Source organism: Microvirga sp. TS319 (assembly GCF_041276405.1).
Lineage (GTDB): Bacteria > Pseudomonadota > Alphaproteobacteria > Rhizobiales > Beijerinckiaceae > Microvirga.
Genome location: NZ_JBGGGT010000002.1, coordinates 881993 through 1328702 on the forward strand (window position 1 = coordinate 881993; position 446710 = coordinate 1328702).

At 62.6% G+C, this 446710-nt stretch carries 462 protein-coding genes, 2 tRNA genes, 2 other RNA genes and 4 pseudogenes (1 of these 470 only partly in view); 292 read left to right on the forward strand and 178 right to left on the reverse strand.

The genetic code is table 11. The features are described from left to right. The 4 genes in view from AB8841_RS13460 to AB8841_RS13475 are tightly spaced (at most 54 nt apart) and all read left to right on the forward strand, a layout consistent with a single transcriptional unit that may run on beyond the window. Positions 1 to 716, forward strand: partial view of a chemotaxis protein CheW gene (locus AB8841_RS13460; protein ID WP_370436342.1) — the end only. The gene continues 2074 nt to the left of window position 1, outside the view; the window shows 716 of its 2790 coding nt (coding positions 2075-2790); its start codon lies off the left edge, out of view; its stop codon occupies positions 714 to 716. A gap of 2 nt (positions 717 to 718) precedes the next feature. Continuing rightward, positions 719 to 1198, forward strand: coding sequence for a chemotaxis protein CheW (locus AB8841_RS13465; RefSeq protein WP_370436343.1), 480 nt, complete (start codon positions 719 to 721; stop codon positions 1196 to 1198). Positions 1199 to 1250: 52 nt separating this feature from the next. Then, entirely contained in the window at positions 1251 to 1634 is a 384-nt protein-coding gene (locus tag AB8841_RS13470; protein ID WP_370436344.1) for a response regulator, read from the forward strand. Between the two features lie 54 nt (positions 1635 to 1688). Then, positions 1689 to 2351: a protein phosphatase CheZ gene (locus AB8841_RS13475; protein WP_370436345.1), complete on the forward strand. Its 663-nt coding sequence runs from the start codon at positions 1689 to 1691 to the stop codon at positions 2349 to 2351. 378 nt (positions 2352 to 2729) lie between these two features. Here the strand turns inward: AB8841_RS13475 and AB8841_RS13480 are convergent, their stop codons facing one another. Both AB8841_RS13480 and fixJ read right to left on the reverse strand, forming a co-directional pair. After that, positions 2730 to 5513, reverse strand: a complete 2784-nt coding sequence (locus tag AB8841_RS13480; protein WP_370436346.1) for a heparinase II/III family protein — start codon at positions 5511 to 5513, stop codon at positions 2730 to 2732. 107 nt (positions 5514 to 5620) lie between these two features. Further along, positions 5621 to 6241 carry a response regulator FixJ gene (fixJ, locus tag AB8841_RS13485; RefSeq protein ID WP_370436347.1) on the reverse strand — a complete coding sequence of 207 codons (621 nt, stop codon included), beginning with the start codon at positions 6239 to 6241 and terminating at the stop codon, positions 5621 to 5623. Between the two features lie 471 nt (positions 6242 to 6712). On the opposite strand from fixJ, the gene flgB reads away from it, so the two are divergent. From flgB to AB8841_RS13565, 16 genes are all read left to right on the forward strand, one after another. Then, positions 6713 to 7096, forward strand: a complete 384-nt coding sequence (gene flgB / locus AB8841_RS13490) for a flagellar basal body rod protein FlgB (protein ID WP_370436348.1) — start codon at positions 6713 to 6715, stop codon at positions 7094 to 7096. Next, positions 7096 to 7515 (forward strand): flagellar basal body rod protein FlgC, encoded by a 420-nt coding sequence (gene flgC / locus AB8841_RS13495; RefSeq protein WP_370436349.1) that lies wholly within the window; start codon positions 7096 to 7098, stop codon positions 7513 to 7515. The genes flgB and flgC overlap by 1 nt, the downstream gene beginning before the upstream one ends. Before the next feature lies 1 nt (position 7516). After that, entirely contained in the window at positions 7517 to 7849 is a 333-nt protein-coding gene (locus tag AB8841_RS13500) for a flagellar hook-basal body complex protein FliE (RefSeq protein ID WP_370436350.1), read from the forward strand. Positions 7850 to 7859: 10 nt separating this feature from the next. After that, positions 7860 to 8648 carry a flagellar basal-body rod protein FlgG gene (flgG, locus tag AB8841_RS13505; protein ID WP_370436351.1) on the forward strand — a complete coding sequence of 263 codons (789 nt, stop codon included), beginning with the start codon at positions 7860 to 7862 and terminating at the stop codon, positions 8646 to 8648. A 23-nt stretch (positions 8649 to 8671) separates the two neighbouring features. Then, the gene (gene flgA / locus AB8841_RS13510) at positions 8672 to 9133 is read left to right on the forward strand and encodes a flagellar basal body P-ring formation chaperone FlgA (RefSeq protein WP_370436352.1); all 462 of its coding nucleotides are present in this window, start codon (positions 8672 to 8674) and stop codon (positions 9131 to 9133) included. Beyond that, positions 9130 to 10230, forward strand: a complete 1101-nt coding sequence (gene flgI, locus AB8841_RS13515; protein WP_370436353.1) for a flagellar basal body P-ring protein FlgI — start codon at positions 9130 to 9132, stop codon at positions 10228 to 10230. The genes flgA and flgI overlap by 4 nt, the downstream gene beginning before the upstream one ends. After that, positions 10227 to 10736: a MotE family protein gene (locus AB8841_RS13520; protein ID WP_370436354.1), complete on the forward strand. Its 510-nt coding sequence runs from the start codon at positions 10227 to 10229 to the stop codon at positions 10734 to 10736. Before flgI ends, AB8841_RS13520 begins: the two co-directional genes overlap by 4 nt. After that, positions 10733 to 11431 (forward strand): flagellar basal body L-ring protein FlgH, encoded by a 699-nt coding sequence (gene flgH, locus AB8841_RS13525; protein WP_370436355.1) that lies wholly within the window; start codon positions 10733 to 10735, stop codon positions 11429 to 11431. Before AB8841_RS13520 ends, flgH begins: the two co-directional genes overlap by 4 nt. Positions 11432 to 11452: 21 nt before the next feature. Further along, entirely contained in the window at positions 11453 to 11962 is a 510-nt protein-coding gene (locus AB8841_RS13530; RefSeq protein ID WP_370436356.1) for a flagellar basal body-associated FliL family protein, read from the forward strand. Positions 11963 to 12038: 76 nt separating this feature from the next. Continuing rightward, entirely contained in the window at positions 12039 to 12782 is a 744-nt protein-coding gene (fliP, locus tag AB8841_RS13535; protein ID WP_370436357.1) for a flagellar type III secretion system pore protein FliP, read from the forward strand. 87 nt (positions 12783 to 12869) lie between these two features. Then, a complete protein-coding gene (gene fliF, locus AB8841_RS13540) occupies positions 12870 to 14516 on the forward strand; it encodes a flagellar basal-body MS-ring/collar protein FliF (RefSeq protein WP_370439266.1) in 1647 nt (548 codons plus the stop codon). After that, positions 14516 to 15172, forward strand: coding sequence for a hypothetical protein (locus AB8841_RS13545; RefSeq protein WP_370436358.1), 657 nt, complete (start codon positions 14516 to 14518; stop codon positions 15170 to 15172). Before fliF ends, AB8841_RS13545 begins: the two co-directional genes overlap by 1 nt. Next, positions 15166 to 16380, forward strand: coding sequence for a MotB family protein (locus tag AB8841_RS13550; protein ID WP_370436359.1), 1215 nt, complete (start codon positions 15166 to 15168; stop codon positions 16378 to 16380). Before AB8841_RS13545 ends, AB8841_RS13550 begins: the two co-directional genes overlap by 7 nt. After that, positions 16380 to 17669 (forward strand): chemotaxis protein MotC, encoded by a 1290-nt coding sequence (locus AB8841_RS13555; protein ID WP_370436360.1) that lies wholly within the window; start codon positions 16380 to 16382, stop codon positions 17667 to 17669. The genes AB8841_RS13550 and AB8841_RS13555 overlap by 1 nt, the downstream gene beginning before the upstream one ends. Beyond that, positions 17666 to 19000 (forward strand): flagellar hook-length control protein FliK, encoded by a 1335-nt coding sequence (locus AB8841_RS13560; protein WP_370436361.1) that lies wholly within the window; start codon positions 17666 to 17668, stop codon positions 18998 to 19000. The genes AB8841_RS13555 and AB8841_RS13560 overlap by 4 nt, the downstream gene beginning before the upstream one ends. Next, positions 18945 to 19568 carry a transglycosylase SLT domain-containing protein gene (locus AB8841_RS13565; protein ID WP_370436362.1) on the forward strand — a complete coding sequence of 208 codons (624 nt, stop codon included), beginning with the start codon at positions 18945 to 18947 and terminating at the stop codon, positions 19566 to 19568. The genes AB8841_RS13560 and AB8841_RS13565 overlap by 56 nt, the downstream gene beginning before the upstream one ends. A gap of 115 nt (positions 19569 to 19683) precedes the next feature. On the opposite strand, the gene AB8841_RS13570 is transcribed toward AB8841_RS13565, so the two are convergent. The 8 genes from AB8841_RS13570 to motA all read right to left on the reverse strand — a co-directional run bounded on the left by AB8841_RS13570 (position 19684) and on the right by motA (position 25531). Beyond that, positions 19684 to 20214, reverse strand: a complete 531-nt coding sequence (locus AB8841_RS13570) for an AprI/Inh family metalloprotease inhibitor (RefSeq protein WP_370439267.1) — start codon at positions 20212 to 20214, stop codon at positions 19684 to 19686. A 199-nt stretch (positions 20215 to 20413) separates the two neighbouring features. Continuing rightward, positions 20414 to 20914, reverse strand: a complete 501-nt coding sequence (locus AB8841_RS13575) for a hypothetical protein (protein WP_370436363.1) — start codon at positions 20912 to 20914, stop codon at positions 20414 to 20416. Further along, positions 20911 to 21975, reverse strand: coding sequence for a flagellar biosynthesis protein FlhB (gene flhB / locus AB8841_RS13580; protein ID WP_370436364.1), 1065 nt, complete (start codon positions 21973 to 21975; stop codon positions 20911 to 20913). The genes AB8841_RS13575 and flhB overlap by 4 nt, the downstream gene beginning before the upstream one ends. A 16-nt stretch (positions 21976 to 21991) precedes the next feature. After that, entirely contained in the window at positions 21992 to 23020 is a 1029-nt protein-coding gene (locus AB8841_RS13585; RefSeq protein ID WP_370436365.1) for a flagellar motor switch protein FliG, read from the reverse strand. Positions 23021 to 23033: 13 nt separating this feature from the next. Further along, positions 23034 to 23309 (reverse strand): flagellar motor switch protein FliN, encoded by a 276-nt coding sequence (gene fliN, locus AB8841_RS13590; protein ID WP_370439268.1) that lies wholly within the window; start codon positions 23307 to 23309, stop codon positions 23034 to 23036. Between the two features lie 113 nt (positions 23310 to 23422). Beyond that, the gene (locus tag AB8841_RS13595) at positions 23423 to 23737 is read right to left on the reverse strand and encodes a hypothetical protein (RefSeq protein WP_370436366.1); all 315 of its coding nucleotides are present in this window, start codon (positions 23735 to 23737) and stop codon (positions 23423 to 23425) included. Continuing rightward, positions 23718 to 24647 carry a flagellar motor switch protein FliM gene (locus AB8841_RS13600; protein ID WP_370436367.1) on the reverse strand — a complete coding sequence of 310 codons (930 nt, stop codon included), beginning with the start codon at positions 24645 to 24647 and terminating at the stop codon, positions 23718 to 23720. Before AB8841_RS13600 ends, AB8841_RS13595 begins: the two co-directional genes overlap by 20 nt. A 2-nt stretch (positions 24648 to 24649) precedes the next feature. Then, positions 24650 to 25531, reverse strand: a complete 882-nt coding sequence (gene motA / locus AB8841_RS13605) for a flagellar motor stator protein MotA (protein WP_370436368.1) — start codon at positions 25529 to 25531, stop codon at positions 24650 to 24652. 200 nt (positions 25532 to 25731) lie between these two features. On the opposite strand from motA, the gene flgF reads away from it, so the two are divergent. From flgF to AB8841_RS13710, 21 genes are all read left to right on the forward strand, one after another. Then, positions 25732 to 26457, forward strand: a complete 726-nt coding sequence (gene flgF, locus AB8841_RS13610) for a flagellar basal-body rod protein FlgF (RefSeq protein WP_370436369.1) — start codon at positions 25732 to 25734, stop codon at positions 26455 to 26457. After that, entirely contained in the window at positions 26457 to 27788 is a 1332-nt protein-coding gene (gene fliI / locus AB8841_RS13615) for a flagellar protein export ATPase FliI (RefSeq protein ID WP_370436370.1), read from the forward strand. The genes flgF and fliI overlap by 1 nt, the downstream gene beginning before the upstream one ends. 91 nt (positions 27789 to 27879) lie before the next feature. Next, positions 27880 to 29067, forward strand: a complete 1188-nt coding sequence (locus tag AB8841_RS13620; protein WP_370436371.1) for a flagellar hook protein FlgE — start codon at positions 27880 to 27882, stop codon at positions 29065 to 29067. A gap of 30 nt (positions 29068 to 29097) precedes the next feature. Next, positions 29098 to 30549 (forward strand): flagellar hook-associated protein FlgK, encoded by a 1452-nt coding sequence (flgK, locus tag AB8841_RS13625; RefSeq protein WP_370436372.1) that lies wholly within the window; start codon positions 29098 to 29100, stop codon positions 30547 to 30549. A 3-nt stretch (positions 30550 to 30552) separates the two neighbouring features. Continuing rightward, the gene (locus tag AB8841_RS13630) at positions 30553 to 31587 is read left to right on the forward strand and encodes a flagellar hook-associated family protein (protein ID WP_370436373.1); all 1035 of its coding nucleotides are present in this window, start codon (positions 30553 to 30555) and stop codon (positions 31585 to 31587) included. A 16-nt stretch (positions 31588 to 31603) separates the two neighbouring features. Further along, the gene (gene flaF / locus AB8841_RS13635; protein ID WP_370436374.1) at positions 31604 to 31951 is read left to right on the forward strand and encodes a flagellar biosynthesis regulator FlaF; all 348 of its coding nucleotides are present in this window, start codon (positions 31604 to 31606) and stop codon (positions 31949 to 31951) included. Continuing rightward, the gene (flbT, locus tag AB8841_RS13640) at positions 31948 to 32370 is read left to right on the forward strand and encodes a flagellar biosynthesis repressor FlbT (protein ID WP_370436375.1); all 423 of its coding nucleotides are present in this window, start codon (positions 31948 to 31950) and stop codon (positions 32368 to 32370) included. The genes flaF and flbT overlap by 4 nt, the downstream gene beginning before the upstream one ends. A 14-nt stretch (positions 32371 to 32384) precedes the next feature. Beyond that, positions 32385 to 32780, forward strand: a complete 396-nt coding sequence (gene flgD, locus AB8841_RS13645) for a flagellar hook assembly protein FlgD (protein WP_370436376.1) — start codon at positions 32385 to 32387, stop codon at positions 32778 to 32780. 2 nt (positions 32781 to 32782) lie between these two features. After that, positions 32783 to 33049, forward strand: a complete 267-nt coding sequence (locus tag AB8841_RS13650; protein WP_370436377.1) for a flagellar biosynthetic protein FliQ — start codon at positions 32783 to 32785, stop codon at positions 33047 to 33049. A 285-nt stretch (positions 33050 to 33334) separates the two neighbouring features. Beyond that, the gene (flhA, locus tag AB8841_RS13655; protein ID WP_370436378.1) at positions 33335 to 35410 is read left to right on the forward strand and encodes a flagellar biosynthesis protein FlhA; all 2076 of its coding nucleotides are present in this window, start codon (positions 33335 to 33337) and stop codon (positions 35408 to 35410) included. Next, the gene (gene fliR, locus AB8841_RS13660; RefSeq protein WP_370436379.1) at positions 35407 to 36159 is read left to right on the forward strand and encodes a flagellar biosynthesis protein FliR; all 753 of its coding nucleotides are present in this window, start codon (positions 35407 to 35409) and stop codon (positions 36157 to 36159) included. Before flhA ends, fliR begins: the two co-directional genes overlap by 4 nt. A 6-nt stretch (positions 36160 to 36165) precedes the next feature. Further along, on the forward strand, positions 36166 to 36564 hold the full coding sequence (locus tag AB8841_RS13665) for a hypothetical protein (protein ID WP_370436380.1): 399 nt from the start codon (positions 36166 to 36168) through the stop codon (positions 36562 to 36564). 46 nt (positions 36565 to 36610) lie between these two features. Further along, complete coding sequence (locus AB8841_RS13670) at positions 36611 to 37045, forward strand: rod-binding protein (RefSeq protein ID WP_370436381.1); 435 nt, start codon at positions 36611 to 36613, stop codon at positions 37043 to 37045. A gap of 10 nt (positions 37046 to 37055) precedes the next feature. Beyond that, a complete protein-coding gene (locus tag AB8841_RS13675; protein ID WP_370436382.1) occupies positions 37056 to 37400 on the forward strand; it encodes a flagellar protein FlgN in 345 nt (114 codons plus the stop codon). After that, the gene (locus AB8841_RS13680) at positions 37397 to 37846 is read left to right on the forward strand and encodes a hypothetical protein (protein WP_370436383.1); all 450 of its coding nucleotides are present in this window, start codon (positions 37397 to 37399) and stop codon (positions 37844 to 37846) included. The genes AB8841_RS13675 and AB8841_RS13680 overlap by 4 nt, the downstream gene beginning before the upstream one ends. Positions 37847 to 37901: 55 nt before the next feature. Then, positions 37902 to 38285, forward strand: coding sequence for a PleD family two-component system response regulator (locus AB8841_RS13685; RefSeq protein ID WP_370436384.1), 384 nt, complete (start codon positions 37902 to 37904; stop codon positions 38283 to 38285). Between the two features lie 4 nt (positions 38286 to 38289). Continuing rightward, positions 38290 to 39408, forward strand: a complete 1119-nt coding sequence (locus tag AB8841_RS13690) for a chemotaxis response regulator protein-glutamate methylesterase (protein WP_370436385.1) — start codon at positions 38290 to 38292, stop codon at positions 39406 to 39408. Beyond that, entirely contained in the window at positions 39405 to 40259 is an 855-nt protein-coding gene (locus tag AB8841_RS13695) for a protein-glutamate O-methyltransferase CheR (protein WP_370436386.1), read from the forward strand. Before AB8841_RS13690 ends, AB8841_RS13695 begins: the two co-directional genes overlap by 4 nt. Before the next feature lie 423 nt (positions 40260 to 40682). Next, positions 40683 to 41816, forward strand: a complete 1134-nt coding sequence (locus AB8841_RS13700; RefSeq protein WP_370436387.1) for a flagellin — start codon at positions 40683 to 40685, stop codon at positions 41814 to 41816. 76 nt (positions 41817 to 41892) lie between these two features. Further along, the gene (locus AB8841_RS13705) at positions 41893 to 42492 is read left to right on the forward strand and encodes a hypothetical protein (protein ID WP_370436388.1); all 600 of its coding nucleotides are present in this window, start codon (positions 41893 to 41895) and stop codon (positions 42490 to 42492) included. A 36-nt stretch (positions 42493 to 42528) separates the two neighbouring features. After that, entirely contained in the window at positions 42529 to 43311 is a 783-nt protein-coding gene (locus tag AB8841_RS13710) for a DUF1217 domain-containing protein (protein WP_370436389.1), read from the forward strand. Positions 43312 to 43452: 141 nt separating this feature from the next. Here AB8841_RS13710 and AB8841_RS13715 read toward each other — a convergent pair whose 3' ends face one another. Next, the gene (locus AB8841_RS13715) at positions 43453 to 44028 is read right to left on the reverse strand and encodes a hypothetical protein (RefSeq protein WP_370436390.1); all 576 of its coding nucleotides are present in this window, start codon (positions 44026 to 44028) and stop codon (positions 43453 to 43455) included. A gap of 273 nt (positions 44029 to 44301) precedes the next feature. Continuing rightward, positions 44302 to 44469, reverse strand: coding sequence for a hypothetical protein (locus AB8841_RS13720; protein ID WP_370436391.1), 168 nt, complete (start codon positions 44467 to 44469; stop codon positions 44302 to 44304). Between the two features lie 145 nt (positions 44470 to 44614). On the opposite strand from AB8841_RS13720, the gene AB8841_RS13725 reads away from it, so the two are divergent. Further along, a complete protein-coding gene (locus tag AB8841_RS13725) occupies positions 44615 to 44881 on the forward strand; it encodes a GlsB/YeaQ/YmgE family stress response membrane protein (RefSeq protein ID WP_370436392.1) in 267 nt (88 codons plus the stop codon). A gap of 67 nt (positions 44882 to 44948) precedes the next feature. Here AB8841_RS13725 and AB8841_RS13730 read toward each other — a convergent pair whose 3' ends face one another. Further along, entirely contained in the window at positions 44949 to 45191 is a 243-nt protein-coding gene (locus tag AB8841_RS13730; protein WP_370436393.1) for a YgaP-like transmembrane domain, read from the reverse strand. A 127-nt stretch (positions 45192 to 45318) separates the two neighbouring features. On the opposite strand from AB8841_RS13730, the gene AB8841_RS13735 reads away from it, so the two are divergent. Next, positions 45319 to 45813: a ferritin-like domain-containing protein gene (locus AB8841_RS13735; RefSeq protein ID WP_370436394.1), complete on the forward strand. Its 495-nt coding sequence runs from the start codon at positions 45319 to 45321 to the stop codon at positions 45811 to 45813. Between the two features lie 66 nt (positions 45814 to 45879). Here AB8841_RS13735 and AB8841_RS13740 read toward each other — a convergent pair whose 3' ends face one another. The 3 genes from AB8841_RS13740 to AB8841_RS13750 all read right to left on the reverse strand — a co-directional run bounded on the left by AB8841_RS13740 (position 45880) and on the right by AB8841_RS13750 (position 47599). Beyond that, positions 45880 to 46077 (reverse strand): hypothetical protein, encoded by a 198-nt coding sequence (locus AB8841_RS13740; RefSeq protein WP_370436395.1) that lies wholly within the window; start codon positions 46075 to 46077, stop codon positions 45880 to 45882. 37 nt (positions 46078 to 46114) lie between these two features. Beyond that, positions 46115 to 46756: an acyl-homoserine-lactone synthase gene (locus AB8841_RS13745; RefSeq protein ID WP_370436396.1), complete on the reverse strand. Its 642-nt coding sequence runs from the start codon at positions 46754 to 46756 to the stop codon at positions 46115 to 46117. Between the two features lie 81 nt (positions 46757 to 46837). After that, positions 46838 to 47599, reverse strand: a complete 762-nt coding sequence (locus tag AB8841_RS13750) for a LuxR family transcriptional regulator (protein ID WP_370436397.1) — start codon at positions 47597 to 47599, stop codon at positions 46838 to 46840. Between the two features lie 153 nt (positions 47600 to 47752). Here AB8841_RS13750 and AB8841_RS13755 point away from each other — a divergent pair, with 153 nt between their 5' ends. The 9 genes from AB8841_RS13755 (at position 47753) to AB8841_RS13795 (ending at position 53465) form a co-directional block, all read left to right on the forward strand. Further along, positions 47753 to 48073 carry a helix-turn-helix domain-containing protein gene (locus tag AB8841_RS13755; protein ID WP_370436398.1) on the forward strand — a complete coding sequence of 107 codons (321 nt, stop codon included), beginning with the start codon at positions 47753 to 47755 and terminating at the stop codon, positions 48071 to 48073. A gap of 214 nt (positions 48074 to 48287) precedes the next feature. After that, entirely contained in the window at positions 48288 to 48815 is a 528-nt protein-coding gene (locus AB8841_RS13760; protein WP_370436399.1) for a hypothetical protein, read from the forward strand. A gap of 12 nt (positions 48816 to 48827) precedes the next feature. Continuing rightward, positions 48828 to 49223, forward strand: coding sequence for a phage holin family protein (locus AB8841_RS13765; RefSeq protein ID WP_370436400.1), 396 nt, complete (start codon positions 48828 to 48830; stop codon positions 49221 to 49223). Beyond that, the gene (locus AB8841_RS13770; RefSeq protein WP_370436401.1) at positions 49220 to 49636 is read left to right on the forward strand and encodes a DUF3618 domain-containing protein; all 417 of its coding nucleotides are present in this window, start codon (positions 49220 to 49222) and stop codon (positions 49634 to 49636) included. Before AB8841_RS13765 ends, AB8841_RS13770 begins: the two co-directional genes overlap by 4 nt. Positions 49637 to 49656: 20 nt before the next feature. After that, positions 49657 to 50388, forward strand: a complete 732-nt coding sequence (locus tag AB8841_RS13775) for a hypothetical protein (protein WP_370436402.1) — start codon at positions 49657 to 49659, stop codon at positions 50386 to 50388. A 604-nt stretch (positions 50389 to 50992) separates the two neighbouring features. Beyond that, positions 50993 to 51346, forward strand: coding sequence for a response regulator (locus tag AB8841_RS13780; protein WP_370436403.1), 354 nt, complete (start codon positions 50993 to 50995; stop codon positions 51344 to 51346). Between the two features lie 43 nt (positions 51347 to 51389). Then, entirely contained in the window at positions 51390 to 52421 is a 1032-nt protein-coding gene (locus AB8841_RS13785; RefSeq protein ID WP_370436404.1) for a UV damage endonuclease UvsE, read from the forward strand. A gap of 96 nt (positions 52422 to 52517) precedes the next feature. Continuing rightward, positions 52518 to 52967, forward strand: coding sequence for a response regulator (locus AB8841_RS13790; protein WP_370436405.1), 450 nt, complete (start codon positions 52518 to 52520; stop codon positions 52965 to 52967). Between the two features lie 186 nt (positions 52968 to 53153). Next, positions 53154 to 53465, forward strand: coding sequence for an SWIB/MDM2 domain-containing protein (locus AB8841_RS13795; RefSeq protein ID WP_160884290.1), 312 nt, complete (start codon positions 53154 to 53156; stop codon positions 53463 to 53465). 127 nt (positions 53466 to 53592) lie between these two features. On the opposite strand, the gene AB8841_RS13800 is transcribed toward AB8841_RS13795, so the two are convergent. After that, the gene (locus AB8841_RS13800; protein ID WP_370436406.1) at positions 53593 to 54201 is read right to left on the reverse strand and encodes a hypothetical protein; all 609 of its coding nucleotides are present in this window, start codon (positions 54199 to 54201) and stop codon (positions 53593 to 53595) included. A 104-nt stretch (positions 54202 to 54305) separates the two neighbouring features. Between AB8841_RS13800 and AB8841_RS13805 the strand changes: the two genes are divergently transcribed. Together AB8841_RS13805 and AB8841_RS13810 are read left to right on the forward strand one after the other, a co-directional pair. Then, positions 54306 to 55169, forward strand: coding sequence for a D-amino-acid transaminase (locus AB8841_RS13805; protein ID WP_370436407.1), 864 nt, complete (start codon positions 54306 to 54308; stop codon positions 55167 to 55169). Positions 55170 to 55326: 157 nt separating this feature from the next. Then, the gene (locus AB8841_RS13810) at positions 55327 to 55668 is read left to right on the forward strand and encodes a hypothetical protein (protein ID WP_370436408.1); all 342 of its coding nucleotides are present in this window, start codon (positions 55327 to 55329) and stop codon (positions 55666 to 55668) included. 3 nt (positions 55669 to 55671) lie between these two features. Here the strand turns inward: AB8841_RS13810 and AB8841_RS13815 are convergent, their stop codons facing one another. The 3 genes from AB8841_RS13815 to AB8841_RS13825 all read right to left on the reverse strand — a co-directional run bounded on the left by AB8841_RS13815 (position 55672) and on the right by AB8841_RS13825 (position 58516). After that, the gene (locus AB8841_RS13815; protein ID WP_370436409.1) at positions 55672 to 56694 is read right to left on the reverse strand and encodes a hypothetical protein; all 1023 of its coding nucleotides are present in this window, start codon (positions 56692 to 56694) and stop codon (positions 55672 to 55674) included. Positions 56695 to 56945: 251 nt separating this feature from the next. Then, complete coding sequence (locus AB8841_RS13820) at positions 56946 to 57548, reverse strand: DUF1134 domain-containing protein (protein WP_370436410.1); 603 nt, start codon at positions 57546 to 57548, stop codon at positions 56946 to 56948. A gap of 143 nt (positions 57549 to 57691) precedes the next feature. Continuing rightward, complete coding sequence (locus AB8841_RS13825) at positions 57692 to 58516, reverse strand: 3'(2'),5'-bisphosphate nucleotidase CysQ (RefSeq protein ID WP_370436411.1); 825 nt, start codon at positions 58514 to 58516, stop codon at positions 57692 to 57694. Between the two features lie 174 nt (positions 58517 to 58690). Here AB8841_RS13825 and chpT point away from each other — a divergent pair, with 174 nt between their 5' ends. After that, positions 58691 to 59332, forward strand: a complete 642-nt coding sequence (chpT, locus tag AB8841_RS13830; RefSeq protein ID WP_370436412.1) for a histidine phosphotransferase ChpT — start codon at positions 58691 to 58693, stop codon at positions 59330 to 59332. Here chpT and AB8841_RS13835 read toward each other — a convergent pair. Next, a complete protein-coding gene (locus AB8841_RS13835; protein WP_370436413.1) occupies positions 59313 to 60212 on the reverse strand; it encodes a LysR family transcriptional regulator in 900 nt (299 codons plus the stop codon). The genes chpT and AB8841_RS13835 overlap by 20 nt on opposite strands. A 125-nt stretch (positions 60213 to 60337) precedes the next feature. Here AB8841_RS13835 and AB8841_RS13840 point away from each other — a divergent pair, with 125 nt between their 5' ends. Beyond that, a complete protein-coding gene (locus tag AB8841_RS13840; protein WP_370436414.1) occupies positions 60338 to 61177 on the forward strand; it encodes an EamA family transporter in 840 nt (279 codons plus the stop codon). A 187-nt stretch (positions 61178 to 61364) separates the two neighbouring features. Here AB8841_RS13840 and ctrA read toward each other — a convergent pair whose 3' ends face one another. Continuing rightward, entirely contained in the window at positions 61365 to 62066 is a 702-nt protein-coding gene (ctrA, locus tag AB8841_RS13845; RefSeq protein ID WP_370436415.1) for a response regulator transcription factor CtrA, read from the reverse strand. Between the two features lie 528 nt (positions 62067 to 62594). Here ctrA and AB8841_RS13850 point away from each other — a divergent pair. Continuing rightward, the gene (locus AB8841_RS13850; RefSeq protein ID WP_370436416.1) at positions 62595 to 62999 is read left to right on the forward strand and encodes a flagellar export protein FliJ; all 405 of its coding nucleotides are present in this window, start codon (positions 62595 to 62597) and stop codon (positions 62997 to 62999) included. Between the two features lie 68 nt (positions 63000 to 63067). On the opposite strand, the gene AB8841_RS13855 is transcribed toward AB8841_RS13850, so the two are convergent. Next, a complete protein-coding gene (locus tag AB8841_RS13855; RefSeq protein WP_370436417.1) occupies positions 63068 to 63679 on the reverse strand; it encodes a GNAT family N-acetyltransferase in 612 nt (203 codons plus the stop codon). Between the two features lie 200 nt (positions 63680 to 63879). Between AB8841_RS13855 and AB8841_RS13860 the strand changes: the two genes are divergently transcribed. Then, positions 63880 to 64893: a lysylphosphatidylglycerol synthase domain-containing protein gene (locus AB8841_RS13860; protein ID WP_370436418.1), complete on the forward strand. Its 1014-nt coding sequence runs from the start codon at positions 63880 to 63882 to the stop codon at positions 64891 to 64893. A gap of 298 nt (positions 64894 to 65191) precedes the next feature. On the opposite strand, the pseudogene AB8841_RS13865 reads toward AB8841_RS13860, so the two are convergent. Then, positions 65192 to 65404: pseudogene (locus AB8841_RS13865) on the reverse strand (helix-turn-helix domain-containing protein); the annotation flags it as partial. Positions 65405 to 65816: 412 nt separating this feature from the next. Further along, the gene (locus tag AB8841_RS13870; RefSeq protein ID WP_009763782.1) at positions 65817 to 66092 is read right to left on the reverse strand and encodes a DUF1153 domain-containing protein; all 276 of its coding nucleotides are present in this window, start codon (positions 66090 to 66092) and stop codon (positions 65817 to 65819) included. A gap of 230 nt (positions 66093 to 66322) precedes the next feature. Between AB8841_RS13870 and mnmA the strand changes: the two genes are divergently transcribed. The 7 genes from mnmA to AB8841_RS13905 all read left to right on the forward strand — a co-directional run bounded on the left by mnmA (position 66323) and on the right by AB8841_RS13905 (position 72559). Continuing rightward, a complete protein-coding gene (gene mnmA / locus AB8841_RS13875; RefSeq protein ID WP_370436419.1) occupies positions 66323 to 67477 on the forward strand; it encodes a tRNA 2-thiouridine(34) synthase MnmA in 1155 nt (384 codons plus the stop codon). A gap of 23 nt (positions 67478 to 67500) precedes the next feature. Next, positions 67501 to 68142, forward strand: coding sequence for a class I SAM-dependent methyltransferase (locus tag AB8841_RS13880; protein WP_370436420.1), 642 nt, complete (start codon positions 67501 to 67503; stop codon positions 68140 to 68142). A 242-nt stretch (positions 68143 to 68384) separates the two neighbouring features. Then, on the forward strand, positions 68385 to 68591 hold the full coding sequence (locus AB8841_RS13885) for a hypothetical protein (protein WP_370436421.1): 207 nt from the start codon (positions 68385 to 68387) through the stop codon (positions 68589 to 68591). 182 nt (positions 68592 to 68773) lie between these two features. Next, positions 68774 to 68850, forward strand: a tRNA-Met gene (locus AB8841_RS13890). Between the two features lie 970 nt (positions 68851 to 69820). After that, positions 69821 to 70063: a hypothetical protein gene (locus AB8841_RS13895; RefSeq protein ID WP_370436422.1), complete on the forward strand. Its 243-nt coding sequence runs from the start codon at positions 69821 to 69823 to the stop codon at positions 70061 to 70063. Positions 70064 to 70667: 604 nt separating this feature from the next. Further along, positions 70668 to 71060 (forward strand): RidA family protein, encoded by a 393-nt coding sequence (locus AB8841_RS13900; RefSeq protein ID WP_370436423.1) that lies wholly within the window; start codon positions 70668 to 70670, stop codon positions 71058 to 71060. 449 nt (positions 71061 to 71509) lie between these two features. Next, entirely contained in the window at positions 71510 to 72559 is a 1050-nt protein-coding gene (locus AB8841_RS13905) for a LysR family transcriptional regulator (protein ID WP_370436424.1), read from the forward strand. Here the strand turns inward: AB8841_RS13905 and AB8841_RS13910 are convergent. The 12 genes and pseudogenes from AB8841_RS13910 to AB8841_RS13965 form a co-directional block, all read right to left on the reverse strand. After that, positions 72560 to 72987: pseudogene (locus AB8841_RS13910) on the reverse strand (ornithine cyclodeaminase family protein); the annotation flags it as partial. A gap of 24 nt (positions 72988 to 73011) precedes the next feature. After that, positions 73012 to 74256, reverse strand: coding sequence for a Zn-dependent hydrolase (locus tag AB8841_RS13915; RefSeq protein ID WP_370436425.1), 1245 nt, complete (start codon positions 74254 to 74256; stop codon positions 73012 to 73014). Positions 74257 to 74321: 65 nt separating this feature from the next. Further along, on the reverse strand, positions 74322 to 75602 hold the full coding sequence (locus tag AB8841_RS13920; protein WP_370436426.1) for a TRAP transporter large permease: 1281 nt from the start codon (positions 75600 to 75602) through the stop codon (positions 74322 to 74324). A gap of 4 nt (positions 75603 to 75606) precedes the next feature. Further along, positions 75607 to 76089 (reverse strand): TRAP transporter small permease, encoded by a 483-nt coding sequence (locus tag AB8841_RS13925; protein ID WP_370436427.1) that lies wholly within the window; start codon positions 76087 to 76089, stop codon positions 75607 to 75609. After that, entirely contained in the window at positions 76064 to 76456 is a 393-nt protein-coding gene (locus tag AB8841_RS13930) for a hypothetical protein (protein ID WP_370436428.1), read from the reverse strand. Before AB8841_RS13930 ends, AB8841_RS13925 begins: the two co-directional genes overlap by 26 nt. Then, positions 76456 to 77445 (reverse strand): DctP family TRAP transporter solute-binding subunit, encoded by a 990-nt coding sequence (locus tag AB8841_RS13935; protein ID WP_370436429.1) that lies wholly within the window; start codon positions 77443 to 77445, stop codon positions 76456 to 76458. Before AB8841_RS13935 ends, AB8841_RS13930 begins: the two co-directional genes overlap by 1 nt. Before the next feature lie 961 nt (positions 77446 to 78406). Next, entirely contained in the window at positions 78407 to 78787 is a 381-nt protein-coding gene (locus tag AB8841_RS13940; RefSeq protein ID WP_370436430.1) for a rhodanese-like domain-containing protein, read from the reverse strand. A gap of 221 nt (positions 78788 to 79008) precedes the next feature. After that, positions 79009 to 79572, reverse strand: a complete 564-nt coding sequence (locus tag AB8841_RS13945; RefSeq protein WP_370436431.1) for a hypothetical protein — start codon at positions 79570 to 79572, stop codon at positions 79009 to 79011. A 245-nt stretch (positions 79573 to 79817) separates the two neighbouring features. Further along, positions 79818 to 80231, reverse strand: a complete 414-nt coding sequence (locus tag AB8841_RS13950) for a hypothetical protein (protein ID WP_370436432.1) — start codon at positions 80229 to 80231, stop codon at positions 79818 to 79820. A gap of 21 nt (positions 80232 to 80252) precedes the next feature. Next, positions 80253 to 80450, reverse strand: coding sequence for a hypothetical protein (locus AB8841_RS13955; RefSeq protein WP_370436433.1), 198 nt, complete (start codon positions 80448 to 80450; stop codon positions 80253 to 80255). Then, a complete protein-coding gene (locus tag AB8841_RS13960) occupies positions 80450 to 80854 on the reverse strand; it encodes a hypothetical protein (RefSeq protein WP_370436434.1) in 405 nt (134 codons plus the stop codon). The genes AB8841_RS13955 and AB8841_RS13960 overlap by 1 nt, the downstream gene beginning before the upstream one ends. A 128-nt stretch (positions 80855 to 80982) precedes the next feature. Next, on the reverse strand, positions 80983 to 81366 hold the full coding sequence (locus tag AB8841_RS13965; RefSeq protein WP_370436435.1) for a hypothetical protein: 384 nt from the start codon (positions 81364 to 81366) through the stop codon (positions 80983 to 80985). 810 nt (positions 81367 to 82176) lie between these two features. Between AB8841_RS13965 and AB8841_RS13970 the strand changes: the two genes are divergently transcribed. The 9 genes from AB8841_RS13970 (at position 82177) to AB8841_RS14010 (ending at position 98939) form a co-directional block, all read left to right on the forward strand. Next, positions 82177 to 83487, forward strand: coding sequence for a nucleotide sugar dehydrogenase (locus tag AB8841_RS13970; protein ID WP_370436436.1), 1311 nt, complete (start codon positions 82177 to 82179; stop codon positions 83485 to 83487). Between the two features lie 10 nt (positions 83488 to 83497). Continuing rightward, on the forward strand, positions 83498 to 85006 hold the full coding sequence (locus AB8841_RS13975; RefSeq protein WP_370436437.1) for a glycosyltransferase: 1509 nt from the start codon (positions 83498 to 83500) through the stop codon (positions 85004 to 85006). 29 nt (positions 85007 to 85035) lie between these two features. Continuing rightward, complete coding sequence (locus AB8841_RS13980) at positions 85036 to 86238, forward strand: PilZ domain-containing protein (RefSeq protein WP_370436438.1); 1203 nt, start codon at positions 85036 to 85038, stop codon at positions 86236 to 86238. 58 nt (positions 86239 to 86296) lie between these two features. Next, positions 86297 to 87715: a mannose-1-phosphate guanylyltransferase/mannose-6-phosphate isomerase gene (locus AB8841_RS13985; protein ID WP_370436439.1), complete on the forward strand. Its 1419-nt coding sequence runs from the start codon at positions 86297 to 86299 to the stop codon at positions 87713 to 87715. A 13-nt stretch (positions 87716 to 87728) separates the two neighbouring features. Beyond that, positions 87729 to 91424, forward strand: coding sequence for a right-handed parallel beta-helix repeat-containing protein (locus AB8841_RS13990; protein ID WP_370436440.1), 3696 nt, complete (start codon positions 87729 to 87731; stop codon positions 91422 to 91424). A 7-nt stretch (positions 91425 to 91431) separates the two neighbouring features. After that, the gene (locus AB8841_RS13995; protein ID WP_370436441.1) at positions 91432 to 91647 is read left to right on the forward strand and encodes a hypothetical protein; all 216 of its coding nucleotides are present in this window, start codon (positions 91432 to 91434) and stop codon (positions 91645 to 91647) included. A 63-nt stretch (positions 91648 to 91710) separates the two neighbouring features. After that, positions 91711 to 94644, forward strand: a complete 2934-nt coding sequence (locus tag AB8841_RS14000; protein ID WP_370436442.1) for a tetratricopeptide repeat protein — start codon at positions 91711 to 91713, stop codon at positions 94642 to 94644. Positions 94645 to 94690: 46 nt separating this feature from the next. Next, positions 94691 to 97543 carry a tetratricopeptide repeat protein gene (locus tag AB8841_RS14005; protein WP_370436443.1) on the forward strand — a complete coding sequence of 951 codons (2853 nt, stop codon included), beginning with the start codon at positions 94691 to 94693 and terminating at the stop codon, positions 97541 to 97543. A gap of 64 nt (positions 97544 to 97607) precedes the next feature. Continuing rightward, entirely contained in the window at positions 97608 to 98939 is a 1332-nt protein-coding gene (locus AB8841_RS14010) for a tetratricopeptide repeat protein (protein ID WP_370436444.1), read from the forward strand. Between the two features lie 83 nt (positions 98940 to 99022). Here AB8841_RS14010 and AB8841_RS14015 read toward each other — a convergent pair whose 3' ends face one another. Then, positions 99023 to 100099: a hypothetical protein gene (locus AB8841_RS14015; protein ID WP_370436445.1), complete on the reverse strand. Its 1077-nt coding sequence runs from the start codon at positions 100097 to 100099 to the stop codon at positions 99023 to 99025. A 574-nt stretch (positions 100100 to 100673) separates the two neighbouring features. On the opposite strand from AB8841_RS14015, the gene AB8841_RS14020 reads away from it, so the two are divergent. Next, positions 100674 to 101264, forward strand: coding sequence for a LuxR C-terminal-related transcriptional regulator (locus tag AB8841_RS14020; protein WP_370436446.1), 591 nt, complete (start codon positions 100674 to 100676; stop codon positions 101262 to 101264). Between the two features lie 254 nt (positions 101265 to 101518). On the opposite strand, the gene AB8841_RS14025 is transcribed toward AB8841_RS14020, so the two are convergent. Continuing rightward, positions 101519 to 101707, reverse strand: a complete 189-nt coding sequence (locus AB8841_RS14025) for a hypothetical protein (RefSeq protein ID WP_370436447.1) — start codon at positions 101705 to 101707, stop codon at positions 101519 to 101521. A gap of 545 nt (positions 101708 to 102252) precedes the next feature. On the opposite strand from AB8841_RS14025, the gene AB8841_RS14030 reads away from it, so the two are divergent. Next, positions 102253 to 102954, forward strand: a complete 702-nt coding sequence (locus AB8841_RS14030; RefSeq protein ID WP_370436448.1) for a LuxR C-terminal-related transcriptional regulator — start codon at positions 102253 to 102255, stop codon at positions 102952 to 102954. Positions 102955 to 102985: 31 nt separating this feature from the next. On the opposite strand, the gene AB8841_RS14035 is transcribed toward AB8841_RS14030, so the two are convergent. The 6 genes from AB8841_RS14035 to AB8841_RS14060 form a co-directional block, all read right to left on the reverse strand. Beyond that, the gene (locus AB8841_RS14035) at positions 102986 to 104626 is read right to left on the reverse strand and encodes a GMC family oxidoreductase (protein WP_370436449.1); all 1641 of its coding nucleotides are present in this window, start codon (positions 104624 to 104626) and stop codon (positions 102986 to 102988) included. A gap of 34 nt (positions 104627 to 104660) precedes the next feature. Continuing rightward, positions 104661 to 105635 carry a branched-chain amino acid ABC transporter permease gene (locus tag AB8841_RS14040; protein WP_370436450.1) on the reverse strand — a complete coding sequence of 325 codons (975 nt, stop codon included), beginning with the start codon at positions 105633 to 105635 and terminating at the stop codon, positions 104661 to 104663. 4 nt (positions 105636 to 105639) lie between these two features. Beyond that, positions 105640 to 106527, reverse strand: coding sequence for a branched-chain amino acid ABC transporter permease (locus AB8841_RS14045; RefSeq protein WP_370436451.1), 888 nt, complete (start codon positions 106525 to 106527; stop codon positions 105640 to 105642). A 3-nt stretch (positions 106528 to 106530) separates the two neighbouring features. Next, the gene (locus AB8841_RS14050; RefSeq protein ID WP_370436452.1) at positions 106531 to 107238 is read right to left on the reverse strand and encodes an ABC transporter ATP-binding protein; all 708 of its coding nucleotides are present in this window, start codon (positions 107236 to 107238) and stop codon (positions 106531 to 106533) included. Then, positions 107231 to 107989, reverse strand: a complete 759-nt coding sequence (locus AB8841_RS14055; RefSeq protein ID WP_370436453.1) for an ABC transporter ATP-binding protein — start codon at positions 107987 to 107989, stop codon at positions 107231 to 107233. Before AB8841_RS14055 ends, AB8841_RS14050 begins: the two co-directional genes overlap by 8 nt. An 83-nt stretch (positions 107990 to 108072) precedes the next feature. Beyond that, complete coding sequence (locus AB8841_RS14060; RefSeq protein WP_370436454.1) at positions 108073 to 109281, reverse strand: ABC transporter substrate-binding protein; 1209 nt, start codon at positions 109279 to 109281, stop codon at positions 108073 to 108075. A 285-nt stretch (positions 109282 to 109566) separates the two neighbouring features. On the opposite strand from AB8841_RS14060, the gene AB8841_RS14065 reads away from it, so the two are divergent. After that, entirely contained in the window at positions 109567 to 111054 is a 1488-nt protein-coding gene (locus AB8841_RS14065) for an NAD-dependent succinate-semialdehyde dehydrogenase (protein WP_370436455.1), read from the forward strand. 56 nt (positions 111055 to 111110) lie between these two features. Here the strand turns inward: AB8841_RS14065 and AB8841_RS14070 are convergent, their stop codons facing one another. The 6 genes from AB8841_RS14070 to AB8841_RS14095 form a co-directional block, all read right to left on the reverse strand. Next, positions 111111 to 111953 (reverse strand): endonuclease/exonuclease/phosphatase family protein, encoded by an 843-nt coding sequence (locus tag AB8841_RS14070; protein WP_370436456.1) that lies wholly within the window; start codon positions 111951 to 111953, stop codon positions 111111 to 111113. Then, positions 111953 to 112762: a carbohydrate ABC transporter permease gene (locus AB8841_RS14075; protein ID WP_370436457.1), complete on the reverse strand. Its 810-nt coding sequence runs from the start codon at positions 112760 to 112762 to the stop codon at positions 111953 to 111955. The genes AB8841_RS14070 and AB8841_RS14075 overlap by 1 nt, the downstream gene beginning before the upstream one ends. Next, complete coding sequence (locus tag AB8841_RS14080; RefSeq protein ID WP_370436458.1) at positions 112759 to 113676, reverse strand: carbohydrate ABC transporter permease; 918 nt, start codon at positions 113674 to 113676, stop codon at positions 112759 to 112761. The genes AB8841_RS14075 and AB8841_RS14080 overlap by 4 nt, the downstream gene beginning before the upstream one ends. Before the next feature lie 66 nt (positions 113677 to 113742). Next, positions 113743 to 115023 (reverse strand): ABC transporter substrate-binding protein, encoded by a 1281-nt coding sequence (locus tag AB8841_RS14085; protein ID WP_370436459.1) that lies wholly within the window; start codon positions 115021 to 115023, stop codon positions 113743 to 113745. Positions 115024 to 115098: 75 nt separating this feature from the next. Continuing rightward, complete coding sequence (locus AB8841_RS14090) at positions 115099 to 116100, reverse strand: ABC transporter ATP-binding protein (protein WP_370436460.1); 1002 nt, start codon at positions 116098 to 116100, stop codon at positions 115099 to 115101. A gap of 35 nt (positions 116101 to 116135) precedes the next feature. Further along, positions 116136 to 116933, reverse strand: coding sequence for an HAD family hydrolase (locus tag AB8841_RS14095; protein ID WP_370436461.1), 798 nt, complete (start codon positions 116931 to 116933; stop codon positions 116136 to 116138). A 200-nt stretch (positions 116934 to 117133) separates the two neighbouring features. Between AB8841_RS14095 and AB8841_RS14100 the strand changes: the two genes are divergently transcribed. Beyond that, a complete protein-coding gene (locus AB8841_RS14100) occupies positions 117134 to 117937 on the forward strand; it encodes a DeoR/GlpR family DNA-binding transcription regulator (protein WP_370436462.1) in 804 nt (267 codons plus the stop codon). Positions 117938 to 117995: 58 nt separating this feature from the next. Then, a complete protein-coding gene (locus AB8841_RS14105; RefSeq protein ID WP_370436463.1) occupies positions 117996 to 119246 on the forward strand; it encodes a glycerate kinase in 1251 nt (416 codons plus the stop codon). 157 nt (positions 119247 to 119403) lie between these two features. Here the strand turns inward: AB8841_RS14105 and AB8841_RS14110 are convergent, their stop codons facing one another. Then, a complete protein-coding gene (locus AB8841_RS14110) occupies positions 119404 to 120141 on the reverse strand; it encodes a sensor histidine kinase (RefSeq protein ID WP_370436464.1) in 738 nt (245 codons plus the stop codon). A 402-nt stretch (positions 120142 to 120543) separates the two neighbouring features. Here AB8841_RS14110 and AB8841_RS14115 point away from each other — a divergent pair, with 402 nt between their 5' ends. Continuing rightward, positions 120544 to 120720, forward strand: coding sequence for a CsbD family protein (locus AB8841_RS14115; RefSeq protein WP_370436465.1), 177 nt, complete (start codon positions 120544 to 120546; stop codon positions 120718 to 120720). 47 nt (positions 120721 to 120767) lie between these two features. On the opposite strand, the gene mobA is transcribed toward AB8841_RS14115, so the two are convergent. Both mobA and AB8841_RS14125 read right to left on the reverse strand, forming a co-directional pair. Beyond that, positions 120768 to 121661, reverse strand: coding sequence for a molybdenum cofactor guanylyltransferase MobA (mobA, locus tag AB8841_RS14120; RefSeq protein ID WP_370436466.1), 894 nt, complete (start codon positions 121659 to 121661; stop codon positions 120768 to 120770). 6 nt (positions 121662 to 121667) lie between these two features. Further along, entirely contained in the window at positions 121668 to 122795 is a 1128-nt protein-coding gene (locus tag AB8841_RS14125) for a P-loop NTPase (protein ID WP_370439269.1), read from the reverse strand. 230 nt (positions 122796 to 123025) lie between these two features. Between AB8841_RS14125 and AB8841_RS14130 the strand changes: the two genes are divergently transcribed. The 6 genes from AB8841_RS14130 to AB8841_RS14155 all read left to right on the forward strand — a co-directional run bounded on the left by AB8841_RS14130 (position 123026) and on the right by AB8841_RS14155 (position 128365). Then, on the forward strand, positions 123026 to 123529 hold the full coding sequence (locus tag AB8841_RS14130) for a pyridoxamine 5'-phosphate oxidase family protein (protein WP_370439270.1): 504 nt from the start codon (positions 123026 to 123028) through the stop codon (positions 123527 to 123529). Between the two features lie 178 nt (positions 123530 to 123707). After that, positions 123708 to 124973, forward strand: a complete 1266-nt coding sequence (locus AB8841_RS14135) for a sorbosone dehydrogenase family protein (protein ID WP_370436467.1) — start codon at positions 123708 to 123710, stop codon at positions 124971 to 124973. A 55-nt stretch (positions 124974 to 125028) separates the two neighbouring features. Further along, positions 125029 to 125358, forward strand: a complete 330-nt coding sequence (locus tag AB8841_RS14140; protein WP_370436468.1) for a cytochrome c — start codon at positions 125029 to 125031, stop codon at positions 125356 to 125358. A 198-nt stretch (positions 125359 to 125556) separates the two neighbouring features. Further along, positions 125557 to 126849, forward strand: coding sequence for a nicotinate phosphoribosyltransferase (pncB, locus tag AB8841_RS14145; protein ID WP_370436469.1), 1293 nt, complete (start codon positions 125557 to 125559; stop codon positions 126847 to 126849). Between the two features lie 5 nt (positions 126850 to 126854). Beyond that, the gene (locus AB8841_RS14150; protein WP_370436470.1) at positions 126855 to 127619 is read left to right on the forward strand and encodes a LamB/YcsF family protein; all 765 of its coding nucleotides are present in this window, start codon (positions 126855 to 126857) and stop codon (positions 127617 to 127619) included. 2 nt (positions 127620 to 127621) lie between these two features. Continuing rightward, positions 127622 to 128365: a class I SAM-dependent methyltransferase gene (locus tag AB8841_RS14155; RefSeq protein ID WP_370436471.1), complete on the forward strand. Its 744-nt coding sequence runs from the start codon at positions 127622 to 127624 to the stop codon at positions 128363 to 128365. Here AB8841_RS14155 and AB8841_RS14160 read toward each other — a convergent pair. Continuing rightward, positions 128342 to 129259, reverse strand: a complete 918-nt coding sequence (locus AB8841_RS14160) for an alpha/beta fold hydrolase (RefSeq protein ID WP_370436472.1) — start codon at positions 129257 to 129259, stop codon at positions 128342 to 128344. The genes AB8841_RS14155 and AB8841_RS14160 overlap by 24 nt on opposite strands. Before the next feature lie 61 nt (positions 129260 to 129320). Then, positions 129321 to 129983 (reverse strand): YcbK family protein, encoded by a 663-nt coding sequence (locus tag AB8841_RS14165; protein ID WP_370436473.1) that lies wholly within the window; start codon positions 129981 to 129983, stop codon positions 129321 to 129323. Positions 129984 to 130309: 326 nt separating this feature from the next. Between AB8841_RS14165 and AB8841_RS14170 the strand changes: the two genes are divergently transcribed. Next, positions 130310 to 130747, forward strand: a complete 438-nt coding sequence (locus AB8841_RS14170) for a DUF4112 domain-containing protein (RefSeq protein ID WP_370436474.1) — start codon at positions 130310 to 130312, stop codon at positions 130745 to 130747. Positions 130748 to 130855: 108 nt separating this feature from the next. Here the strand turns inward: AB8841_RS14170 and AB8841_RS14175 are convergent, their stop codons facing one another. The 6 genes from AB8841_RS14175 to AB8841_RS14200 form a co-directional block, all read right to left on the reverse strand. Next, positions 130856 to 131665 (reverse strand): ABC transporter ATP-binding protein, encoded by an 810-nt coding sequence (locus tag AB8841_RS14175; protein ID WP_370436475.1) that lies wholly within the window; start codon positions 131663 to 131665, stop codon positions 130856 to 130858. After that, positions 131658 to 132383: an ABC transporter permease gene (locus AB8841_RS14180; protein WP_370436476.1), complete on the reverse strand. Its 726-nt coding sequence runs from the start codon at positions 132381 to 132383 to the stop codon at positions 131658 to 131660. The genes AB8841_RS14175 and AB8841_RS14180 overlap by 8 nt, the downstream gene beginning before the upstream one ends. Next, positions 132383 to 133039: an ABC transporter permease gene (locus AB8841_RS14185; RefSeq protein ID WP_370439271.1), complete on the reverse strand. Its 657-nt coding sequence runs from the start codon at positions 133037 to 133039 to the stop codon at positions 132383 to 132385. The genes AB8841_RS14180 and AB8841_RS14185 overlap by 1 nt, the downstream gene beginning before the upstream one ends. 193 nt (positions 133040 to 133232) lie before the next feature. Continuing rightward, complete coding sequence (locus AB8841_RS14190) at positions 133233 to 134078, reverse strand: lysine/arginine/ornithine ABC transporter substrate-binding protein (RefSeq protein WP_370436477.1); 846 nt, start codon at positions 134076 to 134078, stop codon at positions 133233 to 133235. Between the two features lie 406 nt (positions 134079 to 134484). Next, the gene (locus tag AB8841_RS14195) at positions 134485 to 135333 is read right to left on the reverse strand and encodes a lysine/arginine/ornithine ABC transporter substrate-binding protein (protein ID WP_370436478.1); all 849 of its coding nucleotides are present in this window, start codon (positions 135331 to 135333) and stop codon (positions 134485 to 134487) included. Between the two features lie 122 nt (positions 135334 to 135455). Beyond that, positions 135456 to 136154 carry a fumarylacetoacetate hydrolase family protein gene (locus AB8841_RS14200; RefSeq protein ID WP_370436479.1) on the reverse strand — a complete coding sequence of 233 codons (699 nt, stop codon included), beginning with the start codon at positions 136152 to 136154 and terminating at the stop codon, positions 135456 to 135458. A 113-nt stretch (positions 136155 to 136267) separates the two neighbouring features. Between AB8841_RS14200 and AB8841_RS14205 the strand changes: the two genes are divergently transcribed. Continuing rightward, entirely contained in the window at positions 136268 to 137737 is a 1470-nt protein-coding gene (locus tag AB8841_RS14205) for an FAD-binding oxidoreductase (protein WP_370436480.1), read from the forward strand. Then, entirely contained in the window at positions 137734 to 138660 is a 927-nt protein-coding gene (locus tag AB8841_RS14210; RefSeq protein ID WP_370436481.1) for a sugar kinase, read from the forward strand. Before AB8841_RS14205 ends, AB8841_RS14210 begins: the two co-directional genes overlap by 4 nt. A gap of 53 nt (positions 138661 to 138713) precedes the next feature. On the opposite strand, the gene AB8841_RS14215 is transcribed toward AB8841_RS14210, so the two are convergent. Further along, a complete protein-coding gene (locus AB8841_RS14215) occupies positions 138714 to 139394 on the reverse strand; it encodes a DUF4142 domain-containing protein (RefSeq protein ID WP_370436482.1) in 681 nt (226 codons plus the stop codon). Positions 139395 to 139688: 294 nt separating this feature from the next. Then, positions 139689 to 140603 (reverse strand): metallophosphoesterase, encoded by a 915-nt coding sequence (locus AB8841_RS14220; RefSeq protein ID WP_370436483.1) that lies wholly within the window; start codon positions 140601 to 140603, stop codon positions 139689 to 139691. 481 nt (positions 140604 to 141084) lie between these two features. Here AB8841_RS14220 and AB8841_RS14225 point away from each other — a divergent pair, with 481 nt between their 5' ends. Then, positions 141085 to 141567 carry an NUDIX domain-containing protein gene (locus AB8841_RS14225; protein WP_370436484.1) on the forward strand — a complete coding sequence of 161 codons (483 nt, stop codon included), beginning with the start codon at positions 141085 to 141087 and terminating at the stop codon, positions 141565 to 141567. A gap of 158 nt (positions 141568 to 141725) precedes the next feature. Further along, positions 141726 to 142232, forward strand: a complete 507-nt coding sequence (locus tag AB8841_RS14230; RefSeq protein WP_370436485.1) for a GNAT family N-acetyltransferase — start codon at positions 141726 to 141728, stop codon at positions 142230 to 142232. Here AB8841_RS14230 and AB8841_RS14235 read toward each other — a convergent pair whose 3' ends face one another. From AB8841_RS14235 to AB8841_RS14250, 4 genes are read right to left on the reverse strand one after another with little or no spacing between them, the layout of a single operon-like run. Then, positions 142233 to 144311: a hypothetical protein gene (locus AB8841_RS14235; RefSeq protein ID WP_370436486.1), complete on the reverse strand. Its 2079-nt coding sequence runs from the start codon at positions 144309 to 144311 to the stop codon at positions 142233 to 142235. It lies immediately after the preceding gene. A gap of 8 nt (positions 144312 to 144319) precedes the next feature. After that, positions 144320 to 147124: a DUF4159 domain-containing protein gene (locus AB8841_RS14240; protein WP_370436487.1), complete on the reverse strand. Its 2805-nt coding sequence runs from the start codon at positions 147122 to 147124 to the stop codon at positions 144320 to 144322. Between the two features lie 3 nt (positions 147125 to 147127). Next, complete coding sequence (locus AB8841_RS14245; RefSeq protein WP_370436488.1) at positions 147128 to 148054, reverse strand: DUF58 domain-containing protein; 927 nt, start codon at positions 148052 to 148054, stop codon at positions 147128 to 147130. A 10-nt stretch (positions 148055 to 148064) separates the two neighbouring features. Beyond that, on the reverse strand, positions 148065 to 149081 hold the full coding sequence (locus AB8841_RS14250) for an AAA family ATPase (RefSeq protein ID WP_370436489.1): 1017 nt from the start codon (positions 149079 to 149081) through the stop codon (positions 148065 to 148067). Positions 149082 to 149282: 201 nt separating this feature from the next. On the opposite strand from AB8841_RS14250, the gene AB8841_RS14255 reads away from it, so the two are divergent. The 4 genes from AB8841_RS14255 to AB8841_RS14270 are packed head-to-tail and all read left to right on the forward strand — an operon-like array spanning position 149283 to position 152018. Further along, positions 149283 to 149885, forward strand: a complete 603-nt coding sequence (locus tag AB8841_RS14255; protein WP_370436490.1) for a DUF1285 domain-containing protein — start codon at positions 149283 to 149285, stop codon at positions 149883 to 149885. After that, a complete protein-coding gene (locus AB8841_RS14260; protein ID WP_370436491.1) occupies positions 149882 to 150520 on the forward strand; it encodes a CoA pyrophosphatase in 639 nt (212 codons plus the stop codon). The genes AB8841_RS14255 and AB8841_RS14260 overlap by 4 nt, the downstream gene beginning before the upstream one ends. Continuing rightward, a complete protein-coding gene (locus tag AB8841_RS14265) occupies positions 150517 to 150774 on the forward strand; it encodes a DUF6111 family protein (RefSeq protein ID WP_370436492.1) in 258 nt (85 codons plus the stop codon). Before AB8841_RS14260 ends, AB8841_RS14265 begins: the two co-directional genes overlap by 4 nt. Then, positions 150771 to 152018 carry a CCA tRNA nucleotidyltransferase gene (locus tag AB8841_RS14270; protein WP_370436493.1) on the forward strand — a complete coding sequence of 416 codons (1248 nt, stop codon included), beginning with the start codon at positions 150771 to 150773 and terminating at the stop codon, positions 152016 to 152018. Before AB8841_RS14265 ends, AB8841_RS14270 begins: the two co-directional genes overlap by 4 nt. Before the next feature lie 76 nt (positions 152019 to 152094). Here the strand turns inward: AB8841_RS14270 and hemF are convergent, their stop codons facing one another. Together hemF and AB8841_RS14280 are read right to left on the reverse strand one after the other, a co-directional pair. After that, positions 152095 to 152991: an oxygen-dependent coproporphyrinogen oxidase gene (gene hemF, locus AB8841_RS14275; protein ID WP_370436494.1), complete on the reverse strand. Its 897-nt coding sequence runs from the start codon at positions 152989 to 152991 to the stop codon at positions 152095 to 152097. Positions 152992 to 153001: 10 nt separating this feature from the next. Further along, positions 153002 to 153481 carry a tRNA (cytidine(34)-2'-O)-methyltransferase gene (locus AB8841_RS14280; RefSeq protein ID WP_370436495.1) on the reverse strand — a complete coding sequence of 160 codons (480 nt, stop codon included), beginning with the start codon at positions 153479 to 153481 and terminating at the stop codon, positions 153002 to 153004. A gap of 99 nt (positions 153482 to 153580) precedes the next feature. On the opposite strand from AB8841_RS14280, the gene AB8841_RS14285 reads away from it, so the two are divergent. The 6 genes from AB8841_RS14285 to AB8841_RS14310 all read left to right on the forward strand — a co-directional run bounded on the left by AB8841_RS14285 (position 153581) and on the right by AB8841_RS14310 (position 160171). Further along, positions 153581 to 155446, forward strand: coding sequence for an ABC transporter ATP-binding protein (locus AB8841_RS14285; protein ID WP_370436496.1), 1866 nt, complete (start codon positions 153581 to 153583; stop codon positions 155444 to 155446). Between the two features lie 193 nt (positions 155447 to 155639). Next, complete coding sequence (gene petA / locus AB8841_RS14290) at positions 155640 to 156203, forward strand: ubiquinol-cytochrome c reductase iron-sulfur subunit (RefSeq protein WP_370436497.1); 564 nt, start codon at positions 155640 to 155642, stop codon at positions 156201 to 156203. 25 nt (positions 156204 to 156228) lie between these two features. After that, positions 156229 to 157509, forward strand: a complete 1281-nt coding sequence (locus AB8841_RS14295) for a cytochrome bc complex cytochrome b subunit (RefSeq protein WP_370436498.1) — start codon at positions 156229 to 156231, stop codon at positions 157507 to 157509. Between the two features lie 23 nt (positions 157510 to 157532). After that, positions 157533 to 158417: a cytochrome c1 gene (locus AB8841_RS14300; RefSeq protein WP_370436499.1), complete on the forward strand. Its 885-nt coding sequence runs from the start codon at positions 157533 to 157535 to the stop codon at positions 158415 to 158417. Positions 158418 to 158606: 189 nt separating this feature from the next. Next, a complete protein-coding gene (locus AB8841_RS14305) occupies positions 158607 to 159218 on the forward strand; it encodes a 2'-5' RNA ligase family protein (protein ID WP_370436500.1) in 612 nt (203 codons plus the stop codon). A gap of 68 nt (positions 159219 to 159286) precedes the next feature. Beyond that, positions 159287 to 160171, forward strand: coding sequence for an S-methyl-5'-thioadenosine phosphorylase (locus tag AB8841_RS14310; protein WP_370436501.1), 885 nt, complete (start codon positions 159287 to 159289; stop codon positions 160169 to 160171). 110 nt (positions 160172 to 160281) lie between these two features. On the opposite strand, the gene AB8841_RS14315 is transcribed toward AB8841_RS14310, so the two are convergent. Continuing rightward, the gene (locus tag AB8841_RS14315; RefSeq protein WP_370436502.1) at positions 160282 to 160473 is read right to left on the reverse strand and encodes a hypothetical protein; all 192 of its coding nucleotides are present in this window, start codon (positions 160471 to 160473) and stop codon (positions 160282 to 160284) included. 52 nt (positions 160474 to 160525) lie between these two features. Between AB8841_RS14315 and AB8841_RS14320 the strand changes: the two genes are divergently transcribed. Continuing rightward, entirely contained in the window at positions 160526 to 161071 is a 546-nt protein-coding gene (locus tag AB8841_RS14320; RefSeq protein ID WP_370436503.1) for an adenine phosphoribosyltransferase, read from the forward strand. A gap of 13 nt (positions 161072 to 161084) precedes the next feature. After that, complete coding sequence (locus AB8841_RS14325; protein ID WP_370436504.1) at positions 161085 to 161666, forward strand: HD domain-containing protein; 582 nt, start codon at positions 161085 to 161087, stop codon at positions 161664 to 161666. Positions 161667 to 161691: 25 nt separating this feature from the next. On the opposite strand, the gene AB8841_RS14330 is transcribed toward AB8841_RS14325, so the two are convergent. Next, a complete protein-coding gene (locus AB8841_RS14330) occupies positions 161692 to 162708 on the reverse strand; it encodes a MaoC family dehydratase (protein ID WP_370436505.1) in 1017 nt (338 codons plus the stop codon). A 154-nt stretch (positions 162709 to 162862) separates the two neighbouring features. After that, positions 162863 to 163540 carry a deoxyribonuclease V gene (gene nfi / locus AB8841_RS14335; RefSeq protein WP_370436506.1) on the reverse strand — a complete coding sequence of 226 codons (678 nt, stop codon included), beginning with the start codon at positions 163538 to 163540 and terminating at the stop codon, positions 162863 to 162865. A 168-nt stretch (positions 163541 to 163708) separates the two neighbouring features. Between nfi and AB8841_RS14340 the strand changes: the two genes are divergently transcribed. Further along, positions 163709 to 164134 carry a group III truncated hemoglobin gene (locus tag AB8841_RS14340; RefSeq protein WP_370436507.1) on the forward strand — a complete coding sequence of 142 codons (426 nt, stop codon included), beginning with the start codon at positions 163709 to 163711 and terminating at the stop codon, positions 164132 to 164134. 132 nt (positions 164135 to 164266) lie between these two features. Here AB8841_RS14340 and AB8841_RS14345 read toward each other — a convergent pair whose 3' ends face one another. From AB8841_RS14345 to AB8841_RS14375, 7 genes are all read right to left on the reverse strand, one after another. Beyond that, the gene (locus AB8841_RS14345) at positions 164267 to 164431 is read right to left on the reverse strand and encodes a hypothetical protein (RefSeq protein ID WP_370436508.1); all 165 of its coding nucleotides are present in this window, start codon (positions 164429 to 164431) and stop codon (positions 164267 to 164269) included. 116 nt (positions 164432 to 164547) lie between these two features. Then, a complete protein-coding gene (gene ychF, locus AB8841_RS14350) occupies positions 164548 to 165645 on the reverse strand; it encodes a redox-regulated ATPase YchF (protein ID WP_370436509.1) in 1098 nt (365 codons plus the stop codon). A gap of 45 nt (positions 165646 to 165690) precedes the next feature. Next, positions 165691 to 166308, reverse strand: a complete 618-nt coding sequence (gene pth, locus AB8841_RS14355) for an aminoacyl-tRNA hydrolase (protein WP_370436510.1) — start codon at positions 166306 to 166308, stop codon at positions 165691 to 165693. Positions 166309 to 166395: 87 nt separating this feature from the next. Then, positions 166396 to 167010 (reverse strand): 50S ribosomal protein L25/general stress protein Ctc, encoded by a 615-nt coding sequence (locus tag AB8841_RS14360; RefSeq protein WP_370436511.1) that lies wholly within the window; start codon positions 167008 to 167010, stop codon positions 166396 to 166398. A gap of 464 nt (positions 167011 to 167474) precedes the next feature. Then, positions 167475 to 168407, reverse strand: coding sequence for a ribose-phosphate pyrophosphokinase (locus tag AB8841_RS14365; RefSeq protein ID WP_370436512.1), 933 nt, complete (start codon positions 168405 to 168407; stop codon positions 167475 to 167477). 155 nt (positions 168408 to 168562) lie between these two features. Next, entirely contained in the window at positions 168563 to 169066 is a 504-nt protein-coding gene (locus AB8841_RS14370) for a hypothetical protein (RefSeq protein WP_370436513.1), read from the reverse strand. Between the two features lie 60 nt (positions 169067 to 169126). Continuing rightward, positions 169127 to 170287, reverse strand: coding sequence for a benzoate/H(+) symporter BenE family transporter (locus AB8841_RS14375; RefSeq protein ID WP_370436514.1), 1161 nt, complete (start codon positions 170285 to 170287; stop codon positions 169127 to 169129). A gap of 99 nt (positions 170288 to 170386) precedes the next feature. Between AB8841_RS14375 and uvrC the strand changes: the two genes are divergently transcribed. From uvrC to AB8841_RS14425, 10 genes are all read left to right on the forward strand, one after another. Beyond that, the gene (gene uvrC, locus AB8841_RS14380) at positions 170387 to 172420 is read left to right on the forward strand and encodes an excinuclease ABC subunit UvrC (protein WP_370436515.1); all 2034 of its coding nucleotides are present in this window, start codon (positions 170387 to 170389) and stop codon (positions 172418 to 172420) included. 92 nt (positions 172421 to 172512) lie between these two features. Beyond that, entirely contained in the window at positions 172513 to 173091 is a 579-nt protein-coding gene (gene pgsA / locus AB8841_RS14385; RefSeq protein WP_370436516.1) for a CDP-diacylglycerol--glycerol-3-phosphate 3-phosphatidyltransferase, read from the forward strand. Between the two features lie 4 nt (positions 173092 to 173095). Then, positions 173096 to 173347: a molybdopterin converting factor subunit 1 gene (moaD, locus tag AB8841_RS14390; RefSeq protein WP_370436517.1), complete on the forward strand. Its 252-nt coding sequence runs from the start codon at positions 173096 to 173098 to the stop codon at positions 173345 to 173347. 6 nt (positions 173348 to 173353) lie between these two features. After that, positions 173354 to 173806, forward strand: a complete 453-nt coding sequence (locus AB8841_RS14395; protein ID WP_370436518.1) for a molybdenum cofactor biosynthesis protein MoaE — start codon at positions 173354 to 173356, stop codon at positions 173804 to 173806. Between the two features lie 424 nt (positions 173807 to 174230). After that, complete coding sequence (locus AB8841_RS14400; protein WP_370436519.1) at positions 174231 to 174479, forward strand: hypothetical protein; 249 nt, start codon at positions 174231 to 174233, stop codon at positions 174477 to 174479. Between the two features lie 551 nt (positions 174480 to 175030). After that, positions 175031 to 175927: an extensin family protein gene (locus tag AB8841_RS14405; RefSeq protein WP_370436520.1), complete on the forward strand. Its 897-nt coding sequence runs from the start codon at positions 175031 to 175033 to the stop codon at positions 175925 to 175927. A gap of 180 nt (positions 175928 to 176107) precedes the next feature. Beyond that, a complete protein-coding gene (locus AB8841_RS14410; RefSeq protein WP_370436521.1) occupies positions 176108 to 176464 on the forward strand; it encodes a hypothetical protein in 357 nt (118 codons plus the stop codon). After that, entirely contained in the window at positions 176461 to 177123 is a 663-nt protein-coding gene (locus AB8841_RS14415; protein WP_370436522.1) for a ribonuclease T, read from the forward strand. The genes AB8841_RS14410 and AB8841_RS14415 overlap by 4 nt, the downstream gene beginning before the upstream one ends. Before the next feature lie 188 nt (positions 177124 to 177311). Further along, positions 177312 to 178160, forward strand: coding sequence for a 23S rRNA (adenine(2030)-N(6))-methyltransferase RlmJ (locus AB8841_RS14420; RefSeq protein WP_370436523.1), 849 nt, complete (start codon positions 177312 to 177314; stop codon positions 178158 to 178160). A gap of 76 nt (positions 178161 to 178236) precedes the next feature. Then, positions 178237 to 178842: a glutathione S-transferase family protein gene (locus AB8841_RS14425; RefSeq protein ID WP_370436524.1), complete on the forward strand. Its 606-nt coding sequence runs from the start codon at positions 178237 to 178239 to the stop codon at positions 178840 to 178842. 63 nt (positions 178843 to 178905) lie between these two features. Here AB8841_RS14425 and AB8841_RS14430 read toward each other — a convergent pair whose 3' ends face one another. Beyond that, positions 178906 to 179568: an outer membrane protein gene (locus tag AB8841_RS14430; protein WP_370436525.1), complete on the reverse strand. Its 663-nt coding sequence runs from the start codon at positions 179566 to 179568 to the stop codon at positions 178906 to 178908. A 293-nt stretch (positions 179569 to 179861) separates the two neighbouring features. Between AB8841_RS14430 and AB8841_RS14435 the strand changes: the two genes are divergently transcribed. Further along, positions 179862 to 180620, forward strand: a complete 759-nt coding sequence (locus AB8841_RS14435; protein ID WP_370436526.1) for an SDR family oxidoreductase — start codon at positions 179862 to 179864, stop codon at positions 180618 to 180620. Here AB8841_RS14435 and pgeF read toward each other — a convergent pair. From pgeF to lgt, 3 genes are all read right to left on the reverse strand, one after another. Beyond that, positions 180610 to 181377, reverse strand: a complete 768-nt coding sequence (gene pgeF, locus AB8841_RS14440) for a peptidoglycan editing factor PgeF (protein ID WP_370436527.1) — start codon at positions 181375 to 181377, stop codon at positions 180610 to 180612. The genes AB8841_RS14435 and pgeF overlap by 11 nt on opposite strands. A 128-nt stretch (positions 181378 to 181505) precedes the next feature. Beyond that, positions 181506 to 182582 (reverse strand): class I SAM-dependent methyltransferase, encoded by a 1077-nt coding sequence (locus AB8841_RS14445; RefSeq protein ID WP_370436528.1) that lies wholly within the window; start codon positions 182580 to 182582, stop codon positions 181506 to 181508. Further along, a complete protein-coding gene (gene lgt / locus AB8841_RS14450; protein ID WP_370436529.1) occupies positions 182579 to 183436 on the reverse strand; it encodes a prolipoprotein diacylglyceryl transferase in 858 nt (285 codons plus the stop codon). Before lgt ends, AB8841_RS14445 begins: the two co-directional genes overlap by 4 nt. Positions 183437 to 183574: 138 nt before the next feature. Here lgt and AB8841_RS14455 point away from each other — a divergent pair, with 138 nt between their 5' ends. From AB8841_RS14455 to AB8841_RS14475, 5 genes are all read left to right on the forward strand, one after another. After that, positions 183575 to 183853: an accessory factor UbiK family protein gene (locus tag AB8841_RS14455; RefSeq protein WP_370436530.1), complete on the forward strand. Its 279-nt coding sequence runs from the start codon at positions 183575 to 183577 to the stop codon at positions 183851 to 183853. 386 nt (positions 183854 to 184239) lie between these two features. Further along, positions 184240 to 184740, forward strand: coding sequence for a YbjN domain-containing protein (locus tag AB8841_RS14460; RefSeq protein WP_370436531.1), 501 nt, complete (start codon positions 184240 to 184242; stop codon positions 184738 to 184740). 88 nt (positions 184741 to 184828) lie between these two features. Further along, positions 184829 to 185659 (forward strand): pyrroline-5-carboxylate reductase, encoded by an 831-nt coding sequence (gene proC, locus AB8841_RS14465; RefSeq protein ID WP_370436532.1) that lies wholly within the window; start codon positions 184829 to 184831, stop codon positions 185657 to 185659. A 192-nt stretch (positions 185660 to 185851) separates the two neighbouring features. Then, positions 185852 to 186550 carry a TetR/AcrR family transcriptional regulator gene (locus tag AB8841_RS14470; RefSeq protein WP_370436533.1) on the forward strand — a complete coding sequence of 233 codons (699 nt, stop codon included), beginning with the start codon at positions 185852 to 185854 and terminating at the stop codon, positions 186548 to 186550. A gap of 19 nt (positions 186551 to 186569) precedes the next feature. Continuing rightward, entirely contained in the window at positions 186570 to 186929 is a 360-nt protein-coding gene (locus AB8841_RS14475; RefSeq protein WP_370436534.1) for a tRNA-binding protein, read from the forward strand. Positions 186930 to 187082: 153 nt separating this feature from the next. Here the strand turns inward: AB8841_RS14475 and AB8841_RS14480 are convergent, their stop codons facing one another. Genes AB8841_RS14480 through AB8841_RS14490 form a run of 3 tightly spaced genes read right to left on the reverse strand, consistent with a single transcriptional unit; the run spans position 187083 to position 189661 of the window. Then, positions 187083 to 188450, reverse strand: a complete 1368-nt coding sequence (locus AB8841_RS14480; protein ID WP_370436535.1) for an ATP-binding protein — start codon at positions 188448 to 188450, stop codon at positions 187083 to 187085. Further along, positions 188447 to 189166: a response regulator gene (locus AB8841_RS14485; RefSeq protein ID WP_370436536.1), complete on the reverse strand. Its 720-nt coding sequence runs from the start codon at positions 189164 to 189166 to the stop codon at positions 188447 to 188449. The genes AB8841_RS14480 and AB8841_RS14485 overlap by 4 nt, the downstream gene beginning before the upstream one ends. Positions 189167 to 189202: 36 nt before the next feature. After that, on the reverse strand, positions 189203 to 189661 hold the full coding sequence (locus AB8841_RS14490; RefSeq protein ID WP_370439272.1) for a MarR family winged helix-turn-helix transcriptional regulator: 459 nt from the start codon (positions 189659 to 189661) through the stop codon (positions 189203 to 189205). Positions 189662 to 189894: 233 nt separating this feature from the next. On the opposite strand from AB8841_RS14490, the gene AB8841_RS14495 reads away from it, so the two are divergent. From AB8841_RS14495 to AB8841_RS14510, 4 genes are all read left to right on the forward strand, one after another. Continuing rightward, a complete protein-coding gene (locus tag AB8841_RS14495; protein ID WP_370436537.1) occupies positions 189895 to 190782 on the forward strand; it encodes a branched-chain amino acid aminotransferase in 888 nt (295 codons plus the stop codon). Between the two features lie 580 nt (positions 190783 to 191362). Next, entirely contained in the window at positions 191363 to 191638 is a 276-nt protein-coding gene (locus AB8841_RS14500; RefSeq protein WP_370436538.1) for a DUF3072 domain-containing protein, read from the forward strand. Between the two features lie 200 nt (positions 191639 to 191838). Then, positions 191839 to 192429 carry a hypothetical protein gene (locus tag AB8841_RS14505; RefSeq protein WP_370436539.1) on the forward strand — a complete coding sequence of 197 codons (591 nt, stop codon included), beginning with the start codon at positions 191839 to 191841 and terminating at the stop codon, positions 192427 to 192429. Between the two features lie 81 nt (positions 192430 to 192510). After that, the gene (locus AB8841_RS14510) at positions 192511 to 193584 is read left to right on the forward strand and encodes a Tim44 domain-containing protein (protein WP_370436540.1); all 1074 of its coding nucleotides are present in this window, start codon (positions 192511 to 192513) and stop codon (positions 193582 to 193584) included. A gap of 78 nt (positions 193585 to 193662) precedes the next feature. Here the strand turns inward: AB8841_RS14510 and AB8841_RS14515 are convergent, their stop codons facing one another. Beyond that, a complete protein-coding gene (locus AB8841_RS14515) occupies positions 193663 to 194244 on the reverse strand; it encodes a DJ-1/PfpI/YhbO family deglycase/protease (RefSeq protein WP_370436541.1) in 582 nt (193 codons plus the stop codon). A 147-nt stretch (positions 194245 to 194391) separates the two neighbouring features. Between AB8841_RS14515 and AB8841_RS14520 the strand changes: the two genes are divergently transcribed. Beyond that, positions 194392 to 194616 carry a hypothetical protein gene (locus AB8841_RS14520; protein ID WP_370436542.1) on the forward strand — a complete coding sequence of 75 codons (225 nt, stop codon included), beginning with the start codon at positions 194392 to 194394 and terminating at the stop codon, positions 194614 to 194616. A gap of 70 nt (positions 194617 to 194686) precedes the next feature. Here AB8841_RS14520 and AB8841_RS14525 read toward each other — a convergent pair whose 3' ends face one another. From AB8841_RS14525 to AB8841_RS14540, 4 genes are all read right to left on the reverse strand, one after another. Next, positions 194687 to 195409 carry a metallophosphoesterase gene (locus AB8841_RS14525; RefSeq protein WP_370436543.1) on the reverse strand — a complete coding sequence of 241 codons (723 nt, stop codon included), beginning with the start codon at positions 195407 to 195409 and terminating at the stop codon, positions 194687 to 194689. Then, on the reverse strand, positions 195402 to 196217 hold the full coding sequence (locus tag AB8841_RS14530; RefSeq protein ID WP_370436544.1) for a nucleotidyltransferase family protein: 816 nt from the start codon (positions 196215 to 196217) through the stop codon (positions 195402 to 195404). Before AB8841_RS14530 ends, AB8841_RS14525 begins: the two co-directional genes overlap by 8 nt. Before the next feature lie 81 nt (positions 196218 to 196298). Then, entirely contained in the window at positions 196299 to 196673 is a 375-nt protein-coding gene (locus tag AB8841_RS14535; protein WP_370436545.1) for a hypothetical protein, read from the reverse strand. 291 nt (positions 196674 to 196964) lie between these two features. Continuing rightward, a complete protein-coding gene (locus tag AB8841_RS14540; RefSeq protein ID WP_370436546.1) occupies positions 196965 to 197768 on the reverse strand; it encodes a BON domain-containing protein in 804 nt (267 codons plus the stop codon). A gap of 210 nt (positions 197769 to 197978) precedes the next feature. Between AB8841_RS14540 and AB8841_RS14545 the strand changes: the two genes are divergently transcribed. The 3 genes from AB8841_RS14545 (at position 197979) to infA (ending at position 199017) form a co-directional block, all read left to right on the forward strand. Then, complete coding sequence (locus tag AB8841_RS14545) at positions 197979 to 198239, forward strand: hypothetical protein (RefSeq protein WP_370436547.1); 261 nt, start codon at positions 197979 to 197981, stop codon at positions 198237 to 198239. Positions 198240 to 198433: 194 nt separating this feature from the next. After that, complete coding sequence (locus tag AB8841_RS14550) at positions 198434 to 198643, forward strand: cold-shock protein (RefSeq protein ID WP_047188264.1); 210 nt, start codon at positions 198434 to 198436, stop codon at positions 198641 to 198643. A 92-nt stretch (positions 198644 to 198735) separates the two neighbouring features. Beyond that, positions 198736 to 199017 carry a translation initiation factor IF-1 gene (infA, locus tag AB8841_RS14555; RefSeq protein WP_027314981.1) on the forward strand — a complete coding sequence of 94 codons (282 nt, stop codon included), beginning with the start codon at positions 198736 to 198738 and terminating at the stop codon, positions 199015 to 199017. A 334-nt stretch (positions 199018 to 199351) separates the two neighbouring features. Here infA and AB8841_RS14560 read toward each other — a convergent pair whose 3' ends face one another. Next, complete coding sequence (locus AB8841_RS14560) at positions 199352 to 199900, reverse strand: sigma-70 family RNA polymerase sigma factor (RefSeq protein ID WP_370436548.1); 549 nt, start codon at positions 199898 to 199900, stop codon at positions 199352 to 199354. Continuing rightward, a complete protein-coding gene (locus tag AB8841_RS14565) occupies positions 199897 to 200100 on the reverse strand; it encodes a NepR family anti-sigma factor (RefSeq protein WP_370436549.1) in 204 nt (67 codons plus the stop codon). Before AB8841_RS14565 ends, AB8841_RS14560 begins: the two co-directional genes overlap by 4 nt. Positions 200101 to 200421: 321 nt before the next feature. Here AB8841_RS14565 and AB8841_RS14570 point away from each other — a divergent pair, with 321 nt between their 5' ends. Then, positions 200422 to 200580 carry a DUF3309 family protein gene (locus AB8841_RS14570; RefSeq protein ID WP_370436550.1) on the forward strand — a complete coding sequence of 53 codons (159 nt, stop codon included), beginning with the start codon at positions 200422 to 200424 and terminating at the stop codon, positions 200578 to 200580. 139 nt (positions 200581 to 200719) lie between these two features. Next, on the forward strand, positions 200720 to 201532 hold the full coding sequence (locus AB8841_RS14575; protein ID WP_370436551.1) for a nickel-binding protein: 813 nt from the start codon (positions 200720 to 200722) through the stop codon (positions 201530 to 201532). A gap of 101 nt (positions 201533 to 201633) precedes the next feature. On the opposite strand, the gene uvrB is transcribed toward AB8841_RS14575, so the two are convergent. From uvrB to AB8841_RS14600, 5 genes are all read right to left on the reverse strand, one after another. Further along, positions 201634 to 204339 (reverse strand): excinuclease ABC subunit UvrB, encoded by a 2706-nt coding sequence (uvrB, locus tag AB8841_RS14580; protein ID WP_370436552.1) that lies wholly within the window; start codon positions 204337 to 204339, stop codon positions 201634 to 201636. Positions 204340 to 204394: 55 nt separating this feature from the next. Continuing rightward, on the reverse strand, positions 204395 to 205450 hold the full coding sequence (locus tag AB8841_RS14585; RefSeq protein WP_370436553.1) for a DUF808 domain-containing protein: 1056 nt from the start codon (positions 205448 to 205450) through the stop codon (positions 204395 to 204397). Positions 205451 to 205632: 182 nt separating this feature from the next. Beyond that, positions 205633 to 206445 (reverse strand): class I SAM-dependent methyltransferase, encoded by an 813-nt coding sequence (locus tag AB8841_RS14590; protein ID WP_370436554.1) that lies wholly within the window; start codon positions 206443 to 206445, stop codon positions 205633 to 205635. Positions 206446 to 206595: 150 nt separating this feature from the next. Then, a complete protein-coding gene (locus tag AB8841_RS14595; protein WP_370436555.1) occupies positions 206596 to 206817 on the reverse strand; it encodes a hypothetical protein in 222 nt (73 codons plus the stop codon). Positions 206818 to 207016: 199 nt separating this feature from the next. Next, positions 207017 to 207406, reverse strand: a complete 390-nt coding sequence (locus tag AB8841_RS14600; RefSeq protein WP_370436556.1) for a DUF3775 domain-containing protein — start codon at positions 207404 to 207406, stop codon at positions 207017 to 207019. 204 nt (positions 207407 to 207610) lie between these two features. On the opposite strand from AB8841_RS14600, the gene AB8841_RS14605 reads away from it, so the two are divergent. Continuing rightward, positions 207611 to 207964, forward strand: coding sequence for a DMT family protein (locus AB8841_RS14605; RefSeq protein ID WP_370436557.1), 354 nt, complete (start codon positions 207611 to 207613; stop codon positions 207962 to 207964). Positions 207965 to 207998: 34 nt separating this feature from the next. After that, on the forward strand, positions 207999 to 208319 hold the full coding sequence (locus AB8841_RS14610; protein ID WP_370436558.1) for a YnfA family protein: 321 nt from the start codon (positions 207999 to 208001) through the stop codon (positions 208317 to 208319). 54 nt (positions 208320 to 208373) lie between these two features. Here AB8841_RS14610 and AB8841_RS14615 read toward each other — a convergent pair whose 3' ends face one another. The 3 genes from AB8841_RS14615 to AB8841_RS14625 form a co-directional block, all read right to left on the reverse strand. Beyond that, the gene (locus AB8841_RS14615; protein ID WP_370436559.1) at positions 208374 to 209513 is read right to left on the reverse strand and encodes a PQQ-dependent sugar dehydrogenase; all 1140 of its coding nucleotides are present in this window, start codon (positions 209511 to 209513) and stop codon (positions 208374 to 208376) included. 98 nt (positions 209514 to 209611) lie between these two features. Next, positions 209612 to 209797 carry a hypothetical protein gene (locus AB8841_RS14620; protein WP_370436560.1) on the reverse strand — a complete coding sequence of 62 codons (186 nt, stop codon included), beginning with the start codon at positions 209795 to 209797 and terminating at the stop codon, positions 209612 to 209614. Positions 209798 to 210024: 227 nt separating this feature from the next. Beyond that, positions 210025 to 211005, reverse strand: a complete 981-nt coding sequence (locus AB8841_RS14625; RefSeq protein ID WP_370436561.1) for a Bug family tripartite tricarboxylate transporter substrate binding protein — start codon at positions 211003 to 211005, stop codon at positions 210025 to 210027. 120 nt (positions 211006 to 211125) lie between these two features. On the opposite strand from AB8841_RS14625, the gene AB8841_RS14630 reads away from it, so the two are divergent. The 6 genes from AB8841_RS14630 to AB8841_RS14655 all read left to right on the forward strand — a co-directional run bounded on the left by AB8841_RS14630 (position 211126) and on the right by AB8841_RS14655 (position 218256). Further along, positions 211126 to 212328, forward strand: a complete 1203-nt coding sequence (locus AB8841_RS14630) for a pyridoxal phosphate-dependent aminotransferase (protein ID WP_370436562.1) — start codon at positions 211126 to 211128, stop codon at positions 212326 to 212328. Then, positions 212328 to 212621, forward strand: a complete 294-nt coding sequence (locus tag AB8841_RS14635) for a hypothetical protein (protein WP_370436563.1) — start codon at positions 212328 to 212330, stop codon at positions 212619 to 212621. The genes AB8841_RS14630 and AB8841_RS14635 overlap by 1 nt, the downstream gene beginning before the upstream one ends. A gap of 314 nt (positions 212622 to 212935) precedes the next feature. After that, complete coding sequence (locus tag AB8841_RS14640; protein WP_370436564.1) at positions 212936 to 213451, forward strand: hypothetical protein; 516 nt, start codon at positions 212936 to 212938, stop codon at positions 213449 to 213451. A gap of 159 nt (positions 213452 to 213610) precedes the next feature. Further along, complete coding sequence (locus tag AB8841_RS14645; RefSeq protein ID WP_370436565.1) at positions 213611 to 214084, forward strand: DUF992 domain-containing protein; 474 nt, start codon at positions 213611 to 213613, stop codon at positions 214082 to 214084. Between the two features lie 279 nt (positions 214085 to 214363). After that, positions 214364 to 216403: an elongation factor G gene (locus tag AB8841_RS14650; protein ID WP_370436566.1), complete on the forward strand. Its 2040-nt coding sequence runs from the start codon at positions 214364 to 214366 to the stop codon at positions 216401 to 216403. A 128-nt stretch (positions 216404 to 216531) separates the two neighbouring features. Continuing rightward, on the forward strand, positions 216532 to 218256 hold the full coding sequence (locus AB8841_RS14655; RefSeq protein ID WP_370436567.1) for an AMP-binding protein: 1725 nt from the start codon (positions 216532 to 216534) through the stop codon (positions 218254 to 218256). A 555-nt stretch (positions 218257 to 218811) separates the two neighbouring features. Here the strand turns inward: AB8841_RS14655 and AB8841_RS14660 are convergent. From AB8841_RS14660 to AB8841_RS14670, 3 genes are all read right to left on the reverse strand, one after another. Beyond that, positions 218812 to 219702, reverse strand: coding sequence for a LysR family transcriptional regulator (locus AB8841_RS14660; RefSeq protein WP_370436568.1), 891 nt, complete (start codon positions 219700 to 219702; stop codon positions 218812 to 218814). Between the two features lie 114 nt (positions 219703 to 219816). Beyond that, on the reverse strand, positions 219817 to 220779 hold the full coding sequence (trxB, locus tag AB8841_RS14665) for a thioredoxin-disulfide reductase (RefSeq protein ID WP_370436569.1): 963 nt from the start codon (positions 220777 to 220779) through the stop codon (positions 219817 to 219819). Beyond that, positions 220779 to 221792 (reverse strand): mitochondrial fission ELM1 family protein, encoded by a 1014-nt coding sequence (locus AB8841_RS14670; RefSeq protein WP_370436570.1) that lies wholly within the window; start codon positions 221790 to 221792, stop codon positions 220779 to 220781. Before AB8841_RS14670 ends, trxB begins: the two co-directional genes overlap by 1 nt. A 173-nt stretch (positions 221793 to 221965) precedes the next feature. Here AB8841_RS14670 and AB8841_RS14675 point away from each other — a divergent pair, with 173 nt between their 5' ends. Further along, positions 221966 to 222451, forward strand: a complete 486-nt coding sequence (locus AB8841_RS14675; protein ID WP_370436571.1) for an Lrp/AsnC family transcriptional regulator — start codon at positions 221966 to 221968, stop codon at positions 222449 to 222451. 16 nt (positions 222452 to 222467) lie between these two features. On the opposite strand, the gene AB8841_RS14680 is transcribed toward AB8841_RS14675, so the two are convergent. The 3 genes from AB8841_RS14680 to carB form a co-directional block, all read right to left on the reverse strand. Continuing rightward, positions 222468 to 222977, reverse strand: a complete 510-nt coding sequence (locus AB8841_RS14680; RefSeq protein WP_370436572.1) for a twin-arginine translocation signal domain-containing protein — start codon at positions 222975 to 222977, stop codon at positions 222468 to 222470. Between the two features lie 35 nt (positions 222978 to 223012). Continuing rightward, a complete protein-coding gene (gene greA, locus AB8841_RS14685; protein WP_370436573.1) occupies positions 223013 to 223489 on the reverse strand; it encodes a transcription elongation factor GreA in 477 nt (158 codons plus the stop codon). Between the two features lie 107 nt (positions 223490 to 223596). Further along, the gene (carB, locus tag AB8841_RS14690; RefSeq protein ID WP_370436574.1) at positions 223597 to 227067 is read right to left on the reverse strand and encodes a carbamoyl-phosphate synthase large subunit; all 3471 of its coding nucleotides are present in this window, start codon (positions 227065 to 227067) and stop codon (positions 223597 to 223599) included. Between the two features lie 308 nt (positions 227068 to 227375). On the opposite strand from carB, the gene AB8841_RS14695 reads away from it, so the two are divergent. Together AB8841_RS14695 and AB8841_RS14700 are read left to right on the forward strand one after the other, a co-directional pair. Beyond that, positions 227376 to 228197, forward strand: a complete 822-nt coding sequence (locus AB8841_RS14695; protein ID WP_370436575.1) for an SDR family NAD(P)-dependent oxidoreductase — start codon at positions 227376 to 227378, stop codon at positions 228195 to 228197. Then, the gene (locus AB8841_RS14700; RefSeq protein ID WP_370436576.1) at positions 228194 to 228589 is read left to right on the forward strand and encodes a GtrA family protein; all 396 of its coding nucleotides are present in this window, start codon (positions 228194 to 228196) and stop codon (positions 228587 to 228589) included. Before AB8841_RS14695 ends, AB8841_RS14700 begins: the two co-directional genes overlap by 4 nt. A gap of 87 nt (positions 228590 to 228676) precedes the next feature. Here AB8841_RS14700 and AB8841_RS14705 read toward each other — a convergent pair whose 3' ends face one another. The 4 genes from AB8841_RS14705 to carA all read right to left on the reverse strand — a co-directional run bounded on the left by AB8841_RS14705 (position 228677) and on the right by carA (position 231911). Continuing rightward, complete coding sequence (locus AB8841_RS14705) at positions 228677 to 229369, reverse strand: class I SAM-dependent methyltransferase (protein ID WP_370436577.1); 693 nt, start codon at positions 229367 to 229369, stop codon at positions 228677 to 228679. A 110-nt stretch (positions 229370 to 229479) separates the two neighbouring features. Further along, positions 229480 to 230028 carry a cupin domain-containing protein gene (locus AB8841_RS14710; RefSeq protein WP_370436578.1) on the reverse strand — a complete coding sequence of 183 codons (549 nt, stop codon included), beginning with the start codon at positions 230026 to 230028 and terminating at the stop codon, positions 229480 to 229482. A 104-nt stretch (positions 230029 to 230132) separates the two neighbouring features. Beyond that, positions 230133 to 230507, reverse strand: a complete 375-nt coding sequence (locus tag AB8841_RS14715) for a hypothetical protein (RefSeq protein ID WP_370436579.1) — start codon at positions 230505 to 230507, stop codon at positions 230133 to 230135. A gap of 204 nt (positions 230508 to 230711) precedes the next feature. Beyond that, positions 230712 to 231911, reverse strand: a complete 1200-nt coding sequence (gene carA, locus AB8841_RS14720; protein WP_370436580.1) for a glutamine-hydrolyzing carbamoyl-phosphate synthase small subunit — start codon at positions 231909 to 231911, stop codon at positions 230712 to 230714. A gap of 144 nt (positions 231912 to 232055) precedes the next feature. Here carA and AB8841_RS14725 point away from each other — a divergent pair, with 144 nt between their 5' ends. Next, positions 232056 to 232514 carry a GatB/YqeY domain-containing protein gene (locus AB8841_RS14725; RefSeq protein WP_370436581.1) on the forward strand — a complete coding sequence of 153 codons (459 nt, stop codon included), beginning with the start codon at positions 232056 to 232058 and terminating at the stop codon, positions 232512 to 232514. A gap of 836 nt (positions 232515 to 233350) precedes the next feature. On the opposite strand, the gene AB8841_RS14730 is transcribed toward AB8841_RS14725, so the two are convergent. Next, entirely contained in the window at positions 233351 to 234106 is a 756-nt protein-coding gene (locus tag AB8841_RS14730) for an MBL fold metallo-hydrolase (protein ID WP_370436582.1), read from the reverse strand. A 147-nt stretch (positions 234107 to 234253) separates the two neighbouring features. Between AB8841_RS14730 and AB8841_RS14735 the strand changes: the two genes are divergently transcribed. After that, positions 234254 to 234910: a TetR/AcrR family transcriptional regulator gene (locus tag AB8841_RS14735; protein WP_370436583.1), complete on the forward strand. Its 657-nt coding sequence runs from the start codon at positions 234254 to 234256 to the stop codon at positions 234908 to 234910. Between the two features lie 53 nt (positions 234911 to 234963). Here the strand turns inward: AB8841_RS14735 and AB8841_RS14740 are convergent, their stop codons facing one another. Beyond that, positions 234964 to 235551, reverse strand: a complete 588-nt coding sequence (locus AB8841_RS14740; RefSeq protein WP_370436584.1) for a cysteine hydrolase family protein — start codon at positions 235549 to 235551, stop codon at positions 234964 to 234966. A gap of 113 nt (positions 235552 to 235664) precedes the next feature. Between AB8841_RS14740 and AB8841_RS14745 the strand changes: the two genes are divergently transcribed. After that, positions 235665 to 236096: an Lrp/AsnC family transcriptional regulator gene (locus tag AB8841_RS14745; RefSeq protein WP_370436585.1), complete on the forward strand. Its 432-nt coding sequence runs from the start codon at positions 235665 to 235667 to the stop codon at positions 236094 to 236096. Positions 236097 to 236373: 277 nt separating this feature from the next. Here the strand turns inward: AB8841_RS14745 and AB8841_RS14750 are convergent, their stop codons facing one another. After that, a complete protein-coding gene (locus tag AB8841_RS14750) occupies positions 236374 to 236622 on the reverse strand; it encodes a hypothetical protein (RefSeq protein WP_370436586.1) in 249 nt (82 codons plus the stop codon). Between the two features lie 176 nt (positions 236623 to 236798). On the opposite strand from AB8841_RS14750, the gene AB8841_RS14755 reads away from it, so the two are divergent. Together AB8841_RS14755 and AB8841_RS14760 are read left to right on the forward strand one after the other, a co-directional pair. Continuing rightward, on the forward strand, positions 236799 to 237455 hold the full coding sequence (locus AB8841_RS14755) for a response regulator transcription factor (RefSeq protein ID WP_370436587.1): 657 nt from the start codon (positions 236799 to 236801) through the stop codon (positions 237453 to 237455). Continuing rightward, positions 237452 to 238768 carry a sensor histidine kinase gene (locus AB8841_RS14760; RefSeq protein ID WP_370436588.1) on the forward strand — a complete coding sequence of 439 codons (1317 nt, stop codon included), beginning with the start codon at positions 237452 to 237454 and terminating at the stop codon, positions 238766 to 238768. Before AB8841_RS14755 ends, AB8841_RS14760 begins: the two co-directional genes overlap by 4 nt. Positions 238769 to 238812: 44 nt before the next feature. On the opposite strand, the gene AB8841_RS14765 is transcribed toward AB8841_RS14760, so the two are convergent. Next, on the reverse strand, positions 238813 to 238965 hold the full coding sequence (locus AB8841_RS14765; RefSeq protein WP_370436589.1) for a hypothetical protein: 153 nt from the start codon (positions 238963 to 238965) through the stop codon (positions 238813 to 238815). Positions 238966 to 239027: 62 nt separating this feature from the next. On the opposite strand from AB8841_RS14765, the gene dnaG reads away from it, so the two are divergent. Continuing rightward, on the forward strand, positions 239028 to 240926 hold the full coding sequence (dnaG, locus tag AB8841_RS14770) for a DNA primase (RefSeq protein WP_370436590.1): 1899 nt from the start codon (positions 239028 to 239030) through the stop codon (positions 240924 to 240926). A gap of 167 nt (positions 240927 to 241093) precedes the next feature. Beyond that, positions 241094 to 243088: an RNA polymerase sigma factor RpoD gene (gene rpoD / locus AB8841_RS14775; protein ID WP_370436591.1), complete on the forward strand. Its 1995-nt coding sequence runs from the start codon at positions 241094 to 241096 to the stop codon at positions 243086 to 243088. 390 nt (positions 243089 to 243478) lie between these two features. Here rpoD and AB8841_RS14780 read toward each other — a convergent pair whose 3' ends face one another. Continuing rightward, complete coding sequence (locus AB8841_RS14780) at positions 243479 to 244741, reverse strand: MgtC/SapB family protein (protein ID WP_370436592.1); 1263 nt, start codon at positions 244739 to 244741, stop codon at positions 243479 to 243481. A gap of 190 nt (positions 244742 to 244931) precedes the next feature. On the opposite strand from AB8841_RS14780, the gene AB8841_RS14785 reads away from it, so the two are divergent. From AB8841_RS14785 to AB8841_RS14795, 3 genes and pseudogenes are all read left to right on the forward strand, one after another. Further along, on the forward strand, positions 244932 to 245339 hold the full coding sequence (locus AB8841_RS14785; protein WP_370436593.1) for a CidA/LrgA family protein: 408 nt from the start codon (positions 244932 to 244934) through the stop codon (positions 245337 to 245339). Further along, positions 245336 to 246057: pseudogene (locus AB8841_RS14790) on the forward strand (LrgB family protein). Before AB8841_RS14785 ends, AB8841_RS14790 begins: the two are co-directional and overlap by 4 nt. A 96-nt stretch (positions 246058 to 246153) precedes the next feature. Continuing rightward, on the forward strand, positions 246154 to 247119 hold the full coding sequence (locus tag AB8841_RS14795) for a cation diffusion facilitator family transporter (protein WP_370436594.1): 966 nt from the start codon (positions 246154 to 246156) through the stop codon (positions 247117 to 247119). Positions 247120 to 247162: 43 nt separating this feature from the next. Here the strand turns inward: AB8841_RS14795 and AB8841_RS14800 are convergent, their stop codons facing one another. Further along, a complete protein-coding gene (locus tag AB8841_RS14800) occupies positions 247163 to 248302 on the reverse strand; it encodes a CAP domain-containing protein (RefSeq protein ID WP_370436595.1) in 1140 nt (379 codons plus the stop codon). A 259-nt stretch (positions 248303 to 248561) separates the two neighbouring features. Between AB8841_RS14800 and AB8841_RS14805 the strand changes: the two genes are divergently transcribed. Next, positions 248562 to 249782, forward strand: coding sequence for an MFS transporter (locus AB8841_RS14805; protein ID WP_370436596.1), 1221 nt, complete (start codon positions 248562 to 248564; stop codon positions 249780 to 249782). Between the two features lie 139 nt (positions 249783 to 249921). Here the strand turns inward: AB8841_RS14805 and AB8841_RS14810 are convergent, their stop codons facing one another. The 3 genes from AB8841_RS14810 to AB8841_RS14820 all read right to left on the reverse strand — a co-directional run bounded on the left by AB8841_RS14810 (position 249922) and on the right by AB8841_RS14820 (position 253385). Further along, a complete protein-coding gene (locus tag AB8841_RS14810; RefSeq protein ID WP_370436597.1) occupies positions 249922 to 251007 on the reverse strand; it encodes a bifunctional transcriptional activator/DNA repair enzyme AdaA in 1086 nt (361 codons plus the stop codon). Between the two features lie 179 nt (positions 251008 to 251186). Beyond that, complete coding sequence (locus AB8841_RS14815; protein WP_370436598.1) at positions 251187 to 252476, reverse strand: cytochrome c peroxidase; 1290 nt, start codon at positions 252474 to 252476, stop codon at positions 251187 to 251189. Positions 252477 to 252527: 51 nt separating this feature from the next. Continuing rightward, positions 252528 to 253385 carry a hypothetical protein gene (locus AB8841_RS14820; protein ID WP_370436599.1) on the reverse strand — a complete coding sequence of 286 codons (858 nt, stop codon included), beginning with the start codon at positions 253383 to 253385 and terminating at the stop codon, positions 252528 to 252530. Positions 253386 to 253513: 128 nt separating this feature from the next. Here AB8841_RS14820 and AB8841_RS14825 point away from each other — a divergent pair, with 128 nt between their 5' ends. Further along, positions 253514 to 254173 (forward strand): Fe2+-dependent dioxygenase, encoded by a 660-nt coding sequence (locus AB8841_RS14825; protein WP_370436600.1) that lies wholly within the window; start codon positions 253514 to 253516, stop codon positions 254171 to 254173. A gap of 155 nt (positions 254174 to 254328) precedes the next feature. Here AB8841_RS14825 and AB8841_RS14830 read toward each other — a convergent pair whose 3' ends face one another. Then, complete coding sequence (locus tag AB8841_RS14830) at positions 254329 to 254949, reverse strand: TIGR02466 family protein (protein ID WP_370436601.1); 621 nt, start codon at positions 254947 to 254949, stop codon at positions 254329 to 254331. Between the two features lie 128 nt (positions 254950 to 255077). Here AB8841_RS14830 and AB8841_RS14835 point away from each other — a divergent pair, with 128 nt between their 5' ends. Continuing rightward, complete coding sequence (locus tag AB8841_RS14835; protein ID WP_370436602.1) at positions 255078 to 256301, forward strand: adenylate/guanylate cyclase domain-containing protein; 1224 nt, start codon at positions 255078 to 255080, stop codon at positions 256299 to 256301. An 84-nt stretch (positions 256302 to 256385) separates the two neighbouring features. On the opposite strand, the gene AB8841_RS14840 is transcribed toward AB8841_RS14835, so the two are convergent. Next, positions 256386 to 257363: a glutathione S-transferase family protein gene (locus tag AB8841_RS14840; protein WP_370436603.1), complete on the reverse strand. Its 978-nt coding sequence runs from the start codon at positions 257361 to 257363 to the stop codon at positions 256386 to 256388. A gap of 183 nt (positions 257364 to 257546) precedes the next feature. Between AB8841_RS14840 and AB8841_RS14845 the strand changes: the two genes are divergently transcribed. Continuing rightward, positions 257547 to 257622: transfer RNA gene (locus AB8841_RS14845), tRNA-Ile, on the forward strand. An 8-nt stretch (positions 257623 to 257630) separates the two neighbouring features. Here AB8841_RS14845 and AB8841_RS14850 read toward each other — a convergent pair. The 4 genes from AB8841_RS14850 to AB8841_RS14865 form a co-directional block, all read right to left on the reverse strand. Then, complete coding sequence (locus AB8841_RS14850) at positions 257631 to 258719, reverse strand: tyrosine-type recombinase/integrase (protein WP_370436604.1); 1089 nt, start codon at positions 258717 to 258719, stop codon at positions 257631 to 257633. Between the two features lie 2 nt (positions 258720 to 258721). Beyond that, positions 258722 to 258964, reverse strand: a complete 243-nt coding sequence (locus AB8841_RS14855) for a hypothetical protein (RefSeq protein WP_370436605.1) — start codon at positions 258962 to 258964, stop codon at positions 258722 to 258724. 133 nt (positions 258965 to 259097) lie between these two features. After that, positions 259098 to 259547: an HNH endonuclease gene (locus AB8841_RS14860; RefSeq protein ID WP_370436606.1), complete on the reverse strand. Its 450-nt coding sequence runs from the start codon at positions 259545 to 259547 to the stop codon at positions 259098 to 259100. A gap of 691 nt (positions 259548 to 260238) precedes the next feature. Continuing rightward, positions 260239 to 260616: a hypothetical protein gene (locus AB8841_RS14865; protein ID WP_370436607.1), complete on the reverse strand. Its 378-nt coding sequence runs from the start codon at positions 260614 to 260616 to the stop codon at positions 260239 to 260241. Between the two features lie 1476 nt (positions 260617 to 262092). Between AB8841_RS14865 and AB8841_RS14870 the strand changes: the two genes are divergently transcribed. Beyond that, on the forward strand, positions 262093 to 262362 hold the full coding sequence (locus AB8841_RS14870; RefSeq protein ID WP_370436608.1) for a hypothetical protein: 270 nt from the start codon (positions 262093 to 262095) through the stop codon (positions 262360 to 262362). On the opposite strand, the gene AB8841_RS14875 is transcribed toward AB8841_RS14870, so the two are convergent. After that, positions 262359 to 263390 (reverse strand): helix-turn-helix transcriptional regulator, encoded by a 1032-nt coding sequence (locus tag AB8841_RS14875; RefSeq protein ID WP_370436609.1) that lies wholly within the window; start codon positions 263388 to 263390, stop codon positions 262359 to 262361. The two genes, AB8841_RS14870 and AB8841_RS14875, sit on opposite strands and share 4 nt — an antisense overlap. A gap of 355 nt (positions 263391 to 263745) precedes the next feature. On the opposite strand from AB8841_RS14875, the gene AB8841_RS14880 reads away from it, so the two are divergent. The 9 genes and pseudogenes from AB8841_RS14880 to AB8841_RS14920 all read left to right on the forward strand — a co-directional run bounded on the left by AB8841_RS14880 (position 263746) and on the right by AB8841_RS14920 (position 270134). Further along, positions 263746 to 264246, forward strand: coding sequence for a hypothetical protein (locus AB8841_RS14880; protein ID WP_370436610.1), 501 nt, complete (start codon positions 263746 to 263748; stop codon positions 264244 to 264246). After that, positions 264243 to 264473: pseudogene (locus AB8841_RS14885) on the forward strand (DUF2312 domain-containing protein); the annotation flags it as partial. The gene AB8841_RS14880 and the pseudogene AB8841_RS14885, both read left to right, overlap by 4 nt. Positions 264474 to 264598: 125 nt before the next feature. Further along, a complete protein-coding gene (locus AB8841_RS14890; RefSeq protein ID WP_370436611.1) occupies positions 264599 to 265423 on the forward strand; it encodes a helix-turn-helix domain-containing protein in 825 nt (274 codons plus the stop codon). Further along, positions 265420 to 265671: a LexA family protein gene (locus tag AB8841_RS14895; RefSeq protein WP_370436612.1), complete on the forward strand. Its 252-nt coding sequence runs from the start codon at positions 265420 to 265422 to the stop codon at positions 265669 to 265671. Before AB8841_RS14890 ends, AB8841_RS14895 begins: the two co-directional genes overlap by 4 nt. Next, on the forward strand, positions 265668 to 266015 hold the full coding sequence (locus tag AB8841_RS14900; RefSeq protein ID WP_370436613.1) for a hypothetical protein: 348 nt from the start codon (positions 265668 to 265670) through the stop codon (positions 266013 to 266015). Before AB8841_RS14895 ends, AB8841_RS14900 begins: the two co-directional genes overlap by 4 nt. 11 nt (positions 266016 to 266026) lie before the next feature. Beyond that, positions 266027 to 266959 (forward strand): helix-turn-helix domain-containing protein, encoded by a 933-nt coding sequence (locus tag AB8841_RS14905; RefSeq protein ID WP_370439273.1) that lies wholly within the window; start codon positions 266027 to 266029, stop codon positions 266957 to 266959. A gap of 199 nt (positions 266960 to 267158) precedes the next feature. Further along, positions 267159 to 267668: a DUF1643 domain-containing protein gene (locus AB8841_RS14910; protein WP_370436614.1), complete on the forward strand. Its 510-nt coding sequence runs from the start codon at positions 267159 to 267161 to the stop codon at positions 267666 to 267668. Continuing rightward, a complete protein-coding gene (locus AB8841_RS14915) occupies positions 267665 to 268327 on the forward strand; it encodes a transcription termination/antitermination protein NusG (protein ID WP_370436615.1) in 663 nt (220 codons plus the stop codon). The genes AB8841_RS14910 and AB8841_RS14915 overlap by 4 nt, the downstream gene beginning before the upstream one ends. A 322-nt stretch (positions 268328 to 268649) precedes the next feature. After that, positions 268650 to 270134: a flagellin gene (locus AB8841_RS14920; RefSeq protein WP_370436616.1), complete on the forward strand. Its 1485-nt coding sequence runs from the start codon at positions 268650 to 268652 to the stop codon at positions 270132 to 270134. A 231-nt stretch (positions 270135 to 270365) separates the two neighbouring features. Here the strand turns inward: AB8841_RS14920 and AB8841_RS14925 are convergent, their stop codons facing one another. The 3 genes from AB8841_RS14925 to AB8841_RS14935 all read right to left on the reverse strand — a co-directional run bounded on the left by AB8841_RS14925 (position 270366) and on the right by AB8841_RS14935 (position 271579). After that, entirely contained in the window at positions 270366 to 270635 is a 270-nt protein-coding gene (locus AB8841_RS14925) for a hypothetical protein (protein ID WP_370436617.1), read from the reverse strand. Between the two features lie 158 nt (positions 270636 to 270793). Then, positions 270794 to 271075: a hypothetical protein gene (locus AB8841_RS14930; protein WP_370436618.1), complete on the reverse strand. Its 282-nt coding sequence runs from the start codon at positions 271073 to 271075 to the stop codon at positions 270794 to 270796. A 222-nt stretch (positions 271076 to 271297) separates the two neighbouring features. Continuing rightward, on the reverse strand, positions 271298 to 271579 hold the full coding sequence (locus tag AB8841_RS14935) for a hypothetical protein (protein WP_370436619.1): 282 nt from the start codon (positions 271577 to 271579) through the stop codon (positions 271298 to 271300). Positions 271580 to 271741: 162 nt separating this feature from the next. On the opposite strand from AB8841_RS14935, the gene AB8841_RS14940 reads away from it, so the two are divergent. Further along, positions 271742 to 271966, forward strand: a complete 225-nt coding sequence (locus AB8841_RS14940) for an HNH endonuclease (protein ID WP_370439274.1) — start codon at positions 271742 to 271744, stop codon at positions 271964 to 271966. Here AB8841_RS14940 and AB8841_RS14945 read toward each other — a convergent pair. Continuing rightward, entirely contained in the window at positions 271941 to 272384 is a 444-nt protein-coding gene (locus AB8841_RS14945) for a hypothetical protein (protein WP_370436620.1), read from the reverse strand. The genes AB8841_RS14940 and AB8841_RS14945 overlap by 26 nt on opposite strands. A gap of 192 nt (positions 272385 to 272576) precedes the next feature. Here AB8841_RS14945 and AB8841_RS14950 point away from each other — a divergent pair, with 192 nt between their 5' ends. The 13 genes from AB8841_RS14950 to AB8841_RS15010 all read left to right on the forward strand — a co-directional run bounded on the left by AB8841_RS14950 (position 272577) and on the right by AB8841_RS15010 (position 281083). Next, positions 272577 to 273056, forward strand: a complete 480-nt coding sequence (locus AB8841_RS14950) for a P27 family phage terminase small subunit (protein ID WP_370436621.1) — start codon at positions 272577 to 272579, stop codon at positions 273054 to 273056. Beyond that, positions 273053 to 274579, forward strand: coding sequence for a terminase large subunit (locus AB8841_RS14955; protein ID WP_370436622.1), 1527 nt, complete (start codon positions 273053 to 273055; stop codon positions 274577 to 274579). The genes AB8841_RS14950 and AB8841_RS14955 overlap by 4 nt, the downstream gene beginning before the upstream one ends. After that, positions 274576 to 275859, forward strand: a complete 1284-nt coding sequence (locus AB8841_RS14960; RefSeq protein ID WP_370436623.1) for a phage portal protein — start codon at positions 274576 to 274578, stop codon at positions 275857 to 275859. The genes AB8841_RS14955 and AB8841_RS14960 overlap by 4 nt, the downstream gene beginning before the upstream one ends. After that, positions 275834 to 276508, forward strand: coding sequence for an HK97 family phage prohead protease (locus AB8841_RS14965; RefSeq protein WP_370436624.1), 675 nt, complete (start codon positions 275834 to 275836; stop codon positions 276506 to 276508). Before AB8841_RS14960 ends, AB8841_RS14965 begins: the two co-directional genes overlap by 26 nt. A gap of 34 nt (positions 276509 to 276542) precedes the next feature. Beyond that, the gene (locus tag AB8841_RS14970) at positions 276543 to 277841 is read left to right on the forward strand and encodes a phage major capsid protein (RefSeq protein ID WP_370436625.1); all 1299 of its coding nucleotides are present in this window, start codon (positions 276543 to 276545) and stop codon (positions 277839 to 277841) included. 64 nt (positions 277842 to 277905) lie between these two features. After that, positions 277906 to 278112 carry a hypothetical protein gene (locus AB8841_RS14975; protein WP_181053217.1) on the forward strand — a complete coding sequence of 69 codons (207 nt, stop codon included), beginning with the start codon at positions 277906 to 277908 and terminating at the stop codon, positions 278110 to 278112. A 3-nt stretch (positions 278113 to 278115) separates the two neighbouring features. After that, on the forward strand, positions 278116 to 278694 hold the full coding sequence (locus tag AB8841_RS14980) for a head-tail connector protein (protein ID WP_370436626.1): 579 nt from the start codon (positions 278116 to 278118) through the stop codon (positions 278692 to 278694). Next, positions 278694 to 279041, forward strand: coding sequence for a phage head closure protein (locus AB8841_RS14985; RefSeq protein ID WP_370436627.1), 348 nt, complete (start codon positions 278694 to 278696; stop codon positions 279039 to 279041). The genes AB8841_RS14980 and AB8841_RS14985 overlap by 1 nt, the downstream gene beginning before the upstream one ends. Beyond that, positions 279038 to 279268 carry a hypothetical protein gene (locus AB8841_RS14990; RefSeq protein WP_370436628.1) on the forward strand — a complete coding sequence of 77 codons (231 nt, stop codon included), beginning with the start codon at positions 279038 to 279040 and terminating at the stop codon, positions 279266 to 279268. Before AB8841_RS14985 ends, AB8841_RS14990 begins: the two co-directional genes overlap by 4 nt. Then, a complete protein-coding gene (locus AB8841_RS14995; protein WP_370439275.1) occupies positions 279189 to 279638 on the forward strand; it encodes an HK97-gp10 family putative phage morphogenesis protein in 450 nt (149 codons plus the stop codon). Before AB8841_RS14990 ends, AB8841_RS14995 begins: the two co-directional genes overlap by 80 nt. Continuing rightward, on the forward strand, positions 279635 to 280039 hold the full coding sequence (locus AB8841_RS15000; protein WP_370436629.1) for a DUF3168 domain-containing protein: 405 nt from the start codon (positions 279635 to 279637) through the stop codon (positions 280037 to 280039). Before AB8841_RS14995 ends, AB8841_RS15000 begins: the two co-directional genes overlap by 4 nt. Before the next feature lie 28 nt (positions 280040 to 280067). Beyond that, entirely contained in the window at positions 280068 to 280517 is a 450-nt protein-coding gene (locus tag AB8841_RS15005; protein ID WP_370436630.1) for a phage tail tube protein, read from the forward strand. Between the two features lie 8 nt (positions 280518 to 280525). Further along, complete coding sequence (locus AB8841_RS15010; protein ID WP_370436631.1) at positions 280526 to 281083, forward strand: gene transfer agent family protein; 558 nt, start codon at positions 280526 to 280528, stop codon at positions 281081 to 281083. On the opposite strand, the gene AB8841_RS15015 is transcribed toward AB8841_RS15010, so the two are convergent. Then, entirely contained in the window at positions 281073 to 281339 is a 267-nt protein-coding gene (locus AB8841_RS15015) for a hypothetical protein (protein WP_370436632.1), read from the reverse strand. The genes AB8841_RS15010 and AB8841_RS15015 overlap by 11 nt on opposite strands. A 107-nt stretch (positions 281340 to 281446) precedes the next feature. On the opposite strand from AB8841_RS15015, the gene AB8841_RS15020 reads away from it, so the two are divergent. Genes AB8841_RS15020 through AB8841_RS15040 form a run of 5 tightly spaced genes read left to right on the forward strand, consistent with a single transcriptional unit; the run spans position 281447 to position 284995 of the window. Then, positions 281447 to 283405, forward strand: a complete 1959-nt coding sequence (locus AB8841_RS15020) for a tape measure protein (protein WP_370436633.1) — start codon at positions 281447 to 281449, stop codon at positions 283403 to 283405. Next, a complete protein-coding gene (locus AB8841_RS15025) occupies positions 283405 to 283770 on the forward strand; it encodes a hypothetical protein (protein ID WP_370436634.1) in 366 nt (121 codons plus the stop codon). The genes AB8841_RS15020 and AB8841_RS15025 overlap by 1 nt, the downstream gene beginning before the upstream one ends. Then, positions 283771 to 284307 (forward strand): DUF1833 family protein, encoded by a 537-nt coding sequence (locus AB8841_RS15030; protein WP_370436635.1) that lies wholly within the window; start codon positions 283771 to 283773, stop codon positions 284305 to 284307. Positions 284308 to 284316: 9 nt separating this feature from the next. Continuing rightward, positions 284317 to 284580 carry a hypothetical protein gene (locus AB8841_RS15035; RefSeq protein WP_370436636.1) on the forward strand — a complete coding sequence of 88 codons (264 nt, stop codon included), beginning with the start codon at positions 284317 to 284319 and terminating at the stop codon, positions 284578 to 284580. Continuing rightward, positions 284573 to 284995 (forward strand): NlpC/P60 family protein, encoded by a 423-nt coding sequence (locus AB8841_RS15040; protein WP_370436637.1) that lies wholly within the window; start codon positions 284573 to 284575, stop codon positions 284993 to 284995. The genes AB8841_RS15035 and AB8841_RS15040 overlap by 8 nt, the downstream gene beginning before the upstream one ends. A 17-nt stretch (positions 284996 to 285012) precedes the next feature. On the opposite strand, the gene AB8841_RS15045 is transcribed toward AB8841_RS15040, so the two are convergent. Then, positions 285013 to 285309 (reverse strand): hypothetical protein, encoded by a 297-nt coding sequence (locus AB8841_RS15045; RefSeq protein ID WP_370436638.1) that lies wholly within the window; start codon positions 285307 to 285309, stop codon positions 285013 to 285015. A 39-nt stretch (positions 285310 to 285348) separates the two neighbouring features. On the opposite strand from AB8841_RS15045, the gene AB8841_RS15050 reads away from it, so the two are divergent. The 10 genes from AB8841_RS15050 to AB8841_RS15095 all read left to right on the forward strand — a co-directional run bounded on the left by AB8841_RS15050 (position 285349) and on the right by AB8841_RS15095 (position 293474). Beyond that, positions 285349 to 288702 (forward strand): host specificity factor TipJ family phage tail protein, encoded by a 3354-nt coding sequence (locus AB8841_RS15050; protein WP_370436639.1) that lies wholly within the window; start codon positions 285349 to 285351, stop codon positions 288700 to 288702. Then, positions 288702 to 289145, forward strand: coding sequence for a hypothetical protein (locus tag AB8841_RS15055; RefSeq protein ID WP_370436640.1), 444 nt, complete (start codon positions 288702 to 288704; stop codon positions 289143 to 289145). Before AB8841_RS15050 ends, AB8841_RS15055 begins: the two co-directional genes overlap by 1 nt. After that, positions 289145 to 289606, forward strand: coding sequence for a hypothetical protein (locus AB8841_RS15060; protein WP_370436641.1), 462 nt, complete (start codon positions 289145 to 289147; stop codon positions 289604 to 289606). The genes AB8841_RS15055 and AB8841_RS15060 overlap by 1 nt, the downstream gene beginning before the upstream one ends. Before the next feature lie 7 nt (positions 289607 to 289613). After that, positions 289614 to 290024: a hypothetical protein gene (locus AB8841_RS15065; RefSeq protein ID WP_370436642.1), complete on the forward strand. Its 411-nt coding sequence runs from the start codon at positions 289614 to 289616 to the stop codon at positions 290022 to 290024. Between the two features lie 4 nt (positions 290025 to 290028). Continuing rightward, positions 290029 to 290430 (forward strand): hypothetical protein, encoded by a 402-nt coding sequence (locus AB8841_RS15070; protein ID WP_370436643.1) that lies wholly within the window; start codon positions 290029 to 290031, stop codon positions 290428 to 290430. Next, the gene (locus AB8841_RS15075; protein ID WP_370436644.1) at positions 290427 to 290789 is read left to right on the forward strand and encodes a hypothetical protein; all 363 of its coding nucleotides are present in this window, start codon (positions 290427 to 290429) and stop codon (positions 290787 to 290789) included. The genes AB8841_RS15070 and AB8841_RS15075 overlap by 4 nt, the downstream gene beginning before the upstream one ends. Positions 290790 to 290852: 63 nt before the next feature. After that, positions 290853 to 292091 carry a phage tail protein gene (locus AB8841_RS15080; protein WP_370436645.1) on the forward strand — a complete coding sequence of 413 codons (1239 nt, stop codon included), beginning with the start codon at positions 290853 to 290855 and terminating at the stop codon, positions 292089 to 292091. Positions 292092 to 292099: 8 nt separating this feature from the next. After that, positions 292100 to 292585, forward strand: a complete 486-nt coding sequence (locus AB8841_RS15085; protein WP_370436646.1) for a hypothetical protein — start codon at positions 292100 to 292102, stop codon at positions 292583 to 292585. A gap of 82 nt (positions 292586 to 292667) precedes the next feature. Beyond that, positions 292668 to 293225 (forward strand): hypothetical protein, encoded by a 558-nt coding sequence (locus AB8841_RS15090; RefSeq protein ID WP_370436647.1) that lies wholly within the window; start codon positions 292668 to 292670, stop codon positions 293223 to 293225. Positions 293226 to 293258: 33 nt separating this feature from the next. Then, positions 293259 to 293474 carry a hypothetical protein gene (locus AB8841_RS15095; RefSeq protein ID WP_370436648.1) on the forward strand — a complete coding sequence of 72 codons (216 nt, stop codon included), beginning with the start codon at positions 293259 to 293261 and terminating at the stop codon, positions 293472 to 293474. A gap of 56 nt (positions 293475 to 293530) precedes the next feature. Here AB8841_RS15095 and AB8841_RS15100 read toward each other — a convergent pair whose 3' ends face one another. The 3 genes from AB8841_RS15100 to AB8841_RS15110 form a co-directional block, all read right to left on the reverse strand. Then, positions 293531 to 294118 carry a hypothetical protein gene (locus tag AB8841_RS15100; protein WP_370436649.1) on the reverse strand — a complete coding sequence of 196 codons (588 nt, stop codon included), beginning with the start codon at positions 294116 to 294118 and terminating at the stop codon, positions 293531 to 293533. A gap of 67 nt (positions 294119 to 294185) precedes the next feature. Next, on the reverse strand, positions 294186 to 294782 hold the full coding sequence (locus AB8841_RS15105) for a type VI secretion system-associated protein TagO (RefSeq protein WP_370436650.1): 597 nt from the start codon (positions 294780 to 294782) through the stop codon (positions 294186 to 294188). Positions 294783 to 294967: 185 nt separating this feature from the next. Next, positions 294968 to 295951, reverse strand: coding sequence for a hypothetical protein (locus AB8841_RS15110; protein WP_370436651.1), 984 nt, complete (start codon positions 295949 to 295951; stop codon positions 294968 to 294970). 241 nt (positions 295952 to 296192) lie between these two features. Between AB8841_RS15110 and AB8841_RS15115 the strand changes: the two genes are divergently transcribed. Genes AB8841_RS15115 through AB8841_RS15125 form a run of 3 tightly spaced genes read left to right on the forward strand, consistent with a single transcriptional unit; the run spans position 296193 to position 297555 of the window. Beyond that, entirely contained in the window at positions 296193 to 296846 is a 654-nt protein-coding gene (locus AB8841_RS15115) for a hypothetical protein (protein ID WP_370436652.1), read from the forward strand. Then, a complete protein-coding gene (locus tag AB8841_RS15120) occupies positions 296843 to 297202 on the forward strand; it encodes a hypothetical protein (RefSeq protein WP_370436653.1) in 360 nt (119 codons plus the stop codon). The genes AB8841_RS15115 and AB8841_RS15120 overlap by 4 nt, the downstream gene beginning before the upstream one ends. A gap of 2 nt (positions 297203 to 297204) precedes the next feature. Next, complete coding sequence (locus tag AB8841_RS15125) at positions 297205 to 297555, forward strand: hypothetical protein (RefSeq protein WP_370436654.1); 351 nt, start codon at positions 297205 to 297207, stop codon at positions 297553 to 297555. Positions 297556 to 297893: 338 nt separating this feature from the next. Here AB8841_RS15125 and AB8841_RS15130 read toward each other — a convergent pair whose 3' ends face one another. The 3 genes from AB8841_RS15130 to AB8841_RS15140 all read right to left on the reverse strand — a co-directional run bounded on the left by AB8841_RS15130 (position 297894) and on the right by AB8841_RS15140 (position 299453). After that, complete coding sequence (locus AB8841_RS15130) at positions 297894 to 298088, reverse strand: hypothetical protein (protein WP_370436655.1); 195 nt, start codon at positions 298086 to 298088, stop codon at positions 297894 to 297896. A 136-nt stretch (positions 298089 to 298224) separates the two neighbouring features. After that, positions 298225 to 298479, reverse strand: coding sequence for a hypothetical protein (locus AB8841_RS15135; RefSeq protein WP_370436656.1), 255 nt, complete (start codon positions 298477 to 298479; stop codon positions 298225 to 298227). A gap of 158 nt (positions 298480 to 298637) precedes the next feature. Continuing rightward, the gene (locus tag AB8841_RS15140; RefSeq protein ID WP_370436657.1) at positions 298638 to 299453 is read right to left on the reverse strand and encodes a putative phage abortive infection protein; all 816 of its coding nucleotides are present in this window, start codon (positions 299451 to 299453) and stop codon (positions 298638 to 298640) included. Between the two features lie 1085 nt (positions 299454 to 300538). On the opposite strand from AB8841_RS15140, the gene AB8841_RS15145 reads away from it, so the two are divergent. Then, positions 300539 to 300853 (forward strand): hypothetical protein, encoded by a 315-nt coding sequence (locus tag AB8841_RS15145; RefSeq protein WP_370436658.1) that lies wholly within the window; start codon positions 300539 to 300541, stop codon positions 300851 to 300853. 133 nt (positions 300854 to 300986) lie between these two features. On the opposite strand, the gene AB8841_RS15150 is transcribed toward AB8841_RS15145, so the two are convergent. Next, a complete protein-coding gene (locus AB8841_RS15150) occupies positions 300987 to 301805 on the reverse strand; it encodes a hypothetical protein (RefSeq protein WP_370436659.1) in 819 nt (272 codons plus the stop codon). An 875-nt stretch (positions 301806 to 302680) separates the two neighbouring features. On the opposite strand from AB8841_RS15150, the gene AB8841_RS15155 reads away from it, so the two are divergent. Further along, on the forward strand, positions 302681 to 303244 hold the full coding sequence (locus AB8841_RS15155) for a MarR family transcriptional regulator (protein WP_370436660.1): 564 nt from the start codon (positions 302681 to 302683) through the stop codon (positions 303242 to 303244). Positions 303245 to 304346: 1102 nt separating this feature from the next. On the opposite strand, the gene AB8841_RS15160 is transcribed toward AB8841_RS15155, so the two are convergent. Beyond that, positions 304347 to 304919, reverse strand: coding sequence for a peroxidase-related enzyme (locus tag AB8841_RS15160; protein ID WP_370436661.1), 573 nt, complete (start codon positions 304917 to 304919; stop codon positions 304347 to 304349). Positions 304920 to 305040: 121 nt separating this feature from the next. Here AB8841_RS15160 and AB8841_RS15165 point away from each other — a divergent pair, with 121 nt between their 5' ends. Beyond that, a complete protein-coding gene (locus AB8841_RS15165) occupies positions 305041 to 305838 on the forward strand; it encodes an enoyl-CoA hydratase (RefSeq protein WP_370436662.1) in 798 nt (265 codons plus the stop codon). A 10-nt stretch (positions 305839 to 305848) separates the two neighbouring features. Here AB8841_RS15165 and AB8841_RS15170 read toward each other — a convergent pair whose 3' ends face one another. Continuing rightward, complete coding sequence (locus AB8841_RS15170; RefSeq protein WP_370436663.1) at positions 305849 to 307489, reverse strand: acyl-CoA synthetase; 1641 nt, start codon at positions 307487 to 307489, stop codon at positions 305849 to 305851. Positions 307490 to 307612: 123 nt separating this feature from the next. On the opposite strand from AB8841_RS15170, the gene AB8841_RS15175 reads away from it, so the two are divergent. Continuing rightward, positions 307613 to 307828, forward strand: coding sequence for a hypothetical protein (locus tag AB8841_RS15175; protein WP_370436664.1), 216 nt, complete (start codon positions 307613 to 307615; stop codon positions 307826 to 307828). 16 nt (positions 307829 to 307844) lie between these two features. Here AB8841_RS15175 and uxuA read toward each other — a convergent pair whose 3' ends face one another. The 3 genes from uxuA to AB8841_RS15190 all read right to left on the reverse strand — a co-directional run bounded on the left by uxuA (position 307845) and on the right by AB8841_RS15190 (position 311411). Beyond that, complete coding sequence (gene uxuA, locus AB8841_RS15180) at positions 307845 to 309041, reverse strand: mannonate dehydratase (RefSeq protein ID WP_370436665.1); 1197 nt, start codon at positions 309039 to 309041, stop codon at positions 307845 to 307847. A gap of 66 nt (positions 309042 to 309107) precedes the next feature. Then, positions 309108 to 310643 carry a UxaA family hydrolase gene (locus AB8841_RS15185; protein WP_370436666.1) on the reverse strand — a complete coding sequence of 512 codons (1536 nt, stop codon included), beginning with the start codon at positions 310641 to 310643 and terminating at the stop codon, positions 309108 to 309110. Positions 310644 to 310682: 39 nt separating this feature from the next. Further along, positions 310683 to 311411, reverse strand: coding sequence for a GntR family transcriptional regulator (locus AB8841_RS15190; protein WP_370436667.1), 729 nt, complete (start codon positions 311409 to 311411; stop codon positions 310683 to 310685). 118 nt (positions 311412 to 311529) lie between these two features. On the opposite strand from AB8841_RS15190, the gene uxaC reads away from it, so the two are divergent. Genes uxaC through AB8841_RS15220 form a run of 6 tightly spaced genes read left to right on the forward strand, consistent with a single transcriptional unit; the run spans position 311530 to position 318522 of the window. Next, positions 311530 to 312933 (forward strand): glucuronate isomerase, encoded by a 1404-nt coding sequence (gene uxaC, locus AB8841_RS15195; RefSeq protein ID WP_370436668.1) that lies wholly within the window; start codon positions 311530 to 311532, stop codon positions 312931 to 312933. Positions 312934 to 312983: 50 nt separating this feature from the next. After that, entirely contained in the window at positions 312984 to 314171 is a 1188-nt protein-coding gene (locus AB8841_RS15200) for an ABC transporter substrate-binding protein (RefSeq protein ID WP_370436669.1), read from the forward strand. A gap of 15 nt (positions 314172 to 314186) precedes the next feature. Then, positions 314187 to 315272: an ABC transporter ATP-binding protein gene (locus AB8841_RS15205; protein WP_370436670.1), complete on the forward strand. Its 1086-nt coding sequence runs from the start codon at positions 314187 to 314189 to the stop codon at positions 315270 to 315272. Then, entirely contained in the window at positions 315272 to 316180 is a 909-nt protein-coding gene (locus AB8841_RS15210; RefSeq protein ID WP_370439276.1) for an ABC transporter permease, read from the forward strand. Before AB8841_RS15205 ends, AB8841_RS15210 begins: the two co-directional genes overlap by 1 nt. 4 nt (positions 316181 to 316184) lie before the next feature. Further along, positions 316185 to 317027 (forward strand): ABC transporter permease, encoded by an 843-nt coding sequence (locus AB8841_RS15215; RefSeq protein ID WP_370436671.1) that lies wholly within the window; start codon positions 316185 to 316187, stop codon positions 317025 to 317027. A gap of 7 nt (positions 317028 to 317034) precedes the next feature. After that, the gene (locus AB8841_RS15220; RefSeq protein WP_370436672.1) at positions 317035 to 318522 is read left to right on the forward strand and encodes a mannitol dehydrogenase family protein; all 1488 of its coding nucleotides are present in this window, start codon (positions 317035 to 317037) and stop codon (positions 318520 to 318522) included. On the opposite strand, the gene AB8841_RS15225 is transcribed toward AB8841_RS15220, so the two are convergent. The 5 genes from AB8841_RS15225 to AB8841_RS15245 form a co-directional block, all read right to left on the reverse strand. Next, positions 318512 to 319630, reverse strand: coding sequence for an adenylate/guanylate cyclase domain-containing protein (locus AB8841_RS15225; RefSeq protein ID WP_370436673.1), 1119 nt, complete (start codon positions 319628 to 319630; stop codon positions 318512 to 318514). The genes AB8841_RS15220 and AB8841_RS15225 overlap by 11 nt on opposite strands. A gap of 6 nt (positions 319631 to 319636) precedes the next feature. Then, a complete protein-coding gene (locus AB8841_RS15230; protein WP_370436674.1) occupies positions 319637 to 320002 on the reverse strand; it encodes a response regulator in 366 nt (121 codons plus the stop codon). Further along, positions 320002 to 323307, reverse strand: a complete 3306-nt coding sequence (locus AB8841_RS15235; protein ID WP_370436675.1) for a PAS-domain containing protein — start codon at positions 323305 to 323307, stop codon at positions 320002 to 320004. The genes AB8841_RS15230 and AB8841_RS15235 overlap by 1 nt, the downstream gene beginning before the upstream one ends. After that, on the reverse strand, positions 323304 to 324296 hold the full coding sequence (locus tag AB8841_RS15240; RefSeq protein WP_370436676.1) for an ABC transporter substrate-binding protein: 993 nt from the start codon (positions 324294 to 324296) through the stop codon (positions 323304 to 323306). The genes AB8841_RS15235 and AB8841_RS15240 overlap by 4 nt, the downstream gene beginning before the upstream one ends. Positions 324297 to 324947: 651 nt before the next feature. Continuing rightward, positions 324948 to 325232, reverse strand: coding sequence for a hypothetical protein (locus tag AB8841_RS15245; protein WP_370436677.1), 285 nt, complete (start codon positions 325230 to 325232; stop codon positions 324948 to 324950). Positions 325233 to 325289: 57 nt separating this feature from the next. Here AB8841_RS15245 and AB8841_RS15250 point away from each other — a divergent pair, with 57 nt between their 5' ends. Next, positions 325290 to 325907, forward strand: coding sequence for a class I SAM-dependent methyltransferase (locus AB8841_RS15250; RefSeq protein ID WP_370436678.1), 618 nt, complete (start codon positions 325290 to 325292; stop codon positions 325905 to 325907). 149 nt (positions 325908 to 326056) lie between these two features. Here the strand turns inward: AB8841_RS15250 and AB8841_RS15255 are convergent, their stop codons facing one another. Then, positions 326057 to 326296 (reverse strand): hypothetical protein, encoded by a 240-nt coding sequence (locus tag AB8841_RS15255; RefSeq protein ID WP_370436679.1) that lies wholly within the window; start codon positions 326294 to 326296, stop codon positions 326057 to 326059. 474 nt (positions 326297 to 326770) lie between these two features. On the opposite strand from AB8841_RS15255, the gene AB8841_RS15260 reads away from it, so the two are divergent. Next, a complete protein-coding gene (locus AB8841_RS15260) occupies positions 326771 to 327577 on the forward strand; it encodes a DUF1194 domain-containing protein (protein ID WP_370436680.1) in 807 nt (268 codons plus the stop codon). A 238-nt stretch (positions 327578 to 327815) separates the two neighbouring features. Here AB8841_RS15260 and AB8841_RS15265 read toward each other — a convergent pair whose 3' ends face one another. The 5 genes from AB8841_RS15265 to AB8841_RS15285 form a co-directional block, all read right to left on the reverse strand. Continuing rightward, on the reverse strand, positions 327816 to 328985 hold the full coding sequence (locus AB8841_RS15265) for a PHB depolymerase family esterase (protein ID WP_370436681.1): 1170 nt from the start codon (positions 328983 to 328985) through the stop codon (positions 327816 to 327818). Between the two features lie 134 nt (positions 328986 to 329119). Then, positions 329120 to 329359 carry a hypothetical protein gene (locus AB8841_RS15270; RefSeq protein ID WP_370436679.1) on the reverse strand — a complete coding sequence of 80 codons (240 nt, stop codon included), beginning with the start codon at positions 329357 to 329359 and terminating at the stop codon, positions 329120 to 329122. A gap of 330 nt (positions 329360 to 329689) precedes the next feature. Further along, complete coding sequence (locus AB8841_RS15275) at positions 329690 to 331552, reverse strand: DEAD/DEAH box helicase (RefSeq protein ID WP_370436682.1); 1863 nt, start codon at positions 331550 to 331552, stop codon at positions 329690 to 329692. A gap of 53 nt (positions 331553 to 331605) precedes the next feature. After that, on the reverse strand, positions 331606 to 331923 hold the full coding sequence (locus AB8841_RS15280) for a hypothetical protein (protein ID WP_370436683.1): 318 nt from the start codon (positions 331921 to 331923) through the stop codon (positions 331606 to 331608). Between the two features lie 84 nt (positions 331924 to 332007). Further along, positions 332008 to 332790, reverse strand: a complete 783-nt coding sequence (locus tag AB8841_RS15285) for an IclR family transcriptional regulator C-terminal domain-containing protein (protein WP_370436684.1) — start codon at positions 332788 to 332790, stop codon at positions 332008 to 332010. 177 nt (positions 332791 to 332967) lie between these two features. Between AB8841_RS15285 and AB8841_RS15290 the strand changes: the two genes are divergently transcribed. From AB8841_RS15290 to metH, 33 genes are all read left to right on the forward strand, one after another. Beyond that, positions 332968 to 334149 (forward strand): ABC transporter substrate-binding protein, encoded by a 1182-nt coding sequence (locus AB8841_RS15290; protein WP_370436685.1) that lies wholly within the window; start codon positions 332968 to 332970, stop codon positions 334147 to 334149. A gap of 91 nt (positions 334150 to 334240) precedes the next feature. After that, entirely contained in the window at positions 334241 to 335104 is an 864-nt protein-coding gene (locus AB8841_RS15295) for a branched-chain amino acid ABC transporter permease (protein ID WP_370436686.1), read from the forward strand. 10 nt (positions 335105 to 335114) lie between these two features. Further along, positions 335115 to 336107, forward strand: a complete 993-nt coding sequence (locus AB8841_RS15300; protein ID WP_370436687.1) for a branched-chain amino acid ABC transporter permease — start codon at positions 335115 to 335117, stop codon at positions 336105 to 336107. Next, complete coding sequence (locus AB8841_RS15305) at positions 336104 to 336868, forward strand: ABC transporter ATP-binding protein (RefSeq protein WP_370436688.1); 765 nt, start codon at positions 336104 to 336106, stop codon at positions 336866 to 336868. The genes AB8841_RS15300 and AB8841_RS15305 overlap by 4 nt, the downstream gene beginning before the upstream one ends. Then, positions 336849 to 337565 (forward strand): ABC transporter ATP-binding protein, encoded by a 717-nt coding sequence (locus tag AB8841_RS15310; protein ID WP_370436689.1) that lies wholly within the window; start codon positions 336849 to 336851, stop codon positions 337563 to 337565. Before AB8841_RS15305 ends, AB8841_RS15310 begins: the two co-directional genes overlap by 20 nt. A gap of 8 nt (positions 337566 to 337573) precedes the next feature. Next, entirely contained in the window at positions 337574 to 338368 is a 795-nt protein-coding gene (gene pcaD, locus AB8841_RS15315; RefSeq protein ID WP_370436690.1) for a 3-oxoadipate enol-lactonase, read from the forward strand. Between the two features lie 31 nt (positions 338369 to 338399). After that, positions 338400 to 338753 carry a 4-carboxymuconolactone decarboxylase gene (gene pcaC / locus AB8841_RS15320; RefSeq protein ID WP_370439277.1) on the forward strand — a complete coding sequence of 118 codons (354 nt, stop codon included), beginning with the start codon at positions 338400 to 338402 and terminating at the stop codon, positions 338751 to 338753. A gap of 39 nt (positions 338754 to 338792) precedes the next feature. Continuing rightward, entirely contained in the window at positions 338793 to 339518 is a 726-nt protein-coding gene (pcaH, locus tag AB8841_RS15325) for a protocatechuate 3,4-dioxygenase subunit beta (RefSeq protein WP_370436691.1), read from the forward strand. Beyond that, the gene (gene pcaG, locus AB8841_RS15330) at positions 339518 to 340144 is read left to right on the forward strand and encodes a protocatechuate 3,4-dioxygenase subunit alpha (RefSeq protein ID WP_370436692.1); all 627 of its coding nucleotides are present in this window, start codon (positions 339518 to 339520) and stop codon (positions 340142 to 340144) included. Before pcaH ends, pcaG begins: the two co-directional genes overlap by 1 nt. 11 nt (positions 340145 to 340155) lie before the next feature. Then, complete coding sequence (locus AB8841_RS15335; protein WP_370436693.1) at positions 340156 to 341001, forward strand: CoA transferase subunit A; 846 nt, start codon at positions 340156 to 340158, stop codon at positions 340999 to 341001. 2 nt (positions 341002 to 341003) lie between these two features. Further along, complete coding sequence (locus AB8841_RS15340) at positions 341004 to 341792, forward strand: CoA-transferase subunit beta (RefSeq protein WP_370436694.1); 789 nt, start codon at positions 341004 to 341006, stop codon at positions 341790 to 341792. 2 nt (positions 341793 to 341794) lie between these two features. Then, entirely contained in the window at positions 341795 to 342997 is a 1203-nt protein-coding gene (pcaF, locus tag AB8841_RS15345; protein ID WP_370436695.1) for a 3-oxoadipyl-CoA thiolase, read from the forward strand. A gap of 18 nt (positions 342998 to 343015) precedes the next feature. Further along, on the forward strand, positions 343016 to 344080 hold the full coding sequence (locus tag AB8841_RS15350) for a 3-carboxy-cis,cis-muconate cycloisomerase (RefSeq protein WP_370436696.1): 1065 nt from the start codon (positions 343016 to 343018) through the stop codon (positions 344078 to 344080). A gap of 172 nt (positions 344081 to 344252) precedes the next feature. Next, positions 344253 to 345422, forward strand: a complete 1170-nt coding sequence (gene pobA / locus AB8841_RS15355; RefSeq protein ID WP_370436697.1) for a 4-hydroxybenzoate 3-monooxygenase — start codon at positions 344253 to 344255, stop codon at positions 345420 to 345422. A gap of 70 nt (positions 345423 to 345492) precedes the next feature. After that, positions 345493 to 346371, forward strand: a complete 879-nt coding sequence (locus AB8841_RS15360; RefSeq protein WP_370436698.1) for a protein phosphatase 2C domain-containing protein — start codon at positions 345493 to 345495, stop codon at positions 346369 to 346371. A gap of 181 nt (positions 346372 to 346552) precedes the next feature. Next, the gene (locus AB8841_RS15365; protein ID WP_370436699.1) at positions 346553 to 347803 is read left to right on the forward strand and encodes an extracellular solute-binding protein; all 1251 of its coding nucleotides are present in this window, start codon (positions 346553 to 346555) and stop codon (positions 347801 to 347803) included. Between the two features lie 160 nt (positions 347804 to 347963). Next, a complete protein-coding gene (locus AB8841_RS15370; protein WP_370436700.1) occupies positions 347964 to 348896 on the forward strand; it encodes a carbohydrate ABC transporter permease in 933 nt (310 codons plus the stop codon). Next, complete coding sequence (locus AB8841_RS15375; RefSeq protein ID WP_370436701.1) at positions 348893 to 349744, forward strand: carbohydrate ABC transporter permease; 852 nt, start codon at positions 348893 to 348895, stop codon at positions 349742 to 349744. Before AB8841_RS15370 ends, AB8841_RS15375 begins: the two co-directional genes overlap by 4 nt. Before the next feature lie 9 nt (positions 349745 to 349753). Then, entirely contained in the window at positions 349754 to 350425 is a 672-nt protein-coding gene (locus tag AB8841_RS15380; RefSeq protein WP_370436702.1) for an N-acetylmannosamine-6-phosphate 2-epimerase, read from the forward strand. A 20-nt stretch (positions 350426 to 350445) separates the two neighbouring features. Next, the gene (locus tag AB8841_RS15385; protein WP_370436703.1) at positions 350446 to 351516 is read left to right on the forward strand and encodes an ABC transporter ATP-binding protein; all 1071 of its coding nucleotides are present in this window, start codon (positions 350446 to 350448) and stop codon (positions 351514 to 351516) included. Positions 351517 to 351596: 80 nt separating this feature from the next. Continuing rightward, positions 351597 to 352541: a protein-methionine-sulfoxide reductase catalytic subunit MsrP gene (gene msrP, locus AB8841_RS15390; RefSeq protein WP_370436704.1), complete on the forward strand. Its 945-nt coding sequence runs from the start codon at positions 351597 to 351599 to the stop codon at positions 352539 to 352541. A gap of 53 nt (positions 352542 to 352594) precedes the next feature. Continuing rightward, entirely contained in the window at positions 352595 to 353185 is a 591-nt protein-coding gene (msrQ, locus tag AB8841_RS15395) for a protein-methionine-sulfoxide reductase heme-binding subunit MsrQ (RefSeq protein WP_370439278.1), read from the forward strand. Between the two features lie 199 nt (positions 353186 to 353384). Next, on the forward strand, positions 353385 to 354080 hold the full coding sequence (gene modB / locus AB8841_RS15400) for a molybdate ABC transporter permease subunit (protein ID WP_370436705.1): 696 nt from the start codon (positions 353385 to 353387) through the stop codon (positions 354078 to 354080). Continuing rightward, positions 354080 to 355186 (forward strand): molybdenum ABC transporter ATP-binding protein, encoded by a 1107-nt coding sequence (gene modC, locus AB8841_RS15405; protein ID WP_370439279.1) that lies wholly within the window; start codon positions 354080 to 354082, stop codon positions 355184 to 355186. Before modB ends, modC begins: the two co-directional genes overlap by 1 nt. 78 nt (positions 355187 to 355264) lie before the next feature. After that, the gene (locus AB8841_RS15410; protein WP_370436706.1) at positions 355265 to 356530 is read left to right on the forward strand and encodes an aminopeptidase; all 1266 of its coding nucleotides are present in this window, start codon (positions 355265 to 355267) and stop codon (positions 356528 to 356530) included. Positions 356531 to 356580: 50 nt separating this feature from the next. Then, the gene (locus tag AB8841_RS15415) at positions 356581 to 358464 is read left to right on the forward strand and encodes a dipeptide ABC transporter ATP-binding protein (RefSeq protein ID WP_370439280.1); all 1884 of its coding nucleotides are present in this window, start codon (positions 356581 to 356583) and stop codon (positions 358462 to 358464) included. A gap of 12 nt (positions 358465 to 358476) precedes the next feature. Then, complete coding sequence (locus AB8841_RS15420) at positions 358477 to 360243, forward strand: M14 family zinc carboxypeptidase (protein ID WP_370436707.1); 1767 nt, start codon at positions 358477 to 358479, stop codon at positions 360241 to 360243. Positions 360244 to 360287: 44 nt separating this feature from the next. Beyond that, positions 360288 to 361631, forward strand: coding sequence for an erythromycin esterase family protein (locus AB8841_RS15425; protein WP_370436708.1), 1344 nt, complete (start codon positions 360288 to 360290; stop codon positions 361629 to 361631). A gap of 204 nt (positions 361632 to 361835) precedes the next feature. After that, positions 361836 to 363488: an energy-dependent translational throttle protein EttA gene (gene ettA, locus AB8841_RS15430; RefSeq protein ID WP_370436709.1), complete on the forward strand. Its 1653-nt coding sequence runs from the start codon at positions 361836 to 361838 to the stop codon at positions 363486 to 363488. Positions 363489 to 363645: 157 nt separating this feature from the next. Next, positions 363646 to 365121 (forward strand): AMP nucleosidase, encoded by a 1476-nt coding sequence (locus AB8841_RS15435; protein ID WP_370436710.1) that lies wholly within the window; start codon positions 363646 to 363648, stop codon positions 365119 to 365121. A gap of 360 nt (positions 365122 to 365481) precedes the next feature. Next, entirely contained in the window at positions 365482 to 366495 is a 1014-nt protein-coding gene (locus AB8841_RS15440) for an ArsR/SmtB family transcription factor (RefSeq protein ID WP_370436711.1), read from the forward strand. Beyond that, positions 366495 to 367400 carry a methylenetetrahydrofolate reductase [NAD(P)H] gene (metF, locus tag AB8841_RS15445; protein WP_370436712.1) on the forward strand — a complete coding sequence of 302 codons (906 nt, stop codon included), beginning with the start codon at positions 366495 to 366497 and terminating at the stop codon, positions 367398 to 367400. The genes AB8841_RS15440 and metF overlap by 1 nt, the downstream gene beginning before the upstream one ends. 309 nt (positions 367401 to 367709) lie before the next feature. Continuing rightward, entirely contained in the window at positions 367710 to 371465 is a 3756-nt protein-coding gene (metH, locus tag AB8841_RS15450) for a methionine synthase (RefSeq protein WP_370436713.1), read from the forward strand. A gap of 158 nt (positions 371466 to 371623) precedes the next feature. Here metH and AB8841_RS15455 read toward each other — a convergent pair whose 3' ends face one another. The 3 genes from AB8841_RS15455 to AB8841_RS15465 all read right to left on the reverse strand — a co-directional run bounded on the left by AB8841_RS15455 (position 371624) and on the right by AB8841_RS15465 (position 373490). Next, entirely contained in the window at positions 371624 to 372394 is a 771-nt protein-coding gene (locus tag AB8841_RS15455) for an N-acetylmuramoyl-L-alanine amidase (RefSeq protein WP_370436714.1), read from the reverse strand. 4 nt (positions 372395 to 372398) lie between these two features. After that, a complete protein-coding gene (locus tag AB8841_RS15460; protein WP_370436715.1) occupies positions 372399 to 373124 on the reverse strand; it encodes a TerB family tellurite resistance protein in 726 nt (241 codons plus the stop codon). A gap of 87 nt (positions 373125 to 373211) precedes the next feature. Further along, on the reverse strand, positions 373212 to 373490 hold the full coding sequence (locus AB8841_RS15465; protein WP_370436716.1) for a hypothetical protein: 279 nt from the start codon (positions 373488 to 373490) through the stop codon (positions 373212 to 373214). A gap of 438 nt (positions 373491 to 373928) precedes the next feature. Here AB8841_RS15465 and AB8841_RS15470 point away from each other — a divergent pair, with 438 nt between their 5' ends. The 26 genes from AB8841_RS15470 to AB8841_RS15595 all read left to right on the forward strand — a co-directional run bounded on the left by AB8841_RS15470 (position 373929) and on the right by AB8841_RS15595 (position 403809). After that, a complete protein-coding gene (locus AB8841_RS15470) occupies positions 373929 to 374516 on the forward strand; it encodes a transglycosylase SLT domain-containing protein (RefSeq protein WP_370436717.1) in 588 nt (195 codons plus the stop codon). A gap of 47 nt (positions 374517 to 374563) precedes the next feature. Beyond that, positions 374564 to 374944: RNase P RNA component class A (gene rnpB / locus AB8841_RS15475), an RNA gene on the forward strand. A gap of 310 nt (positions 374945 to 375254) precedes the next feature. Beyond that, positions 375255 to 375752 (forward strand): division/cell wall cluster transcriptional repressor MraZ, encoded by a 498-nt coding sequence (mraZ, locus tag AB8841_RS15480; RefSeq protein ID WP_370436718.1) that lies wholly within the window; start codon positions 375255 to 375257, stop codon positions 375750 to 375752. Further along, complete coding sequence (gene rsmH / locus AB8841_RS15485) at positions 375749 to 376798, forward strand: 16S rRNA (cytosine(1402)-N(4))-methyltransferase RsmH (RefSeq protein WP_370436719.1); 1050 nt, start codon at positions 375749 to 375751, stop codon at positions 376796 to 376798. Before mraZ ends, rsmH begins: the two co-directional genes overlap by 4 nt. Then, the gene (locus AB8841_RS15490) at positions 376795 to 377190 is read left to right on the forward strand and encodes a hypothetical protein (RefSeq protein WP_370436720.1); all 396 of its coding nucleotides are present in this window, start codon (positions 376795 to 376797) and stop codon (positions 377188 to 377190) included. Before rsmH ends, AB8841_RS15490 begins: the two co-directional genes overlap by 4 nt. Positions 377191 to 377195: 5 nt before the next feature. Further along, a complete protein-coding gene (locus AB8841_RS15495; protein WP_370436721.1) occupies positions 377196 to 378959 on the forward strand; it encodes a peptidoglycan D,D-transpeptidase FtsI family protein in 1764 nt (587 codons plus the stop codon). 2 nt (positions 378960 to 378961) lie between these two features. Beyond that, the gene (locus tag AB8841_RS15500) at positions 378962 to 380425 is read left to right on the forward strand and encodes a UDP-N-acetylmuramoyl-L-alanyl-D-glutamate--2,6-diaminopimelate ligase (RefSeq protein ID WP_370436722.1); all 1464 of its coding nucleotides are present in this window, start codon (positions 378962 to 378964) and stop codon (positions 380423 to 380425) included. Next, entirely contained in the window at positions 380425 to 381855 is a 1431-nt protein-coding gene (locus AB8841_RS15505; RefSeq protein WP_370436723.1) for a UDP-N-acetylmuramoylalanyl-D-glutamyl-2,6-diaminopimelate--D-alanyl-D-alanine ligase, read from the forward strand. Before AB8841_RS15500 ends, AB8841_RS15505 begins: the two co-directional genes overlap by 1 nt. Before the next feature lie 7 nt (positions 381856 to 381862). Continuing rightward, a complete protein-coding gene (gene mraY, locus AB8841_RS15510; RefSeq protein WP_370436724.1) occupies positions 381863 to 382948 on the forward strand; it encodes a phospho-N-acetylmuramoyl-pentapeptide-transferase in 1086 nt (361 codons plus the stop codon). A gap of 4 nt (positions 382949 to 382952) precedes the next feature. Then, positions 382953 to 384344: a UDP-N-acetylmuramoyl-L-alanine--D-glutamate ligase gene (gene murD / locus AB8841_RS15515; RefSeq protein WP_370436725.1), complete on the forward strand. Its 1392-nt coding sequence runs from the start codon at positions 382953 to 382955 to the stop codon at positions 384342 to 384344. 2 nt (positions 384345 to 384346) lie between these two features. Then, a complete protein-coding gene (locus tag AB8841_RS15520) occupies positions 384347 to 385489 on the forward strand; it encodes an FtsW/RodA/SpoVE family cell cycle protein (protein WP_370436726.1) in 1143 nt (380 codons plus the stop codon). After that, entirely contained in the window at positions 385486 to 386607 is a 1122-nt protein-coding gene (murG, locus tag AB8841_RS15525; protein ID WP_370436727.1) for an undecaprenyldiphospho-muramoylpentapeptide beta-N-acetylglucosaminyltransferase, read from the forward strand. The genes AB8841_RS15520 and murG overlap by 4 nt, the downstream gene beginning before the upstream one ends. After that, positions 386604 to 388019, forward strand: a complete 1416-nt coding sequence (murC, locus tag AB8841_RS15530; RefSeq protein ID WP_370436728.1) for a UDP-N-acetylmuramate--L-alanine ligase — start codon at positions 386604 to 386606, stop codon at positions 388017 to 388019. The genes murG and murC overlap by 4 nt, the downstream gene beginning before the upstream one ends. Continuing rightward, positions 388016 to 388939 (forward strand): UDP-N-acetylmuramate dehydrogenase, encoded by a 924-nt coding sequence (gene murB / locus AB8841_RS15535; protein WP_370436729.1) that lies wholly within the window; start codon positions 388016 to 388018, stop codon positions 388937 to 388939. The genes murC and murB overlap by 4 nt, the downstream gene beginning before the upstream one ends. Positions 388940 to 389003: 64 nt before the next feature. Further along, positions 389004 to 389927: a D-alanine--D-alanine ligase gene (locus AB8841_RS15540; protein ID WP_370436730.1), complete on the forward strand. Its 924-nt coding sequence runs from the start codon at positions 389004 to 389006 to the stop codon at positions 389925 to 389927. After that, positions 389894 to 390856: a cell division protein FtsQ/DivIB gene (locus tag AB8841_RS15545; protein WP_370436731.1), complete on the forward strand. Its 963-nt coding sequence runs from the start codon at positions 389894 to 389896 to the stop codon at positions 390854 to 390856. Before AB8841_RS15540 ends, AB8841_RS15545 begins: the two co-directional genes overlap by 34 nt. Beyond that, complete coding sequence (ftsA, locus tag AB8841_RS15550; protein ID WP_370436732.1) at positions 390853 to 392175, forward strand: cell division protein FtsA; 1323 nt, start codon at positions 390853 to 390855, stop codon at positions 392173 to 392175. The genes AB8841_RS15545 and ftsA overlap by 4 nt, the downstream gene beginning before the upstream one ends. A 102-nt stretch (positions 392176 to 392277) precedes the next feature. Next, positions 392278 to 393954, forward strand: coding sequence for a cell division protein FtsZ (ftsZ, locus tag AB8841_RS15555; protein ID WP_370436733.1), 1677 nt, complete (start codon positions 392278 to 392280; stop codon positions 393952 to 393954). 373 nt (positions 393955 to 394327) lie between these two features. Beyond that, entirely contained in the window at positions 394328 to 395272 is a 945-nt protein-coding gene (lpxC, locus tag AB8841_RS15560) for a UDP-3-O-acyl-N-acetylglucosamine deacetylase (protein WP_370436734.1), read from the forward strand. Positions 395273 to 395448: 176 nt separating this feature from the next. Beyond that, positions 395449 to 396345, forward strand: coding sequence for an outer membrane protein assembly factor BamD (locus tag AB8841_RS15565; RefSeq protein ID WP_370436735.1), 897 nt, complete (start codon positions 395449 to 395451; stop codon positions 396343 to 396345). 12 nt (positions 396346 to 396357) lie between these two features. Beyond that, positions 396358 to 398034 carry a DNA repair protein RecN gene (gene recN, locus AB8841_RS15570; RefSeq protein ID WP_370436736.1) on the forward strand — a complete coding sequence of 559 codons (1677 nt, stop codon included), beginning with the start codon at positions 396358 to 396360 and terminating at the stop codon, positions 398032 to 398034. 168 nt (positions 398035 to 398202) lie between these two features. After that, the gene (locus AB8841_RS15575) at positions 398203 to 399408 is read left to right on the forward strand and encodes a multidrug effflux MFS transporter (RefSeq protein ID WP_370436737.1); all 1206 of its coding nucleotides are present in this window, start codon (positions 398203 to 398205) and stop codon (positions 399406 to 399408) included. A 183-nt stretch (positions 399409 to 399591) separates the two neighbouring features. After that, positions 399592 to 401751: an NAD-dependent DNA ligase LigA gene (gene ligA / locus AB8841_RS15580; RefSeq protein ID WP_370436738.1), complete on the forward strand. Its 2160-nt coding sequence runs from the start codon at positions 399592 to 399594 to the stop codon at positions 401749 to 401751. Positions 401752 to 401797: 46 nt separating this feature from the next. Then, entirely contained in the window at positions 401798 to 402739 is a 942-nt protein-coding gene (locus tag AB8841_RS15585) for an AraC family transcriptional regulator (RefSeq protein WP_370436739.1), read from the forward strand. Between the two features lie 63 nt (positions 402740 to 402802). Further along, positions 402803 to 403513 (forward strand): AzlC family ABC transporter permease, encoded by a 711-nt coding sequence (locus AB8841_RS15590; protein WP_370436740.1) that lies wholly within the window; start codon positions 402803 to 402805, stop codon positions 403511 to 403513. Beyond that, positions 403510 to 403809 (forward strand): AzlD family protein, encoded by a 300-nt coding sequence (locus tag AB8841_RS15595; RefSeq protein WP_370436741.1) that lies wholly within the window; start codon positions 403510 to 403512, stop codon positions 403807 to 403809. Before AB8841_RS15590 ends, AB8841_RS15595 begins: the two co-directional genes overlap by 4 nt. 112 nt (positions 403810 to 403921) lie before the next feature. Here the strand turns inward: AB8841_RS15595 and AB8841_RS15600 are convergent, their stop codons facing one another. Beyond that, positions 403922 to 405742, reverse strand: a complete 1821-nt coding sequence (locus tag AB8841_RS15600; RefSeq protein ID WP_370436742.1) for an aminopeptidase P family protein — start codon at positions 405740 to 405742, stop codon at positions 403922 to 403924. A 293-nt stretch (positions 405743 to 406035) separates the two neighbouring features. Between AB8841_RS15600 and AB8841_RS15605 the strand changes: the two genes are divergently transcribed. Then, a complete protein-coding gene (locus tag AB8841_RS15605) occupies positions 406036 to 406260 on the forward strand; it encodes a hypothetical protein (RefSeq protein WP_370436743.1) in 225 nt (74 codons plus the stop codon). A 150-nt stretch (positions 406261 to 406410) separates the two neighbouring features. Here the strand turns inward: AB8841_RS15605 and AB8841_RS15610 are convergent, their stop codons facing one another. Further along, positions 406411 to 407331, reverse strand: a complete 921-nt coding sequence (locus AB8841_RS15610; protein ID WP_370436744.1) for a 50S ribosomal protein L11 methyltransferase — start codon at positions 407329 to 407331, stop codon at positions 406411 to 406413. A gap of 156 nt (positions 407332 to 407487) precedes the next feature. Between AB8841_RS15610 and AB8841_RS15615 the strand changes: the two genes are divergently transcribed. Beyond that, positions 407488 to 408363, forward strand: coding sequence for an SDR family NAD(P)-dependent oxidoreductase (locus AB8841_RS15615; RefSeq protein WP_370436745.1), 876 nt, complete (start codon positions 407488 to 407490; stop codon positions 408361 to 408363). A gap of 42 nt (positions 408364 to 408405) precedes the next feature. Here AB8841_RS15615 and AB8841_RS15620 read toward each other — a convergent pair whose 3' ends face one another. Next, positions 408406 to 409677 (reverse strand): class I SAM-dependent methyltransferase, encoded by a 1272-nt coding sequence (locus AB8841_RS15620; RefSeq protein WP_370436746.1) that lies wholly within the window; start codon positions 409675 to 409677, stop codon positions 408406 to 408408. Positions 409678 to 409877: 200 nt separating this feature from the next. Between AB8841_RS15620 and AB8841_RS15625 the strand changes: the two genes are divergently transcribed. Then, positions 409878 to 410759 carry a manganese catalase family protein gene (locus AB8841_RS15625; RefSeq protein WP_370436747.1) on the forward strand — a complete coding sequence of 294 codons (882 nt, stop codon included), beginning with the start codon at positions 409878 to 409880 and terminating at the stop codon, positions 410757 to 410759. Between the two features lie 266 nt (positions 410760 to 411025). On the opposite strand, the gene AB8841_RS15630 is transcribed toward AB8841_RS15625, so the two are convergent. Together AB8841_RS15630 and AB8841_RS15635 are read right to left on the reverse strand one after the other, a co-directional pair. Continuing rightward, complete coding sequence (locus AB8841_RS15630) at positions 411026 to 413416, reverse strand: ATP-dependent helicase (RefSeq protein ID WP_370436748.1); 2391 nt, start codon at positions 413414 to 413416, stop codon at positions 411026 to 411028. After that, positions 413403 to 413900 (reverse strand): hypothetical protein, encoded by a 498-nt coding sequence (locus AB8841_RS15635; protein WP_370436749.1) that lies wholly within the window; start codon positions 413898 to 413900, stop codon positions 413403 to 413405. Before AB8841_RS15635 ends, AB8841_RS15630 begins: the two co-directional genes overlap by 14 nt. Positions 413901 to 414096: 196 nt before the next feature. Between AB8841_RS15635 and AB8841_RS15640 the strand changes: the two genes are divergently transcribed. Continuing rightward, positions 414097 to 415149, forward strand: a complete 1053-nt coding sequence (locus AB8841_RS15640; RefSeq protein ID WP_370436750.1) for an acyltransferase family protein — start codon at positions 414097 to 414099, stop codon at positions 415147 to 415149. Between the two features lie 105 nt (positions 415150 to 415254). On the opposite strand, the gene AB8841_RS15645 is transcribed toward AB8841_RS15640, so the two are convergent. Further along, positions 415255 to 415797 (reverse strand): thioesterase family protein, encoded by a 543-nt coding sequence (locus AB8841_RS15645; protein ID WP_370436751.1) that lies wholly within the window; start codon positions 415795 to 415797, stop codon positions 415255 to 415257. Positions 415798 to 415978: 181 nt separating this feature from the next. On the opposite strand from AB8841_RS15645, the gene AB8841_RS15650 reads away from it, so the two are divergent. Both AB8841_RS15650 and AB8841_RS15655 read left to right on the forward strand, forming a co-directional pair. Further along, positions 415979 to 417394, forward strand: a complete 1416-nt coding sequence (locus tag AB8841_RS15650; RefSeq protein WP_370436752.1) for an FAD-binding oxidoreductase — start codon at positions 415979 to 415981, stop codon at positions 417392 to 417394. A gap of 81 nt (positions 417395 to 417475) precedes the next feature. Continuing rightward, the gene (locus tag AB8841_RS15655; RefSeq protein WP_370436753.1) at positions 417476 to 421042 is read left to right on the forward strand and encodes an AsmA family protein; all 3567 of its coding nucleotides are present in this window, start codon (positions 417476 to 417478) and stop codon (positions 421040 to 421042) included. Between the two features lie 27 nt (positions 421043 to 421069). On the opposite strand, the gene AB8841_RS15660 is transcribed toward AB8841_RS15655, so the two are convergent. From AB8841_RS15660 to fumC, 3 genes are read right to left on the reverse strand one after another with little or no spacing between them, the layout of a single operon-like run. After that, on the reverse strand, positions 421070 to 421285 hold the full coding sequence (locus AB8841_RS15660; protein WP_370436754.1) for a ribbon-helix-helix domain-containing protein: 216 nt from the start codon (positions 421283 to 421285) through the stop codon (positions 421070 to 421072). Further along, complete coding sequence (locus AB8841_RS15665; RefSeq protein WP_370436755.1) at positions 421286 to 421474, reverse strand: DUF4169 family protein; 189 nt, start codon at positions 421472 to 421474, stop codon at positions 421286 to 421288. A 14-nt stretch (positions 421475 to 421488) separates the two neighbouring features. Next, the gene (fumC, locus tag AB8841_RS15670; protein WP_370436756.1) at positions 421489 to 422883 is read right to left on the reverse strand and encodes a class II fumarate hydratase; all 1395 of its coding nucleotides are present in this window, start codon (positions 422881 to 422883) and stop codon (positions 421489 to 421491) included. 88 nt (positions 422884 to 422971) lie between these two features. Between fumC and AB8841_RS15675 the strand changes: the two genes are divergently transcribed. Further along, positions 422972 to 424366, forward strand: coding sequence for a cytochrome P450 (locus tag AB8841_RS15675; RefSeq protein WP_370436757.1), 1395 nt, complete (start codon positions 422972 to 422974; stop codon positions 424364 to 424366). A 197-nt stretch (positions 424367 to 424563) separates the two neighbouring features. Here AB8841_RS15675 and AB8841_RS15680 read toward each other — a convergent pair whose 3' ends face one another. Both AB8841_RS15680 and ssrA read right to left on the reverse strand, forming a co-directional pair. Next, positions 424564 to 425175, reverse strand: coding sequence for an SspB family protein (locus tag AB8841_RS15680; protein WP_370436758.1), 612 nt, complete (start codon positions 425173 to 425175; stop codon positions 424564 to 424566). 24 nt (positions 425176 to 425199) lie between these two features. Continuing rightward, positions 425200 to 425576: a transfer-messenger RNA gene (gene ssrA / locus AB8841_RS15685) on the reverse strand. A 156-nt stretch (positions 425577 to 425732) separates the two neighbouring features. On the opposite strand from ssrA, the gene AB8841_RS15690 reads away from it, so the two are divergent. From AB8841_RS15690 to acs, 9 genes are all read left to right on the forward strand, one after another. Further along, the gene (locus AB8841_RS15690) at positions 425733 to 426527 is read left to right on the forward strand and encodes a thymidylate synthase (protein WP_370436759.1); all 795 of its coding nucleotides are present in this window, start codon (positions 425733 to 425735) and stop codon (positions 426525 to 426527) included. Positions 426528 to 426532: 5 nt separating this feature from the next. Further along, positions 426533 to 426832, forward strand: coding sequence for a DUF2293 domain-containing protein (locus AB8841_RS15695; RefSeq protein WP_370436760.1), 300 nt, complete (start codon positions 426533 to 426535; stop codon positions 426830 to 426832). Between the two features lie 33 nt (positions 426833 to 426865). Next, complete coding sequence (locus tag AB8841_RS15700; RefSeq protein WP_370436761.1) at positions 426866 to 427348, forward strand: N-acetyltransferase family protein; 483 nt, start codon at positions 426866 to 426868, stop codon at positions 427346 to 427348. Then, positions 427345 to 427857, forward strand: a complete 513-nt coding sequence (locus tag AB8841_RS15705; protein ID WP_370436762.1) for a dihydrofolate reductase — start codon at positions 427345 to 427347, stop codon at positions 427855 to 427857. The genes AB8841_RS15700 and AB8841_RS15705 overlap by 4 nt, the downstream gene beginning before the upstream one ends. Positions 427858 to 427996: 139 nt before the next feature. After that, on the forward strand, positions 427997 to 429157 hold the full coding sequence (hflK, locus tag AB8841_RS15710; RefSeq protein ID WP_370436763.1) for an FtsH protease activity modulator HflK: 1161 nt from the start codon (positions 427997 to 427999) through the stop codon (positions 429155 to 429157). Then, positions 429154 to 430074: a protease modulator HflC gene (gene hflC / locus AB8841_RS15715; protein ID WP_370436764.1), complete on the forward strand. Its 921-nt coding sequence runs from the start codon at positions 429154 to 429156 to the stop codon at positions 430072 to 430074. The genes hflK and hflC overlap by 4 nt, the downstream gene beginning before the upstream one ends. Positions 430075 to 430080: 6 nt before the next feature. Beyond that, positions 430081 to 430278 carry a DUF2065 domain-containing protein gene (locus AB8841_RS15720; protein WP_370436765.1) on the forward strand — a complete coding sequence of 66 codons (198 nt, stop codon included), beginning with the start codon at positions 430081 to 430083 and terminating at the stop codon, positions 430276 to 430278. Between the two features lie 245 nt (positions 430279 to 430523). Then, the gene (locus tag AB8841_RS15725) at positions 430524 to 432167 is read left to right on the forward strand and encodes a DegQ family serine endoprotease (RefSeq protein WP_370436766.1); all 1644 of its coding nucleotides are present in this window, start codon (positions 430524 to 430526) and stop codon (positions 432165 to 432167) included. A 166-nt stretch (positions 432168 to 432333) separates the two neighbouring features. Then, positions 432334 to 434295, forward strand: a complete 1962-nt coding sequence (gene acs / locus AB8841_RS15730) for an acetate--CoA ligase (protein WP_370436767.1) — start codon at positions 432334 to 432336, stop codon at positions 434293 to 434295. 42 nt (positions 434296 to 434337) lie between these two features. Here the strand turns inward: acs and serB are convergent, their stop codons facing one another. Then, positions 434338 to 435252: a phosphoserine phosphatase SerB gene (gene serB, locus AB8841_RS15735; RefSeq protein ID WP_370436768.1), complete on the reverse strand. Its 915-nt coding sequence runs from the start codon at positions 435250 to 435252 to the stop codon at positions 434338 to 434340. 15 nt (positions 435253 to 435267) lie between these two features. On the opposite strand from serB, the gene miaA reads away from it, so the two are divergent. Further along, positions 435268 to 436218 (forward strand): tRNA (adenosine(37)-N6)-dimethylallyltransferase MiaA, encoded by a 951-nt coding sequence (gene miaA / locus AB8841_RS15740; protein WP_370436769.1) that lies wholly within the window; start codon positions 435268 to 435270, stop codon positions 436216 to 436218. Here miaA and AB8841_RS15745 read toward each other — a convergent pair. Further along, entirely contained in the window at positions 436178 to 437005 is an 828-nt protein-coding gene (locus AB8841_RS15745) for an RMD1 family protein (protein ID WP_370436770.1), read from the reverse strand. The two genes, miaA and AB8841_RS15745, sit on opposite strands and share 41 nt — an antisense overlap. A gap of 289 nt (positions 437006 to 437294) precedes the next feature. On the opposite strand from AB8841_RS15745, the gene AB8841_RS15750 reads away from it, so the two are divergent. Genes AB8841_RS15750 through ilvN form a run of 3 tightly spaced genes read left to right on the forward strand, consistent with a single transcriptional unit; the run spans position 437295 to position 440353 of the window. Then, positions 437295 to 439067, forward strand: coding sequence for an acetolactate synthase 3 large subunit (locus tag AB8841_RS15750; RefSeq protein WP_370436771.1), 1773 nt, complete (start codon positions 437295 to 437297; stop codon positions 439065 to 439067). A 30-nt stretch (positions 439068 to 439097) separates the two neighbouring features. Continuing rightward, positions 439098 to 439778 (forward strand): glutathione S-transferase family protein, encoded by a 681-nt coding sequence (locus AB8841_RS15755; RefSeq protein WP_370436772.1) that lies wholly within the window; start codon positions 439098 to 439100, stop codon positions 439776 to 439778. Positions 439779 to 439807: 29 nt separating this feature from the next. Next, on the forward strand, positions 439808 to 440353 hold the full coding sequence (gene ilvN / locus AB8841_RS15760; RefSeq protein WP_370436773.1) for an acetolactate synthase small subunit: 546 nt from the start codon (positions 439808 to 439810) through the stop codon (positions 440351 to 440353). Positions 440354 to 440357: 4 nt separating this feature from the next. Here ilvN and AB8841_RS15765 read toward each other — a convergent pair whose 3' ends face one another. Then, the gene (locus AB8841_RS15765; RefSeq protein WP_370436774.1) at positions 440358 to 440903 is read right to left on the reverse strand and encodes a DUF924 family protein; all 546 of its coding nucleotides are present in this window, start codon (positions 440901 to 440903) and stop codon (positions 440358 to 440360) included. Positions 440904 to 441172: 269 nt separating this feature from the next. On the opposite strand from AB8841_RS15765, the gene ilvC reads away from it, so the two are divergent. Further along, positions 441173 to 442192 carry a ketol-acid reductoisomerase gene (gene ilvC, locus AB8841_RS15770; protein WP_370439281.1) on the forward strand — a complete coding sequence of 340 codons (1020 nt, stop codon included), beginning with the start codon at positions 441173 to 441175 and terminating at the stop codon, positions 442190 to 442192. 228 nt (positions 442193 to 442420) lie between these two features. Here ilvC and AB8841_RS15775 read toward each other — a convergent pair whose 3' ends face one another. From AB8841_RS15775 to AB8841_RS15785, 3 genes are all read right to left on the reverse strand, one after another. Beyond that, on the reverse strand, positions 442421 to 442783 hold the full coding sequence (locus tag AB8841_RS15775) for a hypothetical protein (RefSeq protein ID WP_370436775.1): 363 nt from the start codon (positions 442781 to 442783) through the stop codon (positions 442421 to 442423). A gap of 108 nt (positions 442784 to 442891) precedes the next feature. Next, positions 442892 to 443047: a hypothetical protein gene (locus AB8841_RS15780; protein WP_370436776.1), complete on the reverse strand. Its 156-nt coding sequence runs from the start codon at positions 443045 to 443047 to the stop codon at positions 442892 to 442894. Between the two features lie 62 nt (positions 443048 to 443109). Beyond that, positions 443110 to 443631, reverse strand: coding sequence for a DedA family protein (locus tag AB8841_RS15785; RefSeq protein ID WP_370436777.1), 522 nt, complete (start codon positions 443629 to 443631; stop codon positions 443110 to 443112). Positions 443632 to 443775: 144 nt separating this feature from the next. Here AB8841_RS15785 and pdxY point away from each other — a divergent pair, with 144 nt between their 5' ends. Genes pdxY through AB8841_RS15800 form a run of 3 tightly spaced genes read left to right on the forward strand, consistent with a single transcriptional unit; the run spans position 443776 to position 446242 of the window. Next, positions 443776 to 444624, forward strand: coding sequence for a pyridoxal kinase PdxY (pdxY, locus tag AB8841_RS15790; protein WP_370436778.1), 849 nt, complete (start codon positions 443776 to 443778; stop codon positions 444622 to 444624). Positions 444625 to 444629: 5 nt separating this feature from the next. Next, a complete protein-coding gene (locus AB8841_RS15795; protein ID WP_370436779.1) occupies positions 444630 to 445535 on the forward strand; it encodes a PhzF family phenazine biosynthesis protein in 906 nt (301 codons plus the stop codon). Further along, positions 445532 to 446242, forward strand: coding sequence for an NUDIX hydrolase (locus AB8841_RS15800; RefSeq protein WP_370436780.1), 711 nt, complete (start codon positions 445532 to 445534; stop codon positions 446240 to 446242). The genes AB8841_RS15795 and AB8841_RS15800 overlap by 4 nt, the downstream gene beginning before the upstream one ends. Here the strand turns inward: AB8841_RS15800 and AB8841_RS15805 are convergent. After that, the gene (locus AB8841_RS15805; RefSeq protein ID WP_370436781.1) at positions 446236 to 446568 is read right to left on the reverse strand and encodes a hypothetical protein; all 333 of its coding nucleotides are present in this window, start codon (positions 446566 to 446568) and stop codon (positions 446236 to 446238) included. The two genes, AB8841_RS15800 and AB8841_RS15805, sit on opposite strands and share 7 nt — an antisense overlap. Positions 446569 to 446710 lie beyond the last annotated feature (142 nt).

Below are 446710 nucleotides of genomic sequence, written 5' to 3' on the forward strand. Positions count from 1 at the left end.
ATGCCTCAACGATCGAATGGGCGAGCGGCCGGCCGGTTGTGCAATACCGTGGGCGCCTCATGCCGATCGTATCGTGTGATGATCAGCTTGAGATCAAAAAGCAGGGAACGCAGTCCCTCCTCGTGTTTTCCGACGGGGAGATTTCCATGGGGCTGGCTGTCGCGGAAATTGTCGATATCGTCGAGGACAAGCTGGAAGTCGAACTCCTCGCCGAGCGATCCGACCTTGTTGGATCTGCAGTCGTGAGGGGACGGACAACGGAGATCGTCAACATTGCGCATTATCTCCCTCTTGTTCTTGAGACTTGGTCGCGCTCCGGGCAAAAGAGCAAAAGCGCGAACTCGTTGCTGCTGGTCGACGGCTCGAACTTCTTCAGGGATATGCTCGTTCCGGTTCTCAGGGCATCGGGGTATCGCGTTCAGACAGCAGCGACGGCTCAGGAGGCTGCGCGCATGCTTGCAAGCGGTATGCAGCCCGACTTCATCGTTGCGGATCTCGAGCTGCCCGGGCATTCCAGCTTTGCATTCATCGCCACCCTGAGAGCCGACGACCAGTATCGCTCGACGCCCATCATTGGCATGACGTTACGGCCAGATCCCCAACTCATCGCCTTGGCTCGCCGGTTCAAGATCACGGATGTCGTGTCGAAGGTGGACCGCCGCGGATTGCTCTCTGCGCTCGCGGAGTTGGGTCAATCTCTTGAGGAGGCTGCATAGCCATGAATACGGTCGCCCCGAATGCACCGAGGAATTTCTCCCGAGAGGCGGAGTTCATCACAGTCACCGTCATGGGGCAGTTGCTTGGCCTCCCCATTAGCCGCGTTCACGATGTTTTTGTTGTCAGCGAAATGACCAAAGTCCCGCTGGCACAGGCGGAGATCGCAGGGCTTCTCAATCTGCGCGGACGTGTCGTTACCGCCGTGTCCTTGCGCAGCCGCCTCGGCCTCCAGGAGGAGGGCGGGGCAGGGCGTCGCATGGCGGTAGGGCTCGAATATCAAGGTGAAGCCTATGGCTTGCTCGTCGACGAAGTCGGGGAAGTCCTTAAGTTGAACCAGGATGAGATTCAGCCGAATCCGGTTCATATGGACCGGCGCTGGGTGAAACTGTCTCAAGGCGTTCATCAGCTTAAAGACATGTTGATGATCGTTCTTGACGTCGATGCAATTCTGTCCTTTGAGGCTGAGCGCGAGGCCGCATAGAGAGCTACGCTCGGACCATTCTCATTCATATAACCAGATAGGATACGCTACTGTGAGCTTAGACCTTTCAACCCCTGTCCTCGTCGTTGACGATTATCAGACCATGGTGCGCATTCTCCGCAATCTGCTGAAGCAGATTGGCTTTACAGATGTCGACGATGCTTCGGATGGACAGGCTGCATTTGAGAAGCTTAAGGCCAAGAAGTACGGTCTTGTGATCTCCGATTGGAACATGGCACCGATGACCGGATATGAGCTTCTTCAGCAGGTGAGAGCCGATGCGGAGTTGAATGCGCTGCCTTTCATTATGGTGACGGCCGAGGCAAAGACCGAGAACGTGGTTGCAGCCAAAAAGGCGGGAGTTAACAACTATATCGTTAAGCCTTTTAACGCCGAGACGCTTCGTTCGAAAATTAGCGCCGTCATTGGCGCATAATGAGATGTGATACGCATCATGAACCCACGTAAGAGCTATCGCATTGAGGCAAACATGACCTCTGCTCCCCCGGATGAGGAAGCTCTCGATCGTCATGCCGAGATTATGGACCTGCTTGGATCCATAAAGGAGGCGATTGTTCCGGCCCGGGAGCTGTCCGCATCTCTTGTTGAGGAGCATCGGAGGGACATGCAGGAGGCGATGCGCCTCAAGGTCGAACTGGATTCGATCTACGAGGCGATCGAGCGCACGAAGCGGGAGATCGCAACGCTCCGCTATGCCGGTTCTCAGGGCCAGGAGATCAACCGGGTCACGGACGAGCTCGGAGCCATCGTACTTGGCACAGAGACCGCGACCAACGCGATCCTTGCTGCCGCGGAGCGGATCGACGAGTTATCGGGTAATCTCGCGGCTCGTTTGTCAGGTGGTGATCAGGAGATCGCCCGCGAGATTTCCGATCAGGTCATCAGCATCTTCGAGGCCTGCAACTTCCAGGACATTACCGGCCAGCGAATCGGCAAGGTCGTCGGTGCCATGAAATTCGTGGAAGAGCGCGTTCACGAGATGATTGAAATCTGGGGAGGCCTCGAAAGCTTCAAGGATGTTGAAACTTTGGAACAGGCACGCGACGGTGATGACGCCCTGTTGAATGGACCGGCCTTGGCTACTGACAAGGGGATCACTTCGCAGGACGCAATCGACGCTTTGTTCGGGTGAGTGACACCTCCAGCATCGGGCGTGACACCGAACCCACATCCGATGCTGTTAGTCTATGGTGTCAAGCCTCTCTTCACGCGAAACCGGTTTCCGCTTCCCGCGTCGATGCTCCACGCCTTGAATGGCGCATCGTTCGGAGTGGACCCAAAGGGCCGCGTCAGCGAATACCGGATCCACTTTTCGCTAGAGCATCGGACGCAAAAGTGGGAACCGGTTTTGCGTGAAAAGATGCTCAAGACCATAGACTTATAGCGTCGGACGTGAGTTCGATTTCACGCCCGACGCTGTAGCGCGGCCCGCTGGGTCCGCACGATGCTCTAGATGATGGATGCCCGATCCGATTGGGCGTCCACAATTTGCAAGTTTGCATTTTGTTCGTCAGGCGCTTTCGCCTGGAAGGTGAGCGAGAAGGGTCTTGATTCTGTCCGTTTCCAGCAATCTTGAGAGACTATCCGCGGCCTGATCGCTGGTCGTGAGGAGAACGCCGCCGCAAACGGTGCCCTGGCCGGAAAATCTGTAGCGAAAAACATTGGCGGGCTGTAAGCCGCCCGAGGGGCGAGCCACAAATCCTTGAGCCAATGCCGGCACGTCGTTGCGCCCGATTTCAATCCCTATGCCGCTGAACTGGCCCGTTCTCCGATAGGGAATGATTCTGAGCTTCTCGTTCTTCCGGTAGGCAGCCCCCATTCCTGCATTCGCAATGGCCACGACGATAGCAGGATCGAAATGGAGAAGTCCCTCGAACGAGATCGGACCCGACTGCACCGCAAAGTGATCGAGGACCGCGATTGCATCGAGCCTGTCCAGAGTGATGAAGACGCGATGATGCTCATAGAGCGGTCCGTACACCGTGCTGCGGAGATGGAAGATGCTTGCGCCGTCAAGTTCCTCAACGGCTTCGATCCAGGCAAGCCCGGCAAGTTGCTCTCGTCCATCGGGAAGGGCAACGTTATGAGCTCTTGATGCAGTGAGGTACTGACGCGGGGTGCCAGTTTCGTGAAGTGTGGAACCACGGGGGTCGACGATCCAAGGTGACCCGCCTGTCGAGTAGACGAACGACGTGCAGTCATGATGGCCGCGTTCAGTGAAGCGGCCGGCTAAAGAGGTGCAGAAGTAGCTCCACCGAGCGTCATGGTCATAATGCCGTGCAGCGATCAGGCCGTCTTGCGTGGAGGCGAAAACCTTTTTCCCGATCGGATAGGAAAGCTCGGTCGCGAGTGCGGGATCCGAGAGCAGGCTGGTGCCGTAACCTGAAAGAAGGCGTCGTAACCAGGACGCATGATGGAAGCCGTGAGGTGCATCTCCGAAGGGAGGCAGAGAACCCGACGGGTCCGTCACGGCCACCAATGTTTGAAGGCCTTTCCGAAGTCGATCGGTCAGATCATGGCGAAAATCACGTGCCTCAGGCACCTCTCCAAGATGGCGGGCCAGAATGAGACCCAAAGAGACCAGCTCGAGTTGGAAGTGAGGGGACTGCTCAGTGAAAGTGCCATTCTCATCGATTAACTGTTTGAAGCCATCACTGAGATGGACCAGGGCGAGCGAGTTCCAGTACCCTGCGAGCGGTAGGCGCGAGAAAGCACGCGACAAGGCCAGAAGAGCACATGCGGCACGAAGATGAACGGTGGAATGCGAAAAGACATTCTGACCAAGGACCTCTGCCAAAGCGACTGCATGGCGCACGGTTTCGGCAAGAACGGTCAGATGGTTTCCGGCGGTTGTCGATTGCGGCGCGTTGGCAATCGACGAGAGGAGGAAAAGCAATGTTTCGGCGCGAGCCGATAAGGCTTGAGGATGCGCACTGATCGGATCGCTCGGATGACCCCAAGGGTTGGTGCGCGACCAGGATGCCGCCAGATCGATGGCACGTGCGAGTCCTGTAGAGGCTCTATTCTCGGACAGCTTGCGAAGCCATGTGAGAGAATGGAACTCGATCCGCCAAGCGGGGGATTGAAAAGGATCTTCCGACCATTGCGGCTCGTCGGGAAGAGGCCAAGACGGAAAGCTGCCGAGTGCGAGGCCGTTTTCCGTGATGGCAGCTTTCTTGCCGTGTTGCACCGCAGCGAGTTTGTCATGGAAAGTGAATGCGGTTGCCAGGGACTCTGCAGTCGTGAGCCCGCCCAGCTGAGCGCCGTCACGCATTTGCCTGCCTAACGACGTGGTGCTGCCGAGCTTCTCCATGATCCGCTTGAAGAAAGCTGGAGCACTCGATTGGTCGTCGCCCGAGTTCGCCTCCAAAGTCAGATCGTCTTCGAGTGAAACTTCGAGAGGAGTGACCAGTTCGACCCGCGTTTCGGCGTGCCATGTTCGAAAGCCGATCTCGACCCGCGTGGCCTCTGCCGGTGGGGTAAGGTCCAGCGTGAAGCGCCGCGCCTGCCGGTGCACTGGAATATCGACGAAGGCACCGACTTCCGGAGCAACTGGTAGTTCCGGATAGGGGGGAGGCAGCTCTTCTCCCTTTGCATTGCGATAGACGATGCGAGCCAGCACCCCCTCGGGGGCAAGGCTTTCATTGATGATCTGCCCGCGGATCAACAGGCAGCGCCCTGGGAGTACTGCAAATCTGAGCCAGGTCGGTGCAGAGTCGAGAACGCGCCATGTCCGGCGAGGGTTCAGGGGCCGGATCGCGCCGATACCGCTCGCTTGTTCAATCCCTTCGAGAGATGCTTCTCCCGCGGTTCTCGGAGCCTTGCCCTGAAGCAGCCTCGGTTCACTGATCGTAAAGGGGTGGGAGTTTCGCCAACTGCGAATGCTGACCGTCAGCCTCCTTGTCGGCGAGGGAACAAAAAATCCGAAGGATATCCTGCAAGACGTCACGTTTCGGTCGTAGTACCCGGCAATACCGACATACCAGCTGTGAGGATCGACTTGGGTTCTGGCCAGCCCCGGAACATACGCAAAGTCGATGCTCGACCCGTCTTCCGTTAGAAAGTCGAGGCCGACGACAGCGAAATCGTGGGCGGCAGAGTTCTCTTCCTGGGGGTGCCAGGCCAGCCGAAAGTCGACTTCGCACCATGTGTCCGCCTCTACGCCATCGAAATTCAAGACGGCGCGAGACCATCGATTATTGTTCGAGATGATATACTGGTTCGTTTCCGCGTCGTGTGCCTCTCCGTCGCGCTGGCTGCTTTGGATCGGAAGAAAGATAATGGGAGAGGGCATTGGGTACGCTTTGCGATCAAGGCTGCTCTGGAGGCTACGGGTTCGGTCAACAAGGTGCCATGCAACAGGCAGCGCGTCAGAGGCTTACGTTCTTCTAAAGAATGACATTAGTTGATGGTGACGGCCTCGACGAAGAGGGCCATTCGGATCAACTCGGAAAGGCTTCGTGCCTCCATCTTGGCCATGACATTCGAGCGGTGAATCTCGACGGTCCGGATGCTGATGTTGAGCTCATGGGCGATGGCCTTGTTCGCCTTTCCTTCCACCAAGCAGTCCAGAACCTGACGCTCGCGCTGAGAAAGGGACTGAAGTCGGGCTTGGGTCTTGAGCAATTCCTGGCTTCTCCGGACGCTCTTTTCGTCACACACAAGTGCAAACCGAACGACCTCCAGGAAGCGGTCTTCACGGAAAGGTTTCTCGAGAAAGTCGATGGCTCCAGCCTTCATGGCCTCAACCGCAAGTGGGATGTCGGCATGCCCTGTCATGACGATGATGGGCACGTTGAAACCTCTCTCATTAAGGCGCCGGATGAACTCCAGACCGTCGATCCCAGGCATGCGGACATCTGTAACGATGCAACAGCGGCCCGGATCAGGGACTTCCCTGAGGAAAGAGTTGGCCGACTCGTACAAGCGAACGTTAAGACCGGCGGATACCAGCAGGAAGGAGAGCGCTTTGCGCACTCCAACGTCATCGTCCACCACATATACGACCGCCCCGCTCGACATTGGGCTTACTCTCCTATTTCTGCCAAGGGAAGGGCAAGGCGCGCCTCGAGCGAACCCCAAAGCGGAAGCGATCGTCTGCCATATGCCCCCGAGCCGCCAGACAGTTTGATGCCGATACTCACGATACACTTGTGCTCGTAACCGTCTCCAGGCGCTTCTTCAAGACCCTGATAAGCGTAGCTGAACATCGAAATCTGCTTGGCCCCGATCCGCGGTCCCGGCGGTCCTAAGACTTGGCGATGAGGATCGCTCAGAGCTGTTCCGTACTGAAATTCCATTCATCACCAGATGCGGTCTTTATAACGCTATATCGTCAAAGCGTTGTTCCCTTTTGCGGACATGAGAGACGGCTGCGAGATGCCCACTGAGGACATAAGGGGCCATCGGAGCGTCTGGGCACGGGCAACAAGTCAGCCCCATGCAAGGTTGCTTGGGTAAATGCACATTTACCCTGATGGCTTGGAGATCTCCGTGACGTCACCTGTCTATCTGTTCGATCTGGCATCGCGGCAGGCGCAATGGCTCGCAGCGCGGCAGACCACGATCTCAGGAAACATCGCGAACGCGAACACACCGGGCTATCGCGCGAGGGACGTCGAGCCCTTTGTCGATATTCTGGACAAAACCAAATTGGCTATGGCTGCGACGAACAACGGGCATATTGGCTTCGATGCGTCCCGACCGGACGCCATGAAGGTAAAGAAGGCCGATACCTGGGATACCGTCTACTCACGCAACTCCGTCAGCATGGAGCAAGAGTTGATCAAGGCCGGGGAAGTCGATCGGCAGCACTCTTTGAACACCAGTATTATCAAAGCATTCCATCGGATGCTGCTGTCGACGGTGAGAACTTGATGACGATTGATCCTCTTGTCGCATCTACGAAACTTTCCAGCGCGGGGCTTGAGGCGCAATCGGCGCGTCTGCGCGTGATTTCCGAAAACGTTGCGAACGCCCAGTCCACGGGACGTACGCCCGGATCCGACCCCTACGCTCGAAAGACGATTACATTCAAATCGGCACTCGACCGGGCGTTAGGGGCTTCATCCGTTTCCGTGAAGGACGTCGGAAGAGACGATACGCCATTCCCGGTCGAGTACGATCCCGGCAATCCTGCTGCGGATGCAAACGGAATGGTGAAAAAGCCAAACGTCAACATGCTGATCGAGATGGCCGACATGCGCGAAGCCAACCGGTCGTACCAGGCTAACCTGCAAATGATGAAGCAGGCCCGTGCGATGATTTCCGCAACCATCGACCTAATGAGAGGCTGATATGATCAGTGCAGCATCCTCGATCACGTCCCTGATCGATCATTCATCCGCGGTAAGCTCCGTATCGACGGCTACCGTCAGGCCGGTTGCCACCGCACCTTCGAGCGGGGTCGGGCAGGTCAGCTTTCTTGACACCATGGCTCAGGTCGCCTCAACGGCAATCGATACTTTGAAATCGGGCGAGGCGTCTTCCATTTCGGGTATCCAGGGCAAGGCTTCGGTGCAGCAGGTGGCGGAAGCCGTGATGGCTGCCGAGCAGACACTCCAGACGGCAATCGCGATCCGCGACAAGGTTGTCGCGGCCTATCAAGAAATCGCCCGGATGGCGATCTAAGGAGATGACAATGAGAGCGCTTGCCATTGCTGCGACGGGCATGAATGCTCAGCAGCTCAACGTCGAGGTCATCGCGAACAACATCTCGAACGTGAACACGACGGCGTTCAAGACCGCCCGCGCCGAATTCACGGACCTGCTGTATCAAGCCGAGCGCGCGCAGGCAGTCCCGACGCAGACAGGGGCGAGCCCGGTCCCAGAGGGTGCAATGCTAGGCCTCGGTGTGCGTGCCGCGGCAATTCGCAATCTGCACAGGCAAGGGTCTCTCACGAATACGTCGAACCAGTTCGACCTTGCCTTGAATGGAAGGGGTTGGTTCCAGGTGGATTCGCCCAATGGCGAAACCGTCTATACGCGGGCTGGCGCCTTCAACAAGGATGCCAACGGCCAGCTTGTCACGCTTGACGGTTACACGCTCAATCCGCCGATCATCGTTCCTCAGAACGCCATCGACGTGACGATCAACGAGTCGGGTGAGGTCTTCGCCAAGATCGACGGGCAAACAAACCCACAGAACATCGGACAGTTGACGCTTGCGAACTTCACCAATGATGCAGGCCTCGAGCCTCTCGGAGGTAATTATTACCGGGAAACGATTGCATCCGGAGCGCCTACAGTTGGAGTCCCGTCTGATCCCGGCTACGGCAAAATTCATCAAGGCTATCTTGAGGCTTCGAACGTCGACGCCATCAAGGAAATTACCAACCTCATCACGGCTCAGCGTGCATTCGAGATGAACTCCAAGGTCATTCAGGCAGCGGATGACATGGCTGGGACAGTCTCGAAGGGTATTCGCTGAGCGAACTGATGCCGGGTGATCTTATGAGACGTTTACTTCGCTTCGCAGCATTTGCGGCTACGGTTGCCATCATAATTCAACCAGCACTCGGCGAGGAGCGCGTGCTCCCAGTTCCGGCCGTCACGATCTATCCTGGCGACACGATCAGCGAATCGATGCTCAAGGACAGGGCGTTCCCTGAGAACTACCGTTTCCGGACGGCCGTCGTGGAGTCGCCGCGCGTCCTGGCCGGTAAAATGGCCCGCCGGACATTGCTGCCGGGAGAGCCGATTCCCATGAATGCCGTTGACGATCCGAAACTCGTCACGCGCGGAGTTCAGACGGCCATCTTGTTCGAAGAGGGTGGCTTGTCGATCATCGGCATTGGGATTCCATTGCAGTCGGGCACCTTGGGTGAGACGATTCAGGTGAAGAACGTCGATAGTGGCCGGATCATTACGGGACGCGTTCAATCCGACGGCAGGATCAGGATCGGCATCCAATGATTATCCGAGCTATTCTGCTTGTTCTGGGCATTCTCGTTGCATCCCAGGCCGCGGCGGCCACGCGCATCAAGGACGTAGCCAATGTCCAGGGCGTCCGTGACAATCAGCTGATCGGCTATGGCCTGGTCATGGGACTCCAGGGCACGGGCGATACGCTTCGTAACTCCCAGTTTACCGAGCAAGCTCTGCAGTCGATGTTGGACCGCATGGGGGTGAATGTCAGAGACGTCAATCTGAGAACCAGAAACGTTGCGGCGGTTATCGTAACGGCTGATCTTCCCCCCTTCGTAGGGCCTGGATCGCGGATAGACGTAACAGTCACCTCCATGGGCGATGCATCGTCCCTGAAGGGTGGCACTCTGATGTTGACGGCCCTTCAGGGGGGCGACGGTCAGATCTATGCCGTGGCTCAGGGCGCCATCGTGGTATCTGGCTTTTCGGCGCAAGGACAGGCGGAAACGCTGACGTCCGGCGTTGCGACGTCCGGCCGTATCGCGAACGGCGCCCTGGTTGAACGAGAGGTCTGGGGAGGGTTCGATGCCGTCGGGACGCTCGCCTTCGAGCTCAAGAACCCGGATTACAAGACGGCCACTCTGGTCACTGACGCGATCAATCAATATGCGCAGCACCGGTTCGGGATTCGCGTCGCTGCTCCGAAGGATTTTCGCACCGTCGTTCTTCAGAGGCCGAAGAATATCGCGGCAACCCGATTCATCGCCGAACTGGGTGATATCGAGATCCAGCCGGACACGCCGGCCCGTATCGTGGTGGATCAGAGGACCGGAACGGTCGTTATCGGCAAGAATGTGCAGATTTCAACCGTTGCCATTACTCACGGTGCCCTGACGATCCGCGTCACGGAGATGCCGGAGGTTTCCCAGCCTGATCCCTTATCATTCGGTCAGACGGTGGTTGTGCCGCGAACACAGATCTCTGCTGCAGAGGAGCGGGTGCCGCTTGCGATCGTCAGAGGTTCCGATCTGCAAACTTTGGTCAAAGGCCTGAATCAGATGGGACTTAAACCTTCCGATGTCATCGCGATATTGCAGGCGGTAAAGACCGCAGGAGCCCTCCAAGCAGAACTGGTGGTCCAATGATGAAGCACAAAGCTTTGACAATGGCACAGGTGCTCGCAGTTGGAGCGATGGTCGCGTCTGGCACGCCCGGATTTGCCTTTGCCGAGGAAAAGACGGCCGATGTCAAGAGCAACAACTATTGCGCAAATATTGCCGATGCAGCTGCAGATGCTCGCTTTGCTCTCCAGAAAGCGGAACTCGCCAGTATGGAGAAGGAAATTGAGGGAAGGCTCAAAATCCTTGAGGCCAAACGTGCCGAATACGAGGAGTGGCTTCGCCGCCGCAATGAGGTTCTGAAGAGGGCCGACGAAACGGTCGTGGCAATCTATTCACGCATGCGACCGGATGCGGCCGCGCTGCAATTGATCAACATGGAAGAAGAGATTGCGGCGGCGGTCGTCGCCCGGCTCAACCCTCGAACGGCAAGCGCCATTCTGAATGAAATGGAGCCGGCGCGTGCAGCTCAGCTGGCCAATATCATCACAGACGCTCCTAAACGAGTTGCGAGCAACGGGAGGAAAGATTGAGATTTGTCATTGCTATTGGCAGCCTCTGCCTTCTCGCAGCTTGTGCAACCCGTCCCGAGGACCTCGGTCGAGAGCCGACGATGTCGCCTGTCGGAGCAGGCATAGCGGTGGAGCGGGAGCCGCTTCCCGGAGTGTTCAGGAGCACGGCCAGTGCGGCGCCCAACTCCACCTGGAGCAACATTAGCGCCGATCTGTTCACCAGTCCCCGCGCACGGCAGGTCGGCGATATTGTCACGGTCAATATCCAGATCGACGATAAGGCCCAGTTCGACAATGCAAGCGACCGATCCCGTTCATCGTCGATCGACGCCGGACTTAGCTATGGATTTGCCTTCAAGGGCTGGCAAGCCGACGGAAAGGGCGATGTGGGGCTGGATTCTTCCTCGTCGTCAAAGGGGCAGGGTACGATCGACCGCTCCGAGAAGCTGCGCCTCTCCGTTGCCGCCATTGTGACGGAGGTCCTCCCCAACGGAAACGTCATCATCAGCGGCTCCCAGGAGGTCCGGGTCAACTATGAGGTGCGAATATTGAACATCGCTGGTATCGTTCGCCCGCGCGATATCTCGCCGAGAAATACAATCAGTTACGACAAGATTGCCGAGGCGCGTGTTTCGTACGGCGGCCGTGGACGGATCATGGAAGTGCAACAGCCTGCCTACGGACAGCAGATCTATGATGCCGTGGTTCCGTTCTGAGCAGGTCGATAGGAATATCCCATGGCAGAGAACCTCGCGTTGCCTCCACCATCTCGTCAGACGTCAGAAAAGGAAGGCATCAAAAGCCTCCTTCTGACGCTTGCTCTGCTGACGCTTCTGTCTGCTCTCGTGGGCGGCGGCTTTGGGTTGTCTATCGTTACGAATATCGAAAAGAGGATCGAGGAGAAATACTCATCGCAGGTTGGGCAAGTGGGGGAGAAAAGTCCGTACTCTGGCGATATCACCGTTAAGAAGCTGGCCCCCGTTGTCGCCAATCTTGCTGCTTCCGAAACGGATTGGATCCGCCTCGAGGCGTCCGTCGTCTACAAAGCTGGCTTTGAGTTCAATCCCGATCTTGTCGCAGCTGAGGCCCGACAGGATATCCTCGCATATCTGAGGACCGTTACGCTGGCTCAGATCCAGGGAGCAAGCGGGCTCCTTCATGTGAGAGAGGATCTCAACGAACGTGTTAAACTCAGATCGAAAGGGATGATTCAGGAACTCGTTCTCGAGACCCTCGTCGTACAGTAATCGGACGACCCTCATTCATATAAATATTGTGGAGGCGCCTCATCCGGAGGTGTCTTCGTGGCGAAAGCACTCATTCATGAGAATTCGGCTTGTTTTCACGAGTTTGTTCCTTCTTCTCCTGACGGGAGCTGGCGCGTATGCTCAGGTTCCGAGTCTCGAGAACCTCCTCCCACCCGGCGATGGAGCGGCAAGCGGACGAATCATTCAAATCGTCGTCCTGCTGACGGTACTTTCTCTCGCACCGGGCCTTCTCATCATGGTGACGAGCTTCACCCGCTTTGTCGTCGCGTTTTCCTTTCTGCGCTCCGGCTTGGGACTGCAAAGCACCCCGGCTAACATCTTCTTGATCAGTCTCTCTCTTTTCATGACATTCTTCGTTATGGGCCCGACTTTCGACAAGGCATGGAACGAGGGTGTCCGACCTCTGACGGAGAACAGAATTACAGAGGCTGAGGCCTTTACCAGGACGGCCGATCCATTCCGAGAGTTCATGCTCGTCCATGTTCGTCCAAAAGACCTCCAGACGTTCATCGATCTGGCATCCGCCAACTATCCCGCGGCCGGGGAGGGGGAAAAGATCGATATGCGCATCCTTATCCCCGCATTCATGATTTCAGAGCTAAGGAGAGGCTTCGAGATCGGCTTCCTGATTGCTCTTCCCTTTCTGGTCATCGACATGATCGTGGCGACGCTTGTGATGTCCATGGGCATGATGATGATGCCGCCGACGGTCCTGGCTCTTCCCTTCAAGATCCTCTTTTTCGTGCTTATCGACGGTTGGAACATTCTCGTCAGCGGATTGGTCCGGTCCTATTTTTGAAACTCCCGAGCAAGGGCAGCAATCCTCGCACAAGGTTAGTGGCGCAAGAAGAAATCTCGATTGGCCTTATCATTGCCGAGATTTTCGATGCCCGGTCGCCAGCATGCCGAAAGATTGTGGACTAGTCTGATGCAGCTTGGGGCCCGCCGATTGGCGGCCCTGGCGGCAATCGGCCTTGTGGTGTTCTTTGCCGTTGGCATCGGTGCCTACTATCTCAGCCGCCCGGCCCAGGAGACGCTCTACACCGGCCTTGACCGCGAGGATGTCGGCCGAATGGGGGCAGTCCTCAAGGACGCGGGAATTGCGTTCGACGTCAGCTCCGATGGAACGGCGCTTCTCGTAAGCTACGGCAATACGGCTCAGGCCCGAATGTTGCTCGCCGAAAAGGGGCTGCCTCACAGCACGAAGTCCGGCTATGAGCTGTTTAACGATCTCGGGTCCCTGGGCCTGACCTCCTTCATGCAGGAGGTCACCAAGGTGCGTGCCCTCGAAGGGGAACTGGCTCGTACCATTCAGGGGATGAAGGGCATCAAGGCTGCCCGCGTTCACATCGTGCTGCCGGAACGGGGTTCATTCCGGCGAGAACAGCAACCTCCGTCAGCTTCCGTAGTGATCCGAACGTCGCCTTCCGACGATACGTCCTCAGCGCAGGCGATCCGTCATCTCGTGGCTGCGGCCATTCCCGGTATGGCCGTCGACAAAGTGACGGTCATGAATACCGAGGGAACCCTGCTGGCGTCGGGAGACGAAGCCGCCAATGCATCGTCAGGCAAGCTGGCCAATCTTGAGAAAACCGTTGGGCTTGAGATTCAGGACAGTATCCGGAGGACCCTATCACCCTATCTCGGCGTCGGAAACTTCGAGATCAGCGTCGCCGCGCGTCTTAACACGGATAAGGTGAGCACCAACGAAACGATCTTCAATCCGGATTCCAAGGTTGAGCGCTCGACACGAACCGTGCGCGAAACTGAAGTTTCCCAGAATAAATCCGGCCAGCGGCCCACGACCGTTCAGCAGAACCTTCCGGAGGAGAACGTTCGCGGAGACTCGAACGACAGCTCAAGCGAGGACAACCAGCGTCGGGAAGAGCTGACCAACTACGAGATCTCTTCCAAGACGATTCAAACCGTTAGCGATGGCTATTCCATCAGGAACCTCTCGGTTGCGGTATTGGTCAACAAGTCGCGCATTGCATCCCTGCTTGGCGAAGGGGCAAGCTCGGGTGAGATCGAGGCAAAGGTCTCAGAAATCGAGCAACTGGTATCTTCTGCGGCTGGGTTCAACAAAGATCGTGGAGACCAGATCAAGGTCGCTGCCGTAAGTTTCGTCGACGATAGCGGAGTGATGCAACCTGTCCCTGGGCCGTCGGTAGCCGAAATCCTGATGCGCCAATTCGGAACGGTTGTGAACGCTCTGACGGTGCTCGCTCTCTGTGCGATGCTGATCTGGTTCGGATTGCGTCCCGCCGTTCGTATGCTCATCGCCCGGCACCAGGCCGACATAGAGATTCAGCGCGAGCAGATGGCTGCATTGGCGGCAGTCGAGGCCGCGAAGGAGCTCCAGATCGCTGAACAGGAAGGGGAGATGCAGCAGCATGCTCTTGAGGATAATTCCAACCAGCCATTGATCGAAATGCCCCGGACGCCGCAGCGGAAGCTGGAACAGATTGTCGAGCTTAGCGAAGAGCAAGCCGCTGCCGTTCTGAAACAATGGCTCCGGCAAGAGGCCGCATAATGTCAGGGTCCATTGCAAGCCTTATCAGCGATTTTTCCAGCCCTGCCGCGACCGATGGAATGGGGATTGGTATCCTGCGCCGGGTGCGGCAGGCTCCCGAGTCGGAGACGGCTCCGGTTCAGCCGGTTGTTGATCGTCAGGCAGAACTGCTCAAATCCCTCGAGCTCCGGGTGCGGGCGGAAGAGCAGGAAGCTGCCCGCACGCAGCTTGAGCAGGTCCTGAAGTCGGAGCAGGAGCGCCACCGTGAGGAGCTGGCCACTCAACGGGAGATCTGGATCGAGCAGGAGGCGCGACAACTATCGATGCAGATCGTGACCGCGATCGGCAATCTTGAGGGCGCCCTGGCCGAGAAGGCGGCCAGAATCTTGTCGTCCGTCATTCCGGAAGCACTCCGGCACAGCGCTATCAGCGAGTTCACGGAAGCGCTTCGCACGATACTCTCAGGAGAGTCCGGCCCGCTCGTGAGAGTAACGGGACCGGCAGATATTCTGACGGCAATCGAGGCCTGCATCGTGCCCCGCGATGGTGTTGTCGAGTTCATTCCGACCGATGCCGTCGAGGTGATCCTCGTTGCGGGTGACACAATCGTACAGACACAGTTCAGCGGTTGGTCCGATCGGCTGCAGAGTGCTCTAAAGGCAATGTCGCCATGCTGAATACAGGCAAGCAGGAAATCATCATCGTTCGCCGCAGTGACGATGACGACGGCGCTGTCAAGGGCGGCGCATGGAAAATCGCTCATGCCGACTTCATGACAGCCATGATGGCATTCTTCCTGATCATGTGGCTCATCGGGGTCTCGGATCAGGACACGAAGACCGGTGTGGCAAATTACTTCAATCCCGTTCAGTTGGCCGACTCGACTTCGAACAAGAAAGGGCTGGACGATCCCCAGAATGTTCCTCCCGAACGCGAGACCGAGAACAACAAGAAAGGAAGGGAAAAAGGAAGCGGCTCAGGCACGGGGGGGAAATCCGAACAATTGCAGAAGCCTCGTTTTAAGGAGGGGGCACTGTTTCAGGACCCCTACGCCGTGCTCGCAAAGATTGCCGAGGATATCGAGCCGAACCCCCACGATACTCTCGGCGCGGACGTGACGCCCGGTGAGAGCGACGTTCCGGGATTGAGCAGCGGGGAGGTTTTCAGAGACCCTTTCGACCCGCTCTACTGGCAGGTCGCTCCTGTCGAGGACTTGAAGACGGAAACTCCGCCTAAGCCGCGAACGGCAAGTCCGCCTCCAAAGGCCGAGATTGACGTCCTGGCTCCATCCAATCCGAAGCAGACCGTCGTGGAGCATTCCGCCTCGGGGTTGGCGAAGGCTGCATCGACCCAGGCTAAGCCGCCGGTTGAAGCGCAATCCTCCGTCGATGAAGGAGGAGGCAACGCGAGCCTGGAGGATGCCGCTGATCGGAAAGCCGCAGAACTCAAGAAGGAAATCATGAACGCGGTTCAGCCTGGATCAGATGCGGCACCCAAGCCTCACATCGAAGTGCGGCGGACAGGTGCGGGCACTATGATCAGTTTGACGGACGATTTCGACTTCTCGATGTTTGCGGTTGGCTCCGCCGAGCCCCATGCCAAGGTCGTCCAGGCCATGGCGAAGATTGCAGCAATCCTGCAGTCCCGTCCTGGAAAGATCGTCATTCGAGGGCACACGGACAGCCGGCCTTTCAGGTCTGCGAACTACGACAACTGGCGCTTGTCTCAAGCGCGAGCGCAAATGGCATTGTATATGCTTGTACGTGGCGGATTGGACGAGAACCGAATCGTGCGGGTCGAAGGCCATGCTGATCGTGATCCGAAGATTCCGTCGGATCCGAAGGCTGACCAGAACCGGCGGGTCGAAATATTGCTTCAGGAGTGATGACGGTGAACGGTCGACGCCAGGCTGCTCTTATGTTTGCTCTATTGAGCGCATCCGGTTCTGCCCTCGCCGAAGTCAAGCCGGACAGCGAGGCCAGTCCACCGATCGTAGAGGAGCAAGGGCAGAAGGAGGGCGTTTCGCCGCCCGTGCAGATGGTCCGAACCTTGCAGCTGATGCAGGATCAAATTGCCCTGGGTTCGACAGAGGCCCATACGGGGCAACGAGGCCTGCTGACGATTCTGGACAGCCGATTCATGGCGATGGAGCCTGACGTCTGGATGGATCGCAAGAATATCCATGCTGCTATCGCCTTGACACTGAGCGGCGGCAAGCCGCAGATCCTCAGGAAGCTCTTGGAGATGGGTGACCCCGCTCTACCTCTGGAGCATCGTACTTTGGTCGAGGGCGCTTTGGCCTATGTCGAGGGCCGGGAGGAGGAGGCGAAGGGTAAGCTGATGGCCGTGGACTTGCGGTCGCTGCCGCCGATGCTTGGCGCCCAGATCGCTCTGGTTCAATCGGCCCTTCTCGTTCGATCCGACGTGAAAAAATCCAGCGATCTCCTGGATTTCGTCAGGCTGCAAGCTCCGGGTACGCTTCTCGAAGAGGGGGCATTGCGGCGCCAGGTCTTCGTCGCCAGCCAGATGGGAGAGATGACGAAGTTTCTCGCGCTCACAGCAGACTATTTGCGTCGCTACCGTCATTCGGTTTACGCGGGGAACTTCAGGCAGCGTTTGGCCGCAGCTTTGACGAGAATCGACTTTGGAAAGGATCCGGCACTTTTCGCCAATGTCGTGAAAGTGCTGGAGGATCTGGAGCTGGAGCCGAGGCTAGATCTTTACCTCCTGGCTGCTCGCTCGTCTGTCGATCAGGGATTTACGGAATCCGCTCGCATGCTGGCCGACAAGGCGCGGGATCTGTCGGAGGGTGATGTCGTCCGCTCTACGAGGGCAAAACTTTATCGTGCGGCAGCCTTGATCGTACGCCCGGAGAGCATCGGTTCAGCCGTGGCGGATCTGAAGAGTATCGATAAATCCCTTCTTCCGGAACGAGACGCCACTATCCTTGCGACAGCCTTGTCGATAGCCGGGCAAATACGGCAACCCCCCGCTGGCGACACGGTCGGGCCCCGGAACGCAGCGGGTCCGATAACGGCTCAGGCCGACGCCGCTGCTCCAAAGACTGCGACGGCGGAGCAAGCGCCAGAACAGCCAGCGGCGTTATCAAAGGCGCGCAACATTTTGAGCCGCATCGATAAACTGATCAAGAACCAGGCGTCGACCGTTCAATGAACCCGTTTGACACTCTGTCCCGAAATCTCCCCCGGCCGGTCGATGCGCAATCCGCGCGGGAACCCGCTGTAGCTGCCGAGGGATCGAATGGGAAATCTGCATCCTCTGATGCGGACAGCTTCAGTACCTTCCTCCAGGGACTGTCCGATCGTCCGCAACGAGGTGCAGCGACCTCCCAGCCGGGCGACGGAACGGGTGCGCCTGAGCCGGCCGCTCAAGATAACACCGGTGAAGTCGGTGGATTCGACATTGCGAATTCGGTCCTGACTCTTCTGCAGGGAATTCTTCCGCCGGTATCCGGACAGCAGGTGAGTGCCGCAAGATCCGATGCAAATGGGCAGCAGAATGACCCCTCGGCATCACTTTCATTGGGGGGGATCCTGCAGTCGCCCGATGAAAACGGTGTTCCATCCCTGACAGAAGCTCCAAAGCTGATGATCGCAGTTCGGCATCAGGAGACGCATTTCAAGCCCGTACTCGAGAATTTCGAAACAGGGCTGGAAGCGGGCGACACGGTCGAAGGTGAAGCCTCACCTGAGGTTCTGCTCGGCAACGACCCTCTTCGCAAGTCGCCGACGCCTGGAGCCCCGGACTGGCGGGGCCCTGCCAAGGCTATGCATTCGTCGAACCAGTCTATCCCGGAGACGCAAGGTTTACCCCATGAAAAAGGGGAGGGCGAGGATATCCAGTCGGCTCAACCGATCGCCCGGCGCACCAGCGGCACCCCGGAACTGCGGAATGAGGGCAACGCCAACATTGCAAAGGCAGAGGATCCGGTCAGTCTTCCCACGGAGACGCTCCATAGGATCGCCAGCGCGGTCAGGTCGGATCTTCGAGCTGTATCAGGAAGTGTCCTGCCTCAATCGCCCCAGGGCAGCGAAGCCAATCACACGTTCTCCATCAAGGCTTCCGAGAGCGCGCTCAGAGTCCTTCACCTGCAGCTTCATCCGGCCGACCTGGGCTCAGTGACGATCAAGATGAGGCTTGCGGGCGAAAGCCTTGAAATGGAGTTGCATGTTGAGCGGGAAGAAACGGCTCAGCTATTGCGCCACGACTCGGAGAAGCTCTCGGCGCTCCTGCGTGGTTCCGGATATCGCCCAGACGTCATCAGTGTACAGGTGACCGACGGCGCTGTTCAGGATCGCGCCGCTCCACGGCCGCAGGGCGAGATGCAGATGAACGGCCAGTCGTTTCAGCACGGAGGAGCCGGGCAACGGGGGCATTCCCGAGACCAGGAAAAACCATATGCCAGTACGAGAGCAGAGCACCATAGGAATGTGGAGGAGGATCGGGGTCCGGACGGCGATCGCTCTAGCGGCGTTTACCTATAGCCTGGCAGCCTCGCTTTCAGCCGAGACGGAATCCGGAAGTCAGCTCTGTGAACGGGAGATGTTGCGGGCATCGGCGAAATACGGTGTTCCTGTCGGGATGTTGTATTCGGTCGGCCTGACGGAAACGGGTCGCCGGGGGTCACTTCAGCCATACGCCATGAACGTCGAAGGACGAGCCGTCTTTTCGAAGACTATCGCCGAGGCCGTTCAGCGGTTTGACGAGGCGCAGAGGGCAGGTGCCAAACTGATCGATCTCGGCTGCATGCAGATCAATCATTACTACCATCGTGACAAATTTTCGTCTCTGGAAAGCATGCTGAATCCCCGGAACAACGTCGAATACGCCGCTCGCTTTCTCAGTGAGCTCAAAGGGCGTCACGAAACATGGACGATGGCGGTAGCCCGCTATCACGCAGGTCCGGATAATGATCCAGCCCAAAAGCGCTATGTGTGCCGCGTGATCGCGAACATGGTCGCAACGGGTTTTGGCGAATGGACGCCGAATGCCCGCTCGTTCTGTGCCGATGCGCCGGGCTTGAGGCCGGGGCAGACAGCTTCCGACGGTTGAACGTCCTGAATTGAAGGATCGGATGTGGGTTCGATGTCACGTCCGATGCGCTCCTCCAGGAGAGAGCAACGGGTTCACTCCCAAAAGTGCAAGTCCACTTCCCGCGTCCGATGCACTAGCGGGTCATCTGGAGGCGAGCACCGGATTGATTGAACGTCCCGTTCAGAGAAGCCTCGGTGCCCTCAAGACGAGCAATCTCCACGCCCCGGGTAAGGAGAGTCACGTTGCTTCCTTCAAACTTCCACAGGTTGACACGGCGAAGCGCCTCGTTATCGCACTTGGAAACGGATGCTTTGTAGAGGTCTAGGGACGCGGTGTTGGAAAGATGGACAATGCATGACTTCCCGTCCGCATCACGAACTCTCCAGGTTCCGGTGTATGAAGACGCGCGTCGTGGTGCACTGAAAATGCCTGGAGGCGACACGGCGGCAATCGATGGGTGCGCTGAAGCCGCAGGCATTGAAGGCTCGCTCGAAGGCGAAATCGGTTCCACGACAGGCATCATTGTCCGGCTTGTCGTTGGAACTTCGCCAGGAGGCCGAGGATCGTTCGGCAGCCCGCTGTCGCGATAATACCGCTGCCGGCCGGATATGGGCGGTTCTACACTCGCGGGCGCGTTTTCGACGGAATAGCCCAGTCCCGACATAACAAGCGGGCGCTGATGAGCAGACGATCCGCCCCATGGTGCCGAGTACTGCGAATAGCTACGTTGTGTATCGACGGGTCCCCAAGGCCCTTGTGAATGCAGGCTGTTCCCGGAATTGCAGCCGGCGAGCAAGCCGACGACCGGGAAGAGTAGAAGGGAGAAGGCGCCTCGTACCACGATCTGCACTCAATGTCCGATGTTAATGCCGCAAAGAGTCCGTCGGACAGTAAGGAGAACGGAAACGAGGCGGCAAAGGTCTGAGACGAGCCGAAGTAACGATCTTCGCGAAGAAATGAGGATCGAAATCAGCCTCGGGAAGCTCCTCCAGAAGAACTCTGTTAATATGAACCCCGACCGAGAATTCGCCGAGAATCAACTTGAAGTCAACGCTAACGACATCGTGCGCGAACTCCATATCGAGGACGACGCAGGGTGGCTGGCCAAGCGCTGTGCTAATTGCCGCTGAACGGGCATAAGACAATGTATGGCCCTTGAAGAAGAGCTCGGCACAGGATGAAACGATCTCGTCCATGTTTCCGTGCAGCTCGTTGCTCACATAGGACTGAATGATCTCGGCATCTACGAGACAGAAGTCAGCGATGACATCCTTGATGTTGCAGGCGAGTACCTCTTCGAACGCATTTACGTCAACATACCCGCGGAAGGACGTTGCTGGAGCCCTATCGGAAAGTCTTTTCATTTCGATCTCGTAAGGATGTAGAAGAGGATCTGAGCGACGGCCTTATAAAAATCCGGAGGAATCATGCGATCCACTTCGACATGATCGTACATGGATCTTGCCAGAGGCTTGTCCTCGATCACCGGAATGCCGTGCTTCTCGGCAGTTTCGCGAATCTTTAACGCAATGAGATCCTTGCCTTTTGCGACGACGATGGGGGCACTCGCCTCGCTTCGCTCATAACGAAGCGCGATTGCATAGTGCGTCGGATTGGCGATTACGAAAGTAGCCTTTGGGACAGCGGCGAGCATGCGCTTGCGGGCCCGATCTTGAGCCAAGGAACGCATCCGCGCCTTGACCATCGGGTCACCTTCCATCTGCTTGTACTCTTCCTTGACTTCCTGCGGAGTCATCTTCAGATCGCTGCGCCATTTGAGACGCGCCCAAACCAGGTCGGCTGCAACGAGGACGATTGTTGCGATGGCAATTGCCGACACCAGTCGCATCGCCATGCTCAGCATAAGCTCCGGAATGAGAGTCGGGTCACTGAACATAGCGTTGAAGACCTTGTGTTGCTCCGATCTCAGGAGCAGAATGGACACGATGGTAATGGTTCCGAATTTGAACAGCGACTTGGCGAACTCGACGAGGCCAGTACGGCTGAAGATCCGACTCCACCCGCTAACCGGCGAGATCCGGTTCCATTGAGGCCGTATCCGTTCGGATACGAAGGACGGCAGATTCTGGAAAATTGAAGCGGCGAGGCTGCAGCCGGCCAGGATCGCAATGATCGGAAACAGGAAGCGGCCGACTTCAAGGGAAACCGCCTGAAACAGAGCCACTGCATCCACGCCCGAGTTCAGGCGAAAGTCCTGGGGGCGATCGATGAAGAGCGACAGCTTTTCCGTCAGGAACTTCGTGCTGCTTGACGCAACGAAGGTCAGAACCAGAAGAATTCCGAGTATGGACGCAAATATCGGCGCTTCTCTCGAGAAAGGTATGTTTCCCTTCTCGAGAGCATCTCGAACCTTCTTGTCGGAAGGTGCTTCGGTCTTGCTGTCCTTGTCCTCGGTGTCTGACATCGGTCGCTAGCGGCGCTTACACGAAGGACTCGTCTTCAGTTTCGGAGTTGATGACGATCTCGCCACGTCCGGCCATATCCAAAGCAAGATCCGTGATCGAACGACGAGCCTCGGTAATATCGCGCTGAGGTGACGGCTCCTTGCTGCTCAACTCGTGCTCGATCATGCGGCGGACGCGTGACGAGAGAGCTGCCAGGACTACTTTGCGGAACTCTTCGTTTGTGCCCTTCAGTGCCAGAACCACACGATCCGGCGGAACCTGATCGAACAGTGTCGTACGATCCCTTGGGGTCAGCTTCACGATGTCGTCGAAGGTGAAGAGAAGGCCTCTCAGGATCTCTGCAGATTTTGGGCGCACGGTTGAAAGGCTGGTGAGCACGTCCTCCATATGCTCACGCTCCATCTTATTGATGATGTCCGCAATTTTGGCGTGAGTATCGGATCCGGCATTCTTCGAGAAGTTCACCATGAAGTCTTCATGGAGTGTTCTTTCGATGTTCTTCATCGTCTCGTCGACAATCGGCTTCATGCTCAGCATACGCCGCATCAAGTTGTTGCGCAGAGGCTGAGGAAGCTGAGCCATGACCTTCGCGGCACATGACGGTTTGACTTTCGTCAGAATAAGTGCCGCGGTTTGGGGATGTTCTTTGAGCAGGTACGAGGCGATAGCGCTTTCGGAAACAGTCGAGATGCGTTCCCAAATACTCCTGTTCGCAGTGCCGGCAACGTCACTGAGTATATCGGCAATCTGCTCAGGCGAAAGAACGCCGGCCAACAGCTTCTCGATATGGGCTACGCTGCCGATAACGTCAGCGCCGTTGGAGAAGTTGGAGGCGAATTCATCTACGAGGGCCTCGATTTGCGCCGGCGACACAGCACCGAGCTGAGCCGCAGACTTCGTGACGACCCGGATCTCGTCCTCGCTGAAGTGTTTTAGGATTCTGTTTGCAGCAGGCTTCCCCATGGCCAGGAGAAGTGTTGCAACGCGTTCCGGCCCTTTCATGGCCTTGGCGCCGCTTGCTCTTACGGGAAAACTCGCAACCATGGGTGCAACCGCTTCAGCCGGTGATGTCGTTGGTGGGTGGGCCAACGATTTCAGTCAGGGAGATGCCGAATCGGGAGTTGTCGTCTTCGACGACGACAACTTCTCCGCGCGCAATGACACGTCCGTTGACAACGACGTCAACAGGCTCGCCGACTCTGTGATCCAGAGGAACGATGGCACCGCGTCCGAGCTTCATGAGGTTCGAGACCGGCATGGTCGCTGAGCCGAGGACGACCTGGATCGTCACGGGAATCCGCAGAATGGAATCGAGGTTGCGGCCATTGTCCATTTTGCCGTCGCGCGAAACCTGGCCACCGAGGCTCTTGCCGAGTTCCCCGTCCTGCTGCCACGTGGCTTTGTCCTGGAAATTATTCTCAAAGGGGTTGGACATGTTACAGATCCTTATACGCTGGAACTGCGGGAGCTTGCCTGGGCCAGCTCTCGGGCAGATTGTGTCAGTGTTTCAAGCTGCCTGGCAGCTTCTCGCGCCTCTTCGATGCGTGCGCCGAGCAATGCGAGCGTCTCGCGGCCCTCGGAGCCGAAGCTCGCAACCGCGTTCTGAGCGCCGATGAGGGCTGCGCCGGTCTTGTCGAAGATGCGTTGATAATCGGCGTGGTACTGATCCAGTCGCTTGAGCTTCCGGTACATCAGGGCAACCATCGCGCTCGTAATGACCAGTGCGACGAAGAGAATGATGTTAGCGAGCGAAGACATCATCAAGAAACTCTTTCTCCTGGTCGATCAATTCATCGATTTTGAGGACGTAGGACCCGTCTGCCTGTCCCATGTGACACCAGAACAGGCTCTGCTGATTGCCTTCGAGCTTGACACGCGACTTGGGCGTAGCCTGTAGCTCGATAACCTGTCCAACCTTCAGTTCTGCGATCTCACCAAGCGAAAGGAAACGCTCCTCGAGAACGGCCGTCAGAGTGATTTCCGTTTTGCTGACTTCATTGGCCATCTGCTTCAGCCAACGCGGATCGCGACTGGTCGATTCCCCCGATACCACCTTCGAAAGTGATTTCCTCATCGGGTTTAGAGCCGATTGAGGAATAATGACGAACATCTCCCCGCCGCGGTTGAGAGCCTGAAGAAGGAACTTGGCTGCGACGGCCTGATTGTTTCTTCGGCCGATGACGGCAAAGTCCATACGGGTCTCGAGACGCTCGAGCTTGAATTTTGTGTTCGAAACGAGAGCGAAGGAGGCCTGGAGTGCCTTTGCGACCTGTTCGAACAGAACCTGAGCCATCCGTAACTCAATGTTCGAGAAGCCGCGGGCCTCTTCGACAGGGGGTTCCGAACCGTCGGATCCGAACAGGACTTCCACCATCGTGTAGACGAAGTCACGATCGAACCCGATGAGGATGTGGCTATCCCAGTCCGGGGCATGAAAGATGCCCGCAACGGCGTTCGCCTCGTACATTTCCAGAATTTCGCTGACGCGACCGCTCTCAATTCCGCTGAGGGAATAGTACATGGGCGAGGCCGCCATGTGGCGGAGGTGTTCTGCGCAGCTCGTAGACATGCGATCGAAGATCACATGGAGCATCGGCAGGCGATCAACGGAAAGACCTGCGGAGTCAAGGAGCATATCGCGAATGTCGCTGGAGCTTTGCATGCCGCTCATGATCAGGCCGCCTCTCTCAGGTCCTCAACGCGGCTGCCCATCGTGGTCGCTGTCTCGACCTCATCGATGGTCGGCCGGTATTCAACGGAAATGCCCTTTCGTCCGTGCTCAACGGCGATCTGCGGCAGAGCGCCGTTCATATAGGCGATAAGTGCCTGTTTCACGATGACATAGACGCGGGTTTGTTTCTCGCGTGTCGCTTTCACTTTGTTGGCGAGCGGGGACAGGAAGGCATATGAGATAAAGATGCCCCCGAAAGTGCCGACGAGTGCCGACGCGATGAGGCCGCCAAGGATTGCAGGCGACTGGTCGATTGCTCCCAAGGCCTTCACGATTCCCAGAACCGCGGCCACGATACCGAGAGCAGGCAACGCTTCCGCGACAGAGGTGAGCGAATAGTACGGCTTCGTGCGATCGCGCTTCAGAGTGGCGATCTCCTCCTCCATAAGCGCCTCGATTTCATGCGGGCGTGCGTTTCCGATGATGATCAGACGCACGTAATCACAGATGAAAAGGGTCAGATCTTTGTCGCTCAGAACGCTCGGGAACGTTTTGAAGATGGTCGATTCTTCAGGCGTGTCGATATGGGATTCAACTTCGTTGCGAGGCTTGTTCTTCAGCTCTCGCAGCAGGGCGTAGAGAAGCCCCAGAATGGCGAGATACTGGTCTCTCTTGGGAACTTTGCCCTTGATGGCCTCAAGCGAGGCTCGGCCAGTATCCTTCAAGAGAGGCATGGGATTTGCGATAATGAACGTGCCGATCGCGATCCCGCAGATAATAACGTATTCCCACGGCTGCCAGATGACGGAAAGATGCCCGCCCATGGCCACATAGCCGCTGACGAGCGAGCCGATGGCAACAACCAATCCGATGATGACGCCCAACCTGATAGTCCTCGTGCAAGCTCATTTCTTCCCCAATTCCTAACCGCGGAGGCTTGCGCGAAGCTGGAACGGACGGGGCAAGCCTCATGCAAGACTGGATTGATAGCTCTGAGCCGCTAGCGCAGGCTGCTTAAGCTGCGCGTTCGGAATATTAACCTATATCGACCATGGCCGCCGAGCCGTGCCTATGGGAGGTCCAGATGCAATCCGCCCTTTACGTGTCGTTGTCGGCTCAGGTCGCGATGGAGAAGCGTCTCACGACCGTTTCCAACAATATCGCCAACATGACGACCGGCGGCTTCCGGGCCGACGAGATCAAGTTCGAAGAACTTCTCTCCCTCGCCGGAAAGAACGATGTCTCCTTTGCCTCATCGGGCCAGAACTTCATCTCGCGTCAGGCTGGGCCTCTGAACAAGACGGACAACCCTTTGGACGTTGCGATCCAGGGAGACGCCTGGTTCGCGTACAGTGGCCCGAATGGCCCGGTCTACACCCGCGACGGCCGCTTCAGCATGAATGAGAATGGTGACCTGCTGACAGTCGACGGTCGCGCGGTTCTCGATTCCGGTGGCGCGCCCATCACACTTGATCCGAATGCCGGCTCTCCGAACATCGCTCGCGATGGAACGATCACCCAGGGAGGCAATCAAGTCGGGATCCTCGGGATGTTCCAGTTGAGCAGCGACAGCCGGCTGACCCGCTACGGGGGCTCGGGCATCATATCCAGCATCCCCGGTGAGGTCGTTCAGGACTTCACATCCAGCGGCGTTCAGCAGGGATACAGCGAGGGATCCAACGTCAATCCGATCCTCGAGATGACGAAGATGATCGCACTCCAAAGGAACTTCGAGAGCGCTGCCACCACGATTCAGGAAAGCGAATCGACACTGATGGACGCGATCCGGACATTGGGGCCTAGCAGCTGATGTACGGGGTGAACATTCTTGGCGAACTTGAGCGTCTCGTCCTTTCCCAAAGCACGGGAAACCGCCTGGTCAAAATTGCCGGTACCATTCGCGAGGTCACTCCCAGCCACTATCGTGTGACGGGGCTGTCTCGGTTCGTCAAGTTGGGAGACCAGGTCGGCTTCGAGGCGAATGACAAGGTTCACACGGGTGAGGTTGTCCGCATTGATCCTGACGGCTTGACGATCAAGCCGTTCAACGGCCGGATCGAGGCTAAGATCGGAACTCCTGCTTTTGTGGTATCGAACAATGGCTTGAGTCCGGATCAAGGCTGGAAAGGGCGAGTCATCAATGCCCTTGGCGAGCCGCTCGACGGGCAGGGGCCCCTGCCGGCCGGGGCCGTGCCGATGCATCAGGATGCCGAACCACCCTCCGCGATGACACGAGCCAGGGTCCATAAACCGCTGCAGACGGGCGTGAAGGCGATCGATCTCTTCACGCCGATCTGCCAGGGCCAGCGCATCGGAATATTTGCGGGTTCGGGCGTGGGAAAATCCACTCTTCTGACGATGCTGGCACGATGTGAGGGGTTCGACACGATCGTCGTCGCACTCGTAGGCGAGCGCGGCCGTGAGGTAAGAGAGTTTCTGGAGGGAGCGATACAGGCCAGCTTGCACAAAGCGGTCCTCGTCGTCTCCACAGGGGACGAGAGCCCGATGATGCGCCGCCAGGCGCCCAGAACCGCGATTTCGGTTGCCGAGTACTTTAGGGACCGCGGCGATTCGGTTCTGCTGATTGTCGACTCGGTGACCCGCTATGCTCATGCCGCGCGCGACGTGGCGCTCGCCGCAGGTGAGCCGGCAGTGGCGCGGGGCTATACTCCCAGTGTTTTCAGCGATTTGCCCCGCCTGCTCGAGAGGGCTGGTCCTGGGGAGGAGGGAAAAGGGTCGATCACCGGCATCTTCTCCGTTCTCATTGATGGCGATGATCATAACGACCCCGTAGCCGACAATATTCGCGGAACGCTCGACGGCCACATCGTTCTCGACCGTTCGATCGCCGATCAGGGCCGATACCCGGCCATCAATGTCCTCGGATCCATCTCCCGCCTCGCAGATCATGTCTGGACACGGGAGCAGAAGGAGCTGGTGCGCCGCCTGCGCGGCATGATCGCCCGCTACGAAGATACCCGCGACCTGCGAATGATGGGCGGATATCAGGCGGGCGCTGACCAGGAGCTCGATCAGGCGGTCGTCCTCGTTCCGAAAATCTATGAAGCCCTTCGGCAGGATCCATCATCTCCCTTGAGCAGGGACGCCTTCATGGATCTCGCTCAGATGCTCAAGCCATGACGATCGACCGGATCGCCCGCCTCCATATCCCAGTCCAGCTTCGCACAAGCATTCTGGTGCTACGCTTCAACTATATTTGCAGGAGTCTCACATGAGCCTTTACGGTGTCCTTCGCAGCGGCGTATCCGGCATGACCGCCCAGTCGAACAAGTTGGGTACGGTTGCCGAGAATATCCAGAACTCGAGCACCAATGGATATAAGCGAGCCTCCACGGAGTTCTCGTCCCTTATCCTGCCATCAAGCGAAGGCGCATATAATTCAGGCTCGGTTACAAGTGCCGTTCGGTATACGATTTCGGACCAGGGCCCGATCAGCTATACGACCTCGGCCACCGATCTGGCGATCTCCGGCAACGGGTTTTTCGTCGTGTCCGATCCGAAGGGATCGCCCTATCTGACGCGGGCCGGCAACTTCGTCGTGGACGGGAAGACCGGCAATCTCCTGAATGCGGCCGGATTTACCCTGATGGGCTTCAGTCTTGCGGACGGGGCAGACACTCCATCGCTGAACAGCCTCGACGGCATGGTCCCTGTCAACCTGGCCTCGTTCGGCATGCAGGCCTCTGCCTCAACGTACGGCACATTCACGGGCAATCTGCCGTACGGTGCGGAGGACGGATCGACCAAGATGTCCTCGCTCCAAGTGTACGACAATGTCGGCAATCCCGTGAAGGTCAACATCAAGCTGGAAAAGGTCGATGAAGCGACCTGGAGAATGACGGTCACCGACGTGGCAGGGGGCGCTCTGGAAGGCGCCGAAACGCCGATGGATCTGACGTTCGACGCCAACGGCAACATCGCTCCTCCCACCGACTTGAAGTTCAAGATTCCCAACGGCAAAGATTTTACTCTCGACATGAAGGGCATGACGCAATTGGCTGGCGAATATTCGCTGACGGGCGCGTCCAACGGCAATGCTCCTTCGGCCGTCAAGAGCGCCGAGTTCGCCACCGACGGGACTGTCTATGCAGTGTACGAGGACGGATCGCGCATCGCCGCCTACAGGATCCCGCTGGCGACGGTTCCAAGCCCCGACAATCTCAGCCCGCGCGCCGGGAACGTCTACGAAGCAACCAACATGTCAGGCGGCTATCAGGTTGGATTCCCCGGGACCGTTGGCTTCGGATCGGTGGCGTCGGGGGCGCTCGAAGGCTCGAATGTCGATATCGGCACTGAACTGACGGCGATGATCGAAGCTCAGACCAGCTACACTGCGAATTCGAAAGTGTTTCAGACCGGATCCGAGCTCCTCGACGTGCTCATGAATCTGAAACGATAGCGTTTCCGGTCGATTCTGAGGGCTTTTGAGATGTCACTTTCGGTTGCCTATAATACGGCTCGGTCGTCGCTGCAGGCTTCGCAATCCCAAATGGCGATTGTTTCCCGCAACACCGCGGGAGCCTCCGATCCGGGATATTCGCGCAAGATCGGCGCCCTTGTTACGACAGGCGGGGTTGCGCGTGTCACGGTGATCCGTGCCAGCGATCGAGCCCTCTTGAACAAGATGCTTGAGACCACTTCGGATGCGGCGATGCAGAAGTCGCTTCTGGAGGGTCTTCAGAAACTGAGTCGGACCATCGGTGACCCGGAGCTGGACGAGTCGCCCGCCGCTCGCATCGGAGCTTTGAAGAACTCGCTTCAGCAATATGCGAATGCGCCCGATGACAACGTATTGGCTCGCGGCTTCGTGAAAGCTGCGTCGGATCTCGCGACGAGCCTGAACCAGGCGACAGCAGAGATCAATGCGGTCCGTAAGGAGGCGCAGGTTCAGATTACGGAATCCGTATCCCGGATCAACGAGATCCTGGCCAAGTTCAAGATGGCGAACGACGAGGTCATGAGCGGAAGTGCCCTCGGCAGGGATGTTTCGGATGCTCTCGATACGAGAGACTACCTCATTGCTCAGCTTTCCGAGGAAATCGGGATCACGGTCGTTCCGAGGGCCGACAACGATATAGCTCTCTATACGGATAGCGGCGTGCCGCTCTTCGACCGGCTGCCCCGTACCGTGAAGTACGACGCGAGCGTTGGACTGGAACCTGGAAAGCCCGGCGGCGCGATCCTGATCGATGATGTTCCAGTCACGGGCGAGCAGTCGCCCATGCCTCTGAGTTCCGGCAGCCTGGTCGGTCTCGTCAAGGTTCGGGACGAGGCCGCGGTCGGATACCAGCGTCAACTCGATGAGCTGGCTCGCGGCTTGATCTCGGCATTCGCCGAAGTCGACAAGACGGGCGGTGGAAAGCCTGATCTCGTGGGCATCTTCACCTATGCGGACGCGCCCGGCATTCCGGCGACGGCGGAGGGACTCGCGGGGCAGATCAGGGTCAACGATGCTGTCGATCCTTCACAGGGTGGAAAGTTCGAGCGGATCCGCGACGGCGGCATCAACGGCGATCCGGCTTACTCCTATGGTGACGGCACCGCGTCCTTCTCGACGCGCCTTTACCAGCTGGTCGATGCCATGGAGGCCGACCGCGGCTTCGATCCGGATCTGGGCCTGGGAAGCAAGATGACTCTGCAGGATTTTGCTTCGTCCTCCGCCGGCTGGGTTGAAGCAAAACGCCAGGACGCGTCGCAACAGGTGGCCTATCGCGAAACACTGCTGGCACAGGCATCCGAAGCCCTTTCGAATGCGACGGACGTCAATATGGATGATGAGACGGCGCTCATGCTCCAGCTCGAGAAATCCTATTCAGCCTCTGCAAAGCTGATCTCCGTCATCAATCAGATGCTTCAGACGCTTCTCAATGCGGTGGGCTAAGACATGAAGACAACGTTCATCTCGACCACGACACTGTGGAATTCGCCCAGGTCGACCCTCGACAAACTGCAGTCGGAGCTCGTGAAGGCCAACAAGGAGGTTGTGACAGGGCGCCACATGGATGTTGGCCTCGCTCTTGGCCGAAAGACCGGGAAGTCTTTGTCCCTGCGGCAGGAGCGATCCACTCTCGATACGTTGACCGACAGCAATGCAACGGCGACCCTTCGCCTGAAGTCCACGTCGGCTGGCCTCGATCAGGTTCGGACGGTTGCTGACAGCCTCAAGGACGCTCTCGTCGGATTGCATGTGGGTTCGCAGGACGTGCCGTTGATCGTGAGCCAGGCCAAGGCCGGATTGAACAAGCTGATCTCGACGCTGAACGAGAACAACGGCGGTCAGTATCTGTTCGGCGGGGTCAACTCGAAGGTTCAGCCGCTCAACGATTACGAGGCGGGCCCGAAGGCCGCGATCGATGCCGCGTTCCTGGAGTTCTTCAAGTTTCCCCAAAGCGATCCCAAAGTTGCGGAAATTACGCCGGACGAGATGCAGGCGTTCCTGGACGGTCCTCTTGCCAAGATGTTCGCGGATGACTGGCAGGGCACATGGTCCCATGCCTCCGAGCAGAACATTCAAAGCCTGATCTCTCCGACCGAGAGGGTCAAAACATCGGCGACGGCTGACGAAACCGGATTTCGGAAGCTGGCCATGGGTTACACGATGATCATCGAGCTCGGAATCGCCGGGCTGGGGGACCAGACCCGGGACTACCTTCTGACAAGGGTGATCGGCACTCTTGGAGAAGGTGTCTCCGATGTGACGGAAGTTCAGGCGGACCTTGGAACGGCTCAACAGAAGATCGACCAGGCCAATGAACGGATGAGCCTTCAGAAAACCTTCCTGGATGAGAGGATCACCAATTACGAAGCCGTCGATCCTGCAGAGGCGAAGGTGCGGGTCGATCAGCTCTCGACTCAAATTCAAATGTCGTACTCGCTGACGTCTCAGATCAACCAGCTCAGCCTGATCAAGTTTATTTAACGGCAGGAATTCGTATATGTATCAGTTCTCCTATTCCGAGATCCTCGAGGATTCGCCGAAAGACTGCCGACAGCGCGAGTACGACCTCTTCGATCGCGCGATCACGCTGCTGCGAGCCGCAGAAGGGCATTCGTCCCAGTCTCCGGAAATGCTGGGCGCCCTCGTGTTCCTTCAGCGCATCTGGACCTTCCTGATCAAGGACCTTGGCCATCCGGACAACGGTCTTCCCGATAAGCTGAAAGGTCAGCTGATCTCGATCGGCCTGTGGGTGATGAAAGAATCCGATCTTATCATTCGCGGCGAGCACAACAGTCTCGCTGCGCTCATCGACATCAATATCCTCATCAAGGACGGTCTGAAATGACTGCGAAGATGCGCTTTTCTCTCAAGGCCGGTGAACGGATTTTCATCAATGGCGCGGTCCTGACGGTCAGTCAGAAGGTTACGCTCAGCCTTCTCAACGATGCCCGCTTTCTTCTGGAGAGCCACGTTCTCCAGCTGGCGGACGCGACGACGCCCATGCGGCAACTCTATTTCGTGGTGCAGTCGCTTCTGATCAATCCTCAGGAGGAAGAGAAGGGAATGCTCGCCTTCCGGACGATGCATGAAGCCGTCTCGATGGTTGCCACGGACGAGTCCGTGAAGGGTGAGTTGAAGCGGGTCGAGGGATTCGTCCTTGCGGGACGCATGTTCGAAGCCCTGAAGGTTATTCGGAACCTCTTCGAGCCCAATGAGAACTCTGTACCCGTAGAACCAGCCATCGTCCCCGGAAAAGCAGCCTAGCTCGGAGAACTCGAATGAATGTTCCGTCCGTTACCGCTACCGCGATGAGCCAGAAGACGTCGGCGGCCGAGAAGTCGTCGACTGTCAGCTATGACAATTTCCTCCGCCTTCTGCTGACCCAGATGAAGAACCAGGATCCCACGGATCCAATGAAGTCGACGGAGTATATGGCGCAGCTGGCGACATTCTCCCAGGTCGAGCAGGCGGTGAAAAGCAACGAGAAGCTCGATGCCTTGCTGTCGTCCTTTACGCTTTCCCAGGCTGACAGCGTCATCGGCCGAACGGTGACGTCCGCAGACGGCAAGGTGTCCGGCGAGGTTACCGCCGTCAGAATTACCAGTCAGGGGCTGCTCGCCACCCTCTCGACCGGTTACGAAATGCTGCTCGGGCAGGGTATCGTGGTCAGCTGACGATGAACGAGATCGATGCCCTGGAACTGGTCCGGGCCGCCATTTGGACTGTCATCGTCGGCTCCGGGCCGGCCGTTTTGGCTGCCATGATCATCGGTGTCGTGATTGCGCTCATCCAGGCGCTCACCCAAATTCAGGAGGTGACCCTCACGTTCATCCCGAAGATCATCGCGATCCTCGTCATCGCGCTTCTAACCGGCTCTTTCGTCGGCTCGCAGATCTATGCTTTTACCGAGCTCGTCTACGGAAGGATTGTTACGGGGTTCTAGCGCATCGCGCGAGAAAGTGGCCCCGGTTTTTCGCAAGAACGATGCGCTGCTCTAAAGGAGCGTCGGACGCAGAATTGGGAACCGGTTTTGCGTGGAAAGATACATAAAAACATAAACTGACAGGATCGGATGTGGGTTCGATGTCACGCCTGATGCGGTAAAGCCTGACCTCTGGCGGTACCCTTCGAGGAAGAGGTGCTATCCTGGTCAATGGCACGCGACCTTCGCGCAAGCCTCATGGGGCATGTGTCAGACATACGGTTGGCTTACCGAATGGAAAGACACATGGCGTCAAGCGAAACGATGGCGAAGGACCGCGGCCGGGATGTGATGTTCGCCGCCGGCGTTGTCGTCATCCTGGCAATCTTGTTTCTTCCGATCCCGCCGCTGGTCATCGATATGGGGCTGGCGTTCTCCATAGCCCTTTCGGTCCTCATCCTGATGGTTGCGCTATGGATCCAGAAGCCTCTTGAGTTCTCCGCGTTCCCGACGGTCCTTCTGATCGCCACTCTTCTTCGGCTTGCTCTCAGTATTGCCTCGACACGCCTCATCCTGTCCCACGGCCATCAGGGCGTCGATGCCGCAGGCCACGTGATCAGCGGGTTCTCCCGTTTTGTCATGAGCGGCGACTTTGTCATCGGCATTGTCGTCTTCATCATCCTGATCACCGTCAACTTCCTGGTGATCACCAAGGGCGCGACCCGAATCGCAGAGGTCGGAGCCCGCTTTACCCTCGACGCCATCCCCGGAAAGCAGATGGCCATCGATGCCGACCTTTCCGCGGGCCTGATCGACGAAAAAGAGGCCCAGAGAAGGCGCCGTGAGCTCGAGGAGGAGAGCGCATTCTTCGGTTCCATGGACGGCGCCTCGAAGTTCGTTCGCGGCGAGGCAGTCGCAAGCCTGATTACAATCGCCGTCAATATCTTCGGCGGCATCATTATCGGGGTGACGCGACATGGCCTTCCGCTGTCGAAGGCGGCGGATGTCTTCACTCAGCTGTCGGTTGGCGACGGCCTCGTCAGCCAGATTCCGGCCCTTGTCGTCTCTCTTGCGGCGGGTCTCCTCGTTTCCAAGGGAGGCACCCGCGGTCAAGCCCAGAAGGCGGTCCTGGACCAGCTGGGAGCCTATCCGCGCGCATTGATGGTCGCGTCGGGGATGATGTTCATCTTCGCCGTCGTCCCCGGCTTGCCGATGTTGCCGTTCCTCGCGCTGGGAGGCTTCATGGGTTTCGTGGCCTATAGCATCCCGCGGCATCGCGCGGAGAATGAGGCCCGCGAGAAAATGATTCAGGAGCAGGAGCAGCAGAGCAAGCTCATCGAAGCGAGCGATACCGTCAAGGAGACGCTGAAAATTGCCGAGGTGGAGCTTTGCCTTGGCAAGCACCTCTCTTCCTTCCTTGCGAGCTCTCATGGCGATCTGGCTCATCGCGTGAAGAAGATGCGCAAAAAGTTCGCTCAGGATTTCGGATTCGTTCTCCCGGAGGTCAAGCTTTCGGACAGCTTTATGATTCCGGCGAAAAGCTACCAGATCAAGATCCATGGTACGGTTATCGCTACCCATGAGATTCGCCCGGGCGATCTCCTTGTGGTGCTGGGCGACGGTCCTGTTCCAGATATTCCGGGAGACGAGGTTCGCGAACCGGCTTTCGGCATGCGGGCGCTCTGGGTGTCGGACGCCTATGCGGGCGAAATCAAGCGCCAGGGGTTCACGGCGGTGGATGGGGCCTCTGTGCTTCTGACCCATCTCAGCGAGGTCATTCGCAACAACTTGCCGCAGCTGCTCTCATACAAGGACGTCCGAAACCTCCTGGACGGGCTCGAGCCTGAATACAAGCGCCTGCTTGACGATATCTGCCCCTCACAGATTTCGTACTCGGGTCTTCAGGCCGTTCTGAAGCTGTTGCTGTCCGAACGCGTCTCCGTCCGGAACCTGGGGCTCATTCTGGAAGCGATCGCTGAGGTTGCCCCTCATGCGCGCCGGGCGGAGCAGCTTGTCGAGCATGTGCGCATGCGGATGGCGCAGCAAATATGCGGTGACCTGGCGGAAGGCGGAGCGCTCAATGTTCTCCGGCTTGGAAACAAATGGGACATTGCCTTTCATCAGAGCCTGAAACGTGACGCCAAGGGCGACGTGGTCGAGTTCGATATCGATCCACGCCTCGTGGAGCAGTTTGGCGCGGAGGCGTCGGAGGCCATCAAGGTCCGCATGGGGCAGGTCAAGAACTTCGCCATCGTGACGGCTCCGGATGCGCGCCCCTATGTCCGAATGATCATTGAGCGAATGTTCTCGTCTTTGCCGGTTCTCTCTCACCTTGAGATCGCGCGCGGAATCGAGGTCAACTCGCTTGGTACGGTCGCGTGACGGCGATCACGACGGCAACCTTGCTGGGGATCTTCCTGATCTTCTGCCGCATCGGCGGGTGCATGCTGATTGCGCCAGCGCTCTCGAGCGCAAGGATACCGCCGCAGATCCGCCTCTTCCTGGCATTGACCGTCAGCCTTGCTCTTTCGCCTGTTCTGCTGGATCAGATCGGCACAGGCATTGCAGGACAACCTCCCGCCGTCGTACTCGGTTGGATCGCATCCGAACTCCTGGTTGGCCTGCTGATCGGGCTTTTGGCGAGAGTGTACTTTTTCGCGCTTCAGACGATGCTGGGTGCAGTCGCCATGGCACTGAGCTATGGCGGCATGCCAGGAACACCGATCGATGAAGCCGAGCCGCTTCCTGCGATCAGCTCTCTCATCATGATGGTGGCGACGGCAGCAATCTTCCTGTCGGATCTTCACTGGGAACTGTTCAGGGGATTGATCGCCTCGTACTCGAGGATGCCCGCCGGGCAGGGGATTGGCTTTCAATCGTCCCTGACGGAGATCGTGGATCAGGTCACGGCCGCCTTCGTCGTCTCGCTCAGGATCAGCAGTCCGTTCCTGGTTTACTCCGTGATCGTCAATCTCGTGGCGGGGCTCACCAACAAGCTGACGCCTCAGATTCCCGTCTTCTTCATCGCCACACCCTTCGTCATGTTTGGAGGGCTGTTCGTCATGTACTTTGCCGCTCATGATTATGTGCTGCTCTTCATTGGAGCTTTTTCCTCATGGCTGAGAGGATGATCGTCCATGAAACAGAGACTGAAAAAAATCGACAGGCTGATCAAGGTTCAGCAGCACCTTCATAAGAAGGCCGAGCTTGATCTGGTTTCGCTGCAACGCAAGGAGGGTGAGCTGAAGGCGGCTCAGGAAGACCTTCTTCAGACGATGGGCGAATCCGATGCGCTTCATGGTCTTTTTGTCGATGTTCTTGCGAAGCGACTGAAGGATTTGTCATTGGAGGAGATCCGCACGCAGGCAGAGATCGTCGGGCAGAAGTCCCTGACCGTCGAAAGGGCGCTGCAGGTCAAGCGCAGCGAGAAAATGCATTCTCGCCTGAAGGGGGACATCCGCCACATGCAGGAAAAGGCGGAGCTTGCCGAGATTCTCGAAGGTATGGCTCGGAAAGAACACACAAGCCTCCCGTAAGCCTCAGGCATTAGAATTCCCTCGCAGTGAATACGAGGAACTCGGAATGGCGATCAGCCCACCGACCGACATCATCAGCGAGGTTGCCAGGGCGGCAGACCCGGCGCGATATCAGGCGGCCACGCAGAGCCTGCTTCAGGGACAGGCTCCGGTGAACGGCGCCAGCTTCGAGGATACGGTTCGTGCCGTGGCAGCTCGGCCGCTGGGTGTGGGGGCCGATATCTATCAGATGCGGAATTCCTTGCGAAACGACGCAGAATCGGCCGCGGCCGAGAAGTCGCGGAAGACCAGTCAGGAGTTCGAGGCATTCATCCTTCAGACTTTCGTCGAGTCGATGCTCCCGAAGGATGCCGAGAATACCTATGGCAAAGGAAGTGCCGGATCTGTCTGGAGATCAATGCTGGCGGAGCAGATCGGTGTACAGGTCGCAAAAGCCGGCGGAATTGGGATTGCAAAGCACATTCTAGACGGGAAGAGATAAGGAGTTTCCGATGCTGACGAAATCGCTGGATCGCCTCGAAGAGACGCTCGATCTCGAAACGACAGCTCTGCTGTCGCGGGACCTGAACAACCTTGACGAGTTCAATCGCCGGAAGAGCCAAAGTCTTCTTGAAATCAGCCGAATGGCGCGCTCGGTCGAGGCCACTTCGATGGACGATCTCTCGGTCAAGAGGCTCGAGAGGCTCAAGATGAAACTTGAGAAAAATCAGGAGATTCTCGAGCGCCATATGCGGGCCATGCAGGAAATCTCCGCGGTCATTTCCGGTGCTATCCAGGCCGCTGAGTCGGATAGCACATACTCGGCCGACGTGATGCGCGGAGGGTATGGGGCATGATCAAAAACGTCATAGCCGGATTCTGGGTTTGCGCGGTCACGCTTGGCTCGTGCTATGCGGCTGTGACGTGGATGGTCGGCCGTTCCCCGACCGAGGAGCAGTCGCATTACGAGGGACTGCAGTACAAAAAGATCCCGTCGATCAACATTCCCATTATCGCCGATGGGGCGGTGCAGGGCTATGTTGTCGCGAATTTCGTTTTCACTGCGGATTCGAGGACGTTGCGAGAGATATCCGTTCCTCCCGAGTCATTCATACAGGACGAAGTATTCCGCTACATCTACTCGGACGAGACGCTCGATTTCAGAAAATTGTCCCGGTACAACGTGAACGGGATGATCGGCAATATCAGGGAAAGAATTAACAAGCGCCTCGGGGCCGAGATCGTCAAAGAGATCCTGATCGAGAATTTCAACTTTATCAGTAAATCGGACATTCGATCCTGATCTTTGGCTCTTTGGTGGCCCGGCCATCTCGTGTGTTTACTAGGAACTTTCTTCTATGACATATTGCCTGATCGTGGATGACTCCCGCACCATACGAAAGGTGTCACGGGAGATCCTTGCAAGCCTATCGTTCGAGGTTGCCGAAGCGGAGAACGGCGAGGCCGGGCTTGCGGCATGCGAGGAACGAATGCCGGATGTCATCCTTCTCGACTGGAACATGCCGGTCATGGATGGCTACAGCTTCCTCAAAGCGCTCAGAATGCACCCGGGCGGCACAACTCCCAGGGTCGTTTTCTGCACGACAGAGAACGATATGGACCATATCACCCGAGCCTTGGAGGCCGGAGCGGACGAATACATCATGAAGCCGTTCGACAAGGCCATTCTGGAAGCAAAATTCCAGGAACTGGGGCTCATCACCCATACTTCCCCGGTCTAAGGCGATGGCATTGAAACCGCTCCCCGCAACGAGCGCCAGCGTGTCGGAACCGATTCGGGTCTTGGTTGTCGATGACAGCGCCGTCATCCGCGGCATGATTGCCCGATGGGTTGGCGAAGCGGGCGGCTTTGAGGTCGTCTGTACGGCTTCCAATGGGCGAATGGCTGTCGATATGGTTGAGCGTCACAAGCCGGAGATCGTTCTTCTCGATATCGAGATGCCCGAGGTCGACGGGTTGGCCGCGCTTCCGCTGATCATGAGAGCGCATCCCGCCAGCAAGGTGATCGTGATCTCGACTCTGACAAAGCGGAACGCGCAGATATCGCTGAAGTGCCTGTCCCTAGGGGCTGCCGATTACCTGGCAAAGCCGGAGAGCGCGCGCAGTGCCGATGCGGCTATGGTGTTCCGGCGGGAGCTGCTGGAGAAACTGCGCGCATTGGGCGTGACAAAGCGTCGGCAGGTGCGGTCGGCGCCTGCGGCATCCTCGGTCGCCGCTCCGATCCTGCAAGCCGCGTCAGTGCCGAGATCGGGTAGCGCACGACCTCAATGCGTTCTCATCGGCTCGTCCACCGGCGGACCCAGGGCCGTCGAGCGGGTCCTGCAGGATTTCAAGCCCTCGCTTATGGACATTCCCGTGCTGATCGTCCAGCACATGCCGGCCATGTTCACCGCGGTCTTCGCCGAACATCTCCAGGCGTTACTTGGAGTTCCCTGTCGGGAGCCGGCGGATGGCGAGGCCATTCGGGCCGGTACGATCTTCATCGCACCCGGAGGGCGTCATATGGGCGTGACCATGACAGGAGGAAAGCCCTCCATTCGCCTCAGCGACGGTCCGCCTGAAAATTTCTGCCGTCCAGCCGTGGATGTCCTGTTCCGGGAGGCAGCATCGGTCTTTGGCGCTGCAGCTGTTGCCGTGGTGCTGACGGGCATGGGTTCCGATGGAACGAACGGTGCCCGCCATCTGCTCAAAGTCGGTGCGACGGTCATCGCACAGGATGAGGCCAGCAGTATCGTTTGGGGAATGCCGGGAAGCGTGGTGAAGGCCGGGCTGGCTCACGACATCCTGCCCCTGGACGCCATCGGTCGCTCAATGAAGGGTCTTATCGCAGGAAATACACGATGACTGAATTAGAGTTTGAGGTCCTGCGCGCCTTCCTGAAGACCCGGTCCGGCCTGGCCCTGTCCGTAGACAAGAGATATCTGGTGGAAAGCAGGCTTGCTTCCGTCTGCACGCGTTTCAAGGTCGAGAGCCTGTCGCGGTTGATCTGGGAGATCAAGTCCGGTCGATCTCCGGCCATTGAGATCGCCGCAATCGAGGCCATGACGACGAACGAGACCTTCTTTTTCCGCGACAAGGCCCCGTTCGATCTGTTCCAGGACGTTCTGATCCCGCGCTATCTCAAGGACCGTGCCGCAGGCCGCCGCCTCAGGATCTGGTGCGCCGCGGCATCGACCGGGCAGGAACCTTATTCTCTTGCCATGCTTCTGAAAGAAGCGTCGGCACGAATGCCGGGCTGGCACGTCGACATCATCGCAACCGACATCTCGAACGACGTCCTCGAGAGAGCGAGGGCCGGCATCTACAATCAGTTCGAGGTTCAGAGGGGATTGCCGATCCGCCTCCTTGTGAAGTATTTCACCCAGAAGGGCGAGCAATGGCAGATTGCACCTGAGATCCGCTCGATGGTGGACTTTCGCTACCTGAATCTCATCGAGGATTTCAGCCGCCTCGGGCAGTTCGATATCGTGTATTGCCGGAACGTGTTGATCTACTTCGACGCTCCGACAAAAGCCCATGTTCTTCGCAGGATCGCGCAGTCCATGACGCCCGACGGCAGCTTGGTGCTGGGAGCCTCCGAGACGATCCTCGGGATTACGGATGCCTTGTCGCTCGATCCGGCCTACCGGGGCTTGTACTCGAAATCCGCTTCGGCGGGCCCGACCGTCAGGCCGGCCTTGGCAGGCATACGCTAACCGAGAGACGTCGCCGCGTGGGCAGGCGCAGCAGATATCAAAGGTGTTTTTGCGCCTGATGCAGGGTGCTCGCGCATCCTCATCTTTCGGAGGCCCTTTTGCGCTGCGCCGTTGCTTATGGTTAACAAGGACTTAACAGTAAATTTCGAGGATTCTTCAAAAATCAATATTGACTTCTGCGGTGCGCGTCGGTCATAACTGGTTTCACGAACGCAGGGAGCTCATTTAGACGACCCTGCATCGCGAACGCACTATGGAGTGCTCCTCTTCTCGGGCATGGCATGATGCCACTCCATTTTACCGGTCGAGCCCGGATACCATGTGAGCAGCGGATCGAGTTTCTCTCGAGGCATGATGCCACTCCGCTGGGTCGGTTAGATCCCGACATTCCCTGAACAATCACATCATTCAAGGAAGAAGCACATGTCTTCGATCAATACCAATCTGTCCGCCATGACCGCTCTGCAGGCCCTCAAGGCCACGCAGACCGCCATGAACAAGAACCAGAACCAGATCTCGACGGGTCTGCGCGTCAGCGAAGCCTCGCACAATGCCTCGTACTGGTCGATCGCGACCGCCATGAAGTCCGACAACGGCGCTCTCAGCGCTGTGAAGGATTCCATCGGCCAGTCCAAGGCGATGATCAACACCTTCACCTCGGCGATGGACAAGTCGCTGACCTACCTCAACAAGATGAAGGCCGGTCTCGTGGCTGCCACTCAGCCGGGTGCAGACCTCGCGAAGATCCAGACCGAGTTCAAGGCTAACATTGAAGGCATGAAGAGCGCGGCAGGATCTGCTTCGTTCAACGGCCAGAACTGGCTCGCCGGCTCCTCTGGGGACGTCAACCTCGTTACTTCTTACGACGGAACGACGAACACCGTTGGCACGCTGGCAATCGATACGTCGAAGACGAATCTGTTCGACGATGCTTCGAAAGGTACGGGTGGTCTTCTGGGATCGGCAGCGGCTGTTTCGCTTACTCCTGCCACCCAGGCTACTGAGACCGGTGGTACCGGCGGCGCTGCTGGCGTTGCAACTCTCGCCGCGGCTGACCTGAAGCTCACCGAGGGCACTAAGCTCTCCATCACCTACGATGGCGGAGCGGCCAAGGAGTATATCGTTAAGAAGGATGATGACCTCGACAAGGTCATCGCCGGAATTACCGCACTTGGTATCACGGGCGTCACAGCTTCGAAAAACTCCGGTGACCTTGTTCTGACGGGACAAGTCGATAAGGTCGTCAGCATGACGCAGACGACCAAAGCTGACAGCGACGCAATCGCTGCTGCTCTGAAGACGATCGACGAGGCTATCGCTAGCGTCACAGAAGGCTCGGCCATGCTGGGTGCGAACAAGGCCCTGCTCGAGACTCAGGAAGAGTTCATCAGCGTGCTCTCCGACTCGCTCACCGCCGGCGTCAGCTCCTTCGTCGATGCCGATATGAACGAGGCTTCGACCCGCAACCAGGCTCTGCAGACTCAGCAGCAGCTCGGCGTGCAGGCTCTCTCGATGGCGAACCAGAACAGCTCGATGATCCTGAAGCTCTTCCAGTAAGAGCCTCCGGAACGGACTGAGAGGAGCCTCGCCTTGCAAAGGGCGAGGCTTCTTTTTTTAAGGCGTTGGTGCGGCCATGAGTCAGAAGCCGTCATATATTATTTCAGTGAAATGCATTCCCGGCCTTGCCCTGGTGCTCGGCACAGCATGGTTTTTTGCTCCCGAACGGGCACAGGCTCTCGCGACCTGGATCGGCTCATGGGACTATGTCGTCCGGCACGATCAGGAGGGGAGGCCGCAGGCCGCCTTCGCACGATTGCGCGGAGACAACGAGGCCTTGCTGTGGCTGACCTGTGCGAGATCTTCCGTCGACAATGACACCCCGGAAACCGTCTCACTGTCGGCTACCGTTTCCCAGAAAGGCTTTCTCGGACGCAGCGCCCCGCGAGGGCGCAGCACGGTCTATTGGTTCGACGACGATAGCCCGGAGCTGTCCTATTGGGTTTATCGGGACAAGGCGGGCCAGATGTCCAGCACGGAGCAGTTCTCTCGTTTCTTTGACAAGCTCAAGGGCGCTCAAACGCTCGTCATCGAGCTGTCCGACTACCGTTACGAGGCGCGACGGTCGGCGTTTCAGTTCGACCCGAGTGATACGAAGGCCGTTGCTGAAAGGTTCAGGCAGGATTGCCGGGATATAGCTGGCCTCGCGAAAGCCGAATCACCCCTGATCCGTTGACGAAGTCCCGGAACTTGAAACGCCTGAAGGTTTGCCATGATCAGCACGTCCACCCGATACCAGATCATCTCGAACAATCTGACGCGGACAAAGTCGCTGATCGAGAACGACGCCGTCGTCAAGCGTGAGATCGAGTACTACAACAAGACCATCAAGACGATCAAAACGATCGACGATTTCGTCAAGAACGACCGGGTCTTCAAGTTCGCCATGAAGGCCTATGGGCTCGAGGACATGGCCTACGGCAAGGCGCTTTTCAAGAAGCTCCTCCAGGAAGGGGTCAGCAGCCCGACCAGCATGGCGAACAAGATGAGCAACCCGCTCTATAAGGAGTTCGCAAAGGCATTCGATTTCGTCGGAAAAGGAGCTGAAGCGACCTCTGCCGCGAGCGCGACCACCGAAGCCGTGGAGAAGTATATCCAACAGACGCTGGAGCAGCGCGAGGGCAACGACAATCAGGGCGTTCGCCTGGCGCTCTACTTCAAGCGCAAGGCTTCGTCCGTCAAAACGACCATGGGGATCCTGGCCGATAAGGCGATGCTGGAGTTCGTTCAGACGACCTTCAATATTCCCAAAGCGGCTGCGAGGGCCGATATCGATATTCAGGTGCGCCAACTCGAGAAGCTGTTCGACGTAAAGGACCTTCAGGATCCGAAGAAGGTCGACAAGCTGATTCAACGTTTCAACGTCATGTGGGACATGAACAATACGTCCGCAGCGACTTCGCCGATCCTCACCCTCTTCAATCAATCTTCGGATCAGGGAATCAGCCTCGATCTGATGATGAGCATCGCCAAGCTACGCCCTGGCGGGTTTTAGCGCATCGAACGCGGGAAGCGGGAACCGGTTTTGCGTGCAAAGATGCTCAAAGCCAGAGGATGAAAGCATCGAATGTGGGTTTGATCTCACATCCGATGCAGTAGAGGCCAGACCCCACTGGGATCCCGGCCCGTAGCGTGGTCAGTTCATGACTTCCGTGATCGTCGTCTCGGACGTCACGACAGCCCATCCGGCTTCGGAATGCTCGATGGAGAGAATCTGACCGGCGCCCGGAATCTTCATGCCGGGGGTGACCCACCATAGACCGTTCGGCCCTTCGATCAGCGCTGACCCTTCCGCTGCACGATGAATGACATAGCGCGGGAGCGGAGCGGCACCCGATTGGCCCGACCGGGCAGGCGTCACGACCGAGTGAGTGGAAGAGGCTTTGGCCTCGAGCGTCTCCATCTGTGACGGGGAGGCCGTCCTTACTCGCTCGCCGGTCGATCCGCCTTGTATCGTGACCGGAGACCCGATGCTGGGCAGATAGACATATCCATCACGAAGGAAAGCAGCATAGACGGGGAGGGCCGTCGCACAGACCACGAGAGCTGCACCGATGCCGACAACGATGCGGTCTCCGGAAGCCTCCTTGGCGCGGATGAGCTCCTCGAGCCGACGGACCTTTTGCGCACGGCTTTCCGAGGCAGGGCGGTTCTCGCGGAGCTCGCCTGCCCGGGCCACTTGCGCCAACGCCTTCTCAAACCGTGTGATCATAGCCGCTGCCGTAAAGAGAATCGGAGACATGTTCTAGATGTCCCACATTCTATTACTAAGTTGTTAGCACTGTCCCCGAAGGACCTTATTCCGGCTCAAGCGCATGAAAGTCTTGTGCAAGTTTCGCCAGCAAGGCGCACAACCGCTTGTCCCCAGTATCCGAAAGCGGGATTTCGGGAGCACTTCCCGGCGGAGCAGCTGCTTTCGATCTCGGTTGCCGCGCCCTGCAATTCAGGCCGCCCCGACATCCGTCAGGACGTCGAGCCGTCGAGATCAAAGCTCCTCGGCTGCCGGAATGATCCCGAGATCGTTGAGTTTCGCGCGTACGTCCGCAATCGGCCGCTTGAGCTTGAGGCTGATCACCGAGGCGGGCATTCCTTCCTGAGCCAATGTCTTGAGGAGCTGAACGGCTTCGAAGGTCCATGGTGATACAGTGTTCATGCTTCTATCTCCGGATATGCCCAGGCAGGCTCCTCTCCAAGTACGGCGAGAACATGGAAAAATGCCGCTCCAGGACGACAGTGCGCCGCAACCTTAGCTTGAGATGTGCGTTCCTTGAGAAGGCAACCCACTCAGGGATCAAACCATGACCATTATCTGGACCATCATCATCGGCTTCGTGGCCGGCCTCATCGCCAAATGGATCATGCCGGGCCGGAACGAGCCCTCCGGTTTCATCATGACCACGATCCTCGGCATCATCGGTGCTGTCGTGGCTACCTATCTCGGACGAGCCATCGGCTGGTACGGGCCCAATGACGGGGCAAACTTTATCGGTGCCATCGTCGGAGCCGTTATCGTGCTCTTCATCTATGGCCTCATCGTCGGTCGACGTTCGACGACGACCTATTGATCCGCATGCCGCGCGAACAATGGGCCGCACCATAACAGTGCGGCCCATTTTTTATCGCTGATCGAGATCAGGCTGCGTCGTGGGAGCCCGTCAGGGCCGCCTTGATGGGGCAATTGCCGACATACCCCCGCCACGCCAGGTAGGAGCCTCCTGCAAGCGCCAGGACGTTCAACAGCGGATTGGGCCGTGGCTTGGCGGCCGCGGCGGCAAGGCCTAGCCCGGCAAGCATATAGATGCCACGCTCCATCGTGCTGAGGTTCGGCTCTCCGTTCATGAGGGCTCCAGTTCCTGCCGAGGTGATATTCGCCACGTTAATTCTCCTTGAATAGCAGGGGGGCGAACGCAACGTGGATCTGTGTTGTTCCGCGAACCGGATCGCGCGGAACCGGAAAACTTGGCCGTCGTTGAGTCCACGCTTGCCAACATGGAGTGAACCGATGGCTGCCAAGGAAAAGACTTTGAACGACCTGTTCCTTCACACTCTGAAGGACGTCTACTATGCCGAGAAGCAGATCCTGAAAGCATTGCCGAAAATGGCCAAGAATGCTGAATCCGAGGAGCTCAAGCAGGCATTCGAAACCCACCGCGACGAGACCGAAGGGCAGATCGAGCGCCTCGAGCGGGTCTTCGAGATTCTGGGGAAAGCCGCCCGCGGCGTGCAGTGCGAGGCCATTAACGGCATTATCGAGGAAGGCAAAGAGGTCATGGAGGACTTTGCCGACAGTGAGGCTCTCGACGCTGGCATCCTGGCGGCGGCTCAAGCCGTCGAGCATTATGAGATCACGCGATATGGCTCTCTGAAAGCCTGGGCTCAGGAACTGGGTATGAACGACGCCGTCAAACTGCTCGACCAGAATCTAGAGGAAGAGAAGAAGACGGATGCGCTGCTGACAAAGCTGGCTGAGGCGCGCGTCAATACCAAAGCTGCCTGAAGCTGAGGTCGTGATAAAGCCCCGCCTTTCGGCGGGGCTTGTTTCATGGGATAAATGGATGACGCGTCAGTGCCTATGCTTGCGGCAAGGGGCGATGGCCGTGTCGAGGGTCAATCGCAGAGTTCCGGATGGTTGGATCTCGAGGGTTGCCGCCATGGTGCCGGGCTGTTCCACCAGGTGCAGAAATGCCAGAAACCTCAGGCGCGCGACCGGTGGCAGCAGATCGAGCAGCCGGCAAAAGTTCTCCCGGATTCCATCGATCATCTCCTCCTGCACGAAAGAGGAAAGGGGGAGCTCATCGTCAGGCAGCGACATGGGGCACCTGACGGGCTGAAGGAGTGGGCATGCCATGCCGGACAAGGGACGGCCCGCGTAACCCGGCGAGCTTTCGAACATGCTCGAGGCTTGCCGCGGAAATCTCGATAGCGGCTGCAATGCAGGGCTCCCCTTCGATGATCTGGGGCAATCCCAGCGGGCGGACTTTGAAGCTGGCCTGGTGCCAGCGCGGCAGCCACCACATCTCGACGACAGCGGTCACCTCGCTGATATCCTCTTCAAGGCAGAATTCCTGCATCGCGGCCAGAAGGCGGCAATCCGTCCGACCGGTGCGCCGCTCCTTCACGACGAAGTAGCGAGTCCATTCCAGGGCATCTGCGGCCCGTGGAATGCTGCGCTGGGCCATATGAGGAAAGACCTCGCTGATCATGTGAGGCAACAGGGTCGGATAAAGCCGCTGCCCGCCCACGACGCGGTTTGCATCGATGGCAAGGAGATAGATGGCATTTTCGTTGTCATAGGCATCGACCTCCAGCCCGTCCGGTCTCCTCAATCTGTTCCAGCCGCGCTCTTCCACGAAGATCTGGTGCCGAAGGCGGTAAAACTGCTGGATACTGTCGGCGTATAGTTTTCTATTGTTGTGTGTAATCACGTGAACATGGGTCACTGACGTCATCCCTCTGTGAACGGAATGACATTTCGCTCAAAATATTGGTGAGTGGTATTGTAGAAAATTACAGGTATTGGATCAGACCTGAATCAATTTGTACTGTAAGGCTCTGGCGACGGCTTGGGTTTTGTTGGTGGCTTCCAGCTTCTGGCAGGCGCTGACGATATGGGCCGTCACCGTACGTTCGGTGATTCCGAGGATGTCGCCGGTGTCGGCCGCCGATTTGCCTGCCGCAGCCCACACGAGAGCCTCGCGCTCCCGCGGGGTCAGGAGGTCCACTTTGCGGCAGGGGAGGGGATCGAGAATTTGCCGGACCCGTTCGAAGGCATACATGGACATGAGGTGGAGGGCGGGCTTCGCTCGCGGAGGCAGGTCGAGATCGACGCCGCTCATGGAGAAGCAGGCCTCGTAACCGCTGATGCCGTGAATCGGCAGGCAGAAGCCATCCGGCATTCTGAAATCCCTGGCCCGGTGCATCACCTCGGCTGCGCGGGGCTCTCTGTCCCGATTGTACGGGGCCTCAGACCATTCAAAGGGTTGTACGGTGTTTCTGCACAGACGGATGACCGGATCGGCGCGAACATAATCCTCTTTCGCGTAAATGTCGAACCACCCTATGGGCCATTTCTTCAGTATAACAACTTTCTCGAAGCGTTCTCTTGGGTTGGGCAAGCCCGTAATAATGAAATTCTCGAAGCCGAATATTGCGAACGACTTCGCGATTGCAGTCATGATGTCTTCGGAAGACGTAAGGTTTTCAATGCTTCCAATGAAGTCAAAGGCCTCTGTCGCATGAGCATAGCATTGATGTGGCACCGGTTCCCCCAATGGCGTTTCCATCAGTAGGTGTATATAATAAAGGCACTACCACTGGTTATGAAAGGGGATTATAGGTCTGAGCCATGACAGCGTCGGCAGGAGAGGCGGTTGCGGCAGAAATGACCCAGTCCGGTGGACAGGCATATCGGCAATCGGCTGCGCGCCAGACGGGCCATGCTCGGCATGAGTCGGGAAAAGCTGGCGGAAGCCTTGGGACTCACGTTTCAGCAGATCCAGAAATACGGAAAGAGAGCCAATCGGATCGGGGCAAGTCGCCAGCTTCAGATCGCAGGTATCCTGGATGTCAGCATCGAGCTTTTCTTCGCCGGTTGCCACGGCTTCCCAGCAAGTGATGCTGCAGCCGGCCGTGTTATGGCCGAGGTTCTGATCAGCCCGCACGGCGACCGCCTCGTCCGTGGCTTCCTGCGCCTGAAAGACGACGAGATCCGCAAGGAGGGTGGCGGATCTCGTCGATTGCTTGCCTCGCCGCGCTGAGGGCCTGAGCCGCTCCAGGCCCCTCGCTGGATGATTACCTGCGGTCCCGCTTCGACGAACTTTGGCGGAGGGCGGGGCGGGTGCCCGCTCTTCGAATGAAGCATTGGGCCCGAACTCCCTGACAGGGATGACATTTTGGGCGAAAGAGCCTTGTGCCCTGCGGAACCTGCCGCGCTTCTGATGGTTACTCCCCCACGATTGAGAGAGGTTGACCATGGGCGTGGGACAGCAGAACGGAAACAGGCAGCAGGATAGCGGCGGCGACGATTGGGATGCCCTCAAGGGCGATGTGGGCGACATGGCAGGCGCCGCCGTCGAGCGCGGCCGCGATTTCATCGACTCGGCGCGTGAGCAAGCGACTGACTATGCGGGCCGCCGCAAAGATGACGTGGCGCAGTCGGTTGCGGATTTCGCGACGTCCTTGCGTGAATCCACTCACTCCTTCGAAGAGCGGCCGAATATTCGCGCCGTCGTCGATAGCGCGGCTGACGGCCTGGAGCAGCTGGCGGATTCGATCCGTGACCGCAGCTTTGCGGACATCTTCAACGATTTCGAGGACGTGGTTCGACGTCGTCCGGCGACCGTGGCCGCCGTATCGGTCGCGGTCGGCTTCCTGGCGGCTCGTTTCCTCAAGAGCACGGCCGAGGACCTGCGTGAGGAGCGCATGAACCCGAGCGTGTCGTCGCCACGTCGCAACAGGTCCCAACCGGCACAGCGTCAAGACGCTAGGGCCGGGGCATGAACGGAGGCGCTCATGCAGGGCAATACCAATCAAACCATACAAGGCCTCGTCGGTGAGGCCCTGCGCGAGTCAACCGATCTCGCGCAGAAGGAATTCACGCTGTTCCGCACTGAAATATCCCAGAACATTCGAACTCTCTTCATCGGAATGGCACTGGTGGTTGTCGCGGCGATCTTCGCGATCGCCGCGGTCATGCTCCTGACGGATTCGCTGGTCAAATGGCTGGCAACGGTCGTGCATTCGGAGGCGCTGGCGGCTCTCATCGTCGGCGGAATACTGGCCGTCATTGCGATCGGTCTCGGCCTCTATGGCCGCCATGCCATGTCGGCCTCGGCGCTCACCCCTCAAAGGACTGTGCGTTCGCTCAAGCGTGATGCGGAAGTTCTCTCCGAAAGAGGTGCAGGATGACACAGAGCCTTCAGGAGCTGGAGAAGGACATCGAGCAAAGCCGTGCGCAACTCGACCGCACAATCGATCAACTCCAGAGCAAGATGACCGTTTCGGGAGTGGTTGACGACATGCTCGGCACGGCTCGCACGAGCCAATACGGTCCGCTCTACGATAGGGTTCTTGAAACCGTGCGGCGCAACCCGGTGCCGGTGATGCTGATCGCTGCCGGGCTGGGTCTGCTGGCCTTCCGCTTGGGGCGGCCCGCGCAGCGGCGCCCGACTAGGCTGATCGCGGCGGACGAGGATTTCATCACCGAGCAGGATCTCACGGGAGAACCGGACGACCTGCGTCTCTATGGCTCGGGAGCTGCTCCGCTGGAGCAGACGGACGGCATGTTCGACCGTCGCAGAACGACGAACTCCCGCATTTGACAACGGAATAGGAGCTTCTCATGGTCAATACGAAGAACGAAGGCGGCAAGTCGCCCATGGAATCGCAGGCTGACACGGGATCCGGAAAGATTTCCGCCGGTACGTCGGTCGGCAATATCGGCGAAGCCCCGATGCCTCATGCTCAGGACGACAAGAAGGGTGCACAGAGCGCGACGCTCGCGTCCCACACCTCTCATCCCCTCGGCGGAAACCGGAGCGAAGAGGGAAAAGGCGCATCCCAAACGCAGCAGCAAAATGCACAGGACCAAGGCGCGTCGATGACCGACAAGGCTCAGCAAATGGCGAGCGACATGCGAGATCGCGCCGGCGATGCCTATGAAGGCGCTTCCGAATGGGCACAGGATACCTATGAGCGGGCGGCTGGATGGGCCTCGGATGCCTATGAGGGGCAGCGTCGCCGCGTCCGCCATATGGGCGGCCGGTCGGCAAAGGCTTTCGGTAATGCCCGGGGCAGCATGCAGGACTACGTTTCCGAGAACCCGATGGTCGTGGGCTTGGTGGGCCTCGCAGCCGGACTTCTGCTCGGCGCCCTGCTGCCGCGCACGCGGCGCGAGAACGAAGTCTTCGGCGAGTGGGCCGATGAGGTTCGCAATCAGGGTCTTCGCTATGCTCGCGAGGCAGCCGAACGCGGCCGGGAATATGTGGAAGAAAACTTCACCGGCGATGAAGCGCAGTTCAGCCGCCATGAGAGCGAATTCGGTTCAGGCGACCGAGGCGCGAACCGGCATTAACGGCAATCGACCTCAGGGCATCGAACATGGAAAGTGGACCTGCTCTCTGCTGACCGGTTCGATGCTCAATTCATGAGAAAAGGGCCTCGTGCGAATAGTCCGAGTCGCCTTTTCGTAAGACGCTCCAAGCGCAAAAGCGCCGGCTTCACGCCGGCGCTTTTTCTTCGACGTGATCTCAAGGGACAAGAAGCGCTGAAAAAGCAACGGCCACGGCGAAACAATGCGCGTACATCCGGCGTCATCATTTCGGCATCGTGACCGTATCTGGCAGACAATGCGCCGCCAGGTTGACGCTGATTTGGTGCGGCAACGGCCTCGTTTCAAGTCCTAAGGCATCGGACGTGAAAAGCAGAATCCACTTTTGGGATTCGATCCGATGCTCCCTTCTTAGAGAAGCGTATCGCGTCAGCGGCCCTTCGGGTCCGCTCAAACGATGCACCAGACCGTAGAATTTACCATAATTGCCGAAAGCGGCGGAGATTCCGGCAGAGCTGGAACCCGGATCTTCGTAAAGCCGTTGCTGACAAAGGCTGGAAGAAGCTTGTCATGAATGGGGAAGGCGGGGTCTCAACAGCGATCGATCGATTTTTGGCGGAGTGTTCGTGTGCGTATCCTGGTTTTGGAAGATGATCCCTTTATCGCCTCCGACCTTCAGGCCATCCTGGAAGATGACGGGCATGAAGTTGTCGGTGTTTTCACTTCGCTTGCTGAGACCTATGAACACCTCGATGATGGGTTCGACTATGCGCTTCTCGATATAGACGTGGTGGGAGGCAAGAGTTTCGGGGTGGCGTCAGCGCTTGCCGAGCGCGATATCCCATTCGCTTTCGTTTCCGCATCTCAACCCGGCGATTTGCCCTCGTCTCTTTGTCGGGTCGACTTCATCCCGAAGCCCTTCGAAGAGCGCACCATTCTGCAATCGATCAGCAGTACTTCTTCGCGTGCTTATTCATGCTAATCGCGTGAGACATGAGCCCACCATTTGAGATTCTGCCCCAATCATGTCCGCTCCGAGACTAGGCTTCTGCTGCAAGTTCGTACCCGAAAGCCGTAATGCGGCCGATGCGCGCCGGATGAATACGACGACGGTCACGATGACTTATCTCGCGCGGCTCGAACCGAAGGCGGCATACGACAAGATCGCTTCCGTCGTCTCCCATAATCTGGATGCAATCACACGGCAGATCGAACATGTAGCCGCCCGTCCCGCGCTGGAACGCCTCCATCGCCTTTCGAGCGATCTTTTGCCCGGCTATACGCATCCGAGCTGCCGCCGGTTCTACGAGGACCCTGATTTGAGGGACCTGATCGAACGCAAGCTCGCATCAGCCGGACAGAATGCTCGGGTGCATGGCGTGCGCCTCAGCATGCATCCCAGCCAGTTCTGTGTGATCGCTTCCGCCAATTCATCCGCCGTCACCAACGGTGTGGCCGAGTTCGAGTATCATGCCGACGTGATGCGCCATTTAGGATACGGCGAGGGATGGCACCCTGACGGTGCGCATATCAACATTCATGGTGGAGCGAAGGCGGTCGGAGCCGAGGGAGTCCGGGAAGGGTTGCGGCGTTTGTCGGAAACCGCACGCAACCTCATTACCATAGAGAACGATGAGGTCAGTTTCGGCCTCGACGATCTGCTGCCGCTGGCAGACGTGGTGCCGCTCGTGCTCGATCTGCACCATCACTGGATCAAGACAGAGGGCGAATATATCGAGCCTGACGATCCCAGGATCAGGGTCATCCTTGCCTCCTGGCGCGGCGTCCGGCCGCTCAGCCATGTCAGCGTATCCCGGGAGCCTCTGCTGGCGGAGCACGACATTCATGCGCTTCCAGACTATGGGATGCTCATTCGGGCCGGGATCAAGCCGAGAGACTTGCGCGGCCACTCGGACCTCATGTGGAACCTGGCCGTCAACGATCTCGTCGCGCGCCATCTCAGGTGGACGGACTTCGAGGTGGAGGCGAAACTGAAGAATGTTGCGTCCGAGGGGTTGGCCCGTCATGTGACAGGATTTCTCCCGATGGCCGGGTAAGAACCCGGTTGGGAGCCGCGAGGCGGCCGTCCTTCTCCGTGGAACAACTCGGCGGCTCGGGCGTTCTGAGACATTGTGCCGTCCGCCGAGTGCCTGATGCCCGAGTCCCCATCCACAGTTCTTTTGGTCGAAGACGAACCTCTTATCCGCCTGTTTGTCGCCGAACTCCTGGAGGATTCCGGGTTCAAGGTGGCCGAGGCTGCGAATTCAACGGAAGCGCTCGTTCTCCTGGAAGCAGGCCTCGAGATCGACGTTCTGCTCACGGATGTCGACATGCCAAATGGCTGCAACGGGTTCGAACTTGCCCAAAAGGTGCATGAATCCTGGCCGAAAGCCGAGATCCTCATCATGTCGGGCCGCCGCTGGCCGGCCGAGGGTGATCTGCCTCTGGGAGCGGCCTTTCTGGCTAAGCCGTGCCCGAACGAGGCTATCGTCTCTCACGTCCATTCGGCGGCCGAGCGGTCCCGGCGATACTCCGGTCATGGGAATGAGCCTCCTCGCTCCCAGGAATCGGCGAGAATCCTTCCTTTTCCGAAAACAGCCTAAATTCCTGAACTCTATCTTGCTGAAGGCGCGGAGCAGACATAAGCTCTGCGCGAATTGGCCTTCCATCGGGGACTGAGGTCTTGAAAACAGTCTCCGGACTATCCGACCCAGGGAAGGTCAATAGGCTTTCGGCACCGTGATACAAGGCTGCCGACGAGCTTTCCCACTCTACTCCCGGAGGAATACATGCCGACCAAGACGACAGACGGAAAAGCCGGAGCTAAGAAGGCTGCTGCCAAGCCGGCTGCTGGTTCCAAGCCTAATGCCCTTCAGAAGCCTCTGCAGCCGTCCAAGGAGCTGGCCGCCATCGTGGGCTCGAACCCGCTGCCGCGCGGCGAGGTGGTGAGCAAGATGTGGGACTACATCAAGAAGAACAATCTGCAGAATCCCGAGAACAAGCGCGAGATCCTCGCCGATGACAAGCTGCAGCCGATCTTCGGCAAGCCCAAGGTGACCATGTTCGAGATGAACAAGCACCTCGCGCAGCACCTGAAGTAAGTCTTCGGGCTAGAGCATCGGACCCAAAAGTGGAAACCATTTTTGGGATCAATTCGATGCTTCCACTATAGAACAGCGCATCGTGCGAAAAACCGGATCCACTTTTTCGCACGATGCGCTAGGATAGTCAGGAATTCTGCCGCCATTGAGCGAGAGGCAGGATTTCCGGCCTCTGGCCGGGCGCTCGCCTCCATGGATCGACCGCCCATTCCTGCCCGCTTCCCTTTTCTACGATGACCGCGGAGAAGTGCGGGTAGCGCCCATCCAGAAAGAACCCCCGCGATTCCGGCCGCTCGACCTGATGATGGGCCAGTAAGCCCTTGGTTTCCAGGACGATCAGCAAGCTCGTCGTATTGGCGGTCTCATCCAGGCAGTCCATTTGACCGTGTACGCCTGACATCTGGGCGGGCGAGCCGGGAAGGTCCGGCTTGCCGCCGATCGAAGACGCAAGATAGGCCGTGTAGGAGCTCACCACCTGGGCGAGGGCGTTCCGCTCTGCGGAAGGGGTGGCCCTGGCGGCCCTGAGGAGTGCGGTTGCCCGACCGAGCCAGGCCCCGTCCACGGAGACCGCCTGACGTCGCGAGCAGCCGTAGCCGTGACAGGCGATGATCCTGGTGCCCTCGGGCCCCACATATCCCTGGCTCTTGAACCATCCCAGCGCCGCCTGCGAAGCAAGGGCCGGTGAAGCGAGCAAGAGCAGGAGGGCCGCTGAAATGAGGGATGGCGCCGATTTCATCGAGAGAGTACCTAAGGCTGTGCTGTTTGCCAGCTCATATAGGTCGGCAGACCGCTCTGCCTATCAGCCAAGCTTGCTCAAGACGTCCATCCTTCGAGGTAACCATGTCCCGCATCGTCTTCCTGAACGGCTCGTTCCTCCCGCTGGAGGAGGCAAAAGTGCCCTTCATGGATCGAGGTTTCCTCTTCGGGGACGGCGTCTATGAAGGGGTCGGCGTGCTGGAGGGGCGCCTTGTCGACAACGAGGCGCATCTCGAACGCCTGGAGCGCTCGCTTCGCGAGGTGCGCATCCCGAACCCCTACAGCCGGGCGGAGTGGACGCATCTCGAGGAGGAACTCGCCCGCCGCAATGGCATGACGGAGGGATTCATCTATTTCCAGGTGACCCGGGGTGTGGCCGAGCGGGATTTCACTTTCCCTGAGAACGCTTCTCCTGGCGTTGCCATGTTCACGCAGGCGAAGCCTATCGTGAATGCGCCCGCGGCCGCGACGGGGATCGCCGTGATCACCGTGCCGGACCTGCGCTGGAAGCGCCGCGACATCAAATCGGTGAACCTGCTCGCCCAGGTTCTCGCCAAACAGGCCGCCAAGGAAGCAGGAGCTCAGGAGGCCTGGATGGTGGAGGACGGGTTCGTGACGGAGGGCGGCTCCTCGAGCGGCTTCATCATCACCAGAGAGGGCCGAATCGTCGTGCGTCCGCTGTCGAACGCCATTCTGCCGGGCATCACCCGCAAGGCGCTTCTGGCTCTGTCGAAAGATGCGGGAATCGAACTCGAGGAGCGATTGTTCACGGTCGAGGAGGCCTATGAGGCCGCGGAGGCTTTCATGACGAGCGCATCCAGTTTCGTGCTCCCCATCGTTTCCATCGATGGACACACGATAGGCGACGGGAGGCCCGGTCCGATCACGAAGAAGCTGCGCGAGATCTATATCAGGATGGCCACAGCCCCGCGCATGACTGCCGAATAACAACAGCGTGGGCCGTGAGTTCGAACTCACGCCCGACGCGTTAACGTTTTGATCTTGAGCATCTTTTCGCGCAAACCCGGTTCCTACCTCCCGCGTCCGATGCTCTAAAGCGGAACCGTGATGAGGATCGCCCGTTGCCTCTCGAAAGGAGCGATCCATGAAGCGAATTCTGGTTCTATCCGTGGCCCTGGCGGGCGGAGTGACGGCCGCCATGGCCCAAAATCCCGATGTCCTGAACCAGCGGGCGCCGAACATGCCGCCGCTGCAGCAAATGCCTCCTGAGAAGGTGGAGCCACCGAAGTCGGTGACGCCACAGGATCCGCCATCGACCGGCTCGACCTTGAGCGACAAGCTCGAGCAGTCCAACGGGGTCATTCGCCCGCCGGAAACTGGGACGCCCGATATGACCGTGCCTGCGCCAGTGCCGAATCCTGGCACGACGCCAGTCATTCCGCCGCCGGGCAGCCCGGGCGGCAATCAGCAGATCCAACCCAAATAAGGCTCAGGATGCGGCAGGACCGGGCTGGCTCTGCTTTCCCGCCGACTTGCTGCGCCGTCTGTTGTTGCGGCCATTGCCGCTACGGCGCGACGCGCCGCCATTGGCGTTCATCACCTTTGCGGCGACTTCGCTGATCTGACGGCGCAGCTCTTCATCTCCCTTGCCGGGGATTTCCTGGTTGGCAAGGCGGGCCTGCGCCTCGTCGCGCTCCGCTCCGATCTCACGAATGCGTTGCTCCAGAATCAAGCCCCGCTCCTGTTCGGCGGCCAGGTCACGGGCGAGGTCGGCGAGGCGCTTGCGTTCGTCCGAGAGTTCCGTGTGACGCTCGTTGAGCGCACGCTCGAAGTCGTTGCCGCGCGCCGTCTGCGTCATCAGGCGCGTTTCGAGGTCCGAGATTGCGATGCGCTTGGCATCGATCTCGGTGAGGGCCGCCGTCAGGCGCTGATCGGCATCGCCGTATCCGGATTCCAGCTGAACGAGCTTTTCCTGCGCATGAAGCAGCTCGGTTGTGAGCTTGGAGCGCTCGCCCTGGACGAGATCGAGCTCCATGCGGGTATTGGAGAGCTCGTCCAGGGTCGCCCGGTGAGCATTTTCGAGAGCCGTGAGGGTCTCGCGGGTGCTGGAAAGGAAGGTGCGCGTCTGGCCCAGCTCGTCCTCGATGGCCGCGAGCTGTGTCTGCGCTTGTGCGAGAGCCGTCTCGAGTTGCACGATCGTCGCGTCGCGCTGGGTGAGAGTGCTCTCAAGGGCCTCGATGCGCACGGCGCGACGGCCCAGCTCTTCCATGCTTTCGTGCTTGGCCGCGAGAGCCTCTTCGGCCCTGCGCTCGATCTTGCGCTGGAGCACCGCAAATTCGGCGCGAAGATGATCCTTCTCCGCCGTCAATTCGGAGATCGACATGGGAAACAGCGCCTCGGCCCTGCGGCGCGCAAGGCGCTCCGCACGGGAATTGATGGCGGGAATGATGAGGAGTGCGATGAGGGTTGCAGCCACAAACCCCAGCGCGAAAATCATGATGGTTTCAACCACGCGGACGCCAACTCCAAGAGACCTAACCGGTAACGAGACCTGACCGGTAACGCTCAAGCACCTTGCCTTGTGCCTGCGCGGCTTTCCAGAGAGGTCAGCCCCAGCTTGCCGGTTGTAGTGCATCTTTGAACCATTTCCACCGGTCTGGAAGCTGGTCCGGTATGCGCATCGCTCTTAGAGCTGTTTCCACTGAGGTGGAATCATCTCTTTATTCTCGGTAGGGGGCCGTGTTCACTGCAGGTGAGGGGGCTCTAGAAGGGATTCCAGGTCGGCTCCGGCGTGAATTTCAGGTAGCCCATATTGACGCCGAGCCGCGCGCCGACGCCGGTGCGGATCGGAACCACGATCATTTCGTCTGCCGCCAGAGCCGTCACGCCGAAGCCGCCGAGGAAATACGCGGAGCCGTCGATGCCCACGAAGCGCTTATAGAGGGCGTCCGTGAACGGCATGTTGTAGACGAGCATCATGGTCCGGGCGCCTTCGCCGCCGAAGTCGAAGCCGACCGACGGCCCCTGCCAGAAGATCTTGCGCTGGCCTGCATTGCGCGTGAACAGCTTGCCCTCGCCATAGCGAAGACCGCCAATGAGGGCTCCGGAGGCCTCCTGACCGAGAATATACCCGTTGGGTTCACCCCACCGGCGCACGGCTTCCTCAAGGGCCGTCGCAAGGCCCCGGGAGGCCGAGCCGAAGAACGAATGGCCGGACTCGACCAGTTCGTTGGAATTGAATGAGTTCGGCCCACCCGGATTGGTCGCATAGGCGCGCTGCACGTTCTGGGCCGCAGCCTGAAGGGGAAAAGCGCCGACAAGGCCGGCCAAAGCCGCCGCAGCAGCCAATGAAAATCGGGAGCGCATGGGCTATCTCCTCGTACAAGACAGGGGACGATCCGACCCTTTCGATCGGACGGCTTCTATCGAACCCTGACTTTACGGGCATCAACCCTAACAATCTCTGTATAAGCGGTGCTTTGGTGCCGCAGGTCCCGGGGCGGAGGTTCTCAGGCCACCGCTGCCGGAAGATCCAGCTTGGGCGCGAGGGAGACATCGCCCAGGGCGGCGAAGGGGCCATTGAGATAGCCGCGCTCCTCATGCCCATAGGTCAGAGGTGCGCCGCCGGGGCCGACGACACTGCCCCCGGCGCAGCAGAGAACATGGTCGCCCGCTGCCGTATCCCATTCCATCGTCGCCCCACAGCGCACATAGATGTCGGCCTCACCCGAGGCGATGAGGCAGAACTTGAGCGCAGAGGACGTCATGCGCCTTGTGCCGATGGAGAGCGTGGACAGGCACGCCTCCGTGGCGATGTCGCCGTGCCGGCGGCTCACGAGGGCGACAAGGCCCTCGTCGGGGGCGCTCCTGACCCTGATGTCGCGCCAGTCGAAGGTCGCCTGGTCCTGTTCCGGCATGGCGCTCGTCCGCGCCTTTGTGCCTGCGATCCAGATGGCGCCCAGGGCCGGGGCCGCCACGGCGGCAGCCAGCGGGCGGTTCTTTCGGATCATCGCGATGTTGACGCTGTACTCGCCCGTGCCGCGAATGAAGTCGCCCGTGCCGTCGAGCGGATCCACCAGGAAGAAGACATCCTCCGCATGGGCCGTGCTGGCCGTCTCCTCCGCAACCACCGGCACATGGGGCCAGGCTTCGTGCAGACGGCGGATGATCATCTCTTCGGCGGCCAGGTCGGCCGCTGTCGTCGGGCTTCCGTCGGGCTTGACGCGCTTTTCGATCAGCGCATTCTCCATGCCGCGGAGGAGGTGGGCAGCCTCTGCGGCTATGGGGGCAAGCCTCAGGGCGATTTCGTCGGGTTGAGAGACATCGAGCCGCATGATGGATTTGTGCCTGTTCTCGGAAGACCTGTCGATCTCTTTTACCTGCTTTCCAAAGAACTCATAGCCGGGTATCCCGGTTCACATTCTCTTCTCTCTTCGTCTGTAGTCGTGAAACCTGAAACTCAGAATTTCATGAGTCCAGCGTTGAACTTACGGTCTTCCGGAGCCCTAATGGCCACCATCTCTCTTGATTCGCTCGATCTCGCCGCCCTCCTTTGCTCGCGCGTCTGCCACGACGTGATTTCGCCGGTGGGCGCGATCGTCAACGGGCTCGAGGTCCTGGAGGATGACAACGACACCTCGATGCGCGAGTTCGCTCTCGATCTGATCCAGAAAAGCGCCCGTCAGGCCTCCGCCCGCCTTCAGTTCGCGCGTCTCGCCTTCGGCGCGGCCGGCTCCGCCGGGGCCTCCATCGACCTCGGCGATGCCGAGCAAGTCGCGCGGGGCCTGTTCCTCGACGACAAGATCAGCTTCTCGTGGGCCTCGCCGCGCCTTCTGTTCCCGAAGAACAGGGTCAAGCTTCTCCTCAACCTGATCATGATCGCCATCACGGCGATTCCGCGCGGCGGCTCCATCGCCGTGGCGGTGACGGGCGATGCGGAGAGTTGCGAGTTCTCGATCAGGGCCAAGGGCCTCAATGCGCGCATTCCCGCCCATTCGCAGGATCTGCTCGCGGGCGACTCGGAGAGCGGCACGGTGGATGCTCACGGCATCCAGATCTATTATGCCGGCATGGTGGCGCGAGCGTCCAACATGAGCATCGCGTTCAGCATCGAGGGCGATGAGGTGACGATCACATCGAGGACGGCATAGGCGTCCTCGACGCCTCCTCGGCAAGCCATGAGCAGAAGGCCTGCGCCTTCCGGTTCCTCCGGGGGCGTTGGACGGCGATATAGTTCATGCCGCTGGGAATAAAACCGAACGGCGCCAGTAGCCGTTGCGCCCGGATGTCGTCGATCACGAGCTGCCACGGCGCGATGCATACACCGAGTCCCGCCGTTGCGGCCTCGAGCATGTAATAAAAGTGTTCGTAGTCGGTTCCCGCGAGGTTGGATGACCTGAGCCATCCTGCCCGATCGAACCAGTCGTGCCATGCACTGCGCCGCGTGACCGTATGAAGGATCGGGGCGCTCTCGAGGTCCTGCGGTTCCTTAAGGTGGAGGCGCTTTGCGAGCACAGGCGAGAGGACAGGCCCGACATATTCCGGGAAGAGCGTCGTGAGCGGCACCTCCGGCGGCAACGGAGAATCGGCCAGGCGAACGGCGATCTCATAGCGCTCCCGCGCAAAGTCAACCGGTGCATAGGAAGCGGACAGCCGCACCTCCACGCCAGGATACTTGTCCTGAAAGCGATGGAGCCGAGGGATGAGCCAGCGCATGCTGAACGTGCCCGTGCAGGAGACATCCAGGACGCCGTTCTCTTCATCGGCGACAGCCCGCACGCCTGCCTCGATATGATCGAGGCCGACGGTCAAATGGGACAGCAGCGTCCTTCCGGCATCCGTCACGCGCAGGGAGTTCTTCGGGCCCTCGAAGAGCCGTACGCCGAGGATCTCTTCGAGATTCCTGACCTGCTTGCTGACGGCGCCATGGGTCACCGACAACTCTTCCGCCGCAAGCGTCATGCGGCCCAGGCGGGCGGCGGCTTCGAAGGCCGCGAGGGCGTTGAGAGAGGGAAGGCGGCGCCGGCTCATGTGAGGAAAAGGAACAATCTCTGATCGATCATATCGATTATCAATCACTTGGTTCCGTGGAACAAGGGCGCATCGCGGCCAGCAGACGATCTCTCCGTGCCGGCTCGTACAGCCTGGGGAATAATATGGAGCCCGTCGTTTTTGCCGCCGTCCTCTCTGCAGCCTGCCTGCATGCAGGTTGGAACGCCATCATCAAGGTTGGTCTCGACCGATTCTCGTCCCTCCTGCTGATCGTCCTGGCGCAGATCGGCCTCAGCGTCATTCTTCTCCCGTTCTTTGCATCGCCTGCCGCGGCTGCGTGGCCTTGGATTCTTGCATCCGCCGTCATTCATACCGGATACAAGCTGTCGCTCATCAGCGCTTACGAGCATGGAGATCTTTCCCAGGTCTATCCTCTCGCGCGCGGCACCGCGCCGCTCATCGTCGCGCTTATCAGCACGATGTTCATCGGTGAAGCGATGTCTTTTCCTAAGCTGCTGGCCATCGCTTCCATAGGACTCGGAGTCGGTCTCATGTCGCTCGGGAGCGGAGTGAGCGGCCGGATGCCGCCGAAGGCGTTCGCATTCGCGCTCCTGACCGCCTGTTGCACCGCTTCCTATACGCTGGTCGACGGCATCGGTGCGCGCCTCTCGGAAACCGCATCGGGGTTCATTCTTGTGTCGACGCTCATCGACGGAATCCTGACTTGTACCTATGCGTGGGCAACCCGCGGTCCTGGAGCCTTCATCAAGACCCGACCCTTCTGGCGCAGCGGCCTTGCTGCGGGAGCAATGTCGCTTGCATCCTACTGGGTTGTGATCTGGGCCTTTACGAAAGCGCCCATTCCTCTGGTCGCCGCGCTGCGCGAGACGAGTGTTCTGATGGCGCTGTTGATCGGGATCGTCTTCCTGAAGGAACGCGTCGGTCCCAGCCGGATCATGGCCGGATCGTTGATCGCCTGTGGGGTAGTTCTTATGCGCTTTTAGAGCATCGGACGTGAAAAGTGGATTTGCCCTTTCGGGGCCAACTCGATGCTCCTACTAGAGAACAGCGCATCGCTTGCTCCGAGAAACCGGCTCCCACTTTTCACGTCCGATGCTCTCGTGGACCTCACAGGTCAGCCAATAAAAAGCCCGGCAAACGCCGGGCTTCCTCGGTTGTCTGACACTTCACTCAGATCGCGATGCGCTCCTCGGCCTCGTTCGGTTCGCGCAGCACATAGCCACGACCCCAGACGGTCTCGATATAGTTCTTGCCCTGCGATGCATTCGCGAGCTTCTTGCGCAGCTTGCAGATGAAGACGTCGATGATTTTCAGCTCCGGTTCGTCCATGCCGCCATAGAGATGGTTCAGGAACATCTCCTTGGTGAGCGTCGTGCCCTTGCGCAGCGAGAGCAGCTCGAGCATCTGGTATTCCTTGCCTGTCAGATGCACCCGGGCACCGCTGACCTCGACCGTCTTGGTGTCGAGATTCACGACGAGATCTCCCGTGGTGATCACCGACTGTGCATGGCCCTTCGAGCGGCGCACGATGGCGTGAATGCGGGCGACCATCTCGTCCTTGTGGAAAGGCTTCGTCAGATAATCGTCGGCACCGAAGCCGAGACCCTTCACCTTGTCTTCGATGCCAGCCATGCCGGAAAGGATCAGAATCGGCGTCTTCACCTTCGCGACGCGCAGCGTGCGCAGGACCTCATAGCCCGACATGTCGGGAAGGTTCAGGTCGAGAAGGATGATGTCATAGTCGTAGAGCTTGCCGAGGTCGATGCCCTCTTCGCCGAGATCCGTCGTATAGATATTGAAGTTCTCGGACTTCAGCATCAGCTCGATGCTTTGCGCTGTCGCGCTATCGTCTTCGATGAGAAGTACGCGCATGTCTATTCCCCAGCCCATGCCCTGGAGCTTGCGGGTCGCTTGCCGCTCCCCATCCACCACCGGGCCTGCGGCGGATGCCCTTTTTCACTGATTCGTGACGCTAGTTCAGAATGGTTAACAAACCCTGATTCATGCATGCAAGCGCTTAACGACATGCCGCTGCCAATCTGTCGCCCAAAGTGCTCGGCCTGTGGATTCAAGGTGCCCATACGGAACTCCGCCGCTCCATCCGAAATTGTTGCAAACGAAGGGTTTCGCTTGCTCGTGCCCGCCGCTCTATCCGAGCTTCAGGCGTGACAGGGCCAGTGTTAACGAAATCAGTAAACGAAAGGTTGACGCAAGCCCCGCGCAAGCCTCGCTGCCGGTCCCGGATCGGCCAATGACCCGCTAGGTCGCTCTCCACTAAAGGCTTTTCGTTCGCGACGGTAAGGAAGAGTCAACTTCCGTGTCCGATGATGCCTCATGCCCGGCGGATAACTGAGCGATCCGGCAGGCACGTGAAACAGCGACGTGTGGAGTTGAATCAAAATGAAGTCGCGGGATACGCTCATCCGCCTCAAGCGCTTTCAAGTCGACGAGAAACGTCGGAGGGTGGCGCAGATCGAGATGATGATCGCCGAGTTCGACCGCATGGCGGCTGATCTTGATCGGGAGATCACAGCGGAGGAGCAGAAGGCCGGGATCACCGATCCGAACCATTTCGCCTATCCGACCTATGCTCGCGCCGCGGCCCAGCGGCGGGACAACCTTCGCATGTCGGCTCAGAACCTTCACACCCAGCTCGACGATGCCAAGGCCGAACTCGGAGAGGCGTTCGAGGACCTGAAGAGAGCCGAAAGCCTGGAAGATCGGGAGCGCGTTGGCGAGCGCTCGTCCCTCGATCCGACCATCAGCCAGATGGGCCAGGCGCGTGCCCTGCGGGCCATCGCCTGATCATTCCATTCCGAACGCCATTGAACAAGGACGCGTCGCAGCCCGACGCGTCCTTGTGCTGTTCGGCCTCAGCCGATCACCGGAACCTGGGGCGCGCAGTCGCGCGGAAGATGTCCCTGAAGCCGGGGGTCGTCCGATACCTCGACGGCCCGACGATAGGGCGTGAAGCCCGAGCGCATATAGAAGGTGAGGGCGGCCGGGTGATCGAGGCTGCAAGTGTGAACGAAGAAGCGGTCGATCGGTCGTGCGAAGGCTCTGCGGACCGCCTCGCTGAGGAGATAACGTCCGGCTCCTTTGCCGATCGCTCCAGGCGCAACGCCGAGAAAGGCCAATTCGGCTTCCTGCTCCGGACGGAAGTCGATTTCCAGAAGTCCGATATCGTCCCTGCCGTCGTGCAATGCATAGGCTTCGACCTTCGGGTCATCGAGAATGCCTGCGAGCTCCTCGTCGGGCATCAGCACGCGGCTGAACCATAACCAAGGCTCACCGATCTTGCGAAACAAAGTTCTGTATCGGGCGTGGTCTGTGTTGAGAGGCTGGAGCGACCAGCCTTCCACAGCTTCCGCACGAAGAGTCGGAGGTGGAGAGTGCATCTCAAGATAGGTGACGATGGCCGCGACCTTCCCCGGCGGGAGATCCGTGTAACCGCTCAGATTCAGCGCCGTCTGCAGGTTCGTCATGAGGCCGCCTCCGTATCCGTCCACAAGAGCCACCGCTCTGTCACGGGTCATGCCGAAGGGCAATGGCAAAGCAGACCCAACACGATGACGCACGTGTGACCGGACCGGACTTTATGTCCGTACTTTCAGGGGCGTTTCCTCTTGCAGTTCGAAGGGATTATGGGGCACAGAGAAGGGAACGAAGGAGCACGACCGTCTCGATGAAGAAAGTGCGTGAGTTCATCTGGCCCGTCATTGGGCTCGTAGCGGTTGTCGTGTCCATCTGGCTTCTGTATCGTGAATTGCGCGGGATGTCCCTCGACGATGTTTGGGGCAGCCTGACGGCCGTGCCGTCTCACCGTTACGCTTTGGCCGGTCTGTCCACCCTTGTCGCTTATGCTGCCCTGGCTTGGTACGATCGGATCGCGCTCCTTCACCTCGGGGTGCGCCACATTTCGTGGCTTTTCGTGTCCATTACGTCCTTCACGACCTATGCCCTGTCCCACAATATCGGCGCTTCGGTGTTTTCCGGCGCGGTCGTGCGCTATCGCGCCTACACCTCCAAGGGGCTGGGGGCGCCGCAGATCGCCGTTCTCGTCGCTCTTTGCTCCTTCACGTTCGGTCTCGGTACGATCCTTCTCGGCGGCCTTGTGCTGACCGTCGATCCGACGCTCCTGCATCGTCTGGAAGATCTGCTGCCTTCCGCACTCACCAATCCGGCGACCGCCCGGACCGTCGGCCTGCTGCTTCTGGCTTTCGTCGTCCTTTATGTCGCGGGCTCGATCCTGCATCTGCCCCCGCTCGTGATCCGCAAGGCCAAGCTGGAATATCCGCGTCCGGCCATCATGGTACGCCAGCTGATCGCCGCGCCCCTTGAGCTGCTCGGGGCCGCCGGCATCATCTATTTCGTGCTTCCGGCCCATCTCGAGCCGAGTTTCCTGGTCGTGCTCGCCGTGTTCCTCGCCTCGTTTTCAGCGGCGCTGGTGAGCCATGCGCCCGGCGGGCTCGGGGTTTTCGAACTGGTGTTCCTCACGGCGATGCCCGACATTCCCAAGGCGGATGTGCTCGCGGCGCTCATCATCTTCCGCCTTTTCTATCTGCTGATCCCCTTTGCCATGTCGCTGGTCGTCGTGCTCCTCTTCGAGAGGGCCCGTCTGGCGCAGGCATGGCGGACGAGAGGAGCCGTCGACAAGGGCTCCATCCCGCCGCCGCCACTCTCCTCGTCCGATCAATAGGATGTTTGGAGCGGGACGGGCCGCGCGGCATTTCCCTGTCCGGAGACGGATGGGGCGGGACAGGCGCATCATGCGGAAAAGCGGACCCGGGTTTTCGCAAGAACGATGCGCTCCTCGAAGAGACAGCATCGGATTCGACCCCAAACGTGCAGATCCACTTCCCGCGTCCGATACTCTAGAGCAAGCATTCTGACGGGATCAGAATGCTTGCTCTCTCTTTGGCGAAGCATCGTTTTTCGAGAAGAACCGGTTCCCACTTCTTCGCACGATGCTCTAGCGGTCGGAGAAGTGTCTGACCTCACGCGGTGAGCGGAGGCTTCTGGCCCGGCTCCGGCACCCGAATCCCGGCTCCCATATATTCGTTCAGCTTGTTGCGCAGCGTGCGGATCGAGATTCCGAGAATACGGGCCGCATGGGTCCGGTTCCCGAGGCAATGGGCGAGGGTGTCCAGGATCAGATGGCGTTCCACGTCCGCAATGGTGTGACCGACCAGGATGCGCCTGAGCGCCTCGACTGTCTGCTCGGCGTGATCGGCGGCGGAGGAGAGCGAATGAGCCCCATGGAGAGGGGCAAGGGGCTGCTGTTCCTGCATGTCCTGGGCGCTGAGCACGATTCGTACCTATCCAAGTGAAGGGTAAGGATTTATGCCCATCGTATGGTTAGGAAGACCTTAACGGCCCAGCTTCGCCCTTGGCTGGCGCATCGTGCGGACTCGGCGGGTCGCGCTAGCGAAAGTGGACCCGGTTTTCACGAACGTGGCCCTTCGGGTCCGCGTAAACGATGCGCTGCTCTGGGAGGGAGCATCGGATTCAATCCCAAAAGTGGGGTCCACTTTTCACGTCCGATGCTCAAGGAGCGCGATGAAAAAAGGCGCCGCTCGATGGAGCTGCGCCTTGATCTGCAGTATTTTCGCGCTTTCAGTCTTACTGCCGGTACTGCTGAATGCGGGTGGTCCGGAGGCCGGCGAGGCCGTGTTGATCGATGGACATCTGCCAGCTCAGAAACTCTTCCGTCGTCAGCGTGTAGCGCTGGCAGGCTTCCTCGAGGCTCAAAAGGCCGCCCCTAACGGCGGCGACGACTTCGGCCTTGCGGCGGATGACCCAGCGGCGGGTGCTGGAGGGCGGTAGGTCGGCAATCGTCAGGGGACTGCCGTCGGGCCCAATGACATACTTGACCCTTGGGCGGTGGGGTTCGGTCATGATACGCTCACACAAAAATTCAACGACCTTGCTAGGCTCGAACCTAAAGGGTGGGGCTTAATGTTTTCCTAAGCCCATCCAGGCAGTTACGAGTGAGCCTAAGCTTAGCCATAAACGTTAACACCGGCTTATTGCAGCACGTTTCTCTTTAAGAATTCACCGGCCATCGCTATAGAAGGGCTTTGGCCCCCTCCCGTGCGCCGCCTTGAACGGCGCCTCTGGATGGAACGATGCTCAACTCACTCGATCTTCCGAAAACCCCCGCCGAGACCCGCGTCGTAGTCGCGATGTCGGGCGGCGTGGACTCCTCCGTCGTGGCAGCCCTGCTCAAGCAGCAGGGTTACGACGTCATCGGCATTACGCTGCAGCTCTATGATCATGGCGAAGCCGCTCACCGCAAAGGCGCCTGCTGCGCGGGCCAGGACATCTACGATGCCCGCCGCGTAGCGGAGGCCATCGGCATCCCCCATTATGTGCTCGATTACGAGGAGCGCTTCCGCACGGCCGTGATCGACCGCTTCACCCAGAGCTATCTGGCGGGCGAGACACCGATCCCCTGTGTCGAGTGCAACCGCTCCATCAAGTTCCGGGATCTCCTGGAAACCGCCAAGGAGCTCGGTGCCGACGTGCTGGCCACAGGCCACTACGTGGCAAGCCGCCGCCTGCCCGATGGACGCCGCGCCCTGCACCGGGCCGCCGATCCGGATCGGGATCAGAGCTATTTCCTCTATGCCACGACGCCGGAGCAGCTCGATCTTCTGCGCTTCCCGTTAGGTGAACTGCCGAAGGAAAAGACCCGCGAGTTGGCCCGCGAGTTCGGGCTGACCGTGGCCGAGAAGGCCGATAGCCAGGACATCTGCTTCGTGACGCAGGGGCGCTACAGCGACGTGATCGAGCGCCTGAAGCCGGGCGCCGTCCAGGGCGGCGATATCGTCCATGTGGACGGCCGTGTGCTCGGCCGCCATGACGGCATCATTCACTACACCGTCGGACAGCGGAAGGGCCTGGGTCTCTCCGTCGGCGAGCCGCTCTACGTCGTCCGCCTCGATGCCGCCGAGGCTCGGGTGGTGGTCGGCTCCCGCGAGGCTCTCGCCACCCGCCTCATCCGTATCACGGACGTGAACTGGCTTGGGGACGGGCCGCTGGAATCCCTGGGCGAGCAGGGGAGAGAGGTCGCCGTGCGGGTCCGCTCCACCCGGGAGCCGCGTCCGGCCATCTTACGATCCACAGGAACCGGCGTTACTGTCGAGCTGTTATCGGCGGAGGACGGGGTGTCTCCTGGTCAAGCTTGTGTCATCTATGAGAGCGATGCTCCGCGGGCACGTGTGCTTGGCGGAGGCACCATTGCCCGCACAGTTGCCGAAGCCGCGTTCGCTGCGGCCTGAGGCGTCCCTCTGAAGGAACTTGCATGACGGATGGAGCGACCACGGCCCTGATGCGCAAAGCCTATGCGCGTTGGGCGCCGATCTATGACCTCGTTTACGACAAGCTGACGGAACCGGCCGCCCGGGCGGCCGTCAATGCCGCGACCGCCTGCGGGCCGAAAGTTCTGGAGGCCGGTGTCGGCACCGGGCTATCCCTGGGCTATTACCCGAGGCATGCCGAGGTCTACGGAGTCGATCTCTCCGAGGACATGCTGCGCCGGGCACAGGACAAGGTCGATAAGCGCGGCTTGTCCCATGTCAGAAGCCTGCAGGTGATGGATGTGACCCGTCTCGGCTTTCCCGATTCGATGTTCGATGCGGTGACGGCCCAGTTCATCATCACGCTCGTGCCGGAACCCGAGGTGGCTTTGTCCGAATTCGCCCGGGTTCTGAAACCCGGCGGCGAGATCGTGCTGGCCAATCATTGGGGCCAGCCCTCCGGGCCCGTTGCGGCTCTGGAGGAAATGGCCGCGCCCCTTGCCAAGGCAATCGGGTGGAGTTCCTCCTTCAAGGCCTCCCGCGTCGAGAGTTGGGCCCGCAGGACCGGGTTCATGGAAGTGGTCGAGTTGAGGTCGCTCTTCCCGGCCGGCTTTTTCAAGCTGATGAGAATCAGGAAGCGGGCCTGAGGCACCGGACGTGAAAATTGGATTCCACTTTCGGGATCCATTCGATGATCCCCCTCTACAACAGCGCATCGTGCGCAGTGCGGAAAACCGTTTCCGTTTTTCCGCGCGATGCGTCAGAGGTCTGCTTTTCGTTCAAAGGGGCCTTTTTGGGTCGAACGCGGTGACTTTTGCGGCTCGAGCCCTATTTTCCTGGTCTCAAATCCCTGCACAGACTCACGAAAGTCATTCCGATGCGTCTTTTCATGTTCACCTCTCAGGCCAAGGAAGACCTGCACGCATTTGCGGGAGATGAATCCGGCAGCAAACTTCCCGCGAAGTACGGCCCCTGGGGACTGACCGGCAGCCTTGGTTCCCGCGAGACCCCGCCTCACAAGTTCTCCCGGCGGGCGATCGAGCAGGCCATCTCGACGGAGGGCTTCCAGCTCTGGCGGATGAAGCCCAAGGGCTGAACCCGCCTGAACCGAGGAACAGACGCCCCGACAGCCGTGCGGGCGCCAGAACGGCTCGACTGATCGGGGCATGAGAAAAAACCGACATAAATTCGCCGGATGCCCCAGGCTCTTTCTTGACACCGAGGCCTAATCTTCCCTATATCGCGCATGCCTGACGCGGGGTCGCCCCCGCGGCGTGGGGCGGAGTAGCTCAGTTGGTCAGAGCAGAGGAATCATAATCCTTGTGTCGGGGGTTCAAATCCCTCCTCCGCTACCATTTAAACCCTTAAGAGATAAGGGTTTTTATTCGTCGGTTTGAGGAACAGCGGACTGGCTTTATCGTTAGCTCAGTCCTAGCTCACCCCTCCAAAAAGCCCAAACATTGCAAGGCCCTTGGTTCGTACTGCGCTAGGCCTCTAGCACATCGTGCGGACCCAGCCGGTCGCGCTAGCAAAAAGTGGCCCCGGTTTTCACGAACGTGGCCCTTCGGGTCCGCTCAAACGATGCGCTTATCTAAGAAGGGAGCATCGGATTCGATCCCGAAAGTGCAGTTCCACTTTTCACGTCCGATGCTCCAGCGCCGTGTTTCGAAGCAAAGTAACCAATAGGGTACGAGCATGGATTCCTCTCCCTCCAAGAAACGCTATTAGCTGTTTCAGCGCACAGACAACAATAAGTGGCAGATGTGCTTCAGCATCGAAGGCCAAGGGCAGATCAAACGCTCGCCGGAGACCAGTGATCGAATCGAAGCTGAGCGCAAGGCGGAGCGGGTGGAGCTCAATAATCAGTCCTTAGATCTTAATGCTAAGCTCCAAGCGCGGCGGGAGCATCATAATTCTACTGGCTATGGGTGCGGCAAATCCGTATGCACTGACCAAACTCCTGGGCGAGAAGCGGAATACGCTCGTCGCTCCCGAAGGCAAGAAGGCGCGCTAGAGCATCGGACCCAAAAGTGGAATCCACTTTTGGGTCCGATGCTCCCCTCTTGGAAAGAGCGCATCGTTCAGGCGAAAAACCGGGTCCACTTTTTCGCACGGTGCGCTAGAAGAGAATGTTCAGGTTGCTACAGCCAAAGAGAGGGCGTTGCACCAGCATAGCGCCGCTTCCGAGGTGGATGCTGCGCACGTGAAACACTGAGTGCCCTTGAACTGCGCTGGCGCGATGCCGGCCTTCCTAGGACGCCTGATCGAAATGTCCTCGAAGCTAGTATCACGGGTCTCACGCGCCGGAATTCGGAGCTCGTCTGATTGGAAGGCGAGCACAAAGTTCTTGTCGAAGCGAATGATTGCATTGTGCAGCGCGATGAGTTGAAGGATCTCCTGAACCAAATGCGTAACGCGAGCGGTGTTGAAGCGGCAGAAAACCCCAAGCGATACGAGGCCGGGTCTAATACGACACTGAAAATTGCAGAGCAGGCGTTGCTTCAAACCGAAGCTGCCCATGAGGCCATTCAGGCGCTTCGCATTATCTCAACATTGACTTCAATATAGCGCGGCGTCGTTGAAAGATGCTTGTGGCCAGCAAGAAGCTTAATTGCTCTTAGTGATATGCCTGCGTGCGCCAGCTTAGTGTTAAACTAGCGTCGTCCGCTGTAGCTCGACCCACCATTTTGGCCCGCCTGCGCATACCGCTGCCCCATACGCTGACAGAGCGTGTTCGCGCTGAAGGGCGTTCGCTCCTGGGTGATCGCACTGGCCGGGTGGGTGAGGGCGGTCGTTGCAGCGTGCTCCATGCCGTGCATGACTCACTACAGCAGTCAGACGTTTGAGTTCCGCTGCAATGAGTACGCGTGCCTGTTTTATCAAAACCTCATGCTCTATTGCTGTCAGCCACAACGCATGATGTTTCCAGAAACTAAGAAGGACAATGCTTTTCTAGGCGTCATGCGCAGTAAGGCTTTGCGATCAGGTCCTAGTAAAGTTTAGTTTTACGATGTTAGTACCTATATTTTTTCATGCTCGTGGTTGAGTAGAGCCTGTAGAGGCTCCGCCGACCCAAGCCCCGGATCATTCCCTGCTCCTTGCCGGCGAGAAGCTCAGTGTCGTATACATCCTGGCCAGCTCACGGTTAGCTTCAATTCTAGGACAACCATCTATGAGACACGTAATCGAGGTTCCAGTTATATCGGCTGCAATCCGCAGACTTGGGGCGCCGACCTCGGCGATTGTGCAAACCGGTGATCTCCTCTTTACCTGCGGGATGCCGCCGATCGATGGCGTGACTGGCGAGATCGTGACGGGACCTATCGAGGCGCAGACGCGCGCCTCGCTCAATGCCCTCAAGATTACGCTGGAGCACGCCGGCTCGTCGCTCGCGCACGTCGTCAAGGCAACGATCTACGTGACCGATCCGAAACTAATGGGCGATGTCAACGCGGTCTATCGGGAATTCTTTGGCGACGAATGGCCGGCAAGGACGTCGGCCGCGATCAGACCTTGGACGTTGCCATTCGATATTGAGATTGAGTGCGTCGCAACCGTTAGATAACCCGCTCCGAGTGTGCGATCCTCGCTAGCCAGCGTGCCAATCCGTTCTGTCCTTCGGCCTGTGACGGTGCTGCCTGTGGCGCTCGCCGCGAACCAGCAGCATTTTGGTTGCTAGACGGGTGGCGTCGGATGGCAGCGAAAGCGTCTCTCCGATGCGCATGCGTGAGGCATAAATCGGCTCGAACGGAGCCCGGCAGGCTGCAGAGTCAGAGCGAGCAATCGGCTTCGATGGGCGGTGAAGGAGGCCTCAGGTTTCGACTATGGCGAGGGCGAAGGACAACTCTCACGATTGCCGCATGACTGGCATGGTAGAATTCTCTGTGACTGTAACATAGGCAGCTGCCCATATTTGCTTCGTGCTAGGCTTTCTTGTCAGATCATTGGATTTTTGACCCGCAGGCGGAGCTCTCGAATCTGTGTTAAGGAGAGCGGAAACTCCCAGGGTGCATTATGCGACTGCTCGATCGAACAGCGGGTCAACTGAATTGGAATCTGCTGCGCACATTTCTAATCATCGTTGAGGAACGCAGTATTACGCGCGCGGCCGACCGTCTCTCACTCAGGCAGCCCTCGGTCAGTGCTGCGCTCCGGCGGCTCGAGGAAACGCTCAATTGCCAGCTCATCGAGCGGGACAGTCGTCGCTTCACACTGACGGAGCAAGGGGAAATTCTCTATCGAGAGTGCGATGAGATCTACCGGCGTGTTTGCAAGCTCGGAGAAAAACTCAATGGCGTTCACAATGAAATCTCCGGTTTGGTTCGTCTCCTCCTCGTGACCCAGGTAATCTGGCCGGAACTCGACCGTACCATCGCGGCGCTTCACAGGGAACATAACAGAATAACATTCAAAATTGAGATTGCTAACAGCCAGGAGATCGTCCGGGCCGTAGCGCAACGAATTGCACCATTTGGAATCTGCCTCCTGACGAAACCCGTTCCTGGACTAAACTGCCAAATGTTGTTCCGCGAGGAGTTCGGCCTGTATTGCGGGGCGAACTATCATCTGAGCGAACGGGCCACTGTGACGATCGACGAACTTCAGGCGGAACCATGGGTATCTTTTACCTGTGCGGAGACTGGCACTTCGTTCGAGCCAATGAACGCCCTCCGTGACAGCGTGGGTCTTGGTCATCACGTCGTCGCCTCAAGCCCCCATCTCGAGGAATTACAGCGCCTGATCGGTGCCGGAATTGGGATCGGTCTTCTTCCGAGTGCGGCAGTCGAGGCAAGCGTCTATGCAACGCGATTGAAGCGCTTGCCGTTCGAACACCGCGCGCTTGGGGCAGACCTTTATCTCGTGACGAACCCAAGCCAGCAGCTTGAGAAGGCAGAAGCTGCCTTCCTTGAAATGCTCATGGGGATCGCCAGTGATAGGACCCAGGAGATAGAAGGTGTAAAAGAGGGCGCTGTCCTGCCTTTCGCTAAGCCGGTGAGAGCGCTTTCCGCGCCTCAGGTACGCCCATCGGGGAAAGTGCGGTCTAGGACCCAGCGGCCCCACTGATCAACCAGGCAGCTGGCTCACGACGAGACGCGCGGCCGCAAGATCCTCCAGCGCGTCCCCGACCGATTTGAACAGAGTCATTTCGTCCGAGCTTGTCCGGCCCATATGGTCCCCCAGACGAGTTCGCTCAGGTCCGCCTTGATGTCGGATTCCGATAGGAGTGCGGCTGTGATGGGTTGCGCCAGATCACCGGCCAGGATGGCACTTCGACGTACGTCAACAAAGATCGAGGCGCGTCTCACCGCTTCGTCATCAGCCTCGCGCATGTCTGCTCGGAAGCCGCCAACCAAACCCACATGAGCTCCCGGGTTCAACCAGGCGCCCTTCAGGACGGGCGATGTGGCACTCGTTACGCAGGAGGCGATGTCGGCCGATTGAGCGCTGCCTTCCAGGTCCTCGGACACAAGTACCTCGATCCCTTCGCACTGAAGGCGTTTAACCGCAGGAGCGCCTCAACGATCGGCGCGTGCAACGACGCTATGCAAGAGTACGTTGACCCCTGGTACCGTTTCGTCCTGAGCGGCGAGCTCACGGTTGTTATGCGTAATGCCGTCTCGGCAGGGAGTGAAGATCATCGTCGTGGGACAAATCCGGGCCATAAAATAAGCATCGTGGCCTGCTTGGCTTGGCAGGTCGCGATGGCTGTACCCGAGGTGCCCCGCCGTCTGCCGGACCAGCTTGATAAGAGATTCGTCAAAGATGCGTCCACCCCAGCTCCAGGTGTCCAGGATTTCAGCTTGGCACCCGGTTTTAGCTGCGGCTTCATGCACGGCTCGACGCAGCCTCTCCGCCATGACCTCCGCCGCCTCCTCATCGTTGTGGCGCACGTCACAGACCGCCTGCGCCCAGTCCGACAGAATGCCAGGTTTGTTCGGCCATGCGATCAGACGCGCAGCAGTCGCTTTGCCTCCGCTGCCTGCGAAATCCCAACCGATATCATCGACCGCGACAAGAAGGCGAGCCGCGGCGAGAAGAGCGTTACGCCGTTTCTCCATCGGCCACGGACCGGTATGGGCTGTCTCGCCGCGATACTCGACGAGCGCACCAAAAGAGGGATATCCGTGGGTGACGACGCCAACCTGAACTTTCTCAGCGTCCAGGATGGGACCTTGCTCCACATGAAGCTCGAAGTAGCTGTCGAGGGGGCGACCGCCTACGGGAGCATCTCCGAGATAATCGATACGCTTCAATTCATCTCCGAAGGTCGGGCCGTCATCCGCGGGGCGGGCATGTACCCAATCCAGATCATAGGCTCCGGCAAAGCATCCCGAGGCCACCATGGGCGGCGAGAATCGGCTGCCTTCCTCATTCGTCCAGTTCACGATCTCAATAGGCCGACGCGTGACATGGCCAAGGTCGTTGAGCGTGCGCACGACCTCCAGTGCGCCGAGGACACCAACTATGCCATCGAAACGTCCGCCATTAACCTGGGTATCGAGGTGGCTGCCAAGAACGATCGGAGGAAGGTCATTATCCTGTCCTGCGCGGCGCCCGAAGATGCTGCCCGCCCGATCGATCGAGACACTCAGGCCTGCATCGCGGCACCAGCTCACGAACAGGTCGCGCATTTCCTTGTCGGCATCTGTCAGAGCAAGGCGGGAGAGCCCACCCTCTCGGCCTTTCCCGATTTCAGCCGATTGCTCGATTGTCGACCAGAAACGTTCCGCGTTGACACGCGTTGAGATAGCAAGGGTCATGGCAGAACCTTCCGCAAAAAAATTCATCAGAATCAACAGTGAGATGAGCGCGTGCTATATGCCGTTCATGACAAAAGCCATGGCAGGAAGAGTGCGATCTGTGGCACGAAAAGCACCAGCAGCATGACCGCGATCATAACGCTGATGAAGGCTGTGAGATACCCGAAGGATGCAGACATCGGGATGCCTCCGACCCGGCAGGCAGCCATTAAATCGATGCCGAGAGGAGGCGTGTTCGCACCAATAGCCAAATTGAGCGTCAGCAAGATCCCGAAATAGACCGGGTCGATATGATAGTGCTGCATGATTGGCAGAAAAACTGGAGCGAGGATCAGGATGATCGCAATCGTTTCCATGAAGGTGCCGAGGATCAACAGGATCAGCATCATCAGCAGGAGCGCGACAGTGGCGCTATCCGTAAAGTTGCTTATGAACTCGACCATGTGCTGAGGAACCTGTTCGGCGGCCAGAATCCAGCCGAAGAGGCTCGCGGTCGCAATCACGAACAGAATGCCGCCAGTCGCTTCCGTCGTCTGTTTCACTTGGTCGATGATGATGCGCCAGGTGAGGACGCGGTAGACTAATCCACCGACGACCAGGGCATAGGCGACTGCGACGCCGGCTGCCTCAGTGGGTGTGAAGAAACCACCCCTAATACCACCGACGATGATGACAGGCGCCAGAAGCGCGAGCCAGGCACTTCCAAGCGCCCGCCACAGTTCTGTCCATGAGAATGCTTTGCCTCCCCGCCAGTTATTCTTCCTGGCGATAATATAGGCCACCACCATAAGCCCAACGCCGGTGAGAATGCCGGGCACGATTCCCGCGACGAAGAGCTGGCCGATGGATGTATTTGTCGCCGTTCCATAGACGATCATAACGATGCTGGGCGGAATGACGGTGCCCAACGATCCGGCGCAGCCGAGCAGGGCACAGGAAAATCCTTGGTCATAGCCACGTTCACGCATGGCCGGGAGAATCATCGTGCCAATCGCCACGACATCCGCCACGCCCGATCCTGACAGGGCCCCAAACAACATCGCCCCCATGACGGTGACGAGCGCCAGACCTCCCGTCGTGCGGCCGACCAAAGCACTGCAGAGGCGAACGATTCGAGGAGTCAGGTCTCCGTGGAGGAGCAGCAATCCCGCAAGAAGGAATAGGGGAATTGCCAGCAGCGTAAACGAGTCGACACCGGCAACCATCCTCTGGGCAACGACAATGAGAGGAGCGAGATCCGCGAACAGGAGATAGCCAGCGGATGCGAGACCAAGCGCAATGGCAATCGGGACATCGATGGCGACGAGAACAGCAAACAAGCCGAGGAGGAGAATAAGGCCGTTCATGATATCAGCGTCTCAGAAGAGCAATCAGTGCGACGACGCAAGACAGAGCTGCGCACAAAGGCAAAGCGAGGTAGGTCCATGCGACGGGAATCTGCAAGGCAGTCGATAGCGAAGTCCAGGTGCGGGATGTCAGATCCCAACCGGTCCAAGCGACAATCGCCATGAAGCCAATAGTGCAAAGATCCGCGACTATCGAAAGAACAGTTCTCGCGCGTTCGTTGTGTACAATCAGGGGCATAATCCCTGCTGTTAGATGCGAGCGACGAGCCGTAGAGACAACAATACCAAGGAAAGTCACCCAGATCAGAAGGAGACGCGGCACCTCCTCAGCCCAATGCGGCGTGCGATTGAGGAGGAAGCGCAGAGCAACCGTATAAATGACCGATGCTGAGAATACGGCAACGCCAATCGAGCCGATCACGAGCGTGATCCGCTCGATGAACTCCTCCAACCGGGAGAGCTTACGGCTCGAATCTGGTTGAACCATTTCTGCCTCCATCAACGCAGGGTAGGCGTTCGTCACAATGGGCCGAAATGACGCCCCAAGCATCATCACGGGCCTCGATAGCATGCTCGGCTTCCAGAGGAACGCGAAGCCCTGTCTCGGGAATTAAACGATATCGTTCGCTCACTGCAAGAAATTCAGCGTTGCCTTCGCGAGCCTTCGTGACTTCATCGCGGGACTGTAGTTGCTGCAGGCTCTTTGTGCCCTTCGCGTCCATAATCATCGCAAACTTGATGAAGCTCTCGCCCCGCGCGACAGGTGAGAAAGTCACCTGTCGCTGGAAACCGAAGAAATTCTCCGAGGGAGTCCCGTTTAGATGAAAGGCCTCAGCTCGGCGCTGATCGGGCATTACTGACGGTACTTGTTCAGCAGGGACATAAACTCAGGGCCATAGATAGCTTCCTGCGACTTCCAGACCGGTTGGACTGCAGTGACGAATGGCGCCGTGTCGACCTTGTTGATGGTCATGCCTTTCTCTTCAAGCTTCTTGGTGAAGTCGGCATCCGATTCGGTGATCATCTTACGTTGCTCGTCACGCCATTTCGCAGCGGCGGTTTTGACGAGCTTCTGGTCGTCTGCCCCGATTCGGTCCCAGACTGATTTGGAGACGACGAGACATGCTGCGCCCCACACATGACCGGTGAGGGAAAGATATTTCTGGACCTCGAAAAACGACGACCCGTAAATGATTGAGAGCGGGTTCTCTTGCGCGTCGAACACGCCTTGCTGCAGGGCAGAGTAGAGTTCGCCGAAAGCGAGCGGGGCTGGTTCAGCCCCGAGAGCAACAAACGTATCAAGCCGGACCTTGTCCGGAGTCACGCGGATCTTCAGGCCCTTCAGATCTTCGGGCTTGTTGATCGCGCGCTTGCTGTTGGTGACATGGCGATAGCCGTTCTCCCACCAGCTGAGAACCACGATATTCTTGGCGAGAAGGAGCTTGTCGAGAGCGGCGCCCAGATCACCATCGAAGGCCGCAAAGGCCTTCTCACGCGTCGGCCATGCATAGGGGAGTTCGACGATGCCCATTTTCGGCTCAATCGGCTGGAACGATCCGCTGCCAATCACACCTGCTTGGACAGTGCCAATTTGGAGACCTTCAACGACTTCGCGCTCACTCCCGAGCTGACCACCGGAAAAAACCTGGATGTTCACCCGTCCTTGCGTTTCGCGTGCGACCTGCTCAGCAAAGCCTTTGCTCGCGATGTGCCAGCTATGGCTGTCTGTCAACACATGGCCAAGACGTATCGTTACAGGTTTGGATTGTGCAGCAGCTTCAAAGCTGCTGAAGGACATCGAAAGCGCACTCAGTGCACCAGCCAATACGTAACGCCGTAACATATAATAGCCCTCTGTTTGCGACTGCTGTTCCACCTGCTGCGCGGGTATAACAGACAGCCATTGCTCTTTTAACCAACTTCGATTGCAGCGCTAGGCCGGTCAAATAGAAAGGGTCTATAGCTCACATCACTTCGCTTGATCGAATCGCCGAGCCATAGAGTGACCGGACCAGGCTCAGGGCCTATTACCTTGAGCTGAGTTGTGATTCAGAGCCTGCTTTCGTGGGGGCTCTGAATCGGTGATCTGTTTCTGCTCAGTGAGCGTCAGTGCGATCGAGCGGGCAATGAAGCTTGCCAAAGCAGCGATGTATGCCCGCCCACAAATTAGGTCGAGAACCTAGAATGGCCTATAGGCCTGAAATGGACTCCAGAGCAGTCCTTCCGCATGACAGCTTCTGGTGCCGGTTTTGACCCCCTATGGACCTTCCATGGTCGGAGGACATTCTCGGAGGAAGCGCAAAATGGCGTCGGCGCTGAATTCTGCAACACGCACGATCAGGAATTTGTTGCGAGGCCCTCCAGCCGCTTCTCGAACCAGCGATCGGCATAGGGCGTAAGCACTCGGCGTGTGCCCTCTCGTGAGGGCGATGTTTGTGCGTGGCGTTCTGACCTTAATGCTAGCTTTAAGGTCAGCAGGTCGATGAAGATCGATGCGCGAGGCGTTTGTCCGGTGAAGCCCTTGAGTTTCGCGGCCCTGGCTCAGCGCTGATTTTCTCCGGCTGCTGAGGTCAGTGGTCCCAATACAGCTGTTTTAGCCAGCACGACTGATCAACCATTGAAGCCAGTCCGAAATGCAGTAACGCAGATCTAGCGCGGACAAATATTACAACTTTATATCAATGCTTTAATAGCGTTTGACTTCAAATCGTAATCCTTGTGCCGGGGGTTCAAATCCCTCCTCCGTTACCAAATCTCCTTCAAATCGATTCTCGAAATGTTCAATGCGATGGGCCGTGATCGGCCTATGCAGGCTCCGTGTCGATTCCCGCTTCCGCGAGGTCCTTGAAGCCGCCGATATTGAACACGGCGGTGTAGCCCATGTCCTGAAGGGTCTTTCCGGCCAGTGCGGACCGGCCGCCCGATGCGCAATGCAGAAGGATGGTTCTGTCCTTCTGAAAGGCGGGATCGTGATAGGGGCTTTCCGGATCGGCGCGAAATTCCAGCATGCCGCGCGAGACGTTCACGGCGCCCTTGAGCCTACCAGTTTTCTGGACCTCGGTGGGATCGCGAACGTCGATGACCAGCACATCGCTCGATTGGATTTTCTCCTTGGCTTCGGCCGGCGACAGTCTGGGAATGACCGAATTCGCTTCAGACAGGAAATCTTTGACCGTTTTCGGCATGACTTCGTCCCGATTCCAACAAAGCTGCGTGAAGCGGAAGGCTCTTCCCCGCGGGCTGATCCGTCAAGAGGAGCAAGCGGGTAGGAGGCTCGTGGCAATTGGGTGCGGCCTTGGATCCCTGCGGGCGATCTCTCCCGTCATCGGCATTGCTGATTGCTGCAAAGCCTCGTGGTGCGGGTCCGCCCAGCCCGCTAGGGTTCAGGGAGCCGTCCCGGAAGCCCTCACTCGGGCGCCTCCATCAGGCCAGACATAGCTTCGGGATGCGGCCGCGTCAGAATCTGAACGCGTCTGCCGTCAGGAAACTCGATCGTGCGCAGTGTCATGACTTCGAGACCCGAATTGATACCCTCTCGGACTCTGTCCGCGCGCGATGGTCCCGAGATCCGATCGGCGGTTCTGCGCGATCGGATCGAGGGCTCGCCCCGTGCGGCCGTACGGGTCTGCTGCCGGCGATCCCTGTTCTCGCGGACCGTCTTGCGCGGCTGTGTTTTCGCGGCGGGCTTCTCCTCACCCACTGAAGGGGAAGCCTCATCGGTTCCCTGCAGCGCCTGCTTCCTGTTCGCCGCATCCGTCTTGGAGGCCGCGTTACCGTCTGTGGCTGGCGGATGAGGTGCGGCAGGCTTGGACGTGCTTATCGCAGGAGCGGCGGCGCTCGAAGAAGCGGCCCCGGCCTCGGGAGGCGGATCGACCCAGGCGCGTGACGATTGGGCATAACCAGTCGACGCGCCGGCAATCAGCCCAAGGGCCAAGCTCACGTTTCCGATGCAATGCAACCGTATTGCCATGGTCGTCTCCTCTCAGAAAAGGAGAACGCTTGGCTGGCCTAGCTGGGTTCCACGAGACACGGAGGAACCGAAGAAACCTACCGTGAAACGAGGGCATACAGCCAAGTCTTGTCCGCTCGGTCTCTCCTCAGGCTCAGCTGCGGCAACCGACGCCGCCGCTCCTCCCACAGGCGATCCGTCTGCGTCGGGATTGCACCCGAGCGCCGCTTCCATCATCTCTGGATCCCCTCTGCTGGTGGGCAGCATCAGATGACGATAAAGTCGCCGTAGGTGATGACCTTGTCAGCGCCGACATTGGCAAATGTCACATGGCCTCCGGCCTTGTCCCCATTCGAATCATACCAGACGTCGCCGGTCGTCTTATTGTAGCCGATATAGTCGTCCGCATCCTTGGCGGACGATCCTACGGTGAAGTGCGCCGGGTTGAGAGTGCCCGTGCTCTTGAGCGATTTGAAGGTCGAGTTCTCGAGCTTGATCGTATCGTACGGTGGAATGAAATCGACGATCCTGTCCGTGTTCGCAATGCTGCTGAGGGCTGTGTTGAAGATGAACACGTCGTATCCCGTCCCTCCAAAGAGAGCGTCGTTTCCTCCTCCGCCGTTCAGCGTGTCATCGCCTGCTCCGGCCTTGATGACGTTGTTGGCGGAATTGCCCGTCATTCGATTGTTCAGGGCGTTGCCTTAGCCAATGGTGGTCCTCGTTCCCGTGAGCGCGAGATGCTCGACGTCAACGGTCAGGGTATATGTAATGGACGACAGGACGAGATCGTCCGTGCCCTCATCGGCCCGTTCGACGACAACGTCTCCGGAGTGATTGACGATATAGGCGTCGTTTCCGGCAAGGCCGTGCATGATGTCGGCACCCGTCGTGCCGACCATCAGATCGTCGCCGGAGGTTCCCTCTCGAATGACGCCCGGAACGGAGATGTCTCCCGTGTCCATCCCGGTGATTTTGTTGCCGCTGACCGTAGTCCGGTTGATCCTCCATTCCGATTATTGATTTCTTCGCGGATACCAAAACGTGCATTGAACGCACCGTCGGAGTAGATCGTGTTGTTCAGGATATGCGTGTTGATCGAGTAGTACGTGGAATGCGTGATCACATCGTCCAGGCGCGAGCGGATCTGGATCTCGTCGTAGGTGCGATCGGCCTCCTGGGAGTTGTCAAAGACGAAGCTGTCCCGGATAAGGGTATCAGAGGATCCTTCTACCCGGATGCCTTGGCGAAGGTTTCCGTAGATCCTCGCGCCGACGATCAAAACATCGTCCGAGAGCTTGATCAAGATACCTTCCTTGGCATTGCGAGTAGTACTCGCCACCGATGACCTGGATGTTCGTTACCCAAGGAAGGATCGCGTACCCGCTCGGAAGAATGTCACCGCGTTGGATGGTAAGGCCGGCCGAGCCATTGTCATAGGCCTCGTTTCCCGAGAGAGAGACTGCTCGTTGCGTTCTGGATGTTGAACCCGTGCCGATCGTTGTCGTAGGATACGTTGTTCCTGTAAGTCCCTCCCTCCACGAAGTCGGCAACGAAACTATCGAGCCCATTGCCATGCGAGACACAGTTCTCGATCGTGACATTCGCCGTAACTTCATGGGGATTGAAGCCGTAGGCCGTGCAATTGCGAATCTCGACCTTCGACAGAGTAATGTCGGACTGGACCTTGTTCTCTTCAGCCTTCGCGCCGCAGATAAAACCCGCCTGATGATCGGTGTTGTTGGCGCGATCTCCATCGATCGTCAGGTTTGACACCGATACATTCGACACATCGGACAATGCCGTTGATGCGCGCATTGAACCCATCGTCGAGCTTGATGATCGTCTTACTCATGCCGTCGCCGAGCAGCGAAACACCCGATAGCAGTTCAACGCCGCCCTTAGAGGAGTTCGTAGCGTCACCCGTGACCGCATATATACCGGCTGCAAGCTCGACGGTGACCTGCCCGCCGCCTGGATTCTTCATCTACTCGGCATTGGCAGCCTTGGTGGCTACATCGATCACAGCCATGTCCGTCTTGGAATTCCCGGAGGGAGAGGCGACGTTAATGATTATTGCCATTGATGGAGTCCTCGATGGATGACCCGCATATAGCGAGGCAAATCTCTATTGACCGCGCCTAAGGGGTAGCGCGTTCGGATGAATGGAGATCCGGAAACCCAAATCGGCATTGATCGATCAGGCAGCATAGCCAGGCGCCATAAGGGCAGGGCGGCATGAATCCGTGGCCCTTATGTCATGCCATACCCATTAAGTCCGCGATCATTCCACATTTTGGCGTTGCGATTCAGTCACTCGTCGGGAGTGCCCCATCCTGCTTACATCGGAGTAAGCCGCTCATCTTTTGGACCGTTGCATCACGGCGCTTCGATGCGTGTCGGAAAAGCTTTCAGCGGCCAGCGACAAGTCGGTTGTCATGGGCGTTATGAAGGTCATTGGAGTTAAATTTGTCTCTTCGTGGGAGTACTTGGAAATGTAATCCCTCGGGAGTATCTCTCCAGCCGAAATAGTGACGAGAAAAAGCAGGCTCGGGGAGTATCTATTGGGCTGTGCCGGCGCCGCCGATTGAATGCGCCATGATCTCCTATTCCATCGGGAACAGCCTAATGCAAATCAGTGTCTTTGGAATTGGCTATGTTGGAGCCGTCTCGGCTGCATGTCTTGCCAACGACGGTCACAATGTCATCGCGGTTGATCCAAATCCTCAGAAAGTCGAGCCGTTGAATGCAGGCGTCAGTCCGATTGTCGAGCCCGGTCTTGAGGAGCTGATCCAAGGCGGTATCCGCTCCAAGCGGCTCAAGGCCACCAACGATGTTCGTGATGCCGTTCAAGGGTCGGACCTGTCGTTCATTTGTGTCGGAACCCCGTCGCGGACGAATGGTTCACTGGATACAGGTTATGTTACAGCGGCCGCCGAACAGATCGGTGCTGCAATCCGCGAGAAGAATTCTTTTCACTCTATCGTCATGCGCTCCACAATCTTGCCGGGTACGATGGAGAGCATCGTTCTTCCCACTATCGAGCGCACCTCCGGCCGGCAGGCGGGAGTGGGATTCGGCATTGCATACTATCCGGAGTTCCTGCGGGAGAGCACGGCCATTGCGGATTACTACGATCCTGGCGCGATCATATTCGGCAAGTACGATCAGGCCACCGTCGATCGGCTGATAGACCTTCATAAGATCTTCAAGATCGATCCGAAGGTCGTGTCAATCCGCACGGCGGAGGCCGTGAAATACACCAACAATGCGTGGCACGCCTTGAAGATCAGCTTCGCAAACGAGGTCGGCAATATCTGCAAGGCGGCAGGAATTGACGGGCATGCGGTGATGGATGTCCTTTGTTCCGATACCCGTCTCAATATCTCAAAGGCTTATCTCAAACCGGGCTTTGCATTTGGCGGATCGTGCCTGCCGAAGGATCTTCGAGCCTTGCGCTTCGCCGCTCGCAGGCTTGAGGTCCCGACGCCCCTCCTCGACGCGACTATGGAGGCGAACGAGGAGCAGCTGAAGCGTGCCTATTCCATGGTGGCGGCGACGGGAAAGCGCCGCATCGGCCTTATCGGCTTGAGCTTCAAGCCCGAGACGGATGACCTGCGCGAAAGTCCACTGGTCGAGCTTGCGGAACGCCTGTTCGGGCGCGGCTATGATATTCGGATTTACGATCCGAACATTCAGGTTTCGAAGCTGACGGGAGCCAATCTGCATTTTGTGCGCTCTCACCTGCCGCACCTGACGTCTTTGCTTACGGCCAACATCGACGAAGTGATCGAACATGCGGAAGTCTTCGTGCTCGGGAATCGTGCCGAGGCACAACGTCTGATGAGACTCGTGGATGATGGCCGTCCGCTCATCGATCTCGTCCGAATCGATCAGACAAGGTGTTCCGGTGACTTTTATCAGGGAATCTGCTGGTAATTCAGCCAGCATGAGACTGTCCGAGACCATCTGGGCACATCTGCTCTATGTCGTTGCCGTGGTTGCATTCGCGGTCGCGTTGCCGGCGGAATCCTATCGGATGATTGGAGGCGGCATCATCGGGGCGTTCGGTCTTCTGGCAATATGGCGTTATGGGTGGGGGCTCGTCCATTTCATCAGGGCGCTGGTGTACAGGCTGAAGGTCTTCCCGCGTATGAGGGCTTCAGCCGACGCCTTCATCGCACGCGATGCTCCCGACGCCTATCTGCTCGTGACGACATTCCGCATCGATAGTGCCGTCACGACGAGGGTATATAGGGCTGTTTTCGAGGCGGCCATGGCTGCGCCGGGGCGGGTGACGGTCGTCGCATCGATCGTGGAAGCTGCCGATCAGAGACTGGTCAAGACTCTTTTCCGAACTCTGTGCTCGAAGCAAGACAAGATTGACCTGGTCGTCGTGCGAATTGCCGGAACCGGGAAGCGTGACGCCCTTGCCTACGGTTTCAGGGCAATCGCACGTCGTTGTCCGGCCAGGGACGATATCGTCGCGGTCATTGACGGCGATAGCGTCGTCCCGCGAGACCTCATCAGGAAATGTGCCGGTTTCTTTCTGCAGGACCCGCAAATCGGTGGGCTGACGACGGATGAAGTGAGCGAAGTCCGCGGCCACCGCATCTTCCAGGAGTGGTATGCCCTGCGCTTTGCGCAGCGCCATACGCTGATGTCCTCAATGGGGCTGGCGGAGCGAGTTCTGACGCTGACCGGACGTATGGCGATGTTCCGGGCGAGCATCGTCTGCAACTCGGATTTCATTCGGCAGGTGGAACTCGACTATATCGATCACTGGAGGTTCGGGCGGTTCAAGTTCCTGACGGGAGACGATAAGTCGAGCTGGTTCTGGCTTCTGCGCAACGGTTACAAGATGGCCTATGTGCCGGATGTCGTCGTGCTGACCGTGGAAGATCCGCCGTCCAACAACTTCGTGTCCGCGGCCGCAATGCTCATGACGCGCTGGTTCGGAAACATGCTGCGCACCAATTCGCGGGCCGTCGCGCTCGGGCCGAAGCGAATTGGCTTCTTCACCTGGTGGGCCATTCTGGACCAGCGCATTTCCATGTGGACGTCCCTCGTGGGTGTCTCCGCGGCCCTGATCGCAACGTTCTTCATCGATGGCTACGCATTCCTGCTCTACGCCTTGTGGATATTGACGTCCCGGTATCTTCAAACCCTGTCTCTTCTCACGGCCCGTTCAAGAGTGTCCGTCTTCTATCCCTTACTGCTCTATTTCAATCAGATCTTCGGGGCGCTCATGAAGGTTCATATCATGTTCCGTCTCGATCGCCAGAAATGGACGCGGCAGAAGACCACGGCAGACATACGTGATGCGAGACGGCCTCTGATCGCCAGCAGCTTCATGTCCGCCTACATGCATAGTCTGTCTCTCGCGGCCTTCCTGGCACTCCTAGCGTGGAGCGTTGACGCCCTGCCGACACCCCGGGCGATGTTGTTCCTTCCGTGATCGGTGTATTCCAGATGGAGAAACGACCCATGTCGACGATTACGCATGAAGCTGAGGTTCAACGCCAGCATCCGCGTTATCGCCTGCCGATGCGGTGCCTTCACAACGGTGTACCGGTTCCCGTCATCGACCTTTCGGTTGGCGGTATCGGAGTGAAGCTCGGCGCGCTGGATGTCAAATCCGGTCACATCGTGGATCTTGTGCTCGCGTTCCCATTCGACGGATACGAGCTCACGCTGCCGATGCGTGCCGAGGTCCGATATGCCAGCAAGGAGCATGGACGCGTGGGGATGCGGTTCGTGGACGTCTCTCCGCGCCAGAGCAACCTTCTGCGCTTCGTCCTGAATGCCTATCTCTCCGGAGAGGTGGTCGATGCGGGAGACGTGCTCGACGTCGTGGCACGCCGAAACGAGGGAAAGACACGCGATGTCCCCCAGCGTCAGCAGCCGGCAGGGTTGATTGCGAGCGCCGCGCAATTTGGGCGCAGCATGGCGGGCTACGGCCTCATTATAGCGGCAACCGTCCTGCTCATCGGATTCATCGGCACCGGCATATTCCAGCGATTGTATATTATTCCGGCGCAATCTGCGATGATCACGGCTGATCTTGTCACAGTTCCCTCGCCGTCGAGCGGTCAGGTCACGTTCATTGCGGCGGGGAGAGAGGTTCAGGCCGGAGAGCCGCTTCTAACGATCCAGGGACCGCAAGGGACAAGCAGTACCGTAATCGACAGTCCCTGCGATTGCTTCGTCCAGGCGCGCTACAGCCGCACGTCGAATTTCGTTCGTGAAGGAGCGCCAGTGCTTGTGCTGCGGGACAAGACAAGCTCGCCCTACATCACTGCCAGCATCCCTCAGAGTGACGTTCTGCGCTTCTATCGTGGTGCGCAGGCTATCGTCGAGTATACGGACGGAACCCGCGTCCGGGATGTTCCGATTGAGCCGATACCGACCGTCCCACACGAAGACGCAACGGCCGAGCACTTTCTTGTCAAACTCGCGCCGGGCCGCGATCTGAACGATAGCGCAATTGGGCAGCCGGTTTCCGTCGTGTTCGATACCTTCTCAGGATCTCGGATCAGAGCCACGACCCGGAAGATCAGTTCCGGCCTGAGCTGGGTCAAAATGAGAACCGCCTCGCTTCTGGCCGAGGGCATGGGGAGAAGGAACACGACGCAGGTTGGACAAAAGCCTGAATCGTATAACGGCGAACGGGTCGCGAACCTCAAATAGGGACAATTTTGTCGCTGGGGAATGCCGATTTTGACGTGTCGAAAAATGGAGGCGAACAATGAACAGTATCATTCCTGTGCTGATGTGTGGAGGTTCCGGAACACGTCTGTGGCCCGTCTCCCGCGCGAGCGAGCCCAAGCAGTTTCACGCTTTCTCCGGTCAGAGAAGCCTTTTCCAGCAGACGGTCCAGCGCTTCTGCACTGAACTCTATGCGGAGCCGCTCGTCATCGTGAACAACAATCATCGCGATCTTGCACTACGGGAGATCGGCGAACTGCAAACAGGTCCGGTCCGTCTGCTCGTGGAGCCCTGCGTCCGAAGCACCGCGCCTGCGATCGCTGCCGCTGCGGCCCTGATTGCGGAACAGGATCCTGACCGGCTGATGCTGGTGGCTCCCAGCGATCACCTGATCGAGCACGCAGATATCTTTTCCGACGCAGTGAGCCAGGCGGCACAGGCCGCACGTCAAGGGCAGATCGTCCTGTTCGGCATCCGGCCGACGCACCCGGAGACTGGCTTCGGCTACATCGAGATCGGGGAGAGCTTCGACGACGTCAGCTTCAGAGTGGCGGGCTTCGTCGAGAAGCCCAAGCGCAACGTGGCCGAGATGCTCGTCTCCGCTGGCTCCCATCTGTGGAACAGTGGCATATTCATGTTTACCGCGCGCACGATCATGGACGAGCTCGAACGATATGCTCCGGATGTCATGGCCTGCGCACGGCGTGCGGTCAGTGCGGCCCATCGCAGCAACGATACCATTCGCTTGTCCGCTGATTTCGACATCGCACCGGTCATATCCATCGATTACGCCGTCATGGAGAAGAGCGACCGGCTCGTCTGCGTTCCGGTTTCGCCGAACTGGCGTGACCTCGGTTCATGGTCGGCACTTTGGGACGTGGGTGCGAAGGACGACAATGGCAACGTCGCGCAGGGTGATATCGTTCTACGGGATGTGCGCAACAGCTATGTTCATGGGAACTCGCGGCTCGTCACCGTCATCGGAGTCGAAAAAATCGTCGTTGTCGATACGGCGGACGCGGTTCTCATCGGATCCTTGGATCAGGCGCAGAACGTGGGGCGCATCGCGAGCGAGCTGGCATCGGCGAAGCGCCCCGAGGCCAGTCTCCACCGCAAGGTCCGTAGGCCATGGGGATCCTACGAGTGCCTGAAGCTCGGCGATTGCTTTCAGGTCAAGCATATCATCGTCGCTGTCGCCGGGCGTCTTTCGCTCCAGTATCATCATCATCGCTCGGAGCACTGGACGGTCGTATCCGGAACTGCTCGCGTCACAGTCGGCGACGAAGTTTCCGTAATGACGGCCAACGAGTCCGTCTACATCCCGAAGGGCGATGTTCATCGCCTGGAGAACATCGGCGATAGCGAACTGCATCTGATCGAGGTTCAGTGCGGCACATATCTCGGCGAGGACGACATCGTGCGTCTGGAAGATCAGTATGATCGGATCATTACGATGTGATCTGCGAAGTCGCTTGCGGGGGATCGCTGTCGTCGCGATCTCTCTGCTCCTGTGCTCAGGGAGCTGGGCCCAGGAGACAGGCGAAGTCGGGCGCCTAGCGGAGGAGGCGCGCCAGGCGCTTCTTGCCGGCAACCAGGGTGCTTCTAGCGAGCAGAGAGCTGCTTTCTACCAGACCGCTCTGGCACGTGTTCAGCTTCTCGAAAAATTCGGCGCGCAGGATAATTCCGGCTCACCCGAATTGCGGGAAGGAGCGCGCATCGAACTCAAGCGCCTCGCTGACGACGGGTTGAGCCACGACATGCTGGGTGAACTGCTCCTGCAGGCCCTTCTGGTTGATCTCAATGAGGGGCAATCCGGCGCTGACAGAGCGGATCTCGGCGTTACGCTACACCAGGTTGCGAGTGAGCAAAGGGCATCGGAACATCGTGCGCTCGCTTTCATCGAAATGGGGCAAGCCTATAGCAGGATCGGAGCCCAGGATCGTGCGTTGCGTTACGCAACGCTTGCGCTTGAGGCGGCAAAATCCATTCCGGAAGCGACCGAACAATCGAAAGTCTTCAACGCGGTGTCCCGCCTCGCGGCTCTGCTCGGACCGACAGGCTTGGCTCTTGCGGAGCGCGCTGTCGCCCTCATCCCGCGCTCACAGGATCGCGCCTATGCACACCAGGATCTCGCGCGCGCGGATCTGAAGGGGACAGCTTGGCAGAACGCCACCAGGGAGCAGCTGGCTGTAGAGGCTCGCAGGCGGCTCGCGACTGGCGATATCAGGGGCGGGCTACATTTGGCGCTGGCCATCCCCGAGGGCGGCGAGCAGAGGGCACTGCTGGCGGACCTTCTGTCGGCTGCCCTCATGCATAAGGATATCGAGGCTGCCGTCGTGGTTGCCCAGAGTTTCGTCAGCGTCGGAGAGCAGCAGAAAGCCCTTGCCTCGGTCGCTAAGGCATCGGCCGGGAGAGGCGTCCCGCTGCAATCCGCAAGCGTTCTCGAGGCCATGCAGGATGGGCCCGGAAAGGCGTCGGCTCATCTGACCGTCGCGACCGCGCTCGCCCGAGCCGGCTATGACAAGATGGCTGATGAACTCTTTGGGGAAGCGCTTCAGGATGCACAGGCGATGGATGGGGCGGATCAGGCTGTAATCTGGCCTGAGGTTGTCCAGGCCTTCGCGCAGGCCGGGCGGCTGGACGAGGCGCTGGGATATGCCGCGCGCATCGAGCCGGGCACGGCAACGTCTTCGGCGCTGAGCGAGCTGGCAGAACGCTTGGCCGACAGCGGCCGCCTTGCTGATGCGAGCACGCTTATGCCTCGCATCGAGGAGCCGGATGATCGCTCCCGTGCGCTCAGCGGAATCGGGCGTGCGAGGGCCCGGACCGGCGATATCGCCGGCGCTGTTCAGATCAGCGCGAACCTGACCGATCCCGAGGATATCGGGCGCATCCTTTCGTCCGTCGTGAAGGCTCTTTCACTCTCGGGAGAGTTCGAGGAGGCCGCCGCGCTGGCCGGCCGGATCGAGGACAAGCAGGTTCAAGTGGAGGCCTGGGTCGAGATCGCCCGTCAGGCCGGCACGTGGAAGGAGGCCGCGACAGGCGAGAAGGCCTTGGGAGAAGCCATTCACATTGCAGGGATCCAGGGGACAAGAGATCGGGGCAAAGCCTATTATGCGATTGTGAAGTCGCTGGCGGATCTCGGCGACAGGGCTCGCGCGAACGAGTTGAGACTGCGCATCATGGATGAAGGCTTCCGCAGCCAGGCCAATGAGGCTCTCGGCAAACTCGCGGCCAAACAGGCCGTAGAGCAGAAGAAGCGGACCAGCTTGCCCGATGCGACCCTCAAGCGTGCCTTGAGCCAGCCGATGAGCGATGAGGACAAGCAAGAGATCGCTATTGATCTGGCCGGGGCGCCGAACGGCATTGTCCCTGCTTCCGGACTCATCCGCACGATTGAGGACGATAGAACCCGCAATGCCGCATTCCGTCGTCTCGCCGAGCTGCAGATGGCGGCTCTGTCCGAACCCATTGAAGAAAAGGCGGGAGAGATTGCGGAAACCGCCGAAGCTCTTCCCCAGGATCTTGCCGAGGATAGCGAACTTGGACCGGAACGTCGGACCACAAAGGGTCTTGTCCTGGCCTCTGTCGAGAACGAAATCACCACGATCGTCCGTCCACCAGTCCCACAGGGCTTGGCCCGGGCGTCCGGCATCCGCGCGACGGTTCCATGGCCGTCCGGAGCTGTGGCCGGGATCACGTTCGCCAATTACAACCTCTACATTTCCAAGTTCCTGGATGAGGGGCCGAGCGGTGGCACTCGTCTCGAGCAGGCAGCGCGCCATCAAGGGCTTCCGAATCCGCGCATCATCGTCGTCCAGTCAGGCAGCACGACGCTGGGAATGCTCGCCCGGCAGTTCCGTGGAACTGACGAGGACCTTATCGCCATCGAAGGCGACGTCCTTACCCTGCGCGTACCCGTGTTCGTGGCACCCGGTGCTCGCCTCATCCTTTCCGGCCTGGATAGCCCGGTCTACCGGTTCAGTGCCGATGCAGGCGCCTTCGTCGCAGGCGCCGGGGATATCGAGATCGTGGATGCGCAGATCATCGGCTACGACGAGGAGGTGAAGAGGCCTGCCTGGTCGGACAAAAGCCGGGTTCACGATTTTCGTCCGTTCCTTCTGTGCTGGGGCGACGGACGCATGAACGTTGCAGGTTCTGTGCTGACTGCGCTTGGTTATGAAAATTCCAAGTCTTTCGGCCTGTCCTACTCGTCCGGCCCGATCGGCGTCTCGGAGCTGCGCGATCAGGCGCACGCAACAGGGTTCGTTGTCGACAATGTCTTCCGCAATTCGCATTTCGGCTTCTACTCGTATGAAGCCGAGAGCATTCATATCATCGGGAACGAGTATATCGACAACGTCATCTACGGCCTTGATCCCCACGATCGAACCCGCAAGCTTACGATCGCGCTCAACACGACCTACGGCACGAAGGTCAAGCATGGGATCATCGTCTCACGCGAGGTCGACGAGAGCGTCATTGTCGGCAATCTCACCTTCGACAATGTCGGTTCCGGCATCATGCTGGATCGGGGCAGCTCCAACAACGTCGTGCATGCCAACAGCGCCTTCAACAACGAGCAGGACGGCATCACTCTGTTCGAGAGTTCATGCAATTTGATGACGGCCAATCATCTTCTCGCCAACAAGCGCGACGGCATGAAGGTGAGAAACAGTTTCGATATCGGGATCTACGGCAACCGGATCGAGACGAATGGCGGCGCCGGAATCAACGCCTATGTGGCCAATCTGATCGAGACGAAAAGCGGTGAAACGCGCGACTTCAGGACGGATCCCTACGATCCCGTGACGAGCATGTCGCTCCGCAGGAATCTCATTTCCGCAAACGGGGTCGGCATCAATGCCGAAGGTGTATCGGGCTTGGCCATGCTGTCGAACAGGTTCGTCCGGCAGTCCCGTCGCCTTTTCGGGGGAGACCTGCGCGGCCTTGAGGGGCCGATCCTTCAGGGGGCGCATTCAAGCATGCTGATCGCGAGCGTCTGCCGCCCGGTGAGACCGCTCGTTGCCTGCCGTCTGCGGGAGCAGGGCTATTTCGAAGGCGGCGCGGATAGTCATGCCTTCGATCCTCACGCCAGGAACGACTGCACGTCCGTCGATGGGACCGTGCAGCAGCGCGCCTTCAGCAACGCCTCCCAGAGGACGTGAGGGAGGCATGAAACGCAGTCTTGCCATCGTTCTCCTGGGCGTGGTTGCGGGACCCAAGATTGCCATGGCCTATGTCTCAAGGGATGACATCCCGGGCGGAGAAGCGGCCTCCCGCAAGTCCGATCGGGGCTTCCCCACCAAGCGAGGCCACGGCCGCCATGACATGGCAGGGGCGGAGTCAATCGTTGCCCGTGATTGGACCGGCCTGCCGAGCGGAGGCTGAAGAGCAACAGGCCTTCGAGAGGGGAGTTCGCCGACGCCCATGCGACGTGCATAGGGGACGTTGATGGTGAAAAATTTCAGTCTTGCCGCCATTATGGCGGCTCACGTTCTTCTGGTGCTCACGCCGGCATTCTCGCAACGATCGCCGGATCAGGAGATCCGCGGCCGCTTCCAGGCCCTCACGCAGCGGATCGAACAGCTGCGTCAGCGGCAGGATCAGGATGCCTTGATCGAACAGGCGCAGCTCCTTCAGGACGGCGTGCCGATCAGTGAGACCAACCCGCTGGGCAGACCGCAGCCCGATGAGGCCGCGCGGCTCCTCGATCGTGCACTGGCCTCCCTGGGGCCGCGTTGGCCCGAAGCCGCGGTTCGGCGCGCTAAACTCCTGTTGACCAAAGACGCCGGACAGGGGGCGCGCGGGCGCGCGGCCGAACTCCTGCGCCGTGCCGCCGCCATGCAGAGTCGGGATGCGGCCTATCTGCTCGCCGGCCTGATGGAGGCGGGCAACGGCGTACCGCGCGATACGGCCGGGGCCAAAGGGCTCTATCAGGTGGCTCTGCGCCTGGGGCATGGCCTGTCAGGCCTTGCCCTCGCGCGGCTCGAGAGCAATGCGACGAAGGCTGATGTCTATGCCACGCAAGGGTTGCGGCTTCTGTTCCAGGAGGCGCACCAGGGGGCCGCCGACGCCGCGAGGATCCTCGCGGATCATTACCGCTCGACGAGCGACAAGGTGCCTGATCGGTTGAACGCGGCCCTCGAATGGTACAGGCGCGCATCCGATCTCGGAGATGCGGAGGCGTTACTGCAACTTGGCCGGATCAGGCAGGATATGAGATCTTCGCTGTACCGGCCCGAGGAGGCGCGCTCCGATTTCGAGAAGGCGGCCGTGGGCGGGTCGGTGGAAGCCGCGCTCGTCCTTGCGCAAGATCCTTACGACGGCGGCTCTCTCGGCGTTCCTGCCGCGGAGGCCGAGATCTGGCTCAGGAGGGCTCTCGAGAGTCGCGTGCCGCGCGCCCTGATCGCGGGCATCGAGATCCGAAGCCAGCAGGGCAGGGATAGGCGCGAGGAGGCGAAGCTCTATCTCGCCGAGGCTCTGAAGGATGCCGGGCATGAGCCGGGGGTTCTCGTCGCGCTGGGGCGCTATCTGCGCGCGGGAGATCTCGTCGAGAGAAACGTTCCGCTCGCGCTCACGTTCTTCGATAAAGCCGCCGGGCAGGATAACGTCACGGCTGCGTACGAGTATGGACGCACGGTCTTCGGTTTTCCGGATGCGGCGACGGAGCCGATGAGGAGGATCGCGGCCGCACGTCTTCAGAATGCGGCGGAGCGCGGCGATGTGAAGGCCGCACTCACCCTTGGCGATGTTCTCTTGAACGGCAAAGGTGTCGATCCGGCGCCATTGGATGCGCGGCGCTGGTATGAAAAGGCCGCGGAGGGTGGTTCGACGGTGGCCTTCGTGCGCCTCGGGGATCTGTACCTTCGCAGGCCTGATGACAGGGATGTCTCGCGTGCGATCGAATGGTATCGCAGGGCAGCCGATGCGAACATTTCAACCGCCATGATCCGCCTCGGGCGCATGTTCGACGAGGGGCAGGGGGTCCCGCAGGATTATGCGCTGGCAGCCACATGGTTCAGCCGTGCGGCGGCTGCCGGAAGCGGCCCAGCCATGGTGGCATTGAGCGCTCTTTATTCCCGTGCCGGCGGGCCGGGACATTTCAACCTGGCACGGGACGTCCTGGAGAAAGCGGTTCGGGCCGGCGATGCGCGAGCATCGATCGCTCTCGCGAAGCTCTATCTTGCGCGAGGAGAGAAGCCGCTTGCGGACTCAGTCCTGAAGCGGGCGGCCGACAATGGAGATCCCGAAGCAGCCATTCAGTTGGCAGAGCTCTTCCTGTCTGGGCCTGCCGATCAGGCAGCTCTTGCCCGGCACTGGCTTGTGGCGGCGGAGAAAGCCGCGCTCGGCACAGATGGGCTGATGGTGCGGGTCGCCGTTCTGCAGCTGAAGGAACCAGCCCAGCGCCGGAAGGGAACCGCGACCCTGGAGGCGATCGCTCGAAAGAACAACACCGATGCGATGACGGCTCTCGCGCAGGCGCTGCTGGACGGGACCAGCATCGGCCCCGATCCCGATCGCGCGGAGGTGCTGCTTCGGCGGGCCATTCAGCTTGGCGACGAAGGAGCACGTTTCGTGCTCGCCAAAGCGTATCGCGACGGGAACGGCATCGAGAAGAACCCCGCTCGCGCCGTTGCGCTCTACCGCGAGATTCACAACGACGAGCCGGGCGACCCGAAGGTGCTGCTCGCCTTGGGCGATGCCTACGTGAGCGGCGAGGGGGTGCCCCGCGACCGGGCGCTCGCGATTCAATTCTATGCACAGGCCGCGCAGAATGGAGATCCCGAAGGGAAGGCGCATCTGGGGATGGCCTATCTTTACGGAGGCGGGGTCCCTCACAACGGAGCGAAGGCGGAGCGCCTCCTGTCCGAAGCAGGCGAGAGCAGCCTGATGGTGGCGCGGCTGAAACTCGGAGAGGCCAAGGCGTCGGGCATGGGAGCCGCGATCGACCCGGAGGGGGCGTTCGCATCCTATCTGCGGGCCGCGGAGGCGGGATCGCCCGAGGCCATGATCGAGGTGTCGCGTGCGATCAGAAACGGCTTCGGCACCCAGGCCGATCCCGTTCTGGCGCAATCCTGGCTCGAACGGGCGGTGCGCATGGGATCGCCTGATGCGCTCTATGAGCTTTATCGCGTGATGGCAGTCGCCAAGGATGCGAAGCCGCAGGAGGCCGAGCGCTGGCTCGTTCAGGCGGCACGGAGCGGTCACGCCGCCGCCATGTACCATCTCGCACTGCGCTATCGCCCAACTTCTCCCGATCAGAACAGGATCGACGGGAACGAATGGCTCGCCAAAGCGGCGCAGGCCGGTCACTGGCAGGCCATCAAGGCCATTCGCAAGAAGAAACTGCCCGAGCCTGGGGACGGCGATGGGGACGACGAATAGGCGTCGACAGCCAAGCGTCGGTTCCGGATTCATGGGAGATGCCATCATGAAACAGCCGACCCGCGCTCATGATCCGGTAAAGACCCGGTCGAAAGCCCCGATCGGAGCCGTGATCGCGATCTCTCTTGCAGGGCCGATCGGCGCGCCGGGCTCCCTCCTGGCGCAAACGGGCGCCTCGCGTTCACTGGCGCCGACCGCCGATTTCAGCAAACTCTGCGTCGCTCCCCCGAAGGTTACGCTGACACGCGCCTGGAAGAAGTGGGACAAGAAGCAGCCTGTCCGCAATCTCGACGAGATGTACAACGCGGCCTTGCTTTACGCTGATGGTGCACCGCAGGTCGCTCGCGATCCGGTGACGGCCCGCAAGCTGCTGGAAGAACTGTCTGCCCGCACGTGGCCGGGGAAGGGGCGTGCGCTTTATCGCCTGGGCCAACTGATGCTCGATCCCGCAGCGGGTCCCATCGATGCCGAGCGGTCCGCGTCGCTGTTTTCGGCTGCGGCCTCCATGTTGCATATGGACGCCGCGGTTCAGCTCGCCCGGCTCCACGAGCAGGGACGGATCAAAGGGGCGGACGTGAAGGAGGCCGAGCGTCTTTTGCGAACGGCCTCCGCGGCCGGCAATGTCGATGGCGTAATCGGGCTCGCGCGTCTCCAGGAAAGCGGCCGTCTCGGAGCCGTGCCGCAGGCCGCGACCGAGGATCTCGTCAAGCTTGGACTGCTCATCCTGTACGGCGATCTGGGGCGAGGGAAGTGCAGCTCCCTCTTTGAGATCGGCTCGATCTTGTCCGATGACGCGCTCGTGCCAGGAGGGCTGCCGGAAGCGGTGAAGTGGTTCGAGGCGGCCGCACGACAGGGGGATTATCGGGGCGACCTGTCCTTGGCCGGGATCTACATGCAAGGGCGGGTCACGGTCGCCCCGGGCGTGGTTCTCAGGCATCTCACCAAGGCCGCCGAGGCGGGATCGGCTCAGGCCATGACGTCGCTCGGCGAATATTATCTGCGCGGAGACGGAACGCCCAGGGATGTCGCCAAAGGTGTGGCTTGGCTGGAGAAGGCCGGGACTTACGCCGATGTGGACGCCTACAAGCTCCTTTCCCGTCACTATCGCGGAGAATTCGGATTGCCTCCGGATCTGCCGAAGGCTGCGGACGCCCTGTCTCGGGCCGTTGCTCTGCCGGGGCATACGTCCAGCGTCATCGTTTCGCTCGCCCGTCTCTACGCGGCCGGCATCCACGGTCAGCCGGACATCAAGAGCGCACTCGCCCTTTACCGGCAGGCAGCCGAGAGCGGAGACCCCTCGGGCCTGACGGAACTTGCCAAAATCCTGCTCGTTCGGCCGCAGGATGCCTTTGGGACGGATGTTCTCGGGCTCCTCAACGAGGCGGCCAGACGTGGGAACCCCGAGGCCATGGGCTTGCTTGCGGATCTCTACGAATGCAGTGCCGTCGTGGCTCCGGACATGGAGCAGTCACGTTCCTGGCTGATGCGCGCCGCGGCGGCGGGGCACGCCCGCAGCATCGCGACGCTCGCCACGCAACCGGATGCCGATCCGGAGGCCACGCGCCGGAATGCGGAGGCGCTCAAGCGTTCCGCGGAGAAGGGAGATCGCGAGAGCATGGTGTACCTCGCTCTCGCCTACCGGACCGGACAAGGTGCCGAGCAGGATGACCGTCTGGCCGCCGAATGGCAGAAAGCCGCGCTTGCTCCGGGCGAGGATCTGTCCCGGTCCCAGTTTCTTCTGGCTCGTAAACTCCTGACTGTCGGGAGGCCCGAGGCTGACCGGGCACTCGGGCGCAATCTCCTGGAGGAGGTCGCAAGAGGAGGCGATGCGAGCGCCGTGTTCGAGCTCGGACGGTTTCTGACGGCCGCCAGCCAGCCTGGCAGTCCCGAGCATATGCGGGGCGTGACGCTGCTCCAGAATGCGGCCGCATCCGGTGTCGTTGCTGCGATGGTGGAACTGGCGGACCAGCCCGACGACCAGCTCCGCGTTACCGGAAAAACGGCGGCCGATTGGAGAAGAACTGCGGCCGAGGCCGGGAATGCTCGCTCGGCGATCGCTCTTGCGGCTCTTGCGAAGGATCCGGCCGATCTATCGGCATGGGTCGAACGGGCCGAGGCGCTCCCGGTCTGTTCCGCCAGGGATATGGTGGATCTGGCCCGGATCCACTATCGCACGAACAGCCCGCAGGCAGCCGAACGGGCGCGCCTGTGGCTTCAGCGCGCAGTTGCCGACACGAGGCTCCATCAGCCGGATCCGGCGACGCTCTTCCAGATCGGCCGCGCCATGTTCGATGGCGTCGGAGGCTCCACGGACCCGCAGGAAGCGGTGACGTATATCGAGCGTTCCGCCGAAGCGGGGAAGGTCGAGGCCATGCGATTCCTCGGCCGCAATTATGCCTCCGGAGCTTTGGGAGAGGGCAAAAACGAGCTCGCTGTCGCATGGCTCATCAAAGCCTTGCGGGCACAGGACGAAGGCGCGGCCGCCGACCTGGCGCGCCTAGCCACAACGTCGGAAAAAGATGCCGGACTTGCCGTTGAGGCTCTCAAGGAGGCCGCCGACAAGAGCTTCGGTCCCGCCATGCGCGAATACGGACGCAGTCTTCAGTTCGGCTTCGGCACAGTGGCGGATCCCATCCAGGGGGCCGTGTGGCTGCGCAAGGCAGCCGAGGCGGGCGATATTGTCGCCATGAAGGAGCTCTCGCGCGCCTATGCATCAGGATATGGCGTGGAGTTATCGGCGAATGCCAGTACCGACTGGCTCCTGCGCGCGGCCAAGGCGGGCGACATGGAGGCCATGTATGGCGTCAGCCTCGCGATGACGCTCGGGTTTGGAACCGACTTAGATGCGGACGCCGCGCAGAAATGGCTCGCGACCGCCGAAGCGACGGCGCGCAAATGATCGTCGGGGAGCGACGGGAATGAAGCACGGAATGGATCGCCGAGGACGAGTGAGGAAGAGGCCCATGATCAGAGCGAGCCACATTGTGCTCCTGAGCTGCCTGCTGGCGAACACTGCTCTTGCTGCGCCAGAGAGACAGGAGAACACACCTGCTGCATCCGCCTCGGCTCAGACCAGCCTCACCCCGGCGAAGTTGAAGGCGATGCCGACGGCACGTCTTCTCAAGCTCGGGCAGTCCGCATTGACGGCGGATGCCGAAACATCGGCTTTCACGACCGGGCTTGAAGCTCTGAAAGTTGCGTCTTTCCGAGGCGATCGCGTTGCAACGCGAATGCTCGGCAAGGTCATGGCGCGTCATGATCTTCCCATCATGGAGAATGGTTCCGCCCGCATCGAGAGCAGACTGAGACATGAAGCGATGCAGGGAGCATCCAGCTCCGTTCTGGCGATTGCGGGAATGTACGATCGAGGCGATGGCGTTCAGACGGACACGAAGAGGGCGGCTGAATGGTATCTCTGGGCCGCACGGCTCGGAAACCGCCGTGCGATGGCGAACGTCGCCTATGCCTACGGGACCGGCCGAGGAGTCGCGCGCGATGACGCGGCAGCCTTGAAATGGCTCAAGGAGGTCAATCCCGGCCGCGCCCGGATGACGCTCGTCGATATCGGCTGGGCATTGGCGACCGGATCCGAAGGGAGCGCAGACATGCCGGCGGCTTTGCGCTTCTTCGAGAGAGCCGCGCAGGTCGGTCCGGATGTCGCCTACCAGGTCGCGCTCGATCTCGATCGCGGCACGAAAGGGATTCGGAACCGGGAAGCGGCAGGACATCTGATCAGGGTTGCGGCCGAACGCGGCGACAGCGCCGCCGCGACGCATCTCGCAAACATTCTCTCCGGCAGCGACAAGCTGGAGGATCAGCGCCAGGCCGTGCAGTGGTACAGTCTGGCGGCCCTGGACAAGGAAAACGCCACCGCGGGGCAGGGGCTCTCCCGGCTCATCGCCTTGCGCCCGCAGGACGATCTCGTGCCCGGCATCATCGCGGGTTTGGAAAAGGCCGTGGAGGCCGGAAATCACGAGGCTTTGCTCGGCTTGGCGCTGGCCTATGCCGACGGTATCGGCGTGGAGGCTTCACCTGGGCGTGCCGCGAGCCTTCTCCAGCAGGCGGCCGATGCAGGCATCCCCGAAGCGAAATACCGGCTCAGCCTCCTGTACAGGTCCGGCACCGGCGTCGACATGGACCTCGACAAGGCAATCGAGCTGATGAGCAGCGCTCAGGAAAGCGGATTTCCGTTGGCTGCCGTGGCCCTGAGCGCGATGGTCGATCAGCCCGCTCCGAATGCGGCTCCCGGACAGTCGGCCCCAACCGCAGCCGGGAGAAGTACGATGCCTCGGTGATCGCGCTCATGAGCCGTGGAACGTATCAGAGGAAATGGCTTGCTGAGAGCATCGGGTGCGCCATCGACCTCACCTCCGATACTCTAGCAGGGACGGCGAGGGTCGATTGCTTCACCCCGTTCGCCCTTGATACCAGTGCTCTTCCCCGCGACCGAATTGCCGCAGATTTTTCCTTGAGGTCCTGTCTGTATTTTCAAGCCGCCGACCTCATTGTCGCGCAGAGTATTGGAATAGGCGTTGTTGCCGATGCCGTCTCCGGATTTGTCCCCGCCGAAGCGAATGCCGGCACCGCGATTGCCGTAGACGTCGTTGTAGCGGAAAGTATTGCCGCTGCCCCGGGAATCGAGCCCTGCTGACTTCCTGTCCCGTTGTCCCGTACAGCGATTATGCTCGACGATGTTGCCGGATGAGCCTTCCTTGATGTCGACGCATTCGTTTCCACGCGTGTTGAAGGTATTGTGATGAATCCAGTTCGCGTCCGAACGGTCGACGGATGCATCGGGCGCGCCCCTCTGCCCGAGTTGCTCGGGAGCTGTACCGATATAGACGCCTTCGCCGTTCTTGCCGCCTTCTTTGTAAACGAAATCGTGGACGCCGCAGTTCTCGATTCTTGAGTTGGCGATCTCGTTGCGCTGAGCGTAGTACCGCAGCCGCACGCATTCGCCGCCTGCATTCCTGAGGTTCATGTGAACGATGCGAAGGCCCGTGATGCCGTCTCCAGGCTGGCTCCCAATGGCGTAGATCAGTTTGTCCCGGTAGCTGTTTTTGCCTTCTGTCGCACTGTGCCTGCCGTCGATGGTGAAGCCATGCAGCTCGATATAATCATGGTTGATCTGGACGATTCTGTTGGCTCCCGCACCTGAGAGGATGGCGCTGCGCCCTCCTGTGATGACGATCGGATGGCCGGGCTGTCCGTTCCTCACGGTTCGGATGTCCTGAAAATAACGGCCGGGGGCGAGCACGATCATATCGCCCGGCTTTGCCCGCTCCAACGCGGCTTGAATGCTGTGCAGCGGATCGGATCTCGATCCGGTGCCCGCCATGCCACCCGAGGGCGCGACGAAATAGGTCTCGGCCCATGCGGCATTCGTGGCAAGCCCGAGAAGCAGCACGATCATCCGGATCGGCAGCATTCTCTGAAACGCATATATTCCGCTCATGTGAATCTCCGGACAGGTGCGTATGGAGGGGTTTGCCGCGTGTGGAATCGCGCCGTCTCGTGCCGTGCGGACAACTGTTTATCGGAGCGGAGAAATCCATATCTTGCTTACGGATTGCATCGGAAGCATCATCGATGTCGCTTATACGAAATTGCCTCTTTCAGCGGATGCTTGTGAAGGCCGTATGGCTGCAATGGGTTTAAAAACGAGGAACGTCGAGAAGAGTGCATATGATCTCATGATCATGAAAATCGGCATTCATTTTGGACCTAAGTCCTATACTCCCTAAGCAGTAACAGATACCTCCTTTGCCTTGTAGTCCGGGAACCGGCCGTTCGTATAATCGGAGGTAATCTCTGCGAAAAGGCTCGCTCGCATGACAAATATCCTTCAAGTCACGACGATTTTGGGGTGCAAGAACTCGATGCTCCGTGAGGGGATTAGGCACATCTTGTCGAGTACGCGCTACAAAGTTCATCCTGAGGATCTGAGTTGCCGCGGAACGACTGTGCCGCAGGTTTATGGTCATGCTCCTTTTCTCTTCATTATTGACAGTAATCTTTACCCGGATGGGATGAACAACCTCGTCCGGGATCTGAAGGCACAGCATGCCAACGCACGTGTCGTCATTCTCGCAGACGGCTTCGATCTCGATGAAATGAAGCTCACGCTCCAGGCCGGAGCAGATGGCTATTGCCTTGCGACGACCGGATGCGAGGCAATGATCAAGTACCTTGATCTCGTCATGCTGGGTGAGGTGGTTTTTCCATCCTCCGCCTTCTTGAGCACCATGATGCCGTCGGGACAGGTGATCGTACCCGAGGCCGAGAGCGCGGCGATCGCGACGTCTCTTCCTCAGATAGAGCGCATTGCGGAGGCCAAGGACTCGGTCATTCGCACCCTGTCCAGCCGCGAAGCGGAAATCCTGCAATGCCTGATGGAGGGGGCGCCCAATAAGGTGATCGCCCGCAAGCTCGACGTAGCCGAGGCGACCGTCAAGGTTCATATCAAGGCGATCTTGAGAAAGATCCGGGTGGCCAACCGCACGCAGGCTGCCATGTGGGCCGTCAATCATTTGTCCGGCGGCCAGGAGCCGGCGTGGCCGCAGCTTCAGGCCGGCGACAGGGGAATGTCGCAGGTTCCGCCCTTCATGAAGATCTGCTGACGGCCGGGGAAGAGCCGGGTCCCTGCCGGACGCATTGGGGGCGAAATGTGCAGAGCGGCGGCCTTTGCGACTGATCCGATGCCCCCTTCCTAGATGAGCGCATTGTTGCGTGTGGACTCGCCGGGTCCGCATGATGCGTTAGCGCGTCGTGCGAAAAAGTGGCCTCGGTTTTTCGCAGCAAACGATGCGCCATTTAGGGACTGGAACATCGAATTGGATCCCAGAAGTGGAATCCACTTTTCACGTCCGATGCTCTAGTGCAGATTGTGCGTGAGCTTGATCGTGAAGAGCACGCAGCCGTCGCTGTCGGTCGCCTCCAGACGCCACCGGTCCCACTCGATCGGCTCCCCGTCCGCTTCAGCGCGAAGCTCCATGACGGCCTTGAGGGCCTGGGCCCAGGCTTGATCTAAATCCCTGACTTCGACGCCTTCATCGTCGATCATGGTTTCGTCGTCGCTAATCAGGTTGAAATAACATCTCATGATCAATCAGGCAGATCGTCTCTATGGGTTAGTTATATCATTCTAGGCCGCCCGAAGAGCGTTTCCATAAGCGGCTTTGAGGCATGTAGCCCCCGACTATCGTGCAAGATCTTAATCAAGGGTCATCTCTGAATAGCATAGTTGATGTGGGGCGCTTCGACTTTAGTCTGGCTTTTGGTCAGATACTCACAAAGACATAGAGCGGAGCATTCGGTTAATGTACTAAAATTGAAACTGTATAACGTAAACGACGTACGATTTTTAACAAACTTTTAAGAGAAGTGAATACGAGGTGATTGTGGGAAAGGGCTAAATAAGCTAATTTACCTAAAGAAAAGTATCGTATCCCTCTTCTTTCGACTTGAAGCCCAGAAAAAGGCTCTCCTATGCGGAAAACCTACGATCTCGATGGCTCGTCACTTCCGGGCGTACCGCTCACGAGAGAGGCGGGGCAGACCCGATACCTCGAATTGGCCCGCGCATCCGAACATGCGCAGGATCGATACATGAGCTCCCAGACGATCCCGACGCTCCTTGTCGAATCAAATACTCTTCTGCGCGAGGGGTTGCGGCGAATTCTGACGGAGACGGCGTATAACCCCGTCGCTCTGTCTCCCAACCTTGACGGCATTCTTGCGGAATGGGAGGCGAATGCCGGTCCGTTCCTGCTGGTCATGGGGTGCTCGCGCGATCACGAAGAGGCCTGCAGTCAGGTTCGGGAGATCAAGAGCCAATATGACTCGGCGCGCGTGCTGATGCTGGTGGATCAGTACGACCTGAAGCAGATCATCTCCGCGTTCCAGGCAGGGGCGGACGCCTATCTGATCAAGTCCGTGTCCTGCGAAGTTCTGGTCAAGACGCTGGATCTCGTCATGCTCGGCGAGGTCGTATTCCCGTCGGCCGTTCTCGACCTGCTGAACGAGCACGTTCTGCGGCCCAACGGTGACGGCCGGACGCCGGGAGCCGAGAAAGCCTCTGACGAGCAGTTTCAAAGCAAGGGATTGTCCGTCCGTGAGACCGTGATCCTGCGCTGTCTCATGGATGGCGACTCGAACAAGCTCATCGCCCGGAAATTCGATATCACCGAGGCGACCGTCAAGGTGCACGTCAAGGCGATCCTGCGCAAGATCCATGCGAAGAACAGGACGCAGGCCGCCATCTGGGCTGCAAGTCATCTGCCGGCCGACGGGCAGGTATCGGCCCAGTAGCCAAGTCGGCCCCGTAGCCAAGTCGGCCGCCTCAGGCCGACTGCCTGATCCCTTCCGGCGTCCGGGCCTGATCCTCCAGGATCATGGCGGCGCCTTTCTCGGCGATCATGAGGGTCGGCGAGTTTGTGTTGCCGCTGGTGATCGTCGGCATGACCGAGGCATCGATGACGCGCAGCCCCTCGATGCCGCGAACCCTCAGGCGTTCGTCAGTTACGGCCATAGGGTCGCTCTCGATTCCCATCTTGGCCGTTCCGACCGGATGAAAGATGGTGGTGCCGATGTCACGGGCGCCGCTGAGCAGCTCGTCGTCGGTCTGCAGCTGGACGCCGGGTCTGTATTCTTGCGGCCGGTATCTCTGCAGCGCCGGCATCGAGACGATGCGACGGACGAGACGCAAGGAATCCACGGCGACCTGCTGGTCCTCCGGCGCCGACAGATAGTTGGGTCGGATGGAGGGCGCATCGGCCGCGCTGCCGCTCCTGATCCTGATGCTGCCCCGGCTCGTGGGGCGCAGGTTGCAGACGCTCGCCGTAAAGGCTGCGAACGGGTGCGGCTCGTCCCCGAACTTGTCCAATGACAGCGGCTGAATGTGGAACTGAAGGTTGGGTGTGGCGTACTCGGGAGAGGAGCGCGTGAAAGCTCCCAGCTGCGACGGCGCCATCGTCAGCGGTCCGCGCCGGAACAGTGCGTATTCGAGCGCCATGAGGCCCTTCTTCGTGAGCGAGCGATATTCCTCGTTGAGCGTGCGTACGCCGGAAACCTTGTAGATAGGGCGCAGCTGGAGATGATCCTGCAGGTTCTCGCCGACCCCGGGCAGATGCTGGAGGACCTCGATCCCATGCTGCCGCAGGAGAACGCCGTCGCCGATGCCGGAAAGCTGGAGGATTTGCGGGGAGGCCACCGCACCGGCCGACAGCACGACCTCCTTGCGCGCATGAATGCGCCTGAGTTGTCCCTGCTGCAGGATTTCGACGCCGACGGCGCGCCTGCCGTCGAAGAGGATGCGCGTGGCATGCGCATTGATCTCGAGCTTGAGGTTCGGACGTGTCAGGGCGGGCTTCAGAAAGCCGCGCGCGGCCGACCAGCGCCGTCCGTTCCTTTGGTTGACGTGGAAATAGGAGATCCCCTCGTTGCTGCCGGTGTTGAAATCGGAGGTGCGGGGAATTCCGGCCTCGACAGCCGCTTCGATGAAGGTGTCGAGAATATCCCAGCGCATGCGCGGCGCTTCGACGCGCCATTCTCCGCCGCTGCCATGATGCTCGCCCGCGCCGAGATAATGGTCCAGATGCCGGCGGAAGATCGGCCGCACGTCGTCCCAGCCCCAGCCGGTCAGGCCCAACTGACGCCAGTTGTCGTAATCCTCGCGCTGGCCGCGCATGTAGATCATGGCGTTGATGGCCGAGCAGCCGCCCAGGACCTTGCCGCGTGGATAGTTCAGAACGCGCCCGTTGAGGCCGGGCTCGCTCTCGGTCTTGAACATCCAGTCGGATCGCGGATTCCCGATGGCGAAAAGATAGCCCACGGGAATGTGGAACCAGATCCAGTTGTCCCTTCCGCCGGCCTCGAGCAGGCAAACGGAGTTGTGCGGATCCTTCGAGAGACGGTTCGCCAGAACGCAGCCTGCCGAGCCTCCGCCGATGATCACGTAGTCGAACGTGGTGCTGTCGGACATGACACGCCTCGATCGTTCGCCACAGGCCCTGATGTCAGGCGGTGCCTTTGGGCTTGCGCTTCATGAGTTCCAGAATCTCGCCCACGATGCCCCGGCGGAACAGCAGGACGCAGATGACGAAGATGATGCCGATCAGAACCGTGACGGGGAATTGCGACGAGGCGAGATAGTTCTGCAGGGCGATCACCAGTCCCGCCCCCACGATGGGGCCGATCATGGTGCCGATGCCGCCGAGAAGGGTCATCAGGATGACCTCGCCCGACATCTGCCACTGCACATCCGTCAGGGTCGCGAACTGGAAGACGATCGCTTTTGTGCCGCCCGCGAGACCCGCGAGGGCGGCCGACATGACGAAGGCGCCGAGCTTGTAGCGATCGACCCTGTAGCCGAGAGAGACGGCGCGTCTCTCGTTCTCGCGAATGGCCTTCAGAATGTTGCCGAACGGCGAGTTCACGATGCGCCAGATGGCGAAGACGCCGAACAGGAAGATCGCGAGCGTGACGTAGTACATCGCATGCGGCTGGTTGAGATCGATCAGCCCGAGCAGATGCCCGCGGGGCACACCCTGAATGCCGTCCTCGCCGTGGGTGAAGGGCACCTGCAGGCAGATGAAGGCGAACATCTGGGAGAGGGCCAGGGTGATCATGGCGAAATAGATGCCCTGACGCCGGATGGCGACGAAGCCGATGACGAGGCCCATGGCCGCGGCGCCGGCCGCGCCGAGAAGAATGCCCGACAGCGGCTCCCACCCCCAAACCTTGACCGCATGCGCGGTGAAGTAGGCCGCTCCTCCGAAGAACGCGGCATGGCCGAAGGACAGGAGGCCGACATAGCCGATGAGCAGATTGAACGCGCAGGCGAACAGCGCGAAGCACAGGATGCTCATCAGGAGGACGGGATAGAAGAAGAACGGGGCCACGATCAGGGCGGCGACCGCGATCGCGCCCAGCACGAACGACGTGGTGCGCAGCCGGGGCTGCTCCGTCAGATATTGGGTTCCGACAGCCATGATGTTACTCCTCCCGCCCGAAGAGGCCTGCCGGCCTGATGAGCAGAACGATGGCCATGATCACGAAGATAACGATGCTCGAGGCCTCCGGATAGAAGACCTTCGTCAGGCCTTCCAGCACCCCGAGCATATAGCCGGTCACGATCGCGCCGAGGATCGAGCCCATGCCGCCGACGACGACCACGGCGAAGACGATGATGATCAGGTTCGAGCCCATCAGCGGACTGACCTGATAGATGGGAGCCGCCAGCACGCCGGCCAGGGCAGCGAGGGCCGCTCCCAGACCGTAGGTGAGCGTCAGAAGAAGCGGCACGTTCACGCCGAAGGCCTGCACGAGCGTGGCGTTCTCCGTGGCGGCCCGGAGATAGGCGCCGAGCCGCGTCTTCTCGATCAGAAGCCATGTGCCGATGCACACGAACAGGGAGGCCGCGACCACCCAGCCGCGATAGACCGGCATGAACATGAAACCGAGATTGAGCGCGCCGGTCAGCTGAGTCGGGGGCGCATAGGGCTTGCCCGCCGCCCCGAACCAATGGCGGAATGCGCCTTCGAGGATGAGCGCCAGGCCGAAGGTCAGCAGCAGGCCGTAGAGCGGATCGAGGCCGTAGAGGCGCCGCAGCATGAAGCGTTCGATGATCATCGCTCCGGCGCCGACGATGAGAGGCGCCAGGATGAGCGCGACCCAGTAGCCTATGCCCGCATAGGTCAGCAGCAGATAGGCCGCGAAGGCGCCGAGCATGTATTGGGCGCCGTGCGTGAAATTGATCACCCGCAGCAGGCCGAAGATCACCGCGAGGCCGAGGCTGAGCATGGCGTAGAAGGAGCCGTTGATCAGCCCGATGAGGATCTGGCCGTAGAGGGCGGGGGTGGGAATGCCGAAGATCGTGCTCATCGCTTACACTCCCAGCACTTCCTGGAGTTCGTCCATGCGCGCATCGAGCTCATGGCCCGGGAAGGAATTGACGATACGTCCATCCTCCATGAGGTAGAAGCGGTCCGCGACCTTGCGCGCGAAGCGGAAATTCTGCTCGACGAGCAGAATCGTCATGCCGCGCTTCTTGAGGGTGACGAGAACGTCGCCGATGCGCTGGACGATGACAGGGGCAAGACCTTCCGTCGGCTCGTCGAGCAGGATGATCTTCGCTCCGGTGCGCAGGATGCGGGCGATCGCCAGCATCTGCTGCTCGCCGCCGGAGAGCTTCGTGCCCTGGCTCGAGCGGCGTTCGTGGAGGTTGGGAAAGAGCGTGTAGATTTCGTCCACGCTCATTCCGCCGTCCGAAACGCCCGGCGGCAGCATGAGGTTCTCGGCCACGTTGAGGCTGGCGAAAATTCCACGCTCCTCGGGCACGTAGCCGATGCCGCTCTGGGCCACCTTGTGGAGGGGAAGGCTGAGGAGATCCTTCCCGCGCAGGCGGATCACGCCTTCGCGACGGCGCAGAATGCCCATGATGGCCCGCAACGTCGTCGTCTTGCCCGCGCCGTTGCGTCCGAGCAGCGTCACGGTTTCGCCCTCGCGGATATCCAGGTCGACGCCGTGGAGCACATGACTTTCGCCATACCAGGCATTCAGCCCGCGAATTTCGAGGAGAGGTGCGTTACTCATGCTCGGTCCCCATATAGGCCTCGCGCACGCGCGGGTCGGCGCTCACGGTCGCATAGGAGCCGTCGGACAGGATTTCTCCGCGCGCCAGAACGGTCACGCGGTCGCACAGATCGGCGACGACGTGCAGGTTGTGCTCCACCATCAGCACGGTGCGGTTCTTGGCGACGCGCCGGATCAGGTCGGCGATCCTTCCGATGTCCTCATGGCCCATGCCGGCCATCGGCTCGTCGAGCAGGAGCATGGCGGGGTCGAGAGCAAGCGTGGTGGCGATCTCGAGAGCGCGCTTGCGGCCATAGGACAGTTCGGACGCGGTCAGGTGCGCATAGGGTGAGAGATTGACCGCGTCGATCAGCTCCAGCGCGCGCGCATCGAGCGCCGAGAGGCTGCCGGAGGACAGCCAGAACTGGGTTGCGAGGCCTTTAGGGCGCTGAAGCGCCACGCGCACGTTGTCGAGCACCGTGAGATGCGGAAACACGGCCGAAATCTGGAACGAGCGCACGAGGCCGAGGCGCGCGACCTCCGCGGGCTTCATGCGCGTGATGTCGGTTCCGCGAAAGGCAATCTGCCCGCGCGTCGGCGTGAGAAACTTGGTGAGGAGATTGAAGACCGTGGTCTTGCCGGCGCCGTTCGGGCCGATCAAGGCATGGATCGTTCCTTCGTTGACGGACAACGTCACGTCCTTCACGGCGACGAAGCCGCGAAACTCCATGGTGAGGCCTGTGGCGCTCAAAATCGGTTGAGTACTGACCATCTGTCGGCCGCTGATCCCGAACGATGAGAGAGATAAAAGGGGCGAGGACGGAGCTGACCGTCCTCGCCTCGTTGGTCGCGAGCTTACTGCGTGAGCTGGCAGCCGCTTTCGGCGGCCTTCATGTAGGCCTGGTCGCCCGGGATCGTGGCGAGCTGCTTGTACATGTCCCACTCGCTCTTGCTCTCGTCCGGCTTCTTCACCTGGAAGAGATACATGTCGTAGACCATGCGGCCGTTGGGCAGCACCTTGCCGTTCTTGGTGAAGGCGTCCTGAACCGGCATTTCATGCAGTGCCTTGGCGACGGCCTCTGTCTCGTCGGTTCCGGCCTTCTGAACGGCCTTCAGATACTGCATCACGGTGGAATAGGTGCCGACATGGATCATGTTGGGCATCTTGCCGGTCTTGGCCTGGAAACGCTTGGCGAAGGCGCGGTTATCGTCGTTCTGATCCCAGTACCAGCCTTCCGTGAGCGTCAGGCCCTGCGCGGCCTGAAGGCCCAGGCCGTGAACTTCGGCGAGGGTGAAGAGCAACGCTGCCAGGCGGGTGCCGTTCTGGGTGATGCCGAACTCGGCCGCCTGCTTGATGGCGTTCGCGGTATCGAGGCCCGCATTGGCGAGGCCGATGACGTTGGCCCCGGAGCTCTGCGCCTGCAGGAGGAAGGACGAATAATCCGTCGCCGCCAGCGGATGGCGGACGGAGCCGACCACCTGACCGCCCTTGGACTTCACGAATTTGGAGGTCTGCTCCTCGAGGGAATAGCCGAAGGCATAATCCGCCGTGAGGAAGAACCACTTGTTGCCGCCGTTCTCCACCAGCGCGCCGCCGGTTCCCACGGCCAGCGCGTGGGTATCGTAGGCCCAGTGGAAGCCGTAGGGCGAGCATTGCTTGCCGGTGAGGTCGGTCGTCGCCGCACCGGTCGTCATGGTGATTTTCTTCTTTTCCTTCGAAAGGCCCTGGACCGCGAGCGCGACGGACGACGTGGTCAGCTCCATGATGGCGTCGACCTTCTCCGTGTCGTACCACTGGCGCGCGATGCTGGAGGCCACGTCGGGCTTGTTCTGATGGTCCGCGTTGACGATCTCGACCGGAACGCCGAGCACCTTGCCGCCGAAATCCTCCACCGCCATGCGGGCGGCCTCGACGGAGGACTTGCCGCCGAAATCGGCATAGACGCCGGACTGATCGTTGAGGATGCCGATCTTCACCACGCCATCGGAGGCCTGCTGGGCGTAGGCAGCCTGCGCCGCCACGGTGCAGCTTAAGGCGAACAGAATGGGCTTGAGAACTCGCATCGTCTTCCTTCCCTTTGTTGTCTCTGGAGGGCAGGTTGGTCCTGCCATGTGTCGGACCGCATGGTGAAACCCCCCATGAAGCCGGTCAAGACAAGGTAACGGCGCGATGCGCCTTAGCAATGCGAGGGGACTTCATCCTTAAGTCGCAAGACGTAGCGGAAGCACGGATGCGCGGCCCGCATCTTACCCTCCGGCAACCCAGACCGGCGTGCAAGGTGGTGTTCATCGCGCGCCCGAGCCCTTATATCCCTTCCATCATTCTCCTCATCCAGGCTGGAGTTCTCCATGACAGCTCACAATCCCCCGGAACGTCGCGCGCCTGCCCTGACGGACGCGTCCCTTTTGGTCTCTCAGGCCTATGTGGCAGGCGAGTGGGTGGATGCCGAAGGGGCCAAGACCATTCCGGTCACCGATCCCTTCGACGGCGCGCTGATCGCCCATGTGCCGGATCTCGGGGTCGATGCCGCCCGGCGCGCCATCGAGAAGGCGCATGAGGTGCAGAAGGACTGGGCCCGGCGCACCGCCAAGGAGCGCAGCCAGATCCTCAAGACCTGGTATGATCTCATCATCGCGAACGCCGACGATCTCGCCCTCATTCTCACCGCCGAGCAGGGCAAGCCGCTCGCCGAGGCCAAGGGCGAGGTGATCTCGAACGCGGCCTATATCGAGTGGTTCGCGGAAGAGGCCAAGCGCATCGACGGCGACATCATTCCCGGCGCCAACCCGTCCCAGCGCATCCTGGTGCTCAAGCAGCCGGTGGGCGTGTGCGCGGCGATCACGCCCTGGAACTTCCCCAACGGCATGATCACCCGCAAGGTCGGCCCGGCGCTCGCGGCCGGCTGCACCATGGTGCTCAAGCCCGCCGCCCAGACGCCGCTCTCGGCGCTCGCGCTCGCCGTTCTGGCCGAGCGGGCCGGGGTGCCCAAGGGGGCGTTCTCGGTGATCACCACCAGTGACGCCAAGCCGATCGGCGAGGAGTTCTGTCACAATCCGAAGGTGGCCAAGATCACGTTTACCGGTTCCACGGGGGTCGGCCGCTGGCTGATGCGCGAGGCCGGCGACAGCATCAAGCGGCTGTCGCTCGAGCTGGGCGGCAACGCGCCCTTCATCGTGTTCGACGATGCCGATCTCGATGCGGCGGTGGACGGCGCCACCGCCTCGAAGTTCCGCAATGCCGGCCAGACCTGCGTGTGCGCCAACCGCATCTATGTGCAGGAGAGCGTGGCCGAGGCCTTTGCCGCAAAGCTCGTGGCCAAGGCGCAAGGGCTCAAGCTCGGCCGGGGGACGGAAGCCGGCGTGACCATGGGGCCGCTGATCGACGATCGCGCGGTGGCCAAGATGGAAGACCATGTCGCCGATGCGCTCGCCAAGGGCGGCACGGTGCTGGTCGGCGGCAAGCGCTCGGCTCTGGGCGGCACGTTCTTCGAGCCGACGGTGATGACCGGGATCACGCAGGCGATGAAGGTGACCAAGGAGGAGACCTTCGCGCCTTTGGCGCCGATCATCACGTTCAAGGACGAGGCCGACGTGATCGCGATGGCCAACAGCACGGAATTCGGCCTGGCGTCGTATTTCTATGCCAAGGACATGGCCCGGGTCTGGCGCGTGGCCGAGGCCCTGGAGAGCGGCATGGTGGGCGTGAACACGCCGGCTTTGGCCAACGAGATGGCGCCGTTCGGCGGCGTCAAGCAGTCGGGCCTGGGTCGTGAGGGCTCGAAATACGGCATCGAGGGCTTCCTCGAAATCAAGTATATCTGCCTCGCAGGGATCTGAACGGAGATCCGACCGTTCGAGCCGGGCTGCTTCGCAGCCCGGCTTTTTTCATGACGTCAGGCGCGGAGCGTGATCGCCACCGGCTGATGGTCGGAGGCCGTCGTCTCCCCGTCGACGCGCAGATCGACGACGCGGTCGGCGACATTCTCCGTCACGAAGATGTAGTCGCGGCAATGGGGGCCTTGCGGCCATTGCTTGAAGTCGGCGACGCCGGTCGTGGGCGCGTGCGGCGTGTCGCCGTACCGGATCGTCCAGGCATCGACGAAGGAGGGAACGCCTGACGCGAAGGGCTTGCGCATTTCCGCGTGGAGCGGATCGTCAGGGCCGAGATTGAAGTCGCCGCAGACGAGCGCGCCGACCGGCGCGGGAAGCGGGCGGTAAGGTCCCTCCGAGACGTCGCGATGCGTGAGCCGGGCGCGCTTCTCATGCTCCTCGTGGACCTTGCGGATATGCTCCACCTGAGCGCGACGATGCTCGTCCGCATGATATTCGAGATGGCAGGTCGTGATGCGGAAGGGGCCGAACTCCGTCGCCACGACGACTTCGAGCGCCTGACGTTGCATACTCCGGCATTCGGTGGCGGGCCAGGGCAGGATGTGGCTCGTCACCTCCATTACGGGCAAGCGCGAGAGGATCATGTTGCCAAAGACCTGCGGTCGCCCGTTCCCGTCCCGCCGCTCGACGGCGGACCGGAACACGGGCGTGTAGCCGGGCAGGAGCGCCGCCATGACGGCGGGCTGGTCCTCGCCGCCGTCATGGGGCGCGAACCCGTGCGAGATCTCCTGGAAGCAGAATACGTCGGCGTCGCTGAGCGCCTTCGCGGTCGCGACGATGCGCTCGAGATCGACCCTGTCGTCGCAGCCGAGGCCCCACTGGATGTTCCACGTCACGAGCTTCATCAGCGGATTCCTGCGCGCATGAAGGATTGAACGAATTGCCGCTGGAACAGGAGGAAGGCGAGGAGCAGCGGTGCCATGGTCATGACGGTGGCGGCCGTGATCACCGACCAATCGACGCCCGTCTCCGGCGCCCCGAAGACGGCGAGCCCCACCGTGAGCGGACGGCTCTCGACCGAGTTGGTGACGATGAGCGGCCACAGGAAGTTGTTCCAGTGATAGCTCACGGACACGAGCCCGAAGGCGATGTAGGTGGTCTTGCCGAGTGGCACGAAGACGCGCCACAGCACGCCGAAGGAGGACGCGCCTTCGACACGCGCGGCCTCCACGAGCTCGTTCGGAACGCCCTTGAAGGTCTGGCGCAGCAGGAAGATGCCGAAGGCCGAGGCAATGTAGGGCAGGGCGATGGCGGGAATCGTGTCCAGCAGGTTGAGCGCGCTGATCACGCGGTAGTTCTCGACGATCAGCACGTCCGGCATGATCATGAGCTGCACGAGCACCAGGGCGAACAGAACCTCGCGTCCGAAGAAGCGGAAGCGCGCGAAGGCATAGGCCGCGAGCGTTGAGATGACCAACTGGCCCGCGAGCACCAGCGAGACCAGCATCACCGTGTTCAGGTAATAGCGCGCGAAGGGCGCCTGGTTCCAGGCGCGCACGAAGTTGTCGAGCGTCAGCGGTGCCGTGATGTCGAAGCGCGTTGCATACTCTGACGGATGGAATGCGCTCCACAGGCTGTAGGCCAGCGGCAGCAGCCACAGAAGCGCGAGCACCCAGGCGGCGATGGTTTCGACCGAATGGCCTTTCTGTCTCATTGATAGTGAATCCTGCGGTCGAGATAGACGAACTTGGTGAGAGCGACGCCTGCCAGAATCGCAATCAGTGTCACCGTCAGCGTCGCGGCGAAGGCGGTGTCCTGGAAGGTGAATGCGACTTCGTAGATGTAGTAGAGCAGGAGCGAGCTCGCGTTGTTGGGCCCACCCTTGGTCATGATGACGAGCTGGTCGACGAGCTTGAAGGAATTGATGAGCGCGTTGATCGAGATGAACAGGGTCGTCGGCATCAGGAGCGGCAGCGTCACGCGGCGGAAGAAGTACCACCGGCTCGCGCCCTCGACGTCCGCGGCCTCCTTCAATTCGGGCGGAATGGTCTGCAGCGCCGCGAGATAGAAGATCATGAAGAAACCCGCTTCCTTCCACACCACCATGACGGCGAGGCAGCTCATCACGGTCGAGGGATCGCCAAGCCAGTTGTGGCCGGAAAATCCGAGACTCTTCAGGAACTGGTCGAGCAGGCCGTAATCGGGCGTGTAGAAGAACAGCCAGATATTCGCCACCGCGATCATCGGCAGAACGGTCGGGGTGAAGAAGGCGAGGCGCAGGAAGGAGCGACCGGCCATCTTCTTGTCGACCCATACGGCCATCAGCAGCGCGAGCGCGATGCTGGTGGGAACGGTTGCGAGCGCGAACACGATGTTGTTGCGCAGCACCTGCCGGAAGACGTCGTCCTCCAGCATGTAGGCGTAATTCTCGAGCCCCACGAAACTGGCTTCGCCGCCGCGGCTCAGCGAGAAGAAGCTGTGATAGAGCGTCGCCAGGATCGGGTAGTGCGTGAAGGCCGCCAGGAGAACCATGGCGGGCAGCAGGAGCAGCCAGGCGTTGACGGTCGTCAGCCACGCCTTGCGTCGGACGGCGTTCGGCTCGGCGGCATTCATGACGGCGGATACCATCGCTTACTCCTGCGGGATCGAACAATGTGCTGCGGCAGGAAGCCCGCCGCAGCACGTGAGGCTGGATTATTTGTAGCGGCTCAGAACGCGCTCGGACTGCTTCTGGGCGCTGTCGAGAGCTTCCTGCGGAGTCTGCGTTCCGGTAACGGCCGCCTGTACCGCGTCGTTGAGGATCTTGTAGATTCGCCCGTTGTCATGCACCGACAGCTCGGCCACGGCATGCTCCAGCTGGTCGCGGGCCACGGTCGCCTGAGGGAAGTCCTTGACGTAGTTCTTCATCACGTCGGTCTCATAGGCGGCGGGCGTTACGGCCACGTAGCCCGTCTTGATGCTCCAGTCGGCGGCGCGCTCGGGAGCAGTCATCCAGCGGATGAACTTCACCGCGGCCTGCTGCTGCTCGGGGGAAGCGCTCTTGAAGACGTAGAAGTTGCCGCCGCCGGTCGGAGAGCCACGGCGCTCCTTGGCCGGAAGCATGGCGACGCCGAAGTCGAACTTCGCGCCTTCCTTCACGGCGGTCAGGTTGCCGGTGGTGTGCCACATCATGGCCGTCTTGCCTTCCAGGAAGTCCGTGCGCAGGGTGCCCCACTCCACGGCGCCCTTCGGCATCACGCTTTCCTTGGCCGAGAGGTCGACCCAGTATTGCAGGGCCTCGACCGTCTTGGGGGCATTGAAGGAAACCTGGTTTCCGGCCTCGTTCATGAGCTTCTGGCCGTTCTCGATGGCGAGCGCCTGGAGCATCCAGTAGCCATAGCCTGTGGACGGAATTTCCACGCCCCAGCGGGTCACGTTGCCGGACGCGTCCTTCTTCACGAGCTTCTTCGACATCTCGGCCATCTCGGCCCAGGTTGTCGGTGGCTTCTCCGGATCGAGGCCGGCTTCCCTGAAGGCTTCCTTGTTGTAATAGAGGACGATGGTGGAGCGCTGGAACGGAATGCTCCAGGTCTTGCCATCGACGCGGCCGTTCTCCATGAAGGCCGGATAGAAGCCGTTGAGCCAGTCCTTGTCGGCGCCGGGGATCTCGTCGACCGGTACGATCGCCTTCTCGTCCATGAGCGTGAAGAGATCGGTGGAGAACAGAACCGACAGCTGCGGCGGCTGGCCGCCCTTCATGGCCGTCATGGCCTTGGTCATCGTGTCGGTGTAGTTGCCGGCGTAGACGGCCTCGACCTTGATGTCAGGGTTCTCTTTCTGAAAGCTCTGAACCATGTCGTCGATGACCTTCGTGACGGGTCCGCCGACGGCTACCGGATAGTACATCGTCAGGTCGACCGCGTGAGCAATGCTGGCGCTCAGGCTCGCCGCCGTCATGAGGCCTGCCGTGAGCAGGGCTTTTGTCTTGAACTTCATTGTCCTCCCCCTTCGGGTCTTAGAAGCCACGCGCCGGCGGACAGGATGCCTCCGGCGCTCTTTCAGAAGAAAGCCTCACCGGGGCAGGGCGCTGCCCGCGCGACGCTTTCCGCTGTCCCTGTCAAACAGATGTATGTGACGGTTTTGCCACCCGAGCGCGACTTGTGCACCGGCAGGCAATGCGCAGTAGCCGGCCTGGCGGACGGAGACCGTCTCGCCCTTCACGTCGCAGAGGAGAATGCTGTCCGCGCCCAGGTATTCCACCGCCTTCACGACAGCCGGAATGCCGCCGTTCTCCACAAGGGCGACATGCTCCGGCCGGATGCCCAGAACGGCGCCGTCCTGCCAGGAAATGATATTCATCGGCGGCGTGCCGATGAAACGCGCCGTGAAGTCGCTCGCGGGCTCGTTGTAAAGCTCATGGGGCGCGCCGTTCTGTTCGATATGTCCGTCGCGCATCAGGATCACGCGGTCGGCCATGGTCATGGCCTCGGTTTGATCGTGGGTGACATAGACCATGGTCATGCCGAGCCGCTGCTGCAGGCCGCGGATTTCCGTGCGCATCTCGTGGCGCAGCTTGGCGTCGAGGTTCGAGAGCGGCTCGTCCATCAGGCAGACGGGAGCCTCTGCGATGATGGCCCGCCCCAGAGCGACGCGCTGGCGCTGTCCGCCCGAAAGCTGCGACGGCTTGCGCTCCAGAAGGTGGCTCAGGCCCACGATGTCCGCCACCTTCTTGAGGCGCGCATCGCGCTCCGCGCGACCGACGCCGCGCACGCGCAGACCGAAGATGATGTTCTCCGCCACGTTCAGGTGCGGGAAGAGCGCATAGGACTGGAACACCATCGAGATGTTGCGCTGAGCCGGCGAGAGATGCGTGACATCCCGGCCGCCGATGGTGATGGTGCCGGAATCGACCTCTTCCAGACCCGCGATCAGGCGCAGGGTGGTGGACTTGCCGCAGCCCGAAGGGCCGAGCAGGACCAGCAGCGTCCCCGCATCCGCTTTGAAGCTGATGCGATTGACGCCGCCAACGCCGCCCCATGTTTTCGATACTGCGTTGACGACAATCTCGGACATCGACGTGATCCTTGAGATCCTGACAGGAAAGCGGGTTAGCCTTTGGCGGCAAGGAGAAGTTCGGCCATCTCGGCGAACCCGTCTCCCGAATGCCCCTTGGCGATGTAGGCCGGCTTGTTCTTCAGCCGGTGCTCGAAGGCGTGAACGTTGGCCACGCCGACGCTGAGCGGAAAGGCCGCGAACATGGGTTCGTCGTTCGGCGAGTCGCCCGCATAGATCACGGAACGCTCCGCCTCGTCCCAGCCCATGCCGAAGACGTCGGCCAGGAGCGTCTTGGCCATGCTGAGCTTGTTGTAGTCGCCGAACCAGCCGTTCACATGGATGGAACTGACCTTGGCCTGCGCCCCATGGCGCTCGAAGATCGCCACGATCCTGTCGACGTCGGATTCCGGCAGGGGCGGAACGTCCTCGCAGAAATCGACGGCGAGGTCGGCGAGCCGATAGGCCTGGTCGCTGGCGAGCGCCGATCCGGGAACGGAGGCGAGGACCTCCTTCTCGATGGCGTCGAGCCTGGCGCGGTTGCGCTTCAGCTCGTCGGCCGTGGCCCAGAAATGCTGGTTCATGGTCTTCCGCTCGCGGTCATAGCGGAAATAGAAGGCGCCGTTCTCGCCGACAATGGCGTCCACCGGCCACATGCGCGCGATATGATCGCACCAGCCGGCCGGACGGCCCGTGACGGGAATTACCAGGAAACCGGCGCGCTGCAGATTCTCGAGAGCCGCATAGGCGGATGCCGTCAGCATGCCTTCGGTCGTGATGGTGTCGTCGATATCGGTGAGGATGACGCGCACGGAACGCGCCTTCTCCAGCGGGAGCTGAGAAAGGGGGATCATGCCGCCGCTCCCTGAACGAGGGAACGGGGTGAGCGCAGGCCAGTCACTTGCATTCGCGGGCGTTTCCTTTTGGGGCACTTTCATGCCCTTGTGTGAAGCCTAGATGACGAAATTTGGAGGATCAAGCATACAAATGTGGGATGTTCCAACACTTTTGATCAAGTTACGATATTCTCAGCTGTGAATTGGAGATTCCCGACGTGTCTTTTCCTGAAGGCAAGAAGGCAGCCCGCCAGCGCCTGATCGTGGCCGAGCTGGGATTGAGCCCCGCCGTGCGAACCTCGGACCTCGCCCGACGGCTCGGCGTCTCGGCCGAGACGGTGCGGCGCGACATCGAGGAGCTGACGCAGCGCGGCCTGGTCAGCCGGACCTATGGCGGCGCGGCGGGGCGGCAGCTCGGACTCCAGCCGGTCTTTCAGGATCGGAACACGCTTGCGGTGGAGGAGCGCGAGGCGATTGCGCAGGCGGCCGCCGGGCTGGTGAAGCCAGGCGACGTGATCATGATCGATTCAGGCTCGACCACGTCTCACTTCGCGCATGTTCTTGCCGAAATGGCCGAGCGGGTCACAGTCATCACCAATTGTTTCGCGGTCGCCAACGCGCTGGTGGCGCAGAGCGGCGTGCGGGTCCTGTTCTGCCCGGGCGACTTCTCGTCCCATGAGCGCGGCGTCTACGGATCGGAGACCTGCGCGTTCCTCCAGCGCTTCAATGCGGACATCGCCTTCATCGGCGCGAGCGGCCTCAACCTCGAGGGTCCGAACGACGTCGAAACCCAGGCCTGCTGGGTCAAGCGCACGATGATCGAGCGGGCCGAGCGCAAGGTTCTTCTTCTCGACGGGTCGAAATTCAACCGGCGCCATCTCGAACTCGTCTGCCCGATGGCGAGCCTCACCGACATCGTGACCGACCGCGTCCCGGACGCGGCCCTCGTCGACAGGATCGCGGCCGCCGGCGTGTCGCTGCATCTTGCGAGCGAAGGTAAGCCCGTTTCCATCGAGGCATGAGGGCCCGCGAAGCGTTACGGGGCCTTCACGAAAGCGATTTCTCGCGTAAGCTGAGGGCATGACAGACGATCCCTTGATCCTTCGTGCCCTGTTCGATGCCGCGCTTGCGGCGGCGCTTCCGGACGGCAAATTCGACAATTGCCTGCCGCCCCGCCCGAAGGGCAGAACGATCGTTCTCGGGGCCGGAAAGGCCTCCGCCCGGATGGCGGCAGCTTTCGAGGACGCATGGGTAGATGCGGGGGCAACCTGCGAAGGGCTCGTCGTCACGCGCTACGGCCATGCGGTGCCGACGCGCTCCATCGAGATCGTCGAAGCCGCGCATCCGGTTCCCGACGAGGCTGGCCTGACCGCCGCCCGGCGCATTCTCGCCCTGGCTCATCAGGCGGGTCCGGACGATCTCGTCGTGTGCCTCATCTCCGGCGGCGCGTCGGCGCTTCTCTCGCTGCCCGCCGAAGGCATCACCTTCGCGGACAAGCAGGCGCTCAACCGGGCCCTCCTCAGGTCGGGCGCGCCCATCGGCGAGATGAACCTTGCGCGCAAGGCGCTCTCGGCCATCAAGGGCGGGCGGCTCGCCGCCGCGATCGCACCCGCGCGTCTCGTCACCTATCTCATCTCCGACGTGCCGGGGGACGATCCCTCGAGCATCGGCTCCGGTCCCACGATCCCTGAAAGGGTCGATCCCGAGGCGGTCCTGTCCATTCTCGCGCGGCACGGCATCGACGTGCCGTCGCATGTGGCGCAAACCATTCGGTCCAACCGTGTCGAGAAGCCGGGCGACGCGGGCGAGGTGCATATGCTCGCTACGCCCAAGATGGCGCTCGACGCGGCAGCTCGAAAAGCGCGCGAGCTCGGCCTGACGCCGCTGATCCTGGGCGATGCCATCGAGGGCGAAGCGCGCGAAGTCGGGCGCGCGATGGCCGGCATCGCGCGCTCCGCCAGGCATTACGGCGAGCCCGTCAAGGGACCTTGCGTGCTCCTGTCGGGCGGGGAGACGACGGTGACCGTCCGCGGGACCGGGCGAGGCGGGCGCAATGCGGAATTCCTGCTCGCGCTCGCCCTGGCGTTGCGCGGCGAGGACGGGCTGTCGGCCATCGCGTGCGATACCGACGGCATCGACGGGTCGGAGGACAATGCGGGGGCCTGGTTCGATCAGGCCATGTTCGCGGTCGCCCGCGAGAAGGGCCTCGATCTTCCTTCCTGTCTGGCCGCGAACGATGCCTATTCCGCCTTCGCACAGCTCGACAGGCTCGTCGTGACGGGCCCGACCTTCACCAATGTGAACGACTTTCGCGCCATCCTGGTCCGTTAGAGCATCGGACGTGAAAAGTGGACTCCACTTTTGGGATCGAATCCGATGCTCTCTTCTTAGATCAGCGCATCGTTGCGAGCGGACCCGAAGGGCCGCGTCAGCGAATACCGGGACCACTTTTCTTCGCTCGCGCGGCCCTTCGGGTCCGCACGATGCGCTAGAGAAGGCCCGTCGCCCCCGTCACGTTCCTTTCGGGGATCGTCAGAGTCACGGTGGTGCCGCGTCCCTCCTGGCTCTCCACGTGAAGGGCGCCACCGTGAAGCATGAGAATATGCCATGCTAGGCTCAGTCCGAGGCCGGTGCCGGGAATTTCCTTGGCGTTCCGCCCACGGAAGAACGGCTGCGTGAGGAAGGGCATGTCCAGTTGGGAGATGCCGATTCCTTTATCTCTCACGGCGACTTCGATGCCTTTCGCGCAGGGGCGCGCCGTCACGCCGATGGGCCTGTCGGGGGGCGAGTATTTCATCGCATTGGACAGGACGATCACAAGCGCCTGCTCCAGCAGGACGGGATCGCCGATGATCGTCTCGGGCAGACCCTGAATGTCTATGACGAACGGCCGTTCCGGAGCTTGGCTGCTCTGCTCCCGGCAGGCCCGCCCGATCAGAGCCTCCGGGTTGAAGTCGGCGGGGTCGAGAAGCATTCCGCCGGCGCTGGCCCGCGTGTAGGTCATGATCATGTCGATCAGCTCGTCGAGGCGCAGGCTGGCCTGCCAGATTCGTTCGGCGCGGCCTCTGACGTCCTCGGCGCTCAAGCGCTCCGCGCGCCGCATCAGGCCTTGCGCCAGGGCGCCGATGGCGGAGAGAGGTGTCCTGAGCTGATGCGCCAGAAGCACGATCCGGTGCGGTGGTTGCGCCGGTGATCCGGCGCCGGGCCGGGCAGGCTTCCGGGGCACGGTCTTCGGGGACTTTCTGGGAGGCCTGTGGGCGGAGGGCACTGGGGACTCGCGGACAGCAGTTCTGGAACGATCATGTTACAACATTCGAACTAGAGCAGCCTGTTGCCGTGTCTATATCCGCAAGCGATAAAAGTGGCGCTCGCGTCCGCAATGCCTTTGCTTGCAGGCATTTCCCGCGTGCTTACGGCCCTTGGATGCGTATTTTGCGGTTGTCGCGACGGATGAGCGCAATAGAGCCGTCGAGTATGCATGCTCGCGAATTAGTTATGCTTACAACGACTTGAGCAGCGGGCGAAATGTTCTGGACCCGGATCGGCTGCGACGATCCGGTACAGCTCGGCTTGAAACCGAAGCTTCGGTTCGGCGTTAATCGACAGACGTTCAATAAGGAGAAAAACCATGGATCGTGACCGTACCGAAGGCAGCATGAAGAACATCAAGGGCCGCGTGAAGGAAGGCCTCGGCAAGGCTCTCGGCGACTCGAAGATGGAAGCTGAAGGCAAGATGGATAAGACTGAAGGCCGTATCCAGAACACCGTCGGCGGCATGAAGGACAGCCTGCGTAAGGGCTCCTGATTCTCTGATCGACTTGCGAAGGGGCCCGGCTCGACGCCGGGCCTTCTTCATGTCGTGGGACCGACCTTGGCGATCACGAATGTGATGCTCGTCCCGTCCTGACGCTGCTCTAAAAGCGTATCGCCGAGCTCCCGGACGAGATTGGGCACGTCGATCCCCGCGAGCGGATCCGTGCAGGTGACGCTGAGCCTGTCGCCCGGACCCAGGGAGAGCAATGCCTTGCGGGTGCGCAGCACCGGAAGCGGGCATTTCAATCCGGACAGATCCAGTTCCGTCATCGCGATCCTCCCCGCCGGCGTGTCCGTCGCGCGAACAGGCAAGGAGCCGCGCTCGACGATGGACTGCGCGGCAATCAGCTCTTCCGGCGTATTGATGTTGAAGAAGGGATCGAACGGCTCCGTCGCCCAGGTCGCCGTCGCGAGCCCGCGTTTCCGGCTCCAGTCTTCCATGCGGCGGACGCCTTCGAGCGTAAGCGCATGACGCAAATCCTGGCGCAACGCGACCGGCCACAGGCAGATCGCATAATGCTCATGAGATCCCGATGCGGCGCAGGCAAGAGGTTGCCGCGCAGCCTCGCGCTCCGCATGGAGGCGGGAGACGAGATCCTCGGGAATGAAGGGCGTGTCGCCCGGAACGCTGATCACCCATTCGACGAAAGGGCGGTGAACGGCGGTCCATTCGAGTGCCGCCAGAACGCCCGCAAGGGGACCTGGACGCCCCGGGACGGAATCGGGCACCACGGGGAGCCCGGTTTCGGCAAAGCGCAAAGGGTCATCATTCGCATTGAGGACGAGACCCTCGCATTGCGGGCCGAGCCGCTCCTCCAGGGAGGCGAGGAGCGTTTGTCCCCCGAGCGTCAGGAGAGGCTTGTCGCCTCCGCCCATGCGGCGCGCGAGGCCGCCGGCCAGGATGACGCCCAGGGTCGCGGGGTAAGGCGCCATGCCGCCTTACTCGATCACGATGCGTGGCGCGGGCCGGGCGGCCTCGGCGCCGTCGAGCGTTCTCCAGACCTGTTGCGCCATGTCCTTGTAGATTGCGGCGTGAGGCCCGTCCGGGTCCGCCACGACGACGGGGCGTCCCGCATCCGAGAGCTCGCGGATCGTCATGTTGAGCGGAACCTCGCCGAGGAACGGTACGCCCAGGCGTTCAGCTTCCGAACGCGCGCCGCCATGGCCGAAGATGTGGGAGGTCTGGCCGCAATGGGGACAGACGAAGGTTGCCATGTTCTCGATGATGCCCAGGATCGGGATCTCCACGCGCCTGAACATGGATACGCCCCGTCGCGCATCGATGAGGGCGAGATCCTGAGGCGTCGAGACGATTACGGCGCCCGCGAGCGGGGTCGCCTGCGCCATGGTGAGCTGTGCATCCCCGGTGCCGGGAGGCATGTCCACCACGAGCACGTCGAGATCGCCCCAGGCGACCTCGCGCAGCATCTGCGTGATCGCCGACATGACCATCGGGCCGCGCCAGATCATGGCGGCCTCTTCCTCGACGAGGAAGCCGATGGACATGACCTTGAGCCCATAGGCTTCCATGGGTTCGAGGATGCGGTTCTCCAAAAGCCTCGGCTTGCCGTGAATGCCGAGGAGCTTGGGCATGGACGGGCCATAGATATCGGCATCGAGCACGCCGACCTTCAGGCCGAGCGCTTTCAGGCCCAGGGCAAGGTTGCACGCCGTCGTCGACTTGCCCACGCCGCCCTTGCCGGAGGCCACCGCGATCACGTGCTTCACGCCCGGAATCCGCTGGTTCTTGGGCTGGGCGGCCGCCCGGGGGCGTTGTGCGGCCGCCGGAGACGGAGAGGGCGCGCCCGAACCGGCAGGACGATCCGCGGTCAGGCTCGCGAAGACGCCCTTCACTCCGGGCAAACCCTGTACCGCCTCGGAGGCGGCTTGGCGGACCTGTTCCATCGCCTGCGCCTCGGACGGATCGACGGCGATCGAGAACATCACCCGGCCGGCATCATCGATATGCACGTCGGAGAGGCGCCCCGACGCCGCAAGGCTGGTTCCGCCGGTATCGACGGGAACAGTCGAGAGCGCCTGCAACACATCTTCACGGGTAATGGCCACGATGGAGGCTCCTGGGCTGTCGTCCAACAGTTTCTTAAGCCTCATGTATAGGTTCAAGCCCCATCCGTTAAGGCGTCGTCTTGCTGTCATAGGCGAAATCCGAACCAAAACCGACCCCGTCCGTTGTCCAACCGATCTCTCGGGGTCGCCGAGCCGACCGTAGAATTGCGCTTGCGCGTCGCCGACCCAAGACCTTGCCCCGAGACCTTGCGATGAATCAGGAGTGGATGATGCACCAACATGGCCATAACGATCCGAACGCCAAAAAGCTCTATGAGCTGATCAAGGACGTGAAGATCGCCATGATGACCACCGTGGACGCGGACGGTACGCTGCACAGCAGGCCCATGTACAACCAGGAGGCCGACGAGCACGGCGATCTGTGGTTCTTCACGCAGATTCAATCGCCCAAGATGACGGAAGTGTCTCGCGACAATGAAATCAATCTCGGCTTCAGCGATCCCAAAAGCCAGACCTACGTGTCCGTTTCCGGCAAGGCCGAGATCGTTCGCGACAAAGCGAAGATCGAGCAGAAATGGTCGGAGCCGCTGAGGGCCTGGTTCCCCAAAGGCACGGACGATCCGCAGATCGCCCTGATCCGCGTCCATCCCTCCAAGGGCGAATACTGGGACAGCCCGTCCTCGACGATCGTGCATCTCTACGGATATGCGAAAGCCGCCCTGACCGGGCAGCAGCCCGATCCGGGCGATCAGGCGAAGGTGAATCTGAGCTGAGGCTCGAACGGCAATGATGCGAAAGGGCCGCTTGGCGGCCCTTTTTCATGCGCCTCTTTGCATCTTTCATTCATAGGGCAGCTTGAGTATAGTCAAAGACAGCAAAACGAAGCATCTCGGAGCCGATCCGAAGATCAAAAAACGAAAGCAGGGCAGGGGCGCTCCCAGGGAGGGAAGGATGAAATCCATCTGGCTCGCCGCCGTCTCCACTGTAGCATTCGCGTCATCGAGTTTCGCTCAGCCCGCCACACAGCCGCCGACCAGCAATCTCGAGAAACTCCAGACATTCCAGAGCACGGGCACCGTCGAGCCCAAGCAGATCCCGCAGGAGGGGCGCCGCGCCGACGCGATCCGCAAGAATCTCGACAAGATCAAGTTGCCGGCCGGTTTCAAGATCGATCTCTATGCCGTCGTGCCCGATGCCCGCCACATGGCCGTCGGGCCCAATGCGGGCGTCGTCTTCGTGGGAACGCGCAAGAGCAACGTCTACGTGGTCACGGATCGCGACAAGGACCGCGTCGCCGACGAGGTGAAGCAGTTCGCGCCCTCCGTCGAGTTCAAGATTCCCAATGGCGTCTGCTTCTCGCGCGACGGCATGCTCTACGTCGTCGAGCAAAATCGCGTGCTGCAGTTTCCGGCGGCCGAGTTCTTCTATGAGGGCCCGGACGTCGCGGCCGGAATCGTCGTCAAGCAGGGCGACCTGATCCCGCCCTCGGAGGAGAGCTTCAACCACACGGCCCGCGTCTGCCGGGTCGGTCCCGACGGCAAGCTCTACATTGCTCTCGGACAGCCCTTCAACGTGCCGCCCAAGGAGAAGCTGGAGCTTTACCGGAAGGACGGCATCGGCGGCATCATCCGCATGGATCAGGACGGCAAGAACCGCGAAGTCTACGCCACCGGGATCCGCAATTCGGTCGGAATGGATTTCAATCCGGCGGACAAGACCCTGTGGTTCACGGACAATCAGGTCGACGGCATGGGCGACGACCAGCCTCCCGGCGAACTCAACCGCATCACTCAGATGGGCGAGAACTTCGGTTTCCCCTATTATGGCGGCGGCATGGTGCGCACGGTCGAATACAAGGGCGATCAGGTTCCGTCCGGCACCGTCCCGCCCCAGGTCGAGATGACGCCTCACGCCGCGGATCTCGGGATGGTGTTCTACACCGGCAAGATGTTTCCCCAGGCCTATCGGGGCGGCATCTTCTCGGCGCAGCACGGATCCTGGAACCGCACCGAGCCGGTCGGCGCGCGGGTGATGTTCACGCCCATCAAGCCCGACGGAACGGCGGACAAGCCGCAGGTCTTCGCCGAAGGATGGCTCAACGAGAACGGCGAGTATCTCGGCCGCCCGGTCGACGTGGCGACGCTCGCCGACGGCTCGCTTCTCGTCTCGGACGATACGGCCGGCGCGATCTACCGCATCTATTATGAAGGCCACTAGGCCCGTTCCTGCAGGCGCGCCGCAAGGCGCGCCTGGTCCGCTGAAAGGCATATCCATGAAAATCATCGATGCGCCGGCGCTCCTCGGGGCTCTGCTCATCTGCCTCGGGCCGGTTTCCGTGGCGGCCGCCGACGCGAAGGCAGGGCGCCAGAAGATCACGACGTGTCAGGCCTGCCATGGGCTGGATGGCCTCTCGAAGAACCCGGAAGCGCCGAACCTGGCGGGGCAGGTCGAGAGCTATCTCGTCAAGGCCCTGTCGGATTACAAGTCCGGCGCGCGCAAGAACGAAACCATGAACATTGTCGCAAAAGACCTCTCGGACCAGGACATGGCCGACGTCGCGGCCTATTACGCGTCGATTCAGGTCGACGTGCTGCCGCCCTGAGGCATGAGAGGATTGACGACAGGCACTCTTTCATCGGGGATCGGCCTTCGCTATTGTCCTGCCTCCCGAAACGGTGAGGGCATCGGACCTGAGAAGTGAATTTGCACTTTCGGGTCCGATGCTCCACTCCCTTGAAAAGCGCATCGTTCAGGCGGAAAACCGGGTCCACGTTTCCGAACGATGCGCTAGGAGCAGGCGATGGTGGACATCGCGACCAGGGTCTACAACCACACCTGGAAAATCGACCCGATCGTTCGGTCGGTCCTGGATACGGACTTTTACAAGCTCCTGATGGCCCAGACGATCTTTCGCCGCCATCGGGACGTCGAGGTCACCTTCGGCATTCATAACCGCACCACCCGGATCCGCCTGGCCGATATCATCGATGCGGGCGAGTTGCGCGAGCAACTCGACCATGTGCGCAGCCTGTCCCTGACGCGCGGCGAATCCACTTGGCTTCGCGGCAACACGTTCTACGGCAAGCGGCAGATGTTCTCTCCGGAGTTCATGGACTGGCTGGAGACCTTCCGCTTCCCGGAATATCTTCTGGAGAAGGAAGACGGGCAATATGTGCTGACCTTCCACGGGCCCTGGATCGAAACCACCATGTGGGAGATCCCGGCGCTCGCCATCCTCAACGAGCTGCGCTCGCGCGGGGTCCTGCGGGGAATGGGCAAGTTCGAGCTGCAGGTCCTCTATGCCCGCGCCATGACGCGGGTCTGGGAGAAGATCGAGCGCCTGCGGCGCATGCCGGATCTCTCGATTTCGGATTTCGGGACGCGCCGCCGCCATGGCTTCCTGTGGCAGGACTGGTGCGTGCAGGCCATGATCGAGGGACTGGGGCCAGCCTTCCTCGGCACCTCCAACTGCCTGATCGCCATGCGCCGCGAGGTGGAGGCCGTGGGCACCAACGCTCACGAGCTCCCCATGGTCTATGCGGCGCTGACCGACACCGACGAGGAGCTGGCAAAAGCCCCCTATCGCGTGCTCGCGGACTGGCAGGAGGATTACGAAGGCAACCTGCGAGTCATCCTGCCCGACACCTACGGCACCACGAATTTCCTGCAGAACGCTCCCGATTGGGTGTCGTCCTGGACCGGCATCCGCATCGATTCCAAGGACCCCATCGAAGGCGGCGAGGAGGCCATCGCATGGTGGCGTCAGCGGGGGCAGAATCCGCGCGATAAGCTCGCCATCTTCTCCGATGGGCTCGATGTCGACGTGATCGAACGGATCCACCGGTATTTCAGCGGGCGCATGCGGATCGGCTATGGTTGGGGGACGCTGCTCACGAACGATTTCCGCGGGCTCGTTCCCGAGGGCGGGCTCGATCCCATTTCCATCGTCTGCAAGGTGATTTCCGCCGATGATCGTCCGACCGTGAAGCTCTCGGACAATCCGACGAAGGCCTTGGGCCCGGAGGACGAGATCGAGCGTTACAAGCGTGTGTTCCATGTCGGGACGCAAATGGCGCAACCGGTTGTGGTGTGAGGGACATGAAGGTCGATCTGAACTGCGATATGGGCGAAAGCTTTGGAGCATGGACCATGGGCGACGACGAGGCGATGCTCGACATCGTCTCCTCGGCGAACATCGCCTGCGGGTTCCATGCGGGCGATCCGTCCACCATGTTCCGAACGGCGGAGATCGCCAAGCGGAAGGGTGTGGCGATCGGCGCGCATCCGGGCTTCAACGATCTGCACGGTTTCGGCAGACGGGTGATCCGGGGCGACACCCCCGCCGAGATCGAGCGCATGATCGCCTACCAGATCGGCGCCATGCAGGCTGTCGCGGCTCTCGCCGGCCACAAGGTCACCTATGTGAAGGTTCACGGCTCGCTCAACAACATGGCGAACGAGGAGGAGAGCCTGGCGCTCGCAATCGCCCGCGCCATCAAGGGGATCGATTCGGGCCTCGTCAACGTGTGCATGCCGGGTCTTCTGATGGAGAAGGCGTCGGAGACCGTCGGCATCCCTGTGGTGCGGGAGTTCTTCGCCGATCGCACCTATGAGGACGACGGTTCGCTGACCAGCCGCAAGAAGCCGGGCTCCGTTCTGCACGACGCGGATGCGGCGGCCGAGCGCGTGCTGCGCACCCTGCAGGATGGGGCGGTCGTCTCCACGTCGGGCAAGCGCGTTCCCATCGCGGTCGACACGATCTGCGTCCATGGCGACGAGCCGAGCGCCGTCATGATGGCGCGCACGGTCAGGGCAAAGCTCGAAGCCAACGGCATCACCGTCGCACCGTTCTCCGCGGTGTAACCATGTCGTTCAAAGATCACTTCTCGACCAAGTCTGGCGACTACGCTGCGTACCGCCCGACCTATCCCTACGCCCTCGTCGATTATCTCGCGGGCCTTTGCCCGCAGACGGATCTCGCGCTCGATGTCGGTTGCGGCACCGGGCAGCTCTCCGTACTGCTCGCCGATCGGTTCGAGCGCGTGATCGCGACCGATGCCAGCGCTCCGCAGATCGAAAAGGCGCAGACGCACGATCGCGTGGAGTATCACGTCGCGAAGGCGGAACAGAGCGGCCTCGCCGCCGCGTCCGCGGACCTGATCACGGCGGGGCAGGCGGCGCACTGGTTTAATCTCGACGCCTTTTATGCGGAGGCGCGCCGGGTCGGGAAACCCGGCGCTGTGCTGGCGCTCATCACCTATGGCGTGATCGAGGCCGATCCCGACATCGATCCTCTCGTTCGGCACTTCTACAAGGATGTGGTGGGGCCCTATTGGCCGCTGGAGCGTCGCCACGTCGAGGAGGGCTATCGTTCCTTTGCATTTCCCTTCGAGGAATGGACCGCCCCTCCGCTCGCCATCGAGGTCCAGTGGCGGGCCTCGGACCTGCTCGGCTATGTCGATACGTGGTCGGCCGTGCGCGGTCTCGAGGCGGCGCAGGGTCGACAGCCCGTCGAAGAGTTCGGACGCGAGCTGCAGGCGCTCTGGTGCGAGCCGGAGCGCCGGCGCCCCATCCGCTTTCCCCTGTCACTGCGCGTCGGGCGTTTGTGAGCGGTCGGCCTCGAAGGCTTTCGCCAGAAACGGTCTGAACGCCGCGAGCGTCTCGTCGGGAGCCTCCTCGGCGAGATAGTGGCCGCAATCGATTCCGTGGCCTTCGACCCGATCGGCCCATTCGCGCCACACCGAGAGCACGTCATACCAGCGCTCGAGGCCGTTGCGCAGGCCCCACAGCGCCTGGACCGGGCAAGCGATGCGTCGTCCGGCCCGCTTGTCGGCCTCGTCCAGCTGCATGTCGATGGTGGCGCCGGCCCTGTAATCCTCGCACATGGCGTGGATCGTATCGGGGTTTGTGAAGCACCGCCTGTATTCGGCCAGAGCTTCCGGGGCGAACATGGCGCGGCCGCGCCGGAGATAGAACGTGTCGGGAGCGGCGGCGATCAGCGTCTCGGGGATGGGATGCGGCTGCGCCAGGAAGAACCAGTGCCAGTAGCCCATGGCGAAGGCCATGTCCGTGCGCGCGAAATGCTCGTAGGTCGGCAGGATGTCGAGCACCGACAGGGCGAGGATCCGGTCCGGGTGGTCGAGCGCCATGCGATAGGCGCAGCGCCCGCCGCGATCGTGCCCGATCACCGCGAACCGTTCGAAGCCGAGCGCCGCCATGGCCTCGACCATGTCCTGCGCCATGGCGCGCTTCGAATAGGGCTCGTGATCGGATGTCGTCGGAGGCCTGGAACTGTCGCCGTAGCCGCGCAGATCCGCGCAGACCACCGTGTAGTCTTCGGCGAGCTGCGGGGCGACCCGGTGCCACATGGCATGGGTCTGCGGGTGCCCGTGCAGCAGCAGAACCGGCGGGCCTTCACCTGCGTGGCGGAGGTTGATCACGGCTTCGGACGTCTCGATCCGACGATGCGTAAAGGTTTCGAACATGGGGCGAATGTCGACCATTGCGGCGGGCCTTTCCAGCCCTACCAAAGCAGGCGAGGCCGCCTCCTTTTGGGCGCATCGCTCACCAGGAGCGTCGCTCGCCGTTGTCGATATGGATGATGCCGTTCCGATACATCTTGAGTCCGCCGACCTCCGGACGCGAGCGAAGATAGGCCATGATGCCGCGGCTGCGCGCCTTTACTCTGAAATCGAGGGCGCGGCAGGACAGGTGCAGCGAGTGGCGCGCGCCGCCCGCGCGCCGGTTCCGGCTCGTGCTGCGATGCGTGGACTCGATGCTGACGGCCCCGAACGTGCCGGCGATATCCGCCACCACGGCGAGCAGGTTGCCGGGCAGGCAATCGGGCGGCGCGGTATCGCGGAGCTTGATCGCGCCCCGGGAGAGCAGGGACGCGAAGCCCGAGGGAACACGCCCTCCGAGTGGCCCGGAGCCGGGCAGGGAACCGGTCGTATCGGGGGCGGTAACGTGATCGCCGGCAGGAAGGCTCGTGTACTCGATCATGGGATGAGGCCGGGAAAGAGCCTTCAGGGCCCGAGGGACCTTTGAGGAGGTTGCGGCGGCTTGCGGAGAGGAAGCGGCCTCGTGAAGAGGAATTGGAATGACGATGCCGGTCGGCTCGGGAAACCGGCTTTGCGCATTTGCCGGGTCGGGCAGGAGAAGCGCCAGGCAGACACTTGGCGCGGTCATGATCCGGAAGGCGCGACGAATGTTCACATCGGTGCTCATCGGGTCTCCCCGTTCTGAGCCCCCACCAGGGAATGCGGGCGGGCTGGTCTCCCACTGCAACAATGTTTTTGGCCAGTGACTGGCAGGCGCGTTGTCGCTTGGGACAAGAACCTGTGCAGTATTCCGGCCGAGGCAAGGTCATTTACAAGAAAATAATCAGATCAAAAGGATTATCGGCCAAGAACCGGATGATGGATGGGGTATTTTATCCTTTTTGGCTACTCTTTTATGACATGTTATATCTTTTGATCGCTGTCCTCTTGCGGGCTTTACCAACGATTCACATATCATGTTGCGAGCCGTAACATCGGCGACTGGAGACATGAATGCCTGCTGTCCGTAGCGACTTTTTCGAAGCCATCAAAGCTGCCGGTCCGACCCGGGAGGATTCCCTTGCCCGCATCACGCTCCTGGCAAAGCTCCTGGACAGCGCCATCGTCATTCCGGGCCTCAACCGCAGGGTCGGCCTCGATGCGCTCCTGGGTCTCGTGCCGGTCGTCGGCGACGCCGTCTCGGCGGCCCTGGCGAGCTATATCATCTGGGAGGCGCGTCAGCTCGGCCTCCCGCGCTGGAAGATCGCCCGCATGGTCGGCAACGTGGCGGTGGACACCGCGCTCGGCGCCATCCCACTGGCCGGTGACGTGTTCGACGTCTTCTTCAAGGCGAACGAGCGCAACCTGAGGATCATCAACGATCACCTCGGCGTCACGAAGCGCGGCCCGAAGGTAATCGACGGCACGGCGGTGCGGATCAACGAGCGGTAAGGAGACGAAAAGCGCGGCCTCCGGAGCTGATTCCACGCAGCGGGAACCAGCTCTTTTCTTTGCCGGGCCGCGTCGCCGAAACAGACTCTCGGCCGCGCTTTCCTGCTTTTACCGGTGGCTCGAGATGAACTGCTTGAAGCGTTCGGATTTCGGGGCGCCGAACACCTCGGCGGGCGTTCCTTCCTCCTCCACCACGCCCTTGTGCAGGAACACCACCCGGTTCGACACGTCGCGGGCAAAGCCCATCTCGTGCGTGACGACCAGCATGGTGCGGCCCTCCTCGGCGAGCGAGCGCATCACGCGCAGCACCTCTCCCACCAATTCCGGGTCGAGGGCGGAGGTCGGCTCATCGAACAGCATGACCTTGGGGTGCATGGCGAGCGCGCGAGCGATCGCCGCGCGCTGCTGCTGACCGCCCGAGAGGTGAGACGGATACTGATTGCGCTTATCGGCGATGCCGACCTTGGCCAAAAGCTCCTCGGCCTCCGCGATGCACTCCGCCTTCGAGCGCTTCTGCACATGCACCGGTGCCTCGATCACGTTCTCGAGGATCGTCATATGGGACCAGAGATTGAAGCTCTGGAACACCATCGCGACGCGCGAGCGGATGCGATCCACCTGCCGCTGATCCGCCGGCATCATGCCCTTGCGCCCGGCCTTGAGCTTGATCGTCTCGCCCCCGATGGTGACGTCGCCGCCATCGGGCACTTCGAGCATGTTGATGCAGCGCAGCATCGTCGACTTGCCCGACCCGGAGGCGCCGAGGATCGAGATCACGTCGCCCTCTTTGGCATTCAGGGATACGCCCTTGAGCACTTCGAGCGCTCCGAAGCTCTTGCGCAGGTTGCTGATCGAAACGGCGGGAGCGGCGGGGGACGATACGGATTGGGACGACAAGGATGCGACTCCGTTAGACATGGGCTGCCTCCAGGCGCGGCTCCACGGCGGGCGGGCGGCGCAGGTGCGGCGAGAGCCACCACTCGATGGCCATGATGATGCGGGTGATGACGAAGTTCAGAACGAGGTAGATCACGCCGGCCACGATGAACACCTCCACGGCGCGGAAGGTTTGCGAAATCATCTTGGCCGCAAGGCCGGTGACTTCCATCATGGTGATGACGGAGGCAAGCGACGTCGCCTTCACCATCAGGATAATCTCGCTGCCATAGGCCGGAAGGGCCTGCCGTACGGCGATCGGGAAGATGATGCGGCGGAAGAGGAGAAAGCCGGACATGCCGCAGGCGCGCGCTGCCTCCACCTGATGGTGCGGCACGGCCTGCAGACCGCCGCGGATGATCTCGCTGCCATAGGCGGCCGTGTTCATGGTCAGGGCGAGCACCGCGCACCAATAGGGTTCACGGAAGAAGCCCCAGAGACCGAGTTCCTGCAGGGTCGGGCGGAACTGCCCGAGGCCGTAATAGATCAGGAAGATCTGCACGAGCAGGGGAGTGCCGCGAAACACGAACACGTAGGCCTGCGCGATCCAGTCGAGCACCTTGAGGTTCGACATGCGCATGAGCGCGAGCAGCATGGCGAGCACCGCCCCGAAGGCGATCGACGTGAAGGCGAGATTGAGCGTGAGCGGCACGCCGGTGATGAGGCGCAGGAAGGCTTCCTGCATGAAGGCGAAGTCCATCAGGAAGCCCTCCGCATGCCACGCGTTGAATGGGTCTCGGCCCGCTGGAAGAGATAGGTCGAGACCCAGGTGATCACGAGATACAGGATCGCCGCCGTGACGTAGAAGTCGAACGGGCGGCGGGTCGAGCCGGCGGCGACCTGCGACTGGCGCAGAAGCTCGACGAGGCCGGTGACGGAGATCAGGGCGGATTCCTTGAGCACCAGCTGCCATGTGTTGCCGAGACCCGGGATCGCATAGCGCAGGACCTGCGGCGCGATGATCCGGCGGAACATCAGCCAGCGGTGCATGCCGACCGAGCGCGCCGCCTCCAGTTCGCCGCGGCTGACCACCTGATAGGCGCCGCGGAACACCTCGGCCTGGTAGGCGCCGGACACGATGCCGATGGCGAGCGCGCCGGTGACGAAGGCCGGCACGCCGATGAAGCCCTGGGCTCCGAACAGGCTGCCGATCGCGCCGAGCGCCGCGCTGCCGCCGAAATAGAAGAGATAGATGACGAGCAGATCCGGGATGCCGCGCAGAACGGTGGTGTATCCGTCCGCCAGCCACCGGACCGGCGCATTGCCGCCGATCTTGCCCCAGGCCACGAAGCTCCCGACGACGGCTCCCGCGAGAAATCCGCATGCGGCGACCGCAATCGTCATGCCCGTCGCCATCAGAAGAGCCCATCCCCAGCCATTGGGGCCGAACCCGACGAGTTCGAAATAGCTCAGTTGCTGCACGCTTTCACTTTCCTGCCTGTGCCCGTCCTCCGAAGCGGGGACGGGCCGTTTCGTCTCATGTCCGGTTGTGCCGGTGGCCGCGCCCCAGGTCAGGTCGGCCCGGGGAGCGCTGTCGGCCGCTCTCTTGTCAGGTTTGCGGCGTCATGTCGATCTTGAACCACTGCTGCGTGAGCTTCTGAATGGTCCCATCGTCGATCGCCGCCTGAATGGCCTTGTCGAACATCGCCTTGAGCTCGGCGTCGTCCTTGCGCAGGCCCACGGCCACGCCGCGGCCGAGCACGTCGCCGCTCACCGCGCCGCCGACGATCTCCATGTCCTTGAATTCCGGCTTCTCGGTCGAAGCCATCAGGGAGGATTGGGCGGCGAAGATCGCATCGAGGCGCCCGGCGGCCAGATCGAGATCGTGCTGCTCCGTGGTCTTGTATTCGCGGATCGTGATCGTGTCCTTGAGATATTTCTCAAGGAACGCGCCGTTGACGGTGGAGCTCTGCGTGCCCACGGTCTTGCCCTTCAGGAGCGGCTTCCATTCCTCGATCATCTTCTTGGCGGCCTCGGGGTCCTTGTCGAGGCTCACGCGCTGGCCCGCGCCGGCGAGCTTCTCGAGCGGCGAGCCCTTCATCACGGCGAAGCCGTGGGAACCTGCTGCGTAGGGGCGTGAGAAGTCGATGGTCTTCTTGCGCTCGTCGGTGATGTTCATGCCGGCCATGATGGCGTCGTACTTCTTGGCCTGGAGCGCCGGGATGATGCCGTCCCAGTCCTGCGCCACGATCTCGCACTTCACCTTCATGCGCGCGCACAGGTCGTTGGCGAGGTCGACCTCGAAGCCTTCCAGCTTGCCGCCGGGGCCGGTGAAGTTCCACGGCGCGTAGGCGCCTTCGGTGGCGATCGTGACGGTCTTCTCCTGCGCCGAGGCCCCGCCCATCGCGAGAGCGGAGGCCAAGAGGGTAAGACCCAGTGTCTTGAATGCTTTCATCGTTGTCCCCTGGTCAGTTTCGCCTGATCCTGTTGTCCGAACGAGGGCCTCGCCTCGTCATCCGGCTTCCAAAGGTAACAGCCAAAAGCCAAGCCGGCGCAAGGGCTAATCGTGCAAAATCAACGGGCTAGGCTGACGATTTCGGTCGCACTAGAGCCTTTTCCGCAAAAGTGGATGCCGGTTTTGCGAAGAAAAGGCGTCTTTCTCAAACAACAAATGCCTTTTCCGTGAACCGAAGTTCATGGAAAAGGCTCTAGCGCATCGTGCGAAAAAGTGGCCCCGGTTTTTCGCAAGAACGATGCGCTCATTCCAAGAAGAGAGCATCGGATCGATCCGATGCTCTAGGCTCATTTCCATACAAAAAAGGCGCAGCCGAAGCCGCGCCTTGAAGAGAATGGAGGCTCTCTCAGCCTTTCGGGGAAATATCGACCTTGAACCACTTCTCGGAGAGCTTCTTCACCGTGCCGTCCTGGACGGCAGCCTGGATCGCCTCGTTGAAGGAGTTCTTCAGGTCGGTCTCGTCCTTGCGCAGGCCGACGCCGACGCCTGCGCCGAGCAGGCCGCCGGTGATGGACGGGCCGACGAGAACGAAATCGTTCTTGAACTCGGGCTTCTCGAGGGTACCGATGATGCTGGTCGCATCGGCCAGAACCGCGTCGATGCGGCCGGCGGCCAGATCGAGGTCATGAGCCTCGGTGGTCTTGTACTCGCGGATCTCGGCGGTGCCCTTGTAGTACTTGTCCGCGAAGTTCGCGTGGATGGTCGAGCCCTGAACGCCGATGGTCTTGCCCTTCAAGAGAGGCTTCACGGCGTCGATGGCCTTCTCGGCGGCTTCGGGCTGCGTGGTGAGATTGTAGGCCTGGCCGGTGCCCGGCATCTTGGCGAGCGGCGAATCCTTGGGGACGAGGAAGCCGTTCGGGCCGGCCGCGTAGGGGCGCGAGAAGTCGATGGTCTTCTTGCGCTCGTCGGTGATGCTCATGCCGGCCATGATGGCGTCGTACTTCTTGGCCTGGAGCGCCGGGATGATGCCGTCCCAGTCCTGCGCCACGATCTCGCACTTCACCTTCATGCGCGCGCACAGGTCGTTGGCGAGGTCGACCTCGAAGCCTTCCAGCTTGCCGCCGGGGCCGGTGAAGTTCCACGGCGCGTAGGCGCCTTCGGTGGCGATCTTGACGGTCTTCTCCTGCGCCGAGGCCCCGCCCATCGCGAGGGCGGCGCCGAGGAGGGCAAGACCGACGGATTTCACGAATTTCATAGTCGTTCCCTTAACTTATGGCTCAGGTGCACCCTGAGCCGTATTCTCCCGCGGCCTTCCGGCCGCGCCGTGAGGCAGTAACGGCCAATCTCCGGAAAAAGGCAAGGGGCCGCCAGGGCTCCTTACACAACCCGCAGGCGGATCTCGCCGAGACCCTCGATGGCGGCCACCATCGTCTGCCCTTGCATGACCGCGCCGACCCCATCCGGGGTCCCGGAGAAGATCACGTCGCCGGGGACGAGCTCGAAATAGGAGGAGAGATAGGCAATCTGCTCGGCGACCGACCAGATCATGTCCGAGAGATCGCTCTTCTGCGTCACGGCGCCGTCCACCGACAGCGAGATGGAGCCTCTCGCCGGGTGGCCGAGCTTCGCCGCCGGATGGATCGGCCCGACCGGACCCGACAGATCCGCCGCCTTGCCGAGCTCCCACGGGCGGCGCAGCTGCTTGGCCTCGTCCTGAAGGTCGCGGCGGGTCATGTCGAGGCCGACGGCATAGCCGAACACATGGTCCAGCGCCTTCTCCACCGGGATGTCGCGGCCACCCTTGGCGATGGCGACCACGAGTTCCACCTCGAAATGGTAGTTCTGCGTCTTGGGCGGATAAGGATGGTCGACCGTCTCGCTGTCCGGCACGACCTGGAGGGCGTCGGCGGGTTTCATGAAGAAGAACGGCGGCTCCCGCGTCGGATCGCCGCCCATTTCCCGCGCATGGGCCGCATAGTTGCGGCCGACGCAATAGACGCGCCGCACGGGGAAAAGGTCGCTGGAGCCGGCAACCAGGAGGGTATGGACGGGGGGAGTGGGGATGACATGGGCCATGGCTGTTCGAGAGAGCCTTCTGATGAAATGACAGGGATCGTCTTTGTCTTTCCTACACCTTGCGGTTCTCACCACAAGACGTCATGAACGGGGGCTCCACATGAGGAACGACGATGACGGCACCTGGCGGCACTGGCGCGGCTCTCATTGACGCCCTGAAGGCAAGGCTCGGAGAGGCCTATGTGCTGACGGCGGCAAGCGATCTCGAAGGGCACGTCACGGAAGCGCGCGGACTCTATCGCGGCGAGGCCCTCGCGGTGGCGCGGCCGAAAGACCGTGACGAGGTTGCGTTCGTGCTGCAGGAATGCGCGAAGGCGGGCGTGGCCGTCGTGCCCCATGGCGGCAATACCGGCCTCGTCGGCGGCGGCGTTCCTTTCGGCGGGGTGGTGCTGTCGCTCACGCGGCTCGACCGCATCCGCGACATCGACCCGGTGAACGCCACGATGACGGTCGAGGCCGGCTGCATCCTCAAGGCGGTGCAGGACGCGGCGGTCGAGGCCGGCTATCTCTTCCCCCTGTCCCTGGCCTCGGAGGGCTCGTGCCGCATCGGCGGCAATCTCGCCACCAATGCGGGAGGCACCGGCGTACTTCGCTACGGCAATATGCGCGAGCTGACGCTCGGCCTCGAAGTCGTGCTGGCCGACGGGCGGGTGTGGGACGGCCTGAAGGGCCTGCGCAAGGACAATACGGGATACGACCTGAAGGACCTCTTCATCGGCTCGGAGGGCACGCTCGGCATCATCACGGCGGCGGTACTGAAGCTTTTTCCCAAGCCCCAGGCGCGCGTCACGGCCTTCATCGGCTGCGCGTCGCCCCATGACGCGCTCAAGGTCTTCCAGCGGCTGCGCGAGGCGGCGGGCGATCAGCTCACGGCATTCGAATACATCCCCGAATTCGGGATCGAGATCGTGCTCAAGCACCTGGCCGGTTCCGTGCGGCCGCTCGCCGGAAAGCACCATTCCTATGCTCTGATCGAACTGTCTTCTCCCCAGAAGGACGCCGACCTGCAGGGCCTGCTCGAAGCCGTCCTCGGCGAGGCCTTCGAGGAGGGCGTGGTGCAGGACGCCGTGCTCGGCTCCAGCGAGGCCCAGAGCCAGGCGCTCTGGCGCCTTCGCGAAAGCCTGTCCGAAGTGCAGGGCCGGGAAGGCGGATCGATCAAGCACGACGTGGCCGTGCCGGTCTCGCGCGTCGCCGAATTCATCGAGACCGCCACGAAAGCCTGCGAGGCTCAGATGCCGGGCGTGCGGGTCTGCGCCTTCGGCCATTTCGGCGATGGCAACATCCATTTCAACTTGTCCCAGCCGGTCGGCATGGACAAGGCCGAGTACCTGGCCCAATGGGAACGCTTCAACCGCACCGTGCATGACATCGTGCACGGCATGAACGGATCGATCGCCGCCGAGCACGGCATCGGCCTCATCAAGCGCGACGAGCTTTCCCACTACAAGGATGCCGTGGCTCTGGACCTTATGCGCAGCCTCAAGCGCGCGCTCGATCCGCAGAACATTCTCAACCCCGGAAAGGTCGTGGCAATCGGAGAGACTGCTCCTGCCGCACTTCCCAAGGCAGGACAGCATTCATGAAGAGCATCGATCTTCTCACCTTCGGCGAACCCCTGATGGAGTTTGCCGAGGTGCGGCGCGACGGCGAGCGTCTCTACCTGCCGGGTTACGGCGGGGACGTCTCCAACACGGCCGTCGCGGCCGCCCGCCAGGGGGCGAAGGCCGCGATCTTCACGGCCCTCGGAGACGACGTCTTCGGGCAGGATTTTCTCGATCTGTGGCGCCGGGAGGGAATAGACTGCTCCTCCGTGGTCCTGCGCAGGGAAGGCAGGACGGGAGCCTATTTCATCAGCTATGGCGAGGAGGGGCACGTGTTCTCCTACGCGCGCGCCGGATCGGCCGCGAGCCTGATCACCGCCGAGGAGCTTCCGCTGGCTCAGATCGCCTCCTCGCGGATCCTGCATGCCTCGGGCATTTCGCAGGCGATCTCGGAAGATTGCGCCGACGCCGTGTTCGCGGCGATCCGTCACGCGAAGGCCAATGGTACCGTCGTCAGCTACGACACCAACCTGCGCCTGAGGCTCTGGCCGCTGGAGCGCGCCCGCGCGATCATCCACGGTGCATCCGCTCTGTCGGACATTCTTCTTCCGGGTCTCGACGATGCGCGCCAGCTCACTGGCCTGGAGCGGCCGGAGGAGATCTGCGCCTTCTATCTCGCTCTCGGTTGCGGCGTGGTCGCGCTCACCATGGGCAGGAACGGCACCATGGTCGCGACGGAAGAGCGGACGGAGGTCATCGCGGCAAAGCCCGTGGAGGCCGTCGATGCCACGGGGGCGGGGGATACGTTCGACGGCGCGTTCCTGGCCGAATGGCTCGTGCATCGCGACCCGTTCCGCGCCGCCGCCTATGCCAATGCCGCCGCGGCCCTGTCGACCCTGGGCCACGGCGCGGTCGCGCCAATCCCGCAGCGGTCGAAGGTTGAGGAGTTTCTCCGGGGCGCATGAAAGCGGCGGGCCCGAGGACCCGCCGCCAAAGTCTTTCCAGCTTCCCGTTCCGCTTAGCGGCGACGGGGCGCCTGGCCGCCGGGGAGGCGGTCAGCCTGCGCAAGGTGATGCTCGATATGCGGCACCACGGAGGCCGCGAACTGGCGCAGGGAGGGATCGCCGCCGGCCTGGGCATAGCTCGCGTGCAGGTTCAACGCTTCTTGATGGGCCATCCGTTGATCCTGGCCGTAGAGGCGGTCGAATTCCGGGCCGGACGTCGCGGCGAGCCGATCCAGCATGGCCGCCTTGTCGGGGCTGAGAGGGACGCCGAGACGGATCGGGGCGATCGAGCCGGTCGCCTCGACGTCGGCGCCAGCGCCGGCCACAGCACCCGTCGCAGCGCCGACGCCCGCGCCGACTGCGGCGCCGATGGGCCCGGCCACCAGAGCGCCGACGCCCGCGCCGGCCAGCGTGCCGCCGAGGGAGCCCGGAATGAAATCACCGGAGGCCGTGTAGACCGGGCGGCCGCCATTCAGGGCCTGACTGGTCAGGCCGTGATCGCGGATCATTTCCTGAGCGAAGCTGCGCACGTTGGGATTGCGGGAGCGCTGCAGGGCGAGCCGGCTCGACGCAATCTCGAAGGCATCGGACTGGGCCGCCATCGTCCGGTAGGTCTGGCTGTCCATCATCGTCTGCGCGAAAGCCGGGGCGGAGATCGATGCAAGCAAGGCCGCAAGAGCAACATGTTTCTTCATGAGATGACTCCTGTCTGACGGGAGCAGAGCACCGCGCGAAGCCCGCGAGGCTTGCAAAACTCATGGGTGGCTGCTGCACCTCATCAACGAGGAGCGATTTAGGCGGTTCCAGAAAAGAATAGGAGCGGTTTCGGATCTCCGAAAGAGGCATTATTGCTGCGCTTGACGTCCGGCAGATCGATGCAAACTTGAGATGTTCTATCTTACTTTGCTGTTCAACGTTCTCAAATGAGCGGAATGCTTGCCGATCAGCTCAAGACATTGAAGTCATCGATGCCCGATAGGAGGTCGCGCTTACGGCTGCTCTTGGGACTCGCGGATCCGGCCGAGCGACAGCATTCCCATGCCGCCGACCGTGCCGTCGGGCTTCAGGCCGCGCAGTTCCGCCTGGAGCAGGAAGCCCGTGTCGTCCTGGCCGATCGTGAAGACGTGATAGCCCGCCTTGTGCGTGAGGGTTCCGTCGCGGGCCGAGGCCGAAGGAGCGCCGATGACGGGGACCGGACCACGCGGCCCGCGGATATGCGCCAGCGATCCTACGTGGTTGTGACCGTGAAGGATGAGCTCGGCGCCCACGCGGCCGATCATGGCCTCGAAGCGCTTGGCGTCCGTGAGGTTGCGCCCGGGCTCCGCTCCGCCGATATGCGGCGGGTGATGGATCAGGACGATGCGGAAGCAGAATGGATCGCGCCCCAGGTCGCCCAGAATCTTCTCGGCATCCTTCGTCTGCTGCGAGCCCACCCGCCCGCTGGCCACGAAGGGAAGCGTGGGGATCGCGGAGGACAGGCCGATGATGGCAACCGGCCCGTAACGACGGAGATAGGGAAACACGCCCTCGCGCCCGTCATCGCCGCGCGTCCAGGGCGCCACCTTCCTGAGCAGCCCTTCCAGCGATCCGCGGACATAGGCGTCGTGATTGCCCGGCACGAAGGTGACGCGGGCCGGATCACCCAGGCTCTCGAGAAAGACCCGCGAGGTCTCCCATTCGTCGGGCAGGCCGATATTGCACGTGTCCCCGGTGCAGGCGATGTGATCCGGATTCTGGGCGTGGATGTCGGCGACGAGTTCCGCCAGGAGCGCCATGTCGTGCAGGTCCTGCCGGCTTCGATGCCAGTTGTACCAGCCAGTCAGGCGCTTGCTCAGCAATTGCTTCAGGCGCGGCCGGGGCAGGGGCCCCACATGCGGGTCCGTGAGATGGGCAATGCGAAACATGACGGCCTAATGAAGTGAACGGACGAGAGTTCGCCCGTGCCGCCCGCGGCGTCAAGCATGGCCGATGAAGAAAAGATCCCTCGAAGGCGGCGGCGGTCGGACCCGTGGCCTTCGCGTCATGGCAGGGGAGAGACGAGGATCGCGGGCCCAGGCTGGATTCTTATGAAGAGTCCGGGCCCGGGCCTGGAGTCAGGCCACGAAAGGTGGCTCAGCGTTGCCTGAGGCAGATCAGCACTGCGCGCCCGGGATCAGGGTCGAATAGATCCGACGATCCTCGAGGTTGAGAGCCGGGGACCAGGAGAAGCGGGCAGAGCGGTTGAGATAGGACAGGATCAGCGACAGGAACATTGGAACACCTATGGTTGCCGCTGTATTAGACCTTAGTCGGATGCAGGTCACGCGCGAATCCCCCGGACCAGCCATGCGTGGAATGAATGTCTATGTTCATCTTCCCGTAATCTTCGGATGATTAATTCGACCAATGTCCGACTCCATGCCCTCGCGTAAAGCCTCCCGTTTCGTGTCCTGGGGGCTTCACACCTATTGGCGGTTTTCCCGGGGCATGACCCTAGGGGTGCGGGGCATGGTCCTCGACGGGGAGAACCGGGTCTTCCTCATCCGGCATACCTACGTGCCCGGCTGGCATCTGCCCGGGGGCGGCGTGGAGACCGGAGAGACGGCGCTCGATGCGCTGGCCCGCGAGCTGCGCGAGGAGGCCTGCATCGCCATCGACGCGCCGCCGATCCTTGCAGGCGTGTTCTTCAACCGGCGGGTCTCGCGGCGCGATCACGTGCTCGTCTATCTGATCCGACATTTCACCGTCGTCGAGGAGAAGCAGCCCGATCGCGAGATCGCGGAGGCCGGCTTCTTCCCCCTCGACCGATTGCCTGAAGGCACGACGGAGGCGACGCGCCGTCGTCTGGCGGAAATCGTCGAAGGCCGTCCCCTGTCGCCGGTCTGGTGAAAGAGAAGCGTTTGCGCGCCGTGTCCGAGGCTGCTATGGCCTGGGCACCCGAGGAAGCGCCATACCGATGATCATGAACCGGATTCAGCGACGACGACACGGCTGATCGCATCGTCCAGCCCCATTCGTATTGTGTCTTCCGCTTTTCGAGTCCGTCCATGACCGAGCTTTCCCTTCTCATTCGCTCCGAGCAGCCCATCGACGACGAGGCGATCGAGCGCCTTCACGAGCGTGCCTTCGGTCCGGGGCGCTATGCCCGCACGGCTTCCCGCCTGAGGGAGGGCGCGGGCCATCTGCCGGAACTCTCCTTCACGGCCATGGTGGGCACCCTGTTGGTAGGCTCCGTGCGCCTGACTCCCGTCATGGCGGGCCGGGAGCCGGCCCTGATGCTCGGGCCCTTGGCCGTCGAACCCGCCTTCGAGAGCCGGGGCATCGGCGCCGCGCTCATGCGCCGCTCGCTGGATGCGGCACGGACGAGGGGGCACACGCTCGTGCTGCTCGTGGGAGACGAGCCCTATTACCGCCGTTTCGGATTCAAGCTCATTCCGCAGGGTCTGCAGCTGCCCGGTCCCGTCAATCCCTCGCGGTTCCTGGCCCTCGAGCTGGAGGAGGGGAGCCTGGCTCGCGCCAGGGGCATCGTCACGCCGCTTCCGAAAGAGGCGTGATCAGGCCCGTCTCCGGCCTTCCGTCAGCCAGGCCGCGAGCGTTGCGCCGATCAGGAGCGCGAGACCGACGAAGCCGAGCGCCAGCGGGAACACCGAGACGCCGCGCACGATGGCGCTCTGGCTCGGCCTGATGCCGATCCAGTCGCCGCCGGAAAAGCGCGAGCCCGAATGCACGGCCAGGATCCGGGGTACGGTGATGCTCTGATCGCCCGCCGTCGCCACCCGCCGCACCGAGCCGCCGGTCGCCTCCGCGATCGGAGCGAGAGCCTCCGTATTGCTGAACACGTCCATCAATTCGCGGGGATTGGCCGGTCCGATGCTGACGAAGGCGATGAGATCGCCCGACCGGACCGTGTGAAGCCCCAGCTCCTTGCCCTCGACCTCGGCCGTGAAGAGGCCCGGCCGGCTCTCGGTGAGCGCAATGCTGGTCTCCGCGCCGCTCGGCGACACGAGCGTGATCGGATCGGCGGCATCCGCCATGGTCTGTCGCTCGATGTGGATCGTGCGCCCGCTGGCGGAAGCACGCAGGGCTTCCTCTTCAAGCGCCGGTTCCTTCATGAGCCAATGGGCGAGGCGGCGCAGGAGATCGAGATGCGGTCCGCCGTCCTGGTAGCCGCGCGCCCAGAGCCAGGCGTGATCCGACAGGAGCAGCGCGACGCGGCCCTTCTCCTCGCGGCGCAGCACGAGCAGCGGGAGATCGTTCGCGCCGGACATCAGCGTCGCGCCCGATGGCACGTCGGAGCCGATGATGCGCAGCCATTCGCCCCATGACGGCGGCGACGTCTCGGAACCCGGCAGGTCGCGGGTCACCGGATGGCGGTTTCCCGTGTCGGTGATGTGAGCCTTGTAGGGCTGCTCGACGATGCGGCCGTTGGGAATGCCGGGAATGACGGGCGCGAGCCGCGTCTGCGCCAGGCTGCCGTAGCTTGCGAATTCCGGCCCCGCCGCCACGAGGATCGCCCCGCCTTCGCGTACGTAGCGCACGATGTTCTCGAAATAGCTCGAGGGCAGGATGCTCTGGTTCGCATAGCGGTCGAAGATGATCAGGTCGAAATCCTTGATCTTCTGCTGGAACAGCTCGCGGGTCGGGAAGGCGATCAGGGACAATTCGTTGATCGGCGTGCCGTCCTGCTTTTCCGGGGGCCGCAGGATCGTGAAGTGGACGAGATCCACATTGGCGTCGGATTTCAGCAGGTTGCGCCATGTGCGCTCGCCCGCATGGGGTTCTCCGGACACGAGCAGCACGCGCAGCTTCTCGCGGATGCCCTCGATGGGGACGACGGCGCGGTTGTTGGCCAGAGTCAGCTCGCCGGGCAGGCCTTCCACTTCCACTTCGACCACATTCGTGCCGCCATGCTCGATCTGCACCTGCAGGGAGAACGGGGTGTCGGCGCGCACCTGCTGGCGCGACAGAACCTGCCCGTCGCGCCGGAGCGTGACGAGGGCCGAGCCCGTGCCGCCGCGCTCCATCACCTGCGCCCGGATGGTCTGTTCCTTGCCGACGATGCCGAAGCGGGGCGCCTCGATCAGCTTGATCTGGCGGTCGCGCTCGTCGGGACGGCCCGTGATGAGGGCGTGAAGCGGCGCATGGAAACCGAGCGCCTCGGCATTGGGTGGGATATCGTGCACCACGCCGTCGGTGATGAAGATGACGCCCGCCAAGCGGTCCGGCGGGACGTCGGCGAGGCCGTTCGAGAGGGCCGCGAACAGGCGCGTTCCCTCGTCCCCCGTGCTGTCGCCCGCTTCGATGTAGCGCGGCTCCACATCGGCGAGCGAGCCGAAACGCCGCTCCAGTTCGGCCTTGACCTGATCGGTCATCGCGGAGCGGTCGCCGAGCGTCTGAGACGTCGAGCGGTCGGTCACGACCGCCACGATATCCTTCACCTTCTCGCGCTCCTCCTGCACGAGGGAGGGATTGGCGAGAGCCAAAAGGACGAGGGCCAGGGCCAGGGCCCTGAGGATGGCCACGGGACCGCGGGAGACGATCGCGAGAATCGCCAGCAGGGCAGCGACGGCGCCGACGGCCCAGAGCGCATAAGCCGGGATGAGGGGCGAGAAGCTGATCGAAAGAACTGACATGAACCGCCTTATTGCCCTAGCCGCTCGAGCAGCGCGGGCACATGCACCTGATCCGCCTTGTAGTTCCCGGTGAGCGTATACATCACGATGTTGATGCCGCTCCGGTAGGCCATTTCACGCTGGCGCGGATCGCTTCCGACGACGGGGAAGAGATATTCCCCACGATTGCCGACGGCCCAGGCGGCGGCAAGGTCGTTGGAGGTGATGATGATCGGCGACACGCTGTCTCCGGAACGGGCCGGCCGGTTCTGCTCACCTTCCGCCTGCGGAGGCAGGGCCTCGACCCAGGTCTGCCCCGTGGCGTAGCGGCCCGGGAAGGCGTCCAGGATATAGAAGGTCTTCGTCAGCACGTGGTCGCCCGGCACCGGCTCCAGCTCGGGAATGTCCAGGGTGGCGAGCATGCGGCGCAAATACTGGCCCTCGGCGCTGACGGCGCCGTCGGGGCGGTTGTTGAAGGCGTCGCGCGTATCGAAGATGACGGTGCCGCCGCCCTTCATGAAGGCGTCGAGCCGCCGGATCGCGGCTTCCGACGGCATCGGCCGCGTGGCCACGATGGGCCAGTAGATCAGTGGATAGAACGCGACTTCGTCTCGCGAGAGGTCGATGCCGATCGGATCGCCCGGGGAAAGAGCGGTGCGCTGCGACAGAATCTGCGTCAGCCCCGTGAGCCCGGCTCGGCTCGTATCGTCGACGGCCGTATCGCCCGTGATCACATAGGCCAGGCGCGTGACCAGGGCGGGACTCGCGTTCTCGTCGACGCGGCGCGATCCGAGATCCTGCGCCCGCGCATCGAAGGCGGAGGAAAGGAGCAGCATCGATGCGAGCAGGATGGAGGCCGCGGCCCCGGTTTTGCGCAGGCGCCCCGACAGGTTCGCGAGATGGCCGCCGAGCCAGAGCGAGGCCAGCGTGTCGGCCAGGAGCAGGATGAGGGCGAGCATGAAGAGAGGCATGCGCAGGTCGACGGTCTGGGCACCCGCCAGCGGGGCAATCCGCGCTTTGAGAGGAGCAATGTCGAGCGGCGCGAGCTTGTCCGCGGGCAGAAGGGCATTCACGGCAAGGCTCGAATCGACTGGGCCATAGAAGCCTGGCGGGTGCTCGCCCGTCGCGCGATCGCCATAACTGCGCGGGACCGCGCGGGCATTGGGGGGAGGCGACGTGAACATCCCGTAGCCGTCGAGGGTGAGGCGCGGGGCGACGGTCTCGTTCTCCGCGTTGCGCGCCTCGGCGTTCACGTCGTGCGGAGCGCCTGAAAGTGCCGTGATCCGGCGAAGCATGTCGACGAAGAGCCCGGACAGCGGCAGGTTCGACCAGGTGGTGTCCGCCGTCACGTGAAAGAGGACGAGGAGGCCGTCGCCGCGCTTGTCCGCCGTGACGATGGGCGTTCCGTCCGCCAGCGACGCCCAGGTGCGCGAGGCCAGATCCCCGTCGGGCTCCGCGAGGATCTGGCGGCGGATGCCGATCTCGTCCGGAATCTTGAGCCCGAAGAAGGGACTTTCGCGCGTGAAAGGCGCAAACGTCTTCGGGGTATCCCAGGAGAGCGAGCCGCCGAGACTGCGCCCGCCGCGGCGCAGCCGCACCGGCACGAGTTCGTCGTTCCCGGCCGCCAGGCGCGACCCGGCGAAGCGCAGGAGCAATCCGCCTTTCTCGACGAATTCCGTAACCCTGCCCAGGGTCTCGCGGTCGAGGCCGCCCACGTCGGCGAGGACGAGCACCGAGACCTGCTCCCCGATCAGCTGGTTGACCGCATCGGCGACGCCCCCGTGCCCCGTCCGGATTTCCGAATAGGGCGAGAGGGCCCGCTCGATGTAAAAGAGCGGCGAGAGCAGGGGCTGGGTCTGATCGGCGGTGCCGCCGAAAACAAGCCCGACGCGCCGGCGCTTGCTGCGCTCGTCGATCAGGTTCACGGCACCGGCGGAACCCTCGCCCAGAATCTCGATGCGCGCGATGGCATTCCGGATCTCGGTGGGGAGGTCGAAGGCCACCGTCGTCTCGGTCGCGCTCGGATCGAAGCTGAAATGCATGTCGGCGAGCGGCAGGTTCTTGAGGTCCACCGCGCGCAGGATCCCCGAGTCGCGACCGTTCGGCTCCGCCCGCACGATCCGTGCGTTCAGGCGGCCGCCGGCATTCTCGACGCCGGCCAGGGCAAGCGTGGAGGCACGTTCGGATTTGAGCACCGTGATCCGCCGGTCATCCGCCATCTGGGCCAAACCGTCGATGAAGCCTTGCCCGTCAACGCCGGCCACCCCGTCACTGATCCAGACGATGTTCGCGTCGGGCGTGCTTTCCAGAAAGCGCCTGATCGAGTCGAGATGGGCCGCGCGGTCCTGCAGGTGCGGCTGCGGCTTCAGGGACCGCAGGCGCTCCAGGGCCGTCGCGGGATCGGACAATTCGAAGGCGGCCGGCTGCTCGGCCGTCGCCACGAGGGCGACGGTGCGGCCGTCGCGGCCTGCCGCTTCGATGCGTTCGGCGGCGAGGCTCGTGCGGTCCCGCCAGTCATGGGCGGCGGCAAGGCCGTTGTCCACGATCAGGAGGAGCGGCGCGCGGCTGTTGTCGCCGGCGAGAGGGTTCCAGATCGGCCCGGCGGCCGCCAGGATGAGAAAGGCCGCGAGAGCCAGGCGCATGAGCAGCAGCCACCAGGGCGTGCGTGCGGGCGTCTCCTGTTCGGGCCGCAGGTCGGCAAGAATCCTGAGCGGCGGAAAATCCACCCGTCGTGGCTGCGGCGGCGTGATGCGCAGCAGCAGCCAGATGGCGGGAAGCGCCGCGAGCGCCGTCAGGACGAGCGGAACGGCGAAGGTGAGGGGAAGGCCGAGCATGGGCTAGAGTCCTCCCCATGTCACGCCGCGAGCGGCCGAGACCAGCGTCAGCAGGCGCAGCGCCGCCTCGCTGGCCGGCCGATCGGTGCGATGGACCGTGAAGGTCCAGCCTCGGCGGCGGGTGATCTCCTGCAACTCGGCGCGATGCTGCGCGATCCGCTCCCGATAGGCGCGGCCCCAGGCCTGGGCATCGCCGATGCGAAGCGAGAGGCCGTCCTCGAGGTCGTGCAGGACGGCTTGGCCCTGGAACGGGAAGGTCTCCTCGACGGGATCGACGATCATGACCAGATGGCCGCGCGAGCCGCGGGCGGAGATACCCTCGACGGCGGCACCGATGTCGCGCACGGGAGAGAGAAAGTCGCTGATGAGAATGGCTTCGTGCTGAGGCGCGATGGGAGCGCCCGGCGGAAGATCGTCCTCCAGGGATGAACGGTCCGTCACCAGGGTCTGGGCCATGGTCTCGGCGATACGCCGCGTGGCGCGCGGCGCCATCAGGCCGAGCATGCCGACCCGCTCGCCCGATTCCACGAAGCAATCGGCGAGAGCCAGGCCCAGCACCACGGCGCGCTCGATCTTGGGAGCCTGGGCAAGTTCCGAGGCATAGGCCATCGAGGCGGAGCGGTCGATCCAGACCCACAGAGTCTGGGCCGTTTCCCATTCACGCTCGCGCACGTAGAGCCGGTCGTCGCGGCCGGAGCGGCGCCAGTCGATGCGCTGGGCGGCCTCGCCGGTCACGAAGGGACGGAATTGCCAGAAGCTCTCGCCGACGCCGGAACGTCTGCGGCCATGGATTCCATGCGCGAGGTTCGCCGCCACGCGTCGTGCCTCGAGCACGAGGCGCGGCATGCGATGGGCGAGCGAGAGGGCGCTCTCGGTTTCCTGGCGCCCTGGTGAGCGGGCGCTCTCGGGAAGGACCCGGACACGGGCCATGACGAAATCCCTAACCCGCCAGCCGGGCGGTGAGGCGGCCGATGACGCTCGACAGCGTTTCGCCGTCGGCGCGGGCCGAGAAGGTGAGCGCCATCCGGTGCTTGAGGACGGGCTCGGCGAGCGCCACCACGTCGGCGATGGAGGGGGCGACGCGGCCTTCGATGAGGGCTCGCGCCCGAACCGCCAGCATCAGCGCCTGGCTCGCGCGAGGGCCGGGGCCCCAGAGGATCTTGTCGGTCAGGCCGTCGCCGCTTTCGCTCTCGGGACGGGCGGAGCGGACGAGATCGAGGATCGCCTCGACCACGCTCTCGCCGACCGGCAGGCGCCGGACGAGGCGCTGCGCGTTCATGAGGGCGTCGGCGTCCATGACGGCGACGGGCTTGTGGTCCTCCGCGCCGGTCGTCTCGATGAGGATGCGCCGCTCGGCCTCGCGGGTCGGGTAGCTCACGTCGATCTGCAGAAGGAAGCGGTCGAGCTGGGCCTCGGGGAGGGGATAGGTGCCCTCCTGCTCGATGGGATTCTGGGTGGCCAGCACATGGAAGGGCTGGGGCAGGTCGTGGCGCTCGCCGCCCACGGACACGTGATGCTCCTGCATGGCCTGAAGCAGGGCGGATTGGGTGCGGGGGCTCGCGCGGTTGATCTCGTCCGCCATGAGAAGCTGGGTGAAAACCGGGCCCCTGACGAAGCGGAAGGAGCGGCGGCGGTCGGCTCCCTCGTCCAGAATTTCCGAACCCAGGATGTCCGAGGGCATCAGGTCCGGCGTGAACTGGATGCGGCGGGCGTCCAGGCCTAGAACGGTGCCGAGCGTCTCGACGAGCTTGGTCTTGGCGAGGCCAGGGACGCCGACGAGCAGGCCGTGGCCGCCCGCGAGCAGAGTGATCAGGGTCTGATCGACGACGTCTTCCTGGCCGAAAATGACCGTGTGAATGGCCTCCCGGGCGCGCCCGACAGTCTCAAGCGTCGCCTCCGCATTGCGGATGATCGCATCGTCCAGGGCGGTGGGCGCTTGAGAAATGCTGGCCGTCATGAGGTCACTCTCCCTCTCATTGCATACGCCCCCGAACATCTAGTCTGCCTTCGATCCCTATCGAGTGGCAAGAGTCGATGCGCCGCAGCGAACGAGGCCAAAGGATTGGATGTCGCGGCCGGGGACTCTATGCTTAAGGAAGTAACCGATCACAGCCTCCCGTCGATCTGAAGAATTCACTTTCCTGTTCACGCTTGCGTCATGACCCATTCCGACATACCCGCAACCGGCAGCGCCCTGGCCCGGCTCACCCAGGCGCTGGGCCCGGACGTCTGGCAGAAGGGCCTCCCTCCGGTGGAGCGCTGGAACCCGCCCTATTGCGGCGAGATCGACATGCGCATCGCCGCCGATGGCTCATGGCACTACATGGGCTCGCCGATCAACCGGCCGGCCCTCGTCAGGCTCTTCTCCACGGTTCTGCGGAAGGACCCGGAGCGCTATGTGCTCGTCACGCCCGTCGAGCGGGTGGGAATCGTCGTCGAGGATGCGCCCTTCCTGGCGGTCGAGATGGCGCTCGAGGGCGAGGGGGAAGACCGCCAGATCGCCTTCCGCACCAATGTGGATGATCTCGTGCCGGTGGGGCCGGACAATCCCCTGCGCTTCGAAGAGGGCGAGCATGGGGGCGTCAAGCCTTACGTGAAGGTTCGTGGCGACCTGTGGGCGCTCGTCACCCGCTCCCTGGCCATGGACCTGATCGCGCTCGCCGAGGAGCGGGATGTCGAGGGACAAAAACTCTTCGGGGTCGCGGTGAAGGAGGGCTTTTATCCCATCGCCGCTTTCGTCGACCCCGGAGAGCTGTCATGAGGACCGCCCCCCTGGACCGGCCGGATTTCCTCACCCTTGCGGCCGAGCGCCTGCGGCCGGAGCCGCCGAACCCGGAGGATGCCCTGGCCAATCCGCGCGGGGATCACAGCCTCGACGACGTGCCCCTCGTCCACCCCTTGAACCCGAAACCCGCGGCCGTGCTGGTGCCCGTCGTGATGCGAGAGGAGCCGACGCTCCTGCTCACGGAGCGGTCCGCACAGCTGCGCCAGCATTCGGGACAGATCGCCTTTCCCGGAGGCCGGGTCGATCCGACCGATGAATCGATCCTGGCGGCAGCCTGCCGCGAAGCGGACGAAGAAATCGGGCTCGACAGCAGGTTCATCGGCCTGCTCGGCTATCTCGATCCTTATCTCTCTACCACCAATTACCTGGTCATTCCCGTCGTGGCGCGGGTCTCGCCGTCCTACACGCTCCATCTCAATCCGCATGAAGTGGCCGACGCCTTCGAGGTGCCGCTGAGCTTCCTCATGGATCCGGCGCGGCACGAGCTTCATTCCCGCGAATGGAAGGGCCGGCTTCGCCGTTATTATGCAATGCCCTTCGAGGACCGCTATATCTGGGGCGTGACGGCGGGAATCATCCGCAACCTCTACGAAAGGCTCTACATATCGTGACGCGCGCGTTCCTGCAGGGATTGGTGCTGTTCCTCCTGCCCTTCGTTCTCTTCGCCGCCTATCTCGTGATTCGTCGCCGGAATGCTCTCGTCTGGTCCTCGTGGAGCGATCAATCCCTCTGGCTCGCCATGGCGGGCCTGGTCATGGTCATCGCATCCCTCGTCTTCACGGGCCTGACGACGGAGCGGCATACCGGCGCCTTCGTGCCGACGCATATGGAGAATGGACGAGTCGTCCCGGGACAGTTCCAGTGAATCAGACACTCGATCACAAAGCGCTTCTCGGCCTTCTCGATCGCCCGCCTCTGCGCCGCCTTCTCACGGTCCTCAACGGACAGAGCGAAGAGACGCGCATCGTCGGCGGCGCCGTGCGCAACGCCCTGCTCGGGCGGCCCGTGACGGAGGTCGATTGCGCCACCACCATGCTGCCCGAGGCGATGGTCAAGCGGGCGGATGGGGCCGGGTTCAAGTCGGTCCCGACCGGCATCGATCACGGCACCGTGACCGTGATCGTCGATGGAGAGCCCTTCGAGGTCACCACCCTGCGCGTGGACGTGGAGACGAACGGGCGTCAGGCCGTCGTGCATTTCGGGCGCGATTTCGTGCTCGATGCCACGCGGCGCGACTTCACCATCAACGCTCTCTCCCTTGGCACCGACGGCCGGCTTTATGACTACACGGACGGTATTGCGGATCTGAGCGCGCGCCGCGTGCGGTTCATCGGCGACCCGCACACGCGCATCCGCGAGGATTATCTGCGGATCATGCGCTTCTTCCGCTTCTACGCGGAATATGCGGAGGGCGAGCCCGATCCGGAAGGGCTCGCCGCGGCGGGATCCGAGCGCCAGGGCCTGGAGATCCTGTCGAAGGAGAGAATTCGCCACGAGCTCCTCAAGCTCCTCGTGGCGCGCCGCGCCGAGGAGACGCTGCGTGTCCTGAGCTCTTACGGGTTTCTCACATGGCTGTTCGCCGGTGCGGTCGAGTTCGGGCGCTTCAGTCGGGTCGCGAGGTTCGACGAGGACGATCCGGTCGCGATCTGGCGTCTCGCTGCACTTGCCGTGATGGTCGCGGAGGATGCGGAGCGTCTGCGCGAGCACCTGAGATTGTCCAACGACGAACACAGGAAGCTCGTCGCCTATGCCCGGCTGCTCGTCGCCTTGAAGGGCCGAGCCCTCCCGCTCGACGCCACGGCCGTCCGCCGCCTCGTCGCGGACCACGGCGTCGAGACGCTGAGCGTCGCCCTGACGGCTATCGATGGAGAGCCTCGGCCTGTCGTCCTGGAGGATGCGTTCGGCGCCCTTGAGCGCTTTCGCAGCGGTGCGGAACCCGTACCGGTCTTTCCACTGCGGGGCGCCGATCTCATCGCGCGCGGCATTCCGAAAGGGCCGAGGATCGGCCAGATCCTCGGCTTGGCGCGTCAGGCATGGCTGGCGGAGGGATGCCGGACCGACGAGGCCTATGTGCAGGACCTGCTGGCGCGGGTTTTGGCGCAGCTTTGAACGCCCCTCGCTTCCTTCTGCACCAAGAGCATCGGACCCAAAAGTGGACTTTTACTTTTGGAATCGATCCGACGCTCTACGGCCACCGCACCGTCGGCGGCATCGAGGACAGGATCGAGGCGATGTTGCCGCCGGTCTTGAGGCCGAAGATCGTGCCACGGTCGTAGAGCAGGTTGAACTCCACGTAGCGGCCACGCCGCACCTGCTGTTCGATGCGGTCCTCCTCCGTCCAGCTCTTCGTCACGTTGCGGCGCACGATCTCGGGATAGATTGCCAGGAAGGCCTCGCCCACGTCCTTGGTGAAGGCGAGGTCCTCGTCGGGATTTCCGGTCCAGTGATAATCGTAGAAGATGCCGCCGATGCCGCGTGGCTCGTGGCGGTGCTTGAGGTAGAAATACTCGTCGCACCACTTCCTGTACTTCTCGTAAGCGCCTCCCGGAGCATGGCGGTGGCAGGCGTCCTCCATCGCCGCGTGGAAGGCGACGGTATCGGGATCGTCCTGCGTGCGGCGGCGGTCGAGCACCGGCGTCAGATCCGCTCCGCCGCCGAACCAGGCTTTCGTCGTCACCACGAAGCGCGTGTTCATGTGAACGGTCGGCACGTTCGGGTTCCAGGGATGGGCGATGAGCGAGATGCCGCCGGCCCAGAAGCGCGGGTCCTGGTCCGAGCCGGGGATCTGGCCGCGGAATTCGGGCGCGAACTCGCCGTGCACGGTCGAGACATGGACGCCCACCTTCTCGAACACCCGTCCGTGCATCATGGACATCACCCCGCCGCCGCCCGGCGCGCCGCTATGGTCCTTGCGCTCCCAGGGGGTGCGCGCGAAACGTCCGGCCTGCGAGGCCTCCGGGGGCAGGGGAGCCGTGACCTCGTCCTCGATCGCCTCGAAAGCGGCGCAGATCCGGTCGCGCAGGGACGCGAACCAGAGAGGGGCTTCGATCTGAAGGCGTTCGATATCGGCTTTGTCGGTCATGGTCGTCGCTTCACATGTCGGTTGGGGAGGGCATAGGGAAGGAGCCGGTCTGCCGCAAGGCTTCGCCGAGGATCATGGCGGCCGTGACGGCCACGTTGAGCGAGCGCATGCCCGCCTGCATCGGCACGATGATCCGGGCATCCGCCGCCGCATGGACCTCGTCCGGCACGCCGGCGGATTCGCGGCCCACAAGGACGATGTCCTCCGGCGCGTAGCGGAAGTCCGTGTAGGGCACCGCCCCCTTCGTGGTGGCGAGCACAAGCCTGCCCCGGCCCTCGCGCCGCCACTCCTCGAAGGCGCGCCAGGATATGTGACGCGTGATCGTCACGTGATTGAGGTAGTCCATGCCGGAGCGGCGAAGATTGCGGTCGGAGACGTCGAAGGCTGCAGGCTCGATGATCTCGACCGGCACGCCGAGGCAGGCGGCGAGGCGCAGCATGGTGCCGGTGTTCTGCGGAATGTCCGGCTGGAAAATGGCGAGACGAGGCATGGCACCCTCATCGGGGCAGGCGGGCCCTACGTCAAGTGAACGCTTTCGGTCTCACGGGTGTTAAAGCAAGGGACAAGGAAGGGAAAATCGGGGAAGGGCATGTTCCGGTGGCTGGAAGGACGGCTGGATCCGTTTGCTCCGTTCGATGAGAACGAGACGCCGCCGAACACGGTGGGGCGCTTCATCTGGCATTATCTCAGGCCCGTCCGCTTCTGGCTCGTAATCCTGTTCTTCGTGGCGCTGGCGGCGGGCCTGTTCGAATCGTTCCTCTACATCCTGCTGGGCTGGCTGGTGGACATTCTCGCCCATTCCGCGCCGGACCGGATCTGGGCCGAGCACGGCACGACCCTCATGGTCATGGCGGCCCTCGTCGTTTTCGTCAGGCCCGTCCTGAACTTCGCTCACGAGGTGGTCTCGAACCAGGTGATCATTCCCCAGAGCACCAACATGGTCCGCTGGCGGACCCACGTTTATACGCTGGGCCACGCGGTGAGCTATTTCCAGGCCGATTTCGCGGGCCGTCTCGCCAACCGCGTCATGCAGGGCGGCGGGGCGATCCGCAGCATCGCCGTCGCTTTGATCGATACGCTGCTCTACGTGGCGATCTACGCGATGACGGCGCTGGGTGTCTTTTCCAGCGTCAGCGCATGGCTCGCCCTGCCCATGGGGCTTTGGATCCTCGGCTACGGAATTCTCCTGCGCTATTTCGTCCCGCGCGCCAAGGAGCGCTCCCTCCAGGTGGCCGATACCCGTTCCGCCCTCGTGGGCCGGGTGGTGGACAGCTACACCAACATCCTGACGGTCAAGCTTTTCGCTCGGGCCGACGAGGAGCGGTCGGCCGTCCGGGAGGCCGTGCGGGCGAACACGGATGCCTTCCTGCGGTCCCTGAGACTCAATTCCGTCGTTTCGGGCATCCTCTCCGTCATGAACAGCCTGCTCCTGGCGGCGACCGGGATCCTCTCGGTCCTTCTGTGGAAACAGGGCGTCATGACCAGCGGCGAAGCCGCCGCCGGGCTCGCCCTCGTGATGCGGGTCCTCGCCATGTCCGGCTGGGTGATGCACGAGGTGCGCGACGTCTTCGAGAATATCGGCACCGTTCAGGAAAGCATGCAGACCATCGCCCGGCCGCACGGACTCGTGGACAGGCCCCATGCACCGCGGCTCACGGTCGTGCGGGGCGAGATCCGGTTCGAGGACGTTTCTTTCCACTATGGCCGGGATGAGGGCGTGATCGAGGGACTCGACCTCACGATCCGGGCCGGGGAGAAGGTTGGGCTCGTCGGCACCAGCGGCGCGGGCAAGACCACCATCACGTCGCTTCTCCTGCGCCTGCACGACGTGGAGGAGGGGCGCGTCCTCATCGACGGCCAGGACATCGCCCGGGTGTCGCAGGATTCCCTGCGCTCTTCCGTCGCCGTGGTCACTCAGGACACGTCGCTTCTCCACCGCTCGATCCGGGACAACATCGCCTATGGACGACCCGGGGCCACCGAAGGAGAGATCCTGGAGGCGGCGCGCCTCGCCCACGCCCACGACTTCATCATGGAGCTCGAGGATCACCGGGGGCGGCGCGGCTACGACGCCCATGTGGGCGAGCGCGGCGTGAAGCTCTCCGGCGGCCAGCGCCAGCGCATCGCCATTGCCCGGGTCATCCTGAAGAACGCCCCCATCCTGGTGCTGGACGAGGCGACCTCGGCCCTCGATTCCGAGGTCGAGGCGGCGATCCAGGAGTCGCTGTCGACCCTCATGCGGGGCAAGACGGTGCTGGCCATCGCCCACCGCCTCTCCACCATCGCGGCCCTCGACCGCCTCATCGTCCTGGAGAAGGGGCGGATCGTGGAGGAGGGGACCCATGCTCAGCTCCTCCGGGCCGGCGGGATCTATGCCAGACTCTGGCAGCGCCAATCGGGCGGCTTCCTGGGGGCGGGGGAGCGTGAGGAGGCCGCGGAAGCGGCGTCTTTCTAGGGAAACAGGTTGGAACATGTCCAATCCGCCTATGGACAGGCGGGCTTGGCCGTGCCAAAGAGCCACCGCGCGGCGACTCCCAGTCGCATTGCGTGCGCGTTGACGCGTATGCTTGTTCCTTCAACCTGGAACCGGCGTGCCGAATGTCTTGATTTGCAAGGCATTGCAGATGCGCGGTTCTCGTTTTTGATCAATGCTGGAGAGCCAAGTGGCCGAGACCACCACTCATGTCGCTGAGCCGACACGGCGCGATTTCCTTTACATCGCCACGGGCGCAGCTGCCGCTGTCGGCGGAGCAACCCTGGTATGGCCCTTCATCCAGTCTCTGGCGCCCGACGCGGCGACTGAGGCCGCCGGCGCCCCCGTCGAGGTGGACCTGTCCCCGATCGCCGAAGGGCAGATCGTGAAGGTCTTCTGGCGCGGCAAGCTGATCTTCATCCGGCACCGCACGCCCGAGGAGATCAAGGCCGCTCAGGACGTGAACGTGGCGTCCCTGCGCGATCCCCAGCCCGATTCCGCTCGCGTGAAGTCGGGCCACGATCAATGGCTCATCGTCTACGGCAACTGCACCCATCTGGGCTGCGTGCCGCTCGGCCAGCAGGGCGAGTACCATGGCTGGTTCTGCCCGTGCCACGGTTCGATCTTCGACACGTCTGGCCGCGTCCGCGGTGGTCCGGCGCCGATCAATCTGCCGATTCCGCCCTATTCCTTCGCGTCCGATACGAAGATCGTGATCGGCCAAGAGGCCACGGCGTAACCCAAGCGACGATCAGGCGATAATTATGAGCGAACACTCCACAACTTACGTTCCCAAGAGCGCCTTCGGTAAGTGGTTCGAAAGCCGCTTGCCCATCGCTGGCCTCATCCACTCCTCGTTCATCGCGTTCCCGGTGCCGCGGAACCTGACCTATTTCTGGACCTTCGGTGCCATCCTGGTCTTCATGCTCGTCTCGCAGATCGTGACGGGCGTGTTCCTGGCCATGTACTATACGCCGAATGCGGCTCTGGCCTTCCAGTCGGTCGAGCACATCATGCGCGACGTGAACTACGGATGGCTCATCCGCTATCTTCACGCCAACGGCGCGTCGATGTTCTTCGTCGCCGTCTACGTGCACATCTTCCGCAACTTCTACTACGGCTCCTACAAGGCGCCGCGCGAAGTTCTCTACATCCTGGGCGTGATCATCTTCCTCCTGATGATGGCGACCGCCTTCATGGGCTACGTGCTTCCGTGGGGCCAGATGAGCTTCTGGGGCGCCACCGTGATCACGAACCTCTTCTCGGCGGTTCCGGGCGTCGGCGAGACGATCGTGCACTATCTGTGGGGCGGCTATTCGGTGGGCAACCCGACCCTCAACCGCTTCTTCTCCCTGCATTACCTGCTGCCCTTCATGATCGTGGGCGTCGTGATCCTGCACGTCTGGGCGCTGCACGTGCCGGGCCAGAACAACCCGACGGGCATTCCGATCAAGTCGGGCAAGGACGCGGTTCCGTTCACCCCCTACGCGACGATCAAGGACATCTTCGCAGTCGTCGTGTTCATGCTCTTCTTCGCATGGTGGGTGTTCTATCTGCCGAACTATCTCGGCCACGCGGACAACTACATCCCGGCCAATCCCGCCGTGACGCCCGCGCACATCGTTCCCGAATGGTACTTCCTGCCCTTCTACGCGATCCTGCGCGCCATCCCCGACAAGCTCGGCGGCGTCATCGCCATGATCTCCGCCATCCTGATCTGGTGCTTCATGCCCTGGCTCGATACCTCCAAGGTGCGCTCCACGGCCTACCGCCCGCTCTACAAGCAGTTCTTCTGGCTGTTCGTGGTCGTCTGCATCGTGCTCGGCTGGCTGGGCTCCCGTCCCGCCGAGGGCTGGTACGTGGTCGCCTCGCAGATCTGCACGGTGTACTACTTCGCCCACTTCCTGATCGTTCTGCCGGTGCTCGGCTTCGTCGAGCGTCCGCTGCCCCTGCCGAATTCGATCCTCGAATCCGTCATGGGCGTCCAGAAGGGCGGAGCCGGCATGCCGGCCGGCGCCAACGCCGCACCGCACTCCAAGGGCTGATGCGAGAGCTGGGGAAAGATAAAATGATGAAGCGTACTCTTCTCATCGCCGCAGCCGTTCTCGGCTTCTCAGGTAGCGCTTTCGCTGCCGGCGAGACCCCGGTCCCGCCGCCGCACAAATGGAGCTTCGCGGGTCCGTTCGGCACGTTCGACAGGGCTCAGCTGCAGCGCGGCTTCAAGGTCTATCGCGAGGTCTGCGCCTCCTGCCACAGCCTGAGCTACGTGGCCTTCCGCAACCTCTCCGAGGAGGGCGGCCCGGAATTCTCCGAGGCGCAGGTCAAGGCGCTCGCGGCCGAATACCAGGTCACGGACGGTCCGAACGAGGCCGGCGACATGTTCCAGCGTCCCGGCCGCCCGGCCGATCGCTTCCCGGCTCCGTTCCCGAACGAGAACGCAGCCGCGTCGGCGAACGGCGGAAAGGCTCCGCCGGACCTGTCCCTGATGCCCAAGGCTCGGACCTACGAGCGTGGCTTCCCCTGGTTCATCCTCGACGTGTTCCGCCAGTACTCGGAGAACGGCGCCGACTACATGGTCGCCCTGCTCAACGGCTACGAGGAACCGCCGGCCGGCTTCCAGATGCCCGAAGGTGGTCACTACAACCACTATTATCCGGGCCACGTGATCGCCATGCCGAAGCCGATCAGCGACGGCCAGGTCGAGTATCCGAAGAACGAGGCGGGCCAGCCGCAGGCGCCGGAGACGGTGGACCAATACGCGAAGGACGTGACGGCGTTCCTCACCTGGACGGCCGAACCGCATCTCGAGGCCCGTAAGCGCCTCGGCTTCCAGGTCATGCTGTTCCTGCTCGTCCTGTCCGGCCTGCTCTACTTCACGAAGAAGAAGATCTGGGCCCGGGTGGGCGGCGAGGTCGACGGCTACGCCACCCCGCCGATGACCCACAATCCTTGACGATCAAAGGCCCCGGTTTCCGGGGCCTTTTTCTTTCCGGGTGACATTCTCCGGGCCCGGAATGAGCGCATTGTCGGCTCGCAACGCGCATCCGTTTTTCCGCAAGAACGATGCGCTCTTTGCAGGAAGGGAGCATCGGACGTGAAAAGTGGAATCCACTTTTCACGTCCGATGCTCTAAGTCGTCGCCATGCTGCAGACCATTGCCGACGACATCTGGGGCCGGCCGTGCCTCGCCTATCACGTCCAGCCCGACCTCTCGCCCGAGGCCCAAAGTTGCCTTGCCCAGCTTCAGACGGCGATCGCCGAGCGCTGGCCCGTTCCGCTCTTCCTCGCGCCGCCCGAGGCCCTGCACGTGACCCTCTATGCCCTGGTTCAGGTGAAGGACCGGTATGACAAAGAGGGATACTGGGGCGCCATCGCCGAGCGCTGCCGCGCCCTGATCGACGAGCTTTGCCGGGGGCACCGTCCGCTGGAGCTGTGCTTTTCCCGTTTGAAGGTCACGGATACGGCGATCATCGCCCTCGCGACGGACGAGACCGGCCTGATCGACAAGATCCGCCACGCCCTTGCGGAAGAGATTCCCCCGCCGCCCGGCGTCGGGCCCGTTCGCTACAACCTCATCCATACGACGCTCGCGCGCTACCGCACGGCCGACCCGGTACCGGACGCGGTGGTCAGGGCCGTCGAGGCCATTCCGGTCTCGGTCACGGCGCGCGTCGAGCGCCTCAAGATCATCCGCGAAACTCTCTTTCCCTGCCGGACCACCGACGAAATCCATTCCTTCCCCTTCGCTCAGTAACGCCCATTGGGTTCTCGCCCGTCTGCCGCTATGGTGCCGGGCAATTCTGACGGGAAGGGCAAGGCAGGATGGCGAAGGCGGTACTGGGGATCATCGGCGGATCGGGGGTCTATGATCTTCCTGGGATCGAGGACGTCCGGGAATGGCGTATCGGCTCCCCCTGGGGCGAGCCCTCGGACGTGCTGCGCAAGGGTCGGATTGGCGGCACGGATGTCGTTTTCCTGCCCCGGCACGGCCGCGGCCACCGCCTCTCGCCGTCTGACATCAATTATCGCGCCAATATCGACGCGATGAAACGGGCAGGGGTGACGGACCTGATCTCCGTCTCGGCCTGCGGCTCCTTCCGGCAGGAGTATTATCCCGGTTTCTTCGTGCTGGTGGATCAGTATGTGGACCGCACGCATAAGCGCGAAGCCTCATTCTTCGGCCGGGGATGCGTGGCTCATGTGCCGATGGCGCGTCCCGTGGGCCCTCTGCTGCAGCGGCGGATCGCCCGCGCGGCCGCGGCGGAGGAGGTCCCGCATGCCGTCGGCGGCACGCTCGTTTGCATCGAAGGGCCGCAATTCTCGACCTATGCCGAATCCATCACCTACAAGGAGCTCGGCTACGACGTGATCGGCATGACGGCCATGCCCGAGGCCAAGCTCGCCCGCGAGGCCGAGATCACCTATGCGACTGTCGCCATGGTGACAGATTACGATTGCTGGCATCCCGAGCACGATAGCGTGGACGCGGCTTCCGTGGTCGCAGTCGCGCAGCGAAACGCCGCGAAGGTGGCCAACCTGATCGCCCGCATCGCCCGGGACTTCCCGGCCGAGCACGAGCCCTGTCCCGTGGGATCCGACCGGGCGCTCGACGGCGCCATCATGACGGCTCCCTCGGTGCGCGATCCCGAACTGTTGATGAAGCTTGACGCGGTGGCGGGCAGGGTTCTGAGGTCACCGGGAAGCTAGAGCATCGGACCCAAAAGTGGACTTGCACTTTTGGGATCTATCCGACGCTCCCTCCTTGGATGAGTCCGTCGTTCCTGCGAAAAACCGGGGCCACTTTTTCGCACGATGCGCTAGAGCATCATCCAGCCCGTGTGACCAAAGCCGAAGATCACGCCGAAGATCCAGCCGATGAAGACCAGGATGAAGCTGACGATGACGGCGGCCGGGATGACGGCGAGGGAAGCCTTGACGAAGAAGAGAACAAGGCTTCCAAAGGGGATGTCGATGTCGGTCAGAACGGTTCGAGAGGGTTGTTCGGCCATTGCAGGGCTCCTCTGAAAACCTCATTTCTTCTCACCTATGGCAGGCTCAAACATGGACCAGCGTCTCCTCACCGACCTGAAAGCAGCGATCCGCTCGATCCCGGACTATCCCAAGCCCGGCATCGTGTTTCGCGACATCACGACCCTTCTTGGCGATGCGCGCGCCTTCCGCCGCGCCGTCGACGAGCTGGTCCATCCCTTCGCGGGCGGGCGCGTCGACAAGGTCGCCGGCATCGAGGCGCGCGGGTTCATCCTCGGTGGCGCCATCGCCCATCAGCTCTCCTCGGGCTTCGTGCCGATCCGCAAGAAGGGCAAGCTGCCTCACGAGACGGTGCGCATCGCCTACTCGCTGGAATACGGCGTGGACGAGATGGAAATCCATACGGACGCCATCGGGCAGGGCGAGCGTGTGATCCTCGTGGACGATCTGATCGCCACCGGCGGGACGGCGGTCGCTGCGACCCAGCTCCTTCGTCAGATCGGCGCCCAGATCGTGGCGGCCTGCTTCGTCATCGATCTGCCCGACCTTGGCGGCGCCGCGAAGCTGCGCGACCTCGGCGTCGAGGTGCGCAGCCTCGTGAGTTTCGAGGGGCATTAGAGGGATATCGCAGATGCCGGGCGACCGTATCCTCGGAGCGCTGCAATTCCTGAAGGAGGCGGAGCGGCTCAAGAGCACGCTCCGCAGCGGCTATACCTCCACGGGCCGCCCGGAGAGCGTGGCTGAGCACACATGGCGCCTGTGCCTCATGGCGCTCGTGCTCGCGGACGAGTTCGAGGGCATCGATGCCTTGCGCCTTATCAAGCTCTGCATCGTCCACGATCTCGGCGAGGCCCTGAGCGGGGACATTCCGGCCGTCATGCAGACGGATGGCATCAACAAATCCGCCCGCGAAAGGGCGGATTTGGAACAGCTCACCCAGGCGCTCGATCCGGCAAAGCGCATGGAGGTCCTGTCATTGTGGGAGGAATATGAGGCGGCTGCCACGTCCGAGGCCGTTCTCGCCAAGGGCCTCGACAAGCTGGAGACGATCCTGCAGCACGTTCAGGGGCAGAACCCTGCGGACTTCGATTACGCGTTCAATCTCGGCTATGGGCAAAAACAGACCTCGGCCCATCCGTTGCTGGCCGAGATCCGCGCTCTGCTCGACAAGGAGACGCGAGCGCGGGCGGAGGCTTCAGGGTCCGATCGCTGAGCAGCGGCAGGATGGCGCGTGAGCCTCAGGGCCGCCGTTCCCAGAACACCATACCCTCGAAGGAGAAGACCTCCTCTCCATGCTGGTTCGTGGCGCTGTTGTGATAGAACACGAGCCCCCAGCCGGGGCGGGAATTCGACACGCGCTTGCCCGTCACCGTCGAGCGGTAGGTGAGGGTATCGCCTGCATAGGCGGGCTTCAGCCATTTGAGGTCGGTGAAGCCCGGGGAGGGGCCGAGCCTCGCGGGCCGGGCGCCGTGAGCCAGCGCATTCGCGCGGATGCGGCTGCGATACTCCACCATCAGCTTCATCCAGATGCTCGCCGTATGCCAGCCGGAGGCGCAGAGGGCACCGAACAGGCTCTCTTTCGCGGCTTCCGCATCCACGTGGAAGCGCTGCGGATCGAACTGCCTGGCGAAATGGATGATGTCATCGGGCTCGAAGGTGTAGGACCCCAGCTCCTCCGCCTCGCCGATCACGAGATCCTCGAAATAGGGGTTCGAAGAGATATGCGGCAGCTCCCGCTTCGGCGTGTGGTCAGGCATGGCCGAGGCCTCGGCCGCAAGGACGCTGCGGCCGGATCCCTTGACGGGTTCGGAATCGCGACGCCCGAACATGACCCAGTTCTTCTGGGTGAGCACGGTCTCATCGGCCTGGTTCAGCATCTCGAAGCCGAAGCGCACGAGTCCGATGGACGGACGGCTCTTCGAGGGCCTGCTCTCGAGGACCGTCATGCGCGAGCGCAACGTGTCGCCCGGCCGCACCGGCTTGAGCCACTTCACTTCCTCGATGCCGGGCGAGCCCATGGAGGCGGAATCCAGGATCATCCCGTCCGCGAGCAGACGCATGTTGATGCAGCAGGTGTGCCAGCCCGAGGCGATCAGCGTGCCGACAAAGCTGTCCTTGGCGGCGATCTCGTCCACGTGAAAGGGCTGAGCGTCGTATTCCCGCGCGAAGGCGAGCAGCGCTTCCTTCGTGACGGTATAGGGGCCGAGCATCTGCGCAGAGCCGGGCGTGAAGTCTTCAAAAGCGTAACGAGGCATGGCGTGATCTATGCTGTTTCCCGGCGCTTCGCTACAGCATCGGACGTGAAAAGTGGATTCCACTTTTGGGATTGGATCCGATGCTTCCTTCTTGGAAGGAGCGCATCGTCCTTGCCAAAAACCGGGGCCACTTTTTCGCACGATGCGCTCGCGCTCACGCCGGAAGCGGGCTGAACTGTCCGGCCGCGTTGTGCGCCAGGCGGATCGGTTCGGGCAAGCGATACTTTGGAGAACAGCGCAGCACGAGCTCGGCGGCGGTCGGGATATCGGCCAGATGTCCGGGCGAGATGAACATCGGGTTCTTGGCCGTGCGGGTGCGCAGGGCGACGCCGATGGTCTCCTTTCGATCGACGAGGGGGGCTGCCGACCCCTTCTCCTCGCCGAGATGCTTGTAGCGGCCGCACAGGAGGGTCTTGCCGCAGCCGACCGTGGGTCGCTGCAGCCACAGGCCCATATGGCTGGCGATGCCGATGCGGCGGGGATGGGCGATTCCCATGCCGTCGAACAGGAAGACGTCCGGCTCCGACTTCAGCTTCTCAAAAGCCTCCTCCAGCACCGGCCCCTCGCGGAAGCTCAACAGGCCCGGCACATAGGGAAACGGCGTCGCGCGCCGGGCAAGGACCGTTTCCACGAGCAGAAAACCCGGATAGGTGACGACCACGATGGCGGCCTGGGATTGCTCGTTCTTCACGCTCACGTCCACACCGGCCACGAGCTTGACCGCGTCGAGGTCGATGGGGCGGTCCGACACGACCTCCCGTCTCAGATCCTGCTGAAGGGCGATGGCCTCGGATGGGGACAGATTCCAGGAGTGGCGGTAATGAAGCTGCATGGGATGACGGGTGCGGGCTATCAGGTTCAACGCTCAAGCTGGATGAATGATCCTTTCCGTGGCATGCAATGGCCTCAACTCAGGAATGACCCGGATGGCATTCCGCCGCAAACATACCCATAAATTCGGTCGAGCCGTTTGCAAGAGAGAGATCGAAGAGAGATCAAGTTGGCCTCCCGCCCCACCACCATCCGCAGCATCCCCATCATCACGCCCGCCGAGGGTGTGACGGAAAAGATGATTCGCGAGCTTGTCGTTACGTTCTATGACCGTGTCCTGCGCGATCCCGAGCTCGGCCCCATCTTTCACGAGGCCCTGTCGGGCCGATGGAACGAGCATCTGGCAATCATGGTGGATTTCTGGTCCTCGATCGCCCTGAGGACGGCGCGCTACAGCGGCAAGCCGCAAGCGGCCCATGCCGACATGGACCTTACGCCCGAGCTGTTCGGGCGCTGGCTCGACCTGTTTGGGGAGACGGCGCGCGAGATCCTCGAGCCCGATGTGGCCGAGTTCTTCATCGGCCGCGCGCAGCGCATCGCGGAGAGCCTGCAGATCGGGCTCGGAATCGGCCCGAAGGCCCTGCGCCTGCCGTAGGGCCCTGGCGCCAGGGCCTTAGCGCCTTGTGCGAAAAAGTGGCCCCGGTTTTTCGCAGGAACGATGCGCTCTTTCCAAGGAGGGAGCATCGAATGGATCCCAAAGGTGCGAATTCACTTTTGGGCCGATGACCTAGCGCTCCCACCATTCCAGATCGTCCGCGGCCGTTTTCGGCAGGAAGGACGAAATGGCGATCATGGCGAGGCCGCAGGCCACGAGCACGGCGACGAAGAACTCGGCGTTGCCGAGGCCCGGCGAAACGATTGTTGAAATGATTGTCTTAAAGGTGTCCTGCATCGACCCAACCTCCATGCCGGACATGAAAGCAGAAACGTCCTGAACGGCCCGAAAAGCGTCCGTTCAGGTTTCCGACAGAATTTGGTTTTGCGGCTTGGCTTCAGGTTTTCTTGGCTTCAGGTGTTGAAGCGGAAGTGCATCACGTCGCCGTCCTGGACGACATAGTCCTTGCCTTCCAGCCGCAGCTTGCCCGCATCGCGCGCACCCGCCTCGCCCTTGAGCGGCACGTAGTCGGCATAGGCGATGGTCTCGGCGCGGATGAAGCCCTTCTCGAAATCCGTATGGATCACACCGGCTGCTCCAGGTGCCCGAGTCCCCCTGGTGATCGTCCAGGCGCGGGCCTCCTTCGGGCCGACGGTGAAGTAGGTGATGAGGCCGAGCAGCTCGTAGCCTGCGCGGATCACCCGGTTGAGGCCGGGCTCCTCGAGGCCTACGGCGTCGAGATAATCCTTCTGGTCCTCAGCCGGCAGAACCGCGATCTCGCTCTCGATCTTGGCCGAGACCACGACGGCCTTCGCGCCTTCTTCTTTGGCGCGCTCGAAGACCCTGCCTGAGAATTCATTGCCCTTGTCGGCGGAGGCTTCCTCCACGTTGCACACGTAGAGAACCGGCTTCGAGGACAGGAGGCCGAGCATCTGGAACAGGCGCTCCTCTTCGACCTTCCGCTCCACCATGCGGGCGGGCTTGCCCTCGCGCAGCAGGGGCAGGGTCCGGTTGACGAGGTCGAGCGTCTCCTTGGCTTCCTTGTCGTTGCCCTTGGCCTTCTTCTCAAGCGCCGTGACGCGCTTCTCGAGGCTGTCGAGGTCGGCCAGCATCAGCTCCGTCTCGATGGTCTCGATGTCGGCGATGGGGTCGATCTTGCCTTCGACATGGGTGATGTCCGTGTCCTCGAAGCAGCGCACCACATGGGCGATGGCATCCACTTCGCGGATATTGGCCAGGAACTGGTTGCCGAGGCCCTCGCCGCGGGACGCGCCGCGCACGAGGCCGGCGATATCCACGAAGGTGAGGCGGGTCGGAATGATCTGGGCCGAACCGGCGATGCCCGCGAGCTGGTCGAGACGCTCGTCCGGCACGGCCACGTCGCCCACGTTGGGCTCGATGGTGCAGAACGGATAATTCGCAGCCTGCGCGGCGGCGGTCTGCGTCAGCGCGTTGAAGAGGGTGGACTTACCTACGTTCGGCAGGCCGACGATGCCCATCTTGAAGCCCATGGCCTCACTCCTTGTCGATAGCCGGCCCAGGGCCGGCGTGAATTCCTACTTGTCGGCGGCCTTTTCTCCGGGCCGCTTCACATCGATCCAGCCCTTCGCCTCCATGGCGAGGTGGATCCTGTTCTGAAAGCTTCCGTCCTCACCTTTGGCAAGGAGGGCAGCGTTGTCGGCAATGGCACGGCACAGATCCTCGACCCACGGTTCCTCGCTCTTGCCGAAATCGCCGAGCACGTGGCCCTGCACGAGGGCCTTGTGGCCAGGATGGCCGATGCCGAGCCGCACGCGGCGGTAATCGTTGCCGCAATGGGCCGAAATCGAGCGCAGGCCGTTATGGCCCGCATTGCCGCCGCCGATCTTCACCCGCAGCTTGGCGGGCGGCAGATCGAGCTCGTCGTAGAAGACCGTGACGTCCTGAAGCGGGATCTTGAAGAAGTTCTGGGCTTCTCCCACCGCCTGGCCGGACAGGTTCATGTAGGTCTGGGGCTTGATGAGCAGCACCTTCTCGCCGCCGATCACGGCATCCGCGGCCTCGGCGTGAAAGCGCTTGCGCCAGGGGCCTGCATTGTGGGCGCGCGCAATCTCGTCCACAGCCATGAAACCGATATTGTGGCGGTTTCTAGCGTAGCGGGAACCAGGATTGCCAAGGCCGACGAAAAGACGCATCGCTCAGGTATTCTCATAAGAAACGCTCCGGCCTTGCGGTCGGAGCGTTGAAGCCGGTCAATGGGCTCGAACGCCCCATGAGGCCGATCAGGCGGCGGGGGTGGCCTCGGCGGCCGGAGCCGCTTCCTCTTCCTTCAGGCCGGTCGGGGCCACGACGGTGACGAGGGTGAGGTTCTCGGTGGAGGCCGCCTTGACGCCGTTCGGCAGCTTGACGTCGTTGAGGTGGACCGAGGCGCCGATGTTGAGGCCTTCGACAGAAGCCTCGACGAAGTCCGGGATCGCGTCGGGCGAAACCTGGAGCTCAACCGAGTGCTCGACGATCTGGACCGTGCCGCCGCGCTTCACGCCGGGGGACTTCTCCTGGCCGACCACGTGGACCGGAACCACGACCTTGATGGTCTGGCCGGCGGCGACGCGGAAGAAGTCGACGTGAAGGGGGAAGTCCCTCACCGGGTCGAGCTGGTAGTCGCGCGGGATCGCGCGGACCGTCTTGCCGTCCACGTCGATGTCGAAGATCGTCGTGAGGAAGTGACCGGCGAAGATCAGCTGCTTGGTCTGGTTGAAGTCGAGGGAGATCGCCTGGGCCGGCTGGCCGGCTCCGTAGATGACGGCGGGAACTTGGCCTTGGCGACGAACGGCCCGGGCGGCCCCCTTGCCGGCCCGGTCGCGCGCCACGGCCTTGATTTGCTTTACTTCGCTCATGGTCGTGGTCCTTTGAAATGGATTGAAAAACCGATGGCCGCCTTAAGGCGGCCATGAGGTCCGCGCCCGTGCCTCCAAGGGTGTCGAGCGGGCGCGAGGCGGCTTATAGGGGAAAGCGCGCCGAAATGCAACGGAACCGGCCATCTCCGATTCTGGTCCGATCGATAGGCCCACGGCGCGAATTGCCCCCCTTTGTGGGCTGGGACAGGGGCGACTATAGATCCCGTATCGTCATGCCTGGCCGTGAGCCGGGCATCCACGTCATTTCCGGCTGAGCGGCTCCCGAAGTCGTGGATGGCCGGGACGAGCCCGGCCATGACGGGCGAGCCTCATCACGTCATTCATCCGGCCGATGACGGCCGCGGGATGCTGTATGCGCAGGGCGGGTTGCGCCATTGAAAAGGGCGCAGCCCAGTTTCTCTGAGCCGCGCCCGGAACATGCCTTTAAAGGAAGGCGCTTGCGCTTAATCGAACAGGCTCGAGACCGAGCTTTCGGTCGCCGTGCGGCCGATGGCCTCGCCCATGAGGGGGGCGATGCTGATGACCCGGATGTTGTGGGCGACCTTCACGGCTTCGGTCGGCATGATGGAATCGGTGATGACCAGTTCCTTGAGCCGGGAGCCGGCGATGCGGGACACGGCCCCGCCCGAGAGAACACCATGGGTGATGTAGGCATAGACTTCCTTCGCGCCCTTGGCGAGAAGAGCATCGGCAGCGTTCACCAGGGTGCCGCCGGAATCGACGATGTCGTCGACCAGGATGCAGGAGCGGCCGGCCACGTCGCCGATGATGTTCATGACCTCGGACTCGCCCGGACGCTCGCGGCGCTTGTCGACGATGGCGAGGGGCGCATCGATGCGCTTGGCGAGCGCCCGGGCGCGCACCACGCCGCCCACGTCGGGCGAAACCACCATGCGGTTGCCGCCGTCGAGCCGCTCCTTGATGTCGCGGGCAAGAGTGGGGGCCGCGAACAGGTTGTCGGTCGGGATGTCGAAGAAGCCCTGGATCTGACCGGCATGAAGGTCGAGGGTCAGAACGCGGTCGACACCCGCATGGGTGATGAGGTTGGAGACGAGCTTGGCCGAGATCGGCGTGCGGGCGGCGGGCTTACGGTCCTGGCGGGCGTAGCCGAAATAGGGGATCACCGCCGTGATGCGGCGCGCGGAGGCGCGGCGGAGCGCATCGGTGATGATCAGCAGTTCCATCAGGTGGTCGTTCGTGGGGAACGAGGTCGACTGAATGATGAACACATCCTCGCCGCGCACATTCTCCTGAATTTCGACGAACACTTCCATGTCGGCGAAACGCTTCACCTGGGCCTTGGCCAGCGGAACGTTGAGATAGGCGGCGATGGCCTCGGCCAGCGGACGGTTGGAATTTCCCGCAACGAGCTTCATGCAAGCAACTTTAGCTATGAGTGACCTGTCGAGCCCGCTGCGCAGGGTTGAACCATCTGCGCGGTCAGGCGCAAGGCTCTTAGCAGCGATATCAAACCGTCACAATACGAGTCGTGCTGCTTAAAGTGCCGCAATGGCGGGTTGCGGCCATGCGGTCACTGCAATGCAACAGGGTTGTCGTCGTCCGAAACCTCGGCCGTCTGGACGGATTTCGAGGCGCTCAGGAATTCCGCGATCTCGTCCATGCTGGATTGGGCGAGCTTGGCGAGGGCTTCCTTGTCAATGGCCGAGATCGACCCGGACGCCAGGGTGATGGGGCGCGATCCCTCAAGCCTTTTGGCGCGGCGTTTCTGGGCGTCGAAGACGTCCCAGACATAGGAGACCTTGGTCTGCCCGTCTTCCGTCGCGGTGGAGATGTAGCCGCGGACGCGGTAGCGCGCCTCCGTTCCAGAGCCGACCAGATCGACCTTGCGCTCGGAGGCCGCGGTCGAGAGTTCTCCCAGAAGGGCCGTCTGGACCGGAGCGGGAGCGCCGTCGATGCTCTCGACCGCCACCGGCACGCCTTCCGGCGAGCCGCCCATGAGCGAGCCCTGGCACGCGGCCAGGGCCGCCGTCATCGCCATCGCGGCAAGCCGCCCCCAATATCTCGTCCCGGCCATGAAGGCTCCCGTTTTCATTCGGTAACGAAATGTTAATCGTAACGGGAGCCGCCGTCCAGATCAGCCAAGCTTGCGCACGTGGATGACGAGGGCGTCGAGGGCGAGGGCGACGAGGCCCGCGGCCAATCCCCAGAACGCCGAGCCGATGCCATAGAGGGTGAGGCCAGACGCCGTCACCGCCAGGGTCAGCACGGCGGGAAATCGCTTGGCCTCTTCGGAAAGGGCCGAGCTCAAGGAGCCCGCGAAGGCCCCCATGAGGGCCAGGCCCGCGACGGTCTTGATGAGCTCGGGAGGCAGCGCGGCGATCAGGCCGATGAGCGCGGCGCTGAAGGCCGCGAAGGCCAGATAGCTCAACGTGTAGAACGGACCGACCATCCAGCGCTTGGCCGGATCGGGATGGGTGTCCGGTCCGGTGCAGATCGCCGCCGAGATGGCCGCGAGATTGCTGGTATGGGCTCCGAACAGGGCCGTCACCATGGAGGCGAGCCCCGTCACGGCGAGGATCGGGCGGGTCGGGGGCGTGTAGCCGGAGGCGCGTAGCACCGCGAAGCCCGGCAGGTTCTGGGACGCCATGGTCACGAGGAACAGGGGCAGGCCGAGGCCGATGAGGGCGGCCGGCTCGAAGGCCGGGGCGATGAAGGTCAGGGACGAGAGGCTGAAATCGGAGGAAAGGGGGTGGGCCAACCCGCCCCCGAAGGCGACCCCGAGGCCCACGAACAGCACCGCCAGCACGGCGAGCGCCGGGTTGAACAGCCGGGCGACGAGGAACAGGCCGACCAGGGGCAGGACGAGGCCGGGCGCGCCCTGCGCGCTCTCGAATACGGCCATGACGAAGCGGATCAGGACGCCCGCCAGCATGGCGGCGGCGATCGAGGTCGGGATCTTCTCGATCAGCCGGCCGAACGGCTTGATGAAGGCCGCCAGCACGATGAGGAGACCGGTCAGCAGGAAACAGCCCACGGCCGCGTGGATCGATATGCCGTTGGAGGCCGCGATCAGCGCGGCGCCGGGCGTCGACCAGGCGGTGACCACCGGCATCCGGTAGCGGACGCTCAGGTAGCCGCTCGTGGCCGCCATGGACAGGCACAGGGCCGCGACCCAGGACGAGGTCTGCGCCGCATCCGCCCCGACCGCCTGAGCCGCCGCGATGATGATGGCGATCGTACTGCCGAAGCCCACGAGGGCCGCGACGACGGCGGACGTGACGATCGACAGGCGCATGCCGGGCTCCCGCTGTGACAGGCTTCGCGGTTTATCGCGAATGAGGCTCCCGCGCCAGCCGCACTTTCCTCAAGGGCCGCCAATGCTTAAATCTCCCTCATGAGTCGCAATACCTATAACGACGTTCCGCCCGATATCCTGGACAACGAGGAGGACGACGACAGCGTGGCCGTGGAAAGCGGCTCGGATGTCGAGTTCGACCTCGAGGCCAACCCCGATTCCGTTCAGCGGGGCACCGAGGTCATCCGCCGGTTCTGGACCACGCTGCCCAATGCGCCGGGCGTCTATCGCATGTTCGACGCGAAGGGCGACGTGCTCTATGTGGGCAAGGCCAAGAGCCTGAAGAACCGCGTCGGCTCCTATGCCCGGGGCCAGGCCCATTCCAACCGCATCGCCCGCATGATCGCCGAGACCTCCTCGATGGAGTTCGTCACCACGGCGACCGAGACGGAGGCGCTGCTGCTGGAGGCCAACCTCATCAAGCAGCTCAAGCCCCGCTACAACGTGCTTCTGCGGGACGACAAGTCTCTGCCCTATATCCTGCTCACCGCGGAACATGCGGCCCCGCAGCTCGTGAAGCATCGCGGCGCCCGCAAGCGGAAGGGGGATTATTACGGCCCCTTCGCCAGCGTGTGGGCGGTCAACCGCACCATCAACGCCCTGCAGCGGGCGTTCCTGCTGCGCTCGTGCAACGACAGCTATTTCGAGAACCGCACGCGGCCCTGCCTGCTGTTCCAGATCAAGCGCTGCTCGGGCCCGTGCACCCATGAGATCTCGTCCGAGGAATATGCTTCGCTGGTGAGCGAGGCGCGGGCGTTCCTGTCGGGCAAGTCGAATGCCGTGAAGCAGCGCATTACAGAGGAAATGCAGCAGGCGGCCGAGGAGCTCGAATTCGAGCGCGCCGCGCGCTGCCGCGACAGGCTCGCCGCCTTGTCGGCGATCCAGGGCGTGCAGGGCATCAACACGCAATCCGTGGAAGAGGCCGACGTGTTCGCCCTCGACGAGCAGGCGGGGCAGTTCTGCGTCGAGGTGTTCTTCTTCCGCAACTGGCAGAACTGGGGCAACCGCGCGTACTTTCCGAAGGCCGACAAGTCGATGACGCCCGACGAGGTGCTCGGCTCCTTCCTGGCGCAGTTCTACGACGACAAGCCCGCGCCGCGCGTGATCCTGCTCTCCCACGAAATCGAGGATGCGGAGCTGATGGCGGCCGCGCTCTCGACCCGCAGCGAGACGCGCGTGGAAATCCATGCGCCCCAGCGAGGCGAGCGCCGCCAGCTCATCGAGTATGTCCTGCGCAACGCCAAGGAGGCGCTCGGCCGGCGCCTGGCCGACACGGCCTCGCAGCAGAAGCTCCTCATCTCGCTGGGCCAGGCCTTCGGCATGAGCAAGGCGCCCAAGCGCGTGGAGGTCTACGACAACTCCCACATCATGGGCACCAATGCGGTCGGCGCCATGGTGGTGGCGGGCGCGAACGGCTTCATGAAGCAGCATTACCGCACCTTCAACATGAAGTCGGAGGACCTGAAGCCCGGCGACGATTACGGCATGATGCGCGAGATGCTCCAGCGGCGCTTCGCGCGGCTCGTGAAGGAGGAGCCGAGGGGAGGCACGAGGGGAGGCAATGGGCAGGAGGCGGGCAACGACGCGGAGCCCGGTTTCGACGACGCATTTCCCGCTTGGCCCGATCTCGTCCTGATCGACGGCGGCAAGGGGCAGCTCGAAGCCGCCCGCCAGGCCCTGGCGGAGGTCGGGGTCGGGGAGGACGACGTGGCCCTCGTCGGCATCGCGAAGGGGCGCGACCGGGACGCGGGGCGCGAAACCTTCTTCAAGGTCGGCCAGCCCCCGTTCAAGCTGCCGCCACGCGACCCGGCCCTCTATTTCGTGCAGCGCCTGCGCGACGAAGCCCACCGCTTCGCCATCGGGTCCCACCGGGCCAAGCGCAAGCGGGAGATGGTCAAGAACCCGCTCGATGAGATCGCCGGCATCGGCCCCACTCGCAAACGGGCGCTCCTGCACCATTTCGGAACCGTGAAGGCGATCCAGCGCGCAGCTCTGGAGGACCTCATGAAGGCCCCCGGCGTGAACGCCGCCACGGCCCGCGCCGTGTACGATTTCTTCCACGAGCGGGGGTAAAGGTTTGCGATAACGGCAATGTGGCCTGTCTCGCGGTTGACGGAGCAAGGCGAGACATGCTTCCTGCCTAACCTATGAGCACTGCACGTTCCATGCGCCGGTCCCAGGCTTTCAACCTTGCCAATCTGCTCACCTATGGCCGACTCGTGGCCGTGCCGGCGGTCGTCGGCCTGTTGTTCTGGCCGGAGGACCATTACTCGCGCTGGTTCGCGCTCGCCGTCTTCGCCCTTGCCGCAATCACGGATTATTTCGACGGCTACATCGCGCGGGCCTTCTCGCAGCAATCGGCGCTCGGCCGGATGCTCGATCCGATCGCGGACAAGCTCCTCGTCGCGGCGTGCCTCCTCATGCTCGTCGCCGATAAGACGATCCAGAGCTGGGACATTTGGGCGGCCCTGGTCATCCTGTGCCGCGAGATCCTGGTGTCGGGCCTGCGCGAGTTCCTGGCGGAGCTGAAGGTGGGCGTGCCGGTGAGCCGGGTCGCCAAGTGGAAGACCACGTTCCAGCTCCTCTCGCTCGGCTTCCTGATCGCAGGGCCGGCGGGCGAGACGGTGCTGCCCGGCACCGTCGTGATCGGGCGCGTGCTCCTGTGGGTTTCGGCCCTGCTCACGCTCTATACGGGGTGGGACTATTTCAAGACCGGCATCAAACATGTCGTCGACGAGGGCTGACCCGATGAAGCTCGTCTATTTCGCATGGGTGCGGGAGCGGGTCGGCAAGACGGATGAGACCGTCGATCTGCCCGAAGGAGTCGCCACCGTCGCCGATCTCGTGCGCTGGCTGAGGACCAGGGGCGAGGAATACGAATATGCCTTCGAGAACGAGGCCATCGTCCGCGCCGCCATCGATCATGTGCACGTCAAGCCCGAGGCCTCGATCGCCGGGGCGCGGGAAATCGCCTTCTTCCCGCCCATGACGGGCGGGTAGAGAACGATGGCTGCCGTCCGGATCCAGGCCGAGCCGTTCGACGCTGCCGCCGAGACGGCGGCCCTGACTGGGGAGCGCGGCGATATCGGGGCCATCGTGGCCTTCACGGGCTTCTGCCGGGACGAGGGCGGCCGGCTCTCCGCCCTGGAACTCGAGCATTATGCCGGCATGGCAGAAGCCGAGATCGCCCGCATCGCCCGCGAGGCCGAGGCACGCTGGCCCCTGCTGGGGCTCACGGTCGTCCATCGCTTCGGCCTGATCCGTCCTGGAGAGCCCATCGTGCTGGTCCTGGCCGCGAGCGTCCACCGCCGGGCGGGGTTCGAGGCGGCCGAGTTCATGATGGATTATCTCAAGACCCGCGCGCCGTTCTGGAAGCGCGAGCATCTGACGGACGGCACGGTGGGGGCCTGGGTCGACGCGAAGGGCAGCGACGACGAGGCCGCGGGACGATGGGCCTAGAGCCTTTTCCATGAACTTCGGTTCATGGAAAAGGCTCTTGTTGTTTGAGAAAGACGCCTTTTCTTCGCAAAACCGGCATCCACTTTTGCGGAAAAGGCTCTAGCGCATCGGACGCAGGAAGTGGGAACCGGTTCTGCGTGAAAAGATGCTCAAAAACAAAATGTTACAGGGCCGGACGTGAGTTCGATTTCACGCCCGGCGCCGTAGAGCATCGGACGCGGGAAGTGGAATTGCACTTTTGGAATCCGTTCGATGCTCCTTCTATGGAGCAGCGCATCGTTTGAGCGGACAACCGGGTCCGCTTTTCGCGAGCGCGGCCTGCCGGGTCCGCACGATGCGCCGAGGCGCCGGCCCATCCGGCATTGCCCTTGACGTTCCGGCCCGCGAGGAGGACGATTCCCCGAAACGACAAGCGGAGGCGTCGATGCCGAGCGTCTTGGCCCTTCTCTCGCTCCTGGTCCCGCTCCTGGCCGGCACGCCTGCCGCCGCCCAGCCTGCGCAGGCTCCCGATCACAATGCCATCGACTGTTATTGCCGCGCCCAGGGCAGGATGGTCCCTCAGGGAGAGACCGTCTGTCTGAAGACGGCCGACGGTCCCCGGCTCGCGCAGTGCCGGATGGAGATTAACGTGATGTCCTGGAACATTACGTCGACGCCGTGCCCGGAGGCATAAAAAACGCCGCCGGAAGCGGCAGCGTCAGAAAGAATGGAACTCGGATGGGGCAAAGCCCCGGAAGGCTAGGGCCGCCTTTAGAAAAGTCCGGCGACGGTCGCAAAAATGAACGAGAAGGAAAGGCAGGCCGCAGCGATATTGAGCTTGCCGGCCCAATCGAAATTCGACGTCAAGTTCATGACATGGCCCCTATCTGTATGGAGAGGTAGCCTATCAGGATAGAGGGGGGCTGAAAAGGGCGCGTCGGGTGCGGCAAAGGTGATCACAATCCGGCAGAATGGTTAACAAATCGTTAAACTATTGACTTTGCTGGGGTCTGGTCCTGAGGATCTCGCGAAAATTTTTTCGTCTCCGGAGGGCCTGCAGCCCGGCGCGGGCGGGCACGGGCGACGTTGACGGGATGTTTACCCGGCGCGCCTTAGGGTGCGCCCATGCGTCGTGGGTTTGTTGCGTTTTTTGCCCTATCGCTCGTTGGGCTCGGGTTGACCGGTTGCGGGTTGTTTCGGTTCGAACAGCGCGAGCCCTGGCGCGCGCAGGCCGAGGAGGCCTGCTTGGCGCAGCGTCTCGTGCAGCCCTCGGCCTATATGGCTCTGTCGTCCAAGATCGACGGGCCCGGCGTGTGCGGCATGGATCATCCCTTCAAGGTCGCCGCCTTCAGCAATGGCGAGGTCGGGCTGAAATCCAAGGTGACGCTCGCCTGTCCGATCATCCCCCGGATCGACACATGGCTCGAGGAGATCGTGAAGCCCGCGGCCGTCATGTATTTCGGAGTCCCGGTGGTCGACCTGAAGGCGGGCTCCTATTCGTGCCGTCCACGCAATAATCAGCGGGGGGCCAAGCTCTCCGAGCATTCCTTCGGCAATGCGCTCGACGTGATGGCCTTCGTCCTGGCCGACGGCCGCGAGATCCCCGTGGAGAAGGGCTGGAAGGGCAATCCCGCGGAGCAGGATTTCCTGCGCGAGGCCTTTGTGGGCGCCTGCCGCTATTTCACGACGGTCCTCGCTCCGGGATCCGACGCCTACCATTACAATCATATCCACATCGATCTGGCGCGGCACGACCCCCGCGGCGACCGTCGCATCTGCAAGCCGATCATCAAGTTCACGCCGCGAATCGATCCCGAGCGGAGCCGCGAGCTCCTCCAGAGCGCCAACGCTCAAGGCGACCTGCCGTCCGCGGACCTGGAGCAGGACATGCCGGAGGAGAGCGCGACTGCCGGTTACGGAATGGAAGCGCCGATGGGGGCCCCGATGGCCGCGCCGGTGGTCTCCGCTCCCGTGGCACCACCCGCGCAGCGCTATTCCGGCGCTTCCGCGCCGGATGTCTATACGCCCCCGCCGCCGCCCGGATATGGCGGATATTCGCCCCAGCAGACCTATGCGCCGCCTCGGCCGATGAGGCCTTCCGCAGGGCAGCCCCTGGTGCTGAACGGACACGCCTCCTACTAAACCGTAAGCGGAGCCTTGACGTTCTGGGCCGCCGCCCACATGGTCGATGTGACATCAATCCGTCGATCTGTTGGAGCAGTGGAAATGAAGTGGCTGGCGGCTCTTATCTCTTGCCTGATAGTCAGCGCGCCCGCGTTCTCTCGCGAGATCAATCCGGCCGAGCGGCGCGAGAAGTCTAGCGTGCTTTCACCGAGGCCGTACCACGCCAGCCTGCCGGCCTGCGCCGATCCGGCGGTTCTCGGCGACATCGCATCGCGTTTCGCCACCAAGGAGCGCCGGTTCTGGAACTCCGACCTCCAGATCCTCTCCTTCGAACGGGTGGAGCAGGTTGCCTGGCGGCCCTGGGGCCTCGACTACATTCCGCGCCGCTACTGCACCGGCACGGTTGTCGTCTCCGACGGTTACCGGCACAAGGTGAACTTCTCCATCCGCGAGGATCTCGGCTTCATCGGCTTCGGCTGGGGAACCGATTCCTGCGTGGACGGCTTCGACCGCCACTATGCCTACGCTCCGCATTGCAAGCAGGCCGGGCCTTGATTGCCAGACGGCATCTCGCCCTCGCGGGCGCGTGCCTTCTGTGGTCTCTCCCTTGCGCCGCGCAGGTGCCGCGCGAGGTGAGGGGAGCCCCCATGGGGCAGTTCGATTTCTACGTTCTCGCCCTGTCCTGGTCGCCCGGCTATTGCGAGATCAGCGGCCGGAAGAGCCGGCAATGCGATGCCGGAAGTGGCCTTGGCTTCGTCGTGCACGGGCTCTGGCCTCAGTGGGAGCACGGGTATCCCAGTTTCTGCGAGCCGGGCGGACGCTTCGTGCCCAGCGCCGCCATCAGAGAAGTTTCAGGGCTCTTCCCCGACGATAACCTCGCGCGCTACCAGTGGCGCAAGCACGGAAGCTGCTCGGGAGAAAGCCCGAGCGGCTATTTCAAGGCCGTCCGGCGCGCGCGCGATCTCGTGCGCATTCCCGACAGCTTCAAGGCGCTGCACGACAGTTCGCAGGTTCTTCCGAGCGAAATCGAGCGCGCCTTCATCAGCGTGAATCCCGGCCTTCGTCCCGACATGATTGCGGTTTCATGCGAGCGACGCACCTTTCAGGAGGTCCGGATCTGCCTCGACAAGGATCTTCGCGGGTTCCGCCAATGCCCCGAGGTGGACCGGGACGGGTGCCGCGCCGGCGAAATCGCGGTTCCGGCGCTCCGCTGAACCAGGCAGGCGGGCGCATCGTCCGCTCGCAACGCGCATCCGTTTTTCGCACGATGCGCTCGAGCATCGGACGCGGGAAGTGGATTCCGCTTTCGGAATCAATTCGATGCTCCCTTCTTGGAAAGAGCGCATCGCTGCGAGCGGAAAACCGGGTCCACTTTTCCGCACGATGCGCTAGGACTTGAAGAATGAATTACCGTCATGCCTTCCACGCCGGCAACTTCGCCGACGTCATGAAACACGCTCTCCTGGTGCGGATCCTCGTCTATCTGCAGCGCAAGGAGACCCCGTTGCGCGTCATCGACACCCACGCCGGAATCGGGCTCTACGACCTGATGGGGGACGAGGCCGAGCGAACGGGCGAGTGGGTCGACGGTGTGGGCCGTCTCGACGAACCCTTCGCTCCGGACGTCGAGGAGATCCTCGCGCCCTATCGCAACGTGATGGCGGATGTGCGCGCCCGGCACGGTGAGACCATCTATCCCGGCTCGCCCGGCATCGTGCGCGAGCTTCTGCGGCGGCAGGATCGGGGCGTGTTCGTCGAGCTGCATCCGGCCGACCATGCGGCGCTGAGTGCGGCTTTCAATGCGGTGTCGAACCTCAAGGCGATGCATCTCGACGGCTGGACGGCGCTCCACGCCCTGATTCCGCCCAAGGAGAAGCGCGGACTCGTGCTGATCGACCCGCCTTATGAGAAAACCGGAGAGCTGGAACGGCTGGGCACGGAGCTGCTGGGGGCGCTCAGGAAATGGCCGACCGGCGTCTATGTGGGCTGGTATCCCATCAAGAGCGTGGCTCCCGTCGATGCGGTGGCGGCGCGCCTGCACGAGGAGAGCCCGCGCCCAGGCCTTCGCCTGGAGCTCTACGTGGACGATCCGTTGGATCCCTCGCGCCTCAACGGCAGCGGGCTGTTCGTGCTCAATCCACCCTGGTCGCTGAAACGTGAGGCCGAGCTGCTGCTGCCCGCGCTTGCGGAGCGTCTTTCACGGAGCGGCTACGGCGCCTATCGGTGCGAAGCCTTCGGGCCTCCTGCATAAGGCGGATTGCCGCCCTTGCCGGGAGCGGGCATGAATGCAGCCCTACTCAGGCGCATTCCTCTACAGGATCTCATTCATGCTCGTTCTTCGCTCCTCCGCCGCATCGCCTTTCGGCCGCAAGGTCAAGATCGCCGCTCATGTTCTCGGTCTCATGGACCGTCTCCAGATCGTCGATGCGGATACCATGAACCCCGAGGACAACATCCGGCAGCAGAATCCATTGGGGAAGATCCCGGCCCTGGTGCTGGAGAACGGCGAGACGCTCTACGATTCGCGCGTGATCGTGGAATATCTCGATGTCCTGGCCGGCGGCGAGCGCCTGTTTCCGGCAGGCGAGGCCCGTTTCACGGCCCTGCGCGATCAGGCGCTCGCGGACGGCATCATGGATGCCGCGCTGCTGCAGGTCTATGAGGGCCGCTTCCGCCCGGAAGATAAGCACGAGCCCAAATGGGTCGGGCATCAGGCCGGCAAGGTGGAGCGCGGGCTCGCTCACGCGGAGACCCATCTCTCGGCGCCCGCAGGCGACCTGCATGTCGGCCATATCGCCCTGGCCTGCGCGCTCGGCTATCTCGATCTCCGGTTCGCGGGCCGCTGGCGCGAGACGCATCCGAAGCTCGTGGCATGGCTTGCCGACTTCGAGGCGCGGGTTCCCGCATACGCCAGGACCCGGGTGACGGCATAAGCGCATAACAATAAAAAAGGCCCGGGTTTCCCCGGGCCTTTTCTGTCGCGGATGCGACGGATCTTAGTAGGTGCCGAAGCGGTAGTTCAGGCCGGCGCGAACCACACCGAAATCGGTGTCGCCGGTGCTGACCGTGCCAACACCCGGAACCGTGAAGTCGTCGCTGTTGAGGTTGACGTACAGGCCTTCGAGCTTGGCCGAGAGGTTGTTGGTGATGGCGTACTCGATGCCGCCGCCGACCGTCCAGCCGTTGCGGTTGTCCGCGAACGCCCAGCCGCCGGTGGCGTAGATCAGGGCGCGGTCGAACGCGACACCGGCGCGAGCACGAACCGTGCCGAACCAGTCGCCCGAATCACGGGTGATCAGGCCGCCGCCAAGACCGGTGAAGTCATAGGTGGTGCTGCCGAAATCGGCCCACTGCAGGTCGCCTTCCACGCCGACCACGAAGGAGCCCATCTGGTAGTTGTAGCCGACCTGACCGCCGCCCACGAAGCTCGCGTCGTTGTCGCTGTCGGCGAAGATGGTGTCGCCGCCGAACACGAGATCGTCATCGCCGTTGTTGAAGCCGACGCCGGCGTTCACACCGACGTAGAAACCGGTCCAGGTGAAGATCGGAACGGCAGCCACGATCGGAGCCGGAGGAGCGGCGCGCACGGGAAGGTCCGCAGCCGAGGCAGCACCGGCGAAGCCGAAGAGAGCGACGCTAGCGAGAAGAATCTTCTTCATGGTTTCTCTTTCCTTATCGATGTCATACTCCGCACGTCCAGGGGCCCCTGGCTCGAACGGGGTACTACCCATTTATAGAGCGACAACCGGGTGAGGGCTGTGACATGACAACCACAACCCCCTAAGGGCACTGTGGCAGCAATGTGGCGTTGTAATTGAGTATTCCCCTTATGGTCTCGCTGGACTCCACAACGAACAACTCGGCAGTAAGTTCGCGGCCACGGTCGAAAAATGTCATTTTTTGGGCAACGGCCTCAATTCTCGCTACGTGTTACCATTACGGAAGGTAAAGAATGATTAAGACTGCGCTCGTGACCGGGGGAGCCATGAGAATCGGCCGGAGCATCGTGGAGCGCCTCGCACGCGAGGGATTCGAGGTCGCGATCCACTGCCGCCGTTCGACGGACGTGGCGGAAGAGATCGCCTCGATGATCGCAGCGGCGGGCGGACGCGCCGTCGTCGTTCAGGGCGACCTCGCCGATGCGTCGGTGGTCGAACGCCTGGTGGATGAAGCCGTCTTGCGCCTGGGTCGTCCGCTGACGCTGCTCGTCAACAATGCGTCCGAATTCGAGCCGGACGAGGTCGAGACTCTCTCTCCGGAGCGGTGGGACCGGCATTTCGCCGTGAACCTGCGGGCTCCGGCCTTTCTCGCGCGCGACTTCGCACGGCAACTGCCAACCGACCGGGAGGGCTCCATCGTCAACATCGTGGACCAGCGGGTCTGGAAGCTCACGCCGCAATTCTTCTCGTACACCCTCACCAAAGCCGCTCTCTTCACGGCCACCCGGACCATGGCGCAGGCGCTTGCACCCCGCATCCGCGTGAACGCGGTCGGCCCCGGTCCCACTCTGGCGAACGAGCGCCAGGGCGACGAGGATTTCGGAAAGCAGTCCCGCGCCGTGCTTCTCGGACATGGCGGCACTCCGGACGAGATCGCGGAGGCCGTGATCTATCTCGCGCAAGCGCGCAGCGTCACGGGACAGATGATCGCCGTCGATGGCGGCCAGCATCTTGCCTGGGAAACGCCGGACGTGGCGGGGATCAGGGAGTGAGCGCGATCGCCGAGATCAAGCGGCCGTAATCGGGCTCCCTGCGATGGGTGGTGCGGCGGTAGCTGAAGAACCTCGCCTCGTCGGAATAGGTGCAGAGCCTGAGATCGACGAAGGTGCCGATGCCCGCCGCCTTCAGGCGCGCGCCGATGAAGCCCGGCAGGTCGAACATGGCGTGGCCCGCCTTCTCGCCGGGACGGAAGTAGCCGTCGTGCCCGGGCGCTTCTTCGGCGAAGCGCTGCACGAATTCCGGCCCCACCTCATAGGCCGCCTGGCTGATCGTGGGACCGAGCACGGCGACGATGCGCCGGCGCTCCGCTCCCAGGCGCTCCATCGCCTGGAGCGTGGATTCGAGAACGCCCGTGACAGCGCCGCGCCAGCCCGAATGGGCGGCTCCGATCACGCCGCCCTGCGCGTCCGCAAACAGCACCGGGCCGCAATCCGCCGTGGTGATGGCAAGGGCTAGGCCCGGCTCCGCTGTGACCATGGCGTCGGCCTTCGGGCGCTCGGAGCCCCAGGGAGCTTCCACCAGCACCGCATCGGGCGAGTGCACCTGATGCACGCTGATCAGCGCCTCCGGGGGCACAGCCAAAGTCTGCGCCATCCGGCGGCGGTTTTCCTTCACCCGGGCGGGCTCGTCCGAGGAGCCGATGCCCCCGTTGAGCGAAGCATAGATCCCCTCCGAGACGCCGCCCTCGCGCGTGAAGAAGGCATGGCGGATCCGGGGGAGGGAGGCGAGGGCGGGGGCTTGGATGAACATGGGCCTGCGACGTCTAGCGCATCGTGCGAAAAAGTGGACCCGGTTTTTCGCACGAACGATGCGCTCTTTCCAGAGGGGAGCATCGGGTGCAATCCCAAAAGTGCAAATCCACTTTTGGGCCCGATGCTCTAGGGGGCGAGGGGGCGGGGCGGCAGTCCGGGAACGGCTTCGAGATCCTTATGGGTAACGGCCAAAACCTTAAAGAGATCTCCCATGCCCTTGTCGCCGCGCTCCGTCAGGCGCGCGAGCGCGGCATCGATTTCGGCCGATTGGGCCGGCGATGCGCGCTTCTTGAGGGAGGCGGCACGCGCCTCGACCCCGAGGGCGAGGAGGAAATCGCGCTGCGTGCCGAGCCCGTGAACCCGAAGGCCCAACGTGGAGGCGACCTGTGCCAGGCGCTGAAAATCCACATGGGTCGTCAGGTCGGCGCCGCCCGGATCCTGGAGCGGGTCGACGGGAGTGTGCTTCTTCAGGGCCTGCAGCGTGTCGCCGAAGGCGGGGCCCCAATAACCGTAATCGATAGCCAGGATAGCGCCGGTGTCCCGCGCGAGCCTGCGGGAGAGTTCGTGCATGACCTCGAGGGACGCGACGGGCCATTCGAGCACGTCCCCGATCCGCAGCGGCCTGCCGAGCGCTTCGTCGGCCTCTCCGCGCAGGCCGAAGATCAGCCGGTCGCCGTCGAGCCCGACGAGGCGCTCGCACCAGCCCCGTTCCGTAGCCAGAAACTGGCGCACGGGAAGGGCATCGAAGAACTCGTTGGCGACGAGCAGCATCGGGCCTTCGGGCACATCCTCCAGCCGCGCGTGCCATTGAACGGGAGGTCCGGAGGACGCCAGGGTCGCCTGCTGCCGTTGCCGCAGGACGGGACTCGTCTCCACGAGATGCACCTCGACGGCAGCGCCGAAGTCCGGAAGCAGCTTCGTCGCGCGCAGGAGATCCGCCATCAGGGTGCCGCGCCCAGGGCCCAGCTCCACGAGGTGAACGGGGGCGGGGCGGCCCATGGCGTTCCAGACTTCCAGCATCCAGAGGCCGATCAGCTCTCCGAACATCTGGCTGATTTCGGGCGCGGTGGTGAAGTCGCCGGCCGCCCCCAGGGGATCCCGCGTCGCGTAATAATGGCTCAGGCAGAGGCTTATGTAGCGCTCGACCGTGATCGGCCCCTCGTGGGCGATCATCGCGCGCACATGGTCGCCGAGGGCCCTCATGCGGCCTCGGCGGTCTTCGCCGGGCGCGTGGTGCCGCGCGCGGCCATGACGATGAAGATCACCCCGACGAGCGCCATCGGCACTGAGAGCAGCATGCCCATGGTGATTCCGCCTCCGAGGCCCTCCACCGAGGCGCCGAACAGGAACCCGAGCTGCGCATCCGGCTCGCGGAAGAACTCGCAGACGATACGGGCGATCGCATAGCCCAGCACGAAGATTCCCCCGAGAAGGCCGGGACGCCGGAAGCCGAACCGGCGCGCGGCGATCGCCATGATGATGAACAGCACCAGTCCCTCCCCGAAGGCCTCGTAGAGCTGGCTCGGATGCCGGGGCAGGGGCCCTGCATGGGGAAACACGATGGCGTAGGGAAAATCGGGCGCGGGACGGCCCCACAATTCTCCGTTGATGAAATTGGCGATGCGCCCGAAGAACAGGCCGATGGGAGTGACCACGGACGCCATGTCGAGCAGCGCGAGCGCGTTGAGGCCGCGCGAGCGCGCGAAGAGGACGAGGGCCAGCGCCGCGCCGAGAAAGCCGCCATGGAACGACATGCCCCCGTGCCAGACGGCAAGCGCCTCGAGCGGGTTCTGGAGATAGGCGCTCAGATTATAGAACAGGACATAGCCCGTGCGTCCGCCCAAGACGACGCCGAGTGCGACCCAGACGATGAGGTCGTCGATGTCGGTGGGTTTCGGCTGGCGCAGCGGGGTCCAGAGCTCCGTCTTCGCCGCGAGCCGCTTGGCGTAGAACCAGCCGCCCAGGAGGCCGGCCACATAGGCGAGCGCATACCAGCGGATCGCGAAGGGACCGATGGAGAAGGCGACTGGGTCGATATGAGGGAATGACAGAGGCATGATCGGCCTTCAGTGAACGCATTGCCATTGGACCGGGCAGGGACGGATCGTCAACCCTGTTGCAGTTTCGGGCGAATGCGCCCACATCTGCCTTTCCTGGGCTTTGAGGCCTCTTCAACTGGTGTGGACTTATCGATCATGACTCAATCCTCGAACCGGATCTTCGACGAACTCGCCCGCCTGGCCACGGATGCCGCAGGCGCCGCCCAGGGCGTCAGGCGCGAGGTCGAAACCGTGGTCCGCAGCCAATTCGAGCGCCTGATCAAGGACATGGACGTCGCTACCCGCGAAGAGGTCGAGGTGCTGCGTGAGATGGTGCTGGCCGCCCGCGCCGAGAACGAACGCCTCGAGGCCCGCCTGAAGGCGCTGGAGGACAAGCTCGCGCAATCCGGCGAGGCCGCCACCCCCGCCTCCTAGCGCATCGTGCGGACCCAGCGGGCCGCGCCAGCGAAAAGTGGGCCCGGTTTTTCCGCCGCCAACGATACGCTCCTCTGGGAGAGAGCACCGGACTGATCCGAAAGAAGCGAAACCACTCGTCTTGCATTCGATGCGCTCCCCTTTGGAGGTAGGGCTGCTCTGCCTCAGAGGCATTCCTCCTGTTGTGGACAGGTCCGGATGGCGCATTGTGACCGGGGGCAAAATCTAAGACTGTGTTTCATGAGCTGATTCGGGCATGACGTGGCACAAATCTCGAATGCTTCAGAGTATTCGAGAGGTATTTCTCAAATAGTGCTCGGATTTACGAAATAATATTGCCTAGTTATTTTTAGCGTAACGTAGGCAAACAAGTTTTTTGGGTCGACATGTCTCAGCATCACATCGAAATCGATCGCGTTGAACATCCTCTCGACGTTGTTGAGCGGTTGGCTTCTTTGCAGCATTGGATTTTCGATCGCGCGGAAGCTGACGAAATGTCGGTCTCCGTTGCCGGGCGCTGGGCCGACTACGATATCGCCTTCACGTGGATCGAAGACGTGGAGGCGCTTCACGTGGCCTGTGCCTTCGACCTGAAGGTTCCCGAGCGGCGGCGCCAGGATGTGCTCCAGCTCATCTCCTTCATCAACGAACAGCTCTGGGTCGGTCATTTCGACCTGTGGAGCTCGGAAAACGTTGTGATGTTCCGCCATTCCCTGCTCCTGGCGGGCGGCGCGGATCCGACGCAGGGCCAGTGCGAGACGATGCTGCGCGTCGCCGTCGAGGCCTGCGAACGCTACTTCCAGGCGTTCCAGTTCGTGATCTGGGCCGGGAAGTCGGCGCGCGAGGCGCTCGACAGCGTCTTGTTCGAGACCGAGGGCGAGGCTTAAGGCTCAGGCCCGAAACCGGCCTCGACAGGGCAGGGCGGCTTGTGAATAGTAGCGGCCCTCGTGTCACTCACCTGCCGGAAGATCTGTCATGTCCCTTCATCCCGAGCGCCTGCCTTCCTCCCTCATCCTCGTCGGTGCCGGCAAGATGGGGGGCTCTATGCTGGAGGGATGGCTCGAAGTCGGCATGAACCCCTCCGGCGTGACGGTCATCGATCCCCGCCCCTCGGAGGAGATGACCCGTCTGTGCGCCGAAAGGAGCATCGCGCTCAATCCGTCCGATCAGCCGTCCGCGCCTGACGTTCTCGTGCTCGCCGTCAAGCCGCAGATGCTGGAGACGGCCGCGCCCGCGCTGAACGGCTATCTCGGCCCGCAGACGCTCATCATCTCCATTCTCGCGGGCAAGACGATCGGCGACCTGACCGGCCGCCTTCCTGCTGCCTCCGCCGTGGTGCGCGCCATGCCGAACCTGCCCGCGAGCATCGGGCGCGGCGCGACGGGCGCTGCGGTCAATGCACAGGTGTCAGAAAAACAGCGTCTGATGGCCGACGCGCTGTTGTCGAGCAACGGGATCGTCGAATGGCTGCCGTCCGAGGATCTCATCGACGCGGTCACGGCCGTTTCCGGTTCGGGGCCGGCCTATGTCTTCCATCTCGTGGAGTGTCTGGCCGAAGCGGGAGCCGCGGCGGGCCTGCCTCCGGATCTGGCGCAGCGCCTGGCGCGCGCCACGGTGACCGGCGCGGGCGAGCTTCTGTTCCGGAGCGATCTGCCGCCTGCGACGCTGCGCCAGAACGTGACCTCGCCGGGCGGAACGACGGCGGCGGCCCTCGAGATCCTCATGCGCGATCGGGACGGCCTGAAAGACCTCATGCGCGAGGCCGTGGCTGCGGCCAAGCGCCGTGCCGGGGATCTCGCGGGCTGACAGGCGGGCCGTTGCGCCTAGAGCATCGGGCGTGGAAAGTGGACCCACTTTTCGGATCCAATCCGATGCTCCACTCCTTGAATGGCGCATCGTTCGGAGCGGACACGAAGAACCACGGTCGTGAAAACCGGGTCCACTTTTCCGCATGATGCGCTAGATCCATCGGACGGATGAGATGATCAGGAGAGTGCCATGACGGTGGAAAAGCCGGCCGACAAACGCAGCGCCATCATCGATGCCCTGATGAGGCTTGCCGCCTCGCAGGACTGGAACGAGATCGAGATCGGCGACATCGCCGAGGCCGCAGGCGTCTCGCTCGCCGAATTCCGCGATGCGTTTCCGTCGAAAGGCGCGGTGCTCGGCGGCCTCTCGCGCCGGATCGACCGCAAGGTGCTGGAGGAGACGACGGACGATCTCGCCGGAGAGCCGGCGCGCGAGCGCATCTTCGACGTCCTCATGCGCCGTTTCGATGCACTGGAGCCGTACAAGGAGGCGCTCCGGCGGATCTTTGACGACGTTCGAAGCGACCCGCTCGCCCTGGCCGCTCTCCATCAGGTGGCCGTCAACTCCATGCGCTTCATGTTGGCCGCGGCGGGCATCCGTACGGAGGGGCCGCTCGGAACCGTCAAACTTCAGGGGGCGGTGCTCGTCTACTCCAACACGATGCGCACCTGGCTTCACGACGACGATCCGTCTCTCGCCCGAACCATGGCGCGCCTCGACCGGGAATTGCGGCGCGGCGAGCGCGTGCTCGAAGGCGCCGAGGATCTGCGCCGCCTGACCGCGCCGTTCCGCGCCTTCGGGCGCGCCTTGAGGGAAAACCGGTCGAGACGACGTGAGAAACGTGCGACCAGTGAGGGCGATGCGGATAATCCCGCAGCCGCCATTTGAGGCAGAAGAAGGGGGCATCATGGAGCAGGCACAATCGCCGACGCCGACGATCACGTTCGACGATTTTCAGAAGGTCGACATTCGCGTCGGCCGAATCACCGCTGCCGAGCCATTTCCGCAGGCTCGCAAACCGGCATTCAAGCTCACCATCGATTTCGGGCCCGAGATCGGCACCAAGCGCTCGTCCGCGCAGATCACCGTGAACCACACGATGGAAGAGCTCGTCGGATCCCTGGTGCTCGCGGTGGTCAATTTCCCCCCGCGCCAGATCGGACCCTTCATGTCGGAGGTTCTCACGCTCGGCGTGCCCGATGCGAACGGCGACGTGATGCTCATCCGCCCCGACCGCGACGTGCCGGTTGGGGGAAGGCTGTATTGAGAGGCGTCATCCCGGGCTCCGCTGCGCGGAGCCCGGGATGATCGTCGGTAAGCAGCATCGGACGCGAAATCGAACCCACATCCGATGCTGTCAGTCTATGGTCTTGAGCATCCTTTCACGCAAAACCGGTATCCACTTCCCGCGTTCGATGCTCTATGCCGGGAGCCGCACCGTCGCGCGCAGGCCCCCGAGCGGACTGTCGCCCAGGCTGATGTCGCCGCCGTGAGTGCGCGCGATGTCGCGCGCGATGGACAGGCCGAGGCCCGATCCACCCTCATCCTGGTTGCGCGCCTCGTCCAGGCGCACGAAGGGCTTGAACACCTCCTCGCGCATGTCCGCAGGAATTCCGGGCCCGTCGTCGTCCACGTGTAGCGTGAGCCAGCGCGTTTCGTGATTGGCGGAAATCGCGATGCGGTGGCCATGCCGCGCGGCGTTGGAGACGAGATTGAAAAGAAGACGCCGGAAGGCGTCGGGGCGAACGATGATGATCGGATCGCCTACGATCGTGAGTTCCGTCATATGCCCTTGGCGCTCGGCATCCGATTGCACCTCGTGGAGGAGGTTGCGCAGGTCCGTCTCCCCTGCCTGCTCGCCGGCATCGCCATTTTCGCCGCGCGCGAAGGCGAGATAGCCTTCCAGCATGCGGGTCATCTCGTCCACGTCGCGCTTGAGATCCTCGATCTCGGGCGTTTCCTCCATGAGCGCGAGGGAGAGCTTGAAGCGCGTGAGGATGGTGCGCAGATCGTGGCTGACGCCGTTGAGCATCGTCGTGCGCTGCTCGAGATTGCGCTCGATGCGCCGCTTCATTTCGATGAACGAGTAGCCGGCCTGACGCACCTCGCGCGCGCCCCGGGGACGGAACTCGATGTCGCGCCCCTTGCCCAGCGCTTCGGCGGCCTCGGCGAGCCGCAGGATCGGGCGGATCTGGTTGCGCAGGAACAGGATCGCGATGCCGAGCAGCACGAAGGACGAGCCGCCCATCCAGACCAGGAAGATGTGCGAGTTCGATGCGTAGGCCTGACTGCGCCGCGCGAGGACGCGCATCACGGTGTTCTGGTCGAGCTTGACGCGAATCTCCACGTAGTTGGAGCGTCCCACCGTGTCGAGCCAATAGGGATTGTCGAGCTGCCGGCGCAATTCGGTGGAAAGCGTTTCATCCAGAATCGAGAAGAATGGTTTCGGGCCCGGCGGCGGAAGATCCGTGTTGTGCAGGATGTCCACGTCGAGCTGGAGGCTCTCGGCCGCGATGCGCGAGAGCGTCGTCGCCTCTTTGTCCTGCGGGTAGCTCTCGTAGATCTGGACGAGGGCCGCGATATCCGCCGTGACGGCGGAGGAGAGCCGGCGCGTCACCAGTTCGTAATGCCGCTCCATGAACACGTAAGCGACGACGGATTGCAGCAGGATCACGGGCGCGATGATGATGATGAGCGCGCGCGCATAAAGGCCCTTCGGCAGGAACCTGCCGAACCAGCGCGCCGCTCGATCGAGCGGTGCATAATGAAGGGTGGCACCAATCTTCATCGGTCGATCACGAGACGATACCCGATTCCGCGCACGGTCTGCAGGAAAATCGGATTGGCCGGATCGTTTTCGATCTTGCGCCGCAGGCGGTTGATCTGCACATCGACCGTGCGTTCGTTCGCGGCGGCGCCGTTTCCGGCGAGCGCATCGCGCGGGACATTGTCTCCCGTCGCCGAACCCAGGATGGTCAGGATCTCCCGTTCGCGCTCCGTGATCCGCACGATCTCCTCGCCGCGACGCAGCTCGCCGCGGTCGAAGCGGTAGGAAAAAGGGCCGAAATGGATGATTTCGGGAACGTCTCCGCCTCGGCCGCCCGGCGCGGGTACGGCCCGCCTGAGAATATTGCCGAGCCGCAGCAGAAGCTCGCGCGGCTCGAACGGCTTCGCAAGGTAGTCGTCCGCACCGATCTCGAGGCCGGTCACACGGTCGGACGTCTCGGAGCGGGCGGTGAGCATCAGGATCGGCACCTGGGACGTCTGCCGGATGCTCCGGGCATAATCGAAGCCGGATTCGCCCGGCATCATCACGTCGAGGACCAAGGCGTCGAACAGGAAGTTTTCGGTCTTGGACCGTGCTTCCGTCGCGCTGGCCGCGGCCGTCACGCGGTAGCCGTTTTCGGAAAGAAACCGGGTCAGGAGATCTCTCAGGCGCCGGTCGTCGTCCACCACCAGGACGTGGGGGGCATGGTCGGGAATATCGATGCGGGGCGCTTCCATGGGCTCCAGGACGGTTGTTCCGGGGCCCCTGCTTTATCAGGTTTTGTCCGACCCGAATACGAGGCGCTTCACATGCTCGCGATCGTCCGGGTCGATCAGGCACAGGAGATACCGGCTGACGGCCTCCTTGGCGGCCGGGTCCGCATCCGCCAGCGCCCGCATGATCCGCCGCGTCTGGAGCTTGGCGAGCTTCAGGGCGAGGTCATGTCCCTGCGGCGTGGCGTGAAGCAGCCTCTGGCGCCGGTCCGCGACGCCCATGCGGCTCTCGATGAAATTCTTCTCGATCAGTTCCTTCAGGACCCTGTTCAGGCTCTGTTTCGTGATCCTGAGGATGTCCAGAAGCTCGGCGATCGTCAGGCCGGGCTGGCGGCTCACGAAATGCAGGACCCGGTGATGCGCCCGGCCGAAGCCGTATTCGTCCAGAATCCGGTCGGGATCGCTGACGAAGTCGCGATAGGCGAAGAAGAGCAGCTCGATCAGGTCATAGGCCGGCATCTCGGCCAGAATGTCCGTTTCGGAGCTTTGTCCAGGTACCTGTCTCTTGAAAGCCGGAATCGCGTCTGGCACCGTTCCTATCCAATTTTACGTCAGCCTTGTTGACATATCTCAGGACGATTGTTACTCGTCAAGTCGCTTTCGTGAAACGAATGAAACCGAAACGGCACGGGAGCGACCGGAAATTTCACGGCCCCGGTTTGCCACAAAGGTCGGCAGTTAAGGAGAAAACGATGTCCGCGACCCCCTTCGATCAACGTGATGGATGGATTTGGTACGACGGGCAGTTCGTACCCTGGAAGGACGCCAAGCTCCATGTCCTCTCGCACGGCCTCCATTACGGATCCAGTGTGTTCGAGGGCGAACGGGCCTACGGGGGCGAAATCTTCAAGTCGATCGAGCATGCCGAGCGCCTGAAGCGTTCCGCCCAGATCCTCGATTTCGAGATTCCCTATACGGTCGCCGAGATCGACGCGGCCAAGCGCCTCGTGCTGGAGAAGAACGGCATGACGGACGCCTATCTGCGGCCCGTCGCCTGGCGCGGCTCGGAGATGATGGGCGTCGCCGCCCAGACCAACAAGATCCACCTCGCCATCGCGGCGTGGGAATGGCCGAGCTATTTCGATCCGGCCCAGAAGATGAAGGGCATCCGTATCGACATGGCGGAGTACCGCCGTCCCGACCCGGCGACGGCCCCGTCTACCGCGAAGGCTGCCGGTCTCTACATGATCTGCACCATCTCGAAGCATAAGGCTGAGCGGAAGGGCTATGCCGACGCGCTCATGCTCGACTGGCAGGGCCGCGTCGCCGAGTGCACCGGCGCCAACGTGTTCTTCGTCAAGGACGGTGTGGTGCATACCCCCATCGCCGATTGCTTCCTCGACGGCATCACGCGCCAGACGGTGATCGAGCTCGCCAAGCGCCGCGGTCTTGAAGTGGCCGAGCGCCGGATCATGCCGGAGGAACTGGCGGGCTTCCAGGAATGCTTCATCACCGGAAGCGCGGCGGAAGTGACTCCGGTGGCCGAGGTCGGTTCCTACACCTTCACGCCGGGCGCCATCACCAAGATGCTGATGGACGACTATACGGCCGAGGTGCAGCCCAAGGCCAAGGCGGCTTAAAGCCTCGCCATCGCTTGCGTATCGTCATGCCCGGGCTCGTCCCGGGCATTCGCGTTTGAGGCGCAGCGGATCCTGCGGACGTCGATGGCTGCGACACGTGCGGCCATGACGACGTGGCGTTAGGAGGGCAGGGCGCACGTCAAAAATCCTCTGCGTCGGGAATGCGGTTGAAGGCGATCTTCGCCCGCATATGGCATCGGACGTAAAATCGAACTCACGTCCGATGCTATAAGCCTATGTTGTTGAGCATCTTTTCACGCAAAACCGGTTCCCATTTTTGCGTCCGATGCTCTAGCCTCCGGAAATATCCATCATGGGGCGTCAATGCAGAAGCGTCTGCCTGTGACTGGCGTTGAGCCGGGGGCGATGAGGGACACTTCCTCCATCCGGCTTGCGGATGGTTGCCACCCTCATCGTGATATGTACAAAGCAAGAACATGCGCTTGGCGGCGAGTCGAGCCTCGGACCTGTGGATAACGGGGACGAGTCGCCGGGAGTAGCTCGTCATTCCGCTGCGGAACCAATGGCCTGATTCAGATGTTCTCGTTTTAGAACAAAACGCGAACAATAGGAGTCTCGCATGGCATCGCGCAGCAAAGCCCCACATCACGGCTCGGGCGAGCGCAGTCCCGCTCCCGAAGCGGACAATCCGAAGCTCGATCCGGAGGCCGTGGACAATCGAATCAAGGATCCGGAGGATTGGGTCACCGGCCACGAGCCCATGACCGGCGCCCAAGCCTCCTATCTCAAGACCCTGTCCGAGCAGGCCCACGATCCTGAAGCCTTCGATCCGAAGCTCGACAAGGCCGAGGCCTCGAAGCGCATCGACCGGCTGAAATCCGATCAAAGCCGCTGAGGCGGAGCCGGGGCCTGGAAACGGGCGCGTCTAGAGCATCGGACGTGAAAAGTGGACTTGCATCTTTGGGATCGGATCCGATGCTCACTCCTAGAAGAGCGCATCGTTCGTGCGAAAAACCGGGTCCCACTTTTTCGCACGATACGCTAGCCATACATTTCCCGTAATCGCGGCCCAGACCCTGGACCGATGTGAGGATCATGGCCGGCCGACCTGTTCACCCTTTCCGACGCATGCGGCGCGTCCTGAATGCGCCCCTGCTGATCGTGGCCGTCGTTGCGGTTCTGCTCGACGACGTCTTCCGCTCCTTCGTGGTCCCGGCCGTACAGGCGCTGGCGCGGGTCGGCCTGATCCGGCGGATCGAGGCCGCGATCGCGAAGCTGCCGCCTGTCGGCATCCTGATGCTGTTTCTGATTCCTCTCGCCGTCATCGAACCGTTCAAAATCTATGGCCTCTATCTCTTCGGGCAGGGGCATTTCCTCTCGGGCCTCCTGATGTTCGCGCTGGCCAAGGTGGTGGGCCTCGGACTGGCCGAGCGGCTCTTCGCCGTCGGCCGCGACAAGCTGCTCTCGATCCGCTGGTTCGCCTGGTGCTATGCCCGCGTTCTTCTGATCCGTGACTATGTCCATGCCTGGCTTGCCCGTTCGCCCGTCTGGCGGAGGGCTGTCCGCATCATAGGCGTCGTCCGCGGGAAGGCGAATGCCCTGCGCCGTGGCGTGGCGCGCCTTCTGCGCCCGGGAGGCAGGTTCGCGGCGGCGCGGCGCCGGGTGCGCCGTTTTCGGACCGTTTGATCGCGCCGGGCCCTTTTGCAAAAGCGTTACCGTTCATACATAAGGCCTGGAGCATCGTGCTCCGAAGGGATGAAACGAAAAATGATGAAATTTGCTTCTCGCCGAAGCCGCGTCATGGTCGCTCTGGCTGCAGCCCTGGTGCTGGCCGGCAGTGCCGCCGAGGCTCGCGTCGGCGGGGGACGGGGCAGCTTCGGATCGCGCGGCGCGCGCACCTATTCTCCGCCTCCGGCTACCCGGACGGCGCCCGACGCCGCCGCGCCCATTCAGCGCTCGCAAATTCCCAATCAGGGTCAGAATCTCAACCGGCCCGGCACCCCGGCTCCCAACATGGCTCAGCCGCGCCGCTTCGGCTTCGGCACGGGCCTGATGGCCGGCCTCTTCGGCGCGGGCCTGCTCGGAATGCTCATGGGCAACGGCTTCTTCGGCGGCCTCGCCGGTCTCGCCTCCGTCGTGGGACTGCTGCTCCAGGTCGGCTTGATCGTGCTCGTGATCTCGTTCGCCATGAAATGGTTCCGCCGCCGTCAGGAGCCCTCCTATGCGGGTCCGCAGGGCGTCCATCGCACCATGACGGGCGGCAGCGTGCCCCCGGCTGGCGGCCGTTCCATGGGTGGCGGCTTGGGTAGCGGGTTGGGCAACGGCAGCGGCTTGGGCAACGGCCTCGGCGGTCTGGGCGGCGCTCTCGGAGGAGCTCTGGGTGGCATGAACCGTTCATCCCGCGGCCCTGCCGTGCGTGACGAGATCGGCATCGGCGAGCAGGATTACGCGGCCTTCGAGCGCTCGCTCGTCGAGCTGCAGGATGCCTATTCCCGTCAGGACATCGAGAAGCTCTGGACGATGGCGACGCCTGAAATGGCCGGCTACATCCAGGAAGAGCTCAACGACAACAAGGCGCGCGGCGTCGTGAACAAGGTCTCGGACGTGCGTCTGCTTCAGGGCGATCTCTCCGAGGCCTGGCGCGAAGGCTCGACGGATTACGCAACCGTCGCCATGCGCTTCTCGCTGATCGACGTGACGACCGATCAGGCGACCGGCCGCGTGCTCGAAGGCGATCCTTCGAAGCCGCAGGAGGCCAGGGAGCTGTGGACGTTCCGCCGCGATCAGGGTGGTTCCAATCAGGGCGGATCCTGGACGATCTCCGCGATCCAGCAGGCTTAAGCGCTCCGAAAGAGATGAAAATGAAAGCGGCCGGTATCCACCGGCCGCTTTTTGTTTGAGTGGTTACGCGACGGACGATCACTCGGCCGCGTGCCGGCGGCCGGCATGGGAGCCCTCGCGGATCTCTTCGATGATCTTCTTGACGAAGGCGTCGAGATCGCCCGGGTTGCGGCTGGTGATCAGTCCCTGATCGGTCACCACCGTTTCGTCGCGCCACTCGCCGCCCGCGTTCATCACATCCGTCTTGATCGAGTGGTAGGACGTGCATTTCTTGCCTTTGATCAGGCCGGCCTCCACGAGCAGCCACGGCGCGTGGCAGATTGCGGCGACGACCTTGCCGGACGAGTAGAAGGCCCGGATGATCTCGATGGCCTTCGGCTCGACGCGCAGCTTGTCGGGATTGATCTGCCCGCCGGGCAGCACGAGCGCATCGTAGGCGGAAGGGTCGACGGCCTCGATATCCTTGTCGACCTTCACGCTCTTGCCCCAGTCCTTCTCGTCCCAGCCGCGGATCTCGTCGGGCTTCATGCGCGACTTGGGCGCGGCGACCTCGACCTTCGCGCCCGCATCCGCGAGTTTCTGCTGCGGCACCATGAGTTCGGATTGTTCGAAACCGTCGGTCGCCATGATGAGAATCTTGGCCTGTTGAATATCAGGCATGACGTTCTCCTTGATTGTCGGTTCGTTGTGAGGGGATGTCGGTGGAACGGGTAAGAGGAGCGGGGGTTCCAAATGACCTTCCCCGTGGAACCTGATTTGTGCGGGTCTGTTGACCAGATCACGGACAAGTCAACGAGGAAGAGAAGAATGGCCAATCCAGGAATGCCGACGGACGAGCCGCTGCCGGGTGGAAACATTCCGAGCGACATGCCGCCGCCAGGAACGGATCCTGACGATCTGCCGGATACCGGCCCGACGGGGCCGCGCACGCCCTATCCCGTGAACGATCCTGGAATCACGGATCCGAAAGGGCCGGGCTCCGAGCCCGATTATCTGCCCGGCACTCCGACCGATCCGGGGCCCCGGCTATAGAGCAGCGGACGTGAAAAGTGGATTTAGCACTTTTCACGTCCGACGCTCCCTTCTTGGATGCGTGAACGGATCAGATTTCCAGGATGGCGTAGGGCTTCCCGGTGGGCTTCTCGATGTGCTTGGCGACGTTGTAGACAGGCTGTCCGCCCGGGGTGCGCCCCTCGAAGCGGCCGCGATGCGCGTGACCGTGCACGATGGCACTGACCTTGAAGCGGTCGATGGTTTCCGCCAGGCGCGAGGAGCCGAGAAACGGATAGATCTCCAGCGGCTCTCCTTCGATCGTCTCGGGCACCGGCGCATAATGCAGGATCACCATGGACCGCTTGGCACGGACCTGACGCATCGCGTTTTCGAGCCGCAGCGTTTCGTTCATGGTCTCGCTGACGAACTGCTTGATGGCGGGCTCGCCGAAGGAGCCCAGCATGCGCCGCCCGAATCCGCCGGCGAAGCCTTTGACGCCGACGAAGCCGACGCCGTCGATCTCCACCGACTGCCCGTCGAGAAGCTTCATGCCCGCCTCGCGCAGGATGTGGGCCACCTCTTCCGCCGCGCCGCACTCGTAATCGTGATTGCCGAGAACGCCGACGACGGGGATCGAGCAGGCCTTGAGATCCTGCGCGAGGATCTCGGCCTCCTTCGGCTTGCCGAGATCGGTCAGATCGCCCGTCAGGACGAGAACGTCCGCTTCTCTGGAGATTTCGCCGAACAGATCGCGATAGGAGCCGCCATTGTCCTCACGTACGTGAAGGTCGCCCATGGCCGCGACCTTCAGGGTCTTGTCAACATCACTCATTCCGCCATTCACCTTCGCCGCCCACATCGGCGAAGCCCCATTGCTTCACGTCAATCTCGTAATCGATCCGGGAAAACATCCGCCCGCGGCACACCTTCATCTGCGGCGGCGGAAGATCGAGCTGCTTGGACAGCCTGTCGAGCAGTTCGTCCATGACCCAGCGCGGGACCTTGTCGCGCTCGGACGGGTAGATCCAACGGAAGTTGAGCAGGTGCATGAGCAGCACCTCCCAGTGGACTTCCATGTAGGCCAGCAGGCGATGCCAGTCGATCTGATCGTGCGCTTTGAGGATGGTGTGCGCCACGTCCGCGCCATCATAGCGGTGGCGGAGCTGAATGAAGCATTTCGACCAGATGAGCTCGGTCGGGCCGACGATGCGTACCGGTTGGCCGAACACCTCAATCTGTCGCGCATGCTCGAACCAGGGATCGCCGATCGGCATCGTGCCGTTGGATGAGGCGAAGATCACGTCGAAGAAGTATTGGCCCTTGAAGACCTTGCCGAGCCAGCGATCGTCCTCGATCTCGACGGAATAGCCCAAGGACTTGAAGTGCGACAGCACCCGGGTGTAGTCGCCGGCCTTGCAGAAGATATCGAGATCCTTCGTGGGGCGCGTGATGCCGGTATGGGCCGCGAGCGCATAGGTGCCGGCAAGCAGGAAGGGCAGGCCGAGCTGGTTCAACTCCCGCAGGGCCTCGGCGTAGAAGGCCTCGGATTCCGGATGTTTGAGGGTCGGTTCCGCCTTCGCGTCCATGATGGGGACGCTATAGGGAGGGTTGAGGGTGAGCTTGGGGTCGTGAGCTGCCATAGCCTTGTCCAAAGCGGAGCCGATGATGACCCGCGTTCGACAACCGTATGGCGGTAATGAAGTTCCGCAGCCGCGCTCAGGTTAGTGGTCCCCGTGGGAGATACGCACGTCCCTCGGGCTGTTGAGGATTTCCAGCAGGCTCGTGGCGATGTGCCGGGCCTCGTCGTCCTTGAGGCGCAGCAGGAACGGGGGCATCAGGCCCGCCTGAAGGCCGACCACGGCCAGCCCATGCTCATCGGTCCCGATATCGATGGTGGACGAGGTGACCTCCACCAGCTCCTCCGGCATCTCCTCTGCGTCCTCGCCGCTTTCGCCAATGGCGATGAGGAGCTGGCTGACGGCCTTGACCAGCGAGCGGGCGGCATGGGGGTCCATGACCACGGCCGTCGATTGTTCGCCCTTCTGGAACGCGATCTGAATGTTGTCGCCTTCGAGCGTGACGGAGATACCTGCCATTGTCGTCCTCGTTCTTCCCGTCGCGTCGGGCATCGGACCAAAGAACGCGGAGCCCGCCTCCGGGACCCGTCCGATGTCCCTGTCCTCTGCACCGCGCGCCGCCGGGTGCGAAAAAACCGGCCCCTTTCCACGCGATGCGCTAGGAGGTCGTGCGCTTGCGGGAAAAGACAAGATCCTGGTACGACAGATGCGCTCGCGTCCCAAGAGGCGCAAGCGCATCCGCATCGCGGCTCACGAGGTTTTCAGGGGAAAAGCCATCTCCCTGAAAAGCACGTGAGGTCACACGTGAGGTCAGGTGCGGCTTTTGCGACTGCCGGTATCCTCCGCGGCGGCCGTCCTCATTTCAGGCCGCCCGACCGTTCCGGCGCCTGCGGCAGCGGCTCCGGAGAGCATGCTGCCGCCCATGCCCGCATCGGCATATTGCTGGACGCGCAGGTTGTTCTGCACATGGGCGACGCCCGAGACGGATTCGGCGATATCCTCCGCGTGGCGCTTCTCGAAGCGGCTGTTCACGGTGCCGCTCAAGGTAATCTCGCGGTTGGACACCGATACTTCGATCTCGGAGGCGTCGACATGCGGATCGTCCGTGAGGCGGTCGTTGACGTCGTCGAGGATCCGCGCGTCGGAGCGCTGATAGCCTTTCGGGCCGCGGCCACGATGTTGCCCGGCCTGGCGCAGGTCCCGGTCGCGGCGGCGCTCGGCGTCGTCGTCGCCGAACCAGGAGCGGACCTCGTCTCCGGCCCTCTCGAAGAAACCCCGGTCCTCGTTGTAATCGCGCGAGCCGCGCCCGAACGAGGCGGAGCCGTAGCGGTCGAGATCCGGTTCATAGGCGCCGGCGCGTGGATAACCCCGGTCGCGATCCCGGTCCCAGCCGGAGCGGAAGAGCGAAGAGGGATCGTAGTCGCGGTCCTCGCCGACGACGTCGCGCCAGTCGCGGGAGGAGCCGCCCGAGCCGTAGCCCGCGGAATCTCCGTAATCGCGCCTCGACGTCCTCTCGTAGCTGGCGTCGCGGCTGCGGTCGTAACCTGAGCGTTCGTTGCCGAAGCCATGGCGGGCGATGTAGCCGTCGTCGTCGCGGTAGCGGTCATTGGCCATGGGAGCGCTCCTTTCGCTGTCTCTCGCGGTTGTCTTTCGCCATTGTCTCGCGCCTTGCCGGGAGTGAGCCTGCCCGGAGCGCGGCCTTGTTCCAACAACGTGAGGCCGCAAAAGCCGTTCCTCCGGAGGCTTTTTAACAAGCCACGCTCGAACGGGTTCGCGGCTGTCGCATTGTCGGTCCGGCGAACCATCCTGACCCAGAGGCACCCGATGGCGGAGCAAGCCGGTCTGAGCGACGACGCATTGGCGGTCTTTGCCTTCGCGGCCTATCATGAGCTGTCCAGCGGGCAGCCGGTCCGGAGCGTCGTTCGGCGTGACGGGGTCGGGCACAAGGCGAGCGATGCCGCCGTGTCCGAGCTGACGGAGCGGGGGCTCGTCGTCGCCGACGACGGCGAGATCCGCTTCACGGACGGGGGAGAGCGGCTCCTCCGGGCCTTCGTTTCGGACCTGCGCAAGGGCCATACTACCTAACAAGGCTTAACGGTCTTGCCTTGCAATTGCCCCATCCTTCCCCTACTTATTGTCGCATCGACATTTGGCCGGACGACTGGGCTACTTCGCTTTGGCACTGCCGGGCGCACGTTCCTTCTCTCTACCAATATCGACTAACGGGCGATCTGGCCTCGGCCCCCGCCCACGTGCAAGCGACAGTGAAAGGAATTCCCATGGAACAGGGAACCGTGAAGTGGTACAATGAAACCAAGGGTTATGGTTTCATCCAGCCCGACAACGGCGGCAAAGACGTGTTCGTCCATGCGACGGCGCTCGAGCGCGCCGGCATGCGTGGCCTGCGCGAGGGTCAGAAGATCTCCTACGAGCTTCAGACGGACCAGCGTACCGGCCGCACCTCTGCAGTGAACCTGCAGAACGCGTAAGGTTTGATACTCGAGAGCGTGCCCGGCACGCTCTCTTGCTTATCGGCCGTTCCGCCTCAGGAGCGGCTTTTTTGTTATGAGGAAGGCTTTGCATGGCAAAGGAAGAACTGATCACCTTCGAAGGACTTGTGACTGAAATTCTGCCGGATGCGCGCTACCGCGTGCAGTTGGACAATGGCCACGAGGTCATTGCCTACACGGCCGGCAAGATGAAGAAGAACCGCATCAAGACCCTCGCGGGCGATCGTGTCACCGTCGAGATGTCGCCCTACGATCTCGAGAAGGGCCGGCTCATCTTCCGCCACAAGGACTCGGGTGCATCGTCCGGACCGCGTCCGCCGCAGCGCGGCAACCCGCAGTTCCGGCGCCGGTAAGCCGGCTGCACGTGCTCTCGGGCCGCGCAACTCAAGCCCGTCTCGTAGGATGAACGAAAGCCCGGGAGCGGTTCGCCGCTTCACCGGGCTTGTGTCGTTAGCGCATCGCGCGAAAAAGTGGTCCCGGTTTCTCGCTTGAACGATGCGCTCCCTTAGGAGGGAGCATCGTGCGGACCCAGCGGGCCGCGCGAGCGAAAAGTGGTCCCGGTATTCGCTGACGCGGCCCTCCGGATCCGCTCGCAACGATGCGCTCATCTAAGAAGGAAGCATCGGACCCAAAAGTGCAAATCCACTTCCCGCGCCCGATGCTATAGAGGAAATGTCCCGATAGTGATCAGGCCATGGCGTGCATCACCGAGAGGGTCACCCGGTCGGGGCCGATATCCTCGTCCATATCCTCGAAATGCATCAGTTCCGCGAGGCGGTTGCGTGCGCGGTTGACACGGCTCTTGATGGTGCCGACCGCGCAGCCGCAGATTTCCGCGGCCTGCTCGTAGGAAAAGCCGGAGGCGCCGACCAGCAGAAGGGCTTCCCGCTGATCGTGCGGCAGGCGCGCCAGCGCCTTCTGCAGATCTTCGAAATCGAGATGGGGTATCTGGTCGGGCTGCACCGAGAGGGTAGCCGCGTACTTGCCGTCCGCGTCCTCCACCTCGCGCCGCCGCTTGCGGTATTCGGAGTGAAAGAGGTTGCGCAGGATGGTGAAGAGCCATGCCTGCATGTTGGTGCCGGGCTGGAAGCGATCGATATTGGCAATCGCCCGCATCAGGGTCTCCTGTACCAGATCGTCCGCACGGTCCACGTTGTTCGTCAGAGAAATGGCGAAGGCGCGCAGATTCGGCGTCGCCTTGAGCATGGAGTCGCGAAGATCGATATCGATGCTCATGATTGCTGCTTCTCCGGCGCCCGCTCGTCCAGGCGATTGATGATCTCGATGAAGCGATCCGGAACCGGCTGCTCCCCGAGCGCCAGGGTTTCGTAGAACTGCCGCAGACGCTGGCCGAGCTGGGCCTGGACCGACCGGCTGAGGGCCGGCGAGGACGATTTTCTAAGGCCCGGAACAGGCTCTGGATCGTGCTGAGACATTTGCTTTGAGAACTTTTTGTGCATTGGGTCGACCTGATCCGCTCGAGGGCGACCTCCCGCAGGGGTCGCGCTGACGGCGGCACCCGATCGCCATGGAGGTAACGCCAAGCCATCTTGATCGTTCCGCCCAGGCGCAGATTCCTGGGAAGACCTTCACGGTCGCGCCCGATGGCGCGGCCAACGACATCTTCTGGGAACTAAATCCGAATGGCCAAGTTCTCCTGCAACAGCTCAGTTTCGGCTGAGGGTCGCGGGCCCCACCGGGGCATCCTCCCCGGAGGAAGCGCCCCTTCGGTCGGGACCTTTCATGGAGGCACCATCATGGGCGTCAGCACTATCCTGCTCATCATCGTCATTCTTCTGCTCGTCGGCGCTGTGCCGGCCTGGCCCTACAGCCGTGGCTGGGGCTATGGCCCGAGCGGCCTGCTCGGCGTGATCCTTCTGATCCTCATCATCCTGCTGCTGATGGGACGCCTGTAGTCAGGCGGGGATCGCGATCGGCGGTTCAAGGGCCGCCTCCGGCGAGGCCTCCGGGACGAAGCCCGGAGGCCCTTGCTCTTTACACCGTTCCGGCGCGCCGCCGAACGGTGTAAATTGCAAGAGGGGGCCGGAGGACGCGATGCCCATATTCCTCGATCGGCATGACTTGAGGGGCCTGACGGCGGAGGATGTCGCCGACGCCCATCGGAAGGACCTGGAGGTGCAGGGCCATTATGGCGTGCGCTTCCTGACCTACTGGTTCGACGACACGCGCGGCACCGCCTTCTGCCTCATCGAGGCACCCAATATCGGCACCGCGATGCGGGTCCACGACGAGGCCCATGGCCACATCGCTCGGGACGTCATCGAGGTGGACCTGTCCGCCGTCGAGGCCTTCCTGGGCCGCGTCGCCGATCCTCCTCCGGCCGAAGCCGTCGGCCGGGCGACGGTCGATCCGGCCATGCGCACCATCATGTTCACCGACATCGTCGATTCGACCGGAATGACGGCCCGACTGGGGGACATCAGGGCCGTCGAGATGGTCCGGGCCCATGATGCGCTCGTCCGCCGCGCGCTGCATCACGCCGGTGGGCGTGAGGTCAAGCATACGGGCGACGGCATCATGGCGTCCTTCGACGATGCCCTGGCCGGCGTGCAATGCGCCCGCGCCATTCAGCAGGCCTTCGACGCCTTCAACCTCGCGAGCCGCGAGAAGCTGCAGGTGCGGATCGGTCTCGACGCGGGCGAGCCCGTCGCCGATCACAACGATCTGTTCGGAGCCACCGTCCAGATGGCCGCGCGCCTGTGCCAATGCGCCTATCCCGACGGCATCGTCGTGTCCGAGACGGTATCGGGCCTCCTGTCGGACCGGCTGCCTGTGGCCGCGCTCGGGCCGCAGGCTCTGAAGGGGTTTGCTCAGCCGGTGCCCGTCTTCGAGGTCGAGTGGCGTTGACGGAGGCCGAAAGGACGGTTCTAGAGAATCGGATCGATCCCTTCCTGGAAAGAGCGCTTCGTTTGCTGCGAAAAACCGGGGCCACTTTTTCGCGCGATGCGCTAGCGCCCCTTGCGCCCCTTGTATTTCGGCTTCTGGCCCGCGAAGCCCTGAGTCGAGCGGGCTGTCGGGCGCTCGCGGAAGTTCAGCGGGATCTCGCGATCGGTGCCCGGGCCCATCTCGTCGAGGCCGGGCTTGCGGATGCGGGTGCCCTCGTCCAACCGGCCCTTGCCGGTCGGGCCGTAGGAGCCTGAATCCTCGTCGCCTTCGCTCGCCCCCTCCGCCGACGGCGGGAGGCCCTTCGGCGGCAGGTTGGCGCTGCGGCCGTATTTGCGCGAGCCCCCATATTTGCCGGCGTCCTTCTCCACGTCGGATTGGCGCGCCATCGGATCGTCGCTGATCGCAAGCTCCGTGGCCTGGAGACGCTTGAGCTCGTCGCGCAACCGCGCGGCCTCCTCGAATTCCAGGTTCGCGGCGGCTTCGCGCATGCGCTTTTCCATATCGGCGATGACGGCCTTGAGGTTGTGGCCGACCGTCTTGTCGGCGAGGCCCGTATCGACCGAGACGTGGTCGCGCTCGTAGACGCTCTCCAGAATGTCCGCGATGTTCTTCTTCACCGATTGCGGCGTGATGCCGTGCTCGGCGTTGTAGGCGAGCTGCTTCTCGCGGCGGCGGTTGGTCTCCGCGATCGCGCGCTCCATCGAGCCCGTGATGTGGTCCGCATAGAGGATCGCCTTGCCTTCCACGTTACGGGCCGCGCGGCCGATGGTCTGCACCAGCGAGGTCTCGGAGCGCAGGAAGCCTTCCTTGTCCGCATCGAGAATGGCCACCAGAGCGCATTCGGGAATGTCGAGGCCCTCGCGCAGCAGGTTGATGCCGATGAGCACGTCGAAGGCTCCGAGCCGCAGGTCGCGGATGATCTCGATGCGCTCCAGCGTGTCGATGTCCGAGTGCATGTAGCGCACGCGCACCCCGTTCTCGTGGAGATATTCCGTGAGGTCTTCCGCCATGCGCTTGGTGAGCGTCGTCACGAGCGTGCGATAGCCCTTCGCGGACAGCTCCTTCACCTCGTGCAGAAGATCGTCGACCTGGCTGCGCGCGGGGCGGATCTCCACCACGGGATCGACGAGACCCGTCGGACGGATGACCTGCTCCACGAAGATGCCGCCGGTCTGCTCCATCTCCCATTTGCCGGGCGTCGCCGACACATGGACCGATTGCGGCCGCATGGCGTCCCATTCCTCGAAACGCAAGGGGCGGTTGTCGAGGCAGGAAGGCAGGCGGAAGCCGTATTCGGCGAGCGTCGCCTTGCGGCGGAAGTCGCCGCGATACATGCCGCCGATCTGCGGCACGGTCACGTGGCTTTCGTCCGTGAACACGAGGGCGTTGTCGGGAAGATATTCGAACAGGGTCGGCGGCGGCTCGCCGGGTTTGCGGCCGGTGAGATAGCGCGAATAGTTCTCGATGCCGTTGCACACGCCGGTGGCCTCGATCATCTCGAGGTCGAACTGCGTGCGCTGCTCGAGACGCTGCGCTTCGAGCAGACGGCCCATGCGGGCGAGCTCCTGCAGACGGTGCTGCAGCTCGTCCTGGATGCCCTTCACGGCCTGCTGCAGGGTCGGGCGCGGCGTCACGTAGTGCGAATTCGCGTAGACCTTCACGAAGGAGAGGTCGTTGGTCTTCTTGCCGGTGAGCGGATCGAACTCGACGATGCTTTCGATCTCGTCGCCGAACAGGCCGATGCGCCAGGCGCGGTCCTCCAAGTGGGCCGGGAAGAGCTCGATGACGTCGCCGCGCACCCGGAAGGTGCCGCGCGCGAAGTCGCTCTGGATGCGCTTGTACTGCAGGGCCACGAGATCCGCGATGAGCTGGCGCTGCTCGATGCGCTCGCCCACCTTCACGGAGAACGTCATGGCCGTATAGGTCTCGACCGAGCCGATACCGTAGATGCACGAGACCGATGCGACGATGATCACGTCGTCGCGTTCGATCAGCGCGCGGGTCGCCGAGTGGCGCATGCGGTCGATCTGCTCGTTGATGGAGGATTCCTTCTCGATGAAGGTGTCCGAGCGCGGCACATAGGCTTCGGGCTGGTAATAGTCGTAGTACGAGACGAAGTATTCCACTGCGTTGTCGGGAAAGAACGACTTGAACTCGCCGTAGAGCTGCGCCGCCAGCGTCTTGTTGGGCGCGAGGATGAGGGCGGGGCGCTGCGTCTCCTCGATCACCTTGGCCATGGTGAAGGTCTTGCCCGAGCCGGTGACGCCGAGCAGCACCTGATCGCGCTCGCTGCGGCGCACGCCGTCGACGAGCTCGCGGATGGCCTGCGGCTGGTCGCCGGAGGGCGTGAAATCGGACTTGATCTTGAACGGAATGCCGCCTTCGGACTTCTCGGGGCGCGACGGGCGGTGCGGCACCCAGGGCTTGCCGTCCTTGAAGCGGGGGTCGCCTTCCGTCAGGAGCCTGGTCAGCGCATCGACCGTGGCCGACACGCCGGATTCCGGCGCGAGATCGCCGAGCTCGCTTGCGACATCGGGTCCGTCGTCGGGCCCCTTGAGCCCGAGCTTCTTGGCGAGTGCCGGATCGACATCCGAGACATCGCCGTGGATGAAGGTTTCCTGCGCGCGCTCGGCAAAGCCTTTAGCCGCCTCCCGCTCCCGGTTCACCGCGGGATTGAGAAGATCGGCCAGATAGGGATCCAGCGGCTTCAGCTCGGGTTTGGATGCCTTCCCGGTGGAAAGCTTGGGCTTCTTGGGTGATTTGGCCATAGAACGAATATGGTACAAAACAGCCAGGATGGAAAGGTGCCCGCCCGCGCGGCGATCAGGCGGTGTGCTTCTCCGCTTTCGGGCCGGCGCCGCGCACGGCTCTCGCCAGGGGCACGGCCACGTAGTGGAGGAGGGGGATGAGGACGGCTCCGAGGGCAAGGCCGAACAGGCCGGATGCGGCGGCCGTGACGAGCCATTCCACGAAGCCGCCGATGACCGGCGCGGCATGGGCCGCCCCGGCGGCGATGCCGTGGATGGCATGGCTCAGCCAGGCGAAGCCGTAGCCTTCGAGGCCATGGAGGATGATGCCGCCGCCCACCCAGACCATCGCGGCGGTTCCCACGATGCCCAGCACCCGCAGCAAGGACGGCATGGCGCGAACGAGGCCCTGCCCGAACCCCCGCGTAAGCGGGGCCAGGGCCCTGTCGGCCCCGGTCGGTTCTCCTTGCGCGCCACGCCCGATGAGACGGGAGATCGGACGATCGTTCCTCGCCAGGGCGAGGCCTACGTCGTCCGCTTTCACGATCAGGGCGACGCCGCCATAGACCAAAGCGGTGATGCCGGTGCCGACCACGGCAAGCACCAGCCCTTGCGTCCAGGACGAGGCTTCGGACACGGTCCCCAGGGTGATCGCCATGATCTCTGCCGAGAGGATGAAGTCGGTCTTGATGGCGCTGCTGACCTTCTCGTCCTCGACGCTCTTCGCGCCTTGAACCGCCTCGCCGACGGCGGCCTCATGCCGGTGGGCGCCATGCGGGAACAGCGCTTCGAACGCCTTCTCCGAGCCCTCGTAGCAAAGATAGGCGCCGCCCATCATGAGCAGCGGCGTTATCGCCCAGGGGGCCGCGAAGCTGAGGAGCAATGCGGCCGGCAGCAGATAGATGAGCTTGTTCTTGAGCGAGCCCAGAGCGATCTTGCCGACGATCGGAAGCTCGCGCGAGGCCGCGAAGCCCACGACATAGCGCGGCGTGACGGCGGCATCGTCGATCACGACGCCCGCGGCCTTCGCTCCCGCCTTGGCCGCCTGCGCCCCTACGTCGTCGAGCGACGCGGCGGCGACTTTGGCCAGGCTTGCGATATCGTCCAGCAGGGCGATCAGGCCAATGCTCATGCGGGCTCCCGTCGAATGCAATCACGAAGGATCTGAGGTTCAAGTGGCGTTCAGGGCTCTTGCCCATACCCACAACGCCCGAGCTCAGAATTGGTGCACGATGCGCTCCTCAAGGAGGAAGCATCGAATTCAATCCCAAAAGTGGCCTCCACGTCCCGCGTCCGATGATCGAGGCTCGCGCTTCAGCGTTTCGTGGCTTTCAGCGAGAAGGAAAGCGGGATCGGCACGGCGCCGTCGGGCAGGCGGAACATGCTCCGTCCCGCCGGCACCATCATGGGAAAGAGCCGATAGGGCAGGAGCTCGTGCTCGTGCAGACACTCCAGGTGCAGACCCGCGTCGAGAAGACCGCCGATGACGTCCGAGAGCGGGTGAATCCAGTTGTAATCGACGACCTTTTCCGAATGCGCATCGCCCGTATAGGACTGCGATTCCGTAAAGACGTCGGGCCTGTCCTCGGGTGTCCGCCAGCCATAGACCGGCTCGATACGCCCTTCGCGCTGGTCCAGAACCTGCGCGGAAGGATGGGAATCGAGGAAGTAGAGCGTGCCGCCCGGTCGAAGCATGTCGGCGACGACCTTCGCCCAGCGCTTCACGTTAGGCAGCCAGCAGATCGTGCCCCAGCTCGAGAAGACCAGATCGAAATGGCCGTCGATCGCGTTCCGGGCATCGTAGAGGTCGGCCTCGACGAAGGCGGCGGGCACGTTCGCCGTCGCGGCGAGGTCGCGCGAGCCGGTAATGGCGACGGGCGAGAAATCGAGGCCGGTCACGATGGCGCCGCGGCGGGCAAGCGAGAGCGTGTCCAGGCCGAAGTGGCATTGCAGATGCAAAAGACGCTTGCCCTTCACGTCCCCGATTTCCGAAGCCGCAATAGGATCGAGCGTGTCCTTCCCGGCAACGAAGCCTTCGACGTCGTAGAAGCCCGTCGCGTCCTCGATATGCAGGGCCGCCCGTCTGTTCCAGTTCGAAAGGTTGGCTTGGGACCAGGGGGCCGTCATGAGCCTTCTCGCGATTGCCGCGTTTCGCCTCCCCGGTGATTAGGGCAATCTCGGCCGGCTGTAAATCGATGCACGACGAAGAGCCATCGCCGGCATGCGAGGGAGAGGTGCGGGAGAAGTCCGGGGAGCAGAGGTCCGGGGATAAAAAGGTCAAGCTGAGAAGACCGTCGGGCCTTTCAGATAGGCCTCGACGCGATCGGGCGAGGCCTGCGTGTCGGCCTTGTCGCCGGGCCGGGGCACGGGAGCAAGTGGGCCGAAAACCTTGAAATCCGGCGCAGCCTGAGGGTTGTGACCGGTCGTTCCGTGGGTGTCCTGCAGAGCCTCGTTCCGCAGGTCCACGTCGGAGATTTCTTCCGGATTGCGCGGAGACATGGCGTCCTCCTTCGGCAAGCCACGGGAGAGTTCACCCATTCCATGTCGCAAATAGGGCATCGTCGCAGTGCAGCAAATGCTCCGATCCCGGCCGGCATGGCTTGAGGCGATGTCGCGTCGCAGCCGCCATGCGGACACCCTGCCGGATCGCGGCGCTCTCGTCATTCACATGAGATAGGTTATCGCCCGTGTCCGCATATTACGTACAGCTGCGGCCCATGAGGCTGAGGCCTTCGTCCAGGAGGTCGGCCAGGTTCGGAATGCCGATGAGCCAATCGGCCGTCGAGAGCGAGCTTGCCTCCTCGCGCTCGCGGGCGAGGCGCACCGCGTCTGCCCACTCCTCCGGCTCCATGTCGCCGCGGCCGATATAGACAAGGGCGATCAGATCCGCACGCTCATCGTCGTTGAGCCCGCTGATCACGTCGCGAAGCTCGGTTTCCGTAGCGTCGTCCGGCGAGGAGGTGAGGGCGTCGACGGACCCGTCGTCAATGGGGTTCGACCCGGAGGCGGGATCGGTCTGCCCCTCCTTTACGTCAATGGCCCTGGCCCGGAGAATGAGTTCGCAGACCTTGTCGAGCGCGATATCCATCGAAATCCTCTTGAAGCAGTCTTGACTGAATTCGGTGACAGGAAAACCCATGAGACGGCTTTCGGTTCGGGTGCCGTCAAGCTTTCCGTTGCCGGGCGTTCGCGCGACAACCGCCGTTCGGGCCGCTTGACACCATCCGCGAGAGGAATAGGGCAGAGGACGCAGTCCTCCCGTTTCTCTCCATCTCTCCCGTTCGTGCCCTCCATGAATCCTCCGCTGAATCCTCAGATCGCGCCCATCTTCATGCTGATCGCCTCGAACGTCTTCATGACGTTCGCCTGGTATGGTCACCTGAAGTTCAAAGCATCGCCGCTCTGGATCGCGGTCTTCGCCTCCTGGGGCATCGCCTTCGTCGAATACTGGTTCGCGGTCCCGGCCAATCGCATCGGCTCGGCGGTCTATTCGGCAGCCGAGCTGAAGACGATGCAGGAGGTCATTACACTGATCGTCTTCGCAGGCTTTTCCGTGCTCTACCTGAAGGAGCCCCTGGGTTGGAACCACCTCATCGGCTTCGTGCTGATCGCCTCGGGCGCGGCCTTCATCTTCCAGGGGCGCTGATGGCGAGGACGCGGATGGACGGAGCTCGACGGTCATGACGATCCTCGTCTATGCGGCCGCCGCCCTGGCCGAGATCGCGGGATGTTTCGCCTTCTGGGTGTGGCTGCGCCTTCACGGTTCGCCGTTTTGGCTGCTGCCGGGCGTCGGCTCGTTGGCGCTTTTTGCTTATCTGCTCACCTTCGCCCCGAGCGATGCCGCCGGGCGGGCCTATGCGGCCTATGGCGGCGTCTACATCATCGCGTCGATCCTGTGGCTCTGGATCGTCGAGGGCACGCGGCCCGACCGGTGGGACATGGCGGGCGGCGCGATCTGTCTGGCGGGCGCGGCCCTCATCCTGTTCGGGCCACGGGCCTAGAATATCGGCCCCAAACGCGGATCCACGTTTGGGGCCGATATTCTAGCGGCGGCGCTACGCCGCGGGCTTCATGCGCAGGATCCGCCCCTTCGGCGAATCCGTCAGGAGATAGATCAGGCCGTCGGGACCCTGGCGCACGTCGCGGATCCGCTCGCCGAGGCTCTGCAGCATGCGCTCCTCGCCAGTCACCCGGTCGCCGTCGATTTCCAGGCGCGAGACGAGCTTGCCCGCGAGGGCGCCGACCAGAATGCTGCCACGCCAGGCCGGAAACTTGTCGCCGGTGTAGAAGGTCATGCCGGATGGGGCGATGGACGGGTCCCAGTAAAAGACCGGCTGCTCCATTCCGGGCTTCCTGGTGCCTTCGCCGATCGTCTGGCCGGAATAATGCACGCCGTAGGAGATGACGGGCCAGCCGTAGTTCCTGCCCTTGCGGGGAATGTTGATCTCGTCGCCCCCGCGTGCGCCGTGCTCGGCGGTCCAGAGTTCGCCCGTCGCCGGGTGAAGGGCGGCCGCCTGGACGTTGCGGTGGCCATAGGACCAGATCTCCGGGCGCGCACCCTCGCGGTTGAGGAAGGGGTTGTCGGACGCCGCGCCGCCGGTGGACTTGATGCGGACGATCTTGCCGAGGTGATTGCCGAGGTTCTGGGCCTGGTCGCGCAGGTCGTTCCGTTCGCCCAGGGTCACGAAGAGATTGCCGTCCCGGTCGAAGACCAGGCGCGAGCCGAAATGCTGGGTGCCCTTGTAGGACGGCTCCTGTCGGAAAACGACCTGGACATCCTCCAGGGCCGTCTCATCGTTGCTCAGGCGCCCCCGCGCCACGCTCGTGCCGTTCTGGCCGTCGCCTCGATCCTCGGAAAAACTCAGATAGATCACCCTGTTCTGGGAGAAGTTCGGAGCGAGCACCACATCCAGAAGGCCGCCCTGGCCGCCGGCCGAGACGGCTGGGAGGCCCTCGATCGGCTCGGAGAGTGTCCCGTCGGTATTGACGATGCGCAGCCGTCCGGGCCTCTCGGTGACCAGCATGCGTTCATCGGGCAGGAAGGCGAGGCTCCAGGGATTCTGAAGGTTCCGGGCAAGCGTTTCGACGATCACCTCGACCTTGTCCGTCCGGAGCCGCTGCGTGTCCTGGGCCAGAGCGGCCGGAGCCGCGGCGAGAAACAATGCGCAAGCAAGGGCGAGGCGAAGTTTAGGCATAAAGGCTCTCCGTCAATCCAGGGCGGAAGAGCTAACCTTCTGGCACGGGGCGTCAACCTCACTCCCGTTCACTCGCGTGTTACCTTGGGGAATACGCGTTATCTGGAGGAATAGAGGTGGACAGCGCCCTTGGTCTGGCCGGACAGGGTTTGCGTGGTCGCCAGAACCGAAACGGTCGCAAGTCCCATCAGCATGATCAACGCCAGCGAGCAGCGGGTTTGCTGACGCAGATCCATCCGGTGAGCCCGGGAGGCGACGTGATTTCTTGGTCGGATCGTCTTCATTGGCATTTCCCCATGAAGGACATTGTGGGTTGTAGAAAAAACCCTTTCCTTACAGGAAGGTTCCGCCGTGTTTTGGAGTCTTGCTTTGAGACAACTTGCCAAGTGTCGAAATTAACTATTCGTTAACCAATATTAACGTGCCGTAATGTGGTAGAACCAGACATGTGGCGAGTAAAAACGGCCGGGCTCTCGCCCGGCCGTCTCATGAAAATCACACGGATAAAAGGCTATTCCGCGTTGATGCGGGCTGCCTTGATGATCTCGGCCCAAGTCTGGATCTCCTTGTCCAGATAGGGTTTGAAGGTCTCCGGGTCGCGCACGTTCAAAGTAAAGCCGAGCTTCGTGATGCGCTCCTTCACGTCGGGCTTGTTGAGGATCGCGATGATCGTTCCCGAGAGCTTGTCGAGAATCGGCTTGGGCGTGTTCACGGGCGCGAAGAAGGCGGCCCAGGATTCCGCGTCAGCGTCGGTGATGCCCTGTTCGCGAAGGGTCGGCACGTCGGGCGCGAGAGGATTGCGCTTCGGGCTCGCAAGGCCAATGGCGCGCATCTGGCCGGCTTCGAACTGCGCCAGTACGCTCGGGAGGGTCGAGTTCGAAACGTCGATGCGCCCGGCCATGAGCTCCGTCACGAGGGGGGCAGCGCCGCGGAAGGGGACGTGCGTCATTTTGATGCCCGTGCGGGTCATGAAGAGCTCGGTCGCCAGATGCGAGCCGGAGCCCACGCCCGTGGAGCCGTAATTGAGTTTGCCCGGATCCTTCTTGGCAAGCGCGACCAGCTCGGGAATCGACTTCACCGGCAGGTCGTTCTTCACCACGAAGACGTGCTCGAAGGCGCCTGCCCCCGCGAGGGGAGCGAAGTCCTTCACTGCATCGTAGCCGGGGTCCTTCAGCAGGAACATGTTGTTCCCGTGAGTCTGGTTGTTGCCGAACACGATCGTGTAGCCGTCCGGCTCGGCCCGGGCGACCGCGCGGGTGCCGATGGCGCCGGAGGCGCCCGCCACGTTCTCGACGATCGTGTTCTGCCCGAGGTCCTTGCCCATTTCCTCAGCGACGATGCGGGCGATCACGTCCGTCGGGCCGCCCGCCGGATAGGGCACGATCATCCTGATCACGCGGCTGGGATAAGTGTCCGCGAGGGCGGCCTGGGAGAGCAGGGCGGCTCCTGCGAAAAGGCCGAAGGCCATGCGGCGGGTAAGGGAAGGCATCATGAAAGAGCGGCTCCTGAAAATCCCCGGTTCGGGGCTGTTTTGCTTGCTTGGACAGCTTGGGCGGATTAGGGTCCGCCCCCGTCACGTTCCCTTCCTTAACGCCCCGACCGGAGGTTTCCCATGGGCTTTTTGTCTGACGCCCTCTCGCGCATCAAGCCGTCTGCCACGATCGTCATCACGCAGAAAGCGCGAGACCTCAAAGCCCAGGGGCGGGACGTCATCAGCCTTTCGGTCGGCGAGCCGGATTTCGATACGCCCGACAACATCAAGGAAGCGGCCATCGCGGCCATCCGCCGCGGCGAGACCAAGTACACCCCCGTGCCCGGCATCGTCCCGCTGCGCGAGGCCATCGCCCGCAAGTTCAAGCGCGAGAACGGCCTCGACTACAAGCCCTCGCAGACCATCGTGTCCACCGGCGGCAAGCACGTGATCTACAACGCGCTGCTCGCCACCCTGAACCCGGGCGACGAGGTCATCGTCCCGGCGCCATACTGGGTTTCGTACCCCGAGATGGTGGTGCTCTGCGGCGGCAAGCCCGTCTTCGTGGATTGCACGATGGAGCACAACTTCAAGCTCCAGCCGGAGCCGCTCGAGCGCGCCATCACGCCGAAGACCAAGTGGATCATCCTCAATTCGCCGTCGAACCCGACCGGCGCGGCCTATTCCCGCAACGAGATGAAGGCAATCACCGACGTGCTGATGCGCCATCCGCATGTGTGGGTGCTCACCGACGACATGTACGAGCACCTCACCTACGGCGATTTCGAGTTCGTGACGCCGGCTCAGGTCGAGCCCGGCCTCTATGACCGCACGCTCACCATGAACGGAGTGTCCAAGGCCTATGCCATGACCGGCTGGCGTATCGGCTACGCCGCGGGCCCCGAGCATCTCATCAAGGCCATGGACTTCGTGCAGGGCCAGCAGACCTCCGGCACGAGCGCCATCTCGCAATGGGCCGCCGTCGAGGCGCTCGATGGGCCGCAGGACCACCTGAAGGTCTTCAAGAAGGCCTTCGAGGAGCGCCGCGATCTCGTGGTCTCCATGTTGAACCAGTCGAAGTACCTGAAGTGCCCGATGCCGGAAGGGGCGTTCTACGTCTATCCGTCCTGCGCCGAGGCCATCGGCAAGACCGCGCCGTCGGGCAAGCTGATCGAGACCGACGAGGACTTCGTCTCCGAGCTGCTCGAGGCCGAGGGCGTGGCGGCCGTCCACGGCTCGTCCTTCGGCTTGGGTCCCAACTTCCGCATCTCCTACGCCACGTCCAACGCGGCGCTGGAAGATGCCTGCAACCGTATCCAGCGGTTCTGCGGCTCGCTTCGCTGATGGATCTGCCTCGGACATTCCATCCGGACCCCGAGGCCGAACCCTACCGGGCCGACCCGGCCTCCCCCTATCGCGTGAAGTTCGACGCCCGCGTCGACTTCACCAATGGAGGCTATGTCGAGGCACGGGACTTTCTCCTCGATATCGAGGGGAACGACATCGCGCCCGAGCGCTTGGCCGAGATGATCGTCTCGGCCATGAATCTTCTCCGGGCGGGGCCCGTGACGATCTTCGCCATGAGGGCGGTCCGCCGCGGCGAACACCAGGATTCCGGGCCGGCGTCTCAGTCCTGAGCGAAATTCGCCCGCACGGAACATCCCGTTTCCAGAGCCCATAACGGCGCGATCGCCATAAGAGTGCGGTCCGGATCCTTTTCGCTAGCGCATCGTGCGAAAAAGTGGCCCCGGTTTTTCGCCGGAACGATGCGCTGTTCTATAGTGGGAGCATCGTGCGAAAAAGTGGCCCCGGTTTTTCGCCGGAACGATGCGCTCTCTCCAAGAAGGGAGCATTGGATCCGATCCCAAAAGTGGATTCTACTTTTGGGTCCGATGCTCTAGGCCGGGTCGGGCGCATGCTGGCTCCTCTCCAGTCCAGGGAGGGGTGCGCCATGGGTGCCGATGACCCCAGAGACGATGTCCATGCCATCGAGGCCGTCATCGCCCGTCAGTTCGCGAGCTTGAGCTGGACCTCCGGAGCACGGGCCGATTGGGCGGGATTCGCGGCCGATTTCCTGCCCGGGGCCGCGCTCTATCCGGCAGTGCGCCCCGCCCGGCCGCAGACGATCGAAACGTTCATCGAACGGATGAAGGGCCTTGCGGGCACAAAGCTGCATGCCTTCGAGGAGGCCGTGCTGGGAGCCGAGATCCGGGTCTTCGGGAACGTGGCGGTCGCGGTGGCGGCCTGCGAGATGACCGAGAACGGCGCGGAGATCCATCGCGGTGTCGAAATGATGCTCCTCGTCAAAGATGCCGGGGAGTGGCGGATCGTATCCCAGGCCTGGGACAAGGAAAGCCTGGCGGATCCCATTCCCCAACGATGGCTGCAGCGTCGGACGGCCGGGAGTGGGCCGGATTCGCCACCCTCTGCCGGGGACCGCATCGCGCCGGAACGAGGCTTCCGCTGACCTGTTAATCGCTAGCGCATCGTTCTTGCGAGAAAGTAGACGGGTTTTTGCAAGAACGATGCGCTCTCTCCAAAAAGGGAGCATCGGATTCAATCTCAAAAGTGCAAATCCACTTTTCACGTCCGATGCTCTAGGCTTCACCAAGCTCAGGAGTTCATCATGCTTCGCGCGGCTTTCGTCCTCACGCTCCTTGCCATCGCATCGTCCGCCGGCCTTTCCCACGCGCAGGCGCAATCCCAGACCCGGGCAGGAGTCCTGACCTGCAATGTCTCGGGCAATGTGGGACTCATCCTCACAACCCAGAAATCCACCGCCTGCGTCTTCGATTCCCAGCGCGGTCCCAACGAGCATTATCTCGGCGTGATCCGCCGCTTCGGCCTGGATCTCGGTGCAACGAGCGGCGGGATTTTGACCTGGGCCGTCTTCTCCAGCGGCGACGTGTCGCCCGGATCGCTCGCCGGGACCTATGCGGGGCCTTCGGCCGAGGCAACGGTCGGCGCTGGTCTCGGGGCCAATGTTCTCGTCGGCGGGTCGGGCGCTTCCATTGTCCTGCAGCCGCTCTCGGTCAGCGGCCAGACAGGCCTGAACTTTGCCCTCGGCGTGAGCGATTTCGAGCTGCGTGAGGTGCGCTAGCGCATCGTGCGAAAAGTGGACCCGATCTTTCGCTTTCAACGATGCGCTCATCTCAGAGGAGAGCATCGGATCGATCCAAAAGGGCAAATCCACGTCCCGCGTCCGATGCTCCAGGTCGTCGCTTTCGAGCGAAGCTGGGAGGGCCGGGCGCAAGCTCGGCCGTTCTTCCCGCCTCAAAAAGTCTCTCAAAAAGTCACTTGCCAACTCCTCCCGAGAGGCAGAGCATCCCGTTAACGCGACGGCCAAGAGCGCGCTGACGGGGGCAGGGAGGAGACTACCATGGCACCCAACGGCAGAGGACCCATGGGCCCGCGATGCATCGCCATCGTCGGCCCATTCCAGAGCGGCAAGACCACGCTCCTCGAGGCGATCCTGGAGCGCACCGGCGCAATCTCGCGCGCAGGCCGTGTGACCAATGGCGACAGCGTGGGCGATGCGAGCGCGGAGGCGCGGGCTCACGGCATGAGCATCGAGCCCAATGTGGCCACCGTCGAGTTCCTCGGCGAGACGATGACCTTCATCGATTGCCCCGGCTCTACGGAATTCCTGCACGAAATGCGCAACGTCACCCCCGTCTGCGATGCGGCGGTCGTCGTGTGCGAGTCGGACGAACGCAAGATTCCCGCGCTCGAAATCATCTTGCGGGAGCTTGAGGAGGCGGACATTCCGCGCTTCCTCTTCATCAACAAGATCGACGTGGCGACGCAGCGCGTGCGCGAGACGTTGAGCCTCCTGCAGCAGGCCTCGCGAACGCCGCTGCTTCTGCGCCAGATTCCGCTCTGGAAGGATGGCATTGCCGTCGGGTTCATCGATCTCGCCCTGGAGCGCGCCTTCATCTATCGCGAGCATGCGCCCAGCGAAATCGTCGAGATGCCGGACGGCGAAAACCTGCGCGAGCGCGAAGCGCGCTTCGCCATGCTTGAACGGCTCGCCGATTACGACGACGATCTGATGGAGGATCTGATCTCCGAAATCGAGCCGCCGCGCGACCGCATCTTCGACGACCTTTCCAAGGAACTGCGCGAGCGGCATGTGGTGCCCGTGCTCATTGGATCCGCCGAGCGTGGAAACGGCGTCACACGGCTTCTCAAGGCCCTGCGCCACGAAGTCCCGGCCTTGGGCGAAACCCGCGCCCGTCTCGGGATCCCGGAAGAGGGCGCGCCGCTCGCTCATGTGATGAAAACATTGCATATGGGGCAGGGGGGCAAGCTCTCCGTGGCCCGCGTGATGCGCGGGACGTTCCACGAAGGCGACATGGTGGTGGGCTCGCGCGGAGCGGAAAGCCGCGTCGGCAGCCTGCTGGCGATGGTCGGCGGGGCCACGGCGCGCCGCAGCGAGGCGATCGCCGGCGATGCGGTCGGCTTCGGGCGTCTGGAGGGCATCGCCACGGGCGACAGCTTCGCATCGGGCAAGACCCGCCCCGACACCATCGTCTCGTCGGCGCCGCCCGAGCCCGTGTATGCGGTGGCTCTCAAGGTGCGCGACCGGAAGGACGATGTGCGCCTGTCGAGCGCGCTTGCCAAGATCACGGAGGAAGATCCGTCGCTGGTGGTCGAGAGCCGTCCCGATATGGGGGAGATCCGGCTGCTCGGGCAGGGCGAGATGCATCTGCGTGTCGCAGTGGAGAAGCTCGCTTCGCGCTTCCAGGTCGGGGTCGACATCAGCAAGCCGCGCGTCGCCTATTGCGAGACGATCCGCTTGCCCGCATCGGCCCGCGGGCGCCATCGGAAGCAGACCGGAGGCCATGGCCAGTACGGTGACGTGATGATCGAGATCACGCCGCTGCCGCGCGGCGGCGGCTTCGCCTTCGAGGACAGGATCACAGGCGGTGTCGTGCCGCGCCAGTACATTCCCTCCGTGGAAACCGGGGTTCGCGATGCCCTCAAGAGCGGCCCTCTGGGATTCCCGGTGGTCGACCTTGCGGTGAGTCTCACGGACGGCTCCTATCACACGGTGGATTCCTCGGACGCGGCTTTCCAGGCGGCGGCTCGGATTGCCCTGGCGGAGGCCCTTCCGAAGGGCAAGCCGGTATTGCTGGAGCCCATCCTGTCCGTCGAGATCACCATTCCGACCGAAGCCCTGTCCAAGGCCACGAGTCTCGTGACCGCCCGCCGCGGGCAGATCCTCGGCTATGACGGGCGATCGGGGTGGGCCGGCTGGGAGGTGCTGAACGCCACCATTCCGGAATCGGAAATCGGAGACCTGATCGTCGAACTGCGCTCCGCCACGGCCGGCGTCGGCACCTTCTCGACCCACTTCGACCACATGGCCGAGCTCAGCGGCAAGACGGCCGATATCGTGCTGCAAAAGGTTCACTGAGGCCGCATCGATGGGCGCCGCCGCCCGCGCGGCGCCCATCGACAAACCACTTCTTCCGCACCAATCTAAGCTTTACCGGAGACGTCATCTCCTCGGAAGCGAACTCGCCCGGAGCGGGAGGAAAAAGAATGAACGCCAAGACTCAACCGGCCGCATCTCCGGATTCGGCGGGGCATCCTTCGGACAGGCCCTGGCTCGGATCCTATCCGTCGAACGTGCCTCAGGCCATCGACGATGCGAGCATCGGCACCCTCAACGACATGCTCCTCCAGGCGATCGCGGGCTATCCGAACCGGCCTGCCGCCGAGAGCTTCGGGACGCGCATGACCTATGCGGAGCTCGGTCGAAGCGTCGATGCCGTGGCATCCTGGCTGCAACGGCAGGGTTTGAGAAAGGGAGACCGCGTCGCCATCATGCTGCCGAACGTGATGGCTTATCCGGCGATCCTCTATGGCGTGCTATCGGCGGGCGGCACGGTGGTGAACGTCAACCCGCTCTATACGCCGCGCGAGCTGACCCATCAGCTGCAGGATTCCGGAGCGCGCTTCCTCTTCGTTCTCGAGAATTTCGGCACGACGGTGGAGGAGGCTCTGCCCGCTCTCAAGCTCGATCGCGCGGTCGTCGTGAAGCCGGGCGATCTTCTGGGGGCCAAGGGCACCATCGTCAATCTTGTGTCCCGTTACGTGAAGAAGGCGGTGAAGCCTTTTCGTCTGCCGGGATCAGTGCCGTTCACGACCGTGCTGAGCGAGGGAGCGCGCAGGAAGCCCGACCCCGTCGCCGTCACACGCGACGATATCGCCTTCCTGCAATATACGGGAGGAACGACCGGCATCTCGAAAGGGGCTGTCCTGCTCCACCGCAACGTGGTCGCGAACGTGCTGCAATGCGAGGCGTGGATGCGTCCGTTCTTCGGCGAACGTGATGATCACGTGATGGTCACCGCGCTGCCGCTCTACCACATTTTCGGCCTCACGGTGTGTTCGCTTCTGATGACGAGGATCGGCGGCTGCCAGCTCCTCATCGCCAATCCGCGCGATATCGCCGGTTTCGTGAAAACGCTCCAGAAGAGCAAGATCACGCTCATGTCCGGCGTGAACACGCTCTACAACGCGCTTGCGCATGCGCCGGGGATCGAAAAGGTCGATTTCTCGCAGCTCGTGTTCGCGGTTGCGGGCGGAATGGCTACGCAGGAGACGGTCGCGAAGAAGTGGAAGGCGGTCTCCGGTCAACCTATCGTCGAAGGATACGGGCTGTCGGAGACCTCGCCCGTCGTTTGCGCCAATCGCCTCGATATTGAGGAATTCACCGGCACCATCGGCTATCCGCTTCCCTCGACCGATGTGAGCGTGCGCGCGAGCGACGGGACCGTGCTGCCCTTCGGTGAGCGCGGAGAGCTGTGCGTGAAGGGCCCGCAGGTGATGGCCGGCTACTGGCAGCGGCCCGATGAAACGGCGCGCGTGACGACGCAGGACGGCTATTTCCGCACCGGCGACGTGGCCATGATCCTCCCCGACGGGCAGGTGAAGATCGTGGACCGGATGAAGGACATGATCCTCGTCTCCGGCTTCAACGTCTATCCGAACGAGGTCGAGGATGTGCTGGTCAAGCATCCCGGCGTCATGGAAGCCGCGGTCATCGGATTGCCCGACGAGCAGGCGGGGGAAATCGTCGTCGCTTACGTCGTGCGCAAGGACCAGAGCCTCGGTCCCGACGAGCTGCGTCGCTTCTGCCGGGAGAATCTCACGGGCTACAAGGTGCCGCGCCGGATCGAGTTCCGCGAGGCGCTGCCGAAGACCAATGTCGGCAAGGTGCTGCGCCGCGTCCTGAAGGACGAAGTCGCATCGTCGTCCTGAAAGATGCCGATGGCATAAAAGAAAAAAGCCGGGCCAAAGGCCCGGCATAAGTAGAGGTCCGACAATTCAGTCAAAACCTTCCAGAGGGAACGGCCGACACGGCAGCGCCGGGAGGAAGAAAGCGGTGCCGCGTTGAAATCAGCCGCTGCTCATATCGGCCGCATTCGACTTATTTGCAATGCAACATGCCTCATAAAAGGGCTGCATTGGCTGCATGGCTTAGACGAAAGACTGACGTAAAACTGCCACGCCCCTTCCGCCAAGATGGATTCGGCCGATAGGCGGGGCGTTCGTGAGATGTGAAAAGGGTCCTTCACCGGGTCTGCTTGGCGCTTCTCCGGGACGGAGCATCGTGCGAAAAAGTGGACCCGGTTTTTCGCACAAACGATGCGCTCATCTACGAAGGAAGCATCGGATTCGATCCCAAAAGTGGGTCCACTTTTGGGTCCGATGCTCTAGAGGCGATCCACTGCCGGAATACGGGCAACCGGTCTCTTCCGGACGATGCGCTCCTCATGAGTGAAGAGCATCTTTCCCGCTTTTGCGTTCGATACTCTAATACGTCCAGCGCTGGGCCTTGGAGATCAGGAAGTCGCGGAAGGCCTGGACGCGCGCAACGGAGCGCATTTCCTCCGCATAGACCAGATAGCTGTCGAGCGACGGCATCTCGATGTCGCGCAGGACCTGGACCAGGCCCGGATTCCCCACCACCGCATAATCCGGCAGCACGGCGATGCCCGCCCCGGTTTCAACGGCGAGCTTCAGGGCCGTGATGTTGTTCACTTCGTAGTGATAATGGCGCGGCTCGCGCCCCTCGCGTCCGGCTGTCGCGAGCCAATGGACCGCCAGCAGATAGGAGGGCTGGTCGCCCCCGAAGGAGACGATGCGATGCTCGTCGAGATCCTCCAGGGTCTTCGGCTCGCCGAAGCGCTTGATGTAGTCGGCCGACGCATAGACGTGGAAATGGATCGTGAAGAGGCGCCGCTGGATCAGATCCGGCTGGGCCGGACGCCGCAGGCGGATGGCCACGTCCGCCTCGCGCATGGCGAGATCGAGCTCTTCGTTGGAGAGGATCAGCTCTACCCGGACGTCCGGATAGAGGTCCAGGAACTCCGCGATGCGCTGCGCGAGCCAGATGGAGCCGAGCCCGACGGTAGTCGTGACCTTCAGCTCGCCGGAAGGCCGCTCGCTCGTCTCGACGAGGCGGGCCTTGGTGGTTTCCAGGCGCATGCGCATGTCCCGGGCCGCCCGAAACAGGAGGTCGCCCTGCTCGGTCAGGATCAGGCCTCTGGCATGGCGGTGGAAAAGGGGGGCTTTCAGTTCGCGCTCCAGGGCGCTGATCTGCCGGCTCACCGCGGATTGGCTCAATCCCAGATCGTCACCGGCACGGGTGAAGCTTCCCGCTTCTGCGACGGTATAGAAAATCCGGATTTTATCCCAATCCACAGCATTCCCCTGAATACCCTGCATTCCTCTGACGCAGGGCTCCCTATCTCTTCCGAGCCGGAGGCAGGATGCAATAGGAATCCTACCCAAGGGTCAACCAGTTGTTAATAAATCCTATTCCGCGGCTTCCTGGGTCGCCTCCAGGGCGGCCAGATAGCGTTCCGCGTCCAGGGCAGCCATGCAGCCCATACCTGCCGACGTGACGGCCTGGCGGTACACGTCGTCCGTGACGTCGCCGGCCGCGAAGACGCCCGGGACATTGGTGCCGGTCGTGCCCGGCCTCACCTGGAGGTACCCGCCCGGCTTCATGTCGAGCTGGCCGACGAACAGCTCCGTGGAGGGCTTGTGCCCGATGGCGATGAACACGCCGTCGGTCCTGAAGTCCGAGATCTCGCCCGACGCCAGGTTCTTCAGCTTCACATGGGTCACCGAGTTCGGGTTCTCCGTTCCGCAGATCTCCTCGACGGCGCTGTTCCAGAGGACCTCGATCTTCGGGTGCTTGAACAGGCGGTCCTGCAGGATGCGCTCCGCGCGCAGGGAGTCGCGCCGGTGAACCAGGGTGACCTTCGAGGCCAGGTGGGCGAGATAGAGCGCCTCCTCGACGGCCGTGTTGCCGCCTCCCACCACCACGACTTCCTTGTTGCGGTAGAAGAATCCGTCGCAGGTGGCGCAGGCGGAGACGCCGAAGCCCTGGAACAGGCCCTCGGACGGCAGGCCCAGCCATTTGGCCTGAGCGCCGGTCGCGACGATCAGGGCATCGCAGGTATAGGTTTCTCCGGAATCGCCCTCCAGCCGGAAGGGGCGCTGCTTCAGGTCGACCTTGGTGATGTGGTCCGAGATCATCTTCGTGCCCACGTGCTCGGCCTGGAGGCGCATCTGCTCCATTAGCCAGGGGCCCTGGATCACCTCGGCGAAGCCCGGATAATTCTCGACGTCGGTGGTGATCATGAGCTGCCCGCCAGGCTGGAAGCCCGAGATCATGACGGGCTCGAGCAGCGCGCGCGCCGCATAGATCGCTGCCGTGTAGCCTGCAGGCCCCGAGCCGATGATGATGAGCTTGGCGTGAGAATGGGCCATCAGGAAATCTCCAGCGAAAACGCAATGTCCGGCAGACCGAGAGAGCGGCGGTGAAGGCTGAAGCCCCGGACAACGGCAGCAGCAATCTTGAGGGTTGAATTTAGGGGTTCGTAGGGTCGTCCTACAAGACGACCGTCGAACGGATGCACAATTCCATGGGCTTTTAGGCTCTCCATGTAAACAGCGAGTTTCGGATGCCCGCCCGAGGGCTCGAAGACCAGGATCGGCTGTCCCGATGCTGCGGCCTCTCCGATCATGTTCGAGGAATCGGCCGTCGCCACGATGAAATCCGCAAGCCCGAGCAGGGCCACGTAGGGATTCTCGCCCGAACCGTCCCAGAAGAAGGCGCCGTGCCGGCCGGAAAGGTCCGTCAGCGCCTCGCGGAGGGGGCGGGGGGTGCGGCGGGAGGCCGTCATCATCAGGCCTGCCCCCGATTCCGCAAGGACGGTCAGGCGTTCGACGAACAGGGCGATGTCGCGCTCCATGAAGCGATGGTGCCGGCTGTCGCCGCCGACCAGGACCGCAACCCGGGGATGGGGCAGGGCGGCGAGCCGCGGGTCGGGATGCGTGCGGGCAGCCTCGATCCTCCGGGCCGAAACCCGATGCGGCGGGGTGAGCGTGGTCAGAACGTTGGGCCCGCGCAGCCGGTCGTAATCCGGCATCCAGATGAAGTCGGCCGTTTCCGGGCCGGTGCGGGGATCCTTCAGGAACACCGTATAGGTCCGCCCGCCCGAGGCGCGCTTGACGAACCGCAGATAGGGCACGGCCCTGCGCCCTGACGCGATGAGAATATCCGGGTAGGGCCCGGCGGTCGGACTGCCCGGTGCGCCCGGCCGTTCCCGGGGATCGATGGGTCCCCAGGGCATCGCCCAGGTGAAGGGCGCGCCGGGCCGGACCCGGCGAATCTCCGGCTCAAGCCCCAGCGCCTCGGCCACGCTCAGGGCCTGAAGCTCGTCTCCGGCCTTGCCATCGCTCAGAACCCAGGAGATAAGGCTTGAAGTGCCGCGCAACATTCGATCAATGAGCCTGTGGAGTTCATCCGGTTCGTTGCGACTTAATCGCCCGTCCCGCTTGTGCGGACCGTTTACACGGTCTACTCAGCCAAGACGAGTTTTTTGCTTGAACGATGCATGATCCGGGGCGGAAGGCGTCTTCCAGGCCCAGGCTGCGACCAATTGGAGTGATCGTGCGCGGACGCCTCGATTCGATTGACTGGGCCATTCTGAAGGAACTGCAAGCCGACGGCAGCATCACCAATGTGGAGCTGGCCCGCCGTGTCGGCCTGTCCGCTCCTCCCTGCCTCCGCAGGGTGCGCGCTCTCGAGAACGCCGGCATCATCAAGGCTTACCGCGCCATCCTCGACCCCAAGGGCCTGGGCTTCGAAATCGTGTGCTTCGCCATGGTGCAGCTCGATATCCAGGGCAAGAAGGAGCTGCAGGAGTTCGAGCAGCGGGTGAAGGAATGGTCCATGGTCCGCGAATGCTGGACCCTCTCGGGCGACATCGATTTCATCCTGAAATGCGTGGCCCCGAACCTGGGCGCCTTCCAGGGGCTCGTCTCCGAACTGACCTCCTTGCCGAACGTCCGCAACGTCCGCACCGCGCTCACCCTCGACCTGATCAAGGACGAACCGCTCGTTCCGATCGAGGACCTGGCGGAAGTCGCGGAATAAGGCTGTCGCGCCGCGATCAGAGCCTGCGGCGCAGCCACTGCACGTAGAATTGGGCCAGGGCGACCGCGCGGCCCGGCTCGTCCGGGTCGGTGCTTCTCCTCGCGACGTCGAGCACACCATGCTGCGGGTGACGAGCCAGAATCTCGCCCCTTGGGCCGATCGCCAGAGCTTCCCCATCCATGCCGTCATGGCTTCCGCCACCGCCGCCGTCACGGCCCCGCAGGCTTGAGCCCGCATCCGGGAAGGGCGTCAGGAAGACGTCCGTGATGACGAGGACGAAGCGTGGGCCGCGTGGGTTCATCCGGTCCGCGAAGGAGCGGCGCAGCTCGTCAAGCGCCGCCTGTGCGACGAGATCGGCGAAGGGGCCCAGGCCCTTGGCCTTCAGGGGGGCGACATCGACGGAAAACGAAGAGAACGCCTCAGGGAAGGCTTGCGCCTGAGCCGGGCCGCGCGCCAAAAGACCCGCGCCGGCGAGGCCGGCACAGGTGAGTTTCTTGAGAAATGACCGGCGGGATGAAGGGAGCATGGCTTGGTGTCTCACTCTCGGCCCCCCTCATCGGATCAGACGCTGAACCGAACGCCGACGACTTCGTAGGATTTGCCGCCTCCGGGAGTCGACACTTCCACCGTGTCGCCGATGGTCTTGCCCATCAGGGCGCGGGCGATCGGGGAGGCCACCGAGACGCGGCCGGAGCGGACGTCGGCCTCGGGCTCGCCCACGATCTGGTACGTCTTCTCTTCCTCGGTGTCTTCATCCACCAGCTTCACGGTCGCACCGAACTTGATCCGTTCGCCCGAGAGCTTGGAGATATCGATGACTTCCGCACGGGCAATCAGGCTCTCCAGCTCCAGGATGCGGCCCTCGTTGAGGGATTGGGCTTCCTTGGCGGCATGGTACTCGGCATTTTCCGACAAGTCACCGAGCGCGCGCGCTTCCGCAATCGCCTGGATGATGCGGGGGCGCTCGACCTGTTGCCGCTGCCGGAGTTCTTCCTCCAGCGCCGCGAAACCCTTGATCGTCAGAGGGACCTTGTCCATCGTTTGTCTCGTCCAAAAAGAGGTACGAGGCCGCTGTTTCCAGCGCCCTCGCAAGTCAACGAAAACTTACCAGAAGCTTCGCAGTTCCATTGTGCAGGCCGAGGGCCTCAGGCGAAATAATCCTGAAGCGCTCGAACCTCGAGATCACCGCCGAGATAGGCCTTGATGCCCTCGGCTGCAGCGATCGCTCCTGCAAGAGTGGTGTAGTAAGGTATCTTATGCAAGAGGGCAGCCTGTCGAAGTGAGCGAGAATCTGACAAAGCGCCTGCACCTTCAGTGGTATTGAAGACCAGCTGGATGTCGCCGTTCTTCATGGCGTCGACCACGTGGGGACGGCCTTCCAGCACCTTGTTGATGCGCTTCGCCTTGACGCCCTGTTCCACCAGATATTTCTGGGTTCCGGCCGTCGCGAGGATCTGGAAACCGGCCTCTTCCAGCATTCGAACCGCCGGTAGAATGCGCGGCTTGTCCGAATCGCGGACCGACACGAACAGGGTTCCGGTCTTCGGCACCTGGCTGCCGGCCCCGAGCTGGCTCTTGGCGAAGGCCACGCCGAAGCTGCGGTCGAGACCAATGACCTCGCCCGTCGAGCGCATTTCCGGCCCGAGCAGGACGTCCACGCCCGGGAAGCGGGCGAACGGGAAGACGGCCTCCTTCACGCCGATATGCGGCAGTTCCTTCGGGGCGAGCGCGAAGGTGCCGAGGGACTCTCCCGCCATCACGCGGGCCGCGATCTTGGCGATCGGCTCGCCGATGACCTTGGCCACGAAGGGTACCGTGCGCGAGGCGCGGGGGTTCACCTCCAGCACGTAGATGGTCCCGTCCTTGATGGCGTACTGCACGTTCATCAGGCCGCCCACGTCGAGGCCAAGGGCGAGGGCCTTCGTCTGGCGCTCCAGCTCGGCCATGATCTCCTCGGAGAGGGAGCGGGGCGGCAGCGAGCAGGCGGAATCGCCCGAGTGGATGCCGGCCTCCTCGATATGCTCCATGATGCCCGCGATGAAGACGTCCTTGCCGTCGCAGAGGCAATCCACGTCCACCTCGATGGCGTCCGAGAGGTAGCGGTCGAAGAGCAGCGGGTTCTTGCCCAGGACCGTGTTGATCTGGCCCGTCTTGTCGTTGGGGTAGCGCGCCTTGATGTCCGACGGGATCAGGCTGGGCAGGGTGCCGAGCAGGTAATCCTCGAACTGGGCCTCGTCGCGGATGATCGCCATGGCCCGGCCGCCGAGCACGTAGGACGGGCGCACGACGAAGGGCAGGCCGAGATCGGCGGCGATCAGGCGAGCCTGCTCCACGGAATAGGCGATGCCGTTCTTGGGCTGCTTCAGATGCAGCTTGTCCAGCAGGCGCTTGAACCGGTCCCGGTCCTCGGCGAGATCGATGGCGTCCGGCGAGGTGCCGAGAATGCGCACATCCGCCTCTTCCAGGGCATGGGCGAGCTTGAGCGGGGTCTGGCCGCCGAACTGCACGATCACGCCGTGGAGGGTGCCCCTGGAGCGCTCGGTCTCGATGATCTCCAGCACGTCCTCCTGCGTCAGCGGCTCGAAATAGAGCCGGTCGGAGGTGTCGTAGTCGGTCGAGACCGTCTCCGGGTTGCAGTTGATCATGATGGTCTCGTAGCCCGCGTCCTTGAGCGCGAAGCAGGCATGGCAGCAGCAGTAATCGAACTCGATTCCCTGGCCGATGCGGTTCGGGCCGCCGCCCAGGATGATGACCTTCCTGGCGTCGGACGGATCGGCCTCGTCGGCGGGATTGCCCGCGAACGGGGCGGTGTAGCTCGAATACATGTAGGCCGTGGGCGAGGCGAATTCCGCCGCGCAGGTGTCGATGCGCTTAAAGACCGGTCGCACGCCCAGGGCCCGGCGCGCCTCGCGCACCTCGGTCTCGGTCACACCGGTCAGAACCGCGAGGCGGGCATCGGAGAAGCCCAGAGCCTTGACTTGGCGGAAGGTGCCCGGGGTCTTCGGTAGACCGTGGGCCTTCACCCTGGCTTCCATGTCGACGATGTCCTGGAGCTGCTCCAGGAACCAGCGGTCGATCTTGCAGGATTCGTAGACCTCGTCATGGCTGATGCCGAGGCGCAGCGCCTGGGCGACCTTCAGGATGCGGTCGGGGGTCGGCGTGCCCAGCGCCGCCTTGATGGCGTTCCTGTCGTCGCCCTTGCCGAGGCCCTCGATCTCGATTTCGTCGAGGCCGGTGAGGCCGGTTTCGAGGGAGCGCAGGGCCTTCTGCAGGGACTCCGGGAAGGAGCGCCCGATGGCCATGGCCTCGCCCACGGACTTCATGGCCGTGGTGAGGGTGGGCTCGGCGCCGGGGAACTTCTCGAAGGCGAAGCGCGGGATCTTCGTGACCACGTAGTCGATGGTGGGCTCGAAGGAGGCCGGCGTCGCACCGCCCGTGATGTCGTTGGCGATCTCGTCGAGGGTGTAGCCCACCGCGAGCTTCGCCGCGACCTTGGCGATCGGGAACCCCGTGGCCTTGGAGGCCAGCGCCGAGGAGCGCGACACGCGCGGGTTCATTTCGATCACGATCATGCGCCCGTTCTCGGGGTTGATCGCGAACTGAACGTTCGAGCCGCCGGTCTCGACGCCGATCTCGCGCAGAACCGCCAGCGAGGCGTCGCGCATGATCTGGTATTCCTTGTCGGTGAGCGTCAGCGCGGGCGCGACCGTGATCGAATCGCCCGTGTGGACGCCCATCGGGTCGAAATTCTCGATCGAGCAGATGATGATGCAGTTGTCCGCCTTGTCGCGGACGACCTCCATCTCGTACTCCTTCCAGCCGAGCACGCTTTCCTCGATCAGCACCTCGTTGGTCGGGGAGGCGTCGAGGCCGCGCTCGACGATGTCGAGGAATTCCTCGCGGTTATAGGCGATGCCGCCGCCGGTGCCCCCCATGGTGAAGGAGGGGCGGAGGATGGCCGGCAGTCCCACCTCGGCCAAGGCCAGCAGAGCCTCGCCCATGGCGTGCTCCTGATAGCGCTTGCGGCGGTCGTTCTCGCCCGCGTCCCATTTGAGCTTGTAGGCGGCGATCACGCGCTTCTTGTCGCCTGGATGCATGTCGAGGGCTTCGAGGCGGGCGAGCTCGGCCAGATAGGCGTCCCGGTCCGCCTTCTTCAGGGCCGAGGCGTTGGCGAGACGGGATTTGGGGGTGTCGAGGCCGATCTTGGTCATGGCCTCGCGGAAGAGCTGGCGGTCCTCGGCCTTGTCGATGGCCTCGGCCGTCGCGCCGATCATCTCCACGTCGAACTTCTCGAGCACGCCCATCTTCTTCAGCGACAGGGCGCAGTTCAGCGCCGTCTGGCCGCCCATGGTGGGCAGGATCGCGTCCGGGCGCTCCTTCTCGATGATCTTGGCCACGATCTCGGGCGTGATCGGCTCCACGTAGGTGGCGTCCGCGAGATCGGGGTCGGTCATGATCGTCGCAGGGTTCGAATTCACCAGGACGACGCGGTAGCCTTCCTCCTTGAGAGCCTTCACGGCCTGTGTGCCGGAATAATCGAATTCGCAGGCCTGACCGATAATGATCGGTCCTGCGCCGATGATGAGAATGGAGGAGATGTCTGTCCGCTTCGGCATAGGGCCACCCAGGCGTGTCCAGCCGCGCGGCCGCATGATGCGGCGCTTCAAGCGCAGCCGGGATGTGTCAGATTGAAGGTTGAGTGAGGCTCTTACACGCACACGCCGCAAATTCAAAGGCCTTAGCGCATCGTGCGGAAAAGTGGACCCGGTTTTCCGCCCTGAGCGATGCGCTCATCCAAGAAGGAAGCATCGGCTAAAATCCCAAAAGTGGAATCCACTTTTCACGTCCGATGCTGACCTATGATTTGGCGACAGGTCTCCCCATGCGGCATGATCGACCGGGCGAATCTTGAAGGAGGCCGAGCATGGCTGACGAACCGCGGTGGGCCGTCATCACCGGGGCATCGAGCGGAATCGGGGCGGAAATGGCCCGGGTCTTCGCGGCCAGAGGCTATGCCCTGGTTCTCGCGGCCCGGCGGCATGAGCGTCTGGAGGCCCTGGGCGAGGAGATCCAGAAAAACCACGGCGTTCCTGTGGAGGTCATGGCTCTCGACCTGGAGGACAGGGGCGCTCCGCAGGACCTCGCCGAGATGCTCCGCGATCAGGGTATCCGGGCGCATACGCTCGTGAACAATGCCGGATTCGGCCTGCGGGGAGACTTCGCGACGCTGCCCTTCGAGCGGCAGATGGCGATGATCGACCTGAACGTCTCGGCCGTGACGGCCCTCTGCCGTCTGCTGCTGCCCGGCATGCTGGAGCGCGGGCAAGGCGGCATCCTGAACGTGGCCTCGACCTCGGCCTTTCAGGCAGGGCCTCACATGGCGGTTTATTATGCCACGAAGGCCTATGTGCTCTCCCTCTCCGAGGCCCTATACGAGGAGGCGAAGGCCCGGGGCGTGACGGTGACAGCCCTGTGCCCTGGATCGACCGAGAGCGAGTTCTCCGCAACGGCCGACGTGGAATATTCCAGAGCTCTTAGGCCCAGCATCATGTCGGCCGCAGAGGTGGCGCGGATCGGTGTCGACGGCTACGAGGCCGGCAGAGCCATCGTGATCCCGGGTCGCACCAACTGGATCGGGGCCCTGGGTTCCAAGTTTCTTCCGCGCGCCATCGTCCGCAAAATCGCCGGAAGCCTGCAGCGGGGTGAAGTGACGAAGTCTGCGAAAGAGGCTAACGAGGGAGCGTGACCGCGCTTTCTTCCTTTCACCGCCTGTCCCGCCAGTTCGCGGCCTTCTTCGGAGTAGGGCTCGCGGCGGCCGTGGTGCATTACGGCCTGCTCATCCTTCTCGTCGAAGGGGGCGGGAGCCATCCCGTGCCCGCGACTCTCGCCGGCTACGTGGCGGGCGGATTGGTGTCCTATGGCCTGAACCGCCGGCATACCTACCGGAGCAGCCGGCCGCACCGGGAGGCGACCTGGCGTTTCGCGATGGTTGCCTTGGTCGGATTCCTTCTGACGTGGTTTTCGATGCATATTCTGGTGGAATGGGTAGGAGGGCCCTACCTGCCGGCGCAGATCGTCACCACGGGCGTCGTCATGATCTGGAGTTTCCTGGCCCACAAGGCCTGGACCTTCGCATGACGCCATCGCCGTGTCGGGCTTGTTCCGGCGGGCGGGTCATTTCGGGATCGGCGCCCGCGAGGAGCGCCGCTGCCTCCGCGAGGAGAATCAGGCAGGCCATGCCATGAAGGTCATCCGTGCCTGGTTGTGGCCGAAATTGCGGGCGGCGCGCTCGGCCCTGAAGCCGGCATCCTGAAGAATGTCGATCATCTCGTCCTCGCCATACTGGGCAAGGCCGATTTCCTCGCGGATCCGGCGGTAGTCGGAGAATGCCGTACGGGCGAGGCCCTTGAGGGCCGATGCCAGGAAGCCGCCCCGCCAGGCGAAGGCGAGAAGGGCCTTGGCGTCGGTGAGCGGGCTCACGTCGGGCGGGATGACGTCCGCAATGACGAGCCTGCCCCCGTGCTTCAGCTTCGCGCGCCAGAGCTTCAGAAGGGCGCGCAGGTCTTCGAGAGAAAGGTACTGCAGCAGCGAATTCACCACCACGAGATCGAGCGATTCATCCGCCAGACCGGCGATTTCCTCGGGGGCCAGGATTGCGACGCGCCCGTTGCGGCCGAATTTCGCCTGCAGCCGCTCGCGCACGAGCGGCGCGGCGTCGCTCAGGAAAAGCCTGCCGCACCTCGCCGCAACCTGATCCGCAAAGAGGGCTTCGCCGCAGCCGTAGTCGAGCACGGATGCATCGGGCGAGGGGATGAGCCCGATGATGTCGTTCGCCACAAGCTTGTAATGCAAAAGCTTGTGCCGCCCGCCCGAATAGATCGGTGTGTCCTGGTTCCAGTAGTCTCGCCAGTTCGTCATGAGGCGAGTTCTAGCGCATCGTGCGAAAAAGTGGATCCGGTTTTTCGCAAGAACGAGGCGCACCTCTAGGAAGGAGCACCGGACCCAAGCTTACGCTGGCGTCATCACGTTCAGGACCACAGCTTCGCCAGCGGACCCTCCGCGCCGTCCACGGGATCGGAATCGGGAAGCGGAACCTGGCCGATCCGCTGCTGCGAGGAGGCCAGGGCTCCGGGATCGTCCCGGATGGTGTCGTAGGAGCGGCCGTCCGGATAGGCGCCCACCACGGCGAAATCGTCGCTCGCATTGATGAGCGCATGCGCCACCCCGGCCGGGATGACGACGACGTCGCCTGCCGATACGGCAACGAGTTCGCCATCCTCGCCGCCGAAGCGCACGGACGCGGATCCCGAGACGACGCCCAGCACCTCATGGGTATTCGGATGGTAGTGTTGGTAATCGTGGATGGTGTCCATCCAGGCGTTGGTCCAGCCGTTCTTGGCGAAGGTGGCCTTGAAGGCTTTCGCCGGATTGTCCTGGGCGGGCGAAACGGCGCCGCGGCGGACGATCAGCGGCAGAGGCGAATTCGGCACGATGCCGTTGCTTTGGAAGACGTATGTCTCCGTGCCGAGCGGCGCATTGTAGCCCTTCGGGTCGCCATATCCTTTTGCCTGAGCCATGCGGATCTCCCTTCTCGTTCGGGAGGGGAACGCATGGCCCACGCGAAAGATCGAGCTGGGGCGTTCAGGCCAGGCCCTAGATGCCCGGTCCTACATGCCCGGTCCTACATGCCGAGGAACATCGCCGCGACGGCGCGGTCGATGGAGAGATAGAACATGGCGAACGCCACGGCCGCCGCGATGCCGAATTCGATGGCCTGGTTCTTCAGGAGACGGAACCGGGCGAGAATGTTCTGGCCGAAAATCGAGATCAGCCATGCGGTCGTCAGCACGACGGGGAAGATGAAGAGATATGACCAGGTGCTTTCGGCCGGTCCCACATTCGACGGATCGAGGAGCGGGCGGATGTTGCGCACCCACGGGGCATAGGCCGCCGCATACAGCGACGTCAGCCAGGCTAGCGTGACGGCCACGCCGAGATGAAAGGTGAAGAGATTGTGCAAGCGGCTGAATTCGCCGGAATCGTGATCGAAATCCATCGGAGAAACCCCCAGGGAAGCCCGGAATCATTGGTTGTTATGGTTAATCATTGGTTACCGCGATTTGGCCGCAAAGGGCAACGTTCGCCTTTGTCGCGGCGGCGCGCAAAGTGACAAAAAGCACAGGATGGCGGTTGAAAAGAAAAGCGCCGCCCCGGGTGGGAGCGGCGCATGGCCTGTTCGTTCGGAGGGGAGGGTGGCCGATTACTGCCCGGCCTTGCCCTCATCCATCAGCTTCACGAAGCGATCGAAGAGGTAGTGGCTGTCCTGCGGCCCCGGGGAGGCCTCCGGGTGGTACTGCACCGAGAAGGCCGGGCGATCGGTCAGCGCGATGCCGCAATTCGAGCCGTCGAACAGGGAAACGTGGGTCTCCACCGCGTTCTTCGGCAGGGTCTCCGGGTCCACCGCGAAACCGTGGTTCATGGACGTGATCTCGACCTTGCCGGTGGTCTTGTCCTTGACCGGATGGTTCGCGCCGTGATGGCCCTGGTGCATCTTTTTGGTTCTGGCGCCGACGGCCAGGCTCAGCATCTGGTGCCCGAGGCAGATTCCGAAGGTCGGGATCTTCTGGTCCAGCACCTTCTGGATGACCGGCACGGCATATTCGCCGGTTGCCGCCGGGTCGCCGGGGCCGTTGGAGAGGAACACCCCGTCGGGCTTCAGAGCCAGAACGTCCTCGGCCGTCGCCGTGGCGGGCACCACCGTGACCTTGCAGCCGGCGCGGGCCAGGAGGCGCAGGATGTTGCGCTTCACGCCGTAATCGATGGCGACGACGTGATGCTTCGGTTCCGCCTGCTGATTTCCGTAGCCTTCACCCCTCGTCCAGGTCGTCTCCTCCCAGTCGAACCGCTGGGTGCTGGTCACCAGGGGGACCAGATCCTGTCCGTCCATGGAGGGCAGGGCGGCGGCCTTGGCCTTGAGGGCTTCCAGGTCGAACATGCCGTTCGGGCTATGGGCGATGACGGCGTTCGGCATGCCCTTGTCGCGGATCAGGGCGGTGAGCGCCCGGGTGTCGATGCCGCTCAGGCCGACGATCTGACGGGCTTTGAGCCAGGCATCCAGGTCGCGGGAGGCGCGCCAGTTGGACGGCTCGGTGATGGTCGCGGCCAGCACCACGCCGCGCACGCCGGAGGACGAGGCGGCGTTCACGCTCTCGATATCCTCGTCATTCGTGCCGACATTGCCGATATGCGGGAAGGTGAAGGTGATGATCTGCCCGGCATAGGAAGGGTCCGTCAGGATTTCCTGATAGCCGGTCATGGCCGTGTTGAAGCAGACCTCGCCGGTGGCCTCGCCCTCTGCGCCGATGCCGAAGCCTTCCAGCACCGTGCCGTCCTGGAGCACGAGAACGGCCGTCGCGCGCGGCTCTTCCCAGCCACCCGCCGTGTCTTTGTCTTGCAGCATCGTCATGATCTCTTGTAAGTCCGGGGCCAGCAGGCCGTGCTTGAACAGGCCCGTCTTGGGCCGCCGTGAACTGTTCCCGTGACTTAAGGGGCCGTTCGCATTCCGTCAACGCTTGAGCCGCCTTAAATTCAAAGGAGATCCGCAATGCTGCGCGAACGTTTCACCGCCGACATGAAAGAGGCCATGAAGGCCGGGGACAAGGGCCGGCTCGGCGCGATCCGCCTGATTCAGGCCGCCCTGAAGGACAAGGACATCGAGGCCCGCGGCGCAGGCAAGGAGCCGCTGTCGGACGAGGACATCCTCGCCCTCCTGCAGAAAATGGTGAAGCAGCGCCAGGAATCGATCACCATGTACGAGCAGGGTGGTCGGACCGAGCTGGCTCAACAGGAAAAGAACGAGGTCGAGGTGATCTCCTCCTATCTGCCCAAGCAGATGGACGAGGCCGAGATGAAGGCCGCCATCGAGGCGGCCATTGCCGAGACCGGCGCCGCCTCGATGAAGGATATGGGCAAGGTCGTGGCTGCCCTCCGGGCCAAGTACGCGGGGCGCATGGATTTCGCCAAGGCCAGCGGCCTCGTGAAGGATATGCTCCCGAAGGGGTGATCCGTCGTGATCGCCGAGGCGCGGCTTTGACGACAGCATCGGGTGTGAAATCGAACCCGCCCCCGATGCTGTAAGCCTATGGTCTCAAGCATCTTTTCACGCAGAACCGGTGCAGGCTTTGGCGTCCGATGCTCTGGAGCTGATTCCACCGACATGGAATCAGTCCCTTTCTTTGGCCGAAAGGCTCGAACGCAGGAAGTGGACGTGTCCTTTTGGGATCGATCCGATGCTCCCGTCTTGGAAAGAGCGCAGCGTGGGGCCATGGCGGCAACATGCACGGATGAGATGGGTCGTCATGCCCTCCCTCATCATGCCCGGCCTTGAGCCGGGCATCCACGTCTTGATGGTTCCTCCGCTCAAAAGACGTGGATGGCCGTAAACCAAGTGCGGCCATGTCGGGAGAGTCGGGCCGAAGGGAGCGGCATCGATCCGAAGCGTACCAGGATCCCAGGCGTGCCAAGTCGCCTGTTTGTCCAATGCTCTGGCGCGGCCCCCGGGCCCGCACGATGCGCGAGCCGCCTTTTTCGGGGACCGGACCCACTTTGCCGAAAATGCTCGAGAGAGCCCCACCCGGGCGCAGTCTGGGCCGCCCTTCGTCAACGAACGGCTCGCCCTCTCACCGCTTTTCCAGGATCGCGGCTCGCCAGTCCCCCGGGCGAGCCGCGGCCGTGGCCGTCTTGCGGGCTTTCCTTGAGAAGAGGGTGGCCAAGAGACGTAATAGAAGGGTCGGCAGAACAAATCGGACCATGTAAACTTCCCGTCGCGTGACTTCCCCCGGTGGTGCTCCGAGGCCTCGACTCGAGAGGCGCCCTCCGGGAGATCCGGGCGCCTTGGCCTTAGGCGACCTTGCCTTCCATGACCGCATCCCTGAAGTCGCTCGTGCGGCGGTCGTAATCGTCCGCCAGCGCGTGGAGCGCGGCCGTGCAATCGCCCGAGAAGGACGAGCCGTGCATCAGCGCCAGCGTGCGCGGCGACAGCTTTGCGAGGTCCCGGATCGTCGCGCCCATATTGGGGCTGAGGCCGGAATACTTGAACAGATCCTCGCCCGCGATCGCCGGACCGACGATGTCGCCATCGGTCAGGGCCGGTCCATCGCCGAGCTGGGTGAAGAGGTCGCCGCACAGCAGGGTGCCGGTCGATTCCTCATAGACTACACCCGCATCCCATCCGTGCGGCGTATGCGGGGTGTCGATGTAGCGGACCCGCTTTCCGCCACCCAGATCGATCACTTCGCCGTCCTTCAGCTCGCGGGGCGTACGGTCCGCCATGTCGTTCACCGACACATTGCAGCCCGTATAGCCGTGGGCGAGCTGCGCCTGCGGGGAGACCGCGAGCCACTCGTTCATCGCGCCGCACTCGTCGGCCTCGTAGTGACCCCAGGTGATCCAGCGCAGGCGCTCGAGAGGAATGATGCGGCTCACTGCGTCCCGGTTCAGCGGGAACATCTTCCGCAGGCCGGTGTGGAACATGAGCGGCTCGTCGCCCAGGATGAGAAACTGATTGAAGGTAAAGCCCGCCGGCGGGGCGATCTGCGGCACGAAGGTCGAGAGCCTGTAGATGCCGTTGGCGATTTCGCTGATCTTCGTTTCCATGACTTCCTCCGTGCAATGATCTGGTCGGCCCCTGCAGGCCACCGGGGCAACAATGGACTTTTATTCGTTTTGAGAGTACATACGTGTGTAGTGAATAATGAAACATCTGTCAATATGAATGCACATTCCTGTGCAGCGAAAGAGGTCATGGCGCGGACTTACACTCTCAAACGGCGTGCGGAGCAGCAGGCGGAAACCCGGCGGCGCATCGTCGAAGCGGCGGTGGAAATGCACAGCACCGTCGGTCCCGCGCTCACCACCGTCAGCATGGTGGCGGAGCGGGCGGGCGTTCAGCGGCACACGTTCTATGCGCATTTTCCGGATGAGCGCAGTCTTATGATGGCCTGTTCGGGGCTGGCGCTGGAGCGCGACCCTCTCCCTGATGCCAGGGCTTGGCGCACGATCAGGGATGAGGGCGAGCGGATCCGGGCAGGCCTTGCGGCGATCTACGGCTGGTACGAGCGCAACGCCGATATGGCCGCATGCGTGTTGCGCGATGCCGAATATCATCCCTTGACGAGGGAAGTCGCTGCGCTCCGCTTCGGACCCTCCATGACGGCCTATCACGACGTGCTCGGCGAGACGCTGAGCGCCACACAGCGCGCGATGCTGCACCTTGCCCTCAGCTTCTTCACTTGGCGGACCCTGGTGCGCGAAAGCGCCCTTGAACGGGGCGCCGCCGTCGAAGCCATGGTCCAGGCCATCCATTGTGCCGAGACGCGGGAGCCCCGCCCGCTCCCGAGCAAGGCTAAAGCATCTGACCCAAAAGTGGGAACCGGTTTTGCGTCCGATGCTGTAGGCTGAGAGCGGCCGGATGAGAGCGGGGATCCGGTCGCCGTCGGGAAGGAAAGGGTGCCTCAGGCGGCCGCGACCGCTTCGGAACGCTTGAGCGCCTCGACAATATCCCGCGTAGCGAGCACCTCGGCGAATTCGAAGCCTAAAGTCGCCACATGAACGGCATGGACGGTTTCCGCCGGAACTGTGCCGCCTCTGCCGTCGGGCAGATCGAAACAATCGCAGGCGTCCTCGACCAGGACCATGCGGTAGCCGAGATTGGCGCCCATGCGCACCGTGGTTGAGACGCACATGTCGGTCGAAATGCCGAAGACCACGATGGTGTCGGTTCCAAGCCGCCGGAGGCGCAGGTCGAGATCGGTGCCGATGAAGGCCGAGTTCACGCTCTTGGTGACGAGCGGTTCGTCGCCGCGCGGGCCGAAGCCCTCCCGAAAGCCGTTGCCCGGCTGGCCGGGGCGGAGGGTCGAGCCCGGTTCGGTGGAATCGTGCCTGACATGGACAAGCGGTTTCCCCGCCTTCCGCCAGGCGTCGAGCAGCAGGAGCCCGTTGGGATCGACGGCCCGGTTCCAGCGGCGCGGCCAGGACGGGCCGTCAAAGGCTTTCTGCAAGTCGATGGGCAGAAGGATTGCGTTCGTGAGATCGAGCGGCATCGGAAGCTCCTTGTGAAACAGAGCCTTCATCTTCATGAACGCTCGGCCGGTTTCACTCGACAAGATGACGGCGGTACCGGCTAAATGCCGGTCGACATATCTAATGAGGCATCATGCTCGACGACAAAGACAGGATTCTCGTTGGGGCCTTGCGGGCAAACGCGAGGGAAAGCCTCGTCGGCCTGGCTCGCCGGGTCGGTCTGTCCCGCAGCGCGACCCAGGAGAGGATGCGGCGCCTCGAGCGAGAGGGCGTCATCAAGGGCTATACGGTGGAGCTTGCGTCAGTGCAGGATTCCGCCGTGAACGCCATGATCGCCGTGACCTTCGAGCCCGGCTTTCGCTGCCGGCAGATCGTGCCCATCCTGTCCGGAATTCCCGAGATCATGGCGTGCCACTCGCTGACGGGTGCCATCGACCTGATGGTCATGGTCGCCTGCGATTCCAATGCGACCCTCAACACGATCAGGGATGCCGTCGCGGCCGTCAAAGGCGTTGCCACCGCCACGACGCATATCGTCCTGGCGACGGAGTGGTCGCGGAGCTGAAGGCTCGATTCGAGGCGAGCCACGACGCGTCTACGATCAGGATTACGGGACATTATCCTGGGGTGTCCCGGGGATCCACGCCATCAATGGACGGGACACGCCCGGCCATGACGAGAGAGTACGAAACGCCCTCTCATCGTCACGGCCGAGGCAGGCTTCGTGATGGTGATGCACAACACCGGGACCTCGCTCCGCAATCGCCGGCTCGGGGTCTAGGCCATTTCCGTCCCGCAACGCTGCGTGTCGCGGAAAGGAGCCTTGCGTCGAAATTTCAGGTTCAGCGAGTCGATCCGGTCGAAGTCGGATTAGCGTTCTTGTTCTTGTTCATCGCCGTGTGATGCCGAGGGGTATGGTTCTTGGCCGTGTGATGCCGGACCGTCGCATGCTTCTGGGGCTTGGGCGCCTCGGAGCCCATCGAAGGCTGTGAGGATTGCGACGGCTGCTGCGCCGGCGTCGCGGCCTGTGCCGCCAGGGGGGCTGCCATGAGGCAGACGAGAGCCGAAGTGGTGATCAGGAACGTCTTCATCGGATTTCTCCATTGCACGAGGTACTCTGTCTGTACCTGGCCGCGATGGTACCTGCCCCGACTTAGGGGAAAATGAGGGCTCACGTTGCGAGTTCTTCGGGCGATGGCGGCAAAATGCATCCTTGAGCGTTCCTCTTGTTGGCGTTGAACTCGTCTTTCAACAAAGGGCGTGTGACATGCGGATTCTGCTGGTCGAGGACGATCCTCTGATCGGACGCAGCTTGACCCAGGCCTTCGAAGGGACGGGGATCGCGGTCGATTGGGCCCGTACGGGCGAGGATGCTCTCGTAGCCCTCAGTGCGACGCCGTATTCCGTTGTGCTGCTCGACCTGGGGCTGCCCGACAAGGCCGGCCTCGACGTCCTGAAGGACTTGCGGCGCCGCAAGGATACGACACCCGTCCTGATCATCACGGCGCATGACGATATCGAGACCCGAGTGGCAGGCCTCGATCTCGGCGCAGACGACTTCGTGGTGAAGCCCTTCGATTTCGACGAACTCGCGGCCCGGATCAGGGCCGTCGTCCGTCGTCACGCCGGGCATGCCACGTCGCTGATCCAGTCGTCCGAAATCGTGCTGGATCTCGCAGGTCGTCAGGCGACCTACAAGGGCGTTTCCCAGCTTCTGCCGGCGCGTGAGTTCGCGCTCATGCAGGCGCTGCTGGAGCGGCCCGGAGCCATCCTGTCGCGAAAGCAGCTGGAGGATGCGCTCTATGGGTGGGGCGAGGAGGTCGAGAGCAACGCCGTCGACGTTCTGATCTATTATATCCGCCGCAAGTTCGACAACGACATCATCCGCAATGTCCGGGGTGTCGGCTGGATGGTCGCCAAATGACGCATCGAAGCTCACTCCGCAAACAGCTCACGATGTGGTTCACGCTGCTTCTGATCTCTTTCGGGCTGGCGGGCGGCGTGGGAGCCTACATCGTCGCGCAGCAGGATCCCGACAATTTCCTCGACGATCAGATGCGGGGTATCGCGCTCGATGTGGTCGGCTCCGTCGACGACCTGGCCCAGATGCCCGCGCCTCCGCTGAACGCGTCCGATATGATCGTCGTGCAGGCCTGGGATCCGGATGGGCGCTTGCTCAAATCCTTTCCGCCCAACTTCGATCTGCCCCGTCAAACGAAGACCGGCTTTTCGAGTTTCACCACTCCGGAGGGAGGATGGCGCAGCTATACCTGGGTCCTGGATGACGGGACCGTCCAGGTTTCGCAGCAGGCACTGGTGCGCAGGGAACTCGCCCTCAAGGCGGCTTTGCCGGCGCTCGTCACCACCTTTCTGCTCATTCCCATCTCCTGGCTCCTGGTGCGGTGGGTCGTCGGCCGTATTCTCAGCCCGGTGGACCATCTGACCCGCGATCTGCTGGCGCGGCAGCCCGACTCGACGCAGCAGCTTTCCTCCTCCGACCTTCCCGGTGAGATCGTCCCCCTCGTCGGAGCGATGAACGAAGCCCTTTCGCGCGTCAGGATCATGCTGACCGCTCAGCGGCAGTTCGTCTCGAATGCCGCGCATCAGCTACGCACCCCTCTCACTGCCCTCAGAATTCAGGTGCGCAACCTGCGGCAGCTGGGGAACCTTACCGGGGCAGGCGGAATGCTCGATGAAATGGAGCTCGGCATCCTGCGGATGTCGGCCCTGACCAGCCAACTGCTCGTGCTCGCGCGCGCGGAAACCCTTCCGGCTCTCGATGCCCCCGCGCCGGTCCCGCTTTCGGAAGTCCTGCAGGAGGCGATCGCCTGTCTGATACCGCAGGCGGAGAGCAAGGAGATCACGATTTCCTCGGCCGAAATGGCGCCGATTCCGATCAGGGCCGAGCGGCACGATCTCGAGATGCTGTTCTCGAACCTGCTCGACAATGCGATCCGCTACACGCCGCGCGGCGGGCATGTCGATCTTTCGTTCCGGTCGGAGGAGGGAACGGTGACTGTCGAGATCGCCGACACGGGGCAGGGGATCCCTGAAGAGCTGCTCCCCCGCGTGTTCGATCCCTTCGTTCGCGGAACGGGCGACCAGGAGGGAACGGGGCTCGGGCTCTCGATCGTCAAGGCTCTGGCAGCCCGGGTCGGGGCGCAGGTCCTGCTCGACAATCGCGCGGACCGGAGCGGCCTCGTGGCGCGGGTGGAGCTGCCGGTCGCCCATCCCTGAGGGGCGGATGACCGTATCGGCGAGAACCGAAGCTGTCGCCGGCTTCATCGATGCTTGAAAATCTTGCGGGAGCCGATGGCCGGCAGTTCGAGCGCCAGCAGGATCGAATGAAACGATCTATCGTAGGAATTGCCGATCCGCCGTCTGGAAGAAGCGGTCCGCACCTGTGGATTGCGGGCACAGGACGGCTTGGCCATTCTCTTTCATTCTCCAGCTTCGCCGCCCTAGTTTATGGAGCAGGTTTGGAGATTTACGCTTCGTGCGCTACCCGCCCCAGATTCTGGAAGAGATCCGCGCCCGGCTGCCGGTTTCGGCCGTCGTGGGCAAGCGCGTCCGCCTGAAGAAAGCAGGACGGGAATGGAAGGGCCTCTCCCCCTTCAATACGGAGAAGACGCCGTCCTTCTACGTGAACGACCAGAAACAGTTCTATCACTGCTTCTCGTCCGGCAAGCACGGGGACATCTTCACGTTCGTCATGGAGACCGAAGGGCTCTCCTTCCCGGAGGCGGTGGAGCGGCTGGCGGGTGAGGCGGGAGTGCCCCTGCCCAAGCTCGCGCCCGAGGACCGGGCCGAGGAGGTGAAGCGCAAGACGCTCTACGACGTCATGGAGATGGCGGCCGAGTTCTTCGAGACCTCTCTTCAAGGGCGCTTCGGGCTGAAGCCGCGCGATTACCTGGCGGGCCGCTCGTTGAGCCCGGAGACGCAGAAGCGCTTCCGGATCGGCTATGCGCCTCCGGAGCGCTTTTCCCTGCGCGATCATCTCGCCGGGAAGGGCGTTTCCATCGAGATGATGGTGGAGGCGGGACTGTTGATCGCAGCCGAGGACGTGAAGGTCCCTTACGACCGCTTCCGCGATCGGGTGATGTTCCCGATCTGCGACGTGCGAGGTCGCGTGATCGCCTTCGGCGGGCGCGCCATGAGCGCCGATGCGCCGGCGAAATACCTGAACTCGCCGGATACGCCGCTCTTCAACAAGGGGCGGCTTCTCTACAACTATCACCTCGCGCGCCAAGCCGCCCACGACCGGGGCACGGTGATTGCGGTCGAGGGCTATGTGGATGTGATCTCGCTGACCGTCGCGGGCTTTCCCAACGCGGTCGCTCCCCTCGGGACGGCGCTTACGGAGGACCAGCTTACGCTTCTGTGGCGCCTCTCGGAAGAGCCGATCCTCTGCTTCGACGGCGACAAGGCCGGCCAGCGGGCAGCCTATCGCGCCCTCGATACGGCGCTGCCGAACATCGCCGCCGGCAGATCCCTGCGCTTTGCCCTGTTGCCCGAGGGCCAGGATCCGGACGACCTGGCCCGTTCCGGTGGGCGGAGCGCGGTCGAGCGGGTGCTCGCCACGGCCAAGCCCCTGGTGGACGTCCTCTGGGCGCGGGAGGCCGAGGCTGCTCCCCTCGACACCCCCGAGCGGCGGGCCGCTCTGGAGCGCCGACTGCGCGAATCACTTGCGCTGATTCGCGACGAAACCCTCAAACGGTACTACCGGGAGGAGATCGAAAGCCGTCTTGCGGCTTTAAGCCCCGATCCTCGCGCCGGTCGTTTCAACCGTCAGGGGAGAGGGGGGCGGCGGGATTTCCGTGGGCCCGGTCCAACCACCCCGAGCGCCCGTTTGAGCGTGTCGCCGCTCCTGGCGCGCAGCCCTCTCTTTACCGGTGGAACGGCGGAAAGCCCCCGGGAGGCGATGATGCTCTGCACCTTCCTGGCGCATCCGGACCTCATTCAAAATCACGCAGAAACCCTTGCAGATCTTGAACTTGAGGGGCGCGCCGCCCAAATGATGCGCAGTCTCCTGCTGGATGGCGCCGCGAGCGGCGAACCGGCCGATCCGACCGTGATGCAGGCCCGCCTGGAGCGGGCCGGGATGAGCCAGGCGGCGGACAGGTTGAACGCCCTGGTCCGTCCCGGCGACCGCTGGATGCTCGATCCGCACGCGGATCCCTTGCGGCTTGAAGACGCATTGAGGCAAGCCATCACCTTGCATCGCCGTGCGCGCACGTTACATAGCGAACTTCGGGCCGCCGAGCGCGCACTCGCCGAAGAGGACAATGAGGCCAATCTCGCCTGGCTGCGAGAGGTCCAAAACCAACTGTCCTCCGTCGAGGGTGCCGAGGCCGACTTGGACAAGAACGGGTCCGCTGGGGGAGCCGGTTTCTGAGATCGAGATGAGGCCCTCGCGGGCGGGAGTTGGTTAACGGTTAGTCAATTGACTTACTGTTTTATAGTCAGGAATTTCCGGGTGGCCGGGCCCAGAGGCCTTGCTGCCCATTCGCGCATCGTAGGTCCCGTTGGGGGGGCCGACGGGGCGCTGGAGTAAGGCAAAGCATGGCAACGAAGGCAACCGAACGGGAAGAAGGCGAGACGACAGCTCCGGAGCAAACGAGCGATGGGCCTCTGCTCGACCTGAGCGATGCCGCCGTTAAACGGATGATCAAGCTCGCGAAGAAGCGCGGCTATGTCACGTATGATGAGTTGAACGAGGTTCTGCCTCCGGAGGAGTTCTCCTCGGAGCAGATCGAGGATGTGCTCGGCCAGCTTTCCGAGATGGGCATCAATGTCGTCGAGTCCGAGGAGACGGAGGAGGGCGCCCAGACCGAGGCGGAGGAGGAAGAGGCCGACGGCGGCGATCTCGTCGAGGCGTCCCAGACCCGTGCCGTCGCGGTCCGCGAGACCACGGCCAAGGAACCGACCGACCGCACGGACGACCCGGTGCGCATGTATCTGCGCGAGATGGGCTCGGTGGAGCTTCTCTCCCGCGAAGGCGAAATCGCCATTGCAAAGCGCATCGAGGCCGGCCGCGAGGCCATGATCGCGGGCCTCTGCGAAAGCCCGCTGACCTTCCAGGCCATCATCATCTGGCGCGACGAGCTCGTCGAAGGCCGGGTGCTCCTGCGCGACATCATCGATCTCGAGGCCACCTATGCCGGACCCGACGGCAAGGGCGCGCCCAAGGTCGATGCCCTGGGCGAGGAGAGCGAGGAAGAGGCGCCGGAGGGCGAGGAGGGGTTGACCCCGCCCGAGGGCGAGATGGACGACGACGACATGGAGAACAACGTGTCGCTCTCGGCCATGGAGGCCGAGCTAAAGCCGCGGGTTCTCGAGACCTTCGATTCCATCGCCGACAACTACAAGAAGCTGCGCCGCCTCCAGGTCGAGCATGTGGAGCAGCGCATGCAGAACAAGCAGCTGACCCCGGCTCAGGAGCGCAAGTACCGCGAGCTGAAGTCGGATATCGTGGCTGCGGTGAAGTCGCTGTCGCTGAACAACAACCGCATCGAAGCGCTGGTCGAGCAGCTCTACGACATCAACAAGCGCCTCATCTCCCATGAGGGCCGCCTGATGCGTCTGGCCGAGAGCCATGGCGTCGCCCGCGAGGAGTTCCTCAGGCACTACCAGGGTTGGGAACTCGATCCCAAATGGGTGCTGCGCGTCTCGAAGCTCGGCGGCAGAGGCTGGAAGGACTTCGTCGCCAAGGCGAAGGACGGCATCCACGACCTGCGCGAGCAGATCCACAACCTGGCGAGCGAGACCGGCCTGGAAATCCAGGAATTCCGCCGCATCGTCATGATGGTGCAGAAGGGCGAGCGCGAAGCGCGCCAGGCGAAGAAGGAAATGATCGAGGCGAACCTGCGTCTCGTGATCTCCATCGCCAAGAAGTACACGAACCGCGGCCTTCAGTTCCTGGATCTGATCCAGGAGGGCAATATCGGCCTCATGAAGGCGGTCGACAAGTTCGAGTACCGCCGCGGTTACAAGTTCTCGACCTATGCTACGTGGTGGATTCGTCAGGCGATCACGCGCTCCATTGCCGATCAGGCCCGCACGATCCGCATCCCGGTGCACATGATCGAGACGATCAACAAGATCGTCCGTACGTCGCGCCAGATGCTGCATGAGATCGGCCGCGAGCCGACTCCGGAGGAGCTGGCGGAAAAGCTCGCCATGCCGCTGGAGAAGGTGCGCAAGGTTCTCAAGATAGCCAAGGAGCCGATCTCCCTCGAAACGCCTATCGGCGACGAGGAGGATTCGCATCTCGGCGACTTCATCGAGGACAAGAATGCGATCCTGCCCATCGACGCGGCGATCCAGTCGAACCTGCGCGAGACCACCACGCGCGTTCTGGCTTCGCTCACGCCGCGCGAGGAACGCGTGCTGCGCATGCGCTTCGGCATCGGCATGAACACCGACCACACCCTCGAAGAGGTCGGTCAGCAGTTCTCGGTGACCCGCGAGCGCATTCGTCAGATCGAGGCGAAGGCCTTGCGCAAGCTGAAGCATCCTTCGCGGTCGCGGAAGCTCAGGAGCTTCCTGGACAACTGAGCAGGTTAAAAAGGCGGGCCTCACAGCCCGCCTTTTTCTTGCGGCAATGATCCAATGCGGGAGCGGTCTTGGAAATCGTCGAAGCTTGGTACGACGAGATCGATAACAGTGTTGAACTCACATCCTTGAGTGAAATCAACCGCATGAGGTCATTGGGGCTTGGCTGGAAAAGCCCATTCTCCTGCATCGAATAGAAGCCGACTCGCTGGAGGCGGCCCGTGAATTGCACCAGGAGAAAATGGATTGGGATAACTTCGGGGTTCAGATGGACCTCGTCGCAACCTGCCCTCAGTGCGGAGTTCGCTACTTTGTGCAGAGATCCACTTCGTGCCCCAGCTGCGAAGCCGCAAATTGAGAGAACTGATCGCGCTCTCGCTTTCGCGCTACAGCTTACCAATTGAAGAACACAAATGCCGTCCCGCCTGCCACGATGGCCGCGAGGCTCGTGCCGGAGACGATCCATCCGGCTTTCGGCGTTCCCAAGGTGAGCGTCATTCCAGCCTTCACGACCGTGTTGACGGCAACGGCGATGCCGATGCCGAGCGCGGCGGCGCCGGCAGAAATTCCGTCGTGCGACAGGCGGGCAAGGGACAGCGTGATCGCATCGACATCCGCGAGGCCCGAGATGGCCGCGAGGATCGTGAGGCCCGCGTTGCCCATGAGGCCGCTCATCAGCTTCGCAAGCAGGCTGATGGCGGCGATCAGCGCAGCCAGCTGCAGGGCCGTTCCGAGATCGAAGGGATTTTTGATATCCAATCGAGGATGCTCCTTGCTTCCTTTGCCGCGGGTCAGGAAGAGCAGGCCCGCCGTGGCGGCGGTCACGAAGCCCGCCGCTCCCAGCGGCCACGCGAGCGGCAGAACGAGAGCGTTGTTCAAGGCGCCCGCGATGACGAGGACGCGCACGATCATGACCGAGCCCGAGAGCAGGATGCCGCCGGCCAACAGAGAGCTCGCCTCCGGGTGCTCGCGCGCCATGCGCGAGAGGGTCGCCGTCGTTGCGGTCGACGAGGCAAGACCTCCCGCAAGGGCTGCCAGGGCCACGCCGGCCTGGCTGCCCATGATGCGGATGGCGACATACCCCGCGAACGAGATGGCCGCGATGATGATCGCGTAAAGCCAGATCTGCGCCGGGTTGATCGCATCCCAGGGGGCCACCGTTCCGTTCGGCAGCAGCGGGAGCGCCAGGAACGTCATGGCCAGCAGGATAAGGACGGAGCGGATTTCGAGCCATGTCAGGCGCCGGAGCCAGGAGTGAAGCGGCTGCTTGAGGGCGAGAATGAGGGTCACGATCACACCGACCGCGATCGCAATCTGCAGATCGCCCAGTACCGCATAGGCGCCGAGGGCGAAGGTCAGCAGGGCCGCGATCACACCCGTTACGCTGAAGTTCTGCTCGCTCTTGGCTTCCAGCCAGGCGAAGGCCCCGAACGCGATCGCGAAACCGAGGAAGGAGAGGCCGAGAAAGGCGGGATTCGTATATGTCCCAAGGAGAGCCGACAGGGCGCCAAGCACGGCCGTGAGCGTGTAGGTCCGCAAACCCGCCGTGCGTTCGCCTTCCTCTTCATCCCGCTGTTGCCAGCCGCGCACGAGGCCGACGAGAAGCCCTATGGCGAGCGCAACGCCCAGACGCAGAAGAAGAGACGTGTCGTTCATGGCCCGGTCTACCTTGTGCCGCTTGTGGGGCTGCGAGCTGTGCCTCCTGGGTCGGCCCTTCGGCGTCCTGGTATCATGGCCAAGCTTAGGAAGACAGTCACGGGAACGAGACGGCTCAACAATCTGCCATGCTCACGCACGGACGGTATATAGGACGGCATGAATTCACGTATCGTCGCTGAGGCCGCCCATGATCGTCAGTTTAACCGTCATTCTTCTTTGCCAACTCATCGGCGAGGTGGTGGTCCACGGCTTCGGCTGGCCTGTGCCGGGCCCGGTTCTCGGGATGCTGATCCTGCTTGCCGTCTTGAGCCTGCGTGACCGGGTCAAGAAAACGGTGCCTGAGTTCGGTCGCACGCTGGACTCGACGGGCAAGGGATTGCTCGCGCATCTGTCGCTCCTGTTCATCCCGGCGAGCGTCGGCGTCGTGCAGCGGCTGGATGTGCTGGAGACGCACGGGGTCGGTCTTGTCCTGGCCCTGGTCGTTTCGACTTTCGTGACGCTCGTCGTGACCGTGGTGGCCTTCGTGGTCGTGTCCCGTCTGAGCGGTTCCGCCATGGAGATCGCGGATGACGGCAAGCCGGGAGTGACGTCATGACCGATCAGGCCTTCTCCCTCTGGGTTTACCTCTCGCAGACACCGCTGCTCTGGCTCGTCGTGACGCTGGGCGCCTATGTGATCGCCGACCGCATCTCGCAAGCCTTCAGGCGACACCCCCTGTGCAATCCGGTTCTGATATCCGTCATCGCGGTTGCGCTCGTGCTCTGGGTTACGGGCACGGCCTATCCGGTCTATTTCGAAGGCGCGAAGTTCGTTCACTTCCTGCTCGGTCCCGCCACCGTCGCGCTGGCTATTCCGCTCTACGAGAACCGCCGAATTGTGCTGCGCGCCCTCGTGCCCATGGTGGTCGCGCTGGGCGTGGGCTCCGTAACGGCCATCGCGTCGGCGGTCGCGGTCGCGCAATTGTTCGACATGCCCCGCTCCATTCTCATCTCGCTGGCGCCGAAATCCGTCACGGCGCCGGTCGGAATGGGCATCGCGGAAACGCTTGGGGGCGATCCGGCATTGACGGCCATTCTCTCATGTTCACCGGCGTCATCGGCTCCGTCATGGTGACGCCGCTCATGAATGCCCTGCGCATGAAGGACTGGCGGGCCCGCGGCTTTGCCGTGGGACTTGCCTCTCACGGGATCGGAACAGCCCGGGCCTTTCAGGTGAACTCCCTTGCAGGCACATTCGCCGGCATCGCCATGGGGCTCAATGCCCTGGTCACGGCTCTGCTGCTGCCGATCGTGTTGAAATGGCTCATCGGATGATCATGGGATCGGGCCGATCCCGTCCGTACTAGGCGCGCCGCCGAGGAAACAGATTCCGAGTTCTGCTCGTTGGGCTTGTCGAGGAGCAAGCGGACAATGGCATCACAGAACTCATCCAGAAAGGTCATTTATGCGGCGCTCCTGGGCAATCTGCTGATTGCCGTCACCAAGTTCGTCGCAGCCGCCTGGACGGGAAGCTCGGCCATGCTGAGCGAGGGCGTGCATTCCCTCGTCGATACGGGCAACGAGCTGCTGCTTCTCTACGGGCTGCGCCAGGCGGCACGGCCCGCCGATGTCCATCACCCGCTCGGCTATGGTCGCGAACTCTATTTCTGGACCTTCATCGTCGCGATCATGATCTTCGCCCTCGGCGCCGGCGTCTCGCTCTACGAAGGCATCAGCCACATTCGCCGTCCGGTCCATGTGGAGGATCCGACCATCAACTACGTTGTTCTGGGGCTGTCGCTTCTCTTCGAGGGAGGGTCCTGGTGGGTGGCCCTCAAGGAATTCCGGCGTGCGAAGGGGAACCTGGGCTATTTCCGGGCCGTGCGCGAAAGCAAGGATCCGACGACCTTCACGGTTCTGTTCGAAGACAGCGCGGCTCTCGTCGGACTGACCATTGCGCTCATCGGCATATCGGCAGCCCACGCCTTCGAGATCCCTGAACTCGATGGCGTCGCGTCCATCGGAATCGGCCTCGTGCTGGCGTTCACGGCCCTTGCGCTTGCGCGGGAAACGAAGGGGCTCCTGATCGGCGAGTCGGCGCGCGCCGGCCTGCAGGACTCCATTCTCCGCATCGCCCAGGCCGATCCCGCCATCGAGCGCGCCAACGGGATCCTCACCGTTCATCTCGCGCCGAGGCAGGTGGTCGCCGCCCTGAGCATCGATTTCCTGGACGATCTGACGACGGCCGATATCGAGGATTGCGTTACGCGGATCGAGGCGCAGGTGAGGGAGCAACATCCCGAAATCCGCATGCTCTTCGTGAAGCCGCAGAGTGCTGGAACTTATCGAAAGCGGCATGGGAAGACAGTTGCCATGACCCAGAACCAGGACCGGTGAGGCAGGAGGCATCCTGCCTCATGGCGTCCTGTCTCGATCGCGGTCAGAACAGGAAATCCGCAGCGCCGATCATGGCTTTCTGCACGTTCAACAGCGTGATCGTCTGTCCGCCGGCCTTGATGACGACATCGTCCACCCGTCCGTCGCTGTCGGCATTGACCTGCGTGATCGACAAGGCGCTGAAATTCAGGGCATTGCCGCGCAGGTCGATATGGTCGACTCCATCCTGGAAATCCACGATCTTGTCGGAACCCCACTTTCCGGAAAAGCGGAACACGTCCGCATCGGCGCCGCCGGTGAGAGTGTCGTTGCCGGCTCCTCCGTCGAGCGTGTCCTTGCCGCCGTCACCGTAGATCTTGTCGTTGCCGGCGAGGCCATTGAGCTTGTCGTCTCCCGCATTGCCCTTGATCACATCGGCGCCCGGCGAGCCGTTGAGGGTGTTCGCGCCTGCCGTGCCGGTAATCGTCTTCACCATGACCGGGTCGACAAGATCGAGCTTCACGTTGCTGGCCCCGATCGTCACCTGCTTCGTTATGGGAGCGACGCCGCCGCCCGAATAGGTCACCTTGTAGGTGCCGGCCGTCAAGGCGAGGCTGTAGCCGCCTGCGCTCCCTGATGTCGTCGTATAACGCGTGCCGGTGGCGCTCACTGCAGTGACCGTCACGCTGCCCAGGGCCTCGCCGACGTCATAGAAACGGTCGCCGTCCTTGTCGTCCATGGTCACGCCGGTGAGAAACACCTTCGACCCGGACCGCGCGAAGTTCTCGGTGACGAAAGCGCCGTCCCAGCCCTGATAGGAACCTGTGTTGAAGCCGATCCCGATTTCGCGGAACGTGCCGTTCAGGATATTGGCCTTATGGCCGGGGCTGTTCATGAGATTGTCGTGCAGGAGCTTCACTTCGTCCTGGTAGCCTGAGGGGCTGCGGGTGCTGGCCCAGGCGATGTTCTCGGCCGAAGACCAGGAGCCGCTGAAGACATAGCCCGCGCTCTTCATGCGCGCCGTCGGCGTCGAGCCGTTCACGCCCGTGTGGGAGAACGTATCCGTCGCGATCATCCAGTTCGTGTGCGAATCGGAAGACGTGTTGAGGGCGCTGTTGAAGGCGAGCGGCTGTGCGCCGACCTTCGCCCGTGCGGAATTCACCAGTTCGAGCATGAGCTGCTCGTAGGCGGTAGCCTGTGCCATGAGGAATGCCCCTTATCGCCTCATCGTATTCGGGGCCGGTTCATCCAGCGCCCTTCGTCCGGATCTGGCTAGCGCCGGATTAGGATAAACTTGTGGCGGCAAGGGCCGGTTTTTGTAACCTAGGAACATTATCTATTGCCGACGTAACAACCCTGCCTTGCACGATCCTATGGGGGTCATGGGGAAACAATCTGGTATACAGCCGGTTCGGAAACGCCTTCCCGGCCGGGCGTCGCTTGGCCTAACCTCAAGAACGCCAATGGACACCAAGTCGCCTGCCTTTGCCGCCGCGCCGGTTCGGACCTCCATCGAGCGGGTGACCGTCCCGATCCTGGTGGCGATCAGCGTCTCCCATCTTCTCAACGACCTGATCCAGTCCCTGCTGCCGGCGATCTATCCGATCCTCAAGGCGAACTTCCATCTCGATTTCGGCCAGATCGGCCTGCTCACGCTCACGTTCCAGCTGACCGCTTCTCTGTTGCAGCCCCTGGTAGGTTCCTATACCGACAAGAAGCCGCTGCCCTTCTCCCTGGTGGTCGGCATGGGCTTCACGCTCATCGGCCTGCTCACCCTGTCCCGCGCGAGTTCCTATCCGCTGCTGCTCACGGGAGCGGCCCTGGTGGGCATGGGCTCTTCCGTGTTCCACCCGGAATCCTCCCGCGTGGCCCGCATGGCGTCCGGCGGGCGGCATGGGCTGGCTCAATCGGTGTTCCAGGTCGGCGGCAATCTGGGCTCGTCGCTTGGCCCGCTGCTTGCGGCCTTCATCGTCGTGCCGTTCGGTCAGGCGAGCATCGCCTGGTTCTCGGGCGTCGCGCTGCTCGCCATGATCATCCTGTTCAATGTGGGGCGGTGGTATCGGGCGAGGGTCGTGGATCTGAAGGCCAAGCCGCGGGCCGCAGCGACGACATCGCCCCTGTCACGCCGGCGCATCGCCGTGTCGATCACGATCCTGATGCTGCTCGTCTTCTCCAAGAACTTCTATACCGCCAGCATCTCGAGCTACTTCACCTTCTACCTGATCTCCAAGTTCCAGGTGACGGTGCAGGAAGCTCAGATCTACCTCTTCATCTTCCTCGGCTCGGTGGCGGCCGGCACGGTGATCGGCGGTCCCATCGGCGACAGGATCGGGCGGCGCTACGTGATCTGGATTTCGATCCTCGGCGTGCTGCCGTTCACGCTGATGCTGCCCTACGCCAACCTGTTCTGGACGACGATCCTCAGCGTGATCATCGGCCTTGTGCTCGCATCCGCATTCTCCGCCATCCTGGTCTATGCGACGGAACTCGTTCCGGGCCGGGTCGGTACGATCGCGGGGCTGTTCTTCGGGCTATCGTTCGGCATGGGTGGTCTGGGCGCTGCGGTGCTCGGGGAACTTGCCGACCTGACCAGCATCGAGACGGTCTACAAGGTCGTGTCGTTCCTGCCGGCGATCGGGCTTCTCACCTATTTCCTGCCGAAGATCGAGAGGGGCCGCGCCTGAGGCGCGGCCTACAGCATCGGACGCGGGGAGTGGGAACCGGTCTTGCACCCGATGCTCCCTTCCTAGAAAGAGCGCATCGTTTGAGCGGACAACCAGGTCCACTTTTCGCTAGCGCGGCCCGCTGGGTCCGCACGGCGCTCTAACGCGCAAGCTCCGGTTGCTCGTATCGCTGCGCGGCCGGCACCGGACCGGCGGCCATGCGCCGCTCGTGCTCGAGCAGCCATTTCTTGCGCCAGAGCTTGCCGCCGTATCCAGTCAGAGACCCGTCGGCTCCGATCACACGGTGGCAGGGAACGATGATGGCCACCTGATTGGCGCCATTGGCCCGGGCCACGGCGCGCGGCGCATCGGGGCGCCCCATGATGCGGGCGATCTCGCCATAACTGCGCGTGCTGCCTGCAGGAATCTCGCGCAGAGCCTTCCAGACGCTCTCCTCGAAGGCGCTGCCGCTCTGCACGATGGGGATGTCGAACGATGGAGACTGGCCGGAGAAATAGCGCTCGATCTGGAAGGTCAGCTCTTCGAGAACCGAGCTGTTGCCGAAACAGATCGGTCCGACGCGGGACTTCAGCCTTGCGATTTCCGTGGGAAGCGCCGCGCGCTCGGCGAACTCGAGCAGGTGCAAGCCTCGGTCGTCCATGATGGCCAGCATGGCGCCGATGGGGGTATCCAGCCATCGCGCCGTCAGGATGGTTCGCCCTGTCGCCCGCAGGGGCGCATCCCCGACGAGCTTCGTGATCGCCTCCCGAAATCCGCTCCCGGATTCATATCCGGCGTCCAGTTGCGCATCCATCACCGAGCCTCCTCGTTGCAGACGGTCGACTGCGTTCCCCAGACGTTGAGAGCGCGCATACTGGGCGAAGGTGACGCCGTATTCGCGTTGAAAGGCGCGGCGGACCGTCGACGGATCATAGCCGAGGGCCCGGAGGTCTTCGGCGTTCCATCGGCGCTCCGGCTCGGCTCTGATTTTCCCGCGCAGGGTGTCCAGAGCACCGCTCGCCGGCCGCTGACGCTCCAACGGCCTGCAGCGCAGGCAGGCGCGGAAGCCCGCATTCTGCGCCTCCTCGCAGCTTCCGAAGAAAGCCACGTTGTCGCGCTTCGGCTTGCGGGCCGGGCAGGTGAGGCGGCAAAAGATGCCGGTGGTCTTCACGCCGACATAGGCGAAGCCCTCATAGGAGGGATCGCGGGCGATCAGGGCGGCAAAGAGTGTGTCGTCGCTATGCATGCCTCTCTTATATCGCAGCCCTCAAGGACGTGCCGCCGGAAACGAGGCGTTGATTTTGTGAGGCTAGCGCATCGTGCGAAAAAGTGGCCCCGGTTTTTCGCAAGAACGATGCGCTCTTTCCAGGAAGGGAGCATCGGAGTGAATCCCAAAAGGGCAAATCCACTTTTTACGTCCGATGCTTAGTGCAAGGTGGCGGAGGCCACGTCAACGCTCAGTCGCATCTCCGGGTGGATGCCGCAGATGATGTCGTAATGGCCGGGCTGATCGAAGCCGAGGGTCACCGTGTCGCCGGGGTTCTGTCCGTCGGAATTGAAGTGCATGTTCCCACCGTCGATGCGCACATTGTGCGTGCGGGTGTCGTCGTTGACGATGCGCAGGGCTTCGCCAAGCTTCAGCAGAATGGCGCCGGGCGCGAAACGCTTGTCCTTCTGGCTCACGGTCGTGGTGGAGACCGCCTCGGCCGTTGCGCCCCAGGTCATGGTCTTTGGCGGCAGGCTTGCGGGGCGTGGCGGATCATCGCTCGAAATCGTGTTGAGGAATGCGACCAGCTGGGCGCGCTCGCCCTCGGTGAGGTCGATGGATTGCGGAAGGTCGGCCGAGAGAGTGGGGCGCTTCACGATACCCTTGGCGTAGTGGTCCACCACGTCCTCGAAGGTGGCGAGCGAACCGTCATGCATGTAAGGCGCGCTCCACACGCGCTCGCGCAAGCTCGGGGTCTTGAACGCATGGTCGGCCGCTTTCACGCCGAGGATCGGGCCGCGCCCCTTGTCCGCGCCGGCAAGCCCGATGTCGTGGAAGGCTTCGTCCGTGAAGCGCCAGCCCTGATGGCAGGCGACGCAGCCGGCTTTCCCGACGAACAGCGAGAGACCCGCAAGTTCGTCCTTGTCGAGGGCCTCGTCATTGCCCTCGACCCATCGATCGAAGCGCGTTTCCGGCGAGACCAAAGTGCGTTCGAAAGCGGCGAGCGCCTTTGCGAGGTTCTCCCGTGTGACGGCGGGATCTTCGGGGAAGGCGGCCCGAAAGGAACTTTGCATCAGCGGATCGGCGGCAAGCGTCCTGATGGCGCTTTGCAGGTCTCCTGCCATCTCACGCTTGTTCTCGATCGGGATCGCGGCCTGGGCCTCCAGGCTCGCGGCGCGCCCGTCCCAGAACCAGGAGAGACCCCAGGCCATGTTCCAGAGCGGCGGCGTGCGCCGGTCGAGGGGACGACCGTCGAGACCGGGATGACGGTCGACTCCGTCGGAAAACGACAGCTCCCCCTGGTGGCAGGTCGCGCACGAGACGTTGCCGGACCCCGAAAGCCGCGTGTCCTCGAAAAGGGCGGCGCCCAGCTTCACCTTCTCGGGTGTCGTGGGGTTGTCCGCAGGCGCGGGGGCATGGTCGGGACGCGCGAAGGCCTGCCGCCAATGCTCGGCATCAAGGGCAGCGGGGGAGCCCGCCGCACCTCCTACCAGCGTGGCGACGATCAAGGCGGACCCGATCCGCCGCCGAATGTGCAGGCCTTTGCGCATCGTTGCGAGTTACTGAAAGTTCCCGAGCTGAAGTTCGAAATTGGCGATGGCGCTCAGGAAGTCGCTTGCGCTCTTGACCGGCTGCTTGGGAGGCATCACGGCAGGGAATACGGCCTTCAGCTCATCGAGGCTCGCCTTGAGGGCTTTTGCCGCCTCGGCATCCTTGGCGCTGGCGTCCTGCATCACGGTGCCCACGAGCCGATCGGCCTCGAACACGAAGCCGCGTGCGTCCTGGTATTCGACCACGTTCGCGATGCGGTTCTTCTCGATCGCCTCTTCATATTCGTCGGCGGCCTGCTGCAGGACCTCCAGGGCGGTTTCGAGCGTGAAGGAGAGTCCCTTCTCCTCCTTCGCGCGAACGGCTGTCTCCGCTGCGGCAAGGCGCTCGCCCAGGGTGGCGCGGGCGCGGGCATAGGCGTCCTTGTTCTTCGCCTTCACGGTCTGAGACAGCGACTTCAGGGCCGCCTGGAACGGCGCGATGTTGAAAGCCTTCAGATCGTCACGCAGGCTGGCATAGATCTCCTCTTCCGGGTGCAGGAAGTGGGGCAGGGCATCGGCCCAGCGGCCCGCCTCGACCAGCTCGTTGCCGACGATCAGATGGCCGCGGATCATTTCGATCCCGCGGTAAAGATGAAGAGGGGGAGCGAGCTTTGCGGCGCCTTCACCTTCGCCACTCTCGCCCTCGCCGCCGGCAGTCGCCGGTGCCGCGTGGCCCTGGTGAGCCTGGGCGAGCTGCAGCAGGTGCTGATTCGCCTTTGCCTCGACCACCGCATGAGAATGCAGCGGCATGCCCGCAGCCTGTGAGGCAACCGGAGCCGCGACGAGAACGGCGGTGCTCAAGCCCGCCCAAATCTTACGCTTTTTCATCTTTGTCCCCCTCCCAGCAGGTCAAGGCCGCTGGCGGCTAGTTTAGAAAACTTAAAAACTGTCATGCTTTACAAGCACTTAGCTACATCCTAAGAGACCCGAAGGCAAGTCTGAAGGTTGGGCGCACGATGTTGATCACCATTGCGGATGTTCTGTCTCCCGGCGAGATCGAGGAGATCCGCGCCACGCTCGGGTCCATGCGGTTCGAGGACGGCCGGTCCACGGCGGGGTGGAGTGCGAAGCTCGTGAAGGACAACGAGCAGGCGCGGGAAGGCGCCGCCCTTACGCTCCTGCGCGAGCGGGTCACGAAGGCCATTCAGTCGAACGAAGTCTTTCAGCTCGCCGCCCGGCCCAAGGCCCTGACGCCGCTTCTCTTCAGCCGCTACGGCCAGGGCAAGCAATACGGATCCCATGTGGACAATCCACTGATGGACGGGGTGCGCACGGATGTGTCGTTCACCCTCTTTCTGTCCGATCCCGAAGCGTATGAGGGGGGCGAGCTCGTCATCGAATCCGTCTCGGGCGAGGAGGAGATCAAGCTGCCAGTAGGCCATCTGGTGGCCTACGATTCCACGAGCCTTCATCGCGTCGCTCCGGTGACTCATGGAGAGCGCCTCGTGGCGGTGGGCTGGGCGCAGAGCTATATCCGCGACAGCGCCAAACGGGAGCTTCTGTTCGATCTCGAAACCGCGCGCCGCAACCTGTTCGCCCAAGCGGGCAAGACCCCGGAATTCGACCTCATCGCGAAGAGCAGCGCCAACCTGTTCAGGATGTGGGCCGAGGTGTGAGGGGGCCTTTCGCTCTCATCGCCGTTCCCGGCATCTGAGCCCCTGACCCGGCGGGTTCCTCGAGACGTGGATGGCCGGATTCAATCCGGCCATGACGCGACAGGTGAGGATACGGCGAGCGCCGGAAGCGAAACTGTGCCAAGTCCCGCTCGCCTCTATTGCCAGGAATAGTTGAAGCTGATGCTGATGCGCTCGCTGTCCGCCTCGTTGAGGGGCACCTCGTGGCGGAGCCAGCTCTCCCAAAGCATCACCGTCCCGGGCACAGGCTTCATATAGGCGAATTGCCGGTTCTCGGGCTTGGCCTTCGCCTTGCGGGGCGGCGCCGCCATCATGAAGCCGAGGCGTGGGTCCTCGAGCTTGAGCGCGCTCGCGCCTTCCGGGATCGTCACGTAATAGGTGCCGCTGATCACGGAATGCGGGTGGATATGAGACGTATGGATCCCGCCGGGCGGCAGGATGTTGATCCATAGGCTGTCCATGACGAGCTTGCGCCCCTGGAGATCGTACTCAAGCTCCTTGGCGAAGGAAGCCACGTGCTTGTCGACCTCTTTCAGCAGGTCCCCGAACACCGGCACTCGCCAGGGCAGGTCGTTGAGCGACGCGTAGGAGGTGTAGCCCGGATAGCCGTTTTTGGCGCACCAGCGCTGGCCGGCCTCGTCGTCCTCTGCGATGGACAGGCAGGCTCCTTCGAGTTCCGCGTTGCGGCGCTCGGCTTTCGCGCCCGTCAGTTCGGCGCGGTAGATCTTGGTGACGAAAAGCGTCTCGATGCTTGGCATGGTCCGGCTCTATGACGATGAGGGCGCCCTGTCAAAATGATTGCCCTTTTTGGAGCGCATAGCATCTTTTCTCACGTCATGCCTCCCCGCGTCTTGAAGGATCCGCGGGAACAACACACCTTGGCTCTATGATGTCGCTCTCCCCCCTGGCAGCCCTTCCGGACGACCTTCTGTCCCTGGCCCGCAGTCTCGACGTGGAAACCCTCCCGCGGGTCATCGCATTGCGGGACTGGCTCGTGACCACGGCGTCCCGGATGGAGGATTCGAACGAGGTTCTGGACGGGTTCCTCCACCGGCTGATCGTTCTGGGCCTGCCGATCGACCGGGCTGTATCGGCCATCGAGGCGCTGCATTCCGAATATGCCGGGATCGGGCGCTTCTGGACCCGAGAGGACGGAACCATCGTCCGCTATCTCCCGCATGGCGACCGGCGCGAAACGATCTATCAGACAAGCCCCTTCGCCCATGTGAACCGCACGGGCGAGTGGCTCATCCTCGACCTCGCCGAAACGCCCGACGATCTGTTCCCGATCATTCCGGAGCTGAAGCAGGCGGGATATCGTCATTATCTGACGATCCCGATCAGCTTCACCAATGGGGCGCAGAATGCCATCTCGTTCGCCACTCGGGCGCCCGAGGGCTTCGGGCGGCAGGGATTGACGATTCTTCGCCTCGTGATGCCGTCCTTCGCGCTCGTCACGGAACTGCGAGCCACCAGCAACCGGCTGGACGAGGTTCTGCGGATCTATGTCGGCGACGAACCCCACAGGGCCATTCTCTCGGGCGCCATTCAGCGCGGGCAGGTGACGCGCATCCGCTCCGCGATCCTCTTCGCGGACATGCGCGAATACACGCGCATATCTTCCTCCTTGAGCCCCGAAAGCGCGGTGGACCTGCTGAACAACTACTTCGACTGTCTCGTGCCGCCCATCGAGGATGAGGGGGGAGAGGTGCTGAAGTATCTGGGCGACGGGCTTCTCGCCATCGTGCGCGATCGCGGCGACGACACCGGCGGCGCGGCGCAATCGGCCCTGACGGCGGCAACCAAAGCCTTGCGGCGCATCGAGGCGGCGAACAACGAGGGCCGCTTTCCCGTGCAGATCAATGTCGGCCTTGCCCTGCACCATGGTGACGCGGCCTATGGCAATGTGGGCTCGGGCCAGCGCCTTGATTTCACGGTGATCGGACGGGACGTGAACCTTGCGAGCCGGATCGCCGATCTCAACAAGCGCCTCGGCGAACCGCTGCTCATGTCGAAGCCCTTCGTGGAGCACCTATGGGGCAATCCCCATCCGCTCGGCACCCATGCGGTCGAAGGCTTCGAGGAAGAGGTCGAAGTCTACAAGCCTTGAGGTTCTGCACGAGAAAGCGACGCCGGTTTTTCGCACCAAGCGGCGCACGGGAAGAGATCCGATGCCACGTAACTGGAAACAGCCTTAGAGCCGCTCGCGACCGTGCGGCGCGTCGAGATCCATGAGAGGGCCGAGCGGAACGATGCCGGTTGGATTGATGGTCTTGTGGCTCTCGTAGTAATGCGCCTTGATGTGCTGCATGTTCACCGTCTCGGCGATGTCGCCAGTCTGGTAGACATCGCGCAGGTAGCCCGACAGGTTCGGATAATCCGCGATCCGTCGCAGGTTGCACTTGAAGTGTCCCACATAGACCGGATCGAACCGCACGAGCGACGTGAACAGTCTGATATCCGCCTCGGTCAGAGCACCGCCGCAAAGATAGCGCCGCGAGGCGAGGCGCGCATCGAGCCAATCCAGCGTTTCGAAGAGGGGGTGGATGGCTTCCTCATAGGCCTGCTGGGCGGTGGCGAAGCCCGCCTTGTAGACGCCGTTGTTGACGGTGTCGTAGATGCGCGCGTTCAGTTCGTCGATCTCGACCCGCAGGTGTTCCGGGTAATAGTCGCCGGGTGTTGCGCCGAGGCGATCGAAGGCCGCGTTGAACATGCGCAGGATCTCGGCGGATTCGTTGCTGACGATGGCGGCCTTCTCCTTGTCCCAGAGCACGGGCACCGTCACACGGCCCGTATAGGAAGGTTCCGCCGCCGTGTAGATCTGGTGGAGATAGTGGGCGCCATGGATCGGGTCCGGGATCGTGCCGGGGCCCTCCTCGAAGGTCCAGCCATTCTCCAGCATGCGCCAATGCACCACCGAAAGGCCGATCATCGCCTCCAGGCCCTTGAGCTTGCGCATGATCAGCGTGCGATGCGCCCAGGGGCACGCCAGAGAGACGTAAAGATGGTATCGCCCCGCTTCCGCCGGAAATCCGCCCGTTCCTGTAGGGCCCGGCGCGCCGTCCGGCGTGATCCAGTTGCGAAAAGCCGTGCTGTTCCGGACGAATCGCCCACCGGTGCTCTTCGTGTCGTACCACCGGTCCTGCCAGACCCCGTTGACCAGCAACCCCACCAGATCTCTCCTTCGATGCCGCCTGATCCGGCCCCGATAGGGCTCTTTCAGGCATTCGCTCGGGAATATAGGGTGTCCCGGGCGGTGCCGCACATATTGCCCGATCGGAGGCCGGGTACCCTGCCAATCAGGGGGTGACGAACGGCTCTCCCTCGATTAGATGGTATCAGACCTTCCTTGGAAGGGCCTGTAGCTCAATGGTTAGAGCCGGCCGCTCATAACGGTCTGGTTGCAGGTTCGAGTCCTGCCGGGCCCACCACCTTATCCCTAAGCATTTGTTTTTGCTTTAGCTTTTTTCTGGGTTGACACTCGGTTTGACACTGGCCGTTTCGGCTTTGTGCTCACCAGGGCCATTGCCTGCTGGGCAAGCAGCACCTGCTCGACCTCTTTCGTGTAGCGCTCGACCTCATCCAGACTCTTGTGGCCGGTGACCGCTTGGATCTGTTTGGAGGTGCATCCAGCCTCGGCCAGACGACGGGCCGCCGCTTTCCGCAACCCGTGCGCGGAGCATCCAGGCGAGCACCTGGCATCGCGTGACGCCTCTGAAAAGTAGTTCCCGAACCCTGCTGAAGTAAATGGCTTGCCTTTCGCTGTCATGAGGAAGGTCATGTTAGCACGAGGGGTAGCCTGAAGCACGGAATTTAGGTTGGGATGGATCGGTATCCACAGTGGTGTGCCGGTCTTTTGCTGCTTCACTTGGATCATGCCGTTGCGGACATGTTGCCAGCCCATGCGGATGACATCAGATCGTCTTTGCGCGGTGTAGAGAAGCAGAGAAAGCGCAAGCCGTTCTCTTGATCCGACCGGCCACTTTGCTTCAAAGGCCGCAATGTCGTCATCGGTCCAAGCGCGGAAGCCGCCGTCCTTGATTTTCATCTTGCGAATGCCGAACGTCGGATCATCGCCGCGCCAATTCTCGTCGATCGCGAACCGCATCAGCGTCCGCATGTGGCGCAGAAACTTGTTCGCGGCACCTGGCTTGTCGGCCTTCTCTGAAAAGAGCTTCTTCACGTGCTCGCGTCGGAGCATCGCCACGCGCTTGTCGCCGTGGTCGCGACGGATCTTCTCAATTTCGTTCCGGTAGCTGGATTGCGTGATAGGCTCCAGGCCCTTGAAGGTGGCCGACGAGTAATAGAGCGCGATCAGACGACTCATGGAGCCGGGCGGCGAGGTGTCCTTGTCCTGCTGCTCCCCGTCCCAATTCCCGGCCATAGCGGCTTCATAGGCCAGCCTGAATTCCTTCGATCCCGGCAGGCCTGGCAGCGGCGTTCTCTTGCCATTGCGCCGGAAATAGCGGCGCACCTTGCCGTGCCGGTCCACGAACTCCTGGACGTAGGGCAGCTTGATATGGGCCATCGTCAATCCCAATCGTTAACCTCATCGCCCGTATCTTCGCTCGGCAGTTCGTCGAAAGCCAAGTCGAGTGCGCGAATGTCCCAGACCTTGCGCCGGTCTACCCTCTTTGGCTTAGGCATCCGTCCGTCATCGACCATGGCATCGAACTTGCTCAGTCCGACCCCGATGTAGGCGGCGGCCTGCTCGCGGTTCAGTCCGCGACGTGGGGCTAAAGGAGCTGAAATGTGCTCGGCTAGCCTGCTCATCTTTCATCTATCTCCATGACCGTACCAACGGCCTGAATGCCTTTCTGCATTGGAGAGCGGGGGAGTCCCTTCAATGGGTTGAGGCTCATGGCTTTCCTATGAGTTTGAGACGGTGAGCTTGGCCACGATGGGGCTAAGGCACATCACTTGATCTTCTGACACTAGGATTGAACTGTTTATCGAGGCGGCGGGATGAGCGTTTTGTCTGGGTGTTGAGTTTGCGTCGCATCCACGCAAGCATGATCGGAAATGGAGTGGTTGCGCTTGGTGGTTTCTTTACGGCCTTGAAGAACTGCCCCTCAGTCATATTGCCTTTGGCATTGTTACAATCCGAGCATGCCGCAGCGATGTTCATCGACGTGTGCCGCCCACCCTTTGCGCGAGGGTGTTTGTGATCCGCTGTCACGGTTTCACTGGTGAGAGGTGTATCACAGTAGTGGCAGAGCCCACCCTGCCTATGAAGTGCATTCTGGCGACAAACCTTGATATACGCTTTGCTGTTACGAGGAGCGGGATAGGACATATTGTTCATTATTGTGTCTCTTGGCGAACAACCGAAGGGAGGACATCGTACCTGCTCCATTGTCTCTGTTCAGTCTTTCACGAACCTTGTTTAGTGATGATGTTAAGCTGTCGTTAACCATGGTGCCGCACACTCTTCTGTACGGGCTGATTTGGGGGCATATCGGGCCGTTCCCTTACGAGAACATTGGACCTCGGGCCGCGGTGTTGTAGCGGCCTTTCTTTTTGACCTGGCTCGACCGGCCACGCTGGAACGCGTTCAAGCACTTTCAAGGCTGAGACGACTGCATTGGGTGCATGGCAGTCGGGCAAATGCTCGGGTGGCAGACGGTTGTTTGAGCCACCATCTAAAGGGAGACACAGGATCTCCTCCCCCTGTGTTGTTCCCTCTGGAAGTTTCGATTTCCGACCTTGGGGCCGCTGGAATAGCGGCCCTTTTCTTTGCCGCCTTCTAGCAATCGAGAGGTCGCCACTAACGCTCCAGTAACTATAGTCATTCACCATACTCACTGTGCAGAGGTTTACGGGCGCCAGTTTGAGTATGAGGTTTCCAATGACACTAGTTCTGCTTATGATTGTGGCGGTATCCTTCTCAGCTTCGATCATAGTTCCAGCATGGCAGATGCTGAACTTGCCGAGAGGGCAGCGGCGCTCGCGCACTCCCGAGAGCCTTGCGGCGCTCGAACGTCGCGCACAGGGTTGCTGATCTGACGGAAACGGCTCGGTCCAGCGCGAGATCCTGCTAGGCGCATTCATTTTGACCTCCGTTCGAGCGTGCCATCCAACTTGCGCTTCCAGCCACTATCCCGGCTGCCGGGGATAGCCGGGCCTTTACGCTGACGAATGCCGAGATGACGCATCTTCACGCGCTTGGCCTTTGCGATCCGTGCCAAATCTCCGTCCTTGCCGTGGGTCTTGGCGTCGGCGCAGGCTTTGTGAGCGGGCCCGCGGTTCTCAGCGGCGTTCGTGCCGCCGAGGCCGAGAGCGCGAAGGTGCTCATCGATCCATGGCTCGCCAGCCCCAATCTTCCGTTCGCAGAGGACGCAACGGCCCTCGAATGTTTCGAACAGCTTCAGACGTTGGGTCGGCGTGAGCGGCTTCCGGGGAGTGGTGCCGACATCTTCGGTCATTAACGCGGCTTCCTCTTCATTGCGCGGACTTCACTGCGAAGTTGCTTGGTGCGAAGCTGGCGCAACCGGGCCTCATCATCGCGCGTGCTCTGGTGTGCCTGGCGCTTGCGCTGGATCCGGTTCTGTAGGTTTTCGATCTCGGACTCTTGGGATACTTGTGGCATTGGTCAGGCCCCCGTGAGATCATCGAAGGCTTCACGGAAGCGTTGCTCAGGAGTCTGCTCACGCACTCGATCGCTAGTCCGGTCGAGGCGGCGGCGCTCATGGCGCATGGATGCAAGGCTGAGCCAAATGACGAGGCCGAGGATCGGCACAACTAGGAAAAGCGCTTCCATCAGATCCCCCATCGGTTGGAGCGGCGGTATGCATTGCGGGCGAGCTCATCACGCTCGGCCGGCGAAGAGCTTCGGCGCCGCTCAGGAGCGGGCCCACGCAACGGCGTGTGAGCTGGAAAGCCCTTCGTGTTCGCGATGTAAGACAGGACATCGACGTGACAGGAATGATCTGCAGGACAGCAGCGCTGGGGCGCTTCCTCTGTCAGAGCAGCCTTGATCTCTGCAAAGGACGGGCGCTCAGGCAGACACAACGGCAAACGACGACGAACCTCTCGCGGCAGATGCGGAAGCAGTCCCCACATCCAGTAGACGTACAGCTCGACGGCCGCCCAGTGGCGGTTCTTGCTCGTTGCTGGCACATAAGAGACGCGCGATCGTCCAGTCTTTAGCAGCGCCAACACGGCCGGGTGATCGGTATCGAATGGGTTGGGGAAGCGCTCGCAGGCTGCTGTCATGGCAGCACCAAAAGCGCGGCGATCATCAGGAGACTTCCTGCAAGGGCGCACCAGGCGACCCACTGGGCGGCACTGCTGAATGCTCTCTGTGACTGGTTGAGAGGCATCATGCAGCCCCCGGATCATCAGGGGCGCTTAGATCGATGCGGTTCTCATCGTCGCCGCCACAGTGGCACGGCATGTCTGCCGCCCCGCACACCGCAGGGTAAAAGATGACGCCGCGGCCCTTGCAGTCTGGGCACAGATGAGCCTCGTCCTGATCCAAAAGCATGGCATCGCTTACTGCGACCTGTTCAGCTGTGATGAGGCGAATAGGACGAAGGCGAGGCGGAAAGAGAACAACATCTCCCATGGCTCAGCCCCCCAGCGCTACGCAGGACAGGCCGACAACACCGATCAGGAACACGATAGCGAAGCCATCGCGGACGACTTCAAGAGTGAAGAGTGGAAGGGACTGCATAGCGGCTCATCCGTGTGGAGTGGATGAGAAGCAAGCTAAAGGGCATTTGCCCATTGGTCAAGAGCAAAAATGGGCAGTTGCCCGCCACATATGCCCATTGGGCAGAGTGGGCAATTGTCCACATTGATTCACAGGGCGATCAAATAATCAGGCTCTTCGCCATGAATGTTCTTGTTATGTTCGCGACGCTGCGCCAGCCTTAATGAGTAGCTAACATGAGGTCCAAATGACTCTAGAAACGGTGTTCGTATTTCAACCCTTCGTCGCGGCAAAGAAGGGGAGCCGCGTGCTGATCGGTCAGCCAATGGCGGTTAGAAATGAGGAAGTTGCCAAGCGAGCATTGAGCCGGGCTCTCACTAATCCAAGCTCCGGTGTTGTAGGAGGTGTCATCCTTTCGACCATCGCTGACACAGCGACAGGAGAGTGCGAAGGGACAAGCATTCTTGCAAAAGAGGGGAATGTCCCTGAGCACTTCCTAGAACGGCTGGAACACTAGGCTTTCAAAGAGCCGATAATAAGGTGGACGCTTATGATGAGGTCTCGGTCGATCTCAATCTCTTTGTCGGGGTTAAACTGGCGAAGTACGAGCATTGTAGGCGTCCACGCTACGAACTCTTTGATGTATCCCTCAGGGGGCTCGCCTTCCTCCTCAGGATGGATCTGCACAACAACATCGTCTCCGCGTCGGGGAGGGCGGCTGGGGTGTACCCAGACCTGTTCACCGGCTTTGTAGCGCGGGTACATGCTATCCCCGGAAACATAGGTAGCATAGGCGTTTGGAACGCCAACAAGAGCTGGCGGGCGCGGCACTGTTCCGAGCGTCTCCCCATTGAAGATAAACTTGCCGTTGTCGCCGCCAACCGCGAGGCCTTTTACCGGGATTACGTCCGTACTGAGGGCTGGGGGTGCAACAATCTGGGACGCGTTCGGAGCGATCGACGGGCGTGAGATCGTTCGCGTCGGCGCCGGTTCTTTCTCGGCCCCCGCAGGTGACGGGTCGTCGGATGTCAGCCAGTCAGGATCCCCCGTGAGCACCTGGGATATCTTGCGGAGATTTTCCATCTTTCCGCGCCCCTTTTTCAGGAAGTCGCGGACATAGGTTGCCCCTAAGCGCGCTTCGATCGAAACCCGCTTCATGTCCTTGTTCTGGCGTCTTAGCTCGCCTTCGAGCTTCTTTCGCCATTGATCTTTCTGCGCGTCATCCATAGTGGGAGATTGCCCACTTTCTTGCCCATCGTCGATAAGGCCTTTGCCCATTGACGTGAAGGGCATTTGCCCATTATGTTGATGGGCATGAGCGAGACACTGAAGCTTCTTCACGACATCGAGGCCTTTCTGCGGGCCAACCCCATGGCTGAGAGCACCTTTGGCCGCAAAGCTGTCAATGACGGGAAACTGGTCATGCGCCTCCGCGCTGGAAGTACCGTCACGCTTGAGAAGGCTGCCCGGATACGAGCCTTCATTGTAGCACGCCGTCGTGCTTTTCAAAAGGAGAAGGCTGCCTAATGCGTAGTCTCCGCACATCTGCATCTTCCTGCTACCGAGTGCATAAAAGCATAGCCTAGCCTGACGAAAGATAACTATTCGGGATTATTCTAGATGATGACGAGAAAACTACGCTACAGGCTTACGGCATCGGGTGATTTCTACTTCCTCACCCAGGACGGATACGTCCTTGTTCGGCGGGCGAAGTGATGCCGCTTCTAGCATATTGTCCCTCCCGCGTCAGCAAAACGCCCCCCGCTGACGCCACCTGCGCGGGCGACCATGCGCAACCGTCTTCGGTCGCCCGCGCCTTTCCTTTCGTCCCCGCTTCCATGGCTACGGTTATTGCCGGTCCTGGGGCTCCCGTCATCTCAATTCAAAATAGGAACGCGCAGTGAACATCGAACGCGGGCGCATGCTGCCCTATTCCGGTCTTAAGGCCACTTGGCGGTCGCTTCTTGCAACCCTTGGGGGCGGAGCTGCTGTTGAGCGGGCTGAGATCACCCGCGGTGGCGACTCCCTCCTGTCCCGGTACGGCCTGCCGCATGAGACCGTCTTCGCGCCGGTCGACGTGATGCTCGATATCGAGAAGGCGGTCGTTGAGATGGGCGGCCGGCCTGAGTTCCTCCACGCCTATGCCGACGCCCTCGGGTTCGCGGTTGCCCCGAAGGCCGCGCTCGAGAACCCGTTGCCGGTCTTGGACCAAGCTGCCGTGGAAGCCATCGGCGCTCTCGGTCAGGTTGCATCTGCATTCCACGAGGCTGCCAAGGACGGTGTGATCACTCCGAAAGAGGCGGAAGGCCTCGTCACCATCGGCCAGCGCGCCGAAGCTGAGATCCACGAATTTACTGAAGCGGCCCGTGCTCGTGCTGCAAAGGGGAGGGCACGCGCATGAGGGGTATCGAACGTACCCAGCTCAAATCCTTCGTTGACCGTGTCGAGCGCATCGAAGGCGAGATCGCAGAGCTCAATGCCGACAAGCGCGACATCTACGCGGAAGCCAAGGCCGTGGGCTACGACGTGAAGGTGCTCAAGCAAGTCGTCGGCCTGCGCCGCAAGGATCTCCCAGCCATTCAGGAACAGAATGCGATCCTTGCACTGTACCTGCAGGAACTCGGCATGTTTGACCTCGCCAAGGGCGTCGAGAACACGACCCCTGAGAGCGCTCCTCCTGCACGTGCACGTGCACGCGTACGCGAGGAAAAGGCGCCGACCGAGCTGCAGCGCCGTTACGGAATGGGAGCTTGATGATGGCAGTTCCGTTCCCGAACCCAACAACGCTTGAGCAGATGCAAGCCAACCGCCGCGCGTTGAATGCGACGTTCTTCTCGGTGCGGCCGCGCATGAAGAACCGTCTCCCCGATGCGCCTGCTCTTGGTGAGCCGGAACCCGACCAGGAGGACTTCGAGGAGCTGCGGCGTCCTGTGATCAGTGAGCAAGAAGCCAAGATCCTTGATGCCGTGGCTACCCGGGCCGAGATCCCGCTTGAGGAGATGCTGGCCAACCTGTCGAAAGTCGCGGCGCTCGCGCGCCAAGTCGCAGTCGTCGTGCTGGTCCGTTCGCTCACTTCGGAGCCGACTCGCGCCGCCACGATTTGCGGGCTGACCTTCGGTGCTGCGGGTCGCGCGCTCCAGGAGTTCGACCCGGTCGTCAGCGCTGGAGCTATGCCGATCGTCAACGACCCGCTTGCCTGCATCGCTCCGCTTTGGAGCCACGCGGCCTTGAACTTGCAGGATCGTCGCACGGCGACCCTGGTTGAGTGCCTCAGTGCGGCTTCCCGGGCGTCCATGGTGCCGGTCCACGACATGAAGACGGAGCGGCGCACTCAGTCGCTTGTAAGGGCCCGCCAGATCGCGATGTGGCTCGCTACCGAGTTCACATTGATGTCGCTGCCTTCGATCGGCAGAAGCCTCGGCGGCCGCGATCACACCACGATCCTTCACGGGTCGCGTGTGGTCGCCAAAGTAGCGGCGACGATCACCCCCGGAGAGGATTGGGGCCTGCAGCAATGGGCAGATGCACTTTGGGCTGCCGATTGGGGCGCCTGCAAAGGAAAGGGGGCTCGGGCATGATCACGGGCCTCACACGCAAGCAGAACGAGCTCTTCCGGTTTATCGCCGCATACATCGACAGCAATGGCATTGCGCCGTCTCTGGACGAGATGACGGAGGCTCTGGACCTTAGCTCGAAGAGCTGCACGCACCGGCTCTTGGTGTGCCTTGAGGAACGCGGCTGGATCCGGCGTGAGAAGGGCTTGGCTCGTGCTCTGATCATTGAGGATGCGGCGAAGGCGCAGCTGCGCCAGGCAGGTGCCGCATGAAGGTGCGTATCTCCGAGGCGGCTATCCAAAAGGCCACCATCGATCATTGGCGCGCCTTCGGTCTGCCGGACACCTTGGTTGCCGCCATCCCGAACCAAAGGGCCTTCGGTCAGCCGGGCCTTACACGAGGCGTCTTCGACCTCTTGGTGATCGGCGGGACGGTTACGATTGGCCTAATCGAGCTCAAGGCTGATGACGGCCGCCTGAGCGATCCCCAGAAGGAGTTCCGGCGGCTCATGATCGTCAACGGCGCGCCCTACGCCATCACTCGTGGCCGTGACGAGCCAATCCGTTTATTGGAGGCCTGGGGGATTGTCCGGAAGCAGGCGAGGGCGGCCGAATGAGCTTCCAGGCTATGGCATGGGCTGCGGCCCAGAAAACCGGCTCTCCAGCCCGTAAGGCGCTCCTCTTGGCCATCGCCAACTATGCGGATGAGGAGGGCATCTGCTGGCCTTCGCGCGAGACGCTCGCCGACGACTCCGAGCAGTCCGTCGACAGCGTCGACCGGCACATCAAGGAGCTTGAGGCCTCTGGCTTCATCAAGCGCAGCCCGCGCGGTGGCCGCCGTGCGGACGGTGGCGAGCAGAGCAAGCTCATCACGATCCTATTCAGCCGTGAACGGCTCAAGAACGACTTAGCGTCCAATCGTGCGAGGGCACACAACAGCTTGCGACCTCAGCCGCAAATTGCGGCCGAGGGGTCAGCCGCAGATTGCGGCCACCTCAGCCGCACCGTGCGGGGGACCTCAGCCGCAAATTGCGGCCCTAACCTATCAGAAGAACCTATCACTGAACCTACCCCCCTAGCCCCCGAGGGGGAATTGGGTGCGGGCTCTTCGATTGATTTGGATGAAGTCCCCTCTAGGACGGCCAGCGCTCGTTTCGATCGCTTCCGGGAGGCATGGCCAGCGGATCCGACGATCAACTGGGAGCGTGTCGAGAGCGGGTTCTACCGCATGCCGGCGGACGATCAGGACAACGCCTCCAAGGTGGCTCGGCGCTATGTCGAGTTTTGCCGCCGGGAAGGCCGCAAGCTGAAGGCTCCGCAGAACTGGCTTCGCGAAAAGGGCTGGGCTGGGTTCGTCGAGGAAGAGCGCAAGGCAGCCGCAGCCGTCGAGCGCGGCCGAACGATGGTGTGGGTCCAGGAAGGCACTCGGGCCTGGGACGCCTGGAAGGGGCATTTCGAGGAACAGGGCAAGCTGATGAAGACGCCCATGCAGACGAAGGCTGAGAAGGGGCTGGGATGGTTCTTCCCCTCTCTGTTCCCGCCGAACGAAGGTGCAGCATGAGGCTCGGCGACAACGAGTATGAGGCGCTTCTTCGGATCTGCGCTATCGCCATTCCAGCCACCGATGACCCGAACCTCAAGGCGTCACTCGTGTCTGCCTCGCAGAAGCTGGAAGCGTCCAGGGCAGCCAAGCGGTCCATGACGAGAGCCACTAGAAAGAACGCAGCTTCACGCCACAACCAACGGAAGGCAGCAGCATAATGAGCGATCTGTTCAATGCTAGTTCCGCCATCATCTCCGAGTGCGGCCTATACCGCTACCGGCTGGAGCGCGGCGATCGGCACGGCACCAAGTCCGTCGCTTTCATCATGATCAACCCATCCACCGCCGATGCTGCGCAGGATGACGCCACAATCCGCAAGTGTCGTGGCTTCGCGCAACAGCACGGTTTTGGGCATCTGATCGTCGGCAACCTATTCGCCTATCGGGCGACCGATGTGAAGGAGTTGCGCAATGCCTTCGACGCGGTCGGCCCCGATAATGATGACCACCTTTGGCAAATCCTTAGAGATGCCGACACCGTGATTGTCGCCTGGGGTCCGGCGTCCAAGGTCCCGCAGAGCCTCCGCTCTCGATGGGATCGTGTCCCGGCCATGGCGCAGCTTGTAGGCAAGCCCCTGCATTGTCTTGGCGTGGCAAAGAACGGCCACCCACGCCACCCGCTGATGACGCCGTATTCCATGCCCCTCACGCCCTGGAAGGCCCCATGAGCACGAATCTCCCCCGCTTCGCCCTGTCTGCCGAGATCCAAGCCTATTTGGATGGTTTGAGCCCTGATCCCGGCCCCGGCCACTACTTCACTGGCACGGAACTGCCGAACCATACGCCTCCTGAGACTTTCGAAGGCTTCACCTGGTTCGTGGTCGTCTGCAATCCCAAGTGCGAGAGGAGGGCGCAGCTGGGCCTCCGTCGTGCCGGTTATCAGACCTATCTCCCCCAGACGAAACGCTGGGTCGTCCATGCCCGCAAGAAGGAGGGGCGAGAGAACCCGCTCTTCCCGCGGTATCTCTTCATTGGCCTCCGCTCGGATCAGGACTTCTACAAGCTCCGTGGCGTGGACGGCGTAGAGGGCGTCGTCAGGGATGGCTTTGGCGTGCCAGCCCGCATCCCGGCGCCTGAGGACCGTCCGCATCCCTTGGCGCGGCTGCTCGAGCGGGAGTTGGCCGGCGAGTTCGATTTCACACGCCTCCCGGATCTTGGCCCGCAGTATACGCCTGGAGAGACAGTGCGCCTTACCGCTGGAGCCTTCACCGACCTTCAGGCCCGTGTCGTCTCCATGCTCTCAAAGGGAAGGGTGGAGGTGCTCATCGACTTCCTGGGAAGGAAGGTGAGATTGAAGGCGAAACACAGTAGTGTTGTGCGGGTTTGAGAGATGAACGCCCTGTTCAGCCACGAGCTCTCTTCCCAAGATGTTTTAACCATCAATTAACCGGTTAACTTTAAAAGATGGCTAACAATTCCTCACGCAGGTGCGAGCTTCACGTCCCGAAAATAGTGAATACGCCCCTGCGCGTAACAAGCACTTTGGTAGGCTTCGCTCTGAAGCTAGGCATGAAGCCACTCCATTGTACCGGTCGAGCCCGGATGTCATGTGAACAGCGGATCGAGGTCTCCTCGAGGCATGATGCCACTCCGCTGGGTCGGTGCGACCCCGACATTCCCTGAAATCCCATTCTTCAAGGAAGAAGCGCATGTCTTCGATCAATACCAACCTGTCCGCCATGACCGCTCTGCAGGCCCTCAAGGCCACGCAGTCAGCCATGAACAAGAATCAAAACCAGATCTCGACAGGCCTGCGCGTGGGCGAGGCTTCGCACAATGCCTCATACTGGTCGATCGCGACCGCGATGAAGTCGGACAACGGCGCTCTCAGCGCCGTGAAGGACGCCATTGGCCAGTCCAAGGCAATGATCAACACCTTCACCTCGGCCATGGACAAGACGCTGACTTATCTCAACAAGATGAAGGCAGGACTTGTGGCTGCGACCCAGCCCGGTGCCGATCTGGCCAAGATCCAAACCGAATTCGACGCTCACATTGCTGGTATGAAGAGTGCTGCTGGCTCGGCTTCGTTCAATGGACAGAACTGGCTCGCCGGCGTGGCTGAAACCGTGATGCTCGTCACGTCCTATGACGGCAGCACCAACTCTGTTGGCACGCTGTCGATTGATACTTCCAAGACAAAGCTGTTCACGAATACCACTGCTGGTACAGGCGGCATTCTCAATGACGTCGCACAGATAAAACTGATCTCTACTTTCGTAGATGTGACCGTGCCATCTGGTGCCGAGACCGACGACAAGATTGCGATCAAGATCGGTGTCTCTGCCGAACAGGAACATAGGCTGACTTCGGGCGATGCTTCCGATCTGAACACGCTGGTCAAAAGCATCAACGACGACGTCCGCTTCAATACGCAGGTCAAAGCCGCTGTGGTGGATGGCCAGCTTCGCATCACGTCACTGGACCCGAGCGTGCCTGTGACTGCGACTTATCTCAAGAAGCCGGCCGCCGATGGTGCTGCCACTCCAGTTGCTCCCACTTATGGTTCAGACGGACTCCCGGGAGGTATTGGGCCAGCTGCTGATACATACGCGACCTTGACGTTCGACGATACTGATCTTGTTACAGATCTGCGGAGTGCAAACCTTTCACAAGGCGACGAGATCAAGTTCACGGTTGACGGTGTTCCCAAAACCTTCACCGTCGGCGCAGAGACGGATCTCCTGCAGATCGCTTCTTCCATCAATGGAACAGTCCCAAGCTATGGCGTCGTTGCTGACGCTTCGAGCGGCAAACTGGTTCTAAGAGGTCTGACGCCAGGTGACACCGGTACAGTTCTGTCGGCAGGCTCATACACCAATTACACCCGCACAGCTGGAGTGCCTGGAAGCTCGCCCATTGCCGAATCCCTCGCGTTTGTGGATGAAGCGATCCAGCAGGTGACAGCCGGCTCTGCGATGCTGGGTGCCAACAAGGCGCTGCTGGAGACCCAGGAGGAGTTCATCGGCGTTCTGTCCGACTCGCTCACCGCTGGCGTCAGCTCCTTCGTGGATGCCGACATGAACGAGGCTTCGACCCGCAACCAGGCTTTGCAGACCCAGCAGCAGCTCGGCGTGCAGGCTCTCTCGATGGCGAACCAGAACAGCCAGATGATCCTCAAGCTCTTCCAGTAAGAGCTGCAGTCTCTGAATAAATCGAAACCCCGCTCTTAAAGCGGGGTTTCTTCTTGTGAGGATCGAGTATTTATCTGTAGATACTTGTATGCTGCTCTTGATCCTAGCGAGTGGTGATACTAAATATAGCTTCTCAAAACACTCTTGGTGATTTTCACCCGGAGTGCGTTAGCTTTAGAGCGGTTGCCCCGGCGATATGATCGCGCGGGGCATTTCCAATGAGCCTCTGGCTTAGTCGCACTCCCGGTCGACGTAAGCCATCCAGCCCTCCACATCGGCATACTCTTCAGCAAGGCCGTCGAGCAAAACCTTGCGGTGACCTTCAGGCATCTCATTCGTCAGCAACATCAAGAACTGTTGTTGTCTTGGGTGGTCACTATCAGACATCAGCAAGTCGTAGACGTCTTTATAGCCTTCCCCGATGGCCTCATCGTTTGAGCGGCCGGTAGCAATTCGCGCCAGTTCATAGGCGCGACCTTTCACAACATCATAAAGCGACACTGGACCCTCATTTGTGAGAAGCCGGTGATCTTAAGCCCTCCATGCCTCACCGCAAGACCTACATCCGAGACGATGGCGTCGTCATGGTAGAGATAGGCCCCAACCTCTACGTAGAAGAGAGCATCGCTGAGAGGCTGGGGCTGTTGAGGTAGGGAGGCCTAGATTTGCCACCGTGCCTTGATGGCTTCCGAGGCTATCGGGTCTAGGTTGTACCAGTAGGCCGAGTTGTTTTTAGCGTCGACGACATAAAGCTTGTCGTTCGCATCCATGGCGCTCGCAACGTGCTTCGCCGCCTGCTCTGCTGTGTAGTTCGACTGAACATACCAGAAAGACTCGGTCACCTTTGCCCAATTACCCAGTTGCTTGATCTTTTCAGCCACGGCTGGGTAGTTCTGCCCGTGTCTTTGAAGGTCGTAAGAAATGTGAAGGTTGTTCGCCAATCGGTTCTCCTCTGGTTGGCGGCGCATCCTCTCAGAAGGTCCCCGAGAAAACAAACCGATGGTTAAGGGCTGTTAACTGGCTTCCTCTATTTACACAGGCAGCTCCATGGATCTTCTCTACCGCTTCCTCACCCTCTCCCTGAGAGAGAACCAGATCGAGCTCCAACGCTCAGAAATGCTGCGGGATCAGCAGTACATGATCGCCCGAGACATCCACCTGGCCTAACCCGGCCAACCCCAGACTGTGCGGCCGAACTCAAGGATGAAGACACCAAAGGTAGCGAGAGCAGCAAGCCCGGCGATGATCCGCTCAACCCACCCCAACTCAAAGGGGCGCTTTATTAGGATCTGCTTGCCGTCCCAATAGATCTCGCCCGTTTCTTCATGGATGCCAAAGAGGCCGGCTCCACTCATAGAGATGGCCTTCACGCCCTTGGGCCAATCGGCAGGCGCATCGCCAGGAAAGAACTTGTTGCGGCGTTGGTGGTCCCAATCGATAGCCATACTCTGCCCCTGTTTTTGAATTGGCTCATGCCGAAACCATTAGACCACAGAGCCCGCAACAGGGAATACGACCAGCGCAGAGGCTCAGCCCGAGAGAGAGGCTACAACGCCCGCTGGGAGAAAGCCCGTAAGACCTACCTGATGCGCAATCCCCTGTGCATCATGTGCAAGCGGGAAGGGCGAGTAACCCCGGCTACAGTGGTCGATCACATCATTCCCCATAAGGGGGACACGGCTCTCTTCTGGGATACCGAGAACAATTGGCAGGCCTTGTGCAAGCCACACCATGACCGGGACAAGCAGCGAGAGGAGCGAGGACGCTTCCAGGCTGTAGGAGAGGACGGATGGCCGGTACTAGTAGTCACCGATCCTTGCGCATCAGAGTAAGGGTTGCTCGTCCGCTTTCAAGCTTGCCAAGATATACGGCCTCGGAGCTCGCCGCACTTGCCTGACCCCGGTCAAAGGTTTCATTAACCAGTCCGGTGGTGTTTCTATAGCGAACTTCTTTCGGTGCCTGCGGATCATAGGCAATCGATAGAGCGCCAAATGCCGCTTCCATTTGCTTATTCAGCTGGGCTGGGCGGCCCTCAAGTAAGATTGCTCTTGTTGTCTTCGACTGAATTTCGCCTACCGCTGTGACGGACAGCCCAAAGATCCGGAACTCACAATAATGCTCCTTCCCGTTGAAATCGCTGCACTTTCCGGGAACAACGCGCTCTTCAATGTCGAAGTCTCGAAAGACAGCATTTACCTGCACGTTTAACTCCGCAGGCGACACGTTGAAGCCGTCTGCATAAGCGCTCATCGGGAGCATGCTGCTAAAAAGAACGAGAATGGGTTTAGCGAGCCTCAAAGTGACCTCGTTTGCTTAGTCGTGGAACGTCGAGGGAATAAGAGGGGGGATAGGTAGAAGTCTAGCCCCTTTCGCGTCTGGACCGGCGCCCTCAGTTTTCTTTTAGTTTCCGCAAAACTCCGAACCTTTTTAGGATCATGTAACATGGGACGCCCGAGGAAATCCCCAGAGGCTCGCCGCCTTGAAGGAAACCCCGGCAAGCGGCCCATTCCTGAGACGAGCATCGTGGCTGGCGGCTCTGTGGTCGCCCCAGATCATCTGAGCGACGACGCGAAGGCTTGCATCGAGATCATCAAGCGCTCGCTGCCGCCGAAAACCTACGCTGCCTGTGACGCCTTCCTGTTGGCTGCCTATGCCAGCGCCTGGGCCGAGCACAAGCGCTGCGTGGAGGAGGTGAACAAGCCTGAGTTCAAGCATGTCGAGGCAGGGTCTCAAGGCCAACCAGTTCTGAACCCATGGCTCAAGCACATGAACGAGCAGGCAAGGCTTCTGCTGTCAATCGGCGCCCGCCTGTTCCTCGATCCGGTCGCCCGCGCAGCGCTAAAGCTGGCGGACGAAAAACCGGCCAGCAAGTTCGACGGCCTGATCGGGCAGAGCTCGTCATCCGATTTATCGAGGCATTGACGGTCCCCTCAGGTGAGGGGCAGGGCGGTCCATTCGTCCTTCGGGAGTGGCAGAAGCAGTTCATCCGGGACATTTACGAGCCCCACGAGCTGCGGAAAGGACAGTACCGGCGCCGAGTGCGGCGGGCCATCCTGTCGATCGCCCGCAAGAACGGCAAGACGGCTCTGATCGCGGCTCTCGTGCTCGTGCATCTGATCGGGCCAGAAGCCATCCAGAACGGGGAGATCTACTCCGCGGCAAACGACCGGGAGCAGGCCGGCCAGGTCTACAAGGTCGCCTCCCAGATAGTGAAGTCGGATCCTGAACTGTCCGCGATGCTCCGGTGCGTGGACTCGACCAAGACCATCGCCTGTTATGGCAATGGGAGCTTCTACAAGGCCATTTCGGCCGAGGCAGGGACGAAGCACGGCCTGAACCCGAGCTTCGTGATTTTCGATGAGTTGGCTCAGGCAAGGGATCGCGAACTTTACGACGTTCTTGATACTTCGATGGGTGCTCGCGCGGAGCCTCTCTTCGTCACCATCTCGACGCAGAGCAACGACCCGGAGCACATCCTCTCGAAGCTGATTGACGACGGGCTCGGATCGAAGGACCCGACCATCGTGTGCCATCTCTACGCTGTTCCGGAGGAGCAGGAGGACATCTTCGACCCGAAGTGCTGGGAACTGGCAAACCCGGCGCTCTACGACTTCCGCGACTTCGACGATCTGAAGGCCATCGCCGACAAGGCCAAGCGCATGCCGGCCGAGGAGCCGAAGTTCCGGAACCTCTACCTAAACCAGCGCGTGGCTCCGGTGACCTCCCTAATCTCCCGGGCTGAATGGATGGCCTGCAAAGGGGATGCGGAGATCGAGGACGGTGAGGAGGTCTATCTCGGGCTTGACCTGTCGTCCATCAACGACCTGACGGCCCTAGTGATGGTCTCGGCGGGCGATCCGACCAAGGTTGTGCCCTTCCTCTGGAAGCCGGAAGCCTTCCTGAAGGAGCATTCCAACCGGGATTTTGGCGCGGGCAACCATCGCTATGTCGAGTGGGAACAGAAGGGCTTCCTGCTCAAGACTCCGGGCCGATCCATCGACAAGGAAGTCATCGCCAGGCACATCGCCGACCTCTGCGGGCGCTATCGCGTGCTCGGCATGGCCTATGACCGCTGGCGCATGGACGATCTGATCAAGGAGTTCGACCGCATCGACTTCGCCTCGTTCAAGGACGGCGAGAAGGGCGACGGACTGCGGATTATCCCCTGGGGGCAGGGCTTCAAGGACATGACGCCGGCCATCGACGCGATGGAGTTGGCCGTTATCGACCGGAAACTGGTTCATCCCAGCAACCCAGTCCTCAACTGGAACATGGCGAACGCAGTGGCTGTCATGGACCCCGCTGGCGGGCGCAAGATCGACAAAAACAAGGCCCGCTTCCGCATCGACGGTGCCGTCGCAATGACGATGGCGCTGGGTCTCAAGTCGAGGGACAGGAAAGAAGCACCGATGAACGTCGATGCCTGGATCGCGAGTTACGCATGAGCTGGCTGCAACGAGTTCTCCGCCTGACGGGCAAGAAGGACGTTGAGATCTCGCGCCGGGGGCTAGCCTCGACCGAGAACGGCAACAACTTCGTCACCAATCAGGTCACGCTTGCGGACTATCGCGACTTGCGCTTGGCGAGCGCCGGGGCCGCAGTAGGGCTTTCCGCGACTTGGGCTTGCGTGCAGCTTATCGCCGGCACGATCGGCTCGCTCCCGCTCATGGTCTACCGGACGGGTCCGGACGGCATCCGCCGCGTGGCTCGGGACCATCCGCTCTACTTCGTGCTGCACGACAGCCCGAACTACGACCAGACAGCCGTCGATTTCTGGGAGTTCATGGCGGCGGCGGTCGAGCTGCAGGGCAACGCCTACGCTCTGATGGAGCGGCGTGCGAGCGACAACGCCATCAACGCGCTCCATCCGATCCGCCCCGACCTCGTGCGGGTGCGCCGTCTGGACGACGGAAGCCTCGAATACGAGTGGACGGAAGACGGCCGCCGCATCGTGAAACCTGGAGAGCAGGTGCTTCATATCCGCGGCGCGATGGGCGACGGGCTCTCGGGCACATCAACCCTCTCAGCCTGCCGGAGCGTCTTTGAGGATGCTCTTGCGGCGGAGACGGCGGCTGGGGCTATGTTTCAGAACGGGGTGAACCCCGGTGGCGTGCTGTCGACCCGGGATGATGTCCAACTGACTAGGGAGCAGCGCGAACAGCTCGAGACGCTGCTTCAAGAGAAATACGTCGGTGCGATGCGGAATGGTCGCCCGATGCTGCTCGACAACGGGCTCAAGTGGACACAGCTTTCGATCAACCCCCAGGATGCCCAGATGCTGGAGAGCCGCAAGTTCAGCGGCGAGCAGATCTGTCGGCTCTTCGGGGTGCCGCCTGCCATGGTGGGCTTTGGTGACAAGGCCTCGAATTGGGGCACCAGCAAGGAGGTCGATGTGCTCGGCTTCCAGAAGTTTACCCTCCGCAAGCGCCTGAAGCGCATTGAGCAGGCGCTCATGAAACAGCTTGTCCCTCTGGCTGAGCGACGGGCTCAAGGTCTGACCATTGAGTTCAACTTCGAAGGCCTTCTGCGGGGGGACACTGAGAGCCGTTACAACGCCTACGAGCGAGCAATCCGCATGGGTATCGCTACCCGCAACGAGTGCCGCGCCCTGGAAAACCTGCCGCCGATCGAGGGCGGCGACGTGGTGACGGTGCAGATGCAGGACATCCCGCTCGCCCAGGCCATCAACGGAGATCCCAATGAGCAAGACGGCCCCAATTCTTGAGATCAAGTCGCTCAAGGACAGCGGCGAGTTTGAGGGCTACGGCTCGACATTCGGCGGTGAGCCTGATGCCTACGGCGATGTTGTCGCCCCCGGTGCCTATACGGACAGCCTGAAGGCCCATAAGGCCAAGGGCACCATGCCGAAGCTGTTCTGGCAGCACAACCCGGACGAGCCAATCGGCAAGTGGGTAGAGGCCACCGAGGATGACCATGGCTTGCTGATGCACGGTAAACTGAACATGGACGTTCAACGAGGCCGCGAAGCCTATGCTCTGCTCAAGGCAGGCGACATTGACGGCTTGTCCATAGGCTATCGCATCAAGGAGTACAGCGTCGATACGGATACGGGTATCTGGACGCTCGAAAAGCTCGACCTCGTGGAGGTCAGCATCGTGTCGGTCGGCGCAAACGAAAACGCGGTCGTGCAGAGCGTGAAGGCCGCCAAGGCCTCGCACGACCTCACCGAGAAGCTGAAGGCCGGGGACCGGCTGACAGAGCGAGAGTTTGAGACCTGGCTCAAGGGGCTGGGCTTTTCGAACTCGCAGGCGGAGCGTGCCGCACGTCTCCACCTGAAGGGGCAGGGGGAACCTGCCGCCGCGGCTGACGATGCGACCACGTTCCTCGAGGTACTCCTCGGGCGCCGGTCCTGAACCTTCCACTCCCATAGCCTCGAAAGGGCAATCTATGTCTAAGAACCTCCGTATCTTCGCGGGTGGCGGCATCGCGTTTCTCGCGGCTGCAGTCGTCGGTCCCCGCATCTTCCTCGATCGTCCGAACGAGGGCGGCTCTGGCAGCAAGTCGGCCGCCGAACTGGCTGCCGAGTTCAAGCGCGATTTCGAAACCAAGCACGACAAGGTGAAGGAGATTGCCGAGAAGGCGCTCGCCGAGGCCGAAAAGGGTGTGCCGATGGCATCCACCGCCAAGGAACTGGCGGATCAGGCTATCACAGGCATGAACGAGGCCAAGGCCCGGCTTGACGAGATCGAGCAGAAGATGGCCCGCCGCCGAGAGCAGGGCGACAGCGAGCGCACTGCTGGCCAGCGGTTCGTTGAGGACGAGGGCTTCAAGTCCTTCGCCGGCCAGACCCGCCCGCGCGGCCGCCACATTGTCGAGGTGAAGGACATTTCGTCTCTCACGACCGACGCTGCCGGATCCGTGGGTACTCTTGTGCGTCCGGATCGCGCCGCTCCGGTCGAGTTGCCGCGTCGTCGCATGACGATCCGCGCTCTGATCGCCCCGGGCAATACCTCGTCCAACTCGATCGAGTATGACAAGGAGAAAGGCTTCACCAACAACGCGGCTCCGGTCGCGGAAGGTGCGCTGAAGCCTCAGTCCGAGATCCAGTACGAGGAAGCGATCGCGCATGTTCGTACCATCGCGCACTGGATGCGTGCATCGGTCCAGATCCTTGCGGACGCCCCCGGCCTCCGGTCAATGATCGATAACCGCCTCCGTTATGGCCTCGCCTATGTCGAAGAGAACCAGCTTCTCAACGGCAGCGGTACCGGCCAGAACCTCGAAGGCCTGGTGACGGTGGCAACGCCGTTTGCCGCTCCGGCGGGCGCGGCTGCGGCAGATCAGGAGATCGACACGGTTCGCCTCATGATGCTCCAGGTGGCTCTTGCCGAGTACCCACCGAACGGCATCGTGCTGAACCCGATCAACTGGCACAATATCGAGACGCTCAAGGACACGACCGGCCGATACATCATCGGCAATCCGCAGGGCACGCTCTCGCCGACGTTGTGGAGCCTCCCTGTCGTGGCAACGCAGGCGATGGGTGTCGGCAAGTCGCTGGTCGGCGCCTTCGACCTCGCCGCGCAGATCTTCGACCGTCAGGACGCGACGGTCGAGGTGTCCACCGAGGACCAGGACAACTTCATCAAGAACAAGGTCACGATCCGCGCTGAAGAGCGGCTTGCCTTGGCGATCTATCGCGAAGAAGCCCTCGTCTACGGCGATCTCGCGCCTGTCGCGCCGTAACCCGTTCGGTTCATCAAGGAGGGCGGCTTCGGCTGCCCTCTCTATGAACTGAGAGGAGACCCACATGGCTACGATCAAGGCTATTCTCACCAAACCCCTCGACGGCGACCCTGAAGGCACAGAGCGCGAGTTCAGCCAGGCTGACTTCGACCGTCTCAAGGCCAGGGGCGCAGTGCGTGCCGCAGGCGAGGCAAAGGCAGCCCCGAAGGTCGCCAACAAGGCCGCCCCCGCGGTCGCGAACAAGTCGGCTGACACCAAAACCAAGGCTTAAACCGTGCTCATCCCCCTCACAGAGGCGACTCCCGTCGTCACGCTGGACGAGGCGAAGGGTCATCTTCGCGTCGACCATACGGACGATGACGCCTATATCAGGGCGCTCATTGGCGTTGCCTCTGTGGCCGTTGCTGATCGAACGGACCGCACGATCGGCGTGCGCGAATGGGAATGGCGCGTGTCCTATGAGGACATGCTGCGCCGGATGTCGCCTTGCCAGCGGCTCCGCATCCCGGCCCCGCCGCTCCTTGAAGTGCTGTCGATCAAGTATCGGGACGGGCGGGGCACCGAGCAGACCTATCCGGCAGACGATTACGAGGTGATCGGCGCCAATGCCCCGCAGGGCGGTTATATCCGGCTGAAGAATGGCCGTTCCTGGCCTTCCGTTGAGGCGGGCACCGAGGCGGCTGTGATCCGCTTCCGGGCTGGCTATGAGGAGGTTCCGGAGCCCATCAAGCAGGCTGTGCTCCTCATGATCGGGCACCTGTACTCGAGCCGTGGTGAAATGATCCGGCAGGAGTTCATCGATGATCCGACGATCAAGGCCCTTCTGGCGCCGTACAAGGTTTGGGGCGTCTGATGCCTGCGGCTGGACAACTCAAGGACAAGATCACCCTGCAGCGCAGAGGCGTCCAGGACGACGGCTACGGCAACGAGGTCTCCGGCCCTTGGGAGGATATCTTCACCGTATCCGCCAACATCGCGCCGGCACGGGGCAGGGAAGAGGTTCTCGCCCAGCGGCTTCAGGGCGTGCGGCCGGTCGAGATCACCGTGCGCTGGTCCTCGCAGACCGTGCAGATCGCGCCGGACTGGCGGGCCGTGAACGCCCGCAAGCCCTCCGAAGTCTACAACATCCACGACATCCGCGACCCTGACGGCCGGAAGCAGTGGAACATCCTCACATGCACCTTGGGAGCCCCGACATGAGGAAGGTTCGTTTCGTCAAAGACTTCGATTTCCGCCCCCGCGCCTCAATCGTGATGGTCAATAAGGCCGGTGAGGAGAAGACCGTCACTGAGGCCATTTATGCCGCCGCTTCGGCTGCTGGCGCTGTGGAGCTGCTCGATGGCAAGGATGAAGAACCGGGAACGGCTGCTGCAGAAGCTGGCAGCGCTCCCGCAAAGAGCAAGGGCCGCAATCAAGCCCGCGGTTGAGCAGGGCGCGGCTGAGATCATCGCTATGCAGAAGAGCCTCGTGCCGAAAGAAACCGGGGCTCTTGAGCGATCGATCCAGGCAGTTCGCGGCGATGTCAACCGACGTGTCGGGCTCTCTACCGGCGACGTGAAGGGTGATCCTGATCTGACCGTTGCCATCGTGGCCGGAGACGAAACGGCATACTACGCCCGCTGGGTCGAGTTCGGAACGGCACCCCACATCAACGGCGGCAAGTTTAAGGGCAGCCAGAACCCCGGTATGAGGGCGCAGCCCTTCTTCTATGGCCCGGTTCGCGCTCTGCGGCGCCGGGTCAAATCCCGTATCACCCGCGCCACCCGTAAAGCAGCCCGAGAGGTCGCCAGTTCATGAGCGTTGAAGCTGCTCTTCAGAAGGCAATCGTCGGCGCCCTCAAGGGGGACGCTGGCGTGACTGCTGTCCTTGCAGGGCGGGTGTATGACCGCGTGCCGGCTGGGGCCGTCCTCCCTTACGTCCATATCCGGAACATTCAGGTGGTGGACGACGGCGCTGACTGCATCGATGGGGGCGAGGTCTATATCGACCTTGATGTCTGGTCGAATGCTGTCGGCAAGGTCGAGGCCGAGCGCGGCGCCAGTGCTGTCCGCAAGGCTCTGAGGTTCGCCACTCTCACACTCGATGAGCCTTATGCGCTGACCGAGATCGACCACCGCGACACCAACATCGGCGACGGCGGCGACGAGCTGCTGACCCGGGCCCGCATGTCCTTTCGCGCTCTCGTCGAGAGCAAGTAACCCCCTGCCCAACTGAAGGAGAACCACCATGGCGCAGGCCACAACCCTCCCGTTTTCTGCGTTCAAGGTGATGCTGGAAACGGGCACTCCCGGCACCTTCGCGGCCCCTTGCGGGCTGACAAGCCGGTCTATTTCTTTCTCCAAGGAAACGAACGACACGAATAGCATCGACTGCGATCAGGAAGATGCCCCTTCTTGGGTTGATCGTGATGTCGTATCGCTTTCGGCATCCATCTCAGGTGAAGGCGTTATGGCCCGTGAGTCCCTGGACCTTTGGCGGGAGGCTTTCATGACGACAGAGCCAGTCAATGCTCGCATTGAGGTTGCCGGTTCTGCAGCTCAGGGCGGCGGCTACTGGAGCGGCAAGTTTCACCTCACGAGCTTCGAACCCGGCGCGACCCGCGGCGAGCGGGCTTCGGTTTCCATCGAGATGCAAAGCTCAGGGCCGATTGTCTGGTCTGACGCCGTGACACCTTAAGGTGTTGCATGAGCCGCAACGGCCATATTGATCTGGAATTCGCCGGCAGGATCCGGCGTTTCCGCCTCGCCATTGGCGAACTGGAAGAGTTGCAGGAGGCGACTGGCGTCGGGCCCGTTGTGCTCCTCCAGCGGTTCTTCGCGGATGAGCATTCCTTCGTGGATGTGCGCGAGGTGCTGCGAATCGGCCTTATGGGGGGCGGTGAAGAGGCTCCCGAGGCCTATGACCTTGTTCGCGACCTGCACGAGCGGCCGGTGGTCCCGGCGATCGCGGCAGCCACTGTGGTCCTGACCGCCGCCCTGGAGCGCGACCAGCAAGAGCCGATCGAGCCGGAGGCCCCGAAAGACGCCGCGCCCAAGAAGGAGCTGCCCAACGGGCAGATGGCGTTTTCCGAGTTCTACAAGGGGGCATCCATCATAGGCCTGACTGTCGCGGACGTGCGTCAAATGTCTCTCTGGCAGTTTTCGGCCTTTGTGAAGGGCCACAACGAGGCCCACGATCCGAAGGCCGGCAAGACCCTGTCGGAGGATGAGGCGGAGGCCTTGTGGCGGGAAATCAGCGTTTGAACGCCGACCCTTGCTCGAATTGAGGTTGGGGCGCTTCTGGAGCCGCGTGCGGGCGCACCGGAGAGGTGTTCTTGGCGATGTCCGCGAGAAGTTCGAGGGCCTCGGCAAATCCAAGCAGCGGGGCGCCCGCCAGCAGAAGGCCAATCCCCCAAGGGACCATGATCATCATCGTCCCGCTGAGGACGCCAAAGAGGATCGCGCCGATTCCAAGAATGACGCTAACCACACCGAAAAACCGCAACAGCCCCTTCGCCACCCTGATCTCCGTCCCAGTCCCATCCGCGACCTGAGAACACTATGGCCACAGATCTCGAACGTCTAGTTGTCTCACTCGAGGCCTCGATCAAGTCCTTTGACAAGGAGATGAAGCGGGCCCGCGCCGTCTCCAATACGGCGATGAAGGATGTCGAGCGGAGCGTCGCTTCCGGCCAGAAGCGCATTGAGGCGGCTATGGGCCGGATTGGCTCAAGCATCCGGGCGGGCATTGCGGGAGCTCTGGCTGGCCTGTCGATCGGGCAGATCAAGGATTATGCCGACAGCTACACCCGCATTCAGAACGCGCTCAAAGTCAGGGGCCTTGAGGGGAAAGACCTCTCCGATACGTACGACACGCTCTATGCGGCCGCCCAGCGTCAGGGCGCGCCACTCGAGGCCATGGCGACCCTCTACGGCCGCATTTCGATGGCCCAGAAGGATCTCAACGCCACTTCGGCAGAGATGCTGCAATTCACCGAGGGCGTCGGCATGGCGCTCCGGGTGTCCGGCCAGAGCGCGGAACAGGCCTCCGGTGCGCTTCTGCAGCTGAGCCAGGCGCTCTCGGGCGGCAAGATCCAGGCCGAGGAATACAACTCGCTGATCGACGGGGCGCGCCCTGTCCTCCAGGCGGTCGCCGTCGGTCTGAAGGAAGCGGGCGGTTCGGTTTCAAAGCTCACGGCGCTGGTAAAGGACGGCAAGATCAGCAGCGAGGCGTTTTTCCGCGCCTTCCAGGCCGGACAGCCCGTCCTCGAGCGGATGGCCTCCAAGACCAGCGAGACATCCTCTCAGGCGTTGAACCGGCTCGGGAATGCCTTCACGACCTTGATCGGGCGGCTCGACGAGGTGAGCCGCACATCGTCGACCACGGCCCGGCTGCTGGGCGGTGTCGCGGACGCCATGGACAGGATTGCCAAGGCGATCCCGAATGCCGCTGGCGCGCTCGTGAATCTTGATGCGGCAATTGATGCGGCGAAGCTCAAGACGCTTGAACAGACACTCGTCGGGGTCAATCAGCAGCTTCAGCTCGCAGCCAAGACAGGCGATCTGAGCTCAGGGCGCACACGCGGTCTCGCCGCGCAGGCGGTCCAGCTGGAGCAGCAAATTGCGCAACTCAAGCGCGCCACCAAAGGCAACGAAGCCGCCAATGATCCGGCATTGCAGGCTGCCGATGCCGCCGAGATGGCGAGGCGCCGAAACCAGGCGGACTATAAAGCCATCGGTGGGGTCTCATACAAGGACTATGCGGTTCCGGACGATGACAAGGGCAAGAAGCGCAAGGAGAACGAATACCAGCGCGAGATTGCCCAGATCCGCGAGCGCACGGCCGCTCTTCAGCAGGAAAGCACGACCATTGGCCAATCAGCCGCCGATGTCGCCAAGGCCGAGGCAGAGTTCCGGCTCCTGGAAGCGGCCAAGAAGGCGAACGTCGCGATCACCCCGCAGCTCAAGGCCGACATTGAGAGTGTTGCTGCGGCCTACGGCGAGGCCACGGCGAAACTGGAAGATGCCCGCAAGGCCCAGGAGCAGTTCAACGAGCTGCAGCAGTTCGTGGGCGAGTCCATCAGTGGCTTCCTGTCCGACATCGTGTCCGGTGGCAAGAATGCCGAAGAAGCTCTGATGAACCTGACGAAGCGGCTGGCGGACATGGCGCTGCAGGCGGCGCTCTTGGGGCAGGGGCCGCTTGCTGGGCTCCTTGGCATGTCAGGCACCAATGGCGGCGTCGGCGGGCTCATCGGAACCCTCTTCAAGAGCTTCATGCCCGGCCGAGCCATGGGCGGTCCTGTGAAGGCAGGACAGGCGTACACGGTCGGCGAGACGGGCCGCGAGACGTTCATCCCCACAACCCCCGGCCGGATCGTCCCGAACGGAAAATTGGGCGGCGGCAACATGCAAGTCGTGATCAACAACAACGCTGGGGCTCAGGTGTCCACGCGACAGACGAATGGGCCACAGGGTCCGCGCCTCGAGGTCCAGATCGACCAGATGGTGGCAGACGCACTCATGAGAGGGCATGCAACTTCCGGGGCCCTGAAGAGCCTGCGGCGCAACCAGATGGGAGGTCGGTAATGGCCCGCCCTGTCTGGCCCGCAACCGTCCCGCATGAGCCGTCTTCTCGCAGCATCTCCGAGCCTTTCCGCAAGGCGCTGGAAAGCGAGATGGCAGCCGGGAACACCCGCACCCGCCGCACGGCCACGGCTGTGATCGGCGTGGTCGATCTCACCATCCGGATGACCACCGAACAGTTCCTGACCTTCAAGGCCTTCGTGCGCGACACCCTCTCGCACGGCACGGCAGAGTTTGACATGCCTGTGTCCGATCTCACCGGCTGCACGGTGAAGCGGGTCAAGCTCCGCAACGGTGGCCAGTATCAGCCGGCCCGCGCTGGCAACCGCATCTTCGTTTCCTTCTCTCTCGACGTTTGGGATCTCTAAGTGCCGATCTCCGCAACGCAAGCCTGGGCCGAGGCCGCCGCCTCCGCGCCCAAGGATGAGGTCATGCTCATCACCATTGAGCTGATCCATCCGGTCTTTGTCGAGAACGGCGTCCCGGCTCCCATCCGGGCGGTTCGGAACACGGTCGATATGAACTTCAAGCTGGAGACGGGGGCACCGGTCGGCAGCGGGCAGACGGTTCTCTTCAAGGCAATCCCCTTTGAGATCGACTATCCCCGCATCGGCAATCTCGGCGCAGAGGCCACCATCCGGCTCGACAACATCAACCGGGAGGCCTCCCGCTACCTCGAGGAAGCCGTGAAGCTGAACACGCCCATCCAGGCGATCTTCCGCGGCTATCTGGCCTCGGATCCCAATACGGTCGGGCAGGGGCCCTATAAGCTGATCCTGCGCTCTGTGAAGCGAACAGGGCGGCAGCTTGAGGGGCAGCTTGCCATCGCACGTCCGCAGAACATGCGGGTCATGCGGGGGGTCTATGACATGCAGAGGTTCCCGTCTCTGCTCGCGGTATCCTAGGAGGAACACATGCTCTCACGTCGTAAGCTGTTCGGGTTCTTGGCTGCCGCTCCTGTTGTGGCTGCTGCTGGCCCTGTTTTGGCACGAGGCGGCCCTGTCAAAGGCAGATCATACGTCGTAGGCGAGGTGCCCTCTGAGACGGTTATCCCTCTTAAGAACGTCGAACTTCGCCACCCCACGATGGTCCGACCTGTTACAATCACCGTCAACAACACGTCCGGACGACTGGTGCGCATGGAAATGAAGGAAGGCCGGATCAATATCTATGACTGACCGTTTCACCTTCCTCGAAAGCCTCGTGGGCAAGCCCTACAAGATCGGGGCGCGCGGACCAGACGAGTTCGATTGCTACGGTCTCGCCCGCCATATCCAGATGGAGCTTGCTGGCGTTGACATGCCGGATGTGGCCTTTGTCGAGCCCACGACCCGGGCCCAGGCCGAGGCCATGCTCTCCCATCCCGAGCGCCAGGCGTGGGAAGAGGTGACGGAAGCGGACGTGCAGGATCTCGATCTCGTGCTGATGGGCAACGTGGCCAAGCGGGACTTCCACCTCGGCACCTATGTGAAGCTGACGACGGCCGGGGCGGTGCTCCACATCGACCGCCATGCTGGCGTCGTGGTCGATGACATCCCAGCACTTCGGGCGTCGGGGTTTCACTTTTTGAGGTTCTTCCGTCGAAGGGCGTAGTCACTTCGGAATTTGGATCAACTGCGCCGGTACTTACGAACCAAAAGCCATACCTGAACAAGGTAGATCGCCAGGGCAAGCAGTACGATCGGAATAGCGAACGTGAGAAAGCGCGAAAAGGCTTCTTCTCCAGCGCCCTGATAAACATGATTGCCGTAGTAGGCCAGTAGGCAGAGGACAAAGAAGCCCGCGCCTAGGCGTATGGCAATTTCACGTTTCATTTGCTTTCGAGCCTCAGGGCCGCCGCTCGGTTCCATCGTTTGCCCTTCAATCAACTGTGTCCCGGCCTGCCCCAATCGCCTAGCGAGCAGCACAGGTCTTCTCACTGACCAATGGTAGAACTCTGATTCGACATGCGTCTTGCAATCAAGCATAATCTCTTGGTCTTCGATCCGGAGCGCGATGACCCGCGTGTGCAGGAAAGCGGGCTCGTGCTCCCCATTTCCGAGCACAAGACCCGTAAGCGCAGGCCGACCATCGAGCAGGTTCTCGCCGAGACCGGTTGGCGGTTCGACCTACCGACCGTCTGCAAGGTGAACGGCGTCTATTTCGGCCGCGCCGAATGGGCGACCCATAAGCTGACCGCCAACGACAACGTTGAGTTCCTGTCCCGTCCCCTCGGTGGCAGCATGGGCGGCAGCGGCGGTTCGTCTGGGAAAACCATTGCTGCCGTCGTTGCCATGGTCGCTCTCACGGCGCTCGCCCCTTGGGCCGCTGGTGCGGTCTTCGGTGCCGGCACGATCGCGGCCTCGGTCGCCGCGTCTGTCATGATTGCAGGCGGCGCGATGGCGATCAGCCATTTCCTGCAGCCCAAGGCAGGCGGGCAGACCGACGCCAAGGACGAACTGTACTCCTTCGGCTTCGGCGGCAACGCAGCGCGCCCCTTGGAACCGATCCCGGTCCTCTATGGCCGCACCCTGTCATTCCCGGATTTTGCCGCGCCGAAGTACAGCGAGTTCGACGGCGACAGCATGACGGAGTTCGCCCTCCTGTGCCTGACGTGCGGGGATGCGGACGTTGAGGAATTGCGTATTGCCGATACCCGTATCTGGACCAAGAGCGGCGGCTACAACACCAGTTTCCCCGGCATCACGATCCAGATCCGCAAGCCGGGTCAGAAGGTCACGCTGTTCCCGGTCAACGTCGTTACCTCCTCCGAAGTCACCGGCGTTACGCTTTCGACCGACTATAGCCCTGGGTTTGCCGCCAATGCGGCAGGCACGGAGGCGACGAGCCTCCTGCTCGATTTCATCTTTCCGTCCGGCTGTTACTGGACCTGGAAGGGGGAGCTTCGGCCGGCCGTGGTGGGGGTCGAGGTGCAGACCCGCCCCATCAATGCCGCGGGAGCGCCGACAGGCCCTTGGGCCACGATCTGGACGAAGAACTACAGCTACACCAAGCAGTCCCAGATCCGGGTCACGGAACGGATCGACATCGGCGATCCCCGGGTTGAGGTGAGGGCCCGTCGGACGAGCATCCCGATCAAGGACATGGAGCCGGATCCGCGCATGTCAGGCGCGAACGACATCATCTGGTCGGCGCTGCGGGCGCATATCGACGGGCCGAACTCCTTCCCGCGGGTAACGACCATCGCCATCCGGGCCAAGGCCAGCGAAGCCCTCCAGGGCATCACCAACGGCCAGATCGGCGTCATCTCCACCCGGATCATTCCCGTGTGGAACGGCTCCACCTTCGTCGACCAGCCTTCGCGCTCGATCGCGTGGGCCGCGCTCGATATGTGGCGCAATGCCGACTACGGCGCGGGGCTCTCGCTCAACCAGATCGATTTCCAGAGCTTCTATGCCTACGACCAGTATTGGCAGAGCCAAGGGCACGCCTTCAACCATGTGTTCAAGGAGCCGCAGACCCTGGACGATGCGCTCGAGACCATCCTGAAGGCCGGGCGGGCCATGCCGGCTCCGGTGGGCGACCGCCTGACCATCGTCCGGGACGAGCCCCGCGGGCTCCCGCGCATGCTGTTCACGGATTACGACATCGTGCGGGACAGCCTCAGTATCGATTACACCCTGGCGGACGACGATATCGCTGACGGGATCGTGGGCGAGTACATCGACGAGACGACCTTCCGCCTGGCCGAAGTCTCCTCGGCTCCGACCGGAACGACGCTCGCCAAGCCCGCTCGTGTGCAACTGCAGGGTGTCACCAAGCGCTCTCAGGCGACGGGCCTAGTCCGCTTCATGGCAGCCGAGAACAAGTACCGCCGCATCAATGTGTCCTGGACGGCGCGCGCCGAGGGCCGCCTGCTCAAGCGCGGCGATCTCGTGAAGCTGGCTTGTGAGGAGCCGGAAACCTGGGGCCAGTCCGCAGAGGTCATCGGGTACAACGACGCAACGCGCACGATCACCTTCGACCACGATCTGACATGGAACGCGACCGGCAACCACTATGTCGAGGTGAGGGCGAGGGATGCACAACCATGGGGGCCAGTTAGGGTCACGCGCGGGGCCTCTGACCGCATCGCCATCGTCAACTCCACTGACATGGTGGCCGAAACGACTAGGCAGGGTCGGACGCTCGCTGACGCCTTGGCTCGCACGGATCTCATGGACAGCCCAACAGCGAATTTCTCTCCGGGTGAGCCGAGGTCCTTCCGCGTGCTCATCATCGATGGCGAGCCCGATACGGACGGCGAGCATATCACCCTCCATGGCGTGGTGGACGATCTCGCCGTCTACGATATCACCGAGGATGGTGTCGAACCCCTGCCGAGCGTCCCGGATGCCTTCTCCAAGTCGATCCCGGTTATCACGACGCTCGGTGCTCAGGTCTACCAGCGTGGGGTGAACCTCATCCTGCAGGCGGGCTGGCAGCCGGCCAAGGGCGCGATCAGCTATATCGCCGATGTGTCCTATGACAACGGGGCGACCTGGGTCCGCGCCTATGAAGGCGACAAGACGACATTCGAAGCAATCGTTGCCGGGGCTCAGAAGATCAGGCTCAGGGTAGCGGGCGTCACCGCCAGCAACGTTCCCGGAGCCTTCAGCATCGTGGAGGTCAATCCGCCTGCGCTGAAGCTGAAGAACGAGTTCGTCATGATGAAGATCCGGCCGGACGACCTCATTCCGGAACTCGCCCGCAGCTTTGACGGCCTGGACCTTCTCGACCAGCTCGCGGACGTGGCCGGCGAAACCCGTGTCCTGGCAGAGGAAGCCGACGACCGGGGCAGGGCGGCCATTACGGAGGTCGCCAAGGTCCGGGTTGATACCGATCAGGCCATCGCCGATCTCACGACCACTGTAGAGACGCAGTTCGACGACTATGAGCTCAGCGTCCAGCAGCGCTTTACCGCGGTCACCAACGTGACGGGGCAGATGATCGGCGCCTATTCGGTCGCGATCGATGCGGGCGGCTATGTCTCTGGGTTCCAGCTCGTCGGAGCGAACGGGCCCGGCGGCGGGCAGAGTGAGATCAAGTACAGCGTCGATAACTTCCTGGTCGGAGCGCCTGGAGCTGGGTTCGGCGCCGAGGCCCTCTTTGGGATATCGACCCGCAACGGCGTGGCCCGCGTGACCATGCGCGGCGACTTCATCGCAGATGGCTCGATCAACGCCAACCAGATCAACGCCCTCAACCTTACCGCCCTGACGGCAAAGGTGTCGGGAACCCTGTCGGCCGGCAAGATCGCCAGTGCCAACAGCAAGATGATCATCGACCTCGACAACAACCGTATGACGTGGGCGGACTGATGCCTGATCGTGGAATCCTTGGGAAGCACCCGAACTATCCCTATACCGGGATCTTCGTTTCGACGCCTGGAGTGGATGTCAGCGCGCGTAACCCGACCGATCGCACGGGGCTTGCTCTCTCGAGCCAATGGCCGGTCATCGCCAACGTGATCGCTTCGGGCACCTGCGGCCTTGATGAGGTAGTGCCTTACCCGAGCGTAGTGTCTGGCTTCCGGCCCTACGTCCACTTCCAGCGCCGGGTCGGCACCGGCTACCACATGCACGAGATGTGGGGGTACAATGCGCTGGAGCTGGAGCGGATCGTCGCCTACGAGAAGTGTTCGCGCTGGAGGGTCGTGCAGACCAGCAGCGGCTTCCGGATCGTCAAGAATGCCCGGGTTTACACGGACACGATCGCCAGCGCCTCATTCCGCTATGTCCTCTTCAACCTGCCGGTGTCGTGATGGCGGAGCGCGTTCTGATCGACGGCAACGGAATCCGGGTCTCAAAGCCCGGCATCAACGTCAGCACCGCCAACCTGGCCGATCTTGTGCTGAGCATCGACATGCGCGTCGGGCAGATCCTGGGGGCTGGCTACGCGGCCTTGGGCCCTCCGTATGCGGGCAACGACCCGAACAAGGCCATGCGGGACGCGACCATCACCTATGGACCGTTCAGCCGGGCTCCTGACCTGATGCTCTACGTGCGCGGCGACGACGGGTATGCCTATCCGAACGGCTGTCTCTTCTCCGGAGGCGGAGTGACGATGAGCGATGCCGCCAATTTCGACAGCCTGTTCTACATCGAAAGCTGCAGCATCGGCGTCAGCAGTGCGGCGATCACGGGTTACAAGTGGCCGTACAACCTGCTCCCGGTCGAGGCCATCGGGCTCTACTACATCCTCTACCGCAAGCCGCTGATATAGGGCCGCCATGCTGATCCAGTTCGCGCAAAACGACGACCCCTTACGGGTGATGTCGAACAATGCCTACGTGGCCGACGATCTCGATCCGCGCGTGATCTACTCGTCCAAGTACCGGGGCGGTGTCTGCGAGTATTTCACCACCACCCGCAGTTTCGGCACGACCGAGATCAGCGGCACCTTCGCGCTCGCCGGCAGCTATTCCGTCCGACCTCTCGTCCTGGGTGTCGCCATCATCGGCGGGGCGCCGCTTTATCCGAGCGGATGGTGCAACGCCAGGATGACCAACCCGAACAGCGCGAGCAGCTGGGTCGGCGAGGCGGAATACTTCATCGTTCGCAGTACCCTGAGCGCCGTCGAGTACAAGCTGCGCCAGCCGGCATCAGGATCCGCCATCATCAGAATTTGGGCAATGGGATAACACCATGATCGTAGCATTCGACCCGGCGTCCGGCCGTATCCTCGGCGCGCATGAACAGTCTGGAGACGAGGACGCCTATATCGACCTCTTGCGCCAGCACGGCCAGGATGGCGTGCGCCTCGGCATCGACGGCCAACTCTACTACGTGAAGGGCGGCGCGATCGTGCCGCGTCCTGATGCAGGGATTGCTCTCGACCGGACGGACATCACCCTTCCCGAGACGGTCACCCTGTCGGGCGTGAAGAAGGGGGCGACAGTTCGGATTACAGGTCCATCGGCCCGGCATGAGGCCGAGGCCACGGGGCGGGACATCGACCTCTCGTTCGCGCTCCCCGGCACCTACGAGATCCAGGTCGACGCCTTTCCCTATCTGGATACCGTTTTCAGAGTGAGTGTGTCCGCATGAAGATCTTCGTTGCCCCTGACCTCGACGCCTACAAGGATCTCGCCTTGTCGGCGGTCGATGCCTGGACCGGCAGCCGCCGCGCGCGTCCTGCCTCCCAAGCCTCCATGGATGCCTACAAGCTGGCCGAGGCGCAGAAGGTCATCGCAGGCGAGTCATCCCGCCTGATCGAGGAAGAGGCCCGCATCAACGGGATCAAGCCGGCCGAGCAGGCCGAGCGGGTCATTGCGGCCGCGTCTGCCACCGTCGATCTTGAGCTCGATCGCATCCAGGCCAAGGCGGCGATCCGATCCGCCAAGAAGCACGCCGACGTGCTGCAGGTCCTGACCGACCGCGGCATCAGTCTGCCGAACGCCCGCTAAGCCCTCTCTCATAATCCAAGCCCGCCACCATCGGCCAAGCCCCTCTTGGCCGGGAGATCTTTTATGGCTCTCGATCCTGCGTATTTCTTCTACAGCGACGGCACGATCACGCTGACCAACGGCTCCGACATCGCCACCGGTGACATGGTGGCGTGGGATGTCGCCGTGCTCCCGTTCGACTTCATCTTCCCGAACGACGGCATGGATGGCATGTCCGTCATCAAGGAGGTGCTGTCGGTCAATCAGATCCGGCTCGCGAAGCCCTGGACGGGGCCGACGCTGACGGATGTGCCCTATTTCATGCTCCGGTGGGCCAGGCACACTGACCCGAAGGTCTATGCAGTCCGCGTGTCTGAGTACCTGACCCGGCTGAAGGCGATCCCGGACAACCTGGAGGAGGTGGCTGGGGAGATCAAAGCTGATCGTCAAGCGGTCGATGATGCTCTGGCCGCGCTCCAATTGATTGAGCAGTCTGTCGATGCCGACCGGCAGGCTGTCGACACGGCGGCTGGCCAAGTCGAGCAGGCGCGCCAGGACGTCAATGGGAAGACAACCCTTGCCGCAGCATGGGCGCAGGCTCCGAAGGATACCGATGTCAACGGCCCAGGCACGCGCTCAGCCCTTCACTACGCTGCAAAGGCCCAGGACATCCTTGATCAGGTTCAGGCTGGATCGGTCCCCGATAACGCCGTGTCCACGGTAAAAATCCAGAACAAGGCCGTGACGAACGCCAAGATGGCCGACATGGCGGCCAACACGATCAAGGGCACCGACACGGCCGGCCCTTCAAAGGATCTAACTGCGGCTCAAGTCGCAGGAATTCTCGCCGAGTACGTCTTTCAACCGGGCGATTTCAAGTTCAGTACGAGAGCCACCACTCCGGCAGGCTTCCTGAGAGCCAATGGCGCTGCCATTTCTCGCACGACTTACGCGGCTCTATGGGCGCACGCCCAGGCATCAGGATTGCTGGCAGCGACTGAGGTGGCGAAACTTCCCGGCGGCTACGGCCCTGGTGACGGGGCTACAACGTTCACAATCCCAGACCTTCGCGGCGAGTTTATTCGCGGGTTCGACGATGGCCGCGGGATAGACCCTGGACGCGTTCTTGGTTCGTGGCAGGCCGACGATTTCCTCGCGCATAGCCACTTGGTCGTTGGTGTCTATAGCGCGGGCGGTGGCGGTACAGACAACTGGACCTCTGGAACGCCAACTCAGAACAAAGCACCGCGAAACACGGGGATCACCGGCGGCGCGGAGACCCGTCCGCGCAACGTCGCCTATCACTGGTTCATTAAATACTGAGGCTCGACATGAAGACAGTCTATCAGACCGATGCCAACGGCTATTTCGTTGGGCCGACCTTCGCCGATGAGAGCCCATTGGAACCCGGTGTGTACCTGATACCGGGCGGCGCTGTGGAAGCCGAGCCGCCGAGCATACCGGATGGCTCCCGAGCCCGCTGGGACGGCGGCAGTTGGCAGCTTGAGGCGATCCCTGAGCCAGAGCCACAGCCTGAGCCGGAACCTGAGCCTGCTCTGCGCATCGTCGCCATGTGGCGGGCCCGCACCATCATGAAGGTGACACTCTGGGGAGAGGGCATGCTGTTCGATGCAGTTCAAGCCGCGATCGCTGGGCTGACCGATCCGCTCCAGAAGGCGGCCGCCGAAGAGGCGCTTGAGCGCGGTACAGACTTCGACCGGGACGGCGTGTTCGTGCCCATGCTGGCGCAGATGGTGGGAATCACTGACGAGCAACTCGATGAGATGATGGCTCAGGCGGCAGCACTGCCCGCCTAATTCAGTCTCGCTCATGTCACAGAAGGGGTAATTGCTTTTCCTCCTAGTAGCTGGTGAAATCCAGAAACCTAGGGGGCGAGTAATGGCTAAGGTAAGCTGGGCGAATTTTGCGAAAGGATACAACGAGAGTTCTGGAGCCTTCCAAGATTATGGCTTCGATCTCCGAAATATAATCCTCGAAGAGACATCAGATCCGTTCAGCTCTAGTACGTCGCAATTTTACGTCATGCAGACGAGTGCATATCATTTCGTCGCGGGAGATTATTTTTCCGGATCGTTCGTACTGGGTGATTCTTTCTCCGGTATCAAATCGGGGACGGTCAATAGCTTCACGAGGAAGTATGACGGAAAGGTTCTTGGCACGATATCAGGGCTGAGCCTTGATTACAGTGCAGTGGCCGCTGCAGCAAAAACGCCAACCAAAACAGATGACATGGCCCTGTGGGCCAAGGCTTTTGCAGGAAACGATATTTTTTCAGGAAGCAAGGCAAGTGACCGCTTCGAAGGTTTTGCTGGAAACGACACGATTAAGGGTATGGGCGGGGCAGATAAGCTCTATGGTGGCGCCGGGGCTGACACATTCATCTTCTCGTCCACAAAGGACAGCACAATGGCTAGTTCGGGCCGTGATACGATCTAGGACTTTTCCTCCCGGCAACAGGACACGATCGATTTGAGATTAATCGACGCCAGCACAAAGGCCGTCGGCAACAACATGTTCAAATACATCGGCACTCAGGATTTTCATAAGAAGGCTGGTGAGCTGCGCTGGGAAAAGGTGAAGAGCGGCACCTTTGTCTATGGCGATGTAACCGGAGACGGAAAAGCGGATTTCTCCATCTTTCTGAAGGACGTGGCTAAACTGATAAAGAGCGATTTCTATCTTTGAGGCGACCTTGGGCCGGGATCAGCGCGCAAGGCGGCCCGGCCGTTTTCATGTGCGCTCTACACCGTGAAATGCTTGATGAAGCAAAGGTTGGTCGGCGTGGTCAGACGCTCGAAGCCATACCGAAGAGCAACTGCCTGGAGGATCTCGTTATGAACCTGCTCCAAGAATATGCCCTTGAACCCGCGCTGGGGCAGCTCGCGCTCGAGAAAGGCCATGAGGGATCGGAAGGCGCCTTTGCTATACATGGTACCCTTTGGCTTCGATGGATCCTTGCTCACTCGGTAGGGGCTGTCACCCTTGCTAATCTTGTCGTCGATGATGGCATCGATAATTGGGCCGTCTAGGCCAAGCCGGATCAGCGGGAAGTAGTCCTTATAGTCGTGGGCCGTTCGCACGTAGATCGACATCAACAGGTCCGACCGGGCAAAGCCCTCGATGTCGAACAGGACGTCTGCACCGAAAAATATCTCTCCTGGTTTCAGGTAGTCCAAGAACTCGGGAAGCGGCATCAGCTTCAGATAGGTCGGAAGCTCATCGTACTCGCCATACGACGATGCTAATTCTCTATTATAGCCCAGGTATTTGGGTGCTCGCTCAGAGTTCTCAATGAACCCATCATCGTCATCAGCCAACAAGTCAGTCATCCCGCCTTGCTCCATCCGGTCTGCGGCGCCCCCTGATGGAGTGTTGAGCGTGATGGTTAACAATACCTTACCATTTGCATGCTTCTCGGAGCGGCTTAATGGCGTCTTCGATCCCAGTGATCGGAAAATCCATTTCAATGGCAGATTCATTAAATGGTACTGCGCGGATGTAGAGAGATTTACCGCCAAACAGGTCCTTGATGTAAGGCACTGCAGTACGGTTGCCCCAAAGGCCGAGAGCAGAATTGTCATTGGACTCAATCATGGAAAGCGTCTTCGGAGTGTTGCTGTCTACGCGGGCGCTAACCTTTCCGCCCCCCTGTACGCTCGACATGAAATGGTCGCCAAATATAAAGTATATGTTAGTCGCTTTCTCTCGGCAGGTGATGTGCAGTGATCCAAATTTGTCCTGGCCGTACTTCCCGCGGACGGGTTCAGCCGACAGGACTGAGAGAAAGACTTCACGGGAATCGTCTAAGCGCGACTTCTCTTCTCTGACCTGCCAAATGCTTGCATTCGCCACATTGGCTGTCTTTCGATGAGCGAGATCGTAGCACTCCAGTCTAGTCTTATCATCCGACAGTGCGGCACAGACTTTAGGATCCTGAGCGTGAGCAGCCAAAGGTGTAAGGCAGAGTGTTGCCATCATGAAATAATGATACATTACACCCCCAATTCAGTCAGAATTTATCTATTTTCCTAGGCTTTGAAGCCATCGGCAAGGCCGTGGCCCTGCCGATGGCCCGCCCATATTCCCCCGCCAACGAGGACATCATGACCACCGAGACACTCGGGCGGACGCTGAACCGTGCTGCCTGTGGCAGGTGAGGAGAGAACGAGGGCCTCCGCTTAGCCCCCGGGCTTCGGAAGTGCTGGAGGTGTAAGGGTTGCAATAGCCAGTTGCGCCACTGAGGGAGCGATCTGCCCCTTCGAAACCTTTCCTTGGAGATAGCCTTGGAACTTGCCGCCTTCCAGGTAGACATCTTGAAGCCATTGCCTGAACTCGCCTAGCGCCGCGAGTGGATAGCACCAAGACTCCTGCGGGTTTGATTTTGACTGAGGATGACTGTCAGGATAGCGATGAGGATACTTCCCTCGCTCAAATTGGGCGGCCAGACCGGACGCCTCCCAGTGTTTAGACCAGTGCTGGCCAATGGAGATGTCGACGACAAAGTTTGCGCCGATGTCAGCCCCGGCCATAATGAGCTCATAGATAATGGTATGAGCCTCGTTGAAGACATGGAAATAGCCTTTAGGGGCGGATTGGTAATTTAGAGCAATCCTCTCATGCCACCTTTCGAACTTGGCGCTGTTCTTGCCAGAAGGGTCATAGCCGAGTTGGCTGTAAATCATCTCCCGCAGCTTGGAGCCCGCGAGCAGCCGGAAATTGTCTCGAGCTTCGGGCTGGCAGTTCGAGCCAGCGTCAAATGCATAATACTCTAGCACGGCAAGGCAAACTTCAGCCGGATAGCAGTAATGTGTACGCCCCGCATGGAGGATCTCGAAATGAGCTGATGCTGCGGTGTACCCGGCCTTCTCCAGAATAGCCTTGATGGCTTTTATGCGGGGCTTCTCATCATCATCATTCCACTGGGAGCTGATAGTGCCAATATGGGCGTTCTGCACACCACATAGTGCCGCTAGTCCGCGCTGGTTAAGGTAAGGGGTTCCATCGGAGAGGACACCCATGCCGACATCGCCAAAATCCGCGTTCTTTTCGATACCCAGGTTGAAAGAAGCCTGTTTCTGACTGATTTCCTTCGATGTCGAATTCTGCGCTAAAACACTGATTTTATTAGCGCTTGAACTGATTTCCTTTGTGCTCTTTGCCATCGCAGATTCCCCCTCATGAGATTATAAGCGTATCGAACCACACCATCGCAGTGGGTGTCTAGCCCGAGCAGACCTTCAGACCCGGAAGAGATGACTTTTACGCACGTGGACTCAGTCTGAAAAAGCATACGATTGCAAAGTGTTAACCGGCAAAAAAGCACCGAAAAGCGCCAAGTGAATCACACCCTCTCCAGCCGCTCTCACTGGGCGGCTTGTTCGTGCCCACAACCGAGGAATCCCAATGGACAAGACGGTCCCCAAACCGGCTGCGATGCTGCTCGACTTCATCGGCAGCAAGGAAGCGCCGAGAGGCTATGACACGGTCTATGCGAACCGCATGGACAGGATGCCGAAGCCCCTCACGTCGATGACGATGAAGGAGATCCTCGACCAGGGGAAATGGAGGGCCAAGACCTTCGGCTCGTCGGCCTGTGGCCGGTATCAGTTCATGGACGCCACGCTGCGCGATCTTGCGACAGAGCTCAACCTCAAGGCCGAGGACCGCTTCACGCCGGACTATCAGGACCGGCTCGGCCTGCATCTGCTCCGGCGCCGCGGTTACGACAAGTGGATTAAGGGCGCGCTCTCGGATGCCGAGTTCATGCTCAACATTTCGAAGGAATGGGCCTCGTTCCCGTTGCCCTATGCGGTCAAGGGCGGCAGCCGGACCGTCAGTCGCGGCCAGAGCTTCTATGCCGGTGACGGGCTGAACAAGGCCCTCGTCTCGGCTGAGGCCGTTGAGAAGACTCTCGTCGTGGCACGCGTCGAGCAGACCGTCATCGCGGGCCCGCCGCCTCCCGACATCGAGCCTCTCCCGGTTCCCGTTCCCCAGCCCGCCACCAACGGCGGGCTTTTTGCTGCCCTCGCCAACCTGCTGAAAAGGATCTCCGCATGAACCCGCTCATCCTCCTCCAAATCGCCGGCAGGGTCGCCGACGGCCTGGCGAAGAGCCCTTACATACCCGTTGAGCGCAAGGACGCTCCTGTCGTGAGGCAGGAGGTTGCCGAGGTTCTGCAGAAGGAGATCGCTCCTGTCATGGAGCACCTGACGAGCACAGAGCCTTGGTACCGCTCTCGAGCGAACTGGTCGGCTATTGTGGCGGGCCTGACGCCGCTCATAGCCATTGCTGGCTATAATCTGGCCCCCGAGGATCAGGCCACGATTGCGGGCGTCCTCACCCTCGCTGGCAACCTTGTGGCCGCTTATCTGGCTCGCCGCGCTAGGACCGCAACCAAGCCGCTCGGGCACTAAGCATGCAATTCAATTGGGACATCAACCTCTCGACGATCTTCATGATCGGGGCTTCGGCTCTCGCCCTGATCCGGTTCTGGATCCAGGCGGAGCAGAAGGCCAACCAAGCCGAGAAGCGGGCTATCATTGCCGAGGAGAAAGCCGACAAGGCTCATGAGAAGATCGCCATCCTCCAAGCCTCTGTGAACGCCTATCAGGTCACACAGGCCGAGCGTTTGGTGTCCCGAGAGGTCCTGCGGGAGGTAGAGGAGCGGCTGTCTGGATCGATCGATCAGCTCGGAGGGCGGTTCGAGAAGCTGGGTGAGAAATTGGATGGCTTCGTGAAGGAGTTGCTTCACCACCGGGGAGGGTAGGTCTGGCACGTGGGACCGCCATCTTGCCGCGGTGCCAGCTGCCTGCGATAAGCGGCCATGCCCATCTACTGGATGAAAACCGCAGACGTTTACCCCGACATCCGGGAGGAGCATGACTTCATAGCCTTTGATCCGGAGGTGCGTTTCCCTCGGACTCTCCCCGTCGAAGGCGATGAACAAATTGGGGCGGTTCGTCAGATCCGGGGCGGGCCCCAAGACGGTCAATGGTCCTGGGCCATGTACGTGTCACTTCCCGGGCCACGCTATGCCCAGCCGACGACTGGAACAGAAGCCACCAGAGGCGAAGCTGCCCGGAAGGTCATCGAAGCGTATCGACACTATCTCTCGACACGGCCGGAACAGTATCCTCGGAACAAGCCTCTCGCGGCGCGGGCGGCTTGGAGCCGCTCCATGGTCGCTTTGATCTCCTCGGCAGCCTTGGGCCCGCGAATGGCGATCACGCCGCGGTCTATCGTCTTTCCATCCGCATCCTTCCGGCCGTTGAAGAAGGCATCCCGCTGCTCCTTGCTCATCTTCAGGACAGTGCGGGCTTCGGTCTCGATCCGCCATTCCTCGGACCAGGTGTTGCCGGGCTAGCTGGTGAGCTCGGAGATGGCAGCCATGTCACGGGAGTAGGTCATGTTGGGCGGGCAGGGAGCCTCCCTACGCTCAGTCATCTTTGCCGGCTTGTCTCCGAACTTCTGCATCTGCAATCCTCTCCATCTGCCTATGAAGAAATTGCGCTAGATCACCATGTTCCTCTTCTAATTGCTCTCGGGAGAAACCGCGCTGCTCTGCATCCGAAATAAGTTGCTCAGAAAGCCTTATAGCCTCTGGATCGACTCCATCTTCGCTTGGATATCCATTGAAGTGAATGTTCTCTGATATCCAATCGTGGATGAAGTCTCTGACATCGCTACTCATAAGCGATCCTCTTCTTTCGTAAGATGCTTCACGCTATTGGTCGTTTAAACCAACTTCAACCGGTGGCCAAGCACATCCCACAGGTGTCTTGTATGGGCCCTGTTTATTTGATTTGGCTCTCCGCGCACTGCCGTCAATCGGAGTTGGGGCAGCCTAGCTCACAACCTTATCGTCGGGAACTGTTGCTCATGAGTGCGATCAAGCAACAAATCTCTCGGCATGTTGTCTAACATATCATTGTTGTTAATATAACTGAGCATATTCGTGCCATTGGCATGAACGCAGTTGTAGTAGAGAATAATCATCTCGTGGTCTGACAACTGGGCGCGTAGAACGCGAATATATTTCAGTTTAAATTCACGGTCATTATTTCTGTATACGAACTTTGCTTCGTCAACGAACCTTAGTATATTATACAACGACCTATAATAGTGGCCCAGATAATTTCTGTGGTGCTGGTACATACCCTGATATGCGGCAACCGTCCGATGCGGCTCTTCTAGCGGAATTCCCGAGAATGCGGTGTTGAAGTACGACGATCTGAGATCTTCATAGAATTCAGAGAAAACCTGTTTTCCAATGATCTCTTTGAACTGTCTATTTCCCGTGTAATCAGTCTCTGATTTCACAATCCGCAGACCGGAGACAACCTTATGATAGATATCCATAAGGTGAAAGAAAGTGGATTCGAAATTCTGTAGTTCGTTTGAGGAAAGCTGATCTTTGGTGAGGCTGCGCGTTGATGCAAGTTCTACTGACTGCAAGTAGGAAGTCCATAAAACTATGATAAGGGTCCCAAAACTCAATAATGGATTAATGGAGCCGCCAACGAAATCCCCAAAGGTTCCGAGCTTGCCGATAACTCCATTATCTTGGCCTAGAGTTTTGTAGCCGTAAAGATAAACCGCCAATACGCCGATGGCTATTATCCCAGATACAATTGTAAGCATAGGAACGATTATGGACTTTCTCATTCTCTGCCCCCTCCTGCCCGGAGAATGAACTGCAACTAGGAGGCATCTATAGTGCTTTCTGCCGCCGATAAACTGAACTTTTTGCCAAATGCAAAATTCAGGATGGCCAGGCGAGGGCTCGCGTGACCTCGCGGTCAGATTGCAGGCGGGGCAGTGGTTGGTTCTGAACTCGGAAAATCAAAGTACGGCTTCAGGATAACCGAGAGTGCCGCTGCTCATCTGAAGCCCTAGCCCCATAACGGACATCCGGTCGCGAATGACTGCCCATCGGTGGCCGCAATCTCTGGCAAGTGCGCTCATTCTGTCCTCCCATTCATGAGATGGGTGGGGGGCAAAGGCGAGTCTCATATTCATGGGCTATTGTAGCTGCAGCGAGACGGTCCCAATCGTACTGAGGGGCCCCGAAGGTGACTTCCCCATCCGAGAGAAAGCTGCGGTAGGCAGTCCGAGCCAAGGGGAGCGCCTGCTGGGCCTTTAGCTTCCCGGCCCGGGCAATATGCACAACCAACTGAATGAGGGATTGGCTTTGAGGCAGGCGTCCGCTCATGCGGCCCTTCAACCTGCGAGAGGGGCGGGAAAAGGTTTGCCAAAAGGCAGAAAAAACCCAAGAAATTCAGTGGGGCCTTTTCGCAGGTTTGCCACTGTTAAGTGGCTGATATCATTCGTGGGTGGCAATCCTGCCGGGCCCACCACCTAACATAATCAATGACTTAGTTGTTGGTTTGATGTCATTAGCGACATTGATTAGCGACAGTTCCACCGGGCTAGGTGCAGGCTGAACGAGCGAACCTACAAGCGTCATCTCGAAAATCTGGCATAACAGATTGGAAAACTGTGGGTTGGATCAAACTGAATTGTCACAGGGTAGGTACAAAGCCGCCTCGTTCCCATTATGCTATTGCGTTTGATCGTGGACAGTAGGCTTGGTGCTATTGACGCGAAGATGGCTCTTGATGTTGCATCGTTTGTTTCTCAGACCTGAGAGATGAAAAACGTTGCATACGGGGGCAAATATGCGAGGCACCCTCGCTCTCACGGCACTTATCATAGCAATAAGTCCTGCCGCGTTCGCACAATCTAAAGGCATGAAAGCCAGCTTTCGGTGGTGTAGTGGTTCACCTGAGTTCAAGTTGTCGGGTGTGCCTAAAGGCACTGCTAAGATCGCCATGAGGATGACCGATCTGGATGTGCCGGGCTATAATCATGGTGGCGGTGAAGTAGCTATTACTCCGAAGCAGACCGTGATTGACTGCGGTGCCCTGTTCGGACAGGGGACATACAATGGTCCCTCCCCACCGAGCGGTCAGCAACATACCTACCGCTGGACGCTCAAGGCACTTGATGCTGCCGGAAGTGTATTGGGTGAAACAACCGCAGAGCGGAAATTCCCGGAACTCTGACCCGCACATTTCCGAAGTGGAAAAGGGCCCGGCGAAACTGGGCCTTTTGCGTCACTGCGTGAAAAGATGCTCGAGATCAAAACGTTGAAGCACCGGACGTGCGTTCGATGTCACGTCCGATGCTGTAGGAGATTCAGTTAGCGGATGGATTCGCCGCGGCCGCCGCGACCTCCATCACTCTGTCCGCCACGGCCGCCGCGATCTCCATCGCTCTGGCCGCGGCCGCCGCCGTGACTGCTTTCGTTCCTGCCGCCGCGGTCCCCGTGATCTCCTTTGCCGCCGCGATCATGCCCGTCGGAGCGGCCATGGGAGCCACCGCCCCACCCACCGCGGCCATCGGGGCTTTCACCTGCGCGACCGGAGCCCTTGTCATTGCCGGGATTGCCATACCCGCCATCACCGCGTCCATGACCCTGGCCATGATCGCCCCGGCCGCGACCGTCCTTACCGCCCTTGTCTCCGTGCTCGCCGCGTCCGCCATCACGGTCTCCGCCGTGGTGGCCGCCGCCCGGCCGCCCACCATCGTCCTTGCCACCATGATGTCCATCACCATGGTGACCACCCGGCTTGCCGCCGCCACCATTGTTCCCACCGTGGTGGCCGCCGCCGTAATCTCCACCTGGCTTACCACCGCCGTGATGCCCGCCATGGCCATCGCCCGGTTTTCCACCACCGTGGTGCCCGCCATGGCCATCGCCCGGCTTCCCACCGCCATGATGTCCGCCGCCGTGATGTCCACCGCCTGGGTTTCCACCGCCGGGCTGCCCTCCGCCGGGTTGCTCGGCGCCAGGCTGCTCGCCGCCGGTCTGGCCGCCGCCCGTGGAACCTCCGCCTCCGGGCTTGCCGCCACCGCTCCCGGTGTCACCGCCCCCGGAAGCACCTCCGCCGGTGGTGCCTCCACCTCCGGAACCTCCAGAACCACCGGTACCTCCGGGATTGCCGATGCCGCCACCTGGCGGGTTCATCGATGCAAAGCCGCCACGCGAGCCGTCCCCGTCGCTGGTACGCTCAGTGTTGATCGCGCCAGATGTCATGAACCCTGGCGTCATGCCGATCGATCCGGTGACGAGATGAGGATCGTCGACGGGAACCCTCACGAGCCGCTGCGCCGGAGGCACGATTTGACAGCGGCAAACCTCGTTGCCACGCACACGACGCAGCCGGCAGTTGGTGTAATCCGATGGATTCGCTACGGCCGGCATGCATTGGTTCGTGACGTTTGCCGCGCGGCGAGCGTCCGCCAACCTGCCATAGGGATTCATCTCTGTCGCGTGCAGGGCTGCCGTTGAGACAAGTGTCGTCAGGCCCGCAAGAGCGAGCGTCATTTTGCGCATGAATTTTTGTCCTGAGAGCTGAGTGGTTCAACCGGGCCAACCAACCGTCGGCCTCTGCTAATCGAGACGCACAAGCTCCCGAGACAGTTCCAGATTATTCCTAATTTAGTTGGAATTTAGAACTAAATTCAGCATATATCCCATATTAACCTATTGAAAAATAATGATATTTTCCTACGATCCGCATTTGGGGTACGTCCGAAGTGGTACGTAGCGAAGTCCGATCCCGGCAATTGAGAGCAGTTTCCACCGACATGAAAACAGCTCGTTCCTTTGCTTCGCTACATTTTTGGACGGCAGCCTGGATCCACTTCGCCGAACCATGCTCTCGTGGAGGCTCAGCGCTTTGACGCTCGCTCACAGGAAACTGCGGCTTTCATTAGGTGTGGACGAACACACGTGGAGCGCACTGAGTTATGCCTCGACAAGCTGCCGCATCATCGTATTTTAGAATTGGCTACTGTGCCTACGTCGTGAGTAGAGGGGCAACGGAATGGCGCGAAAGCGCAGTGCGGGACAAGACGTAGATCAACCGGTGGACGGCACAACCAAGACGGCCAATCGGGTCGTTGGTTCAGCAGCGGATCCTTTACGTGCGAATGCACACCTCGATCTCGTCCGCGTTGTGGAGCGCGTTCATCGCAGGTCGCTTGACCTGTTTCGGATTGATCTCACACGGCTTGGTGTTCATGACGTCAGCCCGTCTCAGGTCATGATGCTATTCATGATCGGCGCCGAGGAACTCACGGTTCGTGATCTGATCGAGCGCGGTTACTATTTAGGTTCGAACGCCTCCTATAATCTTAAGCGCTTGGTCGAGACTGGTTATGTCGACCGAAGCGTATCGGAACGAGATCGACGCTCAGCGCGGCTCCGCTTGTCCGATAAAGGACGAAGGCTGTGCGAGGCCGTGAAAAAAGTTGATGAGACCTACCATAGCCTCGTCGTGCGCAGTCCAAAAGAAGCCCGTGAACTTGACATTGCCATCAAGACCCTGAAGCGTCTGGAGCAGGCGTGGTCGGCAGCCCTGCATTTCGGGGACGTGCAGGATGCCTGATCCCTAGCGCATCGTGCGAACTCGGCGGGTTCACCGAAGCGATGCACTCCCTCCGTCGTGGCTCTCCCGGCATGGCTGCATTTGGTTTACCGCCATCCACGTCTTGGGAACCACTGCGCTACAAAGACATGGCTGCCCGGCTCAAGGCCGGGCATAACGCTGAGGGATGAGGCTCACCTCATCTCTGCATGTCGCCGCCATGGGCGCATGCTGCGCTCTTTCCCAGAAGAGAGCATCGGAGGGAACCCAAAAAGTGCAAATCCCCTATTCACGCCCGATGCGCTATGCACCGGGGCATGCCTGAGTGACTGCGGCTTTCGGGGCGAGGGCAGGGAACGAAGCAATCATGCGTGCGCGATCCCATAGCTGAACGCCATAGCGACCTACGAGTCGACGGGCCTCCTCGATGGCTTGCTCGTCACTCTCGCAATCGAGATAATGCGAATTGAAGATGCGCCCAAGGTCGTTGATCAAATAGGCTCGGTAGACGGGACGTGACCGATCATGGCCGGACATGGAGTCCTCCGTGCCAGAGTGCTTCAAGGGCAGTATCGCGCCTAAAAGATCGGGAGCTTCACCGCGCGACCGATGATGAAAGACAAAAGGACTATTGTGGTCATATAGGGGCGAAAGCCTATCCATCTGACTGCGGTCCTAGAAAGGCTTGGCTTTAGAGGGAGTTACCGAGATCCTTCATCGCTTTCTCACCCTGAGATTCAGGGAAAAATCCATGTGGGCTGCACCGCTCAGAGATCCTGAATCGGCAGATCCTCATGATCGCCCGAGACATTCGCCTACAGAACCGGATGTGCCCTCGAACCCACATCCGATGCTGTCAGTCGATGGTCGTGAGCATCTTTTCACGCAAAATCGGTTCCCATTTTTGCGTTCGTACTCGAGCCTGGCCATCCCCATGCGGTTCGATCAACTCAAGGACAAAGACGCCGACCGTCGCGCGTGCAGCAATGCCAGCAATGATGCGTTCGATCGGTAAGAAAGGCGCTCATAACGGTCCGGTTGCAGCTTCGAGTCCTGCGGGCCTACCATTCATTCCTTCGCCGAGCCTCCCCTCGAAGGACCGATCGGCCGGTGCCGGGTTCGGTCACGTCCTGCCCATCGTGTAGAACTCGTCGTTCGGGCGCATGTTCGTGACGTTGGCGAGGCGGTTTGACATGCCGAAGAAGGCCGCGATTGCGGCGATGTCCCAGGCGTCTTCCTCACTGAAGCCGTGGCTGCGCAACTGCGCCAGGTCGGCCTCGTCGACCGAATAGGCCTCGAAGGCGACAGTCATTGCAAAGTCGAGCATCGCCTTCTGCCGGTCCGTGATATCGGCCTTCCGGTAGTTGATCGCGACCTGATCGGCGATCAGCGGGTCCTTCGCCCTGATGCGCAGGATCGCCCCGTGAGCCACCACGCAGTACTGGCATTGGTTGGCGTTGCTCGTCGCGACCACGATCATCTCACGCTCCGCCTTGGTGAGGTTCCCGGGCTTGTCCATCAGGGCATCGTGGTAGGCGAAGAAGGCGCGAAACTCGTCGGGGCGGCGGGCCAGGACGAGAAAGACGTTCGGCACGAAACCGGACTTTTCCTGAACGGCCAGGATGCGCGCCCGAATGTCCTCCGGCAGGTCCGCGATCTCCGGCGTGGGGAAACGGCTGATGGGGGCCTTGCTCATGAGGGGCTTCCTTCCTGTCACATGACCGCAGACGAAAGGCTGCGGCGTCGATGGGGCCTCAGCTTATTCAGCTTGGCTCCCAGGGACAACGTGCTTAAATTTGCGGCAGGGGAGAGGATCCATGAGCGCGCAGATAGCTTCCGATGAGCCCATCCTGACCCGCGACGAGCGGGAAGGGGTCGTGACACTGACGCTGAACCGGCCGGGTCAGTACAATGCCCTGTCTGAGGAGATGCTGCGGGCCTTGCAGCGGAACCTGGACGAGCTTGCCGCCGACGGGGCCGTCCGCTGCGTCGTGATCGCCGCTGCAGGCAAGGCGTTCTGCGCAGGGCACGATCTCAAGCAGATGCGGTCCCATCCACACCAGGACTATTACGAGGATCTGTTCGAGCGCTGCGGGCGCGTCATGCAGAGCATCGTGAACCTGCCGGTTCCGGTGATCGCCCGCGTGCAGGGCATGGCGACCGCCGCAGGGTGCCAGCTGGTGGCGTCCTGCGACCTTGCGGTTGCGGCCGAGAGCGCGACATTCGCCGTCTCAGGAATCAATGTCGGTCTTTTCTGCTCCACTCCGGCGGTCGCGCTCTCGCGCAACGTTGCGCCCAAGCAGGCCTTCGAGATGCTGGTGACGGGGCGCTTCGTCTCGGCCTCCGAGGCCCTCTCGTACGGCCTGATCAACCGCGTGGCTCCGGATGCCGAACTCGATGCCGCCGTGGCGTCTCTGACAGTGGAGATCTGTGCCAAGAGCCCGGTCGCGATCCGCACCGGGAAGGCCATGTTCGGCCGCCAGCGGAGCATGAGCCTGGAGGAGGCCTATGCCTATGCCGGCCAGGTGATGGCCTGCAACATGATGGCCGAGGATGCGGCGGAAGGGATCGATGCCTTCATCGGCAAGCGCAAACCGGTGTGGAAGGGGCGCTGAGGAGCTGTCCTCAAGCCGCCCCGGCATGCGCCCGCGCCATCTCGCGGAGCTGGAATTTCTGGATCTTTCCAGTGGACGTCTTCGGCAGCTCGGCGAAAATCACCGTGCGCGGACATTTGAAGGAGGCGAGATGGTGTCGGCACCAGGCGATGAGATCCTCGGCCGTCGCTGATTGATCCGCCCTGAGTTCCACGAAGGCGCAAGGCGTCTCGCCCCATTTCTGATCGGGCATCGCGACGACGGCGACGGCTTGAACCGCAGGGTGCTTGTAGAGGGCATCCTCCACCTCGATGGAAGAAATGTTCTCGCCGCCGGAGATGATGATGTCCTTCGAGCGATCCTTCAGCTGCACATAGCCGTCGGGATACTTCACGCCGAGGTCGCCGGAATGGAACCAGCCGCCGGCAAAGGCCTTCTCGGTCGCGGCGGGATTTTTCAGATAGCCCTTCATCACCACATTGCCGCGGAACATGACCTCGCCGAGGGTCTTGCCATCCGCAGGCACGGGCCGCATCGTGTCCGGGTCGAGCACGTCGAGCGCCTCGAGCACCGGATAGCGCACGCCTTGGCGGGCCTTCTTGGCGGCATATTCCGCGGGCGACAGCCGGTCCCAGTCCTCATGCCATTCATTGACGACGGCCGGACCGTAAACCTCCGTCAGGCCGTAGAGATGGGTCACGTCGAAGCCCGCCTCCTTCATGGCGGCCAGCACGGCCTCCGGCGGAGGGGCTGCCGCCGTCATGAAGCGGACCACATGAGGAAGCGGGCGCTTTTCCGTGGCCGGTGCATTGAGAAGAGTCGACATGACGATGGGGGCGCCGCACAGATGGGTGACCTTGTGGTCGGCCAGAGCGTCATACATCGGCTTCGCGCGGACGGCGCGCAGGCAGACATGCGTTCCGGCGACGATCGACAGCGACCAGGGGAAGCACCAGCCGTTGCAGTGGAACATGGGCAGCGTCCACAAATACACGGGATGCTGGCTCATGGCGCCGGTCACGATATTCCCCATCGCGAGCAGATATGCGCCGCGATGGTGATAGACGACCCCCTTCGGATCGCCCGTCGTGCCGGAGGTGTAGTTCAGGGTGATGGCGTCCCACTCGTCGCCGGGCAGTTTCCAGGCGAACTCGGGATCGCCCTCGGCCAGAAGATCTTCGTATTCGAGTTCGCCCAGGAGATCGCCCGAGCCGGTGAATTCCGGATCGTCGTAATCGATGACGAGCGGCCTGACGGACGTCATGGCGAGGGCTGCCTTCACGACGTTCGAGAATTCCCGGTCCGTGATGAGCACCTTCGCGTCGCTGTGCTCGAGGGAGAACGCGATGACCTTGGCGTCGAGACGGGTGTTCAGCGTATTGAGCACCGCGCCCGCCATGGGCACGCCATAGTGGCATTCGAGCATCGCCGGCGTATTGGGAAGGATGACAGACACCGTGTCGCCGCGCCCGATGCCCCGCCGGACCAGCGCCGAAGCCAGGCGCCTGGAACGGGCATAGAACTCGCGGTAGCTGCGCTTCAGCGGGCCATGGATGATGGCCGTCTGCTCAGGGTGAACGCTCGCGGCGCGCTCCAGGAACGAGAGGGGCGTCAGTGGCTGATGGTTCGCCGGATTCTTGTCGAGGTTCGTATCGTAAACAGTCGAAGTCACGAGCGTTTCCCCAGTGGCTGCCGACGGAGGGCCCTGGGCCCAGGGCTCGACAGGATGTTCTTGTATATCCCTATCCTATCAAAAGCGTATGCACCCGTCTAAGGTGTCTATAGGGCATGTGCCGTGGCAATAGAGCAAGGCCACGCTGAGGCGGCTTTTCTGCCGGCCGATCTGCCGCACCGCGAGCATGACCGACGCGGCCGGGAGTTCGACGATGGTGTCCACTTTCTCCACGTCGATCAAGCGATGGGGTACGGCAGGGCCGACAACCGGTCAATTTTGACGGTCGCCGGCGAGGGGCTCGATAGGCCTGCCGAGCACCTCGCCGGGCCGCGATGATCTCCGCTCGGCCCCGCTAGAGCGGAAGGTTCCGAAGGGCCGATACCGCCGTCATCACGCCGCGCAGTTCGGCGAGCCCCTTCAGGCGGCCGATGGCCGGATAGCCCGGATGGGTGGGCTTGCCCACATCGTCGAGGAGTTCGTGGCCATGGTCCGGGCGCATCGGAATGCGCCAGCGTTCCTCGCCAGAATCCTTCCGGCGCTTCTGCTCCTCCAGGAGAGCGGTGACGACGGCGACCATGTCGGTGTCGCCGCCGAGATGATCCGCCTCCATGAACGAGCCGTCCGGATCCTTTGCGACATTGCGCAGGTGAGCGAACCAGATGCGGTTTGCAAAGCGCCTCGCGATGGCGGGCACGTCGTTCGACGGACCGGCTCCGAGCGAACCGCTGCAGAGCGTAATCCCGTTCGCGGGCGAGTCGACGGCACCGACGATGAAGGCGAGATCGTCCGCGTTCGAAACAATGCGCGGCAGACCCATCAGCGGACGCGGCGGATCGTCCGGATGGATGCACATGCGGATACCCACTTCCTCGGCGACGGGAACGACCTCGCGCAGGAAGCGCGCCAGGTTTTCACGCAGCGCGCTCGCGTCGATGCCGTCGTAGCGGCTGAGCATCGCGCGCAGGCCAGGGATGTCGTAGCGGTCATAGGCGCCCGGAAGGCCCGCCATGATGTTCGCGAGCAGCTTGTTGCGGTCGACTTCCGACGAGCGGTCGTACCATTCCTTCGCGCGAGCGAGGACGTCCGGGGTCTGCTCCTGCTCCGCGCCGGGGCGCTGCAGCATGAAGCAGTCGAATGCGGCGTATTCATGCGCGTTGAAGCGCAGCGCCGTTCCGCCGCCCGGGAGAGGGTAGGCGAGCTCGGTGCGGGTCCAGTCGACGACCGGCATGAAGTTGTAGCAGACGGTCTTGATGCCGCATTGCGCGAGATTGCGCAGGGACTGGCGGTAATTGTCGAACAGAACGGTGAGATCGCCTTCACCGATCTTGATGCTTTCATGGATCGGCAGGCTCTCGACCACGCTCCAGCGCAGGCCCAGCGATCGGTCGGCGGCGATTTCGGCTTTGCGCCTCTCGATCTCTTCCACGCTCCAGACGACGCCGTAAGGAATGTGATGAAGCGCCGTCACGATTCCCGTCGCACCGGTCTGCCGGATATGGGGAAGGCGAACGGCATCATCGGGGCCGAACCAGCGCCAGGTCTGTTCCATGGAAGCACCTTACAGTTTCAAGCCGACCTCTCGGATCGGCAGTTGAGGTTGAACTCTCGTTGTCGCCTACATCACCGCGCCGACCTGCCAGGGCAGGAACTCGGCGTCGCCATATCCGAGAAGCTCCGACTTGGAGCGCTCGCCCGAGGCGACCTTCAGGATCGTGTCGAAAATCTCCTGCCCCTTTTCGGCGATCGAAACGCCATCGAGGATATCGCCGCAATCGATGTCCATGTCGTCGATCATCCGCCGGTAGACATCGCTGTTGGTCGCGAGCTTGATCGAGGGCGTCGGCTTGCAGCCATAGGCAGAGCCGCGTCCGGTCGTGAAGCACAGGATATTCGCACCGCCCGCCACCTGTCCGGTCGCCGAGACCGGGTCGTAGCCGGGCGTGTCCATGAACACGAAGCCCTTCGCATTCACGGGCTCGGCATAGCGATACACATCCGTCAGCGTCGTCGTGCCGCCCTTTGCTGCCGCACCCAGGGATTTTTCGAGGATGGTCGTGAGGCCGCCCGCCTTGTTGCCCGGGGAGGGGTTGTTGTTCATCTCGCCCCTGTTGCGGGTCGTGTAATCCTCCCACCAGCGGATGAGATCCACGAGCTTCTCGCCGATCTCGCGCGTTGCCGCACGGCGGGTCAGGAGATGTTCCGCGCCGTAGATTTCGGGCGTTTCCGACAGGATTGCCGTGCCGCCATTTCGGACCAGAAGATCCGCGGCCGCCCCCAGAGCGGGGTTCGCCGTGATGCCCGAATAGCCGTCCGAGCCGCCGCATTGCAGGGCAAGAACCAATTCGGATGCCGGTACGGTCTCGCGTTGGACGCGGTTGGCGATGGGGAGCATATCGCGGATCGCCGCGAGGCCGGCTTCGACGGATTTACGCGTGCCGCCGGTTTCCTGGATCGTCAGGGACCGGAACGTGTCGGTCTCCTCGATGCGATAGAGCTCTTTCCAGCGCCCGATCTGAAAGACCTCGCAACCCAGACCTACCATGAGCACGCCCGCGATGTTGGGATTGGAGGCGTAGCCCCATTGCGTTCGCTTGAGGATCTCGGCGCCTTCGCCCTTCTGATCCATGCCACAGCCCGTGCCGTGCACCAGGGGGATGATGCCGTCGATATTCGGATACTCGTCGAGAAGACCTGAGCGCTCCGCCTCCCGTGCGATGAAGCGGGCCACGGAGGCCGAACAGTTCACGCTGGTGAGGATCGCAAGGTAATTTCGTGTGCCGACCCTGCCGTTCGCGCGCCGATAACCTTCAAAGGTCGCACGGGCTTCGACCGGCAGCACGGCTTCCGATCGAGCCTCTTCGGCGAAACGATAATCGCGGGAGAACGCGTGCATCTCCACATTGTGTTCGTGGACCCATTCGCCGGGTTCGACGGGCATTGAAGCAAAGCCGATGATCTGGCCGAACTTGAGGATCGCTTCCCCTTGCCCGATCGGCGCAACGGCCATCTTGTGGCCCTTGGGGACGCGGCTCTTGGCCATGACCCCGTGAACGGCCGCTCCAGGAGCGATGGGATCGACGGCCACGACAAGATTGTCGCGCTCATGGAGGCGCACGATCCGCGGGGACGGGGCCTGCTTGTCCAACATCATCGATCCTTCCGGCGCGCCCAGTCCATCAAGACGGATGGCTCAGGCGCTGAGAACGTCCGGAGACGGTTCTGTCTCCGATTCAAATAGATGCGGGTGCTGCGCGGCGAGTTCCGGCAGCGTACGCAGGATCTCACACAGGTGCTGGTGCATCGCCTCATGCGCGGCCACCGGATCCTTCTCCTTGATGGCCTTCACGATGAGAACGTGCTGCGCGAGCACCACATGGCGGGGGACGGCCTTCGTCATGTCGAGGAAACGCACGCGGTCCATCTGCGGCTTGATGTCCTCGATCATTCGCCATGCCGCGGGGCGGCCGGCCGTTTCGGCGAGCAGCCGGTGAAACTCTTCGTCGAGCGCGAGAAATTCTTCGGTCGAGGCGGAGCGCTGCGCGCGCCGCTGGCGGGTGAGGCTGGCATTCAGCTCTGCGAGACTGACGGGCGTCGCATTGACGGCTGCATCGCGCACGACCGCGCATTCCACGGCTTCCCGGATGAAGCGGGCATCTTCGACGGCGGCTCGCGAAATCTTGACGACCTGGGTGCCCCGCTGAGGAAGAACGCGCACGAGCCCGGCTTCGCTCAGCTTGATCAGCGCCTCCCGGACCGGCGATCGGCTGACCCCGAACTTCTGGGCAAGGTCCTGCTCCGACAGCATCTCTCCCGGTGCAATCTGCATGGTCACGATGGCCTGACGCAAGGCGCGCGTGACCTGTCGGGCCATGGGCTCGCGGCTGATATCGAGCTTTGCAAGGGAGGGTCTATTAGTCATAAGTGGCACACTACCATACTAGTAGGCCATTGCAAAGCCGCTCCAATCGCTCTAATCTTCCCTGCACAATCTCGATAACTGACCGGGAAGGTCGAGCGTAACGTCTAGGGAGAAACCCATGCTGATCCATCCGGACCGGCTGTTCCCCATCGAGCCTGCGGCGCGGGAGGTGGCGCGACGGCTCTATGAGGGAATCCGCGATCTGCCGATCGTCTCGCCGCATGGGCATACGGACCCGCGCTGGTACGCCGAGAACGAACCCTTCCCTGATCCGGCGACGCTGTTCGTCATTCCCGATCATTACATTTTCCGGATGCTCTACAGCCAGGGCGTGAGCCTTGAGGATCTCGGCATTCCGACGCGGGACGGCGGGCCGGTCGAGCGCGATCCCCGTGCGATCTGGCGGCGTTTTGCTGCGCATTACCATCTCTTCCGCGGAACGCCCACGCGCGCTTGGCTCGATCATACGTTCGCGACGCTGTTCGGCTTCACGGAACGTCTCTGCGCCGACAATGCCGATGTCTATTACGACCGGATCGATGCGGCCCTGCGTACGCCGGAGTTTCGTCCCCGCGCTTTGTTCGAGCGCTTCCGCATCGAGGCCATCGCCACGACGGAAAGCCCGCTCGATCCCTTGAAATATCACGAAATCATTCGTCAGTCGGGCTGGGGAGGGCGTGTCGTCACGGCTTATCGTCCGGATCCTGTCGTCGATCCCGAGTTCGAAGGATTCCGTGAGAACCTCGCCCGCTTCGGCGAGATTACGGGTTGCGATACCGCCACATGGAGCGGCTATCTGGAAGCGCATCGCAAGCGGCGCGCGTTCTTCCGCACGTACGGCGCGACCTCTACGGATCACGGGCATCCGACGGCGCGAACCGCCGATCTGTCGCGAGCGGATGCGGAGGCTCTGTTCCGGCGCGTCTCGACGGGGGAGGTCGGCCCCGAGGATGCCGAGCTGTTCCGCGCTCAGATGCTCACCGAGATGGCGGCCATGAGCGTCGAAGACGGCATGGTCATGCAGATCCATCCCGGCTCGTTCCGGAACCACAACGATGCGATCTTCGGCCGCTTCGGCCGCGACATGGGGGCCGACATTCCCACGGGCACGGACTATGTCCGGGCTCTGAAGCCCCTCCTGGACAGGTTCGGCAACGAGCGCAACTTCACGCTCATTCTCTTCACGCTCGACGAGACGAGCTATTCGCGCGAGCTCGCGCCGCTCGCGGGCCATTATCCTGCGCTCAAGCTCGGTCCGGCCTGGTGGTTCTTCGATGCGCCGGAGGGCATGCGCCGTTTCCGCGAGCTGACGACGGAAACGGCCGGTTTCTACAATACCGTCGGGTTCAACGACGATACCCGGGCCTATCTCTCGATCCCGGCCCGTCACGATGTGGCGCGCCGCGTGGATTGCGCCTTTCTGAGCCAACTCGTGACCACTCATCGCCTCGGCGAGGATGAGGCGCACGAGGTTGCCTACGATCTCGCATACCGCCTCGCGAAAGAGGCTTACAAGCTGTGAGAACTGACGTGGCCGGCAAAGAGGCCAGTCGCACAGAACGGGAGGAAGACATGACGAACCTGATCACCAGACGAACCTTCGTCGGGGGCGTAGCTGGCGCCGCCGGCGTCGCCGCCTTCGGCGGGCCGAGCTTCGCGCAGCTGGCGCTGCCCAAGGAGCCGGTCGCGCTCAACGTCATCGACGTCGCCGGTAACCTGGCGCTGACCCAGAAGGCCATCGAGAACTACCGCAAGGCGAAGCCGAACCTGGTTTCGCGCATCACCTTCACCAAGGCTCCGGCTCCGGAGCTCGCGGGCAAGATCAAGGCGCAGCAGGATGCAGGCCGCGTCGATATCGATCTCGTGCTCACCGGCACCGACGCCTTGTCGGCCGGCATCGACCAGAAGCTCTGGGTGGAACTGATTCCGCAGCACGCGAACGCGCTGCCGAAGCTCGACGACATCTATCTTCCGCCTGCCGCCAAGATGCAGACTCTGGCGAAGGGCCAGGGCGTCGTCGTCACCTATTATCCGTCGGGCCCCATTCTGGAGTACATGCCCGACCGCGTGAAGAAAGTTCCGACGACCGCCGAGGAACTCCTGGCCTGGACCAAGGAGAACCCGAACCGGCTGATCTATGCCCGTCCGGCGAATTCCGGCCCTGGCCGCACCTTCCTCATGGGCCTGCCTTATCTGTTGGGAGACAGCAACCCGCAGGATCCCGCCAAGGGCTGGGACAAGACCTGGGCGTACCTCAAGGAGCTCGGCCAGAACATCGAATATTACCCCTCCGGAACGGGCGCGGTCATGAAGGAGCTGGGCGAAGGCTCGCGGGACATGACGGTTTCGACCACCGGCTGGGACATCAATCCGCGCGTGCTCGGCGTCGTTCCGAAGGAGGCGAAGGTCGCCGCGCTGAAAGGCTTCCACTGGGTCGCGGACGCTCATTACATGTGCATCCCGAAGGGCCTCTCGAACGAGAAGACCGCCGTTCTTCTCGATCTGATGAACTTCCTCCTCACGAAGGAGCAGCAGGCCTACACCTACGATGAGGGCTATTTCTATCCCGGCCCCGCCGTAAAGGACGTTACCCTCGACATGGCTCCCCCGGAAAGCCAGGCCGCGATCAAGGAATACGGACGTCCCGAATACGAGAAGTGGATCGCCGAAAACCCGATCGAACTGCCGCTCCAGCCGGAGCAGATGGTGGTCGCGTTCCGCATGTGGGACGAGCAGGTCGGCGGAGCGAAGCGTAAGTAAATCTGAGGACCCGCGATGACGATAGCTCTTTCACAGTTCAACGAAGTCCGGCTCGACCGGGTCAGTCGCGAGTTCGGAGCGCTCAACGCTCTTCGCGATGTCTCCCTGACGATTCAGCGGCGCGAGTTCATCGCTCTGCTCGGACCGTCCGGTTGCGGCAAGTCCACGACGTTGAACTGCATCGCGGGTCTTCTTCCTGTGACCGGCGGCGCAATCTGGCTCGACAAGAATCGGATCGATACGATGCGGCCGGAGGAGCGCGGGTTCGGAATGGTCTTCCAGAACTATGCGCTCTTCCCCCATCTCAACGTCCGCCAGAACATCGGCTTCGGCCTCAAGATGCGCGGAACGCCGAAGGCGGAGATCGACCGCAAGGTCAACGAGGCGCTCAGCCTCGTCCGTCTCCAGGGGCAGGAGAACAAGCTGCCGGGCCAGCTCTCCGGCGGCCAGCAGCAGCGCGTCGCCATCGCCCGCGCCATCGTCATCGAGCCGCCGCTCGTCCTCATGGACGAACCGCTGTCGAATCTCGATGCCAAGCTGCGTCTCGAGATGCGGGCTGAGATCCGGCGCATCCACAACGAGCTTGGTGCGACGACCATCTACGTCACCCATGATCAGGACGAGGCGTTGTCGCTCGCGGACCGGATCGTGGTCCTGCGTGACGGCGTCGTCCGCCAGGTCGGAACGCCAAAAGAGCTCTACGATTCGCCCGCCCATCTCGACGTTGCGGATTTCATGGGATTTCGCAACAAGCTCAAGGGCAAGGTCGTCTCGGTCGAGAACGGCAGGGCGCTCCTCGATGTGGAGGGGGCGCGGATCAGCGGCGTCGCCCGGGAAAATCTGTCCGTGGGCTCTACGGCCTATGCGGCGATCCGCCCGGATGACCTTGTCCTCGGCGAGGCAGGCGGCAATGCGCTGAAAGTTAAGGTCGATACGATCGAGTATCGCGGACGCGAATTCGTGGGAACGGCGCATTCGGAGGGTGGCCTCGACTTCGTCTTCCGCTCGGCTCAACCTGTCGAGCTGGGATCGACCGTTCACCTGCAGGCCGACGATCAGCGCATTCTCGTCTTCGCCGAGCCGATCAAGGGGAAACAATGATGGAGGCTCTTGCTCCCACAACCCACGCCGAACAGGGCCCCAGTCTGCGGCAGCGACTGGCGGCCAAAGGGTTCGACGCCGTCACGCTGCTGGTCGTTCCTGCCGCCATCTTCAGCCTGCTGCTCTTCGTCTATCCGTTCGCCTTTGGGTTCATTCTCTCCTTCGAGCCGAAGAACGGCGGCTGGCTGGCCAATTACCAGCGCTTCTTTTCCGATTCCTACCTGTATGACACGATCGCCAACACGCTCGGGCTGTCCATTCCCGTCACGCTGGTAAACCTCCTGTTGGCCGTGCCGATTTCGTTCCGCGTACGGCTCATGCGGCGCCAGCGCCTTCTGACCACGATCCTCGTTCTGCCGATCACCCTCGGTACGGTGCTGGTCGCCGAAGGGCTCCTGAATTATCTCGGCCCTCAGGGCTGGTTCAACCGCACCCTCGTGACGTTCGGGATCATCGACCATCCCCTGAGGCTCGTCCACAATTACTGGGGCGTTTTCGCCTCTCTCGTGATCACGGGATTTCCGTTCACGTTCCTGCTGACCCTGTCCTACGTGACCGGCATCGATCCGGCCCTGGAACAGGCGGCGGCGACCCTCGGCGCGAGCGCGTGGCAGCGCTTCCTTCATGTCTATCTGCCGCTCCTGATGCCGGGATTCGCCATCACGTTCTGCCTGTCCTTCGTGCAGGCCTTCTCGGTCTTCCCTTCAGCGGTCCTGCTCGGCGAGCCCGCAGGCTCGACCCGTGTCATCTCGATTGCCGCCTATCAGGCCGCTTTCGAGGAATACGATTACTCCATGGCCTCCGCGGTCGCGATGATCATGGGCTTCGTTCAGCTCGGCATCGTCGTGTTGGTGCTCGCGTCTCGCGGGCTGTTCTACCGTGGGCCGGCCTCCGGCGCGAAAGGATAAGGCAATGATCCGCGACACGACGCTTGGCGCGAAGCTGTGGGCCGTGGCCGTCTGGAGCCTGGTCGGTTTCTTCATCATCAACCTTCTGGCCATGATCGCCACGGTGGTGACGAGCTCCTTCGCAACCCGCTGGCTGGGCACCTGGCTTCCGCTCGGTTGGACGACGCGCTGGTATTCATCGGCCTGGAACGAGTTCCAGCTTTGGGACGTGCTGATCGTCACGTTCCAGGTCGTCGGACTGGTCGTCCTGATCTCGGGCGTGCTGGGCGTGACGGCGGCCTATGCTCTGGCGCGCCGCGATTTTGCCGGCAAGCGCCTTCTGGTGCTGCTCTTCCTGCTGCCGCTTCTGATCCCGCCGATCACCTTCGGCATTCCTTTGGCGACCGTTCTCTATCGGACGGGACTCGCGGGCACGTTCTGGGGCGTTGTCGTGGCCAATCTCGTGCCGACGGTTCCGTTCGTGATCCTCGTCATGATTCCCTTCATCGAGCAGATCGACCCGAAGATCGAGGCGGCGGCGCGCGTGTTCGGGGCGAATACCTTCAAGCTCTTCATCCACGTGCTTCTGCCGCTTCTGCTTCCGGGCATTCTCGCGGCACTGCTGCTGGTCCTGGTGCGAACCATCGCGATGTTCGAGCTGACCTTCCTGGTGGCGGGCCCGACGAGCCAGACACTGGTCGTGGCGCTCTACTATGCGGTCTTCGCTGCGGGCGTTCGTGCGGTGCAGTCCATCGATGCCATGGCGGTGGTTTACATGGCCACCACCCTGGTGTGGCTCATCATCGCGCTGCGCTTCGTCAATCCCACGCAGATCGTCACCCGGGCGAAGCAGCAGCCTGCCCATTGAGGATGCCATGTCCAAACGCCTGGGCGAAGCGACGCTCGCCGATCTTCCAGATGCCGTTGTCCGTCCACGTTACGACCGCCGCGCCGTCACGACGGGGATCGTGCATCTCGGCGTCGGCGCGTTCCATCGCGCTCATCAGGCCGTCTATGTGGACGACGTCCTGGCCCAGGATCCGCACTGGGGGATCGTGGCGGCGAGCCTGCGCAGTCCCGACACCTACGATGCCCTGGAGCCGCAGAACGGGCTCTACACTCTCTCCATTCGTTCGGGTGAGGGGGAAGCACTCCGGGTCATCGGCTCGATCCAGCGCGTGATCGTCGCACCGCAGGCCGTGGACGATCTCCTGGGCGTCATGGCCGATCCGAGGACGCGGATCGTCTCCCTGACCGTGACCGAGAAGGGCTATTGCCATGATCCGGCAACGGGAACGCTGAACGAGACCCACCCGGATGTGGTGCACGATCTCCGGAACCCCCATCAACCCCGGTCGGCTCCCGGCTTCATTCTCGAGGCTCTGCGCCGCAGAAGGATGGCGGGCATCGCGCCGTTCACGGTTCTGACCTGCGACAACCTTCCTTCCAACGGCCGGACGGTGAAGCGCGTCCTGACGCGCTTTGCGGAGCTGTTCGATCCCGCATTCGGACGGTTCGTCGCGGACGAGGTATCCTGTCCGTCGACCATGGTCGACCGGATCGTTCCCGCGACAACCGACGAGGATCGCCAGCGGATCAGTGAGACGCTGGGATTGTCGGACGCGTGGCCCGTGGTGACCGAGCCCTTCACGCAATGGGTCGTCGAAGACCGGTTTCCTCAAGGCCGCCCGGCCTGGGAGAAATCGGGCGCCCAGTTCGTGGCCGATGTGGAGCCCTATGAACATATGAAGCTTCGGCTTCTCAACGGAAGCCATTCGACGCTTGCCTATCTCGGCTACCTCGCCGGTTACGAAACCGTTGCGGACACGATGGCGGACGGAGCCTTCGAGCGGCTGATCGCGGGCCTCATGAACGAAGAGGTCACGCCGACGCTCCATATGCCCGCCGATGCCGACATCACGGCTTATCGGCGTGCCCTGATCGAGAGATTCAAGAATCCCGCGCTGCGGCACCGGACGTGGCAGATCGCCATGGATGGCTCCCAGAAGCTGCCGCAGCGGCTGCTCGGCACCGTTCGGGACCGGTTGCGCGAGAATGCGCCCATCGACCGGCTCGCACTCGGCGTTGCCGCCTGGATGCGCTATGTGACCGGCGTCGACGAGCGGGGCGGAGTGATCGACGTGCGCGACCCCATGGCCGCCCGCCTGCGCGAAACGGCCGACCGGGCTGGAGGCTCTCCTGAGCGATTGGCCAGCGGCTTGTTGGCCATGCGGGAGATCTTCGGAGACGATCTTCCCGGCGATCCGCGCTTTACCGGACCTGTCGGCGCTGCACTGGCACGGCTCTACGCTCAGGGCGCCAAGCGGACCGTCGCCGAGTGGGTCGAGGCTGTCAGGCCTTGAGGCCCTCGATATTGTAGATCGGGACGGGGCGGCTTAAGCCCTTCAATGGAAAGTCACCGAGCGAAACCGCGTCGGCAAGACCCTCCACCTCGCTCGCAATGCGCTGCGTCACCAGGATCTGACCGTCGCGCGCTTCCGAGCAGAGGCGGGCCGCGACATTCGTCACGGTGCCGATCGCCGCGTAATCGAACCGGCCCTCGAAGCCGATCCGACCGAGCGTCGCATAGCCCTGGGCGATGCCGATCCCGAAGCCGATGGAATAGCCGCGGAGCCGCCAGTCATGGGCCAGCGCCTGGGTGCTCTCGCGCATGGCAACGGCGAGCCGTACGGCCCGGTCGGCAGGGTCGGGGCAGGGGACGGGATCGTTGAAGAAGATCATCATGCCGTCCCCGGTGAAGCGCTCGAGCGTTCCCTCGGCTTCATGGATCAAGGGCCCCAAGGTGGAGTGATACGCTTTCAGCAGCGCCATCACCTCCTCGGGCGCGGCGAGCTCGGCAAAACTCGTGAAACCGCGTAGATCGCAGAAGAGGACGACGATCTCCCGACGATGATGCTCGAGAATTTCCGCATTGCCTCCCTTCGAGGCAATCATGTCTGCGAGCTGGGGCGCCAGAAAGCGCCGGAGGTCGCGCAGCCGATCGAGCTCCTGTACCTGCCGCTCGACCCGCCCTTCCAGGTTGCGGTTCAGCACAGCCAGCTCGGCCGCCTGCGCCTGGACGGTGTCGTAAAGCGTCTTGATCCGCAGGAGAGAGCGGACCCGGGCGACGAGAGTGGCAGGCTCGAACGGCTTGGTAAGATAATCGTCGCCGCCGGCATCGAGACCCGCGACGACATCCTTGATGCTCGACTTGGCCGTCAGGAGAATGATGGGAATTGCGCGAAAGGCCTCGTCGCTCTTGAGGCGTCTGGTGACTTCGATGCCATCCATTCCGGGCATCATGATGTCGAGCAGGATCAGGTCGGGGCAAAGCTTCTCAACCTGCTCGAGAGCAGCATGGCCACTGGTCGCTGTCGCGATGTCATAGCCTTGCGCCTCCAGGCGCACCCGGACGATCTCGATATTCTCCTCGATGTCATCGACCACCAGGATGAGGGGATGCTCGCGCATGACGGATCATTCCAGGAGTTCGCGAATCTTCGCGAGAATCTGACGGGGGCTGAAGGGTTTGGCGATGTAGCCGTCGCACCCGGCGGCCCAGGCCTTTTCCTCGTCTCCCGAGAGGGCATAGGAGGTAACTGCGATGATCGGGGGCGGCTCGATCGTACCGTTCGCCTTGATGTGCCGGATGGCTTCATATCCGTCGAGAAGGGGAAGCTGAATATCCATCAGGATCAGGTCGGGCCGGAACTCTGCCGCAGCCGTCACGGCCGCCAGTCCATCATGCGCCTCGCAGATGTCGAATCCGGCATTGGTCAGAAGATCGCGCAGGATGCGCCGGTTGTCCTCCGTATCTTCAACGATCAGGATCCGCTTGCCCATCACGCGGCCTCCGTGGCGCGGGTGTCCAGAGGGAGGTCGATGGTGAAGGTCGACCCTTGCCCCACAACCGACCGGACATGAATCGTGCCGCCATGCATCTGTACGATGCGTTTCGAAATGGCGAGCCCGAGGCCTGTTCCCGTACCGCCGTGCACGGCATTCGAGCCCTGCTGGAAAGCCTCGAAGATGAGTTTCTGATCCTTTGGAGAAATGCCGATGCCTGTGTCCTGAACGACGATTCTCAGCCGCCCGCTCTCCACCTCGGCCGCGACGGAGACAGAGCCCTGATTCGTGAACTTGATGGCATTGCCGACGAGGTTGACGAGCACCTGGGTCAGCCTGCGCTCATCGCCGCTGCCATAGGGGAGATCCTCGGGCATGGAAACGTGGAGCGAGAGGCCCTTGGCTTTCGCGAGCGGCTCCGCCGTCGTCACGGCGGCATGGACCAGATCCGAAACGGAATAGGGCTCGGTTGCAATCATGAGTTCGCCTGCCTCGATCTTCGACAGATCGAGGATGTCGTTGATGAGAGCGAGCAGGTGACGACCGTTCACCTGCACGCGGGTGAGAACCCCGTGGGCCTTCTCCGGCAGATCGCCATAGAGACCATCGATCAGGAGCTCGGTATAGCCGAGGACCGCATTGAGCGGAGTGCGAAGCTCGTGGCTCACATTGGCCAGGAACCGGGATTTGGCCTGGCTTGCTTCCTCTGCCTGTTCCTTCGCCTGCCGCAAAACATCCTCGAACAGCTTCAGGTCCGTGATATCGAAATAGGTGAGCATGCGCCCGCCGTCGGGCAGGGAGATGATGCGGTACTGAAGCACTTGGCCGCTCTTCAGCCGCATCTCGGTCATGGCCGTCACGCCGTTCCTGATCTCCTCGACGCGCCGTGTCTTGTACGCGGCCCACTCCTCCTCCGAGACGTCATAGCTGCCGAGTTCACGGCTCTCTTCCATATCCTCCTCGAGAGAGCGGGGTCGCTCGTAGAACCCTTCGGGCATCTGCCAGATTTCGCGGTAGGCGCGGTTGGCCAGGCGGATATGAAAATCCGGATCGAGGAATAGAATGCCGTACTGAATGATTTCGAGAACGGCGTTGAGATCGCGCAGCGCCGCTTCGGTTTCTTTCTTCGCCTGCTTGAGCTGCGCTTCTCTTTGCTTCAACTCGGTGATGTCGTTGAAAGCGAAGAGAAGGGCCGGCGAGGATTCGTAATCGGCGAAGGTGGCATTTACCAAGGCCCAGAACTGAGTTCCGTCGTGACGATGCAGAAGAACTTCGATGTCCTGGACCCGACCTTCCTGTGACAGGATATTCAGGATGCGATCCCGGTCGACGGGGTTCGCGTAATAGTTCGGTGCCGATGTTCCCCGCAATTCCTCTTGCGTGAGACGGATCGCTTCGGCCGTGCGGGCATTCGCATAGAGGATGCGCCCATCCGACATCCGCGTCACCACAAGGGGGAATGGTGCCAGTTCCAGAAGGCGCCGCTGCCGCTGCTCGGCGAGGGCGACGGCGTCGAGGGCCCGCTTCTGGTCGGTAATGTCCACATAGGTGAGCATGCGCCCGCCATCGGGCAGGGCGACGCAGTGGTAGCGAAGCACATGATTGTTCGGCGACTGAATTTCGATCGGCGTCTCGTCGCAATGCCGGATGTCTTCCATGCTGCGTTCAACGAAGGCATTCCCATATTCCGGTTCGATGCCCATGGCCTTGCCGTGATGCGCGATCACGTCACGGATCGGAGTGCCCTTGACAAGCTGCGTTTCCGATACGGCCCACATGGCCTTGTAGGCACGGTTGGCGAGGCGGATCCTCAGGTCGGGGCTCAAGAAAAGAATGCCGTAGTCGATGGTGTCGAGAAGGGCGTTGAGCTCACGATGGCGGGCGAGTTCCCGCTCGGCACGCTCGCGCTCGCTCAGCTCGCGCGCGAGCTCTTCGTTCAGCTTGGTCAGGCTCTCGCTGCGCTCGCTGAGCGCCGACTCGCGCGCGTCGATCTGACGGGCCATCGTCGTGAAAGCCTCGGCCAGCTCGCCGATCTCGTCATCGCGTTTCATGTTGAGGTGAGTTTTGAACTCGCCCTTGGCCACGGAACTCGTGGCGCGCACCAGAAGGCGCAAGGGCACCGCAATCTGGCTTCTGAGGGTCGAGCTCAGGATGGCTATTTCGAGAAGCAGCGCCAATGCGCCCATGAGAAGGATGAGGCGCGCGGTCTTCCACGCACTCTGGGCCGCAAGATCCAGCGGATAGACCGTGGCAAGGGTCCAGGCCGGACCGCTGAGTTTCGTGACGGCGATCACCTGGTTGTTGCCCTGGTCGCGAATGACCGTCTGCTGAGGTGAGCGCCCGAGCGTCAGACGGTAGATCTCCTCCAGGCGTGGATCGCCCGTCTCCGAGATGGGCAGCGAACCGCTGCGCGCCTGAATGGCGTCCATGAAGCGTGGATGCGCGATAATCCGTCCTTCATCGGAAAAGAGGATGTTATAGGTTCCATCCACATCCGTGCTCATGGCACGCCCGATCAGGTCGTGAACGAGAATGTCCTGCCCGATTTGGATGGCGGGGCGATTGTCCAGGAGCGCGGGGCGCGTCACCGATACGAGCCAGTCGTTGATCCCATAATCGAAGTAGAGTTCCGACCAGCGCTCTTTGGTCGAACTGCCTGGCGACCCGGTATTGGCGACGAGAACGCCGTCCTTCTTGTCCAAGAGCAGATTCAGCTTGCCGGAAATCTCCCAATCCTCGGCGCGGAGAGCCCAGGGCTGGTCCGGCCAGTACATGAGGACTGCCCCTTCGGGAGTCATCACGTAGAGATTGGCGAACTGACTCTTCCAGGCAGGTCCGAACTGCGTGATCAGGTCGAAAGCGACCACAAGCCGCCGCTTGAGATCTCGCTCGATCATTACATTCTTGCCGATGAAACCCGTAACGCCATAGGTCTTGAAGACATTCTCCGTCAGTCGCGTTGTTCCGTCGGGGAGCTGCTCGAAAAGGGCGGCAAAGCGCAGCTCGGCCCCTTGGAGATCCATCTGGCTGATTTCGCGCAGGTAGCTATCTGAGAACGTGCGGACATTGCTGCTGGCGAGATCGAAAATTGCGCTTTCCCTGACCCGTCTCTGTTCGACGTAGCGTTCCAGATTCTCCGTCGCCTGTTGCTCGAAACCGGTCTTCACGTGCCAGTAGCTCATGATGGTAGCGGCCGCGACGACAAGGCTGATGCGGATTGCGATCTTGCGAAGCGTCTGCAATGTGAGCGAACGCTTCGGACTGGTGACCTTGGGGCGCTGCGCTTGTGCCGGACTTGTCATGGAACGGCCCTGGCGAGAGGCGGAATGTCCCGGATGCCGAGTTTATGCGCGATCTTGGGGTTGAAGAACAATTCGCCCTCGCGATTGTATGAGAGGGGAATATCGCTAGGCTTGACGCCCTCGAGGATGCGGAGCGCCGCATGCCCCGCCCAGCGCCCCTGTTCCTGCGGGCTTTTGACGACTCCGATCAGGCTCACGGCCGTCAGCCATTCGAAGTCCGTTCCACTTGGGATTTCGCTACTCTCCTCGGCAAGGCGGCTCGCATCGGCAAGGTTCCAGTCCGGCAATGCTCCGACGCCGAGGATCATGAGCATGTCGACTTCCTTCTGGGCGCGCAGGAATGCCGCCTTCCAGGCCGCATAGGATGGTACGAAGTAGGTCCTATCGTAGGTGATCCCGAACAGGCGCTCGTGATAGGCAAGTTCCTTGCGCTTCACAGGCGTATCCTCGGCGAGGAATCCGAGCCTCGAGCCGCGCGCATGCTGGCGCATCAGTCTGACGATCTGCGGAATGGAGGAAACCTCAACCATGCCCGTAGTATTGCGATATGGCAGGCCGTAGGTGGCGGCATCCCAGTTCAAGCCGCAAAAGACCACAGGAATAGCCGTGTCGCGTAGATAAGGCATAACGAGGTATTTCGCGGCAGGGTCGTCATTGATCGTGACCACATCCGGCCTGAATTCGTCGATGATGCGCAAGGCATCGAGAGCAGAGGCTTGGATATCGTTCTCCGACGATCGTCTCTTGGTATCCATGTGGAATACGCGCAGTTCGATCGCCTTTCCGCTCAGGGTTTCCTGAAGGGCGGCCACGATCCGGTCGTTCCATTCGTTGCCGGCGTGGTAGGAATCTACGTGGAGGATTTTCTTCTGGGTCTCTTGGGCGCGTGCAGCTTGGGTCAGCGGAGCGACGATCATGGCACAGGCAAGGAGGCAAGCCAGTGCCACATCCCGCAGCCAGGGCCGTGCATGTTCGAAACATCTTAACATGGCATATTCCGATCGCGTGAACGTTCGATTGCCTTCGGCGGACGTATGTCCTTCTCACATTGTGCCGCGGGCCTATGCCTTGCTTGTGAGTTTCACTCTTCGGACCTTACTATGCGCCGATAACCGCGGCTCCCAACTCTTTTGCGCTCTCACACCCCTTTAGGGGTAATTCCGATGTATCGATCGGCTCTCTGCCATCTGAAGCTCACCCGTCGACAAAAGCGCCTGCAGCAGCTGTGGCCCACGTTTCCAGGTCCCGCAAATAGCGGCGGTGTGACAGTGTCAGTTCCCAGTGCGGGACACCGTCATGAAATGTCGTACCGGCCACGCATCGGTTGTCGCGACAACCGGGGCCGTCCAGCTCGCAGGTTCCGTCCTTATAGGGCCGTCGTGCGTCTTCGGTTCGAAGCGAGGTATGGAGTTTAATCGCAGGGGATCTATTCGTCTGTGAGTTGGATCACACGACGATGCCGGCGAAGACATTGCCCGATCAGGACCATGTCCATGCGGCAAGCGTCGCAAAGGCTGCGATCAATCCGGCGTCGCAGCAGCAAGGCAATACCGGCTCTGAACGGAGCACAGGGGCGTGACGCCGAGCCGCGAGGGAGCCCTTTGTCAAGCACGGCGATCGGTATCGCCATGTGATCGAAGTCACAGAAATCCAGCCATGGTCGGGGGAGGATCAGCGACATCGACGATAGTCGACTTCGGTTCCGACCGATCGAGCGCATCGTTGCGAAAAGTGGATCCGGCTTTTCGCAAGAACGATGCGCTCTTTCCAAGGAGGGAGCATCCATGCACGGGGAGGCACACCACAATGCGGAATGCTGCTTGGCTGAATGACATTGACGTGCCGCATCCCGGCGGGCCTACGGGCGCCGCCAGGGGGGCTGCCGAAAACATGCCCTTCGCCATGACGATGATGAACGCGATCATCGGGCGCGCGCCGAGCCGCCGGAGGCTGGCCCGCCTCTCGCTTCACGGAGCTCGATAATGAGCATCTATTCTCGCTATATCGGGCCGAAAATCGTGAGCTGTCTATGCGCCATGGATGACATTACGGCGGAACGGGAGCGGATCATTCCTCTCGCAAGAGGTGTGGTTCTCGAAATCGGGATGGGGCCGGGACTGAATTTGCCATTCTACAACCCGCTTCATGTGACAAGAATTATCGGCGTTGATCCCAACGATGCCTTTCTTCACCTCGGCGAGGTTCGCCATCGAAGCAGCCGCGTGCCTCTGGAGATCATGCGTTCGCCCGCTGAAGAGCTGCCCCTGGGCGACGGTACCGTCGATACGGCCGTGATCACCTACACCTTGTGCTCTGTCGATGATCCCGAGCGGGCGCTCGGAGAAGTTCGGCGGGTCCTCAAACCCGATGGGAGAGTGCTCTTCCTGGAGCATGGATTATCGCCGGAGGAAGATGTGGCACGTTGGCAGCACCGGTTGAACCCGATTTGGCGCTCACTCGCGGTAGGTTGCAATCTCACGCGCCCGGTGGCGGAGCTTCTTCAGCGGACGGGGTTTTCGATCAGTGACATCGAGGAGTATTACCTCGGCGGCACTCCGCGCGTTCTCGGCTTTCATTGCCGCGGTATCGCCTTGCCTTGATCATTGGGACGGCGCTGCTTGAAGCGGCCATTCCCTCCGATGCTCCCTTCTTGGAAGGAGCGCATCGTTCTTGCGAATAACCGGGTCCACCTTTTCGCATGACGCGCCAAGCGGCGCACCGCCATAAGATGGCGGTGCGTCTTCATTTTTTAATTGAGGGCGTATGAGGGGGCATCTCCCATGAGGGCGGCCCTGGCGGCGAGCAGCAGCGCCTCGCCGAGCTCGCGGGCATGCTCGGCCGTCATCGCCACCGGCAGCTGCCGGCGCACGCCGCTCTCGTATTCCTCCGGTGTGGCCGCCATCTCGATCACCATCATCGCATCGTGCCCGTCGAGCGTGCCGACCGAGAAGGAGGTGAGGGCTCCGATCAGATCCATGTCCGGCTTCATTGTTCTTATCCCTCTGGCTGGTGGTGTTTGCCCCTACGGCATGACCAACAATCTACCCCCTCCAACACACCCTGTCTGCTCTCCGCCTGGAGAGTGGATATTATTACGCTGACGCGGATCGAAGAGACGTTGGGCTGCGGCGGGCCCTCAAACATGTTCGAGCGCGCTTGAAAGAATGGTTCTGCACGGCTAGCGCATCGTGCGAACCCAGCGCGCCGCGCGAGCAAAAAGTGGACCCGGTTTTCACGGGCGTGGCCCTTCGGGTCCGCATCGCAACGATGCGCTGTTCTATCGTGGGAGCATCGAATTCGTTTCCAAAAATGGATTCCACTTTTGGGTCCGATGCTCCAGGGGCCTCTTTTCTCGTGCAGAGCGCTCATCTTTTCGCCACCCTGCCGTATCAAAGTCGAGTCTAGGGCGTTGAGAGGGGCAGCGTGTCTTGAACATGACCTGAGGGCTGGGGCGGAGGTCGTCATGCTTCGTCGTTTCTGGTGCACTGCTGTGTGCCTTGTTCTCATAGGCGGTTTCCTCGATGGACCGCCGGCTCTTGCCGAACCCCAACTCGACGTGGCTCTCGTGCTTGCCGTTGACATATCCTCTTCCATGGAGGCGGAAGAGCAGGGTCTTCAGCGCGTCGGTTTTGCCGAAGCATTCCGCTCTTCTCTCGTTCACGATGCGATCCAGAACGGCGCCGCAGGCCGGATCGCAGTCACCTATGTCGAATGGTCGGGCGCCAAGGATCAAACGGTGATCGTGCCCTGGACTGTCATTGACGGGCCGGACAAAGCGAAAGCCTTCGCCGATAGCCTCACCAGCAAACCCATCCGGCAGGCCGGCATGACATCGATTTCCGGTGCCATCGATTTCAGCCGTACCCTTTTCGGCGATGTCGGCAGGATCGCCGCGCGCCGCGTGATCGACATTTCCGGCGACGGTCCCAACAATGACGGACGCAAGGTCATCCTTGCGCGGGACGAGGCGGTTACGGAGGGCATCGTGATCAATGGTCTGCCGATCATGTTCCGCCGGAGCCAGAACAGTCCGGAGATGGACGGCCTCGATGTCTATTATCGGGATTGTGTCGTCGGCGGTGTCGGCGCCTTCGTGATCCCGCTCCACGACCCCGAGCAGTTCGCCATGATCATTCGAAATAAGATCATGCGGGAGATCGCAGGAATCGAGGATCGGCAGCCAAAAGTCATCCCGACACAATCACGCATGAATTGCGTCACAGGTGAGAAGAAGGCCGACGATGACCTCAGCCTACAGAAAGATCCATAGGATTAACTCGCGTCGTTCGGTTCGTTGGGGGCTATTTCGGAACTGCGTGCTGCTCGCGAGAAGCAGCATCGGATCTGTCCCGAAAAAATAGGCCTCTTCGACATTCGAGAGCATCGGACGTGACATCGAACCCACATCCGCTGCTCCCTTCCTGGAAAGAGCGCATCGTTCTTGCGAAAAACCGGATCCACTGTTCCGCACGACGCGCTAGCGCGGCCCGCCGGGTCCGCAGGATGCGCTAGCGCATGAGGCCCGCGGCCTTCAGGGCTTTCGTAATCACTCCGGTAACGTCGGAAACGGGCGAGGGGGCGGGCTTGTCATGCTCAGGTGCACCCTTGGCCAGTTCGGGTGTCCGTTGTCGGGCACCGGATTCCTGGGCGGGCAGCGGTTGTCGCTTTGCGACGGCATGCGTCGTGAGGCCCCAGAATTTCGCGATGTGGTAGCTCGACGAGATACCGGCTTCGAGAAGGAATGGACCCGCAACGCCATATTGGTTCTCAGCGGTGCCGGTCGCGATCGGCGTACCGTGGGCCATACCACCGATGATGTACTCCTCGATCACATCCTCGCCGGCGGCATTCGTCCAGACGCGGCGCGGATAGCCGTCCACCGTCTCGTTCCGGCTCGGAGAGACCGACAGGCTATGGACATCTGTCCATTGCTTGATGATCTCGTCAGCGTTCACCGGCTTCACGGTGGCATCGGCGCTGCCGTGCCAGACGGACACTTTCGGCCAGGGCCCCTGATGGGGCGATGCATGGCGCACCAGGTCGCCCCATTCCTCGGCGGGGCGCGTCTGCCCCTGGAACATGCATTCGAATGCTTCCGGGACGCTCGCGGCGCATCGATAGGGCAGGCCGGCAATGATGGCTCCGCCCGCGAAGACCTCCGGGTAGGTTGCCAGCATGGCGGCCGTCATGGCGCCACCGGCCGAGAGACCCGTCACGAAAATGCGATCGCGATCGACGCCGTGGTCGTGAACGGCGCGCTCGACCATCTGGCGGATCGAGGCGACCTCACCCTGCTCACGCTCGGTATCTCCCGGCTGAAACCAGTTGAAGCAGCGTTTGGGGTTGTTCGCCTCCTGCTGCTCGGGAAGGAGCACGACGAAGCCGTAATGCTCGGCCAGGACCGACCAGCCGGAGCCGTGATCGTAGCCTGCCGCATTCTGAGTGCAGCCGTGCAGAACCACGACGAGGGCCGGAGAAGGCGCGAGCTCCGGTGGCGCATAGGTGAACATGCGCAGGTTGCCCGGATTGGTGCCGAAATTCTGCACTTCGGTGAGGCGGCTGAGCACCCCGGATGAAGGCTCGAGCGACGCTGCGCTCGTTGCTGCGGCCTTCATCAACCCGTCCCACTGGTGGCGGTAACGGGCCAACTGACGGATCATGCTTCCCAGACGCTGCATCGAGCTTGTCCTTCAAGACACTGATCGAAGGATAACGCCAGATGGAAGTCTGTGTTGCAATGCAAAAAAGTGAATATTGCTTTGCAGCAGCATTCCGCAGATGTCTGAAGAGCAAGATGCAGGGCGAGTTCGCATCAATTGAGGGCGTATGAGGGGGCATCTCCCATGAGGGCGGCCCTGGCGGCGAGCAGCAGCGCCTCGCCGAGCTCGCGGGCATGCTCGGCCGTCATCGCCACCGGCAGCTGCCGGCGCACGCCGCTCTCGTATTCCTCCGGCGTGGCCGCCATCTCGATCACCATCATCGCATCGTGCCCGTCGAGCGTGCCGACCGAGAAGGAGGTGAGGGCTCCGATCAGATCCATGTCCGGCTTCATTGTTCTTATCCCTCTGGCTGGTGGTGTTTGCCCCTACGGCATGACCAACAATCTACCCCCTCCAACACACCCTGTCTGCTCTCCGCCTGGAGAGTGGATACTGTTACCGTGCTGGCTGGCCCGACGTTTCCAGCCTGACGCTTCATGGATGGTGCGCTCGGCCGCCACAAAAAGATCAGGCCGGAACACGAGAGCGTTCCGGCCTGCCTGGGATCTAACGCATCGTGCGAAAAGTAGACCCGGTCTTTAGCCGGAAGCGATGCGCTGTTCTATCGTGTGAGCATCGGAAGGAATCCCAAAAGAGCAAATCCACTTCCCGCGTCCGAGGCTCTAGCGGCGCTTATCCGCGTCGCGTTTCTTGTCCTTCGGGCGAGGGGAGGTTTGCGCCTCCTTTTTACCACGGAACGGCTTGGAGTCCGGAGAGCGTTTCCCCTCCCGCGGGCCTTTACGCTCCGAGAATTCGCCCTTGCTCCTAGGCCCTTTGGGCTTTGGTCCACCCGACTTGGGGCTGTCCCAGGACTTGCTCTGCGGAGCATCGGCGGACTCGATCCGGATATCTTCGTCATTCGCCTTGCGCACGGCTGCGGCGAATTTCGGCGCATGAGATTGGGCGATCTGGAATTTCGTTTCCCGGTCGAAGATCTTGATCGATCCGATTTCCTTCTTGGTCACATGGCCAAGGCGGCAGATGATCGGCAAAAGCCAGCGCGGATCGGCATTGTTGCGGCGCCCGACGCTCATGCGGAACCACACCATGTCCTCCGACGAGCCATAGGCGTTGTCGTCCGACTCTCCGCGGCGACTTCTCTCCCCACGCTCGCCGTGAGACCGCTCGTCCTGCCGCTCGCGCTTGTCCTTGCGCTGCCGCGGCCCGCGATCTTCGCCAGGATCGAAAACCTCTTCGGGCGCGGGCAGTCTCGCGCGATGGAAACGCGCCAGAGCTTTGGCAAGCTCTTCCGCCGACTTGGATGCAAGAAGAGCGTCCGCCATGGCGAGATCCTCGTCCGTGGTCTCTTCGGAGAACATCGGATCCTGCATCAAACGGTCGCGGTCGAGCTTGCGGATCTCGTCGGCGGAAGGCGGTCCGGCCCAGGAAGCGTCGATCCCTGCCTGATCGATCAGGCGTTCGGCTTTGCGGCGGCGCGTATAGGGCACGAGCATGACGCACACGCCCTTGCGCCCGGCACGGCCGGTGCGGCCGCTGCGATGCAGGAGCGTTTCGTGGTCGTTCGGCAGGTCAACATGGATGACGAGCCCGAGATCCGGCAGGTCGATGCCCCGCGCGGCCACGTCGGTGGCGACGCAGACCCGGGCGCGCCCGTCGCGAAGCGCCTGCAGGGCGTGGCTGCGCTCGCTCTGGCTGAGTTCGCCGGAGAGTGCGACTGCGGCAAAACCGCGCTCGACCAGGCTCGCATGGAGGTGACGCACCGCCTCGCGCGTATGGCAGAAGACCATCGCGCCACGGCTTTCGTAGAAGCGCAGCACGTTCACGGTGGCGATCTCGGTCTCGTTCGGTGCGCAACGGATAGCGCGGTATTCGATGTCCCCGTGGGACTCGTTCTCGACCAGGGTGTCGATGCGGTGCGCGTCGCGCTGATAGCGTCGCGCGAGCGCCACGATGTTCCTGGGCAGAGTCGCGGAAAACAGCAGCGTGCGGCGATCCTCGGGCGTGGCATCGAGAATGAATTCCAGGTCCTCTCGGAAACCCAGGTCCAGCATCTCGTCGGCCTCGTCGAGCACGACGACCTTCATCTTGGATGTATCGAGGCGTCCGCGTTCGAGGTGGTCACGCAGGCGTCCGGGCGTGCCGACGACGATATGACAGCCGTCCTCCAGCGCGCGCTGTTCCCGGCGCACATCCATTCCGCCGACGCAGGAAACGACCCGCGCGCCGGCTGGGCCATAGAGCCAAATCAGCTCACGATTGACCTGGAGCGCGAGCTCCCGGGTCGGGGCGATGATCAGTGCCAGGGGCTCGCGAGGCGCCCCGAAGCGCTCCGCAGCACCCAGCAGGGTCGAAGCCATGGCCAAGCCATAGGCCACGGTCTTGCCCGATCCGGTCTGGGCGGAGACGAGGAGGTCGCGATCGAGGGCTTCCGCTTCGAGAACGGCGGCCTGGACGGGAGTGGGGTCGTTGTATCCTCGATCGGCAAGAGCGCGCTCGAGGCTTGGATTGGTCTTGGGAAAAGGCATGAGTTTAGGGCTGAACCGGTTTGAGAGAGCTTTCCAAGCTCCGATGAGGATGATCAGCCGGAGGCGGTACCGTCGTCTATTTCGTCGATCGACACCAGGAAAACGACATCGATGTTGATGTCACCAGAGTCTTCGTCGTTTTCGACCTCGTCCTCATCCTCGTCGTCCAGAACCTCATAAAACGCATCGATTTCGTCTTCGGATGCGGGTCTGGTTGTCAAGGCAGCTGAGCCGTCCCAAAGGAATCGGCCCTCGCTCTTAAACGACTTCAGGTCATCTTTAAAGCTCTCACTCAAAAAGAGCTCCTGAGCCTGCTCCTGATCGGCATTGGTCACTGCAACCGCTTTGCCGGCAATTTCCAGGGTAACCATGGCATGTCCTTCATCGCTTAAGCTGGGGCTCCTAGGCTAACGCGCATCCGGGCGATTCGATCATCGCGGCCAAGCTCGCGAGCCCTACAATGTGTAGCGCAGGGCCTCGCTGGCGGCCCTTAGCGCCGGCAGGAAGCGTTCTTCCATCTCGGAGGCGGGCACGCGCGCGGCCTGAGCGCTGATGTTGAGGGCGATGGATGCCTGTCCGTCCTTCTGCACGAGCGGCACGGCAATGGAGCGGAGGCCAAGCTCCAGTTCCTCGTTGATGATGGCATAGCCCTGCTGGCGGACGGCATCCAGCACGGAGCGGAACTCATTCCTGTCGGTCACGGTCCTCGGCGTGCGCGCCTCCAAGCGTACGCGCCGTAGGTAGGCTTCGACGGTTTCGGGCGGCTGATAGGCCAGGATGGCCCGACCAAGAGAGGTGCAATAGGCGGGCAGCCGGCTTCCGACGCCCAGGCCGATGGACATGATCCGGCGGGTGGCCGAGCGGGCGATATAGACGATGTCGTCGCCGTCCAGTACCGCCGCGGAACTTGATTCACCTGTCTCCTCGGAGGCCCGTTCGAGGAAAGGCTGAAGGCGGGTGGGAATCGCCGTGGAGGAGAGATAGGCATAGCCGAGCCTGAGGATCCGTGGGCTCAATGAAAAGTAGCGCCCATCGAAATCCGCATAATGGAGACGCGTCAGGGTTCGCAGATAACGACGGGCGGCCGCGCGGGTAATGCCGGTGATCTTGGCGACGTCGGACAGGGTCAGCCGTGGGCGGCTGGCATCGAAGGCTTCGATGACCAGGAGGCCCTTTTCGAGACTCGCGACGAAATCGCGATCCTCGCGCTCCGGATTGTCCGTCTCCTGCGTCTGCATTCTCATGTCCAAAAGAGAGGGGTTCGACTCATGGAGCCTTGACACCCGGGGTGTGAATCGTCCTTGATGTGCGGAATGGTAATCAATGTTCGCAATGCGTACAAGTTTGATTTGCCTGGAGTAGGAGCCCGGGATCCGTTGAACGAGATTGACTGGCTCGCGGGGAGGGAGACGAGGATGACAGCAGGCAAGAGATTACTGGGCGTGGCCGTCGGCGCGTTGCTGATGGGCTGCGTCTCCGCTTACGCCGACACCATCAAGGTCGGCATCATCGGCCCGTTCTCGGGACCGTTCGCCCTGCAGGGCAAGAACTTCCAGGCAGGCGTGGAAGCCTATATGGCGCTGAACGGAAAGTCCGTGAAGGGCCATGACATCGAGGTCATCTATCGCGACCTTCCGGCCGCCAATCCCGCTCAGTCCCGCGCCTTGGCGCAGGAGCTCGTGGTGAAGGAGAAGGTGCAGTATCTGGGCGGGGTCTACTTCACGCCGGACGCCATGGCGATCACGCCGCTGCTGGCGCAGGCCAACACGCCGCTCGTCATCTTCAACGCGGCCACCTCCGCGATCATGAACACGTCGCCGCTCGTGGTCCGCACGTCGTTCACGACAGCCCAGACGACGCACCCCCTCGGTAAGATTGCCTACGACGAGGGTGTGAAGAAGGCCATTACCGTGGTGAGCGATTACGGGCCCGGCGTCGACGCCGAAAACGCGTTCAAGAAGGCGTTCGAGGCGGCAGGCGGCCAAGTGGTCGAGGCCATCCGCATGCCGATGAACACCACCGATTTCAGCCCGATCATGCAGCGCGTGCGCGATTCCGGCGCCACGGGCCTCTTCGCTTTCCTGCCCTCCGGCCCTCCTACGCTGGGCTTCGTGAAGGCCTTCAACGAGACGGGCCTGAAGACGGCCGGAATCAAGTTCTACGCGCCCGGCGATCTGACGCAGGAATCCGACCTGCCGGCTCTCGGTTCCGCGGCCGAAGGACTGAAGACGAGCTTCCACTATTCGGTGGCCCATGACAGCCCGGAGAACAAGGCCTTCGTCGAGGCCGCGGTCAAGGCCATCGGCTCGGCGGACCAGCTCTCCTTCCCGGCGGCCGGCGCCTATGACGGCATGCATGTCATCTACAAGATGATCGAGGCCACCGACGGCAAGCAGGATGCGAAGAAGGCGGTCGAGGCCGTCAAGGGCCTGTCCTGGACGAGCCCGCGCGGACCGGTGCGCATCGAGCCCGAGACTCGCCACATCACGCAGAACATCTATCTGCGCGAGGTCGCGAAGGCAGCCGACGGAAAATACGTCAACAAGGAGATCCAGACCTTCCCGGATCAGAAGGATCCTGGTCTCGCCACCCAGTAAGGCAAACCGACGAAAGGCGGGCGCGGCCCCAGTGGGGCCGCGCCCGCCAACTTACTCCCTCCGACGACATGCGAGCGAGCGGACGCTTTTCATGCAGACTATCCTCAGCATTGCCATCGACGCTCTGGCGTTCGGCATGGTGCTGTTCATCATCTGCATCGGCCTGTCTCTCACGATGGGCCTGATGCGGGTCGTGAATCTCGCTCATGGCGCCTTCGCGATGATCGCGGGCTATATCGCTTCCTATGCGGCGCGCGATCTCGGGCTGGGCTATGCGGCTGCGGTCCTTCTGGCGATCGCCGGCACGATCGTCATCTCGATTCCGCTCGAGCGCTTTCTCTATCGCCGGATCTATGGCCGCTCCGAGCTGACTCAGGTGCTGATGACCATCGGCATCACATTCTGCGTGATCGGAATCACCAACTATTTCTTCGGTCCGACCCTGAAGACAATTCCGCTGCCTCGGCTTCTGAGCGGGCCGGTCGATGTAGGCTTCCGCACCATCGCGGCGCACCGGCTCTTCGTGATCGCCTGTGGCGCGGCTGTGGCGGGAGGGCTGTGGTATCTGATCGAGCGGACGAGCTTCGGGATCAAGCTCAGGGCGACGGTCGACAATGCGGCCATGAGCGATGCGCTCGGCGTGCGCACCCAGGTGGTCTATGCCGTCAGCTTCGCCATCGCCGTCGGTCTTGCCGCATTCGGAGGGGTGGTCGGCGCCGAGTTTCTGCCCATCGAACCCTATTATGCCCTGCGCTACATGGTGACCTTCCTCGTGGTCGTCTCGGTCGGCGGGGCGGGCTCCATTCCCGGCGCTCTCATCGCCTGTCTCGTCCTCGGGCTGGTGGATACGACCGGCCGCTATCTGATGCCCGATTTCGGCAATTTCTTCTTCTATGCTGCCGTGATCCTCATCGTTTGCCTCTTCCCGCGCGGCTTCCTCGGGAGGGCACAGTAAAGTGCAGGTCATGGCTCAGGCAGGAACGGCATCGGCAACATCCCGGGCGAAGGGCCCCCGGTGGCGGGACGTCATCGGAATTGCCTTGATCGCCGCCTTCGGCGCGATGGGCTACTGGCTGTTTCCTGACAATCTCGCCCTGCTCACCCGTATCGTCGCGGTTGCCCTGCTGGTGCTGTCGATCGATCTGATCGTCGGCTATTGTGGTGTCGCCACCCTGGGACAGGCCGCCCTGTTCGGCGCGGGGGCCTATGCCGCCGGCATCGCCTGCGTGAACGGGGTGACGGAGCCGCTGACCCTGATCGCCATCGGGGCTGCCGGGGGTGCCGCGGCGGGCCTCCTCATGGGCGCTGTCATGCTCCGGGCGCACGGGTTGGGCCAGCTGGTTCTTTCCATCGCCATCGTGCAGCTCTTCCATGAGGTGGCGAACAAGGCCTCCGCCTATACGGGCGGCAGCGATGGCCTGGCGGGCCTGATGGTCAGCCCGCTCTTCGGAGTTTTCGAATTCGATCTGTGGGGGCGCACGGCCTACCTGATGGGGCTTGCCCTTCTTCTGCTCGTCTTCGTCGTGCTCAAGTTCGTCGTGTCCTCGCCCTTCGGAATGTTGTGCCGGGGCATCAAGCAGGATCCGGTGCGCATCCGCGCCATGGGCTCCTTCGTATTTCCGGTCCTCCTGAAGATGTTCCTGATCTCAGGAGCGGTCGCCGGGATGGGAGGCGCCCTGGCGGCCATCTCCACCCAGGTCGTCGGCCTCGACAGCGTGAGTTTCGAACTCTCCGCCAATGCCCTCGTCATGCTGGTGATCGGTGGGCTCGGCACGCTCTACGGCGCCTTGATCGGCACCGTGATCTTCATGGGCTTCGAGCACGTGGTCTCCGCCTTCAACCCGTTCCACTGGATGACGATCGTCGGCGCATTGTTGATCGCCGTGGTGCTGGCGGCGCCGGGAGGCTTGAGCAGCCTGACCGAAAAAATCGCCTCGGTGAGGGGAGGCCGGGCATGAGCGCTCTCTTCCGTGTCGAGGGCCTGTCCAAATCCTTTGGCGGCCTCGCTGTCAGTCGCAACATCTCCCTGTCGATGCCGGCCGGTGAGCGCCTTGCTCTGATCGGTCCCAATGGGGCCGGCAAGACCACCTTCGTCAATCTCGTGACGGGTCAGGTCAAGCCCGATGCCGGACGCGTCCTGCTGAACGGCGAAGATATCACGCAGCTCGGCGCCGTGCGGCGCGTGCGCAAAGGTCTGGTGCGGACCTTCCAGGTCACCCGCCTCTTCTCCGAACTGACGCCGGAGGAGCATGTCACTCTCACCGTGCTGCAGCGGGAGGGAAGGGCCACGCGGATCTTCAGCCGTTTCCGCGGAAATTCCGGCGTCGCGGACGAGGTCGACGGCATTCTCAAGACGCTCGGCCTGACCGAAGTCGCGCGCCGCAAGGTCGGACAGATCGCCTACGGACAACAGCGCCTCCTGGAGATTGCCATCGCGCTGGCGCTCAAGCCGAAGGTGCTCCTGCTCGACGAGCCCGCCGCCGGTGTGCCTTCCGCCGATACTCCGCGCATCGAGCAGGCCCTCGAGCGTCTTCCATCGAGCCTCGCCGTGCTCATGATCGAGCACGACATGGACCTCGTGTTCCGCTTCGCCAGACGTGTCGTGGTCCTGGCTGCGGGCGAGATCATCTTCGAAGGTCTGCCGTCGGAGGTGGCGGCCGATCCGAAAGTGCGCGAAGCCTATCTGGGGAACTATGCCAATGCCCGCAGCGTCGCTTGACGTCAAAGGCCTGAGTGCGGGCTACGGCCCGACCTTGGTGCTGGAGGACGTGTCCTTCTTCGTACCGGCCGGGGCGCGCCTGTCCATTCTCGGCCGCAATGGCATGGGAAAGACCACGTTGCTCTCATCCCTCATGGGCATGAACCGGCGCTACGGCGGCGAGATCCTGATTGACGGCAGAAATCTGGCGTCCCTGAAGAGCTCGGAGCGCGCCCGGCAGGGCGTCGGGCTCGTGCCGCAGACGCGCGACATCTTCCGTTCGCTCACCGTGGAGGAAAACCTGATCGTCGGGATCAAGGATCGCCCACGGCAGGTCATCCAGGAGGCCTACGACATGTTCCCGCGCCTCTACGAGCGCCGGAGCAATCTCGGCTGGCAATTGTCCGGTGGAGAGCAGCAGATGCTCTCCACGGCCCGCACCATTCTCGGGAAGCCCTCGGTGCTTCTTCTCGACGAGCCGCTCGAAGGCCTGGCTCCGGTGATCTGTGAGGAGCTGATGGCGGCCTTCACGCGCTTGGCGTCGAGCGGCGAGATGACGATCCTGCTCGTGGAGCAGCGCCTGGAGAGCGCCCTCGACTTCGCCGAGGCCGTCCTGATCTTGGAGCGGGGGCGCATCGTCTGGCAGGGCACGAGCGAGGCTCTGCGGGCGGACCATGGCCTCGTCGAACACTATATCGGCGTCGGCTCGCTGCATTGAGGTAAGGTATGGCATTCATCCGCGCTAACGGCATCGTTCTCCATCATCACGTCACCGGAAGGACCGATGCGCCGGCGCTCGTCTTCAGCAATTCGCTGGGCAGCGACTTTCGCATCTGGCAGGCGGTCGCGCCGGCTTTCGCAGACCGGTTCCGCGTCCTGCTCTACGACAAGCGGGGCCATGGCCTTTCGGATGCGCCGCCCGCCCCCTACACGATGGACGATCACACGGACGACCTCCTTGCACTGCTCGATCATCTTGAGATCCAGAGCGCCGCTCTCGTCGGATTGTCGGTCGGCGGCATGATCGCCCAACGTGCGGCCGTGCGGGCTCCCGGACGCGTCAGGGCACTGGTTCTCTGTTGCACGGCCGCGAAGATCGGCGCGCCGGAACTCTGGGCGGAGCGGATCTCCGCCGTGGAGAAGGGCGGCATCGAACCGATCGCCGACAACGTTCTGCAGCGCTGGTTCACGTCAGATTTCCGCAAAACGCGCCCAGATGTGGTTGCCGGCTGGCGCAACATGCTCGTGCGCATCCCGGCTCACGGCTATGCCGGGACCTGTGCCGCCATCCGCGACGCGGACCTGACGGCGGATGCGGGAAGGATCGACGCTCCGACGCTGTGCATCGCCGGCGATCAGGACGGCTCGACGCCCGCCGACGTGGTGCGCAACACGGCGAGCCTCATTCCCGGCGCGCGCTTCGCGCTGATCGAGGGCTGCGGGCATATCCCATGCATCGAAAAGCCCGCGGCGCTCACGCAACTGATCCAGAACCATCTTCAGGAGGCCGGCCTTGTCTGACAAAACGGGAAGCGAACGTTACAGGGCGGGCATGGCGGTCCGCCGCCAGGTTCTCGGCGATGCGCATGTGGACCGGGCCAGCGCGCAGATGACCGACTTCGACGCCGATTTCCAGACCTTCATCACCGAAGGCGCCTGGGGCTCCGTGTGGACGCGCCCGCAGTTTTCCAAGCGCGAGCGATCCATCGTCACCATCGCGCTGCTCGCGGCGCTCGGACACGATGAGGAGGTCGCCATGCACGTGCGCGCGACGCGCAATACGGGCGCGACAAAGGACGACATTCGCGAGGCTCTCTTCCATGTGGCGGTCTATGCGGGCGTGCCCGCCGCCAATCACGCCTTCAAGGTGGTGAAGAAGGCCTACGAGGAAATGGAACAGGCGTGAAAACACACACCACGTTCGGCTTCATCAGGGAGGGCAGCCATGTCGGATGAAGGATCATTCTATCAACGGGACAGGAACTGGCATCCGCCGGCCTTCTCGCCTCAATACAAGACGACGGTTCTCCGCTCTCCGCAATATCCGCTTCTGTCGCTCGAGGGCACCGTCTCCGAAATGACAGGACCCGTGTTCGGGCATGGCAAACTCGGGGCGCTCGACAACGACCTGATCCGCAACTATGCCAAGACCGGCGATCCGATCGGCCAGCGCATCATCGTCTATGGCCGCGTGCTCGACGAGAACGGGCGCCCGGTGCCTGGCGCGCTTCTGGAGTTCTGGCAGGCCAACGCGGGCGGGCGATACAGGCATCGCAAGGAGAGCTATCTCGCGGCGCTCGATCCGAATTTCGGAGGATGCGGACGCGCGATCACGGATGACGAGGGGCGCTACTGGTTCCGGACCATCAAGCCCGGCGCTTATCCCTGGCCGAACGGCGTGAACGACTGGCGGCCGGCACATATCCACTTCTCGATCTTCGGCCACGCCTTCGCACAGCGTCTGATCACCCAGATGTATTTCGAGGGCGATCCGATGATCTGGCAATGCCCCATCGTCTCGACGATCCCGGATCGAGCGGCGGTGGAGCAACTGATCGCCGCTCTCGACCGGGAGAACACGCTCCCGATGGATGCGTTGGCCTACAAGTTCGACATCGTCCTGCGCGGCCGCCGCTCCACGATGTTCGAGAACCGCATGGAGGGGAACTGATGGTTCAGAAGCTGGGACGATTGAAGGAATCCCCTTCCCAGACGGCAGGACCCTACGTTCATATCGGCGCCACGCCGAATTGGGTCGAAATCACGGGCGTGTGGAAGGAGGATCTCGGCCTCGTCCTCGTCGGGCCCGAAACGAAGGGAGAGCGCGTCGTCGTGAAGGGCCGCGTCTTCGACGGCAGCGGAACGCCGCTGAAGGATGCGCTCATCGAGATCTGGCAGGCGGATGCCGAGGGGCTCTACAACAGCCTCCAGGAAAGGCGCGGTCAGGCAGACCCGCATTTTGCCGGCTGGGGCCGCCAGCCGACCGACGGCGCGACCGGCGAGTTCAAGTTCGAGACGATCAAGCCCGGACGGGTGCCCTACAAAGACGGCCGCCCGATGGCGCCGCATATCACGTTCTGGATTGTGGCGCGCGGCATCAATGTCGGCCTGCACACCCGCATGTATTTCGGGGACGAGGAGACCGCGAACGCCGAATGCCCGGTGCTGGCCCGCATCGAGCATAAGGTCCGCGTCCAGACCCTCATTGCATCGCGCAGCGAGGAGAACGGCATCCCCACCTACACCTTCGACATCCATCTCCAGGGTGAGAAGGAAACCGTCTTCTTCGATATCTGACAGGGATCAGCATGGCCCAGTTTCAAAGCCTTCAGGAGGCTGTCAGGGACAACCTCCGCGACGGGGACACCGTCGCGTTCGAGGGGTTCACCCATCTCATTCCACATGCGGCGGCCCACGAGGCGATACGCCAGGGACGCAGGGATCTGACGCTGATCCGCATGACGCCCGATATCATCTACGACCAGATGATCGGCATGGGACTCGCGAAGAAGGTCGTCTTCTCCTATGCGGGCAATCCCGGTGTCGGGCTGCTGCGCCGGATGCGCGATGCGATCGAGAACGGCTGGCCGCGCTCCATCGAGACGGTGGAGCATAGCCATGCCGCCATGGCCAATGCCTACGAGGCCGGGGCCGCAGGTTTGCCCTGCGCAGTCTTCCGCGGCTATCGCGGTGCCGGCCTGAAGGATGTCAATCCTGAGATCCGCAGCGTCACGTGCCCGTTCACCGGCGAGGAGCTGGCGGCCGTTCCCGCGCACCGGCCGGACGTCGCGTTCATCCATGCGCAAAAGGCGAGCAGGCGCGGGGACGTGCTGGTCGAAGGCATCATCGGCGTGCAGAAGGAGGCGGTCCTCGCGTCCAAGCGCGCCGTGGTGACGGTCGAGGAGATCGTCGATGATTTCGATGACCTTCACCCGAATCTCTGTGTCCTGCCCCATTGGACGATTACCTCCGTGGCTCATGTGCCGGGTGGCGCGCATCCCTCCTACACCCACGGCTACTACGAGCGCGACAACGCCGCCTATCTCGAATGGGACAAGGTCTCGGCGGATCGCGATCTGTTCATGCAGTGGATGAAGACGAACGTTCTCGAGAAGGCTCCGGACGTCTTCGCAGAGCGCGTGAAAGGGCTGTGACCATGGCGAGCATCACCGACTTTACTCCCAACGAGATGATGACGATCGCGGCGTCGCGCGCGCTCTCCAACGACGACGTGTGCTTCGTCGGAATCGGCGCGCCGTCGGCAGCCTGCAACGTGGCGCGCCTCACCCATGCGCCGGACATCACCCTGATCTATGAAAGCGGCACCATCGGCACCGCGCCGGATGTTCTGCCGCTTTCGATCGGCGACGGGGAACTCTGCGAGACGGCGCTCACCACCGTCTCGGTGCCCGAGATGTTCCGCTACTGGCTGCAGGGCGGCCGCATTTCCATCGGGTTCCTGGGCGCCGCCCAGCTCGACCGCTTCGGCAACATCAACACGACCGTTATCGGCGACTACAACAAGCCCAAGGTCCGTTTGCCCGGCGGAGGCGGCGCGCCTGAGATCGCGACCTCCTGCAGGCAGGTCTTCATCACCATGAAGCAGGCAACGCGCGGCATGGTGGAAAAGATCGATTTCTACACCTCCTTCGGCCATGGCGAGGGCGGCGATCACCGCCGACGCCTCGGCATCGCCACGCAGGGACCGACGCTCCTGATCACCGACCTCGCGCTCTGGAAGCCGGATCCGGAGACGAAGGAGTTCACCGTGGTGTCTCTGCATCCGGGCGTGACGCGAAGTCAGGTGCAGGATACCTGCGGCTGGACGGTGCGCTTCGCCGAACGCGTCGAGGAGACGCCGCCGCCGACCGAACTCGAATTGACCACTCTCCGCGAACTCCAGGCGAGAACCGAGCGCGCCCATGGCGGCAAGAAGGGATCCTGACGATGCGGGAAGCGTATATCTGCGCCTACGTGCGCACACCGATCGGACGTTTTGGCGGAGCCCTGTCGAGCGTGCGCGCCGATGATCTCGCGGCGGTCCCGCTCAAGGCGCTCATGGAACGCTGCGGCAAGGTCGATTTCGAAGCCGTCGATGACGTGATCTATGGCTGCGCCAACCAGGCCGGTGAGGACAACCGCAACGTGGCGCGCATGGCCCTGCTGCTGGCGGGACTGCCCGGCTCCGTCCCGGGCACCACCATCAACCGTCTCTGCGGCTCGGGCATGGACGCCGTCATCGCGGCGGCGCGCGCCATCAAGGCTGGCGAGGCGGAGCTGATGATCGCGGGCGGTGTCGAATCCATGTCGCGAGCTCCCTTCGTCATGCCGAAGGCGGAGACGGCTTTCTCCCGCAACGCCGAGATCTACGACACCACCATCGGCTGGCGCTTCGTCAATCCCCTGATGAAGGGCCAATACGGCGTGGATTCCATGCCCGAGACCGGCGAGAACGTGGCGGAGGATTATCGCGTCTCCCGCGCCGATCAGGATGCCTTCGCCCTCGGCTCCCAGCGGAAGGCCGCTGCCGCGCAAGCGAGCGGGCGCCTGGCTCGTGAGATCGTCCCCGTATCGATCCCCAGGCGCAAGGGCGAGCCGGTCGTGGTGGAGAGCGACGAGCATCCGCGCGACACCACCCTCGAGCAGCTCGCCAGGCTGCCAACGCCGTTCCGCAAGGATGGGACGGTGACGGCGGGCAATGCGTCCGGCGTGAACGACGGCGCGGCGGCGCTCATCGTCGCGTCGGAGGAGGCGATGCACAAATACGGCCTGGAGCCCATCGCGCGCGTGCTTGGTGGTGCCGCCGCGGGCGTTCCTCCTCGCATCATGGGCATCGGTCCGGTGCCCGCAACGCGCAAGCTCTGCGCGCGTCTCGGATTACAGCCTTCCGACTTCGACGTGGTGGAATTGAATGAGGCGTTCGCCAGTCAGGGTATCGCGGTTCTGCGCGAACTCGGGATCCCTGTGGATGCTCCGCATGTCAACCCGAATGGCGGCGCGATCGCACTCGGCCATCCCCTCGGCATGTCGGGGGCACGGATCGCCGGGACGGCGGCCCTGGAGCTGAAGCTCACGGGCAAGAAACGCGCGCTCGCCACCATGTGCGTCGGTGTCGGACAGGGCATCGCCATCGCTCTCGAAGCCGTATGACGGGTGAGGAACAGGGTCATGTGCGGACATTCCCATTCCATGCTGAAGGTTCTCGTCGGCGACGAGGCGGTCGGAGCCTTCTTTTCCGACGAGGCCGAGCTTTCCGCCCTGCTGGAGGTTGAGACCGCACTGGCCGCAGCGCAGGCTAAGGTCGGGCTGATCGAGCAGGAGGCCGCGCAGAGAATCGCCGAGGCTTGTCGCAGCTTTCGTCCCGACTGGGACGGGCTGGCCCGAGGTCTTGCGCAGGATGGGGTGATCGTTCCCGCCCTCGTCAAGCAGCTGCGGGCAGCGGTCGGAAAGCCGCACGACAAGGCCGTTCATCTTGGCGCGACGAGCCAGGACGTCATCGACACGGCTCTCGTGCTTCGTCTGAAAGGCATCATCGGGATCCTCGAAGAGCGCATGGCCGCCCTGATCTCGGCCCTGCGCGATCTGCGCGCCCGGGATGGCGCAGTGAGGCTGATCGCTCATACGCGCATGCAGCAGGCGTTGCCCTTTACCGGGGCCGACAAGATCGACACCTGGCTGCAGCCCCTGGAGCGCCATGCAGAGAACCTGAAGGGTCTTGCACCGCGCCTTCTGGTAGTGCAGCTGGGCGGGCCCATCGGAACGCGCCACGAATTGAAAGGCCGCGGAGATGCGGTGGCCGACGCAACGGCGGAGGTCCTGGGGCTCGGCTACGGGCCGTCCTGGCATTCTCAGCGCGATCGCATCGGCGAGTTCGCCGCCTTTCTCTCGCTTCTGTCCGGCACGCTCGGCAAGATCGGGCAGGATGTGGCTCTGATGGCGCAGAACGAGGTGGGTGAAGTGCGCCTCGCAGCGGGCGGCGGGTCCTCCGCCATGCCGCACAAGTCCAATCCTGTTCAGGCGGAGGTGCTGGTCACGCTCGCCCGCTTCAATGCGGGTCTGCTCGGCACGCTGCATCAGGCCCTCGTGCACGAGAATGAGCGCTCGGGAGCGGCATGGACCCTGGAATGGCTCGTATTGCCTCAGATGATGGAGTCGACGGCGGCGGGGTTGAGCAAGGCGCAGGCGCTCGTGACGGGCATGCGTCTCTTGCCGTCCTCGGCGGTCGAAAACTAGCGCATCGTGCGAAAAAGTGGCCCCGGTTTTTCGCCAGAATGATGCGCTCTTTCCAAGAAGAGAGCATCGAACGGGCGACGGATCGTTCCGCGGGAGGGACGCGTGCAAGGCGGCCGATAAGAGCGAACGATAATAGGCGCTGCAAGGGGATGTGGCGCAGGAGGAAACGAGTATGCGCACCAAGGTTGCGATCGTCGGCGCAGGTCCTGCGGGGCTGCTGCTCGGACAGCTCCTGCACAAGCAGGGGATCGAGACCGTCATCATCGAGCGTCGCAGTCGCGATTACGTGCTGGGTCGAATCCGGGCGGGCGTGCTCGAGCAGGGAACCGTCGAGCTTCTCGAAAAGGCTGGCGTCAGCGAGCGCATGCACGCGGAGGGGCTGGTGCATGACGGCGTGGAATTCTGCTTCGACGGCGACAAGCACCGCTTCGACTTCCGTAAGCTCATCGGCCGCACGGTGACGGTCTATGGGCAGACGGAAGTCACCCGCGATCTCATGCAGGCGCGTGACGCTTCCGGGGACATCTCCATCTATGAGGCCGATCACGTCTCGATTCATGATTTCGGCACGGACAAGCCCAAGGTGCGGTTCGCCAAGGACGGCGTCGAGCAGGAGATCGCCTGCGATTTCATCGCGGGATGTGACGGTTATCACGGTGTGTGCCGTGCCAGCGTGCCTGCCGGTGCTCTGACGACTTTCGAGCGCATCTATCCCTTCGGCTGGCTCGGAATCCTGGTCGACCGCCCACCGGTAGCGGACGAACTGATCTACGCCCATCACGAACGAGGCTTCGCCCTCTGCTCGATGCGTTCGCCCACCCGCAGCCGCTACTATGTCCAGGTTCCCTCGGGCGAGAGGGTGGAGGAATGGTCGGACGAACGCTTCTGGGACGAGTTGCGCCGACGCGTGGACGAGGAGACGGCGGACCGGCTGGTGACGGGTCCCTCCATCGAGAAGTCCATCGCGCCGCTGAGGAGCTTCGTCGCCGAGCCTCTGAGATTCGGCAGCTTGTTTCTGGCGGGTGACGCGGCCCATATCGTGCCGCCGACGGGAGCCAAGGGCCTGAATCTCGCCGCCAGCGACGTGGGAGCCCTCGCCGAGGCGCTGACGGAGTTCTATCATGAGCGCTCGTCCGCCGGCATCGACGGGTATTCGGCCCGCGTTCTCGCCCGGGTCTGGAAAGCGGAGCGGTTTTCCTGGTGGATGACCTCGATTCTCCATACTTTTCCGAAGACCGATACCTTCGGGCGGCGGATGCAGAGGACGGAGTTCGATTACCTCGTCGGTTCCGAGGCGGCCTCGAAGTCCTTGGCCGAGAATTATACCGGATTGCCTCTGTAGGTCTTCTCAGGTGTGAACAGTCTTTAAGACCAGTATGGACACTAGCCGACCAATATGAGACCAGTTAGGAGTGACCCTGACTGGCCCCGAACCCCGCTTCCGGTCCCTGTACCGGCAATCCGTGCCTGGCACCCGTATCAATGAGGACGGGCTGGGCCTGCTCGGCCATTGCGCCTGGATCATCGATGGCGCCACGGGGCTTTCGTCCGAGCAGCTGACGGATGGAGACAGCGACGCCGCGTGGCTCGCGCAAAGGATTCATGAAGCCCTCGAGAGGTTGGCGGGCGAGGGGGGACCTTGGGATGATCTCCTCCGTCAGGTGGAGGCCGAGATCCGCCTGACCTTCGAGACTGCCACCGCGCATCGTTCGGGCCACCACATCCACCATACGCCTTCGGCCTGCCTTGGCCTCGTTCGGGCTCGCGGGTCCGGCCCCGGATCCTTGCGGGTCGAAGGCCTCTTTCTCGGCGACGTGGTGGCTCTGGTTCCTGTGGAGCAGGACGTTGTCCGCTGGACCGACGAGCGGGCAAAGCCCTTCGAGAGAAAGACCCTTGCGGCACTCGAAGCCGGGGGGCACGCACCGGGCCGGATGTCGGAGGCGGTGCGGCGTCAGATTCAGGATAATCGCACCAGGCTCAACCGGCCGGACGGCTACTGGGTGGTCAACCCGTCCCGTCCCTGGGCCGGGCACGAGTTGCGGTTCGAGGCGCAGGTGAGGACAGGCCAGGCGATCGTCCTCGCGACGGACGGGTTCATGCGCCTCGTCGATGTTTTCAAAGCCTATACGGATCGCTCCCTCCATGCCGCGCTCGCAGAAGGCAGGGGAGACGATCTGATCGAGGAGTTGCGAGCGCTGGAACGCGACGACCTCCTGTCGGGGGCGTATCCGCGTGTCAAAACGCACGACGATGCGACGGTGCTCGTGATCGCGGCCGAGACGAGGGGCTAGAGCATCGAACGCAAAAGTGGGAACCGGTTTCGCGTGAAAAGATGCTCGAAAACATAGACTGACTGCATCGGATGTGGGGTCGATTTCACGTCCGATGCTGGAGAGAGGATTCCGGAAGGCGGACCCAAGGGGATGCCTTCCGGTGGGAGGACTAAGGACTTCAACGATGAGGGAACCTGCAATGAAACTGACCCGACGCATTCTGATGGGCGCTGCCGCCGGCAGCCTCTTTTTGTCATCCGGCGCCGCTATGGCCCAGCAGACCGAGCTGACCTTCTGGAGCTGGCGCCAGGAAGACAAGGCGTTCTATCAGGACGCCATCAAGAAGTTCCAGGCGAAGGAGCCGAACATCTCGGTCAAGTTCGAGACCTATGCGCCCGAGAACTATCAGACCATTCTCTCCACGGCGCTGGCCGCCGGACGGGGCCCGGACGTGATCCAGGTTCGCGCCTACGGCAACCTGGAAACCATCGCGACGCCCGGATATCTGGTCGCCCTCGACAAGCAGACCGTGCCGGAGCTCGCCAACTTCCCCGAGGCGGCTCTCGCGGCCGAGACGCTGCGCTCCGACGGCAAGGTCTATGCAGTGCCCTTCGCCATGCAGGCCCAGCTCGTCGTCTACAATAAGAAGCTCTTCCAGAATGCCGGCGTGAACCCGCCGAAGACATGGGACGAGCTGATGGCCCTGTGCCAGGCACTGAAGGCCAAGAACGTCACGCCGTTCGCCAACGGCACCGCCACGGCCTGGCAGAACGAAACCATCGTCGGAGGCCTCCTGTCGTCGATGCTCGGCAAGCCGTTCGAGGAGGACATCGTCTCGGGCAAGGCGAACTTCACCGATCCGCGCTTCGTCGACGCCCTCGCCAAGCTGAAGGACGTCAGCCAGTACTTCTCGCCGAACTTCACCGGAGTGGATTACCCGTCGTCGCAGCAGCTCTTCGTGGCGGGCCGCGCGGCCATGTTCGCGGGCGGCTCCTATGAGGTCGCGAACTTCAAGAACCAGAATCCGACCCTCGATCTCGGCGTGTTCCCGGCGCCCGTCCTGAAGGCGGGCGATCAGGCTCTCATCGCGACTTATTATGATGGCGGCTACGCCGTGAACGCGAAGAGCGAGAAGAAGGAGGCGGCCCTGAAATTCATCCGCTATCTCGCCACGCCCGAATACGGCACGGCCTTCACCAATACGCTGAAGAACCTGTCGCCGATCAAGGGAATTAAGATCGAAGACCCGATCACGCAGGAGGTGGCGGGGCTTGCAGAGAATTCCATGTCCTACCTGATGCTCGTGCGCTTCCGCTACCAGGAGCCGAGCGGATCGGTGCTGCTGCAGTCGAACGTCCAGAAGATGCTCGCCGGACAGCAGACGCCCGAGCAGGCGGCAGCCGAGATCAACAAGGGCATCGCGACCTATTACAAGCCGTTCCAGAAGTAAGCTTCCAATTCTTGTCATCCCCGGACCCCATGGGTCCGGGGATCCACGTCTTCAGCCTGCGCTGGGCTCCCAAGTCATGGATGGCCGGGACTGATCCCCGGATCAAGTCCGGGGACGGCCATGACGGCGGGATGCTCCCAACGATCTTCAGAGTCTGTTCATGCCCGTCTCGCCCAAACAGGCCCGCACATGGAAGCACCGCAGCTGGGTGGCGTTTCTCATCGTGCCGCCCGTCGTGTTCATGTCGCTGTTCGTGGTCTATCCGATCCTGTCCGCCTTCGCCTACGCGTTCTATGAATGGCGCGGGCTGGCGCGCGGCGAGTTTGTAGGGCTGGCGAACTTCAGGGAGGTGTTATTCGGGGCCACCATGGGGCCCACCGTCTGGAACGCCTTCCTGCACAACGTTTATGCCCTCGTCGCGCTCATGATCATCCAGAACGGCGGCGGGTTCTTCCTCGCATGGCTGCTCTACAAGGAGCCCTTCGGGTTCCGCTTCCACCGGATTGCGGTGTTCGTGCCCGTGGTGCTCTCCACGATCATCGTGGGCTTCCTCTGGAAGCTCTTCCTCAATCCGAACTTCGGCATCGTCAACCAGGCGCTCTATTCCCTGGGGCTCGATTCATGGGCCAAGCCCTGGCTCGGCGATTCGTCCACGGCGCTCGGCGCGCTCATCCTGGCCAATGCATGGCACTTCGTCGGCTTTCCGACGCTCGTCTATCTCGCCGGCATGCAGCGTATTCCGCCCGATATCATCGAGGCGGCTCGGCTCGACGGCACCAGCGAGTGGCAGCTCCTCAGGACCATCGTGTGGCCTCTGGTCGCCCCCAGCACCACCATCCTCTTCACGCTGCTTTTCATCGGCGCGTTCAACTGGTTCGAGATCCCTTACGTGATGGTCGGCCTCGACGGGTCGCCCTTCGGCACGACCGACGTGCTCGGCCTTGTGTTCTACCGCACGGCCTTCGGCAACCAGAGCGCGAGCATCCAGAACTTCGGGATGGGCTCGGCTCTCGCCACCCTGATCTTCCTCTTCATCGTCGTCTTCGCGTCCATGCTGACCTTATGGTTGCGCCGTCGGGAGATTCAGTTTTGACCGCTCTGGCCAAGTCCTCAGCATCGCGGGAGCCGATCTCCTTCGCGCTTCTGGCGCAGGTGATCCTCATCGCGAACTCGTTCATCATGCTCTATCCGGTCGTGGTGATGGTGCTCTCCGCCTTCAAGTCCACGGGCGAGATCTTCGAGCATCCCTTCGCCCTGCCCGATTTCACGCAGGTGCAGAACTTCGCCAAGGTCCTCGGCGAAACGGCGATGCCGACCTATTTCCTCAACTCGATCATCGTGACCGGAGTCTCGATCCTGCTGATCCTCGTGCTCGGCACGATGGCGGGCTATGCGGTGGCCCGCTACGAGTCGCGCACCAACACCTTCATCCTGCTGTTCTTCCTGGCGGGCCTGATGCTCCCCTTGAAGCTCGCCGTCATCCCGCTCTTCATCCTGCTGAGGGACCTGAACCTGCTCGACAGCCGTTGGAGCCTCATCGTCACCTATACGGCGATCGGCCTGCCTTCGGCCGTGTTCATCATGGCGGGGTTCCTGCGGTCGCTCCCGGCGGAGCTGGAGGACGCAGCCCGCATCGACGGCGCGTCGGAGCCGCGCATCATGTGGTCCGTCATGCTGCCGCTGGCGCGCCCGCCCATGGCCATCGCGGCCATTCAGAACGCGGTGCCGATCTGGAACGACTTCTTCTTTCCCCTCGTCTTCATCCAGACGGACGCCTACAAGACACTTCCGCAGGGGCTCACCACCTTCATGGGGGAATACACCACCGATTGGGGCATGCTGTTCGCGGGCCTCACCATCGCGGCGGCCCCCATCACGCTTCTCTACATCGCGCTGTCGCGTCAGTTCATCCAAGGCTTGACCGCGGGCGCGGTGAAGTAGGACATGGTCATGTTGATCCCGAAAGGCACCCTCGTCGTCTCCTGCCAGGCCCGCGCGGACAATCCGCTGCACGGGCCTCTCCACATGTCCGCCATGGCGCTCGCTGCGGAAGCGGGCGGTGCCGGCGGCATTCGTGCCAACGGCGTGGACGACATTGCGGCCATCCGCGCCGCCACGAAACTCCCGATCATCGGAATCGCGAAGGTCTGGGACGACCGTTTCCCGGTCTACATCACGCCGGGCTTCGACGACGCGGCGCGGATCGCGAAGGCGGGCGCCGACGTGATCGGTCTCGATGCGACGGCGCGCCCCCGCAACGGAGAGCCGGTGGATCGCCTGATCGCCCGCATACGCCACGATCTCGGCAAAGAGGTGTTCGCGGATGTCTCGACGCTCGAGGAGGGCCGGGCTGCGTATGCCCATGGCGCCACTTACGTGGCCTCGACCCTCGCCGGCTATACGGAGGAGACGGCCGCCCGCAAAGGGGAAGGGCCCGACTGGGAACTGCTCGAGGCTCTCGTCGCGGCGCTTCCGGTGCCGGTCGTCGCCGAGGGCCGCTTCGATACGCCCGAACTCGCGGCGGAGGCCCTTCGCCGCGGCGCCCACGCGGTGGTGGTGGGCACAGCGATCACCAATCCGCGCGAGATCACGAAGAAATTCGTCCGGGCCACGCAGGCCTAGGAGACTCTAAGGAGTGCAAAATGGCCCATGTCTCGATCCGCGACGTCCGAAAGTCTTTCGGTACCGTCTCGATCATCAAGGGTGTCGATGTCGACGTTCAGGACGGCGAGTTCGTCATTCTGGTCGGTCCCTCGGGCTGCGGAAAGTCGACGCTGCTGCGGATGATCGCGGGCCTCGAGGACATCACGGGCGGGGACATCCGCATCGGTTCTCGCGTCGTCAACGACGTTCCGCCGAAGGATCGCGACATTGCCATGGTGTTCCAGTCCTACGCCCTTTATCCGCACATGACAGTGGCGGAGAACATGGCGTTTTCGCTGAGATTGAAGGGCGTGCCGCAGGCCGAGCAGAAGAGGCGTGTCGCGGATGCGGCAGCCTCTCTCGGTCTGACGACGCTTCTCGACCGCTACCCGCGCCAGCTCTCCGGCGGTCAGCGCCAGCGCGTCGCCATGGGCCGCGCCATCGTGCGCGACCCGCAGGTGTTCCTCTTCGACGAGCCGCTCTCCAACCTCGACGCCAAGCTGCGCGTGCAGATGCGCGCCGAGATCAAGGAGCTGCATCAACGCCTCAAGACCACGACGATCTACGTGACGCACGATCAGATCGAAGCCATGACCATGGCCGACAAGATCGTGGTGATGCACGACGGCATCGTCGAACAGATCGGCGCGCCCCTCGACCTCTACGATCGTCCGGCCAACCGCTTCGTCGCGGGCTTCATCGGGTCGCCGGCCATGAATTTCATCGAGGGGCGTCTGGAACAGGGCGGATTGGCTCTTCCGAGCGGAGCCATTCTGCCGCTGGAGGCGCCGCCCGCAGCCGCGCTGGGGTCGAGGCTCACCTACGGCATCCGGCCCGAACACCTCCACGTGGAGCCGTCCGGGATCCCCGGCTCAATTCCGGCGACCGTGGCCGTGATCGAGCCGACGGGGGCGGATACCACGCTGATCGTGAAGGCGGAGGGCGGCAATCTCACCGTGATGCTGCGGGACCGCTGTACCTTGCGGCCCGGGGAGGCCGTGGCTTTGAGGCCTGTGGCCCATCAAGCCCATCTCTTCGACGAGCAGGGCAGGCGCATCGCAATGGTGTGAGGTCCCACACGGAAACGTGAAGCCACCAATCGCGTTCTCGGGTGTACCTCTATTGCATGGGTCATAACCGAGGTTCCGCCGTGTCGATCCGCCGCCCCTCCGATATCCTTCCCTCTGAGATCACGCCCCGGGAGATCTATCTCAATCGCCGGCAATGGATGGCCGGCGCCGCCGGGCTCGCCTTGGCGGCGGCGCTGCCGGAGCGGGCGGGAGCCGCGCCCCTCTCGGCCCAGAAGAGTCCTTTCTCCACCGATGAGAAGCTCACGAGCCGCGCGGACGTCACGAGCTACAACAATTATTACGAGTTCGGGGTCGGCAAGGACGATCCGGTGAGGTACGCGGGGACGCTCAAGACGTCTCCCTGGACGGTGAAGATCGATGGGCTGGTGGGCAAGCCCCAGGAGGTCGGTATCGAGGACCTGATCAAGGCCTCCGCGCTCGAGGAGCGGATCTATCGGATGCGTTGCGTCGAGGGCTGGTCCATGGTGATTCCGTGGGTCGGCTTCCCCTTGGCGGATCTGGTCAAGCGGGCGGAGCCGCTCGGCAGCGCCAAGTATGTGGCCTTCGAGACGGTCAACCGCCCCGCCGAGATGTCCGGGCTGCGCTCCATCTTCCCCGTGCTCGACTGGCCCTACAGGGAGGGCCTGCGCCTGGACGAGGCCATGCATCCGCTCACGATCCTCGCGGTCGGCCTTTACGGCGAGACCCTGCCGAACCAGAACGGCGCGCCGATCCGCCTCGTCGTGCCGTGGAAATACGGTTTCAAGGGGATCAAGTCGATCACCCGCATCAGCTTCGTCGAGAAGCAGCCGGAAACCGCCTGGAACATGCAGGCTTCGAACGAGTACGGCTTCTATGCCAATGTGAACCCGAATGTGGACCATCCCCGCTGGAGCCAGGCGACTGAGCGGCGCATCGGGGAGGGCGGCCTGTTCGTGAAACGGCGCCCCACGCTCATGTTCAACGGTTATGCCGACCAGGTGGCGAGCCTCTATTCGGGCATGGATCTGCGGAAGTTCTATTGATGGCCGGCAGAGCTTCCGTTCAGGGCGCGAAGAAGGGCATCGCTCTGCCCAAAATGCCGAAGATCCTCGTCTATATCCTTGGCTTCATTCCGGCCGTGTGGCTGTTCTATGCCGGCGTTACCGACCAGCTCGGGGCCGATCCGATGCGCGCTCTGGAACAGGCGCTCGGCCTCTGGGCGCTGCGCTTTCTCGTGGCGACGCTTGCGATCACGCCCTTGCGGCAACTGCTTTCCATCAATCTGCTCCGCTATCGCCGCGCCCTTGGGCTGCTCGCCTTCTATTATGCGCTCCTCCATCTCACCACCTACATGGTGCTCGACCAGGGGCTCGATCTGGCGGCCATCGGGGCCGATATCGTGAAACGGCCCTTTATCACCATCGGCATGGCGACCTTCGTCATTCTCGTGCCGTTGGCTCTCACCTCCAACAATGCCGCGATCCGGCGCATGGGTGGGCAGGCCTGGGCACGGCTGCACCGGCTCGTCTATATCGCGGCCATCGGCGCCGCCCTCCATTTCGTCCTCGTGGTCAAATCCTGGCCGATGGAGCCTCTCGTCTATGCCGCCATCGTGGCGGGGCTTCTCGGTTACCGTCTCGCCCGCTCGCTGGGGAAGAGGGCCGAGCCCCGACGCCGCACGGCTTGAAGCGGGAACCCAGTTCGTTAGGATGCGCCGGGCCGATGGAGCTTGAGGAGCAGGGGATGCGGGCAGCACGTTCGAGAATGGGCGCAGTCGAGGCGCCGATCTTCGGGCTGGCGCATGTTGCGTTCCCGCGATCCTCGCAGGCAATGCCCCTTGTCGAGGAACGGGGGTTTTATACCGCGGGCATAGCGGGTTCCGGCGCGTGACGGATTGGCTCTCTCCAGAGGAATGGACGGCTGTCCATCTCAGCCTCAAGGTTGCGCTCGTCGCGGTCGGCGCGAGTCTCCTGCCTGCGATTGCGATGGCCTATGTCCTGGAGCGTGGGCAGTTCTGGGGGCGGCAGGCGCTCGATGTGCTGGTCCATCTGCCGTTGGTCCTTCCTCCGGTCGTAGTGGGTTATGGGCTTCTCCTCGGCTTCGGGAGGCGCGGGCCGATCGGGTCCTTTCTCGCCGAATATTTCGGCATCGTTCTGTCGTTCCGGTGGACAGGTGCGGCGCTCGCCTGTGCGGTCATGGGTTTCCCCTTGCTCGTGCGCGCCATCCGCCTGTCCCTCGAGACGGTGGACCGTAAGATCGAGGATGCCGCGGGGACGTTGGGCGCTCATCCTCTTTGGGTCTTTCTCGTGGTGACGCTGCCACTGATCCTGCCCGGAATTATTGCCGGAATGGTTCTGTCGTTTGCAAAAGCGATGGGAGAATTCGGCGCCACCATCACGTTCGTGTCCAATATTCCCGGCGAGACCCAGACAATTCCCTCCGCCATCTACACGTTCACGCAGGTGCCGGGCGGAGAGGGCGGCGCCCTGCGCCTGACCCTCGTGTCCATCGCGATCTCCGTCGCCGCGCTCTGGATGTCGGAATGGATGGCGCGACGGGTCCGGCGGAGGTTCCTCGCCTGATGCTCCTCGACGTCGAACTCCGCCACCGGCAGGGTGCATTCACGCTTGACGCCAGCTTCCGGTCGGAGGGCCGTCTGACGGCTCTGTTCGGCCCGTCCGGCTCGGGCAAGACGACGCTCGTGAACGTCATCGGCGGTCTCATCCGTCCGGAAGTAGGGCGCATCGCGGTGAAAGGACGCGTTCTCGTCGACACGGCGCAAGGCATCTTCGTGCCGAAACACAGGCGCAGGATCGGATACGTTTTCCAGGAAGCGCGCCTCTTCCCGCATCTGAACGTGCGGCAGAATCTGCTGTTCGGGCGCTGGTTCACGCCAAGGAGAGAGCGAGACGCCAAATTCGACGGCATCGTGGAGCTTCTGGGCATCGGGCACTTGCTGGGGCGCTGGCCTTCGACGCTCTCGGGCGGTGAAAGACAGCGTGTCGCGATCGGACGGGCGCTTCTGACCGATCCCCACCTGCTGCTGATGGACGAGCCGCTTGTCTCGCTGGACGAGGAAAGGAAAGCCGAAATCTACCCTTATATCGAGCGGCTGCGGGACGAAGGCCATGTCCCCATGGTTCTCGTCAGCCATTCTGTGCCCGAAATCGCAAGGCTTGCAACCACCATCGTGATCCTGAACGGCGGGCGGGTCGCCGCCTCCGGCTCCGCCCCCGATATCCTGCGGCACACGAGGCTCTTTCCGCATACGGGGCCTGTGGAGGCCGGCGCATTGGTGGAGGCCCGCGTGCTCCGGCACGAGGAGGCCTATGGCCTGACGATCCTCCAGGTCGCGGCCGGGACCCTCACCGTCTCGCTCCTCGACCGGCCTGTCGGGGCGCCCGTGAGAGTGCGCCTGCGCGCCAGGGATATCATCCTGTCTCTCAATGCGCCGGAGGGCTTGAGTGCTCTCAATGTGCTTCCAGGGACCATCGCGGGGATCGACGAGGCGACCGGCTCCTCGGTGGACGTTATTCTCGATTGCGGCGGCGACAGCATCGTCGCCAGCGTCACGCGAAAATCCGTCGAGCAGCTTGGCCTTATGGCGGGCCTGCCCGTGCAGGCGATCATCAAGAGCGTCGCTTTCGACCGCGAGGCCCTTGGCTCCGTGCAGCCGGGGAATATGTGAGTCCCGGATCCTGGAGTTTGCTCCTGTCCCCGAGCCGTGTAGCGTGCTCCCAACCTCAATTCCTCAAGAGATGACACGATGAACGAACAATTCCCGAGGCCCCTCGATGCTGCAGCCCACGCCCAGCTCCTCGACCGCCTCGCCGAGGTCGCCGTGCGGGTGGGGCTCGGGCTCAAGGAAGGCCAGGAGGTGGTCGTGACCGCTCCGCTCGACGCGGTTCCCCTGGTGCGTCGCATTACGGAGCATGCCTATAAGGCAGGCGCATCCCTGGTGACCACGTTCTTCTCGGACGAGGAGGCGACCCTGATGCGCTATCGCCACGGTCACGCCGACGGCTTCGATACGGCCGCCGCGTGGCTCTACGAAGGCATGGCCGCGGCCTTCAGGAACGGCGCTGCCCGGCTGGCCGTCGTCGGCGAAGACCCGTCCCTGCTCGCCAAGGAGGACCCGGAGAAGGTCGCCCGCGCCAATCGCGCCCGCTCCAAGGCCTACATGCCGGCCCTCGGCCTGATCGCGGGCTTCGACATCAACTGGACCATCGTTTCCGCCGCGACGCCCGCCTGGGCCAAGGCCGTCTTCCCGGACGACCCGGAGGAGGTCGCGGTCGCAAAGCTCTGGAACGCGATCTTCTCCGCCTCGCGCGTCGACACGCCGGATCCCATCGCCGCCTGGGACAAGCACAATGGGAGCCTTCAGGCACGCACGCGCATGCTCAACGAGAAGAATTACGCCGCGCTTCATTTTCGTGGCCCCGGCACGGATCTGCGCGTCGGGCTCGCGGAGGGGCACGAATGGAACGGCGGCTCGGCCAGGGCGAAGAACGGCGTGGTCTGCAACGCCAATATCCCGACGGAGGAAGTCTTCACCACACCGCACAAGGACCGCGTGGACGGATACGTCACAAGCACAAAGCCGCTCTCCTACAACGGCACTCTGATCCAGGACATCGAGGTGACGTTCGAAGGCGGGCGCATCGTCGAGAGCAAGGCCCGAACCGGTGAGGCCGTGCTGAACAAGGTCCTCGACACCGATGAAGGCGCGCGCCGCCTCGGCGAGGTGGCGCTGGTGCCCTTCTCGTCGCCGATCTCTCAGAGCGGTCTCCTGTTCTTCAACACGCTCTTCGACGAGAACGCCTCGAGCCATATCGCGCTGGGCCAGGCCTACAGCAAGTGCATCCGCGACGGCGGCGGCATGAGCGAGGACGAGCTCTCCTCGCGCGGCGCCAACAAGAGCCTCATCCACATCGACTGGATGATCGGCTCCGACAAGGTGGATGTGGACGGCATCACCCAGGACGGCACGCCCGAACCGCTGATGCGCGGCGGTGAATGGGTTTCCCGATGAACGGCCTTGACGCCGGCCGCAACGGGCCGGCGCATTCCTCGAGCCCGTCGATGTCGGATCGCGCCACCTCTCCATCATCCTCGGCGGAGCCGCTTCTCTCCGTCCGCAACCTGTCCGTCGAGTTCGGCAAGGGATCGGGGGCCTTTCGCGCCGTCAACGATGTGAGCTTCGACGTTTGGCCGGGCAGGACTCTGGCGGTCGTCGGTGAGTCCGGTTCGGGCAAGTCCGTGACATCGCTCGCGATCATGCGCCTGACCGACTATTCCGGCGGGCGTATCGTCGGTGGGCAGGCCCTGCTTCGCCGCGACGGCGGCCATGCGGTCGATCTCGTCAAGGCGTCGGATGAACAGCTCCGGACGATCCGCGGCAACGACATCGCCATGATCTTTCAGGAGCCGATGACGTCGCTCAACCCGGTCTTCACGATCGGCGATCAGATCGCCGAGGCGCTCGTGCTGCATGAAGGCCTGCCTCGTCGCGACGCATATTCGAGAGCGGAGGAGCTGCTGAAGAAAGTGCGGCTGCCGGATGCGCGGAGGATGCTGCAATCCTATCCCCACCAGCTCTCGGGCGGCATGCGCCAGCGGGCCATGATCGCCATGGCGCTCGCCTGCAACCCGAAGCTGCTCATTGCAGATGAGCCCACGACGGCTCTCGACGTGACCATTCAGGCCCAGATCCTCGATATCGTTCGCGATCTGCAGGCCGAAATGGGAACGGCTGTGATCTTCATCACGCACGACATGGGCGTGGTCGCCGAAATGGCCGACGACGTGGTGGTCATGTGGAGGGGCGAGAAGGTGGAGCAGGCCCCGGTGCGGGACATCTTCGCCACGCCGCGGCATCCCTATACCCGCGCGCTGCTTTCCGCAGTGCCCCGGCTCGGCAGTTTGACGGGGCAGCCCTATCCGAAGCGCATGCCCGTCATGGCGCCGGACGGGGCGGCATCGAAGCAAGTCGACGAAGCGCCGGAGCAGAGAACCGCCGACTACACGAAGCCGCTGCTTCAGGTGGAGAAGCTCACCACGCGCTTCGACGTCGGCAAATCCCTCTTCGGCCGCGTAACGCACCGCGTGCATGCCGTGGAGGGCGTGAGCTTCGAGGTCTACCCCGGAGAAACCCTGGCGCTGGTGGGCGAATCGGGTTCGGGAAAATCCACCATCGGCCGCACGCTTCAGCAGCTCGTCGCGCCGACGAGCGGCGCCGTGCGCTTCGACGGGCGGGACATGGCCTCGATGAGTCAGGCGGAGCGCCGCCGGCTGCGGCAGGAGATCCAATACGTCTTTCAGGATCCCTTCGCCTCGCTCGATCCCCGCCGCACGGTGGGATACAGCATCGCCGAGCCGATCCTGGTGCACGGTCTGATCAAGGACCGCAGGACGATCGAGCGGCGCGTCCATGAATTGCTCGAACAGGTCGGCCTGCAGCCGCAGCACGCGAAGCGCTATCCGCACGAGTTCTCCGGCGGTCAGCGGCAGCGGGTGTGCATCGCGCGGGCGCTGGCGAGCGATCCGAAGCTGATCATCGCGGATGAATCCGTCTCGGCGCTGGATGTCTCGATCCAGGCGCAGATCGTCAATCTTCTGATGGAGCTGCAGGAGAAGAGGGGCTTGTCCTATCTTTTCATCACGCACGACATGGCGGTCGTGGAGAAGATCAGCCACCGCGTGGCGGTCATGTATCTCGGTCAGATCGTCGAGCTCGGCAGCCGCCAGGCGATTTTCGAGAACCCGCAGCATTCCTATACCCGCAAGCTCCTGTCCGCGGTTCCGATTGCCGACCCGGCCCTCGACCGCACGAGGGCGAGGATCGAAGGAGAGATCCCGAGTCCCATGCGTCCGGCCGGTCATAAGCCGGTCATTCACCGGATGCGCGAGGTGGCGCCCGGCCATTGGGTCGCCGTCGAGGCCGAGGCGCTTCGAGGCGCGGCCTGAGTGGATGGTCGCATGACGGTTCTTCTCGAACAGCGATTTGAGCGCAGCCTCGACCGTCTCGTCCGCGAATGGGGTGACGACGCTTGTCGGGGAGCGGCCATCGAGCTGTGGGTTTTCGAGGACGAGGAGGCACGCCGCGGCGCAGAGGCCAAGCTCGCGGGGGCGGGCGTGAGGGCGCGCATCCGCAGCGCCTATAAGCCGCTCGTGCATGCCTTTCTCGAAGAGATCGACACTGCCGATCTGGCGCGCGTGGCGATCCGCTACCCCGTCCATGAACGCGCGGACCCGAACCGCTTCCTGTCGGAAGCCTACCCGCTGCCTGCGCTTCTGGAGGGCGTCGAGGTCGTCTTCGAGATGGGCGATGCGGATCTGACCTACGACGTGCTCTGCGAATACCGGGACGGGCGCGTGGTCGATCACGCAGTCTTCGCACCGAACCGCTTGCGCGCGAACCATCTCGGGCAGGAGGATCTCGCCTGTACGGGATGGATCAAGGCGACGTCTCTTCCCAACGACGCACCGGACCGGGACGAGCCGTTCGAGACGGACATCGAGCAGGTCTTCGCTGCGGCCATCGGCGCCCTCATGGCGCACGATTGGCCGCAGCGGGAGCCGTATGCGGAAAGGATCGCCATCGATGTGATGTTGCCCGGCATCGAGCGGCCGCTCGGCTACGGCGACGAGGTGATGAGCACGCGGGAGGGATTGCACGAGGATCTCTATTTCTCCGCTCTCGAGTGGTTTCATCATCGCGCGGGCAGACCGCTCGACGACCGCGCTCTGAGGCCGGGACAGATCGTGCCGGATATTCGTGAGGGCGAGGGTGCTGTTCTTCTTCGGGTGGCTCTGGAGCCCTTCGGCCCGCCGCAGGACCATGCAAGGTCCCTGCAGGATCTCGAACGGGCGGACGCCGCGCCGGGGCTTCTCCAGATCGAACGGGAGCTCGCAGCCCTGCCGGGCGAGGCGTTCGAATCGGCATCGCGCGAGGGCCGGACCGTTCGCGGCATCTACCGGCGCGGCACACGCGCCGCCGTTCTCGTGACGGCCGGGCAGCATGCCAACGAGACCTCCGGCCCGGTCGGGGCCTTCAGGGCCGTGCGCCGCCTGCTCGCCAACCCCGACGCCAATGTCGCCTTCATCCCGGTCGAGAATCCGGACGGCTACGCCCTGCACGGGAGGCTCTGCGAAGGCCATCCGCGTCACATGCACCACGCGGCGCGCTATACCGCGCTCGGCAACGACCTGGAATATGGGCCCGAGGCCCCGGTCTACGAGATCGGCGCGAGGCGAAGGGCGCTGGAGCTGTCGGGCGCGCGGCTGCACGTCAATCTGCACGGTTACCCGGCTCATGAATGGACGCGTCCCTTCACGGGCTACCTGCCACGCGGTTTTGAACGATGGGCTCTTCCGAAGGGCTTCTTTCTCATCCTGCGCTATCATCCGTCATGGGCCGACGAAGCGCGCACCTTCATCGAGGCCGTGACACGCGGCCTCTCGGCGGTGCCCGGTCTGGCTGACTTCACCCGCAGGCAGCTTGAGCTTTGCACGATGCTCTCTGACGCGCCGTCCCATGAAACGATCAACGATGTGCCTTGCCTGATGATGGCGCAGGACCGCCATCCGACGCCGCTGACGCTCGTCACGGAATTTCCCGACGAGACGATTTACGGCGAGGCTTACCGCTTCGCTCATACGGTCCAGATGGCGACCGTGATCGCGGCCGAGGAAGCATTCACCACCATGATGGAGGCACGGGCCCTTCCGGAACAGGAGTCATGAGCCGCCGTTAGTGGAGAAATCTCTCCACGCTTCGAGGTGCGACAATGGCCCGACTTTCCTGGAAGCAGAACGAAAACGACGCCTCGATCAGGGAGGCCGTCAGCGTCGTGCGTGATCATGGCGAGCCGCTTCCCCCGATCGACGAGACGGACGCGTTCGGTGCGCTGTTCGATCGGTTCGGAGACGCCAAGGTCGTGCTGCTCGGCGAGGCGACCCACGGCACGTCCGAATTCTACCGGGCGCGGGCGGCCATCACGCGCCGGCTGATCGAGCATCACGGCTTCACCATCGTGGCCGTTGAGGCCGACTGGCCCGACGCAGCGCGCATCGACGCCTATGTGCGCCACCACCGCGTCCCGGATGGCGACGATGTCGCCTTCGAGCGCTTCCCGACATGGATGTGGCGCAACGAAGAGGTCTACGACTTCGTCAACTGGATGCGCGCCTACAACAAGGACCGTCCCGAGGACCGTCGTGCGGAGTTTCGCGGGCTCGACGTCTACAGCCTGAACGCGTCCATTCGCTCCGTGCTCGACTATCTCGACAGGGTCGATCCCGCAGCCGCCAAGGAGGCGAGGAGCCGCTACGGCTGCCTGAGCCCCTGGCAGTCGGATCCCGCCCGCTACGGTCGCGCGGTGATCACAGGGCAGAAGAAGCCATGCGACGAGACGCTGCTGCGCCAGTTGCAGGAGATCCTGGACAAGAGGATGGACTATCTCGAGTCGGGCGGCGGCGAGCCGTTCTTCGACGCCGTGCAGAACGCCAAGATCGTCCACGCGGCGGAGCACTATTACCGGATCATGTATGAAGGCGCGACGGAATCCTGGAACCTGCGCGACCGGCACATGTTCGACACACTCCAGAGCCTGCTGGCGCGACGCGAGAACGCAAAGGCGGTGATCTGGGCGCACAATTCCCATATCGGCAACGCCTCGGCCACCGCGATGGGCTGGCAGGGCGAGTTCAATATCGGGGAATTGTGCCGCAAGGCCTATCGAGGGGAGGCCGTTCTCGTCGGCTTCGGGACCGACCGGGGCACCGTGGCGGCCGCCGACGACTGGGATGAGCCGATGCGGGTCAAGAACGTCCTGCCGGCCCGCCCCGACAGTCACGAGCGGATCTTCCGCGAGGCCGGGCTCAACCGATTCCTGACCGATTGGCGGGAGAATCTTCAGGACGACCTGAAGCAGGCCCTGTCCCGCCCGCGCTTGGAACGCGCCATCGGGGTCATCTATCGGCCCGAGACGGAACTCTACAGTCACTATTTCGAGGCCATTCTTGCCGAGCAGTTCGATGCCTTGGTCTGGTTCGAGGAAACCAGGGCCGTGACGCCGCTGACCCATGCCCATGGGGAAGGAATGCCGGAGACCTACCCGTTCGGGCTGTAAGGCTGGAGCGATGCATCTGCTCATGGGAGCCTCTCAGGTCATGGCCGGCTCAAGGCCGAGCATGAGGGTGGAGGGGGCTCTCAGGCTCATGCCACGGACAGAAAGGGCAGGAAGTGGCGACACTCCCCCGCCTTGCCCCGGCAGGCTGCCCCTGCTAACTGACGGCCAATCCCTTTCAACCGTCTCTCAAACAGGGCTTTTCCCGTGTCCCGTCAGTTCATCTACCACATGCGTGGCCTCTCCAAGACCTATTCGGGCGGCAAGAAGGTCTTGGACAACGTTCACCTGTCCTTCTACCCGGATGCCAAGATCGGTGTGCTCGGCGTCAACGGCGCCGGTAAATCGACCCTGCTGCGCATCATGGCCGGCATCGATACCGACTGGGCCGGCGAAGCCTGGGTGGCGGAGGGCGCCCGCGTCGGCTACCTGCCGCAGGAGCCGCAGCTCGATCCGACCAAGAACGTCCGCGAGAACGTGATGGAGGGCGTGGCCGCCAAGAAGGCGCTGCTCGACCGCTACAACGAGATCGCCATGAACTATTCGGAGGAGACGGCGGACGAGATGACCCGTCTCCAGGACGAGATCGAGGCCAAGGGCCTGTGGGATCTCGATTCCCAGGTCGACCAGGCCATGGACGCCCTGCGCTGCCCGCCGGACGACTGGTCGGTGGACAGGCTCTCCGGCGGCGAGCGCCGCCGCGTGGCCCTGTGCCGCCTGCTCCTGGAGCAGCCGGAACTGCTGCTCCTCGACGAGCCGACCAACCATCTGGACGCCGAGACCACGGCCTGGCTCGAAGGGCATCTGCGCAATTATCCGGGCGCGATCCTCATCGTGACCCACGACCGCTACTTCCTGGACAACGTGACGGGCTGGATCCTCGAGCTCGATCGCGGCCGCGGCATTCCTTACGAGGGCAATTACTCCTCCTGGCTCGAGCAGAAGCAGAAGCGCCTTCAGCAGGAAGGGCGTGAGGAAGCGGCCCACCAGCGCACCATCGAGCGCGAGCGCGAATGGGTGTCGGCTTCGCCCAAGGCCCGCCAGGCCAAGTCCAAGGCCCGTATCCAGCGCTACGAGGAACTCGTGGCCAAGGCCAACGAGAAGGGTCCGACGACGGCCCAGATCATCATCCCGATCGCCGAGCGCCTGGGCAACAACGTCATCGAGTTCAATGGTCTCAAGAAGGCCTTCGGCGACAAGCTCCTCATCGACGACCTGTCCTTCAAACTGCCGCCCGGCGGCATCGTCGGCATCATCGGCCCGAACGGCGCCGGCAAGACCACCCTGTTCCGCATGATCACGGGCCAGGAGCAGCCGGACGAGGGAAGCATCACCATCGGAGAGAGCGTGAAGCTCGGCTATGTGGACCAGAGCCGAGACTCCCTCGACGCGAACAAGACGCTCTACGAGGAAATCTCGGGCGGCAACGAGGTGCTCTATCTCGGCAAACGCGAGATCAATGCCCGCGCCTATTGCGGAGCCTTCAACTTCAAGGGCTCGGACCAGCAGAAGAAGGTGGGCGTGCTCTCGGGCGGCGAGCGCAACCGCGTGCACCTCGCCAAGATCCTGAAGTCGGGCTCCAACGTGCTGCTCCTCGACGAGCCCACCAACGACCTCGACGTGGACACCCTGCGGGCGCTCGAAGAGGCGCTGGAAGATTACGCGGGCTGCGCCGTGATCATCAGCCACGACCGCTGGTTCCTCGACCGCATCGCCACCCACATCCTGGCGTTCGAGGGCGACAGCCATGTGGAATGGTTCGAGGGCAATTTCGCGGATTACGAGGAGGACAAGAAGCGTCGCCTCGGCACCGATTCCACGATCCCGCACCGGATCAAGTACAAGAAGTTCACGCGATAAAGTCCCGAACGGGCGCGCTTCGATAGAGCGCGCCCTTTTGGCTTTCTGTCCGCTGGTCAAGGCTGGGCTTTTCTTCCGATGGGCCTAAATGCTTGGGCCTCGGGCCGAAAGCGTGTATGACCCTTGAGGCACGGGACATCAGAGAAGAGACGCTCACGTGCCAGCCGATCCGACAGCCTTCCACACCGCCGCTACTCCGGAAGAGGCCGTTGAGCGCCTGATCCGGCTTCATGACAGCGCCGTCGACGCCCAGCGCCACGCCCTGGAGCATTTCTTCGCGACCGGTACGCCTCCCACTCCGCTCGAACGCTCCCGCTTCCGCTACCCGGAGCTGAGGCTCGACTATCGGGCCAATTCCGTGCCACCGGTCAAGCAGCGGGCCTATGCCAAGTTCCAGGGGCCCGGCGTCTACGCGACGACCATCACGCAGCCGGCGTTCTTCCGTAACTACCTGCTGGAGCAGCTGAACTTTCTCGTCCGCGATTATGGCGCGACGCTCGCGGTTGGTGTCAGCGACCAGGAAATTCCTTATCCCTATATCTTCGAGCGCGGGGACGAACTCGGGCGCGGCGCGCATTCCGCATCCGAACTCGCGCAGCATTTCCCGACGCCGCTTCTCGCGAAGGTGGGCGACGAGATCGCCGACGGCACCTGGATCTTTCACGAAAACGAGCCGCGGCCTCTCTCGCTCTTCGACGCGGCGCGGGTCGATTACTCCCTGCGTCGCCTCGTCCATTACACGGGAAGCGATTGGCGCTCCGTGCAGCCGTGGATCCTGCTCACCAACTATCACCGCTATGTGGACCAGTTCGTCCGCTGGGCCGTGAAGGAGCTGGCGAAGGAGGAGGGTCCCTATAGCAAGCTCGTTCTACCGGGCGGCATCACGGTCGAGCGCGGTCTCGACGAGGCGGCCGTCGAGGAGCTGATCGGTTCCTCGCCATGGCATCGCTTCCAAATGCCCGCGTATCACCTCATGCGCAAGGACGGGCAGGGCGTCACGCTCGTCAATATCGGCGTCGGCCCGTCGAACGCCAAGAACATCACGGACCATCTGGCGGTGCTCCGTCCCCATTGCTGGCTCATGGTGGGCCATTGCGGCGGCCTGCGTCAGTCGCAATCCATCGGCGACTACGTGCTCGCGCATGGTTACCTCCGACGGGACCGGATCCTCGATGGCGCCGTGCCGCCGGAAATTCCGGTGCCGGCTCTCGCGGAAATTCAGGTCGCCTTGCAGGACGCTGCGGTGCAGGTCACGGGCGAGCGCGGCGATGCCCTGAAGCGCCGGCTGCGCACCGGCACCGTCGTGACCTACGACGACCGGAACTGGGAGCTTCGATGGGGCCAGGAGCGGCGGCAGATCAATCTGTCGCGGGCCATCGCGGTAGATATGGAAAGCGGCACGATCGCGGCGCAGGGATATCGCCTGCGGGTGCCTTACGGCACGCTGCTCTGCGTATCCGACAAGCCCCTGCACGGCGAGATCAAGCTGCCCGGTGCGGCCAACGCATTCTATGAACGGGCAGTAAGCGAACACCTCATGATCGGCCTGGCAGCCGTCGACATCCTGCGCGGTCAGCGTGCCTCCGTGCATTCGCGAAAGCTGCGCAGTTTCGACGAACCTCCGTTCCGCTGACAGATCGTGCGGCAACGGTTCGGCAGTTCCACATCGGGTCCGGGGCGAGCGAGGCTTTAGGGGCAACCTGCGTGCATCCGCGCCGTCCCTTCAGGTTCCTGCTGAGTCCGGTCATGATGGTTTGTGCATCGTCGCTGAGGCCGCTCTTCACCTTCATCGCATTCTGCCCCAGACCATGGTGATGCTGGGCATTGCCGCTTGGCAAGTCGGGAGCTGATGGCTCCCGCTGGTTTTCAAGGCGTGTTCCTGCGCGTCTCACCGCCGATGGGCCGGGACAGACCATTCGATGGCACGTCCTGCTTGCCCTTTTCTCGGAAAAGATATAAATATATCTTTATATGTAAGAGCGAGTTTTGGCTCATGGCCGAAAAGGAAGCGCCATCGCTGGATTTGACCCTGGATGTCCTGCGGGCAGCCGCCGAGGAGACGCGTCTGCGCATCCTTGCTTTGTTGACCGAAGGGGAACTCTCGGTCTCCGACCTGACGGATATCCTCGGACAATCCCAGCCGCGCATCTCCCGACACCTGAAACTGCTGGTGGAGGCCGGCCTCGTGGTGCGGCATCGGGAGGGGGCATGGGCCTTCTTCCGGCTGACGGACCGAGGCACGGCCCTGCGGATCATACGTCCGACACTGGAGAGTCTCGACCGGTCCGATCCGCAGTTGCGGGAGGACCGCACGCGCCTCGAGACCGTGCGCGCCCAACGGTCTCAGGCCGCTCAGGCCTATTTTTCCCGTCTCGCCCCCGATTGGGACCGCCTGCGTTCGCTTCATGCGCCAGAGGCTGTCGTCGAAGCTGCCGTGATCGATGCCATCGGCTCCAAGCCGATCCGCAATCTGGTCGACCTGGGGACCGGTACGGGCCGAATGCTGCAGTTGCTGGCCCCCCGCGCGAACCGGACGGTGGGGCTCGACGCAAGCCATGCCATGCTCTCGGTCGCTCGCGCCAACCTCGAGAAGGTCGGTCTGCGGGGGATCGAACTGCGGCAGGGCGATATCTATGCGCCGCCGTTCCCGCGCGATACATTCGATCTCGTCGTCATTCATCAGGTGCTCCATTACCTCGACGATCCCGCGCGTGCGATCCGCGAAGCAGCCCGCCTCGTCGCTCCGGGTGGGCGCATTCTCGTGGTGGATTTCGCTCCCCACACACTGGAATTTCTCCGCGAAGCGCAGGCTCATCGTCGCCTCGGCTTCGCGCCTTCGCAGGTTGCAGGCTGGCTCGACGAGGCGGGCCTCGACTGCACGCTGACGAAGGAAATTGCGCCGCCCAGGAAGGGCGATGATCAATTGACCGTTTCCCTTTGGCTCGGACAGGACCGTCGCGTCGCGACGGATTGGCCCTTGTCTCAGCCCAACAAAGAGGTTGCCTGATGTCGCCCCTGACACTTCGCCCCAGCAGGCAGGCCTCTTGTCCGATCAAGGTGTCGTTCGAGTTCTTCCCGCCGAAGACGCCGGAAATGGAGGCGACGCTTTGGGCCTCGATTCAGCGGCTTGCTCCCCTTCATCCGCAATTCGTCTCCGTGACCTACGGCGCGGGTGGCTCGACCCGCGAGCGCACACATGCCACGGTTTCGCGGATCGTGCAGGAAACGCATCTCAAGCCTGCCGCGCACCTCACCTGCGTGGCTGCGACGAAGGACGAGGTCGATACGGTTGTCCGTTCCTATTGGGATGCAGGGGTGCGCCACATCGTGGCCCTTCGCGGCGACCCGGTCGCCGGCATCGGATCCGCCTATGAGGCGCATCCCGGCGGCTATCTGGAAACCTGCGATCTCGTGGCCGGAATCAAGGCCATCGGCGATTTCGAGGTGTCCGTTTCCGCCTATCCGGAGAAGCATCCCGAGGCCGCCTCGCTCGATACCGATATCGATGTCCTGAAGGCGAAGGTCGATTGCGGTGCGGATCGCGCGATCACGCAGTTCTTCTTCGATAACGACCACTATTTCCGATACCTCGACCGTGTGCGTGCACGCGGCATCGACATTCCCATCGTGCCCGGCATCGTTCCCGTGCAGAACTTCAAGCAAACGGCGAATTTCGCAGCGAAGACCGGAGCGAGCGTTCCTGCCTGGCTGGCGGCCCGGTTCGAGGGCCTCGACAGCGATGTGGAGACGCGCAAGCTCGTGGCCGCGGCCGTGGCTGCCGAGCAGGTGATCGACCTCGTCGACCGTGGCGTGAACGAGTTTCACTTCTACACCATGAACCGCGCCGATCTGGTCTATGCCATCTGCCATCTTCTCGGATTGCGCGATCACGGCGTGAAGGTTGCGGCCTAGGGCATCGAACGCAAAAGTGGGGACCGGTTTTGCGTGAAAAGATGCACAAGCAAAGAGAGCATCGAACGCAAAAGTGGGAACCGGTTTTGCGTGAAAAGATGCACAAGCAAGGAGGGCATCGAACGCAAAAGTGGGAACCGGTTTTGCGTGAAAAGATGCTCGAGACCATAGGCTTACAGCATCGGATATGAGTTCGATTTCAGACCCGACGCTGTAGGAGTTTAACACCCGGCTCGATCCGGGTGTTCTGATTTGCCATGCGAGGCATGGAGGGTCGGGTGTAATCCCGATCGATTGAAAGTGACGATCATGACCGTGTTCGAACCTCGTCCTGCCGACGGCGCCGACATTTTCAAGGCGCTCCGTGAAGCAGCCATCAAGCGAATTCTCGTGCTCGACGGCGCCATGGGCACCGAGCTTCAGCGACCCCGCTTTTCGGAAGAGGACTTCCGGGGCGGGCGCTTCAAGGATTGGAAACAGGACGTGAAGGGGAACAACGATCTCCTGATCCTGACTCAGCCGGATGCGGTTAAAAACGTGCATCTGGACTATTTCCGCGCCGGCGCGGACATCGTCGAAACCAACACCTTCTCCGGCACCTCCATCGCCCAGGCCGATTACGGCATGGAGGAGATCGTCTACGAACTGAACTATGAAGGCGCGCGCCTTGCGCGCGAGGCCGCGCTGATCGTCCAACGGGAGGATGGTCGGCGCCGTTTCGTGGCCGGGGCCGTCGGCCCGACGAATCGGACATTGTCCATCTCGCCGGATGTGAACAATCCCGGCTATCGCGCCGTGACCTTCGATCAGGTCCGAGACGCTTATGCCGAGCAGGTGAGGGGCCTCGTCGACGGCGGCGCGGAGATCATCCTCATCGAGACGATCTTCGATACCCTCAATGCGAAGGCAGCCATCGTCGCCACCCATCAGGTATTTGCGGAAAAGGGTGTGAAGCTCCCGATCATGATATCGGGCACGATCACGGACCTGTCCGGGCGTACCCTGTCCGGGCAGACACCCACCGCCTTCTGGCATTCCATGCGTCACGCGCAGCCTTTCTCCATCGGCCTCAACTGCGCCCTCGGCGCGCGCGAGATGCGCGCTCACATTCAGGAGATCGGCAGGGCCGCCGATACCCTCGTCTGTGCCTATCCGAATGCGGGTCTGCCGAATGAATTCGGGCTCTATGACGAGAGCCCGGAGGCCACGGCCCGCATGCTGTCCGAGTTCGCCGATGCGGGCCTCGTGAACGTGGTCGGAGGCTGCTGCGGCACCACTCCCGCGCATATCCGGGCCATCGCCGAGGCGGTGGCCGGCAAAGCGCCGCGCCAAGTTCCGACGAAGCGGCCGCTCATGCGGCTGTCGGGCCTCGAACCCTTCACGTTGACGTCCGACATTCCATTCGTGAACGTGGGCGAGCGCACGAACGTCACGGGCTCCGCCAAGTTCCGTAAGCTCGTCACCAACGGGGATTACGCCGCTGCACTCGACGTGGCGCGCGACCAGGTGGCGAACGGCGCGCAGATCATCGACGTCAATATGGACGAAGGCCTGCTCGATTCCGAGAAGGCGATGGTGGAATTCCTCAATCTCGTCGCGGCGGAGCCCGATATCGCCCGCGTTCCCGTGATGGTGGATTCCTCCAAGTTCCATGTCATCGAGGCGGGTCTCAAGTGCATCCAGGGCAAGGCCATCGTCAATTCGATTTCGATGAAGGAGGGCGAGGAAGCCTTTCTCGAACATGCGAAGATCTGCCGCTCCTACGGCGCCGCTGTCGTCGTCATGGCCTTCGACGAGCAGGGGCAGGCCGATACGCTGGAGCGCAAGGTCGCGATTTGTACGCGCGCTTACAAGATTCTGACGGAGCAGGCGGACTTCCCGCCGGAAGACATCATTTTCGACCCCAATGTCTTCGCGGTCGCAACGGGCATCGAGGAGCACAATGGCTATGGCGTCGCCTTCATCGAGGCCGCGCGTATCATCCGCGAGACCCTGCCGCATGCCCATATTTCAGGCGGCGTCTCGAATCTTTCGTTCTCGTTCCGCGGCAACGAGCCCGTGCGCGAGGCCATGCATTCGGTGTTTCTCTTCCATGCCATCAAGGTCGGCATGGACATGGGCATCGTGAATGCGGGCCAGCTCGCCGTCTACGACGAGATCGACCCCGAACTGCGCGAACTCTGCGAGGATGTCGTGCTCAACCGGCGTCCCGATGCGACGGAGCGCCTGCTCGAAGCGGCCCCCCGCTTCAAAGGCGACGGTGCGGGCGCCTCGAAGGCGTCGGATCTCGAATGGCGTTCCTGGCCGGTCGAGAAGCGTATCGAGCATGCGCTCGTCAACGGCATCACCGAGTTCATCGAGGCGGATACGGAAGAAGCGCGCAGCGGTGCGGAGCGCCCGCTGCATGTGATCGAGGGACCGCTCATGGCAGGCATGAACGTCGTCGGCGATCTCTTCGGGGCCGGCAAGATGTTTCTGCCACAGGTGGTGAAGTCCGCCCGCGTGATGAAGCAGGCCGTCGCGTATCTCATGCCGTTCATGGAAGCGGAGAAGGAGGCCTCGGGTCTCGTCGAGCGCTCCGCCGCCGGCAGGGTGCTGATGGCAACCGTGAAGGGCGATGTGCACGATATCGGCAAGAACATCGTCGGCGTGGTTCTCGCCTGCAACAACTACGAGGTGATAGACCTCGGAGTGATGGTTCCGGCCCAGAAGATCCTGGAGACCGCGCGCAGGGAAAATGTCGACGTGATCGGCCTCTCGGGTCTTATCACGCCGTCTCTCGACGAAATGGTGAACGTGGCAAGCGAGATGGAGCGCGAAGGCTTCGACATCCCGCTCCTCATCGGCGGCGCGACCACGAGCCGCGTGCATACGGCCGTGAAGATCCACCCGAACTACCGCAATGGCCAAGCGGTCTATGTCACCGATGCGAGCCGGGCGGTCGGTGTCGTCTCGTCGCTGCTCTCGCCCGATGCCAAGGAATCCTATGTGGAGACGCTGCGGAGCGAGTACCGCAGGGTAGCTGAAGCGCATGCGCGCTCCGAGGCCGACAAGCAGCGCACGCCTATCGAGAAGGCCCGCGCCAACAAGCTGAAAATCGACTGGGACGCCTATCGGGCGCCGAAGCCGACCTTCACCGGCGCGCGGGTGTTCCGCAGCTACGATGTGGGCGAGCTCGTTCCTTATATCGACTGGACTCCCTTCTTCCAGACCTGGGAGCTCAAGGGGCGTTTTCCGGCCATTCTCGATGATGAGGCTCAAGGACCGGCGGCGCGCCAGCTCTGGGACGACGCTCAGGCCATGCTCAGGCAGCTCGTCGATGAACGCTGGTTCAACCCCAAGGCCGTCATCGGCTTCTGGCCCGCCAATGCGATCGGCGACGATATCCGCCTCTACACGGGCGAAAGCCGGAGCGAGGCGCTCGCCACCTTCCACGGTCTGCGGCAGCAGCTTTCGCGACGCGACGGCAAGCCCAATCTGTGCATCTCGGATTTCCTCGCACCCGCCGACAGCGGACAGCCGGATTGGATCGGCGCCTTCGTCGTCACCTCGGGCATCGAGGAAGTGCGCATTGCCGAAAAGTTCGAGCGTGCGAACGACGATTACCGCTCGATTCTCGTGAAGGCTCTGGCGGACCGCCTTGCGGAAGCCTTCGCCGAACGCATGCATCAGCGTGTGCGCAAGGAGTTCTGGGCCTATGCCCCCGACGAGAATCTCGCCAACGAGGATCTGATCCGCGAGGAATATCGCGGCATCCGTCCGGCTCCCGGCTATCCGGCGCAGCCCGACCATACGGAAAAAGCGACGCTCTTCAGCCTGCTAGAGGCCGAGCGTCGCATAGGTGTGACCTTGACGGAATCCTATGCCATGTGGCCGGGCTCGTCCGTTTCCGGTCTCTATCTCGCACATCCGGACGCCTACTATTTCGGTGTGGCGAAGGTGGAGCGCGATCAGGTGGAGGATTACGCGGAGCGTAAGGGCATGAGCGTACAGGAGGTCGAACGCTGGCTCGGCCCGATCCTCAATTACGATCCGGCCGGTTATCGGCCCATGGCGGCCGAGTAGGGCGCGGCAAGGCACGCACCTGAACCTCGTCCGTCGTTTCTGCATCGGCGGGAATCAGAGCATCGGATGTGAAATCGAACCCACATCCGATGCAGTCAGTCCATGTGCTCGAGCATCTTTTCACGCAAAGCCGGTGCCCGCTTCCCGTGCTCGATGCTCTATACCGCTCCGGACGGTCGTCTGGCGATCAGGTCGCGGAGCGTGGTGATCGTGGAGGCATCCGCCACGCCGTCCACGCGCTCGGGGCGGAAATGGCGCTGGAACGCGGCGACGACCTTTTCCGTGTCGTCATCGAACACGCCGTTGATCCTGAGGCCGTAGCCATACATGGCGAGCATGGCCTGAAGTGCTTCGATCGGCATGCCCTGGTCACCGCGCGAGAAGAAGCGCCCGTCGCTCAACGAGGCCGGCGGCACCCAATGGCCGATACCGGCCTCGTGCAAGCGCTGCCATGGAAACAGTTCACCGGGGTCGACCTTGCGGCCGGGCGCCACGTCCGAATGGCCGAGCACGCGGGTTGCCGGGATGCGCCAGCGCGTCACGATGTCTTTCGCCAGTGCGATCACGCTCTCGATCTGCACGTCGGGATAGGGTGGCAGGCCGCCCGGATGGCCGGGATTGGCGATTTCGATGCCGATGGAGCTTGAGTTGATATCGGTCTCGCCATCCCAGGATGAAATGCCAGCATGCCACGCCCGCCGTGCTTCCGGCACCAGCTGAAGAATGCGTCCGTCTCCGAACACGAAGTAATGCGCGGACACCTGCGAGACCGGATTGCAGAGCCACTGCAGAGCCTCGCCCTCGTCGGGCATGCCGGTGTAATGCAGGACCAGCATGTTGGGTCGCTGCCCGTCTTTCCGTTCCCCATGATTGGGTGAAGGAAACACCTTTGTGGCAACCGGGCTTTCGGGAGATAGGGACGCGCTCATACGTTTACCTGAGGTTCCGCTCGGCGGCGATGCGCTCCCAAGCAGTGTTGATGGCTGCCAGCCGTTCCGTTGCGATCTTGACCGCCTCTGGCGGCAGGCCCCTTGCGATCTCTCGGTCGGGATGGTTCTCAGCGGCCATCCTGCGGTAGTGCCGCTTCAGGTCTTCGTCGCTCATGGCCCGATCGGCCTTGAGGATGAGATAGGGATCGTCCGACCGCTTGACGTGGCGGGCAGCGATGCGTTCGAATTCGCTCTCGGAGAACGCAAAGATCGTCGCGACGTTCTTGAGATAGACGTACTCCGCCTCATGCACCGCCTCGTCAGCCTTGGCGATATGAAAGAGGCCGTCGAGCACGTCCTCCAGCAGGGCCGGCTCTTCCTTGAATTCCGCGCCGATCTGCCGGGCATAGGATTCGAACCCTTCGGAGGTCTGCATGGCAAGCTCGAACAGGCGCCGGACCCGGGCATGCTCCCCTTCCGGCACTTCGACGATCTGCTCGAAGGCTTTCACCTCCACGTCCACCACCACGCCGTCGGCCTTGGCCATCTTGGCCGCGAGCGCGACCAGGCCCATGGTGAACAAGACATCGCGCGGCGGCTTTCCGAAGGGGGCGCCTTCGCGATCGATGAGCACGTGCCCGGCCACGCCGCCCAGGAGGGCACCAATCGGCCCGCCGAGCGCCAGGCCGATGCCGGCTCCGCTCAATTTACCCCAAATCGACTGAATCATCTCAGAGACAGTGGTACGCTCAACTTCAGGCAAAAGAAAAGGGGCCGAGAAGATCCCGGCCCCTCAAATCCGATCTCTCGGATCGTCTTAGCGGCAGTAGATGTTGCCGTACATGTCCTGGTACGTGCCGTAGGGGCAGGCGGGGCCGCGCGGAGCCGTTGCGGCGCCGACGACCGCGCCACCGGCAGCACCGATGGCTGCGCCGGCCAGAGCGCCACCGGCGCGGCCCGTGGCAGCGCCACCAATCGCAGCACCGGCAAGACCGCCAACAGCGGCACCGCCCACGGCGCGCTCGCCAGGCGTGTTGCAGGCTGCCATCGAGAGGGTGAGAGCACCGGCGGCAATCGCGGTAATGATCTTCTTCATGGAGGCTTCCCTGTGTCTAGCGGGCTGTAGGCTGCCCAGTTCTCATTAGCTTGACCTTACGCAGACGCCAACTCTTGACTGGGGGAAGAAGTTCCTTGTCCCCCAAATGAGCTGTAGAAAAATCTTTTGTTAAGGGGAACAGGCTATTTCGGCGGGTTTTACGCGCCGATTCGTTGAGCCGCTATCGTTTAACGTGAGCAGACCTGCAGTGGGTCTGCGACTACCCAAGTCACAACTTTGCCCTATTTGGCCTCCAGGCAGCTCTCTTGTACAGCCTATGCCATTTGGAGCTTCGAGATGACTTTGCGGCATTGTATAAAATCAATGACTGCGGTGCTTCTGGTCTGGGCTGCACCTTCGATTCAAGCTCACGCCGACGGCAATATTATCCCTCCTGATGAGGCTGCCGCCCTCGCGCGCGCTCAGGCCGAAGAAGTCATGGCTGCTTCCGCTCCTGAAGGGGACGCGGATTCCGGCGTCGCCGCGGCCGGGAAACCCGAAAAATCCGCTCGTCGGCCTAAGGGGAAGAAGGCTGCCGAAGCTGTCGCGATCCCCGGAGAGAGCCCGAACGAGGCCTCGGTCGAGGAGACGGTCTCGGTCCCGCCCGGCGTGACGGGGCGCTCCCGCCCCGTACGCATCGATGCCGCCAGGGCCAATGCGCTCAGACCTCTGATCGTCCGCTATGCCTCGGAAAACGGTTTGCCGTTTGATCTTGCTGACGCGGTGGTGCGTCTCGAGAGCCGCTACAATCCCGGCGCCCGCAACGGCGCCAATGTCGGCCTGACCCAGATCAACGTCCGCACGGCCCAGTCGATGGGTTACCAGGGCCAGATCGCCGGCCTGCTCGATGCCGAGACGAATCTGCGTTACGGCCTGAAATATCTCGCCCAAGCCTATAAGCTCGCGGGTGGCGATACCTGCGGGACGATTTTGCGCTACCAATTCGGTCATCGGGCGACGACCATGGTCGGTCCTTCGCGCGCCTATTGTGCCAAGGTCAAGGTGATTACCGCGGCAGCCGATTGATCATCCGGCCTTGACGGGAGGCTGTCTTTTGCACCACATCCCCATCGTCAGCCGGCCGGGCGGCCGCTTCGAGCTTGCTCGGGGAGGAAAGTCCGGGCTCCATGGAAGCAAGGTGCCGGATAACGTCCGGCGGGGGCGACCCCAGGGATAGTGCCACAGAAAGCAAACCGCCCTGTTGATACAGGGTAAGGGTGAAAGGGTGCGGTAAGAGCGCACCGCGGACGCAGTAATGCGGACGGCACGGTAAACCCCACCAGGAGCAAAACCGAATAGGGACGACAGGCGCTCGCGCCAGGCCCGCTTCCAGGCTGGTCGTCCGGGTTGGTTGCTTGAGGCGGTCAGCAATGGCCGTCCCAGAGGAATGGCCGCCACGTTCAGGGTCTCGACCCTGGGCCATACAGAACCCGGCTTACAGGCCGGCTGACCCCTCTTTTCCACAGGCCCAAAACTGCGACAAAGCGGACCAAAGCGTTGGTCTGCTTACGATTCATTAACCCTAAACGCGTCTGATGGAAGCTGCATGTCGCGAGGCTTGCGTCCCAGTCCCGTTCCGTTGACGCCCATATTGTCCCATGTTATCCCAAATCATCCCGTCGACGGTTTCTTCCGAAGGGGAGGTTAGGCGCACCGAGAGCGCCAACGTCCTGCTTCGAAAAGAGGCGTTAATGCCGGCTGCGGGTGGCAGGCCATCGAGGTCTGCCGGGGGGCTGACAATCGGGAGCTTGCGAGCTGCGGCCAATGAACCGCTTCGTGTCCAATTTCACCAACAAGTTGGATTCGAAGGGTCGCGTCTCGATCCCCGCGTCCTTCCGGGCCGTTCTGGCCAGGGATGGATTCGAGGGTCTCTACGTTCATCCTGCGCTCGATGCGCAGGCCTTGGACGCAGGTGGCAATACGCTTCTGAACGAGATCGATGCGTTCTTGTCGACGCTGTCGCCCTATTCGGACGAACGGGATCAGCTGTCGACCGCATTGTTCGGGACCAGCGAAATCCTCAAAGTCGATCCGGAGGGGCGTGTCATCCTGACGGAGTCAGTGAAAGTGCATGCCGGGATTGGCGATACGGTGACGTTCGTCGGCCTCGGTCACAAGTTCCAGATTTGGGAGCCGGAGCGTTTCCGTGCGCACTTGGAGGAGGCGCGCACGAAGGTCAGAGATCTGAAGAAATCGCTCGGGGCCCGGGTTGGGGAGCCACGTATGGTACAGAACACCTCACCAGGAGTGCGGGAGCAATGATGGGACGCGGCGACGGCCCAGGAGCCGGAGCCGCTGGCGGACCGACCCGTCACGTTCCTGTGCTCCTGGCGGAGGTGTGCGAGGCGCTCGATGCGAAGCGCGGCGGCCTCTTTATCGATGGGACGTTCGGCGCAGGCGGATATACCCGCGCCATTCTCGATGCCCATCCACAGAACAAGGTGATTGCCATCGACCGCGATCCGGATGCGATCGCGAGCGGCGCATCGTTGGTCGGCAAATTCAAGAAGCGCCTGATTCTTGTGCCGGGACGCTTCGGCGATCTCGACGAGATCGCACGCGACCAGGGCTTCGATGGCGCCGAAGGCGTCGTTCTCGATATCGGCGTCTCGTCCATGCAGCTCGATCAGGCCGAGCGCGGCTTCTCGTTCCGCAACGACGGCCCGCTCGACATGCGCATGGAGCAGGAGGGGCCGAGCGCAGCCGACATCGTCAATGAATCCTCCGAGGCGGAACTCGCCGATATCTTCTATCACTACGGCGAGGAGCGCCGTGCCAGGGCCGTGGCACGCGCCATCATCGAGGCGCGCCGCAGGGAGCCGTTCCAGACGACGCGTCAACTGGCGGATCTCGTCGCCTCGCTCATCCGTCAGGAGCCGAGCGGCATTCATCCGGCCACGCGCGTCTTCCAGGGCCTCCGCATCGCCGTGAACGACGAGCTCGGCGAGCTGGTGCGCGCGCTGCATGCGGCCGAGCGGATTCTGAAGCCCGGCGGACGCCTCGTGGTCGTGACCTTCCATTCCCTCGAAGACCGGATCGTGAAGCAGTTCTTCGCAGCCCGTACCGGGCGATTGCCGAGCGGCTCGCGTCATCTGCCGACTGTCGCTGCGGCCGAGCCGACCTTCCACGCGGTCACAAGGGGGCCGGTCGGCCCGAGCGAGCAGGAAATGGCGCGCAATCCGCGCGCGCGTTCGGCGAAACTCCGGGCCGGCGCCCGCACGGAGGTGCCGCCGCAGGAACCATTGAGCGCCATCACCATGCTGGCCGAGCTTCCGCAGACAGCGGAGAAAAAGGGAGGGCGGCGATGACCAAGCTGCTCCACATCGTCGCGATCTCCGCCCTCATCGCATCGGCGGGCTACGCCTACTCCATCAAGTACGAAACGCTCTATTACGCCGAGCAGGTGGCCAAGCTGAAATCCAAGGTGCAGCGCGAGCGTGACGCCATCGCGGTTCTGCAGGCGGAATGGCAATATCTCGATCGTCCGGACCGCCTGCAGGCGGCGGCCGATCAGCATCTCGATCTGCAGCCCCTGAAGATCCAGCAGCTGGCGCGCCTATCCGATCTGCCGAACCGTCCGGAGCGTGGGGACGAGATCGGCCGCAAGCTCGAAGCGCTTGGTCTGCTCGGGCCGACCGCAACGCCCAAGGATACCAGCACCGAAGCTCGAATCCCATCGACTCAAACCCCGAGACGGTAACTCCCGTGTTGCATGAGACTCAACCCGAACTGAAGGCCAGGAGCCCTCTGCCCAAGAGGGGTATCCTCTTCTATGCGCGCGAGCTGTTCCGGTTGCGCCTCGACAAGAGTACGTCCCGTGTGAGCTTGGCGGCAATCTGCTTCGCCGTGCTCTTCAGCGTCATTGCCGGCCGGCTCGTGCAGCTCGCCGTCACGAGCGAGACCGCGAGCGAGTTCCGCCGCGCGGCTTCCTCCGAGATTTCCGCGGCTCGTCCGGACATCGTTGACCGCAACGGCGAAATCCTTGCCACCGACGTGAGGATGGTGTCCGTCTTCGCGGAGCCGCGCAACATCATCGACAAGGACGAGGCGGTGGAGCTGATCACCGCGGTGCTGCCGGACCTCAACGCTTCGGAATTGCGGGACAAGCTCAGCACGAAGAAGGGTTTCGTGTGGGTGAAGCGCGAAATCACGCCGCGTCAGCAGGCGGAGGTGCACCGTCTCGGCATTCCGGGTATCGGCTTCCTGCCGGAGAACAAGCGCGTCTATCCCAATGCCGAGGCGGCGGCCCATGTGCTGGGCTTCGCCAACGTGGACAATGTGGGCATTGCAGGCATCGAGAAATATATCGACAGCATGGGCCTGCAGGACCTCAACGGCGCGGGTTTCAACATCTCCGCCGCCGACCTGAAACCCGTGCAGCTCTCCATCGATCTTCGCGTGCAGCATGCATTGCGCGACGAGCTGATGAAGGGCATGACGAAGTTCAAGGCGAAAGCCACTGCCGGCGTCGTCATGGACGTGAACACCGGCGAGGTCCTCGCCCTCGTGTCGCTGCCCGATTACGATCCCAACAACCCCGTCGACGCGCTCGACAAGGATCGCATCAACCGCATCAATGTCGGCGTGTTCGAGATGGGATCGACCTTCAAGGCGCTCACCGTCGCCATGGCGCTCGATTCCGGCAAGTACAACATCAACTCGACGCTGGATGCCCGCTCGGGACTTCGCTACGGCAAATTCACCATCGGCGACTATCACGCCACGCACCGCGTGCTCACGGTGCCGGAGGTGTTCATCCACTCGTCGAACATCGGAACGGCCCGCATGGCGCTCGGCATCGGCGTCGATGGCCACAAGGCCTTCCTGCGCAAGATGGGCCAGCTCACGCGCCTCGAGACGGAACTGCCGGAGAGCGCCCTGCCGATCATCCCGCCTCGCTGGGGCGAACTCAACACCATGACCATCGCGTTCGGTCACGGCCTTGCCGTCGCGCCCCTTCAGGCGCTCATGGCGGTCGGCGCCCTCGTGAATGGCGGCGTGCTCATCAAGCCGTCATTCCTGAAGCGTGACGAGGCGGCCGCCCGACAGGACGCCCTGCAGGTCATCAGGCCCGAGACCAGCGAAGCCATGCGCTATGTGATGCGCCTCAACGCATCGAATCCGGCAGGCTCCGCGGGATCGGCGGCCATTGCGGGCTTCTATGTCGGCGGCAAGACCGGAACGGCGGAAAAAGTCATCAACGGCCGCTACTCCAAGAACAAGAACTTCACCACATTCACGGCCGTGGTTCCCGCCGACAAGCCCAAATACGTGTTCCTGACCATCATGGACGAACCGCAGGCGATCGAGGGTACCTACGGTTTCTCGACGGCGGGCTGGAACGCCGGACCCGTGACGGGCAATGTCATCGAGCGCGTTGCGCCGCTCCTCGGCATTCCACCCCGCTTCGAGCCGCCTGCTCAACCTTTCCCACTCATGTCGCGTCTCAATGCCTGGGGCGTCCGGTGACCATGACGAACACATTTCAACTGAGCGATCTGCTTCCGGAAACCAAAGGGCTCCCGGAAGCATCTTTGTCTGTGGCCGGACTTGCCTCCGACAGCCGCAAGGTAGGGGCAGGCAGCGTCTTCTTCGCGGTGCCGGGCACGAAAGTGGACGGCATGAGCTTCGTGCCGCAGGCGGCGGCTTCCGGCGCGATCGCCATCGTCGGGGAGGCGGAGCGCCCGGCCGATCTGCCGGGCCATGTCGCCTATGTCCAGGTCGACGATGTGCGAAAGGCACTTGCTCTGGCTGCATCGCGCTTTTATCCGCAGCAGCCTGAGACAGTCGTCGCCGTTACGGGTACGAGCGGCAAAAGCTCCGTGGCGGATTTCACGCGCCAGCTCTTCGCTGTTCTGGGATATAAATCCGCGAGCCTCGGCACTCTCGGCGTGATCACCTCGGACGGCGCCGCCTATGGCTCGCTCACGACGCCCGATCCAATCTCGCTGCATCAGACGCTCGACACGCTGGCGAGAGACGGTGTCACGCGTCTCGCCATGGAGGCATCGTCGCACGGGATCGATCAGCGCCGCCTCGATGGCGTGCGCCTGAGCGCAGCCGGGTTCACCAATCTCGGTCGCGATCATCTCGATTACCACAATACCACCGAGGCCTATGCGGCCGCGAAGCTGCGCCTGTTCGACACGCTCCTGCCCGCCGATGCGCCGGCCGTCATCAATGCGGACGGCCCCTATGCGGAAGTCTTCCGGCAGGGTGTCGGCAGCCGCGGCCTGACGATGGTCACCACCGGAAGCAGCGGCGAGACGCTCCGGCTTGTCGATGCGCGGCCGGAAGGCTTCAAGCAGGCGCTGACCGTCGAGGCGTTCGGCAAGACGTTTGAAACGGGCCTGCCGCTTCTCGGGGCGTTCCAGATCGAGAACGCGCTCGTGGCGGCTGGTCTCGTGCTGTCCGTCGAGGGCGAGGACCGGGCAGCCGAGGTGTTCGAGGGCTTCAAGACCCTGAAGGGCGTTTCCGGCCGCCTGGAGCAGGTGGGCGAAGTGGACGGCGCCATCTGCATCGTCGATTACGCGCACAAGCCCGATGCGCTGGCCCATGTGCTCGATGCGCTGCGCCCGTTTGCCAAAGGGCGGCTCGTCTGCATCGTCGGCTGCGGCGGAGATCGTGATCGGGGCAAACGTCCGCTCATGGGGCGCATCGCCGCCGACAAGGCGGATATTGTCATCGTGACGGACGATAATCCTCGCTCGGAAGACCCGGCTGCGATCCGCGCCGAGGTGCTCAAAGGGGCTCCCGGCGCCCGCGAAATCGGCGACAGGGCTCTGGCCATCCGCACGGCCGTGAAGGAGCTCCGGAACGGCGATATTCTGGTCGTTGCGGGCAAAGGTCATGAAACGGGCCAAATCATCGGCGACCGGACCCTGCCGTTCTCGGATCACGACGAGGTCCGGGCGGCAATCGCGGAGAGGCATTGATGAATTCGCCCTTGTGGACCTTGGATGAGATTGCGGCCGCCACCGGCGCTCGCATCGGCAGCGGCTTCCGGCAGGCGTCGGGCGCCTCCATCGACACGCGCACGCTGGAGCCGGGCGATCTCTATTTCGCCATCAAGGGCGATGTGCATGACGGCCACGATTTCGTGCCCGCCGCGCTGGAGAAGGGCGCCTCCGCTGCTGTCGTATCCGACGAGAAGGCTCCCGGCCTCCCGTCCGACAAGCTCATCGTCGTGCCCGACGTGCTGGAGGCCATGCGTCAGATGGGGTGCGCGGCCCGCAGGCGCACGGAGGCCCGCATCGTCGCGATCACCGGTTCCGTCGGAAAGACCGGGACGAAGGAGGCCATGCGCCTCGCATTGTCGCGCCAGGGCGCAACACACGCATCGGTCGCCTCCTATAACAACCATTGGGGCGTGCCGCTCACCCTGTCGCGCATGCCGCGCGAAACCGCGTTCGGCGTGTTCGAGATCGGCATGAATCATGCCTACGAAATCCTGCCGCTCACCGCGATGGTTCGTCCCCACGTCGCCGTGATCACCACCATCGAGCCGGTCCATATCGAGTTCTTCCCGTCGCTCTGGGGCATCGCCGATGCCAAGGGCGAGATCTTTTCAGGTTTGGAGCCAGGCGGAACGGCCGTCGTCAGCCGGGACAGCCCCTACTTCGAGCGCGTGAAGGCGCATGCGCTTGCCTCTGCGGCGGGTCGCGTCGTCTCCTTCGGCGAACATGAGAGTGCCGATATCCGCGCCGAGCGGATCATCGTGAAGCCCGATCAATCGATCGTCGAGGCGCGCGTCTTCGGACAGCTCGTCACCTACCGGATCGGAACGGCGGGACGCCACATCGCCCTCAATTCCCTGAGCGTCCTCGCCGCCTGTCATGCCCTTGGCGCGGATCTCGCGCAGGTCGCGCTATCCTTCGCCGGACTGAAGCCGCCGGTCGGCCGTGGCGAGCGGACGATGCTCGCCTTGGGCGAGGAGGACGTGCTTCTCATCGACGAGAGCTACAACGCCAACCCCGCCTCCATGCGCGCCGCGCTCGCCAATCTCGGAGCGGTGGAGCTGGGCCGCCATGCCCGGCGCATCGCCGTTCTGGGAGATATGAAGGAACTGGGCGAGACGGGCCCGCGCCTTCACGAAGACCTTGCTGATGTCATCGAAGCCAACGGGATCGATCTCGTCTTCGCGGCCGGACCGCTGATGAAGAACCTCGTGGACCGCCTGCCGAAGGCGAAGGTCGCGATGCATACGGAGACCTCCGCCGGGCTCATCGACGCGGTCTGCGCGGCGGTTCGTCCCGGCGATGCCGTGATGGTCAAGGGATCGCTCAGCATGAAGATGGCCCCGATCGTCAAGGCGCTGAAAGAACGTTACGGCGCAGGCCCGGCTGCCTCCGCGCTGAAAGGATGAAGACCCCATGTTGACCTGGTTGGCTGAGCTCAGCCCCTATATCAGCCCCTTCAATATCTTCCGCTACATCACGTTCCGCACCGGTGGCGCAACCGCGACCGCAATGCTCTTCGTGTTCCTGTTCGGTCCGTCGATCATCTCGCTCTTACGTGTGCGCCAGGGGAAGGGACAGCCGATCCGCGAGGACGGGCCGCAATCGCATCTGCTGACGAAGCGCGGCACGCCGACCATGGGCGGATTGATGATCATGGCGGGCGTGCTGGTCTCGACGCTTCTGTGGGCCAATCTCGCCAACCCGTATGTCTGGATCGTGCTCTTCGTCACGGTGGGCTTCGGGGCGATCGGCTTCTACGACGATTACCTGAAGGTCACGAAGCAGTCGCACAAGGGCTTTTCGGGCAAATCCCGCCTCGCCATCGAGGCGATCATCGCGGCCGTCGCCTGCATCGCCATCTCGTACGTGGAGGCCCCCGGCCTCGCGAACAAGCTCGCTTTGCCCTTCTCGAAGGACCTGATCTTCAATCTCGGCTGGTTCTACGTCGTCTTCGCGGGCTTCGTGATCGTCGGCGCAGGCAATGCGGTGAACATCACCGACGGCCTCGACGGTCTGGCCATCGTGCCGGTGATGATCGCGGCGGGCACCTTCGGATTTATCGCATATCTCGCCGGCAACGCGGTCTTCGCCAATTACCTGCAGATCCACTTCGTGCCCGGCACCGGCGAACTCGCCGTCATCTGCGGCGCCTTGATCGGCGCGGGCATCGGTTTTCTCTGGTTCAACGCGCCGCCCGCGCAGATCTTCATGGGCGACACGGGATCGCTTGCTCTCGGCGGCCTTCTCGGCACCATCGCGGTCGCGACCAAGCACGAGATCGTCCTCGCCATCGTGGGCGGGCTCTTCGTTCTGGAGATCATGTCCGTCATCATCCAGGTCGCGTCGTTCAAGCTCACGGGCAAGCGCGTCTTCAAGATGGCGCCGATCCACCATCACTTCGAGCAGCTGGGCTGGACCGAGCCGCAGGTCGTGATCCGCTTTTGGATCATTGCCGTCGTGCTCGCCCTCGTCGGCCTCGCGACCCTCAAGCTTCGGTAGGCGAATGACACCCGTCACGACATTTTCCGGCAGGACAGTCGCACTCTTCGGGCTTGGAGGATCGGGGCTCGCAACGGCGCTTGCCTTGAAGGAAGGCGGAGCCCGCATCATCGCGTGGGACGACAATCCGGCGAAGGTGGCGGAGGCCGCTTCCAAAGGCATCGAGACGGCCGACCTGCGCCAGATCGACTGGGCGCCGGTCTCGTCGCTCGTCCTTTCGCCGGGCGTGCCGCTCACTCATCCCGCGCCGCATTGGTCGGCCGATCTCGCGAAGGCTGCCGGTGTCGAGATTATCGGCGACATCGAGCTTTTCTGTCGCGAGCGCGCGAAGATCGCACCGAATGCCCCCTTCGTGGCGATCACCGGAACCAACGGCAAGTCCACGACGACGGCGCTCGTCGCTCATATCCTGCGCGAGGCGAGCCGCGACGTGCAGATGGGCGGCAATATCGGAACAGCGATCCTCTCGCTCGAGCCGCCGTCAGACAGCCGCGTCCATGTGATCGAGTGCTCCTCGTTCCAGATCGACCTCGCGCCGTCGCTGGCACCGATGATCGGCGTGCATCTCAACCTGTCCCCGGATCACATCGACCGGCACGGGACGATGGAGGACTATGCGGCGATCAAGGAACGGCTGGTGGCGAAGGCTGGCCTTGCCGTCATCGGCGTCGACGATCCGATGAGCCGCGCCATGGCCCGGCGCTGCCAGGAGAAGGGTGTGAACGTCGCCTTCGTGTCGGTCGAGCCGATCGAGGGGAAAGGCGTCTTCGCCGATGGCGAAACGCTCGTCGGGGTAACAGGGAGCGAGACCGCTCCACTGGCCGATCTGTCGGGCATCGGTTCGCTGCGGGGTGCGCACAATGCGCAGAACGCGGCTGCGGCCGTCGCCGTCGCCTTGGCCTTGAACGTGCCACCGGAGCAGATCCGCTCCGGCCTCCATACGTTTCCCGGCCTTCCTCACCGGATGGAAGAGGTCGGCCGGATCCGTGAAACGCTCTTCGTCAACGACTCGAAGGCCACCAACGCCGATTCCACCGAGAAGGCGCTCAAGTCCTTCGACGACATTCTCTGGATCCTCGGCGGCAAGGCGAAGGAAGGCGGCATCGAGCCGCTCCGGCCCTACTTTCCAAAGATCCGCAAGGCCTATCTGATCGGCGCGGCGGCGGACGAATTCGCCGGAACGCTTGGTCGTGACGTTGCCTATACCCGAAGCGAGACGCTCGACAATGCGGTGGCTCAGGCGGCCGCGGATGCCGCCGCGGCGGATGGCACCATGGTCGTTCTCCTGTCTCCGGCCTGCGCGTCCTACGATCAGTTTCCGAACTACGAAGTGCGCGGCGATCATTTCCGCGAGTTGGTCCGGGCATTGCCGGACATTGAAGTCAAGGGGGCTTGAAGATGGTATCGCGGGCGGAACGCTCGGCCTTCAGCGATTGGTGGTGGACCGTCGACCGGCTGCTGCTGGCGGCGCTCGCCATCCTCATGGTGGCGGGTCTCGTCTTTCTCATGGCAGGTGGACCGCCCGTCGCGGAGCGCCTGGGGCTTTCGACTTTCCACTTCGTGAGCCGCCAGGTGATGTTCCTGGTCCCGGCGCTTCTGATCCTGCTGCCGGTGTCGTTCCTGTCGCTGCGCCACATCCGGCGTCTGGCCTTGCTGGTCTATGTGGGCGGCATGGCGATGATCATGCTGGCCTTCCAGTTCGGGCCCGAGATCAAGGGCGCACATCGGTGGATCATGATCGGTCCGCTCGGCGTTCAGCCGTCCGAATTCGTGAAGCCCGCCTTCGTCGTTCTCGCCGCGTGGGCGTTCTCCGAGGGGGCGCGGCGCAAGGACATGCCGGGCGCGCTGCTCGCGCTGATGATCCTTCCGGCGACGATCATCCCGCTCATCCTCCAGCCCGATTTCGGGCAGACCATGCTGATCACCATCGTGTGGTGCGGCCTCTTCTTCGTCGCCGGTCTGCATTGGTTCTGGGTGATGGGCCTTGGCGGCGCGGGACTTGTCGGCATCGTGGCGGCTTACGAATTCCTGCCGCACGTGCGCGCCCGCATCGAACGGTTCCTCGACAAGGATTCCGGCGATACCTTCCAGGTCGACATGGCCATGGAATCCTTCTCGCGCGGCGGCTGGCTCGGCCGCGGGCCCGGCGAGGGAACCGTGAAGCGCATTCTGCCCGACGCGCATACCGACTTCATTTTCGCCGTGACGGCGGAAGAGTTCGGCATCATCGTGTGCCTCGGCCTGCTGCTGCTGTTCGGTTTCATCGTGCTGCGCGGCCTGATGCTCGCCCGCCGCAACGAGGACACCTTCTGCCGCCTTGCCGCCACGGGCCTCATCCTGATGTTCGGTCTCCAGGCGGCCATCAACATGATGGTGAATGTGCACCTCATGCCCGCCAAGGGCATGACGCTGCCGTTCATCTCCTATGGGGGCTCCTCGCTCATGTCCCTGGCGCTCGGCATGGGCTTCCTCGTCGCGCTCACCCGCCGCCGACCACGGGCGGAAATGATGGAGCACTTCAATCAGGATTGGCAGCGGTGACCGATAGGCCTCTTATCCTTCTGACCGCCGGCGGCACCGGCGGCCATCTCTTTCCGGCCGAGGCGCTCGCCAATGTGCTCAAGGCCTCCGGCTGCGGGGTGGCGCTCGCGACGGACAAGCGCGCGAACGCCTATGCGGGCTCCTTCCCGGCGGACGAGATCGTCGAGATTCCTGCCGCGACCCCTTCCGGCCGTTCCGTGCCGAAGATGGCGAAGGCGGCGCTGCTGCTCGCCCAGGGGACGCTGAAGGCCATGGCGGTGATCCGCCGCCTGAGGCCGGATGCGGTCGTGGGCTTCGGCGGCTATCCCACCGTGCCGCCAGTCGTTGCCGCATCGCTCCTCAAGGTGCCTACGGTCATCCACGAGGCCAATGGCGTGATGGGCCGCGCCAACCGTCTGCTCGCGCGCCGCTCCTCGCTGATCGCGACAGGCTTTTCCAACACCAAGGGCGTGCCGGCGACAAAGCCCGGTCGGATCATCCACACCGGGAACCCGGTCCGTCCAGCCGTGATCGAGGCGGCCAGGCAGCCCTATGCCGCCCTTGAGCCCAACGGAAAGATGCGCCTTCTCGTCGTCGGCGGCAGCCAGGGCGCGCGGGTGATGAGCGATGTCGTGCCGCCTGCAATCGAACTCCTGCCCCAGGAGACGCGGAACCGCCTCGTCATCACCCAGCAGGCGAGGGGAGAGGACCTGGAGCGGGTGCGAGCCCATTACCGGAACCTCGATGTGGAATTCGAGGCCGAGCCCTTCTTCACGGATCTGCCGAGGCGCCTCGGCGAAGCGCATCTTGTCATTGCCCGTTCCGGCGCCTCGACGGTCGCGGAACTGGCGGCGATCGGCCGTCCTTCGCTCCTCGTGCCCCTGCCGGGCTCTCTCGATCAGGACCAGGCCGCCAACGCCAGAACCCTCGGAGATATCGGCGGCGCCATCGTTTGCCCACAAACGGAATTCACCCCTGAACGCCTGGCGAGCGAGATACGCTCCATCTTTCAAGAGCCTGAACGCTTGACCAAAGCCGCCGCCGCCGCACATAGCGCCAGCATCACGGACGCGGCCGAGCGTCTGGCCCATGCTGTCCTCAACCTGATTCATCTCAACAAGAACGGAACGTCTTCATGAAACTGCCGCCGAAGCTAGGCCCCATTCATTTCATCGGTATCGGCGGCATCGGCATGTCGGGCATCGCCGAGGTCATGCACAATCTGGGCTACACGGTTCAGGGTTCCGACGCGGCCGACAACTACAACGTGAAACGCTTGGCCGACAAGGGAATCAAGACTTTCATCGGCCACAAGGCCGAGAACGTGGACGATGCCGAGATCGTCGTGGTTTCCACCGCGATCAAGCGCGACAACCCGGAACTCGTCGTCGCCCGCGAAAAGCGCCTGCCGGTCGTTCGCCGCGCGGAAATGCTCGCCGAGCTCATGCGCTTCAAGTCCTGCGTCGCGGTGGCCGGAACCCATGGCAAGACCACCACGACTTCGCTCGTCGCGACGCTTCTCGATGCGGGCGGCCTCGATCCGACGGTCATCAACGGCGGCATCATCAACGCCTACGGCACCAATGCCCGCATGGGCGACGGCCAGTGGATGGTGGTCGAGGCGGACGAATCGGACGGCACCTTCCTGAAGCTCCCGGCCGATGTCGCCATCGTGACCAATATCGACGCCGAGCATCTCGATCATTTCGGCACCTATGACGCGATCAAGGACGCCTTTCGCTCCTTCATCGATTCGATCCCCTTCTACGGTTTCGCCGTGATGTGCATCGACCATCCGACCGTGCAGGATCTGGTCGGCCGCATCGAGGATCGCCGCATCATCACCTATGGCGAGAACCCGCAGGCGGACGTGCGCCTGATGGACGTGGATTCGCGTGGCGGCCAGAACCACTTCCGTGTGATGATCCGCGATCGCCGCCCCGGATTCCGCCTCGAGCTCGAAGACCTGGTTCTGCCGATGCCCGGCGCCCACAACGCGCTCAACGCCACTGCGGCCATTGCCGTCGCGCATGAACTCGGCGTCTCGCCGGAGGCGATCCGCAAGGCACTTGCAGGGTTCGGCGGCGTGAAGCGCCGCTTCACCCGCACCGGTGAATGGAACGGCGTTACCGTGTTCGATGATTACGGCCACCATCCCATCGAGATCGCGGCGGTGCTGAAAGCCGCTCGGGCATCGACAGAAGGCCAGGTGATCGCCGTGGTGCAGCCGCACCGCTATTCGCGCCTGTCGTCGCTGTTCGATCAGTTCTGCACCTGCTTCAACGATGCGGATTCCGTCATCGTCGCGCCGGTCTATGCGGCGGGCGAGCAGCCGATTCCGGGAGCCGACCGCGATGGGCTCGTCTCCGGCCTGAAGGCACGCGGCCATCGCAACGCGATGGCGCTCGAAAAGACGGAGGATCTCGCCGGTCTCATCAAAGGCATTGCGAAACCGGGGGATTACGTCCTCTGCCTCGGCGCCGGCAACATCACCCAATGGGCCTATGCGCTCCCGGGCGAACTCGAAGCGCTCGGCGAGAAGGCCGCTTGATGTTTGCCGACATCACTCCCGACCTGAAGGCGGCGATGCCGGAGCTGCGCGGCAGGTTGGAGGCCAATGCGCCGACCGCGCCACTTTCCTGGTTCCGTACCGGCGGTCCGGCCCAGGTCCTGTTCACGCCTGCAGATGAGGATGACCTCGCTTACTTCCTGCAGCGCCTCGACAGTCAGGTGCCGGTGCTCGTCGTGGGCCTCGGCTCCAATATGCTCATCCGTGATGGAGGATGGGAAGGAGTTGTCATCCGCCTCGGGAAGGGGTTCGCTGAGGTGACGGTAGAGGCCGATTGCCGTATTCGCGCCGGTGCTGCCGCTCCGGATGTCAAAGTTGCTCGCGCAGCGGCCGAAGCGGGGATTGCAGGCCTCTCGTTCCTGCGCGGCATTCCCGGCACGATCGGCGGGGCGCTGCGTATGAACGGCGGCGCTTACGGTGGAGAAGTCAGGGATTGTCTCCATTATGCGAGTGCTCTGACGCGGACGGGCGAAGCGATCGCTTTTCTTAACGAGCAGATGGGCTTCACCTATCGTCACTCGAAAGTGCCGGACGATGTAATCTTCACCGAAGCTGTGTTCAAGGGCCGCCCCGGGAACCCGGACGACATCCTGGCCGAGATGAATGCGATCACCGAGGCACGTTCTTCCACGCAGCCCGTCAATACGCGCACGGGCGGTTCGACCTTCAAGAACCCTCCCGGCCGGAAGGCCTGGGAGCTGGTCGACGCCGCCGGATGCCGCGGCCTGCGCATCGGTGACGCGCAGGTCTCCGAGATGCATTGCAACTTCCTGATCAACCATGGCTCGGCATCGGCGGCCGACATCGAGAACCTCGGAGAGGAGGTCCGCCGCCGGGTCCGCGACATGTCGGGCGTGGAGCTCGAATGGGAGATCAAGCGAGTCGGCCTCGGCCGGGCGTAAAACCGAATCACTTTGTTAACGCTCGGCTGGTTCACTGAAGCGGCTGCAGGCGAAGGAGCATGTCATGGCCAAGCACGTTGCCGTTCTCTATGGCGGCTGGTCCGCGGAACGCGAGGTGAGCCTCGCCACCGGTCGAGCCTGCTGCAAGGCCCTGGAGGGGCAAGGCTACAGGGTCACCCCCATCGACGTGCAGCCGGACATCGCGACCGTCCTTCAGGCCACGGCCCCGGATGTGGTGTTCAATGCGCTCCACGGCCGCGTCGGGGAGGACGGCACCATCCAGGGCCTCCTGGAAATTCTGAGAATTCCCTATACCCATTCGGGCGTCCTCGCCTCGGCGCTTGCGATGCAGAAGGACAAGGCCAAGGTCATCATGGCGGCCGCCGGCGTGCCGGTGCCCAAAGGAATAGTTGTTAACAGATTGGAAGCGGCCAAAAACCACGTGCTGCCGGCTCCCTATGTGATCAAGCCGGTGAGCGAGGGCTCCTCCGTGGGGGTCATCATCGTCCGGGAGGACCGCTCCCATCCGCCTCAGGAACTGCACAGGGAAGACTGGGCTTTCGGCGAAAAAGTCCTTGTGGAATCGTATGTTGCGGGTCGTGAGCTCACCTGCGCGGTCATGGGCGACTGGCCGCTCGGGGTGATCGATATCCGCCCCGCGACCGGCGTCTTCTACGACTATGACGCAAAGTATGTGAAGGGCGGGTCCATTCACGTGCTGCCGGCAGAAATTAAACCGAATATTTACCAAAAGGTCCAAGAGTTGGCGTTAACGGCGCATCAAGCGCTCGGCTGCAGGGGAATCAGCCGCGCCGACTTGCGGTACGACGACACCCCCGGTGGAACCGGGGAACTCGTGGTCCTGGAGGTCAACACGCAACCCGGCATGACCGAGACGAGCTTGGTGCCAGAAATCGCAGCCCATGCGGGCTACACTTTTGGCGAGCTTGTGCAATGGATGGTGGAGGACGCTACCTGCAATCGATGACGGCCTATCCGGCCGGCGTTGTTGCGACGCGCGCTGCCTCCAGCAGGCAGCCTTCTCGAATCAAGAAAATCTTCGGCTCTTCGCAGAGCGTCCGGCGTCGACGCGCGGGCGCTCCGCTCGAGAAACGGATTCCCCGCTTCCTGGGGACCTGGCTGACGCTCGGCTTTCTTTCGGGGGTCGTGACCCTCGGTCTCTGGCAGGGCGGTCACCTCGACACCTTCATCCGCGAGCACGGCCAGCCGCATCATGCACTGGCGCGCGCGCTCGGTCTCGGCCTCGAGAGCATTACGATTTCCGGGATTTCCCAGATGCGCGAGACCGAGGTTCTGGCGGCTGGGGGCTTGAACTCCAAGCTGGCGCTGGTCTTTCTCGACGTGAACGAGCTGCGCGAGCGCCTCGAGCGCGTTCCGATGATCGAGAGCGCCACGGTCCGCAAGCTTTATCCGAACGAGCTCGTGATCTCGCTCACCGAGCGCCAGCCCTATGCCATCTGGCAGAACAACGGCGAACTCTTCGTCATTGCGGCCGACGGCACGGTCATCGACCTGATGCAGGACGAGCGCTTCGTTAACCTGCCTTTCGTCGTGGGCGAGGGCGCCAATGCGCGCAGCAAGGAATATTTCGCGCTGCTCGATGCGGCCGGCCCGCTGAAGGAACGGATTCGCGCCGGGACGCTCGTCGCAGGGCGGCGCTGGACGCTGAAGATGGACAACGGCATGGACGTGCGCCTGCCCGAGAAGGGGGCTGCCAATGCGCTGGCCCGTCTCGTGAAGCTCGAGAACGAGCAGAAGATTTTGGAAAAGGACGTGCTTGCGATCGATCTGCGCATGGCAGATCGCGTCGTCGTCCGTCTCACGGAGGAGGCGGCTCTGGCCCGCGCCGAGTCGCTGAAGAAGAAACCAATGCGCGGCAAGGGGGTCGATACATGAGTCTCTCGGGTCACGGGCTGACGCCGCGCCTCAAGCCTTTGTCCGCGCGCAAGAGCGCCATCCTCTCGGTCCTCGACATCGGAACGAGCAAGGTGGTCTGCGTCGTGGCGGAGCTGAAGCCGGCCGACGAGGTCGAGTCGCTGCGCAGCCGCACCCATGTGGCGCGCATCCTCGGCATCGGCCATCAGCGCTCCGCCGGCTTGAAGGGCGGCGTCGTCGTTGATTTGGAAGCGGCCGAAACATCCATTCGCCAGGCCGTCCACGCGGCGGAGCGGATGGCGAAGGTGGAAATTCAGTCGGTGATCGTGAATCTCACCGGCGGCCGCCTCGCCTCGGAGCATTTCGAGGCGCATGTTCCGGTGCGCGGCGCCGTCAACGATGGCGACGTTCATCGCGTGCTCGATGCGGCATCGTCTTACGATCTGCGTCGCGGCCGGGCGATTCTCCATGCGCTGCCGACGGGCTTCTCGCTCGATGCGCAGAACCATATCGTCGATCCCGCCGGCATGATCGGCGAACAGCTCGGCGTCGATCTTCACGTTGTGACCACGGAAGCCGCTGCCGCGCGCAACCTGATGCTGGCGGTCGAGCGGTGCCATCTCGGGGTCGAGGCGGTGATCTCCTCCCCTTACGCCTCGGGTCTCTCGGCCCTTGTGGACGACGAAGCCGATATGGGCTGCGCCGTCGTCGACATGGGTGCGGGCACCACGAGCGTCGGCATTTTTTCCAACGGGCATCTCGTGCACACGGATGCCATCGCGGTCGGCGGTCATCACGTGACCATGGATATCGCGCGCGGTCTCACGACCCGCGTCTCCGCCGCCGAGCGCCTCAAGACCCTCTACGGATCCGCGATCACTTCGAGCGCGGATGACCGGGACATGATCGCGGTGCCGCAGGTCGATGAGGACGAACGGGACGTTCCGAATCATCTGCCGAAGTCGCACCTCGTTCGCATCATCAAGCCACGGGTCGAGGAAATCCTCGAACTCGTGCGCGACCGCCTGAAGAGCGCGGGCTTCGCAGCCCAGGCCGGACGGCGCGTCGTGCTGACGGGAGGCGCAAGCCAGCTCGTCGGGCTGCCGGAAACGGCACGCCGCATTCTGCAGGGCCAGGTTCGTGTCGGGCGCCCGCTCGGCATCAAGGGTCTGCCCGAGGCGGCGAAGGGCCCTGCCTTTTCGGCGGTGGTCGGTCTCCTGGTTTACCCCCAGGTGGCGCATATCGAGTACTTCGAGCCGCGTTCGAGCGGCTTGTTTCAGAGTACGGGAACCGACGGCTACTTCTCGCGGGTGAGCCGGTGGATTCGCGATAGTTTTTAAAGCGTAGCGCGGTGACGCGGCGGGTCATCGCGAGAGTTCAAGTCAACAAGGGTAAGCGTCGGCCAAACGCTGTCAGTCTAAAGGGCCAAAGAGGCACAGGTCATGGCAATCAATCAGCAAGCTCCGGACATCCGGGAACTCAAGCCGCACATCACTGTCTTCGGTGTCGGCGGCGCCGGCGGCAACGCCGTGAACAACATGATCGAGTCCGGTCTGGAGGGCGTCGAGTTCGTCGTCTCGAACACCGATGCCCAGGCGCTGGCCTCCTCCAAGGCTCAGCGCGTGATCCAGATGGGCATCCAGGTCACGGAGGGCCTCGGCGCTGGCTCGCAGCCGGAAGTCGGGCGCGCTGCCGCCGAAGAGGTGATCGACGAGATCCGCGATCAGCTCGCCGGCTCCCACATGGTGTTCATCACCGCCGGCATGGGCGGCGGCACCGGCACGGGCGCAGCTCCGGTCGTAGCGCGCGCCGCCCGTGAACTCGGTATACTGACCGTCGGCGTCGTCACGAAGCCGTTCCAGTTCGAGGGCGTGCGCCGCATGCGTCTGGCCGAGGCGGGAATCGCCGAGCTGCAGCAGGCCGTCGATACCCTCATCGTCATTCCGAACCAGAACCTCTTCCGCGTCGCCACCGAGAAGACCACCTTCGCGGACGCCTTCGCGATGGCCGACCAGGTGCTCTATTCGGGCGTGGCCTGCATCACCGATCTGATGGTGAAGGAAGGCCTCATCAACCTCGACTTCGCCGACGTCCGCTCGGTCATGCGCGGCATGGGCAAGGCCATGATGGGCACCGGCGAGGCTTCAGGCGAGAAGCGCGCGATTCGCGCCGCCGAGGCAGCCATCGCCAATCCGCTCCTCGACGACGTGTCGATGAAGGGCGCCCGCGGCCTGCTGATTTCGATCACGGGCGGCAACGATCTCACCCTGTACGAGCTCGACGAGGCCGCCACCCGCATTCGCGAGGAAGTGGACCAGGATGCCAACATCATTCTCGGCGCCACCTTCGACGAGAGCCTGGAGGGCATCATCCGCGTGTCCGTGGTGGCCACGGGTATCGACCATGCCCTGCTGGAAAATGCCGGTGACCTGACCGCCACCGAGCAGCGGATCTCCGAGGTGGCCGAGCGCCTGCGCGCCGAGGCCCGGGCCCGCGCCACGCAGACCCCGGCCATGCCGGGCGTTCGGGCCAACGTCCAGGCCGAATCGGTGAAGGCGGCTCAGACCATGGCCGAGGCGCACCCGGTCATGGCGCAGGCCCCGGCCGCTGCCGCTCTCCGTCCGATCGAATCCGCTCCGCAGTCGATGGTCCGCGACGACGTGATCCTGACGCCGGCTCAGCCCAAGCCCGCGATGGTGTATGAGACACAGGCTCCCCAGCAGCCCGTCTATGACGAGCCGGCCGCGGATGAGACCTTCATCCCGCCGCAGGCCGAGCGCGCCGTGCGCCCGGCGCGGATGCCTCGGATCGACGAGCTGCCGCTTCCGGCCCAGAACCAGATTCGCGCCAGCCGCGGCGAGGTCGATCCGGTTCAGGAGCACAAGCCGTCCCTGATCCAGCGTCTGGCCACGATGGGTTTCGGCCGCCGCGATGAGGCTCAGCACGCGCCTGCCGAGCAGGCGCCGCGCCAGGAGGCTCCGCGTCAGCAGATGTCCCCGGTCCACGCGGAATACGCCCGCCGCCCGGCTCCCCAGGCGCAGCGTCCCGCTCCGGCTCAGAGGGGCATGGAGGACGACCAGCTGGAGATTCCCGCCTTCCTTCGTCGCCAGGCGAACTAGCGCATCGTGCGGACCTTCGGGTCCGCTCAAGCGATGCGCTCCTCTAGGGGGAGAATCGGATAGATCCCAAAAGTGCAAGTCCACTTTTGGGCCCGATGCTCCAAGAAGCCCGATCGAAACGTGACAGGAAGGGCTCCGGTTGCAGTGCAACCGGAGCCCTTCTCGCAGAAATCCCTTATTTAACAGTTGGTTAAGAATTGTCGAGTTTGTAACAGATCGTAAAAAAGCGTGATTTGGCCTAGCCTGAGCGGGAGCTTATGTTGCCCTTGTCGAAAGGGCGGGGCCCAGTTCGATCCCGCCCGTCAAACAGTTACAGCGAACGCATCGCGCAGTGGATCTCACAAGCGGCGGTCATGTTCGAGGTTCAAAGATAATGAAGCAAAGCCATCAAACCACACTCCGCGCCGCCGTTACGCTCGTAGGCATCGGCGTCCATTCCGGGGATGAGGTGAAGATGATCCTCCATCCGGCGGAGGTGAACCATGGCATTGCCTTCCTGCGCACCGGCCTTCCGGGCGGCCTGGACCGTCTCATCGATGCCCGCCATCTCGCGGTGACCGCGACCGAGCTTTGCACCGTGATCGGAGATCGCGAGAGCGGGGCGGTGGCGACCATCGAGCACCTGATGGCGGCCCTGACCGGCCTCGGCATCGATAACGTGCTCGTCGAGATCAACGGGCCGGAAGTGCCGATTCTCGACGGCAGCTCGGCGCCTTTCATCGATGCCATCGATCAGGTCGGGATCGTGGCCCAGGGCGCGAGCCGCCGGTATCTCAAGGTTCTCAAGCCGGTCCGCGTGACCCAGGGTAAGGCTTTTGCGGAACTCTTCCCGAACGAGCGCGCCTTCCGCCTCGACGTGGAGATCGACTTTCCGACCCCGGTGATCGGACGCCAGCGCAAGGCGGTCGATCTTTCTCCGTCCGTGTTCCGTCGCGAAATTTCCCGCGCCCGTACCTTCGGCTTCATGCGCGACGTGGAGAAGCTCTGGGGTGCTGGTTTCGCCCTTGGCGCTTCGCTCGAGAACACGGTCGCCATCGGCGACGACGGGATCATGAACCCGGAGGGGCTGCGCTACAGCGACGAGTTCGTCCGCCACAAGCTTCTCGACGCGGTCGGTGATCTTTCTCTCGCCGGTTTTCCGCTGCTCGGGACCTACCGCTCCTATTGCGGCGGTCATCGCCTGAACTTCTCCGTGCTGGAGGCTCTCTTTTCGAGCCGTTCGAACTACGCGATCGTGGATGCCGTTCCGCGCCGCGAGCCCGGCTATGCGGAGGTCGGCAGCGCGGCGTTGGCCGCGTTCGCTCCCGAAATCCATTGAGGCCTTCCCCGGAAGTCGCATCGAGCGCCTTTTGGCCGCATGATTTCGGACGGCTTTGCCCCATCCATGTGGGTAAAGCCTCTCGGATGGGGTTGGCTGTTGGCCCCTGCATAGGTTAAAGAACCTCAGTGCATCGTTAAAAATCACCGGGCACGGATTTTGGAGGACCGCGAGGCATGTCTTTCGCGAAGGTTTACTTGAGTTTGAGGGCCGCTGCTGGGCGCGCGCTGTTGGTGGGTGCCTGCGGACTGACGCTCGCCGGTTGCGATACGCTGTCGTCAATCAACCCCTTCGACAAGAGCGAAGCCTACAAGCCGGAGGTCGTCGCGGACGTTCCGGCCGAAGAGATCTACAATGACGGTCTCGCACGGATCCAGAAGCAGGATTACGAAGGCGCCGCCAAGAAGTTCAACAGCCTCGACCGTCAGTACCCATATTCCGAATGGGCGCGCAAAGGGCTGATCATGGAGGCCTATGCCAATTACGAGGGTGGCCTGTACGAGGAGGCGATCACCGCCTCCAAGCGCTACCTGCAGCAGCATCCGAACACCCCCGATGCCGCTTATGCCCAATATTTGATGGCCTCGTCCTATTACGATCAGATTCCGGACGTCACCCGTGATCAGGCTGCATCCGAGCGCGCCATCGCGTCGCTGCAGGACCTGGTCCAGCGTTATCCGCAGTCCGAATACTCGTCCGACGCGAAGAAGAAGATCCAGGTTGCCAGCGACCAGCTCGCCGGCAAGGAGATGGAGGTCGGTCGCTTCTACCTTCAGAAGCGCAACTATTCCGGAGCCATCAACCGGTTCCGCATCGTGGTTTCGCGCTACCAGACGACTCGCCACACGGAAGAGGCGCTCGAGCGTCTCGCCGAGGCCTACATGGCCATGGGTGTCGTCAGCGAGGCGCAGACCGCCGCCGCCGTTCTCGGCCACAACTTCCCTGACAGTCCCTGGTACAAGGACGCCTATGCCCTGCTGACCAAGGGCGGCGTTGAGCCGCGCGAGGATTCGCAGTCCTGGATCAGCAAGGCCTTCCGCGGCGTGCCCCAGGTCAGTCAGCGGGCGGGGTAAGCCTCACTTTCCATGCTGATCCAGCTGGCGATACGCGACATCGTCCTGATCGACAGGCTCGAGCTCCATTTCCACGAGGGGCTCTCCGTCCTCACGGGTGAAACGGGCGCGGGCAAATCGATCCTGCTCGACGCCTTTGCTCTGGCCCTCGGCGGCCGAGGCGATGGAAGCCTCGTCCGCCATGGCGAATCTCAAGGGCAGGTCACTGCCGTCTTCGATTGCCCGATGGATCATCCTGCCCGACGCGTCGCGCGCGAGGCGGAGATCGACGTGGACGGGGACCTGATCCTGCGCCGTATCCAGGTTGCCGACGGGCGCACCCGTGCATTCGTCAACGATCAGCCGGTCAGCGTCCAGGTGCTCAGGGCCATCGGGGCAACCCTCGTCGAGATCCACGGTCAGCATGACGACCGCGCTCTCGTGGATCCCGTCAGCCATAGGGCGATTCTCGATGCATTCGGGGGGCTTTCGGACGAGTTGCAGGCCGTGGGCGAAGCAGCCCGGCGCGTGAGGGAAGCCCGTAATGCCCTGCAGGAGCATCGCAGCCGCATCGAAAAGGCCCGCAAGGAAGCCGACTTTCTTCGCCACGCCGTGGAGGAGCTGACCACGCTCAATCCACTGGCGGGGGAGGAGGAGGCACTGGCCGAGCGCCGGGTCGTCATGATGCAATCCGAGAAGGTCGCTCAGGATCTCAGCGAGGCCTTCGAGGCTGTTGCGGGCCACTCGTCTCCGATCCCGGAGCTCTCGGCTGCCGTGCGCAAGCTGGAGCGACGCAGCGCGCAGGCGCCGGCTCTCGTGGACCCGTCCGTCAAGGCGCTCGATGCGGCGCTGGTCGCCATCGACGAGGCCCGTGCGGCTCTCGAGGAGGCAATCCGCGCCACCGAGTACGATCCCCGCGAGCTGGAGCAGACCGAGGAACGTCTCTTCGCGCTTCGGGCCGCCGCCCGTAAATACGACGTACCCGCCGACGATCTCGCGGCTCTGCGCCAGCGTTTCGAGGGTGACGTCGCGGCCATCGATGCCGGAGAGGAGCGGCTCGCCACCTTGGAGAAGGCCCTGAAGGACGCCGACCGGGCCTATCTCGCAGCCGCCAGGAAGCTGTCCGAGGGGCGCCGGAAAGCCGCGCAGGCGCTCGATGCGGCCGTGCAGGCCGAGCTGCCGCCCCTCAAGCTGGAGCGGGCCCGCTTCATCACGGACATCCAGACCGACGAGGACAGCCGCGATCCTGCCGGCTTCGAGCGCGTGGAGTTCTGGGCCCAGACCAATCCGGGCACCCGTCCGGGGCCGCTCATGAAGGTGGCGTCCGGCGGCGAGCTATCCCGTTTCATGCTGGCGCTCAAGGTGGTGCTGGCGGACAAGGGCTCGGCTCCGACCCTCGTCTTCGACGAAATCGACACCGGCGTCGGCGGTGCCGTGGCGGACGCCATCGGCCAGCGCCTCGCGCGCCTGGCCAATGGCGTCCAGGTCATGGCCGTGACCCACGCGCCCCAGGTGGCCGCACGGGCTTCGAGCCATTTCCTCATCGCCAAGGAGGGGATCGTCGGTGCCGAGGATCGCGTGGCGACCCGCGTCATTCCGCTGGATGCCGCTCCGCGACGCGAGGAGATCGCCCGCATGCTCGCCGGTGCGACGATCACCGAGGAGGCCCGCGCCGCCGCCGCCCGCCTCTTGGAAGCGGGCGCGCATTGAGGATCGTGTTGGCTCAGCGGGGCTATCGCCCTGCGGAGCAAGCCGGCTAACCAGTTGATAAGGAATTGAGGCGCAAACAGGAGGCTCGCTCAAGGCTTGGCCCCACAGGCGCGGTTCCGTGAGTGGCCCGGGCCTTCATTCCTCACTTCTTGGCAAGGCTTCATCCTTGTGAGGCACAATCCCTTCTCTGCAGACGGCACGAAGCGCAAGCCCGCTCTCTGGCTGCTCGTGCTGATCACCTTCACGGGCACCCTGGCGATGCACATGTTCGTGCCGGCGCTTCCGATCGCCGCTCAGGATCTGGGCGCCAGCTTCGCCGCCATGCAGATGACCATCAGCCTCTACATTCTCGGCCTTGCCTTCGGTCAACTGGTCTACGGCCCTCTCTCCGATTGCTTCGGGCGCAGGCCGATCCTCATGGTGGGGCTTGTCCTCTATACCGCGTCCGGGATCGCCGCAGGGCTGGCTCCCGGAGTCTATGCCCTGATCGCCGCGCGGCTTTTCCAGGCGCTCGGCGGCTGCGCCGGCCTGGTTCTGGGGCGCGCCATGGTGCGGGACATCTCAGGCCCCGAGGCAGCCGCCCGTCAGCTTGCGGTGATGAACCTGATCGTGGTCATCGGGCCGGCTCTCGCGCCGCTCTTGGGCGGACTCCTGGCCTCCAGCTTCGGCTGGCGTTCGATCTTCCTGCTGCTCGTCGTGCTCGGGGCGACGAACATCCTGTGCGTCTGGCGGCTGCTGCCGGAAACCGGGCAACGCTCGGGCATGGTCAGCGTGGCCTCTCTGGGGCGCGACTACAAAGGGCTTCTGGGTTCACGGGCGTTCCTCGGCTATGCGGTCGGCGGGAGCTGCGCGACGACATCGAGCTATGCCTTCATCGCGGCGGCACCCTTCATCTTCGAGGAGTTGGGCCGTCCTGCGCATGATGTCGGGATCGCGCTCGGATTGCTGGCCGTGGGGGCCTCCATTGGAAGCGCCCTTGCAAGCCGCCTCATCGGCCGGGTGAAGATGGAGCCCCTGATGATCGGGGCCAACGCACTGAGCACCTGTGCGGCGCTGATCCTCCTGAGCCTTGTTCTGATGGGAGCGGTCGATGCGTTTTCCGCGATCGGGCTGATGGTTCTGTTCACGATCGGCGCGGGTCTGTCGAGCCCTGCCGCTCTGACCAAGGCCGTGAGCGTCAATCCGAAGCTGATCGGCTCGGCATCGGGCCTCTACGGGTTCACGCAGATGGCGGTCGGAGCGATCTGTACCTCCCTGTCCGGATTGGGGCGCGATCCGGCACTCGCCGCGGCAGGCGTTCTGGCCGGGGCAGGGGTGATCAGCCAGATCGCCTTCTGGATCGCCTCGCGGCAGGAAGGGACACCCAAGGTCTAGTTACAGCATCGGACGTGAAATCGAACTCACGTCCGATGCTGTAAGTCTATGTTTTGAGCATCTTCTCACGCAAAACCGGTTCCCATTTTTGCGTCCGATGCTCTGGGCCTCCGGTTCCTCCGGCCTACTGGAGAGTCGGAGCCAAGGCGCTATGGTTCACCTCACATCAACCTCGATTCGATCATGTCCGCAAAACACGCCCCCTCCCTGAAGCCCGTCGACGAATTGACACTCCCGGAAGCTCGCGCCGAGCACGAGGACCTGGGCCGCGAAATCGCGGAACACGACCGACGTTATTACGAGGACGACGCACCCACCGTCTCGGACGCGGAATACGATGCCCTGCGCAAGCGCTACGAGGCTCTGGAGGGGCTTTTCCCCGAGCTCAAGACATCCGAGAGTCTGACCCAGAAGGTCGGCTCCAGGGCCTCCGAGAAATTCGCCAAGATCCGGCATCGAATCCCGATGCTCTCGCTGGCCAATGGCTTCGCCGACGAGGAGGTGGAGGAGTTCGTCGAGCGCATCCGCCGCTTCCTGCAATGGAAGGCCGATGCTCCGCTGGTGTTCACGGCGGAGCCCAAGATCGACGGCCTTTCCCTGAGCATCCGCTACGAGAAGGGAAAGCTCGTCACGGCGGCGACCCGCGGCGACGGCGCGGTGGGCGAGGACGTGACGAACAATGCCCGGACGGTCGGCGAAATTCCGCATGTGCTGAAGGGCCGGAACGTTCCCGACGTGTTCGAGGTGCGCGGCGAGGTCTATCTCTCGCACAAGGATTTCGCAGCGATCAACGAGCGGCAGGAGGCGGCCGGCAAGCCGCTCTTCGCCAATCCCCGCAATGCGGCGGCCGGAAGCCTGCGCCAGCTCGACCCGAAGATCACGGCTTCGCGTCCCCTGTGCTTCTTCGCCTATGCCTGGGGCGAGGTGAGCGCGATGCCGGCCGATACGCAATACGGCATGATGGAAGCATTGAGAGGCTTCGGTTTCCAGGTGAACCCGCTCACGCGCCGCTGCTCCAGCGTCGCCGAGATGCTCGAACATTACCATGCCATCGAGACCGATCGTGCCAATCTCGGCTACGACATCGACGGCGTCGTCTACAAGGTCGACGACTTGGGCCTCCAGCAGCGCCTCGGCTTCGTGTCCCGCTCCCCGCGCTGGGCGCTCGCTCATAAGTTCCCGGCGCAGAAAGCCGTGACCGTCCTGGAGGGCATCGAGATCAATGTCGGCCGGACGGGCTCGCTCAATCCGATCGCTCGCCTGCGCCCGGTGACGGTGGGCGGCGTCGTGGTGTCGAATGCCACGCTGCACAACGAGGACTATATCAAAGGCATCGGCGGCAACGGCGAGAAGATCCGCAACGGTGTCGATATCCGCATCGGCGATACGGTCGTCATCAACCGCGCGGGCGACGTCATCCCGAAGGTGCTCGACGTGGTGCTCGAGAAGCGCCCCGCCGACGCGAAGCCTTATGAGTTTCCGACCCATTGCCCGGCCTGCGGCAGTCACGCGGTGCGCGAGGTCAATCCGCGCACGGGCAAGGAGGATGCGGTGCGCCGCTGCACCGGCGGCCTCATCTGCCCGGCGCAGGCGCGCGAGCGCCTGAAGCATTTCGTGTCGCGCAATGCCTTCGACATCGAGGGCATGGGCGAGCAGCGCATCGACGAGTTCTACGAGGAAGGCCTGGTGCGACGCCCGCAGGACATCTTCACGCTGGCGGAGCGCAATGCGCGCGGCCTCAAGCGCCTGGAGAACCGGGAAGGCTGGGGCGAGACGAGCGTGCGCAATCTCTTCGCGGCCATCGAGGCCAGGCGCGCGATTGCCCTCAACCGCTTGATCTTCGCCCTCGGCATTCCGCATGTGGGCGAAACCTCCGCGCGTCTGCTCGCCCGGCATTTCGGCACCTTCGAGGCTTTGCGGGAAACGGCCAAGGCGGCGGCGGACCCGGCATCTGAAGCCCATGCGGAACTCACGGCCATCGGCGGGATCGGCCCCGTGGTTGCCGAGGCCATCGTCGAGTTCTTCAGGGAGGAACACAACGAAGAGATGCTTGATGCCTTGCTGGCCCAGGTGAATGCCGAGCCCATGGAGGCACCGGCGAGCGTCAATTCGCCCGTTGCGGGCAAGACGGTGGTTTTCACCGGTTCCCTCGAGCAGATGACCCGCGAGGAGGCGAAAGCCATGGCCGAGCGCCTCGGCGCCAAAGTCGCGGGTTCGGTTTCCAAGAAGACCGACATCGTGGTTGCCGGCCCCGGAGCCGGGTCGAAGCTGGCCAAGGCGGCCGAGCTCGGCCTACAGGTCATGGACGAGGACGGCTGGTTCGCTCTCGTGGGGCGAGGATGAGATTCCGGTCCAAGACTTGAGCCGGCCGATATGGCATGATCCGGGCATGACGGTGATCACTCCCGAGCTTTCGATCGATCCCGACCAGAGAGGGAGGGGCGATGTGACGCATTTCTGGCGGGTCTCGCGTCTGCGCGGCCTGGGGTGTCTGCGTGCCACCTTCCGGCGTCATTCCTATGCCCGCCACACCCATGAAACCTATGCCATCGCGGCGATCCTGGCCGGGTGCGAGACCTTCTTTCACCGGGGCGAGCAGCGCTATGCCCCTGCGGGCAGCATCGCGGTCGTATGCCCGGACGAGGTCCATGACGGTGAGCCTTACGGGGAGGGCTTCGTCTATCGGACCTTCTATCCGCCGCCGGAGCTGATGAAGGAGATCGCGGAGGACGTTGCAGGGCGGCCCCTGCCGCATGCTCCCTGGTTCATCCATTCCGTGATCCATGATGCCGAACTGGCTTTGACGCTCGCCCGGCTTCTCGCCTGCCTGGGGCAGGAGGGGGTGCGCACGACCGAACTGGAGCAGGATACGCGTCTCATCGCCTTCCTGACCAAGCTGATTGCCCGCTGGGCCGACCTCGACGGGCTTCCGCTCGCACGCGACGCTGCAAAGAACATCAGGCCGGCGAAGGATTACCTGGAGGCTCATTTCGACCGGGAGGTCGAGTTGGAAAATCTCGCCCAGCTTGCCGGATTGTCACGGAGCCATTTCATCCGGGCTTTCACCAGAGAAACCGGTCTGACGCCCCATGCCTATCTCATGGACCGGCGTTTCCGGGCGGCAAGCCGCCTGCTGGCGAAGGGCGATTCTCCGGGCGACGTGGCCCTGGCCTGTGGGTTCTTCGATCAGAGCCATCTCAACCGTGTCTTCAAGGCCCGCATGGGCGTGACACCGGGGGCATACCGCCAAGGGGTCCGCCATGAAGGGGTCCGCCATGAAGGAGCCCGCCATCAAGGGGATTGGCATCTAGGGAACTGCCGTCAGGCGTGAACCGCAATTTTATCCAAGACGCTTCCTCGTCTCTGTCTCATATGAGAGGAAACGAGGATGGCCATGGATCAACCCACCCCAATTTTCTCTACGTACAGGCGCGAGATCCGCGCAGGCTTGCGTGACATTGCTCCTGTGGCGATCGCCGCCGTTCCCATCGGGCTTCTCTTCGGCGCCGTCGCCGCGGCCAAGGGGCTGTCGGCGCTTGAGGTCGCGCTCATGTCCGCTTTCGTCTATGCGGGTGGCGCGCAATTCGCCGTCATCGAGGCGTGGGCGCATCCCGCGCCGATTGCCGCGCTGACCTTCGCGACCTTGCTGATCAATGCGCGCCACGTGCTGATGGGAGCCTCGCTCGGACCGAAGATTCATCTCACCGGGCTCCAGCGGTTCTTCGCTTTCTTCTTCCTGACCGATGAGGCATGGGCCCTGTCGGAGCGCCGGGCTCTCGAGCGGCCCGTCACCGGCGCCTATTGGGCGGCGATGGCTCTTGTTCTCTGGGCGAACTGGACCGCGTCGACGACGCTCGGCGCCGTGCTCGGCTCCTTCATGGGCGATCCCGCGCGCATCGGTGCGGACTTCGCCTTTACGGCCCTCTTCATCGGCCTCATCGCCGGTTTCGGCCGCAGCCGCGTGACCCTGGTCACGGTCGGCGTCAGCGCGGCCGTTGCGGCTCTCGTGCATCATCTCGTCGGAGCGCCATGGCACGTGGCATCGGGCGCGCTGGCAGGCATCGCCGCGGCCTATCTCTCGGCACCTCGGGAGGGAGAACCATGAGCCTCGACACGACGACCCTTCTCACCATCGTGGCCATGGCGGTGGTCACCTATTTTACGCGGATCGCGGGCCTCTTCGTGGCGGACCGCCTCGTGCTCACGGGGCGAGCCAAGGCGGCCTTCGATGCGATCCCGCCCGCGGTGCTGGTCTCCGTCATCGCGCCGACCGCGCTGACGACCGGGTGGGCGGAAGCGATCGCCGCCGCCATCACCGCTGTCGCGGCCTTCCGGCTGCCGCTGCTGGCGACAATCGTCGTCGGCGTCGCATCCGTGGTTATCCTGCGCAACCTGATCTAGCGCATCGTGCGAAAAAGTGGATCCGGTTTTTCGCGAGAACGATGCGCTCATTCTAAGAAGGGAGCATCGGATTCGATCCCAAAAGTGGATTCCACTTCCCGCGTCCGATGCTCTAGCCGACGGCGCGGGTTGCGTCCTCGAGCCAGCTTCGTGTCTGATCATCGAGAAGCGGGCCGATCTTTTCGCGCACGGTGGCGTGATAGGCGTCGAGCCAGGCGATCTCGTCCGCATTCATCAGGGCGGGCTCGACAAGCCGCAGATCGATGGGCGTGAAGGTCAGCGTCTCGAAGCCCATCATGTCGCGGTCGCCGCCAGGGATCGTGCGCGGCTCCACGAGGATCAGGTTTTCGATGCGGATGCCGTAGGCGCCCGGCTTGTAGAAGCCCGGCTCGTTGGACAGCATCATGCCGATCTCCAGGGGGGTCGTGCCGGTCTTGGCGATGCGCTGCGGACCCTCGTGCACGGACAGAAAGCTCCCGATCCCGTGGCCGGTGCCGTGATCGAAGTCGAGGCCCGCATCCCACAGGGGCTTGCGCGCGAAGGCGTCGATCTGCGCGCCCGTCGTGCCTTTCGGAAACACGGCGCGGGCGATGGCGATGTGCCCCAGCAGCACGCGGGTGAATCGATCCTTCATCTCGGGGCTGGGTTCGCCCACGATGATCGTGCGCGTGATGTCCGTCGTGCCGTCCTCATACTGTGCGCCGGAATCGATCAGAAAGATCTGGTTGTTCTCGATCCTGCGGTTGCTCGACGTTGTGACCCGGTAATGGGGCAGGGCCGCATTGGGGCCGGCGCCGGAAATGCTCGGGAACGAGATGTTCTTCAAAGCCCCGGTCTCGACGCGGAAGCCTTCCAGGGCTTCGACCGCGTCGATTTCAGTGAGCTGCCCCTTCGGCGCCTCTCGGTCGAGCCAGGCCAGGAAGCGGGCGACCGCGACGCCGTCGCGCAGGTGAGCCGCATGAGAGCCCGCGATCTCGGCCTTGTTCTTCACGGCCTTCATGAGGGCGATGGGGTCTGCGCCCACGTCCACCGTGCCCCCGGCGGCTTCGATCCGCCGGATCAGGGCGACGGCGCCCGTCGCCGAATCGATGCGCACCTTGCCGCCGGTCTGACCGAGGGCATCCAGGGCGCTCTGGAAGGACGCGATAGGGGCAAATTCGGCGAGCTCGCCCACCGCGGCCCCGGCTTCGTTGGTGATCTTGGCCGGATCGAAGAACAGGCTCGCGCGGCCTTGCCTCGGCAGGACCGCATAGCCGAGGGGCAGAGGCGTGTGACCGACATCGCCGCCCCGCAGGTTGAAGGCCCAGGCGAGGTTGTGCGGGTCGGAGATCACGAGCGCATCGAGCTTGGCCTCCGCCATCTTCTTGCGAACCCGCTCCAGCTTCGACTCGGCCGTCTCGCCGACATAGTCGAGCGGATGGGGACGGACCGGCGCCTGCGGCGGGGCAGGGCGGTCGATCCAGATCACGTCGACAAGGTTCATGTCGACGGGTGAGAGCGAACCGCCGGCGCGTGCCACCGCCTGCTCCAGGCGCTTGAGGCTGTCGCTCGTGTGAAGCCAGGGATCGTAAGCGAGCATGCCGCCCTCCGGCAGGTTCGCGGCGATCCAATCCTCGGCCGACCTGTCGGCGAGCTGAACGGGGGTGATCACGGAAGTATCGACCTGCTCGGCGGCCTGGACCGTGTAGCGCCCGTCGACCACGAGGGCCGCCTTGTCCAGCAGGATGACGGCCGTTCCCGCTGACCCGGTAAAGCCGGTGAGCCAGGCCAGGCGCTCGGCGCTCTTGGGCACGTATTCTCCCTGGTGCTCGTCGGCCCGGGGCACGATGAAGCCGTCGAAGCCGCGGCGGGTCAGTTCGGCACGCAGCTTGGCAATATGAGCGGGCCCCTGGGAGGGGGAGGTCGTGTCGTCGAAGAATTGAAACTGAGCCATCCGAACAGCACCGGAAAATCGAATGAGGGAGGCAGCACGCTATGCCGGAGCGGGATGCCCTGCAACCGCGACGCTGCGCATGAGGCTGCATATGCAGTAGACATTGTGCCTATCTGTTGAGCGGGATCTGCCCGCCGGGCGGCTCCTGTCGATTGTGCAGTGCAAAATGCGCATGGCTCGCCTGCAAACGGTCCATCTACTACTAAAGTCGAGTGGGGCTTACATATAGCGTAACAAGAACAGAGGAACGCTGATCTGAAGGGTCTCAACACCAATCCGTTGGAGATGAGCCCATGAACACAGCCGCTTTCCTGCCCGTCTATGCCGGTCAGGTTCAGATCCCGTCCACGTTTTCACTGGTCGTCAGGAACGTCATGAGCGCTCTTGCCGAAAGCCGCGCCCGGGATGCAGCGCGCCGGTTGCGCCGTCACGAAGCTCTGATGGCTGACCTGGCCCGCAGGCAGGAACATATCGCCGACTTCTTGATGCAGAGCAATGATCTGCCGTTCAAGATCTGAGACAAGAATTCGACTGAAGAGAGAAGGAACAAGCCATGTTGATCGTCACCGCCATGAAAGTCATCCGCGAGATCGTCGCCGACACCATCAGTCTCCGCCGTGAACTGGCGCGACGCTATCCTGGCGCCCTCGCCGAGTAAGCCTTCCAGATCAATGGCGGGGTTGCGGACGTGCGCTGCCCCGCTTCAGCACGAGGGCTGCCCAGCCTTCGAGATCGTACCGACGCTGAAGATACCAGCCCTGATGGGCGTAAGCCGACAGCACGCCCGGAACGTCATGGCCGAGAAGTCCTGACAGGATCAGCGCTCCGTCGCTACTCGCCACGCGGGTCAGAGAGGGCGCCAGCACGCGCAGGGGCTTTGCCAGGATATTGGCAAAGACCAGATCGAAATGGCCCGGCCGGTCGGCTTCCACGTTGCGCGTGCCGGGGCCCACATAGAGCCTCATCCACGGCCCGATGCCGTTGAGCCGCGCGTTCTCCTTCGCGACCCGCACCGCTTCCGGATCGATATCGCCCGCGATCACGGGGCGCTTGAGAACCTTGGCGGCCGCAAAGGCCAGGATGCCTGTCCCGGTTCCCACATCCAGCACGTGGCGGGGCGTGCGGATCTTCAACTCGTCCGCGAAAGCCCTCAGACATCCCAGCGTCGTGCCGTGATGGCCGGTGCCGAAGGCAAGACCCGCCTCGATCTCGATGGCGATGTCGCTGCTGCGGCGCTGCTCCCGGTCGTGTGAGCCGTGAACCAGGATGCGGCCGGCCCGTACGGGCTTCAGGCCTTCGAGGGAGTTCTTCACCCAATCCTTCTGCTCCAGGGGCAGGAACACGCCCTTGTCCGCCTCGGCTCCGACGATGGGACGGACGAGGTCGCGAATGGCGGCCTCGTTGGGCTCATGGGCGAAATAGGCCTCGAGCAGCCAGGGACCGTCCTCCGTCGACTCGAAGGAGGCGACGGCCGTTTCGGCCGGATCGAAAATCTCTCCGATCAGATCCGTCATGGCGCGCGCGGAGCGCCCGTCCGTGGTGATCCGGAAGACATGGGTAGGGCGATTGGGGTGGAGACCTTCAAGCATGGGGCTGCTCTAGCACCCCCCGTGTCACGCCTCAAGCGACCATGAGGCGCACACGAGCCGGAACCGCCCGGAGTCGCGCCCGTTTTGCAAACGCCCAATTCCTCATCTGTTTGCAATGGCGGGTGCGCCCGCAGGAGAGCCCCCAGGAGAGCCCCCATGTCCGGACGTCTTTTTGACAAGGTCGCCATCATCACCGGTGCCGGCACCGGGATCGGTGAAGCCATCGCGCTCAAATTCGCCCGCGAAGGCGCGCGCCTTCTCCTCGTCGGCCTGCCCGACGATCCGGTGGAGGACGTGGCACGGCTCATCAACGGGGCGGGGGGCTTCGCGGAAGTCTATCTTGGCGATATCGCCGAGGAGCATCACGCTCAAGCTGCCGTAGAGGCCTGCGTGAGCGCCTATGGACGCATCGACGTGCTCGTCAACAATGCGGGCGTGTTCCTGGCGGTCGCGGAGACACAGGATTATCCCATCGACAAGTTCGACGAGACCTTCCGGGCCAACGTGCGCTCGGTCTTCCTGATGACGAAGTTCGCCTTGCCTCACCTGCAGGAAACCCATGGCAACATCCTCGCCACGGGCTCCGAAGCCGGCATGCTGGGACATCCGAAGAACACGCCCTATGGGGGCACGAAGGCCTTCATCCATTCCTTCATTCGCGGTGTCGCGGCGGAGCAGGTGCCGTATGGCGTCCGTGCGAACTGCGTCTGCCCCGGGCCGATCGATACGGCCTGGACGCACGAGTCGACAGGCCCGATGGATTCGGAATTGGCCACCATGATCACGCAGGCGACCCCCATGGGGCGGCGCGGGACCCCGGAGGAAGTGGCGAACGTGTTCTGCTTCCTCGCCTCGGACGAGGCGAGTTTCGTCACCGGCGCGCTCTACACGGTCGACGGCGGCATCACGATTTCCAAGGGTCCCGTGGGAGTAAAGGCATCCTCCCATTTCAAGACGCAGCCGAAGAACACGCTGCCCACGCGCCATTCTCACGACGGTCTGAAGAACAAGGATTACGAGACGCTGACCTGATGGACGCTCTTTGCCGAAGACGGCCCAGGCTGTCAGGGATGATCAGACCGGCGTCAGCTCTCTGGCGGCGTCGAGAACCTTGAGGCGCTCGTTTTCCTTCGCCATGTACGCGCGCTGCGTGTCGGTGACGTAATCGCGCACAATGGGGGCGGCATCGCGTTTCCGGGCGAGCTGCATGTGGAAGACGAGCTGGCTGCCCGTGGTGAACATCGTCTCGGCGCTGATGAGATAGAATTCGAACATCCGGCAGAAGCGCTCGTCATACATGGCGGCGATCGTCTCGCGGTTGGCTTCAAAACGCCTGTGCCAGTGATTGAGGGTTTTCGCGTAATGCAGGCGCAGGAACTCGAGGTCGGTCACCCACAGGCTGTTTTGCTCCACGACAGGAAAGACCTCCGACAGGGCCGGAGAATACGCGCCGGGGAAGATGTATTTCCGCAGCCAGGGGCTCGCGGTTCCCGGCGGGCTCATCTTGCCGATAGAGTGCAGAACCATCAGACCATCATCGTCGAGCAGCGCGTTGATCTTGGCGAAGAACTCGCCGTAATGATGCACGCCCACATGCTCGAACATCCCGACCGACACGATCCGGTCGAAACGCTTGTCGATGTTGCGGTAGTCGAGAAGCTCGAAGCGCACGCGGTGCGACAGGCCTGCGCGCCGTGCCTTCTCGTTGGAGAGTTCGTACTGCTCCTTCGAGAGCGTTACGCCGGTAACGTCCACATCCTCCATCGCCGCGAGATAGAGCGCCAGATCACCCCAACCGCTGCCGATATCGAGGATCCTGAGACCGGGCTTCAACTGCAGTTTCGAAGCGATCAGGCGCAGCTTGTTCTGCTGCGCCTCTTCGAGAGTGTCGTCATCGTTGATGAAATAGGCGCAGGAATACTGCATGCCCTTATCGAGGAAGAGCTTGTAGAAGTCGTTCCCGAGGTCGTAGTGGTGCGCGACGTTCTGCTGCGCCTTGCCGACGGGGTTGGCTTGCTGAAACCGTTTCACGGCGCGGGAGATGCGCTTGAGCGCGTTCTGAAGCGGATAATTGGCCAGGGTCGAGCGGTTCTGGGAGAAGAGATTCAGGAAGTCCCGCAATGTGGAGCCTTCCTCGAAGCTCATGCGGCCGTCCATATAGGCCTCGCCTGCATGCAGCTCCGGATTGAGGAAGAGCTTGTGATAGAGCGAGCGGTCCGTGAGCCGCATGGTGACGTTAAGGCCCGGCTTCGTTCCGCCGAAGACATGCACGTTGCCATCCGCGTCGATGACCTTCAGCGTTCCCGTGCGCACGAAGGATCTCAGCATGTGGGACAAGGGGAACATGAGAACCTCTCTCGACCATTTCCGGGCGGGATGGTTCCATAGTTACCCGCTTGAAGCTAGAGGTTAAATGCAGATCGGAACTAGTCTAAAGTAAGGGGTCCCACGCCAAAGATCGGGAACAACCGCATATCGCTCTTGTTGGATGACAGACCCGCACCCGGGACGGAGTCGTCACATTCAAACCAGACAGGAGCAAGCCGATGTTCTTTCGCCAGCGGCAATTGGCCTATCACGCCAAGCCCGAGAAGCCAGATCCTCTCTTCGCCAAGATGCTTCAGGAGCCCCTGGGCGGCCAGTGGGGCGAGATCAGCGTCATGATGACCTATCTCTTCCAGGGCTGGAATTGCCGCGGTCCGCAGAAGTACAAGGACATGATCATGGATATCGGGACCGAGGAGATCGGTCACGTGGAGATGCTCGCCACCATGATTGCGCGTCTGCTCGAAACCTCGCCGGTCGAGCAGCAGGAGGACATGGCGAAGAACTCCGTCGTCGGTGCCGTGATGGGCGGCGCGCGCGTGGAGGATGCCATCGTGGCCGGCATGAACCCGCAGCACATGATCGTTTCGGGTCTCGGCGCGCGCCCGTCGGACAGCATCGGCAATCCGTGGACTTCGGCTTACACGATCGCGAGCGGCAATCTGCTCGCCGATTTCCGGTTCAACGTCACGGCGGAAAGCCAGGGTCGACTGCAGGTGAGCCGTCTCTACAACATGACGAACGATTCGGGCGTCAGGGACATGCTCTCGTTCCTCATCGCCCGCGATACCATGCATCAGAACCAATGGCTCGCCGCCATCAAGGAGCTGGAAGAGGACGGGCTCGAGATGACGCCGGTGCCTTCGAACTTCCCGCAGAGCCTCGAGAAGAGCGAAGTGGCCTATCAGCTCCTCAATCACTCCGAAGGTATGGAAAGCCAGGACGGCCGCTGGGCGAGAGGTCCTGCACCGGACGGCAAGGGGCAGTTCACTTATGTGGATCGCCCCCCGGCCTATACCGAGGACGAAGGTCAGCTCAGCCAGATCGATCCGCGCGTTTACGGCACTCCTGCCGCACCGACTGCGCCAACAGCCGCGGAATGATCGTGCTCATCGGCTAGAGCATCGGACGCGAAAAGTGGAATCCACTTTTGGGATTGCATCCGATGCTCCCATTAGAGGACAGCGCATCGTTCATTGCGGACCCGAAGGGCCGCGTCAGCGAATACCGGGTCCACTTTTCCGCACGATGCGCTAGCGCCGTCATGCCCGGCCTCGTGCCGGGCATCCACGTCCTGGCGCCACCGTCGTTCTCAAGCATGGACGGCCGCAACGTGCACGGCCATGACGAACGGAACTCGTTCCGGACGCTAGCCCATGGCCTCGACGAAGCTGTCGAGCACCATTTTGCGCCCGGCCTTGTCGAACTCGACGGTGAGCTTGTTGCCGTCCACAGCCTCGATGGTACCGGGGCCGAATTTCGAGTGCAGAACACGTCCGCCGACGGAAAAGCCCGAGGCCCCGGTGGATTTTGCGACGAGCTCGCCCTCGATCATCATCGGGCCGCGGCGTTCGCCTGAGCGGCGGGCGGAGTAGCCGCCGTCCGCCGTGCTCGCACGGTGGGCCTGGGCCCGCTGCCAGCCGGGTGTCTGATAGGAAGAGCCTCCGAACGGCTGCACCCGATCGAAGCGTGATCCGCCATATCCGCCGCCATAGGAGAAGTTCGCGGGAGCCTCCACGATCTCCACATCCGCCTCCGGCAGGTCGTCGATGAAGCGGCTCGGAACCGTGGAGTTCCATAGACCGTGAATGCGCCGGTTGGACGCGAAGTAGATCTTCGCATGACGCTTCGCGCGGGTGAGGCCCACATGGGCCAGGCGCCGCTCCTCCTCCAGGCCCGCGCGGCCGCTCTCGTCGAGGGCGCGCTGACTGGGGAAGAGGCCCTCCTCCCATCCGGGCAGGAACACGGTATCGAATTCGAGGCCCTTGGCCGCGTGGAGCGTCATCAGGCTCACGCGCTCGGTGGTATCGCTCTCGTTCGCCTCCATCACGAGGGAGACGTGCTCCAGGAAGCTCTGGAGATCCGGGAACTCCTCCATGGAGCGCACGAGCTCCTTGAGGTTTTCGAGGCGACCTGCGGCATCGGCGGATTTCTCCTTCTGCCACATGTCGGTGTAGCCGGATTCCTCCAGCACCGTCTGGGCCACGTCCGCCTGGGACATGGTCTCGGACAGTTTCGACCAGCGCGAGAACGAGATGAGAAGGTCGCGCAGGGTCGCGCGCGGCTTCGGCTTCAGTTCGTCGGTCTCGACGATGAAGCGGGCCGCCTCCGTCAGGGGCACGCGCGCGGCGCGCGCATGGTTATGGAGCACCTGGATCGTGGCATCGCCCAGGCCGCGCTTCGGCACGTTGACGATGCGCTCGAAGGCCAGGTCGTCGGCGGGCTGGTTCACGACGCGCAGGTAAGCCAGCGCATCGCGGATTTCCGCGCGCTCATAGAATCGCGGGCCGCCGATGACGCGATAGGGGACACCGAGCTGCACGAGACGATCTTCGATCTCGCGCATCTGCGCCGAGATGCGCACGAGGATCGCGATTTCCGAGAGCGGATGCTTCTTGGCATGCAGAGCCTCGATTTCCTCGCCGATGAGACGCGCCTCGTCCTCCGAGTCCCATGCGCCGGTGATCGTCACCTTCTCGCCAAGCTCGTCCTCCGTGCGCAGGGTCTTGCCGAGCCGTCCCTGATTCTTGGCGATCAGGACGGAAGCCGCCGAGAGGATGTGGCCGGTGGAACGGTAGTTGCGCTCGAGGCGGATGACCGTGGCGCCCGGAAAGTCGTGATCGAAGCGAAGGATGTTGTCGACCTCGGCGCCGCGCCAGCCGTAGATCGACTGGTCGTCGTCGCCGACACAGCAAAGGTTCTTGCGCTTCTGGGCGAGCAGGCGCAGCCAGAGATACTGCGCGACGTTGGTGTCCTGGTACTCGTCCACCAGCATGTAGCGGAAACGCTCCTGGTACTGTTCCAGGACATCCGGATGTTCGCGCCAGAGGCGCAGGCATTCCAGCAGAAGGTCGCCGAAATCGACGGCATTGAGAACCTTCAGGCGCTCCTGATAGGCGCGGTAGAGGCGTCCGCCCTTGCCGTTGGCGAAAGCGCCTGCTTCGCCGGCCGCGACCTGATCGGGGCCGAGACCGCGGTTCTTCCAGCTGTCGATGAGGCCGGCGAGCTGGCGCGCGGGCCAGCGTTTCTCGTCGATCCCTTCCGCCTCGATCACCTGCTTCATCAGGCGCAGCTGATCGTCGGTGCCGAGAATGGTGAAGTCCGACCGCAGGCCGACGAGTTCCGCGTGACGGCGCAGGATCCGGGTGCCGATGGAGTGGAAGGTGCCGAGCCATTGCATGCCCTCGGCCACGTCACCGATGGCGCGGCCGATGCGCTCCCGCATCTCCCGGGCCGCCTTGTTGGTGAAGGTGACCGCGAGGATCTGCGACGGCCAGGCTTTGCCGGTGGCGATCAGATGGGCGATGCGGGTCGTGAGCACCCGCGTCTTTCCCGTGCCGGCGCCGGCCAGCACGAGGACGGGGCCTTCGGTGGCCTCCACGGCGGCGCGCTGCTCGGGGTTCAGGCCGTTCAGATAGGCCAGTTGAGGCGCGACTGCCGCGCGGGCACGGGCGCTCAGGGAGCCGGAGGAGGGCTGGTGTGCCAAGTCGTCCGGGGCCGGGCCATCGTGAGGATCGGGGCTGTTATCAGGCTGATTCATCGGCGCGACCATGGATCAAAAGGCGAACGGCGTCGAGCCCGGAAATGCCTCTTGGCGCGTGGGCGGGCGAGAGCCCGCCGCCGTTGCCGGACGAGGCTCCCATCGCCATATAAGGATCGATCGCTTTTAAAGGAATGTTCCCATGCGTTTCTTCGTCACGGCTGTCCTCTGTCTCGGAATCATCATGCCTATGGCCGCAGAGGCGCAGACGGCGCGGTTGCCGCGCAAGAGCGTCAACGAGCGGCAGGTCGAGGATATCAACCGCAACATTCAGGAAGACCAGCGCCTGAAAAGCCTGCAGCAGCAGAATCAGGTCGAGCACAACCTTCTCAGGCAGAACCTCGACCGGGACCGGCTGTTTTCCAGGCCGCCCGGCGCGTGCCCTCCCGGCGCGATCCGTTGCTAATAGAGCATCGAATGCAAGAGTGAGAATCGGTTTTGCGTGGAAAGATGCTCCAAAACAGAGGCTTACAGCATCGGTCATAGATTCGGTTTCACGTCCGGTGCTCTAGCGAGAAGTGATTGCGGGTGAGGGGCGTTTTCTGAAATGGCGTCCCGTTGCGTGCCGGGCCTTCCCGCCCGGTCGGCGCGCAACATTGCTTGCTCGCCGCCTTAGTCCGGCCAAGCTTTTATGGTCAAGCACGACATTCAGGTGCTGGGGGCGGGCTCGCGGAATGTCGATGCTGCTTTACATCCAGGTCCTCAGGGCCTGCGCGGCTCTGGCGATCGCAATCCACCATGCCCAATTCGATGCGGGTGCGATCGCGGCAAGGCTCGGCGGGCAGTTTCAGCCGCTCGATCGGATCCCCTGGGCCGCCGGGGTCGATGTCTTCTTCGTCATTTCCGGCTTCATCATCGTCTATTCGTCGCAGAAGCTGTTCGGCTCTCCCGGTGCAGGCAGGGTTTTCCTCGTGCGTCGCCTGGGGCGCGTGGTTCCCCTCTACTGGACCGTCACGAGCCTTTACCTTGCCGTCGCCCTTGCGCTGCCTGGGATCCTCAACAGCGAAGTTCTCGAGCCTGGCTTCATCCTGGCTTCCTATCTGTTCATCCCCCTGGAGCGCCCTGACGGAGCGGTGCAGCCGCTTTATACCCTGGGCTGGACGCTCAACTACGAGATGTATTTCTATGTCCTGTTCGCCCTGACCCTCGCATGGCCGAAGCGGACATCGATCGGGATGCTGATCGGCGTCCTGCTCGCCGCAACGGTCGTCGGCGGCGTGGTCTCGCTCCCGCAGCCCCTGGATTTCTGGACCAGCCCGATCATCCTGGAATTCGCCTTCGGCGTGGCGCTCGCGCATCTCAAGGACCAAGGGCTTGTTCTTCCGCGCGGCGTCCGCGCCGCTTTCGCGATCGGGGGGCTGGCCTTGCTCCTGGCCGGAGCGAACGCGTCCTTGCCCCGACCGGTCGCCTATGGCGTTCCGGCTGCTTTCTTCGTCGCCGCCGCGGCCCTCGGCGCGGAGCGGGTCAGGCCGGAGACATGGCTCGGACGCATAGGGAATGCCTTAGGCGATGCATCCTATGCGCTCTATCTCGTCCATCCTTTCGTCATCCGGGCCAGCCGGGAGATCGTCCTCCGGACGGGCCTCGGCCCCGTGATCGGCACATGGGGCTATGTTGCGCTGGTCCTCGCGGGCGCGGTTTTGGCCTCTCTCCTAGTCTTCCGATGGTATGAGCGGCCCATGACCCAGTGGTTTCGCCGGCGGTCGGAGCCGGGACGGCTGAAGCTGGCTTGATCAAACGGAACGCCGGGCCGGCAAACGGGGCGGCCGGTGGAGGCGCCTGCAGCATCGGACGGGACATCGAACCCACATCCGATGCCCACTCTTGCATTCGATGCTCTAATGTCGCGTTCGGGACGCGAGCATGGCCTCGTGCCGATCGAGCCGTGCCGGAATGCCGATGATCCGTCCGAGGGTCTGCGGCCTGGCAAGCCGCGCATGAGCCGCCTTCATCACGGCGAGATTGCCCGCGATATCGTCCGGAAAGGGTGAGACCTTGCGGGTATTCATGTCCACGTGGAGAGACAATCCCTCCGTCGTGGCCGCCACCCAGCCTTCTTCCGCATGGCGGATTTCCAGGTAGTAGTGGATCCGCTTCTCGTCATGGTCGATGAGCTGGAGGGTAACGCGAACCCGATCGCTGGCCTTGAGTTCGCGCCTGTAGAGCGTGTGCGTCTCCGCGGCGAAGAAGGACGCGTTGCGTTCCTCCACATAGTCCCGGCCCAGGCCTACCATCCCGAAGGCTTCATCGACGGCCCGGTCGAACAGCACGTGGTAATAGGCCATGTTCAGATGACCGTTATAGTCGACCCAGGCCGGCTCGACCCGCATCGCGGACGAAACGAAGGGTGCAAAGAAGAATACGGGTGTCTTCTTCTCCATGGTCAGCTCATTGTTTCCACGTGAGTCACGAGCATCGCCCTCGGCAAGAATGGGAATGTTAGCACGTATCTTCAGGCTGTGCATGGGCTTTTTGGCCCATTTGCCTTCTAGAGTATTGCGTTAGGGAAGGTTTTGTTAGGTATGGATAACGAGCATTGCAATCGGAACCGACAGAACCACCATGAACGCGTCCCTTTCGCCCAGCCGTCCCAGACCTTCGGAGGCCGCCGTCGCCTCCCTTGCGGCCGATCTTTCCAGCCGTTTCGGCGACCGGGTCGTCACCTCCGCCGCCGTGCGGGAGCAGCACGGGCATACGCTGACCTGGGTGAAGAACCAGCCGCCGGACATCGTGGTCTATGCCCAGACCACCCAGGACGTGTCCGACATCGTGAAGCTCTGCGCGGCGACAGGAGTCCCGGTCATTCCCTTCGGAACCGGCACCTCGCTCGAAGGCCACATCAATGCGCCGGATGGCGGCGTCTGCATCGACCTGAGCCTCATGAAGCGCATCATCGCAGTCCATGAGGAGGATCTGGACTGCGTGGTCGAGGCCGGCGTGACCCGCAAGGCACTGAACGAGTTCCTGCGCGACAAGGGCCTGTTCTTTCCCATCGATCCGGGCGCCGATGCCTCCATCGGCGGCATGGTCGCCACCCGCGCGTCCGGGACCAATGCTGTCCGCTACGGCACGATGAAGGATGCGGTTCTGGCCCTCACGGTCGTGCTGCCGAACGGCGAGATTGTGAAGACGGCGAGCCGCGCCCGCAAAAGCTCGGCAGGCTACGACCTCACCCGTCTCATGATCGGCTCCGAGGGCACGCTCGGCATCGTCACCGAGATCACCCTCAAGCTCAACGGCATTCCGGAAGCCATCTCGGCCGGCATCTGTCCCTTCCCGTCGGTGAAAGCCGCCTGTGACGCGGTGATCATGACGATCCAGTCGGGGATCCCGGTCGCCCGCATCGAGCTTCTCGACGAGGTGCAGGTCAGGGCCGTCAACCTGCACGCGAAACTCTCCCTGCCGGAGAGCCCCCTGCTGCTGCTGGAGTTCCACGGCACCGACGCCGGTGTCCGGGAGCAGGCCGAGCGGTTCGGCGAGATCGCGGCCGAATTCACGGATCAGCCCTTCGAATGGGCCACGAAGCCCGAGGAGCGCTCGCGCCTCTGGCAGGCCCGGCACGACGCCTATTGGGCGGCGCGGGGCCTGCGCCCCGGGGCGCAATCGGTGGCCACGGACGTGTGCGTGCCGATCTCCCGTCTGGCCGAATGCGTGGACGCCACCAAGCGCGACATCCTGGAAAGCGGCATGATCGCTCCCATCGTCGGCCACGTGGGCGACGGCAATTTCCACGTTCAGCCGCTGGTGAACATGGATGATCCTGCGGAGGTCGCGGCCTGCGAAGCCTTCGTGGATCGCCTGGTGAAGCGGGCCGTCGCCATGGAGGGGACCTGCACCGGCGAGCATGGCGTGGGCCAGAAAAAGATGAAGTATCTGGAAATTGAGCATGGAGAAGCCGCACTCGACCTCATGCGCGTCTTGAAACGGGCCCTGGACCCGCACAACATCATGAATCCGGGTAAGATCGTTGCACTTTGAGGTGGAAGGAGCGCCTGGTGCGCTCCCGATCGCCCGATCGATGGGCTAGAGAGCTAGAGTGAAACGGAGACCATAACCCTCTTGCGCGATATCCTGACGATCATCGCAGCCATCGTGATCCTGATCCTCGCGGTTGCCGTCGCTGCCCCTCCTTTCATCGACTGGAAGGACTACCGTGACACCGTCGACGGGATGATCTCGCGCGCGTCGGGCACACAGACGCGGACCGAGGGGGCCATTTCCATTCGCCTGCTGCCGGCTCCGAGAATTGTTCTCGACCGTTTGCGGCTCGGCGGAAAGACGGCGGATTCTCCGATCCTGACCGCCGACGACGTCATGGCCGAAATCGCCCTGACGCCGCTCCTCAAGGGCGAGGTGCGGTTCACGGAAACCCGCGTCGGTCGGGCCGATATCCGCGTCCCTGTCTCGGGGAAGGGCGACTGGCGTCTGCCCGCCGATCTGGTGTCGGGCAGCGGCCGCAGCCGCGAATGGGCCATCGAGAGCCTCAATATCGGCCAGCTCCTGGTCACCACCCAGGCCGCGGTCACGGGGCATACGAACCAGGCCTTCGCGGAGAACGTCCATATCGAGGGCCAGAAGCTCATCGGCCCCTGGCGGGTCGAGGGCACGACGGCCGGGGTGCCCTTCCGGCTGGTGACGGGCGAACTCGCCGAAGACAGGAGCGTTCAGGTCAAGCTCGGGGGTGGAGGCGATATCTACCCGCGCTTCGACATCGATGCCCGGGTCGCCCTGGACGACATCTCGGCCGGGAACAGCATCCCGAACGTTGCCGGCAAGGCCAAGGTCCTGTTCGGTCCCCCGGCTCAGATCGCGGCCGCCGGGATCCCCATCCCCATTGCCGTCGAAACGGATTTCAAGACTGCGGATGGCACCGTGGCGCTGGAGACCGTCGCGGTGGAAGCCGGCGAAGGCGGCGCGAGCCTGCGCATGACGGGAACGGGCAGCGTCGGCATCACCGAGCCCCGCATCGCGCTCAAGCTCGAGGGGCGGCGGCTCGATGCCGACAGCTTCATCCTCTCCTCCAACGGCCAGGATTTCGCCACTCGGCTCAAGCAATGGTCGTTGCCGCCCATCGCCCTGCCGATCGATCTCGATCTCAAGATCGACAGCATCGGCTTGGGACAGGAGGACCTGACCAACGCCAATCTCCGCCTGTCGCTGGAGCGCGGACGGGCGCGCCTCGACCTCGTCGAGTTCAATGCTCCGGGCGAAACCCGTGTCGCAATGGAGGGTCAGCTCGGCTTGACGGCCCCAGGCGGAATCGAGGGCAAGGTGGCCCTGGCCTCGAACGCTTCGGACCGCCTGGCGCGCTATCTCGATCGCATCAAGATCCGCTCGCCGTTCCTCGACATGCTCGACGGGCGACCCGTCGAGGTTTCCTCCGACGTCGTCTTCAGCAACCCGGTCCTGTCTCTGAGCCGGATGCGGCTGAAGATCGGCGACGCGGTCACCACCGGCAACCTGCGCTATACGCTTCCCGAGCCCGACGAACGCGGCCGGCTCGAAGCTCAGGTCGCCATTCAGAACCTCAACCTCGATCAGCTGCCGCAGGTCTCCAGCGTGTTCGAGGCGACCCAGAATCTGGACGTCGGGTTCATTCTCGATGCCCGCGGCGTCAGCGCGGGCAAGAGTTCCGCAACCGGCCGCATCGCGGCGCGCATTCTCTCCGACGGCAAGGCGCTGCTCGTCGAGAATCTCGACATCGTGAATCTCGCCGGGGCCAATGCCCGCGTGAGCGGGCGCATCGCGCCCGATGGTTCCGGCAGCATCAGCGGCAAGGTCACGGCGCAACGCGCGGCTCCCCTGATCGATCTGATCGGCAGCGTATGGATCGGCGGCGTGTCGAAGCTTGTGCCGCATTTCGTACGCGAGGGCGCGCTCAACGTGCAGGTGGGAGCCGAGCGGGTGGCTCCGCCCCCAGGCTCCACGGAGCTGCGCCTGCGCACGACCATGAAGGGCACGGCCGCAGGAGGCTCCATCGAGGGCAGCGTGGACGCGGTCGACGGGCGCACCGAGAGCTTGAACCTGGCTCTGACGACCGAGAATACCGGCCGCTGGGTGAATCGCGCCAGCCTGCCGGGGCTGGATCGTCCGTCCAGGATCGAGCTGCGCGGCGCCCGGGTCGGGTCCGGCCGGTTCAACGTCACCGTGGCGGGCGACGTCGCAGGAGCGCAGATCACGACCTCGCGGCCTTTCGCCCTGAGCGAGGCCGACGATGTCGTGGACAGCGGCGAGGCGGAGTTCGCCACGGCGGACGTGACGCCTTTCCTGTTGCTCCTGGGCGACGGCGCAGGCGTGAAGCCGCCCGTGCCGGTCAAGGCGCGGGTCACGCTGGGCCGGGTCCGCGACGCGAGCCACCTCGATGTCTCGGGCCAGGTCGCGGGCAATGCCGTGCAGGCCAGCCTCAACGTTCGTTCCCGTTCGGACATCGACGGCGAGGTTTCGCTCGACAAGCTGTCCCTCCCGTGGCTGACGGCGGCGCTTGCGCTGAACGTGCCGGGCGACCCGAATGCCACCGCCATCTGGTCCAACGCCACGTTCGGCCAGAGCGGACGGCTCGTCAGTGGTGGACAGGTGCTCTTCCGGGTCGGCGCCCTCGATCTCGGGCGCGGCATTCAAGCGACCCGCGCGAGCTTTACCGTCGCGGCGCAGCCCGACGGCATCTCGATCCGCAATCTCGATTCCAATGTCGGGACGGGGCGCCTGACCGGCACGACGACCATCACCCGTCAGGGAGCGACGGCGACCGTCGTGGGCGAGGGCGCCCTCGACAGCGTGCCGCTGTGGGCCCTGGGCGGAACGACGCCCATCGAGGCGATCCTGTCAGGCAATCTGAAGTTCGGCACGGCGGGCGCGAGCATGTCGCAGCTGGTCGCGGCGCTCGGCGGGGCCGGCGACTGGAGGATCACGAAACTCCGTGTCCCATCGGCTGATCCCGCCGTGTTCGATCGTGCGCTCAAGCGTGCCTTGGCCGAGAACGAGCCACTCGCCGAAGGAAAGGCCGAGGGCATCATCGATGGCGAGCTGAGCCGTTCCGCGCTCGCGACACAAGCGGTCACCACTTCGGCGGCGCTCGTCGGCGGCTCATTCCGGCTGTCGCCCTTCGTGGTCGATGGCGGGCCGTCCACCTGGCAGGGCGCGGTGACGTTCGATCTCAATACACTTGCGCTCGATGCGCGCGGCTCGCTCGTCGCGAAAGCATCGCCCGCCACCTGGACCGGCGCGCCGCCCTCCATCGGCCTGAACTGGCGCGGCTCGCTCGCCAATCCGGTGCGGGAGGTGGATGCGGGTCCGTTCCGCAATGGGCTTGCCGCCATTGTCCTCAAGCGGGAGCTCGAAAAGATCGAGGCCTTCGAGCGGGCCGCCGCCGAGCGCGAGCGCCAGATCCAGGCGCAGAAGGAGGCGGAGCGTCAGCGGGCGAAGGCCGCGGCCGAGGAGGCGGCTCGTCAGGCCCAGGCTCAGGCGGAAGCCGAGAAAGCGCGTCGGGATGCGGAGCGGCTTCAGTCCGAACAGCGCCAGCAGCCGGACGACGAGACGCCTGCGCCGGCTCGGGGGTCGCTGCCGCCGCTGAATCCTCCCATCGAGCTGCGCGCTCCGCCGCCCGTCTACGGCAACCCCGAGCGATAAAGCCTCTTTCCTGCGCGATGGCTGGGGTCAGCGCTCGCGCAGATCCATCAGCACGAACACGCGAATGGCCGATGAGAGATTCTGCTCCCCCCGCTCGGCGTCGATGCGCCCGATCAGGGCCTGGACGGAGAGTTTCTCGCGCTCGGCGATCTCCCGCAGGATCTGCCAGAACGGTTCTTCGAGAGAGATGCTGGTCCTGTGACCCGCGATCGAGACGGAGCGCTTGACGATGCCCGCGGCCATTCAGGGCGTCTCGGTCTCATCGCGCTTGTGGGAATCGATCCGGCGCTCGGCCAACTCGCGCTCGGCCCTGGTCAATTCCCTCTCGGCCTTGGTGCGACCGAAGGCAATCCGGTTCTGTTCGGCGCGGGCCTCTTTCTCGGCCCGCGCCTTCTGCTTGCGCGCCTGGCGCAGATTGATGATCTCAGCCATGGCGCGATTGTATCTTATTCGCCCGGCTGAAGCATCGTCTCGGGACGGACGACGGCCTCGAAATCCTCCGACGAAACCCCGGCCTTGAGCGCTTCTTCCTTCAAGGTCGTGCCGTTCTTGTGCGCGGACTTGGCGATGGCGGCGGCCTTGTCGTACCCGATGGTCGGAGCCAGCGCCGTCACGAGCATGAGGGAACGCCCCATCAGCTCCTTGAGGCGGTCCTCATTGGGCTCGATTCCGACGACGCAGTTGTCGGTGAAGCTGACCGCGCCGTCGGCGAGCAGGCGGATCGACTGCAGCACGACATTCACCATCACCGGCTTGAACACGTTGAGCTCGAAATGGCCCTGGCTGCCCGCGAAGGTGACGGTGGTCTGGTTACCGGCCACCTGGCAGCACAGCATCGTCATGGCCTCGGCCTGGGTCGGGTTGACCTTGCCGGGCATGATCGACGAGCCGGGCTCGTTCTCGGGCAGCGAAATCTCGCCGATACCCGAGCGCGGGCCGGAGCCCATGAGACGGATGTCGTTGGCGATCTTGAACAGGGCGGCGGAGAGGCTCGCCAGGGCGCCGTGGGTGTAGATCAGGGCGTCGTGGGCGGCGAGAGCCTCGAACTTGTTGGCAGCCGAGGTGAAGGGCAGGGCGGTCAGCTCCACCACCTTGGCGGCGAAGCGTTCCGCGAATTCGGGATGGGCGTTAAGGCCCGTGCCGACGGCGGTGCCGCCCTGGGCCAGGGCATAGATGCCGGGCAGCGTCTGCTCGATGCGGGCAATGCCGAGGCGCACCTGCGCCGCATAGCCGGAGAATTCCTGGCCGAGCGTGACCGGCGTCGCGTCCTGGAGATGCGTGCGGCCGATCTTCACGAGGTCCTTGAAGGCTTCCGACTTGGCCTCGAGGGCCTGGAGAAGATGCTTGAGAGCGGGGACGAGGCGGTCGTGGATCTCGCGCGCCACGGCGATATGCATGGCGGTCGGGAACGAGTCGTTCGACGACTGGCCCATATTCACATGATCGTTGGGGTGAACCGGCTTCTTGCTGCCGCGTTCGCCGCCGAGGCGCTCGATGGCGAGGTTCGAGAGCACCTCGTTCATGTTCATGTTGGACTGGGTGCCCGAACCCGTCTGGTAGACCACGAGCGGGAATTCGTCGTCGTACTTGCCCTCCACCACGTCCGCGGCGGCCGACGCGATGGCGTCGGCGATGCGGGGCTCCAGCTTGCCGAGGTCCTTGTTCACGAGGGCCGCGGCCTGCTTGACGATGGCCAGCGCGTGGACGAGCGGGACGGGCATCCGGTCCGTGCCGATCCGGAAGTTCTGGAGGGAGCGCTGCGTCTGAGCGCCCCAGAGCTTGTCGGCGGGAACTTCGATGGGGCCGAAGGTATCTGTTTCGATGCGGGTTGCGGGCGACATCCTGACCTCTTTCGATGGAGTTGGGTGTTCTTATCTCAAACTGACGCTCTCGCAACAGTGAACGCACATACAGGGCTTGCATATTCCGATGACCGACGCGCTCGACGCCCCTCTTTTCCGCCCACCGGCGCCCGAACCGCTCCAGGAGGCGCCGGGGCTGTTCTCGTTCCTCTTGGCCCTGCGTCGGAATCCGCTGACGACATGGACCGCGCGCCATTTCGAGGAGCGGATCATCTCGGGCAGCGGAGCGCTGGGGCGGATCACCGTGGTGAACGATCCGGAGGTCATCCGCCATGTCCTCGTCGACAATGCCGCCAATTACCGGAAGGACGATCTGCAGCTGCGGGTTCTGGCACCGGGCCTGGGCCGGGGCCTGCTGACGGCCGAGGGTGAGGAATGGAAGCTCCAGCGCCGCACCATCGCTCCCCTGTTCCCGCCGCGTATCGTAGCGGGGTTCTTCCCGGCCATGGTCGTATCGGCCGAGCGCCTCGTGCGCCGCTGGCGGCGGCGGCCGGAGGGACGGGAGGTCGATATCTCCCTCGAAATGACGCGCGTGACCCTCGACGTGCTGGAGCGGACGATCTTCTCGAAAGGCGTGGCGCGGGACCCGGATGCTCTCGGCCGCGCCATTTCCCGTTACTTCGAGGGGCTGGGCCGCATCGATCCCGTGGACATCTTCGGCCTGCCGGACTGGGTGCCGCGCATCGGGCGCTGGCGGGCCCGGCCCGCCATCCGCTTCTTCGAGGAACTCGTGAACGAACTGATCCAGAGCCGGAAGGCCCTGCTACGACGGGGCGAGCCAGCCCCGCGCGACCTCCTGACCCTGCTTCTCGAGGCCGCCGACCCGGAAACCGGAAAGGGGCTCAGCGACCTGGAGGTGGGCGCCAACATCGTGACCTTCATCGGCGCGGGCCATGAGACCACCGCCAACGCCCTGTCCTGGTCGATCTATCTGATTTCGCAGGACGAGCGCGTCCGCCGCCGGATCGAAGAGGAGGTGGATACGGTCCTGGGCAAGGGGCCGCTCGAGCCTCGGCACCTGGACAGTCTCGTCTATACGCGCGCCGTGCTCGACGAAGCGATGCGCCTCTATCCGCCGGCGCCGTTCCTCAGTCGCGCGGCCATCGAGGACGACCGGATCGGGGATCTCACGATCCCCGCCGAGACCATCGTGACGATCGCCCCTTACGTGCTGCACCGCCACCGCACCCTCTGGGACGAGCCCGACGCCTTCCGGCCCGAGCGTTTCCTGCCCGAGGAGAAGGCCGGAATCGACCGTTTCGCCTATCTGCCCTTCGGGGCGGGCCCACGGGTCTGCATCGGAGCGACCTTCGCCCTGCAGGAAGCCGTGATCGTTCTCGCCACCGTCGTGAGGGCGGTGCGCCTCGATTTAAGGGAAGGGCACGAGGTCACGCCGCTGCATCGCATCACGCTCAGACCGCATGGGGGCCTGCCCATGCGGCTGACGCATCGCTCAATCTGAGCGGCGACCGCCTTGCTCTTTCCGGGAGCGCTAGAGCATCGGACGTGAAAAGTGGAATCCACTGTTGGGATTGAATCCGATGCTCCCTTCCTGAAAAGAGCGCATCGTTCTTGCGAAAACCCGGGTCCACTTTTTCGCACGATGCGCTAGCGCTTATGGATCTGCGCCTGCGCGGGGATGACAGGGCGGCGGAGGAGTCAGTTCTTCTTGCGGAAGGAGTCGAGGCTCACGACTTCGGCGGTGCCGGAGGCTCCGGCGTCGGCGGCTTCGGGCTTCGCCGCGGAGCCCGGTTCGCCCGAGGGCTGCTCGGCCTTGGCAGGGGCCGTCTCGGGAGCGGGCTTCTTGTCCGCGGCGGGCGCGGGCTTGCGGGGCTGCTTCAGCTCCACAGGCTCGGATCCGCGTATGGGCTGCGGCGCCGGTGGTGCTTCGGCGATCTCGTCCTCCTCGTCGTCCTGACCGTCGAATTTGAGGCCGAACTGGACGGACGGATCGAAGAAGCCGGTGAGCGCATCGAAGGGGATGAGCAGCCTCTCGGGAATGCCCGAGAAGGAGAGACCCACCTCGAAGGTGTGTTCGGTGACGTTCAGATCCCAGAACTGGTGCTGGAGAACGATGGTCATCTCCTGGGGATATTTTTCGCGCAGTCGGTTCGAGAGCCGGACGCCCGGAAAATCCGTCTGGAAGGAGATATAGAAGTGGTGCTCGCCAGGAAGGCCATCCTTGCCGGCATCGATCAGCACTTTGCGCACGACGCCCTTCAGCGCGTCCTGCACCAGAAGATCGTAGCGGATCAGGTCTTTGCCGGCCATACGCGGTCCCTACTGAGAAATAAGAGTGGAGGCTTCTGTTGCCAGGTGCCTCCGGACCCCGCCTGACGGTGCTACCCGCCAGGGCTTTGAGTCGGCTTTAGGGACCGCTTACGCAGCCACTGCAACCGGAGCATAGTTGTCGTTGGCAACTATAGAATCGGCCCGATATCGGTGGAACCATGCCGAGCAAAAGTCTACCCTTTACGCCCTCGTCGATCCTATTTCGCCCCCGCCGAAACCCAAGCTTTGCCTGGATTTGGCAAGCTTCGCCTGGATTTGGGTGGAGGCGCCGGGTACCGCCCCCGGGTCCGATGGGTTTATTCCGATAGCCGTTTATCGCCATAGCCGGTCTCGCGACCGGCATCTCCAATATAGGGAGGACGGATCGAATTTGAAAGAGCGGGGATGGGTTTGAAATGACAGGTCGACGAGTGTTGCAGGCATGCAGCGCCGAGCCGGCCCCGGTCGCCCTCGCGATTTGAGTGATTCACATAAAACGAGCACTCATGACTCGGAGGCGGGCGGTTCCTACCCTATGATGGCGGCAGGAGCGACCCATGCAAGCCTATCACGATCTTCTGCGCCGTATCATGGACGAGGGCGTCCGCAAGGACGACAGGACCGGAACCGGTACGATTTCCGTCTTCGGGCACCAGATGCGCTTCGATCTAAGTCAAGGCTTCCCGCTCGTCACGACGAAGAAGCTGCACCTGCGCTCGATCATCCACGAACTGCTCTGGTTCCTGAAGGGCGACACCAACATCGGCTACCTGCGGGAGAACGGGGTCACGATCTGGGACGAATGGGCGGACGAGAACGGCGATCTCGGCCCCGTCTACGGCAAGCAATGGCGTTCCTGGGCGAAGCCCGACGGCGGCACGGTCGATCAGATTCGGTGGGTGCTCGACGAAATTCGCCGCAACCCCGATTCGCGCCGCCTGATCGTCTCGGCCTGGAACCCGGCGGATCTCGACAGGATGGCGCTCGCGCCCTGCCACTGCCTGTTCCAGTTCTATGTTGCCGAGGGGCGGCTCTCCTGTCAGCTCTATCAGCGCTCGGCGGATGTTTTCCTCGGCGTGCCGTTCAACATCGCGTCCTATGCGCTCCTGACCCACATGATGGCGCAGGCTGCTGGCCTCCAGCCGGGCGATTTCGTGCATTCCTTCGGCGATGCGCATCTCTACCTGAACCATCTGGAGCAGGCGCGCCTGCAGCTCTCGCGCGAGCCGCGCGCCCTGCCGAAGCTGCGGCTCAATCCCACCGTGCGGTCCCTGTTCGATTTCACCTTCGACGACATCGCCATCGAAGGCTACGATCCGCATCCCGCCATCAAGGCCCCCGTTGCGGTCTGATTTCCATGAACAGGCGGGAGGCCATCCAAAGCGCCGTCCGGGTCCTGGCTCCGAGGATTCCGAAGCACGAATTCGAGTCCGTGACCGATCACGCCCTCGGCAGCCGGGGCCTCCACATGGCATCGCCCGAAACCGCGGCCTGGCTTTCGATCACGGCCTATATCCGCCACCGCCTGACGGATTATGACAATCTTCTCGATGAGGGTTACGACGTGGAAAGCGCCCGCTTCTTCGTGCTCGACGACATGAACGCCATTCTGACGGAATGGGGTTCGCCGCGCCGCGTCGAGGCCGAGGCGGATTGAATTCACGATCGTTTTTAGCTTCAGTACGGACCCATGGCACTCACGATCCGCAAAGCCGAAGAGCGCGACACGGCGCTCGTCTTCTCCTTCATTCGCGACCTCGCCGAATACGAGCGTCTCGCGCATGAGGTCGACGCCACCGAGGCCGATATCGCGAAGGCGCTCTTTGGGCCCAATCCGCGCGCCTTCGCGGATATCGCCGAGTGGGAGGGCCACCCCGCGGGCTTCGCCCTGTGGTTCTACAATTTTTCCACCTTTCGGGGCCGCCACGGCATTTACCTGGAGGATCTCTTCGTGCGGCCCGAGTTCCGGTCCAGGGGGATCGGCAAGGCCCTGCTCAAGCACCTCGCGCGCCGCTGCGTGACGGAGGGCTTGGCGCGGCTCGAATGGTGGGTGCTCGACTGGAACGAGCCCGCGTTGAAGGTCTACCGGGCCATCGGGGCCGTTCCGATGAATGAATGGACCGTGCAGCGCGTCACCGGCGATGCTCTGACGAGACTGGCGGCGGCAGAATGACGATTCCGCTCATCCTCGTTGTCGCCGTTGCCGAGAACGGCGCGATCGGGCGCGACAACCAGCTTCTCTGGCGCCTCAGAACCGATCTCAAGCGCTTTCGCGAGCTCACGATGGGCAAGCCCATGATCATGGGCCGCAAGACCTACCAGTCCATCGGCAAGCCTCTTCCGGGCCGGGAGACCATCGTCCTGACGCGCGACGACGGCTTTTCCGCATCCGGAGTCCACGTCGCCCACAGCTGGGACGAGGCCGTGGCGAAGGGGGAGGGGATCGCCGGAAGAATGGGAGCCGATGCCGTTGCGGTGGTCGGCGGAGCCGAGATCTACAGGATCGCCCTGCCGCATGTGGAGACGATTTACCTGACGGAGGTCGCGACGGCTCCGGAGGGAGACGCCTTCTTTCCTCCGGTCGACCGAACACGCTTTCGTGAAGTCGCCCGGATTTCCCACCCCAAAAGCCCGGATGACGAGCACCCGTTTACCTTTATTGACTTCCAGAGGCGTCGCTGACCGGCATTCAGGTTGACGAACGCCTTTTGAAACCCCAATTCGCAGGCTTGACAGGCGGAAGAGGCTAAACCCAAAAACCGTCTAATAGTTTCCCTTCGGCTTTCCAGGCCGGCTTTGTCAGAGTGAGGAATGGCATCCTATGCCTTGGAGTAACCAAAGCGGCGGCGGTGGCCCCTGGGGGCAGCGTGGCGGATCAGGCGGCGGCAAGAGCCCATGGGGTTCCGGCGGGTCGCAGGGCAATGGTAATCCCCCCGACCTGGAGGATATTCTGCGCCGCAGCCAGGACCGTCTCAGGGACTTCATCCCCGGCGGCTCCATGGGCGGCAAGGGTCTTATCCTTCTCGTTCTGGCCGTCATCGCCATCTGGCTTCTGACCGGGTTCTATACGGTGCGGCCCAACGAGGTCGGCATCAACATGGTCTTCGGAAAATACAGCAGCACCAGCGGCGAGGGCCTGCGGTACAATTATCCCTATCCGATCGGCCGGGTGATCAAGCCCAACGTGACGGCGCAGCAGCGGGTCGAGGTCGGCTATCGCTCCACGGCCACGGGCCAGGGACGCGCCCGCGACGTGATCGAGGAAAGCCTGATGCTGACCGGCGACGAGAACATCGTCGATATCGATTTCGATGCGGTCTGGCAGATCAATCCCGCGCGTCCTCAGGACTATGTCTTCAACCTGCAGAACCCCGACGGCACCATCAAGTCCGTGGCCGAAAGCGCCATGCGCGAGGTGATCGGCCGCCGCAACATCCAGGCCATTCTCACCACTGAGCAGGCGAACATCGCCCAGGAAGTCCGCCAGATCATGCAGAAGGCGCTCGATGCCTATGGTGCGGGCGTGCTCATCAACGTGGTGCAGCTTCAGGCGGCCCGTCCGCCGGCCGACGTCCAGCAGGCCTTCTACGACGTGAACGCCGCCCAGCAGGACGCCGTGCGCGTGCAGAACGAAGCGTCCGCCTATGCCAGCCGAATCGTTCCCGAGGCGCGCGGCGACGCGGCCCGCACGGTCCAGCAGGCCGAAGCGTACCGTGAGCAGTCCGTGGCGGATGCCACCGGTCAGGCCGCGCGTTTCCGTCAGGTTTACGAGGAATACCGCAAGGCTCCCGACGTGAGCCGCGAGCGCATCTTCCTCGAGACCATGGAGCGCGTCTTCGGCGGTGCGGACAAGATCATCGTCGATCAGAAGGGACAGGGGGTCGTGCCTTTCCTGCCGCTCAATCAGATGCCGCAATCCCAGAGCAACGCCGCAGGCGCTCAGGGCAACAATCAGAACAACAATCAGGGGGCTACGCGATGAATAACTCCGTCCTTCGCACAGGTCTTCTGATCCTTCTGGCCGTAGTGGCGATCGTCCTCTACAGCGCGACCTTTATCGTTCAGCAGACGCAATATGCGCTCGTGCTGCGCTTCGGCGCGGTGCAATCCGCGATCTCGGAGCCGGGCCTGAAGTTCAAGATGCCGCTGGTCGACAACGTGACCTATTTCGAGAAGCGGGTTCTCGATCTCGATCTGCCGGTGCAGACCCTTCTCTCGGCCGACCGGCAGAACCTCGAGGTCGACGCCTTCACCCGCTATCGCATCATCGACCCGCTGCGCTTCTACCAGGCTGTCGGCACCATCTCCCTCGCCAATCAGCGCCTGCAGAGCTTCACCAACTCGGCCATGCGCAACATTCTGGCCAGCGCCTCGCGCGACGCCATCGTGCGGACCGAGCGTCCGCAGCTGATGGAGCGCATTCAAGCCGACGTGAACCGGCAGGCCGCCAGCCTCGGCATCGAGATGATCGACGTGCGGCTCACCCGCGTCGACCTGCCCAACGCCAACAGCCAGGCGGTTTATCAGCGCATGCGCACCGAGCGTGAGCGCGAGGCGGCGGACCTTCGGGCGAACGGCAACCAGCAGGCGCAGACCATCCGGGCCCGAGCCGAGCGCGACGCGACGGTCATTCGCGCCGAAGCGAACCAGAAGGCCGAGGAGCTGCGCGGTGAGGGCGATGCCAACCGCAACCGGATCCTGGCCGAAGCCTTCGGCCAGGATCCCGAGTTCTTCAGCTTCTATCGCTCCATGCAGGCCTATGAGGCGAGCATGAAGGGAACCGGGACACGCCTGGTTCTGAGCCCCGACTCGGAGTTCTTCCGCTACTTCAACGGGCCCTCCGGGCACAATGGTGGCGCTTCCTCAACCCCGGCTCCCCAGCCGGCTCCCGCACAGTGAGAGCTGATGTTGGACTTGATTGCAGCCCTCGGCCTCGCTCTCGCGGTCGAGGGCATTTTGTTTGCGGCCTTCCCGGACGGCATGCGTCGCGCCATGTATGAAGCCGCCCATAGCCCGAGCGAGCGGATGCGGCTCGTCGGCATCGTTTCGGCCTTCATCGGTCTCGCCATCATCTGGCTGGTGCGATGGTTCGGCTCGGCCTAGAGTATCGAACGCAAAGGCGGGAACCGGGTTTGCGTGAGAAGATGCTCGAGACCATAGACTGACTGCATCGGACGGGGGCCACTTTTCCGCACGATGCTTCCACCGAGAGGAGCGCATCGTTCCTGCGAAAAACCGGATCCACTTTTCCGCACGATGCGCTAGGGCCAAGCTTCTGCCGCATTCGCAGCTTGAATGACGGGCTGGAACGACAATCTATTATGCCATTCTCCAAGAGAGGGTTCTCGATGTCTCAAGCCACGAAAGCGCTGGCGCTCTCCGCAAAAGCGCGGGACCCGGAAGTGGATTCCACTTTCGGGGCAAATCCGATGCTCTCGCCCGATCACGGGTGCATCGTCGGTGCGGATCCTGCGGGCCGGGCTGGCGAAAACCGGCCCCATTTGTCCGGACAATACGCCAAGGCGCCGTCCGGGCGTCCCCTGCGCCGTCTGGCCGCATCCTTCTTCGCCGTCATGACGTTCGTCGCCGTGGCGATGCCGATTCCGTCTTATGCCCGCTCGGCTCCGGAATCCTTCGCGGATCTGGCCGACGAGGTCACAGGGGCCGTGGTCAATATCTCGGCCTCGACCACCGTCGAAGCCCGCAACCGCACCCTGCCGCAACTGCCGCCCGGAACCCCGTTCGAGGATCTCTTCGAGGAGTTCTTCAACCGGCGCGGTCAGGGCAACGGCGAGAATACGCCTCCGCGTCCGCGCAGCTCCAATTCCCTGGGCTCCGGCTTCGTGATCGATCCGTCGGGCATCGTGGTCACCAACAACCACGTCATCGGCGACGCCAACGACATCAGCGTCATCTTTTCCGACGGCACGCGTCTCAAGGCGGAGATCGTAGGCAAGGATTCGAAGGTCGATCTCGCGGTGCTGCGCGTGAAGCCCGACAAGCCGCTCAAGGCCGTGAAGTTCGGGGATTCGGAATCCCTTCGCCCCGGCGACTGGGTCATGGCCATCGGCAATCCGTTCGGCCTCGGCGGCTCCGTGACGGCAGGCATCGTGTCGGCGCGCGGCCGAAACATCGAGTCCGGCCCCTATGACAACTACATCCAGACCGACGCGGCCATCAACAAAGGCAATTCCGGCGGGCCGCTGTTCAATATGAACGGCGAGGTCATCGGCATCAATACGGCCATCCTCTCGCCCACCGGCGGCTCGGTCGGCATCGGTTTCGCGGTTCCCGCCTCGACGGCCGCGCCGGTGATCGAGCAGCTGCGCCAGTTCGGCGAAACCCGCCGGGGATGGCTCGGCGTGCGCATCCAGAACGTCGACGATGCCACGGCGGAAGCCCTCAGCCTCGGGAGCGCCCGCGGGGCTCTGATCGCGGGCGTGGACGAGAAAGGCCCCGCCAAGCCCGCCGGGCTCGATGTCGGCGACGTGATCGTCAAGTTCGACGGCAAGGATGTGAAGGATTCCCGCGACCTGCCGCGGATCGTGGCTTCCACGCCCGTGGGCAAGGAGGTCGACGTGGCGATCGTCCGCAAGGGCCAGGAGATGACCAAGAAGGTGACCCTGGGCCGCCTGGAGGACGGGGAGAAGCAGGCGAACCTGCAGCAGCCTTCCGGCGAGCCCCCGACCGTCACCCGTCAGGCGCTCGGCCTGAGCATGTCCGGCATGACCGACGACTTGCGCCGTCGCTACAGCCTGAAGGACGACCTGAAGGGCGTCGTGATCACCAAGGTCGACCCCAACTCTTCGGCGTCCGACAAGCGGATCCAGGCCGGCGAGGTGATCGTGGAGGTCAATCAGGAGCCCGTGACGAGCCCGGCGGACGTGACCAAGAAGATCGACGATCTCAAGGGACAGGGACGGAAATCCGCTCTTCTCCTGGTCTCGAACGCGCAGGGCGAAGTGCGCTTCGTGGCCCTATCGATCGAGTAATCATCGTGGAATCGAGAAAAGGCGGCTTCGGCCGCCTTTTCTTTGAATGCCGCGTTCTGAATAAAGAACGTTTTGGTTGACATAGCGTCCTTCTTGGAGGCATCTGGGCTCATCTTCCCTCACCGCGGGCCGCCGCCACGGCTCGTGGATTCAGCGACGAATTCCGATGACCCAGAACGTTTTTCCCGTCCCGGCCAGCCTTCAGGCCTCCGCCCATGTCGATGCGGAAAGCTATGAGCGGCTCTACCGGCAATCCATCGACGACCCGGAGGGTTTTTGGCGCGAGCAGGCGCAGATCCTCGACTGGATGAAGCCGTTCACGCAGGTCAAGTCCACCCGTTACACGCCTGAGGACGTCACCATCGAATGGTTCGCCGACGGGCGCCTGAACGCGTCCTATAACTGCCTGGACCGTCATGCCGAGGCTCGCCCGAACGATGCGGCGATCCTGTGGGAGGGCGATACGCCCGGCGAGACGAAGCGGATCACCTGGGGCGAGCTCCATCGCGAGGTGTCCCGGCTTGCCAATGCGCTGACCAAGCTCGGCGTGAAGAAAGGCGATTTCGTCAGCATCTATCTGCCCGTCGTTCATCAATCGATTGCCGCGATGCTCGCCTGCGCGCGCATCGGCGCGGTTCATTCCGTGGTGTTCAGCGGCTTCTCGTCGGAGGCGCTCGCGGGGCGCATCGAGGATTGCCGGTCACGGGTCCTGATCACCGCCGACGAGGGCATGCGCGGCGGCAAATACGTGCCCCTGAAGAAGAATGCGGACGCGGCCCTGGAGAAGCTCCCCTTCGTCGAGCATGTTCTGGTGGTTCGCCGCACCGGACGCGAGGTCCCGATGGAGGCCGGGCGCGACCGCTGGTACGACGAGGCTTTGGCCGAAGTGCCGGAGGTCTGCCCCCCCGTCGCGATCGGCGCGGAGGATCCTCTCTTCGTGCTCTACACGTCCGGGTCCACAGGCAAGCCGAAGGGCATGCTCCACACGACGGGCGGCTATCTCGTCCACGCGGCCGCGAGCTTCCGGGCCATGTTCGACTACCATCCTGGCGACATCCATTTCTGCACGGCGGACGTGGGCTGGGTGACGGCGCACACCTATCTGGTCTACGGCCCGCTCGCCAACGGCGCTACCATCGTGCTGTTCGAGGGCGTGCCCACATGGCCTGACGCGTCGCGGTGGTGGCAGATCGTCGAGCAGTACAAGGTCAACATCTTCTACACCGCGCCGACGGCCATCCGCTCGCTGATGCGCGAAGGCGAGGGACCCGTGCGCAAGCACGACCTGTCGTCGCTCAAGATCATGGGCTCCGTGGGAGAGCCCATCAATCCCGAGGCATGGCTGTGGTATCGCGACGTGATCGGAGGCGGCCGCTGCCCCATCGTCGACACCTACTGGCAGACGGAGACGGGCGCGGTGCTCCTGTGCCCGCTGCCGGGCGCGACGGCCCTGAAGCCCGGCTCGGCGACCAAGCCGTTCTTCGGCGTGCGTCCCGCGCTCATCGGCAGCGACGGCGCGATCGTCGACGGCGAGGGAGCCGGCAGCCTGTGCTTTGCCGATTCCTGGCCGGGTCAGGCCCGCACGATCCTCGGGGACCGGGAGCGTTTTATGAAGACCTACTTCAGCGCCTATCCCGGATACTACTTCACGGGCGACGGCGCGCGACGCGATGCGGATGGCGACTACTGGATCACGGGGCGTCTGGACGACGTCATCAACGTGTCAGGCCATCGGCTCGGGACGGTGGAGGTCGAGGCGGCTCTGGCCTCGCATCCCTCGGTGGCGGAGGCCGCCGTCGTGGGCGTCCCGCACGAGATCAAGGGGCAGGGCATCTTTGCCTTCGTGACCCTGAAGGAGGGCGTCACCGAGAGCGCGGAGCTGCAGCGCGAGCTGATCCAGGCCGTGCGCACCCGTATCGGCCCCATCGCCACGCCGGATCGGATCGAGTGGGCCGCGCAACTGCCGAAGAACCGTTCGGGCAAGATCCTGCGGCGGATTCTCACGCGCATCGCGGCGGGCGACTTCGAGAACCACGGCGACACCACCACCGTGGCGGATCCCGCCGTGGTCGCGGCGATCGTCGGGCGCATGCAGGCCCAGGCTCAGGCCCAGCCCCAAGGCGTTTGAGGCGCCCGCTGTCGTTCCGGGATGGACCGGTCCGTTGCGGCGTCAGACGGATGGTGCAACGATCTCCTCGGCGCGATAGCCCTGCACATAGAGCAGAGCCGTCAGATCCGCATGATCGATCCGGGCATGGGCGGCGGCAGCCACCGCGGGCTTCGCGCGGTAGGCGACGCCGAGGCCCGCTTCTCCCAGCATGGCGAGGTCGTTGGCGCCGTCGCCGACCGCCATCGTCTCGTGATGCGCGAGGTTGAGGCGGGAACGCACTTCGACGAGGGTCGCGAGTTTCGCCTCGCGGCCGAGGATCGGCTCCTCGACGAGGCCGGCGAGCTTTTCGCCGTCAAGGATCAGGTGATTGGAACGGTCCTCGTTGAAGCCGATCTTCGAGCCGATGGGCCCGGTGAACAGGGTGAAGCCCCCGGAGACCAGGCAGGCATAGCCGCCATTCGCCCGGATGGTCCGAACGAGCGACGGGCCGCCGGGGGTCAGGGTGATGCGCTTCTCGATGATCTCGTCCACCACGCCGACCGGCAGGTTCTTCAGCAAGGCAACCCGCTCGCGCAGGGCAGGCTCGAAGGCGATCTCGCCGCGCATGGCGCGCTCGGTAATCTCCGATACCTCCGCCTTGAGCCCCACGTAATCGGCCAGTTCATCGATGCATTCCTGCCCGATCATGGTCGAGTCCATGTCTGCCAGAAACAGCCGCTTGCGGCGGGTGCCGAGGGGCTGCACGACGATGTCGACGGGCTGACCTTCAAGGGCCTTGCGCAGGGAGGCTTCGACGGTTCCGGGCTCGGCCGAGGAGGGGAGGATCAGGTCCGCGGCGATTCCCCTTGCCAGGACGGTGCGTTCGGCCTCATGTCCCAGCGCGCCTGCCGCTTCCGCCACGAGGTCGTCGGTGACGACGGGCTTGGCGGGATTGGCGACCAGGGTTGCGACGAGAGGGACTTGAGAAGACGCCATGGGGAGACCGGACCGGTGAGTGACGGGGAGATCGGAGCGGTTCTCATTGCAGGACCGACCGCATCAGGCAAGTCCGCTTTGGGCATCAAACTGGCGCAGGCCCTCGGTGGCGTGGTGATCAACGCCGATTCCATGCAGGTCTATCGCGACCTGCGGGTGATCACGGCCCGTCCGACGCCGGAGGACGAGGCCGAGGCGCCGCACCGCCTCTACGGCCACGTGGATGCCGCCGTGAACTTCTCCGTCGGGCGCTATGTGGCCGATGCCGTCGGCGTTCTCCGGGAGATCCGGGGCCACAAGCTGCCGATCTTCGTGGGCGGGACCGGGCTCTACTTCAAGGCCTTGACCGAGGGGCTGTCCGACATCCCTCCCGTTCCGGAAGCCATCCGGGACGAGGTGCGGCGGGAGAGCGAGGGGCTGGAAACCCCGGAGCTGCATCGCCTCCTCGTCGGGCGCGATCCGGAAACGGCCCGGACCCTGCGCCCCTCCGACCGGCTGCGGGTGCAGCGTGCCTTGGAAATCTTCGCGGCCACGGGCCGGCCTCTCGTCTCCTTCCATGGGGCGCGTCAGCCGGGTCCCCTGGACGGCGTGCCGGTCGTCAAGGTCTTCCTGGCGCCGGAGCGCGAGGAATTGCGCCTGCGCATCGACCGGCGATTTCTCGCCATGATGGAGCAGGGCGCTCTCGAAGAGGTCAGGGCTCTGGGCGCGCGAAACCTCGATCCCATGCTTCCCGCCATGCGGGCCCATGGCGTTCCGGGCCTCCTGGCCCATCTGCGGGGTGAGATCCCGCTCGACGAGGCCGTTGCCCGGGGGCAGGGCGACACGCGCCGGTACGCCAAGCGCCAGTTCACCTGGTTCCGACATCAGCTGCCGGACTGGCGATGGGCGGCGCCGGACGAGGGTTTCGAAGCCGTCATGGCCGCGTTCAATGCGCAGGGGCGCCTGCATACATCTGATAGAACGTGATGAAGATCTCGAAGAGGATCAGGAGGACGATGATGAGTTCGAGGCGGAGCGAACGCTCCGTGTCGATGATGTCGGTCAGCGCCTGCGCGGTATCCCCCAACACCTCGAGCTTGCGGTGGAGCGCGGCGGCACGCTCCTTCAGCTCGTATTCGTCCTCCAGCCGCGCATAGAGACGCTCGAGGTCCGGCCGGTCCCACAGCACGTCGGGCTTGTCCTCCACGGCCACGCGACCGGACATGCGCTGGCGGACAAGAAGGGCTTGGCCGACCTGCTTCAGGATCTTGCGGCGATCGCTCGGCCGGCGGCCATTGGCCGCGACGTGCTGGACCGAAGGCTCCACCAACTCGAACGCGGCGGTGGCTTCCCGTTCGTCACGGGCCAGGGTGGCGCTCTTGGAGAGAGCGTCGGCAATGACGATGAGGCGCTCCGTGGAGAGCTTCTTGAGGTAGATCGGCCCGCCGGGCGGGATCTGGTCGTCCCGGTCGGGGGAGATCTCGATGATTGCGGTCTCCTCCTCGTGGCGCGAGAACTCGCCCTGGATGCGCTGCCGCAGGCCACGGATGACCTCATCCTCCTCGAGCGGGGTCAGGCCCACGAGCACGGCCACGCCGTAGCGGAACAAGGCCACGAAGCCGTCCTGGCCGGCCCGGAAGGCGAGGGGCGTGGCGGAGAGCACGTCGCTGCGCTCCAGTCCGGCCACATCGAGGCGATCCCCTAAAAGCAGGGCGCGGGCGGTCAGCCGCTGGTTTTGCATGGGAATGCCGGTGGAAGAGATCGTGTCGGTCATCGTCATACGACTAAAATAGGACGGGGAGCGGAAAAGCTAAGCCTGGCGAGGCTAATGTACACCGCTTGACCGAAAGAATGGGATCGGCTAGCGTCCTGCGCAACTTTTGAACCGAGAGCTGCCCAAATGCGCAAGCTTATTCTCGTAGTACGAGCGCCATCGACGGAGCGGGATTGATCCCCGCAGGTCCGGCGATGGCGCACAGGCCCCCTCAGGGGCCTTTTTTATTGCCCGAAACACCAGAACAACGCACACAATCAATCAAGAGAACCCGACGGAGCACAATACCATGAGCGAGACGATGACCGGAGCCGAAATGGTGATCCGAGCCCTGCAGGACCAGGGCGTCGAGCATGTCTTCGGTTATCCGGGCGGCGCGGTTCTTCCCATCTACGACGCGCTCTTCCATCAGGACAGCGTGCGCCATGTTCTGGTCCGTCACGAGCAGGGGGCGGTCCATGCCGCGGAAGGTTATGCTCGCGCCTCGGGCAAGCCGGGCGTGGTTCTGGTGACCTCGGGACCGGGAGCGACCAATGCCATCACGGGTCTCGCCGACGCCATGATGGACTCGATCCCGCTCGTCTGCATCACCGGTCAGGTGCCGACCCATCTGATCGGCTCCGATGCCTTCCAGGAATGCGACACGGTCGGCATCACCCGCCACTGCACGAAGCACAACTACCTCGTGAAATCCATCGAGGACCTGCCGCGCATCCTGCACGAGGCCTTCTACGTGGCGCAGAACGGACGCCCCGGTCCGGTGGTCGTGGACCTGCCGAAGGACATCCAGTTCAAGGCGGGCAGCTACGTGCGTCCCCTGAGCAACCAGCACAAGACCTATCGCCCGACAGTGAAGGGCGACATGGACCACATCCGCGCCGCCGTCGAGCTGATGGCCAATGCCAAGCGGCCCGTGTTCTATACGGGCGGCGGCGTCATCAATTCCGGTCCGCACGCGGCGGCGCTGTTGCGCGAGCTCGTGGAGCTCACGGGCTTTCCCATTACCTCGACCCTGATGGGCCTCGGCGCTTACCCGGCCTCCGGCGAGCGGTGGCTCGGCATGCTGGGCATGCACGGCACCTACGAGGCCAATCTCGCGATGCATGAATGCGACGTGATGATCAATATCGGAGCCCGTTTCGACGACCGCATCACCGGGCGCCTCGATGCCTTCTCGCCGTTCTCCAAGCGTGTCCACGTGGATATCGACCCCTCCTCCATCAACAAGACCGTGAAGGTGGACATTCCGATCGTCGGCGATTGCGCGCACGTTCTCGAAGACATGGTGCGCCTGTGGCGCCAGGGCGGGAAGCAGGCCGACACGGTCGAGCTTCAGGAGTGGTGGAACAAGATCGAGGGATGGCGCTCCCGCAACTGCCTCGCGTACCGGAACTCGAACGAGACCATCAAGCCGCAACATGCCATTCAGCGCCTCTACGAGCTCACGAAGGATCGCTCGCCCTATGTCACGACAGAGGTGGGCCAGCACCAGATGTGGGCGGCCCAGTACTTCAAGTTCGAGGATCCGAACCACTGGATGACCTCCGGCGGGCACGGCACCATGGGCTACGGTCTTCCCGCTGCCGTCGGAGCGCAGCTCGCGCATCCCGACGCTCTGGTCATCGACATCGCGGGCGAGGCCTCGATCCAGATGATGCTGCAGGAAATGTCCACGGCGCTGCAGTACAACCTGCCGGTCAAGGTGTTCATCCTCAACAACGAATATATGGGAATGGTGCGCCAGTGGCAGGAGCTGCTGCACGGCGGGCGCTACTCGCAGAGCTACTCGGAATCGCTGCCCGATTTCGTGAAGCTCGCGGAAGCCTATGGCGCGGTCGGCATCCGCTGCGACAATCCGGCGGATCTCGACGCGAAGATCATGGAAATGATCAGCGTCAATCGTCCGGTGATCTTCGACTGCGTCGTCGACAAGACCGAGAACTGCTTCCCGATGATTCCGTCGGGCAAGGCCCATAACGAGATGCTGCTCAACGATTATCTCGGCGAGACCGGAGCCGATCTCGGTTCCGTGATCGACGAGAAGGGCAAGATGCTGGTGTGATTGCCGGTGTGATCGGAAAAGGTTGAATCCATGCCCACTCTTGTCATCGCCAACAAGTGCTACTCGTCCTGGTCGTTGCGGCCCTGGCTGCTGATGAAGCAGCTCGGTGTCGCCTTCGACGAGATCCTGATCCCGCTCGACCTGGCGGATACGAAGGAAAAGGTGCTGAAACATTCCCCTGCCGGAAAGGTGCCGATCCTCATCGACGGCGACGTGACGGTGTGGGAGAGCATCGCGATCATGGAATATGTGGGGGAGGCTTTCGGTTCTCCCGCATGGCCCGAGGATCGCAGGGCGCGCGCCATGGCGCGCTCCGTCGCGGCGGAAATGCACGCGGGCTTTCAGGCTTTGCGCGGCGCCTGTCCGATGAACCTCGGCAGGAAATACGCCGCGAGGGATCGCGGCGACGCCGTGGCACGTGATGTCGCGCGCTTCAGCGACGTCGTGCGGCAGGCACGGGAGCGCTTCGGCGCGGGCGGTCCGTTCCTGTTCGGGGCCTTCTCGGCGGCCGACGCCATGTATGCGCCGCTCGCGACGCGCCTCGCCACCTACTCCTTCGCCCTCGATGCGCAGACCCGAGCCTATGTCGACGCGATCCTCTCGCTGCCCGCTTTCCAGGAATGGCGCGCCGCGGCGCTGAAGGAGAGCTGGATCGTCGATGCCGACGAGGTCGATGAAGAAGCCATCGAGAATTTCCGAAACGCAGCCTGAAGCCTCATACGAACGCCGGACAACGAACCATGCTCCAGATGAAAACCCATTATCCCGATGCGACCCGCGTCGAGCCCGTCAACCGGCACACCCTTGCCATCGTGGTCGACAACGAGCCGGGCGTTCTCGCCCGTATCGCCGGCCTCTTCTCGGGGCGCGGCTACAACATCGAAAGCCTGACCGTGACCGAGACGGAGCACGAGGCGCACGTCTCGCGCATCACCATCGTCACGACGGGCACGGACAGCATCATCCAGCAGATCAAGAGCCAGCTCGAGCGCCTCGTTCCGGTGCATCGCGTGGTCGATCTCACGATGACCGGCGATGCGGTGGAGCGCGAGCTGTGTCTCGTCAAGGTGGTCGGCAAGGGCGATCATCGCGTGGAGGCGATGCGTCTGGCGTCCGCCTTCGGAGCGCGCACGCTCGATGCGACGCTCACCTCCTTCGTCTACGAGCTCACCGGCACGACCGACGAGGTCGAGCGCTTCATCAAGCTCATGACGGCCGTGGGGCTCGTGGAGGTGTCGCGCACCGGCGTGGCGGCGATGTCGCGGGGAGCCGAGGGGATCCTATAAGGATTCAGCCCCTGAAGTCGCTCTCTCGCAGGAAGGCTTCCTCCTCCGGCGTCGTCTCACGTCCGAGGATGGCATTGCGGTGGGGGAAGCGGCCGAATCGGGCGACGATATCGCGATGGTGGCGCGCCCACTTCATGGAGTCCTCGCCGAGGGCTTCGTTCAACGCCACCGAGCGCTCCTGGTGCCGCAAGGATTCGGAGTGCATGAAGGGCAGGTAGAAGAAGCGGCGGAACTCCGGTTCCACCTTTTTGTCGAACCCTCTCTCGATGGCGCGGTCCGCGACCATCAGGGCGACGGGATCGGTCTTGTAGGTCTCGCGCAGACCGCGGAACATGTTTCGCGGGAACTGATCGAGCAGAAGAATAGCGGCGAGCGCGCCCTCGGGGGTGAGTTCCCATTCGTTGAGATCGCCCCTCGCGGCGGCCTCGTAGGTAGGCATGAAACGGTCCCGGCAGACCTGGTCGAAGGCTTCATCCTTCGAGAACCACTTCTCCGGTCCGGCTTCGCGCCAGAAGGCAAGGACTTCATCGGGAGTGGCGAGGCGTTGCATACGGCTTGTCCTTCTCAAAGGAAGATGGCTTTGAGCCAATCTAGAGCGTATGGGAGGAGATTGCACTCTCCGCGCTCGGACCGTTTGTGGGAGTGGTGGGGCCGCGAGGGCGGCTTCCGCAGTTTTCCGACAAACTTCGACTTGTCAGCGCAGTTTTGTTCGCTAAAAGCGGCGCTGGACAAGATAAATGTTGCGCGAAGGTTGGGAACCGGACCGCAATGCCAATGAAGACCGGGGACAAGCCCCTTAAAGACAAGGACCAGAGCACCATGCGCGTGTATTACGATCGCGACGCCGATATCAATCTGATCAAGGGCAAGAAGGTCGCCATCGTCGGCTATGGCAGCCAGGGGCATGCCCATACCCTGAACCTGCGCGATTCCGGCGTGAAGGACATCGTCGTGGCGCTGCGCAAGGGCTCTCCTTCCGCCGCCAAGGCCGAGGCCGCCGGACTGCGCGTAATGGAAGTGGCCGAGGCCGCCAAGTGGGCCGATGTGGTCATGATGCTGACCCCGGACGAGCTGCAGGCCGACATCTACCGCAACGATCTGCACGACAACATGAAGGAAGGCGCGGCGCTTCTCTTCGCGCACGGCCTCAACGTGCATTTCAACCTCATCGAGCCCCGCAAGGACCTCGACGTGCTCATGGTCGCTCCGAAGGGCCCTGGCCACACGGTGCGCTCCGAGTACCAGCGCGGCGGCGGCGTCCCGACCCTGATCGCGATCCACCAGGACTCCACGGGCAATGCTCATGACATCGCGCTGTCCTACGCCTCCGCCAATGGCGGCGGCCGCGCCGGCATCATCGAGACCACCTTCAAGGAAGAGTGCGAGACCGACCTCTTCGGCGAGCAGGCCGTGCTCTGCGGCGGCCTCGTCGAGCTGATCAAGGCCGGCTTCGAGACCCTGGTCGAGGCAGGCTACGCCCCCGAGATGGCCTATTTCGAGTGCCTGCACGAAGTGAAGCTGATCGTCGACCTCATCTACGAGGGCGGCATCGCCAACATGAACTACTCGATCTCGAACACCGCCGAGTACGGCGAGTACGTCACGGGGCCCCGCATCATCACGCCCGAGACCAAGGCCGAGATGAAGCGCGTTCTGGAGGATATCCAGTCCGGCAAGTTCACCCGCGACTGGATGCTCGAGAACAAGGTCAACCAGACCTCCTTCAAGGCGACCCGCGCCCGCAACGCCGCGCATCCCATCGAGGATGTGGGCTCGCGCCTGCGCGACATGATGCCCTGGATCAAGGAGAAGGCTCTGGTCGACAAGACCAAGAACTGATTCCCGCCAAGGCGCGGAGACGAAAAGGGGCGGATCATTCCGCCCCTTCTTTTTTGCCCGGCGGGGAGTTTCAGAGCATCGGACGTGAAAAGCGGCTTCCACTTTTGGGATCGGATCCGATGCTCCCTTCCCGGAAAGAGCGCATCGCTTGTGAGGACCCGAAGGGCCCCGCTCGTGGAAGCCGGGTCCACTTTTCGCTAGAGCGGCCCGCTGGGTCGACACGATGCGCTAGAGCGCAGGGGCCAAATGGGCTGCGACCGCGATCAGAACGCAAAGGGGAAAGTTCATGCCGGTGCGCCGCCGGTTCCGGAGCAGCCCGGCGCAGATAGCGAGTACGGCGAGCAGGCTCCAGACATCCCGAGCAGCGCGATCCATGCTCGTCGTGACCCATGGCGAAGGGCCAGGGATCAGCGCTCCAAAGAGCCCAAGGGCCGCAAGAAGAACGGCTGCGGCCTTCCACTCGTAATGGCGCCAGGTCTCCGGCAGGCCCGCCATGCCGGGATCGGCCGGGAGCTGTATTTCGAGCGCGTCGTCCTCATCGTGCCAAGCATATGAACCCGGAGCATACGAGCCCGGAGGAATCTGTCCCATGACGAAGGCCATCCGCGATGTCTTAGCTTTGCAATAACATCACGGATGGCCTCTGCAACCTCCAGAAACGGAGGGGACTTCGGCGAGGAAGCCGGGAACTTGGTGCTTCTACTGCTGATTGCTCTTCGTGTTCGCGGCCTTGTTGTTGTCCTGCTTGCCGGAATCCGTGCGGTTCTTCATGGTACCGCCCGAGCCGCGGATCTCATGGCCTGGGTGCTTCTTGCTCTCGGCGGAGTTGTCGCCGTTCATCTTGCCTTTGCCCATGGGGACCTCCGTTGCACGTGGGGGTTAATGAGCCCTCGGCAGACGGGTTCCCGCGAAAAGCCCTACCAGGTCAGGTAGTGCGCCAGCCCGGCCCCAGGCGCGAGCAGAGCGAAGGACCACGCCGAGGCCGAGGCCATGTTGGCTGCCTGGAAGAGCACGCGCGGCATCATGAAGATACCGGCGATCAGAGGCAGAACGGCCCGGGTCGGGCCGAAGAAGCGTCCCAGAAACATGGCCCATGGCCCGAAGCGTTGAAAGAACCGCTCGCCCTTGTCGACCAGGTCGGGCTTTCGGGACAGCGGCCAGATCCCATAGGCTCGCTTCTTGACCTTGTAGCCGATCTCGTATGAGACCCAGGCGCTCACGAAGGCCCCGATGGTGGCGCCCAGCCAGACATGCCAGAAGATGATATCCGCCGCCGCCAGCGCGAAGCCGACGGCCACCAGGATCGTGACCATCGGGAGGACGAGCGAGATGAAGGCGAACGATTCCCCGAAGGTCATGAGGCCCACGATCAGGGGGGCATAGCCCTGGTTCGCCCGGATGAATTCGAGAATGGTGTTGGTGATGGTCTCAAGACTCACGCGCGGCGCCTCCTCATGGCCTTCTCCTTGAACGCATGGACCTCATGCCGCGATCCGGCATTCCTGTGATGGAAAGGATCACATCACGTCAATTGAAGCCGGAAGGGCGATGAGGTAACCGAAAGAGCGAAGGGGGCTATAGCCATGAATGTTCTCTCGATCCAATCACATGTTGCCTATGGTCATGTGGGCAATGCATCCGCCGTCTTTCCGATGCAGCGCCTCGGAGTCGAAGTCTGGCCCATTCATACGGTGCAGTTTTCCAACCACACGGGCTACGGCTCCTGGAAGGGCCGGGTCTTCGACGGGCCCGCGATCGAAGAGCTCGTGGAGGGCATTGCCGAGCGGGGCGTGCTCGACCGCTGCGACGGCGTGCTCTCGGGCTATATGGGCTCGGCCGACATCGGCAATGCGATCCTGTCCGCCGTGGCGCGGGTGCGGGCTCTCAACCCCCAGGCCCTCTATTGCTGCGATCCCGTGATCGGGGATGTGGGCCGCGGCGTCTTCGTGCGTCCGGGCATTCCGGAATTCATGCGTGAGCAGGCGGTGCCCGCGGCCGATATCATCACGCCGAACCAGTTCGAGCTGGATTATCTCTCGGGCCGCCGGACGGAAACCTTGAGCGACGTGAAGCAGGCCGTCTCGGAGGTGCAGGAGCTCGGTCCCAGGGCGGTGCTCGTGACCTCCGTCGAGGCGCAGGAGACGCCCGCCGGCACGATCGATCTCGTGGCCGGCGAGGGCGGCCGCTTCTGGCGCGTACGCACCCCCAAGCTCTCGCTCAGCATCAATGGAGCGGGGGACGCGATCGCGGCCCTCTTCTTTGTTCATTATGCCCGCTCCCGCTCCGCTGCGACGGCCCTCGCCGAGGCTTCCGCCTCCGTCTACGGCCTGCTGAAGCGCACGGAGGAGGCCGGATCCCGTGAAATCCTCACCATCGCCGCGCAGGACGAATTCGTCTCGCCCACGCATCGTTTCACCCCCGAGGAGGTTTGATCCGCATGGCCCGCCGCTTTGTCACCCTCGACGTCTTCACGTCGGAGCGCTTCGCCGGAAACCCTTTGGCCGTCGTTCTGGAGGCCGAGGGTCTCGACGACGCGCAAATGCAGACCATCGCGAAGGAGTTCAACCTGTCCGAGACGGTCTTCGTCCTGCCTCCGGCCGACGCGCATCAGCGCGCCGATATCCGCATCTTCACGCCAGGCCGCGAGCTGCCTTTCGCCGGTCATCCCACCGTGGGAACGGCGGTGCTGCTCGCCCTTTTGGACCAGAACGGCCAGCCCGGCGCCGTCGCCTTCGGGTTAAAGGAGAAAGTCGGCATCGTTCCCTGCGCGGTCGAGGTGAAGGATGCGGTGAGCGCGGATGCGCGTTTCCGCCTGCCGCGCCTGCCCTTCGCGTGGGGTGAGGGGAAGGATACGACGACCTGCGCCTGGGCGCTCGGCCTCGACCCGACGGAGATCGGCTTCGAGCGCCATGTGCCGAGCCGCCACTCGGCCGGCGTCGCCTATGACCTCGTGCCTGTCGCGTCCCTCGATGCCCTGGCCCGGGCCTGGCCCAAGGGGGATGCCTTCGACAAGGCCTTCGCCGACAGCGACCATCCTTCGGCCTATGTCTATACGCGGGTCCAGCAGGTGGAGGGATTGCGGTTCCGCGCCCGCATGTTCGGTCCGGGTCTGGGCGTCGTGGAGGATCCCGCCACCGGCTCCGCCGCGGCGGCTTTCGCAGGCGCCCTGATGCAATGCGAGCCGCTGGGCGACGGCGAGCACGACATCGTCATCGAGCAGGGCATCGAAATGGGTCGTGCGAGCCAGATAGCCCTGCAGATGACGATCAGGAACGGCGAGCTGGTATCGGCCGAGATCGGCGGCACCGCCATCATGGTGAGCCGCGGCGAGATCCTCGCATGACCTCGGACGTTCTGATCAGGCGGGTCTCGCGCGTCGAGGCGAGGTGCAGGCCCATGGAATGGGCGTGGGCCGCTCAGAACCGGAGCCTCATCGAGGAAAACTGGAAGCGCCGCACGGCTCAGACGCCGAAAATGTTCAACGGACGGGTCCTGCTGCTCAGTGATCTGACGTTCGAGCAGGACGTGTGCCGCAACACGTATTTCGAGACCGACTATGCCGGCCTCGTCGCCTGGATCGATAACGGCTATCCGGACAGGAGCGTCGCCAACGGCTTCGCCATGGGAGCCCTACGCGGTTCGGACGGCGCTTACATCTGCGGCGTCATGAGCCGGCATACGGCGAATGCGGGCCGGGTCTATTTCGCGGGAGGGACGCCCGACTTGTCCGATCTCAGGCCCGACGGCACCGTCGATCTTGCAACGAGCCTGACCCGCGAGCTGACGGAGGAGACGGGCCTCCGAGACGACGACTACCGCGTTGACGACGAGTGGATCATCATCCGGCGCTGGCCGACGGTGGCGCTGCTGCGGATGGTCACCCTGCCGATGACGGCGGAGGAAGGCGCGGCCCTGATCCGCGCCAACATTGCCAAGGAGCGCGAGCCCGAGTTGGAAGATGTGCGGATCGTCCGCGACGTGGGGGACATCGACCGCGATGCGATGCCCCTGTTCCAGCAATCCTTCTTCGAGTGGGTCTTTGCTCAGTAATAGCCGTGCCGCGCCTTCGCGGCGTGGACCAGACGCTGCGCCTCCGCATCGCGCCCGGCGGCGCAGGCGGCCTCGGCCGGCCCGAGTTCCCGGTCCACCTGATTGTAGACGGACTGGTTCACATGGCCCATGGCGAGGTCGTTGCTCATCACGGCCCGGTAACGGGCGATCTCGCCCCGGCAGCCTGTGCCTTCCGGCGCGCGGAAGCTGGAGGGGGTCATGCTCGCGCCGGGGGCCGGGACAGGGCCTGAGGCCGTCTGGTTGCAGGCGGCGAGGGGCAGGGCCAGAAGGCCGGTGAGCCACAGGCGGCGGATATCATTGGTCATTGAAGTCTCACCTCGTACGGGTTCGTTGCGATCGGCTCCAGGAACAGCCAAGCTCGCCTAGATCTAGGGCGTTTCGCGCTCCGTCCAGGGAGCGGGAGCGAAGGACATTTCCTATACAATCGTCGCGCTTGGGCTTTTCGTT

Bases quoted from the DNA above. Each gene is read 5' to 3' on its own strand.
- pcaF (WP_370436695.1), top strand. From the start codon at position 341,795: ATGCGGGAAGCGTATATCTGCGCCTACGTGCGCACACCGATCGGACGT.
- AB8841_RS14050 (WP_370436452.1), bottom strand. From the start codon at position 107,238: ATGAGTAACGCACCTCTCCTCGAAATTCGCGGGCTGAATGCCTGGTAT.
- AB8841_RS14640 (WP_370436564.1), top strand. From the start codon at position 212,936: ATGGGTGCCGATGACCCCAGAGACGATGTCCATGCCATCGAGGCCGTC.
- AB8841_RS14370 (WP_370436513.1), bottom strand. From the start codon at position 169,066: ATGGCCGGGACGAGATATTGGGGGCGGCTTGCCGCGATGGCGATGACG.
- AB8841_RS15200 (WP_370436669.1), top strand. From the start codon at position 312,984: ATGACGAACCTGATCACCAGACGAACCTTCGTCGGGGGCGTAGCTGGC.
- AB8841_RS13700 (WP_370436387.1), top strand. From the start codon at position 40,683: ATGTCTTCGATCAATACCAATCTGTCCGCCATGACCGCTCTGCAGGCC.
- AB8841_RS15010 (WP_370436631.1), top strand. From the start codon at position 280,526: ATGAGCCGCAACGGCCATATTGATCTGGAATTCGCCGGCAGGATCCGG.
- AB8841_RS13935 (WP_370436429.1), bottom strand. From the start codon at position 77,445: ATGTTACGGCGTTACGTATTGGCTGGTGCACTGAGTGCGCTTTCGATG.
- AB8841_RS15500 (WP_370436722.1), top strand. From the start codon at position 378,962: ATGACGAACACATTTCAACTGAGCGATCTGCTTCCGGAAACCAAAGGG.
- flgF (WP_370436369.1), top strand. From the start codon at position 25,732: ATGCAATCCGCCCTTTACGTGTCGTTGTCGGCTCAGGTCGCGATGGAG.
- AB8841_RS15520 (WP_370436726.1), top strand. From the start codon at position 384,347: ATGGTATCGCGGGCGGAACGCTCGGCCTTCAGCGATTGGTGGTGGACC.
- AB8841_RS14545 (WP_370436547.1), top strand. From the start codon at position 197,979: ATGGCGGAGCAAGCCGGTCTGAGCGACGACGCATTGGCGGTCTTTGCC.
- AB8841_RS13950 (WP_370436432.1), bottom strand. From the start codon at position 80,231: ATGACGGGCAATTCCGCCAACAACGTCATCAAGGCCGGAGCAGGCGAT.
- AB8841_RS14460 (WP_370436531.1), top strand. From the start codon at position 184,240: ATGTCTCAGCATCACATCGAAATCGATCGCGTTGAACATCCTCTCGAC.
- flaF (WP_370436374.1), top strand. From the start codon at position 31,604: ATGTATCAGTTCTCCTATTCCGAGATCCTCGAGGATTCGCCGAAAGAC.
- greA (WP_370436573.1), bottom strand. From the start codon at position 223,489: ATGGACAAGGTCCCTCTGACGATCAAGGGTTTCGCGGCGCTGGAGGAA.
- AB8841_RS14850 (WP_370436604.1), bottom strand. From the start codon at position 258,719: ATGGCCCATATCAAGCTGCCCTACGTCCAGGAGTTCGTGGACCGGCAC.
- AB8841_RS14395 (WP_370436518.1), top strand. From the start codon at position 173,354: ATGGCTGCCGTCCGGATCCAGGCCGAGCCGTTCGACGCTGCCGCCGAG.
- AB8841_RS15040 (WP_370436637.1), top strand. From the start codon at position 284,573: ATGACTGACCGTTTCACCTTCCTCGAAAGCCTCGTGGGCAAGCCCTAC.
- AB8841_RS14180 (WP_370436476.1), bottom strand. From the start codon at position 132,383: ATGGACTTCGCCTTCATGCAGGAAGCCTTCCTGCGCCTCATCACCGGC.
- AB8841_RS14855 (WP_370436605.1), bottom strand. From the start codon at position 258,964: ATGAGCAGGCTAGCCGAGCACATTTCAGCTCCTTTAGCCCCACGTCGC.
- AB8841_RS13630 (WP_370436373.1), top strand. From the start codon at position 30,553: ATGAAGACAACGTTCATCTCGACCACGACACTGTGGAATTCGCCCAGG.
- flgI (WP_370436353.1), top strand. From the start codon at position 9,130: ATGATTATCCGAGCTATTCTGCTTGTTCTGGGCATTCTCGTTGCATCC.
- AB8841_RS15385 (WP_370436703.1), top strand. From the start codon at position 350,446: ATGGCCCATGTCTCGATCCGCGACGTCCGAAAGTCTTTCGGTACCGTC.
- AB8841_RS14755 (WP_370436587.1), top strand. From the start codon at position 236,799: ATGCGGATTCTGCTGGTCGAGGACGATCCTCTGATCGGACGCAGCTTG.
- AB8841_RS15465 (WP_370436716.1), bottom strand. From the start codon at position 373,490: ATGAAGAAGATCATTACCGCGATTGCCGCCGGTGCTCTCACCCTCTCG.
- flbT (WP_370436375.1), top strand. From the start codon at position 31,948: ATGACTGCGAAGATGCGCTTTTCTCTCAAGGCCGGTGAACGGATTTTC.
- AB8841_RS14475 (WP_370436534.1), top strand. From the start codon at position 186,570: ATGGAGCAGGCACAATCGCCGACGCCGACGATCACGTTCGACGATTTT.
- AB8841_RS14800 (WP_370436595.1), bottom strand. From the start codon at position 248,302: ATGGCACAGGCTACCGCCTACGAGCAGCTCATGCTCGAACTGGTGAAT.
- AB8841_RS14330 (WP_370436505.1), bottom strand. From the start codon at position 162,708: ATGCCTCGTTACGCTTTTGAAGACTTCACGCCCGGCTCTGCGCAGATG.
- rpoD (WP_370436591.1), top strand. From the start codon at position 241,094: ATGGCAACGAAGGCAACCGAACGGGAAGAAGGCGAGACGACAGCTCCG.
- AB8841_RS15155 (WP_370436660.1), top strand. From the start codon at position 302,681: ATGGCGCGAAAGCGCAGTGCGGGACAAGACGTAGATCAACCGGTGGAC.
- AB8841_RS15220 (WP_370436672.1), top strand. From the start codon at position 317,035: ATGTCCAAACGCCTGGGCGAAGCGACGCTCGCCGATCTTCCAGATGCC.
- AB8841_RS14430 (WP_370436525.1), bottom strand. From the start codon at position 179,568: ATGAAGAAGATTCTTCTCGCTAGCGTCGCTCTCTTCGGCTTCGCCGGT.
- AB8841_RS15210 (WP_370439276.1), top strand. From the start codon at position 315,272: ATGGAGGCTCTTGCTCCCACAACCCACGCCGAACAGGGCCCCAGTCTG.
- AB8841_RS15720 (WP_370436765.1), top strand. From the start codon at position 430,081: ATGTTGGACTTGATTGCAGCCCTCGGCCTCGCTCTCGCGGTCGAGGGC.
- AB8841_RS14000 (WP_370436442.1), top strand. From the start codon at position 91,711: ATGGTGAAAAATTTCAGTCTTGCCGCCATTATGGCGGCTCACGTTCTT.
- AB8841_RS13585 (WP_370436365.1), bottom strand. From the start codon at position 23,020: ATGGTTGCGAGTTTTCCCGTAAGAGCAAGCGGCGCCAAGGCCATGAAA.
- AB8841_RS13575 (WP_370436363.1), bottom strand. From the start codon at position 20,914: ATGAAAAGACTTTCCGATAGGGCTCCAGCAACGTCCTTCCGCGGGTAT.
- AB8841_RS13790 (WP_370436405.1), top strand. From the start codon at position 52,518: ATGCCCGAGTCCCCATCCACAGTTCTTTTGGTCGAAGACGAACCTCTT.
- AB8841_RS13475 (WP_370436345.1), top strand. From the start codon at position 1,689: ATGACCTCTGCTCCCCCGGATGAGGAAGCTCTCGATCGTCATGCCGAG.
- AB8841_RS14435 (WP_370436526.1), top strand. From the start codon at position 179,862: ATGATTAAGACTGCGCTCGTGACCGGGGGAGCCATGAGAATCGGCCGG.
- AB8841_RS13600 (WP_370436367.1), bottom strand. From the start codon at position 24,647: ATGAGCGGCATGCAAAGCTCCAGCGACATTCGCGATATGCTCCTTGAC.
- AB8841_RS14170 (WP_370436474.1), top strand. From the start codon at position 130,310: ATGCCTGCTGTCCGTAGCGACTTTTTCGAAGCCATCAAAGCTGCCGGT.
- pgeF (WP_370436527.1), bottom strand. From the start codon at position 181,377: ATGTTCATCCAAGCCCCCGCCCTCGCCTCCCTCCCCCGGATCCGCCAT.
- AB8841_RS14530 (WP_370436544.1), bottom strand. From the start codon at position 196,217: ATGGCAGCTCACGACCCCAAGCTCACCCTCAACCCTCCCTATAGCGTC.
- hflK (WP_370436763.1), top strand. From the start codon at position 427,997: ATGCCTTGGAGTAACCAAAGCGGCGGCGGTGGCCCCTGGGGGCAGCGT.
- trxB (WP_370436569.1), bottom strand. From the start codon at position 220,779: ATGGCCCATTCTCACGCCAAGCTCATCATCATCGGCTCGGGGCCTGCA.
- AB8841_RS13670 (WP_370436381.1), top strand. From the start codon at position 36,611: ATGGCGATCAGCCCACCGACCGACATCATCAGCGAGGTTGCCAGGGCG.
- AB8841_RS14860 (WP_370436606.1), bottom strand. From the start codon at position 259,547: ATGGAGCAGGTACGATGTCCTCCCTTCGGTTGTTCGCCAAGAGACACA.
- AB8841_RS14820 (WP_370436599.1), bottom strand. From the start codon at position 253,385: ATGAAAAAGCGTAAGATTTGGGCGGGCTTGAGCACCGCCGTTCTCGTC.
- AB8841_RS15725 (WP_370436766.1), top strand. From the start codon at position 430,524: ATGTCTCAAGCCACGAAAGCGCTGGCGCTCTCCGCAAAAGCGCGGGAC.
- AB8841_RS14470 (WP_370436533.1), top strand. From the start codon at position 185,852: ATGACGGTGGAAAAGCCGGCCGACAAACGCAGCGCCATCATCGATGCC.
- AB8841_RS15110 (WP_370436651.1), bottom strand. From the start codon at position 295,951: ATGGCAAAGAGCACAAAGGAAATCAGTTCAAGCGCTAATAAAATCAGT.
- AB8841_RS14565 (WP_370436549.1), bottom strand. From the start codon at position 200,100: ATGTCTCAGCACGATCCAGAGCCTGTTCCGGGCCTTAGAAAATCGTCC.
- AB8841_RS14240 (WP_370436487.1), bottom strand. From the start codon at position 147,124: ATGCTCGGCCTTCCCCTCACCTTCGCCGTTCCGCTCGTCCTGACGGCG.
- AB8841_RS15615 (WP_370436745.1), top strand. From the start codon at position 407,488: ATGTCCGGACGTCTTTTTGACAAGGTCGCCATCATCACCGGTGCCGGC.
- AB8841_RS15765 (WP_370436774.1), bottom strand. From the start codon at position 440,903: ATGCAACGCCTCGCCACTCCCGATGAAGTCCTTGCCTTCTGGCGCGAA.
- AB8841_RS15660 (WP_370436754.1), bottom strand. From the start codon at position 421,285: ATGGCCGCGGGCATCGTCAAGCGCTCCGTCTCGATCGCGGGTCACAGG.
- AB8841_RS15455 (WP_370436714.1), bottom strand. From the start codon at position 372,394: ATGAGCGCGTCCCTATCTCCCGAAAGCCCGGTTGCCACAAAGGTGTTT.
- AB8841_RS14960 (WP_370436623.1), top strand. From the start codon at position 274,576: ATGAGCTGGCTGCAACGAGTTCTCCGCCTGACGGGCAAGAAGGACGTT.
- AB8841_RS14250 (WP_370436489.1), bottom strand. From the start codon at position 149,081: ATGACGGCCAGCATTTCTCAAGCGCCCACCGCCCTGGACGATGCGATC.
- uxuA (WP_370436665.1), bottom strand. From the start codon at position 309,041: ATGGAACAGACCTGGCGCTGGTTCGGCCCCGATGATGCCGTTCGCCTT.
- pdxY (WP_370436778.1), top strand. From the start codon at position 443,776: ATGAATGTTCTCTCGATCCAATCACATGTTGCCTATGGTCATGTGGGC.
- AB8841_RS15680 (WP_370436758.1), bottom strand. From the start codon at position 425,175: ATGGCCGGCAAAGACCTGATCCGCTACGATCTTCTGGTGCAGGACGCG.
- pth (WP_370436510.1), bottom strand. From the start codon at position 166,308: ATGCGTCTTTTCGTCGGCCTTGGCAATCCTGGTTCCCGCTACGCTAGA.
- AB8841_RS14305 (WP_370436500.1), top strand. From the start codon at position 158,607: ATGCTGCAGACCATTGCCGACGACATCTGGGGCCGGCCGTGCCTCGCC.
- AB8841_RS14970 (WP_370436625.1), top strand. From the start codon at position 276,543: ATGTCTAAGAACCTCCGTATCTTCGCGGGTGGCGGCATCGCGTTTCTC.
- AB8841_RS15490 (WP_370436720.1), top strand. From the start codon at position 376,795: ATGACCAAGCTGCTCCACATCGTCGCGATCTCCGCCCTCATCGCATCG.
- AB8841_RS14705 (WP_370436577.1), bottom strand. From the start codon at position 229,369: ATGACGAACTGGCGAGACTACTGGAACCAGGACACACCGATCTATTCG.
- AB8841_RS14905 (WP_370439273.1), top strand. From the start codon at position 266,027: ATGGCATGGGCTGCGGCCCAGAAAACCGGCTCTCCAGCCCGTAAGGCG.
- AB8841_RS15805 (WP_370436781.1), bottom strand. From the start codon at position 446,568: ATGACCAATGATATCCGCCGCCTGTGGCTCACCGGCCTTCTGGCCCTG.
- AB8841_RS15290 (WP_370436685.1), top strand. From the start codon at position 332,968: ATGACAGCAGGCAAGAGATTACTGGGCGTGGCCGTCGGCGCGTTGCTG.
- AB8841_RS14360 (WP_370436511.1), bottom strand. From the start codon at position 167,010: ATGAGCGAAGTAAAGCAAATCAAGGCCGTGGCGCGCGACCGGGCCGGC.
- AB8841_RS13555 (WP_370436360.1), top strand. From the start codon at position 16,380: ATGACGGTGAACGGTCGACGCCAGGCTGCTCTTATGTTTGCTCTATTG.
- flhB (WP_370436364.1), bottom strand. From the start codon at position 21,975: ATGTCAGACACCGAGGACAAGGACAGCAAGACCGAAGCACCTTCCGAC.
- AB8841_RS13740 (WP_370436395.1), bottom strand. From the start codon at position 46,077: ATGATCGATGGAATCCGGGAGAACTTTTGCCGGCTGCTCGATCTGCTG.
- AB8841_RS13885 (WP_370436421.1), top strand. From the start codon at position 68,385: ATGTTCACCTCTCAGGCCAAGGAAGACCTGCACGCATTTGCGGGAGAT.
- AB8841_RS15780 (WP_370436776.1), bottom strand. From the start codon at position 443,047: ATGGGCAAAGGCAAGATGAACGGCGACAACTCCGCCGAGAGCAAGAAG.
- AB8841_RS13530 (WP_370436356.1), top strand. From the start codon at position 11,453: ATGGCAGAGAACCTCGCGTTGCCTCCACCATCTCGTCAGACGTCAGAA.
- AB8841_RS15050 (WP_370436639.1), top strand. From the start codon at position 285,349: ATGCGTCTTGCAATCAAGCATAATCTCTTGGTCTTCGATCCGGAGCGC.
- AB8841_RS15005 (WP_370436630.1), top strand. From the start codon at position 280,068: ATGGCGCAGGCCACAACCCTCCCGTTTTCTGCGTTCAAGGTGATGCTG.
- AB8841_RS13850 (WP_370436416.1), top strand. From the start codon at position 62,595: ATGAAGTCGCGGGATACGCTCATCCGCCTCAAGCGCTTTCAAGTCGAC.
- AB8841_RS15630 (WP_370436748.1), bottom strand. From the start codon at position 413,416: ATGAATCAGCCTGATAACAGCCCCGATCCTCACGATGGCCCGGCCCCG.
- AB8841_RS14655 (WP_370436567.1), top strand. From the start codon at position 216,532: ATGAACGCCAAGACTCAACCGGCCGCATCTCCGGATTCGGCGGGGCAT.
- nfi (WP_370436506.1), bottom strand. From the start codon at position 163,540: ATGCAGCTTCATTACCGCCACTCCTGGAATCTGTCCCCATCCGAGGCC.
- fliN (WP_370439268.1), bottom strand. From the start codon at position 23,309: ATGGACAATGGCCGCAACCTCGATTCCATTCTGCGGATTCCCGTGACG.
- AB8841_RS15285 (WP_370436684.1), bottom strand. From the start codon at position 332,790: ATGCAGACGCAGGAGACGGACAATCCGGAGCGCGAGGATCGCGATTTC.
- AB8841_RS15705 (WP_370436762.1), top strand. From the start codon at position 427,345: ATGACGATTCCGCTCATCCTCGTTGTCGCCGTTGCCGAGAACGGCGCG.
- chpT (WP_370436412.1), top strand. From the start codon at position 58,691: ATGGCCACCATCTCTCTTGATTCGCTCGATCTCGCCGCCCTCCTTTGC.
- AB8841_RS14620 (WP_370436560.1), bottom strand. From the start codon at position 209,797: ATGAAGACGATCCGACCAAGAAATCACGTCGCCTCCCGGGCTCACCGG.
- uxaC (WP_370436668.1), top strand. From the start codon at position 311,530: ATGCTGATCCATCCGGACCGGCTGTTCCCCATCGAGCCTGCGGCGCGG.
- uvrB (WP_370436552.1), bottom strand. From the start codon at position 204,339: ATGGCCAAATCACCCAAGAAGCCCAAGCTTTCCACCGGGAAGGCATCC.
- AB8841_RS15135 (WP_370436656.1), bottom strand. From the start codon at position 298,479: ATGAGTAGCGATGTCAGAGACTTCATCCACGATTGGATATCAGAGAAC.
- fliF (WP_370439266.1), top strand. From the start codon at position 12,870: ATGCCCGGTCGCCAGCATGCCGAAAGATTGTGGACTAGTCTGATGCAG.
- AB8841_RS13715 (WP_370436390.1), bottom strand. From the start codon at position 44,028: ATGATCACACGGTTTGAGAAGGCGTTGGCGCAAGTGGCCCGGGCAGGC.
- mraZ (WP_370436718.1), top strand. From the start codon at position 375,255: ATGAACCGCTTCGTGTCCAATTTCACCAACAAGTTGGATTCGAAGGGT.
- AB8841_RS13805 (WP_370436407.1), top strand. From the start codon at position 54,306: ATGTCCCGCATCGTCTTCCTGAACGGCTCGTTCCTCCCGCTGGAGGAG.
- AB8841_RS15775 (WP_370436775.1), bottom strand. From the start codon at position 442,783: ATGGGACAGATTCCTCCGGGCTCGTATGCTCCGGGTTCATATGCTTGG.
- AB8841_RS14375 (WP_370436514.1), bottom strand. From the start codon at position 170,287: ATGCGCCTGTCGATCGTCACGTCCGCCGTCGTCGCGGCCCTCGTGGGC.
- AB8841_RS15565 (WP_370436735.1), top strand. From the start codon at position 395,449: ATGTCTTTCGCGAAGGTTTACTTGAGTTTGAGGGCCGCTGCTGGGCGC.
- AB8841_RS13795 (WP_160884290.1), top strand. From the start codon at position 53,154: ATGCCGACCAAGACGACAGACGGAAAAGCCGGAGCTAAGAAGGCTGCT.
- pcaH (WP_370436691.1), top strand. From the start codon at position 338,793: ATGTCGGATGAAGGATCATTCTATCAACGGGACAGGAACTGGCATCCG.
- AB8841_RS14445 (WP_370436528.1), bottom strand. From the start codon at position 182,582: ATGAGGGCCCTCGGCGACCATGTGCGCGCGATGATCGCCCACGAGGGG.
- AB8841_RS15350 (WP_370436696.1), top strand. From the start codon at position 343,016: ATGTGCGGACATTCCCATTCCATGCTGAAGGTTCTCGTCGGCGACGAG.
- AB8841_RS13755 (WP_370436398.1), top strand. From the start codon at position 47,753: ATGCTCGGCATGAGTCGGGAAAAGCTGGCGGAAGCCTTGGGACTCACG.
- AB8841_RS13570 (WP_370439267.1), bottom strand. From the start codon at position 20,214: ATGTCGGGACTGGGCTATTCCGTCGAAAACGCGCCCGCGAGTGTAGAA.
- AB8841_RS13835 (WP_370436413.1), bottom strand. From the start codon at position 60,212: ATGAGCCGGCGCCGCCTTCCCTCTCTCAACGCCCTCGCGGCCTTCGAA.
- AB8841_RS15800 (WP_370436780.1), top strand. From the start codon at position 445,532: ATGACCTCGGACGTTCTGATCAGGCGGGTCTCGCGCGTCGAGGCGAGG.
- ftsZ (WP_370436733.1), top strand. From the start codon at position 392,278: ATGGCAATCAATCAGCAAGCTCCGGACATCCGGGAACTCAAGCCGCAC.
- AB8841_RS15415 (WP_370439280.1), top strand. From the start codon at position 356,581: ATGTCGGATCGCGCCACCTCTCCATCATCCTCGGCGGAGCCGCTTCTC.
- AB8841_RS14010 (WP_370436444.1), top strand. From the start codon at position 97,608: ATGATCAGAGCGAGCCACATTGTGCTCCTGAGCTGCCTGCTGGCGAAC.
- AB8841_RS13825 (WP_370436411.1), bottom strand. From the start codon at position 58,516: ATGCGGCTCGATGTCTCTCAACCCGACGAAATCGCCCTGAGGCTTGCC.
- AB8841_RS15145 (WP_370436658.1), top strand. From the start codon at position 300,539: ATGAAAGCCAGCTTTCGGTGGTGTAGTGGTTCACCTGAGTTCAAGTTG.
- AB8841_RS14055 (WP_370436453.1), bottom strand. From the start codon at position 107,989: ATGGTCAGTACTCAACCGATTTTGAGCGCCACAGGCCTCACCATGGAG.
- AB8841_RS15255 (WP_370436679.1), bottom strand. From the start codon at position 326,296: ATGAAGCCGGACATGGATCTGATCGGAGCCCTCACCTCCTTCTCGGTC.
- AB8841_RS13500 (WP_370436350.1), top strand. From the start codon at position 7,517: ATGATCAGTGCAGCATCCTCGATCACGTCCCTGATCGATCATTCATCC.
- AB8841_RS15100 (WP_370436649.1), bottom strand. From the start codon at position 294,118: ATGACTGACTTGTTGGCTGATGACGATGATGGGTTCATTGAGAACTCT.
- fliP (WP_370436357.1), top strand. From the start codon at position 12,039: ATGAGAATTCGGCTTGTTTTCACGAGTTTGTTCCTTCTTCTCCTGACG.
- AB8841_RS14835 (WP_370436602.1), top strand. From the start codon at position 255,078: ATGATGTCGCTCTCCCCCCTGGCAGCCCTTCCGGACGACCTTCTGTCC.
- AB8841_RS15410 (WP_370436706.1), top strand. From the start codon at position 355,265: ATGAACGAACAATTCCCGAGGCCCCTCGATGCTGCAGCCCACGCCCAG.
- AB8841_RS15585 (WP_370436739.1), top strand. From the start codon at position 401,798: ATGACGGTGATCACTCCCGAGCTTTCGATCGATCCCGACCAGAGAGGG.
- murC (WP_370436728.1), top strand. From the start codon at position 386,604: ATGAAACTGCCGCCGAAGCTAGGCCCCATTCATTTCATCGGTATCGGC.
- AB8841_RS15080 (WP_370436645.1), top strand. From the start codon at position 290,853: ATGGCTCTCGATCCTGCGTATTTCTTCTACAGCGACGGCACGATCACG.
- AB8841_RS15695 (WP_370436760.1), top strand. From the start codon at position 426,533: ATGAACAGGCGGGAGGCCATCCAAAGCGCCGTCCGGGTCCTGGCTCCG.
- AB8841_RS14215 (WP_370436482.1), bottom strand. From the start codon at position 139,394: ATGAAGAAACATGTTGCTCTTGCGGCCTTGCTTGCATCGATCTCCGCC.
- AB8841_RS14535 (WP_370436545.1), bottom strand. From the start codon at position 196,673: ATGGCAGGTATCTCCGTCACGCTCGAAGGCGACAACATTCAGATCGCG.
- AB8841_RS15105 (WP_370436650.1), bottom strand. From the start codon at position 294,782: ATGTATCATTATTTCATGATGGCAACACTCTGCCTTACACCTTTGGCT.
- pcaG (WP_370436692.1), top strand. From the start codon at position 339,518: ATGGTTCAGAAGCTGGGACGATTGAAGGAATCCCCTTCCCAGACGGCA.
- AB8841_RS13810 (WP_370436408.1), top strand. From the start codon at position 55,327: ATGAAGCGAATTCTGGTTCTATCCGTGGCCCTGGCGGGCGGAGTGACG.
- AB8841_RS14490 (WP_370439272.1), bottom strand. From the start codon at position 189,661: ATGCCGGCCTATGACCTGATCGAGCTGCTCTTCTTCGCCTATCGCGAC.
- AB8841_RS14510 (WP_370436540.1), top strand. From the start codon at position 192,511: ATGATGAAATTTGCTTCTCGCCGAAGCCGCGTCATGGTCGCTCTGGCT.
- AB8841_RS15425 (WP_370436708.1), top strand. From the start codon at position 360,288: ATGGCCCGACTTTCCTGGAAGCAGAACGAAAACGACGCCTCGATCAGG.
- AB8841_RS14550 (WP_047188264.1), top strand. From the start codon at position 198,434: ATGGAACAGGGAACCGTGAAGTGGTACAATGAAACCAAGGGTTATGGT.
- AB8841_RS15750 (WP_370436771.1), top strand. From the start codon at position 437,295: ATGAGCGAGACGATGACCGGAGCCGAAATGGTGATCCGAGCCCTGCAG.
- AB8841_RS15245 (WP_370436677.1), bottom strand. From the start codon at position 325,232: ATGATCGCGTTCATCATCGTCATGGCGAAGGGCATGTTTTCGGCAGCC.
- AB8841_RS14285 (WP_370436496.1), top strand. From the start codon at position 153,581: ATGTTCCGGTGGCTGGAAGGACGGCTGGATCCGTTTGCTCCGTTCGAT.
- AB8841_RS15020 (WP_370436633.1), top strand. From the start codon at position 281,447: ATGAAGCGGGCCCGCGCCGTCTCCAATACGGCGATGAAGGATGTCGAG.
- AB8841_RS15470 (WP_370436717.1), top strand. From the start codon at position 373,929: ATGGCTGCTTCCGCTCCTGAAGGGGACGCGGATTCCGGCGTCGCCGCG.
- AB8841_RS15215 (WP_370436671.1), top strand. From the start codon at position 316,185: ATGATCCGCGACACGACGCTTGGCGCGAAGCTGTGGGCCGTGGCCGTC.
- AB8841_RS14195 (WP_370436478.1), bottom strand. From the start codon at position 135,333: ATGAAATTCGTGAAATCCGTCGGTCTTGCCCTCCTCGGCGCCGCCCTC.
- AB8841_RS15230 (WP_370436674.1), bottom strand. From the start codon at position 320,002: ATGGGCAAGCGGATCCTGATCGTTGAAGATACGGAGGACAACCGGCGC.
- lpxC (WP_370436734.1), top strand. From the start codon at position 394,328: ATGAAGCAAAGCCATCAAACCACACTCCGCGCCGCCGTTACGCTCGTA.
- AB8841_RS14635 (WP_370436563.1), top strand. From the start codon at position 212,328: ATGGATCTGCCTCGGACATTCCATCCGGACCCCGAGGCCGAACCCTAC.
- ctrA (WP_370436415.1), bottom strand. From the start codon at position 62,066: ATGCGCGTACTTCTCATCGAAGACGATAGCGCGACAGCGCAAAGCATC.
- AB8841_RS15065 (WP_370436642.1), top strand. From the start codon at position 289,614: ATGCTGATCCAGTTCGCGCAAAACGACGACCCCTTACGGGTGATGTCG.
- AB8841_RS13760 (WP_370436399.1), top strand. From the start codon at position 48,288: ATGGGCGTGGGACAGCAGAACGGAAACAGGCAGCAGGATAGCGGCGGC.
- AB8841_RS15300 (WP_370436687.1), top strand. From the start codon at position 335,115: ATGGCTCAGGCAGGAACGGCATCGGCAACATCCCGGGCGAAGGGCCCC.
- AB8841_RS13970 (WP_370436436.1), top strand. From the start codon at position 82,177: ATGCAAATCAGTGTCTTTGGAATTGGCTATGTTGGAGCCGTCTCGGCT.
- AB8841_RS14140 (WP_370436468.1), top strand. From the start codon at position 125,029: ATGAAAATCATCGATGCGCCGGCGCTCCTCGGGGCTCTGCTCATCTGC.
- fumC (WP_370436756.1), bottom strand. From the start codon at position 422,883: ATGTCGCCCGCAACCCGCATCGAAACAGATACCTTCGGCCCCATCGAA.
- AB8841_RS13725 (WP_370436392.1), top strand. From the start codon at position 44,615: ATGACCATTATCTGGACCATCATCATCGGCTTCGTGGCCGGCCTCATC.
- AB8841_RS14480 (WP_370436535.1), bottom strand. From the start codon at position 188,450: ATGAAGATTGGTGCCACCCTTCATTATGCACCGCTCGATCGAGCGGCG.
- AB8841_RS15060 (WP_370436641.1), top strand. From the start codon at position 289,145: ATGGCGGAGCGCGTTCTGATCGACGGCAACGGAATCCGGGTCTCAAAG.
- AB8841_RS15795 (WP_370436779.1), top strand. From the start codon at position 444,630: ATGGCCCGCCGCTTTGTCACCCTCGACGTCTTCACGTCGGAGCGCTTC.
- AB8841_RS15625 (WP_370436747.1), top strand. From the start codon at position 409,878: ATGTTCTTTCGCCAGCGGCAATTGGCCTATCACGCCAAGCCCGAGAAG.
- AB8841_RS13880 (WP_370436420.1), top strand. From the start codon at position 67,501: ATGACGGATGGAGCGACCACGGCCCTGATGCGCAAAGCCTATGCGCGT.
- pncB (WP_370436469.1), top strand. From the start codon at position 125,557: ATGGTGGACATCGCGACCAGGGTCTACAACCACACCTGGAAAATCGAC.
- AB8841_RS15420 (WP_370436707.1), top strand. From the start codon at position 358,477: ATGACGGTTCTTCTCGAACAGCGATTTGAGCGCAGCCTCGACCGTCTC.
- AB8841_RS15085 (WP_370436646.1), top strand. From the start codon at position 292,100: ATGAAGACAGTCTATCAGACCGATGCCAACGGCTATTTCGTTGGGCCG.
- AB8841_RS14080 (WP_370436458.1), bottom strand. From the start codon at position 113,676: ATGGTATCCGCCGTCATGAATGCCGCCGAGCCGAACGCCGTCCGACGC.
- AB8841_RS14020 (WP_370436446.1), top strand. From the start codon at position 100,674: ATGAACAACCTCGTCCGGGATCTGAAGGCACAGCATGCCAACGCACGT.
- AB8841_RS14455 (WP_370436530.1), top strand. From the start codon at position 183,575: ATGACTCAATCCTCGAACCGGATCTTCGACGAACTCGCCCGCCTGGCC.
- AB8841_RS13560 (WP_370436361.1), top strand. From the start codon at position 17,666: ATGAACCCGTTTGACACTCTGTCCCGAAATCTCCCCCGGCCGGTCGAT.
- murD (WP_370436725.1), top strand. From the start codon at position 382,953: ATGACACCCGTCACGACATTTTCCGGCAGGACAGTCGCACTCTTCGGG.
- AB8841_RS14085 (WP_370436459.1), bottom strand. From the start codon at position 115,023: ATGAAGTTCAAGACAAAAGCCCTGCTCACGGCAGGCCTCATGACGGCG.
- AB8841_RS14965 (WP_370436624.1), top strand. From the start codon at position 275,834: ATGAGCAAGACGGCCCCAATTCTTGAGATCAAGTCGCTCAAGGACAGC.
- AB8841_RS13930 (WP_370436428.1), bottom strand. From the start codon at position 76,456: ATGCCCGATCAGCGCCGAGCTGAGGCCTTTCATCTAAACGGGACTCCC.
- AB8841_RS14230 (WP_370436485.1), top strand. From the start codon at position 141,726: ATGACCGAGCTTTCCCTTCTCATTCGCTCCGAGCAGCCCATCGACGAC.
- AB8841_RS13465 (WP_370436343.1), top strand. From the start codon at position 719: ATGAATACGGTCGCCCCGAATGCACCGAGGAATTTCTCCCGAGAGGCG.
- AB8841_RS13785 (WP_370436404.1), top strand. From the start codon at position 51,390: ATGTCCGCTCCGAGACTAGGCTTCTGCTGCAAGTTCGTACCCGAAAGC.
- AB8841_RS13735 (WP_370436394.1), top strand. From the start codon at position 45,319: ATGGCTGCCAAGGAAAAGACTTTGAACGACCTGTTCCTTCACACTCTG.
- AB8841_RS14780 (WP_370436592.1), bottom strand. From the start codon at position 244,741: ATGAACGACACGTCTCTTCTTCTGCGTCTGGGCGTTGCGCTCGCCATA.
- AB8841_RS13860 (WP_370436418.1), top strand. From the start codon at position 63,880: ATGAAGAAAGTGCGTGAGTTCATCTGGCCCGTCATTGGGCTCGTAGCG.
- AB8841_RS14785 (WP_370436593.1), top strand. From the start codon at position 244,932: ATGATCGTCAGTTTAACCGTCATTCTTCTTTGCCAACTCATCGGCGAG.
- AB8841_RS15295 (WP_370436686.1), top strand. From the start codon at position 334,241: ATGCAGACTATCCTCAGCATTGCCATCGACGCTCTGGCGTTCGGCATG.
- AB8841_RS14670 (WP_370436570.1), bottom strand. From the start codon at position 221,792: ATGTTGCGCGGCACTTCAAGCCTTATCTCCTGGGTTCTGAGCGATGGC.
- AB8841_RS13925 (WP_370436427.1), bottom strand. From the start codon at position 76,089: ATGGTTCAACCAGATTCGAGCCGTAAGCTCTCCCGGTTGGAGGAGTTC.
- AB8841_RS15650 (WP_370436752.1), top strand. From the start codon at position 415,979: ATGAACGCGTCCCTTTCGCCCAGCCGTCCCAGACCTTCGGAGGCCGCC.
- AB8841_RS14165 (WP_370436473.1), bottom strand. From the start codon at position 129,983: ATGAGCACCGATGTGAACATTCGTCGCGCCTTCCGGATCATGACCGCG.
- AB8841_RS13920 (WP_370436426.1), bottom strand. From the start codon at position 75,602: ATGAACGGCCTTATTCTCCTCCTCGGCTTGTTTGCTGTTCTCGTCGCC.
- AB8841_RS15690 (WP_370436759.1), top strand. From the start codon at position 425,733: ATGCAAGCCTATCACGATCTTCTGCGCCGTATCATGGACGAGGGCGTC.
- AB8841_RS14865 (WP_370436607.1), bottom strand. From the start codon at position 260,616: ATGACCGAAGATGTCGGCACCACTCCCCGGAAGCCGCTCACGCCGACC.
- AB8841_RS14645 (WP_370436565.1), top strand. From the start codon at position 213,611: ATGCTTCGCGCGGCTTTCGTCCTCACGCTCCTTGCCATCGCATCGTCC.
- pcaD (WP_370436690.1), top strand. From the start codon at position 337,574: ATGGCATTCATCCGCGCTAACGGCATCGTTCTCCATCATCACGTCACC.
- AB8841_RS13900 (WP_370436423.1), top strand. From the start codon at position 70,668: ATGAGACACGTAATCGAGGTTCCAGTTATATCGGCTGCAATCCGCAGA.
- AB8841_RS13915 (WP_370436425.1), bottom strand. From the start codon at position 74,256: ATGACCCTTGCTATCTCAACGCGTGTCAACGCGGAACGTTTCTGGTCG.
- AB8841_RS14015 (WP_370436445.1), bottom strand. From the start codon at position 100,099: ATGAGCGGAATATATGCGTTTCAGAGAATGCTGCCGATCCGGATGATC.
- AB8841_RS13665 (WP_370436380.1), top strand. From the start codon at position 36,166: ATGAAACAGAGACTGAAAAAAATCGACAGGCTGATCAAGGTTCAGCAG.
- AB8841_RS15185 (WP_370436666.1), bottom strand. From the start codon at position 310,643: ATGATGTTGGACAAGCAGGCCCCGTCCCCGCGGATCGTGCGCCTCCAT.
- AB8841_RS13765 (WP_370436400.1), top strand. From the start codon at position 48,828: ATGCAGGGCAATACCAATCAAACCATACAAGGCCTCGTCGGTGAGGCC.
- AB8841_RS14945 (WP_370436620.1), bottom strand. From the start codon at position 272,384: ATGAGCGCTTATGCAGACGGCTTCAACGTGTCGCCTGCGGAGTTAAAC.
- AB8841_RS13955 (WP_370436433.1), bottom strand. From the start codon at position 80,450: ATGGTCGGCACGACGGGTGCCGACATCATGCACGGCCTTGCCGGAAAC.
- AB8841_RS15370 (WP_370436700.1), top strand. From the start codon at position 347,964: ATGCCCGTCTCGCCCAAACAGGCCCGCACATGGAAGCACCGCAGCTGG.
- AB8841_RS13705 (WP_370436388.1), top strand. From the start codon at position 41,893: ATGAGTCAGAAGCCGTCATATATTATTTCAGTGAAATGCATTCCCGGC.
- mnmA (WP_370436419.1), top strand. From the start codon at position 66,323: ATGCTCAACTCACTCGATCTTCCGAAAACCCCCGCCGAGACCCGCGTC.
- AB8841_RS14715 (WP_370436579.1), bottom strand. From the start codon at position 230,507: ATGGATTTCGATCACGATTCCGGCGAATTCAGCCGCTTGCACAATCTC.
- ilvC (WP_370439281.1), top strand. From the start codon at position 441,173: ATGCGCGTGTATTACGATCGCGACGCCGATATCAATCTGATCAAGGGC.
- pcaC (WP_370439277.1), top strand. From the start codon at position 338,400: ATGGCGGTCCGCCGCCAGGTTCTCGGCGATGCGCATGTGGACCGGGCC.
- AB8841_RS13940 (WP_370436430.1), bottom strand. From the start codon at position 78,787: ATGCCGAAAACGGTCAAAGATTTCCTGTCTGAAGCGAATTCGGTCATT.
- AB8841_RS13720 (WP_370436391.1), bottom strand. From the start codon at position 44,469: ATGAACACTGTATCACCATGGACCTTCGAAGCCGTTCAGCTCCTCAAG.
- flgD (WP_370436376.1), top strand. From the start codon at position 32,385: ATGAATGTTCCGTCCGTTACCGCTACCGCGATGAGCCAGAAGACGTCG.
- AB8841_RS13685 (WP_370436384.1), top strand. From the start codon at position 37,902: ATGACATATTGCCTGATCGTGGATGACTCCCGCACCATACGAAAGGTG.
- ychF (WP_370436509.1), bottom strand. From the start codon at position 165,645: ATGGGCTTCAAGATGGGCATCGTCGGCCTGCCGAACGTAGGTAAGTCC.
- AB8841_RS14175 (WP_370436475.1), bottom strand. From the start codon at position 131,665: ATGTCTAACGGAGTCGCATCCTTGTCGTCCCAATCCGTATCGTCCCCC.
- AB8841_RS14890 (WP_370436611.1), top strand. From the start codon at position 264,599: ATGATGGCAGTTCCGTTCCCGAACCCAACAACGCTTGAGCAGATGCAA.
- AB8841_RS14650 (WP_370436566.1), top strand. From the start codon at position 214,364: ATGGCACCCAACGGCAGAGGACCCATGGGCCCGCGATGCATCGCCATC.
- AB8841_RS14560 (WP_370436548.1), bottom strand. From the start codon at position 199,900: ATGAGCATCGATATCGATCTTCGCGACTCCATGCTCAAGGCGACGCCG.
- AB8841_RS15595 (WP_370436741.1), top strand. From the start codon at position 403,510: ATGAGCCTCGACACGACGACCCTTCTCACCATCGTGGCCATGGCGGTG.
- AB8841_RS13545 (WP_370436358.1), top strand. From the start codon at position 14,516: ATGTCAGGGTCCATTGCAAGCCTTATCAGCGATTTTTCCAGCCCTGCC.
- AB8841_RS14130 (WP_370439270.1), top strand. From the start codon at position 123,026: ATGCACCAACATGGCCATAACGATCCGAACGCCAAAAAGCTCTATGAG.
- AB8841_RS14795 (WP_370436594.1), top strand. From the start codon at position 246,154: ATGGCATCACAGAACTCATCCAGAAAGGTCATTTATGCGGCGCTCCTG.
- AB8841_RS14500 (WP_370436538.1), top strand. From the start codon at position 191,363: ATGGCATCGCGCAGCAAAGCCCCACATCACGGCTCGGGCGAGCGCAGT.
- mobA (WP_370436466.1), bottom strand. From the start codon at position 121,661: ATGGCGCCTTACCCCGCGACCCTGGGCGTCATCCTGGCCGGCGGCCTC.
- AB8841_RS15120 (WP_370436653.1), top strand. From the start codon at position 296,843: ATGAACCCGCTCATCCTCCTCCAAATCGCCGGCAGGGTCGCCGACGGC.
- AB8841_RS13945 (WP_370436431.1), bottom strand. From the start codon at position 79,572: ATGGCAATACGGTTGCATTGCATCGGAAACGTGAGCTTGGCCCTTGGG.
- AB8841_RS15755 (WP_370436772.1), top strand. From the start codon at position 439,098: ATGCCCACTCTTGTCATCGCCAACAAGTGCTACTCGTCCTGGTCGTTG.
- AB8841_RS15675 (WP_370436757.1), top strand. From the start codon at position 422,972: ATGACCGACGCGCTCGACGCCCCTCTTTTCCGCCCACCGGCGCCCGAA.
- AB8841_RS14300 (WP_370436499.1), top strand. From the start codon at position 157,533: ATGATGAAGCGTACTCTTCTCATCGCCGCAGCCGTTCTCGGCTTCTCA.
- AB8841_RS14710 (WP_370436578.1), bottom strand. From the start codon at position 230,028: ATGGCTCAGGCAAAAGGATATGGCGACCCGAAGGGCTACAATGCGCCG.
- AB8841_RS14875 (WP_370436609.1), bottom strand. From the start codon at position 263,390: ATGTGCGGAGACTACGCATTAGGCAGCCTTCTCCTTTTGAAAAGCACG.
- AB8841_RS13710 (WP_370436389.1), top strand. From the start codon at position 42,529: ATGATCAGCACGTCCACCCGATACCAGATCATCTCGAACAATCTGACG.
- AB8841_RS13595 (WP_370436366.1), bottom strand. From the start codon at position 23,737: ATGATGTCTTCGCTCGCTAACATCATTCTCTTCGTCGCACTGGTCATT.
- uvrC (WP_370436515.1), top strand. From the start codon at position 170,387: ATGAGTCGCAATACCTATAACGACGTTCCGCCCGATATCCTGGACAAC.
- AB8841_RS13775 (WP_370436402.1), top strand. From the start codon at position 49,657: ATGGTCAATACGAAGAACGAAGGCGGCAAGTCGCCCATGGAATCGCAG.
- petA (WP_370436497.1), top strand. From the start codon at position 155,640: ATGCTGGAGAGCCAAGTGGCCGAGACCACCACTCATGTCGCTGAGCCG.
- AB8841_RS14205 (WP_370436480.1), top strand. From the start codon at position 136,268: ATGACGGCACCTGGCGGCACTGGCGCGGCTCTCATTGACGCCCTGAAG.
- proC (WP_370436532.1), top strand. From the start codon at position 184,829: ATGTCCCTTCATCCCGAGCGCCTGCCTTCCTCCCTCATCCTCGTCGGT.
- AB8841_RS13840 (WP_370436414.1), top strand. From the start codon at position 60,338: ATGGAGCCCGTCGTTTTTGCCGCCGTCCTCTCTGCAGCCTGCCTGCAT.
- AB8841_RS14210 (WP_370436481.1), top strand. From the start codon at position 137,734: ATGAAGAGCATCGATCTTCTCACCTTCGGCGAACCCCTGATGGAGTTT.
- AB8841_RS14025 (WP_370436447.1), bottom strand. From the start codon at position 101,707: ATGATCGACGATGAAGGCGTCGAAGTCAGGGATTTAGATCAAGCCTGG.
- AB8841_RS14185 (WP_370439271.1), bottom strand. From the start codon at position 133,039: ATGGCGACGGGCATGACGATTGCGGTCGCCGCATGCGGATTTCTCGCG.
- ilvN (WP_370436773.1), top strand. From the start codon at position 439,808: ATGCTCCAGATGAAAACCCATTATCCCGATGCGACCCGCGTCGAGCCC.
- AB8841_RS14155 (WP_370436471.1), top strand. From the start codon at position 127,622: ATGTCGTTCAAAGATCACTTCTCGACCAAGTCTGGCGACTACGCTGCG.
- AB8841_RS13770 (WP_370436401.1), top strand. From the start codon at position 49,220: ATGACACAGAGCCTTCAGGAGCTGGAGAAGGACATCGAGCAAAGCCGT.
- AB8841_RS15165 (WP_370436662.1), top strand. From the start codon at position 305,041: ATGAGCGCGCAGATAGCTTCCGATGAGCCCATCCTGACCCGCGACGAG.
- AB8841_RS14095 (WP_370436461.1), bottom strand. From the start codon at position 116,933: ATGATCCCCCTTTCTCAGCTCCCGCTGGAGAAGGCGCGTTCCGTGCGC.
- AB8841_RS13985 (WP_370436439.1), top strand. From the start codon at position 86,297: ATGAACAGTATCATTCCTGTGCTGATGTGTGGAGGTTCCGGAACACGT.
- lgt (WP_370436529.1), bottom strand. From the start codon at position 183,436: ATGCCTCTGTCATTCCCTCATATCGACCCAGTCGCCTTCTCCATCGGT.
- fliI (WP_370436370.1), top strand. From the start codon at position 26,457: ATGTACGGGGTGAACATTCTTGGCGAACTTGAGCGTCTCGTCCTTTCC.
- AB8841_RS15365 (WP_370436699.1), top strand. From the start codon at position 346,553: ATGAAACTGACCCGACGCATTCTGATGGGCGCTGCCGCCGGCAGCCTC.
- flgC (WP_370436349.1), top strand. From the start codon at position 7,096: ATGACGATTGATCCTCTTGTCGCATCTACGAAACTTTCCAGCGCGGGG.
- AB8841_RS15340 (WP_370436694.1), top strand. From the start codon at position 341,004: ATGGCGAGCATCACCGACTTTACTCCCAACGAGATGATGACGATCGCG.
- AB8841_RS15335 (WP_370436693.1), top strand. From the start codon at position 340,156: ATGGCCCAGTTTCAAAGCCTTCAGGAGGCTGTCAGGGACAACCTCCGC.
- AB8841_RS15260 (WP_370436680.1), top strand. From the start codon at position 326,771: ATGCTTCGTCGTTTCTGGTGCACTGCTGTGTGCCTTGTTCTCATAGGC.
- AB8841_RS14400 (WP_370436519.1), top strand. From the start codon at position 174,231: ATGCCGAGCGTCTTGGCCCTTCTCTCGCTCCTGGTCCCGCTCCTGGCC.
- AB8841_RS14345 (WP_370436508.1), bottom strand. From the start codon at position 164,431: ATGCAGGACACCTTTAAGACAATCATTTCAACAATCGTTTCGCCGGGC.
- AB8841_RS15590 (WP_370436740.1), top strand. From the start codon at position 402,803: ATGGATCAACCCACCCCAATTTTCTCTACGTACAGGCGCGAGATCCGC.
- AB8841_RS15140 (WP_370436657.1), bottom strand. From the start codon at position 299,453: ATGAGAAAGTCCATAATCGTTCCTATGCTTACAATTGTATCTGGGATA.
- AB8841_RS14575 (WP_370436551.1), top strand. From the start codon at position 200,720: ATGCCCATATTCCTCGATCGGCATGACTTGAGGGGCCTGACGGCGGAG.
- AB8841_RS14525 (WP_370436543.1), bottom strand. From the start codon at position 195,409: ATGAGTGATGTTGACAAGACCCTGAAGGTCGCGGCCATGGGCGACCTT.
- AB8841_RS14515 (WP_370436541.1), bottom strand. From the start codon at position 194,244: ATGCCTGATATTCAACAGGCCAAGATTCTCATCATGGCGACCGACGGT.
- AB8841_RS14040 (WP_370436450.1), bottom strand. From the start codon at position 105,635: ATGGCTGTCGGAACCCAATATCTGACGGAGCAGCCCCGGCTGCGCACC.
- AB8841_RS15115 (WP_370436652.1), top strand. From the start codon at position 296,193: ATGGACAAGACGGTCCCCAAACCGGCTGCGATGCTGCTCGACTTCATC.
- AB8841_RS15265 (WP_370436681.1), bottom strand. From the start codon at position 328,985: ATGCAGCGTCTGGGAAGCATGATCCGTCAGTTGGCCCGTTACCGCCAC.
- AB8841_RS14320 (WP_370436503.1), top strand. From the start codon at position 160,526: ATGGACCAGCGTCTCCTCACCGACCTGAAAGCAGCGATCCGCTCGATC.
- AB8841_RS14605 (WP_370436557.1), top strand. From the start codon at position 207,611: ATGAATCCTCCGCTGAATCCTCAGATCGCGCCCATCTTCATGCTGATC.
- AB8841_RS14520 (WP_370436542.1), top strand. From the start codon at position 194,392: ATGGCCAATCCAGGAATGCCGACGGACGAGCCGCTGCCGGGTGGAAAC.
- pobA (WP_370436697.1), top strand. From the start codon at position 344,253: ATGCGCACCAAGGTTGCGATCGTCGGCGCAGGTCCTGCGGGGCTGCTG.
- AB8841_RS14540 (WP_370436546.1), bottom strand. From the start codon at position 197,768: ATGGCCAATGACCGCTACCGCGACGACGACGGCTACATCGCCCGCCAT.
- AB8841_RS15700 (WP_370436761.1), top strand. From the start codon at position 426,866: ATGGCACTCACGATCCGCAAAGCCGAAGAGCGCGACACGGCGCTCGTC.
- AB8841_RS14220 (WP_370436483.1), bottom strand. From the start codon at position 140,603: ATGTTTCGCATTGCCCATCTCACGGACCCGCATGTGGGGCCCCTGCCC.
- AB8841_RS13980 (WP_370436438.1), top strand. From the start codon at position 85,036: ATGTCGACGATTACGCATGAAGCTGAGGTTCAACGCCAGCATCCGCGT.
- AB8841_RS14600 (WP_370436556.1), bottom strand. From the start codon at position 207,406: ATGGATATCGCGCTCGACAAGGTCTGCGAACTCATTCTCCGGGCCAGG.
- AB8841_RS14045 (WP_370436451.1), bottom strand. From the start codon at position 106,527: ATGAGCACGATCTTCGGCATTCCCACCCCCGCCCTCTACGGCCAGATC.
- AB8841_RS14595 (WP_370436555.1), bottom strand. From the start codon at position 206,817: ATGTCTCCGCGCAATCCGGAAGAAATCTCCGACGTGGACCTGCGGAAC.
- carB (WP_370436574.1), bottom strand. From the start codon at position 227,067: ATGCCGAAGCGGACAGACATCTCCTCCATTCTCATCATCGGCGCAGGA.
- AB8841_RS14805 (WP_370436596.1), top strand. From the start codon at position 248,562: ATGGACACCAAGTCGCCTGCCTTTGCCGCCGCGCCGGTTCGGACCTCC.
- AB8841_RS14810 (WP_370436597.1), bottom strand. From the start codon at position 251,007: ATGCATAGCGACGACACACTCTTTGCCGCCCTGATCGCCCGCGATCCC.
- flgA (WP_370436352.1), top strand. From the start codon at position 8,672: ATGAGACGTTTACTTCGCTTCGCAGCATTTGCGGCTACGGTTGCCATC.
- AB8841_RS14910 (WP_370436614.1), top strand. From the start codon at position 267,159: ATGAGCGATCTGTTCAATGCTAGTTCCGCCATCATCTCCGAGTGCGGC.
- AB8841_RS14730 (WP_370436582.1), bottom strand. From the start codon at position 234,106: ATGGAAACGAAGATCAGCGAAATCGCCAACGGCATCTACAGGCTCTCG.
- AB8841_RS15635 (WP_370436749.1), bottom strand. From the start codon at position 413,900: ATGACCGATGCTGTAAGCCTCTGTTTTGGAGCATCTTTCCACGCAAAA.
- AB8841_RS14190 (WP_370436477.1), bottom strand. From the start codon at position 134,078: ATGAAAGCATTCAAGACACTGGGTCTTACCCTCTTGGCCTCCGCTCTC.
- AB8841_RS14990 (WP_370436628.1), top strand. From the start codon at position 279,038: ATGAGGAAGGTTCGTTTCGTCAAAGACTTCGATTTCCGCCCCCGCGCC.
- AB8841_RS14585 (WP_370436553.1), bottom strand. From the start codon at position 205,450: ATGAGCATTGGCCTGATCGCCCTGCTGGACGATATCGCAAGCCTGGCC.
- AB8841_RS13550 (WP_370436359.1), top strand. From the start codon at position 15,166: ATGCTGAATACAGGCAAGCAGGAAATCATCATCGTTCGCCGCAGTGAC.
- AB8841_RS14005 (WP_370436443.1), top strand. From the start codon at position 94,691: ATGAAACAGCCGACCCGCGCTCATGATCCGGTAAAGACCCGGTCGAAA.
- AB8841_RS14740 (WP_370436584.1), bottom strand. From the start codon at position 235,551: ATGCCGCTCGATCTCACGAACGCAATCCTTCTGCCCATCGACTTGCAG.
- AB8841_RS14495 (WP_370436537.1), top strand. From the start codon at position 189,895: ATGTCCGCGACCCCCTTCGATCAACGTGATGGATGGATTTGGTACGAC.
- AB8841_RS14760 (WP_370436588.1), top strand. From the start codon at position 237,452: ATGACGCATCGAAGCTCACTCCGCAAACAGCTCACGATGTGGTTCACG.
- AB8841_RS14695 (WP_370436575.1), top strand. From the start codon at position 227,376: ATGGCTGACGAACCGCGGTGGGCCGTCATCACCGGGGCATCGAGCGGA.
- AB8841_RS14725 (WP_370436581.1), top strand. From the start codon at position 232,056: ATGCTGCGCGAACGTTTCACCGCCGACATGAAAGAGGCCATGAAGGCC.
- AB8841_RS14035 (WP_370436449.1), bottom strand. From the start codon at position 104,626: ATGTCCGACAGCACCACGTTCGACTACGTGATCATCGGCGGAGGCTCG.
- AB8841_RS15545 (WP_370436731.1), top strand. From the start codon at position 389,894: ATGGATGGTGGAGGACGCTACCTGCAATCGATGACGGCCTATCCGGCC.
- AB8841_RS14030 (WP_370436448.1), top strand. From the start codon at position 102,253: ATGAGCTCCCAGACGATCCCGACGCTCCTTGTCGAATCAAATACTCTT.
- AB8841_RS14280 (WP_370436495.1), bottom strand. From the start codon at position 153,481: ATGCCTCGTCTCGCCATTTTCCAGCCGGACATTCCGCAGAACACCGGC.
- AB8841_RS15605 (WP_370436743.1), top strand. From the start codon at position 406,036: ATGAACACAGCCGCTTTCCTGCCCGTCTATGCCGGTCAGGTTCAGATC.
- AB8841_RS15460 (WP_370436715.1), bottom strand. From the start codon at position 373,124: ATGATTCAGTCGATTTGGGGTAAATTGAGCGGAGCCGGCATCGGCCTG.
- AB8841_RS15610 (WP_370436744.1), bottom strand. From the start codon at position 407,331: ATGCTTGAAGGTCTCCACCCCAATCGCCCTACCCATGTCTTCCGGATC.
- AB8841_RS14315 (WP_370436502.1), bottom strand. From the start codon at position 160,473: ATGGCCGAACAACCCTCTCGAACCGTTCTGACCGACATCGACATCCCC.
- hflC (WP_370436764.1), top strand. From the start codon at position 429,154: ATGAATAACTCCGTCCTTCGCACAGGTCTTCTGATCCTTCTGGCCGTA.
- AB8841_RS15090 (WP_370436647.1), top strand. From the start codon at position 292,668: ATGGCTAAGGTAAGCTGGGCGAATTTTGCGAAAGGATACAACGAGAGT.
- metF (WP_370436712.1), top strand. From the start codon at position 366,495: ATGTCGCCCCTGACACTTCGCCCCAGCAGGCAGGCCTCTTGTCCGATC.
- AB8841_RS13480 (WP_370436346.1), bottom strand. From the start codon at position 5,513: ATGCCCTCTCCCATTATCTTTCTTCCGATCCAAAGCAGCCAGCGCGAC.
- AB8841_RS15275 (WP_370436682.1), bottom strand. From the start codon at position 331,552: ATGCCTTTTCCCAAGACCAATCCAAGCCTCGAGCGCGCTCTTGCCGAT.
- flgK (WP_370436372.1), top strand. From the start codon at position 29,098: ATGTCACTTTCGGTTGCCTATAATACGGCTCGGTCGTCGCTGCAGGCT.
- AB8841_RS14830 (WP_370436601.1), bottom strand. From the start codon at position 254,949: ATGCCAAGCATCGAGACGCTTTTCGTCACCAAGATCTACCGCGCCGAA.
- AB8841_RS14735 (WP_370436583.1), top strand. From the start codon at position 234,254: ATGGCGCGGACTTACACTCTCAAACGGCGTGCGGAGCAGCAGGCGGAA.
- AB8841_RS15505 (WP_370436723.1), top strand. From the start codon at position 380,425: ATGAATTCGCCCTTGTGGACCTTGGATGAGATTGCGGCCGCCACCGGC.
- AB8841_RS15075 (WP_370436644.1), top strand. From the start codon at position 290,427: ATGAAGATCTTCGTTGCCCCTGACCTCGACGCCTACAAGGATCTCGCC.
- AB8841_RS15380 (WP_370436702.1), top strand. From the start codon at position 349,754: ATGTTGATCCCGAAAGGCACCCTCGTCGTCTCCTGCCAGGCCCGCGCG.
- AB8841_RS15225 (WP_370436673.1), bottom strand. From the start codon at position 319,630: ATGCGCGAGCATCCCCTCATCCTGGTGGTCGATGACATCGAGGAGAAT.
- AB8841_RS14985 (WP_370436627.1), top strand. From the start codon at position 278,694: ATGCCTGCGGCTGGACAACTCAAGGACAAGATCACCCTGCAGCGCAGA.
- AB8841_RS15280 (WP_370436683.1), bottom strand. From the start codon at position 331,923: ATGGTTACCCTGGAAATTGCCGGCAAAGCGGTTGCAGTGACCAATGCC.
- AB8841_RS14075 (WP_370436457.1), bottom strand. From the start codon at position 112,762: ATGAGACAGAAAGGCCATTCGGTCGAAACCATCGCCGCCTGGGTGCTC.
- AB8841_RS15125 (WP_370436654.1), top strand. From the start codon at position 297,205: ATGCAATTCAATTGGGACATCAACCTCTCGACGATCTTCATGATCGGG.
- AB8841_RS14950 (WP_370436621.1), top strand. From the start codon at position 272,577: ATGGGACGCCCGAGGAAATCCCCAGAGGCTCGCCGCCTTGAAGGAAAC.
- AB8841_RS15035 (WP_370436636.1), top strand. From the start codon at position 284,317: ATGCTCTCACGTCGTAAGCTGTTCGGGTTCTTGGCTGCCGCTCCTGTT.
- AB8841_RS14245 (WP_370436488.1), bottom strand. From the start codon at position 148,054: ATGGCCCGTGTCCGGGTCCTTCCCGAGAGCGCCCGCTCACCAGGGCGC.
- AB8841_RS15270 (WP_370436679.1), bottom strand. From the start codon at position 329,359: ATGAAGCCGGACATGGATCTGATCGGAGCCCTCACCTCCTTCTCGGTC.
- AB8841_RS15440 (WP_370436711.1), top strand. From the start codon at position 365,482: ATGGCCGAAAAGGAAGCGCCATCGCTGGATTTGACCCTGGATGTCCTG.
- AB8841_RS14200 (WP_370436479.1), bottom strand. From the start codon at position 136,154: ATGGCCCATGTCATCCCCACTCCCCCCGTCCATACCCTCCTGGTTGCC.
- AB8841_RS15025 (WP_370436634.1), top strand. From the start codon at position 283,405: ATGGCCCGCCCTGTCTGGCCCGCAACCGTCCCGCATGAGCCGTCTTCT.
- AB8841_RS14310 (WP_370436501.1), top strand. From the start codon at position 159,287: ATGGCGAAGGCGGTACTGGGGATCATCGGCGGATCGGGGGTCTATGAT.
- AB8841_RS15310 (WP_370436689.1), top strand. From the start codon at position 336,849: ATGCCCGCAGCGTCGCTTGACGTCAAAGGCCTGAGTGCGGGCTACGGC.
- AB8841_RS14610 (WP_370436558.1), top strand. From the start codon at position 207,999: ATGACGATCCTCGTCTATGCGGCCGCCGCCCTGGCCGAGATCGCGGGA.
- AB8841_RS14425 (WP_370436524.1), top strand. From the start codon at position 178,237: ATGCTCGTTCTTCGCTCCTCCGCCGCATCGCCTTTCGGCCGCAAGGTC.
- AB8841_RS14995 (WP_370439275.1), top strand. From the start codon at position 279,189: ATGAAGAACCGGGAACGGCTGCTGCAGAAGCTGGCAGCGCTCCCGCAA.
- AB8841_RS15190 (WP_370436667.1), bottom strand. From the start codon at position 311,411: ATGACTAATAGACCCTCCCTTGCAAAGCTCGATATCAGCCGCGAGCCC.
- AB8841_RS14825 (WP_370436600.1), top strand. From the start codon at position 253,514: ATGTTGATCACCATTGCGGATGTTCTGTCTCCCGGCGAGATCGAGGAG.
- flgG (WP_370436351.1), top strand. From the start codon at position 7,860: ATGAGAGCGCTTGCCATTGCTGCGACGGGCATGAATGCTCAGCAGCTC.
- AB8841_RS14420 (WP_370436523.1), top strand. From the start codon at position 177,312: ATGAATTACCGTCATGCCTTCCACGCCGGCAACTTCGCCGACGTCATG.
- AB8841_RS14570 (WP_370436550.1), top strand. From the start codon at position 200,422: ATGGGCGTCAGCACTATCCTGCTCATCATCGTCATTCTTCTGCTCGTC.
- AB8841_RS15745 (WP_370436770.1), bottom strand. From the start codon at position 437,005: ATGACCGACACGATCTCTTCCACCGGCATTCCCATGCAAAACCAGCGG.
- AB8841_RS14060 (WP_370436454.1), bottom strand. From the start codon at position 109,281: ATGCGAGTTCTCAAGCCCATTCTGTTCGCCTTAAGCTGCACCGTGGCG.
- AB8841_RS13680 (WP_370436383.1), top strand. From the start codon at position 37,397: ATGATCAAAAACGTCATAGCCGGATTCTGGGTTTGCGCGGTCACGCTT.
- flhA (WP_370436378.1), top strand. From the start codon at position 33,335: ATGGCGTCAAGCGAAACGATGGCGAAGGACCGCGGCCGGGATGTGATG.
- AB8841_RS13620 (WP_370436371.1), top strand. From the start codon at position 27,880: ATGAGCCTTTACGGTGTCCTTCGCAGCGGCGTATCCGGCATGACCGCC.
- AB8841_RS15250 (WP_370436678.1), top strand. From the start codon at position 325,290: ATGAGCATCTATTCTCGCTATATCGGGCCGAAAATCGTGAGCTGTCTA.
- fixJ (WP_370436347.1), bottom strand. From the start codon at position 6,241: ATGTCGAGCGGGGCGGTCGTATATGTGGTGGACGATGACGTTGGAGTG.
- AB8841_RS15205 (WP_370436670.1), top strand. From the start codon at position 314,187: ATGACGATAGCTCTTTCACAGTTCAACGAAGTCCGGCTCGACCGGGTC.
- AB8841_RS13870 (WP_009763782.1), bottom strand. From the start codon at position 66,092: ATGACCGAACCCCACCGCCCAAGGGTCAAGTATGTCATTGGGCCCGAC.
- hemF (WP_370436494.1), bottom strand. From the start codon at position 152,991: ATGACCGACAAAGCCGATATCGAACGCCTTCAGATCGAAGCCCCTCTC.
- AB8841_RS13690 (WP_370436385.1), top strand. From the start codon at position 38,290: ATGGCATTGAAACCGCTCCCCGCAACGAGCGCCAGCGTGTCGGAACCG.
- AB8841_RS15070 (WP_370436643.1), top strand. From the start codon at position 290,029: ATGATCGTAGCATTCGACCCGGCGTCCGGCCGTATCCTCGGCGCGCAT.
- AB8841_RS15240 (WP_370436676.1), bottom strand. From the start codon at position 324,296: ATGTTAAGATGTTTCGAACATGCACGGCCCTGGCTGCGGGATGTGGCA.
- AB8841_RS15600 (WP_370436742.1), bottom strand. From the start codon at position 405,742: ATGGCTCAGTTTCAATTCTTCGACGACACGACCTCCCCCTCCCAGGGG.
- AB8841_RS14135 (WP_370436467.1), top strand. From the start codon at position 123,708: ATGAAATCCATCTGGCTCGCCGCCGTCTCCACTGTAGCATTCGCGTCA.
- AB8841_RS14915 (WP_370436615.1), top strand. From the start codon at position 267,665: ATGAGCACGAATCTCCCCCGCTTCGCCCTGTCTGCCGAGATCCAAGCC.
- AB8841_RS14105 (WP_370436463.1), top strand. From the start codon at position 117,996: ATGACAGACGATCCCTTGATCCTTCGTGCCCTGTTCGATGCCGCGCTT.
- mraY (WP_370436724.1), top strand. From the start codon at position 381,863: ATGTTGACCTGGTTGGCTGAGCTCAGCCCCTATATCAGCCCCTTCAAT.
- carA (WP_370436580.1), bottom strand. From the start codon at position 231,911: ATGCTGCAAGACAAAGACACGGCGGGTGGCTGGGAAGAGCCGCGCGCG.
- AB8841_RS15620 (WP_370436746.1), bottom strand. From the start codon at position 409,677: ATGTTCCCCTTGTCCCACATGCTGAGATCCTTCGTGCGCACGGGAACG.
- AB8841_RS14745 (WP_370436585.1), top strand. From the start codon at position 235,665: ATGCTCGACGACAAAGACAGGATTCTCGTTGGGGCCTTGCGGGCAAAC.
- AB8841_RS14625 (WP_370436561.1), bottom strand. From the start codon at position 211,005: ATGATGCCTTCCCTTACCCGCCGCATGGCCTTCGGCCTTTTCGCAGGA.
- AB8841_RS15305 (WP_370436688.1), top strand. From the start codon at position 336,104: ATGAGCGCTCTCTTCCGTGTCGAGGGCCTGTCCAAATCCTTTGGCGGC.
- AB8841_RS14975 (WP_181053217.1), top strand. From the start codon at position 277,906: ATGGCTACGATCAAGGCTATTCTCACCAAACCCCTCGACGGCGACCCT.
- serB (WP_370436768.1), bottom strand. From the start codon at position 435,252: ATGGCGTCTTCTCAAGTCCCTCTCGTCGCAACCCTGGTCGCCAATCCC.
- AB8841_RS14765 (WP_370436589.1), bottom strand. From the start codon at position 238,965: ATGGCCAAGCCGTCCTGTGCCCGCAATCCACAGGTGCGGACCGCTTCT.
- AB8841_RS14070 (WP_370436456.1), bottom strand. From the start codon at position 111,953: ATGAAGCTCGTGACGTGGAACATCCAGTGGGGCCTCGGCTGCGACGAC.
- AB8841_RS15540 (WP_370436730.1), top strand. From the start codon at position 389,004: ATGGCCAAGCACGTTGCCGTTCTCTATGGCGGCTGGTCCGCGGAACGC.
- AB8841_RS13855 (WP_370436417.1), bottom strand. From the start codon at position 63,679: ATGACGAACCTGCAGACGGCGCTGAATCTGAGCGGTTACACGGATCTC.
- AB8841_RS15000 (WP_370436629.1), top strand. From the start codon at position 279,635: ATGAGCGTTGAAGCTGCTCTTCAGAAGGCAATCGTCGGCGCCCTCAAG.
- AB8841_RS14895 (WP_370436612.1), top strand. From the start codon at position 265,420: ATGATCACGGGCCTCACACGCAAGCAGAACGAGCTCTTCCGGTTTATC.
- AB8841_RS13820 (WP_370436410.1), bottom strand. From the start codon at position 57,548: ATGCGCTCCCGATTTTCATTGGCTGCTGCGGCGGCTTTGGCCGGCCTT.
- AB8841_RS14935 (WP_370436619.1), bottom strand. From the start codon at position 271,579: ATGGCTATCGATTGGGACCACCAACGCCGCAACAAGTTCTTTCCTGGC.
- AB8841_RS14630 (WP_370436562.1), top strand. From the start codon at position 211,126: ATGGGCTTTTTGTCTGACGCCCTCTCGCGCATCAAGCCGTCTGCCACG.
- AB8841_RS14485 (WP_370436536.1), bottom strand. From the start codon at position 189,166: ATGGAAGCGCCCCGCATCGATATTCCCGACCATGCCCCCCACGTCCTG.
- AB8841_RS14870 (WP_370436608.1), top strand. From the start codon at position 262,093: ATGACTCTAGAAACGGTGTTCGTATTTCAACCCTTCGTCGCGGCAAAG.
- AB8841_RS15160 (WP_370436661.1), bottom strand. From the start codon at position 304,919: ATGAGCAAGGCCCCCATCAGCCGTTTCCCCACGCCGGAGATCGCGGAC.
- AB8841_RS14160 (WP_370436472.1), bottom strand. From the start codon at position 129,259: ATGGTCGACATTCGCCCCATGTTCGAAACCTTTACGCATCGTCGGATC.
- AB8841_RS14680 (WP_370436572.1), bottom strand. From the start codon at position 222,977: ATGCTCCCTTCATCCCGCCGGTCATTTCTCAAGAAACTCACCTGTGCC.
- AB8841_RS14900 (WP_370436613.1), top strand. From the start codon at position 265,668: ATGAAGGTGCGTATCTCCGAGGCGGCTATCCAAAAGGCCACCATCGAT.
- AB8841_RS14090 (WP_370436460.1), bottom strand. From the start codon at position 116,100: ATGTCCGAGATTGTCGTCAACGCAGTATCGAAAACATGGGGCGGCGTT.
- ligA (WP_370436738.1), top strand. From the start codon at position 399,592: ATGTCCGCAAAACACGCCCCCTCCCTGAAGCCCGTCGACGAATTGACA.
- AB8841_RS14365 (WP_370436512.1), bottom strand. From the start codon at position 168,407: ATGAAGCTCGTTGCGGGAAATTCCAACCGTCCGCTGGCCGAGGCCATC.
- AB8841_RS13750 (WP_370436397.1), bottom strand. From the start codon at position 47,599: ATGGAAACGCCATTGGGGGAACCGGTGCCACATCAATGCTATGCTCAT.
- AB8841_RS15640 (WP_370436750.1), top strand. From the start codon at position 414,097: ATGCTGCTTTACATCCAGGTCCTCAGGGCCTGCGCGGCTCTGGCGATC.
- AB8841_RS15645 (WP_370436751.1), bottom strand. From the start codon at position 415,797: ATGGAGAAGAAGACACCCGTATTCTTCTTTGCACCCTTCGTTTCGTCC.
- AB8841_RS13565 (WP_370436362.1), top strand. From the start codon at position 18,945: ATGTGGAGGAGGATCGGGGTCCGGACGGCGATCGCTCTAGCGGCGTTT.
- AB8841_RS13650 (WP_370436377.1), top strand. From the start codon at position 32,783: ATGAACGAGATCGATGCCCTGGAACTGGTCCGGGCCGCCATTTGGACT.
- AB8841_RS14065 (WP_370436455.1), top strand. From the start codon at position 109,567: ATGACAGCTCACAATCCCCCGGAACGTCGCGCGCCTGCCCTGACGGAC.
- acs (WP_370436767.1), top strand. From the start codon at position 432,334: ATGACCCAGAACGTTTTTCCCGTCCCGGCCAGCCTTCAGGCCTCCGCC.
- AB8841_RS14115 (WP_370436465.1), top strand. From the start codon at position 120,544: ATGGATCGTGACCGTACCGAAGGCAGCATGAAGAACATCAAGGGCCGC.
- rsmH (WP_370436719.1), top strand. From the start codon at position 375,749: ATGATGGGACGCGGCGACGGCCCAGGAGCCGGAGCCGCTGGCGGACCG.
- AB8841_RS14295 (WP_370436498.1), top strand. From the start codon at position 156,229: ATGAGCGAACACTCCACAACTTACGTTCCCAAGAGCGCCTTCGGTAAG.
- modC (WP_370439279.1), top strand. From the start codon at position 354,080: ATGCTCCTCGACGTCGAACTCCGCCACCGGCAGGGTGCATTCACGCTT.
- recN (WP_370436736.1), top strand. From the start codon at position 396,358: ATGCTGATCCAGCTGGCGATACGCGACATCGTCCTGATCGACAGGCTC.
- ftsA (WP_370436732.1), top strand. From the start codon at position 390,853: ATGAGTCTCTCGGGTCACGGGCTGACGCCGCGCCTCAAGCCTTTGTCC.
- AB8841_RS13520 (WP_370436354.1), top strand. From the start codon at position 10,227: ATGATGAAGCACAAAGCTTTGACAATGGCACAGGTGCTCGCAGTTGGA.
- AB8841_RS14920 (WP_370436616.1), top strand. From the start codon at position 268,650: ATGTCTTCGATCAATACCAACCTGTCCGCCATGACCGCTCTGCAGGCC.
- AB8841_RS14590 (WP_370436554.1), bottom strand. From the start codon at position 206,445: ATGACGGCCCCCTGGTCCCAAGCCAACCTTTCGAACTGGAACAGACGG.
- AB8841_RS13695 (WP_370436386.1), top strand. From the start codon at position 39,405: ATGACTGAATTAGAGTTTGAGGTCCTGCGCGCCTTCCTGAAGACCCGG.
- AB8841_RS14940 (WP_370439274.1), top strand. From the start codon at position 271,742: ATGTGCAAGCGGGAAGGGCGAGTAACCCCGGCTACAGTGGTCGATCAC.
- AB8841_RS13995 (WP_370436441.1), top strand. From the start codon at position 91,432: ATGAAACGCAGTCTTGCCATCGTTCTCCTGGGCGTGGTTGCGGGACCC.
- AB8841_RS13675 (WP_370436382.1), top strand. From the start codon at position 37,056: ATGCTGACGAAATCGCTGGATCGCCTCGAAGAGACGCTCGATCTCGAA.
- AB8841_RS15665 (WP_370436755.1), bottom strand. From the start codon at position 421,474: ATGGCTGAGATCATCAATCTGCGCCAGGCGCGCAAGCAGAAGGCGCGG.
- AB8841_RS14505 (WP_370436539.1), top strand. From the start codon at position 191,839: ATGGCCGGCCGACCTGTTCACCCTTTCCGACGCATGCGGCGCGTCCTG.
- AB8841_RS15130 (WP_370436655.1), bottom strand. From the start codon at position 298,088: ATGAGCAAGGAGCAGCGGGATGCCTTCTTCAACGGCCGGAAGGATGCG.
- AB8841_RS13800 (WP_370436406.1), bottom strand. From the start codon at position 54,201: ATGAAATCGGCGCCATCCCTCATTTCAGCGGCCCTCCTGCTCTTGCTC.
- AB8841_RS14325 (WP_370436504.1), top strand. From the start codon at position 161,085: ATGCCGGGCGACCGTATCCTCGGAGCGCTGCAATTCCTGAAGGAGGCG.
- metH (WP_370436713.1), top strand. From the start codon at position 367,710: ATGACCGTGTTCGAACCTCGTCCTGCCGACGGCGCCGACATTTTCAAG.
- moaD (WP_370436517.1), top strand. From the start codon at position 173,096: ATGAAGCTCGTCTATTTCGCATGGGTGCGGGAGCGGGTCGGCAAGACG.
- AB8841_RS14255 (WP_370436490.1), top strand. From the start codon at position 149,283: ATGACCCATTCCGACATACCCGCAACCGGCAGCGCCCTGGCCCGGCTC.
- pgsA (WP_370436516.1), top strand. From the start codon at position 172,513: ATGCGCCGGTCCCAGGCTTTCAACCTTGCCAATCTGCTCACCTATGGC.
- AB8841_RS14615 (WP_370436559.1), bottom strand. From the start codon at position 209,513: ATGCCTAAACTTCGCCTCGCCCTTGCTTGCGCATTGTTTCTCGCCGCG.
- AB8841_RS15055 (WP_370436640.1), top strand. From the start codon at position 288,702: ATGCCTGATCGTGGAATCCTTGGGAAGCACCCGAACTATCCCTATACC.
- AB8841_RS15235 (WP_370436675.1), bottom strand. From the start codon at position 323,307: ATGACAAGTCCGGCACAAGCGCAGCGCCCCAAGGTCACCAGTCCGAAG.
- AB8841_RS14235 (WP_370436486.1), bottom strand. From the start codon at position 144,311: ATGTCAGTTCTTTCGATCAGCTTCTCGCCCCTCATCCCGGCTTATGCG.
- infA (WP_027314981.1), top strand. From the start codon at position 198,736: ATGGCAAAGGAAGAACTGATCACCTTCGAAGGACTTGTGACTGAAATT.
- AB8841_RS13965 (WP_370436435.1), bottom strand. From the start codon at position 81,366: ATGCGCGCATCAACGGCATTGTCCGATGTGTCGAATGTATCGGTGTCA.
- AB8841_RS13975 (WP_370436437.1), top strand. From the start codon at position 83,498: ATGAGACTGTCCGAGACCATCTGGGCACATCTGCTCTATGTCGTTGCC.
- AB8841_RS14750 (WP_370436586.1), bottom strand. From the start codon at position 236,622: ATGAAGACGTTCCTGATCACCACTTCGGCTCTCGTCTGCCTCATGGCA.
- AB8841_RS14150 (WP_370436470.1), top strand. From the start codon at position 126,855: ATGAAGGTCGATCTGAACTGCGATATGGGCGAAAGCTTTGGAGCATGG.
- AB8841_RS13905 (WP_370436424.1), top strand. From the start codon at position 71,510: ATGCGACTGCTCGATCGAACAGCGGGTCAACTGAATTGGAATCTGCTG.
- msrQ (WP_370439278.1), top strand. From the start codon at position 352,595: ATGCCGAAGATCCTCGTCTATATCCTTGGCTTCATTCCGGCCGTGTGG.
- AB8841_RS14260 (WP_370436491.1), top strand. From the start codon at position 149,882: ATGAGGACCGCCCCCCTGGACCGGCCGGATTTCCTCACCCTTGCGGCC.
- AB8841_RS14225 (WP_370436484.1), top strand. From the start codon at position 141,085: ATGTCCGACTCCATGCCCTCGCGTAAAGCCTCCCGTTTCGTGTCCTGG.